Below are 461,373 nucleotides of genomic sequence, written 5' to 3'. Positions count from 1 at the left end.
AGTAGGGTTTGACGTACTATGACTCGCTAAGTTCGTCATCGCTTTAATAAGCTGCTTATTTCCTGCTGCATATCCAATACGCCATCCTGTCATAGAATGAGATTTAGATACACCATTAATAATAAGTGTTTGTTCTTTTAATGCATTAGAAAGCTGGGCAACCGAAGTATATTCTGCTCCACCATAAATTAACTTTTCATAAATTTCATCTGAAACGATTAAAATATCGTGTTCTAAACATACTTCTCCAAGCTGTTGTAATTCTTCTTTGCTGTAAATCATTCCTGTTGGATTGCTCGGTGAATTAATAATAACTGCTTTCGTTTTCTCTGTAATTGCCTCACGCAGCTGCTTCGCTGTAATTTTGTATTCATTGTCTTCAAGACCTTCTACATAAACGGGCTTACCACCAGCAAGCTTTACTTGTTCCGGATAACTTACCCAGTAAGGCGTTGGGATGATAACTTCATCTCCTTCATCAAGTAACACTTGGAATAATGTATATAATGCATGCTTTGCACCGTTACATACAATAATTTCAGACAGGTCATACGCAATGCCTTGATCGCGAGTAAACTTCTTCACAATTTCTTGTTTTAACGCTTGTAATCCACCTGTTGGTGTATACTTCGTATGTCCTTCTAACATCGCTTTATGTGCAGCATCCATAATATGTTCTGGCGTATTAAAGTCAGGTTCTCCTGCCCCTAATCCAATTACATCATGACCTTCTGCTTTTAATGCTTGTGCCTTTGCTGTAATTTCTAAAGTTGCAGATGGTGTTAAAGCAGCTACTCGCTTTGCTAATTTCATTTGTAGTTCCCCCTACATCTATTTTTCAATGCTATATCGTTTTAAAAACTGACCATCTTGAAATGCAAGATTGTAGTAACTATAACGATTGTCATCATCAATATATGTAACTTCCCATAGTGGTATATTGTTTTCAACGCCTAATTTCACTTTTAAAATTTCTTTAGGCTTACTTTTGGGCTCTTTACTGTCATCTCCGACTTGTTCAATCGTTCTTTGTAAAGCCTCTTTTTCAGAAATACCTTCACTCTTTTTCCTTACTATAGCTTCCCCTTTTTTCTCAGGCACCCAAACGATAAGTTGTTCTCCTTTTTCATCTGTACCTTGTACGACTGTATATGAAGATTCTCCGTTATAATAATCCACAGATTTTACTTTTGTAAGCTTTGCCTTTTCTTTCGCAATTTCTACAGATTTTGCCTCTTTAGGGATTTTCTTTTCCATTGCTTTATTATAAACATACGCCCCATATATTCCGCTAGCAACGATTACGATAACGATTGCAAAGATCCACTTTTTCATTGTATCACTACGTTCTGTAAATCGTAAATACAGCTGTTTCTTTATCTTTTTCGTCTAATGCTAATCCGAACATGAGGTCCTGCTCTTTTAACGTACGATTCAAACTATCAACAATTTTATACAAGTCAGACGAATATTTAATACGCGTCGTTGATAGGACTTCGATTTTCTTATCCATGAAAAAACTCCTCCGTTACACAAAAATTTCTAATTATAGAAGAACGCAATGCGGTTACAATAAGAGTACATTCTTTACAACCCCTGCTTCATCACCCATCTATTATAGCAGGACATGTACAGCAAAAAAAGGTTTCAAGTCGAAAACCCATACATTTTGTATACAAGAAGTAAGAAAAATAAAATTCCTCCTACCCACATTTTTTACGCCTGAATTGTAAATGTACTTCAGGCGTATTTTTTCTTCCAATTTTATTCAGTTGGCCGTCCCTTTAATTGTTCTAACAATTGTTCTAGAGGGCCTTCATAAAGCGGGACAGTTGGGATTGATTGTAAAAAACGTTTTCCATAGGAAGCGCTTGTCAAACGACGATCTAATACAAACACCGTCCCGGTATCTATACTTGTTCTAATAAGACGACCAAATCCTTGTTTGAATCGCAGTATTGCTTGCGGGAGCGCTAACTTAGCGAATACGTCCTCTCCTTGATTTTTTAACCATTCTCCTTTTGCTTCCATCATCGGTTGATGAGGAGGCGTAAAAGGAAGGCGGACAATAACAAGACAACTAAGGGCATCTCCAGGTATGTCTATCCCTTCCCAAAAACTACTTGTTCCTAACAAAATTGATTTATCAAACTCTTGAAATTTACGAATAAGACGACTTCTGCTCTTATTATTCACACTTTGCGTTAATAATAAATATCCTTCTAATTCCTCATCATCTTTCAAATTCGTATATGCTTCTTTCAACATTTCATATGAAGTGAACAAAACAAGCATTCTACCTTCTGTAGCTTTCGCTATTTTTGCAATATGTGCCGACACAGATGCAATATATTCTTCATTACTTGCTTGCTTAATAAAAGGCACATCCGTTGAAACCATTAATTTCATCTGCTCTTCAAAACGGAATGGTGACGGGACCTGTATTGTATTTGGAGCAAAATCATATAGACCTAGCTCTTCTTTTATATAGTCAAATGAATCGTTTACTGTTAACGTTGCAGATGTGAAAATAACACTCTTTTTCTCTGTTAAAAATTCATCAGCAAATCTTTCACCAATATGTACAGGCTGCCCATATAAAACTGTTGAATGAATTGTCCCCTTCGTTTCAGTTTCCATCCATGTCACATATGAATTTTTTTCTAAAATGAGTAATTGTAAAGATTGTACCATCTTTCTCAACAACTCAATTAAATGCATAAATTCACCTGTAACAACATGCATCTCCCACTCTAATTTACTTTGCAATATTTCAACTTGCTTCTCAAGTGTAGTTAATAATTTTCTTACATCATATACAAAACGATTCGCTAACTCGGTAATACTATCCCATAGCTTACCTTTCTCCACTTCCGTGTTATATCGATAAATGAGTGGCATGTTGCTTATCCCTTGTTCCTGCTTTGTTTGTTTAAAGATGAAAGCACGTAACATTTGGAATAACTCATCCGCATCAAATTTCAATTCCTTCAAACTATGACTTACCATACGGAAAGTCGAGCGAGAGGCTTGTTCAGATTTTTTCATCATTTTATATACTTTTGAAAGTACATCATCTGTTTCTAGCGTACCAAGACGAGATAAAACTAACTGAAAATACATACAGGAGAACTGTTCACCTAATGTTCTACTCGCCGCTTCCTCAATATGATGCGCCTCATCAAAAATAATATGTTCACACGAAGCAAACAATGGTTCTTCACTTGAAAAATCTTGAAATAATAACGCATGATTTGTAATAACGATATCTGCAAATAATGCTTTATTCTTTGCTCGTTGATAAAAACAACGACTAAACCAGTTACTTTGCATTCCGCCTGGACTATGTACATCACTACAAATACGGTTCCAAAGTAACTTTCCGCCCTCAGGAATATTTAATTCATCACGATCGCCCGTTTCCGTTTGCAATAACCACACTAAAATTTTTGCCTTTGTGAGCGCCATATCATAATTTTTCTCTTCCTCTTGCAAAGCATATTCAAATTTATGTAGACAAAGATAATGTTTTCTTCCTTTCAGAAGAGCTACTTCAAATGAAAATGGCATTATTTTCTGTAATAACGGAATTTCTTTTTCTAGTATTTGTTGTTGTAATTGTACAGTTTGGGTACTTATGATGACAGGTTCTTCTTTTTTCTTTGCAAAATAAATACTCGGAAGTAAATATGCAAGAGTCTTCCCTGTTCCTGTTCCCGCTTCAATTAGTGAAAACCTAGAATCTCTTAGTGCTGTATATATTTCCTTCATCATAATCTGTTGGCTTTCTCTTTTTTCAAACTTTGGCATATTCAACTCAAGTTTATCAATAGTCTTATGCAAGAAAGCATCAAATTTTAATGAGCATGTTTCACTGAGGTTTAAAGAATAATTCCGTTTTCGAAGCGCAATATTTCGATACACTTCATATCCTTCTACCCCTTCTTTACCATGCATCATTTTCTTTAAAATATTTTCAGAAAGTACATCCGCTATATCACTTTGAAAAACATCACTCAATTCATAAAGCGATTGCAAGGTGACAAGTGGTAACTTCTCAATTTCATTTAAAAATTGTAAAAACAATTCCGCTGTTGCAAGAGCATCACTATCCGCACGATGCGGTTGGTCGTGCTCTAGTTCGTGTTGTTTAGCTAAATCACGTAATTTATAACTATCAGCCGTCGGCAAAAGAATTTGCGCCAACTCAACTGTATCAACTTTTGGACAATGTATTTCTGTATATCCAGCCTGCCTTAATTCTTCCGTTAAAAAATTCCAATCAAAGTGAACGTTATGTGCAACAAAGGCTGCACCTTGTAATAGCTCAACAACCATCGGGGCTACATCTTGAAATAACGGGGCTTGCTTAACCATACTCTCATCAATCCCTGTTAACTCTGTAATAAATGGCGGAATCTCTCTCTTCGGATTAATAAAAGATGAAAAAATCTCTAATATCTCTCCATCTTCCACTACAACAGCTGCAATTTGGGTAATTTTATCTTTCCCATCCTTCCAGGAGTTCCCTGTCGTCTCTAAATCCACAATGACATAACGCTTACTCATATATGTAACACCTCAATTTCTTACCTATCAAACAGAAAATTATATAATGTTACTATACCACGTTTTATCTTATCTTAATGAAAAGATGCACAAAAAAGCTATCTCCTTAATAGAGATAGCCTTCTTACTTATAAAATCGTACCTGCTTTTTCAGCACCTAACATTTCAATAATTTGATTATTATCATCTAATACTGCAATTTTAGGCTCTTGTTTATGAATATTTTCTTCTGCCACTAGACCGTAGCAAATAATAATAACTTTATCTCCTGGTTGCACAAGCCTTGCAGCTGCACCATTTAAACACACAACACCGCTACCGCGTTCTCCTTTAATAACATATGTCTCTAAGCGAGCACCATTATTGTTATTTACAATTTGTACTTTTTCATTTTCTACAATATTTACTGCATCCATTAAATCTTCATCAATAGTAATACTACCTACATAATTTAAATTTGCCTCTGTTACTGTTGCGCGATGTAACTTCGCTCTCATCATTGTGCGAAACATAGATGCTCCCCCTTATTTAACCGTTAATGTTATATTGTCAATTAATCGTACATTTTCAAATTTAACTGCGATTGCTAAAATGATTCGCCCTTCAATTTTATCCATTACTTGTAGTGAAGGATATGCATATAAATCAGCATAATCTACACTACCTTTCGTATGCGTCTCAATATACTCTTTCACAAGTGTTGTAATGATTTCTGCATTACGTTCCCCTGCCTCAATTCTTTCTTTCGCTATACATAGACTACGGTATAAATGAGGAGATTCTTCACGCTCTTCTTGTGACAAATACACGTTACGAGAACTTTTCGCTAATCCATCTTCTTCCCTTACAATATCTACTGGTACGATTGTAACCGGAATATTAAAATCAGCAACAAATCCTTCAATGACAGCAACTTGCTGTGCATCTTTCATACCGAAATAAGTACGCGTTGGTAATGTAATATTAAATAGTTTCATTAGTACAGTCGCAACACCAGCAAAATGACCAGGTCTTTGTTTACCACATAATACATCGGTACGCTTTACAACTTCAACTGTTGTCGTTTGTTCTGCTGGATACATTTCTTCCACGCTCGGATAAAATAAATAATCTACACCGTTTTCTTTTGCTACATTTTCATCCCTATCAATATCACGAGGGTATCGATCTAAATCTTCATTCGGCCCAAACTGTAGCGGATTAACAAACACGCTTAACACTACAATTTCATTTTCTTCTCTTGCCTGACGTAATAAAGTCGCATGACCTTCATGCAAATAACCCATCGTTGGGACAAAACCAATACTTTTTCCACTTGTACGAATTTCATTTGTAATTTGCTGCATCTCTTGCACTGTAGTTACGATTTTCATTATTGTTTTCCTCCGTATAACGCTAAGCATTCTTCCTCTTTCATTGTGAATGAATGTTTTTCTTCTGGAAATTGCCCTGTCTTTACTTCAGTAACATATTGTGAAATTCCTCTCACAATCTCTTCTTGAACAGACGTATATTGCTTCACAAATTTCGGAACACGATTTACGCCGTATGAAATAAGATCATGATAAACGAGTACTTGCCCATCTACTTTTTGCCCTGCTCCAATTCCAATCGTCGGAATCGTTAGTTGCTTCGAAATTAATTCTGCTAACTGCATTGGCACACATTCTAACACAAGCGCTATCGCACCAGCTTCCTCACATCTCTTTGCATCTTCTATTAATTTTTTTGCACTTTCAGCATCTTTTCCTTGTACTTTATACCCACCTAGTACTCCTACAGATTGAGGAGTTAAGCCTAAGTGCGCTACAACAGGAATCCCCGCATTCGTCAAGTAATGGATCGTTGATATCACTTCTCCTGCACCTTCTACCTTCAATGCATGAGCACCACTCTCTTGAACGATGCGGCGTGCATTCACCATCGTATCTTGAGGCGACACATGATACGACATAAATGGCATATCAGTTACAATAAACGTCTCTTTTGCCCCTCGGCGTACAGCTTTCGTATGATGAATCATATCCTCTACTGTTACAGGTACTGTTGAATCATAGCCGAGAACAACCATTCCAAGAGAATCTCCAACTAGAATCATATCAACTTCAGCTTCTTCTGCTAACTTAGCAGATGGATAATCATACGCCGTTAGCATTGTAATCGGCTCACCTTGCTCTTTCATTTTCAAAAAATCAGTTTTTGTTTTCAAAAACTACTCCTCCTTTATGCAGGAGAGAGGAGATGGCCGAAATCATATAAAAAACCCCCTCTGGCCATAAAAGGGCAGAAGGGTTGTGTGTTAGTCGGCATTATTCATCCCTCTGTCCCAGTCCGTTATTGGATCAAGGCAGAATCCAAGTTATTATTTTTCGTATTGCTTCGAATGATGGTGCAGTTCGCTCTGATACTGCCCATATTCGAACTAATTATAGCAAACTCCAAAAAGGAATTACTACATTTTTTTGAAAAAATAATTTTTATCCCTATTACGGTATGTGAAATTTTTATAGATCACTCCATTATAGAAAGATAAATAGCTTAATTTACATGCATAGTATAACTCTTCAAGTAATGATGCAGGTTAATGGAGGAAACATACTTACAAAAGGAGAATGGCGAATGTCTATAAACAAATGGTTATTTCGATTCACCGGTTTGCTTGTGATAATTGTAGGGATGATAACTTTTAGCTCCTTCCATGTATTTGCTTCAGTTAACGTCGTGACACAACCTATCGATTCAACGAAAGTAATTGAGGTTGAACTGAATGATGATTACTTTAACCCTAATGTCATCACGATTCCGATCGAACAATCCACAACATTACTTTTGAAAAACAAAGGTAAAAGCGAGCACACCTTTACAGTAAAAAAACTCGGAATTGACGTCGTAGTCGAGTCCGGAAAAGAAAAAAATATTACCGTGAAACCTACAAGTACTGGTACATATGAATTAATATGTCGGTACCATCTCCTTAAAGGAATGGAAGGCAAAGTAATCGTCAAATAAAAAGAAGTTCCTAATAGGAACTTCTTTTACTTAATTTCGATATCCGCAGAATGAATATGATGTAATTTCCCTTCATGGTCCTCGAGGAGCAATACTCCATCCTCTGTAATTCCTTTTGCTATCCCTGTAATTGTTTCTCTCATCGTTCGAGCGGTAATTTCTTTCCCGATGCTCACAGCATAACTTTCCCAAAGGATTTTAATGACAGGGAAACCATTTTGTAAATACGCTTCATATAATTTTTCTAGTTGTAAAAAGATTTGTTGCATAAGCTCTGCGCGAACAATTGGCTTACCAGATTCAATCGCTAAAGAAGTAGCAATATGCTGAATTTCCTCATCAAAATGCTCTTGCTTTTGATTCGCATTAATACCAATACCCATAATGACAGCATTAATTTTATCAGGATCTGCTTGCATTTCTGTTAATATTCCTACAGCCTTTTTACCTTGAATTAAAATATCATTTGGCCATTTTATTCCTACATTTACACCCGTGCACTTTTCAATTGCTTGTGCAACGCTAACAGCTGCTAACAAAGTAAGTTGTGGTGCATGATGAACCGGGATTGATGGACGTAAAATAATACTCATCCAAATTCCTGTTCCTTTCGGTGAATACCATTTCCTGCTTAAACGACCTCTGCCCGATGTTTGTTCTTCTGCCACAACGATCGTACCTTCTTCTGCACCTTCATAAGCAAGTTTTGCTGCAATATGCTGCGTAGATTCAACAGATTCCTCGAAATATACCGTTCTACCGATATGTTTCGTTTGTAACCCTAACTGAATTTCATTAGCAGTTACTTTGTCTGGCTTACCTGCAATTCGATAACCTAATCGACGCACAGCTTCAAGTTCATACCCCTCATTCCGAAGGTCCTCCATATGTTTCCACACAGCGGTTCTTGAACAACCAAGCTTATCACTAATCGTTTGGCCAGATACAAATTCGCCATCCGCTTCTGAAAAAACTTGCAATAACTGCTTTCTTATAGTAGATTGCATTCTTGCAGCCACTCCCTTATACACTCTTTCTCATTCACTACATTTCCTTGTACGATTGCTTCTTCAATTTTTTGAATCATTTCAGCAACCCACGGACCTGGCTTTTTATTTGCCCAGTTTAATAAATCATTCCCAGTCACATTCATTTCTTGGCGACTCTTGATTGGCAGTGCTTCAAACAACGTTTGTACTCGTTTCACAGATGTATGATCATAGCTTTCAATCATCGCTTCATATACTCTTTCTGCCATTTCAGCGATATGAATTCCCGTTTTATAAAGAAGAACTGTATCCCAATCCTTATCCTTTCTCGTACGGATTGTTAATAAAACTGCGACGATATCTTTTATTTTTTTATTCGAAAACTTCCATTGACGTAAAAAGACAGATGGATGTTCTTCCCCGATGCAATATAAGAAAAATGCCCATGCCTCAACGTCTGTTTCAAAAGAATCCCATTTATACTGCGTAGCTTGTAACAATCTCTCTTCTGACATTTGTAAATATGGCAGATGAGAAAAGAGCTTCGTTTCTACTAATTGTTGCAAACCCTTCACGCAGTATATGCCAGTTAACAGTTTCTCAAACTCCACTGTAATTCGCTCAATTGCTATATGTTCCAGTAAATGTCCATATGTTTCAATTGCTTGTTTCGTTTTCATTTCTAAAGAAAAACCTAACGTACTTACGAACCGAATACCACGCATCATTCGCAGGGCATCTTCTTGAAAACGATCCGCAGCATTTCCAACTGTCACAATTTCTCGCTTTTGAATCGCTTCCTGTCCGGCAAATAAATCAACCATTTTGCCTTCTTCTGTCATGGCAATTGCATTCATTGTGAAATCACGACGTTTTAAATCCTCTTCTAATGAACGAACAAATTGAACACTACTAGGTCTTCGAAAATCTTCATATTCGCTCTCTGTTCGAAACGTGGTTACCTCATAAGGTTCACCATTTTCTACTACAATTACAGTTCCATGCTCAAGACCAACAGGAACATGTCTTGGAAATATAGCCATCACTTCTTCTGGTAAAGCAGATGTCGCAATATCAATATCTCCAATCGGCCTATCAATAATAAGATCTCGTACGCTTCCGCCGACAAAGTAGGCCTCATGCCCTTGTTGCTTTAAAGTCTTGATAATAGAACTAGCTTTTTTAAATCTTTTCATTTTTGTCATCCCTTAGTACATCATAGTAAATCGTTTCATATTGTGAGACGATTTTTTCAGAGCGGAACTGCTCGTAAACACTTGCTCTTGCTCGCTCTCCCATATTACGGTGAAGTTCTTCATCCTTTAATAACTGAATGGCTTGATTTGCCACTCCCGTCGTATCGCCAACTTCACATAAATATCCTGTTTCACCATGTTGAATGACTTCTGGAATACCTCCAACCCTTGTTCCGATACAAGGTACACCACACGCCATCGCTTCTAATAAAACAAGACCAAAACTCTCTTTCTCTGATAGAAGCAACATTAAATCACTCATCGCGAGTAGCTCCGCAACATTATCTTGCTTCCCTAAGAATAAGACGCGATCTTCAATATGTAAATTTTTCACCAACTGTAAAATCGTGCAAAATTCTGGTCCATCTCCAACAAGAAGCAACTTCGCATCTACTTCTGTAACAATTTTAGCAAATGCCTGCACAACATCTTGCACACGTTTCACTTTACGGAAATTTGAAATATGAATGAGTATCTTTTCACTTTCACTTATACCGTATTCTTTCTTTAATTGAGTCATATCACGCTTGAAATATACACGTTCGTCTATAAAATTATATACCGTTTGAATGTCTTTATTTGGTTTTACAAGCTCATGCGTTTCGTTAATTAATGAATGCGAGACAGCCGTCACAACATCGGATTGCTCAATACCAAAACGAATTAAATTATTTAACGAAGGGTCGGAACCTAACACAGTAATATCTGTACCATGCAAGGTTGTAACAATTTTAATACGCTCTCCAATCATTTGTTTTGCTAAATAAGCACAAATGGCATGTGGAATTGCGTAATGCACATGTAAAATGTCTAGGTTTTCTCTTTGTGCAACCTCTGCCATTTTACTCGCTAACGCTAAATCGTACGGTGGATATTGAAATACAGAGTATTGATTTACCGTCACTTCATGAAAATAAATGTTTGGATACACTTTATTTAACCGGAATGGTAAACCCGATGTAATAAAATGAATTTCATGCCCGCGTTCCGCTAATTGCTTTCCTAATTCGGTTCCAACAACACCAGAACCACCTACAGAAGGATAACATGTAATACCTATTTTTAATTTCATTTACATCCCCCTATTAAATCAGCATGTAATAAAACCGGTTTCTTACTCATAAATCCTTCGGCATATAAGACTCCAACTTCTTTTCCAAACATCTTCTCACGAGCGACTACAGTTTCAACGTAACCTTCTGTTAACGGCGTTTTCACACCATCACTCCCTGTTGAAAACTGACTTTCATACGCTTCTAGTGCTCCCACCTTTTGCGATACGTATTCACTAATATCTATACAGAAATTCGGTTTATGAAAACCATTAATCATATAATGATAAAAAGAATCCACACGATGTGGCGGAACCTCTGGCATATATTTACGAATTCCAGCTGAAAAAATAGCTTCTTCCACAAGTTTTGCACAATTTGCATGATCTGGGTGACGATCTTCATAATACGGCGCAAAAACTAGTTTTGGTTTATATGTACGAATCACCTTTACAATTTCACGTATATACTCTTCTTTCATATACAAACCACGGTCTGGCATCGCTAAATTTAGTCTCGTTTTTACTCCCATTATACGAGCCGCCGCCTTAGCTTCTTCTTTTCTTAACTCTATCGTTCCATTAGAAGAAAGATCAGCTTCTGTTAAATCACAAATACCTACTTCATACCCTTGCTTCGTATATTTAGCAATGGTACCAGCCATGCCGATTTCAACATCATCGGCATGAGCACCAAACGCTAATATATGTAATCCACTCATAATTGTTCCCCTCATTTTCTTAACTTGCGGTAATCTAAATCCCCTCGCTCTAATGCGTGCATTAACATTTCAGCACTTGCCATATTCGTTGCAAGTGGAATCGCATATACATCACATAAACGAAGCAATGCATTCACATCCGGTTCATGCGGCTGTGCTGTTAATGGATCGCGGAAGAAAATTACCATGTCTAAATCATTTTTTGCAATCATTGCACCAATTTCTTGATCGCCGCCAAGAGGACCAGATTGATATCTCGTTACAACCAAACCGGTCGCTTCCATGATACGAAGTCCTGTCGTTCCTGTTGCAAATAATTCATGTTTTTCAAAAATTGGTTTATATGCGTATGCAAACGAAACCATGTCATTTTTCTTTTTGTCATGTGCGATTAAGGCAATTTTCATCCGTTGTCTCCCCTTTAGTCGATAATATTTTCTAAACCGTACACAAGATGATCTAGATTTATTACTGTCTCAATTGATAGTTTTACACCAGACATAAATGATGCACGATTGAATGAATCATGGCGAACCGTTAACATTTGTCCGTCCCCACCAAACATTACTTCTTGGTGTGCAATAAGTCCTGGTAAACGTACACTATGAATGTGAATGCCGTCTACATTTGCACCACGAGCACCTTCTAGTTGCTCTACTTCATTCGGATGACCTTGCTGCTTTGATTCACGATTTTGACGAATTAATTCTACTGTTTTTACCGCTGTACCAGATGGTGCATCTAATTTTTGATCATGATGCAATTCAATTACTTCAACATCTTGGAAGTACTTCGCTGCCATTTGTGAGAATTTCATCATAAGAACTGCACCAATGGCAAAGTTTGGAGCGATAATTGTTCCTACTGCTTTTTCTTTCGCATTCTCTGTTAATTGCTTTAGTTCTTCTTCTGTAAATCCAGTTGTACCAATAACAGAACGAAGTCCACGCTCAACTGCTAATGTAACGTGTTGTTTCCCAACTTCTGGCGTTGTTAAATCTAACAACACATCAGCTTCTACTTCCTCTAAACAAGTATGTAAATCTGCGTAAACAGGTGCATCTAGCGCTGGCATGCCCGGTAAATCAGAGATTTTCTCTCCACCATGCTTATAATCCACTGCTGCTACTAAATTAAAATGTTCTGTTCTTTCCATAAGAAGAACTGCTTCATGTCCCATACGACCTCTTGGTCCAGCGATAATTACTTTAATTTCTTTCATCATTCTTTCTCTCCCTCATCAATACGTGTCCAGCGATCTTTATCACGAGTATTAAATTTATTCATTACAATGTTATGTGCTGTTTCTAAATCAATATTTAAACTATTTGCCATACAAATCATAACAAATAATACATCTCCAAGCTCTTCTTCAATACTACGTTCTGTTTCAGTTGTTTTCTTCGGCTTCTCACCATAATAATGATTAATCTCTCTTGCAAGCTCCCCCATTTCTTCCGTTAAACGAGCCATCATTGCAAGTGGACTAAAATAACCTTCTTTAAACTGACCAATATATGCATCTACTTCTTTCTGCATATCCTTCATCGTTTTCGCTTCCATACAACTCACCTCTAATCCTTCCTCTTTCATGTTAGCCAATTCATCGCGATTTGACAAATATTATTCCCCGCCAAACACCTATTTGCGACCTTTTTTGGATAGACTATAATAAAGTGAAACTTCTTTTGCATGCTTTTCGCAAAAGATTAGTTGAACCAATCGGGTTCCTACGGCTGGTTCGCCCTGCTTCCGTGCTTTATCTCCTACCAGCCGTTGGAACGGGGTAAAGTGAAACTTCTTTTGCATGCTTTTCGCAAAAGATTAGTTGAACCAATCGGGTTCCTACGGCTGGTTCGCCCTGCTTCCGTGCTTTATCTCCTACCAGCCGTTGGAACGGGGTAAAGTGAAACTTCTTTTGCATGCTTTTCGCAAAAGATTAGTTGAACCAATCGGGTTCCTACGGCTGGTTCGCCCTGCTTCCGTGCTTTATCTCCTACCAGCCGTTGGAACGGGGTAAAGTGAAACTTCTTTTGCATGCTTTTCGCAAAAGATTAGCCTAAACCAATCATTTTTTATAGCCTTCACTATTTTCAGTAGCAACTAGAAATTACTTATCATTATGTTTTACCGTTTCAGCGGAGCAATGCCATTTACATAATTAGGGGGATTTCTATATGACATCAAATTTGAAGATTCGAAATATCATTTTCATTTTAATCGGTTCCGCTATTTTTTCTTTCGGTATTGTAAATATCAATATTGAAAATCACCTTGCAGAAGGTGGATTTACCGGTATTACACTATTATTGTATTTTCTATTTAAGTTTGATCCTTCTTATTCAAACTTAATTTTAAATATTCCTATATTTTTTATTGGTTGGAAGTTACTTGGAAGAACGACATTTATCTATACACTAATCGGCACCTTTAGCGTATCTTTATTTCTATGGATTTTTCAACGTTACGAAGTTCTCAACTTACATTTAAACTTACAAAACGATATGACACTCGCAGCTTTATTCGCAGGGGCATTTATTGGTATCGGTCTTGGCATAATATTTAAATATGGCGGGACTACTGGCGGTGTAGATATTATCGCGAGACTCGCTCATAAATATGTTGGCTGGAGTATGGGGAAAACGATGTTTATGTTTGATGCTATCGTCATTATCGTCTCTATTCTTACATATTTATCATACCGCGAAGGCATGTATACGTTAGTTGCTGTTTTTATCGGGGCGAAAGTCATTGATTTTATGCAAGAAGGAGCCTATGCGGCGAAAGGGGCAACGATTATCTCAGATAAAAATGATGAAATTGCTGCCAAAATTTTATCTGAGATGGAACGCGGAGCTACTTTTTTAAAAGCTGTTGGATCGTATACAAAAGTGGAACGGAACGTATTATATTGCGTTGTTGCTAAAAATGAAATCGTGAAATTAAAAAACATTATTACTTCTGTAGATCCTCACGCCTTTGTTGCTGTAAGTGACGTACACGATGTAGTTGGTGAAGGTTTTACATTAGATGAAAATAAAAATCCGTTACATACATAAACGCAACTAGAAAAGCTCTTTAGCTTTTCTAGTTTTTTATTACATATTTTTCAAGGTTATCTAGATCCTCATAAATAAGCTCCAATAAACTCCGATTATAAAAAATGGAAGCAGGATGAAAAGTCGGAAAGATATGATATTCTTGCTCTGACCATGTAAACGCTGCACTTTGCATATCCTTTAATTTTTGAATGGGCTGTTTTAATAATTGTCCGTGCACATCTGTTATTTTTTTATTTTTTCCTGTTAAACGTTGAAGACCGATATTTCCAAGGGTGACGATAAGCTTCGGATTTATTTTCTCTAATTCATAATCTAACAAAGGCGCATGGGCAAGTATTTCTCCTTGATTTGGTGTTCTATTATATTTTTTCTGTATGATTTCACCATTTCGTTCTTTTTTCTCTCGCCACTTATAAGGTCTACTTCGGACAGCGCTCGTAATATATACTTCTTCCCTTGTAACCTGAATACGTTCTAAAAACCCCATTAATTGTTTTCCCGCTCTCCCGCTAAACGGAATTCCATTATGAATTTCTGTTTCACCAGGCGCTTCTCCTAACAACATAAATTTTGGATTTTCAGGACCTTGTCCACTTAAAAAGCCTTCTAGCTGATAAGGAGCACTACGTTCTTTCACTTGTTTTACTAAATGACTTGGATATTTCATTTGCCCCACCACCTTTCCACATTACTTCTATTATTGCTACTTGCCATATATTATATAATTCAATTCATAAAACAAAAAGACTATCAAAATTGATAGTCTTTAGTCATCGCTACGCTGCATACCAGTATAAATCAATACGAGACGTAATAATTCAAATACCGCTACAGCTGCAGCTGCTACATATGTTAATGCTGCCGCATTTAATACTTTACGAGCTTGCCCATATTCATCTGTTGATACAATACCTAACGCTTCAATTTGATGCATCGCACGCTTTGATGCATCAAACTCAACTGGTAATGTAACAAGTTGGAACACAACACCTGCTGCCATTAAAATGATACCTAAAAATATCATGTTAGCCATCGATGCAAAAATACCGATCATAATAAATATCCAAGAAATATTCGATCCAAAGTTCGCAACTGGCACTAACGAATGACGAATACGCATAAAGTTATAATCTTTTGCATCTTGAATTGCGTGTCCTACTTCGTGTGCTGCAACTGCTGTACCAGCAACTGAATGACCGTAATAGTTATCTGTTGATAATCGAACTGTTTTGGCAGTTGGATCATAATGGTCTGATAAATGACCTGGTGTTTCTTCTACAGCTACGTTGTATAACCCATTTTCATCTAAGATTTTCCGAGCCACTTCTGCTCCTGTCATACCTGATGTTGAATAAACTTGTGAATACTTGCTATAGGCACTACGTACTTTTGACTGTGCATACAACGGTATGATCAAAATGATCGCGAAGTAAATTAAATAAAACATCATGAACCTCCATTGAAGTTTTAATTATAGTACTTCTCATTCTATTTTCTTCTGCCACCATTGTCAATGAATAAACCTTACAATCCGAATCTTTATTTATTACATTATCTATTCTTAGAATGTACATTACTTTTTCTTTTTTCTCTCTCTCCTTTATACTTTCTCCATCCAACATAAGTTAATGTGAATAAAATAAGACCTCCAGTAATTGTCATAAACCAAATGAGAGAGGGTGCAATTTCATCTTTTTTTACTGTGTGAAATATTTTTTGCAAATCCCCTTTAATGATTCCTAATTGCATTTGCCCACCTTTCGTTTTTAACATAACGTTACGAAATTCATCCAAATAAGATAAATGGGCATTTACACGTTGCACTTCGTTTTCTGGCAGGGCGATCATTAAGCTTGGATAAATAATGTTAAATTCATGTAAGAATGTGTTTAACGTTTGTTGAAACTGTCCCGTATCTTCTTTTGACATCGCTTTTTCCATTTGAGAAAAGGCACCCATCACTTTTCCTTCTCTTTCCATCCAAAGTGGCTGATACTTTGATACTTGTGCATCAACAGCGAGCTGCAGGGCTAACACGTTATCCATTTTAACTTGTTTACTTAAAGCTTCTTCCGCAAGAGATTGTTTCGCCTTATCGTAAGCTAACGAAATAACTCTAACTTGATCTGGCGTTACTTCTTGCTTCTTTTCATTCCCCTTTATAACAAACTGCTCCGAGAAATGTTGTAATACTTGCACTGCTTTTTCATCTTCATTACGCTTCACTAATTGTAAGGAGTCATCTAACAACCCTGTTAGTTCACTCCACTCTTCAGCATATATACGTAACGGAAACATTATAATTAGAAATGCTATGAATCCAATTAATGTTCTCTTCATCACGGTCCCCCCTATAACTACTAGTACAAAATATGTTAATTGGGACAAGAATAGAACAGAACTGGACCGAAAAATATATTATCGTTTTACAAACAAAAAAATTCTCTTTAAACAGAGAATTTTTCCTTTGAAATCTTTTTCTTTTTTACGAAATATCTATACAAACTGAAACAAATTATGCTGCCGCATAAAATAAATAATAAAATAACACACGCAGCATGCATAAAGAATTCTTCTGGTAACATTAATATAATCGGATCTGTTTCAATATCAAACATCCAATAATCATTGCTGAATAAAAGCTTATGGAACAATACAAAACTCTTTTCAAAATTAATAGCGATCGGTAACATAAGCGCGATTGGAAAGATAATTGTTAAAATCGATCCGTGTAGTAAAAACTTTTCATTTTTCTTTTTTAATAAATAAATGCCGCCTGCTATTGCAATCATAATTGTCACATACATCACATATTGAATCTTTACTAAAATATTTTTAACATCTACAAAATGAATACGGCCATTTGTAGACATATCTAATGTTGGCAACTGTAATGCTCCATCATAAAACGGAGATAAATATGTGATCAGCACATCATAATTCCTTTTAATATCAGCCTTTGTCATATCCGCTAAATCTGGGATATTTAAAAAATCAATTTCAAAATAATATAGCCATTTTCCGTATACCACCGCCGTTGTTGCGAGTGCAAATATAGAAAATGCTATGCTATATGAAACAACTATCGTAATCAATCGATCCAATATTTTTGTACCACTCTTATTTTTCTTCATTTTTTCCCCCTACATGTTCTAACGATTATAAAGAAAACTGTTTTCGGTTCTCACGTAAGCAATAATAATATGTAATACAAAGCACAGCAATACTTAGCCAGAACGTAAAATAACCAATTTCTCCTACAAACAAATGCATAATTCCATATCTCGGCATTTGCCAAAATAAATAATCAATTGCATCATTATGTAATGTCCATATAGCGGCTACCGCAAAATGCCATTTTTTTATTCGATAAAACGGTGCATATAGCACTGCTTGTACTGCCATCGCAAAATGCGAAAGCATTAACATATACCCGATAAGGCCAATAGGACCTTTTACATAGATCATAATTGCATTTACAACAACAGCCCATATACCATATTTTATTAAAGTAACAATCGCTAGCGCCTCTATTAATCCCCAATTTCTCTTTATTAAAAAAGCGATTAAGACAAAGACAAAAAAGAGACTCGCCATAGGGCTATCGGGTACAAACGGCCAAAATAGAGGTGAAGTTTCTTTTAATTGATTTCCATACCATATAAATCCGTATATTGTACCTAATATGTTAACAATTAATAAAAATAATAACACGGAGCGTTGTCTTAACATTGCATACAAGTAAATCAAGCTGTATGTCCAACACCTTTCAAACAAAGTCTTTCTTTCCTCAAACTCTACTCTATTATATAGTAAACTTTCTTTCATCAAAATAAAAAGCTGACTACAATTTTTTGTAGTCAGCTTTTTATTATTTTTTATTATACTTTGCAACGAATTCCGAAAGCTTCTTCAGTTCCTCATCTGTACCTTTAAATACCCCTTTAGGCATTGAACCTTTTCCATCTTTCGCAATTTTAGCAATTTCTTCTGGCTTTAAAGTTAAGTTTTGCAGTGCCGGTGCTGCTGCCCCGCCTTGTAAATTGTCACCGTGACATGTTAAACAAGTATTTTTTTGCATTAATTTATAGCCATCATCATTTTTATCAACTGGTGCTGTTTTTACAATTGCTCCTTGTTTTTTTGCAGCTTCCCAGTCGTGGTGTGCTACAGATTCCCAAGTTAAAAAGATAATCGATGCAATTGCTAAAAGCATAAATCCAGTTGCTACAGGACGCTTCAATGGGCGCCTTTCTGGGCCTCGATCAAGAAATGGCGCTAACAGTAATGCACCAAACGCAATCCCTGGCATAATAAACGCTCCAATTACAGTAAATGAACCAGAAGCATAAGAATACTTTAATAACTGATACAAGAATAAGAAATACCAATCTGGAAGTGGTATATATCCGGCATCAGTTGGATCCGCCATTCTTTCAAGCGGTGACGGATGCGCCACTGTTAAACATAAATAACCGATTAAAAAAACTGCACCAACCATCCATTCTTTTAACAAGAAGTTTGGCCAAAATGCTTCTGTTTTCCCTGGGTATTCAGAATAGTCTTTTGGAATATTTGGTTTCCGAGCTACCGGTACCCGAGAATCTCCTACAAACTTCATTCCTTTGCCGCGATGCATAATCTCCCTCCTTTAGTTCTTTCCTCTTTAATTTAGCAATCTCTTATAGCGGACCGGAAATACCTTGTTTGCGAATCATGATGAAGTGGAAGGCCATTAAACCTAGAAGTGCTGCTGGTAAGAAGAAGACGTGAATAGCAAAGAAGCGAGTTAATGTTTGAGCGCCAACAATTTCGGAATGACCAGCGAGTAATGTTTTAATGTAAGGACCAATGAGCGGCGTTTGCTCTGCAATTTGAATCCCTACTTTCGTAGCAAATAACGCTTTCATATCCCACGGTAATAAATATCCGGTAAAACCAAGACCTAACATAACAAAGAAAATAAGAACACCAACAATCCAGTTTAGCTCACGAGGCTTTTTATACGCACCCTGGAAGAAAACTCTAAGTGTATGTAAAAACATCATTACAATTACAAGACTAGCACCCCAGTGGTGCATACCACGAACAATTTGCCCGTATGCAACTTCATTTTGTAAATAATAAACCGATTCCCAAGCATTTTTAATATCAGGCACATAGTACATCGTCAAAAACATTCCAGATAAGATTTGAATTACAGTAACGAAAAATGTAAGTCCTCCAAAGCAATAAACGAATGCAGAAAAGTGATGTGCCGGGTTTACATGTTCAGGTACTTCATGATCAGCGATATCACGCCATATTGGTGTAATATCTAACCTTTCATCTACCCAATCATAAATTTTATTTAGCATCTACTTTGCACCCCCTCTTGGCTTCGCTTTTCCTAAATACAGCGTTCCATCTTTCACTTTAGATTCGTATACATCAAGCGGAGCAAGGGGCGGCGTACCTTTAATGTTCATCCCATCTTTTGTGTAACGGCCCCCATGACATGGACAAAAGAATTGATTCGGATGTGCTTTGTCCGAATTCCAGTTAACTGTACACCCTAAATGTTTACATACTGGAGAGAACGCAACAATGTCTCCGCTTTCATCTTTATGAACCCACGCTGATTTTGGCTCTTCAGACTTGTACCAACCATCAACCTGCTTCACCTTAAAGTCGAAACGTTTTGGCTCTGTTGTAATATCCTTTACTTGTGCAACAGCAACCATATCCGTTCCCGCTTCTTTTCTTAACACCGGATCAAGCGCAAATCGCGTCATCGGCATTAAAATACCCGCTGCCATAAAGCCTCCTACCCCTGTAAGGGTGTAATTTAAAAACTGTCTTCTTGACACACGATGTTCTTTCTCGCTCACGAAAATTTCCCCCCTCTATCAGAAATTGTCCCCTCGTGATAAATTATATAAAAAATAAAAACTAGGACACTATCATGATATAATACGCTCATGCACAGGTCAATATCATACTACTCATAATAATAAGAACTTTCTGTTTATTACTACTTTCCCCATTTTCCTTCCAACATCACCATTATATTTTTTATATGTGCATGAATAACTTCTCTTTTCGCTTGATCACTAAATTGTTCTAACGCTAATGAAGGAAACCAAAATAAATCTCCCTGCAATTCTTGCATATCTTCTTTCCATGAAAAATCACTTGTAACATAAGCAATATGTTTAAAACCTTGCTCTTGTAAATGATTCGTCCATTCTTGCAAACGACCTTTTTCATTTTTTTGACTCTCTACTAAATACGTAAATGCAGGTAGTAAGAGCACTCTTCCTTTATATTCTCTTTCCAGCTCCATACTCAGCAATTCGATAAATTCACCTTGTTCTACTACCATTTTCATTTCTTTTGCTGCTGAAATTGATAAAAGTGGTATAACACCTGTATCTACATACTCTCTTGCTTGCTCAAACTGTTCTACATCTTTTACAATCCATTTCAAATTACTTCCCTCCTTCTTCTAAAAATGACAGAACTTTCACTTTATATATATTAAACCATACTAAAAGAGGTAAAAAAAGAAAAACTACCTATATTAAGGTAGTTTTTCTTAAAAAGCCTGAAATTTGTAAAATTTTATGAACCCAAATGAATTCTATAACATCTTTAACTCCGCTGTTAACTTATGAAACGCTTCCTTATCTTGCTTATCCAGCGCTTCATCAATTTGCTTCAAAAGACGTTCTCTTCTAAAAGAAAATACACTTTCTTCTAAAAATCTTTCTGCAAGTAAACGATCTTTTTCATTTACTTCAATATGCTTTGGTAAATACGGGTTTTCTTCTAATACAGCCACATAGTTGGCATTTTGAAACGATGATTTAAAATTGAGTTGAATATAAATATCCTCATCTCGATTTAAACGAATATCATGAAACGATTTTTCAGCATCTGTTGTCATAACATTTTGTTTAAAAAAGTGAAACGGTGTATCTTTTACACAATTCGCGGACATCACTAAGCCACGCGGACAATATTTTGCATGCTCTACGAAGTGGACTTTATGCATCAATTGGTCGTGACTCATTAAATAATTCAAAATCCATACACATTCACGCTGTTTCAGTTGGTAATTATTCAAAAACCATTTTACAAAATCCTTCTTCTCGTTTACAGAAACAGGGGTATTCATAGCAATTAAGTCCCTCCTCTGTCTTTCTCTTTTCTTTTTAGATTCAAGAAGCGGCATTCAGTTTCCTTCCAACTTATGAAAAATCCTCTAAATTATATAACAATTCTTCAATATGAATTTGTGTCGGGTCTAGTTGTATTAACTGAGTAAATACTTCTTTCGCCTCTTTTCGCATACCTTCTTCCAATAAGAAATAACCGTACTCTTCCAAGAAGTCTGGATGATTCTTAAAAGAAGTATATGCACTTTCATAGTGCTTTAATGCATCCGAATACATTTCTAATTGTTTTTTTGCAAATGCAAGATCCCAAAGTAGTTGTGTATCTGGTTCTCCGCTATCAATTGCACGCTCTACAACAGCAATTAGCTCTTCATACTTTTCTTGTTCCTTTAAGATGTACGCATATTTTAATGTTGCACCTAAATGTCCTGGATCTAACTCAAGCGCTTTTTGAAGTACTTCCTCTGCTTCCGCTATTTTTCCTAATTTCGCCGCAATGTTTGCTAATTCTACATAAAATGGTACAGAAAGCTCATCTACTTTAATTCCTTCATGAAGTGTTTCATAGCTTTCTTGAAGCATTCCTTCTTTTTCATAGCTTTTCGCTAAATACATGTAAAGCGATGCATACTCAGGATCTAATTCTTTTAGCTCTTGCCAAGCACCAATTGCTCGTTGATATTCTTCACCTTGGTATAACGTAAAGGCATATCCAAATAATGAGTGAATATCTTTTTGTTCCTCTAAACCTGCTTCATAATAAGAAATCGCTTCTTCCCAATTTCCAATCGCACTTAACGTTTCTCCAAGGCGAAGTGCAATGACAACACCACCCATTACTTTATGTTCTGCTAATAGCGACTCATAATGAGCGATTGCCTTTTGTTCTTCCCCTTTACTACTATATAATTCTGCTAATCCAAACGTAATAACGGGCTCGTCAGGCATCATTTCTTTCGCCTTTAATAGTTTTTGTTCTGCTACATCATCGAAACCTTGCATTTGGAATAAATCCGCAACAAGTAATAACGATTGAACATATAAATCATCATTTTCCGGAATATCATGAAGTACTTCAATCGCTTCATCTTCTTTGTCTAGATCAATATATAATTCTGCTAAAAACACAGTGAATTCACTTTCTTCCGGATACAATAAACGCAAGTCTTCTGTAATAGATAACGCTTCATCCGTAAATCCAAGTGTATGATAATAGCGAGCGATATCATACTTCTCTTCATCATTCGCAATTTTTAATTGTTCTTTTAATAGTTGTAATCCTTTTTCCGCTTCACCATTTTCAATATATGAAACAGCTTGTTCAAACTTTTGCATAAACGTCTCCTTTAGTTCTAAGAAATATTCTTTTCTATTCATTTCCTCCGATTGGTACGGGCTAATAATGAGTGAGGGGATGAGCATCCCCTCACTCATTAAAGTTTCACTTTATCATAAGCAACTAAGTGTAACAACGCAACCTTTAGAAAGGGCATACTTCTTCTTGTACTTTCACTCATAACGATTCGAATATGACACCGATACCGCATTACTACTTTCTATTGTACCGTTTTCTTTCATTACCGTGCAAATAACTTCCCTTATTAATTATTAGCCCACACGAACTCTTTACAGTTCTTCTTTGTTTAAATAAAAAAGACTCCTATATTAGGAGCCTTTACAAACTCTTAAGAGTATGTTTCTTCTTTCTTTACTTGCTCGTTTACAAGCTCTTTCAATAGTTCTATAATTTCATCATTTTCTTCTTTCAAACCGACAGTAATACGAATGCCATCATGTATACCAAATGCAGCACCAGAACGAACAATATAGCCTTTCTTCATTAATCGTTCGAAAGCCTCATTACCAGGAATACCAAGCTTTAAGAAAATGAAATTTGTTTGAGATGGGTAATAGAATACGTTATATTCCTTACAAAACGCGTAATATTGATTTAATCCTTCTTCATTCTTTTTCACACATTCTTGTAAAAATGCTTGATCTTCTAACGCAGCGAGTGCTACAGACTGCGCTACAGTCGATGTATTAAATGGTAACCTTGCTACTTCTAGTTGCCCAATTAACTGCTCATTACCAACCGCATACCCAATACGGAAAGCGGCTAAACCATATGCTTTTGAAAACGTGCGTAACACCATAAGATTTTCATACTTTTCAAGAAGTGGTAATGTTTGCGGATAGTCTTCTGCCCCCGCATATTCATAATATGCTTCGTCCATAATAACGAGTGCTGACTTAGGAACTGATTCTAAAAATGAAAGTAATTTTTGTTTCTCTACATATGTACCTGTTGGATTATTTGGGTTACAAATCCATACGATTTTCGTTTTATCATCTACTTGCTGTAACATCGCATCTAAATCGTGAATACCATCTTTAAGTGGTACTTCACGAACTTCTGCTCCTTCAATAACAGCATGGTGATGGTATTGCGAGAATGTTGGATTCGCCATTACAACATTTGTTCCTTCGTGTAGTAATGCACGGCTAATCATTTGAATGACTTCATCTAATCCACTACCAAATAAAAGTTGTTCCGCTTTAACACCTAAATGTGTTGCTACTTTTGTTCGAAGTTCAAAAGCATACCCATCTGGATAAAGAGCGTATTGACTCGCTAAAGAAGTTAATGCTTCTGTTACACGCGCTGAGCAACCGAATGGGTTTTCGTTCGATGCTAATTTCACAATTTTTGATAACCCATATTCCCTTTTTACTTCCTCAATATTTTTCCCAGGTACATATGCTCTCAAAGTTAACAATTGCTCTTTCACTCTCATTTTTCTTCCCCCAGTCGTTTTATTCAATTCGATTACAATAAGGTTATAATCTCTCATTGCAATCGTTTATCTTAACCGTCACTATTACGAGGATACCTTGAAACAAGCACTTCTTAGCTCTTAAACCATATCCTTTTGAAATGCCTCTAACGCAATATGAACAGTCTCATCTGGAATAGATACGACATTCACTACCCCATATTCCTGCATAAGCACCATATGAATTGCTCCAGCATTCGCTTTCTTATCTTGTTTCATCAATTGAACGAGACGCTCTACATTCAAATCACTTGGCATTTTTGGATATCCGTACTTTAAGAACCACTGCTTCATCTCTTCATAAGAAAGTTCAACTTTGTATACTTGCTCACTTAAAAACAAGGCAAATAACATTCCAACTGCTACCCCGTCACCGTGAGTAATATTTCCATATCCTAGTTCTTTTTCAAGAGCATGGCCTAACGTATGTCCAAAGTTCAAATGAGCACGTACACCTTTTTCTGTTTCATCTTGCGATACAATGTTTGCCTTTACAGGAATCGCCTTCGTTAATATATGGATTAATTTCTCATCACGAAGATCTGATAATGTTTGCACTTCTTCTTTTAGCCAATGATACAGCTTTACATCACCAATAAGAGCATGTTTTATCACTTCTGCATAACCTGAACGCCACTCTTTTTCAGGAAGAGACTGTAAAAACGGCGTATGATATACAACTGCTTCTGGTTGATGGAATGCCCCTATCATATTTTTACCTAATGGGTGATTAATTGCTACTTTCCCACCTACCGCGCTATCGTGAGCTAATAAAGTCGTTGGTACTTGAACAAAGCGAATTCCACGCATAAACGATGCAGCAACAAAACCAGCTAAATCTCCAATCATCCCGCCTCCAAGTGCGATAATTAAAGAATTTCTATCTAATTTATTTTCAAGAGCTGACGTATGAGCCGCATAGAAATTTTCAAAAGACTTCTCTTTTTCACCACTCGGTACGACAAATGGAAATACTTTTTGCTCTACTTGCAATGCATCTACAACTGTCTGTAAATGCAAAGATGCAACAGCTTCATCTGAAATGATCATGATGTTTGATACAGATGGCTGCATGTTTTGAACGATTGTTGTCAAATGTGACAACGATTCTTTTCCTACATGTACATCATATTCTTTTGATTTTGTTTGAATATGTATGTTTCCCATTAAAATCCCCTCGCATATTCATTATGTTTCTCAATATTTTCACGAATAAGGTCCATACGATCTAATCCGAATTGTTCTATTAAAGCTGTCGCTAATTCCCAAGCTACAACCGCTTCTGCAACGACACTAGCAGCCGGAACAGCACAACTATCTGAACGTTCAATGCTTGCTGTAAAAGGCTCTTTCGTATCAATATCAACACTTTGAAGAGGTTTATATAGTGTAGGTATCGGTTTCATCACACCGCGCACAACAATTGGCATGCCAGTCGTCATTCCACCTTCTAAACCACCTGCGTTATTTGTTCTTCGTGTATATCCATGCTCTTCATTCCAAAGAATTTCATCATGAACTTCACTTCCTGGTCTATGCGCTGCTTCAAAACCAATTCCAATCTCGACACCTTTGAAGGCATTAATGCTCATAATTGCGGCTGCTAATTTTGCATCTAGTTTTCGATCATAATGCACATAGCTGCCTACTCCAATTGGCATTCCTTCCACAATTACTTCAACGATGCCACCGATTGAATCACCATTAGATTTCGCATCATCAATTGCTTTTATCATTTGATTACCAGCTTCTTCATCTAAACAACGTACGGGTGATGCTTCTGTAATGCTTTTTAATTCTTCAATTGAACGATACGTAGTCTCCTTAGCCTGTACACCGCCAATTTCAATTACATGGCCCGCTACTGTAATACCAAGTTCCGCTAACACTTTTTTAGCAACCGCACCAGCAGCAACACGCACTGTCGTTTCGCGAGCCGAAGAACGTTCCAGTACATTTCTCATATCTCTATGACCATATTTAATCGCACCATTTAAATCAGCATGTCCAGGTCTTGGTTTTGTTACTTTCCTTTTCATTTCTTTTTCTTCTTGTTCTGTTAATGGCTCTGCACCCATAATTTTTGTCCAATGTGCAAAATCACGGTTTTCAACAACAAGTGCAATTGGAGAACCTAGTGTCTCTCCATGTCTAACACCACTTACAATTTGTACTTGATCTGTTTCAATTTGCATGCGTCTACCACGCCCATATCCCTTTTGCCTTCTAGCTAACTCTTCATTTATATCAGCCGCAACTATTGGTAGTCCTGCAGGTACGCCTTCTATAATCGTTGTAAGTTGTGGACCATGAGATTCACCAGCTGTAATATATCGCATACGTTATTCCTCTTTTCGTATATGTATTTATCTCGCTATATTAAGCGATGATATTATCCTTCATTACTCTAAAAATATGAAAGAAATTATATAATACATCAGCCATTCGCTTATTCCTCGATAGGCCTTTTACTTTACATATCAATATATCATAACAGCTCAAACTTCGTAACTAATTGAAATAAAAAAAGTGCAAGAAGAATACCCCTATTCTCCTTGCACTTTCTACTATTATCACAGTGATTAAAGCGTTTACAAATTATTTCAAAATAATTAGTAAATCCATTCATTCATTAATTTTGAGTAGTCAACTAATTCTTCTTCTTTAAAGAAAATAGCAATCTCGCGCTCTGCACTTTCTAACGAATCAGAACCATGGATAATGTTTTTCGCAACAGTTACACCGAAATCTCCACGAATTGTTCCAGGAGCTGCTTCATGTGGTCTTGTTTTACCCATCATGTTACGAGCTGTATCTACTACACCTTCACCTTGCCATACCATTGCGAATACAGGGCCAGATGTAATAAAGTCTACTAATTCACCAAAGAAAGGTTTCTCTGTGTGCTCAGCATAGTGTTGTCCAGCAATTTCCGGAGTGACTTGCATTAATTTTGCACCAACTAATTGAAAGCCCTTCTTCTCGAAACGAGCTACAATTTCCCCAATGAAGGCACGTTGTACACCGTCTGGTTTAACCATTAGAAATGTTTTTTCCATAAAAAATCTCTCCACTTCTGAATTATGTATGTAATTGTATATCCCCACACACATATTAACACCCTTATCACAATTGTGCAATAGTTTTGAAATAGAGAGATTATTTTATTTTTTAGAAAAAACACTAAAATTTTCGTTTTCCAATATACTTTGCTACATTTTGTAATGCATACTTCGCTTGTCCACGTGGGAGTGGTTTTATAATTTCTAATGCTTTATGTAAATAACGTTCACTAAACGCAAATGCTTTATCAATAGCAGCACTATTCTTTACAGCCTCAATAATTTCTTTCATTTCATCCGCTGTTGTATTTTCATGTACAGATTTGATTTTCTTACAAAGAACCGGATCTTCCATAGCATATAGAGCAGGAAGCGTAATATTTCCTTGTAGTAAATCTCCACCAGCCGGTTTCCCAAGTTTCTCTTCTGTGGAAACGAAATCTAAAATATCATCAATAATTTGATACGACATCCCTACGAAATATCCATACCAAAACAGACGATTTACCGTATCACGATTCGCGCCAGCAGCAATTGCTCCTAATTGGCAACTCGCAGCAATTAATAATGCTGTTTTTCGCTTTATTCTTCTTAAATACGTTCTTAAATTTTGGTCATAGTCATACTTATCTTTAATTTGTTCAATTTCACCTTTACACACTTCTAAAATGGTATGCGATAGCGCCTGATGCGCCTCAGGAATTTCGATATTTGTTATACATTCAAGAGACTTAGCGAATAGATAGTCCCCTGTATACATTGCAATACGATCTCCCCATTTTGCATTCACAGTTGCGCTACCACGCCGTAAAAATGCAGCATCAATAACATCATCGTGAACAAGAGAAGCCATATGAATAAGTTCTAACGCAACAGCTACATGCTTAATAGCGTCTAACTTATAATTTCCAAATTTACCCGCAAGCAACACAAATACAGGACGAATTCGCTTCCCACCAGCTTCAATAAGTTGTAATGCCGCCTCTTCTACTAATGGCTGTTCAGAAGCAACTGTCTTTTTTAATTCTTTTTCTATCACATTAATATCCGATCGTAAAAAAGAGTACATAAGTTGTAACTTCATATTGTTCACCTTAACCTAAAACTTCTTTTTTCTTTTTTCTTTTTTCTTTTTTCTTTTTTCTATTTTGATTCTGGTTTCATACCTAAATGCATCGCTGCTACCCCAAAAGTAAACGGCTTCACTTGTACACGTTCAAGTCCAGCTTTTTCGAACATATTAGCCAATTCTTTCATACCAGGGAATGTACTAGCAGATTCTTGTAGCCATGAATATTCTTTATAACTTTTCGCAAATAACTTTCCAAATAACGGCATGATATATTTAAAGTATAAAATATACCCTTGTCGAAAACCAATCATTGTTGGCTGAGATGTTTCTAAACAAATTACTTTTCCACCTGGTTTTATTACACGCGTCATTTCTTTTAATACGTGCATATAATCCGGTACGTTACGTAAACCAAATCCAATTGTTACATAATCAAATGTATTATCTTCAAACGGAAGTTCCATTGCATTCCCGTGTAGAAGTTCTACTTGTTTTAATTGTAACGCCTCTACCTTTTGCTTACCGACAGATAACATATTCTCACTGAAGTCTAAACCAACAACCTTGCCCTGTTCACCTACCGCTCCAGCTAGCGCGATTGTCCAGTCCGCTGTCCCGCAGCATACATCAAGCGCTTTACTACCTGGTTTTACATCCATAATGCGCATCGTCTCTTTACGCCACGCTTTATGTCTTTGAAAACTAATTACAGAATTCATTACATCGTATTTATCAGAGATTTTCTCAAATACATCATGTACTCTTTCTTCTTTTGATTGTTGCATGCTCGTACCTTCTTCCAATGTAAAATTGCTTATGTCTTCGATTTATCTCTTAACACAGAGTTTATTTCGCTTATATCTGTGTGATTTTCTAAAAATTGATTTTCTTTCTTCCTCAGTTCCATCATCCATCCATTCATAACTGTTTCTGCGTCTGCTTTATCGTTCAAAATCTCTTGAACAGCTTGAAAAACAGGTGAATGTTGTTTATCAGCGTATAGTTCACATTCTTTTTGAAGACGATTTTTTCCTAATACATACGTTATAAACGGCTTCCAATGCGATAAATGAAAATGATCACATGTTTTTTGTAAGAGTGCAGAATCAATCATTACTACACTTTCCATTATGTCATCCATCGTTTTATGCGCTTTTTGATATAACATTATTTTATGTTCATTAATTTCTTTAATTCCTTCAGCAAGCGCACGAATTAAAACAATATCACGATTCATAGACAATAAGTAATAATATAACCCGCTATAGTAATCACCAGCAAGCACTGTTAGCTGGCGACGTTTATGCGATTCATTTGCTTCTTCCCCTGCCTTATTTGATACTCTTTCATGTGTATCAAGCGCAATTTGAACAAGCATAATCGTTACTACATAATGCTCAATTTGTTCTATATGTAATTTTGCACTTTTTAAAGCACCATATAACAATGCTATTTTCTCTTCATCAATATATGGTTCTTCAATATAGTTTATAAAATAAGGATGGCGTAATTTCTCCATCAATTTCTCTTTTATACCCGCATACCCTCCGTAGATGTCACACACAAAAATCACCCTTGTTTTCTAATTCATAAAACTTATTATAACACATACATTCTATTTTCTATAACCAAAACTTGGCTACTCTTTCCAAACTTCCATCGAATGAAATAACATCTTCCATTCTTTTAAGTAATCTTTCTATTCTCACTCTGCCTTCCTAAAACTATATCATTTATTTACAAAAAAAAAAAAAAGAAAAGCAGTTTCCCACTTTTCTTTACTTCGTTTTAATAAAAGATAAAATTTCACTACGTGCCGCAGCATCATTTTCTAGCACACCACGTACTGCGGTTGTTACTGTTTTTGCACCCGGCTTTTTCACACCGCGCATCGTCATGCACATATGTTCAGCTTCTACTACTACCATTACACCGTGCGGCTCTAGTACTTCCATAATAGAGTTCGCTACTGTTGAAGTAATACGTTCTTGTAGTTGTGGACGACGTGCAATTGTATCTACAGTACGAGCTAATTTACTTAACCCTGTAACTTTTCCGCCTTGCGGAATATATGCAACGTGAGCAACTCCATAGAATGGAACTAAATGATGCTCACACATCGAATAAAACGGTATATCTTTTACTAGTACAAGCTCCTCGTGATCTTCTCCGAACACTTTATGCAAATGTTCTTTCGGATCTTCGTGCATACCTGAGAACACTTCTGCGTACATTTTTGCAACACGCTTTGGTGTATCAAGTACTCCCTCACGATTTGGGTCATCCCCGATTGCCTCTAAAATAAGGCGTACTGCATGCTCAATTTGTTCTAAATTAACTTTTGCCATCCGCTAGCCCTCCCGAAAACCTAAAAGTGATACGAACACATTCTAGCATATTTATGTTTTTAAAAGCAAAAAGAAGAGTTTCCAAAAAGGAAACTCTTCTTCCCTGTTAATATGTAAGGATTATTTAACCGCATCTTTTAACGCTTTACCAGGTTTGAATGCAGGTACTTTACTTGCAGCGATTTCAATCTCCTCACCTGTTTGTGGGTTACGACCTTTACGAGCCGCACGCTCACGAACTTCGAAGTTACCGAATCCGATCAGTTGTACTTTATCACCTTGTTTTAAAGCTTCTAAGATAGAATCAAAAACAGCGTCTACTGCTTTTGTTGCGTCCTTTTTAGAAAGGGAACTTGCTTCTGCAACAGCATTGATTAAATCTGTCTTGTTCATGCCATTCACCTCCTCCCAAAGATAAGACTGTATAATGATCATAAAATGAGTCTTACTTTCATTTGTAGGCAATTTTTGCAAATTCTATACTACAAAGATGTAGATAAATCATTATCAACGCCTATATTATACGATTCTCCTTTATAATTCAATATTTTTAAGGAAATTGTTACTCTTAAAATGTGAAAATCTGATGAAACTTGACAATTTACAACAATATATTAGATAATGACTGTTTATTTTTCTATTTTATATGCAAAAATTAAAAAAATCCCTCTACGATGAGAGGGATTTTTTTCTTATAATATAATCGCAATCAATCCGCCAGATCCTTCATTAATAATTCTTTCTAGCGTTTCTTTTAATTTATATCTCGCATTTTCCGGCATTAAAGATAGTTTCGCTTGAATACCTTCTCGAACAATAGAACTTAGCGAACGTCCAAATATATCAGAATTCCAAATTGATAATGGATCATCTTCAAAATCTTGCATTAAATAACGAACTAATTCTTCACTTTGCTTTTCAGTACCAATGATTGGCTCAAACGTAGACTCCACATCTACTTTAATCATATGAATAGATGGAGCTACAGCTTTTAATTTCACACCAAACCTTGAACCGTGACGAATAATTTCCGGCTCATCTAAGCTCATGTCAGCTAACGCAGGCGCCGCTACACCATATCCTGTTTGCTTTACCATACGCAGGGCATCCGCCACTTGATCGTATTCTATTTTCGCATGAGATAAATCGAGCATAAGCTTTAATAAATGATCTTTCCCTCGGATTTCTACCCCTACAACTTCTTTTAAAATTTGATCATATAATTCATCTGGTGCATATAAATCAATCTCTGCTACACCTTGCCCCATATCAATACCAGCTAGGCTCGCTCGATCAATAAATTCATACTGGCTAAACTGCCAAACGACACGGTCCACATCACGAAGACGTTTTATATCCTTCACAGTCTCTTGAACGGCTTCTTGATAACTTTGGCGTAACCAATGTCCTTCATTTAGCACCATTACCCAGCTCGGAAGGTTCACATTCACTTCTAAAACAGGGAACTCAAATAACGCCTCTCGAAGTACATTGTATACATCTGTTTCTCTTAAACTTTCAACACTCATTGCAATGACTGGGATATCATATTCTTCAGATAAGCTTTGGCGCAATTGCTCTGTATCTGGATGATACGGCTGTACAGTGTTAATGATCATAATGAAAGGTTTTCCGACTTCTTTTAGCTCATTTACGACGCGTTCTTCTGCCTCTATATAATCTCTTCTTGGAATTTCACCAATCGTTCCATCTGTTGTAATTACAACACCAATTGTTGAATGTTCTTGAATTACTTTACGTGTTCCAATTTCTGCAGCTTCATGGAATGGAATAGGCTCTTCATACCAAGGAGTATTAATCATGCGTGGGCCATTCTCATCTTCATAGCCTTTTGCTCCTGGAACCGTATATCCGACGCAATCTACTAATCGAATATTCACTTCAAGACCTTCATCTACTTCAATAGAAACCGCTTGGTTTGGAACAAATTTCGGTTCCGTCGTCATAATTGTACGGCCAGCAGCACTTTGAGGCAGTTCATCCTGCGCCCTTTGACGGTCAGACTCATTCTCAATATTAGGGATAACTACAAGTTCCATAAATTTTTTAATGAATGTTGATTTCCCTGTTCGAACAGCTCCTACAACTCCAAAATAAATATCACCGCCTGTGCGTTCCGCAATATCTTTAAAAATATCTACCTTTTCCAAGTGATTCCCTCCCTCAATATTTTTGGGAATAATTCCACGTTTATAGTCAACTAATACCTTCTCTAACGTTGCCTATAATATCTGATATAATATAATGGTATTCTAGAAGTTCGGACAATATATCATATAATTTTGTCCAATTTCATATGACTATTAAAAAAATACCTTTTGTTTGCATCGCAAGTTGTGTAACATAAAAAACCTTTCTTCTAGAACTTATTCACTAAAAGAAAGGTTCATGACTTATGATTTTAAAAAAATTGGTTCGCCATCCTTTACCGTATACGGCAAAGAATACGCAGGTACAAATGGTGAATCTTTCGAAAGGATATTTCGGATATCTTCTCCCTCCTTAAATTGCCCTCCATTCTTTTTCAACGCTTCATATAAGTCGATTCTATAATCAACAAAAAGTTCTCCTTTTTCATTGGTTACAAACGGAAGTCCTTTACCAGAATAAGGACTTGTCACTTGCGGTACATCTTTATATCCTAGTTTTTTGAAATCTAATTCATACACACCATCTGAAATTACCTTTTTAAAAGGTGGATATTGATGTTCATCTCGATACATCCGAAGCTTTAAAGATAATTCCTGAATTTGTTCAGCCATCCTCACATCAATTAGCTTTACTGTCGGGTTTGTTTCAACGTCTATTAATACGTATTGATATACTCCTCCGCTTTCATACGCGTTCCCTGGCGCTTCTTGTATGTAACGCGGAGAAATTTTTTGAAAATCGATTGGATACTTTTGATAAATAGGCGTATTCATATCCCGCGTCTTAATTGGCAATATCCCACTATTTTGCTCCTTAAATGTCGCAACAGCTTTTTGAACGACCTGTAGCTGATCTTCATAAGGAACAGCATTTTGTTTCATATTTTCTTTTGGATACAGACATCCTGTTAAAAGGCTGATACAACAAAATATTAAAATAATATGGATTTTTTTCACTAGTAATCACCTTTTCATACTAATATAACTTGCTCCGTATGTAACATTTTCGAGACCATCCCCTTTACTGCTGTACAGGTCCACTAAATACAACAAGAAAAATAACAATTCCTGACACAACCATAAGGGTGTAGGCTACCAATGCTGTAATCCCTTTCAAAATTTTATTCTTTATTTTATATCTGCTTAGCAAAATAAAACTTACTGCAAAAAACATAAAGCCAATTGCCCCTAAAGCAAACCACATTTTTATAAGCCCTTCCGACATATACACACCCCTTTTTATTAATCTATTTTTATACTATTTTAACAAATTAAAATCTTTAAACAAATAAAAAAAGAACATTTTACTACAAATTGCGAATATGTAACTTTAATCAATAGGTTTTTCAGCATTTTCCACTAATCTACATAAAGTGAAACTTTAATCAGTGGGGGTTTTGTTCATCCCCCACTGATTATCAGCCCTCACCAATCGGACGTTAACGGACAGTTGATCTCCCACCTAACTTCTTTGCTCCAACTGAATTTTGAGGTGGGAGTTTTACTGTCCGTTAACGCGGGATAAACATAAAAACCGAAGCGAGTGTATCTCTCGCTTCGGTTGACCAAATATGCCCAAAACAGCTCTATTCCCATACTTTCATGGCTATCATATGCAATCTACAAACTCTTTGTTTCTCATATTTTATTTTTTAAACATTTTACTTAACGAGCCAAAATCTGCCGGCATATTATTGTTAATGATCGCTTTTACAATTTGATCCTCTTGTTCTTTCGGCACTTCACGTCCTGCCATAAGAGCCACTTGATGAATCAATTGACGAAGCACAGTCTCATCACGTAAATTCGCATTTTGTACAGATGATGCTAATTTAAAAATATCTTCTTTATTCACTTTCGCTTCTTTTTCAATGTTATTAAAAATGTTATTATCCATTCTTTTCACCCTCTCCTCAAGTTACTCTTCATCCTATGCAAAAATAAAAAAATGGTGAAAAGACCCAAAAAAAATAAAAAGCGACAGAAGTACAAATGTACTTCTGTCGCTTTTCTTTACAGTAAGTCAGGTATAGCTTCCACTTCGTGTTTTCGAACACGTCCCATTAATGAACCTACTGCATCTTTTACATTATTCCCATTAAATAGCACGTCATATAAAGCTGCTGTAATCGGCATTTCAACTTCCATTTTCTCTGCTAATTCATGAGCAGCTTTCGTTGTTCTTACACCTTCTACAACCATCCCCATACTTTCTAACACTTCTTCTAAAGAGTGTCCTTTTCCAAGCATATTTCCAGCACGCCAATTTCGGCTATGGACACTTGTACAAGTTACAATTAAGTCACCCATACCAGTTAGACCAGCAAACGTTAACGGATTTCCACCCATTTTTCTTCCTAAACGAGCAATCTCCGTTAAACCACGCGTCATTAATGCCGCTTTCGCATTATCACCTAATCCAAGTCCATCAGTTATCCCCGCAGCTAATGCGATAATATTTTTTAACGCACCACCAAGTTCAACTCCAACGATATCTGGATTTGTGTATACACGGAAGTAACTATTCATAAACAAGTCTTGTACTTCCTCAGCCGCTTCCATACGCTTCGCCGCTGATGTAACCGTCGTCTCTTGACGTAAACCAACTTCTTCAGCATGACTCGGTCCAGACAGTACAACAACGTCTTTAATTAAGTTCTCTGGAATTTCTTCCTCAATCACTTCCGAAATACGTTTTGACGTACCAGGTTCAATTCCTTTACTTGCATGAATCCAAGTAGTCGGACCCGCTACATATTTCTTCATGTCTTGCAGTACTTCTCTATACGCTTTCGTTGGTACTACAAGAAGTACTACATTTACATCTACTAATGCTTCTTCTAAAGAAGAGTAGGCTACGATTGTGCTTGGCAATGTAATTCCCGGAAGGTATCGACTATTCTCATGTTTTGTATTAATCTCATCCATAAGTTCAGAACGATTTCCCCAAATACGTACATCATGCCCATTGTCAGCTAATACCATCGCTAACGCTGTTCCCCAGCTACCTGCTCCAACTACTGTGATTTTTGTCATAAAATCACATCCTCTCCATTAGTCTCTTGCTCTAGCGATAATGTGAATCGGCGTTCCTACAAAACCAAATGATTCACGTAAACGATTCTTTAAGAAACGCTCATATGAGAAGTGCAATAATTCTGGATCGTTTACAAACACAACAAATGTTGGTGGTTTTACTGCAACTTGTGTTGCATAGAAAATCTTCAGACGACTACCGTTATGTGTTGGCGTTGGATTCATCGCTACCGCATCCATTATTACATCATTTAATACATTCGTTTGAATACGGATACTATGGCTCTCATTTACCTCATCGATAACTGGAATTAACGTTTGTGTACGTTTTCTCGTTTTCGCAGATAAGAACACAATTGGTGCGTACTCTAAAAATTGGAAATGAGCACGGATGTTTTCTTCAAATGCTTTCATTGTTTTTTCGTCTTTTTTCACTGCGTCCCATTTGTTTACAACGATAACGACAGCTCGTCCTGATTCATGAGCGTATCCAGCAATTTTTTTATCTTGTTCAATAATTCCTTCTTCACCATCTAAAACGACTAAAACAACGTCAGAACGTTCAATCGCTCTTAATGCACGAAGTACACTATACTTTTCTGTACTTTCATACACTTTCCCTTTTTTACGCATACCAGCTGTATCGATAATTACATAATCTTTTCCGTCTTTACTATATGGTGTATCGACAGCATCACGAGTTGTTCCTGCTACATTACTAACAATTACACGCTCTTGACCAAGAAGAGCATTTACAAGTGATGATTTCCCTACGTTTGGACGTCCAATTAAAGAGAAGCGAATTGTATCTTCATCATATCCGTCTTCTTCAATCTTTGGAAAATGCTGTGCAGCTTCGTCTAATAAGTCACCTAATCCTAATCCATGTGTACCTGAAATTGGGAATGGCTCACCAAATCCTAATGCATAGAAATCATAAATGTCACTGCGCATTTCCGGATTGTCCACTTTATTTACTGCAAGTACAACTGGTTTATTTGAACGATATAATATTTTCGCAACTTCTTCATCAGCTGCTGTTACACCGTCACGACCATTTGTCATAAAAATGATAACATCTGCTTCATCAATCGCTACTTCAGCTTGTTGACGAATTTGTGTCAAAAATGGCTCGTCTCCAATATCAATCCCACCTGTATCAATAATGTTAAATTCATGATTTAACCATTCTCCAGCGCTATAAATACGATCGCGCGTTACACCTGGAATATCTTCTACGATTGAAACTCTCTCTCCAACAATTCTATTGAAAATAGTAGATTTCCCTACGTTCGGGCGGCCTACTATTGCTATTACTGGTTTCGGCATATACTTTCATCCTTTCAACTTGCTTCTGTTTATTATGTAAAAAACCCTTCTTTGTGCAAGAAGGGATTTGCATTCCAGAATATTTCTCAACGTATCAAAACACCTCACATTATAACACACGTTGCTAATGTTTCACAATAATATATACATTCTCTTGTAAGCGATGCGCAATACCGTCTAAAATTGCTTCTAAATTATTTGCAACAAATTCTAATTCCTCTGTCGATTCACAAGTAAACAAAGGGGCACCACCAGCAAATTTCTCCGGCGCTGTTGTAATAACCGCTAAAATTACACTTTCTAACATCATCCCTTATCTCCCCTTCCTTTCGGGGCTTCCGATGACATATGAACAGCACTTTCTAACGTCGGCACATTCCCTATGACACCTATTGCTTTCTCCGCATCTTGATCTTGTGGCAAGACAAAGATTCCAACCCTTCCATCCTCTAAATCACGCTTCGCTAACGGTACAAGCGCCGGTGTTCCAGAATCTCTATAAATTCCTAAAGCAACAGAAACATCATGTAAAATAGCCTGTCGTTGTCCTAAGTTGGAGATTGTCACCATCGCATCAATTGTTTTCGGCTTTAAAATAAAACCCATCCCATACTTCATAATTTCCTCTTGTCTTGCTGGCAATCCAATATTCATAATGTAAATGTTATCAATATACAGCCCTGCTCCTTCAAACCGAAGCGGAACATGCTCGATATCAACAAGATCATGTAACCTTCTGCCAGACATTAATTTTTTCGCGATCAAAAATGCGATGATCGCCATAATTACTCCAGCAATCCATGAACGAAACCCTATATACGCAAACGTCGTCACAAACGACGTTAACATCGCCAAATAGTTGCGACTTTCAAAAACTAATGCAATTCCTTCAATGTATGTATTCCCACGCGGTACGAGCTCATAACCATCTAATTGTTGCAATGTATTTCTTTCCATATTACGCACATCACGAAACTGTGTTGCTGCCAACGTAAGAAACGTAATGGCAGAAAAATCTTTTTTCAAAATGGACGGAATCGCAATAGCTCCTAAAGCAGCTGCAATTAACCCCATCGCAATGTGAATAATTTTCCCATGTAGTCTCGTAGGATATTGCCGTGTATCCGTCCTGAGCATTAACACTCTCGTTACTGTCCCTGCTATTACGCCGCATAAAATGGCCGGTGTATATTCAGTCATGTATTACCCTCGCCTTTCTTTTACGTGTTTTTCTCTTGAACTGTTCCATATATACTGATGCTTTTGCAATCCAAAACAAAATTGCCATGAAAAATGTAGAAACGGCGACGATATCAAAAAACGCTAAACTTCCGTAATTATAAGGGAAATGTAGTTTCCGAAAAATAAGTGTCACTAGCAATTCCCCCTGCAACATCCCTATATAAAGAGAACACAATCGTAATATGCGATCCTCGTGTAATAAAACCGATGCATACACAAGAACGCTACTTAATAAAAACAACCTGTCCACCACAATCCAAATTGGATCATATACTTCTAACAAATGAAAACTTGTATATAACATTGCAATAATAAGTGCCGAAAGTAAGCTATATAATTTTTTCCGAATAGAATAAAGCGTGATTCCTATAAAAGCGACAATACAAAGCAAAATTGCATTTACTGATACCGTGAATGAAGCAATCGTTACATGTAACGGAGAGCAAATAATAAAAATCAATATACAGGTGCTTGTCTTCCACCGAATAGAGTCCTTTTTCATAAAAAAAGTTACGACGATCCACCCTATCCAAGCTATAAAATAAAAAGTACTCCCTTCCATCATTTCACCTCCTATGTTTTCCATTATGGGAACTTTTTATGAAAGTTAATCCACTTTCTTCACGCATAGTTTTTTCATATAACAGCAACACTTTTAACAAGGAGGTGCTATTCATTATGGGTAAAGATCGTCAAGAACGAAAACTAAGAGAATCACGCCGCGTTGAATCTGACCGTGACCAATCACTACAATATCCGGGAGCTACTGGACTGGATACACCAGAGCAAGCTCGTAAGCAGAATCAGCACTAATGAATACAAAAAGACGGTTTCGATATTGTACGAAACCGTCTTTTACATATTTCTTTATAATTTATATTTATATCGAAATAACATTTCCTATACAAAACTTTCTACGCTTTATTTTTATCTACGCCCTTTTCTTTTGACACAATTAAACCTCCTTCAATGATTCAATAGCACATTATTCACATTTTTCAGTCGCACCTTTCACAAGATACTGTTTACATATAGGAATATTTTCATTTTTCTAGAATATCAATTCCATTCCTCACTTTATATTACTAAAACGATTAGAAAACAAAAAAAACCAACCAAACGGTTGATTTTTTATCTTCTACTATAATGCGTCGTATCAATACCACGCTGCGTTAACCAATGATATGTTTCGCCCTTTACAACAAGAGGTACAGCCTGTAACTCTTCTATCGTCTTTGCGCCAAGAGCTGTCATAATAAATTTCAAATCTGTATGTAGAAGATCAATTTCATCCCCTAACTTCTCGATACCATCTTGTATTAAAATACGTAAAAAGTAACCAGCAAACGCAGTTGTATTCGCCCCTAATGCGATTGCTTTCGCTACGTCAAGCGCTGTTTGTATACCCCCAGATGCAATAAAAGAGAGGTTATTTTTTATAGAGGTTGCTTCAATAATCGAGGTAGCTGTTTGTATGCCCCAGTTATTAAAATAAGAAAGCATTCGCTGTCTTCTTTCATTTTCAACAGCAGCAAAATTCGTACCACCTTGTCCGCCAATATCAATTGCCGTTACACCTACGCTCGCTAACTGTTGCATTGTTTCCTTACTCATCCCAAATCCAACTTCTTTCACAATGACAGGAACTTTACTATTTAAAACAATTTTCTCAATGCGCTGAAGTACACCAGTAAAGTCACGGTCTCCTTCTGGCATCGTTAACTCTTGTATGACATTTAAATGAATTTGCAATGCATTCGCTTCAATCATATCAACAGCACGCTCTGCCTGTTCGATAGTTGCCTCACTACCTAAATTAGCAAAGAAAATACCATTTGGATTTACCTTTCTGATAATCTTATAAGAAGCAGCCTCACTTTCATCTTTTAACGCCGCCATTTGCGAGCCTACAGCCATAGCAAGGTTATGATGTTTCGCTACATATGCTAATTGCTCATTAATATGTAACGTTTTCTCTCCTCCACCACCAGTCATCGCATTGATAAAAATCGGCGAACTTAGTGAAAGTTCGCCGATTTTTGTTTCACATGTTATTGTTTCATAATTTGAATTTGGCAAGCTTTGATGCACAAAATCAATATCATGAAAGCCATGCGTACGAGACTGACCAGTAGAAAGAGCGTATTCAATATGATCTAATTTACGTTTTGCCCTTACCACTTGTACCCCTCTTTATTTCTTTAATTTTTTCAGTTGTTCACCAATAATATCACTTAATTGGAAAGTAGCAGAATCAGCATTTGGTTCATACTGACTGTAATCTTCAATTACATTATTTTCCTCAAGCGCTTCTTTTATACTTAAAGAAATACGTTTCTCTGCTACATGGACTTCAAGTACTTTCACTTTTACTTCTTGTCCCATTTCCAATACTTCATTTGGATTTTTCACGTGACGATTTGCAATTTGAGATACGTGTACAAGACCTTCAACACCAGGTAAAACTTCTACGAATGCACCGAATGTAACAAGACGTTTTACGACCCCTTCACGAATATCTCCAGCTTTTAGTTCGCCAGCAACATTTTCCCAAGGTCCTGGTTGAGCTGCTTTAATTGATAAAGAGATACGTTGTGTATCAGCATCAACAGATAGCACCTTAACCTTCACCTTTTGACCTTGCTCTAATACTTCAGAAGGTTGCTCTACACGTTCGTGTGAAATTTGCGAAATATGAACTAAACCGTCCACACCACCAACATTAACGAACGCACCAAAATCAGTTAATCGTTGTACTGTTCCTTCAACAACGTCCCCTTCTTTTAGTGAAGAGATCGCTTCTTTTTTCTTAGAATCTAGTTCTAACTCTACTACTGCTTTATGTGAAAGGATTACACGATTTTTTTCGCGGTCTAATTCAACAATTTTCACAGCTAACGTTTTACCTTTATAGTCAGTAAAATCTTCTACATAATGTACTTCTACAAGTGAAGCTGGGATAAAACCACGAACACCAAGGTCCACAACTAATCCACCATTCACAATATCTTTTACAGTAACATCAAACACATGACCAGAAGTGAATTTCTCTTGTAATTCTACCCATGCTTTTTCTGCATCAACAGCACGTTTAGATAAGACAAGATCATCTTCTTCTAATTTAATAACCTTTAATTCTAGTATTTGATCTAATTCTACAACATCGCTTGCTTTTTCAATATGAACGTTAGCTAATTCACTAATTGGAATTACGCCATCTGTTTTGTATCCAACATTTACAAGCACTTGTTTCTCTTCAACTTTCGTTACAGAACCTGTAACAACGTCACCAACTTGTAATTCTTTTGAATCCATAACTTCTTCATTCATTTTCTCTACCATGGAAATACCTCCCTACAGAATTGACAAAGCATTTTTTATGTATATACGAAATGAAAACAATTGTTTTCATTTGCATGTTTAAGAATTTATCATCACATACTCAGGTTTCATACATTTCACTAGAAAATATATTAAACCTATATAAATAGTATACAGCAAAATCATCTTGAAGAAAGTATGTTTTGAAATATAATAGCGAATATATTCTGAAAGTTTTATCTCTCTTTTACTAACTTCTTACAAATCCGATCATTTGTCAAGGAAAGAGACTCACAATTCACGTATCCTTTACATTTCTATAGAAACAAAAAAAGAAAGAGACTATCCTCTTTCTTTATTTTGCAAACACCCCTGAAACAATACTCATAATTTTTTGGACAACTTCCTCAATTGATAAAGAAGTTGTATCTAATTCCAATGCATCATCAGCCTTTTTGAGAGGAGAAACTTCGCGTTCTGAATCTAATTTATCACGCTGAGCGATTTCTTCTTTTAACTGCTCTAAATTAGAATCGAAACCTTTATTCATATTTTCTAAATGTCTTCTTTCTGCTCTTTCTTCAACAGAAGCAAGCATAAAGATTTTCACTTCAGCATCTGGTAAAACATGTGTACCAATATCACGGCCATCCATTACAACGCCGCCTTTTTCTGCTAACTCTTGTTGACGACGTACCATTTCTTCACGAACAAGACGATGTTTTGCCACAATCGATACTCGATTCGTAACCTCTGGTGTACGAATCACTTCCGAAACATCTTGTCCATTTAAAAATACAAGTTGTGTATTTTCTCCTTGCTGAAACTCAATTTTCACATTTTTTACAACTTCCATTAACTGCTCTTCATTTTCAATGTCCACTTTTTTCTCAAGGGCTGCATATGTAATCGCACGATACATTGCACCTGTATCAATATAAACGTAAGAAAGCTTTTTCGCTACAACTTTCGCAACTGTACTTTTTCCAGCAGCCGCTGGACCATCTATAGCAATTGAAATTTGTTTATCCATTGTAACACCTCATTTTTTCACTTATAAAACAAAACGAAAAGCAGGTATTCTCCTGCTTCTTCTCATTTGCTTCACGTCATTAAATCCTCAATTATTGTAGCATAATCCTTCATAGAAGAAAATGAAAACTACCTATTCACCTGTAAGATTTCTGCTTTGTTTTTTACCATAACACCTTCATAATAAACAATTTTAGATAAATATTTCACTGACGACTTATGTATAAATAACAGTTGCACAACAGAAAGACAAATGAATTGTATTATTAATATACGAATAAGAATTCTTTCCACTTTTTTCAACGTAATGGCTCCCTCCTATACTATATTTGCACATTTCGGTTCGTGATTTTATACATCGCACATATAGCAGTTAATTTTATTGTCATTTTCGGGGCATAGTTTTATACATTTCCATTGTCGAATTTACTCAAAACATGTTATGTTCTAAATGTATTTTTTTACTTGAAAGGGGTATAAGCATTGAAAAGAATCCTAGTTTTACACACAGGTGGAACAATTGCAATGGAGGAAGACAAAGAAACTGGGGTCGTACAACCAGGTGAAAAAAATCCTCTTTTAAAATTCATTCCTGATTTAGAAGGCGATGTTGATTTAATCGTTGAAGATGTGTTCCATCTACCATCTCCTCATATGACACCGAGCGAAATGTTACAGTTACAAGTCATCATTGATGAAAGAGTAAAACAAGACAACATTCATGGCGTAGTCATTACGCATGGTACGGATACATTAGAAGAAACTGCCTATTTCTTAGATTTAACAGTACAAGCAACTATCCCGATCGTTGTGACAGGTGCAATGCGCTCTAGCAATGAATTAGGTGCTGACGGTCTATATAACTTCTTATCGGCTGTAAAAGTAGCTAGCAGTAATGAAGCTGCTGAAAAAGGTGTATTAGTCGTATTAAACGACGAAATTCATTGCGCTACAAATGTAACGAAAACACATACAAGTAATGTAGCAACATTCCAAAGTCCACAATACGGACCAATTGGTATGGTAACAAAACGTGGTGTTGTATTCCACCATGCTTTAGTACATCACGAAACATATTCAGTAAATAAGGTTTCTAAAAATGTAGTCGTTCTAAAAGCGTACGCTGGTATGGACGATACATTGTTAGCAGCAATTGAAAATCTTCCAGTAGACGGGATTGTTATCGAAGCACTTGGACAAGGTAATTTACCTCCAAGAACACTTCCTAGTCTAGAACGATTAATAAACAAAGGTATTCCTGTCGTATTAGTTTCTCGCTGTTTCAACGGCATCGTTCAAGATGTATATTCATATGAAGGTGGCGGCAAACAATTAAAAGATATGGGGATTGTATTCACATACGGTTTAAATGCTCAAAAAGCACGTATTAAATTATTAGTTGCATTAGAAAATACAAACTCTCATGAAACAATCCAAAGTATGTTTATGCACAATTAAAAAAAGAAGCTGTCGAAGTTTACTTCGACAGCTTCTTTTTACATTTCTCTTGTTGCAATGGTTTGTGCAATCGCATCTCCATGAAATCGACCGTTCTCAATAAATATTTCATTTGCATTATTTCCAGCAGCAATTACACCTGCAATGAAAATATTTTCAGCGTTCGTTTCCATCGTATCCTCTGCATAAATCGGACGTCCTGTTTCTTCATCAATCCGAACACCCATCTTTGTTAAGAAACTATGATCAGGATGGTAACCAGTCATCGCAAATACAAAATCATTTTGGATTGTATATGCCTCGCCCTCAACTGTATACGTTAACGTATGTTCAGTAATTTCTTTCACATGAGCCTCGAAATGCATGTGAATTGTGCCGTTTCGTACTAATGCCTCAAACTCCGGCAAAATCCACGGCTTTATACTTGGTGAATACTCACTTCCGCGATATAGTACCGTTACACGCGCACCAGCTTTAACAAGTTCTAACGCAGCATCTACACTCGAGTTTTTCCCACCTATCACTACTACATCTCGATCAAAATAAGGATGTCCCTCTTTAAAATAGTGAGCTACTTTCTCCAATTCCTCACCTGGAACATTCATATAATTTGGGTTGTCATAATATCCAGTTGCTACAACAACATATTTCGCTATATATATTTCTTTACTTCCATCACGCTTTGTTGTTTCAACATGAAAAACTTCTCCATCTTTCTGAACGTTCTCCACTCGCTCAAAAGCATTTACACGTACAGATTTACGCTTTACTACTTCACGATAATACGCAAGCGCTTGATTTCGAACAGGCTTACGATTTTCTGTAATAAAAGCTACATCACCAATTTCTAATTTTTCACTAGAAGAGAAAAATGTTTGATGAGTTGGATAATTATAAATCGCATTTACAATGTTTCCTTTTTCAATTACTAACGGATTTATCCCTACCTTTTGCAACGAAATTGCTGCTGCTAATCCGCACGGACCGCCTCCAATTATGATAGCTGTTTCTTTCTGCATACCCGGCTCACTCCTAGTCTTTTACCAATACACTATTTATAAAAACAAGAAAAAACCTACTTACAGCAGTAGGCACCTATCTTTATTGTATTCATTTTTCATATATTTGTCATCTAAACGAAACGTACATCCGATAGACATCTGCTAAAAACTGCTGAAATTTAATACCTTGTTTCCCTAATACATTTTCAGGATCAATCTTTCTAGCTGGGTCAAGTGTTTTATGTGATACGATAGCTTTTTTCGGATTCAAGCCGAAGTTTTGACATAAATACGCATGATACCACGTAAAACGGGTATATGCTTCCCAAAAGTTAACATCGCCGCCATAGCAAAGTTCAACTCCAATGGCAGCCTTATTGGCATCATAACCATATAAGTCATTATCTGTTGGCACACCATATCGAACATGATAGGCAACTTCATTTATGGGAATAATTTCTAATATTGTTTTATCATCTATAAATGTATGTGCCGAAGCTTTCGGTTGTATTTCATTAAAATAATCTCGATTCCCGATCGCATTGCTACCAGGGTTCCCCGTATCATGACTTACAATAAACCTTACTTTAGAAAGAGGAATTCCGGGTCGCGAACTTCCATACCCAATATAGTTACGCTCTATAGGAAACATCGCCATTACTACCAACTCCCACTTCAGAAGATTACTTTACTTCTTTATATATGTATTCGGGAGCAATGTCCTTATCGCATATTTCTTACGCGAAGAGAAAATCGAAAATATTTGATGTGAATACCATAAATAACAAAATACTTACAGCAACTCCATAAAAACCGTAAAACCAAACACAATCTTCTTTCGTATCTAAACCGAAAAATTTATTTACTGATTGTAATAATGTGCCGCGCTTACTTTGTTTGTTTCTTAATACTTCCACTCGTTCTACAACATCCGCTGGCATCATAAATCTTTGGTCTACTGTCATTTTCATCATTTATCTCTCCTTAAAATCATTTCCGTTTTGTTTATCTAAGGAAAGTATAGCACGTTTGTTCGTACGGAACAAGCGTTCTTTTTATTTTTCTTATTTATTTTTCTTATTTATTTTTCTTATTTATTTTTCTTATTTATTTTTCAGCAAACCAAGTCAGAATCGAGATTACAAAGGCGATAATTGGCCCTACTACAACCGCACCAAATATTAAAAACAGCAGTCCTTCCCCGAACACCCGAACGATACTTGTTTTTTCGGCTTTCGTCGTTCTCGCAAATTCTCCCTCTAACCTCTTAACCTTTTCTTCTAATTGTTCTACTCGTTCCATCATTTCATTTTCCATATACAACACCTCACTCTAATATTTCAACAAAAAAAACGTGATTCCCTTGAAAGGAATCACGTTTTCTCACGTTATAATATTATACCCAACCTCTGAAACGACTTGCTTCAGCCATTTTACGAACACCGACCATGTACGCTGCTAAGCGCATGTTCACTTTACGAACTTGTGCTGTTTCATAAATAGAATCAAATGATCTTACCATTACTTTTTCTAAACGTTGTTCTACTTCTTCTTCAGTCCAGTAGTAACCTTGGTTATTTTGTACCCACTCAAAGTAAGATACAGTTACACCACCAGCACTTGCTAATACGTCTGGAACAAGTAAAATGCCGCGATCAGTTAAAATTTTAGTTGCTTCTAATGTTGTTGGGCCATTTGCAGCTTCAACAACGATTTTCGCTTTAATATTATTAGCATTTTCTTCTGTAATTTGGTTCTCAATTGCAGCTGGAACTAAAATGTCGCAATCAAGTTCTAACAATTCTTTGTTTGAAATTGTATTATTAAATAATTTTGTTACTGTACCGAAGCTATCACGACGGTCTAATAAATAATCAATATCTAATCCGTTTGGATCATGCAATGCACCGTAAGCATCTGAGATTGCAATAACTTTCGCACCTGCATCATGCATAAATTTAGCTAAGAAGCTACCAGCATTACCGAATCCTTGAACAACAACGCGTGCACCTTTAATATCAATGTCGCGTTTTTTTGCAGCTTCGCGAATACAAATTGTTACACCTTTCGCCGTTGCTGTTTCACGTCCATGTGATCCACCTAATACAAGTGGTTTACCTGTAATAAATCCTGGTGAGTTAAATTCATCAATACGGCTATACTCATCCATCATCCACGCCATAATTTGAGAGTTTGTGAATACATCTGGAGCTGGAATATCTTTCGTCGGTCCTACGATTTGGCTAATCGCTCGTACATAACCGCGGCTTAATCTTTCTAACTCACGGAATGACATTTCACGTGGGTCACAGATAATTCCACCTTTACCTCCGCCATATGGTAAATCAACGATACCACATTTTAAACTCATCCAGATTGAAAGTGCTTTCACTTCATTTTCTGTTACATTCGGATGGAAGCGAATTCCACCTTTCGTTGGACCAACAGCATCATTATGTTGTGCACGATATCCTGTAAATATTTTAACAGTCCCGTCATCCATACGAACTGGTATTTTCACTGTCATCATACGAACTGGTTCCTTTAATAATTCATATACTTCGTTTGGATAACCCAATTTTTCTAACGCTTCACTAATAACAATTTGTGTTGAATTCAATAGTTCAAAATGTTGTTCCCTTTGTTGTTGTGTTTTTGTTTGAGTTCCCTTTTCGGCTACCATAGTAAGTAAACCCCCTGTAATTTCACTTGTTTAGTAAACCTTCATTGCCTAGTATACACCGTTAAATTTGGAATGCAATAGAAAACGCTAACAAATATATACAAACTATTTTACATTGCAAGCGTTTTCACTATCATTATAGTCCTTTTATCGCTTTTAGAAAAGTAAAATACTTAAATATTTAAATATTTTTTATTTTACTTATATACAGCACTTTGAACTGATACATTTAAACAAAATAAAAAACAAAACCTTAGCTTTGTTTTATTAGCTAAGGTTTTGTTTTTTCACAAAGTAATTGTGTATTTGTTCAATTGCTTGAGAATCCATTAATTCTTTACCATACTCCATGAGGCGATAAATAGTTGCTGTAGACGGATTACCATATTCCGCTAAAATAGCTATAAAATCTGCCTTCAGTAATTGAATTTGCTCTTCTTCTTCCACCCAAAGATAGAAACGCCCATCCCACGTATATAATTTTCCGCCAGTTACATCAAGGTTATATAAACGATTCGACAGGTTAATTACGTCATCTAGTGTAGCAAACTCATACAGTATATGTTCGCTTTCATCTAGAGTCACTTGCATTTCAATAAACTCGTCACGGAACTCATCATCTGTATCGACTTCTTGATGTTCTTTCGTTACAATTACGACCATTCCTTGCGCTTGTAGAGAAAATACTTCAACTGCAATCGGACCATCCGCTTCAAATCCTAATTCCTTATTTGCTTCTTGCATCATATCACGAAATAATTGCTGTACTTTCGGTGCATTTCTCCACAAATCTTCTTTCGTTAATCCTCGTTCAGATAAATCATCAAATGTTAAGAAAATTTTTATTTTATTGTAATTTAATCGTTCCAGCCTCATCTCATACCCTCCCTACGTAACCAATGAATATAATTTTTATTATATGAAATAGAAAATAGATGGTTCTTTTCGAACAACTATTCTAACATTTTTAACCAATCATCCCATTCTTCTTTCGTATCACCAATTAGGTTTTTTTGAATGTTCAACTGATCTCGAGCACTTATTTCTCCTATAAAGCAAACAGAAAAGTTCTCATTTTTTTCTTGTAACAAATTCACATTGTTCATCGCGTTCTTAAGTTCTCGTCCATCATCAAGAGAGACTACTACATATGTAGGTTGTATTTGCTCAACAGCTAACAAAATACGTTCTTCCGCTAAGCCCGACCTAATATATATCACCTCATATCCTTTTAATCGTAAATACGTTGAGAAAACAAACCCTCTCAACATATTATTTTCTAACACGACTACTTTGTGTATAGAAGAAAATGATGATGCATTATGATACACCATCCCAAGACGAGTTTGTAAAAATGATACGACATATTGGAATTGCACCATTGTAACTTCATTGTTATTTTTTAACGTTAACAATTTATTTGACACTTGAAGAACAATACTTGCTATAACTTTTTCTGTTGCATAAATACTAAAAGCCTCGTTTAACAATGCAGAAGTTGTAATTTCATCAAATTTTAACAAAGCTTGTAGCAAATCGTCCACTAAAACAACTTCTCTATCGTAATGTATTTCTTTTTGAACATCACTCTGCAAACGATTCCCTTCTAATAATTGAACTGCTTGTCCAATCATCATGCCGGAAGAAACCTTGTCCATTAACCATTTCAAAATCTGAATATGCTCTTCTGTATATAATCGATGCCCCGCATGATTCCGCTTTGGAGCAATTATTTGATATCGTCTTTCCCATGCCCGAAGCGTACTCGGCTGAATTCCAATTATATTCGAAACAGCTTTTATGTTATATTTTCCGTTTAGAGTTGGCATCATTTCCCTCCCCGTAACGTAATAATATGCGTTTGAGCAGGTGCTCGGAAACGAAGTGGAATCAACGTTGTTCCATAGCCATTACTAACAAAAAGAGTCGCATTTGCATGCTTATATACGCCACCTTTTAAATGTTTTTTAGATGGGAATAATCGGATTTGTCCTCCATGTGTATGTCCACTTAACACAAGTGTAATTTGTTCTTTTCCAGACATTTTATTTATTATATCAGGGTTGTGGCTAATTAATATGCGAAACCCCTTTTCTTTACAATCAGCCAACGCTAAATCTAAACGATCACGTTTCAACCCAACATCATCTACACCAAGCAAACAAATTTTTTCTCCTAATTCAGACTCAAATACAACTCTTGTATTATCTAAAACTTTCACATGATTTTCTAATAACAACGCATCTAATTCATGATATTCAATCTCATAATCATTATTTCCCCATACAAAGTATACAGGAGCTATCGCTCTTAACTTTTGTATATTTGCAGAGATTTTCGATAAAGGAACACCTTTTTCCGCTAAATCACCACCTATAATTACAAGATCTACTTTTCCTTTTACTTGTTCAATTAACGAATTTGAAATGAGCCTTCTATGAATATCAGATATAAAAAATACATTTACTTTTTGAAAACTTTCCGGAAACTCTTCAAATACTAAAGTATGTTCCAACACAGTATCACGCGTTGCTTCTCTATACATTACAAGAAGAAATATAATACCAATACATATGAGAGTACTTAATAAGATAATCCATATCATATATTTTTACTCCCCTCCTCATAAAGATAATCCTCAGTTTTTATAGTAAGTGTTTTACTAACTCTCTTGTTTTGTGGACTTACCTTTTATCGGAATTTTTAATTCTTGCCCTACATTCACTTCATCTTCTTGTAAATCATTATACTTTTTAATTACTTCGATCCCAGTTTCATCTGAAAAATATTGCTTCGCTATACTTTCTAAAGTTTCTCCCTCTTTCACCGTATGCGTTATGATTTTCTCGGACGATGCTTCGGACTCAGATTTAGCTGAATCAAAGAAAATAACCTCAAATGCACTTTTCCCAGCATTATTCCCATCACTTTTCACCTGAATATATTTATCTGTATACCATAAAATACTAATTGGTAGTAATATGAATAGAAATGTTAAAACTCGGACGAAAATATGGTTCATTTTAAACTTTTGTTTTTTCTCTTTATTTCTATGAATTTCACTACGCGGCGGTAAACCTTCTTTTTCTTCCACTCGCTCAACTTCTAATTCCTCTTCAAAATCAGGAATTCGTTTCCTCATGTTGTTCACCACCACCTTCCATTTATTTTCTTAATTGGAGTCCCATTATAAAATCTACAAGAAAGTGTGCAAAGATTGTTATAAACAAATTCCCTGTCCATTCAAATACATAACCAAAGACAAAACTAATGAAACAGACGAAACAAAACAAAAACGGCTTTTTTATATATCGAATATGTAATACTGCAAATACTAAACTCGCTATTACAATTCCAAAGTGCGTCTGTACTACACCTCTAAATAAAAATTCTTCTGCAAAGCCGATAATGAATGTAATAACGAGTAGGTGCATAACTGACATTCCTTGAAACATCCTATCGTTAATACCACCATCATCAAACCAAGACTCTGGAAATACTCGCATTGCAACATAATCTAATAAGACAATACCAATCGCTAACAAGCCACCTATTATAAGTATAGACATCGGTTCCCATTTCCACAGACTATACACCGATTTTATATCTCGGAATAATATATATGCTAGCAAACAACCGATACCAATAATAATGAACTGTGTGATATACAGATTTAGCCGTATTTCTTTCGGACTCATATCTTCAATATTATGCCTTTGAATGTTCATCATTCCCCCATCTTTTCTAGACCGAAAAGCTTTTGTAACTCTGTTTCCCAATTATAGTCGAAATCCGATTGTTGCGCTTGTCTTTTTTTATAATCTGTTTTTGTAATATGACAATAGTCACAGCAATTTTTCAACTCGTCCTCTTTTCTATAACCGAACTGTTGCAGCAAATATTCACGTCTACATCTTTTCACTTGTATCCATGATTTCATGTTTTCTAGCTCACTATATTTATTACGTAGCCTTATTTCTACTTCAGCTATTAATCTGTTCATAATTTCATCTGACAAGCTCTCTAACATTAATTTTCGCTGTTGTATAATTCCAAGCCGCTCTAGATGATAGCGGATGAAACGCCAATATTGTTCATTAAATCTTGCTGCATTATAACAAATTTCTTCTACCTCTTCTATTGGTAATTCTTTCGTTTGAAACATTTTTTCTTGTAGTAAAGAGAATAAAAATTGTATTTGTGACTGACTTGGCAATTCATCTTCAATGATTGAAATTGGTAAATCGTGATCTAATGGACTACATAGTAAGATAGCTATACTCGGTTCACCATCTCTTCCAGCTCTTCCGATTTCTTGTAAATAGGAAGCTATATTAGTTGGATAATGGAAATGAATAATATATCTCGTGTTCGACTTATTAACCCCCATACCAAAAGCACTTGTACATATTACAAGCTGCAACTGGTCATTCATAAATTGCTGTTGAATTAACATACGCTCTTCATGTTCCATACCACCATGATAGAAAGCAACACCAGTAACGCCTTTTCCTCTTAAATATTCCGTTAAACGTTCTGTCCACGCTCTGCTTGAACAATATACAATCCCTGGCCCTTGCAAATACATAACCTGGTCCAAAAGCGCCTCTTTCTTCTCTTCTATCGTCTCTACAAATTGTACTTCCATTGCAATGTTTGGGCGATCAATAGAGTATACATGCTGCGTCACATTCTTCAAATCTAGACTTTCTGCTATATCCCGGAGTACATCTTTCGTCGCTGTAGCCGTTAATGCTAGCACCGTAGGAGACCCGATATTGTCAATGACTACATTTAGTTTTTTATAATCTGGTCTAAAATCATAACCCCATTGCGAAATACAATGGGCCTCATCGACAACAAATAATGAAATATGAACTTTCTTCAATTCTCTTATTAACAATTCCGACTGTAACATCTCTGGCGAAACAAAAATAAATTTATATGAAGCTAATTTTTTCATCGCTTCTCTTTTTTCATGTAATGTCCGAAAACTATTAAATGCTATCACTCGGTTTTTTACAACATATTTTAATTGTGTAACTTGATCTTCCATCAAAGATAATAATGGCGATACTACAAGTACTGTTCCTTCTTGCATTAACCCTGGAAGTTGATAACACATAGACTTCCCTCTTCCGGTCGGAAGCATTGCTATAACATCTTTTCCTTCTAATAAATCTGTAATTACTCCTTTTTGACCTGGACGAAATTCAGAATACCCAAACCACCTATATAAATATTCCTCAAGTTTCATTTATACCCTCCATCCGCGCCAATACAAGACGAACTTCAAAATAAGAGATATCCTCTCCAACCGCTTGTTTCAACTCACGCAACTTACGTGTTTGTAATGTATCAATTACTCTTGTTACCTTATCTATTTTGTCTTTTTTCATAAACATCTCGATAGAAAAATCTCTTTCTCGCAAAGCAATTTCAACAAAATGATCTTCTATCGTTGCAACCTTTAAATTTCTAATTGTCGCTATTTCTTCTAAAGAGCGCCCTTGCCTCCAAAAATTATATGTTTTTTTCGTTGATAAACTAAATAATTCAGCTCTCTCATTTGGATAAGAAATAATCTCAGCTAATAATGGAAATTCATTTTCTTTATCTCGAACTTCTTGTATAAGGAAATGAATTGTACCCCAAAATAAAAAGTACACCCTGAATATATCTTGTTTTGTAATTTCCGCTAACTGCTGTAATGTACAACCGATACGTTCATATCCTGTTAATCTATATGTTACAATCGTCGCTTCTACCACATCACATTTTCCTAAAAGATTATGTATTTCTTCCCATAATCTTTTCGCCAATTCACTTCGTCTATATGGCATACCTGTTAAAAAGCGTTTCACCCACACCATTATTTCTGTATCTTGTTGAATAGGAATAAACTTCGTATTATTCTGTTGTAAATTAGATATAGTTTGAATAATTAAAGATAATCTTTTCCAAAACGTTTCACCTAATTCACCATAGTGCAAACCATGTAAATGCGCTGGAAAAGCATACACTTCCTCCCATGTATGTAACTGCTTTTTACCTTTAGGTGTTAACCAATATGTATTTTCATGTATCTCTTGAATCAAATCTGCTTGCAATAACTTTGCAACTTCACGATTATACTCAGCTCTATTTAACGATTTATATATTCCAAACAAAAAAGAAATTCGGAACATATTTCCATCTTGTAATGTTTGCGAAGAACGTTTTCCCTTTAATAAATAATAAATAGAAGAAACGGTCCTTTCACCATTCAATTGTTTTAAACAATACAATAAAGTATATTGTAGTTGCATTACCGCTTCCACCCTTCAATCTAACTTAATTACTTTTTGATACATTACCATCTACCCTTATTCATAAAACTTATCATATTTGTACTATATACTTGTATATATTCTATTGTACCAAACGAAATAACATTTACGTATTTTGAAAATCTTATGACATAATGCAAAAATCAGTTGACACTCTAATTGATAAGCATTATCATTATAATTTTATGTTGAAAAGTTTTAAAAACCGTTTTACAATAAGGTTATAATTTTTATGGCGAGCTTTTCACATACATATTATCAGGAGGGAAAAAAGATGGCAAAATATACAATCGTTGATAAAGATACTTGTATCGCATGTGGTGCTTGTGGCGCTGCTGCACCAGACATTTATGACTATGATGATGAAGGTATTGCATTCGTAACATTAGATGATAACCAAGGTATCGTTGAAATTCCAGATGTATTACTTGAAGATATGATGGATGCATTCGAAGGTTGTCCAACTGACTCAATCAAAGTTGCTGACGAATCATTCGACGGCGATGCTTTAAAATTCGAATAGTCTTTTATTAACTTCAAAAAATACCCCTCATTCATTTGAGGGGTATTTTTTGTTTTCTATTTTCATTGTCCTTAATAAAAAAACCACTAGTAGTTCTATACTACTAATGGTTTTATTCCACATTTTATATTTTATGCATTTTTCATTTTTGCAAACACCCATACTTTCAGGCGTGAGAATAACGCTACAAATACAATTGTCACAACAATTCCTTTAATCAAATTAAATGGTAAAATCGCTGTTACAACCGTTGTTCTTATAGCCTCGCTAGACATAGCTGGTGAATTTAAAAACCAAGTGTAAGCTGGGAATATGATGATGTAATTTAATACACTCATAATGAGTGCCATTGTAATTGTCCCTAGCATTAATCCTGTCGTTAAACTTTTAACAGTACGATACTTTCTAAATAAGAAAGCTGCTGGTCCAATAAATAAACATCCTGCAATAAAGTTAGCAATTTCTCCAACTGGTACTCCCGTTAAACTCCCTTGAATCCCGTAATGTAAAATGTTCTTTATCGCCTCTACAATTATCCCTGCAACTGGCCCGAAAATAATCGCAGCAATTAGAGCTGGTACATCACTAAAATCAATTTTTAAAAATGGCGGAAGCCCTGGGAACGGGAAATCCAACATCATCAGTAAATATGCAATACTACTTAGCATCGCTACACTCACCATCTGCACTACACTGTTTTTTTGTTTCATCTTTCTCTCTCCTTTTCCATCGATCATCTCATGGAAAGTGGAAAGGTTCTGCTATGCCTACTTTTTCATAGAACGAAAAAACCCTTTGTGTTTTACACAAAGGGAGAATTTAAGGCACATCAAACAGACGTTCAAATCCATATCTTTTTTGAACGCTTGAACCTCCATCTTCTCCCATCCAGACTATACTGTCGGCTTTGGAATCACACCAAATCCTGCCTTAACGGCTCGCGGGCTTAGAACAAAATCATATATAGTTCATCACCGCCGGTCGGGATTTTCACCCTGCCCCGAAGATAGACCGATATTCTATTTTCCATTTCATTATACAACAACATGATCGTATTGTGAACAAAAAAAGCGTAACTTATTAAAAATAAGTTATTAATTTTATATAACCAATCCATTCATTATATTTTACAATACACTCCAGATTTTTTAGTATTCGGCATTTCTCCTACGAATCCCCTAGTCATATATAATTAAAAGTGATAAGATGTTGAATTGTTAAGATAAGAACATTTTCTGGATTATGGAGGAAATGTCATGAAGAAAGAAAAGAGACACTCTATTCGAGAAGCAATGAAAAAAAACTTAAGAAAAGAATACTTTTACTTAAAAAAAGAATTACTTTTCTACTGTCCAATTGATTTAGGCACATTCTCAAGCGAGACATACTATGCTGCTTTCGATGAAGATGGCATCAGTATTTATCAGTATGATAAAAAAACAGAAAGTAAATTAAAATTATGTGAGCGTCATCCGTGGAAGAGTTGGAATAAAGTGAAGGTGGATCATTATTTAACAACTTCCCAATTTATTTTCCAAGGGGAGCGAAACTGGATATTATCCCTTTTCCAAAAAGGAAAAGAAGCTCAAAAAATAATCGAAGAGCATACATCTTTACAAACTGAAGTTGTTTCTCGCTCTTTCTTAAAAAAACTTCCAGGTTTTCGTTCTAATGCACCATTGAATAAATACATCGGCAGCATTTGCTACACTGCACTTATTGCATTTTTATTAAAGTGGATGATTCCATTTCAAGCACCACAAATCGCCTTGTACTCCATTTCAATTGGTTGTATGCTTCTTGGTTTACTTTGTTTGACAATCGGTTTAATTGAACCGACTATTGTACTGTTTCGAACAAACGAAAAAACAAGAACGAAAGTATTTTACTTATATAGCTACTTAGCTATTTCTGGATTTATATGTGTCTTTATTTTTTGGTAAAAAAAGAGCTAGTTGTGAACTAGCTCTTTTTTACTTTACATATAATTGTTGATTCGGATAAATGAGCTCTTGCTGCAGCCCATTTTTTTCTTTAATTTCTTTAACTGACATACTAAATTTCCGTGCAATGCTAACTAAAGTGTCCCCTTTTTGAACGACATATAACGATGAGGAAACAACTTCGTTTCTTTGTTCATGTAAAACAAGCAATGGATTCATCGCATTTTTTTTCGCCATCGTCCATCTCCCTTGATGAACTTCTAAATGTAAGTGTGCACCCCGAGATTCTCCTGTATTTCCTACTTCTCCAATTATTTCTCCTTTTGAAATATAATCCCCTTGAACTACATATCTCTTATTTAAATGTGCATATACAGCCTCATATTCTCCATGTTTAATAAATACAACATTTCCGTAACTACTTGAATAATAAGACTTTGTTACCTTACCTTCTTGAATAGCTGCCACAAGCGTGCCGATCGGTGCCGCTATATCTATACCGTAGTGTTTTCCGTGCCTTGTCCCAAAATAATCACTTATCTGTCCTTCAACAGGCCATGTCCATTGATTTCCCTCTGCGTACACATGTAATTGAGATAAAAATAATACTGTCAATAACATGACGCCACATTTTAACACTTTCATATACATCCTCCGTTTTCTAATTACCACTATACCCTCTCTATTTTGGTATATTACAGATAAAAGTATACAAAAAAAGAAAGTGAATCACTCCACTTCCTTCTCATTTTTATCACGAAAAACGATTGCACTGCGGTTATACTCCACATCTTTTACTTGTAATCGAGCGTTTATTACTCTAGCTACTGCAAACAAATAATCAGATAATCTATTTACATACTTTAAAACAACTTCATTTATTTTCCCTTCTTTTTGTAAAGACACTATACATCGCTCCGCCCGCCTTACAACCGTACGTGCAATATGAATAGCAGCTGCCGGCTCGCTTCCACCTGGTAAAATAAAGCGCTCTAAAGGCGGTGCTTCTTCTATATACAAATCAATCCTTTTTTCTAGGCTTTCGACCATTTCAATCGTTACTTTATAAGGAATTTTTCCTGCTACTATCGCCAAGTCTCCTCCGCAATCAAATAGTTCATGTTGAATATTTTCAAGTTCATTGTAAATATCTCCGAAAGACCCGCCTTGTAGCTTCGTCATTGCATATCCAATATGAGAATTCGCCTCATCTATCGTGCCATATGCTTCAACTCGAATATCATCTTTAGCCACTCTGCCACCTATTACACTTGTTTCCCCTTTATCTCCTGTTTTCGTATATAATTTCATCGCTTTACGACACTCCTCTTATTATTCTTCATTCGACTAAGTATAGAAAAAAAGTTCTACTATTATTTATTTCATTGATTTTACAAAAAAATAAAAAACAGTAGAACTTTATTCATTATCAACTTTAAAAACGTATATCTAAATTATACGATTCGGCAAATATACAGAGAATGTAGTTCCTTCTCCAACAACACTTGAAACAGCAATTTTCCCCTCATGACCTTGCACAATATTTTTTGCAATCGCAAGTCCGAGTCCTGTCCCACCTTTTTTCCCACGTGTTCTTGCTTTATCAGCTTTATAGAAACGATCAAATAAAAATGGAATATCTTCTTCTGGAATACCAGCACCCGAATCTTGTACTTCAAAAATAAGTCCATTATTTTTCGTATCAATTACAAGCGTTACATGTCCGCCTGCATTCGTATGACGAATTGCGTTATCAATTAAATTCGTCAATACTTGTTCCATACGATCTGCATCAAACGGGTATTGCTCAATTGGATTTTGGAAATCAACCGTTAATTCGACTCCCTTATCCTTTGCAATCCCTTGGAATTTACGACCTATTTTTTCAACGAAAGGATGAATATCTACTTCACCGATATGTAACTCTACATTACCACTTTCCATACGTGCTAAATCTAATAATTCATTTACAAGTTTACCTAAACGAACGGATTCATCATAAATGATTTGAACAAATTCATTAATTTCTTCTTTCGTTTGCACAATATCATCTAATATTGCTTCACTATACCCTTGAAGCATTACCATCGGTGTACGAAGTTCATGTGATACGTTCGCAATAAAGTCCTGACGCATCTTCTCTAGACGGCGTTCTTCCGTCATATCACGCAATACAGCTACCGCCCCACGAATTTTCGTTTGGTTGTAAAGCGGCGTCATAAGTACTACATAGTTGCCTTTTTGTAAATTAATTTCAACCACCTGTTGTTGTTCGCTTTCTACAACGAGATGGAATAGTTCAACAAGTTCAGAAGGTAGTTTTTTACTGAGCTCTACTTCTTTTTCTTCTTGCCATACTTGCAGAAAATGTTCAGCTGGCGGATTGATTACAACAACTTCACCTTCCTGATTTAACGTAATAACCCCATCTGCCATACTACTTAAAATACTAGCTAACTGTTCTTTCTCTTGCTGCAGGGCATTCATATTAAACTTCAACTGTTTTCCCATTTGATTTAAAGCTGTTGCAAGCTCACCAATCTCATCCTGAGATACCATAGGGGCTTTCGTATCAAACTTCCCACGCGCCACCTCAAAAGCAACCTCACGCATTTTACGGAGTGGTGCTGTAATTCGAGTAGATAAGAAGAATGCAAAGAAAGTTGTTAATATAATCGCAATCCCTGCTGATAAGAATATGAAATCAGTCGTTCTCTCCATACCTTGTATCGGTACTTGTAAAGATTCATATACGAACACTGCACTTTGATTTTTTGACTGTACTGGTTTTCCGACAATCATAATATCATTTTCAGTGTTTTTATTCTTCCTACTATTAGAGGCTTTTCTAATGTTATTTTTAATTTCTTTTTTGTCTGTAAAAACAGCCGCTAATTCTTTATCTTCTTTCAAATTATCTATTGTAAGAGTGACTAACCCTTCTTGTTTCGGCGAAGAAGATATTTCTTTACCATCTTCCACAATAATGATCCTTGAAAGTGGATCAGAGAATTTGTACGCGATATTCTCAATCGTTTTTACATCGGCACCTTCTTCAATTAACTCCGAAACACTTGTTGCAACCTTTTGAAGCCTAGCTTCACTCATATCAACATAATATGTTCTAAAAAACTGTGAAAGTAAAATCGCAACAAATCCGAGCACAAACGAAACGAGAAGTAATATGGTCATCCATAACTTCCCTACTACACTTCTCCAAAGCATCAGTCGTTCACAACCTCAAACTTGTAACCTACGCCCCAAACGGTAACAATCATCTTCGCAGCATCTGGTGATTTTTTGCTTAACTTCTCACGTAAACGCTTTACATGCGTATCAACTGTACGTAAATCTCCGAAGAATTCATATTGCCATACTTCTTTTAATAATTGCTCACGATCAAATACTTTATCAGGCGCTTTCGCTAAGAATAATAGTAATTCGTACTCTTTCGGTGTTAAGTTCACCTCATTACCATCTGCTGTAACACGGTGTGCATCATTATCAATTGTTAAATGTGGGAACACCGTAACATCTTTTGTCGTTGTATCTTGTGTAAAGAATGTTGTTGGTACAGAACGGCGTAAGACCGCTTTCACACGAAGCACTACTTCACGTGGGCTAAATGGTTTCACGATATAATCATCCGTTCCTACCTCAAACCCTTGTACGCGGTTTACTTCTTCACCCTTTGCTGTCAACATAATAATTGGCGTCGCTTTCTTCTCACGAACCCCTTTACATACTTCAATACCATCTTTACCAGGCATCATAAGATCTAATAAGATTAAATCATAATCATTTTGTAACGCCATTTCTAAAGCTGTATCACCATTATCCGCTTCTTCAATTGTGTATTGTTCTCTTTCTAAATACATTTTCAATAAACGACGAATACGATCCTCATCGTCTACAATTAAAATTCTTGATTCATTTTCCATTTTTACCCGTTGCGTACTTTTACCACAACGGTTCACACCTACCCTTCTACACTATTATGTTGCGCTATTCTCGTTTATTTAAGCAATCTTCTAAATGTTTCACTTTCTATATTATGCTTCACAAGAATAATAAAGTTTGTTCAATTTTTTTCCAAAACTATGTATTTTTTTTGAACGGTATATAATGTCCTCGACATCATTTTACAAAATCAACCGCTACTTTGTCATGTTTTTCTCAAAAAAGAAGAAAAGTTGACAAAAATAAAATAGGAAAGTGACATTCACTCTCCTATTTTATTTCTCTATGCGTATGAATGTAAACCCGCGATAATTAAGTTTACTACAATAAAGTTAAACATAATGATTGCAAAACCAATTACCGCTAACCATGCTGACTTCTCTCCGTGCCACCCTTTTGATAAGCGTAAATGTAATACCGCCGCATAAAAGAGCCAAGTAATAAGCGCCCAAACTTCTTTTGGATCCCAGCCCCAAAAACGTGTCCACGCTATTTGAGCCCAAATCATCGCAAAAATTAATGCACCTAATGTGAAAACAGGGAATCCAATTGCAATAGATCGATATCCAATTTCATCTAGTAAATCACTATTTGTATTTTTTACTAACGGCTGCAGCGCCGCTGATACTCGTTTCCGTAAAACAAGTCTTAATACAAGATAAAGTAACGTCCCAACTAACACTGACCAAATTACAGTATTTAATTTTTTCGCATTTACAATCGCTGGGACTTCAGCTTTTGGTTCTAATTTATTTTCTGTCAATAACTTTCCTTCATGCGGCCCCACTAAAGCCGGAAGATTGTACTTCATTTCTACTTGTTGTTCATTTTTATCAATCCATTGAAACTTCGCTTCATATTTCATACTAGAAAATACCGTTGTCACTCCAATAAATCCAACTGTACAAACAAGTGTGAACACGACAGTCTCTAACCAAAATGTACGTTTGCTTCTCGTTGATTGATCTACATTTTTTAATAAGTACATAACGCCCGTAATAAAGCTAATTGCTAATATTGCTTGTCCTGCAGCCGCAGTCGTCACGTGAATATGTAACCAATTACTTTTTAAAGATGGAATAAGCGGAGATATTTCCCTCGGAAACATACTCGCATAGGCAATTAATAAAAGCGCAACTGGTAATGCAAAGAGTCCGATTATACTTACGCGGTACATAAAATACATGACAATAAATGCTCCGACAAGCATCATGCCGAAAAACGTACCGAATTCAAAAAAGTTACTAACTGGTGCATGTCCTGATGCAATCCACCTTGTAACAAAATATACTGTTTGTGCAATAAACCCTAAAATTGTAATCGTTATTCCTACATTTGCCCATTTGTGACCTTTTTCTTTAATTGCTCCCCCGAAAAATAGAGTGGCAATTAAATATAAAATAAATGCGGTAAAGAGAAAGTTACTACTTATTTGCACCATATCGTTTCCCCACCTTAACTAATTTTTTTATCCACTACTTTATCATTTGGCTGCGGAATTTCTGTACCTTCTAGTACTCTTTCAATATCTTTCTTTAAACCGAACCAATTTTTATTCGTATGTCCTGCAATCCACCATTCATCATTAACGCGTTGTATCCAAATACGGCGATGATTCCAATACATTCCTTGAATGACACCAACCATAAATATAAATCCTCCAATTCCGAGAATCCAAAGCGTTAAATCTTTCCTTACAGTAAGTGCCGTTGCATTTTGCATTTCCACACCTGCAAACGACATTTTATACTTATTATTTCCATCAGGTTCTATATTTTGCTGAATACCAACAAAACTCACTTCACCATCTGGTGTTTCAGGTGTAAACATTTTAAACACAAATGCAGGATTGTTTGGTAATTTCGTTTTTGTATTTGGTCTTCCTTTCTCGTCAAAATAAAAATCAGGGAAATAGCTTAATAGTTCTAAAGAATAACCATTTCCTAAATCAAATTTTTCTGTAGGATTCGTTAAATCTACTTTAATTGGTCCCCACTTTTGATTATTTGCTTTGTTTTGCAAGTTAAAGGACATGCTTTTAAATTCACTTTCTTTATAATCCACTTGATATACAGCAAATTGATCAAATTTCAGCGGTTCATTCACTCGAATTTCCGCCTCTTTTACTTTTTCTAATTTCGGTTTTTGTCCAGCTATATTTTCGCCGACCGCTTTATACAATACAGCATTCGTTTGGAAGTTCTTCGCAATCATTTTATCACCTACACGATCAATCGCTTCATCAAAAACTTCCTTGTCCTTACTCTTATCATAAACTTCCTTTATAAACTTCTCATTTTTCAAATAGTATTGACCATCTGTCCCTGGTATTTCTTTCGTTTCACCATCACGTAACCAAAGCGCTTCATCTACGTACATACTCGGTAAAAAACGAAGCATCGCACCGAATAAAAAAATAATAAGACCAATATGATTCACATATGGACCCCAGCGTGAAAAACGTCCCTTTTCTGCTAAAACGTTTCCATCTTCCACTTTCACATTATAGTTCGTTCTCTTTAAATTCATTTGGATTCTTTCTAAATCACCATCTTGCGGTGTACCAGTGCCGTATAATCTTTGTCTCTTTAAAAAGCTAGGGTGTCTTTTCACCCCTTGCTTCTTTAAGGCTTTATAAAGCGGAATGACACGATCTAAACTACATATCACAAGCGAAATACCAATTGAAGCAATTAAAATCATATACCACCATGAACCGTATAAATTATTAAATCCTAATTGATAGTATAATTGCCCTAAAAATCCGTATTCTTGCTTATAATATTCAGCGGGTGCAACCCCTGGAGTTATGTACATTTCTTGTGGAAAAATAGTTCCAATCGCCGATGCAGCTAAAGTAATTACAATAAGCCCTACACCCACTTTTACAGAAGAGAAGAAGCTCCAAATTTTATCGACAATCGTTTTTGTTTGCGTGAGAGATCTCCGAGCGCTCCCCTCATAGCGCATATCCAATAGCTTTATATTTCCATTGCTTTCAAATGGTTTCCCGCAAGCTTCACAAAAAACAGTTCCTATTGGATTCACATGTCCACATTCACACTTAATTTCTTTCAACACTCTCACCGCCCCTGTATCTATGTGTACTATTGTATATTCTAACCTTAAGTTACCACAATACTCAGAATTTTTAAACCGAAGGTGCTATAGGTAAGCACCTCTTATGTAAAGGCTTTCTTTATTACGGAGTAATTTTCTTTAAATACTCCTCCAATTGTTCTATCGTTTGTTCACCTTTAATCTCTTGAATTACCTTACCATTTTTATCAATTAAGAAGCTTGTTGGTAATGGTATTACTCCATACGTTTTTATAATTTCTCCACCTTTATCAATTGCGACTGGAAACTTAAGATCGTATTGTTTTACAAAATTCTTAACAGCAATATCTGTTTCATCTGCATCTAACGCAATAATTTCAACGCCTTTTTCTTTATACTTTGGATATAATTCATTCATATAAGGCATTTCTTTCTCGCAAGGTTTACACCAAGTGCCCCAAAAGTTTAAAAATACACCTTTTCCCTTTAAATCTTTTAATTCAATTTTCTTTCCTTCTAAATCTGTTACAACGAAATTAGGTGCTTCTTTTCCAATTTGCATTTTCTCTTCTTTAGTGAAATACCCTTGATAAAGTGTAAATCCTACAGCACCGCTTAAAATGAGCAGAATAATAACACGAAATAATAAACGATTTTTTTTCATATTGTCTCCCCTCTCTTCGACGAGTGATGAATATATGTATTTTTAATAAATCACCAGCGGAACATTCCACTGGTGAAAGTTTCACAATATCGATTAGCGAGGCTTTGTAGAAGCCAATGCACGTAATTGTTTCACCTCATGTGGTGTCAATTCTCTTGCATCACCAGGTCGCAGGCTTCCTACTTCTAAGAAAGCATAACGTTCACGCTTTAGTTTCACTACTTTACAATCTAACGCTTCAAACATACGACGTACTTGACGGTTACGTCCTTCATGAATTGTTAATTGTACAATCGCCATTTCTTTACGCTTGTCCCAAGAAATGATTTTCACACGCGCTGGTGCTGTTTTTCCGTCTTCTAACATAACACCGCGTTCTAACATGCGAATTTTCTCACCTGTTAGTGGACCTTTTATTTTTGCAACATACGTTTTTTCAACTTTATATCTAGGGTGCATTAATACGTTTGCGAAGTCCCCATCGTTTGTCATTAATAATACGCCAGACGTATCATAATCTAAACGTCCGATTGGGAATAAACGTTGTGTAATTTCTGGGAAAAAGTCTGTTACAACATTTCTTCCTTTATCATCTGATACACTTGAAATTACGCCAGTTGGTTTATATAGTAAAAAATAAACAGGTTCTTCTTTTTCAAGAGGGATGTTATTTACTTCTACTTTATCTTGAGGAGTTACTTTCGTTCCTAACTCCTTCACTATTTTTCCATTCACTTTCACTTTTCCTTGCTGAATTAATTCCTCAGCCTTTCTTCTCGATGCAATACCTGCTTGCGCAATCACTTTTTGTAATCGTTCCATTTCTTTTTTTCACCTCGAATTTATCTTACCTTACATTAGAAAGACTTGGCAACCGCATACGCTTGACGGCTCTTCGCTTCATCTTACTTAAACAACATAGCGATGATAATAAACATATAAAGGTCAAATCATGTTTTTACCTTTTATTATTGTCCATCTTTTTCATATTTCTCACAATAAAAGTTCATCATTTTGTCAAAAATACCGCATAAAAAAACCACTATTAAGCAACACCTTAATAGTGGTCGTATACGTATTATAAGCGAAATAGCATAAAAAATGAATAGTATTACTTAAACATTAAAGAAACAAACACAATGGAACAAATAATTCCGATCAAATCGGCAAAAAGTCCCACCTTTAATGCATCTCCCATTTTTCTAATTCCAACAGCTCCGAAGTATACTGTTAAAATATAAAAAGTCGTATCTGTACTTCCTTGCATCGTAGAAGCTAACCTTCCAATAAACGAGTCCGGCCCATATGTGGCAATTAAATCAGTCGTTATACTTAAACCAGCAGAGCCTGAAATAGGGCGTATAAGTGCTAGCGGAACAATTTCTGCTGGGACGTGAATTAAATCTAACATCGGCTTCATTACTGATATCATTGCATCCAATGCACCTGAAGCTCGAAATATAGAAATAGATACAAGCATCCCAACCATAAACGGTAAAATGGAGATCGCAATTTGAATTCCTTCTTTTCCTCCCTCAACGAATGATTCATAAGTTGGCACTTTCTTAATCGTGCCATATAAGAGGATAAAACCAATTACACAAGGGATTACCCATAATGATATCGTATTTACAATGCTCATTTTTTCCGCCCCTTCCTACTCCTTCTTCGGTAAAAATAGCGGTCAATCCAAATCGCTCCGATCATAGAGAGTACTTGTGCAATGAATGTTACCCCAACAATTTCAGTAGGATTCGCTGATTCATACGTCATTCGAATAGAAATAACGGTTGTAGGAATTAAAGTAATTGCTGATGTATTTAGCGCAAGAAACGTCACCATGGAACGGCTCGCCGAATCCTTTCCTCCATTTAACTCTTTCAATTGTTCCATTGCTTTAATACCAAGAGGAGTTGCTGCATTACCTAATCCAAAAAAGTTCGCCATCATATTCGATAAAATAAACCCCATTGACGGATGATCTTTCGGTATTTCTGGAAACAGCCTTTTTACTATCGGCATAAAAAGTGCCACTAACTTTTTTAACAACCCTGCTTCCTCCGCAATTTTCATTAAACCGAGCCAAAATACTAATACACTAATGAGTCCTATACAAATTGTTACTGCGTCTTTTGCCCCGTCAAATACTGCTTTATTTATTGCTTCCATCGTTCCATTTATCATGGCATAAATAATCCCTATGACTGCCATCGCTACCCATACGAGATTAACCATCGCTCCCAACACCTATCATATGAGAAAAAATTTCTTTCACATTATTCCAATACATTCCCGTTGTAGCTACTAACTTTCGTTTGCTATAAAATAAATTTCGTTCTCCAACTTTCTCATTGCCAACATAAATTTCTGTCTTCCCAACCTTTACTCCATCTTTAAGTTTTGCACTTTTATCGAGTTCAACTTTTAATACGACATGCTTTCTTTCCTGCTCAGTTAATGGCACCGCGAAACTGTTTTTCGTATATACATGATTGGCATATTTCTTTTCCGTAATTTCAGCAAGAGCTCCTTGTCCTAAAACGTTCGTTTGCTTGAAACGTTCAAAACCTTTATCAAATAAATTCATGTGATCGTCCCAATCGCTAGAAGCACTCAAAGTTACGACAATTAGATCTAGTCCATCTTTTGATGCTGTTGTAACAAGCGTCCGTCCTGCTTTCTTCGTAAAACCTGTTTTTCCTCCTGTTGCAAATTCATAATACGACGTCACGAGTTTATGTTTATTTTTCCACGGATAATCCCACGAATCTGATTTATACGTTTTTGTCCCAAAAATCTTCTTAAAGGTTTCGTTCCCCATTGCATACTTCGTTAATAGTGCCATATCATAAGCAGACGAATAATGAGATCCATCTCCATCCAAGCCATGTGGGTTTGAAAAGTGCGTATCTTTCATTCCAATTTGTTTCGCCTTTTCATTCATTAGATATACGAACCCTTCTATACTCCCTCCTACATTTTCAGCAATTACTTGTGCTGCATCATTACCAGATCTAAGCATGAGTCCATATACTAAATCCTCTAACTTCACCTTCTGTCCAGGCTTTAAATAAATTGCTGAACCTTCTACTCTCACTGCTTCATTACTAACCGATACCATTTCTTTCATTTTGCCTGATTCAGCAGCTAACAAGGCTGTCATAATTTTTGTTATACTAGCAATTTTTTGTGGCTCATGTTCTGCTTTTCCATATAATACACGACCTGATTGTTGCTCCATTAATACAGCATTTCGAGCACTGACATTACTGTTCATCTTTGCATATGTAGGAATTGACATAACGCTTGCATGCATAATAAGAAGCGTAATTATTACACAAATTCGTCTCATATTTCCCCCCACGTCCTTTTGGCACTTTTTGTACAAGTGTATGCTTGGCCTTTTAAAATATGAACGAAATATCCCTCCCTTCCAATAAAAAAGACGCAGAGAACCTGCGTCTAATACGGTGTCCATTCAATTTGTTTCGCACTTTCAAATCTTTTTTCTACATCAGGCCAATTGACAACATTCCACCAGTTTTTAATATATTCATCTTTGCGATTTTGGTATTGTAAATAATACGCATGTTCCCACACGTCTAGTACAAGGAGCGGTATCGTATCCCATTGTGTAAATAATTGATGAAGTGTGCTCTGCAAAATTTCTAACCTTCCAGATCGTGGCACCCAAACGAGAATCGCCCATCCTGATCCTTCTACTTTAGACGCTGCTTCTGTGAAATGTTTTTGAAAACGTAAAAAACTCCCAAAATCTTGTTCAATTTGTTGTGAAAGAGCGCCTCTTGGACTTCCGCCACCATTTTTTTTCATGTTATTCCAAAATATCGTGTGTAAGTAATGACCTGATCCATGAAAAGCCGCTTCTCTTTCCCAATGCTTAATTAGGTCAAATTGATTTGTTTTTCTCGCTTCTTCCATCATCTTTTCTGCCTTATTTAATCCTTCCACGTAACTGCGATGATGTTTATCATGGTGTAACATCATAATTTCTCTAGAAATATACGGTTCTAACGCATTATACGGATAAGGTAATGGTGGAAGTGTGTGTCCTCCAATGGGAACAGCTCGTTCACTTTCCCCTCTTTCATATAGTTCATACTCCTCTTCTCCTTGTACGAACACTTCCTGCAAATGATGCTGAATATGCTCTACATCATCACTTATTTCATACATAAACTCTGCATCTGTATCATACTCATGCTCTTTCATACGGTCTAATAACGTTTGAATTTTATAAGCAAGCATATGGACATCATACACTTCCATTGCACGGCTATCTAATACGTGAAGAACACTTTCACACCAGTTTTCTACTTCATGAAAGTAATCTGTAAATACACCTTGCTGACTCATGTTACACCTCCTTAATGCTATCCCCTTAAATATATTCAAAGGAAATCCCTTATATAACTGTACAAAAGGAAAAGAAGCTAAGTCCCCTTAGCTTCTTTTTCGCCATTAATATTTGTGTAACATCTTTGTTTGATAATCCGTCTCATAATATTCTAGTTCTTCACGCATCAATTGAAATTTACCTTCTAAACTCTTCATCACTTGCTCTATAGATGCAGGTGGCGTTTGTTGAAAAACGATGGAGTTTTTCCCTGTATAAGCAGATCGACTATTTTCATACCAATAATCACTCTTTGGTGAAAAAAACTCTGCAATTACTTGATGATAAATTTTATATAGAATTTTTTCAGCTGCTGTTTTTCGAAATGGCTGGCTATTTAACAAAACAAAACATGCATCATGTCCTTCTTCACAAAAAACGAGAAGACGTCTTATTGACGCTAATAACCCTTTATAATATTGTTCATTCCCTGCTGGTGTCTCTTCTAATAAAGAAGGCAACGTATGATAATTTACATAATTGGTTATCAAATGAATAACATCTTCTAAAAACATAGAAACTTGTTCTGTTTGATTTTCAACCATTAGATTAGACATCTTTTCCCTCTCCTTTGCCATTTCACACTATTTCTACTCTTTTATTTTTATGTAATTCAGCCAATATTTCTTGTACTTTCACCACTGTTCCCGCATCAAAATATTGTTGGAATTCTTCTATATTATTTAAATACAAACGTTTTTGCATGCGAAGCTCATTCTCTTTCAGTAAACAACATATCGCTACGATATCCCGTAAATATATGTCTTGTTCTTCTACTTTATATACTGGATTTCCTTCAAAAGGAGTAATTTCTTGTAAAACTTCTTCAAAATACCGTACATATAAAACGGAAAAGGTTCTTTCTTTATCATTTAATATATATGTCACTTCAGATCTATTAAAAAAATCTTCTGATGTATTAGGTTTTGCTTTCTCTAGCTCATACCCCGCATAACCTATTATAATCATCTACTTCCCCTCTCTTCCTTCTTTCAACTTATTTTAACTTAATTTTCTGACAAACGAAATACTCTTTTAAATATAACCATCATAAAAAATAGCTTCCTTATACAGGAATTTACCTTTTTATTTTTCTTGAAGTTTGTCATAATAATATTATTGTCTCAGTTTTCTTATACAAGGAGAGTTGTATTTATGTCGTTTTCATGGAAACGTTTCTTACAAATCGGGAAAATTATCTTCCCATTTGTTGTATTAACAATTGTATTCTTTCAAGCAAAAAAAGAATTAGCAGGGATTTCTTTTTTAGAAGCAATCAATACAATTAAAAACATTCCAACCGGAGGAGTCTTTTTAGCAATTACACTTGGTGCATTTGCCGTATCAACAATGTTCTTTTATGACTATGTTATGCTTCGTTATTTAAAAGCTGATATACCAGTCCAAAAGATTTTTCGTATCTCATGGATTGCTAATACTTTAAATGGATTTATTGGATTTGGTGGTCTCGTTGGAGCTGGTGTACGCACAATGCTTTATCGTCCATACATAAAAGAAAATGGTAAACTTATTAAAAGTATCGCCTGGATGACAACTGCTTTTATTAACGGACTAGCAATTCTTTCTTTCCTCGGTCTTATTGGAATATTAGACACGAGTTTTATTTTGCATGAAAAACCGTGGCTATGGCCTGTTCTTATCTTCTTCGCCCTTTTCGTCCCTATATACATTGGCTTTTCTAAACTAAAAAATAGAAAACCAAAGCAAGCCGAAGGTCAAGGAGAAGAAGAGAAAAATCCAACTGTTTTATATTCATTAGTTTCATTAGTTGAGTGGGTATCTGCCGGTATTGTTATGTACGTCATACTAATATTATTTGGCATCGATATCGAATTTCAAAAGTTTTTAGGTGTATATGTAATTGCTGCTTTAGCTGGTGTTGTTAGTCTTGTACCTGGAGGACTTGGTTCGTTTGATCTCGTCTTTTTAACTGGGCTCGGACAGTATGGCATCGATACAGGCGTATTACTACCTGCTATGTTATTATATCGCCTCGTCTATTACATTTTACCTTTCTGCCTTGGCCTTATTTTTGCAGCTTTTGAAATGACAGGCGTGGCCATTAAAAAGTTTGAAGATAAACCTTTTATCGCGCCTGCATTAGAAACAACTGGTGTTATATGGACTTTGCAACGTGATTTTCTAGGAAAACTAGGTTCATGGGCCTCCGCTGCTCTAACAGTATTTGCTGGACTAATGGTTATTTTATCGACCATTCTACCGACAAGTATAAACAGAGCACACGCCTTACATATTCTAGCTCCAAAACATCTTATTCAATTTTCTTTTAGCTTATCACTAACATTTGGTATTCTCCTCCTGATCCTTTCACGAGGCATATATTATGGAACAAAGCGTTCTTACTATATGACGATTATTTCTTTAATCGGAGCAGCCATCTTTAATACGCTAAAAGGGATTGATATTGAAGAAACGTTTATTTTATTAATTGTACTCGCTGTATTATATATGCTTCGTAAAAGATTTGTCCGTGAGAAAATGGAAGTCTCACTTTCTGATATGGTAAAAGTTTTTATATTTTTACTTGTAACATTATATTTATATAAAAACTTAGGTATTTTATTTGCAGGTGCAAAAGAAGCTTTTAAACCTGATTTTGTTGTTCGTAATATTACGCAAGTGAAACGAAGTGCATTAGCAGCTGCCTTTTTCGTTCCTACATTTTTACTGATTGGCTCACTCATTGCCAATCGTTATCGAAATGAATTTCCCGGGCAACCAGCTAATGATAAAAGATTGCAAAACTTTTTAGATGAACATAACGGAAATGTACTTAGTCATTTAGGATTTTTAGGAGATAAACAATTCTTCTTCAGTAGTGATGGAAAAGCGCTCCTTCTCTTCTCTATAACTGGAAAACGTCTTGTTGTGCTAGGTGATCCAATTGGGGATCCTTCCTCCTACCGTACTGTGTTACAAGAGTTTTTAGCTGAGGCTGATCGATTTGGATATATTTGTGTATTCTACCAAATCGAAAGCAAATGGATGAGTTTATATCATGATTTTGGTTACAACTTCTTTAAACTCGGTGAAGAAGCTGTCGTTGATTTGAACACATTTACAATAACAGGAAAAAAACGCGCCGGTATGCGAGCGACTTTCAACCGTTTTGAACGAGAAGGCTATACATTCTCTATTCATCAGCCACCGTTCTCAAACGAATTATTTGAAGAGTTAAGAAAAGTTTCAGATGCGTGGCTCGGTGGAAAAAAAGAGAAAGGTTTTTCACTCGGATACTTTGATCATGAGTATATTAGCCGAGCACCTATCGCTACATTATCTGATGCAGATGGAAAAATCATTGCATTTACAACCTTTATGCCCGTATATCAAGACGGATCATTGTCTGTTGATTTAATGCGCTATTATCCAGATGCACCTAGCGGCATTATGGATGCAATTTTCATCCACCTATTCCAGTGGGCAAAAGAAAATGAATACCATTCCTTTAATATTGGTATGGCACCACTTTCAAATGTAGGTTTATCGACACAGTCTTTCTGGTCTGAACGAGTTGCTGCTGCTATCTTTAATAATGTTCGTTATACGTATAGTTTTAGCGGGTTACGACATTTTAAAGAAAAATATAAACCAGCATGGAGCGGTAAATATTTAGCATTTAGAAAGAATCATTCTTTACCAATTACAATGCTCTCTGTAACAAAATTAATAGGAAAAAGAAAAAACAGCTAAACAGTTAGCTGTTTTTTCTTTTTTGAACTTGTACAATAAATTCTTTTTCATATTTCTTACCATTTATATAGAAATCTCCCCATATTTTATACGTCCCTTCTACAGGAAATGTAATACGATATTGTAATTGCCCATCTGTATCAACAGGTATTGCGTATAAAAAGTTTTCTCTCGTGTCATCCACAATATAGAGTGCCTCCACTTCTCCTCTTTCTGAATGTAATTTCAATTTCTCACCCTTTTTCGCTTGAAATTGAAATGTTAACGTCGCTGGTTCATCTGGATGCAATGCACCAAATAAAAGAGAAACTTCATACTCCCCTATTTTTTTTGTAAGCACACTATCGATTGGAAATTTGGCTTTTTTCTTATTTTTCTCCTCTACTTCTCTCCCAAAATCTTTCTTCGCAAATGATTTCACAGACTTATTTTTTTCTTCATATAAAAATATTGTATATCCATCATCTTTCGCTATTTTTGAAGAAACCTTATATGATCCATTCCCTGCAAATGTAGGTTTCATTTGCTGTACATGTTTTAATTGTCCATCTACAACAACTGCCCGAATTTGATCATTCACACCACGAACTTCGTTATTTTTATTATTTAGTAATTGAAACGAAATATCTACTTTCTCATTTCCTTTTCCATTTGACACATCCCATTTTACTTCCTGAACATCACCTACAGTCTCTGTAGTTTCCTGATACTTCTTTATGTAAAATCCGCCTACTACAATAAAAAGCAAAGCAACAAGTCCAATGACAAGATTTTTCAAAACATCACCTACCATTTTTATTGTCTCTATTCATACAAAACTTCTTACATATATATTCTAGATTATGATTTATGAAATCCTCCTGCTTTGCACATATTACAAATAATTAAAAGATTTTAATTGAAAGGATTCGTAGTGTATAATGCAAATGATATTGATTTCTATCAATACATTATAAGGAGGACTTTTCATGAGTGTACATATCGAAGCAAAACAAGGCGAAATTGCTGAATCTATTCTATTACCTGGTGACCCATTACGTGCAAAATATATCGCTGAAACATTTCTAGAGGACGTTACTTGCTATAATAACGTGCGTGGTATGTTAGGTTTCACTGGAACTTATAAAGGAAAACGCGTATCTGTTCAGGGTACAGGTATGGGTGTTCCTTCTATTTCTATTTATGTAAACGAATTAATCCAAAGCTACGGAGTTAAAAATTTAATTCGCGTTGGAACTTGCGGTGCGATTCAAAAAGACGTAAAAGTACGTGACGTTATTATTGCAATGACAGCTTGTACAGATTCTAATATGAACCGTTTAACATTCCCAGGGTTTGATTTTGCACCAGCTGCAAACTTTGACCTTTTAAAGAAAGCTTACGATGCTGGAACTGAAAAAGGCTTACACGTTCGTGTTGGTAATGTTTTAACAGCAGATGTATTTTACCGTGAAAGCATGGACATGGTTAAAAAACTTGGAGATTACGGTGTATTAGCAGTAGAAATGGAAACAACTGCACTTTACACTTTAGCAGCGAAATACGGTGTAAATGCATTATCTGTCTTAACAGTAAGCGATCACATCTTCACTGGTGAAGAAACAACATCTGAAGAGCGTCAAACTACATTTAACGAAATGATTGAAATTGCTTTAGATGCAGCAATTCAACAATAATACATTAAAGAACTCGTCATACGTCTGTCGAGTTCTTTTTATGTGACTTTTTATTAAAAACTACTTTGAGAAGAGACAGATTTTCTCCTCTACTTTTTTGTAACGTTTGTTATAATTAAGAAATCATTTACAGTATTTCTCACAAGAGGTGAAACAGTGAAAAACAGAAGTATCGTCTTTAAACTATTTCTATTAACATCAACATTATTTACAATCATATTCCTCCTTTTTTTCTTAGGACAATCTCTATTTTTAGAGAAATTTTATATTAATAAAAAAGTAAAAACCGTCCAAACAGCTTTTGAAAAATTCGTAGCTAATTATGAAAAAAGTGATAAAGATCCTGAGGAAATTAGAAAACTAAAACAAGAATTTCATGATAAAACAAATGCTGATATGCAATTTTTAAATTCTGAGGGCATTATTAAAAGTGATAACAATTACTACATTGATGTCATTAATCCTAAAAATAATGAAACATATTTCATTCCACTCAATAATCTTTTAACGCCCGAAGAATATAAGAAATTTGAAAACTTAGGATTGAAAAAAGATGGCATGATAAACGTCGTCGGTTTGCTACGAGGGAAAACAATAACCCCACTAGAATTGACAACAAATTATAATCGATGGCAAAACGAACGTTTCAATTCAGATTTTCAATCCATTAATGGCAATTCTACTAAAAATAGACTTACAAGCCGATCCAAAACTGTGACTCAAATTGAGTTTACTGGTATTGTATCTAAATTACAGCTTCCGTCAAAAGCCGAGGTTCGCCTTGCAAATGATTTTGAAACATTACAAGCCGTTCAATATTTTGCAGACATTATTAGAAATGGCACTGCTAACCCGCACCAATTGAACACTTATATAATAGATGGTGGAGAGAATATAAAAAATAGCATCTTTGTAAAACCTATTGTGGAAAATGGAAAAATTACAGAATACGCTTTTGCGATAGCATCTTTACAACCTGTTAATGAAGCGATGCTCGTTTTAAAGGATTATTATGTCTATGCCTTAATCATCGTATTTCTCGTAATTATTTTATTATCCTTCTACTACTCAAAAATCATTGTGAAGCCATTAATTAAAATGAATCGCGTTACAAAGAAAATGGCCAATTTTGATTTTAGCGAGAAGTTACCTGTAACAGCAGACGATGAGATTGGCGGGCTTTCCGGTAGTATTAATACGTTATCTGTAAACTTAAAAGACCGAATCGATCGATTAAATGTTGCCAATACAAAATTACAACAAGATATTGAACGTGAACGTCAATTAGAGAAAACGCGAAAAGAATTCATTTCTGGTGTATCGCACGAATTAAAAACACCACTTAGTGTAATTAGAAGTTTCGCAGAAGGAATTAAAGATGGCGTTAGTAAAGATACGACGTATTACACAGATGTTATTTTAGAAGAAACCGAAAACATGAACAGACTTATTGTTGAAATGTTAGAATTAGCAAAATTAGAGTCAGGTACGTACAAACTAGATATGACGACATTCTCGATCGGTGAATTAATTCAACAAGTCTATACAAAGTTATTATTTAGCATGGAAGAAAAGCATTTACAAGTGAACATAGATGGAGACTCTTCTATATTTGTTCAAGCGAATCGTAGTCGTATTGAGCAAGTCGTTGTGAACTTACTTAGCAATGCCATTCGCTATACGCCAGATGGAGAAAAAATACAAGTTTCTGTTATAGAAATGGAAGATACAATAAAAGTACAAATCGAAAACACAGGAAACCCTATCCCAGAAGAAAGCCTTGAAAAAATTTGGGATCGTTTCTACCGTTTAGATGCATCTCGTAGCCGTCATACTGGTGGTACTGGTCTCGGATTATCTATTGTAAAAAACATCTTAGACCTCCACCATGCCGAGTACGGTGTATATAACACAACTAATAGTGTTGTATTCTACTTTAATTTACAAAAAGTAAAAGAAGTCAAATAATTTGTCTTAATTTCACTAGGAGTTCACATGAAATTCACACTCTCCCTTTATAGTAAGAAACAAGTTAATCCTTTCCTTTACACATATAAAAGAGGAGAGTGCGTGAAATGAAACAAGCAGGACAACCAATTCAAAATGAAAAACAATTAGAAACTATCAAAAATATACTTTTACAATCTTCGAAACGTGATGGCTTATTATTCGTATTAGCTGTGAATTCTGGCTTAAAAGTAAGTGAAATCTTACAATTAAAAGTTAGTGATGTAATCGATGAAAATGAAAATGTTCGCCATTCCATTTTATTTTACAATGAAAAAGTAAAGAAACATAAATGGTTTGCTGTAAATGAAGACTTACAGCACGCGATCGAAGACTACATGAAAGAACGTAAAACTTGGAAACGTAATGAACCATTATTAAAGTCTCAAAAAGGAACAAAATCTATTACGAGACAACATGCATGGTACATTTTAAACAAAGCTGCAAAAGAAGTTGGATTAGAAGGGATTAGCTCACATACACTTCGAAAAACTTGGGGATATTGTGCATACAAATCAGGTGTTGATATCGCATTTTTACAACACTTCTTTGATCATAGTACTCCATCAAAAACTTTAAAGTATATCGGTATTGCTTAATAACTCTTATACATAAAAAAGGTTACCATTTATAAATGGTAACCTTTTTTATGTTTCACATTCTCTTCCCTTGTCTCTCCTATATTGTAGTGGTACTCTAATAGTAAGGGGGAGAAATTATGAACACATTAACAATTGAATTACCGAAAGAAACGGCTGAAAAACTTGATTTATTAAAACAAGCTTATGAAAAGAAAACAGGTGCTTCCATTTCTGAGAGCACTCTTGTTCAAACACTTATCTCAAAAGAATTTATCCAAGCGATAACTCCTTTTGATTTACAACAATTCGTCACTGGAAAAGAACAGCATTAATTGCTGTTCTTTTTTTGATACTTTATCAGTGGTTTACTAAATCTCCTAAAAAACTTCTTTACGTCAACCACACTTTTTTTAGAAATCTACCTACTTTTAATGTCTCATAAAAAGTTTTTTATTTATTTTTCGGAAAACCATTGACAATGATAATGATAACCATTATCATTTATTACGAAGCCAACAATTGATGAATCAACCAAACGCTCAGTAACATTGTTACCCCTCTTTTTCATATAGAAAGGCACTGTACATTCCCCCTGTTTGTACAGTGCCTTTCTTGTTTATTATCATTCAAACAAATTTAATTGTTCGGGTTTCGGCTCACCATATGTAATGTTCATCATTTTCATAAGCTGTTTCGCATTATCCGCTGCATCTCCGCCCGAATTATTGTTAAATAGTACATATATGTCCTTTGTCTTCTTTTTTAATCGCTCTAGTCTGTCTACCCATTCTTCTAATTCTTTATTGTTGTAGCGATATAAACAACGAACAGCTCTCCAATTTTCTCCTTTATCAAGCCAACCATGAACATTTCGGCCATGAAAACGTATTAACACCATCTCTGCATTTGTTACTTCTAATACGAGTGGTACCGAACCTATCCCTGCCTGTGGCTCATCACAAATGGTATGAATCCATTTCTCTTGTTCCAAAAACTGTAGCGTCTTATCTCTCATTTCCAGATAAAACCATGTTTGATTCCGAAATTCTATAGCACATGGCAAACCTTCCATTTTTTCTTTCGTATATCGAAGAAAATCTACATTTTTCTTTTTACAATCAAACCATGGTGGATATTGAAATAAAATCGTTTTTAATTTACCAGCTTCTATTAAAGGAAGAATGGATTGTTTATATACATCAAACATTTCGTCAAACGTAGAAAAAGGAATTTCACCTTTCATATGCCCCGTCATCCCTTGATATGCTTTTACGATAAAAGAAAAATCTTTCGGTGTCTCCATTGCCCATTTTGTATAGTTTCGTGCAGGTTGCATCGCATAAAATGAACTATCCACTTCTACAATAGGAAAATGCTCACTATATGTTCGTAACTTATTTCTATTTTCATAGGGATCTATATATAAAGAATCATGATCTCCCCATCCTGTCACTCCAATGAAAAGCAAATATATCCCTCCCTTTTTCACTTCACCTTCTATTCATTCTACTCACTTCCTGAACACTTCGACTAATCAATTTCATTAAGTAGCTTTTCTTTCAGAGTATCCTTATAAAAATATGATATACTAAATGGAAGAATTTTTAAATTGAGGGGTTATTTATTTATGCTTCCAAACGATGATATTGTATCTCATGAAAAACGAATAGAAGAACTAGAAAATAAAGTACGTTTCTATGAAGAACTTGTGAATCAATTACCACATCATTTCACATACAAAAATCCACATATTGGTTTACAAATAAAGAAAACGAGAACGACTCATTCCATTCAAGACATACGAAAAGAAAATAAAGAGGCTGATTTTCAGCTTACTTGCGATTCATTATTTTTATTTGAACAACTTGAAACATACTTTGTTCATATTTTTGATGCTTTTTCACATCATGTAACCTTTGTTGATAATAAAGGACATATAACTTTATGTAATCAAATTGCCGCAGATGATTTTGGTGTAGTACGAAATGATATAATCGGAAAGCCAATTCAACAACTACTAAAATTGCCAGAAGAGAAAATTAAAGCTCTTGAAACATTAAGAACTGGCACAGAAATATATAATGAAGAAGTTTTAGACAAAAACTATGGCATTTTAAACAACCGAATTATTCGTGATTATAACGGAGAGATTTTTAGAGTTATTAGTGTCTTTCATTATTTAAACTCAGAACGTGATGCAGAGAAATTTTCGTTAGCAGGGCGAATCGCAGCTGGTATTGCACATGAAGTACGTAATCCTCTTACAACCGTACGAGGTTATTTACAATTTTTACAAGAAAGTGTTTCTCCATCTAATAAAGAACTATTTAAAAACTTACTTATTCCTGAATTAGATCGCGCAAATAGTATTATTACAAAATTTTTATCTATTTCAAAAACACGCGAATTTACAAGAGAACCCTTTCCCATTAATACATTTTTACGTGAATATATTCAACAGTTACTAGCTAGTGAAGTCTTTTTACATAATATTTCAATTGATTATAATTTCTCTACCGAACTAGATGATATATTAGTCCATATTGATCGTCACGAACTTGTGCAAGTTTTTTTAAACCTATTTCAAAACGCTGTCGATGCGCAAGGTGAAAAAAAACTTTCTATTCAAATCACTAGTTATCGCCTAGATAATTTTGTTCGTATTACCTTCACTGATAATGGAATTGGTATTCCTCCAGCCATTCAAGAATATATCTTTGATCCGTTCTTCTCAACAAAAGATTCAGGTACAGGGCTAGGCTTGTCAGTAACGAAGAAAATCATTCAAAATCATAACGGTACATTAAAAATGACTAGTAATGAAAATGGTACAACTTTCACTATTTCAATTCCAATCTTACCTAAAACAGCCCTTGAAAAATTAAATCAATATAAATAAAGGATCCACCCACGAACTGCATGCTAATTGTTCAGCACTCCCAACAATTGGCATGCAGTTTTTTATGTTGAACTTTTCTTCTTTACATTATACAAAATCGTCCCTATACCTTACTTATCTTTTGCTAGGTGGGCCAATTTCTTATTTTTTTAGAAATGGTAGTTTGTCCATCACGAATTTAGTATAAATTTCATTTTAATATATAGTAATGACTATTGATTCTATGGAAGAAAGGAATGAAAAGATGAACAATAAAAATAAAGGAAAAGTATTTTATGGTAATGATTGTTGCGAAGTCAGAGCTTGTAGTCATATTAACATTTCTAAGTCCGAACTTACAGAATTCGTTAGACTTCTTCAAGCTCTTGGCCAAGCTATTCAAGCTGTCTTTCAAAACCCTTCTCAAAATAATATCGATAACTTAATCGCTGCCCTAAATAACTTACAAAAATTCCTCAATTGTTTAGATTTATCTCCAGCACAAAAACAAATTGGAAATTCTATTATCGCTAATCTATTAACTATTTTAAGAACAACACCATTCTCATGCGGAGCATTGTACGTTGAGCTACAAAGCCTGCTTAATTATTTATTGTATATCGCTAAGTTATTCAAAGTAGATTGTTGTACGATCGATAAATTAGTTAAACTCATAACAGAGATCCAAACTATCCTAGTTCAATACGGATCAGGTTGCCTTGGAGGAGGAGGCGCAACAGGGGCTACTGGTGCTACTGGTGCTACCGGGCCTCAAGGACCAGGAGGTGCTCAAGGACCAGCGGGTGCTCAAGGTGCTACTGGACGCGGGCGCTACTGGCGCAACAGGACCAGCGGGTACTCCAATTCCTGTAACAATTGCGGCAATCGGAAACTCCAATGCTCAAACAATATCCCCTGGAACAAACATCCAATTTAATCAAGTTTTCGAAATAAATAACATTAATTTTAATGACACTGCAGATACTTTAACAATTTTAGAAACAGGCGTATATGATATTAGTTTCTCAGCGTCTACAACTTTCCCAGGATCTTCACCATTTGGATTCGGTATTTCATTCAATGGTCAACCACCTACTCGTAATTTCTCAACTAACGTTATCGGTAGCGCTGTTTCATTCTCTACAATCGTTACTTTACAAGCTGGTACAACAATTTCTGTACAGCCTACAGCAAACACTATTTCTATTCCTAACACAGGCGATACAACTGCAACACTATCTGTATTCCGAATTTACTAATTTTCACTCAATAAGTATATTTATAATAGTATGTATCGATTAACCGCGCATTAAATCTCTCTTTATATAGAAAGGAGCACTTATTTGGGAGGATAAGTGCTCCTTCTTTACGTTTCTTTACCTCAAATTTACTCTATCTTAATCCTCATTTTGTATGATAAATAGTGAAGTCTACGATATGAAAGAGGGATGAAAATGAGAGTTATGTCACTAATACGCATTTGGTTTGCTCTTATGGTATGCATTATTTTATGTGTAGGATTTTTTTTAACTCTAAAATATTCCACTGTATCAAAAGCAGAGAGAAAAACTGTTCCATACAAACTTTTGTATACGAAACAAAGCAACATCCCTTATTCCAATTCCACAAATAATGAAAAAAAAGTTATAAAAGGAATGCTTATTACGGAAGCTTCTAGTTCCGAAGCTTTACTTCAAATTGCTGAAACGATTAAAAATCAGTATACAAATAAAGAAATCGATGAAATTACACTTTCTATCCACAATGAGAATAACGGTAATTACGAAGAAGAATTACCTTATGAACCTATAAGTAAAGGCAGAATAAGCGTCACATACGATTCCGAATCCTATGGCAGTACGAACATTATACTTAACGAATAATAACTAATAAGGATAGATGAAAATCTCTACCATTTAAAGTTTCATTTTGTTTTTCATACAAAAAAGAGGCGAATTTCGTTATTCGCCTCTTTCTTTTACCAAAATGAAGGAATCCATTCTTTCACTTTATCCAGCCACTCTTGTTGTTCTTTTTTTCGTTGTTGTTCCTCTTCTTTCCTTCTCTTCTCTTCTTCTTTTCTTCGTTTTTCCTCTTCTATTGTATTCAATTGTTTTTTATAATCAGCCTCAGATATGAGCGATAACTGGAATGCTTTTTGAGCTGGATTGGCATTCGCTTTTTTCATAATGTCCCGGAACATTGTTGTCGTAATTTGACTGCCCCCTGGAACATAATGATCGCTATCTGTTTTATCATATCCTACCCAAATCGCACCTACTAAATCTGGTGTGTATCCTACAAACCATGAATCCTTTGCACCAGTGCTTGGTCCATTTACAATTTGAGTAGTACCTGTCTTACCTGCCGTATCAACGTTATTAACTTTCGCCTTTTCGCCCGTTCCCTTTTCGACAACACCTTTTAATAAATATGTCATCTTTTGAGAAATTTTCTCACTTGTCACTCGTGTCTCTTTCTTATACCACTTTCCAATTGTTTCTCCTTCAGCATTTTGTATCTCTCTAATTGCATGAGCTTCCACTTGGACACCGTCATTTGCAAATGTACTATACGCTTGAGCCATTACAAATGGAGATGTCCCCACATGCATACCGCCTAAAGCGATCGGATATGTACGATCTTCTGGCACTAATGGAATACCAAATCGCTCTAAAGATTTCAATCCTTTATCTAATCCAATTTGTTCTAATAGCCAAACAGCCGAAACATTGTACGACTTTGCCACGGCTTCATACATTGTCACATCACCGTGAAAAGTATGATCACTATTTTGTGGTTTATATTCTTTAATATTAAATGGTTCATCTTTCAATATATCGTATACTTCATACCCTTGCTCTAACGCTGGTACATATACAGCTAAGGGCTTTAACGTTGAGCCAGGTTGTCTTTTTAATTGGGTTGCATGGTTAAACTGTAAAAACTGATACGGCCCTCTTCCTCCAACTAAAGCTGGTACACCACCTGTTTTTGGATTCATAAGAACTACACCCGTTTGCATCAGTTGGTCTGATCCACTATCCTTGAAATAACTATCATTATTCACAACATCTTCTACAGCCTGTTGTTTTTTCGGATCAAGCTCTGTATAAATACGATAACCACCCGCTAAAATTTCATTTTGTGTTAATTCGTACTTGTCCATCGCTTCTCTAACAATATAGTCTACATATTGAGAATATTTCCCCTTGTATTTATCATCCACACCACGTTTTAATACGAGACCACTCTCTTTTTCTTTATTATACTGTTCGTCAGAAATATACCCTTGCTCTTTCATTAAACTTAATACGACATTACGTCTTTCAATTGACTTGTTAAAGTTTTTATACGGTGAATACGCAGATGGTGCTTTTATTAATCCCGCAATCGTTGCAGCTTCTGAAATTGTTAAATCTTTTACCTCTTTATCAAAATAAGATTTAGCTGCCCTTTTTATCCCCCATGCACCTTCACCAAAATAAATTTGGTTCATATACATTTCAATAATTTCATCTTTCGTATACGTACGCTCTATTTTTTTTGTTAAAAAATATTCCTTTATTTTTCGAGAGTATGTGCGGTCTTGTGTCAGAAATACATTTTTCGCAAGTTGTTGTGTAATTGTACTTCCCCCCGCTACAACTTCTCCTGCTGTAATATTTTTAAAAACTGCACTTATAATTCCACTATAATAAATACCGTGATGTTTAAAAAATTCCTTATCTTCTACTGCAACAATTGCCTGAACCATAATATCCGGAATATCTTTCCTTTTAACGCCTTCTGTTTTAGAAGAAGCTAATTTAGTCGCAACTTCATTATTTGCATCATAAATTAAGGTCGGTTGCGGAACAGCTTGTTTTAATTCAGATATGTCTTGAATAGAAATTATTATATTTATAGCAATAAATAGAGTAGCAAGTAAACTTCCTAATACAATTAATGAATTACGAAGTTTCTTTCTCTTATTGAACCACTCCTGCATTTTTTTTAAGTGAGTGTTCTTCAATTTCATTCGTTCACTTCCTTCTTTTGTTTACACTCTTCTTTTCAAAAGGAAGAATATACCTCCTTTTAAATTTATTATAATAACGTAGTCTTTCCTGTAGTGTAAAGCTTTTCTTTCACATTCATACTTTTTGCAAGAAAAGGACATTCTACAAGTAAGATATTCAATATTGATTATTAATATTATTAATACAACAATAAGAGTTATGTTAAGTTTTTGTAAACTTTTCGATAAAATGTTTTAAAAAACGACAGTTTTTTGTTAGAATTGACTAGCCAATATATTTTACATATATTACTTTTGTGGGGGTAACTAATAATGGTCTTTAAATCAAAAAAAGATAAATTTTCTGAAATGTTAATGAATGTTTCCGAAAATTTAAAAGAAGGCGCGCAGTTTTTCGTGGAGTATAAAATTAAAAATGCTAGCGATTTAAAAGAGTTTTCTATGCGCATGAAAGAGTATGAGTCAAAAGGTGACTCATTTATTCACGAAATCATTATGGAGCTAAACAAAGCGTTTATTACTCCTATTGAACGTGAGGACATCCTACAACTTGCAATGAGTATGGATGATGTATTAGACGGATTAGATCATAGTGCTGGTCTATTCGAAATGTATTCTATTACAGAAGCTGATGAATACATGATTAAATTCGTAGAAGCAATTAATCAATGTGCGATTGAAATTGCAAACTCTGTTGAATTAATGTCTAACAAAAAATTAGTCGACATTCGTACAAATGCGATTAAGATTAAGGATTACGAATCACAATGTGATGATATTCGCCGTCATGCGATTAAACACTTATTCTCTCGTGAAAAAGATCCTATTAAGATTATTCAATACAAAGAGATTTACGAAGAGCTTGAAGAAGTAGCGGATAGCTGCCAAAGCGTTGCAAACGTACTAGAAACAATTATTATGAAGAACGCATAAGGAGTTTGATCATGGATACACTCTTGATACTGACCGTTTTAGTAGTCATTTGCGCTTTAGCTTTTGACTTTATCAATGGATTTCACGATACAGCAAACGCTATTGCAACGGCTGTTTCAACGAAAGCTCTAAAGCCTAGACATGCAATTGTTATGGCAGCTATTATGAACTTTTTAGGTGCGATGACATTTACAGGTGTAGCAAAAACGATTACAAAAGATATTGTTGATCCATTCGCTTTACCAAATGGTTCTCTTGTAATTTTAGCTGCTTTACTTGCGGCAATAGCATGGAATTTAATTACTTGGTACTACGGTATTCCAAGTAGTTCTTCGCATGCAATCATTGGCTCGATCGCAGGTGCAGCTATCGCTGCTGCTGGTTTTAGTTCATTAAACTTTAAAGGTTTCATAAAAATTCTTGAGGCTTTAATCATTTCACCGATTATCGCTTTTGTTATCGGTTATATCGTATACAGTATTTTTAAAGTCGTCTTTAAAAACTTCAATTTAACGAAGACGAACAAAAACTTCCGTTTATTCCAGATTTTCACTGCTGCATTACAAGCTTATACACACGGTACGAATGATGCGCAAAAAGCAATGGGAATTATTACGATGGCTCTTATGGCCAATAGTTATCATACTTCTAGCGACATCCCGTTCTGGGTACAATTATCTTGTGCGATTGCAATGGGTCTTGGTACTTCTGTCGGCGGATGGAAAATTATTAAAACTGTCGGTGGACAAATTATGAAAATTCGTCCTGTAAATGGTGTAGCTGCTGATTTATCATCATCTCTTGTTATTTTCGGGGCAACATTCATTCACTTACCAGTTAGTACGACGCACGTTATCTCTTCTTCTATTTTAGGGGTTGGTGCTTCTCATCGTGTGAAAGGTGTAAAATGGGGAACTGCAAAACGCATGTTAATTACTTGGGTTATTACACTTCCTATTTCAGCTTCTTTAGCTGCTTTATTTTACTCTTTATTACACTTAATCTTTTAATTAAAAGTCGTCTTCCTTATTTTTCTAGGAAGACGACTTTTTTGTGAACAAAGCTTTTTCTCATGAAAAAGCGTGTATAATAATTGGTGGATAAGTTATATAGAGGAGTTGGCAATTTTGGAATACATCATGTTACTTTTCGTCGGACTAATCGCCGGAACAGTCGGGAGTCTAGTCGGGCTTGGCGGCGGAATTATTATTGTTCCGTTATTAATCGGATTACACAGCCTATCACCACAACTTGCAGTAGGAACTTCAATGGTAACAGTCGTTTTTACAGGACTATCTTCCACCCTTACTTATATGAAGCATAAACGAGTAGATTACAAAAGTGGACTTATTTTATTTATCGGGAGTGGCCCTGGTGGTATCATTGGCTCCTGGGCAAATAAATTTTTAAACCAAGATACATTTTCTTTATATTTTGGGATTTTCCTTATTTTTGTCTCCATTCTTCTTATGTTACGAGACAAATTAAAACCCCTTTCTTTATCAAATATGACTGTAATTAAACGTTCTTTTACAGATAACGAAGGAAACACTGTTCACTATCAATTCCCACCGCTTCTCGCTATAATTATCGCCTTTATAGTTGGTTTTATATCTGGTTTATTTGGAATTGGTGGCGGTGCCTTACTTGTTCCAGCAATGATGCTACTTTTTGCATTCCCAGCACATATTGCTGTAGCAACTTCAATGTTTATCGTATTTCTATCAGCAATTGTAAGTTCTGCAACTCACATATCCCTTGGAAATGTCAGCTGGATTTACGCATTAATTCTTATTCCTGGTGCATGGATTGGCGGAAAAATCGGGGCTTATATTAATACAAAATTAAGCGGTAACGCCGTAATTAATTTATTACGTATCACATTAATTATTCTCGGAACTAGATTAATCATTACTTCTTTTTTATAACGCGTTCTTTTTAGAATGCGTTTTTTCTTATACACATGAATATAAAAATCCTCCTAAGAGAACAAATAAAATGAAACAAACACATAATAGCATGTAATTAGAAATATGTACTTTCTTCACGTTGACCACTCCTATAACTGCGACTGTTATCTTTATGATAGCGAAAAAATAGTTTACTTGCAGTTACAAAGTGCTAACAATGCAAAATCATTTATTACAAATTTTATCCTTATATTTCATTTCTTTGTATATTCTATCGGTTTAATAAAAAAAGATGTCATATTGACATCTTTTTTAGTGAAGAAGTGACCATCCCATAAAATCCTCATGTACTTGGCACGCCCTTTTATCGTTTCGATCATATAATTCAGCATAACTATCTGTTTCTTCATCATAAGCCATCGTATAAATAATTTGGCCGTCCACTTCAACGGATAACACGACTCCACCCTTCATCTCTTCTACATGAATGATAGCATTCGCCGGAATTCTCATATCCGTCATTTTGATCGCATCTAACAATATACTAAACCCCCTACAGCGTATTCATTGCTAGTACTATTACACACTAAATAGTATACTACTGTAATAGCATATATTTCGTCAATGAAATTGCTGTTTAAATAGCATACTGTCTTTATACATATACGCTAAAATAAAAGAAATAGAAATGTTTAAATGGGGGGCTAACATTGATTCTACACAAAGGAGATGTATTATTCCGTCAAGGCGAGGACGGTCCTTTATATTTTATAAAATCAGGTTTATTAAAAGTAGTAAGGATAGAAGAAGATGGGACACCATTTCTATTCAACATTATCGTTCCAGGAGAAACGATACCTCATCATTCCTTAATTTCACCGAAGGAATATCACGGTACAGCAATCGCTTTAATGAAAACAGAAGTTGAACCTATAATGAGTAATGAGTGGTACGATCAACTTCAAGCGAATCCTGCATCATATGCAAATATTGCTATGCAATTACAATCAAAATTAAGAATGATGCAGCAACGTATCGATCAATTGACGACCGTCTCTCCAAAAGAACGTCTTCATCGCTTACAAGAATGGTTCACACTATATTTAGGTGACATTCCTATATATGAAATATTAACGCAAACTGAAATTGGTCAGCTCATTGGTATACGCCGTGAAACGGTAAATCGACTATTACGAGAACAAATAAAAAACGAGGTAAAATAATACCTCGTTTTTTATTTGTTCAAATTATATCTATTGTAAGCTTGCTGCTGGACCGAAAAATTCATAATGAATATGCTCTTGTTCCACACCTAAATTAGTTAGTGCTGCATTTATATGTTTCATAAATGGTACTGGGCCACAGAAATAAAATTCTGCTTCCGTTGTCGGAATAATCGTTTGCAGCCATTCAGCTTCAATGAAACCTTCTTTATCAAAGTTTTTCATTTCCAAATCTTTTTCAGTCGGTGCCGAATAGCAAGTGTATGCTTTAACTTGTTCGTATTCATTATCTACTGCCTCAACATGTTCTTTCATTGCATGTGTATTACTATTTAGTGCGGCATGAACAAAACATACATTACGTTTTGAATCTTGTTCAATTAACGTATTTAGCATACTCATCATTGGTGTAATACCTACTCCACCACTAATTAGTACAACTGGTAATGTTGAATCCATATTTAATACGAAATCTCCTGCTGGTGCACTTACTGGTAACATATCGCCTTCTTTTACATGATCATGTAAGTAATTTGATACTTTACCGTCCGGTGTATCTACACCTTTTTCTTTCTTTACACTAATACGATAATATTCTTTTCCAGGGGCATCTGATAAGCTATATTGACGATTATGTGTATATGTTTCACCTTCAATATTTATTTGAACCGTTACATATTGTCCTGGGATGAATGAAGAAACTTTCCCTCCATCTTCAGGTTTTAAATAAAATGACGTAATAACATCGCTTTCCTTCACTTTTTTAACAACTACAAAGTTACGGAAATCTTTCCATCCGCCCTCTTTATGTGCCACTTCTTCATACATCTCTGCTTCAATGCTAATGAATGCATCAGCAATGACACCATAAGCTTCTCCCCATGCGTTTAACACTTCATCAGGTGCGCCTGCGACCTCTTTAATCGCACGTAGTAAACATGTACCTACAATTGGATAATGCTCTGCTTTAATCCCTAAACTTCTATGCTTATGACCAATTTGTTTTACAACTGGAATAATAACTTCTAAATTATCAATGTACGTTGCTGCTGCATAAACAGCATTCGCTAACGCTTGTTGTTGTCTTCCCTTTTTCTGATTTGTATGATTGAAAATATTCAATAACTCCGGATGTTCCGAAAATAAAATTTCATAAAATCTCGTTGTAATTTCAACGCCTTTTTCTTGTAATAATGGTACTGTTGACTTTACGATTTCAATTGTTTTTTCACTTAACATTGTATCCCACTCCTCTATTTCCTTAACTGTTTTTAGTTTAACTGAATTGTATAATACAGATTGTGATTTTAATCACTATTAACACGATGTTTTTGTGAAAAATATATGAACATTGTACTTACAAAAGAAAATAAGCCAACTAGAATTCTAGCTAGCTTATTATTTAGACTGAATAGCTTGTTCAATTACCTTTATATCTTTCCCATCTCCAAATTCTGTATACCCCCAGATGTTCGTCTCACCTCTATATTTATTTACGATAATATCTAAGTCATGGTATACACGATGTGCATAAACTACATACTCAATATTTTGAAGTTCCACACCTTTTTTACAATTTCATAGCTTCTATTTACGTCGCGTTTTATTTTTTCATTCTTTATTTCTGTATGTATATTTTTAAAAGACGATTCTTGTTGTTGAAACCATTGTTTAAATTGGTTCCAGTCCCCTTCTGTATAATTCTCTGCTTTACCATAATTTAAGAAATTATTATAGCTTTCATGTGTCATACGAATAAAATCTAGCACTTTTGTCTCTTCTTGCACATCTTCTATTTGAGCTATTGTATTTACTTTAGCAGGCTTATTCGCATAATATAACAACACTTTCATAAGACTATAGCTCGCAATGATCATCACGATAATAATCCCGAATACACGTAACAATTTCTTCATATACAGAACTCCTTCTCTACTAAAAATATTACAATGTATGACTATACTTGTAACATTCTCTCGTAGAAATATAATTCCTGTATAAATCCTTCCTATCATTTCGACAATATTTTTCTATACATTTCTCGTTGGCAAATGCTCTTGTAAAACAACATATCCTTCATAAGCCGTGTAACCGAGTATAGCCATTAATCCGATATAACAAGCACATACCGTCCATTTCGTTTTCATATCCACTTTGTAATAGTTTTCCTGTTGTCTCTTTTCCGCATCCCATTCCTGTAATTTTCTTTCTGACATTTCAAATGCTTCTCTTATATGAATGCTATGTGTTTCTTTTTCATCTTCATATGGGACGTAATCAAGTGGCTCAAACTTTCGTAAAAGATACTCTAACACTTCAATCTTTTGGAGTTCTCCTATTTTTAATTCTTTCTCCCGTTCTTTTTGCCTTAATACATTTATTTCATGTTGCATCATATATATATTTCGATGTACTGCACCGGTTTCTTTTAACTCCTCCTCAAGGCTTGCAACATATTCTTTCATTCCATCAGTTCTATACCCTAATTCCTTAATTGGCCCATCTCTCTTTATTACTCTATATAATTCCATACAGCCGATAATAAAAATAAACCCTCCCAAAATACTTTTAAAGTAAATAGAATAACCGAGCAATACAATAAGGCCCGCTCCCCAAATCTTTGTACTTACAACTGAAATAATTCGCCCACCATCTAATGGAGAAACTGGAATCAAGTTAAAGAAGTTAATCATACTTCCAAGTAAAATAATTAATGCCCAAAATGGCTCTTTCGTTATTATATAAAGTGGAATTGCAGGTAAAAATGACAACAACCCGAAAAGAGGGCCCATAAAGGCAATGTAAGCTTCATCTTTTGCATTCTTCGGCATCTCTTTCATCCCAATAAGAGCGCCCATAAATGGAATAAATATTGCTGGCGATGTTGGTATACCCTTTCTTTTTGCAGCCCATAAATGGCCCATTTCATGAATAAACAACAAATAAATGAGTGCTACCCCAAATTTCCAACCATATATAACTGCGTATGCACCAAGTGATAGAAACATACTAAATACCGTTGAAAACTTTGCTAATTTAAAAATTGCAAATACCCACTTTAACTTAGAAAGTAAAAATAGCCCTATTGCAACAATAATTCCCCATAATCCTTTTTTATTATTTTTCATATTCCTCTCCTTTATCTCTCATTAATGAATCCTATTCACCAAAGCTTGTTCTTTTCTCTATTATGAGATATTTTTTTCTATTGTTAGAAATAATGTTTATATAATCCAATTTTAGCCAAAAATATAAATAAAAGGAGGTGTTTACGGATGAATTTACAATCTCTCATAATAGGCGCTCTATCGTTTTTAGCTTCAACTCTTATTTTTTATACCGTTAGTTACGTATTATTATTAGATTTGTTGCCCAATCACGTATTTATTGCCCTTATCATCCTTTCCGCTCTTATGATTTCTTTTCTTATTACACGAAAATCAATGAATGAGCCATCTGCAAAAGCAAAGTAATAGAGAGGGGATTTTCCCCTCTCTATTATCATTTCCTAGGAAAGGTCATTTAGACTTTACAAATCCACATTCATTCCGATCCATAAGTACTAACTAAAGTTTCACTTTATCTTTGTAAATCCATTTTTTCACCATACTCTTTCACAATTTGAATGATATTTTGAAAAACACCTATTTTCTCTTTTTTACTATTTAATATTTGCAAATCATAATTTTCATAATATGTTTCCAATGCCTTTAATTGTGATTGTGAAGCATCTTTTATCGGAACAGTAGCGTGTAATTCATACTGTTTATATCCTTCCTTTACCTTTTCACCTGAAATTTCCTCACTTTCTTTTGCTCCAATTAATTTTTGAACTTTTTCCGGATAAATGACTTGCAAATAATATTCTTTTTCCTTCTCTAACTTGTTGTATAATGATTGTGAAATCGTATATCGTACCGTATAATTCACTTTTTGATCTTCTGCTTTAATATGAAACGCGGTAATCTGCAAATCTTTTTTTGTTACTTCCGTTAAAGGAGCTACCTGCTTCTCATCTTCTATTTGTTCTGAAACATTTGGAAATATAGCCATGAGCTTTTCCGTATCTTTTTTATTCAGCATATACATAGCTTTCTTATGTTGTATCCATCCTCGTCTATCTTCCCCTCTTAGCCATGCATAATATGTTTCTTTCTCTCCATCTCTACTAATTTGTATTTCATATTCAGGTTCACCGAAGCTTCCTGTTATTTCTTGTTTCTCAGCTTTATCCATAATATCTATTACTAACTTCGCTTCTGATTCCTGTAACTTTTTCTCTTTATGTTTTTTTTGTATAACGGTTACCCCTATCGTTTCTTTCACTTCATTCACCGTCTCTTCTATTTTTTCTGTTTCTTTTTTGGGCTCAGTTTGACTACAGGATGCTAGTAACATAGCAAATACTAACAATACATATTTCCTTTTCAATTTAATCCTCCTTTTACAATAAGTAATCCTTATAATCTTCATACAAAAAACAAAAACGTGACACACTATAAAATACGCTATACTAAGCATTGAAAGGAGGTCTTTTTCATGTCCATTAATTTTCACGATGCAAATAATAAATACACATACGCACAGCGAAACGCCCATAGTTCTTGGGGCAAAATGATAAAAAGTATTACAAATATACAAAACAAGCAAATAATTGATATCGGCTGTGGTGGCGGAATTTATACGAAAGAACTTGCTCTTATGGGAGCAAAAAGTGTTGTTGGGCTTGATTTTTCAAAAGGAATATTACAAGCTGCAAAAGAAAATTGTAGCGGCTTTTCAAACATTTCATTCATTCACGGCGATGCACATAGCGTCCCATATCCTAATGATACATTCGACATTGTTATTTCGCGCGCAGTTATTCATCATTTACACGACATTCCAACATTTCTACGTGAAGCTTCTCGTATATTAAAGAAAAACGGTGTATTCATTGTACAAGACCGAACCATTGAAGATTGTACAATTCCTGGAAGCCCCGAACACATCCGTGGATATTTCTTTTCTATCTTTCCAAAACTCATTGAAATTGAATCAAAAAGACGTCCAAAAACCAACACGATACAACAAGAATTACAAAAATATTTTCTTCACGTATTCCCCACTCAAACACAATGGGAAGTACGAAAAATACATGATTCTGTAGAAGCATTATTGCAAGATTTATCACCTCGAACAGGTCGATCTATTCTATTCGAATTAACAGATCATGAACTTTCTCAACTTCTACAACAAGTACAGACTGCCTTGCAAAACGTATCTCCTATTATCGAAAGAGATCGATGGACAATTTGGAGCGCCATGAAATTGTAAGGAAGGAAGCCTCACAAAATAATGTGAGGCTTCCTTCTTTCATAATCTAACTTTGCAACACTCTTGATATCCTCCACTTCTGGCCTGTGCACTTCCACACTTCGGACATACTAAATATCTAGACTGATTTGTCAACAAACTACCTTTTTGAAAGAGTAAAACTTCTGCTTGTTTAAACGAACGCGAATAATATAACCACATAAAACCAATTATAGCAATAATGCCAAATAATACTCCCATCGCAAGCATTTCAGTCACCTCTTTTGGTTTGTTCTTTCCAGCAAGTGGATTTTTGTATTATTCTCTGTAGATTCAAACAATCCCTTCTTTACTCCTATAAATATCAACTTTCTCTATAAATTTTACAATTCTCCACAAAATTTCACCCCCGTTTTACAATTCACCATTCCCTTTACAACAATGAAAATCACATTCGATATTTCTGTATTTAAATATATCTTTCAAAAAAATGTTGACTTTCAAAAAAAAACATGTGACAATACTGTCAGAATACTTGAATAAAAATTCATTGACGAGAACGAGTACGTTATAAGACTGTCCCCCAGAGAGTTGGCGATTTGCTGAAAGCCAACGTTCAGTGCGTAGCCGAAAATCATCTCCGAGAAGTAGAACCGAATGTTACAGTAAGTTCTTACCGGCTGTCCCCCGTTACAAGGAACACGTATCATGTTGTACGTTGTAAAGCCGTATACATATAGACTCATTTCTACATGTATAAATTAGGGTGGTATCGCGGGTAAATATAACTCGTCCCTTTCTTTAGGGACGAGTTTTTTGTGTTCTTACAAATGAATGTAAAAAGGAGGAAAAACAATGAACACTGTATCAAAAAAACATATTTTTTTCACCGGTCTTATGCTATTTTCTTTATTTTTTGGGGCAGGTAATTTAATTTTCCCTCCCATGCTTGGACAAAATGCAGGTGAAAACTTTTGGCCGGCAATAATTGGATTTTTACTAACAGGGGTCGGTTTACCATTATTAACTGTTATTGCAATTTCTTTATCAGGAAATGGTATGCAACAACTCGCAAGTCATGTTCACCCATTATTCGGAATTTTCTTTACTGTTGTTGTATACATCGCAATCGGTCCTTCTATGGGAATTCCACGCGTTGCAAATGTCGCTTATGAAATGGGTGTTAGTTCTTTCTTACCAGAAACAATTCGCTCTAGTAGTCTAGCACTATTTTTATACACGGTCATTTTCTTCGCAATCGTATTTTGGCTTAGTTTAAATCCATCTAAACTTGTCGATCGCATCGGAAATATTTTAACACCCATTCTATTACTCTCTATTTTCTTGTTATTTGTTAAAAGTGTATTTACACCACTCGGACAATCAGGACCAGCAATGCAAGAGTATCAAACTTCTCCAATCTTCAAGGGCTTTATGGAAGGATACTTAACGATGGATACCATTTCGGCACTTGCATTTGGAATTATCGTTGTAAATGCAATTCGTTCTAAAGGTGTACAGGATCGTAAATCCATTGCCATCGCAACAGCAAAAGCAGGACTTATTGCCGCTATCGGTCTCGTACTTGTATATGGTGCACTTGGCTGGCTCGGTGCAACTAGTGTCTCTCTCGGATACGCAAAAAATGGCGGACAATTACTTACTGTCATCGTACAACAGTTATTCGGTCCATACGGTTTGCTTCTATTATCTCTTATCGTTACACTCGCTTGCTTAACAACATGTGTTGGACTTGTATCTGCATGTAGTCAATACTTCTCAACATTATTGACTAAATTTTCATACAAAACGTTCGCTAGCATCATTTGCGCATTAGGATTATTAGTTGCCAACTTAGGTTTAACAAAAATTATTGCTATCTCTGTTCCAATCCTACTTGTCGTATATCCAATTGCGATTGTACTTGTTCTACTATCGTTACTTCATAAATATTTCGGTGGGTATCGCTCTGTTTATGTAGGTGCTTTAATTGGAGCAGCAATTGTAAGCGTATTTGATGGATTAAAACAAGGTGGTATTTCAATTTCATTTATCACACCATATTTTGAGTTTATCCCTTTATATAATGAAGGAATTGGCTGGCTAATACCAGCACTAGCCGGAGCTCTTATTGGCCTTACAATCGCTAAGCTAAGCGGTGCAAAAAAAGTTCCTTTACTAAACGAATCTCATGAAGTAAAAGCATCCTAAAAAAACTCCCGCATGGGAGTTTTTTTACATTCGATAAGCAGTATGATTAAAGCTACTTATTTTATAAGCTTTCGTATAATAGTCGTTATTTGTATCCACCGTTTCTACTTTGACAACATCATAGCACTCTTCTTGCTTTACTAAAAATAAATAGTACTCTTCTGTCGCCTCAACAATTGCAATTTTATCTGTTTCAACATTATATTGTTCACAAAGCGCTTGTAATGCGTTCACATAATCCCCTAGTTTTTTAGACTTATCCATGCCGAATATAGTTTGAACTAACATATACATGCTCCCCTGTATATGTACTGTTAACAACCTAATGATAACGCTTACATTTATTAGCGTCAATAAAAAGATTTGGTGCAAACTAATAATCAGTGAGATAGCCCTCCCACTGATTATTAGCCTTCACTTTATCATTTCGTCAATTGATGTCTAAATGCATAAATAACCGCCTGTGTACGATCACTTACATTAAGCTTATTTAATATATTACTCACATGTGTCTTTACTGTTTTGAGAGCAATAAACAATTCATCTGCAATCTCTTGATTACTTTTCCCTTCTGCAATTAATAACAAAATTTCAGACTCTCTTTCTGTTAACTCCTCATGCAAAGGTTGTTCTTTCTTCTGACGCATACGAGACATCATTTTACCAGTAACTTTTGGCTCTAATACCGTTTCTCCATCATAAGTAGCTCGTACAGCGTCTGCTATATCACTCGCTCTTGATGTTTTTAATAAATAACTTGTCGCTCCAGCCTCAATTACAGGGTATAACTTCTCGTCATCTAAAAAGCTCGTTACAACTACAATTTTTGCTTCTGGCCATTCCTGAATAATAGCTCGTGTTGCTTCAACCCCATCCATCTCATCCATGACAAGGTCCATTAAAATAATATCCGGTCTTAATTGCAAAGCTAACTCTGCACCTTTTCTCCCATTTTCAGCTTCTCCAACTACTTCAATATCTGGCTGTGTTGATAAATATGCTGATACACCCATTCGAACCATTTCATGATCATCCACTAGTAATACTTTTATCATGATTCTCCCCCTCTCTCAATCATAATCGGTACTTTCACTTCTATTTGTGTACCTTTAGCCGGAAAACTAAGCACTTTTAATGTCCCACCAATTTCATGAACACGCTCTTGCATTGATCTTAAACCATATGAACCAGCTTTATTAACTCCAACTTCAAATCCAACACCATCATCAATAATTTTTAGAATTGCATATTGATCAATTTTTCGAAGACGCACTTCCGTTTTCTTTGCCTTCGCATGCCGTAAAGTATTAGACAGCGCCTCTTGTACAATGCGGAATAAATGATCTTCTACACCTTTTTTCAATTCTATTGGTTCAATTAACCATTCAATTTTCATATGTTGCTTTCTAGAAAGTTCTGTTAATAACTCTTCTATTCCCTCAGTTAGCTTCTTACCTTCTAACTGTACTGGGCGTAAATGAAGAAGCAATGCTCTCATTTCTGATTGTGCATTTACAACCATATTTTCAACGAGCTGCAACTGCTTTTTCGTCGTTTCTGGAAATTCAGCTACTTGTTCATTAATAGCCGACATCATCATCGACATTGCAAAAAGCTGCTGACTTACAGAATCATGCAGCTCCCTCGCCAATCGATGTCTTTCTTGGGAAATCGCTTCTTGTCTCATCTCTTCATTCCAATGAGCTCGTTCATTCGTTACTTTTTGAAAGAGTCCAGCTTGCTCCTCTAATCGCCGAGCAAGACCGATTACTTTTCGTTCCACTTCATGAAATTCGTCATCTGCGGTAAACGAAACATCGCTCGGAAAATTCCCTCGCTCTACTTCAAATAGAAACGTATTTAATCCTTGTATACGCTGCTCTATATAGTAACCGATTGCATATCCTACAATTCCCCCGATAAGTAAACTTGTAGTCATAATAAACAAGCCAATTGGAACAGAAGCGATGGATTCCTTCCATAATAAATCATATACTTGTTGCTCGCTCTTCCATACATATACAATTGTACAAATGAGTGCGATACTAACAGAGGACAACATAGAATAACGAATATACATCCACGAAATATTTTTTTGTTTCTTCATTATACTTTCCTCACTTCCGTATCGCCTACGACAAGCGAAGAAATAATTTTAATACGACGAGGAGCCTCTTTATACTGCTCTGTTCTAAATGTAACATTGCGGTTAAACCCTGTCTCTTCATGTCCTGGCAAAAGCACCCGTCCGACAATAACAGAATGATTTAAAGAAAGTTCAATATCATATGGCACATATAAACGAATATTACCAACGACACCTCGAATAACAATTACCGTTTCTCCTTCTGGAATCATAGCAGTTGTTAAATCTATTTCCACATCGCAAGCACCATATTGAACATTAATATCCTCAAGTTCATAAATATGATCCATCATTCGTACATTACCTACAAACATATTTTTCAAATATGGTTCTGTACGATATATTTGTTTCTCTTCGTCTATAATCCCTTTTTCTTTAATTTCAACCTTCATTGCTTTTTGCTTATGTCCTTGTTTAATCAATTGATAACCAATTAAAGCTAAACAAGCGAATACGACAAGAACAAATGCTGCTGATGAAAATAAGAAGAATAAAAATACGATACCGCCAACAAATAAAAATACATTTCCCCGTACATAACGATTCTTTTTACGATAATGTCTTCCAAACATAAGCATAATAAATGCAAAAATGAGACCACCTGGTTCAAAATGTCCAAGTATCATATCAAGAAAAAGACCGAATCCAAATATGATGAGGAGCATCCCCATTAATTGTGTTTTTGAAAAATGTTTCTTCATTTCAGCTCCCCCCTTCTTGTCACATATACATAGAAGAAAAGGCATTGCTTTCCAACACCTTTTCTCCTATCACTATATCATAAGCCTGTTTTATAATATACTACTATTATTTTGTTAACGACACATCATTTTTTTCCTTCATTTCACGCTCAAGCTTTGCAATCTTCATATCAAATGTGTCACGTTCATGTTCCTCATTCATACGAGTTTCTAAGTCGCGAATATGATCCTCAATTTCTTCAAATCGTAAGAATGGATTATTTTCATCCATTTTATGCATCGCAGTATTCATACGGCGATTTGCATGCGCCATATTTTCACGTGCCATTAATTCCATACGCTTTGCGTGCATTTCTTTTAATTTATTTTTCATTTCAGAAAGACGACGCTCTAACTCATCAATTTGCTCTACAACACCTGCATACATTTCTTCTAATCGAGTTACTTGCCCTTCATAATAAGCTACTTCCTCTAAGGCACGCTCATGTAGTTGTAGTTCGCCTGCTTCTTGAGCAATGATTGCTTGCTTTGATCTTTTATTAACGAAATATCGCGCTTGCTCAAGTTCACGAGCAAAATTAGATTTTAATGTTTTATGACGCTGAATTAACTTCTCAATTTTTGTTATTTCACGCTCACTATCGCGTAAATACTGGTTTAACATAGCGATTGGGTTTTTTCTTTCTTTCTCATCTAATACATTATGAAAATCTGCTAAAATTGCATCGCGTACACGTCCGAATAAAGATTGTTTCATTATAATCTTCCTCTCTTCTACTTTATAAATTTGATTTATTTTATATTAGTTTTTCATTAACTTGTTCCACTCATCTTCAAAGTTGCTATATGGTTTAGAACTTTCTGGAGCAGAATCAACAACTACATCTTTTTCTTTTTTCCACTCACGGTATCCGTAGTATAAAACTACTAATGCTGCAATACCGATTAATGCTGGGGAATGAGAAAGGGCGATGGACAAGCCGATTAAACCAACAATACCCCAAGCTAACTTTCCAAAAAATGATTGTGCTCGCACAAATGATTTATAGCTCCAGTACACAACTCCTGCTCCAATTGCGAATCCTATAATACCAGCAAGACTGCCAAGAGCAATTAAAGCTAAAATACCAGCCGCGATAAACGCTAGAAATTGTTTCATCTTGTGCTTGCCTCCCTTCGATTTGATACTCTTATCTTAACTATTTTTTCTTTTTTCCATAACGAGCTTAAGAACCGTTTTTGACTCAGACTTAAGACCGAGTTGCATTCAGCCTTTTGTAAAAACATACGGTAGGATAGAATCATTCACTCTTTTTCCGCACATAAAAAGCCGCACAGAGAACATTCTCTGTACGGCTTTCGTTACAATTCATAAACTTCATTTTCATTATGCTGTTTTATCATACTCTTTCTTTCCCGCTACTTTAGAAAACCTCGGGAAACCAATTAATATAGAAATGATTCCACATACTCCAACTAAGATCGGATAAAACGCATATGGTAACAATTCAATCGGAGATAACGCCGCAAACCCTGCTGCCGTTAACATTTGCGCACCATACGGAATTAATCCTTGCACACAGCATGAGAAAAGATCTAATACACTCGCTGATTTACGGGGATCAATTTCATATTGATCTGCAATGTTTTTCGCAAGCGGACCTGTAAAGATAATAGAAATCGTATTATTCGCTGTACACATATTCGTCATACTTACTAAGCCAGCAATACCGAACTCTGCTCCTTTTTTTGAACGAATGTTACGAGTTAAAATATTCATTAAATATTGAATGCCACCATTATATTGAATCAGTTCGACCATACCGCCAATTAAAATAGCAAGTAGTACTAACTCCATCATACCGCCCATTCCAGTCGTTACACTTTTAAAGAAACTCTCTAACGTGTAACTGCCATCTAAAAGACCGATAACGCCAGATAGTACAGTTCCACCAGTTAACACAATAAGTACATTCCAGCCAAGTAATGCTGTAATAAGTACTCCTGCATACGGTAAAATCTTTATCCAGTCAAAGCTATGCGCTTTAATCTGTGTGTCGCTTCCTAAAGTAACGATTACTAATAATACAATTGTAATAATAGCCGCTGGTAATACAATTAAAAAGTTCGTTTTAAACTTATCTTTCATTTCTGTTCCTTGCGAACGTACAGCTGCGATTGTTGTATCTGAAATAAATGATAAATTATCACCAAACATCGCTCCCCCAACAACAGTAGCCATCGTAAGTGCAATGGAGATATCAGTTTGCCCACTAATACCTACAGCAATTGGTGCTAATGCAGCTATTGTTCCCATTGAAGTTCCCATCGCTAATGAAATAAATGCTCCTATAACAAAAATTCCAGCTACGATAAATCCTTGCGGTAAAATGGATAACGCTAAGTTAACTGTAGAATCAACGCCGCCCATCCCTTTTGCTGTTTCAGAAAATGCTCCTGCTAGGACAAAAATTAGAACCATAATCATAATATCTGGGTTCCCTGCACCTTTAGCAAATCGTTCTACTTTTACATTAAAACTTTCTTTACGATTCATTGCTAAAGCCACTCCTACAGCAATTGAAATTGCTACAAGTATCGGCAATTTATAGAAATCACCTGTAATAATTCCAGAACCAATAAATAGCGCCAAAAATATCCCAAGTGGTAATAAAGCCAAACCATTTCCTCTCGTTTCTTTCAAAGTACCATCTCTCCCTAGTTTCAACCTTTTTCTAATGAATAATAAAAGACCTCTTCCAATGAGAAGAGGTCTTATACATCTATAAGAAACACTCTTCTCATCTTTCAAGCACATGCTTGCTGGATTTGGCACAGCACTCTGAAATCGAGTCCGCTGCCGAGGCATCGTAGGGCCAGTCCCTCCGCCTCTCTTTATAAGAAGGTTTCATATTTATTTTTTAATAATAATTTCTTCCCTAACTTTACTCGCTTACAAAACAAAAGTCAATTATTTTTTGTATAGATTTTTTTGGTAATTATACAAAAATTTGAATACAACAATCATTTTAACTTTTTGATTTCTTCTTCCAATATTGAAATCCAATAAAATTCACAATTTTTTATTGCATCTATGATCCATTTCGTAGTGTACCAAGCCAACTCATACTCTTCTTTTGTAACATCGCCACTTTTATAAGCATCCTCTAGCTCATCTTCATCCAATATATACATTTTACCGTTCGGTAATAACACTACATCTAAATATAAATCATCAAAATACGGTAAACCACGTTCGTCTATTTTATATTCTTTCGCCACATCGATATAATATTGTACTAATTCTTTTTGATCATCTAACATAGCGGTAATCGCAAAGTTTTTCCCGTCTATGAAATACTGAATCCACGTATACCGATTGCCAGCAATACAAAGCTCTTTTCCATCATATTCTTTACAACTAGGTTCTCTCACCTTTTTTATTTCTAATATTCCTAGCATCCCCTCTTCTATTTGCTTAACCGTATAATCCCTCTCTATTAGTCGCTTCCACGAAGAACCGTCACCATATTTACGTTTCATTTCGTCTGCTCCCTTTCTATATAGAAAAGCCCCCACATATTATGTGAGAGCTTGTTCAAATTATAATTAAGCTGCTTGCTTATTAGAAATTTCTTTCAAGTAGGCTTGTCCTTTTTCAGCGTCATACTGACCTTCCCACTTAGACATAACTACAGCTGCTAAAGAGTTACCTACAACGTTAACTGCTGTACGAGCCATATCTAAAATACGGTCAATACCAGCGATAAAGGCTAAACCTTCAGCTGGAATACCTACTGTACCAAGTGTCGCTAATAATACAACGAATGATACGCCCGGTACACCCGCAATACCTTTTGATGTAAGCATTAATACAAGTAATAATGTAATTTGTTGTGTAATAGATAAATCAATACCGTACATTTGCGCTAAGAAAATAGCTGCAATTGCTTGATATAAAGTTGATCCATCTAAGTTAAATGAATAACCTGTCGGAATAACGAAAGATGTAATTGCCTTTGGACAACCGAACTTCTCCATCTTCTCCATGATTTTTGGTAAAACTGTTTCTGAACTTGCTGTAGAGTATGCTAAGATCAGTTCGTCTTTTAAAATCTTAAAGAATTGGAAAATGTTAATTCCAAATATTTTCGCTGTAATTCCTAATACGACTACAACGAAGAAAATCATTGCTCCGTATACTACAATTAATAATTTCCCTAATGGAATTAATGAAGAAAGACCAAATGTAGAAACTGTAACTCCAATTAGTGCAAACACACCAAATGGTGCAAATTTCATAACTTGGTTTGTTACATAAAACATTGCATCAGCTACACCTTGGAAAAATTGAAGAACCGGTCTTCCTCTTTCACCAATTGCCGCTACACCTAAGCCAAATAATACAGAGAAGAAGATAATAGCAAGCATATCTCCGTCAGCTAATGACTTCACAATGTTCGTTGGAACAATATTTACAAATGTATCTGCAAATGAATGACTTTGTACTTGCTCTGTCGTATGTGTATATTTCGAAATATCTGTCTTTGTTAACTGCTCCATATTTACGCCTTTTCCTGGTTGGAAAATATTCGCAATTAATAGACCAACAATAATTGCAATTGTTGTAATAATTTCAAAGTAAATAATTGTTTTTCCGCCTAGTCGACCTAATTTTTTAACATCGCCAACACCAGCAACCCCAACAACAATACTTGCTACAACAATCGGTACAACGATCATTTTAATTAATCGGATAAAAATATCACCAATTGGTTGTAAATAACTCACCACTGCCGGATTGCCAAAGAAAATCGCCCCAACTGCAATACCTAGCGCAAGACCAATTAATATTTGCCATGCAAGTCCTATTCTTTTCATATTTGTTGTAACCCCCTCTTCGATGTGTCACTCTATCTCTCATTCTATCTCTATAAAACTCGAAATTAAGAGTATTACATATTATTCGACAATTCACTACATTTTGTCCCTGTTAAAAATCATAAATCAAAAAATTAAATCTGACAACAAAATAACTTTTCCTGAACACAAATAATTTTCTTGACAAAAAAAAACCTCATGTCAGAAAACCTAACATGAGAACGATTCCTCATTAGTATTTTAAAGGGTTTTCAACTTAAATTTCACTATATAAAACCGCTATTTTTCCCTTTATTTAACAGATAAAATCTAGAATACACCTTTGTTGCACAAACTAAAAAAATAAAATCACCATTACAATTACTGTTGAAAAATGCTAAATTCCGACAAAACTTAGCAATTTTATAAAATTTTCTTTACATTATGATTACAACGATAGACACTCTTCTTCTTATGATATATAACATTCATAGGGAAAGGAGTTAGACAACCATGAAAAAGAAATTTGCAGCGTTTAGCGTTTTAGCAGCAGGAACATTTTTTGTTTCTCCGCTACTTTCACCCGTATATGCTGAAACGAATCAAGATAAATTATCTAATATTCAATCTGAATTAGAAGGAAAACAAAATGACTTACAAAATAAATCAGCTGAGAAAGAACAAATAGAAAAAGAAATTCAAGAATTACAAAAGAAAATCGATGACTTAACTACTTCTATTAATAAAAACGAAGCTGAGTTAAACGATACAAAAAAAGAAATTAGTAAAACACAACAAGTAATAACTGACAAAAAGAAACATATAGAGCAATTACAAACAAACATAGATACACGTCAGGAAGTTATTAAGCAACGACTGCAATCTATGCAAGAAAAACCTCGCACAAATATCATTACAGAAGTATTAACAAATTCTGCAAACATTGCTGATCTTGTTGATAATATGTACTCTGTCAGTTTAATTTTAAACAACGATACTGATATTGTGAAAAAACAAACAACTGACCAAGATGCTGTGACGAAAGAGAAAGAGGCTGTTGAGAAAAAAGAGCAACAACTGAAAGAAGCCGAGCAAAAATTAGAACAAAAACAACAAGAATTACAAAATAACCAACAACAGCAACAAACTCTTATTAGCGATCTACATACGAAAGTAGCAAAAGTAGATTCAGAGATTGAAGGATTAGAAGAATCTAAAGGCATTTTAGAAAATCAGCGTCAAGCTGTTCAAAAAGCAATTGAAGAAGAAAAACGCGCAGAAGAAGCTCGTAAAGCTGAGGAAGCTCGCAAGGCGGAAGAAGCTCGTAAACAAGCTACTACATCTGCTCAAACAGCTCAAGCGGCTCCAACACCACACGATACAAACATCGGTGGATTTATTAAACCAGCAGCTGGATCAAAAACTTCTGGTTTTGGCGTGCGCTCTATAGATAACCATAAAGGAATCGATATCGCTGCTTCAGGAACCGTTCCAATTATTGCCGCTGCAGATGGCGTTGTTATTCGCTCAGAATTATCATCTAGTTACGGAAACGTTGTGTACTTATCTCACCGTATAAACGGAAAAACATATACGACAGTATATGCTCATATGAGTAGCCGTTCTGTATCAAATGGACAAACTGTAAAACAAGGTACTCAACTTGGATTTATGGGGAACACTGGCCAATCATACGGACAACATTTACACTTTGAACTTCATCTTGGAGAATGGAATGTCGGTAAGACAAACGCAGTTGATCCATCTCCTTATATCGGATTATAAAAAACTCGGTGCATACCGAGTTTTTTTATTTTCACTTCACAAACTATAGGCATTCCACATAGACTACAATTAAATTCCTATATTTTACAGGGTAAATTATAGGAATACACAATTACAACAAAAAATAGAAGAAGCTAGAGAAACTTACATTGGCCGGTTATTTACATTTGGCGGCTCAGCGTTATTTTTAATCGGATCATTTATTGCAGTCGTCACAGCCTAAAAAGCCTATAACCGCTTATTAAATACACCTACAATATAATAAAAAGACGGAGACTGATATTATCCCCTTTAGGTAGACAGTGTGAAAAAGACCATGTATACACATGGATGTTACACTATTACTTGGAGGGGATTTTTCATGGCTAAAAAAGGTACAACATTTAATACATACTCAAATGGGATAAAGGTATCAGCTGTTCAAAGTTATTTAAACGGTGAGGGAAGCTACGATATGATAGCGGAGAAATATCAGATTAGAAGCTCTACACAACTTAAAAATTGGGTGAAAAAGTATAAAGAATGTGGTGAAATTACAGATACTCGTGGAAAAAATAGTGAAATGAAAGGTATACCAAACCCTTTAAAAGGCAAACGGATTCATTTTAAAACTGTTGAAGAAGAGCGTGACTACTATAAGGCTCAGGTTGAATATTTAAAAAAGCAGTATCCAAATCTGTAAATGGAGGCGTACTAAAATATAAAGAACGATATCATATCATTGAATTACTAAAGAGAAAATATCCTGTTATATGGCTTACTAATTTTGCGAATGTACATCGCTCAAGTTACTATAAGTGGGTTCATACAAAAAGTGTGAACAACACGCGACTAGAATCCGATAAACGATTAAAAAAGGTAATTCAATCTATTCACGTAAAGCACAAAGAATATGGTTATCCACGTATGAAAATCGCTTTACAAGAAGAGGGTTATTTTATAAATCACAAAAAAGTATATCGATTAATGAGTGAGCTCAACATTCAGTCTATTATTCGGAAGAAGCGTCGCTTCTTTAAAGGGAATTATTCTAATACTTTTCCAAATGTTTTAAACCGTGAATTCAAAGATCGCCAGCAAAATGAAGCGCTTGTTACAGACATTACCTACCTACGATTTCAAGAGGGCTTCCGCTATCTTTCTGTTGTACAAGATATTTATAATAACGAAGTTGTTTCTTGGAAAATTTCCAAGCGTAATGATAATGAACTTGTATTAGATACAATTGAAATGCTGGCACAAAAAAGAGATGTGCGTGGAACCATTCTCCATTCAGATCAGGGATTCCAGTACACATCTCATGCCTACAACAAACGACTTTTAGATTTAGGTATCATTGGCAGCCACTCTCGCAAAGGAAACTGCCATGATAATGCCTGTATCGAGTCATTTTTCTCCCATTTTAAATCGGAGATGTTGTATTTGAATCATTTTAAAACAGAAGCGGATTTAATACAAGCAATTGAAGAATATATTTATTTTTATAACTATAAACGTTTCCAAAAACGACTCAACCATCGAGCTCCGATAGAATATCGAATCTCGATGGTTGCTTAGTCTTTTTAATACTGTCTACTTGACAGAGATAAGACCAGACTTCTCCGTCTTTTTATTATGCAAACATTTTAAATACGCCTATCGCATTTAAAAATACAATAATTACAGTTACCGGAATAACGTAACGAAGCAAGAAGAACCAAATATTAAATAATGTTTTCCCTTTCATTTCCGTAACTTCTAATTCTTTCATTAACATTTCTTTACTCATTTTATTTGGTACGAATAGTGAAATGGCTAGTACCCCTAGCGGTAGTAATACGTTACTTACCGAGAAATCGACTAAGTCAAAGAACGTTTTCCCAAATATTTTCACATCACTCATAATTCCAAACGATAGAGCTGACGGGATTCCAACTGCAAAAATAAGAATACCAATTAACAACGATGCTGACGGACGCTTCTTCTCATTACCTTTCGCAACAGATGCTACTACAATTTCAAGCATTGAAATTGCTGATGTTAAAGTCGCAAAGAAGAATAAAATTAAAAACATAACAAAGAAAAATTGTCCAAATGGTATTTTTGCAAATACTGCTGGAAGGACGATAAACAGTAATCCTGGCCCTTCAGTCGGCTTAACGCCTAATGCGAAAATCGCAGGGAAAATTGCTAATCCTGCAAGTACTGTAACAAAAACAGTTAAACTTACAATAGATGTTGCTGATTTCGCTAAATGTTCTTCTTTCTTCAAATAGGAACTATACGTTACCATTACTGAGGCACCAACTGTTAGCGAGAAGAACGATTGTCCCATCGCGTATAAAATCGTATCTGCTGTCAGCTTTGAAAAATCTGGTTTCAAGAAGAACTCTACCCCAGCAAAAGCACCATCAAGTGTTAAAGCACGAACTATGATTGCAATAAACAAAATAAATAATAGCGGCATCATATACTTACTTGCTTTTTCTATCCCTTTCTCTACACCTTTACTTACAACAAAAATAGTACAAAGCATAAAGACAAATTGTGCTCCAATCGCACTTACTGGATTTGAAATTGTTTCACCAAACAATTTTCCATAATCAACAACACCATTCCAGAAGCTCCCTGTAACACTATAGTATAAATACAGTAAAATCCATCCACCTACAACACTATAAAAAGAGAGTACACTAAAACAAGTTACAACTCCCATACGACCAATCCAAGGATATACTTTACTATTTGGTACTAGTACTTTATAAGCTGTAACCGCCTCTTTTTGAGTGCTACGTCCAATAACAAACTCCGCTAATAGTAAAGGCATACCTATAAATAAAGTTAATAGTAAAAATACAAGGAAGAATGCGCCTCCCCCACCATTACCTGCAACATATGGAAATTTCCATATCGCACCAAGACCTACTGCGGCTCCGGCTGCTGCGAGTACAAAGCCTATTTTCGACGTCCATTGCTGTGTTTCTTTCATCATAATTTCTCCTTTTCTGAATATTTAAACTTTTGTTAATTATACACTTTCATTTCATACTCGCACACCTCCTTTAGAAAATAAAAAAGTCCCCTACACGCAAATATGCATGTAGAGGACGATATATGTAATGTAAATACCGTGGTACCACCTCAATTGGATTGATAAATCCCACTTGTTCAAGTACAGGAAAAACTCCGATACTCTATCCTTTTAACGGCGGAACCCGGGTTGCCTACTACAATGTTCAACATACCTCTCGCAAGCCCATTCTGTATATTTTATCGTACCGGGCTCACACCTTACCCCAGCTCTCTGAACGTATCAAATATACATACTCTTCTTGCTCATCGATTTCATCTATTGAAGTTACTTGTGATTATAAATTATATTTTTATAGTTGTAAAGTACAATTTATTCATTATCCTATATGAACTCTTCTATCTAATTCTTGTAAAAACAATTCTCTTTTTTGTTCATTTTGAACATATATCGACTTTAATACTTCTTGCAACAATATATTTCTCTGCTTTTTCTCTATTTGTAATTCTTTCACTTTTATTCTAACTTCGTATAAAAAATTAAGATACGACTCATACGCCTCATCATATTTATTTGCAATATCATCACGAATTTTTTTTGCAAGTTTTGGGCTCGCTCCCCCAGTAGAAACAGCCACATTCAGTAATCCGCGATGAATCGCCGCTGGAAAATGAACATTACCACTTTCCGGGTTCGTAATAACATTTACTAATTGATTTTCTGCGCTATCTTCAGCAATTTGTTCATTTAATACGGCATCACTACTCGCTGCAACAACTAAAAAAGCGTCTTTAATGTCACTTTTTTCATACTCCCTTTGATACCAACGAATTTTCTTTTCTTCTACAAGTTTCACTAAATTTGCATCCAATTCAGGACTTATCACAACTATATCCGCACCTTGTTTTAGTAAAGGAATAATTTTAAACCCCGCAACTTTCCCTCCACCAATGACAACAACACGTTTCTTCTCAACTCGCACTGTAAGTGGATACATATTGATCTCCCTTCAATAATTTTTTCGTTTTCTGAATTAACATATACTGAAATGCTTCATTCTTTCCTAAATACGGACTTATTTTTATCTCTTCCAGCTCATATTGACGCACTTCTTTTTCGATATGTTTCATAAGTAAACCTGTAAATAATAAGTAAGGCAGTACAACGATGTTCTTTTCTTTTCGTTCTATGACTTCTTTTAACTTATCCTCAAATTTCGGCTCGGCAGCTGCTAAATAACAAACCTCTACTTTTTTAATTTTCTCTTCCGTTTGAAATAAAGAAGCAATCCAGTTTATATCTCGTAATACTTCAGGGTCACTGCTCCCTCTTGCAACAAGAAGTAGCGTCACTTCATTTTTATCTCCCTGTTCAATACCACTCCCACTATATACCGATTTAACAAGTGTTTCTGATACACCAAACGGATTACCATAAATCACTTTGACATTCGAAAATTGATTGTTTAACTTTTCCAATTCAAACGGGATATCTTTTTTCACATGACCTGCCGCTAATAAAAAAACTGGAATAACAATAATCTCTGTAGCACCACACTTCACACATGTACGGAACCCTTCATCAATAGTTGGACTTGCTAACTCTAAAAAACAAACCTCTTGAATATTTGCCTCTACACGGTTCATGCATGACGTAATAAACGCAACCGCTTCTTCTTTAGCTGCTTTCAAACGACTTCCATGGCATATATATAAGATTGCTTTCATTTTATAACACTCCACTCACTTGATACGTACTTTCTGTCTGTTTCTCAAACCAATGGATTTTTTCTCGAAAACGGACCACTTCTCCAATTACAATCATGCTCGGATTTTGAATTTGTTCTTTTTTTGCAACATCTACAATTGTTCCTAACGTTCCAACAACTGTACGCTGCATAGATGTCGTTCCTCGCTCAACAATAGCAGCAGGTGTACTTTTATCTTTTCCATACTTCATCAGTTTTTCACATATGTAGGGTAAATTGCTAACCCCCATATATACAGCTAAAGTCTCTACACCTTTCGCTAAATTTTCCCACTTCACTTCCTCTTCAGCATCTTCTTTTCTATGCCCCGTTACAATAGCAAAACTTGCACTTGCATCACGATGTGTCACTGGAATACCAGCATAAGCAGGAGCAGCTATTCCAGCTGAAATACCAGGAACAATTTCAAACGGTACACCTTGCTTTGCTAACGCTTCAGCTTCTTCTCCTCCTCTACCAAATACAAATGGATCGCCGCCCTTAAGCCTCGTTACAACTTTTCCCTTTTTCGCATATTTAATAAGAAACGTGTTAATTGTCTCTTGCTTCATCGTGTGATAATTTGGTAGTTTTCCGCAATAAATTAAATCCGCTTCAGGCTTTGCATAGGAAAGCAATTCTTTATTCACGAGGCGGTCGTACAAAATAACATCTGCTTTCTCAATACATTTCAATCCTTTTACAGTAATTAAATCCGGATCACCAGGACCCGCTCCAACGATATAAACCTTCCCCATCATCTCTCCTCATTTCTACTATTAAAGTGAAACTTCCATCCTTATATACGAATGGAAGTTTTCATTATTTTTTATTCCCTACTCATGAATAACAAATGCCGCACCTTTTCGAATCTTCTTTTTTTCAAATAGGGAAATCTCCTTTACTTCTGGCAGCGGTAAAAAATGCTTTTCAAGCTCCATCTCCGCAAGCTTAAACGCCTGTTCTTCACTTTGAGCAACGACAACAATCGGAACAATACTATTTACTAACACAGCTTCAAATCGATATAAATCCATATTGCCCCTCCTAAGACGCTATGACTTCTTCTAGCACGTTATTTAACGCTATTTGTAATGTCTCTACACCAACACGGCCGACAAAATCATAAAACGTTTCAGCTAGTAATTTATTCTCTTTGAAATAACTTATAAATGATGCAAGTACATCAGGTAGATCCTCGCCATCTATTTTCCCTTTTAACTTTTGGTTATAAGCACCACCATCTAACAGCGTTCCACCTACATATATTTCAAATGCTTCAACAATTCCTTTTTCCTTCGTTTTCATTTTCACCCCTTGTAATCCAATGTCAGCAATTTGACGTTGACCACATGAATTCGGGCACCCTACCATATGAATACGAACCGGAACATCGAGTGCAATTTGTGTATCTAAGTATTCGGCAATTTTTCGCAATCTTTCTTTCGTTTCTACTAAAGCAAGATTGCAATATTCAATACCAGTGCAAGAAACCGCATGACCAATAAACGATTTCGGACTTGCTGATATCGCTTCAAATAATGGCTCATTTAGTAAACCCTCCACATTTTCTGGCGGAACATTCGGAATAATGAAGTTTTGTGAATTACATGTACGAATTTGGCCATTCCCATACTGTTTAGCAATTCTTGCAATCTCAAACATTTCTTCTGCATGTAGGCGTCCTACCGGCACATTAAAACCTACATATTTTAGTCCGTCTTGTTTTTGATCTTGAACTCCATAAAAGTATCCCGCATTCCAGCCTTTGAGAGCACTTTCCCCTTTACTTTGCAATGGTCCTGTATACTCTATTAGTTTCTCTTTGAACTTCTCTGCTCCCCAGTCTGCAACAAGAAACTTCAAACGAGCTAAATGACGTTTTTCACGATATCCAAAATCACGGAATATCGTAGCAATCGCAATTGCTACCGCCTTCACTTCTTCTGGTAAAACAAATACATCTAATTCATCAGCTAAATATGGACGAGCTGATAATCCACCGCCTACTTTTATATGAAAACCAACTTTTTTCTCACCGTCTATCTCTTTCGTTGCAGGTGTAAACGCAACACAGTTAATCTCTGCGTTTGCTGAATTATAAATGTTAGAACTAATAGACATTTTAAATTTACGTGGTAAGTTAGAAAACTCTTCATTATGTTGGAAATAGTCATATACCTCTTTTACAATGCCAGTTGTATCAAACAGTTCATTTGCATCAATACCAGCAAGTGGATTTCCTGTAATATTACGCGTTATATCACCACACGCTCCAGCTGAAGATAGCCCAACTCTTGCTAATCTTTTAAAAATATCTGGAATTTGCTGAATTTCTAACCAATGAAACTGAATCGCCTGTCTTGTCGTAATATCTATTACGTCACGCCCATAATCCTCAGCGATAGAAGCAAGCACTTCTGCCTGTGCATTCGTAATAATCCCTGAAGGAATATTTACACGCATCATAAAATAACCAGCTTCTTTCGGTCTTTGTAAATACAACCCTGCCCATTTGAATGCGTCCCACTCTTCTTTCGGAATAGATTCGAAGCCATTCTCTGCATAGTAAGGAATATCATTAAAGATCTCCAAGCCATCTTTTTTTAATTTATTTTTCTCAGTTTGATTTAATTTTTCATTGTTAGCCCATACTTTTTCATAACTCATTTTTTAATCCCCCTATATAAAGTGAAACTTTAATCAGTGGGGAGTGTTCATCCCCCACTGATTATTAGTTGAACCAATCGGGCATTTACGGGCAGTTCATCTCCCGTCTAACTTCTTTGCCCTAGCCAAATTTTGAGTTGGGAGTTTTACTGCCCGTTAATGCGGGATAAAACTACGCTCTTGTAAGTACTTCACGATTTGTTCTGCACATTCTTCAATAGAATACTTTTGCGTTTCTACAATTAATTCCGCTTGCTCTGGTTCCTCATACGGTGAATCGATACCTGTAAACTCTTTAATATCACCTTTTCTTGCTTTTTTATAAAGCCCTTTCGGATCACGCTTTTCACACTCTTCAATTGGACATTTTACAAACACCTCTATAAACTCATCTGCCGCTAATAGATCTCTAACTTGTTTTCGGTCTACTCGAAACGGTGAAATAAAAGCTGTAAGAACAACAGTACCTTGATCTACAAATAGCTTCGCTACTTCGCCAATTCTTCTTATATTCTCCATACGATCACTTTCAGAGAAACCTAAGTCTTTATTTAAACCGTGACGTATATTATCTCCATCTAGTACATAGTTTCCAATATTCTTTTCAAATAGTTTACGAGCCACCGCGTTGGCTACTGTGGATTTACCTGAAGCTGATAACCCAGTAAACCAAACTACGAAACTATGATGCCTATTTTTTACTCTTCTCTCATCTTTTGAAACAGATGCTGTATGCCAAGTAATATTTGTGTCCATCTCATTCTCTCCCTATTCAGTTACTACTTCTTTTTTCAAACCTTTAATTAGTACTTCCACTACTTCTTTACGACTAAATGTACTTGGCGGAACCTCACCGTTTCTTAATAATTCTCTTACTTTCGTACCCGATAAAATGACATGATCTTCTTTTCCGTGCGGGCATGTTTTCGTCGAAGCCATCGCTTCACATTTCGTGCAGTAAAAACTATGTTCAAAAAATAGCGGTGTAATCCCTAATTCTTCTACTGTAAAGTTTGTAAAAATTTCTTGCGCTTCATAAGTACCGTAATAATCTCCTACCCCTGCATGATCGCGCCCTACAATAAAGTGGGTACATCCAAAATTCTTTCTGACTAGTGCATGAAATATCGCTTCCCTCGGTCCTGCGTAACGCATTGCTGCAGGAAATACACCTAAAAAAACACGATCTTTCGGATAATAGTTTTGAAGTAACACTTCATAGCTTTCCATTCTTACATCAGCAGGAATATCGTCCGACTTCGTTTCCCCAACGAGCGGATTTAAAAAGAGACCATCTACAATTTCAAGAGCAGATTTTTGAATATATTCATGGGCACGATGTACCGGATTTCTCGTTTGGAATCCGACTACTGTTTTCCAACCACGTTTTTTAAATTCTTCTCTCGTTTCAATTGGATCTAAATGATAAGAAGGAAATGGATTACTTTCAAAACGTTTCGTAAGAATAATAGCTCCTCCGACGTAAACGTTCGGTCGTTCATATAATTTTTTCACTCCTGGATGAGCCTCATCCGTCGTTTTATACACTAGTAACGCTTCTTTTTCCTTATCAGGCGCAAAAATATCTTCTATTTGAATGACACCATATACGTTTCCATCGTTAACAAGTTTTACTTTCTCTCCAGCTATTAGACTCTCTGCTACTTCTTCTGTTACTGGTAATGTAATTGGTATACTCCAAACGCTCCCATTAGCTAAACGAAGCGTTTCTACGACCGAATTATAATCTTTCTTCCCTAAAAAACCAGTAAGCGGGCTATATCCCCCTGTCGCTAATAGCTCTAAATCACTTAACGCAATGTTGTCTAGTTGAATTTCTTTTTCAATTTGTGATATGTCATATGTCTCGTCTATAAGATTTACTAATTCGTTTCTTGTACTCATTTTCTATATCCTCTCTTAGCTTTATTTTCAAATTCATCTTATTGGTAATGTAGACCACATTCAGTTTTCACTTTCCCGGCCCATCTACCATCTCTCGAATCGCCACCCTCACCTACAGGTAACGTACACTTCTCACACCCAATACTTGGATATCCAACATCATGCAGCGGGTTATACGGCAATCTATGTTTGTATACATATCGCCATACCTCTTTCCATGTCCAATGAATGAGTGGACAAACTTTAATAGATTGAAAGCGATGATCTTGATTTATAAACTTTGTATGCTTACGCGTTTCTGATTGTTCCCTCCTTAAACCCGATATCCACGCTTTTTCCGCTGCTAATGATTTTTCTAACGGTAAAATTTTTCTAATCTTACAACAAAGATTCGGATTACTTTCCCATAATTTCTCACCATGCAACTTCGCTTGTTCATCAAGCGTAAGTTCCGGTTGTTTTTCTATAATATTTAATGAAGGAAATCGCCTCCGCACTTTTTGAATTAATTCATACGTTTCTTGAAAATGAACATTTGTATCTAAAAATACAACTTTAGCAGATGGATTTACTTGGTTTATAAGATGCAGCAATACCATACCTTCCACTCCGAAGCTACATGCGTATACAATTTCACCTTCATATTCTTTATAAGCCCAACTTAAAACAGATAGCGCGCCTTTCGTTTCATCTTCTTCTGAAAATGAAACATTATTTTCTTCCCACGTTTCATAAGTCAACATGTTCTTTCCCCCTGTAAAAGCAAAAAGACGGTTTTAACCTAATCAAAATAGGTTAAAACCGCCTCTAGTTTTTCTAGTCAGCGCTTTTTACTTTAAACGTACCTTTTCACTTTTCTCTAATTGAATGACTTTTCCATCTTGCACAACAATTGTAATTGAACCATATTTCATATCAGCAAGCATCGCTTCAATTTTCTCAGATACTTCCTCAAAATGTTCCCGTACGCTCACGCGAACAGCCCCCCTTTTTATTCATAAAAAAAATCTTTCCCATTTCGAAAAGACTGTTCGGTAATATATTTTACCTTATCTTTCAAAATGGATTCCATTTTGCTGGATTTAGCACCTTGCTTTCTATAAGCAGGTTGCCGAGCTTCGTCGGGCCAGTTCCCTCCGCTTCTCTTGATAAGCTTTGTATTTGTATTTTATCACAATTCTGATTTTTTTCAATCCTAGTTTTCCGATATATTTTAATTATTTTATTTTATAAAAAAGGAATTGCCCCTCCGAACAACTCCTTTTTCCTCATTTAAACAAGTTCTTTAATACGTATGCGATCGTTCCCAATAATATTTTCATATGTTTCGCGCTCTACAACAATTTGTGATGTACCACCTTTCGCGAAGACGACAGCTGGTCTACGAATCCGATTATAATTATTCGCCATCGAGTACCCGTATGCCCCTGTACAAGAAATTGCTAGTAAATCCGCAGAGGCAACTTTCGGTAGATTAATATCCCAAATTAACATATCTCCACTCTCACAGCATTTCCCTGCAATCGAAACAACTTCCTCATTCTCATCGTTCCCTCGATTCGCTAACATCGCTTCATAACGAGCGTTATATAAAGCAGGTCTTAAATTATCAGTCATCCCACCATCCACTGATACATATTTCCGAATACCAGGAATGTCTTTCACAGATCCAACTGTATAAAGTGTCGTTCCGGCATCACCTACAATACTACGGCCTGGTTCAACCCATATTTCTGGCAAGGGATAGTTACATACTGTAAATTGCTCTCTCACTGCACTTGTTACAGCTCGCACATACGTCTCAAGAGTTAATGGCGTATCTGACTCTGTATAGCGTATTCCGAATCCTCCGCCCACATTTAGCACTTTTACTACATAGTTTGTTCGCTCTCTCACTTCTTCTAAAAATTGACGAAGAACTTCAATCGCTCGCACAAAGCCGGCCGTTTCAAATATTTGTGATCCGATATGTGAATGAATTCCTAACACGTTATAATTTGATTTTTGTAAAGCAAGCTCAATTGCTTGCATCGCTTGACCATTTGACACGCCAAATCCAAATTTTGAATCATCTTGACCTGTTGTAATATATTCATGTGTGTGCGCCTCTACCCCGGGCGTTACACGAATTAATATGTTCACAAATTTCCCATGTTGCACTGCTAAATCATGCAAAATTTCTAATTCTAAGAAGTTATCTACGACAAAACAACCAATATTCGCCTGAAGAGCCATCACAATTTCTTCATCTGTTTTGTTATTGCCGTGAAAATGAATGCGCGATGCCGGAAATCCTGCTTGTAGTGCAGTATATAATTCCCCTCCAGAAACAACATCTAATGACATATTCTCTTCACGAGCTACTCGGCACATCTCCATGCACAAGAACGCCTTGCTTGCATATGCTACTTGATAAGAGAAACCACTTTCTTTAAAAGCACGATGAAACGCGCGACACTTTCCTCGAATTGACTCTTCATCGTATACATAAAGTGGTGTTCCATATTGTTTTGCTAGCTGCGTCGTATCGCACCCTCCAATTTCTAAGTGTCCTTGCCCATTGATTCGGCTTGTGCCGTGTAAATACATTTGAATTCCTCCCTTATTTCCTCTAAAACTCATAACCCCAATCTTCTATTCATTGCAGCACGCTTTTAGATAGACAAAAAACGCGCGGAACAATGTTCACACGCGTTTCTTATTAGGAAAAATATATATTGAAAAAATAAACGAGTTGTTATCTCCTCAAAATAAGAAACCGCATCAACATCTCCAAATAGCTCTCCATAAAATAAATCTTATGACAGTACTACATTTATTCAATGCAGTCCCAATATATGAATAAGATGGTTATTCTTATATTTCGGCAATAGTCCCTTTCAACCTATGATCACAGATTCCATTAAATCTCCCATAGCTTACTCTTTCCTATCGCGGCCTCTACCTTTGAGAGTAGATGAGGTAAGTCTATTTAATTTTCAAACATCTAATTGTTGCTATTAACAATACCAAAGGACCATTTTATTTGTCAAATAATTTTTTATATTGTTTTTTTACAGTTTAGTTTTGTATCGTTTGGTAAGCGCTTTACTAAAACCTTTGTCACTTCCCATTCGCCTTCTTCGTTATTAAATGTAATCGTTACCTTCTCAAATGGTGGAGCAATTTTCCCGGCAACACGTTCATACTTCGTTACTTCAATAACTGCTTGAAATAAATATGTACCGCTATACACTTTTTTCAAACTAATAATTTTCGGGCATTGATAAGGCTTCAAGCTCCCATATTGTTTTTCAATCGCTTTATTTATTTTCGGAAATAAGACAGAATAAAGGGCATCTTCCATAAGAGGTGCATCATATTGGGCTACCGACACACTCGGTGAAGCAAAAAGTATAACACTACTACATACTATAAAATACAATAACTTTCGCATTATAACCTCCTTACACGATTCTTTCTGCGCACGACAATAATCATACATAGAAACTCCGTTTTATTGTCTCCTACTGCCCTTTTTCTACTCAATTATTATAAAAAAGCCCACAACTCTCTTTTATTTTCGTATAATGATACTCATAGTATAATAAACATAATAACAAAGGACTGTTCGTATATATAAAATGAGGCGCTAATCAAATCGACTCACAAGAACTGTCATGCTTTTTAGGAGAGGAGTATATTATGCTACAACGTCTGTTTCCAAAACTGCGATTTGCACTCGTTGCAGTCGTTTTATTATGGATAAAAACATATATTGTGTACAAGCTAGCATTTGATATTAAAATTGATAATTTCTTTGAAGAATTTATGCTTTTTATTAATCCACTAGCTGCGTTACTTTTATTTTTCGGTTTTGCTTTATTTGCATCTAAACACCGAAACCGCATTATAGTTGGAATTAGTTTTATACTATCGTTCATTTTATTTGGAAATGCAATGTTTTATGGGTTTTATAACGATTTCGTTACGTTCCCAGTATTATTTCAAACAAATAATATGGCTGATTTAGGGACGAGTATAAAAGAACTCTTTACGTATAAAACATTACTGTTATTCGCAGATGCGATAATCTTAATGTTTCTTTCGCGTAAATTCCCAGCATTTTGCGACAAGACGCCACTTTCTCGCTCTGAGAAGAGAACTTTCTTTAGCGGTGTAACAGCTCTATTAGCACTACAAATTGTTGTTTCCGTTATTTATAAACCACAAATGTTCTCACGCTCGTTTGACCGTCAAACTGTCGTGAAAAATTTAGGTTTATACACATATCATCTATTTGATATTACACTTCAATCTAAATCTTCAGCTGAACGTGTATTTGCAAGTGGGGACGGGTTCTCTGAAATTAAAAACTATACAGATTCAAAAGATAAGCAAGTTGATAAAAATTTATTTGGAGCTGCAAAAGGTAAAAATGTTATTTTAATTTCAATGGAATCTACACAAAGTTTTGTTATTAATAAAAAAATAAATGGAAAAGAAATTACCCCATTTTTAAACGAATTTATTAAAGATAGTTTTTATTTCGATAATTTCTATCATCAAACAGGACAAGGTAAAACTTCTGATGCTGAATTTATCGTTGAAAATTCACTTTATCCGTTAGATCGCGGTTCTGTATTCTTTACTCACGCAACAAATGAATATACAGCTACACCAGAACAATTAAAAAAATACGGATATTCTTCTGCTGTCTTCCATTCAAACGATAAAGCGTTTTGGAATCGTGATGTAATGTATCCTGCACTTGGATATGATCGTTACTTTAATTTGAATGATTACGTAGGCACAGAACAAATGTCTGTCGGTTGGGGATTAAAAGATAAAGAGTTCTTTGAACAATCTATTCCAAAGCTAAAATCTTTACCACAGCCGTTCTATACAAAGTTCATTACTTTAACAAACCATTTTCCATTTCTTCTAAATCCAGAAGATCAATATGTTGATGAGTTTAATTCAGAAAGTGGTGTTGTAAACCGTTACTTCCCAACGGTTCGTTATACAGATGAAGCTCTTAAACGATTTATTAAACAATTAAAAGAAGAAGGACTGTATGATAATTCCGTTATTATCATTTACGGAGATCATTACGGTATTTCTGAAAACCATAACGCAGCCATGGCCCAGTTCCTTGGCAAAGACGCTATTACACCGTTTGATTCTATGCAACTACAACGCGTCCCTCTCATTATTCACGTGCCTGGGCAAGAAGGAAAAGTCATTTCTAAAGTATCTGGTCAAATTGATATTAAACCAACGCTACTTCATTTACTTGGTATTAAAACAAATAAATCCGTTGAATTTGGAACTGACTTATTTATTAAAGAAAAAGACCCACTTATGGTAATGCGTGATGGTAGCTTCGTCTCGGAAGATTATGTGTATACAAAAAACATGTGTTATAAACGAAATACAGGTGAAGAAGCGGACATTTCATTATGTCAACCAAATATCGAAAAAGCAAAAACTGAATTGAAACTCTCCGACAAACTCATTTATGGAGATTTATTACGTTTCGACCTTAACAATCGGTATAAGACTGGAACAATGACAACGAAATTTGAATAATACAAGAAGCAACTTTATAAAAGTTGCTTCTTTTTTTACTTATTTTTCAAATCATTCTCCTATGAAATCTTTCACAAATTGGGAATTTTTTTCGTATGAAGAAGAAATTTATGGTATGATAAAATAAGTAAACTTTCATACACTAATTAAGAATTTATTACAGAAAGCAAGGGATCAGATTTTGTATAGAGCAGCTATTCCAAACTTATTTACGCTCGGAAATTTATATAGTGGATTCTTGTCAATCGGCTATGCATCTTTAGGATATTATAAATCAGCTGCTATTTTAGTACTTATCGGGATGATGTTAGATAGTCTTGATGGGCGTGTTGCTCGTTTATTACGCGTTGATTCACAAATGGGAAAAGAGCTTGACTCGCTTGCAGATGTCGTAACATTTGGTGCAGCACCTGCTGTTCTCATGTATTACACATCTTTCTCCAATTATGGAATCATCGGACTATACATAGCGGGACTATTCCCTCTTTTCGGAGCATATCGTTTAGCTCGATTTAATGTTACACCATCTTCTACTTCAATGAAATATTTCACTGGGGTACCGATTACAGCAGCGGGAGGGCTTGTTGCTTTCTTAACATTATTTTCACATACCATTCCAAAAATCGTTCTTATTACAGTATTTGTAACGTTCGCATTTTTAATGGTGAGCCGCATTCGTATCCCAAGTTTAAAAGATGTACCAATTCCACGATATAGCATCATTATTACACTATTTTTAGTTGGAATCATTATCACAATGTACCAAACAGGGTTCGGTAATTTTTCTGTTTTCTTATTCATTGCTATTCCACTATACATTTTGTATATGCTATCTCAATTTCTTAGACAAAGACCATCTAAAAGAGCAAATAAAGACAAATAAAAAACCTTCCGGTTCCGGAAGGTTTCTTTTTATTTTGTAACGAATACTTTTTGATTTACAGGTGTTACAGGCTCTTCACCGTTTAATACTGCTAAAATATTTCTTACTGCCATTTCAGCCATCGCATCACGCGTTTCGAATGTTGCATTTCCTACATGAGGAGCAAGTACTACATTCTTTAACCCTTTTAGCTCTTCTGTAATTTTCGGTTCAAATTCAAACACATCAAGAGCTGCCCCTTCAATTTCATTCGTTTTTAATGCATGAGCAAGTGCTGCTTCATGCATGATTGGTCCACGTGAAGCATTTATAATATATGCAGTTTTCTTCATCATTTTAAATTGTTCTTCATCAATCATATGGTGCAATTTCGGATTATACGCACAGTTAATTGTAATAAAGTCTGCTGTTTGTAATAATTCTTCCAATGTTACATATGTTGCTTCCAGTTCACTTTCAGCTTCAGGCTTTCGGTTTGGTCCTGTATATAAAACATTCATTCCAAACGCTTTCGCACGCTTTGCAACTGCCTTTCCGATTTCTCCAAGGCCAATAATTCCAATTGTTTTACCGTGTACTTCGCGGCCTAAGAAAAATAATGGTGCCCATCCGTTAAATCCAGTTGTACGACATAGCGTATCACCTTCAGGAATTCTACGTGCCGCTGCTAAAAGAAGTGCAAATGTTAGTTCTGCAGTAGCTTCAGTTGATACTTTCGGTGTATTCGATACTACAATTCCTTTTTCACCCGCATACGTGTAATCAATATTGTCGTAACCAGCACCATAGTTTGCAACAATCTTCAAATTAGGTGCCGCATCAATCACTTCTTTTGTCACCTTTGTAGAAAGTAGGCTTAACAATGCATCTTTGTCTTTTACACGCTCTGTTAATTCATCTAAAGAAATTAACGCCTCTTTATCGTACATTTCTACATCATGATCCTTTAATAGTTCTAATCCGATTGCTGGAATTTTCCCTGCTACTAATATTTTTGCCACTACTAACACCTCTTCTATAGAAAATAAGATCTCTCTTATCTTTCATTGTAAGAAATCCACATATAAAAACCAAGGAATTTGATTATAGTTTTGAAAATCGACACTTTTCCACAAAAAAAGAGGAGATACAAGTCTCCCCCTCTTCTTATGCTTTTTCTTGCGATTGTTTTCCAAGCTTCACATCGATCGTTCCTTCTGCAACTGTATCACTAATTTGTTCCTCAATAACGGATTGAGATGTAACATTCGTTTCAGAAGTATACGCTTGTTGCTGTGCACCTTGTACATTTTGTTTATTTTGTTGTTTCACCATTTCTTTACCCTCCTTTTTATTCTTTCTTATTTTGAACAAAAAGGTGGGTTTTCATCAAAAAATCGTGATCATTTTAAAATTGTAACTTCTCCTTCCAGCAATTTCATCGTTCTTACTCGTTTCGTAAATGTAGCTAAATGTGAAATATCATGATTGCGTAACGTCTTTATATTCTCTTCCACATATTTTCCTAAATCATGCGGATAATGAGCATCTGAGGAAAGTGTAATCGGGACCCCATGCTTAGCTAATACTTGTAAATATAGTGGACTCGGGCACATTTCACGCACAGGGTAGCGATAGTACAACCCCGCATTTATTTCCGTTGCCGTATTTGTTTCTACCAATGCACGTGCAATTTCCGTATAATAAGAAAGTTGTTCATTCTCATCTAGCCGGTAATTAAATACTTTTATATTATCAAGATGAGCTATTATATCAAATAACTCAGAACGAACTGCACACTCCACCGTTTTGAAAAACGTATCATATAAAGCATATAAGTCATGTTCCTTAAAATATTCTTTCGTATCTGGATTATCAAATCCCCAGCCATTTAAAAAATGAACAGAACCTATTACATAATCAAAATCTCCTAATGCTAGTAAAGATTGTAATTCTTGTTCACCACCAATAAAATAATCCGCTTCAATTCCAAGTTTAAGCGTAACACCTCTTTTACTCCATCGTTCTTTCGCCTCTTCAATTGCCTTTGTAAAATCATGTAGTGACGCTACCCTTACTTGGTCTAACCATTCCTTCTGTAAATGACCAAGCCTCGAATTACTAATATCGACATATCTTTCATAGTATTCTTTTGCTTCATAAAAACGGTATAAATGATCGACAATCCCAACTTCTTTTATACCTTTTCGCAAAGCTTCTTCTAAATATAAATCAATCCATTTCATTGTAAACGCCCCTTCTTTCACACGTCTTTGCATGCGTTCTTGTGTTTTCATAAGCCATTCCATAGAATGTTTTTCTTCTTTAAGCGGTTCATAATGTTGCAGTGCTTCATTTATTTTAGCAAGCCACCCTATTGAATACGGTCCTTCTTCTAAATGAATGTGATAATCCACTTTCATACATATTCCCCCCTATAATGTATCTATTTCTCTTCTATCTCCTACTCTCGAAAGCTTCCCATTTCTTTCTTTCACTTCCTCCATAATATCTTCTAATGGTATATTTTTTTCGGCTAATAAAACGAAGCAGTGATACATTACATCAACCATCTCTTTCACTAACTCTTCTTTATCATTATTTTTAGATGCGATAATTACTTCGGAACATTCCTCACCAATTTTCTTTAAAATTTTATCTTCCCCTTTTGAAAACAAGTAATTTGTATATGATTCAAGAAGCGGACTTCTCTTTCGTTCTTCAATTGTTTCAAATAGTAATGTAAAGGCGTTTTTCATATGTATCCCCCTATATAATTTTGTAATGAAAACATGTTTTTTCTCCCGTATGACATGCAGGTCCTACTTGCTTTACGACAACAACAATTGAATCTTGATCACAATCTAAATAAAGAGATTGCACATATTGGATATTCCCTGATGTTTCCCCTTTATTCCATAACGACTTTCTTGACCGAGAATAAAACCAAGTTCTTTTCGTTTCTAACGTTTTTTCATATGCTTCTTCATTCATATAAGCTAGCATTAAAACTTCTTTTGTACCTTCTTCAATTACAACTGTTGGTAGTAATCCTTTTGAAAAGTTAGGTTTCATAACCGCACCTCGATGTTTGCATTTCTTAATTTTCTCTTTACATCCTGCATTGTCGCCTCACCATAATGAAAGATTGATGCCGCTAACGCTGCATCAACTGTTGTCTTTTGAAAAACTTCTATAATGTGATCTGCATGACCACACCCGCCTGACGCGATGACTGGTACGGAAACGCTTTTTGAAATTTCTTCTGTTAAGCGAAGGTCATATCCATTTTTCGTTCCATCTGCATCCATACTCGTTAGTAAAATTTCCCCTGCGCCTAGCTCGGTAACGCGCTTTGCCCACCAGATGGCATCCATTCCTGTATCAACTCTTCCACCGTTCACATATACATTCCACTTACCTTCTGTTACTTTTCTAGCATCAATTGCGACGACAATACATTGTGAGCCAAAGTGTTCTGCTCCTTCTTCAATTAATTTTGGATTTCGCACTGCCGCTGAGTTAATTGAAATTTTATCTGCTCCCGCTCTTAGTAAATTGTACATATCTTTAACACTTGAAATCCCCCCGCCAACTGTAAGAGGAATAAATACTTTTGAAGCTGTTTTTTCTACAACATCTATAATCGTCTTTCGTCCTTCATGCGTTGCCGTAATATCTAAAAATACTATTTCATCTGCTCCCGCCTCATTATATAAAGCGGCTATTTCAACCGGATCACCGACGTCTTGTAATCCTATAAAATTTACTCCCTTTACGACTCGCCCTTCTTTCACATCTAAACAAGGAATAATTCGTTTCGCTAACATAACTTTGTTACCTCTAGTACTTCTTCTAAATCAATCGTTTTCTGGTAAAGAGCCTTACCAATTATGACGCCGTATATATTCATATCATTTAATTTTTTCACATCTTGAATAGATGCTACTCCTCCAGAAGCAATAAGACGAATAGCAACGCTTTTTTGTAGTAACTCCAATTGCTCTATATTCGGCCCTGCAAGTGTCCCGTCTTTCGAAATGTCTGTAAACACAATTGTTTGAACACCTATATTCTCCATTTGCTTTGCTAAATCAATGTAAGAAATTTCAGACATATCAAGCCAGCCTCTCGTTGCTACGAAACCATTTTTCGCATCAATGCCAACAATGATTTTTTCTTCATATAGAAGAACCGCTTCTTCTAAAAATGCCTTATCATAAAGAGCGGCTGTTCCTAAAATTACTTTATCTACCCCTACTGACAATAGCTTTTCTACCGCTATAAGCGATCGAATTCCTCCTCCAACTTGTACAGGAATACATACTGCCTTACAAATTCTTTCAATGACGGACAAGTTTAACGACTCGCCAGCAACTGCACCATCTAAATCAACAATGTGCAACCGTTTCGCTCCAAATTTTTCAAATATAATCGCTTGCGCAACCGGATCTTCATTCATTACTGTTTCTTTACTAAACTCTCCTTGATAAAGTCTAACGCAGCGGCCCTCTTTTAAATCGATAGCTGGGAAGATTTCCATGCTTCTACCACTCCTTTGAAATTTTTCAACATTTGCATTCCTATGTCACCACTCTTTTCAGGATGAAACTGTGCGCCATATATACTTTCTTTTGCTACAAAACCAGGTACTTTCAATCCATATTCACTTATTCCATACACAATTTCATTTGGACAATCTGCGTAATAAGAGTGGACATAATATACGAAAGAACCATCCTCTACTCCATTCCAAAGTGCTATTTCTCCCTCTTTCTTTAACTCATTCCATCCCATATGTGGAATCTTATAAGGAACCTTTAACTTTCGAATAACACCTGGCAATAAACTTAATCCGTTACAATCTTGTAGTTCCTCACTTTTTTCAAATAAAAGCTGCATTCCTAAACAAATGCCTAGAAGCGGTTTTCCTGAACGCCCGAATTCTTTTAACACACATACTAAATCTCTTTCTTCCAATACATTCATCGCCTTTGGAAATGCACCTACTCCTGGCAAAATTACTCCATCACTTCTAAAGATTTCTTCTTTCTCACTCGTTACGATATACGCTGCTCCAATATGCTTTAATGCTTGTTCTACACTACGAATATTTCCCATTCCATAATCTATAATGGCAATCAATTACAACATCCCTTTCGTTGAATTTACACCAGTAATGTTGGCATTTCTTTCGACTGCTTCTCTAAGCGCTCTACCAAACGCTTTAAATAACGCTTCAATTTTGTGATGTGTATTGCTTCCGTATAAAATGCGAGCATGTAATGTAATATTGGCAGCATGCGCAACCGCCCTAAAAAACTCTTCCGTTAATTCTGTATCAAAATCCCCAAGCTTCGGATTCGTTAATTCTCCTTGAAATACAATATATGAGCGCCCGCTTATATCAATTGCGACAAAACCTAAGGACTCATCCATCGGTACATATGCTGAGCCGTACCTATTAATCCCCTCTTTACTTTGCAATGCTTCTTTCAAACAATTTCCGAGTACAATCCCAACATCTTCAACTGTATGATGCGCATCAACGAAAACATCACCTTCTGCCTCCACTTGCAAACCGAATCTTCCATGCCTTGCAAATAAAGTTAGCATATGATCAAAAAATCCAACTCCCGTTTGTACAGAAACATCCTTTCCTTCATCAAGCTGTAAACTTAATTTTATTTTTGTTTCTGTCGTCTCACGTATTTGACTAGACTCGCGCATCATTCTTCCTCCTCAAATCTTATTTGAATTGCTCTCGCATGCGCATGTAACCCTTCTTTATTGGCAAGTTCTACAATATGATGTTGTACATCTCTTAACGCGTTCTCCGTATAAGACAAGAAGCTTGATTTTTTCACGAAATCATCGACTGATAACGGTGAGAAAAATCTTGCTGTTCCACTTGTCGGTAACACATGATTCGGTCCTGCTAAATAATCACCGAGTGGTTCCGGTGCATATGGTCCAAGAAAGATAGATCCTGCATGTTTCACATAAGCTAGAGCATTCATCGGTTCTTTTATATGTAACTCTAAATGTTCTGGAGCGATTTCATTGGATAATTGTAGCGCCTCATTTAAAGAAGGAATGATAAAAATGGCTCCATTTCTATTTATCGATTCACGTGCAATTTCGCTTCTTGGTAATGTTTCTAACTGTCTTTCTATCTCTTTTTCTACCTCTTTTGCTAACTCAATATTCGTTGTAATACAAATTGCTGTTGCTCTCACGTCATGTTCTGCTTGTGATAATAAATCAGCAGCAATATATTTTGCATTGCCGGTTTCATCAGCGATAACTACAATTTCTGACGGTCCGGCAATCATATCAATATTTACTATCCCGTATACTTCTCGTTTTGCCAGAGCGACGTACAAATTTCCCGGTCCAACTATTTTATCCACTTTCGGAATCGATTCCGTCCCGTATGCTAAAGCAGCAATTGCTTGCGCGCCGCCTATCGTATAAATTTCATCTACTCCTGCAAGGCTTGAAGCAACTAAAATATGCGGATCAATTCCTCCTTCCCTCGGCGGTGTTACCATTACAATTTTTTTCACACCAGCGAGTTTTGCTGGCAATACATTCATTAATACTGACGAAGGATACGAAGCAGTTCCGCCTGGCACATATACACCTACATTCTCTAACGGCCGAATGATTTGTCCTCTAATGATGCCATTACTCTCACAATCGAATATGGATTGCCTTTTTTGCTTTTCGTGATATGAAATAATGTTTTTCTTCGCTTCTTGTAACGCTTCTAAAAATGAATTCTCTACAAACATACCCGCTCGTTTTATTTCTTCTTCACTTACACGAAACTCTTTCATCTTTACACCATCAAACTTTTTTGTATAAAAAGATAGGGCCTCATCCCTACTCTCCCTTACATTTCTAACAATTTCATTTACATTTCTTTGAACAGTTTCTTCTATTATATTAGCGTTTTCTCGTAGCAATTTTATTTTTAATAACGCCTTTTGAAAATCTTCATAAACGATTTCCATTTTAATCCCCCTATTTTCCTGATAAAATTTCTTGTTCCATCATATTTATAATACTGAATATTTCGTCTTTTTTAGTTTTTAATGCGGCTTTATTTACAATCATTCGAGCGGATATAGAACACATTTCTTCAAATACAACGAGCCCGTTTTCTTGTAATGTTTTTCCTGTTTCAACAATATCAACAACGGCATCTGCCAATCCAAGAATAGGAGCGATTTCTACAGAACCTTCTATTTTTATAATTTCTACATCCTCTCCTTTATCATGAAAATAGTTAGAAGTAATATGTGGATATTTCGTCGCAATACGTTTCTTCCGGTAGCTCTTCGGGTTATAAGTAGGAATAGAAGCAACACAAAACTTACACACGCCTACTCCTAAATCCAACATTTCATAAATATCTTTCTCGTTTTCCATTAAAACATCTTTGCCAACGACCCCAATATCAGCTACTCCATGTTCTACATAAGTAGCAACATCTACTGCTTTTACTAAAATAAATGATATATCTGTATTTTTACTTTGAAAGACTAGCTTTCGTCCTTTATTTTTGAGCTCTGAACAATCAATTCCAATTTGCTCAAAGAGCGGAATCACATGTTTTTCTAATCTTCCTTTCGTTAACGCAATTTGAATGTTACGCATGAAGTTTCCCCTTCTTTCTGGACTACCCAGTTCTCGTTCCATACATATTCCACCAACGATTCATTCTTTGCCTCAACGACCGTTACTATTTGATGTTTTCTTGCAAATTGAAAGGTTCTATTTATATTTGAGAATAAAGATAGCTCTACTTTTTTCCCGTCCTTTTGAAGTAAATTTCGCAATCGTTCCGCTTCTGCTAATCTATTTAACTCATAATGAATCATAATATCTATTCTCTTTCGTTCATATGGTTCTTGTTGCTCTTGTAGCGCCTTCACAATTTGATTGACTTGCACCGCGAGTCCAACAGCCGGCAGCATTTCTCCAAAATTTCCAATCAACTCATCATACCTTCCGCCACTAACAATTTCTTCTCCAATTTCGTATATATACCCTTTGAAAATAACACCTGTATAATAATCCAAATGTTGAATCATACCTAAATCAATGGATATGTACGATCCATAGCCTAGCTTTTCAATTGCTTCATATATTTCTTTCACCCTTGCGATGGCCATTTTCATTTCATTACTTGAGGCGAGTTTTTCTGCTTCCTCAATCACTTCTAAATTCCCAAATAACCTTGGTAATTTCTCTAGTAATCTTACTGTTTCATCACATCGATCTAATTTCTTTTCTCTAATAAAATTTGATAGAGCGGCATAATTTTTACTTTCAATGTATGTTCTAAGTATTCTCTCCTCTTCCTCATGAATGGAGAGCTTTTTGACAATACATTTATATAACTGCACTTGCCCAATCTCTATTGTAAAAGATTGCACTTTCAACTTTTGAAGTGATTGAATGACGCTTATGACACATTCAATTTCAGCTCTTACATTATCAATTCCGATAATTTCAATACCACTTTGCACAATTTCATTATATTTTCCAGTAAGAGACTCATTCGCTCGAAATACATTCCCGCTATACGTCACTTTAAGTGGCGTATCACACCTCTGTGTTCCGATCACTCTCGCTAAAGGAATTGTCATATCAGGACGTAATACAATAATCCGTCCCTTTTCATCAAAAAATTTATACATCTTTTCTTCATCTATCGGTCTATTTTGAAAGGCAAACACATCATAAAATTCTATTGTTGGTGTCCTTATTTCTTCATAACCTCTCTCTAAAAAAGTACGCCTTAATTTTTGTTCTACTTCTTCAATTAACGTACATTCTTCGAATAAATAATCTCTCGTTCCATTTGGATTTGCACGTTTCCATTTTGTCATCGAAATTCTCACACCTTTCCTTTTCTAATGTATGCCTATTTCATGCTCCTAAACCGAAAATAAAAAGAGCCTTGTAGATAAAATATACCTACAAGGCTCTTTATTAGAGTGTAGGTACAACGGGAATAACCCTTGCACCTACACGTTTTCACGCTAGGTTCAAGGGCTTTATGTATGATGATGTAGTTGTGTAAGCATTTTAATAGATTGTATTGTTTTCATAATACCTACTCCCTTTCTCCTCTAATTTTTACATAGTATATAACACTTAATTCTGAATGTAAATACATTTTAAATATTCCGTTATCTCTTAATATACAGCTACCCTTCTTTCATACTCTTTTATTTCTTGTTCATACTGCATTGTAATACTAATTTCATCTAAACCATTTAGTAATTTCTCTTTCCACATTTTTTCGATTGTAAAATGAAACCTGTGCGTACTCGTTGTAATAACTTCATTCTCTAAATCTACTTCTATTTGCTCTCTCGCATCCGTTTGGGAAAGTTTTTCACGCATTTCTTTATCCATTACAATTGGTAACATACCATTTTTCATACAATTCATATAAAAAATATCTGCAAATCCTCCGGCGATAATAGCGCGGAAACCATAATCAGCAAGTGCCCAAGGTGCATGTTCTCTTGAAGAACCGCAACCAAAATTATCTCCTGTAATTAATATACTTGCCCCTTTTCTATCTTGTGCATTAAGCGGAAAATTAGGATTTTCATGACGGTTATTATCATAACGCCACTCATCAAATAAATATTTTCCAAATCCCATCCTTTCAATTCTCTTTAAATATTGCTTCGGAATAATTTGATCTGTATCAATATTATCATTCATCAGTACTGCCACGGTACCTTTATGAATACGAAATGGCTCCATCATAACTCTCCTTTCTAGTATCAACAAAATGACCATATAACGCAGCTGCTGCCGCCATTGCTGGGCTAACTAAATGTGTTCGTGCTCCTTTTCCTTGTCTTCCTTCAAAATTACGATTTGAAGTTGAAGCACAATGTTCTCCTTCAGGCACTTGATCTGGATTCATTCCAAGACACATGGAACATCCAGGTTCTCTCCATTCAAACCCAGCTTCTTCAAATATGTGATGTAGTCCTTTTTTCATCGCAGCTTCTCTTACTCTTTTTGATCCAGGTACAACGAGCGCTCGTACACCTTCTTTTACCTTTCTCCCTTTCACAACAGATGCAGCAATTTCTAAATCAGAAAGTCTAGAATTTGTACAAGACCCAATGAAAACATGCTGAATTGGAATGTCATACGTGCTTTGTCCAGGGCTTAATCCCATATAAGAAAATGCTCTTTCATCATTTGCGTCATGCTTTTCTGGCAACTTTTCATCAATACGAACACCCATACTCGGATTTGTTCCCCACGTAACATACGGCGCTAAAGTCGTAACATCAATTGAAATATGTAAATCATACATTGCATCTGCATCTGTATAAAGCTCAGACCATTTCTCCTCGAAAGTTTCATAGTCTTTCGGTGCATATTTACGCCCTTTTACGTAAGCAAATGTTTTTTCATCTGGCGCGATAATACCCGCTTTTGCGCCTCCTTCAATTGCCATATTACAAAGCGTCATTCTCTCTTCCATTTCCATAGCCTCAATGGTCTCTCCGTAAAATTCCATTACGTATCCAGTTCCAACTGCTACACCGTACTTTGAAAGGAGATGCAAAATAATATCTTTTGCGTAAACACCTTTTTGTAATTTTCCTTTTAACTCAATGCCCATCGCTTGCGGTTTTCTTTGCCACAATGTTTGCGTTGCCAATACATGTTCCACTTCACTCGTACCAATGCCAAATGCTAGTGCGCCAAACGCACCATGCGTTGCTGTATGACTATCACCACAAACAATTGTTTTTCCTGGCTGCGTGAGCCCTAGCTCTGGCCCGATAACATGAACGATCCCTTGCTCTTCATCTCCGATATCCGCTAATGGCACCTTAAATTGTTTACAATTTTCCCGAAGTGTGTCTAGTTGCTGCTTCGCAATGCGATCGGTAATATTCCAAACATCTTTCGTTGGAATATTATGATCCATCGTTGCGAATGTTAAATCTGGTCTGCGAACCATTCGATTTGTAAGCCGCAAGCCTTCAAAGGCTTGCGGTGACGTTACTTCGTGAACAAGATGCAGATCGATATATAATAAATCCAATCCATTTTCGTTTGTCGTAACTACGTGTCTTTCCCAAAGTTTATCTAGCAACCTTTTCCCCATTATCTTCCTCTCCCTACTAACGCTTGTTCTTCCATTTCTTGCATAACTGCCTTCGTAAATGAAGTTGTCGTTTCAATCCCCCCGATATCTGCTGTACATTTCCCTAATTTAAGGACTGCGGAAATTGCTTCTTCAATTGCACACCCTTCTCTCGTTAATCCGAACGATTGCCCAAGCATCATGGCAACAGAGCGCATCATGGCAATTGGATTCGCCTTATTTTTCCCGGCAATATCCGGCGCTGACCCATGAATAGGCTCGTATAATGAAGGTCCCTTTTCCGCATGGCTTGCTGATGGAAGCATCCCTAATGATCCAGCTAATACAGAAGCCTCGTCACTCAAAATATCTCCAAATAAATTTTCCGTTACAATTACATCAAATCGTCCTGGATTTCGAATTAACTCCATAGCAGCGGCATCTACTAAAATATGTTCTAGTTCAACGTCTGGATAACGAAGTGCTACTTCTTCTGTCACAGTTCTCCATAGTTTACTAGATTCTAAAACATTCGCCTTATCAATAGATGTTACTTTTTTCTTTCGCTTACTCGCTAATTGAAAAGCATAAGAAACGATACGTTCAATTTCATGGCGATGATACGTAAGTGTATCTGTTGCTACTTCGTCCGTTCGTTCTTTCGGATAAGAAAAATAAATTCCGCCTGTTAATTCACGAACGACAACGAAATCAATTTCGTCAGCCTTTTTTAATGGCGATAAATGTGCCGTTGCACTTTCTACCGTTACAGGGCGAACGTTCGCAAATACACCAAGTCCTTTTCTTAAAGCTAATAATCCTTTCTCTGGCCTTTCTTTCGCACTATCCCACCTTGGTCCACCAACTGCTCCTAGTAAAACCGCATCACTTGCTAAACAGGCGGCAAGCGTTCGTTGTGGTAATGGTTGCCCATTTAAATCAATAGCACTCCCGCCGAAGTACTCATCTTGCAAATGAAAATGATGCCCATATAACCTCTCTACCATATGCAATACTTCCTTCGCACTTTCCATAACTTCCGGGCCAACACCGTCACCAGCTAAACAAACAATACGTTTTTCCAATTTCAACACTCCTTTTAATTGATTTTTCAGAACATTTATGATAGGTAAGAGAAGCTTCTCTCACCTATCAACCATTTATTTCACAAGCTGGATAAAAGATTTCAATTTCCCCGCTGCATGGACATATGCTCTTGCCGACGCTTCCAATACATCTTGTGCCACACCAAAACCTGATACTTGATGCGTTCCTTCTTTTAATTCAACATGAACATGAGCCAGTGCATCTTGACCTTGTGTAATAGATTGTATGCGATAATCTGCCAATTCACATTCTAATCCTAAAATCCTTTGAATCGCATTATAAATCGCTTCAATACTACCAGAACCAGTAGCTGCATCTTCGTATACATTTCCTTCCTCATCTTTTAGTACAACTGTCGCACATTGTGTACTATTTGACACGAAATGTACTTGCAGTTGGGTAATGTTATATTGCTGAGCCGCAAATGCTGCTTCCCCAAGCATAAGTGCACGTAAATCTTCCTCCGTAATTTCCTTTTTACGATCAGCTAATTTTTTAAACGCTTCAAACACTGCATCTCGTTCTTCCGTTGTAAATTCATAGCCAAGCTCTTTCATTTTTTCTGTAAACGCGTGACGGCCAGAATGTTTTCCAAGTACGAATAGGTTTTGAGATTCACCTACTAACTCTGGTTCAATAATTTCATATGTTGTCACTTCTTTTAAAACACCATCTTGATGAATGCCTGATTCATGAGCGAACGCATTTGCTCCGACGATCGCTTTATTTTTCGGTACAACCATACCTGTTAATCTACTTACTAATGTACTCGTCGCTTTAATTTCTTTTAGCGTCATAGAAGGCTCCGCCTTATAGAAATCTTTTCTAATATGAAGAGCAACTGCAACCTCTTCTAACGCCGCATTCCCTGCTCTTTCTCCAATCCCATTAATTGTTCCTTCTACTTGCAACGCTCCGCCTTCAACTGCAGCTAATGAATTGGCTACAGCCATCCCAAGATCATCATGACAATGACAAGAGAAAATTGCTTTTTCATATGAAGGAACAGATTCTTGTAAATATTTAAAAAGAGAATAATATTCTTCTGGATTCGTATACCCAACTGTATCTGGAATGTTAATTACATTCGCTCCTGCACGAATTGCAACTTCTATCGCTTCAGCTAAAAAGTCTCTTGATGTTCTTGTCGCATCTTCTGCAGAAAATTGCACTGTCGGAAATAATGATTTTCCAAGTGTAACGGAATGATGAATACTATCTAATACATCTTCTTTTGACATACAAAGTTTATACTTCATATGAATATCACTCGTAGCTAAAAATACATGTAAACGAGGAGATACAGCACCTTTCACAGCTTCATACGCTCTTCGAATATCACTTTCTTTCGCTCTAGCTAAACTCATAACTGTAGCATTTTGAATCGTATTTGCGATGCGTTTCACCGATTGAAAATCCCCTTCGGAAGCTGCTGCAAAGCCAGCTTCCATGACATGAATCCCTAGTCTCTCTAATTGCCTTGCAATTTGCAATTTCTCTTGTTCATTTAAATTCACTCCTGGTGATTGTTCGCCATCACGTAGCGTCGTATCCATGAACAAAATCTGCTTCATATTATTTAACCCCTGCCTTTACTCGCGGCTGTACGAAAGGCATCATTTCACGTAATTTACGTCCAACTACTTCGAGTTCATGTTCATTCTCTTTCTTATTTGTCGCACGGAAATTCGGTTTTCCTGCTTTATGCTCTGCAATCCAGCCTCTTGCAAATGTACCATCTTGAATTTCTGCTAGCACTACTCCCATCGCTTTCTTCGTATCTTCCGTTACAACGCGTGGTCCTGATACGAAGTCGCCCCACTGCGCTGTATCTGAAACAGAATATCTCATATTTTCAAGTCCACCTTCATACATAAGGTCAACGATTAGTTTTAGTTCGTGTAAACATTCAAAATATGCAAGTTCCGGCTGATATCCGGCATCAACTAACGTTTCAAATCCAGCTTTTACTAGCGCAGTTACTCCGCCACAAAGTACAGCTTGCTCTCCAAATAAATCTGTTTCCGTTTCTTCTTTAAATGTCGTTTCTAATACGCCCGCTCTCGTCGCTCCAATTCCATCAGCATAAGAAAGTGCCTTTTCATTCGCAACTCCTGTTGCATCTTGGTATACTGCAAATAGTGCCGGAACAGCTCCTCCTTCAGCAAACGTACGACGAACTAAATGTCCTGGCCCTTTTGGTGCTACTAAAAATACATCTACATTCGCTGGTGGTTTCACTTGATCAAAGTGAACATTAAATCCGTGTGCAAAAACGAGAGAATTTCCTGCCTTTAAATTTGGTGCAATTTCCGCTTCATATACTTCTGGTTGCAGTTCATCCGGTAGTAAAATCATTACTACATCAGCCTGCTTTGCCGCTTCTGCTACTGTATATACAGAAAATCCATCTTCTTTTGCTTTATCCCAAGACTTCCCTTTTCTTAAACCTACTACTACATCAAATCCGTTATCACGTAAATTTTGCGCATGCGCATGACCTTGCGAGCCGTATCCGATGATTGCTACTTTCTTTTCTTTTAATACATTTACCGTTACATCTTTCTCATAATAAACTTTTGCCATTTTCATTTCCCCCTATATTTAAATGATTATTGAATTAACATCACTTGCTTATCTTGCTTTTTCATACTGCGTGTAAATGCTGTTACACCTGTTCTAGCAATCTCTTTCAAACCGTATGGACGAAGTAATTCAATTAACGCTTCTACTTTCTCCTGTGTACCTGTTACTTGCACAACTATGGAATCCTTCCCAACATCTATTACAGTGGCTCGAAATGGCTCAATTAAACTGTATAATTCTGCTCTTGCTACTGATGTTGCTACTTTAATAAGTGCGAGTTCTCTTGCTATCATCGCTTCTTCTGTAATATCTGATACTTTCAGAACATCAATTTGCTTATGAAGTTGTTTAATTAACTGCTCTACTTGCTGTTCATTTTCAACGTGTACAACAATCGTCATCCGCGATATGTCCGATGATTCCGTATGACCTACTGAAATGCTTTCAATATTAAAATGTCTTCGTGTCATAACACCTGTAATTCGGTTTAACACACCGCTTTGATTTCGAACTGTCGCTATAACAATTCTCTTCACCTTTTTTCCACTCCCTCCATTTGGTGAACACCTTTCCCTGGGGCAACCATCGGCATTACCTTTTCTGATTGAAGGACACGGCAATCAATTACGACCGGTTCTTGTAATTCAATCGCATGCTGTATTTGCTTCTTTGCAAGAAGTGGATCATCTATGCGAACTCCTTTTATGCCATACGCATTCGCAAGAGCGACGAAATCGGGTTGACACGATAGTAAAGAGTGCGAGTATCTTTGATTATAAAATTCATCTTGCCATTGTCTTACCATTCCTAAAGCTTCATTATTTAAAATAAATACTTTAACAGGTAGAGAGTGTTCTTTTAATACACTTAATTCTTGCAGCGTCATTTGAAATCCAGCGTCACCGACAATTGCAATAACTAGTTCTTCAGGCTTTGCAATTTGCGCACCAATTGCTGCTGGAAATCCGAATCCCATCGTCCCTAATCCTCCTGAAGTTACCCATTTATCTGGATTTTTCAGCGGATAATATTGGGCTGCCCACATTTGATGTTGCCCAACATCTGTTGTTACAATCGCTTCTCCCTTCGTAATTTCATATAACATGTCAATTGCGTATTGAGGCTTAATACTTTCAGAGTTTCTTTTATAAGAGAATGGATATCGTTCTTTTCTCCCCTTTAATAAAGCGATCCATTCATGATGATTTTCTTTTCCCCCTTCTGGTTGAAGTAATACTTCCAATGCCCGTTTAGCACTTGCAACAATAGGAATTTCAGTCGACACATTTTTTCCGATTTCTGCTGGATCGATATCGATATGTGCAACAGTGGCCCCTTTAGCAAAATAAGCTAAATTCCCTGTAAGCCGATCATCAAATCTTGCACCTACATTAATGAGTAAGTCACATTCATATAACGCCATATTGGCTGTGTAAGAACCATGCATTCCTCCCATTCCTAGAAATAGTTCATCATCTGGTGGAAAGCCACCGAGACCAAGTAATGTATGCACAACAGGAATTTCATATTTACGAGCAAAACTTGTTAACTCTTTTGATGCTTTCGCATGCAATACACCTGCTCCAGCTAAAATTAACGGCTTATTTGCAACTCTAATTGCTTGTAATAATTTGTTTATTTGGAGTAAATTTGGTTCATAATTTGGGTTGTATCCTGGTAAATCCATTTGCACATCGCTACATCGTTCTCCTTGCTCTACTACCATATCTTTCGGAAGATCGATAACGACTGGGCCTGGTCTTCCTGTTCTAGCAATATGAAATGCTTCTTTAATAATACGAGGTAAATCTGAAGCCTTTCGCACTTGATAGTTATGTTTTGTCACCGGCATCGTAAGCCCCATAATATCCGCTTCTTGGAAAGCATCACTTCCAATTAACGTTGTTGCTACTTGCCCTGTAAATACAACAAGTGGTAGTGAATCAATCATCGCATCCGCTAAACCAGTAATCACATTTGTAGCACCTGGTCCACTCGTTGCAATTACAACCCCTGGATTTCCAGTAATTCTGGCATATCCTTCAGCTGCGTGAATCGCTCCTTGCTCATGCCTTGTTAAAATATGCGGAATTTCACAGTCATAGAGCGCATCATAAAGAGGTAAAACAGCACCACCAGGATAACCGAAAATCACTTCTACCCCTTCTTTTTCTAGCGCTTCTAACAATAGCTGTGCACCAGTTGCCAGTTTCTCTTCCGTTTTTGAAGACATAGTTCTTATAAGCCCCCTTTTTGAAAACTTTTATCAATAAAAAAAATCCTACGTCCACACTCCAGCTATGTGCTGAAGGGACGAAAGATTTCGCGGTACCACCCTTCTTTGCAAGAATACTCTTGCCTCAGTGACCCATAAATGAGTCTAGCTAATAACGGAGCTACCGTCTAAGCCTAGACAAATACTTCAGCTTAGCACTCAAGGGCGATGTTCGTCGACGTGAACCATCGGTTTTCAGCAACCACCGACTCTCTGTGAGGCTTCACAATCAACTACTCCTCCCTATCAACGCTTTCTTATGTTATAAAGAGTTATTATCCAACTTTATTTTCTTCGTAAATTTTCTCTCCATCTTCTATAACTAACTTTCGGAATTCTTCTAATAAACGATTCGTATGTGGACCCGTTTGCCCTAAACCAATCGTTCTACCATCTACTGTCGTAACGGCAATTACTTCAGCTGCTGTTCCTGTTAAAAATACTTCATCAGCTACATATACATCATGTCTTGTAAATAACTCTTCTCTAACTTCATATCCAAGTTTTTCACCAATTTCTAAAATAGCGTTTCGTGTAATACCTTCTAACGCTCCAGCAGAACTTGGTGGTGTAATTAATTTATTTCCTTTTACAATAAATACGTTATCCCCTGAGCCTTCAGCTACATATCCTTGATCATTTAACATAAGCGCTTCTTGTACCCCAGCCAATTTCGCTTCGATGCGAACTAAAATATTGTTTAAGTAATTTAAAGATTTTACTTGAGGCGACAATACATCTGGACGGTTTCGGCGCGTTGCAACTGTTACAACTGGAATCCCTTTTTCATAATATTCTTGTGGGAATAAAGATAGTTGCTCTGCTATTACTACTACATTCGGTTTCTTACAGGAATCAGGATCTAATCCAAGATTTCCTGCTCCTCGCGATACAACTAGGCGAATGTATCCATTAAATAATTTATTTTGTCGAATCGTCTCAACAACAATATTTGTTACTTCATCTAAAGAATATGGAATTTCTAACATGATGGATTTTGCTGATTCATATAACCGGACAAGATGCTCTCTCAAACGGAAAACATTACCGCTATAAACTCTAATTCCTTCAAATACTCCATCTCCATATAAATAACCATGATCATATACTGATACTTTTGCCTCGTCTTTTGGAACAAATTCTCCATTTAAGAAAATCCATTGCTCGTTCACTGGAAAGCGCCTCCTATGTTCTATGAATTTTTTATTGTTTCCTAGTTTACTCTCCTTTCTAAATAAATCAAGTTAATTTTTAGAAAATTTATAATTTTTAATCGTACGTACATCTTTGATTATATTGATTCAACAGCATTGTTAACGTTTACAAAAAGTCAAAAATTTTTTTTCGTCAATTTTCACTAAAAAAATATTTGTTTAAAAGAAGGATTTTCATCAATTGATACGAATCTATTTTATTCAATAAACGGGCGTCCGTTTTTATAAATTCGGGAATATACAACGACTTTTGCTGAAAAAGGGGGAAAATAATAAAAATAACGATGTCTAAAAATAACATTCATATTTTTCATTTCGGAATCATAATCCTATTTTTAAAAAACAATTTGTCAAAATGAAGGAGGAAATCAATATGGCGTGTGTACAAATTAAAGGAACGAGACAAGAGGTAGTAGAAATGCTTCAACTATTTGATCTAATGGATACGAAAGGTTTTTGTAAATTCGATAACTATGTAGAGGTAGAACCAAATAATAAAGAACATAATAATTTTATTGCTTCAATCGGCATCCATTCAAATACTTCTTCCGCTCAAGATACTTTAAATGATCAATTCGTAAGTCAAATGCTTACTGGTGTATATAACGACTAAATAAAGTGAAACTTTAATCAAACTACCCGTAAATAGCAGATAAATATATGTTTCCTACCATCTTTGCATAAATATATGCGATGTACTTGAGCATACTAGTAACTAGATGGTAGGAGGTGAGAATTATGGCTAGAATCGGTGTTGAAAACTCATTAACAGATGTTCAGCAAGCTCTTCAGCAACAAGGGCATGAAGTTGTTACCCTTAACTCCGAAAAGGATGCACAAGGCTGCGATTGTTGTGTTGTAACTGGGCAAAATTCGAATATGTTAGGGATTGCAGATACATCAATTAAAGGATCGGTAATTACAGCTCATGGTTTAACAACGGATGAAATTTGTCAGCAAGTTGAGAGCCGTACTTAAATTTATTTTACAAAAAGAAAGAGGACTCCTTTTAAAAAGGAGTCCTCTTTTTTATATTCACCTAACGGGAAAGTAACATATACTGGATGAAAGCCCTACCTCTCTCTCATCATTACGGTTCCACTGACCGCTCCTTGATTCACTAGTATACCTATAAAGCCTACAATTATAATTTATAGGGTTTGTTCACAAAAGTTGTTGGTAAGATTACCCGATCTTTCGCAAACTTTTCGTATTATATTTATAAGATTTATTTACTTTACACTAGCTGTAACCGAGACACGAATTAAAATTATAACACCAATACAATAACTTGTCAATATTTTTCGCAAATTTAAAACAGACAGTAACGGTTTGTCTGTTTTAGAATGGAGCTTTTTCTTTTATTACATATACAACAAAGCCGCTTACTAACATACATAAGCCAACTACTAAGTTTTTGATATTAATCATAAATTCCTCTCCCTTATTCCACACATCATATATATTTACAGTTCATTTATTCCGATCATTCTAAAGCGCACTTTTTCTAATATATCATAATTCCTAAAAAATGCAAGTTCACTTTTGACGATTATTTACAAATTTATCTACAGTGCTTGGTACAGTATTTAAAGCCTTCTCAATTAAATGTGTACTACTATTGAGGTGCAATACTTGCACACCGTTAGAACCAACTACTAAAAAAGCAACTGGACTAATAGAAACCCCAGCCCCGCTCCCGCCTCCAAATGGATGACTTTGTTTGTGCTCTTTATGTTGCCCTTGTCCGTTCTTATGTTTTTCAGAAATAAAATCACCTTTAAAGTCACTTCCGCCAGCTCCAAAACCGAAAGCTACTTGAGATACTGTTAATACTACATTTCCGTCAGCCGTTGAAACCGGACTTCCAACAATTGTATTTACATCTACCATCTCTTTTAAATTTGTCATTGCTGTTTTCATTAAATTTTCAATTGGATGTTCCATTATGTATTGCACCCTTTCCTCATTATTCTTTTTTATACTTTCCAAAATAGAGGAAGTCATACTAACTTTTACTATTTCAAAAAAACAATCTCCACTTTTTAAATTGATATGACTCCCTGTACATACTCGGATAAAGTGAAACTTTAATCAGTGGGGGTTTTCTTCATCCCCCACTGATTATTAGCCCTCACCAATCGGACTTTTATGGGCAGCCCGATCCCCACCTAATTTCTTTGCTTTCGCTGAATTTTGAGGTGGGGGCTTACTGCCCATTAAAGCGGGATAAAAAAGAAAAAGAGATACATACTACTATTGAACCTTGCTATGAAAGGAGTCATGACTTTGACTGAGAAATTTGATGAGTATAAAAAAAGAGATAGAATAGATAGTGACTATAAAGAAGAATATGCAGCTGAGGTTGCACCACAGCGTATTGATTATGATTACGACGAGAAGGAACATAATGATGATGTAAGATCGTCCGCCGCTGGATCAACTGCTGGCTTTATCGCTCTTGCCTTATCTATCTTATCACTCTTTACCTTCCCAACATTATTTGGTCTTGTTTCTGTATTACTAGGTATTTACGCTTATAATCGCGGAGCTACTGTAACTGGTGGTATCGCTGCGATAGTCGGCGGAATTGCAGCACTCATTGCAATTTTATTCCGAGTAGCACTTATCGGATTATTGTTCTCTCTTTTTTAAAAAGAAAAAGGTATCTCGCTTATGCGGGATACCTTATCCTGTAAATACATCTTCCGATGGATATTTAATTTTTTGTTTTGCTGGTCGCGCTAAAGAAAAGACAAGTGTTAACGGTCCAATTAATCCGCAAAACATAACAAACATAATAATACATTTTCCAAACGCTGATAACTTTGCAGTAATCCCCATCGTTAATCCTACTGTACCAAATGCTGAAATTGTTTCAAATAGTAACTGAATAAAACTGAAATTTTCTGTTAGCATTAATACAAATACTGCTGCAAAAATGAGAATTTGACTGGCAACAGCAATCGCTAACGCTCTCGTTACTGTCGACATTTTTATTGTGCGCTGAAATAATACAATTTCCTCTTTCTTTCTAAAGAAAGAAAGGACAGATGTAACTAAAATAACAAACGTTGTTAATTTAATCCCTCCACCTGTTGATACACTTCCTGCACCAATAAACATTAAAACCATCGTAAATAATATAGATGATTCTTCCATCCCCCCGTAGTCAACTGTATTAAATCCAGCAGTACGAGGAGTAATACCTTGGAAAAAAGAAGCCCATAACTTTTCATTTAAAGGTAAATTCCCTAACGTCTTCACATTATTATATTCCAATACAAAAATCACAATCATCGCTATCACATTTAGCACTACTGTTCCAACAATCATAATTTTGGAATGAAGCGATAATTTTCGAAAACTACGGCTATACCATATATCAATTAATACAGTAAAACCGAGACCACCTATTACGATTAAAGAGCAGATCCCAATATTAATAATAGGATCTCCTACATACCTCGTTAAATTATCTGACCATAGAGCAAATCCGGCATTATTATAAGATGCGATTACGTGAAAAATACTATAATATATACCTTTTCCAAAGCCAAACTCTGGAATAAAGCGAAATGATAAAAAGATAACTCCAATCAACTCAATACAAATTGAAAATATAAAGACACGTTTTACTAATTTTACGAGACCACCTATATTCGTCTGATTAAATGCCTCCCCAATTAATAAGCGATGGCGTAATCCAATTTTTTTACCTAATACCCAAACAATTAAAATGGCAATCGTCATAAGACCTAGACCACCTGTTTGAATTAAAAACATAATTACAATTTCGCCAAACATCGTAAACGTACTTGCAGTATCTACTACTCCTAATCCCGTTACAGTTGCTGCTGACGTTGCCGTAAAGAAAGCATCTACCCAACTAATATGTACTTTCGTTGCGAATGGTAACTTTAATAATAAACCGCCAACCACAATTAAGCAGAAAAAACCTAATGCTAATATTTGTGGTGGATTTAATCGTATAAAACGATTATACAGCCCTTGTCTTTTTGTTACTTCCATATTCACTAACTCCCTTTTTCCCCTCATAACTAAAGGCTTATAAGAAACCTTACATAGTGGGATAAACCTTATACTCTTATAATATAGTTGAGCATAATCCTTTTTTCCATAGTTTTCAACTTTTATTTATATTCGCACTTCATTTCCTCTTATAAATGAAACCTTCTATTCTCTTTCTTTACTGTATAACTCTTACAGCAACAACTTCATATCTATCATTTCTCAAATTCTCATACCTTTCACTCTATGTTCACACCCTGGTCACATCCACCTTTTATAGTATATGTATCGGAGCTGTTCCTCCCTAATTTATAAGACATTCCCCAGTGTCTTGAACAGCTTTCCATCCCTAATTAAATTGACATAAATTGTCCTCTTCCTTAGGCCATCATTTGCGATGGTCTTATTTTTTTGTTTACTTTATTTTTTATGGAAAACTCCCTCTCTCTTTCACTCTATGTTCACATCAGGGTCACATCTACCTTTTATAGTATATGTATCGAAGTTGTTCCTCCCTAATTTATAAGACATTCCCCAGTGTCTTGAACAACTTCCATCCCTAATTAAATTGACATAAATTGTCCCCTTCCTTAGGCCATCATTTGCGATGGTCTTATTTTTTTGTTTACTCTATTTTTTATCGAAAACTCCCTCTCTCTTTCACTCTATGTTCACACGGGCGTCACATCCACATTTTATAGTATATATATCGAAGTTGTTCCTCCCTAATTTATAAGACATTCCCCAGTGTCTTGAACAACTTCCATCCCTAATTAAATTGACATAAATTGTCCCCTTCCCTAGACCATCCTATGTGATGGTCTATTTTGTTTTCTAAATAGATTATTTAACTTTCTCTGCTTACTTTAGTAAAAACAATCTATATTTAAATAGATTGTTTTTATGCAAAATATTCAGAAAATATTGTCAAAATAGGTAGTTTTTCGGTACAATTAATGTAGAAAGTAATTTCACAAAAATAAGGGGGGGTATATTGAAACAAACAAAAGCAATTTTAATTGCATTATTTCTCGGTTTAGTTGTCGGACTCACTTTAAATTTAGCTGCGCCATCCATTTTTGAACCATTAAATCAATATGTGTTCAATCCACTTGGTCAATTGTTTATTCGCCTCATTAAAATGCTAGTTGTTCCCGTTGTATTTATATCTATCGTGCTTGGAGCTGCTGGGCTTGGAGACCCGAAGCAACTTGGAAGAATCGGCTTAAAATCAATTTCATTCTTTCTTGTAACTACAGCCGTTGCGATTTCCATTGCAGTTACATTCGCACTTATTATACAACCAGGATCTGGCGGAAACTTTAAAACCGAAGGGCTTAAATATGAAGGTGCAAAAAACGAAACATCTTTTGTCGATACAGTGCTAAATATCGTACCAGATAACCCAGCAAAAGCGATGGCTGATGGCAACATGTTACAAATTATTGCCTTTGCCGTATTAATTGGACTTGGTATAGCTATTTTAGGAAAACGTGTCCAAGGTATTCATTCATTACTTGAACAGGGCAACGAATTAATGATGTATCTCGTGAATCTCGTTATGAAATTAGCTCCAATTGGAACATTCGGGTTGCTTGCTTCGTCCGTTGGTAAAATGGGTCTTGCTGGCGTCGCTGCGATGTTCAAGTATATGATTGTCGTTATGCTAGTACTTATTATTCACGGCGTTTTCGTCTATGGTGGATTATTAAAGGTATTAGCAAAAGAAAGTATTGTCCGTTTCTTTAAACATTTCGGACCGGTCATGGCAATCGGATTTAGTACATCTAGCTCTAACGCATCTCTTCCATTTGCAATGAAAACCGCACAAGAAAAACTTGGCGTTCCAAAAGCGATAAGTTCTTTTGTACAACCACTAGGTGCAACGATTAATATGGATGGTACTGCCATTATGCAAGGCGTAGCAACTGTGTTTATCGCTCAAGTATACGGGGTCGAGCTTACTATTTACCAATTAGCCGTCGTCGTATTAACTGCTGTACTAGCTAGTATCGGCACTGCTGGTGTACCAGGTGTTGGACTCGTAATGCTGACGATGGTTTTAAATCAAGTAAATCTACCAGTAGAAGGCATTGCCTTAATTATCGGTATTGACCGTATTCTAGATATGTCACGAACAGCTGTAAACATTTCTGGTGATGCAATTTGCGCAATGATTGTTGCAAAATCAGAAGAAAAATATAATACAGATCAATCTGCAGCATCTTAAATCAAAAAAGGAGTGAATCATTTCACTCCTTTTTTGATTTACTTCCTTTTTTCGAACGATATTCTTTTCCTTTGTTATCATTACCAGTCTCAAATTCAGTGCTAAACTCTTGCTGAAATTGACCTGATTTCGGTGAGCCTTGATTTCCGCTCCCTTTACTACCATTTCGATTAGTCATATTTCTGCCCCCTTCCTTTACTAGTAGTATGTTACATATTTTCTTTTTTATAATCTTTTACATACGAAAGAAGCCCTTCCTCATATAAGGAAGGGCTTCTCCTTTACTACGTAAGCGTTTTCTTACTTATAATGAATTAAATAAGTTTTTTAGAAATAGATATCATTATATTCATTTCTTCTTCTGAAAGCATAGAGAATCTTTCTTGTAAATATTGTTTTTTCGCGCCTTCCATTTTCGCAACTAAATCTTTTCCTTGTTCTGTGATTTCTAAATATACAACTCGGCGATCTGACGTAGAACGTGAACGAGTTACAAAACCTTTATTAATTAATTTTTCTGTAACAGCTGTAATATGACTATTCGACACATTTAGCTCATTCGCTACACGTGATACCATTTCTTTATTCGTGCGATTCAATATTCTAAGGACGATGAACTCATTCCATGGTATGTAACCACCAAATATTTTTCCAATATCATTACGCAACGTGCGGAACATAGCAAAAACATTTGTCGATAGTTCTTCCATTAATTGCTCTCGATTTTGAGACAACTTTGACAGCTCCTTTTATTTCATTTAGTTAAATAAAAACCTTATTAATAATCTTACATGAAATCTTACTTTTTGTCATCTTATTTTCCCATAATTCGTAGTTTTTCAATAGACATTTCATGATAAAATGAAGTTGAATTTCCAAAAAAAGGAGTTGGAATAGTGGGTGAAGAAGATAAATTTTCGAATTTCAATCTAAAAGATAAAACTTTGATTATTGGTTTTGTTATTCTGTTCCTCATTATAATTTTTGCATTTATATTTTTTGTATATGTAGGAATCTTTCATATTACTGGTGTAGAGTATAGGTCGCGCACTGCCTTACTTCTATTTTTTTTATTAATTACTTTCTTAGACGGTATTATATTTTTCATCTTCAGTTTCTTCAAGGCACTGCTATATCCAATGACACAAAACATGCCAAATTGGCTTTCTATTACTCTGTTCGCAATTATTGAAATTACGCTAGATTGGTTCGTCATTCATACCACTGACGATTGGATAGAAAGCGTACAACTGTCCAACATAGCTGAATTATGTGTCGTACTATTCCTTTTCCTATTAAATAAATTATTAAGCGACAAGAAAGAGTAAGAATACAAGCTTTTCTATATAAAAATTGGTACAATGAAAGCAAATCATACTAAAGAGGTGTTACTTATGAACTTACAACAATGGGCTGATAAAGGTATGTCCTTTGATACATATGTAAATGAAATGAAAGTAAATCAATACGAGCTACTGCACATTTACAATAACTTTTTAATTCCAAATGAATTACTTCCTGTATTAGAAGAACGCCAAAATGATGGTTGGCGTGTTATCGTATTAACAGCTGATTGGTGTGGTGACGCTCTTTTATGCGTACCTGTTATGAAACGAATTTCTGAAGTTGCAAATATTGATATGTCATTATTAATTCGCGATGAAAACTTAGAATTAATGGATCAATATTTAACAAATGGAACAGCACGTGCGATTCCAATCTTTATTTTCATTGATAAAGATGGAAATGAACAAGCCGTTTGGGGGCCACGTGCTCCAAAAGTACAAGAATTAGTAACTTCAATGCGCGCTACATTGCCTGAAAAAGAAGATCCAACATTCGAAGAGAAACAAAAAGAAATGTACGCTAATTTCCGTGCTACATTAGCGGATGATACCTCTCTTTGGGAACACGTAATGGAAAGCATGATGGAAAAAGTAGTAAAATAAAAAAAAACTGCCGAACTCGGCAGTTTTTTTTATTACATAATGAAGAAATAGAATACCGCAGCTAAAATGAAACGATAGTAAGCAAACGGTGTTAGTTTTACACGAGATAATAATTTTAAGAATGAAACAATTGCAAGCATCGCAACAACGAATGCTGTAATAAATCCTGTTGCAAATAACGGTATATCAGCCGCACTTAATATATCCCAGCTTTTAATTAAATCTAAGCCACTTGCAGCTACCATCATTGGTACTGCTAAAATGAATGTATATTCAGCTGCCGCTGTATGTGACACGCGAGCTAATAAACCACCACTTATTGTAGATCCAGAACGAGAAAATCCTGGCCAAAGTGCTAAACATTGGAACATTCCAATTGTAAATGCTTGCTTATATGTGATTTCATCTAATGTTCTTGCTGTACTTGGTTTCGAAAACTTCTCAGCAACAATCATTAAAATACCACCAGCCACTAAGCTAATGACAACTGGGCCTGGCCCAAATAAAACTTCTTTAATCGCACTATGGAATAATACGCCAAGTACGCCGGCAGGAATCATTCCGATAATAATATGTAATAAATTTAACGATGGTCCGTCTGTTACTTTCCCTATACCTACTAAAGACCATAAACGTTTCCAAAATATAACAACAACTGCTAAAATCGATCCCAATTGAATAACAACTTCGAAAACTTTCGCTCTCTCGTCGTCAAATCCAAGTAAATGACCTGTTAAAATCATATGTCCTGTTGATGATACTGGTAAAAACTCTGTTAAACCTTCAACAGCACCCATGATTATTCCAATTAACCAATCAGCCACGAGTAGTGCCTCCTTAATAACTAATAATATGTAATTTTTTCATACCTTACCATAATACCTTATCCCCTTTCAAAGTGCATCCTTTTTTATAGCAAACCGTAGTTTTAATAAGCTTATTCCTTTTCTATTTTTTGATTAAATTGTATGATAGTAAGAGTTTTCTTTTTTACGTAGAAAGGAGATTTTATGAAAGAAACTAGTACATTCTCACAAAAATTAAAGCAATTTGTATTACTATTTTTTCCGATTTTCGTAACACAAATGTCATTATTTGCAATGAGTTTTTTTGATACAACAATGTCAGGGCATGCAAGTCCTATTGATTTAGCAGGTGTTGCTATCGGAACGAGTATATGGATTCCAGTTAGTACGGGATTAACAGGTATTTTGATGGCTACAACTCCAATTGTTGCGCAACTCGTTGGATCCAAGAAAAAAGAAGATGTTCCCCAAGTCGTCATACAAGCAGTCTATTTAGCAATTTGCGCTAGCTTCGTCGTTATCCTTATTGGATTCTTCGCTGTTACACCCATTTTAAATGGCATGCGATTAGAAGAACCGGTGGAACGTATTGCAGCACAATTTTTAAGTATTATCGCAATTGGAATTATTCCTTTATTTACTTACACTGTTTTACGTGGATTTATTGATGCATTAGGAAAAACTCGCACAACGATGATTATTACATTACTATCATTACCTATTAACGTAGTATTAAATTATGTATTAATTTTTGGTCATTTCGGTTTTCCAAAACTCGGTGGTGTCGGAGCAGCAATTGCTTCTGCAGCAACCTATTGGTGCATTTTAATTATTACCGTTATGATTATTCGTACGAAAGAGCCTTTCGCATCTTTCCATATTTTTAAACAGTTATATCGCCCTTCTCTTTCTAGTTGGAAAGAGTTCTTACAACTTGGCGTCCCTATCGGATTTGCTATCTTTTTTGAAACGAGTATTTTCGCTGCAGTAACACTTATGATGAGTAATTTTAGTACGACAACAATTGCAGCTCATCAAGCAGCTATGAACTTCGCTTCCTTGCTCTATATGACGCCTTTAAGTTTAGCAATGGCAATGACTATTGCTGTTGGATTCGAAGTTGGAGCGAAACGATATAATAACGCAAAACAATATGGGTTTATTGGGATTGGCTTAGCACTTGCATTCGCCCTATTATATTCCATTCTTCTTTACTTCTTTGATGATGAAATTGCTTCTATTTATACGACAGATGTACAAGTTCATCATTTAGCAAAAGAATTTCTTATATTTGCGATTTTATTTCAAATTTCAGATGCAATTGCAACTCCTGTACAAGGTGCACTACGTGGTTATAAAGACGTAAACGTTTCCTTAATTATGACATTAATCGCTTATTGGGTAATCGGTCTCCCTCTCGGTTATGTATTAGCAACGTATACGGACTGGGCAGCAAAAGGATATTGGATTGGTCTTATTATCGGTCTAGCATTTGGCGCCATCTTCCTTCTTATCCGTCTCTTTCAAGTGCAAAGAAAATATACAATAGAAAACCGCCGCTCACGATAGAGGGCGGTTTTCTTTATGCATATTTTTTCTTTAAACGTATAACATAATGAAAAAGAAAGGTGGATACATATGGACGAACAAGAAAAAAAGCGATTATTCGATGAAGAATTCGCCCCTGAAATTTCACCTGGATATCGGCAAGATGTACATAAGCCACCTAAATATAAAAACACTTCGTTTTTAATGGGTATTACCATTTTTGCTGCTGTATTACTCGTGCTTATCATTTTCTTTTATTTTTGATGGAAGGTGATTTATTATATGAAGAAACAAGATTCCAATCGTTCAAAAAGAACTGTAAAAACAGAAAAAGGGTATGCAGGTGATTCTGTTCTTACTCAGAAACAAGTCGAGCAAGGAAATTTATATATTGCTCAAAAAGAAATTGGTCAACAAAATGAAAACCTTTAGAATCCCTCAAAGAACTGGGGGATTTTTTTATACCGCTATTTATGGTACTGGTTCATGTTTCACTTTATTGTACGTACTGTTTTTGTTCTAACACTTTAAATATATTGTTAACCTTTACAATTTTCATTTCATAATTCAATTTCATTTCGCTTCTCTTACCATTTTCAGTACCCGCAACGTATGCTACAGTTTTATAGAGAAAACTTTCATCCGTCACTTCACGTATCTCCTCGTTTATAAATTTATACTCTAAATCCTGAAAACGATTTGGATAATAATTTTTCATTAATCGCTCATACCCTCTATTTACAAATATTTCTTCACCTTTTCGTTTCACATCTTCTTTATTATGAAACGCAAACACTGATAGTTGCTCTGTCACAAAATGTTCTCCTACCTTTTTCATTTCATTATAAGTTAAGGTTTCTATACTTTTATTCTTCAGTTCCTTATTTAATCCGTATTGATCAATCGGTTTAAAGGCTGCAAAAACCTGCTCTTTATATGACAAAAACAATCCAAAAGCGATACATAGAGAAGCGATTAATAGTCTTTTCTTCGTAATACTCCCACCCTTCTTTATAATGATAGTTATATTTTAACATATAGAAAGAAAATTCTGATATCATAAAGTGGAAGAACTTAACTTAGAAATGAGGAACAATTATGGACTCTTACAAACAATATATAAAAGAAGCTTTTCCTAATCTTTCTATACATTCCTATAAACAAAATGAAGAAGGGTGGGATAATGTAGCGATTATAGTAAATGATGAGCTACTGTTTCGTTTCCCGCGAAAACAAGAATATGCAATGCGCATTCCGGTAGAAAAAGAACTATGCAAACTTCTCTCTTATTCACTACATGAAATTAAGGTTCCACACTATCACCTATTATATAGAAATGATGCTGATGCGGTTCCACTTTGTAGTTACTACACGCTCATTCATGGTGAACCATTAAAAACAGACACAGTTACCAAGCTTGAGGATAAAGAACTGAAAACTATTATTACACAATTAGCTGCCTTCCTTGCAACTCTACATAGTATTCCTATAAAGCAAGGCACAACGTTAGGGTTCCCTGTTGAAAAAACACTTACCTACTGGAAAGAGCTACAAACTAAGTTAAATCAGTATGTTACTAACAGTCTTACTTCGTTACAGCATTCATCTTTAAATCGGTTATTTGAAAATTTCTTTACATGTATCGATACATCCACTTTTCAAAATACTATTATTCATGCTGACTTTACACATCATCACATTTTATTTGATAAACAAAATAAAACAATTTCAGGGATTATCGATTTTGGTGATGCTCAAATGGGAGATCCCGCCTTTGACTTTGCTGGGCTATATTATAATTTCGGACATGAATTTACTACATCAGTATATAAACAATATAGCATGCTTATTTCACACCATGATCCATTACTCATTCACCGCATCACTACCTTTTATCAATACAGTCCTTTACTACATAATATAATTTATAACTTTGAAAAAAAGAATGAACTTGCATTCATAGCTGGTATAGAACAACTGAAAGTAATACTGCAGGGATGAGATTACATTCTCTCCCTCTGCTCTCTCTCCTCATACAACATTAACTTTTTATCCATTTCAACAATGACTTTATACAGTTGAAATGCCTGTAAAATTTGCAGTTGAATTCCAAAAGGGGCATTCTGTTCTTTTAACCATTGAAATACTTGCGTTTCATCTTTCATTGATTATTCCTCCCTTTATTAAAATCTGCTACAAATATACGGTAAATGATGAAAAGCTTTTCATGTCAATAACAAAAAAGATGCAACATTGCATCCTTTAATGTACGATATTTTTCTTCTGCCCCGCTTCTTTCTTTACTTCTTCCCCTTGGCATTCGCTACGAAATGCACAACTTATACACTCAGAACGAAACTGACGCTCTGTATAATGCTCAGGTTGCTGCAACATTTCTTTCATTCTAGATAAATCAGCCATTCCAGTTATAATATCTTCCTGTTTCGGAATGTACTCATACTTAGTTCCTTCTATTAAATTAATTACTTCAATTTTTCCTGGAAGAATGCCGAAAGCTTTATAACTGAATACTGTCATTAACTTTTGACAAAGAGCAAGCATTTCCTCATCCGCATCGACAACATACTTTTTAATTACAAACGACTCAGTACTCCACTCACCAACTTCTAATGTCAATGACATGTGGACACCTAACTCTTCCATATATGTTTGAAATTTTTCATACAAAAATAACGGCGGTGTCTGACTATCATCTCTTTCAACAAACTGTAATAAGTGATCTGTTAGCTTCGCTAACACAATATAATACTCCGCCTTCGAAGCAAACATATTAACCCTTACTTTTTTCCAATACTTTTCTATTAATATTAAAAGTACAATTTTCGTTTGTTGGCCCGCAGGTAGTGTGTAATATTCGTTAATAATTCGATTCACAATCATTTGTGCGATTTGTTGCCATTCAAACGAAGAAGGTTCTCTTCTTTTTATATGACGAAAATAAAATTTATGCGGACAACGCATAAAATCATACAAATGATAATCTGTCATCGTTTTGATTGCGATTTTCTCGTGCACTTGCTCTTCATCTCCCTCCTGCCATTAAGAAAGGTGTTTTACAAATTCAGCTCCAAACTGTAAACATTTTTCTACATCTTCATCTTCTGGCGTTAATTCTACTTTTAGCCCTTCTAACACAACTGCAGCTCCGCGTTCTTGTAGCTTTTCTATTAAAATATCAACCGCTACGCCGTACTTCGGATAAGCCGAATCACATGATCCGAAGACTGCCGCTTTTTTCCCAGTTAAATCAATAGAATCCATTGCGTCATAAAAATCTAAGAAATCATCAGGAAGGTCACCATCTCCCCAAGTGTATGCACCTAAAATAATTCCATCATACTGTTCTAGTATAGAAGCTTCTGGTGAATCCATAATATCAATCACTTCAATTTCATTTTCTGTTTCACGAATCACGCCGGCAATATGATCAGCCATTTCCTCTGTATTTCCACTCATACTTGCAAAAATCATTACTAACTTACTCAACTGAACCTCTCCCTTTACTTTGTATCTCTTTTTCTGTTTGAATGCTCTTCTTCTCATCTACATATTCTGAACGAATTACATTTCGTTGCCATTCCATATGCTGATCAACTTCTTTATTTTTATCTTTTAGTCCCCTCCGCAGAAGGTGAAATTTCTTTCTCATTAACATGTCGCATCCATCACATTGATAATAATTATCAATTTCAACTACTTTTAGATTAATTGACATTGATTATCACTGTCAATAACTATTTTTTAAAAAATGATTAAAATGTACAAGCTTGTCCGTTAGCTATTCATATACTATAAATGAGCATAGTTCTTTCTCAGCCCTCTCTGACGGAAAGAAATAAAAGCAACTGCGATAGAGCGCAGTTGCCTTTTTTTATACTTTTCTATGATTTTAGTAGCCTTATCGCTGTCTCTAAAAATAGTTCTACTCCATAAATTAGCGCTGCTTCATCTACATCAAATTTCGGATGATGATGCGGGTAGCACGTATCTATCTTTTTATTACCAGTCCCTAATTTAATGAAACAACCAGGTGCTTTTCTTAAATATGCTGAAAAATCCTCTCCTCCCATAGAAGGTTCCAGCTTCACAACACGCTCATTCCCAAACAAATGTAGTGCACTTTCCTCTACTACTTTCGTAATATATTCATCATTAATAACCGGATCATATCCATATCGATACGAATATGTATACTCCCCCCCATGTGCCTTTGTAATTCCTTTCACGATTTTCTCAATTTTCTCTTCTGCTTCTACTCTTAATGCTTGATTAAATGAACGAACAGTTCCCATTAAAGTTGCTGCACTAGGAATGATATTATCAGCCATTCCCCCATGAAACTGCGTAACTGAAACGACTCTTTGCATGAAAGCACTTGTATTTCTTGATACGATATGTTGTAAATTTGTAATAATCTGTGCTCCGATAGCAATAGGATCTATCGTTTCTTCTGGCCTCGCCGCATGTCCTCCTTTCCCTTGAATTTCAACTGTAAATACGTCTGGTGCCGCCATCATCGGACCGTACGCAATTCCAATCTTCCCGCTCTCAAGTCCTGACATAACATGTAAACCTATTACATAATCAACACCCTCCATCACGCCTGCTTCAACCATTTCTTTTCCCCCGCCAGGATATACCTCTTCCGCGTGCTGAAAGAATAGACGAATTTCACCTGCAAAATCTTCCTTTATATTTGATAGTGCCTCTGCTGTACTTAACAAAATAGCGGCGTGAGCATCATGCCCACATGCATGCATCACCCCTTTATTTACAGACGTATAAGATTTACTTGTCTCCTCTTGAATTGGCAAAGCATCTATATCAGCTCGAATCGCAATCACTTTCCCTTGTTCCGTTCCTCTTTTAATTGCTAGTACACTATACTTCGTCGGTCTCGTTACTTCATAAGAAGAAAACGAGCATAATGTATCATATATAAATTGCGAAGTTTCTTTTTCATGAAATGATAATTCCGGATACTTATGGAAATGTCGTCTCCATTTCACAATATTTTCTTCCGAAATTAGATTCTTCCACACTCTATTCATAATAATTTCCTCCTTTTCAAAAGAATTAGAACTGTAAAAATTTATTCCGTCTCGAATGACTAATAAGCGCAAATACTATATTTTTACGTATTCTTATAGTCCACTTTTATGTATTCACACAATCCACTTTCTGTTTACATATCAAATCCATTACAAATTGATGCTGAATGTAATATAATTGCTAAGTTAGGGATTTTCTTTTTTAGTATTTAGTGCTAATATCAGAAAAGAGCCTTTTGACTTATTTTTACCTAAAATGTGGAATTTTGTTTTTTTCACAATAATGTAGGACATGATACCTACAAAGAGCTATTATTTCATTAAGAGAGGGAAAGACATGGAAAGATTAAAAGAGATATGGTCTCGACCACTCACACAATGGGTTGCAAAGACGGTTTATTACCTTGCAATTTTATTTGCATTACTTTGGTTGTATGGATTCCATGATACAAACACAAGTACATTTATTTACAATGAATTCTAGGGTGGGAACGTTATGAAGTTATTAGAACAAATTGAAAAGTGGGCTATTGAAACGCCTGATCAAACTGCTTTTGTTTGGCGAGATGCGAAAATTACGTACAAACAATTAAAGGAAGATTCTGATGCGTTAGCACATTGGATTTCTTCTGAGTATCCAGATGATCGTTCACCAATTATGGTGTATGGCCATATGCAACCGGAAATGATTATTAACTTTTTAGGATGTGTAAAAGCTGGACATGCTTATATTCCTGTAGATTTATCTATCCCAGCTGATCGTGTACAACGTATCGCTGAAAATTCTGGTGCGAAACTACTTTTATCAGCAACAGCAGTAACTGTAACTGATTTACCAGTTCGCATTGTAAGTGAGGACAACTTAAAAGATATTTTCTTTACTCATAAAGGGAACACTCCAAATCCTGAACATGCGGTAAAAGGTGATGAGAACTTCTACATTATTTACACTTCAGGAAGCACAGGTAATCCGAAAGGGGTCCAGATTACTTATAACTGCCTTGTAAGCTTTACAAAATGGGCTGTAGAAGATTTCAACTTACAAACAGGACAAGTATTCTTAAACCAAGCACCTTTCTCATTCGATTTATCTGTCATGGATATTTACCCATCATTAGTAACAGGTGGTACACTTTGGGCAATCGATAAAGATATGATTGCACGTCCAAAAGACTTGTTTGCTTCTTTAGAGCAATCGGATATACAAGTATGGACTTCAACACCATCTTTCGCAGAGATGTGTTTAATGGAATCATCTTTCTCTGAGGGTATGCTACCAAACATGAAAACATTCTTATTCTGCGGTGAAGTGTTACCAAATGAAGTAGCTAGAAAATTAATTGAGCGTTTCCCGAAAGCAACAATTATGAATACGTACGGTCCAACAGAAGCTACTGTCGCTGTAACAGGTATTCACGTTACAGACGAAGTGCTTGATCAATACAAATCACTTCCAGTTGGCTACTGTAAAGCAGACTGCCGCCTTCTTATTATGAAAGAAGATGGCACGATTGCACCTGATGGTGAAAAAGGTGAAATCGTAATTGTCGGTCCAAGCGTAAGCGTTGGATATTTAGGAAGCCCTGAATTAACAGAAAAAGCATTTACTATGATTGACGGTGAGCGCGCCTATAAAACAGGCGATGCTGGCTATGTTGAAAATGGTCTTCTATTCTATAATGGTCGTCTTGATTTCCAAATTAAGCTGCATGGTTATCGAATGGAATTAGAAGAAATTGAGCATCACCTTCGTGCGTGTTCTTACGTAGAAGGTGCAGTTATCGTTCCAATTAAAAAAGGTGAAAAATACGATTATTTATTAGCGGTTGTTGTTCCTGGAGAACATTCATTTGAAAAAGAATTCAAATTAACATCTGCAATCAAAAAAGAACTCAATGAGCGATTACCAAACTACATGATTCCACGTAAATTCATGTATCAATCTTCTATTCCAATGACACCAAATGGAAAGGTAGATCGCAAAAAATTATTGAGTGAGGTTACAGCATGACCGCATATGGATCATTTTATTTTTTCGCTATAGTGGGCATTTTATTAATACCTACTATCATAGCTGGATTAAAAGGTAAAATGTTGCGTAAATATAATGCCGTTTTAACATTAGTCATGATTGCTATTATCTTCTCGGATAAACCGAAGCAAGCGATTATGTTAGCCGCATTTATTATTTGGCAATATGCCCTAATTAAAGGCTATTTAATTTTAAGAAAACAAAATAATAGTACATTCATGTTTTGTATAGCTGTTATTTTATCGATTTTGCCACTTATTTTGGCAAAAATCGCACCATTTGTACCTGAATTACATTTTATTGTTTTCGCAGGTATGTCTTACGTAACATTTAGAGCTGTACAAATGGTCTTTGAAGTTCGTGATAATTTAATTAAAGAACTTTCCTTCTTTAATTTCTGGGAGTTTGTTTTATTCTTCCCTGCGATTTCAAGTGGACCTATTGATCGTTACCGTAGATTCCAAAAAGATATTCAAAAGCCGCCTAGCGCTGAAGAATATCAAAAGTTACTATATACAGGACTTAACCGTATTTTCCAAGGTTTTCTGTACAAATTTATAATTGCACACTTGATAACAACATATCTTGTAAAGGCCGTATTCGCCAATCAAGATACACTTTTATCTAATGTGATTTTTATGTACGCTACTAGCATGCAATTATTCTTTGACTTTGCAGGTTATAGTGCGTTCGTAATTGGTATCAGTTACATGATGGGAATTAAAACGCCAGAAAACTTTAATAAGCCATTCCTTAGTCGTAATATTAAAGACTTCTGGAACCGCTGGCACATGAGTTTATCATTCTGGTTCCGTGATTTCATCTACATGCGTTTCGTCTTTTTTGCAACGAAGAAAAAGTTAATTAAGAACCGTTACACAATTTCGTATATCGGTGCATTTTTAAACTTCTTCATTATGGGAATTTGGCACATTCAAGGAAGCGCTGTTGCACAATATGTTATTTATGGTCTCTATCATGCCGCACTGTTCATTTTATTCGATATTTTCGAACGAAAAAACAAGAAGCATAAGTTTTGGCCAAACAATAAATTTACACACGTCCTTGCGATTGTAATTACGTTCCACGTTGTATGTTTCGGTTTCCTCATTTTCTCTGGACACCTTAACAGATACTTTTAATGCACCCTTCTTATAACTAGTAAGAAGTTGCACATATAATATATTTCGGATATAAAGGAGATTTTAAAAATGGCAGAATTCAAAGAGCAAGTATTAGATATTTTAGAAGAAGTATGTGAAAACGATATTGTGAAAGAAAACTTAGATGTTCAGTTATTTGAAGAAGGTATTCTTGATTCTTTCGCTGTAGTATCTTTATTAGTTGAATTCCAAGAGCGTTTAGATATTGAAGTTTCTATTTCTGATTTTGACCGTGACGAGTGGGCTACTCCAAACATGGTTATTAAGAAGTTGGAAGAAATCCGATGAACAAAGCAAAATTTGGTCCGATGCTTTTAGCATTGGCCCTTTTTGCTGTATTCTTACTTATTCCAACGCGCTTCCTACTTCCACTTTTAAGTGATGAAAAAGTAGAACAAGCTGCCACTTCTTTAAAAGAAGAAAAGATTCAAAGTATGATTTTACAGCAAAAGATGTTAGCAGACTCGAAATATCTTCCGATGTATGGATCATCGGAATTCGCACGTATGGATGCTTACCATCCATCAAACTATTTCAAAGTAAAGCCTGAAGGCTTCACACCATTCCTACTTGGACGCGGTGGAACACAAGACCTTGTACATGTATTAAACTTTGCATCTACAATGGATCAATTGAAGGATAAGAAGATGGTATTCGTTCTTTCTCCGCAATGGTTTGTGCCACAAGGTATTGATGAAACACACTTTGCACCTAACTTTTCAAAACAACAAGGTTACCACTTCATTTTCAACGATGATGTAAAACCTGAAATGAAAAAGCAAATTGCAAAGCGTTTATTAAACTTTGAGATTGTTAAGAAAGAAACTTTACTTAAAATTTCGCTTGAAGGTATCGTTTACGATGATACAAAGCATAAAGTAAAAGCACTTGCTGCTAAACCTTTCGCTTATATTTATCGTAACATTTTAGATCGCAAAGATTTACTTACAGCAATGTTTGATATTAAACCGCATAAAGAAAAACTTGACCCTTCATTAAAACAAATGAACTGGGATGAAGCTCGTAAACATGCAGATCAAACAGGTGCAGCAGAATCTGGATCTAACGAATATGGTATCGAAGATGGTTACTTCAACAGCAAAATCAAGAAGAAATTAAAGCAACGTGAAGGCTACTTAAAAAATGATGCTTATGATCAATCGCCAGAATATGAAGATTTACAAATTGTACTTGATTTATTAAAACAATCTGGTGCAAAACCACTCTTCATTTCTGTTCCTGTAAAAGGTCCTTGGTACGATTACGCTGGCTTCCCGAAAGAACGCCGAGAATTGTACTATAAGAAAGTTCATGAGCAAATTGAGAAAGCTGGCTATCCAATTGCCGACTTCTCAAATCATGAGTATGATAAATACTTCTTAAAAGATCACATGCACTTAGGTTGGAAAGGCTGGGTTTATATCGATGAAGCCATCCAACAATTTTATAAAGCAAACTAAAGAAAAGACCGCTTGAATTATTCAAGTGGTCTTTTTCTATATACATTTTGCAATTGTTCGATTACGTTATCTGCTTCTTTCATCACTCGCTCCACTACATGCTGAGCTGATTCTATTCGTGCTAATGATGACGCTTGTCCTGCCCAAAGCGACATATATTCTCCTTTATTACGTTTTGCTGCTTCTTGGCGTATTTTAGAGGTTAATACATTTTGCACTGGATACATCGGAAGCCCTTCTTCTTTCCCTTCATGCTTCTCTATAAATTCATTACGAATACCCCGTGCATATTTCCCGGAAAACGCACGAGTCACAGTTGTACTTGTATCTGTACTATGTAAAACCGCTTGTTTATATACGTCATGCGTAATACTTTCTTCACTCGTTAAAAAGGCTGATCCCATTTGAACAGCTTCTGCCCCCAGTGTAAATGCCGCAACAAGCCCTTGTCCGTTCATTACACCACCTGCTGCAACAATCGGGATGTGAGGGACAGCTGCTACTAACTGCGGAATTAATGCGAACGTCCCAATCATAGCGTCCTGTTCTTTCCCGATAAACGTTCCTCTATGCCCTCCTGCCTCGCTACCTTGACCGACAATAATGTCTACTCCTAATTCAGCAAGTACTTTCGCCTCTGCCACATGAGTAGCTGTTCCGATGACTTTAATTCCTCTTCTTTTCAATTCATCTATTTCTTCTTTTTCTAACGTTTGAAATGCAAAGCTAACGACTGGCACGTTTTCTTCTACTAACACTTGTAATTGTTCTTTATAACTTTTTGGAAGCTTTAACTGCTCTTCTTCCTCTATACTGAATTCTCTATTCACTCCGCTAAGTAATCCCTTGGCCAAGTTTATCTTCTCTTCTTCTATTTGTATCTCTTTCGTTAACAGTAAATTCACACCGAAAGGCTTATCCGTTCGTTCCCTTATTTTATAAATTGCATCACGAATTTGTTCAGGGCTCATATAGCCTGCTCCAAGCGTTCCTAATCCTCCGCTATTACTTACAGCTGCAACAAGCTCAGGCGTCGTAATTGCACCTGCCATACCCGCTTGAATGATTGGATACTTAATTTGTAATGTATCTATAACTCGACTTGTAAACATCATTTCTCCTCCTATTCCCCTTATATCTTCTTTATTTGACAAACTTTCCCCTTCTTTTACAAGGGTTGAACTTCCTATGAAGCGAATATATTGAAAGTGAAGGAGGCTGAAAACAATGATATATCCAAATGCGTTACAACAAGGTGATACAGTAATGATTATTGCACCGTCCGGCCCACCAACAATTGAAAATGTATTAAAAGGTGTAAACGTACTACAAGAAATGGGTTTATCTGTAGTAATCGGGAAGAGTGTTTATGAGAAGTACGGATATTTAGCTGGAAGTGATCAAGTTCGGCTCGATGATATACATGAAGCTTTTTCAAATCATGAAGTAAAGGCCATTTTCTGTGCACGAGGTGGTTATGGAAGTGCCCGTCTCCTCCCTCACATTCAATATGAAATCATTAGGCAACATCCTAAAATCTTTTGGGGATATAGCGATATTACAGCTTTACATACTGCCTTTTCACGTTATGCAAAGCTTATAACATTTCATGGTCCGATGATTGAAGAACTAGGAAAAGGTATTGATTCCCTATCTTTATCCTCTTTCAATCAGCTATTCCATCCGTATTCAACCATTTTATCTGCATCAGAATGTATCGTACCTAGCTCTCACAGTACAGTTACAGTTACAGGTACGTTAGTTGGAGGAAATTTAGCTGTGTTAACAAGTATAATTGGCTCGCCCTACGAGATAAATACGGACAATACACTTTTATTACTTGAAGACATTGGTGAAGAACCGTACCGCATTGACCGTATGTTAAATCAGCTACTTTTATCTGGAAAGTTTAATGAATGCAGGGGCGTTATTTTCACAAGTTGTCACGACTGCACTCCTTCAAAGCCATCTCAATCATTGCAAACAATACTATATGAATATTTCGCACCCTATCATATACCTGTTCTATTCGGTTTGCCGATCGGTCATATAAGCCCAAACATCGGCATTCCTCTTGGAGCTACAGCGACAATAAATACAGATAATAAAACACTCTCTATTTCCTCTGGTGTAGCCACTCCGTTTTCAAATTAAAAAAGGAAAAGCGATTCAGCTTTTCCTTTTATTTATAATAATTAAAAATTCGTCCAGATGCGATATCTGCAATTTCTTCTGGAATAAATGTTTTACTAATATCAGTGCCAACATTTAATACTGCTGTAGCATCTTTCTCAATGCTACCAAATAACTCTTTCCCACGTATCGTAATAAGGGGTGTTCCTTCTGGCAACACGTCTTTTACAAATTCCATTTGTGTAAAGAACGGAACGATCCATCTACCCTCTCCTTGGAAATGACGCAAACGAAGTATTCCTTCTGTTGCCCCGTCCTCAGCTTCTAATGAACCAGCAACATAAAACTCAGTAGATAAGAGCAATTCATAAAATTCCTTTTGCTTCTGTTTATCATTCCCTGCTACAACAAGTACTTCTTCTATTCTCTTTACCGGAATTTGCTCCATATGATGCCACCCCTATTTCAAAATGATTGTACTTAGATTATACGAAATATTCTTATTTTTTTCTACACAATTCGCAATTATTTTCTTAAAATAATTTTAATGCTTCTTTTGTCGTCAAAATCGTAGCAAATTCTTCATGTAAATTTACAAGTGTCATATTATGAATATCTTCTGCACTATACTCTTTACCATCTAGACCTTTACGGTTAAAAGTAGCCGTTGCATCACTCACTAAATACGTTGTAAATCCTAAATTCCCTGCCATTCGTGTCGTAGTCTCTACACAATGATTTGTCGTTAATCCTACAACCACTACTGCATTACATTTGTTCTCTCTTAATTGCTCTTCTAAATTTGTCCCAATGAACGCACTGTTAACAGATTTCTGAATAACCACTTCACCTTGTAGTGGTTGCACCTCTTCTTTAAAGTTGACTGTTTCCACTCTCTCATAAAACATCGACTGCGCATTTTCTTTATTTACATGTTGAATATGAAAAACCGGTCGCTTTCTTTTTCTCCATTCTTCTAATAATGTTCTCATGTTTTCTTCAGCAAAAAGATTATTTCTCTCACCCCAGTATGGTAATTGAAACGCTTTTTGTACATCAATTATAATAAGTGCTATTTGATTCATCATCATTTTCTCCTTCTTTCGGCTGTAATTGAAACAGAAAACCAAGTTGTTGTGACGCAGTCATAAAACAAATATAAGCGCAAAGCTCTACAATTTCTTTTTCCGTCCAGTATTGTTTCAACACACGAAACATATTGTCATCTATCCCTTGTTTATCATGAACAAACGTATGTGCAAACGTAACGGCTACACTTATTTCCCCTACTTTTTGTATATCATCAGGCCTTCCCTTTGCCATACAGTACGGACATTCATTCCCGTACGCTAATGTTCTTCTTACTTGCTCCTTCAGCTCTGCCGAGAGAGTTCCTTTACTATACAATGTATTCTCTACCGTACTCCATGAATATAATAACTCTGGATTATGCCCTAATAACTTTTGAAACTTTGTATCTCCTATATTTGATAATGAAATTCTCTCCATCATTTCCCCTCCTATTTCCTTCTGTTTTATTGTAAAATAAATAAAGTTCATTTTACAGTTCATATGAATCTTAATTTATATTTTTTCTTTACAAAAATCATTATTTTACTGGAGGTATATTTACAAATGCAACTAGACCGTGTTGATCGAAAAATTTTAAATGAATTATATAATGATAGTCGCCTTTCCATGCGTGAATTGGCGAAACGAGTAAACTTATCTGCTCCGTCTACTGCAGAACGTGTTCGTAAACTCGAAAGTGAAGGCGTGATCCAAAAGTACACAATCGATATCGATTATAAAAAAGCAGGACTTGTTTTAGATTGTATTTTAGAAATCACTTTAAAAAATGGTGATACAACACGTATGCAACAGTTTATTCAGTCCTATCCATCTGCAAGTTTTTGTTACCGAGTAACAGGAAGCTTATGCTACATTGTAAAAATTTCTGTTCCTTCACTCGTTGAACTTGAAGAATTTATCAATGATGTTTCCTCATATGCAACGACTGTTTCTCATATCGTATTATCAGAAGTATCTCTTACTCCTGATATTGAACATATCTTCCCAGAAGATTAATTAATTTTTATTCATAAAATATACAAAAACCCCTTACAATAAGAATAAAAATAATATATTATGTATTAAAATACATAAAGTTCGAGAAAGGGGCTTTACATTGAAAATCTGGTTTTATGAAAAAACGGCACAATTAGATGGCTTGCTTGGCATTTGGGATAATGTTCCGACTATCCCTCGAATTGGTGAAAAAGTTGAGATTTTAAAAACAGTCCGCACTGTTACAGATATTAAATATGTAAAGAACGGTAATAATTTTCGTGTAGAAATTATTACAAATTAAAAAGTAGCTCTTAAGGAGCTACTTTTTAATTATCTATCATGTGCTTTCTTTATTACAATTTTATCCTCTTCTACAGATACTGTTACATAATCATTTTCTTCTAATCCGAACTTATTTACAGCCTCATCTGGTAGCTCTACAGCCATCAGTCTATCTGTTACGAACACTTGACTATACTCTTCATTTTCTTGTAATGCACTCACTACTTTTTCCTCATTTATAAAGCGCACTGGTGGCACACCCATTTCTTTTACCATGCGCCATTGTTTCCAAACGTAAGGAATTAACCAAAGTAACCCAACAACTGTAAGACCGATACCGATCCATAAATTACTTTGCGCTTGTAATTCAGGAATTGAAATGGCACTACTCTCTTCTCCACCGACAAATTGCATACTTGTTGCAATGAAATTATTTAGAGCGTGCACAGCGATATTCGTCCATATATTTTTTGTCTTTATGTATAAAAGACACATTACAATACCAAACATGAACGCACCAATAACATCAAAATGTCCTAGGCCGAAAATAAGTGAAGATATAATGACAGCTTTTTTAATCCCCCACTTATAAGCCATTCGTTGTAAAAAGAAACCTCTAAAAATAACCTCTTCCATAATAGGTGCTAATACACATGCTGAAATGAAAGTAAATATCGTCATAAATACGTTACTTGTATTAATAACATTTCCGTCTTCTAACATAGTAACTAAGAAATTCGGTAACGTATGTGCTAATATGTAAAACTGAATATGAGATATACCAACGGAAAAAATCATTCCCATTATCGTTGCTAATATAATTAATCTCCACGGTAAACGTCCTGGCTTATCAAAAAAACTATTAAATACAACATTATTTTTATTTGTTTTTATGTATAACCAAAATAGCGGAAACACAAAAAACACAGTTATTTGTGAAATAACCTCCATCGTATTCTCAGAAACATTGGCTAGACCTAATGGAATCATCGTAAGGAACAACCCTATAATCATCCATCCCAAAAAGCTACGTAGCCTTATACGTGAAAATGCATAGTGCATATAGAACACCTCCAAAATTAGTAAAATAAATGGTCGGATAACTAAATTATAATATGAATATAGTCGAAACTCTTCCTATTTTTCTCAATTGCTTTCAAACAACATATCTCTTAAAATACTATATTACTGCTCTTCAAGTTGCATTACCTGAGCAAGTTATGTAATAAAAATCCCCGTTTTTACAAGCGGGGATTTCTTTTATTATAATACGTCACGTTTTTGGAATAATGCACTTGATGCTACAAGCAATACAACAACGTATGCAGCTACAAGTAATAATGAAGTTGTAAATGTAAATTCTGTGAATGTAGGTTCTACTCCGCCACTAATTAATTTATTGCCATCGTAAGCTCTTAAATCCAAATGGAAGAATACTACAAACTTCGCTACACCTTTTGCAAACATCATTAATACCATATTAATTGCTCCTTGTAAGAAGAACAGGAACATCGTAATAATTAATGGTAATACAGATTTTCTAAATACATTTGCTAAGAAAAATGCAAGCGTCGCAAAGAAGAGCGGTGAAAGTACTTGATATAAAGTAGATTTCATTACGATTCCTATCGTTAATTCTGTTTTACTACCGTCCATTACAATTCCACCAATAATCATTGCAATTAACGTGCTAGCAAATATGATAAATATTATAGTAAGTAACACTGTAATATATTTAGAGAATAAAACTGTCATTCGTTTTCTTGGACGGATTAATAACTGCTTAATTGTACCTTTTTGGAACTCATCCGTAATCATACGAGAAGCCATCGTAATTCCAAATATCGTTGCAAACAAAGTAATTAAACTAATCTCTGAACTTGCAAAATCTAAATAGGATCCTTTAAATTCAGTTCCGTCTCCCCATTTCAGCATCGCTAAAACTCCCAAAATCTCCAATACTGCAATAACACCAATTAAAATATACATACCTTTTTTCGCATGCAACTTTAAAAATTCATTTTGAATTAATTTCAACATTACGCTTTCACTCCCCCTGTAATCGCTAAGAACTCATCCTCTAACGTTTTATTTTGAACGGTAACTCCGTATACAAGCACATCGTTATTCACAAGTTTCTTTACAAGTTGTGGAATTTCTTCTTTCGTTACAGATACTACAATGACATTTCCTTGCGCCTTACCTTGAACGATTTCATTTGCTTTCTGTACTTGATCTACTTCAAACGCTACAACTACTGTCTCATCATGTTTTGCTTGTTCATGTAAGTTATACTCTTGTACAAACTCACCTTGCTTAATAATAACGACGCGATCACACATGAGTTCAATTTCACTTAATAAGTGACTTGATACGATTACAGCAATATTCTCTTCTTTCGCTAGACGTTGTAAATAATCACGAATTTGGCGAATACCAGCTGGATCTAATCCATTTGTCGGCTCATCTAAAATTAAGATTTTCGGCTGATGCAGTAATGCCTGTGCAATTCCTAAACGTTGTTTCATACCAAGTGAATATGTTTTCACTTTTTTATGAATCGCATGCTCTAACTCAACAAGCTTTACAATTTCAGCAATGCGCTCTTTACTAATTGGTGTAATTGCCATGTTCGCAAAATGCTTTAAGTTTTGCATTCCTGTCATATAATCATATAGTTCAGGATTTTCTACAATCGCTCCAATTTGCTCTAGCGCCTTTTCACGCTCCGTGCGGATACTATGACCACAAATTGTAATATCGCCCTCTGTCATTGAAATAAGACCTGTCATCATACGAATTGTCGTCGTTTTACCACTACCATTAGGTCCAAGGAACCCGTACACTTCCCCTTCGCGAACTTCAAATGATAAACCGCGAATAATTTCCGTTCCACCAATCCTTTTTCGAACATTTTCTAATTTCACTACTACGTTTCCCAATGCCGATTCCTCCTTTAGACTTCTAATTTTTTATCGATTATGCGACCTGTTATATAAACAAGTAAAACAAATATACTGATTGAAAAAGCAATACTATATAAATTCATAAGACTTTCTGGATATAGTATGAGATTTATATCCACCGATTCATCTATATAAACTGATTTTTTAATAAAAGTAGGTGTAGGCGCAAGTCGGCCCAGCATTTCATATATCAGATTGATTACTTTCGTTACTAGTAAAAATAGGAAGAAGATAATTACATACTCCATTTTTTTCTTTTTCAAAGAAAATACTTTCACACCAGCTACTGTAAAAAGTAAAACTAACAATATACTTGATAAATTAAATACATATAACACACTACTAAATAATTGTTTTACTATATCTAGCTCAATTGTACTTTCCGTAAATAACATTTCATAGAGTTCTGTACCTTTTATTACTTTCATCGAAATACTATAGACAAACATAGTACCTATTACTTCAAAACACATAAAGCTAATTGCCGCATATGACAATATTGCTAAAACAATTTTTTTACCAGATATCGGTGTTAACCGAAATAATTTACTTTCAGTCATTTTCCCAAACGCAGACATCGCCTGCAGAAATACTAATACCGCAAAAATTAAATAAACTAAGAATACTAAAGCAATTGTAATCATTTGCCTTACTTCTCCTGATTCTTGTTTAATATAATTCCCCATACTTACAAAAGCGACAGCTACAATAAATATGAATGACAATAACGAAATGAAAATTTGTTTTTTATTCGCATTGTACATATATATTAAACTGGCTTTCATCTACTAAACACCTCCTTAAACAAATCCGTAACAGCTTTTCCTCGTTGGAAACGTAGTTCCTCTACATTTTCATACAATACAATTTCCCCATCTTTTAAAAAGATTACTTCATCAAAAATATTTTCAACTTCATTTATTAAATGAGTCGCGATTAGTATTGTACAATCTTCACGATAAAACTGTAAAATAAGTTCCAGTACATGTTCCCTAGAAACGAGATCAATCCCGCCAAGCGGTTCATCTAGTACGTATAACTTCGCTTTCCTTGAAAAGGTTAAAATAATTTGTAGCTTTTCAACCATACCTTTTGATAAAGCTGTAATTTTTTCTTCTAACGGTATTTTAAATTCCGCAATCGTATCTACCGCTTTTTGAATGTCGAAATCTTTATAAAAATCTCGATAGAAAAATAAAGAATCTTTTACCGTCATCCAATTATCAAATACTGGTTTATCCGACATAAAAGAAACAATTTCTTTCGTTTCCAATCCGACCTTTTTACCAGCGATTGTAATACTCCCTTCGGAAGGATGCTGCAGACCGGCAATCATTTTCAATAACGTCGTTTTTCCGCTTCCGTTATCTCCAGCGAGCCCTATAATTTTCCCTTCCGTAATCTCTATGTTTAGTTCACGGATTACTGCTTTTAACCCGTATCTCTTCCATACATTTTCTATTTTTAATAACTCTAACTCTGTCATTCGCTCTCCTCCCTTTTCTCATGTAATGAAGAACGAAGAATTGTAAGAATTTCTTCTTCTGAAAAACCTAAATTGTCCATTCCATCTATAAAAGAGTGAAGTAATTCTTTCGCCATCTCTTTTCGCAGCTCCATAATTTTCTCCCCTTCATTCGTTACATATCGTCCCATTCCTCTACGCGTTACAACAACTCCATCTCGTTCTAGCTCTTGAAATGTACGCTGAATCGTATTTGGATTTACTTGTAATTCACTCGCTAATTCACGTACAGAAGGAATTTTATCACCAGGCAATAAATGTCCTGTTACGATTTCTTTTTTTATGTATTCCATTACCTGAATGTAAATTGGTGTATTTGGAGAAAACTCTATTTTCATTTCTTCCCTCCTTTTGTATTGGTGTACTAGTTAAATAATACACCGATACAAAAGGATTGTAAATACCCATTTAATTACAAAAAAAGTTTTATCCAGCTAATGAATAAAACTTTCTAGACAGAAATCGTTATACAAAAATAATAGTGTTATGTAAACAAAACTATAAAAAAAGCTGTCTTATCAATGGATAAGACAGCTTTTTTTATAATCATATATTAAAAATTAAACACGAAGTCATCATCAGATAACTTTTCAACGTTCGTCGCTTTTACGTAACCATTTCCTTTTACAGAGAAGAAATCATGGTTTTTCGTATCTGTACGTAACCCATTTAAAACGATTGGGTTAATTTCTTCTTCTTCAAACTTCGGCTCAAGTCCTAAGTTCATAAGTCCTTTATTCGCATTGTAACGAACGAAACGATTTACATCCTCTACAAGACCGATAGAAGTGTAAATTTCTTCTGTGTATGCCATTTCAATTTCATATAGTTCCATTAATAACTCTTGCGTTTCTTTTTGCACTTCTTGTTGATCCTCTGCAGAAAGTTCCGCGAAGATTTGTTGTGCTAAAATACCGACGAATACGCCATGAATTGACTCATCACGAATTATTAAGTTAATAATCTCACCACTTGCCGTTAGTTTTCCTTGACCAGCTAAGTAAAGTGGGTAGAAGAATCCACTATAGAATAAGTAACTTTCTAGGAACACACTTGCTACCATTGCCATATATAACTCTTTTTTCGTTACTTCAGGCTTTAATAAACGACGATAGTAACTCGTAATAATACCAGCCTTTTTCTCAAGTAACGGATGATTATCTACCCAGTCAAAAATATCATCGATTTCTTCTTCAGTAGCTAACGTTGTGAAAATATGACTGTAACTTTTTGCATGTACTTCTTCCATAGCACCCATGAAAGCTAATACACTTTTCGCTTGTAAATTTTCAAGATGAACAAGTACAAGAGGCATCCCTTCGCCGCCTTGTTTCGTATCTAAAAGTGTTAAACCACCTAATACACGCTTATAAGCAATTTGCTCTTCTTTCGATAATTGCACCCAAGTATTTTTGTCAGAAGACACTGCGATTTCTTCTTCTGTCCAAAACTGAGCGATGTTTTGCTTCCAAAACATTAAACTAAAATCATCTTCTTTTTTGTTCCAGTTTACCGCACGCATTCAATCGCCCCTTCTCTAAATAAACATGAAAAATTAATAACTAAGCATGAGCAGGGTTCAGAAAAACCCTGCTCATCATGTCTTACTTTTTATATTAAACGGTACAAGCCACACACTCTTCCACGCTTAACTTACGTGTTCTCGTATAATACAGACTCTTTAAGCCTTTTTTATGTGCATAGATGTAGTAACGTGCTAATTCACGTGTTGAAATATCACTATTAACGTAAAGAATTGTACTAATTCCTTGGTCAATATGTTCTTGAATTTCTGCAATTAAATCAATTAATTTAAACTGATTCATATCGTAAGAAGATTTATAGTACCAGAACGTATCTTTTGATAAATACGGCATTGGATAATATGTTGTCGCATTTGCATATGTTCTTGATTCGATTTGACTTACGATTGGCATTACGCTTGAAGTTGCATTTTGAACGTAACTGATTGATTGCGTAGGAGCGATGGCAAGACGATATGAGTTGTATAAACCATTCTTCTGCACTTGCTCTTTTAAACTTGTCCAATCTTCTTTTGTCGGAATATGAATTCCTTCAAATAATTGCTGAACTTTTTCAGTTACTGGGCTATAATCTGTCGTTTCATACTTTTCAAAGTATGTGCCGTTCGCATAATCAGACTTATCGAAGTCTTTAAATGTTTCGCCTTTTTCTTTAGCGATATCCATACTTTTCTCAATAGAGTAGTAATTTAACATCATAAAGAATGTACGAGCAAACTCTTTCGCTTCTGCACTTTCATAAGCAATTTTATTTTTTGCTAAATATCCGTGTAAGTTCATTGCACCAAGTCCAACGGAATGAAGCTCGTCATTAGCTTTTTTTACAGTCGGTGCATTCGGAATGATTGTCATATCAGAAACAGCTGTTAAAGCTTCCATTCCAGCATGAACCGCTTCACGAATTTCTTTGTTTTCCATTACATTTACGATATTTAACGATCCTAAGTTACAGTTAATATCACGACGGATAATGTCATCTGTACCGTAATCATTTATTTCAGAAGTTTCTTGTAGCTGGAAGATTTCTGTACACAAGTTCGACATCTTCACAGTTCCAATATCCTTCAGTGGATGTTGGTTATTTGCATTTGATTTAAACATCAAGTATGGATAACCTGACTCAAGCTGAATCATAGCAATTTTAATAAGCATATCACGCGCACTAATATCTAGCGGCTTCTTCTTCACTTTCGGATTGCTCATTAATTCATCGTACATTTCATCAATGTCTATATCATCTAAATGCTTTCCATATTCTTTATACACCGTATAAGGCGCGAAAACATGGAAAGGTTCGTTTTTCTCAGCAAGCTCAAAGAACTTACTTGGAACAATAATTCCGATTGATAGAGACTGAATACGGCTCTTCTCATCGGCATTTATTTTTTTGGTCAACTCGTCTTCATATTTCTATGAAGGTTGGACTATATCATCAACCTGTAACTGGTTGCCTTGCACTTCGACTGGTACCTATTTCCAGCCTACTCTACTAGCTTTCGTCTAATGACGTGCGTTCGATAGTCTCTACACCTTCTTGAAAGTATTGATAATTAGGAAGATTATTAGAACTACCAATATAAAACTTCTTATTTTCCTTATTAATTATCAAATAAATTCCACAATTCATGGAATCTCGCCTCCGGTGAATATAAGATTCCACTTCACCCAAATAGCATTTCTTTCAAGCTTGGCACGGTATTACCTGCTATCCACGTACATGGACCGTAGGCTCTCTTAGTCAGCTTCTTCGCGGGTTCTTTTTCTTTTACCCCTTATTCAACTGATACCGTTAGCCGCTAATGCGACACCCTATTGGTTAGGTTCACAAGGTTTTCTCATACACATTACTGTATAGAGGGACTACCAATTAATCCAAGAATTCAATAATATCCCAATGGAAAATGTTTAAGTATACAGCACCGGCCCCTTTTCGTTGGCCAAGCTGATTCGCATATGAAAACGAATCTTCAAGTAATTTCATAACAGGTACTACACCACTTGCAGCATTATCGATACCTTTAATTTGCTCACCACGTGCGCGTAGCTTAGATAAGTTTAAGGCTACTCCACCGCCGATTTTCGATAATTGCATTGCTGTATTAATGTTAAAGCCGATTGAATTTAAGCTATCGTCCATCTCTAACAAGAAACAAGACACCATTTCTCCTCTTCTGCTTCTTCCCGCATTTAAAAAGGTTGGTGTCGCTGGTTGGTAGTTTTGTTTTACAATCATGCTTGCGAATTGTTTTGCCTTCGCAACATCACCGCGTCCTAAGTATAATGACACAATTGCTACACGATCTTCATAGCTTTCTAAGTATTGTTTTTGATCATTTGTTTTTAACGCATAATCTTTGTAGAACTTAGATGCTGCCATATAAGATTGGAACTCGAAGTTTTCACCATAAGCGATGTTATATACCTCTTCTACTTCCTCCAAGTTATACTCGTCCAGAACGTTGTAATAGTAATCATGTTCTTTCATATACTCCATTCGCTCTGCCACGCTATTAAAATGAACGGTATTCTCTCTAGCTTCTTCCATAAAGACTTCTAATGCCTCTTTATCTTTATGAAGCTGATAAAAACCGTCCTGCATTTGCGTGATTTCATTATTCAGTTCAATGTGTCGCAATCTCCCGCACCCTTTCCTTAAAATATTCTACATCGTTATTTGTTCCTGATAACTCAAATTTTGATACAATAGGCACTTCATATTTAGCAGAAATTTTGTCAGCACTTGCACCGAACATGTCTCCCCAGTTACGATTGCCGCTTGCAGATACGCCTTTTAATTTTTCATTATTGCGCTCTAAAAATTCTAAAACACGTTCTGGTACATTGCCAAAACCTGTTGTATACGTAATTAAAATAAAGTCTTCATCTATTACTAGATCTTCACCAATTTGAACGGCCGGCATATTTAATTTGTGAATGAAACGCTTCACGTTTCCTGTCATAGAATCATATGCAACTAACATTTCCGACCCTCCCTTTTCAATCTATACTCTCTGTATGTTGTTTCTTGATTTCTCTATATATTGTATTACGTTTCAAAATAAGACACAAGATATATGTATAAATTCTTTCTTTTTTTAACTTTTACTTTTCGACAAGACAGTCGATTTTTTTCAATACAATGACTATGAAACAACATTCTAAAACTCATGTCAATAAAGTGCTTTTCAAAAAAGTTGTCAACGAATTTAACCTTATTTTTAAAAAAGTTACCAATATATTTTGTCATAAAACGGTAAATGCTGGAGGAATATATTTCTCCAGCATCACGCAAAAAAGAACAGACATGAAACGATAATCTGTTCTAAAAAACGATTACATTTATCAATTTACTTTATTAAATATTATACATATACTTTCAGTTCGCGTTACATACTAAAAGATAGCTATTATAGAAAAAGATTATTATGGAAATTTAACTTATTTATGAAAAGATTATGCAGAGTGCTCAATACGCAAAATATCTTTTACAAATATATGATGTGGGTTTTCATCTTTATCAATCATTGTACATACAGGAGCTTCTTCATCAAAGTACACAATCATTCCTTCTACATACTGATATGTATGTTGAACCTGTACAGTTACTTTAATTTCTACAGCCTCTTCATATGCTCTTTTTATTTTCTGAAGCATTTTTGCCGAACACTTTCGTTTCTCTGGATACATGACCATCCCCATAAACCTATTGCCGGCTCTATCTTTCCACATATAATCCCAATGCGGTAATATGCCTTGTTTAAAATCGCCCATAATTCTCCTCCCTATATTCTTCTAGCTACGAACGTGGCGTTTCTGAATATGTATAAATTACTTGTCCGCCGCGCTGTGCGTTACCAATGAAATGTTTAAAGTCTTCTCGACTTACTAAAACTTCTCTGAACGTATAAAATACATCTTTCGTAACAACATACTCCTTTATTTCACCATTTTTCAGCTGATCCAAAATTGTATTTGCTAATTCTTTATCCATGTATTTCACCTCTATGCAATATTTTATTTTATCGTATATTTTATAGGTCAACAACTGTAAAATTATCCAGGTGCTATACCTTTATTTCATTTTCATTATTTTTCAAAAAAGATTTCTTTAGTATATGTCCACTAAATATCATATACTAACATAGCTACTTCTCTATATCAATCATTTCATCATTCCATTATGCAAAGTTCCATACCACTATGCTACAATATATAAATAGAACTAGGAGGGATACTATGATTCGAAAAGCAAAAAAGACAGACACGAAGCTAGTAGCGCCTTTATTATATAACGCTCTGCACGAAATTGCTGAAAAAATTACAGGTAGCACAGTTGAGACAGAAGTATTACTAGGACTTGAAACATGGTTCTCAAAAGAGAGAAATCGACTGAGCTATGAAAACTGTTTTGTATATGAGCAAGACGGGGGTGCAGTTGGAGTTATTGTCGCTTATCACGGTAGTGAAGCAACAAAGCTTGATGCACCAATTGTACGTCACTTAAGAGAATTACATAAAGATGAATCGATTACGTTAGAAAAAGAAGCCGAACTTGATGAATATTACATTGATACTTTATCAGTTTCAAGTGCATATGGTGGAAAAGGAATCGGTTCTAAATTAATTGAAGCTGCTGAAATCCATGCAACTGAAAAAGAGTATGAAAAAATCGCATTACTTGTTAATTTAGAAAACAAACGTGCCTATTCACTATACGAAAAACTAGGTTATAAAAAAGATCAAATCGTTATGCTTGTAGGCGAACCTTATGCACATCTCGTAAAACCATTAAACATCAAAATTTCTATATCTTAAAAAGAAAGCACACGATTTATATAAATCGTGTGCTTTTATGTTAAATTCGTATTCAATACATTCCCATTCATCGCTTCGTGGAACGTATATGTTGTACATCCCCATGGCTCTCTGTGCAAAATAGGCGTACCAGACCATCCTATCGCTCTCAGTTCCGCACCAATCATTACATTCACATAATTATGACCTACAAGAGCAACACTTCCATGTACGAGAGCGTAACGGTGTAATACGTAAGCCGCTTGCTTTGCTCTCTCTCTTACTTCCTTATAAGACTCAACATCTTTATGGTAACCAAGTATCCATAATGTTCGTCCGATAAACATCCATACGTTAGGTTTACACTTCAACCATTTTGGAGCATAAAAACTCGTCGGAATTTCAGCTTCCCTAAAAAGAGAATTTTGGATAAAGGATAAAGAATCCACTAATTCAGCTGCTGACTGTACAGCACACCTTTGATCACTTGTTACAATCAATTTTGCTGCCTCAACCGCTTCTCTTGTTTCCATTGGTATAGGTGCTTTTTCTGTTATAGTATGTAAGTCATATCCTTTCATCCATTCATGAAAGGATGTAACCGTCATTGGTTCTATAGTACGATCTAAGCGACCATGACGAATAAAAGAAATCTTCATTCTTTCCACTCTCCATTCATCACTTATGAACTCTATTATGTACTATTTTTTAATATCATACCACGCAAAAAAGAAAGGTGTACACCTTTACATATCCCCGCCACTCTCATGTGAAATGGAAGCATGTATCCCATCCATCCCATCAAAATATGTAGTCGTTTCATGATGACGAATCTTTTTTAAATTTATATAAGAAAATACAAATAAAGTTAATGCTATAACACTCCCCACAAATTCAAACATCATTTTACCGCCTCTAATTTCTCCCACTTTAGTAGGTTATTGTACGTTTTTTATTATACCCCTATATAAAGATGTCTGCATTTAAACCTTTCTTTTTTTCTAATAACATGACATTCTTGCATATTTTCTTACAAAAAGTGAATATTTTTCGAATTTTTACTTTGGAAACATTTACAAAATGGACAATATGGTTCAAAATAAGAGGAAATAAAAAAAACCAAAATTATTCTTTTTTGGGAAAACTGTAACAAGGAGAGTTGCTTATGCAGATCGCAGAAACTGGAGATATCATTGAATTTAAAGGTGGAATGCAAGGCCGTGTTCAAAAAGTAAATCAAAACTCCGTTATTGTAGATATAACAATTATGGAGAATTTTAGAGAACTAGATATGGAACCTCTTACAGTTGTAAGTCATAAAAACTATACTGTCATTAATCAAAATGCATAATATAATAGAAAGAAAGGATCTGTATGTTATACAGATCCTTTCTTTCTATTATATATTAACGATTATCAATTGTTTCTGGATATAGGTCATGGTTCATCATGCGGTAGTCAGCCATTTGTTCATACTTCGTTCCTGGGCGACCGTAGTTGCAGTAAGGATCAATTGAAATCCCTCCACGTGGTGTGAATTTCCCCCATACCTCAATGTAACGTGGATCCATTAATTTAATTAAGTCATTCATAATAACGTTCATGCAATCTTCGTGGAAGTCACCATGATTGCGGAAACTAAATAAATATAGCTTTAAAGATTTACTTTCTACCATTCTTTGTTCTGGAATGTAGCTAATATAAATTGTGGCAAAATCTGGTTGGCCTGTTTTCGGACATAAGCTTGTAAATTCAGGACAATTAAATTTTACAAAATAATCACGATTTGGATGATTATTATCAAAAACCTCTAAAATTTCTGGGCTATATTCAAATAAATATTTTGTATTTTGATTTCCTAATAATGTTACATCTTTTAAATCTTCATCTAATCTTCCTGCCATTTTAAACATCCCTTCTCATTATACTCCGCGTTTATTTCCCCATACTAAAGCATGAAGCTGCGGCAATACTTTTGCATTATTCATTTCTTTACAGTTAACCGCTTTTTCAATAAGCCACTCATACTTATCTAATAGCTTTTTAATCAACATCGCATCATCCACAGTTTTTGTATCATCATTCCCTACTTGTAAGAAGAATGGTACATCTGGATAACGTTCATGCATCTTAACTGCATACTCAAAGTCATAATCGTCAAATACTACGACTTTTAAACTAATATCTTTTCCTGCTAATTTCTGAATTATATCATCTAGCTTCTGAAAATCAGTATTCATTGCCGAACTTGGTGGTTTTGGAGAAATCGTTATCTCATCAATTTGAAGTAACCAATCTTGCCATTTACTGCCTTGCGTTTCGATTGCCGTTCGCATTCCATTTTCTTTTAATATAGAAAGAAGAAACTCAATATTTTTCAGCAATGCCGGATTTCCACCTGAAATCGTAACATGAGAAAAATTTTCGCCACCAATTTCTACGAGCTCATTCCAAACGTCCTCTGCTGTCATCTGTCTAATTTGATCTTTAGCAGATCCATCCCACGTAAAAGCAGAATCACACCAAGCGCAGCTATAATCACAGCCAGCTGTACGGATAAACATCGTCTTTTGTCCTACAACCATTCCTTCACCTTGAATAGTCGGACCAAATATTTCTAAGACAGGGATTTTACTCATCGAGCATCCACTCCCGTCTTACTTCTGCATAACTAGTCGGAGTCTCAAATAGACGAACAAATTCAACACGAGCTCCTTTATATTCGTTCACACGATTATCTTTTGTTAACGCTTCTGCCATCTTTTCATAAATCCAAACGACCATATTTTCAGCAGTTGTATTCATCGCTGGTAACGTTTCGTTTAAATAACGATGGTCTAAATAAATTTCTATTTCATTCTTCCAAATTTCTTTTATATCTCCAAAGTCAATCGCAAGACCTATTTCATTTACATATCCACTAATCCCAAATACCACTTTATATGTGTGTCCATGTAAGTTTTTACATTTTCCTTCATAACAGTGTAAATGGTGTGCTGCATCAAAAGTAAATTCCTTGCTGACCATTACTCGTTTATTATGATATTTGAGCTGTTTACGCTGAATATCCTTGTCCATTTTTTGCAAATTTTCTACGATGCGAAATCCAAAGAAATTATCCATTAGTTACTCGCTCCTTCGCGTTCTTGTAGGTACGTATCTAATCCTGCTTTACGAAGTTGACATGCTGGACATTCACCGCAACCATCACCAATGATTCCGTTATAACATGTTAATGTTTTTTCTCGAACAAACTCGAATGCTCCAAGTTCATCTGATAATTTCCATGTTTCCGCTTTATCAATCCACATAAGTGGTGTATGAATTATAAACGGATAATCCATAGATAAATTTAAAGTAACGTTTAACGATTTCACAAACACGTCACGGCAATCTGGATAACCACTAAAATCAGTTTCACATACACCCGTTACAATATGACGTGCTCCAACTTGTTTTGCTAATACAGCAGCAAATGATAAGAATAGTAAATTTCGTCCATCTACAAACGTCGATGGCAATTCACCTTCTTCATGTGTAATCTCCATATCCGTTCTCGTTAACGCATTTGGAGCAAGTTGATTTAATAGACTCATATCTAGTACTGTATGTTTAATTCCTAGCTCTTTTGCAATTTCCGCTGCACAATCAATTTCTAGCTTATGACGTTGATTGTAATTAAACGTTACAGCCTCTACTTCTGCAAACTGCTCTATTGCCCAAAATAAACATGTCGTACTATCTTGTCCGCCACTAAAAACAACAACTGCCTTTTCTTTTTTCATTTCACTCATTCTCCTTCTCTACTACGAATAAGAAGAAAGAACGTTCTTGAACTGTCACAATAAAAAAACAAAACAATACCTAAAGATATTGTTGTTTCCATAGTTTTTTATAGAGGGAGTTCGCGAACCTCTCCCGCGCATCGCACGGAATTCCTTCTTTCATTGACAAAGCTTATTGTAACATATTGTATACTACCAGAAAAAATTTCTGATTTTTCCGCTATTTCTCATTTCATTTCTTTCATTTTATAGTATGATTAATTTAATATGAGAAGAGAGGAGGCATCCCACTGAAATCCTTTATTATTTATCTCTTTCTAAATATATTATTCATCCTTGTTACAATGCTCGTATACCATTTATTTTGGAATCAAAAAGGGAAACGCTCTCCTAAATTAAATTCAGCTATATTTATTGTATTATGTTGCCTCGTTACTATACTATGTATCACTTTCGCAGCAAAAACAAATTATGGATTTCAATTTGATATGCGTCATATCGTATTAGTTGTCGGTACATTAACCGGAGGTCCTATTGCTGGTGGATCAATATTAGTTGTATTAAATATATATCGCTTCTTATTAGGAGGAATAGGTGTTTTCCCATCGCTTATCGGTTCTATCCTTCTATTTATTGTTCTACTATTTACATACAAATTTTTCAATCGAACTTCTAATCGTATAAAAATAATACTTGCTATTATCTACAGTCTCACATACGGATTTAGTTGGATACCTTTCTTCCTTTCAAAGGTTACAAATAAGGCTGATTATATACCACATATTATTGTGTATGAGTTATGTACGATACTTGGTACGATACTTATTTTATATTTATTACACATATTACAAACTCAAGTTCGTCTACAAAACGAACTTATGAATGCTGAAAAATTTCATTTAATTGGTGAAATGGCAGCATCTATCTCTCATGAAATTCGCAACCCATTAACTTCAACAAAAGGATTTTTACAACTTTTACAATCAGATACATGCACTGAGCAAGAGCGAAAATTATATATCGACATAGCCATCAACGGAATCGAACAAGCAAACCACGTTCTTACAGATTATTTAACCTTTGCAAAACCAAGTATTGAAAAAGAACAAAGATTACAGTTAGAAGAAGAACTATTACATGCCTTATCGCTAATTACACCGCTTGCTAATTTAGCAAATGTGCGTACTCATTATATAAAGCAAAGTACTTCTTTTTTTATCGCGGGAGAAAAACAAAAACTAAATCAATGCTTGTTAAATATTTTAAAAAACTGCATTGAGGCCATGCCAAAAGGCGGTGATCTTTATTTCACATTAGTTCCTGATCATAAGCATATTCAATTATATATAAAAGATACAGGAGTTGGCATGGATCAAGAACAAGTAAAACGCCTTGGATCCCCTTTCTACTCAACAAAAGAAAAAGGTACGGGTCTTGGAATGATGGTCGTATTCAGTGTTGTGCAAGCTATGAACGGAAAAATTGATATTATAAGTGAAGAAGGTACTGGTACAACCTTCCTATTAACTTTTCCACTCATACAAAAAACGTGATGAAATACACATCACGTTTTTTCTGTTCCTTCAACTAATTCAGCAAAAGCTTTCACTTTTCCATGTGGTTTTTGATTTTCTTTACGTGCTTTCCAAGCGCGCTCTTCTTCTTTCTTTTTCTTGGACATACTTTTCAACTCCTTCTTTTCTTTCTCTATGTAGTATTCCAAAATAAGAAGAAAAACTATGCACATATGAAAAAGAAGTGGTCTCCCACTTCTTCCTAATTATCGCTGTAAGATTGCATGTTTCGCCTCTTTTAACTGCGTAAGATGTCTTTGTTCATGCAAATCAAGAAATTGAACCCACTGATACAAATTCAGATCATTAAAAACAGGGTGCTTTAATCCATTTTCAAATAAATCTTTTTCATCTATCACACTATGAAGCGCATGTAATAGTTCTTGTCGTGAATGTTCTAGTAATTGAATTCCTTGCTGTTTTTTCATTAACGTTTCTGTTGGTTTCATCTGCTGAGGAGCTTCTCGTTTATGTGTGCGATCAAGTGTAAGTTGGAGGTCTTTAAATGGAGTCGTGTTTCTTTCATTTTTTTGTAAAGCATATATAAGGGCAGACGTGACAGATTGTTCAACTAAATGCAAGTGATGCAAAATTTGAATAATACTCCATTTATCACGGCGTGGCTTTACATTCACTTCTGTATCATTTAACATTTCAATTTCTGATAATAGCGTGCTTCGGGTAGACTGTAATGAGTTCACCAAACTTTCTAAACTCACATCCATATTAGATTGAAGCATACTTCTTTCCCCCCTTTTTGTTGGTGAAAAGAGATGCTCCTTATTAGAAACACCTCTTTAGTATTCTGAATTTTCTTTTATTATCTCATCATTTTCTCGTTATGTCGATGTTAAATATGTGAAAAAAAGCGCATGTTTTTTACAATTTTGTGTCGTCAATTGCATGTAGCCATGCTTCAATTTCTGTAATAACACTTTTCACACAGCCTTCAGCAAATGGAGATGTTAAATTTGCAACTTCTACTAATTCCAAGAATGATTTACTTCCACCTTGTTGACACAGGTTCACATAATCTTCCCATGCCTCTTGTCTATTATCTCTTGCACGTTTCCAAAATTGCAGTGCACAAATTTGAGCTAACGTGTAGTCGATATAGTAGAACGGTGAGCTATATATATGCCCTTGACGTTGCCAGAATCCACCGCGCTCTAAATAATCATTATCTTCATAATCACGATGCGGTAAATACTTTTTCTCTATATTGCGCCATACGGTCTTACGCTGTTCTGGTGACGCTTCAGGATTTTCATATACATAATGTTGATACTCATCAACAGATACACCATACGGTAAAAACAGAAGTGCTGAACTTAAGTGAGAGAAGTAATATTTATCTGCATCTTCTTCAAAGAATAGCTTCATCCATGGCCATGTGAAGAATTCCATACTCATAGAGTGAATTTCACACGCCTCGTATGTTGGCCAATTATATTCTGGAATTTCAAATTTACGACTTTCGTATACTTGGAAAGCATGACCCGCTTCATGTGTTAATACGTCAATATCGCCAGACGTTCCGTTAAAGTTCGAGAAGATAAACGGCGCTTTATAATTCTCAATATATGTACAATATCCACCGCCAGCTTTTCCTTTTTTCGCAACTAAATCTAATAAATCATTATCTAACATGAAATTGAAAAATTCATCTGTTTCAACCGATAACTCTTTATACATCGTTTTCCCATGATTAACAATCCAATCCGCATCTCCTTTTGGAGTTGGGTTACCTGTAGGGAATTCAAAGTTTTCGTCGTAATACGCTAACTTCTCTACACCGATACGTGCTTGTTGTCGTTTTCTTAATTCCGTTGTAACAGGAACGATATAATCTAGCACTTGCTGACGATAATTCGCCACCATTTCCGCATTATAATCTGTACGGTACATTCGTGCATATCCAAGTTCAACAAAGTTTTTGAAACCTAAAGATTTTGCGATTTTCGTTCTCACTTTAACAAGCTCGTCATAAATACGATCTAATTCTTCCTCATTCTCAGCTAAAAATCCGTAATATGCTTCACTCGCTGCTTTACGTTCACTTCTTTCTTTTCCTTGCATAAATGGAATAAGCTGTGATAACGTTCTTTCTTCTCCTGCAAAGTCAATCTTTGCAGATGCTAATAACTGTGTATATTGTGAAGACAATTTATTCTCTAATTGTAAATCTTTCACGACTTCATCAGAATATGTTTTTAAATCACACTCCGCAAGAGCAAATAATTGCTTTCCATAATACGCCTCTAATTCTTCACGGAATGGAGAATGCATTAACGCATTATAATACTTTGTACCATACCCTTGTACAACTGGAGAGAATTCATCAAAGAAATCTTGTTCTTCCTTATAAAAAGCATCTGTCGTATCGACAGAATGACGAATGTAACAAAGATTCCCCATTGTACCAAAATCGTTGCGAATTTCGTTAATTGAATGAATAACTTGTTTTTGTTCTTCCGCAGTTTTCGCGTTATCAAACTTCTCTAAAGCAACAGTAAACTTCTCTTTTAATTCTTCAATATTTGGCCGTTTATATTCATAGTCTTTAAATGACATGAACGAGCCTCCTCTCCATTATATGCATCCTTACTATAATTCAATGCTTACTTCTAAATCTCCTCTTATTCTTCAGCAAAATACGGCATATACTGCCATCATTACATGTAAACAAAAAAGCTTTGGATTTCTTTATCCAAAGCTCCTTTGGAACATATTATTACTTTTCATACTTTCCAATCTTTTTTAATAGATCAAGTAATTCGTCCTTTTCCTCTTTCGTTAACATTTCAAAGGACTGATGTATAATTTGTTCATGCCCTGGAAAAATAGAAGCAATAAAATTCTCTCCAGCCTCAGTTAATTGTGCATAAATAACACGTCTGTCATTCGGGCACGGAATTCTCTTTACTAGTCCCTTTTTCTCTAGCTTATCCACAACATATGTAATGCTGCCACTAGCTATTAAAATACGCTCACCAATTTGCTGAAGTGGTTGACCGCCTTTATGATATAGCAGTTCTAATACAGCAAATTCAGTTGGATTTAACCCGTTACTTTGTATAGATTTGTTTGTAGTATCCATAACAGAACGATGTACACGAGATAATGCAATAAATACTTTTAAAGATTGAGAAATTTCTTCTCGTCCATTATTTGATGTCATACAACTTTCAACCCTTCACTTAAATTCTCAGTAATAAAAAGAAAAAAATAGTACTTCATGTGAATTCCGAATGAGTATTCACTCATTCATTACCTCTCCCCAAATATATTATGAATGATTCTTGAATAAAAACATGACAATTTTAACATAGTTTATATATAATGATAATAAAAAAGAAGGAGTACCAAATTTGAAAGTCAAATTCCACAGCATAGTTTTATATATATTACTTGTTATCCTACCAACGATAGGGATTGGCGCTACATTTTATTCATATCATTCGTATAAAATGAAACAGGAAAACAAACTATCTGCTCACACGGTTCTCTTCTTATATAGAGACTATTTAGATCATCACCTTGGCGAAGCAATTTCTGCATTAGAAATGCTCTCAAAGGTCGTAGGAACCGAGACTGGAAATATAAATGGAGTTAAAGAAATTGTACATGATACAGATGGAAACGATGCACGTTTTTCTGGTCTATATTACACTACACCAGAAGGCATCATTACAATCGCATCCGAAGGTGACCGCCCACCTGTTGATGTCTCTGATCGTAAATATATTCAAGAAGCGTTACAAACAAAGAAGACAACTGTATCATCAGTCATTACAGATCGTGTTCTTGGACATCAAGCTATTATGATTGCTTCTCCCATCTTTAATAAACAGAAGGAGCTATCAGGCTTATTGTTAGCAAGTTTACGCTTTGATTACATTTCATCATCTTTAAATGCCATTAAACCACAATACCATTTTGAAGTAACTGATAAACATGATGTAGTTTTTTTAAATGATGATAATAACGAAACAAGTGATGCGCATTCTAATATGCTTACTACCCCACTCCAAAGATTAAATTGGAAGGTCTCTGTTTCTCCATTACCTATCCATCAAAAAACTTTATACCAGTGGGTTGCAATAGAGTGTATAGCTACTTTATTTTTAATATCTATTTTATTTTTACTGGCTCAATATATGTTGTTAAAACGGCAAACAAAACTTGAAAGACAACAAAATGAACTACAAAAAATTGAATTAGTTGGAACTTTTGCAGCTAGTACAGCCCACGAAATCCGTAATCCTCTTACTGGAATTAAAGGGCTCGTCGCTCTATTAAAAGAGAAATATAAAGATGAACAAGATCAGTTCTATTTTTCCATCATCGAACAAGAAGTAGAACGGATTAATGAAATTGTCAGCGAATTTCTTATTCTTGGAAAGCCAACTGCTATCATTGAACAAACATATGATGTGAGAACCATTCTAAATGAGGTAGCACTAATTATTCAATCTGAGGCGAATCTACATAACATTATATTCAATTTACATTTGCCAGACCATCCTGTTCATATCCGTTGCTCAAAAGACCATATGAAACAAGTGGTTTTAAACATTACAAAAAATGCAATTGAAGCCATGACTTCTGGTGACACACTAACTATTATCGTAACAAACAATGAAACACACGCACAATTGCAAATTATAGACACTGGAAAAGGGATTCCAAAACATATTCAAAAACACCTCTTTCATCCGTTCTTTACTAATAAAGATACTGGAACAGGTCTTGGACTTGTCATATGTAAACGAATTATAGAGATGTACAATGGGCATATTTTTATTGACAGTATAGAAAACGAAGGAACGACAGTTCATATCGAAATTCCGTTACACATAGTATAATTATCCTTATCCCAAAAGGGTAATTATACTTATTTCATAAAACCAGCAACAAGCATTCGCCAAAAATTACTCGATTTCCCTTCATACCCAATTTGAAAAATTGGTACTTTTATAATTGATAACCATTTTGGCGTTTGTTTTTCTTTATAACACTGGTACTGTAAAATAAGCTTGTCCAATTCTTGACTAACTTGAATTGTCTCCATACTATTTAACCCACTTGTTAAACCTAATTGAATCATCTCTTCACGTTTCATATGAATATCACGTGAAAGCTTTTCTAATGTGTACTTCCTTTTTACAGTAAACATTCATATCCCCCTTATTATACTTCCATGCTCTCTACTTCATTTCTCCATTAGCCTTTTAACTGCTTAATCATATTTGAATTTGAAGAATCAGAAAATTTAACATTTTCTCCCTGTAATTTACAAATCTTTACCCTCACTTTGAGAATTATTACAAATTATTCTATCTTTGTAAATACATTCGCAATAATAGACATTTTTTTCATCTTCTTTTTTTACAAACACCAATTAAATAGCGGATTCTCTATTTTCTCTATACTTTTCTTCGACATTTTTTGTTTAATTTATACAAAAACGCAAACTATAATGATAATTGATAATATAGAAAGGAAATATTTATATGCGCAAATATACGATTGCATTGCTAATGTTTACTCTGTTCTTACCAACCTTCTTGTTTCCTATTCAAGCACAGGCCCATACAAACAAAGTAGCTATTGTCATCGATGACTTTGGCAATAATATGAAGGGAACTGATAAAATGTTATCACTTCCTATTCCACTCACTGTTGCCGTTATGCCTTTTCTCCCTTCTACAAAGGAAGATGCGATAGCAGCTCATAAGAAAGGGCACGAAGTTATTATACATATGCCAATGGAACCTATTAAAGGTAAAAAAGAATGGCTTGGACCAAAAGCAATTACAACTGATTTAAGCGACGAAGAAATAAATAACCGACTCGAACAAGCGATTCAAGAAGTACCACATGCAATTGGGATGAACAATCATATGGGATCGAAAGTGACCGCGGACGAAAGGATTGTACGACTTATACTTGCAGCTTGTAAAAAACATGGTTTATTTTATTTAGATAGCAAAACAAATCCTAAAAGTGTTGTTCCAAAAATCGGGAAAGAATTAGGAGTACCAATTATTGAAAATCAATTATTTTTCGATGACGTATACACAGCGGCACATATTTCAAAACAAGCCCAATTACTCATTAAAAAACTTCAAGAAAAACCGATTATGGTAGCTATCGGACATGTTGGGCCTCCAGGTGAAATTACATCCCGTGTTATAGAAACTTCTATTCCTAATATTCGCCAACATGCAGATTTTATCTTTTTATCCGATTTAGCATTATCTCCGCCTCCTGTTTCAAAATAAGATTCATTACTCTAACTAAAAAAGGGAGCAATCTGCATATAGCAAATTGCTCCCTTTTCTTTTCACCTTAAATATAATCTACATGACTCACCCTGAATCCTTTTTTCTCTATTTTTTCGATTAATTGCTTTAATCTTTTTTCATTTAACTCATCTGTTATATTTACAATAACGCGGCGAATATATTGATCGCCATTATCTAGCGTAAATAGTCCACCGATATGAAATGCTTTCAACAGTGTTCCAAGTTCTTTAATCGTTCCCTTACAATCTTGTGTTGCAATTGTTAATATATAACCACCCGTCCGCATACCGAATGAATCTTCAATAACATCAAATATATTGGAATGGGTTAAGATACCGACAAATTCATTATAATCATTTAGCACAGCTAAAAATGGAAGGCGACGAATAGCATAAAATGCCCTAAAAAAAGAATCCTTTTCAAAAATAAAAGCAGAGGAATCTTCCAGCATATGATCCATACTTAATTTCTCTAATCCGCCATTACACTTCTTTTCTAGAAGATCTACTTTATAAATAATCCCCATGAATTTCTTTTCATCTTCTGCTAATACTGGGATTGCTCGAAATCCCGTTTCATTCATAATTTGCAGAGCCTTTTCACCTGAATCGTTCATTTTGCAAAATGTTACTTGCGGTTTTGGCAGAAAATGATATTTAACTCGCAAAATATGTTCCTCCTTACATGTCAACATGTAATCTATATATAATAAGGAGACCTATATTTTATGAGTAAATTCATTTTTTAAAACGCTTTCATTTATTTATTAACTCGTAACAACATCACAAGCATTTTATATAACAGAGCTCTTAGCACCTTTTATCATTAACAATTTCACATGATAATTCATTAAATACTCTATACCCTCTAGCCATTTTTTTGCTTCTTCTGGCGTTTTCCCCCACACAATCATGCCATAATTATGAACGAGAACTACGCCTCCGCCTTCAATAAAATTAGGTACATTATTTTCTAATAAATTAGCGAATTTTTTCTCGTCTTCTACAATAGGAATGGTCATTTCTGTTATACCTTCTTTTCCAAAAACACGTTCCACGCTACGCTTATCAAATGTTACTTCCCCAGTTTCTCCATACAACTCTGATATTAAATGACTATCTACAGTTTGCACTTGTAAAATACATTCTGCACTACTTTTTTTATAAATATCCGCATGCATAAATGATTCGGCAGCTGGTTTTTCTTCATTTTCAAATACTGGCTCACACATACAATTTACAACAATAAAGTCCTCTTCTGAAAATAACCCTTTATCTCTTCCCTCAACATTCACTAAAAAAGTTAACGGCTCTTTTGACGTACAGAGTGATAAACTAATCTTTGTACCATAAAACCAATCACGAAGTGCCAATTCAGATTTAACATCTTTTAATTCATTCCATTTCTTTAGAAAAAATAACATTTCGTCACCCCCGGCGTAATATTCATATAATGTTCGAATCCTTTCTATGTAAAAGAAGTATTTTTTGATTATTCTAAAAATTTAATTGAATTATCACATGAGAACGCTTTTTTGTCAATATGGTTTCATCATTCCTCTTTAAAATAGGCTATTCATATGTCAATACTCCTATCTATTCTTTACTTGATTTCGCAATAAAAAATACGTTATTCTCCTTATGGAAAAATAACGTATTTTTTCACTTTTTATTTGATTATTGCATTATATAAAAACCGCGCATATTGTTCACGTGTTACGAAATCATCACCTAAAAACTTTCCGTTTCCATCACCTTTTGATATATTATGATCCGCTAACGCTTTCACATATCCTTCTGCCCAATGGCCAGTTGGTACATCTTTAAAGCTCTCTTTATTATTTCCGTCTTCTTTTAACTGAAATACTTTATATAATACTACAGACATTTCGTATCGAGTTAATATTCCATCTGGATGAAACTCCCCAGTACCATCTCCTTGCATAATTCCAGCTTGCGCAACTGTAGCAATATCTTGCTCAAACATATGCCCTTTCGTATCTGTAAATCGTTCTTTCTGCTCTACTTTATTTTCTAATTTCAAGTACCTTTGTACTAAAGCCGCAACTTGTCCGCGCGTAATATTGTCACCAAATCCAAATTTCCCATTTCCATATCCCTTAAAAATATTCTCTTTCGCTAAATAATGAATTGCTTCTTCTGACCAATGTCCTTTTGGTACATCTTTAAATGCTACTACTTCTATTTTTTCATCCTCTTTAGTAGTATTCCCCTCTTTACCTTCTACCACATTTTGAATTACCGATCCTGTAAAGAAGATTCCTGTATCCGCAAATGGATCTTTCACTCCAAATTCGTATACTTTCTCACCTGGCGTACTCCATTTCACTACACCATTACTATACGTACCACCATCACTCTTCAGACGGATTTTTGTAGAGACCTCACCGTCTTTCTCATATATCGGTACTTTTACTTCTTTATTTACTTCTGTATCCTCTAGAAAGACTTTTTGGTTTTGAACATTAATATAAGCTTTCTTACTTAGCTCAATTACTGGTCTAACATCACGGATTTCATTTGCAACAAAACTTAAATATACTAACTTATTCAACTTACTAACTGGCGATAAGTCTGAAATATAATTTGCTTCTAAATCAAGCTTTTGTAAGTTTACTAGACTTGAAAATGGCGTAATATCCTTTAACTCATTATTAGGTAAATCTAATTCTGTAAGCTGAGTCATTTTAGCAAGTGGTGTCACATTTTCTATTTTGTTTTTCCCGATAAATAATTTATTTAATTGATTCATTTGTTCAATACCCGATAAATCTTTAACTTTATTACGCGTTAATACTAAGTCCTTTAAAGGTAATGAATATAACGGTTTAATATCTTCAATTTGATTACCCGCTAAAGTTAAGTATGTTACATTTTTCAACGCGCTTAATGGAGCAACATTTGTAATTTTATTATTTGCTAAATTCAAGTAATCTAGTTGTTCCATTTTCGATAATGCTGTTACATCTTCTATTTGGTTGCCTGATAGATATAAACTTTTTACATTTTTCATTTCAACTAATGGTGCAACGTTTGTAATTTTATTATTACTTAAATCAAGAGATTCTAAATTCTCCATCTTAACAAGTGGCGTTACATCTGAAAATTCATTACCACGCAAAGCTAAATGATTTAATTGCTTTAAGTTCGCAAAGAACGACGGATCTTTTATCTTCGCATTCGCAACTGTTAAAGATTTTAAATTTGGCATATATTTTAATGCACTATAATCAAGAATCTCATTCGTATTTAAAAACAAGTTCTTTACTTGTAATAACTCTTCTTTCGTAATAGGTGTATTTAAATCTTTTCTATTAAATACTTTTTTATTAACGAGTTCTCTTAATTTATTATCTGTTATCATATTTTGATTATCAACTGGATTATCCGTTTCCGTATTGCCTGAATTAGAGTTATCATCTGTTTTCTCTGTTTCTTTCTCACCTACAGTTGGATCTTTAATTTCAAATTGAACTTGATATTTGTGATCATATCCAATAGCCGGAATAAGTATATGCATTTGCATATTGTGCTTCTTCTCAAACTCGCCAATTTCAAATTGAACTACTTTCGTTCCATTCTTCCTCTTATCTTCTGACAAAACTTTCACATCATGAAATACACCCGGCTGGTTTCTATCTTCTATTCTAAGATATTGAAAATAATCGCTATCTTGCATTGTTACAGTAACAATTTTTTTCCCGGCTGCAATCGTTACTTTAGGATCTTTTATATATTGAGAAACCATAGATGGCTCGTCTTTTTGGTCCTTATATATTCTAATCTCAGTATCGTATGTACGTTCACTCGCTGCTACGACTGACTGATTTGCTTCAGCTTTTAGTGCTGCTAATGCTGGAGTAGAGTATGCAGCAAATGGAATCGCTAATGTTGTTGCTACTACTAACGCCTTCATATATATTTTTTTCAAAATAATGTCCCCTATCATATATAATTTTTATAGTTGATAACCTTTATCAACTAACTACAAATAAATGATAATGAATCTCATTATCATTGTCAATGAGAATATTACATTAAATTTATATTTCCAAAGATAAAGTGAAACTTTAATCAGTGGGGGTTTTGTTCATCCCCCACTGATTATCAGCTCTCACCAATCGGGCTTTTACGAGCAGTTGATCCCCCACCTAACTTCTTTGCTTTCGCTGAATTTTGAGGTGGGGGTCTTACTGCCCGTTAATGCGGGATAAAAAATAAAAAGGCCCTTTATTCAGAGGGCCTTTTTACTTATCGTATGCAGAATTTCACTTTTTTCTTTTTCATTAATAACACCAATTTTTTGCAAAATATTTGCATACAATACAAGTTTATTATATATCCGTTCTGACATACTTTCCCTTCTTTCCTTCGACCAACTTTTTTTGTATTGGTAAATTATATGAAAGAGATGCGAAAATGTGTCCACTTTTTTTGCATAAATACAAATCTTTTATCCCGATATTTGCAGGCAGTAAAACTCCCACCTCACAATCAGGTGGGAGTTCCACGTATTTAGCAAATTGTCCATTGAATATTATGCCTTTTAACTTCCTCTTCAAAACTATAGGGCATTTTCTTATCACAAATTACATGTTGAATGCGCGAAAACGCTGCTATTCGGTAATTTCCTTTTACCCCTACTTTTGTATGATCACATAAAATATATGTTTTCTCTGCTAATTTCATCATCGCTTCCGACAGTTTTGCCTTTTCTAATTCAAAACTAGAAACCCCAAAACCAGGTAACAATCCATCAATCGAAACGAATGCTTTATGAAAATGAAATTGCTGGATTACTTGCTGCGAAATAGACCCAGATACACGTGAATGCTTTGGAGATACTTTTCCACCAATAAATAAAACTTCACCGTGAAACATCTTTTTATTAATAGAAGAAATTAATTGTGTCGCTACTGGAAATGAACTTGTTACAATCGTTAAATTTTTACGATGAACAAGATATGGCACCATTTGAAGTGGTGTACTTCCGTCATCAATCGCAATAACATCTCCATCTTCCACAAATGTTGCTGCTTTATACCCAATTCGCTTCTTCTCTTCTATATGCAGCATCTCTCGTTCTAACATTGGTGCCTCTATTCCAGCTCCAGGAAGCTGGACGGCTCCACCATACACTTTCTTCAACTTCTTTTCACGATCCAATTCTTCTAAATAACGGCGTATTGTCTCTGTTGATACAGCAAACTCTCTCGCTAACTCTGAAACTTTTACTTTCCCTTTAAATTCTACCTTCTCAAGAATGGTTCGCTTTCTTTCTTCACCTACTACAGACATAACCTCACCCCATTGCTTTCTACCTCATAAACTGCCTTGCTTATACAAAGTTATAACTTTCTTTGTAAGTAGAAACTTCTTCATGAATATGAATACCACGCTTTTTTAGTTCGTCAAAAATAATTTGTGGATTTATAAAAGCTTCCTCAGGTGTCACAACACCAACTTGATTTACATTTCCTTTTGCAATTAACTCTGTAGCAATACCAAATGGAATACCGACGTTTCTCGTATAAGCTCTTAAGTTTTCCCATCCTACAACAGATCCATCAGATAACGGGTGTGTATGATATAAGACATGCCTTTGTTTTTCATTATTTTTCGTACCTATTACTTCTACATGAAGTGCATAACCGTAAACCTCTGTTTCTTGTCCTTCTTTCGATTGTAATAAATACTTCGAAATACAATCCATAATGCCGATTTCTTCCCCATTTATTTCAACTTGATCATTACGCAAGATGCCGTAATCATATAATGCACGTACGAGCTGCATATTCTGTTTTGGCCAAGTTCCTCTCGTTTCTATCAATTTGACGCCTTTATGTTCTAGTGCTTTTGCTAACGTAATCGTTTCAGAATGCGGGATTATATACTGCGTTGCTTTACCATAAGGTGCCGGTAATTCAATTTCTCTCGGACGCGCAAACGGAGGTACTTGCTTAAACTCGCCATCTTCATACACTGTACGCGATGGTAAATGTGGATCATATTCATATGTCGTCGTTTCTGTAATGGATGCAGAAAAAGCAATGGGACGATACGAACCGTGACTTACACGAACTGATTCTACAGTATCTAGCTGATTTGCTGCATGCATTGCCATCATTTGCGTTACACCTGGCGTCATACCAAAACCAGGTAAACACGTTCTTCCATTTTGAACAAATATAGAATGCGAATCACTTTCTTCACCAAATCCATTCAAATTCACGCCGTGACAACCTGCTTCTGCAATACATCGAGTAGACAAGCCATTTAGCTTAATTGTCGTACCGTCCATTACAATGTCATAGCCTTTCATTTTTGCAACCGTATCCTCATGATTCGTTACGTCTACTTTCACAAAATCTACGCGCGGATCGTTGAGCCATTCTACTACTTTCAAGCCCTCTTCTTCATTAAAATCCGCTACTGTAATTGTCTCAAAAGATGAAAATTGCACTAAATCTAAAATTGCTTCACGACAAATTTTACCTGCTCCACCTAAGCAAAATACTTTCACCCTATAACAACCCCTTTAGCGATACTATCAACTAAGCGATTAATATCTGCCTCATGTACATCACCGATATTTCCAATGCGAAATGTATCTACTTTTGAAATTTTACCTGGATATATAACAAATCCATCACGCTTTAATTCATTGTATAATTGCTCAAAATCGAACCATTCTTCTGGATAAATGAAGGATGTAATAATAGGCGATTGATATTTTTCATCTACTAGTGGCTGAAATCCAATTTCTCTCATTCGATTCACTAATAGTTTTTGATTGTTATCATATCGATTGTAACGTGCTTTTACTCCGCCCTCTTTTTCTAATTCAAGTAGTGCTTGGTAAAAAGCGTGTACAACATGTGTAGGTGACGTAAAACGCCATTTTCCATTTTGATTTTCCATCGTCTCCCACTGATCGTATAAATCTAATGATAATGAACGTGCCTGCCCTTCACATTTCAATAATTCATCGTGCTTTGCAATAACAAAGCCGAACCCAGGAACCCCTTGAATACATTTATTCGCACTACTAATTAGAAAGTCAATTTGCAACTCAGCGATATCTATTCCAATACCACCAAAACTACTCATCGCATCAACTAGTGTTATTTTTCCGTATTGCTTCCCTAATGTACATACATCTACAATTGGATTGATAATACCTGTTGTTGTTTCACAATGCACAACTGCAATATGTGTAATCTCTTTATCTTGTTGTAATATCTTTTCTACTTCTGCAATATTAGTAGGCTCCCATTCTTCCGTTTGACTAACCACCACATCTATATGTAACATCTCTGCTATTTGTACAATTCGCTTACCATACGCACCATTTGTACAAACAAGCAACTTTCCATTTTTAGGAATAACAGAACCAATTACTGCTTCAACTGAAAACGTACCGCTTCCTTGCATAAGAACAGTCGTATATTTCTCTTCTTCCTTCGTTGCTAACGATACAAGTCTAGTTCTTACATCTTGCACCATCGTGTTATATTCAACATCCCACGTACACCAATCGTATAGCATAACTTCTTTTACCGTTTTTGTTGTCGTTAATGGTCCTGGTGTTAATAATAAGTAGTGATTTTCAGTCATGATCCTATTCCCCTTTTATGAAATAATAAGTTCTTGTTTCTCAATATGTTCCATTACGGTTTCAAGTTCCTGCATCGTTTCAATCGTAAAGTGCGCTCCATTTTCAACAAAGCGATTACGAACTACTTCTATTTTTTCACGAAGCTCTACTGAATCCATATTATCCACTTCCTCTTCAGTTAACCCGAGTTCACTACTGCCGAGAATTACACCCACTGTCCACATGCCAGCATTTCTTCCCTCTTTCATATCTGATACTGTGTCCCCTACTTTTATCATATGATTCATTGGATAAACGCCTAGTTCCATCGCATTTTTATAGCACATCCACGGATATGGACGACCCGCAGGAACATCATCTGGCGTTACAAGGAAATCAGGTTTATACCCTTGTAGAGCTGCTTCTTTAGCTACAATGTTCATCATTTCTCTCGTATAGCCAGTCGTTGAACCAATATTAATTCCTTTTTCACGTAAAGAAGCAATGACTTCTTTTACTCCATTAATAGGCGACGCATAGCGCGGTAAAATAGCGAAGAGAATCTCTTCGAATTCTTCATACATCTCCTGAATGTCTGCTTCTGTTGGTAATTGTCCGAAAACACGATTCCACTCACTCGCAATACGAGGCATCTCTGTAAGTGCCCTTACATGATCTATTTTTAATAATCCCATTGGTTTACGAGCTTCTTCTGCTGTAATTTCAACACCGCGTTTATGGAAAATCTCCATAAATACTTCCAGTGGTGCAAAACATCCATAATCAACTGTCGTACCTGCCCAATCAAAAATAACTGCTTCTATTTTCATTCAATCCATCACCCTTCTTATTTATCTTTTTTGCCATTGTGACGTTCGGTTACGAAGTGCTTTCGTACCCCATTCATATACAACTCTTACTACAATATTTGTAACAACAATAAGTACACTCATTGCAGCTGCTGGCGCTACATTTCCTGCATCATCCATATTTACAATTGATACGGCAGCTAGTTTAAAATCAGCCGAGTATAGGAATACAACTGCCGAGACAGTTACCATTGAATTTACGAAGTAGTACATCACCATTTCTAAAATTGCCGGTAAACACATCGGCACTGTTACTCGAAAGAATGTTTTATAAAACGGGATGCCCATTGACTGTGAAACAAGTTCAAATTCTCGGTCCAATTTCTTTAAAGCTGTCGTTGCGGTAACAAATGTTACGGCATAAAAATGAATGATATTAACTAGTACCAACACAGCGATTGTTCCGTATAAAGAATGAAACGGGTTTGTTACAGAAAATCCAAAAATTTGTATTGTTGGTTGACTAAAGAAGAAGACATAGCCTAACCCAAGTACTAAACCTGGTATCGCTAAAGGGACGATAGAGAAAAAGTAACCTGCTTTTCGGAAAAATTGTAGCTGATTTATTTTTTCTATCGCATAAGCGAACATAAATGTTAAAACCGCTCCAATAACCGCTGTGATTGCTGAAACAATTACGCTATTTTTAAAAGCTTCAAGTCCATCTCCTGTTAAACTAGAAAAATTAAAATGTTCAAATGTAAAGCTCATATTATACGGCCATACTTTCACACTTGCAGCAATACCAACAGCCACAAATAATAGAATAATCATAAGCGTTACTACGCTACAATATACGAATGAAATAACATCTCGTTTCTTATTATTTATTATTCTATAAGGTACTGCTTTAGAAGATAAGAGATTTGCCTGCTTTCTTTGCGTAATGCGATCAACTGCAAATGCAAATATAGCTGGGATTAATAAAATCATTCCGACGGTTGCACCCATCGGCATATTTTGCTGCCCAATTACTTGCTTATATACGTCAGTAGCAAGTACATTATATTGCCCACCAACAATTTTTGGTGCCCCAAAATCAGTGAAACTAAGTGTAAATACAACGAACATCGCACTAATTAATCCGTACTTTACACTAGGTAAAGTAACAGTGAAAAATTGCTTTGTTTTACTCGCTCCTAACATATTAGAAGCTTCATATAAACGATAATCAGAACCTTGAAAAGCAATTAATAATATAAGAAATGCTTGCGGAAATGTATACATGACCTCAGCCATTACAATTCCTACTGGTCCATATAAAGGGATTTGTATTCCTTCAAACAAACCAAACATTCCTTTCGTTACTAACCCCTGATTACCAAATAAATATGTAAGTGCAATACCATGCATCATCGTTGGTGCGAATAATGGTAACAACGCGATATATTGAAATACACGCTTCCCAAACACATTCGTACGAGCGATTGCATAGGCGTAAGCGAAAGCGAGTGTCACTGCAATAACTGTTGTCGCACCCGAAATCCATACCGTATTTTGTAATGATTGTACTAGCGTTGGAGTTGTGAAATATTTACTGAAATTCGCTACTCCAATGAATGCTCCATCTTTATCGTAAAAAGCTTGTGTAAATAATTGTAATAGAGGTAATACAAGCATAATCAAAAATGTAAGAAGCATACTAATAATTAATAGTCTTTGCATCCACTCTTCTTTACCGATACGTCTCTTAACCTTTTTTTTCGTACTTTCTACCTCGAAATTTTCTAACATCTCCATCTATACAATGACCTTCTTTCCATATGACAACATATGATTTTCTGAGAAAGAGATTTGAATCGGCTTTCCTTTTCTAATAGCGGTTTTCTCTACTTCTGATGCCAATATATCCACTACAATTTTCTCGTTATACAGATGTGTTTTTTCTTCTACAATTCTCACTTCTGTCCGATATACAGATCCGCGAAATTCCATACTTTCCACAACCGTTTTAATACCACCGTTTTGTACAACTGTTACATGTTCGGGACGAATGGCATGTTCTTCATTATTTTCCGAAAAGAAATTAATAGAACCAATAAAATCTGCCACAAACGGATTGGCTGGTCTTTGATAAATTTCCTCTGGTGTGCCAATCTGCATGATTTCCGCATGATTCATTACAACAATTTTATCAGCCATCGTTAATGCCTCTTCTTGATCATGCGTGACCATAATAGTTGTTACTCCTACTTTTTCTTGCAAATCACGCATTTCTCTACGTAACTTTTCACGTACTTTTGCATCTAAAGCAGATAACGGCTCATCAAGTAATAGAATATCTGGAGACAGAGCGAGCGCACGTGCAAGTGCTACTCGCTGCTGCTGTCCACCAGACATTTGAGCAGGATATTTATCTTTTACATTCAGCAAATCTACAAGTTCTAACGCCTCTAGCGCCTTCTCTTTTACTTCTGCTTTTCCATATTTTTTTGTCTTTAAGCCATATTCAATGTTTTCAAGTGCTGTTAAATTCGGAAATAATGCATATGATTGAAACATCATTCCGAAATTCCTCTTTCCAGGAGGTAATGCTGTAATATCTTTTCCATCCACAGCTATACTACCTGTTGTTGCCTCTTCTAGCCCTGCTAAAATTCGAAGCAATGTTGTTTTCCCACAGCCACTTGGGCCTAATAAACATACAAACTCATTTTTTTTCACAGTAAAAGAAATATCTTTTAACGCTGTAAATGCATCAAACTGTTTTTGAATGTGTTGAATTGATAAATATTCGCTCATTTTTTCTCTCTCCCACTCACTTACTTTTTCGGTTCTGCTTTTTGGCCAAACTCTTTTTCCCATTTTTCTAAAATTTTGTCGCGATTTTCTGCTGCCCACTTAAAGTCATTCTTTTTGTATAACTTTTCTGTCACATCTTTAGGGAATCCATCTGGAAGTTTATAATCATTTTTAATTGTCGCAAATCCATTTTTCTCGAAGTATAACTTCATTACATCATCAGTAATTGCCCAATCTAAAAATGCTTGCGCTAATTTTTCATTTTTTGCATTATCTTTTTTTATAAGTGCGTTTGCTTCTACTTCCCAACCTAATCCTTCTTTCGGCAATACAACTTCAACTGGTGCACCTTTTTGTTTCTCTTTCAAAGCACTATAAACCATTGATACGCCAACTGGATATTCGCCTACACCTGCTAATTTCGCTGGCTTTGAACCTGAATGAGTATAAGTTGCCATATTATCATGAAGTTTCTTCATATAATCCCAGCCCTTATCTTCACCCATAATTTGTAACCATGCAGAAACTGTTAAAAACCCTGTTCCAGAAGAAGCTGGATGTGGCATAACAAGCGTTCCTTTATATTCTGGTTTCGTTAAGTCTTCGTATGATTCTGGCATCGGTAAATTTTTCTTCTTTAATTCTTCTTTATTTATAGCAATCCCCGTCATAAATGCAGTATTTCCTACCCATTTTTCTGGTTGCTTATCATCTTTAAATTGTGGAAGAACACGATCTGCTCCTTTTGGAGAGTATCCTTTTAACATATCTTTTTTATCTAAAGCCAATAGACTTGATGCAGCAGTTCCCCATACAACATCTGCTTGTGTATTTTTTCCTTCAGCTAGCAATTTTGCTGTAATAACTCCAGTTGAATCACGAACAATGTTCAGCTTCACATCTGGATATTTCTTTTTAAAAGAATCAAGATAAATTGGTACAAGTTCTTCTTCGATCGCTGTGTAGACAGTTAATGATCCAGATAGTTTATCATCTTTTACTTTTGCCCCAGCACTTTCTTCTTTCTTAGCACCACACCCCATTAATAACGAAAATACCATTCCAGTTGCTACAGCTTTAAAGATTGTTTTTTTCACTGTCTCTCTCTCCTTTTACAAATCTTATGTACAACTCAAATATAAACAACTAGTGTAAAAGCAGTATTAAACCAACATTAATATTTTGTTTGTTGTTTGTTTTTGTGTAATACGTTGCTACTTCTATGTTTTTTCTCATTTTTCTGCTAATAATGAACACTAAATTTACAAATAATTAAAAAAACCTTTATAATCCCACAAAAAAATGAGGCGTTTGGAAAAAACGCCTCATTTTTGTTTACCTTTTTTTGAATTACGATTTGCATACTTCGCGCTATTTTCTCCTTCATACTCTAATGCAAATTCTGCATCTGGTAAGCTTTCTTTCGGAGTTTTATTATTGTTAATTGCAGCATTTTGTTTTACTTTTCTTTTTACCAATACATTCACCTGCTCTCCAGAATTCACTTTCTACTCTAGTTTGAAGCAAGCCGAAATAATTATTACTGGCAAGTGTTAACAAGTACATAAGAGCCGCTAGATGGAAATACTACCTATGAAGAAATCATTATAAAAAGGAGCGATTATTTTGAAGAAGAAAGATAAAATTCAGTCACCAATTCTAGACGAAACGCTCCCGCATCAAATGAATTTTCCATCTTTTAAAGGAACAGGAAAGAAGATGCAACAACCTTTCATCAATCAATATGACGTCGTAATCGGAGACAGTAAATATGATTCCGAGAACAGTCCACTTCACAATTGGAGTGATGAAATAGATCCCGCCATTATGGCTGGAGAAGAATGGATCCATCCTACTAATGATATTGGTTGGATTTCAGAAGAGAATCAAGAGTTGCTAAAAAAAGAAGCAGATAGTAAAAATGACGCTTTTATGCATCCGCAATTTGGCATTAACGACTAAAAAACCATTCTACCTAACATAGGTAGAATGGTTTCATACTATCCAATAATAATTCTCTCTTTCGGGTATTTATAGCGAGGTGGCTGTTCTCTTCCGCCACTAGCTAGTATAAATGTTAAAATACCAACGCGACCGATAAACATAAGTACAATGAGTACAAGTTTACCAACAGTTGTTAAATCTGGCGTAATACCTGTCGATAGTCCTGTCGTCCCGAAAGCAGAACAGACTTCAACAATTAAACTCATAAGCGGTACATTTTCCGTAATGGATAAAATAAATAGTGCTGTAGCACATAATAAAATACCCATCGTCATAACGACAGATGCTTTCAGCACGTCCTCTTCATGTAGCTGACGTTTGAAGACTCTAACCGTTCTCCCGCCTCTTGCAAAAGTGTATAGCGATAATATACTAACAGCAAATGTTGTTGTACGTATTCCGCCTCCCACCGAACTTGGAGATGCCCCTATAAACATTAATATACTCATAAATAAAAGCGTCGGTTGTGACAATTCACGTATATCCATTGTAGCAAGCCCACCACTTCGCGTCGTCACAGATTGGAATAATGTATAGAAAACCGTTTCATGCCATGACTTTCCTGCTAAAAACTGATTTCGTTCTAGTAAAAAAATCATAATTGTTCCAACGATAACGAGCGCAAAAAATGTTGTTGTCGTCAATTTTGTAAATAACGAAAAACGAAATAGTTGCTGTCTCCTTTTACTAAGGAACTGTTTCACTTCCATTAATACAGGGAATCCGATTGCTCCTAAAATAATAAGTAACATATGAATCATTTGAACAATATAATCTTTTTTATACGGAATTAGCGATTGCCCTGTTAAATCAAATCCGCCGTTCGTAGTTGCACTAACAGCCGCAAAGAAACCGTGAAAATAAGCTTCTTGCCAAGTTGGAAAGTAAAGTAGGAATCTTGTACCTAATAATATTGCTCCAATAAGCTCTATTGAAATAATTACAATTAAAATAGAACGCATCAATTCTACAAGGCCTGATAAATTCCCTTGATTATGGTCTGCCATAATCAGTCTTCTTCTCTGCAGACCAATCTTTTTCCCCGTTATAATCCAAACGAATGTACCAAGCGCCATAATTCCTAAGCCGCCTAATTGTAAAATAAGGGCTAAAATAACAATTCCTGCCGTAGTAAATGTATCTGAAATCGTAACAACAGACAGGCCCGTAACACTTACCGCACTAACAGCTGTAAAGAGGGCATCTATAAATGTCCATTCCACACCAGACTTCGTAACAAACGGTAAACTAAGCAATATCACCGATACAACTACTGCTAATAAATAAAACAAAACAATAAGTTGCACGGGACGTAATTTTTGTAAAAACTTTTTTATATCTTTCATTCCATCACTTCGCTACCTTTTTCTATCGATTAAATAAAGAAAAATCTTTACTTTCTTTATTTGTAAATAACTGCTCAAATATTTTGGCAAATACCATTCCATACACAGTTCCATTACCGCCATGTGACAATGCGTAAAATAAATTATGTATCTTTTTGTCTTCTTTTAAAATAGGGAGACCATCATGACTACTTCCAAATGCTGCCGCCCAATAGTACTCTGCCTGTATATTCTTATACTGCGGGAACATCTCTTTTACAATGTTAATAAGGGTATCACGCTTATGCAATAATTTCGTATCACCAATTGTTTGAATTTGCATCGCTTCATCTAACCCGCCTATAATAATACGGTCTTGATATGTTCGAAAATATAAGTAAGGCCGTGCTGTTTCCCAAATTAATGATCGTTCATACCAACCTTCAAATGAATCTACCTTATTTGTTACAACTGCATAAGATGTTTCTACTGTTGTATTTTTTTCTTTCTTTCCGAAAAACTCTTCATATCCCGTCGCCATAATAATATTGTTTGCTACAATTTGATTTCCTGTTTTCGTATAACAAATTAAATCATTTTGGCGTTTTTTTATATGAATGGCCTCTGTATGTTCATATATAGTAGCACCCATTTGATTTGCTTTATGCAAAAGGCTATGCGCCAATAAATACGGATTCACCTCGGCATCACCGTGTGTGTATAATGCCGCTTGTTTTGTAAAAGGATAACGTTCTTTCACATCAGATTCTGTAAAATACTCAACCGGAAATCCATAATTCTGTAACGTATTATACTCCTTTTGTAAAAATGAGACATCCTCACTTTTACTTGCATAATATAAACTATTTCGCGGAATAAACTGGGGATCAATATCGAGAGTCGGTACAACTTTCTCCATCGTTCGTAACGCTTCGTAACAAAGCTTATATGCTCGTACCCCTTTTTCTTCACCAAATGTATGGATAAGTGAGGTTAACGATTTATCATGAAGAAATTGTAGTAAACCTACATTTGCAAATGTACTACCACATGCAATTTCTCTTTTTTCAATAAGCATCACACTCATGCCAATTTTCGCTAAAAAATATGCTATATGGGCACCTGCTTCGCCACTTCCGACTACAAGCACATCACATATCATATCATTTTCTAACGGTGGATAACAAGGTATAGAAACTCCTGTATTCCAAAACAACTTACCAGTCATAAGTTTCATAATTATACTCCTAAAATATAAATTTCTCCCCTCTATGTTTTGTTATTTTCCATAAAAAAATCCAACTAACATATGCTAGTTGGACTTTTTTATTTTTACTTCGAACGCTCGTCAAGCCAATCTCCAATCGTTGGATACGTTTGTTTTACCGCTGTTCCACCGTAAACAATCGACATATGTCCCGTTGGTAAACATACATATTGTTTATCTGTGCTAGAAATATGATCTAGCAACGCTTCTACTTGGCAGGGCAGGGCGATATGATCACGTTTCCCTGAAATATTTAAGACATTCGCCTTAATATTTGCAAGGTCTACCTTTTGTCCGCGAATAACGAGTTCACCCTTAACCAGTTTATTGTTTTGATAAAAATCACGAATCCACTGTCTGTATGATTCACCTGGGAACGGAATGCCATCGCCAACCCACTTTTGAACTAACCTCCAGCTTTCAACGAAACGCTCATTCTCTGAACGATCTACTAAAGCAACATATGGACCAACAAAGTTCGTAATTGGTTTTAACATTTTGTTTCCGAAATCAATCATTTCTGGCGGAATATTTCCAAATGTATCAACCGCTTTATCTAGATTGAAGTATTTCTCATCTAATAAAGGACCATATAATCCTGTTTCAGAGAAATCAAAAGGACTTGTCATAAAGATTAGGTTACGAATTGGCATGTGCGGATGAAGTGCCGCATAAATAGAAGTTAGCGTTCCACCCATACAATAACCAAGTAAAGAAATCTCGTCCGATTTTGCAGTTCGCATTACTTTTTTCACTGCTTTTGCAATATAATCAAACACGAAATCATCAAATTTCAAATGACTATCTTCTAAACCAAATGTGCCCCAATCAAGCATATACACATCAAAACCACGGTCCACTAGATATTCCACTAAACTATTTCCAGGAGTTAAATCCATAATATATGGTTTATTAATAAGAGCATATATTAATAGAATTGGAACTCTTTGTGTTTTTTCTTGTTTTGGAATGTAGCGATAAAGCTTCGTCTTATTCTTCGTCCAAATAACCTCTTTCGGCGTTAATCCTACTTGCGGCTCTGGTTCACGTAATAAAATTTCACTCGCCCTTTTCACACGGCGGTACGCTTTTCGGTACTCTTCTGGGTATAGCTCTAATTGCTTTTCCCATTCTGTTACGAATGTAGTCATTTTTCTATCTCCTTTTTGGTCGATTTCCTTCTAAAAAAAGAAGTGCATTCCTGCTATGGATATGCACTTTTTTCTTACTTCATTACATATATAATCCGCCGTTAATGTTTAATTGCTGACCAGTGATATAAGCACCGTCACGGCATAGGTATACTACACCTTTTGCAATTTCATCAGCTTGACCAAAACGTTTTTTCGGGATTTTCGCAACGATTTTTTGGCGTACTTCTTCTGGTACTTCTGCTACCATTTCAGTATCAATAAATCCTGGGCAAATAGCATTTACAGTTACATTTGTTTTTGCAAGCTCTAATGCTAATGATTTTGTAAATCCTAGCATACCTGCTTTCGCTGCTGAATAATTTGTTTGTCCAAATCCACCAGCTTGTCCAATGATAGAAGAAATGCTAATAATTCTTCCTTCTTCTGCTTCCGTTATGTATGGAAGTACCGCGCTTGTCGTATTAAACACACTGCTTAAGTTCACATCAATTACGCGTTCCCAATCTTCACGATTTAATTTTTTGAATGTACGATCTCTTGTAATACCAGCATTATTAACAAGAATATCAACTTTACCAAAATGATTCACTGCTTCTTCTACAAGTCGGTTTGCATCTTCTACTTTAGAAACATCCGCTTGAACTGCATAAACGTCATGTCCTTCTTTTCCTAATTCATTTACTAAGTTTTCAGCTGCTTCTTTGCTGCTGTTATAGTTAATAACAACTTTTGCACCTTCTTGTGCTAACGCTACTGTAATCGCTTTTCCAATTCCTTTTGCTCCACCTGTTACGATTGCTACTTTGCCATTTAATTGAACCATTTCTTTTCCCCCTTAAATGAATTTGTGAACGATTATTATGAATCATTTTGGTACTCATACTATGGAGTCCCTATATAATTATGTTTCGCTGGTTATACACGTAAAAGAGATTCTCCCCCTCTCTTTTACCTGTTATAAACAAGCGCTATTATCACTTTTTATTTTCTGGTTTATTCGTAGGTTTTACTTCTTCTTTTACAGGTTCTTGTAGCTTTGCTAGTACTGCATTTTGCTTTTCTAGCAATTGTAAAATTTGATCAACTTTCGTTTCTAGCGTGCGAATATCTTGTTTTACTTTCGTAACATCACGCTTTAATGTAGGAGCTTGTCCTACTGACTCTACCTTCTCTTCTAGAAACTCCTCAATGTTATCCACTTTGTTTTCTAAGTTAATAACAAGCGTAGCCACTCTAGCGATATCCTCTTTCGTAGGCACATTCACCTGCTCTAAATAATTTTTTGTCGTATCATTTAATGCTTTTTGATAAAACAAATTCAAATCTAGAACGCTGCCCATCCAAGCAGAATATTCTTCTGTTTTAATTGTTTCATTGAGCGCTTTTCCCCAAAATGTTTCGGTTTGTTCATAAGCATTTTTCCATGCTTGTAGTGGATCGAATTTTTGATCAATCACTTTACCTACACTCCCTTTTTCGTTTTTGAAACAATTCAACCTATTCATTATTTTCTAATATTCTGAATAAAACTTCAAGTCTATATTTTATTTTTTTCTATTTTCTAACAAATGTATTGACTTTAAAAACAGATAGGTGTAAATTGCACTTATAAGCAAAAAATTCCATCTAACTGATTCATGAGGTGATGCACAATCATGCTACATAATGAACCAGAACAACGCGAAAGTTTGGAGAACAACCAAGCAAAACAACCAAACTCCATGCCAAAAAACTTCTTAGTTCCCTTCTTACTTCTATGTCTAAAAGACTGGAGTCTTCATGGTTACAAACTTATTCAAATGCTAATGGATATCGGCTTTTCTTCTGTTGACCAAGGTAATGTCTATAGAACACTACGCAAATTAGAAAAAGAAAATCTCATTTCTTCTACTTGGGATACAAGCGAAGGAGGGCCAGCAAAAAGAATTTATTCTTTAACTGAATATGGAGAGAAATATTTAGCAACATGTGCAACTTCTTTTGAGCATTACCAAAATATGCTGCGAACGTTTTTCACGTTATATACGAACGCATTCTTTCCATTTGCCACTTCTCCAGAAAAGGATGAAAAGGATTCTTCATCTTCACCTGGTGGTACAGCAGAGTAATCTGCGTTCACAATATGCAAAAAAACATTTGGGGGTCAAACAATGGAAACTAAACCAAACGAATTGGTCGATGCATTTTGGAAAAACTGGTCTCAATCTCTTTCCCTTTTCTCTTCAGCTGGGAAACAATTAGAGCAACTTACTTTAGAAACATTAAAACAACAACAAGACGCTTTGCATAAATTAACATCAGGAGTAGATGAACTAGAAAAAGAACTGCAACAATTCACTAATCAATTCAATAATCAATATACAGATTACGTGAAGCAATTAACTGGAAACTCCTTAAATGATCAAATTAACGAGTGGCAAGACAAGTGGAAAGAACTTTCTGCTCATATGCAACAGCTAACTGTTTCTCCTACAAAAACATCTTTGTCTATCCTTACTCAAACAAGCGGTCAATTTGAAGAAACAACTAAGCAATTTATTGAACAACAACAATTACAACGTGAAGAGGCTCAAAAACAGTTAGAAGGTTTTTTGGAAGAGTTCAAGTCGAAACAGTTGGAACTCGCAAAAAAGTTCGAGGAAAATTCAAAAAATCTATTTACTTCCATCAAGTAAGAAAAATGTGGGAGCTAACTGCAGCACAAACAAAACTCTTTCTTCCTCCTACTACATCAAGATGGCTGGCATTTTTCGATATGGAAAAGAAGGAGGACAAAATGAATCCATTTCAAGAAGCACAAACTGTTCCGGAGCTTCGTTATGATGAGATTCAAGTCGGTGATCAAGCATCCCTTACAAAAACGATTACGGATGAAGACGTTATCAATTTTGCAAAGTTGACTGGAGATGTGAATCCTATTCATATTTTAGACTCTTTTGCAAAAACGACAATGTTTAAAGAACGTATTGCTCATGGCATGCTCGTTTCAAGTTTCATTTCGACGATTCTTGGTACGAAACTTCCAGGGAAAAATACGATTTATTTATCTCAAAACATTTCATTCCGTGCTCCTGTCAAAATCGGCGATACACTTCGCGTTGTGGCAGAAGTCATCAAAAAACGTGACGATAAAAAAATCATTACGTTGCAAACAAACATATACAATCAATCCGATGATATTGTCGTGGAAGGTACAGCGACAATACTGAAAAAAGAGTAGCAAATTTGCTACTCTTTTTTCTATCCAATAACTTCTAATCACACCGATTACTTCCGCGTATGAGCACGCCGGTTCCACATAAAATAACAGTACCAGTTCAGATAAGTACTTAGCTGGACTGGACTACTTATAAGGATGTGTATCATCATGGCAAAAACAAACAAATTACTAGTTCCAGGTGCTGAACAAGCACTTGATCAATTTAAATATGAAATTGCACAAGAATTCGGCGTAAGCTTAGGGTCTAATACTGCATCTCGTTCTAACGGATCAGTTGGCGGTGAAGTAACAAAACGTCTTGTTTCTTTAGCTCAACAACAATTACGCGGATAACACTATAACATATGGCTTAGAGGCAGATATTCTCTGCCTCTTTCTATTTTTAACATACATAAACGTACTTTTTCACATACTAGTAAGAGCAAACAGAAAGGAACGGTATGTAACATGAAACGGATTAACATTCGCATGAGTCCTCCCCGCGTTCTTACTTTGTCTTTTATCATGTTATCAATTATAGGTACATGCTTATTAAAACTACCAATTGCTACAACAACGTCTATTTCATGGCTCGATGCTTTATTTACAACAGTTTCTGCTTGTACGGTTACAGGGCTAGGGGTTGTGGACACTGGAAAAGTATTTACTTTATTTGGTCAATGTGTCATTTTAACGCTTATACAAGTGGGCGGACTTGGCATTATGAGCTTTGCCGTTTTAATTGCGATTATGCTTGGCAGAAAAATTGGCCTTCAAAACCGAATTTTACTGCAACAAGCATTAAATCAAACGAATATAGGCGGTGTCATCCGTCTTGCCAAAGCATTATTTTTATTTTCTTTTACAGTCGAATGTATCGCTTCTTTCATTCTTTCTTTTGAATGGGTACCGAAATATGGGATTGCTAAAGGGATCTATTATAGCTTTTTTCATTCCATCTCTGCTTTTAACAATGCTGGTTTTTCTGTGTGGAGCGATAATTTAATGTCCCATTCTCATAGCATTCTTGTCAATCTTGTCATTTCCTCCCTCATTATTTTAGGTGGGATTGGTTTTACAGTAATCGTAGATATAAAAAGAAAGAAAAATTTTAAAAACCTTACATTACACTCAAAACTTATGCTCTCTTCTACTCTAATCGTCAATATTATTGCGACTATTTTTATTTTTACATTCGAGTTCCACAATTCTCTCTCTATGAGAGGATTTACTCCATTTGAAGAAGGCATGGCTGCTTATTTCCAAGCTATTTCAACGCGTACTGCCGGGTTTAATACAGTTGATATTTCTGCATTATCAAAGCCTTCCCTTTTACTAATGATGCTTCTAATGTTTATCGGCGCCGGTAGTGCTTCAACTGGCGGTGGGATTAAATTAACAACCTTTTTAATCATGTTTTTTGGAGTATTTAAATTTTTACAAGAACAAGATGATATTGTCGTGTTTAAAAAATCTATTAAAGATACTCTTATTGTCAAATCATTGACCATCACTATTATTTCTATTTCATTTATCTTTTTTGCTATTTTAATTTTGAGTATTACTGAGCGAGTTCCTCTATTGATGAGTGCTTTCGAAGTATTTTCAGCATTTGGGACTGTCGGTCTCAGTATGAATTTCACACCGCACTTAACGATGATTGGAAAAGCTATTATTATCTTTATGATGTTTTTCGGCAAAATGGGACCTTTAACACTTGCTTTTTCATTTGCACGTAAAAAGAACCGAAAAATAAAATATCCGAACGAAGATATTTTAACAGGTTGACAACCGTATAAATTATCCATATAATGAGAATACAATAGCATATCTCCAAAGGGGAGTAGCGTCCAAGAATATTTCTTGGAAACAAAGTCGTCATTACGTAGAACTTAGTTCTTCCGGCTTTGTTGGCATTTTCATTACATATGTCTAGCAAGACCTTTGCCTATTAACGGCAGAGGTCTTTTTTGTATTCATTCCCAAATTCTTCCAAAGTTAATAGACAGGAGTATGGGGAAACTAAATAGTGGGGAAATTCTTCACTTATTTAGTACTTATAGAAATGAGAGGAGAATGTACATGGATGTATCATTATTATTGGAGTATGGTTGGGTATTACTTATCCTAATTGCACTAGAGGGGATTTTAGCAGCTGATAACGCTCTTGTTCTTGCAATTATGGTAAAACATTTACCAGAAGAAAAACGAAAGAAAGCACTATTTTACGGATTAGCGGGGGCATTTGTTTTCCGTTTCGGATCGTTATTTATGATTTCGTTCCTAGTCGACGTATGGCAAGTGCAAGCAATCGGTGCCATTTACCTTATGTTTATCGCTGGTAATCACTTATTTAAAACGTATGTTAAAAAGAATACGGATGAAGAAACAGAAGAAAAAGAGGCAAAGAAAAAACAAGAGAACTTTTGGTGGACTGTATTTAAAGTTGAAGTTGCAGATATCGCCTTCGCAGTTGATTCAATCTTAGCTGCCGTTGCATTAGCAATGACTTTACCGAAAACAGGATTAGGTACAATTGGTAGTCTTGATACTGGGCAATTCGTTGTTATCTTTGTAGGTGGACTTATCGGATTAATCATTATGCGATTTGCGGCAACTGCTTTCGTACAAATCTTAAAACGTAAGCCAGGACTTGAAACTGCAGCATTCTTAATTGTAGGTTGGGTTGGTGTGAAACTAGCAGTTTATACATTAGCACACTCTGCATTAAATGTAATTCCACATTCCTTCCCAGAATCTACACCTTGGAAGCTTACATTCTGGATTGTATTAGTTGGAATCGCAGTTGGCGGCTGGTTTTTCTCGAAAGAAGTAGAAACAAAAGTCGAAAAGAATCTAGACGAAAAAGCGCTGTAATTACAGCGCTTTTTCTTTTTCCTTTCTCCCTCTCCATGTCCAGAAAAATTTCTATTATACTACTTTTTGAAAACGTTTTCTTGATATATGTATGTCCTTTTTGTGAAACATTACACAAACTTATTGAAACTATGATCAAATCCATGTACTTTATTCATATAAGGAGCATTTATAGATGATGTACTAAAGGAGCGTATTACTCATGCTAGAACAAGGATTAGATTATGTTGTCAAACTGGCTAAGAGCAAAAAACAAATGCTAGATATAAACCCGATGCAATATTTCATTCGTGCCGCACTTGCGGGTATTTATATCGGTTTTATTATCGTACTATGTTTTAAATTAGGTAACTTCTTTCACATTGCAGATTCACCAGCCACTTATTTAGCGGCTTCCATGTTTTTCGGAATTGCCCTCGTCCTTATTATATATGGCGGTGCTGAATTGTTCACTGGAAACACAATGTACTTCACTGTAGCAACTTTAAGAAAAGAAACAACGATTTCTGATACACTTCGTAACTGGGTCGCTTGTTATGCAGGAAATTTAGCTGGTGCTTTATTCTTTGCTTTACTATTTTATGCAACTGGAATTTTCGAAGCAATTGATCACGGTCATTTCATGAATAAAGTAGTAGAAGGAAAAATGAATACACCTACAATTCAATTATTCTTTAAAGCGATTTTATGTAACTGGCTCGTATGTCTTGCTTGTTTCTTACCTTCTCAAGTGAAAGGTGATACAGCAAAAATTATGATGATGATGCTACTCGTTTTTACATTCTTCTTATCTGGTTACGAACATAGCATTGCAAACTTATCACTATTTGCTTTATCTTTAGTTTCACCGCATCCGGAGACAATTTCTTTTACAGGTGCTATTCATAACTTAATTCCAGTTACAATCGGTAACATTATTGGCGGGTCTGTATTTGTTGGTGTGGTATACCATTACTTAACAAAGAAAGCACCTGACATGAAACAAGAAGAAGCCGAATTAGTAGCAGCTCAACAAGAAGAGATTATTCCGTTGCAAGCGCATTTGAAACATTAAAAACTCCAAAGTTTTACTTTGGAGTTTTTAGCTCCCCACATATTTAACAACAAGATGAGGATTAATTTCTCCTTCTTCCTTTCCCTTTTCAATTCTCTGTTTCATCTTGTACATACCGATAACATCATTCGTATGAAGGTGCATTTCATTTACGTATAAACCTTCTTTACAAAAAGCCTCTACAAAATCTAATCCACTTTTTTCTCCCCATCTCATGTTAAAATCAAGGGAAAGAATATTCACATCATAATCCCGAACCATTTGCAAAGCACATTCTACTGTAGTTGCAGGTACATACCCGTACGGGCAACTTCTTTGATCGTCCATATATACATTCATGTTCTATCCCCTCTCTATTTTGCATACGTGATCAACATGTAACATATTGCCCCAAGACTAATAAAGGGACCAAACGGAATTGGGGTCCTCATTTTCATACGTTTTAATACGAGACCCACTCCAAAGAAACAAAGACTAAAGCAAGATGCTAAAAATAAAACGATAAAAATCCCTTTCAGTCCCACTATAAATCCAAGTAACGAAAGTAATTTTATATCCCCTCCCCCAAGCCCTTCTGGATATATCTTTTGCATGCAATATAACAAAATGAATATAACGCTACTACCAACTATACTATCTGTCCAAGTGACTAACGGTACAAAAATACATTCTAAAATGAGTAAACAGGCAAACGAAGCTAAAATACGATTTGGAATTAACATATATATGTAATCTGTAACCGAAATAATAAGAAGTAATGAAAATAGCGATAAAATGATAATAAGTTCTTGTTCCACCCCAATCATATATACAGTAAGAAAAAATATCATTCCGGTTACAAGTTCAAATACTACGTACAAAATTGAAATTTCTCTTTTACAATTCGTACACCGTCCCCTTTGTATACAAAATGAAATGATTGGAATCAATTCTTTTGGCTTTAGCACATACTTACAATAATGACAATGTGAACGCGGGGCAATGATAGACTCACCTAGTGGAACTCTCATCGCAATTACCATAAAAAAAGAACCAAACACCATCCCCACTAACAATGCATATACATAAGTGAACATCCCTTCCTCTCCTTTCCAGAAGAACATAGCAAAAAAAGGAGAGAACTTCTACTTCATATTATCTCTATTCTATTAAAAAAGCAGGCCATTTTCTGGCCTGCTTTCCCCTCTTTTATACGATGAAATATACTGCTTTTAATGGTCCGTGTACCCCGACAACAAGATTCATTTCAATATCTGCCGAGTTACTAGGTCCTGTAATAAAGTTAATACAAGATGCCACTTTCTCACCATTTTCTATACGCGAGTTCATATCCTCAACTGCTTGTGTAATACGAGGCACAAGTGTTTCACGTGGAATAATAGCAAAGTATACAGTCGGTAAAAAGTGTAAAGAACGACCTTGGCCTTTATGACTTTGTACAACGATCGTACCAGATTCAGCTAAAGTATAATCACTAAATGCAATTCCAATATTCGCTCTTTCTGCGATACGCATATTCTCTTCTTTCTTCTCAGGATCCCATACATTCACTTCAACATTTTGATTTGGAAGCTCTTCTTTAAATAAAGACGTCAATCCATAGGAATCAAAACGTTCATCTGCCGATAACATAATAGGTCCCCCACCGTTTTCCACGATTACTTTTTGAATATCTTCACGTAAACGGTCGTTTGTCGTTTCCACAACAGTTGTATGAATGTTTGTACATTGATTTTTAAATACTTCTAACAATTCTTCTTGTGAATAATCTTTTAACGTTTCTTTATTCACATTATTTTTCCACACTGGACGTTTTACACCATCCGTTTTACGCGTGCGTCCAAGTTCTTTTGCAATATTATCTAGAAAGGACTCACGGTTTTGAATTAATCCTGTCATTATTTGTCCCCGCCTTTCTTATGATCTTTATACCAATCACGGAATCTTTCTTTACTTGGAGCCGGGAATTCACGAATATCTGTCCAGTTTTTAAGTGGCCCAACACCTTTTGATACACGGTTACCAGATGTAAATGGACTCATTGCTGCTGGCGCCATTTTTGATCCTATTTTATATAAAGCTGCTGAAGATGCACCCATACTAAACATTTTCATTGCTAATTTTTCTGCAAGTGGAGCACGTCCTTCTTGCTCAACGATAACTTGGCGATGTTTTAATAATAAATCATGCAATGGAATTTTTACTGGACAAGCTTCTGTACACGCCCCGCATAAACTAGAGGCATAAGGAAGCTCTTTGTAATCATCATATCCGCCTAAAAGTGGTGTTAATACCGCACCAATTGGTCCTGAGTATATAGACCCATATGAATGTCCACCAACATGACGATATACAGGGCATACGTTCACACAAGCAGCACAACGAATACATTGCAACACTTGACGGAATTCAGATCCAAGAATTTGAGAACGACCATTATCGACAATAACTAAGTGGAATTCTTCTGGTCCATCTACTTCCTCTTCTTGAATTGGTCCCGCTACAGTTACATAACTTGTTAACTTTTGACCTACTGCACTACGACATAGTAAACCAACTAAAACATCTAATTCTTCCATTGTCGGAACCATACGTTCCATACCCATTACTGCAATTTGTGTTTTCGGAATCGACATAACAAGGTCGGCATTACCTTCATTCGTTACTAAACAAAGAGAGCCAGTATTTGCAACAGCGAAGTTACAACCTGTCACACCAATTTCTGCATCCATAAATTTTTCACGAAGTTGTTTACGAACAAACTTTGTCATTTCGTATGGATCATCAGAATTTTCATAGCCAAGCTTTTCTTTAAATACATCACGAATTTGCGTTCTATTTTTATGAAGAGCAGGCGCAATAATATGTGAAGGTGGATCGTTATCTACTTGCAGAATATACTCTCCTAGATCACTTTCTAACACTTCACAACCGATTTCTTCAAGTGCATGGTTCATACTAATTTCTTCTGTTACCATCGACTTTGATTTTACTACCTTTTTTGCCTGCTTCTTTTTTGCAACGTCTTGAATATACTTTGCTGCTTCCTCTTTCGTTTTCGCAAAGTACACATGTCCGCCTCTTTTTGATACATTTTCACTTAACTGCATTAAGTAATAATCAAGATTTTCTAATGTATGTTGGCGAATTTCTTCACCCAGTTCACGCCATTCTTCCCAGTTTCCTAATTCATCTGCTGCTTTTAAACGATTCGTATATAAGCGTGTTTGTGCAGAAGATACTGCTCCGCGCATAAACGAATCTTGAATTCCATCGCCAACGCGATCATTAAATTTTTTCTCACTGATTTTCATAGACATAGCTTATGTTCCCCCTTCATGAGCGACTATTCAGTACCTCAGCAATATGCATTACTTTTATTTCTTTTCCTAAACGCTCAATACGTCCGCCAATGTTTAACAAACACCCACAATCTGCACCGATTAAATAATCAGCGCCTGTTTCCATTGCACTATCTACCTTTTCATCTACCATTTGCTCAGAAATCGGAGTCATCTTCACTGAAAACGTTCCCCCAAATCCGCAACAATTTTGCACATTTGGCAACTCTCTCACAGTTAATCCTTTTACATTTGATAATAAAATTCCCGGTGCCTCTGTTACTCCAAGCATACGTGTCATATGACATGATTTATGAATAGTAGCGACCCCTGGTAAACTTGCACCGACATCAGTAACCTTTAAAACATCTACAATAAATTGTGTAAATTCATATGTTTTATCGGCAACTTTTTGTGCACGTTTAGCCCACTTCGGATCATCTTTAAAAACATGCGGATACTCATGAAACATTGTCGCACAAGAACCAGATGGCGTAACGATATATTCTGCATCTTCGAAAGTTTCAATCATATGTTTCATCGCTTCTTTTGCTGCTTCTACATGGCCGCTATTATAAGCAGGCTGACCACAACAAACTTGTGCTTCTGGAAATTCAATTTCACAACCTAAACGCTCCAACACTTCAACTGTTGCTTTGCCGACGTTTGTTTCAAACATATCGACTAAACAAGTAACAAATAAAGTAACTTTCATAATTATTACTCCCCCTTTTTACAACTCCACCAACAAACATATGGTCATCAGATGACTAAGGAAAGAAGAAGTAGGCTCAACCATGGCCTATCCTCTCCCTTTTCTAAAGAAAACGCTTACTTAATCTCTCTCTATTTTATCAAAAAATTTGATTTTTAAAAGATTAAATTACGAATTTATATCGTTTATACCTGTGACAATATGTTCTACATTTGTTAAATGATCTAGCATTGCTTGCTGCGCTAATTCTACATCTTGCTTTAACACTGCATCATATATAACTTGATGCTCTTCTATAAGTCGTTCTGATGTTGTTTGTTCACCATATAAAATAATGCGTCTTGATTCACCAATTGTTTCAGCAATCATCTCTGAAACATGATTCATGAGTTCAAGCAAAATGTTGTTATGCGAAGACTCCGCAATTCCCATATGGAACTGAAAATCTGCTTTTTCACCAGCTTTTTCATCTCCAATGCTCTTTGCCATTTCATCTAACCAATGTTTCATATTTTTCAAATTCTCTTCCGTACGTTTTGCCGCAGCTGCTCGAACTGCCCCCACTTCAAGCACCTTTCGCACTTCTAATAAATTCAAAATATCTTCTTTCTTCATTAATAATCTATTGTTTAATGATTTCGTTAATGAAGAAGAATCGAAATTCTTCACATATGTACCTTCTCCTTGTTTCATCTCAATTAAGCCCATCGCTCTTAGCGCACTTAGCGCTTCACGTACAGCAGATCTGCCAACTTGAAACTGCTCAGCTAATTGATGCACAGGAAGTAGTTTGTCACCAGGTTTTAACGTACCATTTTTAATCATTGTCAAAATAGCTTCAGATACTTCTTCGTAAATTTTTTTCGGTTTAATCGATTTGTACTCCAGTTAAATCACCTCAGTATCTTCCAAACAACAATTGAAACGATTTATAAAAACTTTGCATCATAACTATTTTAGAACGAATTGGTAAGAAGTACAAATGTTTTGTTCATAAAATCGTCAAATTTCCGATATTTATTACATATTAATTTATATCTTTCTGTATAACTATTATCTCCCATAAAAAGTGAAACTTTAATCAGTGAGGGTTTTGTTCATCCCCCACTGATTATCAGCCCTCACCAATCGGGCTTTTACTGGCAGTTGATCCCCCACCTAACTTCTTTGCTTCCGCTGAATTTTGAGGTGGGGATCTTACTGCCCGGAAAATAGCGGGATAAAAAAGCACGCTCTAAAAACTAGAACATGCTCGCCTCATCCTGTACTTTCAATTTAATAATAACTGTCGTCCCATTCCCTTTTTCACTTTCAATTCGCCACTGTCCATCATGTATATGAACAATTTGTCTTACAATAGCAAGACCTAAACCTGTTCCACCATGTTGGCGACTTCTCGCTTTATCAACGCGATAAAAACGTTCGCCAAGATTTTCTAAATGCTCTGTATCAATACCGATTCCCGTATCTTTTATGTTCAATTCACAATAATCATCTATCTGCCTAAGCGTTATCATAATATCCCCGTTTGGATTTGTATACCGTATCGCATTATCTAACACGTTATGAAGCACTTGTTGCATACGATCCTCATCTATCATTACAATGATTTCTGGGTTTAAATTTGTTGAAATACGAATTTTCTTTTCTATAAACTTAATCTCATACGTATCTAGCACATCTTCAATCAGTTGTGAAAAAACGATAGGTTGTTTCTTTAACGGAAAATGTTCACCTTCTAATTGTGCTAAATCTAATAAATCATGTACGAGGCGCTGCATACGATCCGCTTCTTTATGGATGAGCTGCGTTACTTTTTCTTGCTGTGGTCCCTTCGCTACACCATCTAAAATAGCCTCGCTATATCCTTTTATATAACTAAGCGGTGTTCTTAGTTCATGCGAAACGTTAGCTAAAAATTCCTTACGCTTTACGTCCTCTGTCTCTAAAGAATTTGCCATTTTATTAAATGCTTTTCCTAATCGTCCAATTTCATCTTCAGAAGAAATTGTAATTCGTTCTGAGAAATCTCCCGTAGCCAAATGATTCGCAACTCGTTCCATTTGCGAAAGCGGTCTCGTAATGGCAATAATAATTTTTCTGCCAATCCATATTGTCAGTAAAGTTATAGCAAGTGCTAACGGTGCCAAAATAAGGCCCATATCATATATTAAGTCTTTTATACTTTTTAAAGGAATATAAGAATATACAATGCCAACTAATTTTTTATTTTCTAAAACAGGGATGACAACCCCCATAATATTACGGTCAAAATGTTCCTCGTATCCTATCTTTGTCACAGTTTTTCCATCTAATAATGCTTGCCTGTCCCCTTCACTTATAAGAGAATGATGATGCACATCAAAAGGTAAGCATGCGCTTAAATCACGTGGATTGGATACAAAAAGAACGTCTGAACTAGATATTTGATCAAATGCTCTTACTTTCTCTTCAAAATTTGATATGCCTTCACGCTTATCATATTGCGCAGCAAGCCCCTTCCCCTCCGTTACTAATGAATCTTTTAAATTATCAACGTATAGTTTTTCGTACGAGTATAAAGATACAAAATAGAGAAAAGAAACTGTTACAAATACTGCACATACTACTGTCAGCCAAAGCTTCTGTACCATCGTAAACATACGTTACACCTCAAATTTATAGCCTACACCCCAAACAGTTTGAATGTAGTTTCCACTTTCTCCAAGTTTCAAACGCATTGTTTTCACGTGCGTATCTACCGTTCTTGTACTTCCGGCATAATCATATCCCCATACCTTTTCCAGCAATTGTTCTCGGCTAAATACTTGTCCCGTATGTTGGCAAAGAAAATAGAGTAAATCAAACTCTTTTACTGTAAGAGAAATCGGTTCACCATCTGCCTCAATCTTCCTACTTTTTTCATTAATAAGGATCGGTCCAAATTGAACTTCCTCTTGTTGTTCTTGCTTTGTATAACGTCTTAACACAGCTTCCATACGAGCAATTAATTCTCCAGGACTAAATGGCTTTACAATATAATCATCTGCTCCCATACGTAAACCGTTCACCCTATTCCACTCTTCACCTTTTGCTGTTAAAAATATAATTGGTACATCTGACGTTTTTCTAATTTCTTTACAAACTGAAAGTCCATCCATCTCTGGCATCATAATATCTAGTACAACGAAATCATAATGATTCTTCTCTAATTTTTGTAGCGCTTCTTTTCCATTTTCAGCTTCTCCCCACTCGTACCCAAAATTATCTAAGTACATTCCAACAAGCTGTCTCATATCACTTTCATCATCTACAACTAGCACCCTATATTTACTCATTGTCCTTCCCTTCTCTCTCTATGAGTTGAAACGGCCCTTTTCCGACTTTAATTGTTTTTTTTATTTTTAAATTCTTCATATCCATGACGCACACTTCATCACTATCATAGCTTGCTACGTAGCCTTCTGCTCCGCTCTTCAAAAATGCAAATGGGTTCGATCCTACTTCTACAGAAGCAACCTCTTTATACGTGCTAACATCAAACTTTCTAAGCATATTCGAGCCGTGACTTAATGCATATACATACTTATTATCATTCGTTATATTCACAGGCATAAACGGGGCGTGTAAAGAACGTATCATTTCTCCGTTCTGCAAAGAATACACTAATACTTTCTCATTCACTTGATTTCCATCACCATGTCCGCCAATCCATATCTCTTTGCCACCCGGGCTAATTGTTGCTCCCGTTGACGCTGGGGGAATCATAAAGGATTGGACCACTTCTTTTTTCTTTGTATCAATTGTCGTTAGCTTCGTATCATAAAAGTTTAATACAGATAACTGGTTATCGTGCTCTACCATCGTTATTGGTCCTTTTCCGGTTGACACACTCCCCGTCTCTTTTCCTTTTATCGTAAAAAACCTGACCTTTTGAGCATTTTGATCGGCAGCAAATAATTGTTTTTTATCTTCTGATACGACAACATTTACAATGCCTTTTCCCGTTTTATATTTTTCCACTTGCCTTCCTTCTGCTAGTGAATATACATACATGTACTCTAGCTGCTTACCATATACAAGTATGTCCTCACTGTTTGGAAGTAGTGCAATTCCTGCCATCGGTTCGTTAAGTTCCCATGTCGTAATTAACTTTTTTGTTTGTTTATCAACAAAACTAAGGCTACCTTCTTTTATATTCGTTGTTATAATAACACTTTGATCTTTAGCAATCGGTGTATATGAACTTCCTTGACACCCTACTAATAGAAATAAAAAACAGAGAAGAAAAACATACTTTCTCAAAAGATCCCCTCCATCTTCGGATGATTTCGTTATAATTGTAAAATAACAAATAAATGTGTGGAAAGTGTGAAATTTCCCTTTCTTATATCATTTACATATATAATGTACAACAAATAGAATTTGAGGTGTGCAAATTATGCTTTTTCCTGATTTAGCAAATAAAATTGTACGAGAAGTACGCAGACTAATTAAAGAAAATATTATCATCATTAATATACAAGGCGTTATTATCGCAAGTACAGATATAGAAAGAATCGGTCAATTTCATGAAGGTGCACTCCGCTGCGCGAAACAAAAGAAAACTGTCATTATTACAAAAAAGGATGAACGATGCTTGCAAGGCGTAAAGGCGGGTATGAACCTCCCCTTACTATTCCATGACGAAGTAATTGGTGTCATTGGAATTACAGGCGAACCTGAAAATATTTCACAATACGGAGAAATATTACGTAAAATGACCGAACTACTCATTCACGAAAACTACTTTTTAGAACAACTAGAACTTGAACACCGTTCTTATGAAGCATTTGTCTTTGATTGGCTTCAAAATACAGACTGGTCTCCAACCTTTCTTGATCGCGCCAAAACACTTGGTATTGATTTATATAAGAAGAAACAACTTATTTTGTTCTCTATCGATCAAAATGACACGATGCTTCAGCGTAAAGTTTGGCAACACATACGCAATCTATTAACAAAGGAGCACCTATTTGTTCGCTGGGGAAATGATCGATTTATTTTATTTACATCCACGAACTCCAAAGAGCAAACGTATCAATTTTTAAAACGATTAAAACAAGACTGTGAAACTTTATTTTCTATTCCTTTATATATCGGGATTGGACAAACCGTTACGCCAAACAATATGAACTTATCGTACGAACAAGCGTTACAAGCTCTTTCTGTATCACTTGAAACGAAGAAAATTGTATTTAATGAAGATTTACGTTTAGAAATGTGCTTACAAGATATTTCTGCTGAAACGCGGGAACAGTTTCTAAGGCGCACCATCGAAAACTTACTATCATCACCTGAGCTTATGCACACTTTACGTTTATTTATCGATTATAACCAATCTTATAAACAAACAGCGAAGCAATTACATATACACATTAATACATTGCATTACAGACTTAAAAAGATTGAGGAGCATACAGGACTTGACCCAAAACAATTCAAAGACTTAAACATTTTATACTTTTCTCTCCTCTTATTAGATACTCACACAAAAAAGAATGATAAAATAGATTAATCTTTAGATGATTATACATAGAAAGAATCCCCCAACTTTTTTATCATTATAATGAAAGCACTGTTACAACGTTTTTTATTATGACTAAATACGTTAACAGTTTGAGGGGGATTTCCAATGTTAGAAAAGCAAATTATTCATTCATTCGTATCCATTGTTGGCGAAGATAATGTAGATACATCCAATATGGGGCGTTTAACGTATAGTTATGATGCCACTCCAAACTTCCAAGCAATGCCTGATGCAGTCATTGCTCCTCGTAATACAAATGAAGTAGCTGAAGTGTTAAAAATATGTAACGCTCACAAAATCCCTGTATATGTTCGTGGTTCCGGAACAAACCTTTGCGCAGGGACATGTCCACTTGAAGGCGGTATTGTTCTTATCTTCCGCCATATGAATAACATTTTAGAAATTGATGAAGAGAATTTAACAATTACTGTGCAAGCTGGTGTTATTACACTTGATATTATTAAAGCCGTAGAAGAAAAAGGTTTATTTTATCCACCAGATCCAAGCTCGATGAAAATTTCTACAATTGGCGGTAACATTAATGAAAACTCAGGTGGATTACGCGGATTAAAATATGGCGTAACACGTGATTATGTGATGGGTCTTGAACTTGTCTTACCAAATGGCGATATGATTCGTACTGGTGGTAAATTAGCAAAAGATGTAGCTGGTTACGATTTAACTCGTTTATTTATCGGTTCTGAAGGAACACTTGGCGTCGTAACAGAAGCGATATTAAAACTTGTTCCTATGCCTGAAACGAAGAAAACGATGCTTGCGCTATATGAAGATATTAATGAAGCTGCACGCGCTGTTTCTTCTATTATTGCAAATAAAATCATTCCAGCGACACTCGAGTTTTTAGACCAGCCGACAATTGAAGTTGTAGAAGAGTTTGCACAAATCGGTTTACCAACTGACGTAAAAGCAATTTTATTAATTGAACAAGATGGTCCACCTGAAGTTGTCAATCGAGATATTGAAAAAATGGCTAACGTTTGCCGCTCTATGAATGCAGTCGATGTTCGCGTTGCAAAAGATGAAGCGGAAGCAGATGCGCTTCGTACTGCTCGCCGTAGCGCACTATCAGCACTTGCAAGACTAAAACCTACAACAATACTGGAAGATGCAACTGTGCCACGTTCACAAATCGCTCCGATGGTTGAAGCTATTAATGCCATTGCAAAAAAATATAATATTCCTATTTGTACGTTTGGACATGCTGGTGATGGTAATCTACATCCAACTTGTATGACCGATGCTCGTAATGAAGAAGAAATGCACCGAGCTGAACAAGCTTTTGCTGAAATATTTGCAAAAGCAATCGAACTTGGTGGCACAATCACTGGTGAGCATGGTGTTGGTGCGATGAAAGCTCCGTATTTAGAAATGAAATTAGGTAAAGAAGGTATTGCTGCTATGCAAGGGATTAAACAAGCCTTCGATCCAAATAGCATTATGAATCCAGGAAAGATGTTCGCGAAGGACACTCGTAAAAGAGTGGTGGTTGAGCGATGACAACATTAAATAAAGAAAACATTCAAAAAGAATTTAAAGAACGATTAAGTGAAGATGAACTACTAAACTGTATGCGATGCGGTTTCTGCTTACCAACTTGCCCTACTTACATTCAATCTGGGTATAAAGAATCACATTCCCCACGCGGACGTATCGCGTTAATGAAAGCGATCGTTGACGGTTTGATTGAGCCAGATGAAGATGTTGAAAATACATTAAATGTTTGCCTCGGTTGCCGTGCTTGTGAACCTGTTTGTCCATCTGGTGTGAATTATGGACATTTATTAGAAGAAGCTCGTGATATTATAAATCAAAACAAAAAGTTCTCGGTGCCAGTGAAAGCTGTTCGTAAAGTCGTTTTTGAAGGACTCTTCCCGCATCAAAATCGAATGAGAACATTAACCGGTCTACTTAGATTTTATCAGCGTTCTGGTTTACAAACGATAACACATAAAACAGGGATTATGAAACTATTCCCTGAAACACTTGCAACGATGGATCTCGTTCTACCAAAAGTCCCTAAAATGAAAGCAATGAAAGATCGCCCTGAATTTTTACATGCTGAAAGTACAAAAAAGAAACAAGTTGCATTCTTCACAGGTTGTTTAATGGATACGATGTTTTTAGAAACAAATAATGCAACAATGAAACTTCTTCAGTTAGCTGGTTGTGATATCGTTATTCCGAAAACACAAAGTTGCTGCGGGGCATTACATGGGCATGCTGGTGAGCAAAGCGGTGCAAAAGAATTAGCGAAACGCAATATAAAAGCTTTCGAAGATTTAAACATCGATTATATTATTACGAATGCTGGTGGTTGCGGAGCTTACCTCGTAGACTACGATTATCTTTTAAAAGATGATCCACAGTGGGCTGAACGTGCGAAGCAGTTTGTTTCTAAAATTAAAGATATTACCGCTATTCTAGTAGAACTAGACTTCCACAAGCGAACTGACTTACGACTCACGCCGCAAATTATTACGTATCAAGACTCTTGTCATTTACGCAATGTTATGCGAACATCTTCAGAACCTCGTATGTTACTAGAAGCAATTCAAGGCGCAACATATCGTGAAATGAAAGACGCGGATCGCTGCTGTGGTTCTGCTGGTATTTACAATATTGTTCATTCAGAATTATCCATGGAATTTCTAGACTACAAAATGGACCGTGTACACGAAACAGAAGCGGCAACTATTGTTACTGCAAATCCAGGTTGTTTATTACAAATGAAATTAGGCATTGAGCGAGAAGGTCTTTCTCATAAAATGAGAGGAATTCACATTGTAGATTTATTATTAGAAGCAATTGAAACCAACTCGTAATAACTCGTAACATACGTAATAATAAGAAAACGGCTATCTCCTTCGTCTACGTAAAGAGATAGCCGCTTTTTTGTCCTCTACAACATTAAAAATATGTTACTTTATTATAAAAAAGAACGACAGAAACATTACAGTTTTGTAAAAATCAATCCAGTATATTCCTCAAAAAAACTCTCAAACCATTGATACAATAGGATTCTTCATTTTCTATTTAGGTAACTTTATCCAAAACTCCCCTCTTAAAACCAAGTATAAAAATGCTGAAAATTCCTTTTATACTCTATGTTTCTCTTATTTTTCCTCTTTTCCCCTCTTAGGATAAATTAGGTAAATTTTAAGTCTATGAATTTTTTTCCATCTTTTTTCTCACAAAATCTATGCTACGATGAATTTGTCAGTCAGACAGGCTGTCAAAAACAAATCGTGTGAAAACAAATTAAAACTTTATATAGGGGGACACACATCATGAAAAAACGTGTTTTATTATCTGTAGCTGCTGCAACGGCTCTTACTTTAGGAGTATCTTCTCTAGATGCACAAGCTGCAACAGTACAACCATCTAACATAAAGGTTCAAAATATTCAGCATTCAAAAGTGATGATGAAGCAAATGAGCCAACAAGAATTACAAGCATTCTTACAATCTATGGGCGTGGAATCATTAGCACAATGGCAACAAGGAAACTTCCAACCAAATTGCATTATTCCTGGTCAACAACCTACTGAAAATGTTGTAACTGAGCAACCAACAGCTAAGCCAGAAACTCAAAAGCCTGCTGAGCAAAAACCAGTTGAGCAAAAGCCTGCTGAAGAAGTTCAAAAACCAGAAGCTCAAAAGCCTGCTGAAAACAACAATACTCAAAAACCAGCTGAACAAAAACCTGCTGAGCAAAAGCCTGCTGAAGAAGCAAAATCTTTAAGCGAGTTCGAACAACGTGTTGTTGAATTAACAAACGCTGAGCGTACAAAACAAGGTTTACCAGCTTTAAAAATCGATACTGAATTAAGCAAAGTAGCACGTATTAAATCTGAAGATATGCAAAAAAACAACTACTTTGATCATAACAGCCCTACATACGGGTCTCCGTTTGACATGATGAAGAAATTTGGTATTTCTTATACATCAGCCGGTGAAAACATCGCTCAAGGCCAACGTACACCTGAAGAAGTAGTACAAGCTTGGATGAACAGCGCTGGACACCGTGCAAACATCTTAAATAACGGTTTCACTCACATCGGTGTTGGCTACGTAGAAAGCGGTAACTACTGGACACAACAATTTATTACGAAGTAAATAGATTAAAAGAGTCTTCTCATTATGAGAAGACTCTTTTTTATGTTTCATAACTTTCTATTATGTATGAGTATAAAATGTAAAACATGAACAAAATAGAACCACTACTTATTACACTAAGTAATACATAAAACCCCCACTTCAAATTCAAAAATAATGAAAATAATATACTACATGCCATCATTTGAAAAATCCGCCTACTCACTAAACGGATCTTTTGTAATTTGATTGGGTCTTTTTCCGTACTCTGAACTTGTTTAAACAACTTACTAAGCATAAACAGAAACATACTAATCCCAATTGTTAGTCCTGTTTGAAAGGATATCATACTTCCAAAATTAATAAAGAGAATGAGCATATGGATAAACAACATAAATAAAGTAATCGTCTTTAGAAATCCACTTATAATGACATGCTCGCCTTCATTAAACTTATATATATTATGTGAAATAATATACATCAATCCATGTAAAAAAATAAGAAAAAAAGGAATAAATGCTATAACAACTTGTTTACTCATAAAATCGTTCGGCCCACCATTTTCATCCCAATGTACAGCCATCTCATTCGGTAAATATGGATAGAGGCATAGAGTAACTAAAAGACAAGCGAATAATATTCCTAGTATATATTTATATTTGACCAAGCAATTCTCACCTCTCTTTTCTCTTAACGGCTTCGCTTCTTTTAGAGAAATTCCTGCAAGAATCTACTTTTCTCAAATTTAAGCTTACACTTTATGCATTCATTCTTTGAAATTCTTTTATTGTATCATTTAATTTTATAGGAAATGGTACATCCACTTCGATTTCTTCTTTCGTAATAGGATGTAAGAAGTTTATCTTCATGGCATGTAACGCTTGCCTAGACATATATTTCGTTTGTCCACCATATAATACATCCCCAATTAATGGATTGCCATTATAGCTCATATGAACACGAATTTGATGAGTCCTACCTGTTTCTAATTGTAACGTTACGAGCGTAACATTTTGGTTTTTAAAATACTTCTCTACTTTATAAAATGTGATAGCTTGGTCTCCCTTTGGAGAAACACGTCGTCTCGTCGCATGATGGCGATCCCTTCCAATCGCTGCGTCAATTGTTCCTTGCTTCTTTTTTACTTTTCCTTCCACAAGCGCCGCATACGTTCTTTTAATTTTTCGTTCCATTAATAAATGATCCATAATTGCACCAGCAATTCTATGCTTCGCAAACACGACACCACCTGTCGTATCTTTATCTAACCGATGAATATGACGAACTTTCGTCTCTAAACCTTGCATTTGAAAATGAAAGGCAACAAGGTTTGCAAGTGTTCCCATCCCGCCTTTTTCAGCAGGGTGCGTATCCATCTTCTCAGGCTTATTTACGATGAGTACGTGATCGTCTTCATACACTACATGTAATTCACCATACTCAGGCTCTACATCGTATTCTTCCTCCATAAACATATGGACTTGTAACTTATCGCCCTCTTTTAGAAGCTCATTCCATCTTCTCTGTTCTCCATTAACAGTAATACCTTTTTCCATACGAAGCTGATGTAACAACTTTTTCGGTATTTCCCATTCTATTTTTAATAATGACTCAATGCTTATACCATTCCATTTCGCTGGAACAGTCATTTCGCACCATTCGCCCTTCTTCTTCGTTTCCATACTGTATCACCTTATTTCTATTGATTCTCTCATTGTAACGGAAAATAGACTTTGATGCACCGTCAAAAATAGAGGACAGTCTTATAATAGACTGCCCCTCACGCTCTACGCTTTTTCATCTCCTGCAATACTTCTTCCGCTTTTTGTTCATATGATAAATCTTTAAAGAAATCCGCCAATCTTTTATAATCATTATACGTATCTAATAAGTCATCCATCTTTTCTACTTTCATCACTTGTTGTTTTTGCTTCATTTTTACTGGATAACGATAGCCCGATACTTCTTGTATTTTGTAATATTCATCCTCTACTTGAATAACTTTTACAAGTTCCTCTTCCTCCGCATCCATCGTATACCCATCAAAATCTCTAAGCAATTCATAAATGATATGAGTCCATTCATCTTTTGGATAAAACCCTTTTTCTAACCGATAACCGACAATGCGATACATATGCCCATCGTTTTCTGCAAACTGTACTGTATCATTTAGCTTAAACTTAAAATAACGAAACATTGCCTTCACCTACTTATATGTAATGTTCTTATCACATACTATTTGCAAAATGTAGGTCTTGCTATTCATAAAAAAATACTCATCTTATAGATGAGTATTTTTTACGATGATTTTTCTCTTTTCTTCCGAAATGGTAACCACCAATTCCAGTCTCCAAACAATTTCATTAAACTTGGTACAAGCATAAGACGAATAATTGTTGCATCAAGGAATATCGCTAATGCAACACCAAGCCCCATTTGTCTTACTGGTAAAATATCAGTAAAGGCGAACGCACCCGTTACAACAATCATAATTAATGCAGCTGATGTAATAATTCTACTTGTTGAAACAAGTCCTTCTAACGTCGCTTGATCGTTATCTCCTGTTTCTTCATATAACTCATGGATACGTGAAATAAGAAAGACTTCATAATCCATGCTAAGCCCAAATACGAGACCGAAAATGAAGATTGGTAAGACAAATAGAACAGGACTTGCTTCTAAACCGAAATGCCCACCTTCAAATAACCAAACAACAATTCCAATTGTTGCGCTTAAACTAAGTATATTCATAATAATTGCCTTAATTGGAATGAGTATAGATCGGAATGCGAATAATAATATAACAAAGGTCGATCCAAATATAACAGACATCCCAATTGCAACTTTATCTTTAATTTCATCTTCTAACTCTTGTTGGAACGTCGTCATTCCGCCTAAATAATACGTAACATCTGTTTCTTTATAATTTTGTTTAAAATCACGAACCCACTGTTTAGCAGTTTCATCACGTGGTTTTGTTTTTAGAAAGACTTCTATCGTCGTCTTATTCCCTTTCGTGTATGCTTCAAATATAGGAGCTAGTTTTGCTGCTTCTGGCGACGCTAATATTCCAGCAACTTGATCTGCTTTCATTCCAGTTAACCCATCATATAAACTTCTTACTTCATGCACTTTTTTATCGTCTTTTAACTTTTCAATGACTTCTTCTATCTTTTGTAAACTTTCTTTTTCTTTCATATCTTTTTTCGTCTCTACCACTAACGTAACGTCAGCATGTGTTTTTGCAGTTTCATTAAATGCCTCTTCGTACTTCTCATATGCAATTCTTGTATCACTTTGTTTAGGTAAAGCTTCTACGTCAGGGAACTGTAAATTAGCTGTACGTAGTGGTAATAAACAAATCACAATAAATGTTGTAACAACAATAATCATCGCAATTGGATGTTTCATTACAAATTGTGCAAATTTACGCCACGCCTTTGCCGGAGTATGTGCTACTTGATTCTTTTTTAATATTCGTTTACCAATTAATGATAATAGCGCTGGTAGAAGTGTGAGTGAAAATAAAATACTCATAATCACAACAATCATTCCGCTAATTGCAACTGACTGAATATAATCAATTTTAAAGAAGAACAAACCGGATAATCCAACAAATACACATAATCCCGAAAATACGATTGCACGCCCTGCTGTCTGATATGTAATTGCTATCGCTTCTTTTACCGTTCGCTTTGCAACTTCCTCTCGAAAGCGATTTACAAATAATAGTGCAAAATCAATAGATAACGCAAGTCCAATCATCGGTGCAACATTTAACACAAAGATAGATAGTTCCTTATCGACACCTATAAAGTATAATATGCCCATCGTACTAATAACACTAAGTGCCCCATTTACAATTGGTAAAATAGATGCCAAAAGGCTACCAAATGAAAATAGTAATACGAGAAATGCAATTGGTAATCCAATCATCTCTGCCACTTTTAAATCATTTTGCGTTCTTTCATTAATCTCTTGATTAATTTTTGGAAATCCTGTAGGCGTTACTTTTAACGATGTATTACTTTCCTTTTCGACTTTATCAGCAAATTGTAACGTCTTTTCCATTCGTTCCTTATTTGTTTTCCCGGAAAATAAAATTGTCGCATAGCCGATATCATCTTGTAACATTTCTTTATTTTGCACTGGATGATGGAAAGATTCATAAGTCTCTTTCTCTTGTACATTCTTTACAATTCCTTCTACTTGTTTTTGAAATTCCTCATGTGAAACACCTTTCTTTTTTTCAAAAACGAGTAAAAGTGTATCTTGAGACCTCTTAAAATCTTTATCTAAAATTTCTTTCGTTTTTTGATAGTCCCCTTCTGTTTGGAAACCGTCACCACCTAATACTCCTGGTAGCTTTGGAGCAAAAATCCCAAGTGCTACCGCAAGTAAAACTAACACTACAATTACTGTATAACGAAATTGATACAAAAAAGCTCCTAACTTTCCCCACTTATCTACTTTATGTACATTTGTTTTCATACATTTTCACCTACTTTACATCATTCAATTGTCATTTATACTGTATCACATCTTCATGCAAACAAAAAACGTCTGGAAACACTATAATGATAGTTTTTCCAGACGTTTTTTTATCTTTCTTTATCAAGCCCCAATCTCTCGGTAAGTAAACGATGGCAATAAATCGCCATAATTAACAAAATACCACCTACGCAATAACCTGCTAAAATATCAGTTGGATAGTGTACATTTAAAATAACTCTACTTAACCCAATCGATAGAATGACTATTCCCATCAAAATCGTTATAACATATTTCCCAGTTACACTCTTCAAATTAGCGGCAATGATATAAGCAAGAAATCCGAATGTCATAATAGATAACATCGCATGCCCACTAGGGAAACTATACCCAAGTGCATCGAACGCTTCATTTAACGACGGACGCTCCCTTTTCGCAATTTCTTTTATCCCTTTATTTACAAGATGTGTTACTAAAATACCAACTGGATACACGATCATCGCAGCGTAATAACGTTTTCTCCAAAAAACAAGTAAACTTATAATGAGCGTAGTTACAATCCCAATAGCAGAGCCTAATTTTGTATAGTGTGAGAAAAATGCAAGCGACTCTTCTGTTTGTATTCCTTTTACTAATCCTCGGACATATGTATCCATTACTGTAACGCCACCCGCATGTACGCGCCAAGCAACAATGCCAAATACAGCAAGTAATAAAGCGATACATACTAGCTCATACTGATGTAACTTCTTTTTCAAACGATTTCCTCCTACTATGAAAAAATGCGATTTCTACTGTAGAAACCGCATTTTCTTACTTATTTACCTTTTGTTTTTAACTCTGTCCAGTAACGATCATAGTCTTTTAACTTATCGTCTACATCAATAAGCCATTCTGTACGATCTAATTCTTCTTTCGTTAAGAAGATCATGTGGTTATCACGATATTCTTTACTATGAAGAGGATGAGCTTTTTCATTTGGATTACTGTATCCAATTGACTCGTAGTTTTTCACACTTACTTTTTCATCTAATAAGTAATTCATAAACTTCTCTGCAAGCTCTTTGTTTTTCGCACCTTTTGGAATTGCTAACGTGTCAGCCCAAATTGTGCCGCCTTCTTTTGGTACAACGTACTCTACATCTTTATTATCTTTAGCGATAAATGCTGCATCTCCAGACCAAACTGTTCCAATCCAAGCATCTTCTGTAATGAATTTTTGTTTAATATTATCTGTATCAAATGCTAATAAGTTTGGAAGCAGCTTCTTTAAATCATCTGCTGCTGTCTTTAACTGCTCATCGTCTTTCGTGCTGTTTGAGAAACCATGCTTTTTAAGACCCATTCCTAACACTTCACGAGAATCATTTAATAAAGTTACATGCCCTTTATATTTCTCATTCCATAAGTCAGCCCAGCTTGTAGGTGCTTCTTTCACATACTTTTTATTGTATGCAATCCCTGTTACACCCCAAGTATATACTAAAGAATATTTATTCTCTGGGTCAAACGCAGGTGTTTTGAAATTAGAAACCATATTTTCGATATTCGGGATATTTTTCTTATCTAACGGCGCTAATAAGTCCATTTTCGCCATTGTTTTAACCATGTAGTCAGATGGCTGAATTAAATCATACTTCGCGCCACCAGCTTGTAATTTCGCAAGCATTTCTTCATTACTTGCATACTTATCATAGTTTATTTTCACGTTATATTTCTTTTCAAAATCTTTTAGCACTTGCTCATCAAAATTGTCAGCCCAGCTATAAATGTTTAACTCTTCTTTCTTTTCACCACAACCAGCAAGTACACCAGCAACAAGGCTAAAGCTAATTGCTGCGCCGGCTAATCTTTTCATTAATTTCATCGGTTTATTACCCCCTCGTACTTTCTATATCGTTCGTATTATAAAGGAAGGTGTCCTCCAGAGTTTTCTTCACCATCTGCACCTTTGTTACGGAAGATTTCAGATAGAACCATTAATCCTACGATAGCTACAATTAGAATTGTAGAAAGTGCATTAATTTCTGGTGATACTCCGCGCTTAACCATACTGTAAATGTATAATGGCAATGTTGTTGATCCTGGTCCTGATACGAAGAAACTAATTACAAAATCATCAATTGATAATGTGAATGTTAATAATGCAGCTGAAATAACTCCAGGTGCAATTGCTGGGAACGTTACAAAACGAAATGTTTGCCACGGCGTTGCTCCTAAATCATTCGCAGCCTCTTCTAAATCACGTCCCATACCAGAAAGACGTGCCGCTAAAATAACGACAACAAATGAAATACTAAATGTAATGTGCGCAATAATAATTGTTGTTTTACCAAGTTCCATACCTAATTGACTAAATAAAATAAGTAAAGATAATCCCATTAAAATATCAGGAATTAAAATTGGTAAATACACAAGACCATTAATGGCCCCTTCATAACGATATTTATAACGATGTAATGCAATTGCGAAAATCACACCAAGAACAGTCGTTACAATCGTCGTTACGATCGCAATCGTCATACTATTTACAAATGCATCAATAACATCTTGTTTTTGAAATAAATCTGTATACCAATGGAATGTGAATCCTTCCCATTCCGCATTAATGCGAGAATCATTGAAGGAATATACCATTAAAACCATCATTGGAAAATACAAGAACAATAAAATTAACCAAGAATAAGAAACTAAAAACTTCTTCATTTTTGCCTATTCCCCTCCGTTCCCATCATATTTATATACTTTCGTTGCACGATAATATAAGTAAATTAACAGAACAGAGAATAGAACAACAATCATAGATAACGCAGATCCAAACGGCCAATCACGCGCTCCTAAGAATTGATTTTGAATTACGTTTCCGATTAATGCTACTTTCGATCCACCCATAACGTCTGATACAACAAACATTCCGATAGAAGAAACAAACACTAAAATAGAACCAGTAGCAATCCCTGACATCGTCATTGGTACTGTTACATTCCAAAATGCCTTTACTGGTGTCGCCCCTAAATCATAAGCTGCTTCTAGCTTACGCTTATCAAGCTGCTCAATCGCTGCATACACCGGTAAAATCATAAATGGTAATAAAGAATATACCATCCCAAGTATTACAGAAGGTGTATTGTATAGTAAATTTAACGGTTCACTAATAATACCTAGCTTCAATAGCAATGTGTTTACAAGACCTTGTGAACGTAAAATAACAATCCATGCGTATGAACGAACAAGGAAGTTAATCCAAAACGGGATCGTTGCCAATAATAAAAGAATGGAACGATATTTACGATCAACAATTGTAATTGTATACGCAAATGGATAACCAATTAGTAAACATATTGCTGTCGTAATAACCGCAATTTTCACTGTTTCCCATAACGTCCCCATATATAATGGATCAAATACACGTGCTATGTTCTCTAATGTAAATTGCATTTCTACTGTCCCATATGCTCCGCGCTGCATGAAGGCAAATGCCAATACAAACAGAAGGGGAATTAGGAAGAAGATTAACAGCCATGCGACTGTAGGTAGTGCGAGTAATTTCCCTTTTTTCAATTTAAGGTCACCTCGTCCTCTTGCTCCCAGCCTACGTATACATTATCTCCAATGCTCCACTGCGCTGCTTCTTCAGCAGTTTGATATGCCATTAGTAATTCTGATGTTTTCTCATCACGTACATAAAGCTTTTCCATATTTCCAACAAACTCAATGTCTTCAATATGTCCAAGATGGTATTCTTTTAAAGTCGGCTCTTCAACCGAACGCACTTTTACGTTTTCAGGGCGAATTGCTACATAGCCTTCCCCGTTTTTCACAATATTATTTTCACCGATAAATGTCGCAACGAACAACGTTTTCGGCTTATTATAAATTTCTTTCGGCGTTCCGATTTGTTCAATATGTCCTTTATTCATAACTACGATACGATCACTCATGCTCATCGCTTCTTCTTGATCGTGCGTTACGTATATGAACGTAATTCCTAAATTACGTTGTAAGTTTTTCAATTCACGTTGCAAATCTTTTCTTAACTTAAAGTCTAACGCTCCAAGTGGCTCATCTAGTAATAATACACGCGGGTTATTTACAATCGCTCTCGCAATTGCTACACGCTGCTGCTGTCCACCAGAAAGCTTTGCAGGTTTACGATTACGGAACTCAAGTAACTGCGTTAAACGCATTGCCTCTTCAGCACGCTCTTTCTGCTCTGCTGCCGGTACTTTCTGCATTTTCATACCGAAACAAATATTTTTCTCCACATTCATATGTGGGAATAACGCATAATGTTGGAACACTAGGTTCATATGACGTTTATATGGTGGCAAATCGTTAATCTTTTCATCATCTAACAAAAGATTCCCTTTAGTTGGGGTTTCAAATCCTGCGATCATACGAAGTAACGTCGTTTTTCCGCAACCACTCGGCCCTAAAATCGTTAAAAATTCCCCTTCTTTAATATCTAAAGAAAGCGGTGGGATAATCACTTGATTTCCAAAATGTTTTTCTACTGCTTCAACTTTAATAATCTTTTTCATTTTCCCGTCCAATCTACCTTAAATTTTAATTTTTATATTCATGAATAAATATTTATGTTCTATAGACTATTTTTTGTTTCGATCCAAACAAAAATGGTTATTTAGCAAGCGTTCACTTCTATTCTTTATGTAGTATGTTTGATTCATTTTCGCATGATACATAATGTCGAACAGAAAAACCCCTTCCATTACGAAGGGGCTATTATCATACGGCTACGCCTACTGATAAACACCATCATCATTTTAACAACTTTCGTATGAATTTTAAAGCACTTTTTGTAGAAGAGTAACGAATTTTCATATCGAATGCCGTAGATTGGACTAAAATGCTTTTATAATGTGAAAAAGTCCGAAAACTTTCTTCCCCATGATAACTCCCTAATCCACTACTTCCGACGCCACCAAAAGGTAAATATGGCGTTGCAAGATGATAGACAACATCATTAATACAGCCTCCGCCATACGAAATATTACTCGTTACCTGCCTTTGTACTTCTTTATCTTCAGAAAATACATATAACGCTAACGGCTTCGGATGTTGCTGAATCGTGTCAATTACCTCTTCTATGTTGTCGTATTCTATAATTGGTAAAATCGGACCAAAAATTTCGTCTTCCATAACAGCACTTTCCCATGTAACATTAGTTAACACTGTTGGTTCTATATGTAAAGTTTCTCTTTTATAGTTCCCGCCAATTACAGTTTTACCATCTTTCAAAAACGTACATAAACGTTCAAAATGACGTTCACTCACAATTCGTACATAATTATCATTGTGCAGTGGCTCTTTTCCATACTGCTCCTCAATTTCATGTCGCAACGCTTCAATTAACTGTTCTTTCACGGAAGCATGCACATACATATAATCAGGTGCTACACACGTTTGCCCTGCATTTAAAAACTTCCCCCAAACAATTCTTCTTGCTGTTACGTCTATTTTTGCATCTTTATGTACAATACATGGACTCTTTCCGCCAAGTTCTAACGTAAGCGGCGTCAACTGTTTTGCTGCTGCCTCCATGATAACTTTCCCAACGCCCACACTACCTGTAAAGAAAATATAATCAAATGGTTCCTTCAGCAAAGCTGTACTCTCTTCAACGCCGCCTTCTACTACCGCTACAAGCTCTTCTTGGAATAATTCACCTAACATTCTCGTTAGCACTTTAGAAACGTTTGGCGTTAACTCTGACGGCTTTAAAACGATTGTATTTCCAGCTGCCAGCGCTCCTACAAGTGGGGCAATTGCTAATTGAAACGGATAATTCCACGGTGCAATAATAAGTGTCACACCATATGGTTCTGGCACTACTTTTCCCTTTGATCCAAAGTGAGTAAGTGCTGTTCGAACTCGCTTCGGTTTACTCCACGATGAAATATGCTTCAATTGAAAGGAAATTTCCTTTAATACATATCCAACTTCCGTTGTAAATGACTCATGAGCTGACTTATTTAAATCTAATTTCAATGCCTGAAATATTTCTTCTTCAAAACGCTGAATGCCTTCATAAAGCTTGTTCAAATTATTCTTTCTCACTTCTATACTTCTCGTATGGCCATTATAAAAATATGCCTTTTGTTTATTTACAATAGAAGAAACACTCATTCATTCACCTTCTCCCACTATTTTTATCCAATTCTTTCATTATTTATATAGACTTTATATATAATAAATTTCTATTCATAAAGTTATATTATATATAATTTCTTCTTTTATATAAAATTCATTGCTCACAAAAAAACTACCGAAAGAAAATCTCTCGGTAGTTTTACTTTATTAACGATATAAACGAACAGCACCTGCAGAATTATCATCAGCTTGTCCTACTACTTCAAACTTTAAGCCAAGATTCGGTAAAATACGTCCTGCATCTGGAATCTGTTGATTAATATACGTTTTTGAATCGTCAAACTTCGGTACACCTGCTAAGCCATCATACGTAAATGTTCCACGCGTTGGAGATACAACTTTCCAAGCTGGTGTTTTGTCGAATGAGAACGCCGCATCAGCAATTTGGAATCGTGTACTACTCTTAACTGTCGGTTTACCATTTAAAGTTCCTACAATTGCTTCTGGATGAGAATCCACTACACCAAGGAAACCGTGTCCTGGATGTACGCCAACCCAGTTATCTGTGTAAGCTGAATCCGCATACCATACAACCATACCAGTGTTAAATACTGGGCCACGAGCAAATTTCAATGCGTTATCTGCACCAGCATAGTTTCTCCACTCTACATAATAGTTATGTTTTTTCTTCTCAGTTCCGTTAGATACAACGAAGCCGTCTAATTTTAATTGTGGTGTACCTTCTGCATCATCAGAGAATACTGCTTTACCATCTACTGTTAATGAAGCATTATCAAGAGCAAATCCATTTAATGCTAAACCACCATCAGTAATGTAATCAAATGTTAATTTTACTTTCTTACCTTTGAATTGGCTTAAGTCATATGATTTGTCAATCCATTTTCCATTTGTAGAATCTGCATTTCCACTATTAGCTTTCTCACCAAGTCTTTCAATTAATGTTTGTTTACCATCTTCTGTTACAGCATGTACTTCAAGGAAGTCATACTCTGCTTCAATTTCATATAATGATTTGAAATCAAATTTTGCATTCGTTGCATTCGTTAAATCGAACAGTGATGTTTCCATCTTCGTATGAAGATCGTCACCTTTTGTGCTGTAGTAATACTGTTTACCAAATGCTGGGGCAATTGTTTTTACATCTTTATCAGGTAAGTTTACACGAATCATACCTGGACGGTTAGATTTCGTAACACTTTGGTCTAAATATGTTGCTAGACCAATACCTTTATTTAATTTCTCGTAATCTACTTCTACGATATTTGCCCAGTTACCACCGATTGTTTTTTGGAAAAACTCTTTATTTTGCGGTGAGAAACTTGTTGGCGTTGTTCCTGCAATTTTACCAGCCCAGCTACCACCACTCATAATAGACCAAGATTCAATCGGCTCACCTTGACCGCTATATTGTGTATCATACTCATCTGGAAGACCTAAATCATGACCATATTCATGTGCGAATACACCAACTGCGCCATCTTCTGGCTCAATTGTGTAGTCAAATGCTGCCATCTTTCCTCCCCAATACGGAACTTTCGCTTGTGTGCCTTCGATTGGGAATGGTTTCGGTCCAACAGTCCAGCGATGTGACCAAATTGCATCGTCACCTAATTTACCACCGCCTGCTTCTTGTCCAACACCTGCATGAATAATCATTAAGTGATCGATTAAACCGTCCGGTTGATTTTGATTTCCATCGCCGTTTACATCATATTGGTCAAATTGATCAAACTCTGATAGATCAAGGCCGCTATCTACAGCTGCTTTTAATGCATCTTTTACTAAATCACGTGGTCCTTTTGGTCCTTTATTATCATGACCGCCGCTTGCAGCATCCGCACCGTAATCAGCAGCTTTACCAGGAACTGTTAACCATTTTGTAACTGTTCCGTCTACTGTATAACTACCGCCAGATTGCTCTTCATAATATTGTTTAAATGTTTCGATTTTACTACCATCATCTAATGTGAATGGCTCATTACCGAATAACATTTTTTCATAATGTTCTTTGTTAAAGTCTTCGGAATACATATAACCAGGTTCTTTATCGATATTGTTATGTTTAAAGTCAGCGTACTCTACAAGTAAAACGAGTACTTTATCTTTACGAACATCACCGTTGTACGCTTTTTGCTTTGCAGGAGATGTTGGTACTTTACCATTTAGACCACCTTTAACTGGCCCTGTCGCTGCAGGTGTTCCTGTCGCAGGTTTATCTAACTTTTCTTTCGTATCTGCTTTTGCATCTTTCACTTTCTTTAAAAAGTCCGATGCTTCTTTCGTAAGTGGGTCCCCATTTGTTACTTCTTTCCCAGGATTTTCACCCTTTTTGTTCTCTACGTATTTTTCGACAGCTTTCTTTGTTTCTGTCTCTGAAGCCTTCGAATCAATTACCCCACGTTTTTTTAGCGCATCTGCTAAACGTTCTTCCGGAATTAAATGATCATCAACTGGGCTCGTAGCTGTTTTATTCTCAGGCGTTTCAGCGTATGCAGACTGGCCACCTGCTCCGAATGAAAGACCTAATACAGCTGTCAAAGCGATTGATGATAAAACTTTGAACGGTTTCTTGTTCATCCCTTATTTCCTCCCCTAATAAATAATATGTATTACAAATTGAATTTTATTAAAAATTCAATATTTTTTCAATATTTAGTCATATTATGTAATGTTTTTAATATATTTGTAAAAATTCCATAGTTAGCATACGAATATATCACAATTCAACAATGTTTTCTGAAAATATTGAAAATATTTGTCAGAAACTTTATAATCGCCATAGAGGGAGTTTAATGGGGATTTTATCTTTGTTTTATCTACAAAATATTTGATAATTCACTACATAAAAATACAAAATCCGATTGTATTATCACGTATTCTGTAGCAGCAGTTATGATCGATAATTAGGGAGGAATTACATTTGTACAAAGATAAGACTGACGCATTGGATCAAGAATGGATTGATTTAATACTTGAAGCTTTAGACGCTGGTATCGCCTTGCAAGATATCGAACATTTTTTCCAACGTATGAAGCCATCCAGCCAGGCTCAATAGGTTTGTTCTTTTTAACGAAGTTTATGTTATAATAATGACATCATAAGACAACTACATATTGATAGAAAGGTGCGCAAATATGATTGGAGAACGTATAAAACGCCTTCGTTTACAAAAAGGTATTTCATTAACTGAACTTGCCGAAAAAGCTGGCGTTGCTAAATCTTACATTAGTTCTATAGAACGCAATTTACAAAAGAACCCTTCCATTCAGTTTCTTGAAAAGATCGCAGCAGTTCTACAAATTCCAGTTGATACTTTACTTCATGATGAAACAACAAAGGAAGCTAACCTAGACTCCGAATGGACACAGCTCGTCAAAGATGCAATGAACTCTGGTGTCTCCAAAGAACAATTTCGTGAATTTCTTGAATTTACAAAATGGAAGCAAGATCAAAAATAATAAATAGAAAGAAGTGCTTACAACCAGCACTTCTTTTTTCTTTATAAAAAAAGCGGGGGATACCCGCTTTTTTATTATTTTTCTTCTCCAGCTTCTTGGTTAGCATTGAATGTCCATTCTAAATTCAATGAATCACCTTGGAAGATATTTTGGTCTTTTCCATCATCTACAAATTCAAATTGTACCCATAAATAATCCTCTGTACCAGCTTCTAATCCACCCTTTTCTCCCCACTCAGGAGCAAAGATGTCTTTAGCTAAAAGATCTGGATCAGTTTTTTGTAAGTCTGCTAAAGTTGTTTCATATACAGGCTCACTTTGTTTATCCCAGTTCCAAAGGAATTTCACTTTAACGTGCTTACCAAAGTCTTCACCAGCATTATCACCTTTTGCATCTTTCACAGTATACTTTGTCGCTAGTTTAACGTCTTTAATTGTTAATGAACCGCTATTCTTTAATAAGAACTCTTTCTTAACAGAATCCCCTGGTTTTAAATCTTTAATATCTACAAGCGTTGTAGGGTCTAATGTAAGATCTAACGTCCCAGCCGCAAATGTATTATTCGATACTTCTTTATCGCTAAAGTATGCGAATGTTCCTCCACCAATTAAAGATAACCCCAATGCTGCTGATGCAACTCCCATACCTAATTTCTTTTTCAGACTCACAATCAATTCCCCCTAGCTGTTTTTTATATTTTTATTGCTATCTCTTATTTAAAATAAGAGATGTAACTAAAACTATATTAGCTTAGCTAATATTTGTTCTTTTTTAAAAACCTTATGTTCATTATAACGAACGCAACTATATAAATACAACACATATTTATTAATATTTTCAGTTATTTTTATTTCTCAATATCATTCCAGAATTTCCAAAAAATATTGAGAAATAAAAAATGTTAATTAATATTTAAACTAATTATTCTCCTTCACTATCATACTGCCAACTAGTTTTCTACTATCTTCTAGATTTTTACATGTATCGTTAAAATAAAGAGGATACGCCGCCGAATAGGTGAGTCGCAATGCTCTCACCTATTCGACTGTATAACCTCTATTTACTCTGAAATGTTGCTGTATTTTACTTGCTATCTTTATTTTGCTGTTCTTCTTGTTTCTTCTCTTCTAGTTTTTTCGCCTCTTCTTGTTTCTTCTCTTCTAACTTTTTCGCCTCTTCTTGTTTCTTCTCTTCTAACTTTTTCGCTTCTTCTTGTTTCTTACTCTCTTCTAACTTTTTCGCTTCTTCTTGTTTCTTACTCTCTTCTAATTTTTTTGCTTCTTCTTGTTTCTTACTCTCTTCTAGTTTTGCTGTTTTATCTACTAGTAACTTCTCAAAATCTTGAATTTGTTTATCAATCACTTGTAAATTAACTTCTTTATCAACATACTCACAGTTTTCTTTCACTATATGAAAACCAGCATTCACATACGAGAATACTTGCTTATTCGATTCACTTTTATTTCCTTTTAACTCTTCTTGCACTTGATTAAAAGGACCTTCTATTGATACATATACTTTTTGTAACAATTCTCTCTCAGCAACTATTTTCTCCCGCCCTTGCTTCCACGTAACAAGCGTCTGTTCTATCTCTTGAGTGGAAGTAGCAGTTACTTTTGATTTCATCCCTTCATACTCATGCAAAATAACTTCCTTATGTTTCTTAGCTTGTTCTGTTAATTGATCAACTGTTTTTGGAAAAATACTTGCTGTAGAAATGGTAGCCGTTACTTTCGTTTCATGAACGAAAGTTGCTTCTGTATAAGTCATCATTTGAGAGCCTAAATAAAAAGTAATAGAACACAAACATGGCAATATAAGAATCTTTTTAAAATTGCGAGGTGGCTTCAGCATTTTAATCTCTCCTATCGAACAACTTGTTCTTTATCAAGAACTATACCTTTATTATAATAAAGTGAATTATAAAATGATATAAGAAATTATCTTTCTTTTTACATTTCCCTTTTAACAGAAAAGGAGACTATCATTTTTGATAGTCTCTTTTTCTTGTCATTATTATTTTGCTTCAGCGTCGCCTTGTTGTGCATCAAACGTCCAAGTTAATTGTAGCTTATCACCTTGGAATTCATTTTGATCTTTTTTATTATCAACGAACTCAAATTTCACTTTGAATTTATCAGATTTACCTGCAGAAATACCTTTTTCATCCCAGAACCAAGCAGCTAAATCATTATCTACTGCTGTAAGTGTATCACTCTTCAATTTATCTAATGTAGTTTGTTTCACAATAGTCTCATGCTTATCTACATTTTTTAAGAATGTTACTTTAATATGTTTACCAAAATCATCTTTATTATCTTTCTTCACATCTTCTACATTATAATCTGTTTTTAGTAGTACTTTTTTAATATCTAATGTTCCTTTATTTTCTAATTTAAATTCTTTTTCGACTGTATCACCAGGTTTTAAATTCGATACATTAACAACTGTTGATGGATTTAATGCTAAATCAAGCGTACCAGCCGCAAATGTATTGTTTGATACTTCTTTATCACTGAAAAATGCAAACGTTCCTCCGCCAACTAACGCTGCTCCTAATACTGCTGATGCGATACCTATTCCTAATTTTTTCTTTAAAGTCATGTCCATATCCCCTTGATTTATATATTTGTCAACTTCCTAAACGGAAAGTATAACCAAATAAACTAGACGGATTGTTCTACTTTTTTCTCTTTCTTTTCTCCGTCTATGCTACGAATCGCACTAAAAATAGTAATAGCGGAATATCCTAGTAAAAAGACTCCTGGAATAATAAGAAGTAAAGCAGCTCCAGCTTTTGAATTCGCATAATTTAACGCATACCCTGCATAAGGAACTGTAATATTCGCGTATTTCCCAATAACATTCTCCGCAAGTACCGGTTCTAAATCAGGCCCGTTGTTGTTATCTCCTTTTGTTTCATACATTACTTTTCCATTTATATCTTTCACACCGATAATACGGTGAGTGATAATTTTTTGATCTTTCTCTTTAAAAGTAATAACATCACCTTTTTGATATTTAGACCCATCTTTCGTCGGCTCTATCGCAATGATTGATCCTGTTAAAAATGTTGGCTCCATCGATCCTGAAAGAACACTCTTAAATTGATATCCCATTACTGTTGGATCACCACCACTCGCTTTTGAAGAAATAACTACAAAAGCTAAGCAAACCATCAAGGCAAATAAAACAAATGAGATAACGTTGCTAATCACCTTCCAAATTAATTTCATCGTTTCTCTTCCTCTCCGTTGTTTTATATTATTTGAAGTATGCAATATCCACTTTAGTTCTCTACCAAGAACACAACTAAATAATATAACGAACAAACCGGAAACGCAATAAGAAAATTTACAATTATTAGTTATCTTATACAAAAAAAGACTGTGACAAAGTCTCTTCACAGCCTTTTAACTAGTAATTTATTTTTCTTCTGATTTCATTCCTGTTGTATTTCGGCGTAGCACTACAAATAAAATGGCTCCAAATAATACAGCCGCACCTATCCCAATGCTTATTATTTTCACATTTGATTCTTTTACTTCAGGCGTATCCGTATCTTTTTTAGGTATCGCAAAAGTAACATCTTCTTTTGAAAGAACATTTACCGTCGCAATTGTTTGATTATTTTTCGTAATATCAACTGATCCAACTACCTCACCACGATGAATTCCTTTATGATATAAAGAATCTTTATCTAATGAAGCCGCACGGAAAATCGTCCTTACGTTTTTCCCTTCATCTTTCTTAAGCATAAGTTCTGCACTTTGCTCAAGTTCGCTATCAATATCTTTATTTAAATATGTTGTCTTTTGATGCCAACTATGTTTATCTAGTACCGTTTGCTTCACAAATTGACCGAAAGAATAGTCCGCCATCTGCTTCAAATCTTCATAAATTTCAGGTCTTTGAGAAGCCATTACTACATTTATAATACGATTTCCATCCTTCTCATTTAATAAAACGAGTGTATTGCGCGCTTCATTTGTAAAACCTGTCTTTCCACCAATACTATATGGATTTTCAAAATAAGTAGACTTGTTAAAAATAGACACTGTCTGTCTAGATGTCGTAACTGTCGTTCTTTTCGTATTCATTGCTTGAAGTATTTCAGGGTACTTTTGCACACCTCTCGTAATCATCGCAATATCATATGGCGTAGTATAATGATTCGGATCATGCAATCCGTTTGGCGTGACAAAATGACTATCTGTAGCACCTAATTGCTTCGCTCTCTCATTCATCATATGAGCGAAATTCTCAACACTTCCACCAATACGCTCCGCAATCGCATACGACACATCATTCGCACTCAGCACCATTAAAATCATAAGCGCAGTATTTCTATTAATCGTCTCACCAGGTTGAAACTCAATTTGATAATTACTCTTCTCTTGATCTAATGCTAATTGTGAAAACGTAAACTGATCCTCTGGCTTCGTATGCTCCATAAGTAAAATCGCCGTTAACACTTTCGTCATACTAGCCGGAAATGCACGATGATGTGCGTTTTTATCATACAAAATATCTCCAGTTTTCGCATCAATCGTAGTTGCAAACTGACTAAAAACATTCGGCCCTTCCTTAGGTGGTGGGGCTACTTGTTCTGGATTCACTCCAATATTTGTCTCAGCACGTAACGTCATAGGTGTCAAAAAAAATAAACAAATAACGGTAATAAAAGCCAAAATTTTCTTAAATTTTACCATATGACTCTCCCTTTTCCCTATACTCTCTCTACTTAAAAACTGAATCTACCAATCCATATGTAAATTGTATTAAATTGGAAGAATATTCACTGTTTTTTACTATATCATATTTTTACGATGAACGACATAAATATACAATAAAAAATAAGAAAGAATTATTCTTTCTTATCCTTCTCATCAATCAATGAATCTATTAATTTTTGACTAGCTTCCTCAGGTGTAATCTCATCTGTCATCCCCATAAACGACCAACCTTTAGAATCCACCCACTCAACAAACTCTTGTAAAAACTCATCATGTGTAACATCCACATCAAGAATTGATCCATTAATCGAAATCGTTCTATTTCTAGATACACGCATCTTGAACGTTTTCCTTACCATTACAATAATTCTCCCTCTACTTCTGAATATTTATAAAGTGAAACTTTAATCCGTGGGGGTTTTCTTCATCCCCCACGGATTATCAGCCCTCACCAATCGGGCTTTTACGGGCAGTTGATCTCCCACCTAAATTCTTTGCTTTCGCTGAATTTTGAGCGAGGATCTTACTGCCCGCAAATAGCGGGGTAAAATAATCTTGTATCTCTGTTATACATGATTTTAAGTAAATTGTAAAAAGGATATATTGGCCAGTTTGCATATCGAAGCTGAAAATCTATCACCCTGCAAAAATATGAAACGATATGTAAATGAACATAAATAACTAAATAAATTTAAATAAAAATAAAACAAATTACATTTTATCACACCAAATACAAATGACTTCAGTACAATAAAATGGAATATACTAGAAGTAATCTTAACATGAGGAGGAACTCTATGGCCCGTTGTACGTATTGTAAAACGAAGTGGACAATAAAAGATATATGGTCAATACTCGTGACATTTGAAAAAGATTGTCCGTATTGTTTTGGGAGGCAGTATCTATCAAAGAAAACAGTGAACGCTATGCCAGAATTTATTAGCTTACCTTTACACTTCTTATTCCCTTTTCTTGTTGATTTAAGTGATGAAGGTCCTTTGGATTGGTATCGAAAAAAATAATATAACCACTTTATTCGAACCGACTTTTCATTACATTCTCTACCTATGTATTCCTTAATACACAACTAGCCTGATTCCAACTACTTTCCTTTCAAATTCAATATAAAATATTGTAAAATTTCAGTTAATTTTATATAATTACTTTAGCATACAGATTAAAGATGCTGTTACATACGCACTTTTGAAGATCCCGTAGCTCAGCAGGGAGAGCGCCACCTTGACAGGGTGGAGGTCGTGAGTTCGAGCCTCTCCGGGGTCATAAAAAAAGAGAAACCATATCAACTTTCTACGTGATATGGTTTCTCTTTTTTATCTAAGTCAATCACTTCCCATCAAACATCTTCTCCAAAGACTTCGCATTGGCAAATAATACTTCTTTCAAGTTATCATCTGCAACGATTTTATAGTCGCCATCTTTGTTTTTCTTTAAGTTCAATGTAACTTCGCGAGTTGCCATGATTGCATCTTTATCTGATAAGTGTTTGACGATTGCTGATGTCATTGTTTTTTCGATTGCTTTTTCAGATTGCTCTTTGTCTTCGCTAAAAGCGCTAACGAAGGCCATTGGCATAACTTCTCCCACTGCTTTTGTTACAGCAACGGATAGATCGGCAGATGTAATTTTCACTTTCACTTCTGCTGTGTCATCTTTTTTCGATACTTCTTCAGGCTTTTCAAATTTAAAGTTTTTCGTAATTGCACTCAGCATTGCTTTTGCCTCAGCATCACCTGTTTTTTCATTTAGTTTATTAAATTCCTTGTCACTCTCAACAAATGTACGAGCCTTTTCAACATCACCTTTTTGTATCGCGGTTAAAAATTCTTCTGTCGTATCTTTCGGATTTGCACATCCTGCTAATACACCGACTGTTAATCCTACTACCATCATTAACAGTAATAATTTCTGTATCTTTTTCACGTTTATTCTCCTCTTATCTTTTCTAGTAAGTCATCACTATATAATAGTATGAAACTGACATTACAAACATTTTTTGGTATAGCATTTATATGATTTATTTTCTATTCATTCCCAAAATATTAAGAGCCTTGCAGCATTCCTACAAGGCCCTCTTCTATCAATCCGTATCCGTAGCACAAATGAACCACATTTTCTGCTCCTTACTATCTAACACCATCCAAGTAACATCCCACGCAACATCGTAAAACCAATCTGTCCAAGGGCGATAGCTTTCGAACACTTTAATATCTTCGTATCGATCTTGGAACATATATTGACATACATTGACTGCTAGTTGCTTTGCGATAACTGGTCGTTCCTTAAATCCTTCATATGCTCCGCCCCACAAAATTTGAGCGGCGATGCTTCCATCAAGCATGACTGCCAGCTGCTCTTTAAAACGAAACTTATATTTTTCTGACGTATGTATTTTTAGCTCTTCTAAGCTATGTATTATATCTAAAGAGTTAACGATTCTTCTAAAGAAGTGTTCGTGTTCCTCTTTCGAATGTGGTATTTCTTTGAAAAAATTTTCGTTATGTACTTTAAAACAGCTTATTATTGCACCACCAATTACGTTTTGTTCCTTAAACGTGTTTATAAGTTGCTCAATAGATGCGTCATTCGTTTCTATTTTTTCAAACGTTCCCTCTTTCCATCTCATAACGCCCACTACTCTCTATTAAAAATTTGTTTCTTCATTATAAATAGCAAAATAAAAACCAGCAACTTTAAGGTCGCTGGCTTATCTCTTATTCCTATTCGAAAAAACAATTACAATTGCTCCAAGTACATAATGCCCCGCTACCATCCACATACTCCGCTCAAAGATCATAAGCGATAACCAAAGCGATATATTAATAGCAGCAAATAATACATATAAAATGAACTCTCTCTTTTGTAGTGCTTCTTTATTCATCAAAATATAAAGTGAAACTTTAATCAGTGGGGGTTTTGTTCATCCCCCACTGATTATTAGTTGAACCAATCGGGCTTTTACGGGCAGTTGATCCCCCACCTAACTTCTTTGCTTCCCCTGAATTTTGAGGTGGGGGTCTTACTGCCCGTTAATGCGGGATAAATTGCACCGATTGGCGGAAGGATGAAGCAAAGGAAAAAACAAACATTTTTCTTAACGACCATGGATATGAAGTTACTGTCTGCATATGGATCTCCTTTTTATTTTATAGTACTTTTAACATCGGTCTTACTACTCTATATTCATCACTATGAGGCTCCTTTATGATTAAAGGTGAGTGAGGATGTTTTTCTTCTTCTATCATTGTGAATACTTCTGTTTTTTCTTGTATTATGTTGGATTCACTATTTTTAGTAGGTTTTTTACTTGTTTCAATTTTCTTTGTTACTTCTCCGAGCCTTTGCCCAACTTCTTCTGCTTTGACAGGTTCATACGTTACATAGTATTCCTGCCCCTCCCATACTAACATAGGTGGCACTTGTTCTCGTTTGTTACATATAATATAAGTAGCAGTAGCTACAAGTAGTATACATGTTAATAAAAAGAAGATAGTTTTTTTATTCATATACTATTCTCCTTATCTATCATTTTATTAAATTATATAATATTGATTATATGTAGTAAATGGATTTAGTGGGAATTTTCGGATTTTATACAAAAAAGAAAAACCTTACTGGTGTAAGGTTCCATTTTTATATTCTATAGTGATTGATTTATTAAAACGATCATTACGATAATCGCTATAAACATAACAACTAAACAGCCGATCATTTTATAAAAGCCTCTTTTCGTTAACGTCCCACCTTGCACGTCTTTACGAATAAATAAGAATACGGCTAAAAATAATACAAGCCCAATGCCAAAAGCATACATCATTTGCATATGTTAATCTTCCTTTCTCTCTTCCATCTTAATATCTTTTCGATAAAACAACAAATGAGATAAAAACTGTACTCATCGTAAGTGCCATAAATATATTCAATAGTTCAGTAGTAGATAGTGTAAGTATTTTTAAGTTTAAGCCGAAAGAGAAAAGAAGATAATATGCCGTTAGCGCAAAAAAGCTGAAGAACATTCCTTTATAACGAATAAGTTTCATCCGCTCATCTTTTTCTTTAAATTGTGGGTGTAAGTAACTTAGGCAGAAGCACATTATCATCATCGCAAGTACTGTATAAGTTGGAGCCGGTGGTGCCGAATGCGTCATTATGCCTGCTAATACCATAGTTCCGCTCATAATAAAGAAAATAATTCCCATAATTAAAAAGTACTTTTGTGAATAATTCATCCCTATTCCTCCCCTTCTTTTCCTTCATAAATAAATACATGTTCTATCGTTGTCTGAAATGTTTTCGCGATTTCAAATGCTAACGGAAGTGATGGATCGTATTTTCCTTTTTCAATTGAAATGATGGTTTGCCTAGAAACGCCAAGTTTCTCAGCCAATTTTTCTTGAGATAGTCCAAATTTTTTTCGGTATTCAACCATTTTATTTTCCAAGGAAATTTCTCCCTCCTTCCTTACAATGAGTATATATGTAAAGCATCCTTTACGTCAAGTTTCCTTTACATGCATTTTAGTTTGTTTCACTCTATTTATATAGAAGAAACTTTTTCAATTTCAGCACGTCTATTTTGAAGTGAAATACGGAACACTGTAAATAAACGTTACTATATCTCCCTCCTCTCCTTTTTTTAAATTTAATATCTCCATATTTGTTTTATCCTTTTAAAATATTTCATTTCTCTCTTTATTCCACGAAATGCATTATTGGTTTTGCAGTGTTTTTCGTCATATTTATAGAAACTAACTGTTTATGAAGCATTTTTTATGTTTAGCAACTTTTTTTGTAGAAATCCTTCACTTTCCTTTCGATATTTAACACTATCTAAATAAAGTTTACTCTAAATTCATAATTTTTTATTTTTTATACTATATTCCGTTATATTGTTGTATAATATCAATGAAAGCGCTTATTATTTCAATATACATAATTCGAACTCATTTTTACCGAAATATTCTAACTATTATACTTATATTTACATGCAACAATTTTAGTTATTTGTATAGGTATACCAAATATATCCACCCCATTTTTCTGTAAAATTACTTTATAACATGAAAGATTAACTTGGGTGATAAGTTATTGTGAATGTTTTTTTACAAAACAGATAAGTAATAGTGTTTGGTATTATGTAAATTATTGTAATAACATAAGAGTAAAGAAAACATTTACATTGATTATTGGTTCATCAATTATTGAAAAGAGCAAAATGCACCTTTTGTATGGAAAAAGGATTATATGCATTGGGAGGTTTAAACAAATGACGAGGAAGAATACAACGACAAACCCTTGGGCCAAGTTCCACGGTCCGAACCTTGGTTATGTTATTGAGCAGTATGATCTTTACGTAACTGGAGCAGGTTCTGTTGATCCGGAATTACAAGAGCTTTTTGAAATTTTTGGAGCTCCTTCGTTTCAAGATGATGTCGTAACAGGGGACAACACAGCAACACATTTTTCTCCTCAAAACACAGGGAACATTGAAAAAATTCTTAAAGTCGTTCAGCTTGTTGAACAGATTCGTTCTTTCGGGCATACGTTAGCTCACATCAATCCGATGGAAGATGCTGCAAATGGACAATCTCTTCTTGAGAAAGCAATGAACGAACTGAGCGATGCGGATTTGAAAGCGATTCCAGCAAAAACAGTATGGCAAGATGCACCAGAAGGTATTCACACTGCACTTGATGTAATTCATAGATTAAAAGAAGTGTATACACAAACTTTAGCTTATGAATTTTCTCATATACAAGATAGTGAAGAACGCGCGTGGTTGCATCAAATGGTGGAATCAAATTCATTGCGTCAACCACTATCAAATAAAAAACGAACTGCTCTTTTAAAACGTTTAACAGCTGTTGAAGGTTTCGAGCAATTCTTGCATAAAACATTCGTTGGGCAAAAGCGTTTCTCTATCGAGGGCGTTGATATGCTTGTACCTGTTCTAGATGAGATTGTGCTAGAAGGTGCTAAAAATGGCGTAGAAGATGTCATGATTGGTATGGCTCACCGCGGTCGCCTGAGCGTACTTGCACACGTATTAGAAAAACCATATAGTCACATGTTTGCTGAATTCAAACATGCAAAAATAGAAGGCGCAGTAGCAAACTCTGGCTGGACTGGCGACGTGAAATATCATTTAGGTAGAGAACAAGTCGTTAGTAACGAAGAAGTTAGCACTCGCGTTACATTAGCAAATAACCCAAGTCACCTTGAGTTCGTTAATCCTGTTGTAGAAGGTTTTGCACGTGCGGCTCAAGAAAACCGTAAAAAATCTGGTCTTCCAGAACAAGATACTTCAAAATCATTCGTAATTTTAGTTCATGGTGATGCTGCATTCCCTGGTCAAGGTATTGTATCTGAAACGTTGAACTTAAGCAGATTGAACGCGTACCAAACGGGCGGAACAATTCATGTTATCGCAAACAATGCAGTTGGTTTTACGACTGATAGCTATGATTCTCGTTCTACGAAATATTCAAGCGACCTTGCAAAAGGTTTCGATATTCCGATTGTTCACGTGAACGCTGATGATCCGGAAGCTTGTCTTGCAGCTGCTAATCTTGCGATTCAATATCGCATGTTGTTCAAAAAAGATTTCTTAATCGATTTAATTGGTTACCGCCGCTACGGTCATAACGAAATGGATGACCCAGCAGTGACACAACCACAAGTGTACAAAAAGATTAAAAATCACCCAACTGTAAGAGCAATTTATGCAGATCAATTACAAGCTGCTGGTGTTCTAAATACAGATGAGGTCGAAACAATTACTCAGTTTACACAAGAACAATTAAAATCTGACTATGCACAAGTACCACCAGCTGATACGAGCGATACAACAATTCACGTTAAAGTGCCAGATGTTGTTGCAAAGGGCATTCAGTCAATTGATACTGGTGTTGAGCTTGACTCACTTCGTGCAATTAATGAAGGTCTACTATCTTGGCCAGAAGGCTTTAACGTATATCCGAAAGTGAAGAAAATTCTTGAACGCCGTAAAGATGCTCTTGAAGAGAACGGTAAAATTGAATGGGCACTTGCTGAGTCATTAGCATTCGCTTCTATTTTACAAGAAGGTACGCCAATTCGTTTAACTGGTCAAGATTCACAGCGTGGTACATTCGCTCATCGTCACATCGTATTACACGATACTGATACAAATGAAACATATTCACCATTACATCGCTTACCAAACATTAACGCTTCATTCTCTGTTCATAACAGTCCGTTATCAGAGGCTGCTGTTGTTGGTTACGAGTATGGTTATAACGTATTCGCTCCAGAAACGCTTGTTATGTGGGAAGCACAATATGGTGACTTCTCAAATACTGCGCAAGCATTATTTGATCAATATGTTTCAGCAGGAAGAGCAAAATGGGGTCAAAAATCTGGTTTAGTTCTTCTATTACCACACGGTTATGAAGGTCAAGGACCAGAGCACTCTAGTGCACGTCCAGAGCGTTTCTTACAGTTAGCTGCTGAGAACAACTGGACAGTTGCAAACTTAACGAGCGCGGCACAATACTTCCATATTTTACGTCGTCAAGCATCTATCCTAGGAACAGAAGCTGTTCGACCATTAGTACTGATGACGCCGAAGAGTTTATTACGTCACCCACTTACGCTTTCAACTGCTAGTCAGTTAAGCGAAGGACGTTTCCAACCTGCTCTAGAACAAGAAAACCTTGGCACGAAACCAAACAAAGTAAAACGCCTTGTTTTAAGCACAGGTAAAATGGCGATTGACTTAGCAGCAGAAATCGAGTCTGGTAAACATGACTACAACTTAGATGAAATTCATGTCGTTCGTATTGAACAGCTATACCCATTCCCTGCTGAGAAAATTCAATCTATTATTAAACGCTTTATAAACTTAGAAGAAATTATTTGGGTTCAAGAAGAACCTCGTAATATGGGCGCATGGCATTACATGGCTCCAATTCTGTTCGAACTAGCTGGAGATAAAGTGAAAACAGGTTATATTGGACGCCCAGATCGCTCTAGCCCATCTGGTGGCGATCCATTCGCTCACAAAGCTGAGCAAGAACTAATTGTTTCACACGCTTTAGATGTGAAGTATAACTTCCGTCAAGATAAACAAGAAATTGAAGTTTTCAGCAACTGAAAGTAACAATGAAGGTTTCTAGCTTGTTCCCTGGGCAGAATATCTGCCCAGGGGCAGGCTAACAAATGGAGATTACCGAAAACAAAAGAAGAAAAAACACACCGTTAGGCAAATAAGGGGAGGACATTTAAAATGATCGAAATTAAAGTACCTGAGCTTGCAGAATCTATTACTGAAGGAACTATCTCACAATGGCTTATCAACGTAGGCGACAAAGTTGAGAAAGGTGGCAGCGTTGTTGAGCTTGAAACTGATAAAGTCAATGTAGAAATCATTGCAGAAGATTCAGGTATTGTATCGAAGTTACTAGGCGAACCTGGGGATACAGTTGAAGTTGGCGCAACTATCGCAATTTTAGATGCAAACGGAGCACCAGTTGCAGTAAGTACACCTGCACCATTGGCTGAGCAACCAAAACAAGAAACGGCTGAAGCACCGAAAGCTGCGGCACCAAATGCTGAGCAAACTGCAACTCTACAAGGGTTACCAAATACGAACCGTCCTATCGCATCACCAGCTGCTAGAAAGATGGCTCGTGAATTAGGAATCGACTTAAATGACGTACGTAGCACAGATCCACTTGGACGTGTGAGACCACATGATGTACAAGCTCATGCTGCAGCACCAAAAGAAGCACCAGCTGCTCCAAAAAGTCCAGCTCCTGCTCCAGTTGCAAAAACTGAATTTGAAAAACCAGTTGAGCGCGTGAAAATGTCCCGCCGCCGTCAAACAATTGCAAAACGCCTTGTAGAAGTTCAACAAACATCTGCAATGTTAACAACATTTAACGAAGTTGATATGACTGCAATCATGGAATTACGTAAAGAGCGTAAAGACGCTTTCGAGAAAAAACATGATGTACGTCTTGGTTTCATGTCATTCTTCACAAAAGCAGTTGTTGCAGCATTAAAACAATTCCCATTATTAAATGCTGAAATTCAAGGCGACGAGCTTATCATTAAAAAATTCTATGATATCGGTATTGCAGTAGCAGCTCCAGATGGATTAGTTGTTCCAGTTGTACGCGATGCGAACCAATTAAACTTCGCTGAAATCGAAAGCGAAATTCGTGAATTAGGTAAAAAAGCACGTGACAACAAACTTTCATTAAAAGAACTACAAGGTGGTACATTCACAATTACAAACGGTGGTGTGTTCGGTTCTCTAATGTCTACACCGATCCTAAACAGCCCACAAGTTGGTATTTTAGGAATGCACAAAATCCAAGTACGTCCTGTTGCTATTGATGCAGAACGTATGGAAAACCGTCCAATGATGTACATCGCTTTATCTTACGATCACCGTATCGTTGATGGTAAAGAAGCAGTTAGCTTCCTTGTTGCTGTTAAAGATATGCTTGAAGATCCAAAATCATTATTATTAGAAGGTTGATAGATTAATAATCTATTATATAAAGGCTGTAGAATACATCATTCTACAGCCTTTTTTGCGTTCATACGGGACAAATCGCATGACATAAGCTAATAATGTATGCCTATAACGTAAGGAGGATTCAAATGAGTAACCTTCCAATTCATGCAAAACTTAAAGCAAATAAGGATACCTTCTTCCTCCCCGACTCAAACGGGGGTGTCTATTTTCGAAATAACGCCAGTTCATTTCGTATGGACGGTGACGGAATTTATAACTGGATTGAAAAATTAATGCCGATGTTTAACGGTAATTATTCTTTAGCAGAAATAACGGATGGTCTCCCTCTTCCCTATCAAAATCGTGTACTTGAAATTGGAGAGATTTTATATACAAATGGATTTGTCCGTGATGTAAGTCAAGATGCACCTCATGAATTAAACAGCGCATTACTTGATAGATATGCTTCGCAAATTGAATTTTTAGAAGCAGATTCTCATTCAGGTGCTCTAAAATTCGAAACGTACCGCACAGCAAATGTACTTATAATTGGTTCTGGAAATATGCTTACTTCCTTAGTTTCTTCTTTATTAGAATCCGGATTACCTACCTTTCATTACCTTGTGACAGATTATGCGGAAACAAATTACGACCGCATTCATGAGCTAGTAGAACTTGCCCATGAAGTAGATGATACTGTACTTGTTCAAGAAATAGATACGACAATTGATCGACCTCTGCATGAAGTGTTCGAGCCTTTCGACTGGATTTTGTACGTTTCTCAAAATGGGGATATTGAAGGCTTAAGAGCAATTCATACGATTTGTAGAGAAGTAGGGAAGAATTTCATCCCCGCTGTCTGTTTATCAACACTTGGTATAGCTGGTCCTGTCGTAACAGCTAATCGTGAAGAATGCTGGGAATCCGCATGGCATCGGCTACATGAAACAACTTTACAAGAGGGACATTCATCAGCATCATTTTCACCAGTTACATCTGCAATGTTAGCAAATATAATCGTTTTTGAATTATTTAAACATGTTGCTGATGATTCACATCGAGAAAAGAATCCAAAATTCTTTTTATTAAACTATGAAACACTCGAAGGAACATGGCATCCTTTTATAAAACATCCTCTCGCAACTGATGAAAGTTTTACAATTGATACGATAGAAAATCTTTCTGAACAACTTGAACATCGGTCCAACCAACATACCTCAACTGATTTATTCCGTTTTTTCGATTCATTAACTTCTAAAGAAGCTGGTATATTCCACGTATGGGATGAACAAAATTCTTATCAATTACCGTTATCACAATGCCATATTCAAGTAGCTACACCACTATCAGATGGTCCTGCTTCCCTCCTGCCTCTTATGACTTGTGGTGGTTTGACTCATAATGAAGCACGCAGAGAAGCTGGTTTAGCAGGAATTGAAACCTATGTAGCAGAAATTATGCACCGCCTTATCCCTGAACATAACGATATCGGTATTGGCGCCGGAGAGACGATGACAGAAGGTGTATACCGGGCGCTACAACAACATTTAAATAATAAATTGTATGAGCGGCAATCACATATGCTAGAAGAAATTTCGACCGTCGACTTAACCGAAATTCATGATAAACATTGTAGATTTTATTACGATGCTCTCGCTACAATTCATGAAACACCTAAAATAGCAGTAAGTGAAGAGATTCTCAGCTTTCCAGTCGTTTGGGTCGGTATACATGATCGATGGTACGGTGCATCTAATATTAATACGACGTTAGCGTTACGAAACGCACTACAACTATCAATTCTTCACCTTCAAAATGAAGAGACTCCATACAGAGCTAATATCTTGCCTGAATCCTCTATTATTTTATATGACACGGATTCTTTTAGGTTAGAAATACAAGCGGAAGAAGAAATTCCAAGCACGCAATCTGTACAGCTTGCCTTACAACATTTAGAAGAACATAATTTTTATCCATTCGTGTTTGATTTAGCTATTGAACCATTTTTGAAAGAAAACTTAGATGGTGTGTACGGGGTATTAATTGCAAAGGAGGATAGTCTATGACTCAAAATATATTGCTTATAGGAGATGGCCTTCTGGCAAACTATGTACATGATCAACTATGTAATCAATATTCTATCATTCGCCAACATTGCCTGACAGACGAACTCCCTGAAAACATTGCATTCGCTCTCGTATTACATGATGGCTCTCCTTCTGCTATTCATCATGATGCCGAGCTAATTTTCCGTTCCAATCAGATTCCGTGGTTACGCGGGTTTACTTCCTTTGGTGAAGGTATTATCGGCCCTTACATTCATCCTCTTGTAGCTGGATGTACCCATTGTGCCGATGGACGACGCTTTATCGCTGGCTTTGATCAAAAAGAAATGTGGGAGCTACAACGAAAATATGCGGTAAAAGAAGATAACGTAACGAGGCGTGATGTACGTGCCACCCAAAATGGGATGTTACAAATGTGCCATCTTATTTGTGCAGAAACAGAGAAGATATTAGCTCATGAACATTCTTCTTTAGAAAATGAACTCATTTTACTAAACTTACAAACACTGCAATGTACACGTCATTCTTTTCTTGCAGATCCCCTCTGCCCTGTATGCAGCAATTTGCCTGATGACACAGCAGATGCAGCTGTGATTTCGTTACAACCAAGCTTAAAAACAAGTGATGCAACGTATCGCTGTCGTTCCATTCATGAACTAAACACATTTTTAACGAGAGATTATTTAGATTACCGCGTCGGTATATTGAACGGAAAAGTGCAACATTCTTTATTACCGTTTGCTGACGTTATTATAAACATGCCATTACTGTTTGGAAATGAAGGTGTTGCAGGTCGAACTCATTCATTTGCAATAAGTGAAGCAACTGCTATTTTAGAAGGTTTAGAACGATATTGTGGTATGTCACCTCGAGGAAAAAAGACGAATGTGCATGGTAGTTTTCATGATTTAGAGGATTATGCACTAAATCCCCTTTCCCTCGGTGTACATACAAATGAACATTATAATCGTGATAGTTTTCCGTTTAAACCATTTGATCCTGACTATGAACAAAACTGGGTATGGGGATACTCTTTACTACAAAATCAGCCAATTTTAGTTCCTGAATCAATCGCTTATTATAGCCTCGGTCATCGAGATGCTTACGTATATGAAACATCAAATGGATGTGCTATTGGTGGTAGTTTAGAAGAAGCAATTTTTCACGGCATTTTAGAAATTGTAGAGCGTGACGCCTTTTTACTCACTTGGTATGCCGAATTACCTCTTCCCCGCCTTGATCTTAGTTCAGCAAATGATACAGAATTACAATTAATGATTCAGCGGCTGTACACGATTACCGGTTATGAATTACACGCTTTTAACGCAACGATGGAACACGGCATCCCAAGCTTATGGGTAATCGCGAAAAATACGCGTGAAAATGGAATGAACGTTGTTTGTGCTGGAGGCTCTCATTTGGACCCAGTACGCGCTTTAAAGAGTGCCATTCACGAAATAGCAGGCATGTTACTAATAACAGACGATGAGCTCGAACAAAAAAGAGAGCACTACGAAAACTGCTTACAAGACCCTTATCTCGTAAATAAAATGGAAGACCATAGTATGCTGTACGGATTGAAAGAAACAGAAGAACGTCTTCACTTTCTTTTACGTGACGATGCACCGGTGCAATCGTTCCAAGAAATGAATACATTACAATCAGTTGATCTAGATTTAACATCCGATCTTCAACAACTTTTAAACCGTCTAGAGCAATGTGGACTTGACGTAATCGTTGTAGATCAAACAGTACCTCTTATAGAAAAAAACGGATTACATTGTGTAAAAGTCATTATTCCAGGCATGCTACCGATGACGTTCGGCCACCATCTCACTCGGATTACAGGGCTGGATAGAGTGTATACTGTGCCGATGACACTTGGATATACAAATGAACCTTTAACGAATGAACAATTAAATCCACATCCGCATCCGTTTCCATAGTAAAGGAGGGGATTTTATGCAGCTGGATACTTTTTTACATCATCTCCATTTTTCTATCGATGAAATTATGCCGAATCAGGAAGTGGACTGGGAAGATGCACCGCTTCCTTATAAACTCTATCGAAATGTACCTATCATTCCACTCTCTTTAGAAATCCCATTATCTTTGCCTAACTCTTCTACTACACCTACTTTGAAGGAGATTGGTCATTACCTTTGGACCTCATTTGGATTAACACAGTTATGTCAGCTAAATAGCGAAAAAATTTTATTCCGAAGATCTATCCCTTCAGGCGGCGCTTTATATCCAAATGAATTGTATATATATTTAAAGATTGACGATTACCCAGACGGTATTTACCATTACGACGCTGCACACCACCGACTTATTTTCCTTCGCGAAGGAAATTTCGATTCTTATATTACAGAAGCACTTGGCAATCGTTGTAACATACAGTCTTGTTTTGGCGCTGCATTCGTATCTACTATGTTTTGGAAAAACTACTTTAAATACAATAACTTTTCATATCGACTTCAAGGATTAGATAGTGGTGTTCTCATCGGACAATTACTTGAATGTGCCAAACAATTCGGTTACACAAATGGCGTATACTTTCAGTTTCTAGACCGGGCAATCAACCATTTACTCGGACTGTCAGAAGGCGAAGAAAGCGTGTATGCTGTCGTTCCTTTAAGTACAGAACCGCAAACGAATTGGTTTCACAGTGATTACCGTGAAAATAAAACCGTTACTTCTCATGAGTTATTACAGCAAATTCCGCCGTTAGCACATGAACATTTCGTTCGCTCAAAACATGTAAATGAATATCCGATGATAACAAAAATAAACGATGCTTCTATGATCGAATCGACAGCGCACTTCCACACACTACATCATGAAGAGCAGTACCAACATCATGCACACGCCGTACAACTACCGAAAGTAGAACGATTATCATACGATTTCTTAAAACTTTGTAAACAACGGTATTCCCCCGATGCTGATTTTACTTTAACAAAATGGGATGCAGCCGAGCTCGCTACTTTACTACAAGAAGCGAGCCTCTCCTTCCCTTATTACAACGACCTTAACGGTAAGTATGTAAATGAAAATGCACGCGTCTCATTATATGGGTGTTTTTATAATGTAAAAGATATAGAAAACGGTGCTTATTCATATAACAGTAAAACGCATTCCATACAACCACTTCGATATGGAGACCTTCGTTATCCCCTTCAATCTAGTATGACGATGGATAATGTAAACCTTTTTCAAGTACCGCTTTGCCTACATGTAGTCGGAAAGAAAGATTACTATACAAATGCATTAGGCTATAGAGGATATCGTATTCACCAAATGGAAGCTGGCATACTCGTTCATAAACTCGTTTTCGCAGCGACCGCAATGGGAATGGCTGGGCATCCTTTACTTAGTTTTGATACAAATTCATGTGATCAGTTGTACGGGATAGATACTGGGAATGAAACGTCTCTCATTCAAATTCCCGTTGGGGCTTATCGGGCGCGGAATTGGTTAAAAGGGGATTTGCGTAATTAGAAGCACGCCGGTGTACGGCGTGCTTTTTTACTAGATTAATTTGAAAATGCTCTTTATTTGTCTCGCAAATAACCAGTTTTTCGTACCATAGTTATCATTTAAACTATCTAAATTGATAGTTTTTCCGTTAGCAAACTTTAATTCTAGCGTCGTATTTTTATCATTTGTTTTTAAGTTACTATGTGTAATAGCATCATACTTTAATTTTTCAATCTCAATATACTCTTCTTTTTCTTGTCCAATCACGACATGGTCTTGGAAGAAGAACAATACTTCTACTTTCTTACCGAAACAAAATACATTTTTCGTATAAATTAATGTCGCATTATCAAGTCCGACGCATACTTCTTTCATCTCTTCAATAACGTGTCCAAAGTCTTCTTCATGTCTTGTGTTTGATTCAGCAATCCATTCTTCGATTGTTTTCATATTAATTGCCATACTGCGCCCCCTGGTTCGTTCATTGCTTTATTTTAAAATAAATACTATATGAAAATATAAGCGATAAGTACTATGTTTTCAAGGGTGAAAAATATATTCAAAATAAAGTTAAATTTCAAAGTAATATACTAAAAGAATCCATTTCATTATATTTTAAACGTTTGAACGAGACATTCTTCACCATCGATTAACTGTGTTTTCTCATCAAATTCGATGTTTAGTTCCCTATATACTTTCTTCCAAAAAGAAACAGCTGGTACATTTTTCACAAGTTCGATAACGAAATACTGTCCTCGTTTCTCTTTTAATAAATTCTCAATAACTTGTTTACCGATCCCTTTTCCTTTGTACTGATTCAATATGAAAATGTCATTTATGCCAAAATCGTTTTCCTTCTTCAAAAACGGACGTTCCAATAGTAATAAAAATCCTACAATCTCATTATCACTTTTAATAAAATACGGGGCAATTCCGTCATTTTTCCAAAACATGTGCAAATCTTCGTATTCAAAAAATCCATTTGCCCCAATCATTATATTAGGAGTGAATGTAGAGAGGTCATGAAGATATAGTGCATACAAATTACGTAATATTTCTTTTTCTGATTCTTGAACTGTTTGCAGTGTTACAAACATTTTTAATGATCCCCTTCCCTATATATAACTATTTCCAATTCGCTTCATTCGCCACAAATGATGATTCCCCTTTAACGAAAAAAATAGCACTTAAAAAGTGCTATTTTGCTCGCCTTGCCGCTTGCTGAATTGGATCCCAAACGCTGTTATATGGTGGTGCGTAACTTAAGTCGACATCTTCTAAATCGTGAATGCTCATTTTATTGAAAAGTGCCATTGCAATCACATCAATTCGTTTATCTACACCTTCTTCTCCTATTACTTGTCCGCCTAATAATTGTTTCGTGTCAGAACGATATAGTAATTTCAAGTAAAGTGGTTTCGCATTTGGATAATAACCAGCCATATTTGTAGAATCTACTTTGACCGTTTTATACGGAATATGTAGTCCTTTTGCTTCTTTTTCATTTAAACCTGTTCTTGCAAGCGTTAAATCCATAAATTTAATAATACCTGTACCTAACGTACCTTTAAAGGCTCTTCGTTTATCAAGCATATTCAGTCCTGCAAGTCGGCCTTGTTTATTAGCAGTCGTTCCGAGCGGGATATGATCATGAATTTCCTTTATAACGTGGTAATGTGTTGCACAATCACCAGCTGCATATACGTCCTGCACATTCGTTTGCATATATGCATTTACTTCAATTGCCCCTTTATGATTTGTACGTATATTTGTTCCTTCAAGAAAATCAGTATTTGGCTTCACTCCAACCGATACTAAAACAAGATCAGCTTTATATGTTCCTTTATCTGTTTCAATTTGTTCCACTCTTTCATTTCCTTTAAATGCTTTTACATTTTCATTCGTTAAAATTTCAATATGATGTTTATCTGCTTCTTTATGTATATATTCAGCCATATCCGCATCATAAATCGTACCGATATGATCATTTCGCTCAATCATTCTTACTTTCTTACCAAGTTCGACGAATGTTTCTGCCATCTCCAGTCCAATTGCACCGCCGCCAATAATAGTTACATCCTCAACTTTATTTGTTTCTAACGTTTTTAATATACGCTCAGCATCTGGAATTGTTTTTAAAAGATGTACACCTTGCAAATCTCGCCCTTCCCATTCTGGCATAACAGGACGCACTCCGGTCGCAATTAATAATCGATCGTACGGAAATTCAAAGACATCTTTCGTCTTCGTATGCTCTGCGTACACGATTTTCTTTTCCGTATCTACTTTCGTTACTTCATGTCGTACTTTCGCATCAATGCCGTATTTATCACGAAACGTCTTCACATTACGTGCAATTAATTTTTCCGTTGAAGCGATAGCACCACTAATGACATATGGTAACCCACACTGTGCGTACGAATAAATTTCACCTTTTTCTAACGTTACAACATTTGCATTTTTATCGTTTCTAACAATTTGCATAGCTGCGCTCATACCAGCTGCATCTCCGCCAATAATGACATAGTTCACTTTACCACTCCTTCTTTTCTACATACTCTTTACGTTTTCCATATTTTTCAGAAATAACACCTACTTCCATTGTAAAGAAAGATAATTTCATCTTCAAATTTGGTGCACAAACCTATGCCTGAATAGGTAGCCGTCGTGTCTTATAAACAACATGTTTAATATGCTATAACAGTTACTATTGAAAGTAGGTGAAACATACATGTGCGCCGGCCTTCTCGCCCAGCTTCCAGATGAACCGCAAGAACCAAAAGAACCGAAACCCGCCCTCTCGCTTGACCAAGAATTTTCTATTAATGCCACAATATACAGCGCTCGTGCTTGGTTATCTAACGATGATACGTTTGCGCAAGATATTTGGAAAGCTACCCAATTCGCTTCAGCATCACATGCTGGCAAGTCCATCTTTCCAGTCGGTTCTGTTAAAATTATGAACTTTTCTGATGATACAATAACTGTTACTGCTTCACCAGATTCAGATCATGCGCTCAAAATAGTCGTGCCACCCCATTCCGAGGCAGCTCTAACGTCTGGTCCTTTATCACATATACAAGCTAGTACATCAGGAGGATCAAGTAAAGTCACATTTCTTTTTCACATCTTTTTCTCAAGGGATCCTGTTTCAGATAAATAACCATGAAAAAGGTACAGCTATGCACTGTACCCTTTTCACGTGTTTATTCTCTTGATTTGATCAATTCAACATTATAAGTTTCAATATCTGTTAGTTTCCCTGTAAAATATGGATTTTCTCTATACCAAGACTGTTTTGAAAAATACGCTTGCATATCTTTCGTTTGAAACATATGTCCATGTCTTGCGTATATTTCGTTTCTCGCTATTTTCAATTGTTCTTTCGATAAATATGCTAAGTCCGTACTCGTTAATTTTCGAATATCACTATCAGGAAAGATGAAACCATTATATACATACCGAGTCGTAGGTGGCGGAGTAACATTGTAAACAACTGTTTTTTCTGTACCTTTCTTTTGGAATGGAAGATTATAAGACGGAAGTGCAGTTACCGTTTCTACCTTCGTCGTTTCCCTTCCGTTTTCTCCATTTCGTTCTAAATAAATCGTCGTACTTCCATCAGTTGCTACCGGTCCCCACGTAATTTCTTCTCCCGCTAGCGCTGTAACTGGTTTTTGATTCACGTACAATGTTGCTCCAGGTGCGTTCGTTTGCACTATAATATATTGTCCTTGCAACGTTAAATCTATCGTTACGTTATTTTGACCTTGTTTCATAAGTACAACCTTTTCTTCACGTGATAGTTTCACATAATCATTTTTATATTCTGCTTGAAACACTTGAGTTCCTGGAAGAAACGGTCCATATTGCTTCTCAAATTTTTTGTCATCCGTTTTATCTATTTCTTTTCCGTTCATTATTAAAGATGTACCTTTTTCATTTGTAAGCAATGTCGTATAATACGTCTTCGCTTTCAATTTATACCGATCAAATAAAAAGAAATACTTTCCGTCTTTCGTTAACGAAAAGTCTACTCTTTCGATTCCGTTCCCTTGTTTTTCACCTATCCTCAACTGTTCTTTCAATTCATTCACGTAAGATGGATTTTCTTTTATATACGAAAATAGTGGCATTAGACTCTCTCTCGTTACAATAACCGATGGATCATCCGCCGTGACGATTTTAGCTAACTGCTCCCCGTCCCTCTCTTGTAAAATAGTAATGATCCGATCTACTTGTGCCGCCTGCTTATAATACGATGATCCGTACAAATACAGTCCAACAATCACTACAGCAAGTAATGTTAAGAGTGTAATGCCAACCTTTGTACCGCTGCTCATTTTCTTCTTTACTGCAAGACTCTCCCTCTTCTGACCGCAGCTTTGACAAAATTGCACACCGTCTTCAAGCTGAGTCCCACACTTTGTACATACATTCATCCATTCAACCACCTTTTCTTTAGAGGCCAGTTAATCCCTGTGTAAAGGTTTGAATTATCGTGTTTATGTAAGACCAAAACACGATAAACGTTGCAATTCCAATGAAAATATTTGCGATAAAAAGAGTATAAACAAGATCTAATCCACCGTTATCTAGTTTTACTGTAGCTACAATTATACTAATTCCCATATATGTTGTAGCCAGCCCTAATAAAATTGGTAAGAAAAAAATTAATAAAAAGCTAAAAAGAAAAGAAAGAACTAATATAGCAAGAGCTGGCGTCGCTATCGTTCCCCATATACCGAATACTTCAAGAAACGAAAAAGATGATTTCATCATCTTCCCACTGACAAAAATAATAAATCCGACAAATAAAGTTAAAATGAGTAAAAATAAAAAGACCGTTACAGAGTCCAAAAAGAATGTAGGAGTAGGTATATCTGGTGCAAATGTTTTCGTAACAGTTGCTGCAGCACTCATCATTCTATAAAAAATACATGCCCCTAAAAAACAAATAAGAACAAGACTTACAATTCCATTTCGTACTTCAACCTTGCCACTTTTCATAATAGCTGTCGGTGCTTGTAATGCGTGTTTAAAAAACTGAAAATAGCCACTTGCAAACCGCTTCGCTTGCTCTACCGTTTCCTTTGGTCGAGTTTCCTTTGCTAAAGCTACGCGTTCCTGTTGCTCACCTTCTTCCTGTGTACCACTCGCTACCGCTTCCTCCGTCAACGAATGTCCACAATTCCCGCAAAATTTTGCCTCTGCTGTATTTTCCGTATGACACGCCGGACATTTCATTCTCGCATTCCCCCCTTAAGCAGATACCATATAGGGTGTTACAAATTCAATATATGACTTTGTACATAAAACATGACTACAAGAAAAAGATTATGAAATCCTTCTTTCAAATGAAAATATATGTGCTAGCAATCTTGAAAAATAATGCTATTATGAAACAGAACGAATAACATTTTTAACAGATTGGATGACTGGCAATGGAATTGGTAAACTCAATTTTTCAAATACTCCTTACAAGCGTAATTCAATTATTTTCCTTAATTGGCGTTATCATTATAATTGGATTTCTATTAGGCTATTTAGAATCATTAACACGCATGTATTGGTCGAGAGCTTTCGGAAGAAAAGGATTCCTTTTAACAGCTTGGATCGGTGTTCCGATTCACGAACTTGGACATGCCATTATGTGTGTACTATTTCGTCATAAAATTATAGCAACGCAGTTTTTCCCAACAGATACAAGTCAAGGCGCTTTAGGCTACGTACAACATCAATACAATCAAAAAAGTGTATATCAACGAATTGGGAATTTCTTCATTGGAATTGGTCCTATTATTTCCGGTATTACTGCACTAATCCTTTTAATGCGCTATTTCGTACCAGATTCATATTTTTTATTTAATACAACTCTCGAAAAAACAATCGCTTCTACTTCTATTAATGTAGAAATGGTTCAAAACATGCTCTTGTCGACATTTGTATTATTGAAAAGCTTATTTACAATAAGTAATGTATTGAATCCTTCCTTTTGGCTATTTTTATTTATCGCCATTTGTATTTCTGCACATATCGCTTTAAGTAAACCAGATATTAAAGGATCAATAGACGGTGTGATCGTCATGTTTATCTTGTTATTTTTATTCAACATAATTGCAGGACTGTTTCAGTACGACAGTAACCAGCTAATCGGCAAAGTGATGAAGTATAATATGTACCTCATTGCATTTTCTAGTGTGGCACTACTGTTCTCTTGTATTTCTACACTTGTTAGTTTTGGGTTTTATAAAATAAAAGGAGGGCGTTCGTTTTGAACGCCCTCCTCTATTTTCAGATGACTATTTATCCGATTTAATAAGTTATTGAATTGGAATAGATGACCCAATTACTTCGTTTTCTTCCCCTGAATACGGTACAAGTGAATATTTTCCTACCGATACATTAATTCCATCGAATCTACTAAAAGAAATGTCTCCTTCTTTATTCGATACAAATGCCTCTTTACATATATATGTTTTTCCAGATTCTGATTCAATTTTAAAATAAATATCTTCATTTGTACTTTGTGTTACATCATAATAAATTGTTGTAGAAATCGGCGTTGAAACTACTTTTTTAACATTTACTTTATTGCCATCTGATAAAACAATTGTTTCATTTAAATCAAACGTCTGCTTCTCTTTCATCAACTGAGCTTGCGATACTTCAATATCAAATATCCATGGTTGCTCAATTACAGTATCCCTGTTGAATGTATCATAAATAATTTCGATTTGAAGAACGTCAGTTTTTGGCATTTCACTTAACTCGACACCACCGTAGATTGTATACATAGAATCATTTACTTCAATTGATTGTGCATCCTTTGTACTAGAAAAGTCACGGCCATTTATTCGTACCTGTGGGATTAAATATGTTTGATAATCAAATTCGACACCCTTCGCTGGCTCAAATGTTGAACTGATGAGTAGTTTATTATCATCAACTAGTACCTCGTTTAAAGTCAGTTTACCGTATTTATTTTCAGCAATTTTTCCAATAGCTGTTTTATAAGGAGAATAGTCACGCGGTTGTTGTTCATCAAGATATTTTTCAATCAATCCAGCAATAAATGGAGTATTTGCTAAAGAAGATTGTCCAAGTGCGACTGTAATACTGACCATTAACATGCAAGCTGCTGCAACTCCGAACCATTTTTTTGACTGTTTGTTTTTCCGGAGCTTATTTTTCACACGTTTTTCCCACTTCTTTTCCTCTAATTTGGTTAAGGGAATCTCTTCAAACTCTGTGATGTCCAGCTGAATATCATTTAACTCTTTATAAATAGACATGCCCTCACACTCCATTTTTAAAAATAAAAATCTGTTTGAGCTTTTTTCTTCCACGTGACAGTTTGTTATGAATCCATGACTCTTTCACATTAAGGTGGGATGCAATTTCACGAGACGGTACACCTTCTAGATAATACTTTTCAAAAATGTTCCGCTCCATTGCTGACAGTTCACTGAGCAATTCTTGTACATCTAAGAAATCGTTTTGTCTTCTTTGTTCTTGATACAGACGATCATTAATCTCCGTACAGACAGTTTGTTGCCGATTTCTCGCATTTTTCCGCTGATAATCAATTGCTCGATATTTAGCAATGGCTGCTATCCATTGTTTAAACGTATTTTTACTTGGATCAAATGAGTCGATATGAAACCAGCTAGCTAGTAATACATCATCTAAACATTCTTCATAATCTTGCTGATTACTCTGTACATATCTTTTAATGATAGCGCTGAGTAAACTGCCATATGTTTGAATAATAAATGTAATGCTTTTCTCATTACATTTTTTTATTTGTTGCACAACATTTTCTTCCGTTATCTTCAAAGCTAGACCTCCTTGTACTGCTAATTGATACCTACTTTCTAATACGAATAAAAATCAATAACTCTATCACGATTTTTAATATTGCATACATAATCCCACCACTATATATCATTCATGTTGTTTACAATGAGAAGAGCTAGTTCATTACGAACTAGCTCTTCTCATCACTTATTGTTCTTATAATCACAATGCTCAACCGGCACACGAGCATGTCCCTCTTCATCGGTACACCATGACTGTGATTGGAAGGCAAGAAAGATACCGATCCATTCCTCTTCCTTTTCAAAGTGAATGAGTATTCCTCCGTCTTGCCATATACCATTATCGCCTTTCCATTTCTCTACATTCCCTTGATTCATGTGAATATCGTGTATACCGTTTCCTGGTTCGAAATGGAAGTAAGAATCGGGTGTATTTTCTTCTGGTCCCCATCTTTCACCGAACGCGTAAATAATTGCTTTTTCTTCTATCGCTCGTTTTATATAACGTTCTATTTTTTCATTTAAATCATTATCTACTCCTGCTTTTTCAGCAGGTAAAGGAATCATTTGTTTCGAATCGAATAAATTACCCCTTACATAGTCTAAAGCTACTTTCGGTTCATTGTTTTTTATTTCTGTAAAACCAAATGGTAATGTCGGTAAAATATGAATCGCCTCTGACCGAATATCATTACTCGCAAAATATAAAACTTCTGACGGATAACTTTGCGACTTTACGTTAATTGCAATACGGTAATCTACTTCTGCTTCGCCTTGTAAATGAACTTGATAATGAGGTGTTTTCCCTTTTCCAATCTTTGATTGTATAACTGTACCTTTTAACACGCCGTAGTTTTTTAGGGGCATACATTTCATCTCCTATTCATTTAGTAGAAGCTTTACATACTTAAGGCATTATCCATATAAAAAGAAAATCCTCCTTCGCTAGGAGGATTTTTTACTTTCTCAATACGTACCAAAAAATACCCTCTACCAACACAAGCAATATCGCACCAAAAATCATTAACGTCGTCTTCTTTAATAATTCATTTTCACGATACGGGATGTTACATAAATACGCACCTAATGTAATACGTGACGGGCAAGCGATTGTCGCTACTGACGATGCGGTGTTTTGCAGTGTTGTGACGTATTGCCACGGGAGTGCTACGTTTTGCGCCGTTTGCATTTGTAGTTTTATAAACATCGCATTTGATCCTGCGTTACTACCTGTTAAGAATCCACCAATTCCTCCGATAAACGGAGCAACGAAAACGAAAAACGTTCCAAATGTTTCACCTGCTGTTTTTGCCAGTAATGAATGCATACCAGATGCACCCATTAGTTCTGAAATGGCGATAAACATTGTCGTCGTAATTGCAAAAGGAATCCATTGTTTTATCGTTTGCGAGAGTGATTGTTTAATAATATGAGATGGAATACGGAAGAAAATAATAGTAAATAAGCAAGTCATACCGAGCCAAAATCCTGGTGAATATAGTAGCTCCAGTTTATAAGAGTATGATTGTAAATCAAGAACGGCATATGACCGGAACAAATCATGTAATGCTGGAACAAGGCGAGAGAGTAAAATACAAACTGTTAGAAATATATAAGGGCTAATAATTTTTATAATAGATACTTCTCTCTCCGTTGCTGCAGCATGTTCTGTTATTAGGTTTTGTTCGTTTTTCCCTTTTAATTTAACGATAAGAAAGCCAAATGTAATTGTAACGATAGAACTTAATATACCTGCGAGTTCAACACTTACATATGCGTTAGAAAGATAGATTCCGAGAGAAAATAATAGAAAGAAACCGAATCCTTCTTTCCACTTTTCAATCACCGCCTGCCAGCCACCTACAACGTGTAAGGAAAGAATGACAAAATAAGCAAACATCGGAATGCTTAGTAGTGCTGTATTTGTGCCAAGTGTTGTAAGGGGCATGTTTATAAGCTGCGAACCGATAATCGTACCAGTTGCCATTGCCCCCCATGAACTAGCTAGTAAACCGATAAACGAGAGCAGTACAGCTTGAAACGGTTTATAGCCTAATGATAGAAAAATAGGTGCTGCAACCATAAAGCCAATTCCAAATCCACTTACTGATTCAATTAGTGGGCAAATACCAAAACACATAAGAAGCATTTGTAATAAACGATCGTGTGTCACTTCTTCTAGAAAACGTGCTACTTGATCGATGTACCCCATTTTGTTCATGAGGTGAAATAAAAAAATACCGAAAAATAAAACGTACCCGACAATAAAACAAATTAACCACCCTTTAATCGTTGCGTGCACAGTTTCACTTATCCCTAGTTGAAACGTTGGCGAGAGTAAAACGATTCCAACAGACACAACGTAAGCAATTAAAGAGGATCTTAATGACGTTTGTTTAAATAAAAATAAACAAATGAAAATCATCATAATTGGGATAAGTGCCAACAATATGGCCATGTTATCATCTCTTTTCATTAAAAATACAATTTTTAACTATTATATAACAGATACCATGAATTTCAATTGTTTTTGCAACAGATACAAAAAAAGGAACCGAACGGCTCCTTTTTTAATCACTCCCATTTTCTATTATCCTGAAAAACTGTCTGCTGTCCGACTATTTTGTCTAACAGAACAAACACAATATAAGCACATATGACTTGCAATACAACATTTCCGAATTTCATAAATTCAAATGAATGGATCCAGCGGAATAATTCATTTAATAATACAATTGAAATGATACTAAATAATTCTATACTAATCGAAAATATACATATTTCTAAAATAGATTGCTCTTGAATGCGATTTAAGTTGGAAAAGATGAATACATATCCTAAAAATAGAGCCATCATCTCTATTTTTGTCATGCTAATGAGCCAGGCGTATAGTGGTACAGTTAACAGAAGATATAGTAGTTTCCGTCTTAGCATGCTTTCTCACTCTCTAAATTATATGTATTTTCTGTATATTTTAACATTTATTTCGTAAAACAAAAAGAAGAGACTTACGCCTCTTCTTTTTGTTTTGTTGCCTGTATTAATTCACATATTTCTTCTCGTTTTTCGTTTTCTAACAGCTCAATAACTTTACTTCCAACAACAACGCCGTCACATATTGTAATCATTTCTTCTACATGTTCCTTTATTGAAATACCGAACCCTGCCACTACCGGTAAATGCGTATGTGATTTTACTTTTTCTAAGTAACTATGAATCTCCTCTTTAAAGTTTTGACGTACGCCTGTTACGCCCGCTACTGTAACGGCGTAAACGAATCCTTCTGATTCACTCGTAATTTTTTCGATTCGCTCAATTGGACTCGTTACGGTAACGAGTGGAATTAGCGCCATGTTTGCCTCTCGAAGTAACGGGGCAATAATATTTTGTTCTTCATACGGTAAATCCGGAACGATGATGCCGTCTACACCTGCTTCTATACAATTTTCGATGAATCTTTCTTTTCCGAATGCGAGTACTGGATTTAAATATGTCATGAGTACAAACGGAATTTGCACTTCTTTCCTTACCTCTATCAATGCTTGAAAAATACCATTTACTGTTACACCGCTATCTAGCGCTCGTTTCCCTGCTCTTTGAATTGTTGGACCATCTGCAACTGGATCTGAAAACGGGATGCCAATTTCAACGATGCTTGCTCCTGCTTCGTCTAGAAAACGAATTCTTTCTTTTAATTTTTCAAGGCCACCATCTCCCCCCATTACGTACGGAACAAATGCTTTCTTACCATTTTCAAACGCTGCTTTAATTTTTTCTACTCCCATTTTTTACACCTCTTCCATATAACGTTTTATACTCTCTACATCTTTATCTCCGCGGCCAGATAAACAAATGACAAGCCCTTCGTCTTTCTTCATTTGCGGCGCTAATTTTAATGCATATGCGACAGCATGTGAGCTTTCTAAAGCTGGAATAATTCCTTCTTTTTTCGTTAATAATTGAAATGCTTCTAACGCTTCATCATCTGTAATGGAATGATAAGAAACGCGGCCAATATCTTTTAATAAACTATGTTCTGGTCCAACACCCGGGTAATCGAGTCCTGCTGAAATAGAGTGAGCTTCTTGAATTTGTCCTTCTTCATTTTGCAGAAGGTACATCATCGATCCGTGTAAAACACCAACGCTTCCTTTCGTTAAAGTAGCTGCGTGCTTTTCTGTATGAACGCCTTTTCCAGCTGCTTCTACTCCATAAAGAGCGACTTCTTCATCATGCACGAACGGATAAAACATTCCCATCGCATTACTACCGCCGCCAATACAAGCAACGACTGCTTCTGGTAATTTCCCTTCTAACGTTTCATATTGTTTTTTTGTTTCTTTCCCAATTACACTTTGGAAATCACGAACAATTTGCGGGAATGGATGCGGTCCGAGAACAGATCCCATAATGTAGTGTGTATCATGCACGTGTGAAACCCAGTAGCGAAGCGCCTCGTTCACCGCATCTTTTAATGTGCCGCTACCTGCCGCTACACTTTCTACTTTCGCTCCGAGTAATTCCATTCGGAACACATTTAATTTTTGACGTCTTACATCTTCTTCTCCCATAAAAATGACGCATTCTAACCCGAGTAGGGCACATACAGTAGCTGTCGCGACTCCGTGTTGTCCTGCTCCTGTTTCAGCGACAACTTTTTTCTTGCCCATTCGTACTGCAAGTAATGCCTGACCGATTGTATTGTTAATTTTATGAGCTCCTGTATGGTTCAAATCTTCACGTTTTAAATAAATTTTTGCACCGCCGCAATACTTCGTCATATTTTCAGCGAAATAAAGCGGTGTTTCTCTTCCGACGTACGTTTTCAAATAGTGATTTAATTCCTTTTGGAACGCTTCATCTTGCATCGCTTCTTTATATGCTTCTTCTAGTTCTAATACAGATTGCATTAACGTTTCTGGAACATATCGTCCTCCGTATATACCGTAGTGACCTTTTTCATCTGGATATGCGTAATTCATTTAGAACACTCCTTCGCTTTTTTAATGAATTGTTTTATTTTCTCTACATCTTTCTTTCCTTCTGTCTCCACTCCGCTACTTACATCGACCATGTATGGCTGAATCGTTCGAATCGCTTCTTCTATATTAAGAGCGTTTAATCCACCAGCTAATATCGTTTTCTCGCGTAACTCTTTTGGCATATGTGTGAGTAGCTCCCATGAAAATGTCTTTCCATTTCCTCCGTGAAACTTTTCCTTCGGGCTATCAAACAATATATAATCCGTTTCATATGCTTGAGCATTTTTCAAATCATTCTCTGAATTTATCCCAAGTGATTTTATAGACGGAATATTCAATCTCTTAATTTGATGATTATCTTCATCTCCATGTAGTTGCACATGCGTTAACCCGCATTCATCTGCAATTTTCTGGATTACCTCTACTGATTCATTTACGAAAACACCGACCTTTAACACGTTTGCTGGAAGTTCCTGAATGATTTCTTTCGCTAGCCCTGGAGTAATTTTTCGCTTACTTTCTGCAAAAACAAATCCGAGTGCATCAGCTCCGTATTCGCAAGCACGTTTTGCCGTTTCGATATCAGTGATACCACAAATTTTCACTTTCATATGTTCACCTTACAATCTTCAAAAAAGGTGCGAATAGAAGATGATGTCATAAGCGCTTCCCCAACTAATACACCTTTTGCTCCGGCTCGCTTGACGCGGATAATATCTTCTTTTGAATGAATGCCACTTTCACTAATCCAAAGTAATTTCTCCTCATTTAATCGTTTCCCGAGCTTTTCCGTTTGGCTTAAATCCACTTCAAACGTTTTTAAATTACGATTGTTAATACCGATAACGTGCGGATTTAATTGGATCGCAATTTCTAATTCCTGCTCATCATGAACTTCAACAATTGCTTCTAATCCTTTTTCTAGTACGTAACTATACAGCTCTTTTAACTTCTCTTTCGTTAACGCCGCTACGATTAGTAAAATAATATCTGCGCCAGCTTCATACGCTCTATCAATTTGAATTTTATCGATTATGAAATCTTTGCATAAAAGTGGAATGTTACTTTCTTCTCTCGCCGTTTGTAAATCATGAAACGATCCTTTAAAAAACTGACCGTCTGTTAAAACAGAAACTGCTCCTGCGCCGCATTCTTTATATGTTTTCACTTGTTTTCGTACATCAACGTGTAAATTAATATCTCCTTTTGATGGTGACGCTCGCTTTACTTCTGCAATGACAGTAAACTGCTGTAATGCTTCTACAAGTGAATGTGTCTTTCTACTTTCTTTTACTGGTGTATACGTTTCATATAATGCCGCAATTTCCTTTTTCTTTTGGTCTACAATTTTGTCTAAAATCGTCCCCACGTTAATTCACCCTTTCTAATTTCTCATTACTTGCTGCAATTAATAAGTTTAGTTTGGCTAATGCTTTTCCAGAGTCAATGCTATGCGCCGCTAGTGTAATTCCTTCTTCAATCGTTTCCGTTTTTCCATTTGCAAAAAGAGCTAGACCTGCATTGAATAAAACAGTATCGCGGTAAACACTCTTTTCTCCGCTTAATACTCCGAGCGTAATCTTTGCATTCTCTTTCGAATTCCCGCCTCTAATCTCTTCATTTTTCACTATTTTGAAACCGTATTTCTCAGGTTCAATACTCGTTTCTACTATTTCATTATCTTTTAAAATGACAACGTGATTTTCTCCTTGTAATGATGCTTCATCTAAAAAACCACTCCCGTTTACGACAACCGCTTGTTTTCTTCCTAGTTTCTGTAATACTTGCGCAACTGGTAGTAACATATCTCGTTTATAAATGCCGACAAATTGTGTTTCTAAATTCACCGGATTTGTTAAAGGGCCAATTAAGTTAAAGATCGTCGGCACGTTTAATTCTTTTCTTATTTTCATAATGCGTCTTAATGCTGGATGCATCGCTGGTGCGAATAAAAATGCGATTCCGACATGCTCTAATAAATAATCAATTTCGTTTGGCGTACTGCTAATATTTACACCGAGTTCTTCTAATAAATCTGCACTTCCTGTTTTACTAGAAACAGCACGATTACCATGTTTGGCAACCTTTACACCAGCTCCCGCCAGTACAAATGCCGATGTTGTACTAATATTAAACGTTTGGGCACCGTCACCACCTGTCCCGCAATTGTCCATCGCTCCTTGTATATGGTTCGAAAATGGTAATGCCTTGTCACGAAGCGCTCGAACGAGGCCGTATATTTCTTCTGCTGTTTCACCTTTCGCTTTCAGTAATACTAAGAAAGCTGCAATTTCACTTTCCAATATGTTTTCATTTAATAAAAGAAGCCCTGCTCTATACATTTCCTCTTCTGTTAAATGTTGCCCCTCCACTAATTTACGAAGATAGTTATTCATACTCTTTCCTCCTCTTTCACTTCGCCTAAAAAGGCACGTATTAACTTTCCGCCTTCTTCTGTTGCGATTGATTCCGGATGAAACTGTAATCCGAATAGCGGATAATAATTGTGACGAACTGCCATTATTTCTCCGTCGTCCATCGCTGTCGCTAGTATGTCAAAACACTCTGGCAAGCTCGTTTGTGCTGCAACAAGGGAATGGTAGCGCATCGCCGTTAATGGCTGTGTTACATATGAAAAGATTGAAGTTCCATTATGTTTCACACGTGATGTTTTTCCGTGTTTAATACGTTCTGCTCTTACAATCTCTCCTCCAAATGCTGATATAATCGCTTGATGACCAAGGCAAATACCTAATATGGGAACGTTCTTATAAAAATGTCGAATCACTTCGATACAAATGCCAGCATCCTCTGGTTTTCCTGGCCCTGGTGAAAGTACAATTTCTTTCGGCTTCATTTCTTCTAATTGTTCTATCGTTATTTGGTCATTTCTTACGACTACAATATCTTCTTCGTATTCCCCTAACAGTTGATACAAGTTATATGTGAATGAATCGTAATTATCAATCAGTACAATCATTTCATTACCTCCAAAAGCGCTCTCGCTTTATTTAACGTTTCTTCATATTCAGCTACTGGGTCTGAATCGTAAACAATGCCCGCTCCTGCCTGAACGTGTGCTTTTTTATCTTTTACGACCATCGTTCGAATCGCAAGTGCCATATCAAGATTCCCTGAAAAACTAACGTATCCAACTGCACCGGCGTAAACATTTCTTTTTTCAGTCTCTAGCTCGTTTATAATTTCCATCGCTCTAATTTTCGGAGCGCCTGACACTGTTCCTGCTGGTAGGCAATACGCTAATGCATCAAATCCACTCATTTGTTTTCGCAATTTTCCGTAAACTTCAGATACAATGTGCATAACGTGAGAGTATTTTTCTACTTTCATATATTTATCTATCGTCACGGATCCAATTTCACTCACTCTGCCAATATCATTCCGCCCAAGGTCCACAAGCATCATATGCTCCGCTCGTTCTTTCTCATTTTCTAACAGCTCTTTTTCAATTTCCGTATCTTCCTGCTTTGTCTTCCCTCTCGGCCTCGTACCAGCAATTGGATTCGTCATCACTTTGTCCTCTCTTACTGATAACAAACTTTCCGGCGAAGAACCGAGTACAACATAATCTTGAAAATCGATATAGAACATATATGGTGATGGATTGGCAATTCGTAGTTTTCGGTATAACGCGAATGGATCACCAATACATTCACTTTGCAAACGCTGGGATAATACGACTTGGAATATGTCCCCGGCCCGAATATGTTCTTTCGCCGTTTCTACCATCGCGCAAAATTCTTTTTCTGTTATAGAAGAAGTGAATGATAATGTTGATCTTATTTCAGTTACTTCCGCTTCTTCTCCCTGTAACACTTGCTCTTTATATACTTGCAATCTTTCATATACTTCTTCATAATCTGCTGAATCATCTTCCCTGCATACATATACAAATGATAATTTTTGGCGTAAGTGGTCATACACGATAAACTCACGGTACAGTAAAAGGTGTACTTCTGGAATATTCAATGGATCATGTAAATCCGCTCCAATGTTTTCATATTGACGAATGACGTCATAGCCAATATAACCAACTGCTCCTCCACAAAACGGGAATGGACTGTCTACTTGAGCTGACGCGATTTCTCCTTCTAACACTTGTAGTACGTTACATTGTAACTTTTCTGCCCGGCCGTAAATCGTTCGTTCTACTTCCGTACCAACACTTTTCACTTCACCATATGGATTACATCCTAAGTAAGAATAGCGTCCTTTATCTTGATGAAGCTGCGAACTTTCTAATAAAAACTTTTTCTTTCCTTTCATACGTCTATATAAAGAAATTGGCGTAATGCTATCTCCTTCTTCTTCAGCGATTACTAAAAATGCTCTTCCCTGTTCTTTTTGCTTCATAAATTCCTCTTTTGTTATCATGCCTTTCACCTCAATCTGAAAAATAAAAAAGTCCCCTACATATCGAAAATATGTAGAGGACGATAAATTTACCGTGGTACCACCTCATGTTGGACGCAAAAGCATCCCGCTTTATTCAGGTACAAAATATATACCTTATCCTTGTAACGGCGGAACCCGGGTTGCCTACTGAAAATAATTGTTCAGCATACCTCTCGTAAGCCCATTCCGTATATGGCACCGCACCGGGCTCCCACCTATCCCCGGCTCTCTGTAACGTCTCCAATATACGTACTCTTCTTACTTCAACGATTTCATTTATTTAATTTTTTGTACACAAAAAGGGAGTACTCATCCTATAGAAAGGACGGGTACTCCCGTGGTGCCACCTTAATTCGTTACGAATGTAACGCACTTTACCGTATCAAAAACAATACGTGTCTCTTGTATCGATGAGATCATGTCGCCAAAGCCTACTTCTTTCGTTTCGGTTTGGAAGCTCCGAAGCCCATTCCACATCAATTCCATACTGATTCGCACCAACCATCAGCTCTCTGACATGTTCATCATGTGTACTCTTCTTCATCAACGCTTGCATTTTTTTAAGTTGCACTCATTATAGACTTAACTTTTTTCATAAGTCAATACTTTTTAAAAAATTTTATTTTTCTCTCCTTTCAATATTATATTGACAAAACAACCTCTTTTTATGTAAATATAATAAATACTCTATTAAAAATAAGGTTTTTTGTATGAATATTATATATTAAAAAAGTAAAATGACATCAAAAAACGCTTACATTTCTGAAAATTCATATTTCTGTATGGATTTTTCAGAATAATCATGATAGATTATAAATATGCATAACGCATCAAAAGACATGACAAAAGAAAGGGGAACTACATGAGTACGCAGATGTTAATTTTAACTTCTATCTCTATTTACATGCTCGGGATGCTAATTATCGGCTATTTCGCTTATAAGCAAACATCCAACTTAACAGATTATATGCTTGGCGGGCGTACACTAGGCCCCGCAGTAACAGCATTAAGTGCTGGAGCAGCTGATATGAGTGGTTGGCTTTTAATGGGCTTACCCGGTGCAATGTTTAGCGTTGGATTAAGTAGTAGCTGGATTGCGATCGGCCTAACATTAGGCGCATACGCAAACTGGATCTATGTCGCTCCTCGCTTACGTACCTACTCTGAAATTGCAAACAACTCTATTACTATCCCAGAATTTTTGGAACACCGTTTCCACGACAAATCTCATATGCTACGCCTAGTATCTGGACTTGTTATTATGATATTTTTCACGTTTTATGTAGCTTCAGGATTTGTCTCTGGCGCTGTATTATTCGAAAATTCATTTGGACTCAATTACCATGTTGGGCTTCTTATCGTTGGTGGAGTTGTCGTAGCTTACACATTATTTGGTGGATTTTTAGCTGTAAGTTGGACAGACTTCGTACAAGGAATCATTATGGTAGTCGCTCTTATTCTTGTTCCAGCCGTAACAATTATGCACGTAAATGGACTTGGTCCAGCATTTGAAACAATTAAATCTATCGATCCGGCATTATTAGATATTTTTAAAGGTACTTCTGTATTAGGGATTATTTCATTATTCGCATGGGGCCTTGGTTATGTTGGACAACCACATATTATCGTACGCTTTATGGCGATTTCTTCTGTAAAAGAAATTAAAAGCGCACGACGTATTGGGATGAGCTGGATGATTTTCTCTGTTGTCGGAGCTATGTTTACTGGACTTATCGGTATTGCATACTATTCAAAAGCAGGTTTAAAACTTTCTGATCCAGAAACGATTTTCGTTGAACTTGGCACTATTTTATTCCATCCACTTATTACTGGATTTTTATTAGCAGCTATTTTAGCAGCTATTATGAGTACAATTTCTTCTCAACTTCTCGTTACTTCGAGTGCAGTAACAGAAGACTTATATAGAACATTCTTTAAGCGTGATGCTTCTGATAAAGAACTTGTATTTGTCGGTCGTATGGCTGTTCTTGTTATTGCTTTAATTGGATGTGCATTAGCACTTAAACAAAACGATACGATTTTAGCTCTTGTTGGATATGCTTGGGCTGGATTCGGTTCTTCATTCGGACCTGCTATTTTATTAAGCTTATATTGGAAACGTATGACGAAATGGGGCGCGCTTGCTGGTATGATTTCTGGTGCCGCTACTGTTATTATATGGACTCAATTCAAATTCTTAAAAGATTTCTTATATGAAATGATTCCAGGTTTCGCTATTAGTTTACTAGCTATCGTAATTGTTAGTTTACTAACACAACCTTCAAAAGAAGTTGAAGAGCAATTTGAGAATTTCGAAAAACAACATAGTCATAATCTATAGAGGGAAAGCTCTGCTGTTATCGTATCAGCAGAGCTTTCTTTTTATCCCGCATTAACGTGCAGTAAGACCCCCACTGATTAAAGTTTCACTTTATCAAAGTTCGACAATCTTCTGCTCGAATTTAACAATTTCTTTATGTTTCGTTAAATTAAACATAACACTACTCCTTTATAGTAATACTATCAGCACTTATACAGAAAGGGGACTCCAACATGTTAGCAGCTTTCCAGCAACAACAAACACGAAAATTTTCACCTATCACAAATACTTCTACGTCTTGTTTAAACATACAACCTAATCCACCTAAAATTTCAATTGCTCCTTCTGTTATTTCAGTCATTGGTGTTCATATGGAAAAAAATAAGTTGAAAATAAGAACGGGACAAAGCACTGAGTTATCAGCTTCCGTGTTGCCGATGCAAGCGACGAATAAAGAACTTATTTGGACAAATATGAATGCTGATGTCATCACAATGTATCCAAATGGGGATACGGTAACGATTACTGGAAAAAGTGCCGGAAGAGCAGTCATAATTGTCACAACTGCTGAAGGAAAGTTCCGTGATCTATGTATGATTCATGTACAGCCTTATATGACAAATCCAAAGTAAAAGAGTGGCTTCTAAGCCACTCTTTTACTTCATTTCAATGTGTGGATTTTTACTTATAACAAGATTGATGAATTACGCTTTATCTTTAGGAGAAATAATTTCTGTTTGATGCGCGCCGTAAACAATTTCAAGTCGATCAAATGATAAAGCATGAGCCGCAATTGGATTTTTCGTATTTGAAATTTGTTTTATATCTCGTATCAATATGCGCTTTTTCACGAAACCGGATCTAATAGTAATTGTTTCTTCCTCGACGATGTATGTTGTCGAAAACCAACTCCACATAAATAATATGGCTAATGGGATTGTAAAAAATAAAAGAACATATTCTCTACCTGCAAATAGGGGAGCAAAACACGCTCCAATGACAACGAAAAAAATCGAATATAACCATACATCTTTTTTGGATGGAAATTCCATTTCCCTCCCCCTTCCACGCCCGTATTTCTATAAAACAAAAAGAGAAGTATCACAACCTCTCTTTTCTCTCTTAACATTATAATTCCTGTGTATACGCCGGCTCGTTTACTACATTTTTTGCTGTTCGTTTTTGTTGCTGTAGTAAGAAAACAGATACACCAAACAATACGAGGATGCTACCGATAATTTGCATGGCATTTAATCTTTCCCCGAGTAAGAAGAAAGCTAGTATTGATGCTCCAACTGGTTCACCTAAAATACTCATTGAAATTGTTGTTGCATTTACGTAGTTTAATAGCCAGTTATTAATGACGTGTGACACTGTCGGCACGACCGCAAGTAAAAGAAAAACGGTCCAATCCCACTTCGTATAACCTGTAAAAGGCACTTGCAATACTATATTATAAATCCCCATAAAAATGCCTGCGAATGCAAAGACTGTAAAGCTATAAATCCAGTGTGATACTTTCTTCACTGTCGTTTGCCCGATAAATAAATAACCGACAACTGCTATTACACTTAAAAAGGATAATATATCTCCATAAATTGCTTGTTCACTTAGTCCTAAATCTCCCCACCCAATACACATTACGCCTAATATCGCAATTCCCATTGTCGCAATGGCTGAGTATGTTGTTCTTTCTTTAAATAAGAAAAAACCTCCAACTAAAGATACGATTGGCTGAAGCGCTAATATAATCGTCGAACTCGCAACTGTCGTATGCTTTAAAGATTCAAACCATAAAAGAAAATGAAGTGCTAAAAAGAAACCAGATCCAATTAAAAATCCCCAATCTTTTATTTGAATCTTACTAAACTCTTCCCGTTTTTTCCAAACGATAGGCAACATAATAAGTACGATAATCCATAATCGATACATGCTTAATATGGAAGATGGTGCTGAGGACATCTTTACAAAAACTGCTGCGAATGAAATGGCTATAATGGAAATAGCTAATGGTAGTGCAATCGATCTTTCTTGTTTCAAATTCCGTCTCCCCTCTCACCTGTCAAAAATCCCACTTCATTATATCCGTTTTCTTTCATAACTTAAATACTAATTTTTTAGATTCTTCGTACCATTATGGTAAAATAGAAACGAAAGCACCTATTAGTGAATATTTCTTTCTTTTTCACTACAAGCGTCGCTCTTACAATCATTACAGTAAATTTTTATTTAGGGGGATCCACATGAATCAAACAATAGGGAGAATTGAAGAGATTTCATTTTATAGTGCATCACTTCAAGAAGATGTTACACTTCTCGTTTACTTACCAGTAAATTACACACCACTGCACAAACATACAGTGGTCATTGCACAAGATGGTAGAGATTATTTTCAGCTTGGTAAAGCGCACCGTGTAATTGAGCGCCTTCGTGAAACTGAAGAAATTGACCGTACAATTATTGTCGGTATTCCATATAAAAATGTACACGATCGTAAAGAAAAATATTTCCCAAATGAAGTAAAAAACGCTGCTTATATTCGTTTCCTTGCTCATGAACTTGCACCATATATCGACGAAAATTATCCAACGTACCAAATGGGAAAAGGTCGTGTGTTAATTGGTGATTCTCTTGGCGGAACAGTTTCCTTTATGACTGCACTTATGTATCCGCATACATTCGGTAAAGTCGTTATGCAATCACCATTTGTGGATGAAACAGTGATGAATTTTGCAAAAGAATTCAAAAATCCGGAGGCGCTAGAACTTTATCACGTCATTGGAACAGAAGAAACAGCTGTAAAGCGCACGGATGGACAAGTATCTGATTTCGTACAACCGAACCGTGAGCTTAATACGCTTCTGACAGATAGAAATTTCATCACGCATTACGAGGAATTTGAAGGTAATCATACGTGGAAATATTGGCAAACTGATTTACCGAAGGCTTTCTCTCATATGCTATCAATGAAATAATAGAGAGCAGTATTCAGAATAATTTGATATAATAGTTTAAGAGAGTTATTTTCTCAAAATCTAACTAGACTTACAAAGGGAGGAATTGGAACATGAAATTAGGCATTGTAATTTTTCCATCTAAAATGATTCAAGATAAAGCGAACGGATTGCGTAAACGTTATGATCCCCACTACGCATTAGTTCCGCCACATATTACATTGAAAACACCCTTTGAGACGCAAGATGAACAATTAGAATCGATTGTAAACGAGTTACATACAATCGCAAGTAAAACGAACCCTTTTATCCTTCATGTTGGAAAAGTTGGTTCATTCGCACCTGTTAATAATGTTCTTTATTTTAAAGTAGAAAAAACACCGGAACTTACTTTCTTAAATGAGGAAATGCACAGCGGGTTCTTTACACAAGAACGCGAATACGCTTTCGTACCTCATTTAACAATCGGACAAGGCTTATCTGATGCAGAGCATGCTGATGTACTAGGTCGATTACGTATGAAGGATTTCTATTATGAACAACCAATTGACCGCTTCCATCTTCTATATCAATTAGAAAACGGAACATGGACTGTACACGAAACATTCCACCTTGGAAAGGGGAACAACTAATTTGCAAGCACAGATCGTACAAACGGACGAACAACTAAGAGATGCATTCTCTGTACGTAAGCAAGTATTTGTGAATGAGCAGCAAGTTTCTGCCGAAGAAGAGTATGATGAGTTTGAAGAAACTTCTATACACGTTGTTATATATGATAATGATGTTCCCGTTGGTGCTGGGCGTTTTCGCACCATTGATGGGGTTGGAAAAATGGAACGCATTTGCGTACTAGCTTCCCATCGTAAAAAAGGCATTGGAAAAATTGTTATGGATGCACTTGAAGCATATGCGAAAGAACACTCGCTACCAAAATTGAAGTTGCATGCTCAAACACATGCTGAAGATTTCTATAAGAAGCTTGGATATGTAACGAGTTCTGATGTATTCATGGAAGCAAATATTCCTCACATCGTTATGATAAAAGAATTGTAATTTGAAAACAGGAGGTACCCCCTCCTGTTTTTTACATTGCTATTTTCTTTTTCTTCCGCTAAAGTTAAATGTTGATGCTATAGTTTTGAAGGTGAATATATGACACAAGAAAAATTTTCACAAAAATCATTAACGCACGCTGATATTCCGCGTGCAACATATCATATTCCAAAAACATCTACCCATTTAATTATGGAAGAAGATGCAGATGCGGCGTATTTTCGCGCTCTCGAACAACAAAATGTATTTTTAAACGAAAAACAATTAGAGGCCGTACGAACGACAGAAGGTCCTGTTCTGACATTGGCTGGTGCCGGAAGCGGGAAAACATCTGTTTTAACAACTCGCGTAGGTTATTTAGTAAATGTAAAACAAGTTCATCCGCGAAATATTTTATTGCTTACATTTACACAAAAAGCGGCTGAAGAAATCCGAAATCGTGTAGCGAATTTACCAGGTATGAATCATGCCACAAGTAGCTACGTAGTTGCTGGTACGTTCCACTCTGTCTTTTTAAAATTGCTTCGTAGTCAAGGATATAATCAGCAAATTTTAGCAAACGAAAAACATAAACAAATTATGATAAAGAAAATTTTAAAAGAATTACGTTTAAAAGACGATTATGATGCTGAAACGATGCTCGCGATGATTTCACTTGAGAAAAACAAATTAAATCGTCCGAAAGATGTACAAGCAAAAACACCTGTTGAACAAGAATTCAAAGAAGTATACGAGCGTTTTGAAGAAGTGAAACAACGATATAATTATATTGATTTCGATGACATCTTATTAGAAACATATTATATGTTAGAAAATAACACTCCTTTGCTTACCCAATTACAACAACGTTTCCACTATATTGAAGTAGATGAGTTTCAAGATACATCGTATGCACAATATGAAATTGTAAAATTGTTAGCTTCGCCAAGAAATAATTTGTTTATCGCTGGTGATGATGATCAGGCGATATACGGCTGGCGAGGAGCAAGTCATCAAATTATTTTATCTTTTCCAAAAGAATTCGATAACACTACGATTATCGCACTTAATACAAATTATCGATCCAATCCTTTCATCGTCGGACTTGGAAATGAAGTGATCAAACTAAATCAAGAACGATTTGATAAAGAGCTATATTCTGTACGTGAAGAAGGTGTACAACCTTTTTACGCAAGACCGGCTACGACTCTTGATGAAGCAAATCAAATTTTGCAGCTCATTCAAGAAAAGGTAGACAGCGGTGAACGAAACTATAAAGATTTTTGTTTACTGTATCGCACACATTCTGTAAGCCGTTCATTACTTGATCAGCTTACCATTCATAAAATCCCGTTTATTAAGCACGGTGCGAGTCAGTCATTTTATGAACATTCTTTAATTAAGCCTGTATTAGATCATTTAAGACTGGTGATTGAGCCGTTTCGAGTAGAATCACTTTCAAATATATTACCAACGATGTATATCGGGCGGGATGATTGTATTTCCTTTATTGAACGTGAACAATGGAAATATGGTGAAGGCCGTTTTCCTTCTCTTCTCCATTTCTTATTATTAAATCCGAGCTTAAAACCTTTTCAAGTAAAAAAGGTAAATGAGCGTATCGATTTTATTAAATTTATAAAAGAATTAGAACCGAAAAAAGCATTAAAAGAAATTATTCATGGTAAAGGAAAGTATTTAGAGTACTTACAAAGTAACGATCGTTCTTCCTTTACGATGCATAAAGATATACAAGAAGAAATGTTAGAAGAATTAATGGAGTCGGCAAATCGTTTCACCGATATTCCAGCTTATTTACAATTTATTAATGAAGCAATTCAAGGTCAAAAGGAAATGGAAGCATTAAAAACAATGCCGCAAAAAGATGCTGTTTCGCTTATGTCTATTCATAACGCAAAAGGTCTTGAATTTCCATGCGTCTTTTTACTTGGAGCGAGCGATGGTATTCTGCCCCATACTTCTTCTTTAAAAGATGCAAATGATCGTGTTACAGAGACTTCTGAAGCTTTAGAAGAAGAACGCCGTTTACTTTATGTCGCCATTACACGTGCGAAAGAAGAACTTTACATTTCCTCTCCGCAATTTTTCAGAGGAAAAAAACTAGATATATCTCGTTTTTTATATACTGTACGAAAAGATTTACCTGAAAAGACATCCGCGAAATAAGGATGTCTTTTTTTATATTGCATTATGTACATCCCTCCTATATAAATTCCTTGTTTTCATCATGATAATTAACGTAATATCAGCCATATCCGATTCATATTGTAATAGTGTATGTCAGAACTCACGAGAAGGAGTGAACATAATGAGCTGCAATTGTAACGAAGACCATCATCACCATGATTTTGATTTCAACTGTGTATCTAATGTTGTTCGTTTTATAAATGAACTGCAAGACTGTGCAACGACAACATGTGGATCTGGTTGCGAAGTTCCATTTTTAGGAGCACATAACAATGCATCAGTAGCAAATACACGCCCTTTTATTTTATACACAAAAGCCGGAACACCTTTTGAAGCATTTGCACCATCTGCAAGCCTTACTAGCTGCCGATCTCCAATTTTCCGTGTAGAGAGTATAGATGATGATGACTGTGCTGTACTCCGTGTATTGACTGTAGTTTTAGGTGATGGTACCTCTGTACCACCTACCGACGATCCAATCTGTACGTTTTTAGCTGTACCAAATGCAAGGTTAGTGTCGACATCTACTTGTATTACTGTTGATTTAAGTTGTTTCTGCGCTATTCAATGCTTACGTGATGTTTCTATATAAAACTAAATATTAATTTAAGCATGGATTGGGTGGCAGAGTTTTCTGCCACCCAATCCATGCTTAAAAGGTATTATTATGTATTTTTCATAAAATTGGGAACTTGTCTAGAACATAGAACCTGTCCTTTTCATTAACTGAAAGTAGAAACAGATAAAGGAGTGAAAAACATGTTCTCTTCTGATTGCGAATTTACTAAAATCGATTGCGAGGCGAAACCAGCTAGTACACTACCTGCCTTTGGTTTTGCTTTCAACGCTTCTGCACCTCAATTCGCTTCACTATTTACACCATTACTATTACCTAGCGTAAGTCCAAACCCAAACATTACTGTTCCTGTAATAAATGATACAGTAAGTGTTGGAGATGGCATTCGAATTCTACGAGCTGGTATTTATCAAATCAGTTATACATTAACAATTAGTCTTGATAACTCACCTGTTGCACCAGAAGCTGGTCGTTTCTTCTTATCATTAAATACACCAGCTAACATTATTCCTGGATCAGGTACAGCAGTTCGTTCTAACGTTATTGGTACTGGTGAAGTAGACGTATCCAGCGGTGTTATTCTTATTAACTTAAATCCTGGCGATTTAATTCAAATTGTACCAGTTGAGTTAATTGGAACCGTAGACATCCGTGCTGCAGCATTAACAGTTGCACAAATTAGCTAGTAAAAAGCGGTATTTCTTCATTAGAAATACCGCTTTTTATATGTATAATAAAAAACACTCACAGTAACATGAGTGTTTCATTCTTCATAGTGTTTTATTGTGTTCTTCTTTTTCCCACAATTACATCCCTTTTTCTTCACAAATCCTTGTTGTTGCAATTGTTCTTGATATGCCTGTTGTTGCAATTGGTGTTGTTGCTGTATATGATACCATTGCTGCAGGTCATATGAATTTTGCCTTGGATTATTGCTCACAGCAAACATCTCCTCTACTTTAAAATCTGTCAATTTACTATATGAACAACTTCTTATTTCCGTTCCCTCATTCTTTTAAACTCCGCTTTTTCTCGTATTATGAAAATATATTATTCTCCTATAAAATATCCTGTAATTGTTTCAATTATTGCCGCTGCACCTGCAATGGCTAATAATGCAAGTAACGGCTCTGCAACGATAGGAATCCAATTATATACACCTAATAAAAAAGCACTAACCCATACACCTGTACACCAATAACAGCTTAATAATTCACCAACCCACTTTCTTAATCCTTTACCTTTTACTTTTGTAAAGGTTGATACACTTCCATCAGGCTCCGTAATCTCTAGCTCATCAATAAACGGTCTTCGCAAAAAGGCTGTAATTTTATCATAAACAATTAAACGAGTGAGCCTAAAAGCAGCTAACGCGAAAATAAAAAATAAAAGCCAGCTTGTAAACAGCATGATTCCACCTTCCCTTATCTTCTTTCGCCTATTTAAAAAAAAAGGTCTTGAGATTGTGACCAAATCTCCTCGACTCCAATATCTTATTAATGTAAATACAAACAAGAAGATAAGGAGTGACATTAATGAGTTGTAACGAAAATAAACACCATAGCTCTTCTCATTGTGTAGTTGACGTTGTAAAATTCATCAATGAATTACAAGATTGTTCTACAACAACGTGTGGATCTGGTTGTGAAATTCCATTTTTAGGTGCACACAACACTGCATCAGTAGCAAATACACGCCCTTTTATTTTATACACAAAAGCTGGAGCACCATTTGAAGCATTTGCACCATCCGCAAGCCTTACTAGCTGCCGTTCTCCAATTTTCCGTGTGGAAAGCGTAGATGACGATAGCTGTGCTGTACTACGTGTATTAAGTGTAGTATTAGGTGATAGCTCCCCTGTACCACCTACTGATGACCCAATTTGTACGTTTTTAGCTGTACCAAATGCAAGACTAGTATCGACATCTACTTGTATTACTGTAGATTTAAGCTGTTTCTGTGCGATTCAGTGCTTACGCGACGTTTCTATCTAATAAATGAAGTAAACTAAAAAACTATTGGGGTGGTAGAAGCATTCTACCACCTTTACATATCTAAAAGCCTGCCATACTAATCGATTGGATATCCTCTATAGATAACCGAATATCTCTCATACTATTTGGCGGCATAATGGATACAATGCCATTACGATACGATATGATCGATCCAACATATGAGACTGTAGCTGTTTTTATTCTGCACCTTACTTTCGGAATATAATGAGGGCGGTTTAATAAAAAATGAATTTTCTCTTCATTATTCATATCCTTAAATGATTTATTATACGGGACAGTTCTCACTGGCTCTTGCTGTTCTTTCTGTTCTTGTTGTTCTTGTTGCTCTTGTACTTGTTCCTCTTCTTCTATTGTTTCTTCTACTTGTTGCTCTTCTTGCTGTTCTATTACCTCTTCCACAGCACTACTTACAACATTTTCGTTTCTATTACTTTCCTCTTTTCGATCCTCATTTTCAAAGTTTGTTAAGATAATTCTTTTTATTTTCGGTGCAGCAAGTTCCAAATTTACTTGCGCAATATATAACAACGGTTTTCCAACTGTTGAACTTTTATTTTTATTCTTCACACTCGTCCCTCCCACTTCCATACGTAGCTGAATAAATCGTGTACTATTATAGTTATATTCATAACGTGGTAAGAACTTTCGTTAAAAATCGTTCTTTCTAAGAACAAATAAAAAGGACAATCTCAACATGTAGAGATTGTCCTTTAAAAATTCATATTATGTTTATCCTAGGATATGATATCCTGAATCAACGTGAATGTTTTCTCCTGTTACGCCGCGTGCTAAATCACTGAATAAGAATACTGCTGTATCCCCAACTTCTTCTGGAGTTGTTGTACGACGAAGTGGTGCGCGCTCCTCAATTTCTCTTAAAATTGAGTTAAAGTCGCCTACGCCTTTTGCAGATAACGTACGAATTGGTCCTGCAGAAATAGCGTTAACGCGAATGCCATGTTGGCCTAAATCGTTAGCTAAATATTTTACGCTCGCTTCTAATGAAGCTTTCGCAACACCCATAACGTTATAGTTTTTCACAACGCGCTCGCCGCCAAGGTATGTTAACGTTAAAATATTTCCGCCTTCTGTCATTACTTTCTTTGCTTCTCTTGCTACAGCTGTTAAAGAGAATGCACTAATATTTTGTGCAAGTAAAAATCCATCGCGAGAAGTATCTACAAATTCACCTTTTAAATCATCACGATTTGCAAAAGCAATACAGTGTGCTACACCGTGAATTGTACCAACTTCTTGCTTGATTGTTTCAAAGCAAGTTGTAAGTTCTTCATCATTTGTTACATCACAAGGTAATACAAGTGATTCTTGTCCTTCTAATGTGTCCGCTAATTCACGAACGTTTCTCTCTAAACGTTCTCCTGCATATGTGAAGATTAATTTTGCACCTGCATTATGCAAAGAGCGAGCAATTCCCCACGCAATACTTCTTTGGTTCGCAACGCCCATAACAACAAATGTTTTCCCTTGTAATAGTTCCATGATATATCCTCCCAGAAATACTTATACTTGTTATTAGTACCTGATACTATAATTATAGTAACATAAAACCTCTTAAAGGCAAACAAAAAAGTCATTAACTTAAATTTTGTTAATGACTTTTTGTTTCTATAAAAAACCGCTCTAATCCTTCTTCCCAAGAAGGCATTTGTAAAAAACCATTTAACCGTAGCATGTTATGTTGGAAAACAGAATATTTCGGTCTCTCTGCCGCCGCCCCAAATTCTTCGGTTGAAACAGGTAATACATTCACTTTCATATTTGCATACGAAAATATTTTTTGTGCAAATTCAAACCAAGAACACGAGCCTCTATTTGATACATGATACGTACCGTATAAAGAAGTGTGAATGAGCTTATTAATCATCACATTTAAATCCGCCACATAAGTAGGAGAACCAATTTGATCCGCTACAACAGATACTTCTGCTCTTTCTTTCCCTAATCGCATCATCGTTTTCACAAAATTATTTCCATACTTACCATATAACCACGATGTGCGAACGATAAAATATTTATTATGTAACTCTTTGACGAACTGCTCTCCTGCATATTTAGAAGCTCCGTATATATTTATCGGCGCCGGATTATGAAATTCATCATACCCTTCCGGTCTGTCACCTTGAAATACATAATCGGTACTAATATAAACTAACTTCGCCCCTACTAATTGTGAAGCAACCGCTACATTTCGAGCTCCTATTGCATTTATCCTATACGCAAGATCTTGTTCTCTCTCAGCATGATCAACCTTCGTATACGCTGCACAATGAATAATGATATGTGGCCTTATTTCTTGTACCACTTGTTGCATTTGGGATATATTTGTTATATCTAGTAACTTTTTATCAAATGGATATATGTCATATTCTTCAGGATTTAACTCTTCTTGTAGTTGCTTTCCCAATTGACCATTTGCTCCTGTTATGATAATTCGTTCTTTCATTTATATGCCCCTTACTTTTCTTTTAGTGGTTTCCACCATTCTATATGATGTTCATACCATTCCACCGTTTCTTTTAGCCCTTGTTCAAACGTATACTGCGGTTCCCAGCCAAACTCATTTTTCATCTTTTGCGCATCAATCGCATAACGACGATCATGCCCTAAACGGTCTGTAACATATGCAATGTCTTTTTTCGTCTTTCCTAAGAGAGAGATAATTTGTTCCACAACATCTACATTTGTTTTTTCATTATTTCCACCTATATTATATACTTCCCCTATACGTCCCTTATGCAGAACAACGTCAATTGCACTACAATGATCCGTTACATGTAACCAATCTCTTACATTTAATCCATCGCCATATAACGGTAATTTTTTCTCTTCCAGTGCATTCGTAACCATTAATGGAATTAGTTTTTCAGGATATTGATACGGCCCATAGTTATTGGAGCAACGCGTTACTAAAACTGGTAATTGATATGTTTTATAATAGGATAAAGCTATCATGTCGGCGCTCGCTTTACTTGAAGAATATGGACTATTTGGAGCTAATGGAGTTTCCTCGGTAAATCGACCTGTTTTCCCTAAAGAGCCGTACACCTCATCTGTTGATACTTGCACAAGTTTAATATGCGGATATTTTTTCACTAATTCTAATAAGGTGACTGTCCCGATTATATTTGTATCATAAAAAGGGATCGGATTTGCAATACTACGGTCCACATGTGATTCAGCTGCGAAATTGACAATTACTTGCACGTCACGCTCCTTAATAACATGCTCCAGCAGCTCTCCATTTTGAATTTCCCCTTTTACAAAAGAGTAATTCGGATGATCTTGAAGAGACTTCACGTTATTTAAATTCCCGCTATATGTTAATGCATCAAAATTAATAATTTTATATGTTTCATAGCTTTGTAACATGTAATGAACAAAATTACTTCCAATAAAGCCGGCCCCACCTGTTACTAATATATTCATAAGCAACTCTCCTACTCAAAAGCTATCTTCACATTCCTGAAGTGACGGTAATACTCGATCTTTGTCAGACAAAATAGGACTTGTTACTGGCCATGGAATTGCTAATTCTTTATCGTTCCAAAGTACCCCTGAGTCATGATTGGCACTATAATACTCATCTACTTTATACATAACAATCGTATGGGGAACAAGTGTACAAAAACCATGTGCAAATCCTTTTGGCACTAATAATTGACGGTGATTATCCGCACTTAAAATATATCCTATCCACTGCCTAAACGTTGGGGAATCTTTTCGCAAATCGACGATAACGTCATAGATTGCTCCTTGCATAACTTGAATAAGTTTCGTTTGTGCTTTCGGATTTTTTTGAAAGTGTAACCCTCGAATCGTCCCCGCTTCTGCTGAATACGAAACATTATCCTGTACAAATGAATACGTAATCCCTAATGTTTCTAGCACCTTCTTATTATAACTTTCAGTAAAAAAGCCACGCCCATCTCCAAATAACCTCGGTTCTAACAATTTTGCGTCGGTAAAGTTTGTTTCTACAACTTTCATATTCTCACCTATTCTCCGTTAAACTGTTTCCCAAAGTTTATATCCCGCGCTAACGTATTCGCCTTTTGAAGAGAAACATGAGTTCCCGCATCCGTCCACCAACCGCTCATTTCATTATAAGTAAGTATCCCTCGTTTTAAATACCAATTATTGATATCTGTAATTTCAAGTTCTCCCCTTGCGGAAGGTTTTAATTCTTTTATATAAGAAAAGACTTTCGAATCATACAAATAAATTCCTGTGACTGCATAGGAACTTTTTGGCTCTTTCGGCTTTTCTTCAATTTCAATTATTTTTCGGTTTTGAATATGTGCTACACCAAATCTCTCCGGATCATCTACAGATTGCAGCAGTACTTTCGCACCTTCTTTTTGATTTGCAAACTCTTCAACATATGGACGAATATCATCAGAAAAGATATTATCTCCTAATATAACTACCATACGATCGTTCCCGACGAAACCCTCACAAAGCCCTAATGCTTGCGCAATTCCGCCCGCCTTATCTTGCACACGATACGTAAAGGACACACCAAACTCTTGACCGCTTCCTAAAAAACTAACAACATCTCCCATATGCTCTTTACCTGTAATAATCATAATATCTGTGATTTCACATTGTTTTAGCTTATATACCGCATGATATATCATTGGATATCGTCCAACAGGAAGCAAATGTTTATTCGTTACTTTCGTTATTGGATATAATCTCGATCCAGTTCCACCTGCTAAAATAATTCCTTTCACCCTGCATCTCTCCCTTATGATGGAGATAGTATATCTTTGTAATGTTCTACAAACACTTTCCGATCCTTCTCATATGTATCCGCATCAAACTCATCCCCGTTGTAGTGAATACACCATAAATTTGCTTGATTAGGGATACCAATTAAATAACCTGCCTTTTGAAACTCTAAAGACTGCGACACATCATAAAAGTGGAATCCTTGAAATAAGTCCTCTCGCCACGGAATATCATACTGTGTGGCCATTAATAATCCATCAATTGCCTGAACTGACATAAATGATTGATTCCCATAAAACATCTGATCTAAATTTAATAATTGATAATTCCTTCTTCTATACTCAATCACTTTCCCTACTAAATTTTTCCCTTCCCACCATATCCCGTTGCTCGGTAAAAACTGAGCACCAGCTACTCCAATTAAACCGAGTTTTTCGTTATCTTTAAAAAGAGAAATGAGTGTATAAAACATCTCACGATTAATAAGATAAGTATCTTGATGTATATAAACCTTATACTTCGCGGGATATGAAAGTGCTCGGTTATATGCACTTGCCATACTTTTCGCATCTCGTATCGGAAAAATTTGTACGACATAACCAGGGGGAACAAAAAGGTTTCTTATTTGTCTCTCGCATTGTTCAAATAGCTCTTCATTGTTTATACAAACAACGACTAATATTGTATGATCTTTCATTTTGTAGCCCCTCTATTCGTCTTGATTTACATCTGACATATAGTGCTCCACAAATATCTTTCTATACTTTTCATAGTTGGTCATATTGACATCAATATGATAGTGAATGCACCACGCATCACGCTGTACAGGAACCCCAACTGTATATCCAGCTTTTCTAAATTCAAATGATTGAGACACATCATAATAGTCAAATCCATCAAACAAGTCTTCCCGCCACGGAATATCGTATTGCGTTGCCATTAATAATCCGTCAATACATTCAACTGGCATAAATGTTTTTGAGTCATGATACGGCTTTTCTTGACTTGCCATATAATATAAATCATTCATGTAACCAATGACTTTTCCAACAACTCCTCTACCTACATTCCATATTCCATTTGGAGGAACATATTGGGCTCCAACCATACCAATCATTCCAAGATGTTCATGATCCTGAAATAATTGAAGTAATCCGTATAAGAATCCCATATTTACAATGAAAACATCTTGATGTATATACACTTTATATTTCGCCGGATGCGAAATTGCTTGATTATATCCGCTCGTCATACTTTTCGCATTCCGAATTGGCATAAATTTTACAATATATCCTGGAGGCACTGCCAATCTTAATATATGTCTCACGCACTGTGCATACATTTTTCGATCATTTATACATGTAACAAACAATATTGTTTTATCTGCCGCACTCATAATTGTGATTTTTCTGCTTCAATTATATATTGAAATACAACCGTCTCAGCCATGAAGCCACTTCCAAGACGATATTTTTTACAAATTCCATATAACTCCTCAATTAACGGTTCATACATTTTGTGATCAATATATACACGATCTACTTTACTAATTGAATAACCCGCTTTTAGAAACATTCGTAGCATTTCATTAAATGTAAAGAAACGAATATGCGTTTTATCTAATAATCCATATTCTGTATACGTCCAATTTCCAGCAAGTAAAGGAGCTAATACTGAAATGTGAGCAACGTTTGGTATACTAGCTAAAATCACACCATTTTCTTTTATATATGGCTTTACTTTTTTTATTACCGACCACGGATCAAATAAATGCTCTAGTACGTCTCCAAATATAATGCAATCAAATTGTCCCTCTTCATAAGGAAGATCTACTTTTTCTATATCCCCTAAAATAACATGATCTAGTCTTTCTTTCGCTTTTTCGGCCGCCTCCGGGAATGCCTCAATTCCTGATACACGTGTACCATTTTCTTTAATTGCTGCTCCCAATGCACCGCTCGAGCAACCGATATCAAGAACTTCTTTCCATTCCTTCTTTATATGCTTTAATAAATTCGGATTCGCTGCATTAAAATAATGCTCGGACTTTTCTTCATATAAAGAACTTTTTTCACGATTCATTTCACACACTCCTTATGCAAATTGAATTTGAAATATAAATCTCATATAAATTCTATAAAGTAGAACTTTCATCAGTAATTGTTTTGTTTCCTCCGCTGATTATTACCTTTTACCAATCGAACGTTTACGAGCAGCGGGGCTCCCCACCTAACTGCTTTGCTCCAACCTAATTTTTTGATGGGGTTCTTACTGCTCACACATAGCAGGCTAAAAGATGTTGCCTGTATTGGTTACATGACTGATACTCTAATATATAACCAATCTATGAGAGTTAGAATAACGATAAACCATTTCTAAAAACACGAAACCTATTACTCTTTATATTGTTTATCAAAAACATCCCGAAAATATTTACGGTTATATTCAATTGCAGCATTATTCGGAACATAAGAAGCTGCTAATTCATTGTAATAATAAGCTTTCTCTTGCTCTCCTAACTTGTTATAACAAATACACATTTGTAAATATGGAAGCCATGTGTAGCTAGCTGGACTGTGAAAAGGACTCTCTGTCGCCATTGGTACTTCCGTTGCAAGTTTAAACCAAAATATCGCTTCATTATATTTTTGTTGTTCCATATATATATATCCTATTCTTGTACAATTCTCTCCTCTAGGAACATCGTACCGAAACGATTTCACACAAGATTCAATTGCCTTTTCCCATAATCCAAGCTTCGCATAGCAATCTCCTAACTTACCACATGCATAAATTTTCTCTTCATACCATCCTTCGTCTTGATCAAGAAATGTTTCATAAAGAAGAACTGCATCATCATATTTTTGGTTATCCATAGATTCATTTGCGTAATAAAATAAATCTCTCGCACTTAATTCTTCTCCTGCAGCTACAGCATTTTGAAAAATTTTCAAATTACGATTTGTTACCTTTTTTTCTTTTTTATGTGTAATAGCAACATTACTATTAAAAGTCTCACCAGAAATAGCTAAATACTCATGAACCTTTCCAAACCATTGAAATTGTTTTTCACGCTTTACAAGTCGATTTCTTTTTGTACAATATAAAGGTTTCCCGTTAGAATCCATTGCAAGATGATAAGGCATCGAAACTGCATCAATTTTAGGATCTAATTCTCTTTTTAAGAGTTTCAATGCTTCTTGTGCATCTTCTAATAATATGTCATCTGCATCTAGCCATAATATATATTCTTGCGTCGCCTTTGAAAAAGAAAAATTTCTCGCTGCCGCAAAATCATCAATCCATGGAAAGTCATATATGTTAGAGGTATATTGAGCTACAATTTCTTTCGTTCGATCAATGGAACCTGTATCAACTATAATAATTTCATCAACAATTTTTTCTACTGTTTCCAAACAACGGGCTATCGTCTCTTCCTCATCTCGAACAATCATGCATAAACTGATTGTAATTCCTTGCTTGTTCAACATAATCACCCTCTTCCAAATCAATCATATGTTATACACATGCTAAACTTTCCATTTTTTAAAATTATTCAAGCATTTTAAGATTTCTTTTCAATAATTCAAATGTCCGTGTCATTTTCTTCCGGTTTTGCATCTACTATATAATGAACGCTTTATGGAGGTGAATTTATGTCAAATAATAATTATTCAGATGGATTAAATCCCGATGAATCTTTATCAGCTAGTGCATTTGACCCTAATCTTGTAGGACCAACATTACCACCGATACCACCGTTTACCCTTCCTACCGGACCAACTGGGCCGACTGGACCGACTGGGCCGACTGGGCCGACTGTACCAACTGGGCCAACTGGGCCAACTGGGCCAACTGGACCGACTGGACCGACTGGACCAACTGGACCAACTGGACCAACTGGACCGACTGGGCCAACTGGTGACACTGGTGCTACTGGACCAACCGGGCCAACTGGTGACACTGGTGCTACTGGACCAACTGGGCCAACTGGTGACACTGGTGCTACTGGACCAACTGGGCCAACTGGTGACACTGGTGCTACTGGACCAACTGGGCCAACTGGTGCTACTGGACCGACTGGGCCAACTGGACTGACTGGGCCGACTGGACCGACTGGGCCGACTGGACCGACTGGGCCATCCGGACTAGGACTTCCAGCAGGATTGTATGCATTTAACTCCGCTGGGATTTCTTTAGATCTTGGGATTAATGACCCATTACCATTTAATACTGTTGGATCTCAATTTGGTACAGCAATTTCTCAATTAGATGACGATACTTTCGTAATTAGTGAAACTGGATTCTATAAAATTACTGTTATCGCTAATACTGCAACAGTAAGTCTATTAGGGGGTCTTACAATCCAAGTGAATGGAGTACCTGTACCAGGTACTGGATCAAGTTTAATCTCACTTGGAGCACCTATCGTTATTCAAGCAATTACGCAAATTACGACAACTCCATCATTAGTTGAAGTAATTGTTACAGGGCTTGGGCTATCATTAGCTCTTGGTACGAGTGCATCTATTATTATTGAAAAAGTTGCTTAATTTTTTACTTAGCAGTAAAACTGATATCAGTTTTACTGCTTTTTCATTGGTAAATTCAATCATTAAATCTTTCTTTTCTACATAGTCATAATGTTGTATGACATTCCGTGGGAGGAACTTATATGGAAAATAAATCAGCTGTCCAGCTTTATCTTGAGTTATTAAAGAAAACCATTTTATTTGAAATATGGTTAGAATACGAACCATACTTACCTGCTTCGTTACATATATCTAAAGAACTATCATATGAACCAGTAACGGTTCCACTTCCTCTATTTCTTAAGCAGTATGTAGAAAATCACAATTTAAAAATCGTTAATCCTAACGTTTCAAATAATGAGCGTCAAGGTGGCAAGGATTGGCCAAGAGCTGCACATAGTATGGTTGGTCGAAAGCGTATGAATCAATTACAAGAAGCTATGGAAACTGTTGTCCGAGAAAATATAGAAGGCGATTTTATTGAAACTGGTGTATGGCGCGGAGGATCATGCATTTTTATGAATGGGTTTTTACAAGCAAACAACATTAAGGATCGTACTGTGTGGGTTGCCGATTCATTTGAAGGTCTGCCCGCACCTAACTTAGAACAATATCCGAAAGATTACGGTGATTATTTGCACACATTCGATTACTTACGAGTTTCTTTAGAAACAGTGCAAGAAAACTTTAGAAAATACGATTTATTAAATGATCAGGTGAAATTTTTAAAGGGTTGGTTTAAAGATACATTGCCTTCAGCACCAATAGAAAAAATTGCAATTGCCCGCCTCGATGGTGATATGTATGAATCAACGATGGATAGTCTTGTAAACTTATACGACAAAGTTTCAACAGGTGGCTTTATTATTATTGATGACTACGGATTAGTAACATGTGCAGAAGCTGTAACAGATTTCAGAAGTGAAAGAAACATAAAAGCTCCTATGACTCAAATTGATGATTTCGGTATTTATTGGCGAAAAGAATAGAATATAATTTATTCTTGTGAGGGGTTCTATCACACTACTTATCAATCATGTAAAGTTCCCCTCATTATGAATGATTAACTTATATAGACAATAGAAATTCTCTACTTTACTACAAGGACGGAGTGAATGTATGAACGAAAATGAGAAAAAAACCACATTAATTCCACCCCCAGAACTCGTTCAATATGTAGGTGGTGACTTTGAAGAAGTTGGAAAAGAGTTTATGCAGTATTTTATTGAAATTGGAAATTTAAAATCAAATGAAACAGTGTTAGATGTAGGCTGTGGAATTGGCCGAATGGCGGTTCCATTAATGAATTATTTAAGCGATAATGGTACTTATTATGGATTTGACTTATTCAATGAAGGGATTACATGGTGCAAAAATAACATTTCAACACGCCGTAACAATTTCCATTTTGAACATGTCGATATATATAATCCATTCTACAATCCCGATGGAAAAGAAGATGCTTCCCAATACAAGTTTCCATATGATGATGAATCATTTGATTTTATTTTTTTAACGTCTGTCTTTACCCATCTCCTTCCGAAAGAATTAGAACATTACGTACGTGAAATTGCACGAGTTCTGAAAAAAGATGGGAGATGTTTTATTACTTTCTTTTTAATTAACCCTGAATCTTCCTATTACTTAAATGCAGGACTAAGTACGTTAGGTTTTTATCATCAAATTGACAATTGTTATGTTCTAAATAAAGATATCCCGAATTTCGCAGTTGCCTATCCTGAAGAAGATATTCGTACCCTATTAAATAAGTATGGGCTAGAAGTACAAACTCCCCCCCATTATGGTTCATGGTGTAGCAGGACTGAACATACAAGTTATCAAGATATTATTCTTACACAAAAAATTTCTGAAAGGTAGTTGTATATGAATAATGAGAAAAATCCACCTCTCGTTTCCATCCTTATTCCCACCTATAACCGACCACATTATTTTAAAATTGCTCTAGAAAGTGCATTAGCACAAACGTACCCAAACATTGAAATTATTGTAGGAGACGATAGCACAAATAATGAAACAGAAAAATTACTATACAGGCATTATTTACATAAGCATAAACATATAACGTACATTCGAAATAGCTCTACTCTAGGACAATTTCATAACGCCCTTATGCTCTTAGAACAGTCAAATGGAGAGTACATAAATTTCTTAATGGACGATGATATATTTTATAATAATAAAATCGAAAAAATGATGTTTTATTTCCAACAAGACTTCAATAACAATCTCGCGCTTATCACATCCTATCGCACTTGGATTGATGATAATGGAGATATAATTGAACAACATCCCTCCATGAAAAAATTATACGATGAAGATACTCTATTAAATGGGAAAGATTTTGGAAACCGTATGCTTATGGCAGGACAAAATATTATCGGTGAACCTACAATCGTACTCTTTAGAAAAAGCCTATTAACGGAACCTTTTGGCACTTTAAATGGCAGAAAATATGGTTGTAGTGTTGATATGGCTTCTTGGATAAGTTTACTTTCAAAAGGTGACGCGATGTATATAACTGAGCCCTTAAGTTCATTCCGCCTTCACACTGGACAGCAAGTACGTCACAAATTCCTTGAGGGCTGTGAAGATTTTTCTCAGCTCGTTTTAACCTCAAAAAAGTATGGTTTCTTACAAGACAATAAATATTATAAAAAAGGGTTGATAAGGGCTTACGGATGGTATAAAAATGCGGTCAAATTTTACGAATTATTCCCAAACCTCATTCCAGATATACATACACATGCCCGTCTTTCCAATTGTTTAAATATCATTACAAAAGAGCTCCGGGAAATATAGTCCATCACACGGTAGGTACTATTCCTTCCGTGTGATGTATGACTTCCCACAAATAGTGGAATAAATGTATGCATAGTCTGCTTGTATATTATTTTTATCATGACATGATCCATATATTTACTAGGCGATAGAAAGGAATACATAAATTGAAAGATCCAAATTCTCAATATCAAATAGACTACGTATTACTACTCATTTTATTTGCCATTGGGACTGTTAGTTGCTTTGCAATTGCAAGTGCACAAGCCTCTTTACCACCATTTTTGCACAATGTAAATTTTGTATTAAAGCAAATCCAGTGGTACTTCATTGGATTTATAGCCATTGGTGTTATTATGATTATCGATTTCGATCGTTATCAAAAAATTGCTTGGTATTTATATAGCTTTGCATTGGTACTACTAATTGGGCTAGAACTTCAAGTACCAGGTGCCATTACAATTAAAGGTGCGACCGCTTGGTACAGGCTCCCAGGCATCGGAAATTTCCAGCCTTCTGAAATTATGAAATTGTTTTTAATTATCGTCACCGGACGAATTATAGCAAATCACAATGAGAAATATTTTTACCGAACAATACACGATGATTTTTTATTACTCGGAAAAATATGCGCAACAAGTTTGCCTCCCTTGCTCCTTATTGCAAAGGAACCTGATTTAGGAAACACAATGGTAATTTCAGCTATGCTCGCAGCAATGATACTAGTTTCTGGTATACGTTGGCGGTTTATTTTCGGATTAGTTTCCGGTATTTTTGCAGCTGGCATTACATTAACGTATATTTTTTTCACTCATACAAAATTCTTTAAAGCACACATTTTACAAGAATATCAACTAAATCGGTTCTACGGCTGGCTAGCGCCATACAAATATGATGCGCAAGGCTATCAATTAAGACAAGCTTTCTTAGCTACTGGATCAGGGGAAATGCAAGGAAAAGGTTGGGAAAATGGACAAGTATACTTTCCAGAACCACATACAGATTTTATTTTCACCAATGTCGCTGAACAATTCGGCTTTTTAGGCGCAAGTTTCATTATTGCTGTTTTTTTCCTACTTATTTTCCGCATGATTCATATCGCTTTAGAAAGTAATGACCCTTTCGGTAGTTACATCTGCGCTGGTACAATCGGAATGTTTACTTTTCAAGTATTTCAAAATATCGGGATGACCATCGGATTACTACCTATTACAGGAATCACATTACCCCTTATGAGCTACGGAGGAAGTTCCTTACTCACATACATGATAGCGATTGGATTTGTTTTAAACGTTCGCTCAAGGACAAAAATCTTTATGTTTAACTGAAGCATAGAAACGGTATATTTTTATCTCTATCCTTTTTTAGATATACTAATAAAAAATATGATGGAGGTTTAAATATGAAATATGACATTATAGGGGATATTCATGGATGCTTCCAAGAGTTTCAAGATTTAACGACGAAACTCGGATATAACTGGAATAATGACCTGCCGATTCACCCTGATCAACGCAAGCTTGCTTTTGTTGGCGATATTACAGATCGCGGTCCTCATTCATTACGTATGATTGAAATTGTATGGGAACTTGTCATAAATAAAAAAGTAGCTTATTACGCTCCGGGAAATCACTGCAATAAACTATACCGATTTTTCCTTGGACGTAATGTGACAATTGCTCATGGACTCGAAACAACTGTTGCCGAATATGAAGCACTGCCTTCGCATAAACAAAACATGATAAAAGAAAAATTCATCACACTTTACGAGCAATCCCCTTTCTATCACGTACTCGATGAGAAAAGGTTAATTGTGTGTCACGCTGGAATTCGGCAAGATTACATAGGAAGACAAGATAAAAAAGTACAAACCTTTGTATTATACGGCGATATTACAGGAGAAAAACATGCTGACGGCTCACCTGTCCGTCGCGACTGGGCGAAGGAGTATAAAGGAACAGCTTGGATTGTATATGGACATACACCTGTAAAAGAACCTCGCTTTGTAAATCATACAGTCAATATTGACACTGGCGCTGTGTTTGGTGGCAAACTAACTGGACTACGTTATCCTGAAATGGAGACTGTTTCTGTCCCTTCTTCCTTGCCTTTTGTCTCTGAAAAATTCCGCCCAATTTCATAACTTACGAAGGATGACCGTATCATTTAGGCAGCTCTCATATAAAGTGAAACTTTAATCAGTGGGGGTTTTCTTCACCCCCCACTGATTATTAGTTGAACCAATCGGACTTTTATGGGCAGCCCGACCCCCACCTAAATTCTTTACTTTCGCTGAATTTTGAGATGGGGATCTTACTGCCCATTAAAGCGGGATAAAAACTGCTTAAAGTAATGAAAAAAAGATGCAATAAAGTGCATCTTTTTTTCATTACACGGCATATACTGTCGCAGGAGGTGACAGAATGAAGAAAAAATCTTCTAAACAAAAAAGAAAATGCCCGCCTTTTTATCTACCCATGTACGGAATTAACAACTGGTGTAGCATTCGAGCTGCAGCTGTAGAAGAACTGGAAGGACAAGAGGCATCCCCAAAAAACAAAGCTAGACCAAAATATGTCTCTTTAGAAAATGCTGTAATGAGCCGCATAATTGATAATAGAAAAGCAAAGATGCAGCAAAAAAATAAACCTCTCTCCACCCATACTGAACAGATTGTGTCTTCTGAGCAAACAGGGAAACATACAGAAGAAAACATCCCTGTAGCAATAAATAAAAAAGCCGAAGCAGAAATTCCAGCTGCTATTATAAATCAAGTGAAGAAAATAAAAGAAGCATTAACACCATCCAATGATATACAAGCAGAAAAAACGATTATCATTCAGACCCCTACACCTGAAAATACAAAAGTAAAAAAAGGCGGACGGTATGCATATGCAGAGGGGCTTCACTCTCATGCAGAGGGTACAGCTTCACATGCAGAAGGGCTTCTGACACACACAAAAGGTTCTTTCTCTCATGCAGAAGGATCAAAAACAAAAGCAACTGGGCATAGTTCCCATAGTGAAGGAAGTGAGACGACAGCAGGTGGCGCTTATTCTCATGCGGAAGGTAAACATACAATCGCTTTAGGCGAAGCAGCTCATGCAGAAGGAACCGCGACTATCGCTAACGGATTTTCTTCTCATGCGGAAGGTAATCATACATCAACAGCTCATTTTGCAGGTAGCCATATTATGGGACGATTCGGTACAGCAGAAGAATCCTATTCTTGGTTTATTGCAAACGGTACAAATGAAACCGATCATAATATCGGTGCAAAGTGGCTTGCTCATAATGGAGAAATGTACATTGATGGCGCTTCTTATAATGCAAGCGGAACTGATTTTGCACAAATGTTTGAAACAGCAGACAATACCCTTATTGATGTAGGTTATTTCGTTACATTTAGTAGCGAAGAAAAAATTCGAATCGCTACTTCAAACGATTCATTCATCTTAGGAATATCTAGCGCCACCCCCGCTCTTATAGGAAATAGCGGTGCTTTAAGTTGGCAAAAACGCTACAAAACAGATAACTTTGGAAAACGTCAATATGTACGCACGGAATCGCAAGACATACAACCTCTTTTAAATACAGAATGGGATCCAGCTTGCAAATATATAGCAAGAAAAGATCGTAACGAGTGGCTTCCTGTCGGATTAATTGGACAAATGTTAGTACGTGATGACGGTACTTGCGAAACGCATGGATATTGTCGTCCAAACAACAATGGCATTGCTACAAAATCCGAAAGTGGCTTTTTCGTTATAAAGCGCACGGGTGAAAACCAAATTTTAATATTATTCCGCTAAGAAAAAAGGGAACAAAATTCTTCGTTACATAAGAATTTTGTTCCCTTTTTAAGTATATTTTAATACCGCTTGCATATCGCTTGGAATCGGTGTAGTGAAAGACATTTCTTTCTCTAAAATAGGATGATAAAACGTCAAGGATGTACTGTGAAGCGCTTGTCGTTTCATTTCATCTCTTTTTCCACCATATAAATTATCGCCAAGTAGCGGATGTCCTATGTGCGCCATATGTACACGAATCTGATGTGTTCTCCCTGTATCGAGCTCAAGTGATACATGTGTCTTATGATTTGTGCTATCAATCACTCTAAAATGAGTAACTGCTCTTTGCCCCTCCTCACAAACGGTTCGCTCAATAATGCTATCCGATTTTCGTCCAATCGGTGCATCAATCGTTCCATCTCGTTCTATCATTTCACCATGAACGATTGCTTCATACGTTCTTTTCACAGCTTTTTGTTGATGCTGTTTCGATAAAAGATGATGCACGAAACGATTTTTTGCAATCAGCATAAGCCCTGAAGTATCACGATCTAGCCTCGTTACGATGTGCACCGTACTTGCAAGATGCTGCTTATCATAATGAGATAAGAGCGCATTCGCAATACTTCCTGCCGGATGTTCTCTAGACGGGATCGTTGACATGTTTGCCTCTTTGTTTATGACAAGAACTGCATCATCTTCATATACGATACATAAAGGAATATCTTCTGCACTCATCCCTTCACTTCTTTCCTCTACTGGAAAAAAGACACGTAATTCTTCACCAGCTTGCAACTGATGACGAACGCTCGCATGTTGACCATTTACTTCTATAGCTCCGCCGTGAAACTTTATATCCGTTAATGCGGCTTTAGAAATCCCTTTTGTTTTTAAAAATTCTCTAACTAAAGTTCCCTCTTCAACCGATTCTATATCCCATTTCAATGTAAATCTGTTCAAATATATAAACCCTTTCTATTTATCTGCAACAAACGAGTCACGAACTCGTTTCCAGAACGGGAATGGACGGAAACGAACAAATCGTACTTTTTCGTTTGCAACGCGATACTGAATTGATTTCACATCTTGATGAACCATCGTTAAATGATCCACCGTAATTTGTAAGTTCATTCCTGCAGCCGGCTTCAACACACATGTATGATGTTTCGGCAGTACGAGCGGCGAACCTACCGTACGAAACACACGGTTATTAATAGATGCCATTTCTGCAATTTGAATCGCTTCAATAGAAGGGTGAATAATCGCTCCACCAAGCGCCTTATTATACGCAGTACTTCCCGAAGGAGTAGAAATACAAAGGCCATCTCCGCGGAACGTTTCAAAGTACTCTCCGCGTATTTCCACTTCTGTAACTAATGTACCTTCTGCACTTTTCACAGTCGCTTCATTCATCGCTAAATACTGCGACTCTTTACTCCCATTCACATAGCGAATAATCACTTCTAAAAGCGGATATTCCACCACTTGGAATGGTGTTTTAGCAATTGCAATTACTAATTTCTCTACTTCTGTCGGTAACCAATCTGCATAGAAACCTAAATGCCCTGTATGTACACCAACAAATGCTGTTTCAGCCAATCGATTATAATAACGATGAAACGCATATAAAAGCGTTCCATCTCCCCCAACAGAAATTACAATATCGGGTTCCTTTTCATCCATTATAAATCCGAAATCTAGCAAGTATTCTTTCATCGTGCTTGCCAGTGCATCTGATGATTGATCTCCCTTTGACATAATTGTAAATTTCATCGCCCAACACCCTTTAGTTTATGATTCGGAATCTTTCGTTTCTTGCTTTCTTGAAAAAGCTTTCTGCGCTTCTTGAATTTCAAGACGGATAGAAGACATTTCTTCATCTAATAAAAATGCTGCTTCTGCTGCACGTTGCAAGCGTATTTTAATATCTTCAGGAAAACGTCCACTATATTTATAATTTAAAGAATGCTCAATTGTTGCCCAAAAATTCATTGCTAGCGTGCGTATTTGGATTTCTACCAATACTTTTTGTTCACCCTGAATCGTTTGAACTGGGTAACTAATGACAACGTGATAAGAACGATAACCGCTATCTTTCTTCTGCGTGACATAATCACGTTCTTCCACGATTTCAAAGTCATTTCGTTTTCGAAGATATTCTACAACAGGCTTAATCTCATCAACAAATTGACACATCATTCGAAGGCCCGCGATATCTTGCATATCTTCTCTCAGCCGGTTCAGCGGTACATTTCTCTTCTCCGCTTTATCAATAATACTTGGAACCGACTTTACCCTTCCTGTTACAAACTCAATTGGAGAATGCTCTGTTAACATTGCAAATTGAGTACGCATTCCTTTTAGTTTCACTTTCAGCTCTGCCACCGCTTGGTGGTAAGGTGCTAAAAATTCTTCCCAATTTCGATTCATTTCAACCACCACCAAAATCAATCCATTTGCTTATAGAAATACTTTTTCTACAGCAGTTACTAGTTCTTCTCCGTAATTTGCATTACCTTCAATATTTTCAACTAAATATTCTACTTCTTCTTTTAATCCTTCTAATTCTATTTCAATGTCATTCACGCGAACGAACATAACCACATCGTTATTCATCGCTTCATGCATTGCTTCCCAGCATGTGTGCGGAATACTTACATAAATGAAAGATGATTCGTTTTCTAAGATATATAAAAATGATAAATTGTCTGAGTCTACAAGTACATGATTACGTGCACTTAACTCCTTTACCTCTATTTCACTATTTTCCGCACAAAAAATAAGAGCATTCTCTCTCTTTTCTACGCTCTTAACTTGAATTTTATTTTGCATGCTCTAACTCCTCCATCTCAACTTCCTGTCTTACTTAACAGTATTATTGTATCATAACATGGACGCAAACAAATAAAACATTGAACCAAATTTGTGAAAAAGCGATAATGTGTAAAGAATTATTTTTCAAAAGGAGCGCATACAATGACACAGGAAATCGAAATTGAATTTAAAAATATTGTTACAGAAGAAGAATTCGATACATTATGTAAATCATTCTCTATTGAAGTATTTACGAAACAGGTAAATCACTACTTTGAAACACCAAACTTCTCGTTAAAAGAAGCTGGCTCTGCACTTCGTATTCGTCATAAAGGAGAAACTTATACATTAACATTGAAACAACCTGCAGAGGTTGGTTTGTTAGAAACACATCAAGTCGTAACAGAAGAAGAAGCAAACATGATGATGGCGACAAACGTAATCATTCCAGGGACTGTAACGGATCAACTACACAAATTACAAATTCCTGTTTCTGCTTTAACTTATATGGGTAGTTTAACAACTGAAAGAGCTGAAACGTTATTTGAAGGCGGAACACTTGTCTTTGATCATAGTTTCTATTACAATCACGATGATTATGAAATTGAATTTGAAGTGCAAGATGAAGAAACAGGCAAAGCTGCCTTTATTCATTTATTAAAGCAACACGACATACCAATCCGTCATACAAATAATAAAGTAAAACGCTTTTTCCTTGCCAAACAAAACAAAGCACGCTAAAGTGAAAATTCCACTAGTGAATACGTTCTACTAGTGGATACATCTCACTTTTTAAAAAGGAAAAGATTCTTTTACATCTGTAGAATAAGCAAAGGACGTTATGAAGGCTATTTATTTGCCCTCTCTAACATTCCATTGCTACAATAGATATACATTTCATGGAAAAAGGAGTTTATAAAGGATGAGCAAGCAACCGATGACACCATTTGAGGCAATTGGCGGTGAACAATGCATTGCAATATTAGTAGATACATTTTATTCCTATGTCAGTAAGCACCCTAACCTATCTCCCATCTTCCCAGATGATTTAACAGAAACCGCTAGGAAGCAGAAACAATTTTTAACACAATATTTAGGTGGTCCTAATTTGTACACTGAAGAACATGGTCATCCTATGTTAAGAGCACGCCATCTCCCGTTTGAAATTACGCCAAAACGAGCAGAGGCTTGGCTATCATGTATGGAGCAAGCAATGGATGACACAGGAGTGCACGGTCATATAAGAGAGTTCGTTTTTGAACGTTTAGCATTAACTGCTCAGCATATGGTTAATACTCCAAACGAAACAGGTGAAATATAATGGATAAACAGGAAGCAAAGCATATCAATATGCCATCTCCTTCCGCATGTGAGCATAAGTCTGTAGAAGCATATTTATTTATTGATCCACTTTGTAAAGATTGCTGGGAAATTGAGCCCTTTATTATTAAACTATGGCTTGAATACGGGAAATACTTCTCAATTCGTCATATCGTAACAGGAAAAGTGGACGGAACGAACGCTTCCTCACACAAATGGAATAAACCTGCTAATATTCGATTTGTGTGGGAAAAGACAACAAGTTTACAAGGTTTTTCATGTGATGGAAAGGTACATATGCAAGAAGCATCGTCAACACCATATTTAGTTTCGATGGCAATTAAGGCAGCGGAGTTGCAGGGCCGAAAAGCAGGTTCGAAGTTTTTGCGAAAACTCCAAGAATACATTTTCCTTGAAAATGTATCAAATCCTGACTGCGAATTATTACTTGCATGTGCAAAAGATAGCGCTATTGATGTAGATGAATTTAAAAAAGACCTCTATTCCGCTAGCGCAAAAAAGGCTTTCCAATGTGACTTAAAATTCACAAATGAGATGCATATTACAGAAATACCTTCTCTCGTATTTTTTCATGCGAATTCAGATGAAGAAGGTATTAAAATCGCTGGAACGTATTCCTATGATGTATACGTACAATTATTAAAAGAACTTGTAAAATGTGAAATGGAGCCAGAACCATTACCGCCTTTAGAAGTGTTACTAGAAGCGACGCAATTTATCTCTTCAAAAGAAGTAGCATTTATATATGACTGCCCGCAGCAAGAAATCGAGCGTGAACTTAAAAAATTACAACTGAAACGAAAAGTACAAATGATTGACGTAAAATGTGAGCGTTATTGGAAATGGATAGCAAAAGAAAAAGACCTGGTGTAAACACCAGGTCTTTTTCTTTACGGCTTATAAAAATATTAAAGGGGATGGGAGAAATTTTCACGTTCAAACAAAGGGGTATATGTTTGTATGTGAATTCGTTCACGCTTATTATATTACAAGATTCGACGTCAGATGACAACCCTTTTTGTCGAATTTCACACTTTTGTCACATTCTAAACGTTTTCATTTCTGAATAAGCTATAAAAAAGCTATTTTGGAGGTGTTTTGTATGAAAAAAACGTATATTTTACTAATCATTCTAGCTGTCATCGTTTCTTTTTTCTTGTACATCCTCTCTCTACTACAAGCTTTTCCTAAAATGATTGCTTTCCCTCTTTTATTCGGAGTCATTGTCATCGCTCTCTCTTATTTCAACCATAAAAAACGATTTAAAGGATTTTAATGAACTGTAAAACTGCCTTCTACTTTAGAAAAAAGAAGGAAATTCACTTTATTTTTTCGACAAATATCGACAAAAATATGTAATAGAAAAGACGAGGTAAATTCCTCGTCTTTTCTATTACTTCTCTTCAAATAATAATGCTTCTAATTCATTTAATTTCTCTTCAAATACTTGCAATGCTTCTTTTACCGGTTCTGGAGATGCCATATCTACTCCTGCTCTTTTCAGCACTTCAATTGGGTAATCTGAGCTTCCTGCTTTTAAGAACTCATTAATGTAACGTTCTACTGCTGGTTGCCCTTCCTCTAAAATTTGTTTAGATAGAGCCGTTGCTGCACTAAATCCTGTTGCGTATTGGTATACGTAATAGTTGTAGTAGAAGTGAGGAATACGAGACCACTCTAAACCAATTTCTTCATCAATTACTAAAGCATCACCGAAATATTTCTTATTTAAATCATAGTAGATCTCCGTTAACATGTCTGGTGTAACCGCATGTCCCTCTTGTACTTTCTTATGAATAATATGCTCAAACTCTGCGAACATCGTTTGACGGAATACAGTACCACGGAATCCTTCTAAATAATGATTTAATAAGTATAGACGCTCTTTCTTATCTTCTGTCGTTTTTAATAAATAATCGTTTAGAAGCGCTTCATTACAAGTTGATGCTACTTCCGCAACGAAGATTGAATAATCACCGTATACGTGCGGCTGCGTTTTTCTTGTGTAGTAACTATGCACAGAATGACCAAATTCATGAGCAAGTGTAAATAAATTATTTACATTATCATGCCAGTTCATTAAAATATACGGATTTGTTCCATATGCACCAGATGAATATGCTCCGCTTCGTTTTCCTTTATTCTCATACACATCTACCCAGCGATTTTCATATGCTTCTTTCAAAATATCAACATATTCATCACCAAGTACGTTTAAAGACTTTAATAACATGTCTTGCGCTTCTTCATACTTCACGTTCATTTTCACTTCTGGTACAAGTGGTGTATATAAATCATACATATGAAGCTCATCAAGTCCTAGTGCACGCTTACGAATATCAATGTAACGATGTAGCAAGTGTAAATTATCATTTACAGATTCAACAAGTTGATCATACACCGCTTCAGGAATATTATTATTACTTAATGCAGCTTGACGTGCAGAATCGTATTTACGAACGCGCGCATTGAAATTATTACGCTTCACAGCTCCACTTAACGTACTTGCAAATGTGTTCTTATATTTTCCGTACGTTTCATATACAGCTTTGAACGCATCTTCGCGTACACGACGATCATCACTTTCTAAAAACTGAATGTAACGACCATGTGTAATTTCTATTTCTTCTCCATCCTCACCTTTAATAGATGGGAATTTCAAATCCGCATTATTCAACATACCAAATGTATTACTTGACGCACTCATTACTTCAGATGCTTCTGCTAATAGTGCCTCTTCGGCTTCAGATAATACGTGAGGGCGTTGACGCGTAATTTCTTCTAACGCATGTTCATATACACTTAAATCTCTATTTTCTTTCAAGAATGTTTGCAGTGTATCTTCTGAAATCGATAAAATTTCAGGCACAATATATGCTGTGCTACTAGATACTTGTGAATATAAATTTGTTGCACGGTCATTTAACGCTTGATACACAGAGTTTGTTGTATCTTGATCGTAACGCATATGTGCATATGTATATAGCTTACCTAATCGCATTGAAACTTCATCTTCATATTGCAATGCTTCAAGTAAATTGTTCGCAGAGTCACCAAGTTTCCCTTTAAATTCAGTTAACTTCGGTAATAGCTCTTTAATAGCTTGGAATTCTTTTTCCCATTCTGCATCTGTTTGGAAAATATCTTCTAATCGCCACGTACTTGATTCTTCAATCTCGTTACGATCCGGTAATGCTTTTGCTGTGTTTTGTTCAGACATCCTTTAAGCCCTCCTTTAAATATCTCTACTTACATACAATTCGATTTTTCTTATGTAATTCCTTCACGATCAGTCTTTATTATATCCCCTTTTCCTTCTCTCATGTTGTACTTTTCCTCAAATAAAGATAAGGCATACGCTAAGCAAATTCCATCATATTTTATAACTTCCTCCTCTGTTTTTAACATAGCTATTCCCCTTATTTTCCGGTACTTATAAGTCCCTACTTTACGTAATACACCTGCATAACATAAAAATGTTATATATTCAGTAACTGCTACTTTCCATATATGTGGTGAAAAATACGGGAGCATGCGCCTTTTCGTATATTTTTTCACATAACTACACGCATACTCGAGGGAAATACAATCCCCTACTGCAAGCTTACCTATACACTTTATATATAGAAAAGCTTGCCATATAAATGGATTTGTTTGAAAAGCGAATGAGGACGGGAGCGGCACACCAATTTCAGAAGGGAAATTTGCTGGGCTACATTTACATTGATATAAGAGGCGTAATAGTGACTTATGATTATAATTCCAAATAGGCAAAGCATTTTTTCGAAAATAGTCCTTTCGCTGCTTCCATTCTCGGTCTAATATTTCTTTTTTGAATGGAACAGGAGAAAAGAGCATTTCAAAAGTAGTCGTTTCAGTTGGTAAATATATAACATGTGAGAAAGAGACGCTTGTAGAAAATGAAGTGAGAAACGCGCATTTCATAAATGATTTTTGTTTCGAACAGAAGAAAATAAGAAGTGGCTGAGGATAAGATTGTAAGGAGAAAGCTATAAGGGAGGAGAATTTCATCCAATATGCAGATTGCTTTTTCAATTGATTCCCACCAATGATCCAAATGACCTGTATGCCAGCTCGCCAATACGAATAGGTTCGTTTGTACAGTTGTTCTATAGAGAGATTAGCACACTGGTATTCAATTGCAATTTTTCTCCCTGCTCTCTCTATGAAAATATCTGGTCGTTGCTGAATCTCTGGCAAATAATGCTCTATATCTACATGAAAGTTTTGACGTTTGAACCATCTATATAACAATTCTTTACCGTGCCTATGATACATAGATTCTGCTTCATAAAAGGCCAGACACGCATCCATTTTCTTATGAGCAAAATGCCAACTTTTTTGTTTCCCTAATTTCATTTGCACTTCCTTCCCGCAAGCTATGCAATAGAAGCTTTCCCTTTTCCGCATACGGTGTAAAAGCTCTTCATCATGATGATAGAGTAGATGAATTTTCTCTCCGTTTTCTCTTTTGGCGATAAACATCGGAATCACACCCTTTCAGCTCCTTATATTCTACAATTTATTACAAATTCCTTTTAAAAAAGAGATGTCCCAATTTCGGACATCTCTTTTTATAATAATGGCGATAATAACCGATACGTTGATTCAACAATACGTCTATGCAGACGCCTTTTATGAAAACGATCGACGTGAATTTCACTGGATTCTTCTAAATCGTCTTTAAAATCTTGAACAAGCTTTCGAATGCTATCTGTATCATATAAAAAGGCGTTTACTTCAAAGTTCAAATGAAAACTTCTCATATCCATATTTGCTGTCCCAATTGAAGCTAAATCAGAATCGACAATGACAACTTTACTATGGAGAAAACCCTTTTCGTATTCATAGATCTTTACCCCTGCATCTAAAAGCTCTGGGAAGTACGATCTTGATGCATAAAAGACAGTGCGCTTATCAGGCTTACTCGGCATTAACAAACGAACATCAATACCAGCAAGCGCAGCTACCTTTAATGCGGATAAAATATCATCATCAGGAATGAAATACGGCGTCGCAATCCAAATGGATTTCCGAGCAGAAGCGATCATGGCAAAGTATAAATGTTTAATTGTTTCCCATTTATTATCCGGTCCACCTGCAACGAGCTGCACGCCTCCCCAATGATCTCCCTCAACTGCTTTCGCTTGTAAATATTCAGGGGCGAGGACAGCCTCACCAGTCATATAAAACCAATCTTGAAGGAAAATAAGCTGTAAACTTTGTACAGCTTCACCACGCAAATATAAATGCGTGTCTCGCCAAAAGCCGAAGTACTTATCCTTCCCTAAATATTCATCACCAATATTTAATCCGCCTACAAATCCTTCATTTCCATCAATAATAACGATTTTTCGGTGATTTCGATAATTAATCTTATCGTTTAAAATCGGAAAGCGCACAGGAAAGAACGGAATCATTTCGACACCTGCATCGTTTAATTCTTCAATATACGAATTCGATAATCTAAAACTTCCAACCGCATCATATAAAAAACGAACGACTACGCCTTCTTTAGATTTTTGTATTAAAATATCTTTAATTTCTGTCCCTAGCTTATCATCACGCACAATGTAATACTCCATATGAATGTGATGTTTCGCTCGTTTTAATCCATCTATAATAGCCTGAAACGTTTCATCTCCATTTGTTAATGTTCTCGTTTCAGTTTGAAATGAAATATTTAAAGCTCCTAAGCGATCCGCTAAACGAAATAACAGCTCTTGATGCTTATGATTGCGCAAAATCCGTTCCTCGTAATCTTCATGCCCCTTATATTGTAAAAACGCTTGTTCATCGAGCAACGCCTTCTTTTGGAACATTCTCTTCCTCCGAAAGTTCTGTCCGAATAATAAATAAGCGAAGAATCCAAATACCGGAAAAATACCTAACACAATGAGCCATGTAAGTGTTTTAGACGGATGACGGTTCTCTAAGAAAATAACGCAGCCAATTAAAAATGCAGATACCGTAAATAAAATACTAATAATACCTAAAATTGAAACATCTTTTATTCCGATTACATCCGAATAAAATGCCACGTCAATAAACATACGTAACGAAACAAATAATGCGAACAATAGTAAAACAAAGAAAATCAACTTTAACGTATTTTTCATCTCTTACCTCCTTACTAAGAAAGCTTTCCTATTCTTCATATAAAAAGCCGATTTCATACTACAGAAATCGGCCTACGTTTTAGCAGGAAAATTATTGCGAATTGTTTCAAGCGCATGCTCTTTCACAATTTGTTTCCCATACTCACTTACACGATGAATTGTTAAAGTTGATTCTTCTCCGTATTCTAAAACAATACTTAAAATGCGATCAATTTCTTCTTCATCATGTAGCACTTCATCGAATTCCACATATACATAATAGCGGTTCTCAAATGAATACAGCTCATCTTTTATATCTTCAAAGATAAGACGGTGGCTTAATGAAATGACATCTTCAAAATCATTAAACTTAATTAAAAAGCCAAACGTACCATCTTCGTTAAAGTTTGTTCCTGCTTGTTCCTCTACCTCTTCCACTAATTCTTGCTGGAATAATGATTCAATGCCTTCATCTAGAGGAATGTCTATAATTTTATCTACACCTATTGGTAGTTCTAACTTTTGTCCATCCTTTGAAAGCTCTGCTTTCGTTACAAGTACTTCAATCCCTTTATCGACTGCTTGCACTTGAATCCATAACGGTCCATCAATAAAGAAATCGTCATGATCACGAGCTTCGTCCATCATTTCCCAAAAGAGCTCTTCGCTTCGTTCGCGGTCGTACCAAATTTCCTCACGATTAAAGCCTCTGTCCTCTATATCAATGTACGTAATAAAAAATTTCATCGTATGGTCATTAATTCTTTCAATATCCAAAATACAACTCTCCCTTCCTGCTTAGAATTGTTATGAAGGGATTCCCCACTCATATGACAAATCAATAGATTCTTGTACTCTCATTTTATGATAAGATTCTCCAGAATGGAAATAAAATCGATTTATTTTACAAAAATAGTTATATGCCTATCTTCATTCGATGCTCTACACAAATATATCATTATAGCGATTTCTCACTTATAAAAAATTTGGACATACATTTCCACCTTCCCCCGTACACTGTAATAAAGTGAAACTTTTATTAGAGAAGATGATTTAGTCCCTCTCTTCACCACATACATATAGTTCGCTTATTAAAACATCATAAATGGAGGCAGACGAATGGACTTAGAGTTTTTAACATCTGTACTAATGATTGTCGGTATCGATGTTGTATTAGGTGGTGACAACGCAATTGTCATCGCACTAGCTAGCCGAAATTTACCTGAATCGAAACGAAATAAAGCCATTTTGATTGGTACTCTTTTAGCAATCGTACTAAGAATTATCCTTACTATACTAGCTGTCTATTTACTCGACATTCCATTTCTGCAACTTATCGGGGGCGTTTTACTTACATTAATTGCAGTAAATTTACTAACTGATAATAGCAACGATCTTTCTTCTATTCAAGGAAAAACAACTTTATTTCAAGCTGTGCGTACAATTGTATTCGCGGACCTTGTTATGGGATTTGACAACGTTATTGCCATTGCAGGGGCAGCTCACGGAAGATTTTTACTCGTAATAATCGGTTTACTCATTTCTATCCCGATTATTATTTGGGGCAGCAAACTCATTTTAATACTTATGGAACGCTTTCCATTCCTCATTTATTGCGGGGCAGCAATTCTCGCTTATACAGCAGGAAAAATGGTCACACATGAAGACAGACTTGCAACGTTTTTTCATAACAACCCAAGTTTCACTGCAGGCATTCCTTACTTATTTATTTTCACCATTTTATGCATCGGCTTTATCGTTCAACGAGTTCGATTACGAAATATAAAACATTAAAAAAAACCTTCTACTATATAATAGGTAGAAGGTTTTCATATTATTATAATTAATTTACAAGACGCTGTGCTTCACGTAATTGGAACGTTCTTACTGTACGTGGTAAGAAACGACGGATTTCGTCTTCATTGTAACCTACTTGAAGGCGTTTCTCGTCAATCATAATTGGACGACGTAAAATCCCTGGATAGTCACGAATCATCTTATATAAATCTTGAAGTGGTAAAGACTCTAAGTTTACATTTAATTCTTGGAAAACTTTCGAACGAGTAGAAATAATCTCATCCGTTCCGCTTTCTGTCATACGTAAAATCTCTTTAATTTCCTCAATCGTTAATGGATCTGAGAAAATATTACGTTCTGTATAAGGAATATGATTTTCCTCTAGCCATAATTTCGCCTTTCTACAAGACGTACAGCTTGGAGAACTATATAATGTTACCATACAAAGCTCACTCTCCTTAAAGAGTACAAATTCTGTACTAATTACAGTTTAAATTTCTAAATTCAGCAATTTTTCACGATACCTTGTCTTAAAACAAAGCGCAAAAATCGCATTTCATGTAAGCAACAACTTTTAGCAAACAACAATTACTTTTAATAAGTAACTTCTATAATCATTATACAATAGATTTTGCAAGAAATATACAGTAAATTTCCTTCTAATTGAGAAAACTCTTCCGTGTATTCCACTGCTATGTAACATAATCACACTTACTTCAGCTGTTCTTTAACAATAATCTTCAACCCTCTTAACGCTTGCTTTTCATAGATTTTTCATATGATTTATAGTTATTCTCTTATAATCTTTTCTATGAAAAAGAGAACGTTTTCTTACCTTTTTTTGATAAATCAATTAAGAAATGTAAGACTATACAAGTGAGAATAAAAAGAACACTTGTTCTTATTTTAACAAACATTCTCATTCGTGTCCATACGATTTCTAAAATAAATTGAATATTTTTCTGACATTTCTTTCTTTTCCATCTTTTATCTCATACAATAAAAATACAGACAGGCAAAGGGGGAATTTGCAAATGATTGCTTTTTTTATTGATTTTGTCACTGTTGCTGCCCTCATCATCGGAATAACAGCATTGATTGGTGTCATTACAAATAGCATTGGTGAAAAACTCTTTGGCGGAAAAGAAAAGATGAAGTTTGTTAATAAAAGTTTGGATGTACAATCTGGCTGGAACCAAGTTGGCGGGAAAGGTATTTATAAGAAACGTACGTATTAAAAAAAAGCAGGCAATCACCTGCTTTTTTCTTATTTCTCTACTGACGCCCATTTAAAGCTTAAATCGCCGCCATATTTATGGTTGTACATATTTTTAATTGAATCTCTTTGCAAGTATGCTCTACCACGTTGATATACTGGAACAATCGCAGCGTCATCAAGTAACATTTTCTCTGCTTCTAGTAAGCTTTTCCAACGAGCATTTACATCGCTTCCATCTTTTTTCGCTTTCATGATGATCTCATCATATTTCGGATTAGAATATTTCATTTTATTTTGTGATCCGTCAGTTACAAACATATCAAGATATGTAATTGGATCTGGGAAGTCCGCACTCCATCCAGAGAATGACATGACAAAATCGCCTGCATCTTCTAATTTTAGTTTTTGCGCGAATGGTTGTTGTTTAATTTTCACTGTTAAACCTGGTAAATTCTTTTCTAACTCACCTTTTAAATATTCCCCTGTTTTCTTCGATAATTCAACATCTTCATTTAATAACTCTAATTCGATTTCATTTTTACCAAGCTCTTTTTTACCAGCTTCCCAATATTTCTTCGCTTCTTTCACGTTTGGTTTTACAATATCTCCATTTACAGCACGGAAGTCCTTTTTATCCGGTCCTTTAATGAAGTTATCAGGAATTAATCCTGTTGCTGGCTTAGAACCGTTATTTAATAATGTATCAACGAACGGTTTACGTTCAAAAGCAAGTGAAATTGCTTTACGAATATTTTTATTTGCTAACGCTGGATCTTTTTGATTTAAACGAAGGAAGAATACAGATGTATCTTCTACTGTTTGGAAATCTGGTTTTCCTTTATATTTATCGATGAACTCCGCTAATAACGTTGCTCGATCGACTGCGTTTGTTTCATATAAATTAATTGGTGTAGACGTATCTTTAACAATATTAAAGTTTACTTCCTCAATCTTCACTTCTTTATTGTCCCAATATGACGCGCTCTTTGTCATTTTAAAGCTACGTTCATGTTGCCAATCACTTAATGTAAATGGTCCGTTATAAAGTGTTGTATTCGCTTCCAAACCAAACTTCGTACCTTGTTCTTTTACAAACTTTTCATTCACAGGATAGAAGATTGGATATACCATTAAATCTACAAGGTATGGAATTGAATTGTCTAATTCCACTTCTAATGTATGATCATCAATCGCTTTTACACCTAATTGATCCGGACTCAGCTCTTTTTTATTAATTTTCTCTGCATTTTTTATATCATACATAATGTACGCTGATTTCGCAGCTGTATCTGGGTTAATTGCTCTTTGCCATGCGTATACGAAATCTTTCGCCGTCACAGGCTCACCATTTGACCATTTTGCGTCTTCACGTAATGTAAATGTATATTTTTTACCGTCTTCTGACTTTTTAAATTCCTTCGCTACACCAGGAACTAGCTTATCATCTTTTCCTAAACTGTATAAGCCTTCCATCGTATTAGTCATTACTCTTGAAGAAACCGCATCAGCTGATAACGCTGGATCCATCGTTGGAATTTCTTGCGTTTCAATTAAATTAATGACTTGCTTTGCACCGCTTTTCCCGCTATCCCCTTTTGCGTTCGCTTGCGGTTCATCTTTTTGGTAGCTACATGCCCCTAACATCATGCTCATCGCTACTGTTGATACTACAAAAACTGGCATCTTTTTTTTCATATTTCCACCCTCCACAAAAATGTTAGCCCTTTCATTTTCAAACAAATAGAAATATATATATGTTCTAATAATTCATATTATACACACAAATATATTTTTTGTATATTTATATTTCTATTTCATTAAAATTTTCTATTAAAAAATAAACCTTTGTAAACGTTTCATATTGCTTATTATCCTTACTGAAGTGTTAAAAACAATTATTTTTAAACTTTTCTAAATTATCAGAGAAAAATAAAATTTATATTTTATAGTACTCCCTGCATAATTATCCTTCTCTTTTTATCATAAAATAGCGCCCCCTTCATAATAAAGATATGTAGGTTAAAATGAGTGCAAAGGATAAGAAAGTGTGTTACGATACACTTTGCTAAAAATAGATATCGGTAAAGAGGGGACGGACATGACAGCAATTCAGGCAAAAAACGGGCCGACAGAGAAATTAAGTTTATTCTTATTAACATGGCCTATTTTTCTAGAAGTTTTTCTATTTATGTTAATGGGGATCGCTGATACTTTCATGTTAAGTGCATTATCAGACGATGCTGTATCTGGGGTTGGTGCAGCGAATCAATACCTCCATATCGCTATTTTGGTACTAGAAGTCATCGGGAACGGCGCAGCTATCGTCGTATCTCAATACCTCGGTTCCAAACGTTTTATGGAAGCATCTAAAATATCAGCTTTAGCCGTCACATTAAATTTAATGGTCGGACTCGTTATAAGCGCTGGTTTTCTTTTATTTTCAAAACATATGATGATGGCAATGAACTTACAAGGCGATGTACTCATGTATGCGCAAAGCTATTTATCCATCGTCGGAGGGGCTATTTTCCTTCAGGCTATTATTAATTCATTAGCCGCAATTATCCGCGTACATGGCTTCACAAAGCAAGCGATGTTTATCTCACTTGGAATGAATATTATTCATATCGCTGGAAACTACGTACTTATTTTCGGGAAATTTGGGTTCCCAGAGCTCGGTGTGCAAGGAGCTGCTATTTCTTCTGCTGTCAGCAGATTAATCGCACTTATCATTTTCTTCTGGTTACTGTACCGCGTTATGGAATACCGTGTGAAATTACTATATTACTTTACCTTATCAAAAGAATACATCGGGAAAATTTTAAAGATCGGGATTCCATCTGCATTTGAGCAGGTTATGTATCAAGCTTGCCAAATTGTCTTCTTATACTATGCAACATATTTAGGAACGGAATCATTAGCGGCTAGACAATACGCTACGAACATTTCTATGTTTACTTATTTATTCGCTATTGCGATTGGCATGGGAACCGCCATTATTATCGGGCGCCTCGTTGGCGGTGGTGAAAAAGATGAAGCGTATGAACGCGTATGGAAAAGTGTAAAGTGGGCAATTGGAGTCACTTTATGTATGGTCGCTCTCGTTATTACATTCCGCACACAATTAATGGGACTATTTACAGATAATCCGCACATTATTGCGTTAGGTGCAAGCGTTCTTTTACTAAGTGTATTACTTGAAACAGGGCGTACGATGAATATCGTCATCATCAATTCACTTCGCGCAGCTGGTGATGCAAAGTACCCCGTTTTAATCGGCGCATTCTCTATGGTGTTAATGAGCTTACCACTCGGTTACTTTTTCGCCTTCCATTTAGATATGGGACTCGTTGGTATTTGGTTAGCGATTGCTATTGATGAATGGACACGTGCGATTATTATGTTCTTCCGCTGGAAAAGTAGAGCCTGGGAGCGTTATGCACTTGTTAAACCTGAAGAACAAGAGGAGATTGTTACTGTTCCAGCACAGTAATACTTATTGAATCAAAATGCATGTATTCACTTACAAACAAATGTTAAAAATAAAACCGTTTATATAGTAGAAAAACAGCCAATCTTCCATAACGGAAGATTGGCTGTTTTATTATTGATAAATCTCTTTATATTTCTTATACTCCGCTTCAGAACATAATACGAAATGTCCTGGGCGAATTTCACGCATTGTTGGTTCTTCACTACCATAATTATGCTGAGATGGATCGTATACAATACGTTTACGATTGCGCTCATAATCTGGATCTGGAAGCGGAATTGCTGATAGTAGTGATTTTGTATATGGATGAATTGGATTCGCATATAACTCATCACTTGTTGTTAGCTCAACGATTTGACCACGGTACATTACGCCGATACGATCACTAATGTATTTTACCATTGATAAATCATGGGCAATGAATAAATATGTTAAACCTTTTTCTTTTTGTAGCTTTTTCAGTAAGTTTACAACTTGCGCCTGGATTGATACGTCAAGTGCTGAGATCGGCTCATCGGCAATGATAAATTCAGGTTCTACAGCAAGTGCGCGAGCGATACCGATACGTTGACGTTGTCCACCTGAGAATTCATGCGGGAAACGGTTTGCGTGTTCTTTATTTAAACCAACTGTGTTTAATAATTCATGAACACGGTCCATACGCTCTTTTTTGTTTTTTGCTAGTCCGTGAATATCGATACCTTCTGCAATAATATCTCCTACTGTCATACGAGGGTTTAATGATGCATATGGATCTTGGAAAATCATTTGCATTTTACGGTTGAATTTCTTCAACTCTGCACGTGATTTTTTACCATGTACATTTTCACCATCGAATAACACTTCACCAGCAGTTGCATCATATAAACGAATGATCGTTCTTCCAGTTGTTGATTTACCACAACCTGATTCTCCTACAAGACCAAATGTTTCTCCGCGGTAAATATCAAATGAAATATCATTAACCGCTTTGACAACACCACCACTCACGTCGAAGTGCTGTTTTACGTTTTTTACTTCAATTAATTTCTCACGTTGTTTAGTCATGTTGTTCACCTGCTTTCATTTGAAGAATGCGTTTTTCAACGACTGCCGGCGGTTTTACTTCTGGAGCCTGCTCGTGAAGTAACCAAGTTGCCGCATAGTGTGTATCACTTACCTTAAATAAAGGTGGATCCATTTCAAAATCAATTTTCAATGCCTGCGGGTTACGTGGTGCAAAAGCATCCCCCTTTGGCGGCTTCAATAAATCTGGAGGCGTTCCAGGGATCGCATATAACTCTTCTTCTGAACCGTCTAAACTTGGCATAGATGCGATTAAGCCCCAAGTATATGGATGTTTTGGATTGTAGAAAATTTCATCTACAGTTCCGATTTCAACAACTTTACCAGCGTACATAACTGCTACGCGGTCCGCAACGTTCGCCACTACACCTAAGTCATGCGTAATGAAAATGATTGCTGCTTCTGTTTTTTGCTGAATGTCCTTCATAAGTTCTAAAATTTGCGCCTGAATTGTAACGTCTAGCGCTGTTGTCGGCTCATCGGCAATCAATAATTTGGGGTTACAAGCTAACGCCATCGCAATAACTACACGCTGTCTCATACCACCTGAGAATTGGTGAGGATATTGTTTTAAGCGAGCTTCTGGATTTGGAATACCCACAAGGTCGATTAATTCTAACGCAACTTTACGTGCATCTGCTTTGCTCATCCCTTGGTGTTTAATAAGGCCTTCCATAATTTGATTTCCAATTGTCATCGTTGGGTTCAATGATGTCATTGGATCTTGGAAAATCATCGCGATATCTTTACCACGAACTTGTTGCATTTCTTTTTCTGTTAATTTCGTTAAGTCACGACCTTCAAATACGATTTCACCATTTTTAATGCGTCCAGGAGGATTCGGAATTAATCCCATTAACGCTTTAGAAGTAACTGATTTCCCCGAACCAGATTCTCCTACAATCGCTAATGTTTCTCCTTTTTTCAAATCAAAAGTAACGCCGCGTACAGCTTGTACTTCACCTGCATGTGTATCAAAGGAGACTTGTAAATCTTTTACCTCTAACAATGTTTTCATCTTTGCCTCTCCCCTCTTTTACTTACGCATTTTTGGATCTAACGCGTCGCGTAATCCGTCTGCCATTAAGTTAAACGCTAAAATTAATATACTGATGACAACCGCAGGGATGAACATCATATGCGGATACGTTTGAATTGATTTATAACCGTCATTTACAAGAGAACCAAGTGATGCGAATGGTGGCTGGATACCTAAACCGATGAAGCTTAAGAACGCCTCACCAAACACCGCTGTTGGAATTGTAAACATTGTCATTACGATAATTGGTCCCATTACGTTCGGGATTAAGTGTTTTACAATTAATTGTGTATTTGTTGCACCTAATGTACGAGATGCTAATACGTATTCTTGGTTTTTTAATTTTAAGATTTGTCCACGAACGATACGCGACATCCCTATCCAACCTGTAATTGCCATTGCGAGTGTAATTGACCATATACCAGATCCCATAATGATTACCATTAAAATAACGATGATTAAGTATGGAATACCGTTAATAATCTCCATAATACGTTGCATAATGTTATCTACTCTACCGCCATAGAATGCTGAAATACCTCCATATGCAACCCCAATTACTAAATCAATCGCTGCTGCTAAAAGAGCGATATATAATGATACACGCGTACCTTCCCATGTTCTTGTCCATAAATCGCGTCCAAGATCATCTGTACCAAACCAGAAATACTCTTTAATATCACGTTTTTCATATTGATCAACACCATATTGATCTGTACCGTCAAATGGTAGCCAATGAACATTTTCAATAACAGGAATTTTCGGTGGTAATTTCGCACGACCTAAGTCTTGCTCTTTATAGGAGTGTTTACTTACCATCGGTCCTAAAATTGCTAGTAATATAATAAGCGTTAATAAAACTAAACCGAACATTGCTCCTTTATGTTGGAACAAACGTCTTCTTACATCTTGCCAAAACGTTAAGCTTGGACGGGCAATGACTTCATTATCCACATTATTTTGATTGGCTTGTTGAAATAAATCTGGAGATAATTTTTGTACATCTTTCATCATTTTTTCCCTCCCGCTAAACGAATTCGAGGATCAATAATTCCGTATAAAATATCAACAATGAAAATAACTAAGATGAAAATCGCACTATAGAAAATTGTAGTTCCCATAATAACTGTATAGTCATTCACTGTAATAGATTTAACGAACTGTTCCCCTAGTCCAGGTACAGCATAAATTTGCTCAATAACTAATGTTCCTGTAATTAAACCTGCAACCATTGGTCCTAAAATTGTTACAACTGGAATTAACGCGTTACGAAGTGCGTGTTTAATAATGATAACGCCTTGGCTAATTCCTTTCGCTTTCGCTGTTAAAATGTAGTCAGCTTGCATAACTTCAATTAACTCTGCACGAGCGAAACGTGCGATTGTTGCGATAACTGCCATCGATAAAGCAATTGTAGGCATTACTGTAAACTCTGGTCCTTTCCAGAATGCTACTGGGAACCATCCAAGTTTTACCCCTACGAAATATTGTAGTAATGCGGCGAATACGAATGATGGTACCGACATCCCGAGTACGGAAATAATTGTCGCCCCATAATCGACCCACGTATTGTTACGAAGTGCCGCAACGATTCCTAAAATTAAACCGATAAATGTACCTAATATAATCGCTTGTAAACCAAGTTGTGCTGATGGTCCAATGCGATCCACAATCATGTCTGTTACTGGACGGTTATCATATTGGAATGATACCCCTAAATCACCTTTTGCTAAGTTACCTAAGTAACGTGCATATTGAACTGGTACTGGATCATTTAAGCCATATTTTTCAAGAATGATTTCTTTTTGTGCCGGTGATAACTTCTCCTGGTTTTTCAGCGGAGAACCCGGAAGTAATTTCATTAAAAAGAAAGTCAGTGTAGTAATTAAAAATAATGTCAAAGCCATGTACACGAAACGTTTTAATACATAACGTCCCATAGTCAAGCACCTCCCCGTTTTTCTCAAAAGCAATAAGATAGTTTTAAATATTCTTACTTTTATTTTTTTAAAATAAGAGTACATGCCCATCATAGGCATATACCCTTATTCATGATGGAAACCATTTTTAGTTTTTGAGTTCAACCCACTTATAGCTAAATTCCCCACCATATTTATGTTCTAATAGGCCAGTAATTGAACTACGTTGTAAATATGCTTTTCCAGGTTGGTATACTGGAGCAATCGCTGCATCTTCAAGCAATTGTTTTTCTGCTTGTAATAATGCATCCCAGCGAGCTTGTACATCAACTTCTGTTTTCGCTTTTTTAATTAAATCATCATACGCTGCATTTGCATAATTTACTTTGTTTTGCGCATTACCTGTCGTATACATTTCAAGGAATGACATTGGATCCATATAATCTGGACTCCATCCCGCATATGACATTGCATAATCTCCACTTGCTTCAAGTTTTAATTTTTGTGCAAATGGCTGCATTTTTGTTGGAACTGTTAAACCTGGTAAGTTCTTTTCGAATTGGCCTTTTAAATACTCTCCGATTTTTTTTGCATCATCAGTATCAAAGTTTAATAGCTCTAACTCTACTTTGTCTACACCAAGTTCTTTTTTACCAGCTTCCCAGTATTTTTGCGCTTCTTTAATATCCTCTTTTATAAGCCTTCCGTTTTCTTCACGGAAGTCTTTTCCATTCGGACTTTTTGCTAAGCCTTTCGGAACAAAACCATATATCCCCTCTGAACCATCGTTTAAGATCACTTTTCCGATATTTTCACGTTCAAAGGACATTGCAATTGCTTTTCGGATATTTTTATTTGCTAAAAATTTATTCTTTTCATTTAAGCGAATAAATTGTGTAGATGGTCTCTTAATCGTTTTAAAGTCAGCATCTGATTTGTATTTATCTACAAACTCTGATGTTAATACGACACGATCAATCGCTTTCGTTTCATATAAATTTATAGCAGTTGAACGATCCTTAACAATATTGAAGTTTATTTCCTCAAGTTTTACTTCTTTATTTTCCCAATACGTTGGATTCTTCGTAAGTTTGAAGCTTTGTTCATGCTTCCATTCATTTAATACGAATGGACCATTATAAAGTGTCGTATTGGATTCTAATCCAAATTTTGCTCCTTGTTCTGTTACAAACTTTTCATTCAAAGGATACAATGTTGGATAGACCGTTAAACTTACAAAATAAGGAACAGGGTTATCTAATTCCACTTCAAGTGTATGATCATCAATTGCCTTTACACCAAGTTCTTCAACTGGTAATTCTTTTTTGTTAACTTTCTCCGCATTTTTAACATCAAATAGTATGTAAGCAAACTTGGCACCCGTGTTTGAATCTACAGCTCTTCGCCAAGAATAAACGAAGTCTTTCGCTGTTACAGGTTCACCATTAGACCATTTCGCATCTTCACGTAACTTAAATACATACTTTTTGCCATCCTCTGATTTCTCATAAGATTTAGCGACACCTGGAACAAGTTTATCGTCTTTCCCCAGACGATATAATCCTTCCATTGTATTATTCATGATGTTAGAAGATGTTGCATCTGTTGATAACGTCGTATCCATAGTTGGAATTTCAGCTGTTTCAGTTAGATTTAGCACTTGCTTGTTTGAGGATTTGTCTTTTGCACCTGCTTTATTATCCTCTTTTTGGTAACTACAAGCTCCTAACATACTGACTGTCAACGTCGATGCAAGTAATAACGGTATCTTTTTCTTCATGTTGTGTTGCCTCCCCTAATTGCACTTCCTGTACCCTCACTTGTAAAAAAGTAGAATTGAAAGAATAATCTCCAAGTTTCTACAATTTTCATTATACATATAATATAACAATTGTGAATATAGTTTTTTGTTTTTTTGTTAAAATTTTTAATAAAATGTTTATATTTTTATTTTTTTGTAAAGGGATACGTTAACATTGCTACCATCATCTTAAAATCAGACCTTTAATTGCGTATAATTTTCAAAAAATTAATTCTAGTACATATTATAGCTTTTATAGTATAATAATTCTAGTAATATTTTGACGGAGGGGAACATTTTGAATAAAGTTTTTTTTCATACTTGTATACTAATTTTCATAGCGATAATCGCTTCTAGTATTGGCGCATTCCTCGTTTCATCGCAATTTTTGTTGAATTTTGTCAACATATCGTTTTATATCGCACTATTTTTTATTCTTATAGGCGGTTTTTTATTCATATTTCAAAATGGATTTTTTAACGTAACAATTTACGCCTTCCAAAGAGTGTTTGGTACGAACAAAAAAATTGACTCTTTAATTGAAGAAGTAGAGGAACCTACCGATAAGAAAGAACGTATTTATAAAACATATTCATTCAAATGGACGTATCCAATTTGCATTACCGGTATCGTTCTTGGGTTATTCTCGACCCTCATTAGCTTTACTATTTTGATGTAGTTTGCAAACACTATCCCATATGATATAATAATCAGCAAAACATTTTGTTATAAAACTTTAGTTCTTTCATATTAAAAGAGCTCAGGTAACAATAAATAAATTTATATGTATGCGATGATAAAGAAGAGTACATATTGAGGCAATTTCAGAGAGCTTGTGGCTGGTGTGAACAAGTAATTGTACAGTATGGAATGGGCTTTTGAGCACCAAACCGAACCGAAAGTAGTAGGCTTTGGCGTTATATCCAAACGTTATTATGGATTAGAGAGATTTCACAGTAGTGAAATAATTAGGGTGGTACCGCGGTCCATTCGTCCCTATAGTTTTTAGGGATGAATGGGCTTTTTTGTTTGCCTTCTCTTCCCCAGCACGTATTCAAATTTAGGAGGAATTACTTATGTCAGTTATCTTTTCTGGTATTCAGCCGAGTGGAACGATTACACTTGGAAACTATTTAGGAGCTATGAAGCAATTTACAGAGCTTCAAAATGAACACGACTGTTATTTCTGTATTGTAAACCAACATGCGATTACAGTACCTCAAGATCCCGTACAACTTCGTAAAAACATCCGCAGCCTCGCTGCACTTTATGTAGCATGCGGCATCGATCCTGAAAAAGCTACTTTATTTGTACAATCAGAAGTACCAGCACACGCTCAACTAGGATGGATTATGCAATCAGTGGCTTACGTTGGAGAATTAGAGCGTATGACACAATATAAAGATAAAGCATCCGGTAGGGATTCAGTACCAGCTGGATTACTAACGTATCCACCATTAATGGCTGCTGATATTTTACTTTACAACACGGAAATTGTACCGGTTGGCGATGACCAAAAACAACATATGGAATTAACACGTGACCTAGCAGAGCGTTTCAACAAGCGCTTCCGTGAAGTGTTCACTGTTCCTGAAATTCGTATTCCAAAAGTAGGAGCTCGCGTTATGTCATTAACAGAACCTACGAAGAAAATGAGTAAATCTGATCCAAATCCAAAATCAATGATCAGCATGCTTGATGAACCAAAAACAATTGAAAAGAAAATTAAGAGTGCTATAACTGATTCTGAAGGTATTGTGAAATTCGATAAAGAAAACAAACCTGGCATCTCTAACTTATTAACAATCTACTCTTCATTCTCTGGCAAAACAGTAGAAGAAATCGAAGCAATGTACGAAGGAAAAGGATACGGCGACTTCAAAGGCGACTTAGCGCAAGTAGTCGTAGAAGCAATTCGTCCAATCCAAGATAAATATAACGAACTAATCAACTCACCAGAACTAGATGAAATTCTAGACAAAGGTGCCGAAAAAGCAAACCGAGTTGCATTCAAACAACTACGCAAAGTAGAAAACGCAATGGGACTAAGCAGAAAACGTAGGTAACATATAAAGCGAAGGGCTAGGAGCCGGAGCTGGATTTCATATAAAGCGAAGCCACCGAACATTCTTGCCGCCCGAGCTAAGTTACAACAAATAAAAAAAACCGCCAATTGGCGGTTTTTTAATTTACCTTTTGCTCGTTTTCCATTTCCCATAACTTTTCAAAAAATGGCTGTCCTTTTACGAGACGCTCGCATAATTGTTCGTGCTTCTCAGACCAACCCGTTTTCGCTTCCTCATAAAGCTTAGCCCAAATATCTTCAAATTCCATATGTTGAACCATTCCGTATGCTGATGGATCCCACTCTGTGAACCAATAACGGATTTCTGCTGTATTTTTCGTTGTATGTAATTGATCTAACGCCATAAATAATAATTGTTTAAGCTGTCTTTCTTTACGAGTTAAGCCATTCATAATGAAAGGTGATGGTGATAAAATATGATGTTCTTTTTCCATTTCTTCTACTTGGAACTCATACTTTTCTGCTTGTACGTTTTCTACCATCTCATATACCATCTGCTCTTGGCGCGGTATAAGTCTGCTCTTTCGAATTGGCACATTGTAACCAATTGTGTCGATCGCAATAATTCCTTTTCCATCTGTAACTACAAAGCAATACTCTTGCTGCAAACGTTCATGATTTTTACGAATATAAGCCTTATGATGTACGTCTTCCAACATTTTTTGCGGAAGCTCTAACAATTCGTTCTCGATGTAATGATATAATGTGGCATCTACTTTTAATAATGGCACTTGATCTAATAGCTCAATCGTATCATCTTTCCGCCATTCGTAAAAATGACAAACGTTATACCCATTCTCTTCACCTTCAAACCAATTTACCCATACATCATGTAGATATAACATTCACTACCCCTCACTTCACTACTGTTTGTATCAATCATTATGTTCAATTTTTCTTAACTTTATTCCACCTAAGGAAATATATTCTAATTATTATTTTTTCTTCTATTAATACTAAAAAAACAGGAAATAGAGATCCTGTTTTTTTATATATGAAATGTATTTGCTTTATTCAATATTTCTTTTGCATCTATAGATAATAAAGAAAGTGTATTTTCTCCTTCCAAAGTTACACAATCTTTGACAATATGAAATCCAAGTGCATAGCCAAGCATCTTCGGATAAGAATGAAATCCATTTAATAAGATGTCGTGCTCCCTTGTTCCTCGTTTTATACTTATTCTTTCATGTACAACGTTTTTCCAATAATAAATAGCTTCTTCTTTTGAAAGGTACGTCGTCCACGGTGCATTGTTTTTTTCTGAATATCTTTCAGTTACTGCTTGTTCAGCCAATCCTTCCATAATCATCGTATCAAGTAATGTATACTCTGTTTCTTTCGTCTCAATTTGATGTAACCTGCATATATGATGATATTCATGCGCTAATAAGACTTTTAATTCTTCCACTGAATTCCGTCCACATACGAATAAGAAAATAACGTGACGCATCGATAATCCAGCTCTGCCGTTATACTCTTCTTGTACAGTTCGATTATAGGAATCTGATAATAAAATAAAGACAGGGACATCCGGACCTTTTAACCAATTTTTTAGTTTCTCATACTCCGTACGTAATTCTTTCCAAACTTCCTTTTTCTCTAACTCTTTAATTTCTTGTTCTCCTCGCATAACCGGACGATACATACCTTTAGAAATTAAAAAGCGATACAATCTTTCTTTTGGCAATGGAATATACTTCGTAAACTTCTCACATAGCTTTTCTGGCCGTCCGTAATATAGATGTAACCACTCAGCAGTTTCAACAATCCCCATCTTTATCCCTCCTTTTTCTTATGTATATGCAAAAGGAGACAAAGGCGTAAAAATAAATAAGGAGTTTTTTCGCAATATAATGCGAAAAAACTCCTTATCTCATCTATTATTTATACGCTTTAAATACTAATACTGCGTTATGGCCACCGAATCCTAGTGAATTACTTAACACTGCGTTTACTTCTTGATGTCTCGCATTATTCGGTACGTAATCTAAGTCACACTCTGGATCTGGTGTTTCATAGTTAATTGTTGGAGGAATTACTCCGTCTGTAATTGATTTAATAGAGAAGATCGCTTCAACAGCACCAGCTGCTCCTAATAAGTGACCTGTCATTGACTTCGTTGAGCTGATCGCTACTTTATACGCGTGCTCACCGAACGTTTCTTTAATTGCCATCGTTTCATACTTTTCATTCGCATCCGTACTTGTACCATGCGCATTAATGTAATCAATATCTTCTGGCTGTAGACCTGCATCTGCTAAAGCTTGACGCATTGCACGCACGCCGCCTTCACCGCCAGGAGCCGGCATTGTAATATGGAATGCATCACCAGTTGCACCGTAACCAGCGATTTCCGCATAAATGTGAGCACCTCGAGCTAATGCGTGCTCTAATTCTTCAAGAATTAAAATACCTGAACCTTCACCCATTACGAAACCGCTACGGTTTTTATCGAATGGACGACAAGCTGTTGCTGGATCTTCATTGAATGTTAATGCTTTCGCTGAGCTAAATCCTGCGAATGCCATACTTGTTAACGGCGCCTCTGCCCCGCCCGTAATCATTGCATCCGCATCACCGCGCTGAATCGCTTTAAATGCATCACCAATTGAGTTTGCACCAGATGCACAAGCCGTTACAGAACAAGTGTTAATTCCTTTTGCCCCTGTTGCGATCGATACTTGACCTGCTGCCATATCTGGAATCATCATCGGTACGAAGAATGGACTCACGCGGCGCGGGCCTTTCTCAGTAAAAATCTTAAATTGTTCTTCGTATGTTTCCATACCGCCAATACCAGAGCCAATCCAAACGCCAATACGAGGTCCGTTTTCTTCTGTAATTTCAAGCTTTGCATCTGCAACTGCCATTTTCGCTGCTGCTACTGCATATTGTGTAAAGCGATCCATACGGCGCGCTTCTTTTTTATCAATATATTTCTCGACTTCAAAGTCGTTAATTTCTGCTGCTACTTTTGCTGGAAATAGTTCCGGATCAATTCTTGTAAGTCGTCCGATTCCAGATACACCCTTTTTAATGTTTTCCCACGCTGTTTCAACATCTGTACCGACCGGTGTAACAGCTCCTAGTCCTGTAATTACGACCCTCTTTTTTTCCATACAAAATACACTCCTTTTTTCTCTCAGTCCTTATTTACCCCAACGAAGAGCGACTGCTCCCCATGTTAATCCACCGCCAAAACCAACAAGTATAATTAAATCCCCATCTTGAATACGTCCATTTTGCAATTCCTCTACCATTGCAATCGGGATTGAAGAAGCTGATGTATTACCAAACTTCTCAATTGTCATACTCATTTTTTCTTGTGGTAAATTTAATCTCTCTCTTGCAGATTCCATAATACGAATATTCGCTTGATGCGGTACTAAGAAATCCACATCTTCTTTCGTAAGACCAGCTTTATCTAAAACGCGAAGACAAGAATCTCCAAGTTGACGAACGGCAAATTTAAAGACTTCTCTGCCATTCATCATAACATACTCGTCTTGATAAAGATGCTTACCGCCACTTCCGTCTGCTCCTAATTCGAAAGATAGAACGCCTTTCCCTTCTGAAACAGCTCCCATTACGATCGCACCAGCTCCGTCTCCAAATAGTACCGCTGTATTTCGATCGTTCCAGTCTACAATTTTAGATAGCTTATCACTACCAACTACTAATACATTTTTATAAGTTCCCGTTTGAATAAATTGCTGCGCTGTAATCATTCCGTACATAAAACCAGCACATGCTGCACTTAAATCCATTGCAGCTGCATGTTTTGCGCCAATTGCTTCTTGAATGACACAAGCTACTGCTGGGAAAGCACGATCTGGCGTTACTGTCGCTACTAAAATAAGATCGATATCCTCTCCACTAATCCCTGCATCTTCAAGCGCTTTTTTAGAAGCCTCTACGGCCATATATGAAGTATCTATTGTATCATCGGCAATGCGTCTTTCCGCAATCCCTGTTCTCGTACGAATCCATTCATCAGATGTATCCATTATTTTCTCTAAATCGTGATTTGTGACTACTTTTTCCGGCACATATCTTCCGATCCCTAAAATGCCCACGTTCACATCGCAGCCCTCCGTTTTATATCAATTATTATGACTTGGTACTAATTTTAAAACATAAATGTATTTTTGTCTAGAATATATTTCAGCTAAAACATAAAGCGAGCGCATTATTCACCTTATTGTTCATGAAAAGAAACAGAAACATACCTTTTCCTGTTTCTTTCCAAATATAAAAAAGCCCGAACCGCTTCTACTTACGGTTCGGGCCTCTCTTCCATCTAAAAAGATGCTTTTTATTCTTGATCTGCTTTCCCAAGCTCATATGCTTCGTTCATAACTTTCATCAATAACTCTAATACTGGTTGTGCTTTTTCCATATCAAGCGCAATTCCATTATCATCTAAAATGGCCTTTGCTTCTGGTAAATGCTTCATTGCGATTTGTAAAAATTGCATGCTTTTCTCATTCATATTACGTTCTTCCTCTCCATTAAAACTTTCACATACATAGTGTAACACGCTCGCTACCCTTCGTATAACTCTTTATATTTTTTCATATGCGCTAATTGTTTATTTAAACCGTATTCTAACGGCGTGTTTCTTTTTATCGAAATCACCTCTACAGCTTTATCTCTTTCTTCTTCATTCTCTTTATTTACTTTATCCTCTGCACGTAAAAGATTCATACCTTTTTTCCATAATGATTTTTTGCCACTAAGTAAATTGTATATACCGAGATGCCCCTCGTTCATTCCATTTTCCCATAAGTATTCACATACATCTTCAACGTACAGTAGATCTCTTCCGTTTTCCTCACTCGCATAATGGCACTCTTTCTCACCCAGTTCTGATAAAATGAGCTGATGATACATCATAAAAGATGGTTGCCATGGCCCATATAATGTAGGAACTCGAAATACACTATATTGTGCCTCTCCTTTTTTCAATCCTTCTTCCACTTTCGAAAATAAACGTTTATTTTCGGATTCATCTACGTTTCCTACTTCAATAGAAGAAATTAGATTTAACTTCACTTTATGTTCTTCACATAGTCTTACAATTCGCTTTAAATACTGTAATATAACTCTTTCATTCCGAAAGCCACTTTGTTGATTTGGTTCATACAAGCAAAAGTAAACTGTATCGAACTTCTCTTCTTCTACTGATTTCCATCCCTCTTCATCTCTTATCGAGTAATACGTAAATAACGCATTTCGCCCAATTAACAATAATTTCTCTTCATTAATCTTTGTCATGTTCTCGAATTCATCAAAATCAAGACCGTACACTTCTACTTCTTCTGCAATCATTTTATTCACAAGGTGATAACCTACAAACGTAAGTGCACCTATAATTAGCACGCGTTCCATACCACCAACCCTTTCTCCTTGAAACAAATAGCTCCTCATTTATGTATATGGGAGCTTCACAATTCTTCTTCATATTTTTTAAAGAAATCAGTCGTTTGCCTGACCATTTTATATTTCACATCTTGCAGATGGAATAAGACAGAAGTATCACATTGATTGAATTGCCTCATTTTCTCATATTTACGTAACAACTGTTTTCTCCCTCTTTTTTCTTGTGTTGATACGAAAACTTTAACAGGTACACAAGACGGAAGAAGCGTAAATGATTTCTTATTTATTTTTGATTCTAATTCTGCTTCTTTGGAATCATACGCCAAACATAATTCCTTTACGAGTCTCTTGTAAAAAAACTTATGCTCTTTCTCAAACTCTACATATTCTGGTAAATCTAAACATGGATTTAACATAATGACAGAGCGTATACATTCAGGGTATTTGTTCATCATTTCAAGTGCTACAAGTGCACCCATACCATCTGCCATAATGTGCATTTTCGCATTCAATGTCTCTTTTCTCAATACAACATCATATAAGCGTTTTGCTAGACGAACAGATTGGTCATTTCCCCAATGTCTTCCGTATAAATTAGAAGAAAAGACCGTATAGCCTTCCTCAATAAGGCCATGTAAAAAATAAGATCTACCTGCATGCTGTGTCCATAAACTTGTACCATTCTCAATAAAGTAGTTGTAATCACCGAGAAGCATTACAGAAAATCCGTTTGGCTTCTCCGGTAAATAAATGACACATGGTTCTTTTTCTAAGTAAAAAAAACGTTCTGTAATACTCATTTTTCCCCCGCCTTATTTTCTAAACGTATAAAAGTACTCTTTTATAATGTATGAACGGAATGCAAATTTGCGTTGAAAAATCTACAAATATTTTTCTATATTCTTTTTTCAATTGTGTTACAATAAGGACAGATTGAACGAATAGAGGTGTAAAATATGCGTTTCATTTGGGCATTAATTTGGTCGTTCTTGCTTGTACATATGATGAGCTACGTAATCGGCTCTATGACTGGCGGTACATACGATTTTAACCAAGCGTCTATTTTCTCAGTTGTTCTTGCGGTATTAGTACTAGCAATTTCAGCTGCAATTCCAAACGAGCCAGTAGAACAACACTAAAAAAGAGTCCGGATTTTATCCGAACTCTTTTTTTATTTCACATGCACGACTAATTCGTTATTTGCTACATCAACTACTACATGACTACTGTCCATAATCGTACCTGCAATTAATTCTCTCGCTAATTTCGTCTCAACTTGACGCTGTACATATCGTTTTAACGGACGAGCTCCGTACATCGGATCAAATCCAGCTTCTACAACAAATTCTTTCGCTGCGTCTGTTAATTCTACTGTAATATGACGGTCAGCTAAACGACCTTGCAATTCTTTTACAATTTTATCAACAATACCTTTAATTTCATTCGTTGTAAGAGGTTTGAATAAAATAATTTCGTCGACACGGTTTAAAAACTCTGGTCGGAAATGTCCTCTTAATTGTCCCATTACAAGTTCTCTTGATTCTTCTTTAATGGAGCCATCTTCTTCTAATCCATCTAATAAATGAGCAGATCCAATATTTGAAGTCATAATAATAACCGTGTTTTTAAAGTCTACTGTACGTCCTTGCGAATCTGTAATGCGACCGTCATCTAACATTTGTAATAAAATGTTGAATACTTCTGGATGCGCTTTTTCAATTTCGTCTAACAAAATAACAGAATACGGTTTACGTCTTACTGCTTCTGTTAATTGACCGCCCTCTTCATATCCAACATATCCAGGAGGCGCACCAATTAAGCGTGACACAGCATGTTTCTCCATATACTCAGACATATCGATACGAATCATTTGCTCTTCACTATCAAATAATGACTGCGCTAACGTTTTTGCAAGTTCTGTTTTACCAACACCAGTCGGTCCTAAGAAAATGAAGGAACCAATCGGACGGTTCGGGTCTTTAATACCAGCGCGTGCACGAAGAACTGCATCTGATACTAAGCTTACCGCTTCCTCTTGTCCGATGACACGCTCTGATAAAATTTGCTCTAAACGTAGCAATTTCTCACGTTCACCTTCAACCAGTTTTGCAACAGGAATACCAGTCCAGCGTGAAACAATATCAGCAATTTCTTCTTCACTTACTTCCTCACGTAATAAACGATTTTCTTGTTTATTATGCGCACCCATTTCTTCTGCTTCTTTTAACTCTTTTTCAATTGCAGGAATTTTTCCGTGGCGAAGTTCCGCTGCTTTATTTAGATCGTAATTCCCTTCTGCTTCTTCTAATTCACGGCGCAGACGCTCTAAATGTTCACGTAAGTCACGAACTTTGTGAATATCTTCTTTTTCTTTCTCCCATTTCGCTCTCATACCACTTGCAACTTCTTTTAAATCCGATAATTCACGTTGCAACGTTTTTAGACGTTCTTGGCTACCAAAGTCCTTTTCTTTTCCAAGAGCCGCTTCTTCAATTTCCAACTGCATAATGCGGCGCGTTACTTCATCTAATTCTGTCGGCATAGAATCGATTTCTGTGCGAATCGTTGCGCATGCTTCGTCGACAAGATCAATTGCTTTATCTGGTAAGAAACGATCCGAAATATATCGATCTGATAAAACAGATGCTGCTACAATCGCGCGGTCGTGAATATTTACACCATGATAAATTTCAAAACGCTCTTTTAAACCACGTAAAATGGAAATTGTATCTTCAACAGTTGGTTCTTCTGCTAATACTTGTTGGAAACGTCTTTCTAGCGCTGGGTCTTTCTCAATATATTTACGATATTCATCTAACGTTGTCGCCCCGATACAATGCAGTTCACCGCGTGCAAGCATCGGTTTTAACATATTCCCTGCGTCCATCGCACCTTCTGTTTTACCAGCTCCGACGATTGTATGAAGTTCATCAATGAATAATAAAATGCGTCCTTCACTCTTTTTAATTTCATTTAATACAGCTTGCAGACGCTCTTCAAATTCACCACGGAATTTCGCTCCAGCTACAAGCGCACTCATATCTAATGCAAAGATTGTTCTATCTTTTAATCCTTCAGGTACATCCTTCTTCACAATACGCTGTGCTAATCCTTCAACGATTGCTGTTTTACCAACACCTGGCTCACCAATTAAAACCGGGTTATTTTTCGTTTTACGTGAAAGAATGCGGATTACGCGGCGAATTTCACTATCGCGGCCGATAACAGGATCAATTTTCCCCGCTCTTACTTCCGCCACTAAATCACGACCATATTTTTCTAACGCTTCATAAGTTGCTTCTGGATTTTGACTAGTCACTCTTTGATTCCCCCGAACTATCATTAAAGACTGTAATAAGTTATCTTTCGTAATATGAAATCTTGTGAATAATTGGCCTATATCGCTTTTTTCTTCAGTAAAAGCAAGCAATACATGTTCAACTGAAATGTAGTCATCTTGTAATTTTTCTGCTTCTTTTCCTGCCCTTACAAGTAATTGTTGCAGGGCACCTGTTATATATAATTTGCCTGCTTCTGCACCGCTTCCCGTTACAGAGGGCTTTTTCTTAATTAAACTTTCGGCGCCTTGTTTTAACGCTTCTATATCGACATTCATTTTTTGAAAAATACGTACTGCTAGCCCATCTTGCTCTTCTAATAATGTAAACAAGAGATGAACAGTATCTACTTCTTGATGATGATGAGATACCGCTAAAGATTGGGCACTCATAATCGCCTCTTGTGTTTTCGTTGTCATTTGATTTAAGTCCATCTTTACAGTCCTCCAAATGTTTGACTTTCTTTGACCTTTTATTTGATTATACGCCAACTTACTTTTTTATACAATAATTTTGCTTATGTATTTTCAAGCTTATTATTGGAAAAAGAAAAAGGGAAAATTCATTATGCTACTTAAAAAAGTACGGTAAATGAAATTATAATGTGTAACGACAAAAAAGCCGCAATAACGATTGCGGCTTCTGTTACGGTTTTCTTTTATATGTCCACTGACGGTTATGATTTGTGTTATCTGGAAACTTTTCACCGGCAGTTAGTTTCACCATTTGCGGGTCTTTCACCATGCTTCCCGTTTCACCAATTTCTACGTAAATGCCATCATTCGGCGCTTTTTGTCCAGAACGAAACCTGCGATTTTGTCCCATTTCCATTCTCCTTCCATGACGTCTTTGCCTCATTAGTATATCCATTTTAAAAGAAAGCTTGTCTGTCATGTTTAGGAAACAAGTACTATATTTCATCCTTGTACATATACATGAATGACACAAGCTTAGGAAGGGATTTCTTTCCTATTTGTAGAAAAAAAAGAAACCAACCTACTATAGGCCAGTTTCAAAGGAGAGTCAAACATATACGAGAAGATTACATGTTCATTATAAGCCTCATCATACGAGTAATGTAACCCTTTTCACAATTTGTCCATAATGAAAGAAACATTGTTTGAACTTTCTAAAAAGATGTTGACTTTTCTTGATTTCCAGCGAGAAATAGTAGACACCGCAGCACTTTGCGACGTAAGATGGATATATAGTGAACTTTCCATCTTTTGTGGTCTCACCCAGTCTAACCTCTTATTTCTGCATATTAAAAACGGAAATACAGATAGATACAAAAAAATTATTATAAGAGGTGAAATTATGAACAAACAACATTTAATCGCATTAGACTTAGACGGCACTTTATTAACAGACAACAAAATAATTTCCACTCGCACAAAACATACAATTGCAAAGGCAAAGGAACAAGGACATATCGTTGTTATTTCAACAGGACGTCCATTCCGCGCTAGTTATGATTACTATAAAGAACTTGGTCTAAATACACCAATCGTAAACTTTAATGGCGCATACGTACATCATCCTCTTGATTCAAAGTGGGGCACACATCACTCTCCTCTTGAGCTAGCAACAGCGCAAGAAATTGTCCGAGCTTGCTTTGATTTTGGCGTAAAAAATATATACGCTGAAGTAATGGACGATGTGTATGTTCGTGAAATTGATGAAGATAAAAAACATATTTTCGAATTCGGTTCTCCAAATATTTTTACAGGAGACTTATTAAATATTTTAAACGATCATCCAACTTGCTTATTAATTGACGCACATGACGAGCATTCTACTGCAATTCGTCAACATTTAACTGATATGCATGCTGAAGTAATCGACCATAGAAAATGGGGTGCACCTTGGCCGATTATTGAAATCGTAAAAAGCGGATTAAATAAAGCTGTCGGATTACAAAAAATTTCTAGTCATTATAACATTCCACAAGAACGAATTATCGCTTTCGGTGACGAGGATAACGACTTTGAAATGATTGAATTTGCTGGTCATGGCATCGCAATGGGAAATGCTATTCCTGAATTAAAATCACTCGCAAACCATACGACGTTAACAAACGAAGAAGATGGTATTGCTCTATATTTAGAAGAGGTTCTTGGATTGTAATCTAAAAATTCCCTGCTTATAGTTTCCCGCCAAACGCTCATACTATCATTAGACGCATAAATCAGCGCGTCGATTGTTTTCAGCTAAATAAAGGGGGTTTTTCGAATGGGTAAAAAGAACAAATCAAAACGTTTTATCCAACAAGGAGCCGATGCTGTTATGAAGCATGATGCAAGATTCCCGTACAGAGGTACATTAGCTGAGGCAGAAAAAGCGAGAAGTAACTCTTCTTTTGGAGGGGTCTAAATGGGGAACTTACTATTCCAACAAGCTAGAGATGCTGTTGCAAATGCCGTATCTTGTTCAAGCGGCGCTGAGCAACAAGATCTCGTATATAGAGCAAAAAACGCGTTGCACTCTGCTTACGCAAACTCTTCAACAGCTGAAAAAGTTCAGCTACGTGAAATGCAAGAGCAGTTGCAAACTATTACGAATTTACATTAAAAAAGAGGACCAGCTTTGGTCCTCTTTAATCTTTTCGAAACAAGCCAAATACCCCAACTGTTTGCAGCACGTTTGTAAATGCACCTGGGTCCACTTGTTTAATAACCCTCTCTAATTCGTACAGCTCGTAACGAGTAATAACAATCATTAACATTTCCTTATTTTCATTCGTATACGCACCTGTTGCTGGTATAGTTGTAATCCCCCTCACTAAGCGTGAGTGAATCGCCTTTCGTACATCCGCCCCATTCTTCGTAACGATTAATGCCGTAATCTTCACATGACGCGTATGAATTGCATCGATGATTCGCGTTGACACATACAAAGTCACCAACGTATATAATGCTTTTTCCCATCCATACACATAGCCGGCAGCGATAATGATCAGTGCATTAAAGAAGAAAAAATACGTACCGACAGGCTTGTCTTTAATCTTTGATAAAATCATGGCGATTATATCTAAACCACCTGTAGAAGCCCCCCACTTCAACGCAATCCCTACCCCGATTGCTGAAATAAGCCCGCCAAAAATCGCATTTAATATGATGTCGTTCGAAACTGCCCTAACCGGGATAATTTCTAAAAACAAAGTCATAAAGATAACACAAAGAAAACTAAAGAAAGTAAAGGCCTTTCCAACCTTTTTCCAGGCTAAAATAACGACCGGAATATTAAACAAGCTAAACAATACCCCTGTTGATATGTGAATAGATAAAAAGTCACCTAATATTTGTGATAACAATTGAGACAATCCAGCAAAACCACTCGCGTACACTTTCGCTGGCGTTAAAAATAAATTCATTCCAATCGCGTTTAACAAACCTGCGATGATTACAACGATTAACTTCTTTATAAGTTCGGCATAATTCAACTTCAAATCCATTTCTAATCCACCCTTATTATTCATGAATGCACTGCTATACATAGTCTTTACGAAAAAGGAAATGATAAACGTACAACGTTTAGAAATGGAGTTGATACATATGCCACATACGAGTGATAACGACAAAAAAGCACGCGATAATAATGCAAAACGCGCGCAAAAAAATGAGCAAGAACAAAAAAATATTCAGCAAGGTAAGCGTGCCTATTCTAAAAAGACCGATCACCTTTGATTCCATCGTACATCAACAATATTGTTGATGTACTTTTTTTACATTTCACAGGAAAAAACATTAAAAATTCACTTCATGTTCACTTCTATATTCTACAATAGCGATAACATATTCGGATGAGGTGTTGGCATGAGAGGGAAACACATTTTCATTATTACTGCACTACTAAGTATATTAATGCTATCTGCTTGTGGACAAAAAAACGGCTCAGATACAGTCGCTACAGCAACAGACTCAACCATTACGAAGAACGACTTCGAAAAACGGTTGAAAGATCGTTACGGAAAAGACATGCTGTACGAAATGATGGCGCAAGACGTTATCACGAAAAAATATAAAGTATCTGACGATGATGTAGATAAAGAAGTACAAAAAGCGAAAAATCAATACGGAGACCAATTTAGAAATGTATTGAAAAACAATGGTTTAAAAGATGAAGCTGATTTCAAAAATCAAATTAAGTTCAAACTTGCTATGAATGAAGCGATTAAGAAAAGTATTACAGAAAAAGACGTGAAAGACCACTATAAACCAGAAATTAAAGCGAGTCATATTTTAGTAAGCGATGAGAACGAAGCGAAAGAAATAAAGAAAAAATTAGATGCTGGTGCTTCATTTGAAGAATTAGCAAAGCAAGAATCACAAGATCTATTATCAAAAGAAAAAGGCGGAGACCTTGGATACTTCAATTCAGGCAAAATGGCGCCTGAATTTGAAACAGCTGCCTATAAACTAAAGGTAGGACAAATTAGCAATCCCGTTACATCACCAAACGGTTATCATATTATTAAATTAACTGATAAAAAAGATTTAAAGCCTTATGATGAAGTGAAAGACTCTATTCGCAAACACTTAGAAGAAGAACGTATCTCTGACCCTATATTCGGCAAAAAACTATTGCAAGACGAATTGAAAAAAGCAAATATTAAAATAAATGATAGTGACTTGAAAGATACGTTTACTCTTGCGCATGAGCAAGGGAATTAAAAAAGCACGACCTTATATTTATAAATATAAGGTCGTGCTTTTTATTTCCTTTATTTCTTAAAGTACGTCCAACCTTCTTCTTGATAAATCTTTTCTTCTTTCATCAACTTACCAAGCGCACGCTTAAATGCAGCTTTACTCATATTGAAACGTTCTTTAATGTCTTCTGGGTAACTCTTATCCCAAAACGGCATTGCTCCGCCTCGTTCTTCCATATATGCATAAATTACTGCAGCATCATCTTCCATTCCTTCTTCTTTACGAGGAAGAAGTGAAATGTTAATTGTACCGTCATCTTTCACATCAATAATACGTCCTGTTACGCGCTGACCAATACGGACTTGTTCTTTTCTTTCCGTATGGTGTAAGAAAGCACGGAAATGCTCATCTGTTAAGATGAATGAACCAACTTGTAGTGAACGATACACACGTCCATTTACGTTTTTATTACGCATAGATGGCGTCGCATCCACGATAATTTCTTGCATATCACTGTCTCTTGCCGGAAGAGCGATAAGGCGATCACGATTCGTTAATTTTAACGTACAATATAATTCGTCTCCAACTTCTGGCCATACTGGCATATAAATTGGGAATTCATCCGCCGGGATTAGTATATCTTTTGATACACCAATATCAACAAACACACCTAAACTAGGAATAACTTCTACAACCTTTACCCAGTTCCAATCATACGTTGTAATAATTGGCTCTTTCATTGTTGCTGAAATACGATTTTGGTGATCAAGGTATAAGAATACATCAATCGTATCGCCTTCTTCAATTTCTCCAGCTACTTCGTTTTTATGTAGGAAAATTTCTTCTTCTTCATTCCCAACCATATATCCGATTTCCGTTTCGCGTAAAACAGTTACCTGTTCAATCGATCCTATTTGTAAGTACATATTTTTTAATTCCCTTCTATATATATAAAATGAACTTTTTAACTTTTTTATATTTTTATCATTCCAAACAAAAGTTAATTATAACACGATTTTTCCTTTATTTGTCCAACTGCCCAAAATTCACTATAATAAAATGAGGTTACATGAATATAAGTATGAAAACACTTAATTCTAAGCTCGTTTTCAGCTATACTTTAGTATGTACAGTACATAAAAAGATTAGAAATTTATTTGGAGGTGCTAACTATGGCAAAAGATAGTTCTTTTGACATCGTTTCGAAAGTAGAATTACCTGAAGTAACAAACGCAATTAACACTGCATTAAAGGAAATCCAAAACCGATATGACTTTAAAGGAAGTAAAAGTGATATTAAATTAGAAAAAGAAGTACTTGTTTTAACTTCTGACGACGAGTTCAAATTAGAGCAAGTAAAAGATGTTCTTATTTCTAAACTTGTAAAACGTAACGTTCCAATTAAGAACTTAGATTACGGAAAAGTTGAAGCGGCGGCTGGTAACACTGTTCGCCAACGTGCAACACTTCAACAAGGTATCGATAAAGATAACGCAAAAAAAATTAACAACATCATTAAAGAAATGAAGTTAAAAGTAAAAACACAAGTACAAGATGACCAAGTACGTGTTACAGCGAAAAGCCGTGATGACTTACAAGCAGTTATCGCTGCAGTTCGTAGTGCTGATTTACCGATTGACGTACAATTCATTAACTACCGCTAAAAAGAAAAACATCCTCTGTGTAGAGGATGTTTTTCTTTTTAGCATGTAGAGAAGTCTAAGCTTACGGGCAATCGGATAATTTTTATACATAAATGAAGAAGACCCTTTTAAAAATTGGAACAAAAACCTCCCTCCCCACTCAAATGTAACAATTTATGAGTATAAGAATATTTTTCGTCCTTTCATGTAATGTAAAATTAGTAAGGAATTTATTTTATGAAAAATGTTAATTAAAAAAGAGTTAGAAGTGGTTATTTGAAGAAATTAATACTATGTTTTTTATTAACTACATTCTGTCTACACATTGCAGGATGTTCTAATAATATAACTACACCCAGGGATACGCCTAAAACTTCGACACCTGCAAAGTGTAAATACATCAACAAAGCTTGGTATAAGAAACCTATGAACTGTAATAATTGATGATATAAGTCATAAAAAAGACACCATAAGGTGCCTTTTTTTAAAGAAAATAATAAAATATTCATTGGAAATTATGAGTGATTTTTTTATTTTGATTTTCAAAATATTTTTCTTTAACTATTTTTATCAGATCTTCTTTTTCTGTTAGTTCAAAGATAAATAATGCTTTTTTCATATTATCAGCTACATCCTCTTCATTACATTGTTTCAGCTTTAGCATGTTCCAAGCTTTCCCATAGTATAATTCACCTAATAAATATAGAGTATTTAGATTAATAGCTAATTTAATACCCATATCATTGTATTTTATTGCCTCTTCATGTTGATTTGCATGACCTAACATTTTCCCTAAATTAAAAATGATTTTTAATTTAACCTCTTTATCTCTAGGGAAATCTAACTTATTAAAATTAGTTAAACATCTTCTTAATATAGTAATACTCTTTTCATATTCTTTATTTGCCCAATGAAATATAGCCATCGACTGCATAATATCTATTTCTCTTTCTGATAAAAAATCACCATTCGTTACAGTTAGTTTTAGTGCACTATTTAAAAGATTTAAAGCAGTTTTTATTGATTTATTCACATAAAATATAGCAATTGCTTCATGCCATATTAGAAATTGTTTATCTTCTTTTAACTGGAAATTATTTTCGGTTTTCTCTTGTTTCACTATTTCATAAAGTTCATTATATTGTTTTTGTTTTGTACAATCTCTCATTACACATTTTACATTTTCTACATATTTTAGTTTTTTGTTTTGAGTTAGTGCGAAAATATGATTTGGATCAATACCAAGTCTTTCAGATAATTGATATAACAATATGCTAGATGGATAAATCATACCTTTTTCTATTTTGCTAATTTGACTTTGTGAACATATTCCATGACACAATTCAGATTGTGATATATTCTTTTTCATTCTAAGTTCTTTAATGGTAATACCCAAATCGTAAAATTCCATTTTTCCTCCTCAAATATAGCCCGCAATGAGTAACAAAATACTTTTCATCCTTTAATGTAATGTAAAATTAGTATATTTTCAATTATTGTTGCTTCTATCGATTTTTTTTTTACTTCTTTGCTCAGCTGCATTTCGAGATGAGAGTCTTACTTCACAGAAAAACAGACTAGGGAGAAAGTTTTCTCCTTAGTCTGTCCCACCAAGATTTCGCATTTATTAAGAGCAACACCATATTGCTTTATCAAATGATTTTTAGGAATGTATACTTTATCATTTTCGATTTTGTATTTTATATCGTTTCTCTTCAGAACTGCCGTATCAACAGAATGAACACTATCGCCCCACGGAACAAATTCCCCATCATCACGGTTGTCCCAAAAATAAAAACTTACAAATACGATAAAAACACATAAACATAGAGCGAACCACTTCTTTTTCCGCAAATACCCCACCACCTTAAACTGAAGAAGAACTACTAAAAAAACGTTACTCATTTCCGTCTCTTTTTCACCACAATTAAAAACGCAATAAATAATACATTCACACCGACTATTAAGGAGATAAACAACCAATTCACACCTGTTTCCCCGTTAACTTTATATACATTTGATTCTTCACGCTTTAAAACAAGATAAAAATCCCCGTTTTCTTCTCTTATAATTTCATCTTCTAACAATCCTCTTAACTCTTGTTTTTCGCCAATTGCAATTACAGGTAAAGCAACTTTTTGTGTTTCTTTCGTATTATTAATCGCTACTACTGTCACTTCATCTTTATACTTTCTCTTTAGTACACTCATTCCATCTTTATCGTATAGAAGCTCAAACGTACCACGGCGTAATGATGGTCTCGCTTGTCTAAGCTCACCGAGTTTCGTTATGTGTTGCATAAACTTTTCATCTGATTTGAAATCCATTAACCGTCTATTATCTGGCGTTGCTCCTCCATCTAATGCAATTTCAGTTCCGTAATAAAAATTCGGAATACCTGGTGATGTTAATAAATATGTAAGAGCTAGTTTCAAACGAGATGGCGGATAATTCATATTCTCTTTTGCAATACGAGCAAATCTTTCTGTCTCTTGATTATCTAAAAATGTAGCGGCTTCTCCGTCTTTTTTACTCACATCATATAAAGGTTTCACCGATACATCCGCTTTAGAAAACGCATCTACTATTTTTTCGTTGTATTTACTATCTTCTTTTATCATAATACGAAAATCTTTCTTTATCATTTGCATATCTTTTTGCACGTCATTCCAAAAAGCATCCGACTTTTTTTCACTATGTATTACATAGCTTGCATCTAAATCGACTTCTTCGATCCACCATTTCATCGCATCGATGACTTGTTGTTCACTTTCTCCAAATGGAAATTGAAGTACAACTTTCATTCCTTTTGCGTGAGCTGCTTGTACAAGTTCTTTCACATCATTTTCTGTTCCGAAATGTTCATTTACCTTTTGAAAATTGCGCACCTCTAATCCATCGTACTTTCCACTTTCAAAAAGCGGAGAAAGCATAACAGCGGTAAAGCCCATTTCTTTTATGTAATCCAGTCTTTTTATAATCCCTCTTATATCTCCGCCCTGATATCCTTCTAAATTACCAACTTCTAACTGTTTGTCATTTTTCGGTTCTCCGTTATTGAAACGATCAATCATAATAGAATATATAACTTCGTCTCGCCATTCTCTTTTTTCATCTGCAAACGTATGTATTGGTACAAATAAAACAACAGCTAAACAAAAAACAATGAACAGTTTCCTAGTATGTATTTTCCCCACACGCATCCCCCATGTTTTTTAATTGTAAGAATATTATACCAATTATCCAAACGAATCGCATACGTTGATTTCATTCTTCCCAAATTATCATATGTTAGATTTTCTAACATGCAGCAAAAAAATTCTGAATTTTTAGTTGATTTTTCTTTTTATTTCGAATATGATATGAAACATAACAAATTGATGTTATTTTTTCTAACATTATAGGAGGAGAGAGAATGGATACAGGAGATACGGTTTTTATGTTTGTAACGACAGTAATGGTCATGTTAATGACACCAGGATTGGCACTTTTTTATGGGGGCATGGTTCGCAGTAAGAACGTACTCAGTACGACAATGCATAGTTACAGCGCAATGGCTATCGTTTCGATTCAATGGATTGTAATTGGTTATTCTTTATCATTTGGACCAGATTTGCACGGACTAATCGGCACACTCGATTGGTTCGGTTTAAACGGAGTTACCTACGCACCAAATCCAGGCTACTCATCTACTATTCCTCACAATTTATTTATGATGTTCCAGCTTATGTTTGCTATTTTAACTCCCGCTTTAATTTCAGGTGCATTCGCCGAAAGAATGCGATTCTCAGCTTTCCTTATCTTCATCCTTCTATGGACAACAATCGTATACAATCCTGTCGCTCATTGGGTATGGGGCGTCGGCGGATGGCTAAGAGAACTTGGCGCGTTAGACTTCGCTGGTGGTAATGTCGTTCATATTACATCTGGAGTCGCTGGCCTTGTATTAGCTATTTTCCTCGGAAAACGAAAAAACATAAACGGTCCTTCTCCTCACCATTTACCATTTACGATGCTAGGCGCAGGTTTACTATGGTTCGGCTGGTTCGGTTTTAACGTCGGTAGCGCATTATCTTTAAATGACGTAGCTTTAACTGCATTTATTAACACAAATATAGCCGCTGCTGCCTCCGCATTAACTTGGATGCTTTCAGAATGGTTCTTCCAATCAAAGCCGACTGCGATGGGAGCTGCTTGCGGAGTCGTTTCCGGTTTAGTCGCTATTACGCCAGCTTGCGGGTTCGTTACACCTTTCTCCGCTCTTCTTATCGGAGCAATCGGCGGCGTATTATGCTTCGGAGCGGTCTTTTTCTTAAAAACAAAATTCGGATACGACGATACACTCGATGCATTCGGATGTCACGGTATCGGAGGAACTTGGGGCGGCATTGCGACAGGACTATTTGCCACTACTACTGTAAATGCTGATGGCGCTAACGGATTATTTTACGGAAACGCCGCTTTACTGTTTAAACAAGTTGTAGCAATCGGCGCAACATATGCATTCACAATCATCATGACGTACGCCATTATTAAAACGATTAACTTCTTCCTCCCCGTTCGGGTAGATGAACATGAAGAACATATGGGACTTGATATTTCGATGCATGGGGAGAAAGCTTATGAATATACAGAGCGAGTGAACTAAAAAAGAGATGCAATCTATCGGTAGTAGATTGCATCTCTTTTTATTGTAGTTGTCGCCTCAACATACCCCATCTGGTATTTAGGAGAATATATCAGCGATTTTTCAAATATATCCGCGATTATTTCAATATATCGATTTGCCAACGAATTCCGACATGACGAAAATGAAAAATACCCCGGCGTAATTTTACACAAAAAAGACGACCGTTTCACAGTCGTCTTTCCCTATTTATTTCGGAGCATTTCCCACATATTGCGTAATATCAACATTTAGCGCTTGTGCTAAACGCATACCGTACTCTTGATCTGCACGGAAGAAGTTACAAACAGCTAGTAATTTCGTACGTTCATTTACGTCTTTTAAGTCATTTGTTAAGTTTGCAATTAAGTTGTCTTGCTCTTCTTTAGAGAATGAACGGTAACGCTCACCTGCTTGTTTAAAGTCATTGGGTTTGTCAATTTTTTCACGAGATACGTAGCCTTCTACTTTCATAGTTGAATCGCGGTAAGCTTTGTCTTCAACTGGATTTTCAGCATGACGGCTCGGTTCGTAGTTAATTGTAGATGGGTTTTGATTGATTTGCATCGCACCATCACGTTGTTGGTTATGAACAGCTGCGTATGGGCAATTTACAGGAATTTGTAAATAGTTTGCACCAAGACGGTAACGCTGCGTATCTGGGTAAGAGAATAAACGACCTTGTAATAATTTATCTTCAGATGGTTCAATACCATTTACAGTTGCACTTGGAGAGAATGCCACTTGCTCTACTTCCGCGAAGAAGTTTTTCGGATTACGATTTAATGTCATTGTCCCTACTTCAATTAATGGGAAGCGATCTTCTGGCCATACTTTCGTTGGGTCTAATGGATCGAAATCTAAAGAATCCGTTTCTTCTAGTTGCATCACTTGTACGTGTAAATCCCACTTCGGGTAATTTCCTTTTTCGATTGCATCGAACAAATCACGAGTTGCATGGTTGAAGTCTTTTCCTTGTACTTCTTGCACTTCTTTTGCATTTAAGTTACGTACACCTTGCTGTGGTTTCCAGTGATATTTAATGTAGACGATTTTACCTTCTGCATTAATCCATTTAAATGAATGGACACCGAAACCTTCCATTTCACGATAACTCGCTGGTGTACCGTAATCAGAAAATACCCACGTCATCATATGTGTAGATTCCGGACTTAACGTCATGAAATCCCAATAACGATCTGGCGTTTGAATGTTTGTATCAGGTGCTGGTTTTAAAGAATGAACCATATCAGGGAATTTAATTGCATCGCGGATAAAGAAAACTGGTAAGTGGTTACCTACGATATCGTAATTTCCTTCTTCTGTATAAAATTTAACAGCGAATCCACGTGGATCACGAGCTGTTTCCGGAGAACCTTGACCATGAATAACCGTTGAGAAACGAACAAATACAGGCGTTTCGGTTCCTTCATTTTGCAAAAATGCTGCTTTCGTATATTCCTTCATGCTGTTTTTCGTTACGAATACACCGTGAGCACCTGCACCGCGTGCATGCACAACGCGCTCTGGAATACGTTCACGATCAAAGTGCGCAAGTTTTTCTACTAAATGATAGTCTTCTAATAATACCGGTCCACGGCGACCAGCTGTACGAGAGTTTTGGTTGTCTCCAACTGGAGCACCTTGATTTGTTGTTAAGCGATTATTTGGATTCATTTAGGGGGATCCTCCTTTTTATCTCATAGTAATTATTATTTATTTAAAATTATTATAAACTAATTATTGTTCAAAACTAGTTCCTTGTCAACTATTTCTTTCATTTTTTTGGAAACAATTTCAGCTAAGCAATCGATAAATATAGATTGTGAATTTGGCATATTTGGTCTAAAATACGCAGCATTTATTTCATCAGTTACAACTTTACACTCATAATCGTTGTCATATAAAACTTCTAAATGCTCTGCGACAAAGCCAACTGGGCAATATACGAAAGATTCATATCCACGGTCTTCAAATAAATCTCTCGTTAAATCTTGCACATCCGGTCCAATCCATGGATCAGGTGTATTTCCGGCACTTTGCCAACCAATTGTATAATTTTGAATATTCGCAGCTGCTGCAATTAAATCCGCTGTACGCTGCAATTGTTCTACATAAGGGTCACCTGCCGCAATAATTTTTTCTGGCAAACTATGTGCTGAAAAAATTACGACTGCTTTCTCTTTATCTTCAATCTTTGTAAATGTTTCTTTTATTTGATCTGCCCAATACGAAATAAATTTCGGCTCATCGTACCATTGTTCAATTGGTTCAATAACTGGACCACCGATTTCTTCCGAAAGACGAATCGCACGGTCATTATACGCTTTAATGCTAAATGTAGAATAGTGCGGTGCTAATACGATACTAATCGCCTGCTCAATTCCATCTTTCTTCATTTCTTCTACTGCATCTTCTATAAATGGGGCAATATGTTTTAAGCCTAAGTAACAAGTAAATTCATACTCTGTAAATATATTATTCATAGAATCTGTTAATTTATGCGCTTGCTCTTTCGTAATTTTTGCAAGTGGTGAAATTCCGCCAATCGCTTTATAGCGCCCGATTAACTCTTGGAGTGCCTCTTCAGAAGGTTTACGACCGTGGCGAATATGTGTGTAGTACGCTTCTACATCATCTAATGATTCTGGCGTTCCATACGCCATTACGAGTAAACCTATTTTTTTCTTTGTCATCTATATAACACCTCAATTTTATAAATGAGAATCTTTTTCAAGAACATTTGTTTCCAATTATAACAACTAATAATAAGTACGTCAAAATAATTATTCTAAATAAGTATTTTTTCTAATATGATTTTGAATTTTATTTGACAATTTATTTAATAAAAAGCGACTTACGTAAAAGTAAGTCGCTTTTGTCCTATTCTTTAATGTTTACTCCATACTCTTTAAACCAAACATGAATTTGCGCTAAATGAGCTAAAAGTTGAGGGCCTGTCATTAATTGACCGAACCAAGGTGATCGAAATGCACTGCCGCCTGACTCAATTAATCCGCTTAGCTGCTCTTTATCAAACAGTTCGTGTAAAATTGATCCTTTATCCGTTAATAAATCTTGCAGCCATACTGTTACTGCTTTCGTATAGTGCGGATTATGTGTTTTCGGATACGGGCTCTTCTTTCTATATAAGATTTCATCTGGAAGTAATCCTTCTAACGCTTTACGCAATAGACCTTTTTCGCGATTTTTATACATTTTCATTTCCCAAGGAATATTCCACGCATATTCGACAAGTCGGTGATCCGCAAATGGAACGCGTACTTCTAAGCTTGCCCCCATGCTCATACGGTCTTTTCTGTCTAATAATGTTGTCATAAACCATACCATGTTCAAGTAAAATAATTGTCGTCTCTTTGCTTCAATTGGGCTTTCTCCCTCTAAAATAGGAACTTCTTGAATGGATTCTTCATAGCGCTGCTGTACATATTGTTGTAGGTTTAATTTATTTCTCCACTCTTTCTTTAACAGTTGTTCACGTGCTTCTGTAGAACGCATCCACGGAAATGCACTCGATTGTAAATCATCTTCTCTATAAAACCACGGATAACCACCAAATATTTCATCTGCACATTCCCCCGATAAACCGACGACAAAATCTTTTTTAATTTCACGACAAAACCATAATAATGACGAATCAATATCTGCCATACCAGGCAAATCACGAACGAGTACAGCTTCTGTTAAATACTGTGCTAATTGTTCATTTGAAATGACGCATCGATGATGAATCGTTTGAAACGTCTCCGTCATCAAATGAATAAATGGTGCATCTGAATTTGGCTGGAACGCATTCGCTTTAAAGTATTTGTCATTATCTTCATAATCAACAGAGTATGTGTGTAATTGTCCTTTTCCTGACTTTGCGTATTCTTTCGCAGCTATCGCTGTAATGGCGCTCGAATCTACACCACCTGATAGAAAAGTGCACAGTGGTACATCAGAAACGAGCTGCCTTGTAATCGCATCTTGTAATAAAAAGCGTGTTTTCTCTACTGTTTCTTCAAAGGAGTCTTCGTGCTTTTTGCTTTCTACATTCCAATATCTCCATATACATAAACCGTTCTTTGAAAATGTCATCGCATGACCTGGACGTAACTCTTTTATACTGGCATAAATACCGTGACCAGGCGTTCTAGATGGTCCAAGTCCAAATATTTCGGATAACCCTTCTAACGTTACTTCCGCCTTCACATCTGGATGCGCCAGTATCGCTTTTAATTCTGAACCAAATAGTAATCGCCCACTATCATATTTATAAAATAGTGGTTTTACACCTAGTCGATCTCGCGCAATAAACACTTGTTCTTTCTGTTCATCCCATACGGCAAAGGCATATATACCGTTTAAATGATCGACACATTCTTCTTTCCATTCAATATACGACGCTAATAGTACTTCCGTATCAGAATGACCTTTGAACGTATATCCCCTTCTTAATAGTTCCTTTCGAATATCTTCCGTATTATACAGTTCACCGTTATAGCAAATTGCATAATTCGTTTCATCTTTTAAACAAGTCATCGGTTGTTTCCCACCCTCAGGATCAACAACGATTAACCGTTTATGTCCAAATGCAACATTGCCTTTAATCCAAACTTTATTATCATCTGGACCACGCTTCGCTAACGTCTCAGCCATCTTCGTAACGACGTCCCGTTCTCCTTCTAATGAGCGTTTATAATCCACCCATCCTGTAATCCCGCACATATAAATCATCCTTCCATCTTATTTCTTTTCTTGAACGTGCAGTAATCCCCACCCTAAGAGTGCGGATTAAAAAATGAAAAACTTAACGATAACCTACTATCCTCATACGGAATAGCATTTTCACTCAGTAAAACGTGTTTTATTGTATGCCCACCTATGTCTAGATGTGTCTAGTTATAAAGAACGCATGAACTGTCTATAACAGAAATAACTACTTTTCATAAAGGAGAAATCGTGTATGATACAACGTAACCATATTTTATATAACCAACCTCGCGCTCATACAGTCGGTAATGTAGAATATATAAACAATGAATGGGTATTCTTTGATGATGAAAATGATGAAGCATTTTTATTAGAAGATATTGCCGGTGATGGCTTTGAAATTTTATATAACAACAACTGGCTACCAGCTCGTTTCTATGAACAAGATGTATTACAAATCGCCAACGAACAGCATCACCTGCAAAACGGTGAAATGATACGAATTCGAAAAAAATTACTTCTTAGCTATACGGAATGGCTTGAGGAGTTACCTGACTCTGCCTTTACATTATTAACGGAATCATTGCAATCCCTTCATTACTCTTTATATGATTGCATGTATTGTCATAATTATTTATCTTTCTTACCGAAAGAGGAGGCATGCGAAGGAGTAAATATTCTTTTATTTGATAACGAAGAGATGATTTGTACATTGCAGCACCATTTCGTTCGTCACGCTACGTCAAATAAAAATATGTTTCGTTTTACGAAAGTAAACGGAGAAGAGTTGCATATTGATGCGACATAAAGTGAAACTTTAATCAGCGGGGCAACCCCCACTGATTATTAACCTTCACCAATCAGGTATTTACGGGATAAAGTAAAAAACCACCTTATCTCCCAAGTCTTTGAGATCATAAGGTGGTTTTATTTTTTATTAAAATACTTGCCAGCCAATCGGTAATTTCAGTCCAAGGTAAAATACTGCTACTAGCGCAACAATAAATAGCCCCCAAACTGCCCCTGTTGCTTTGTTCTTGCTCATTTTCACAAGAACCATTTCCATTCCACCGATAACTAAAATACCAGCTATCATTTTTAAACCATACCACATGTGCATGTTACTTGTTGCAGTCTTCATAATCCCCATGTACAACATGAAACCTGTCACAATAATGATAATGTACATAAGGCGAAGCCCCATATGTACACCTTTACCTTTTCTTCCTGCTGAATAAAGTGAATACGCAACGAAGAATAAAATTAAACCTAACGCCCATGCTGTAATATGCATATGTACCATCGTATCCCTTACCTCCTCTTTTCACACTTTTTCACTCTATATGATAACATGTTCATTTATTTTCAGGAAATGTTTCGCTTTTTTACATTTAAATGATATAATATTTAGAGTATTTACAAACTTCTTGTAATAACAAAAGGGGGAACAATCATGATTCAAACTAAGGATATTATCGAACTTACAGACACATACGGAGCAAATAACTATCACCCACTTCCAATCGTTATTTCTAAAGCAGAAGGCGTTTGGGTAGAGGATCCTGAAGGAAACCGCTATATGGACTTATTAAGTGCATATTCTGCAGTAAACCAAGGTCATCGTCACCCAAAAATTATTAACGCTTTAATTGACCAAGCTAATCGTGTTACGTTAACTTCTCGTGCTTTCCATAGCGATCAATTAGGTCCTTGGTACGAAAAAGTTGCGAAACTAACTAATAAAGAAATGGTACTTCCAATGAATACAGGTGCAGAGGCTGTTGAGACTGCAATTAAAACAGCTCGCCGCTGGGCTTATGATGTGAAGAAAGTAGAAGCAAACCGTGCTGAAATTATCGTTTGTGAAGATAACTTCCACGGACGTACAATGGGTGCTGTTTCTATGTCTTCAAACGAAGAGTACAAGCGTGGATTCGGTCCAATGCTTCCTGGCATCGTTGTAATTCCTTACGGTGATTTAGAAGCGTTAAAAGCTGCTATTACACCAAACACAGCTGCATTCATTTTAGAGCCTATTCAAGGTGAGGCAGGAATTAACATCCCACCAGCTGGTTTCTTAAAAGAAGCTCTTGAAGTATGTAAAAAAGAAAACGTTTTATTTGTAGCAGATGAAATCCAAACTGGCTTAGGTCGTACTGGTAAAGTATTTGCTTGTGACTGGGACGGTGTAACTCCTGACATGTACATACTTGGTAAAGCACTTGGTGGCGGCGTATTCCCAATCTCTTGCGTAGCAGCAAACCGCGACATTTTAGGCGTATTCGAGCCAGGTTCTCACGGTTCTACATTCGGTGGTAACCCACTTGCATGTGCTGTTTCTATCGCAGCTCTTGAAGTGTTAGAAGAAGAGAAATTAACAGAGCGTTCTCTTCAATTAGGAGAAAAATTAGTTGGGCAATTAAAAGAGATTGATAACCCAATGATCACTGAGGTTCGCGGTAAAGGTTTATTCATCGGTATCGAATTAAACGAACCAGCTCGTCCTTACTGTGAACAACTAAAAGCAGCTGGACTATTATGTAAAGAAACACACGAAAACGTAATTCGTATCGCACCACCTCTAGTAATCTCTGAAGAAGATTTAGAGTGGGCATTCCAAAAAATTAAAGCTGTATTATCGTAATAATAGAGAGGTTGTCCTACACGTTAGGACAACCTCTTTCTTTTTATATTGATTTATATTAAAATAAAATTGTAATTTTCTGTATTTTAAATTCACAAAGGAGGTACGATATGTTATTGAGATACGGCAAACATATTAACTATTTAGCTACATCTTTTATTTTAGCTACATTCTTTAGCTTCCTGCTTCTCACAACTTTCCTTACTCACTACTTGACTTCTACTACATTCACACTACTGAAAGCATCCTTTTGGACTGCTGTTATTCTTACTATTATTGGTTTTGGACGAGAAAAAAGTGCACTTGCGGTTATGCTATTTGGCATTTGTACACTTGCATTAATTGGTCTTTATACCTTTTCCGTTATCGATTACCTCTATCACCCAAGACCATAGAAAAGAGCTATCTATTAATAAGATAGCCCTTTTCTTCATTTCACTACATTTCGCAAAGTACCAATTCCTTCTACTGTAACGACCACTTCATCACCCGCATGCAAAAACTTCGGTGGTGTGAAACCTTTTCCGACACCAGCCGGCGTTCCTGTTGCGATAATATCTCCTGGTTCTAACGTCATACCTTTACTTATCGTTGAAATAATTTCTTCTAGTGAAAAAATCATTTTATTTGTATTTGAAGTTTGTCTTATCTCTCCATTTACTACCGTTTCAATGTGTAACGCATTTGGCGTTTCAACCATTGATTTATGAATTAAATACGGTCCCATCGGACAAAATGTATCGAAACTTTTTCCAAGGAAAAATTGTTTATGCTTCCTTTGAATGTCGCGAGCAGTTATATCATTTATAATGGTGTAACCAAAAACATGCTCAAGCGCTTTTTCTTTTTTTATTTGTTTCCCTCGCTTACCGATGATAATAGCTAGTTCTCCTTCATAATCTAGTTCATTCGTTGCGTGGGGATGACTGTTAATTTTTTCATCCATTCCAATAACTGTCGTTGGCGCTTTCGTGAAGATCATTATATTTTCTGGAATTGACTCTTCTCCGCCCATTTCTATCGCATGCTCACGATAATTTTTTCCAACGCACAAAATATTCTTCCTTGGCCTTGGAATTGGTGCTAATATTTTCACCTCATTTAACGGATAATGCGCAGTTCCTTCATTTTCCTTCGCCCAATTTACAATATCACATATTTTTTCGAAACATTTGGTTCCTCTTTCAATACACTCTAACATTGTGATTGGAATCGTAACCTTTTCCCCTTTTTGCCTTTGCGCTTCTCTTAAGTGCAATACCTTCTCTTCCTCTTCATCCACAATACCTACAAATACCTTTTCATCTTTTTTCACCGTTACAAAACGCAATATTTCCACTCTCCATCCTAAAACTCATACCATTTAATTGTATTCGCATCCGTAAGAAAAAAACCTTCTCATACACGCTAATTTTTACAATATTCTTCTCATATCCTATTCGTTACTCCTATGCATTTGGCATAAAATGTAGAAATTTTACTTTTTTTAGCGAAGGCATTTCTTTTTTATGGTTTTTTTGTATAATATGTACTACATATATACTAAAAATTTCATTTAGAGATGGAGCCGATTTCAATGTTTGAGCAAGCGATTGAAAAAAAACGTGAAAAAATGATTTATTTTGCTGAACGCTACGGAATGACTTCTCAAAAAACAGTGGATTGTAGCCAGGAACTGGACAGGCTCTTAAATGTAATTTGGCATGTACATACGGATTTTCACCCTAATCAAACACTCGAAACACACACGCAATAACGTGTGTGTTTCTTTTATTTCAAAAAAACACACATTTTATTGAAAACGCCCATACAATAGTAGAAAAGAAAACTTTAAAAACGAAAGGTGTTTTGTATGCCAGCTATGGTCGGACATATTCGTATCGTCAATATTGGATCAAGTGGTATTTTTCATATTGGAGATGTATTTGCGATTAGGCCTATTAGTTATTCACGCGCTTTCGCTGGGGCCGGCTCTTTTAATGTTGGAGATAACGTTTCTGTCTACAATTATCAAAGTGCAACGACTGTTAATGATTCAGATGTCGTTGATCAAGCGATAATTGGTTCAACTTAAAGGGGGCGATTGTATTGAATTTTTACGTAAACCAAAGCATCATCATTAACAGCATCAGAATTGATAGCATTACAACCTCTTCTGTATTCCAAATTGGTACTGCTGGAAGTATTAAAGCTCTATCTAAATTCTCAAATACTGGCGGATTTACAGAGCCCCTTCGCCCATTACAGGCGAAAGGACAAATTATTTCTATCAAACCATCAACTAGTTCTTCTTAAGACATCCTTGTCATAAATATATAGCAGGAATATATTTACCCTCCCTATTGAAAAGGAGGTTTCACAAAATGAATCAAGATATATATACTTACTTACACCAACTTCAACAAGCTCTTCAAATACAACAAGCATCCATCCTGAATTTAGAGGATCAAGTGCGCCAACTACAAGAAGAGCTTAACGAATTAAAAAATCGCCCCTCCTCTTCTATAGGAAAAGTGGAATACAAATTCGATCAATTAAAAGTAGAAAATTTAAATGGGACTTTAAATATTGGTTTGAACCCATTTTCAGCAAAAGGCCAGCAAATCGAGGATTTTCAAGTTGATACAGAAACCTTGAAGGTCAATCCTGAAACTGAAACGAATCCAGACTTTTACCAAGGCATCCTCCAAGAAATGCATCGTTACTTAGATGAAGAAGCATATAGCCGAATTCTCCATTTTGAACAAGAAGAGAGAACGCCGCTCGATGAAATGTATCGACAAATGATGGTTGATGACATAAAAAAACAGATGGAGCATAGACTTCCTTATTATTTATCACAAGCGCAATCATATGAAGGGATTTCAACAGATCCAGATTACTTACGAGATATCATTATTCAAGCAATGAAACAAGATATCGACAAAGCATTTCTATCTTTTATTCAACACATACCGGGCAATTTCCGAAAGGAGTAAGTATGCATGAACCTTAACGTTGTAAATCATGAATTAAAAGTCGGACAGATTAAAATGAACGGTGTATCGTCGTCCGCACTCTTTTTAATTGGGGATGCGAATCTCCTCATTCTATCTTCAATTCTTGATACACCATTTGAAACTGTTACAGAGGGGCCATTTGTACCGTTAGTAACAGATGTCCCTCCTACTCCAGGTTAAGGAGACTGAGAAATTATGTTACATCATGTGTCTGTTGTCCAAAATGTTTCTATTATTTCTTTAGGAATTGCTGCCGTATTTCAAGTTGGAGATGCAAATCAAATGGAATTAAAAAGTAGAGCGCTTGCCGTACACAGGGAAATCCCTTGTTATATAAAAGACGAAGGTCGCTTAGATGCATTTGAAATCTTTACAGATGAACACGTCACAATCCCAAAGCGAACGACAGATGTAAAATTAAACATTGTAAATGAATGCCCTTTTATTGAAGTAAACAATGTTGAATTACGATCACTTTTAAATTCTGGTGGATTTCAAATCGGAAATGTTGATTATGTTTTTAATAACTCTCGTATTATGCAAATCCGCCAATATATTACGGATGAACCTTCCGCTCAATAATTCATATAGTAATTAAAAACTTAGTAAAGTAGGTGGATGGTATGCCTTCTGTTGTCGGAAATCTCGTCGTTCAAAACAGTAATGGTTCTTTTAATTTAGGGGATTTTTATAACGTGTCTCCGAAAGAAAATACGAAAGCTTATAATGGTTCCGGAGCTTCCAATGTTGGATTTGTCGTGAATACGTTTAACGGTGTTAGTGCAACAAATACGTTTGATTCTGATGTGGCCGATCAAGATCAAATTGGAACAGCATAAAAAAAGTAGGAGAATATCTCCTACTTTTTTTCTTTTACCTCATTATATTATCAAAAACTCCACTGTTTACTGTTTCATTTTATTTAAATGATAACCCGTTCTCCTCCAAAGCCTTTTTAAGCTTTGGCATAGACGCTGGTCCCATACCGTGCAGTTTTAAAATCTCTTTTTCACTATACTTTGAGAGTTCTTCTATCGTGTGAATTCCATGATGTTGCAGAGCATTTCGTGCTGGTGATGAAAGAAGTGAAAGAAAGCCTGTTTTTGGTTTCTTTTCTTCCTCACAAGTTGGGCAAGTTGGACAATCGCTACTTTTATAGTATTCATGTCCTTTTTCACACGTTCGTAACGTTTTTTCCGTTGCCATTTTCAAGTCCCTCTATTCTTCAATTTTTACAACATGGTTGCCATCAAAGAAGTATAAGCATTTCTCTTTCACAGGATGTTGTAAGCTTTTTTCAAGTGCCTTTGCATATAAAGAAAGCTGCACTTTATATCGATCTTCTAAAATTGGTTTCGCCTGATCGAATCCGCCTGGGAACTTCCCTTCAATCGTATCCGTTTTAAAGTCGATTAACGTGATACCGTCTTCTTCTTCAATCATACAGTCAATAACCCCTTGGACAAGAATTGATTCCCCGCTCTTTCCTTGCCAATCTTGATATGCTTCTTCTGCTGCAAGCATCATCGTAAATGGTACTTCACGCTCAACGCTTTTCGCCGCTAGTACTCTTTTACCTAGATCACTGTCAAAGAATGAAATGACTTTTTCGATTGCTATTTCTTCTGCTTGTTCGAATGTTAATAACTCTTTATTGACCATGCCATTAATTTGTTCCCGAATCACTTCTTCTGTAATCGGCTTCTTTAAATCGACATGCTGCATGACAGCGTGAACTGCCGTACCTCTTTCAGCGTACGTTAATCCTTTTTTCTCCATAAAACGAGGGCGTGTTTTAATTGGCGCACGCAGTTTTTTAATAAAGGCATTATCGCTACCTTCTTCAGATTGATAATTTCTCTTTATTTCTGTAACAGACTGTTTCGCACGATGAGATGTTGCTTCCTCATATCCGTACTTCCACATTAATCTGTCATACACTTCTTCTTTTCGTTCACTTTGCAGGGGAACAGCTTTTTTCTCACGAAGCGCTTCTAATAATTCTTGTTTCTCTTCTTGAACCGGTTCTGGCGCGAGTAACGTGTTACCGTCAACAACTTCTACTTTCCAGCTCGTGTCGTATCCATAAATTTCACCTGGAATGCTCCCTTGTCCTAATTCAAGAAGCATTTCACTATCACGATGTCTATATAATGAAGGTGCAATCCAGTCTAAATAACAAGACGCTCCGGCACGTATATGGTCTGGTAATAACCATTCACTATGCTCCCTCGCATCAAGCCATTTTTCCATTTCCTTATTTGCATCCTTCACTGTTCCAATTAAAATTAGCTTCTCTTTTGCACGAGTTAACGCTACGTATAATACGCGCATTTCTTCCGCAATTAATTCCATCTTCATTTTACGCTTAATCGCAAGTTGTGATAATGTCGTATATTTAATTCGTTTACGAGGATCGATAAACTGTGAACCGAAACCGAAGTCTTTATGCAGTAAGAAACGTTTCATTAAATCTTGTGTGTTAAAACGGCGACCTAACCCAGCTACGAATACGACTGGGAACTCTAGTCCTTTACTTTTATGAATCGTCATAATGCGAACGACGTCTTCTTGTTCACCTAAAGCTCTTGCCGTACCCATATCATCACCGCGTTCTAAAATACGTTCAATAAAACGTAAGAAGCGGAATAATCCTCTAAACGATGTTGCTTCATATTGTCTTGCACGGTCATATAGTATGCGTAAGTTTGCTTGCCTTTGCTTTCCAGCTGGTAAACCGCCAACGAAATCGTAATAACCTGTCTCACCGTACACTTTCCAAATTAAATCAGAAAGTGACTGTTGGCGTGCGAATTCACGCCATCCTTGTAGTAAGTTATAGAACCACTCTAATTTATCGTGTAGTTCTTGTTCTTCTTCAAGCGGTGCCCCTTTTAAGAATGAGCTCATCACTTCATAAAACGAGCCTTTTTTCCCGTGAGCACGAAGCGTTGCAAGTTCTTCATCATTTAATCCAACAATTGGTGAACGAAGCACTGCTGCAAGCGGAATATCTTGCATCGGATTATCGATCACGCGGAATACGTTCATCATTATATTTACTTCTGTCGCTTCAAAGTAACCAGTCGCAAGATCAGCGTATACTGGAAGTCCTTGCAACTTTAACTCTTCCATAATTTGCGGCGCCCACGGCATAGAGCGAAGTAAAATAACGAAGTCACGGTATTGTACAGGGCGCATACTATCCGTTTTACGGTCATACACTTCATAACCTGAATCAACCATCGCTTTAATACGCTGCGCCATAAGTCGAGCTTCAAGCTGAGCTTTTTCTACTTCGGCACCTTCTTCACCGTCTGGCACTTCTTCTTCCGTTTGCTGAATACATAGTAGTTCAGCCGCTACATCTTCACCTTCTGGATAGCTAGCACCTAACTTTAATTCAGCGTCAGCATCGTAGTCGATTTCTCCGACTTCTTCGCCCATAATTTGTTTGAAGATAAAGTTCGTACCTGCTAACACTTCATGACGACTACGGAAGTTTTTCGCTAAATCAATCTTCATTCCGCCGCCTAATCCTTCTTGTGTGAAGCGTTTATACTTTCCTAGGAATAAGCCTGGTTCTGCTAGTCGGAAACGATAAATCGACTGCTTTACGTCACCTACCATGAATAAGTTTCCTTCACTCTCAGAATCTTTCGTTACGAATTTAATAATCGATTCTTGTACGAAATTCGTATCTTGATATTCATCGACTAATACTTCAGCAAATTTATTGCGATATTGGAGCGCTACTGCTGACGGATTCATTTCACCATTTTCACTTTGTTCGCTTAAAATTTGTAAACAGAAATGCTCTAAATCTGTGAAATCGACCATTCCTTTATCTCGTTTCATCGCTTGGAAACGCTCTGTAAATACTTTTACAAGTTGAACAAGCTTTTCTAATACAGGATGCATATCTTGAAAATCTCGTAAGAAACTTTCAGGTTTGCGGCTAAATAGCTCTTCTTGTAATTTCTTCACTTCATCTTTCGCTTTATTACGAAGAGAGTCTACTTGTTTTACAACATCTTCATTGTAATCACTTTTCTTAATACGCTTTAACGTTTGCCATGATACGTTTTGCATCGCTTCATATACGCTTGTCCACGATTCACGAGCGGCTGATGATAACGTTCCAAGTAAAGCTAAATCTGCTTGCAATGTTTCAACGCGAGGCGCTGGACCGTCAGGAAGCATTGCGAGTTCCGTCGCTTTACGAATATGCTGTTCCGCTGTTTCAAGCTGGAATTTCACATCTTCTAATAAGTAAGAAGCATACACTAAATCTTCAATTGTCTTTCCTTCTACGTCATATGCTTCTACTAATTTATCGAGCCATTTTTCCGGATTTGGATGCGCTCTTGATTCTGTATGAAGCGCTAAAATCATACGCTGTAAATCATCGTCACTACGGTCACTTGTATAACGGTCAACGAGTTCAAAGAATATCGTATTATCTTCAATTCCATACTCTTCTTCTAATATGTCATCTAGCACTTCTTCTTTTAACAATTCATTTTCCGTTTGATTCGCAATGCGGAAACGAGGATCAACATCAAGCATGTAATAGTATCCTCTAATTACTTGTAAACAAAAGGAATGGATCGTCGAAATAGAAGCTTTATTTAATAGGCTCAGCTGCTTTCTAATGTGCTGCGAGCCTGGCTCATCAATTAATACTTTTTCTAATGCTTCCCCAATTCTGTTTTTCATCTCTTGCGCCGCTGCATTCGTAAATGTTACAACGAGCAGGCGGTCGACATCGACTGGATTTTCTTCATTTATAATCTTTTTAATAATACGTTCAACTAATACTGCTGTTTTCCCTGAACCAGCTGCTGCCGCGACTAAAACATCACGTCCGTTCGCTACAACGGCTTTCCACTGGTCATCTGTCCACTGACTACCTTCTGGTTTTTTAGGCCAATTTTCTATCATTCTCCGCCAACCTCCTCTCTAATTTTCTCCATCGCTTCGCTATCTTTCATATCTTTTAGCGTACGGAATTGGTTATCTTCAAGTGATTCATCGAACTGACAAACAGATTTGAAGTTACAGAACGTACACGCCGCTTTATTCCCTTTTTTATAAGGGGCAATATCAATCACGCCTTCTGTAATGTCTTTTCCGATATTTTCAAACGAATGGTGTACGTATTTTTGAAGTACGTTAAACTCTTGTTCACTTGCAATACTCGAACGCGCACTAAAGCTTCCGTCTTTTTTCAGACCAGCAGAAATAATATCAGAGCTTCCTGTAGAAAGTTTGTTATCCATTAAACGAACAACGTCAGCATCTCCTAGCACGAGTCCTTTCATTTTAAATTTCTTTAAAATTTCTTTCTCAATTTCCGCTTCAGATGCGTCACCTTTCATCTCAACAATCGGGTTATGAATATGGAAGTACAGTACACCAGCCGGTGAAGCCGTGCCGCCTTTTTTCATCCACGTATGTGCATTTGAAGTAACAACATCTAAATACGTTAACATTTGAAGTGCTAATCCGTAATACACTTCCGTTAAGTCTAACGCTTTTGAGCTTGATTTATAATCAATAATACGTAGGAACGTACCGTTTTCATCTTCTGCCTTATCTACACGGTCAATACGGCCAACTACTTCCATCTTCACACCATTTGGTAATGAGAATTCCATCGGCGGAAGTGATCCTGTACCGCCCATACCGAATGGTACTTCTAAATCAACTGGTACGAAACCACTTGATTTCGCGTGCTCACGAAGAATGATTGACGTACGGAAAATGATTTGTTGTAGTTTTTGTTTTAAATAGAAATGACGGTTTGAACTTAATAAAATTTGTCTTTGTAATAACGGTGCAATCTCTTCTATTACTAAAATAGAAAGATGCTCACACTCTTTTATTGATAAATCCGCCCAAGTACGATTTTCACGTAATAGCCTGTCTGCAATTCTCTTCAGCGCTGCATGGAATAATTCACCGATATCTGGCGCATCCAGTTTGAAAATATCACGCTCTCTTAATGATAAACCGTGCTGCGCGAAATGAGCGTACGCACAACGGTTAAATAATTCCATACGAGAAACGCTTCCTTTTATTTTATCTCCGTATAAATCTCTACTTACAGCTGTACTTAGCTTTTGCGCACGATTTCGATAGAATAAGCTTGATAATACGCGGCTACTTTTTTGCTTCCATTCATCTGAAGTAACGTAGAAATTATATACATCCCACCAAAAATCTAAATTCCCTTCAAATCCATATCGCTTCCACGTTTGAAGTTGCTGCATTACATATGACAACGTTACTTCTGGCGTTGCTACATATGAAATTTGTTCCGAACGTGATAAATCATTTACGTCATTCGTAATAAATGTATCTTTCACATCAGGGAACATTCTTTTTATTTTCTTAATAAAGCTAGAAGCAAGTAACGTCTTCCCTTCCTCATCTGCAAGCGGGCATGAAATGTATAATTTCTCAGTTGCTCTCGTTACCATTTGGTACATAACGAACTGTTCTTCTAATAAAGTTTGTCTCGTCGTTGGTGCTAATTCGATACCTGCAGCACTAAGAACGTCTCTTTCCTCATCAGAAAGCATCCCTTCATCCATCGGTGCTGCTGGAATCACACCTTCATTCACACCAATGACAAATGTTGCTTTCACATTTGATAATCTAGAACGATCAATATTTGCAATTAACACTTGATCTAATGACGGTGGAATGTTGGCAAATTGAAGTGCCTCAAGTCCTGTAGACATAACGTCGGTGAACATAGAAAGTGACATTTTTTCTTCGCCAAGCATCTCAACGAACGTATCAAGAAGACTCATTACCTCTTCCCATACTTGTTCATGATCTGTCGCAAATAAGAAATCTCCACTCTCTTCTGCACGAATACGTAATGCTTCTAGTTTTTTCGGAACGTCCAGCTCTTCTAAAAATAAGTAAACAGCTTCGCACATTTGCATAACTGTTCCCGCACGCTTCAATCTTTTTTGCATACGAATAACTGGCGTTCTTACAACGTCGCGCAATCGATTTATTTTCTCTTCCATTTCACGTTCACTGTCTGTAATCATCCCGTCCGTATCGTCAAGAGAACGATAGCGACGATACATCCATGGATCTTCAGAAGTCCATCTCTTCCCTTGTACACCGTACGCTAAACAGTAGTTTTCAAACTCATCCATCTCTTCACGCATCGTTTCTTTTCTTACGTCTAATGGATATAAAAGCTCTGTTTTCACGCAGCGGAACACTGCATCATAACGCCAATTTCCCCTAATAATCTCGAGTGCAGAACGAATGCATTCTACTAGTGGATGATGTGACATAGGGCGCTTTTCATCGATGAAGTGCGGGATATTATAATCTGTAAATAGCGTTCGCATTACATCGTAATAACTTTCCCCGTTACGAAGAAGAACCGCAATATCTCGGTAACGATAGTCTTCACCTGCCACAAGCCTACGAATTTCACGAGCAACGCCTTCTACTTCCGCTCGTAAATTCGCGGCTGTGCTAATCGTTACACTTGCTTCTCCGTGAAACTTTTCATTTGGTCGTGCTTCGTAGTGCGCTTCTAAATGCGCTAATGATTGCGAATGAAAACGCGGCTGTTCCATAAGTGGAATCGTTTTTTCAATTTCTATCTTCTCTTCACGTGCTACTTGTTTTATTTTTTCATATGTTAACGTCGTTTCATAAAATAAATCTAGTTCATTTACTGGCTGCGCTAACGTTTTTTCATCTAGCGTTAACGTGATTGTAACTCTCGCGCCGCAAATCATAAGCTGTCTTACAATTTCTAGCTCTTGCGGTGAGAATGAATGAAATCCATCTATATAAATTTCAGCCCCATTTACATATTCAGACTGCGGAAGCTTTTCTACTAGCAATTGTAGGTAGTCTTCTGAATCTAAATATTTTCCGATTAAAGCACGCTCGAAATCATCATATAGTAGTTGTAAATCATACACTTTATTCGCTAATAGCTTTTGTTCGGCACTGCTACTATGCGCATCTAATTGTTGCCACATTTCATATACGTTCGATGGCGTCACGTTGTAACGTTTAAACTCTGCAATCATACTACCAAGATGTTCAAAGAAACCGTTTTGCTCCGCTGCTTTTTGGAACACCGATAATCCATCTTTACGAGACTCTACAATTTTACGAAGTAACATATGTACGCCCGCTTCATCAATGTGAAGACGACTCGCTCCGCCGACTTCTTGCAGTACCTTCCACGCTAACCGTGAAAAACTAAAAACTTGTGCCCGAATAGAACCTCTAACATCCTCACTACCAATTAACGCCTGCTGCGTTTGGAATGTCATCTGTTCTGGCACAAGATATAATAATGTTTCCCCTCTTGGACGCTGCTTTAACTCTTCTTGCACTTCGTGTAAACAAAGTGTACTTTTTCCACTTCCCGCTCTACCAATCACAAATCGAAGTGACATGTAACCCCACCTTTCACTTACATAACGAACGTTAGTTTGCTACTATAATTGTATTATAGGACACGAAAAAAGACAAACGGAGTAGTTTGCCTTTTTCTATACTTCTATCTATTATATCAACCTTTTGAAAAATTCGTTTGCACCTCTTGAATTGGCCAATATCGTAAATCAACTTTACCGACAACTGTATCAGCTTTTACAAATCCAAAGTGTCTACTATCCCAGCTCCCGAGCCGGTTATCACCTACTACAAAAATATATCCAGGTGGCACCATTTTTTCCTTCGTTAACTCTTCTAGCGTAAAGTCACCTGTTAGTTGTCGTCCATTTATCTCTTTCTTATATTTCTCTAAATAAGGTTCATCCACGAATTGTCCGTTTATATATAGTTTATCATGCTTATATTCAATTTGATCTCCAGGTAAACCGATAATTCTTTTTACGTAGTCCTCTTTTTTATTCGCATGAAACACAACAACATCAAACCTATTCAAGTCCCCCACTTGATAACTCACCTTATTTACAACGAGCATATTGCCATCTTGCAATGTCGGCATCATTGACTTCCCCTCTACAACGTACGTTGAAAAGAAAAACGTTCGAAAAAATACAGCTAATAATACACCAATTAAAATTGTTCGTATCCACTCTATGCCTTCTTTTTTCAAAGTTTTCTTCATCCGCTTCTCCCCTTATCCTTTAATAATGAAGCTTTCCTTTACAAAGAAGACTATTCTTAATGTAGTTCTAATTTTACTTCGATTTTCTTACCGACATACCATAAAATAAAAATGCCAATTGCTACAATGACTGATTTCACCGGATTATGAATAAATGACATTAAATCATGACCGATATACGTTAAAATAAAAATCATCACAAGCTTTCCGAACGCGAGCGCAAGGCCAAACTGTTTTACACTAATGCGTGATAAACCAGCAACAACGTTTATAAGCGCAGACGGTGTAAACGGAAAACAAAATATGACGAAAATCGGTGCGAACCCTTTCCTTTCAATCCATCCCATTGCCTTCCGTACTCTCTCATGCTTATTTACAAAAGAAAAGAAACGACTGCGGCCAAAATGGCGGATAATGAAAAAGACAAGCAAGGCACCCATTACTGATCCAAGCCAAGAATAAAGAAAACCGAGCCAAAATCCAAATGCAACAGCATTCGCCAGTACAAATACGATGAGTGGCAATGCTGGAATCAACGCTTCTATCATCGGTAAACCAATACCAAGCAGTGGTCCGAACGCTTTATAACTTTCAACAATATGATCCATATTTTCTGGTGAAAAATACTCTTTGATTGTCTGAAAATCCATTCTACACTTTACCCCTTTACTCTAAGTACTACCTCTACTGTATCATCGCTTATATGAAAGAGGAAATGGTAGATACGACATATGGAGATGTAATTATTAAGTTTCCATATCTTTCATTAGAATTCCTTCATTATTATGCTATGATAATCTATCAATATTCGACAGGACGTTTCGCGGCTTTAGAATTGATCCTTTTGTTTTGGTAGCAAATTCCTCGGTCAGTGAAATTATACCGGCGATTTCGCGAATATATCGACTTACCGATAAAAACTGACAAATAAAAAAGATGGGGATTTTCCCCCATCCTCTTACACTTCCTCTTCTTTCACAAAATATACTTTCTCGTATGCTGGTTTTAATCTAGATTCTTCAGTTTTATCAATCTCTTTAAAACAAGGATTCCCTTGTTTTTTCCTACGATCTTCATATTCAGTACGCAATTTTGCCATACGATTTAGTTGATTTTCAAAACTACTTTTTGATATTTCTAATTTCACAGCAAAACCATTTATAAATCTAATAATAACATTTCCATCTTTTGACTCTTTATTACTTTCAATATAAAAATGAGACAACCAAGCACACTCTTTTCTAGAGTATGAATAAGTGGGAAAAAAATAAAGTTGATCTGTCGGACTAATCGCAATCGGTGCTTTATGTGTAATATGAGTTAACTCTTTCGTTCCTTCTTTTCTGCCTAAGAAACTAGAACCATGCTTGCGGCAACTTCTTTCTATAATATCTAGGGGCTTTTGAAATACGAAAAAGGAATCTTCCATTTCAACAACTCGTGTAACAATTTTCTTCTCACTTAGAATAACAGGAAGTAAGGCCATTGTATTTTTATTTACCACATAGTTTTCGACATAGCGTTCTACTTTACTTTCCATATTCTACTGTCTCCTTTTTTCCATTTATATTAGCAGCTGCATATATAATTTTAGCATCTATGAAAAGGAAATGCCTTACAGATTCCGCTTTTTTACAATACTTTATCATTTGTCAAATATCTTTCAAATTATTAAATAAAAATATAGCAATTTAAAAAGAAATGAGCTATACAAAATGTCTTTATACTACCTATAAATATTTACAACTACTTCCTCATTTCGCATCATTACAACAATTAACTTTGCTATAATGAAAAGGAAAATCCAATATATGGAGGTCCACTATGGAAGAAAAAGAAATGCAACCAACGATTCACATGAAAAATAACAACATCGTAATCGTGAAAAACTCGGCTAGCATTATATTCGCTTTATTTTTCATTCTATTATTTTTTGCAAAGCCTTTTCGAAAATCAAAATGCGTTGAATGTAAGAAATGCGCGAAAAAAAGAGTTGAAAAAGAAGAGTAAAAGGCCTTCCATTTTGGAAAGCCTTTTACTCTTCTTCCTATTTTCTTCCGAGTGTCCTTATATCCCCTTTTTAATATTACTACATACAAAAAAAATGATTAAAAATTATCCACTACGTTAAAAAGTACTTGTACGTGTTACCCATTTTTATTAAGAACTTCAACTTTATACATCACTAGCAACTTTTTAATTCGTTAAATCTACAATATAAGTTTTGTATAGAATTCCATTTCAAAACACAAAATATGTAAGTAATTATTTATGATTACATTAATTTTTTATCTAATTCCAAAAAGGAGCTGTATAATATGGAGAAAAAAAGTCTATTAAGCCAACAGATTAATAGCGTCCCAACAGATGCTCTGAATACCCCTAGTAAAGAGCAAGAACAAATGTTAGAAACGTCATCTCAAGACGAACAAAATTCTAACAACAATACTAACAAAAAAGATGTTACTCAAAGCCTATATGGCGCAGATTTACCCATTTCGGATGTAGACAGAACAACAAATAAACAATGAATTGTAAAGAAAAAAATTAAGAACAAATAAACTTAATACTTTCTCAGTTATAAAGTGAAACTTTAATCAGTCCTCAACAATTGGGTGTTAACAAACAGTTCGTCTCCCACCGAATTTTGAGAAGAGAAACCAACTGCCCGTTAATGTGAATGATAAAAGGAAGAACATTATTTTCACAGTTATAAGGACGTATTTTTTCTTCAATGAACTCAAAACGAATTGTTACTTCAATCGTACGTAGAAAATGGTTCTGCAGAACTAATTCTTCTATAGAAACTGATACGCGTTCATCCCGATGATTTTTGAATACCTCCATCATAAGAAATCTCTCCTTTCCCATCAATTTTGACATAAAAAAGAGATGGAAAGACTTTCTCCACAACATAAAAAAAGGATGGCAGCTGCCATCCTTTTTTCTATCATCAACTATAAAATTATAGTTTGATTACGTTTTTAGCTTGAGGTCCACGGTTACCGTCTTCGATTTCAAAGCTAACTTTTTGACCTTCTTCTAGAGATTTGAAACCGTCAGTTTCGATTGCAGAGAAGTGTACGAATACGTCGTTTCCGCCTGGAACTTCGATGAAACCGAATCCTTTTTCGTTGTTAAACCATTTTACTTGTCCTGTTACTGCCATAATTATTTCCTCCTAAGAAAATACACATTTTATTTTTTTAGTTTTCCTATCTAAAAAAAGAATCCACACATTATCAAATACGAAACATAAACTAGTTCTCACATACTTTTTCTCGTTCGTTTTCGGCACTTGATAACATATGGATTGCTTAATTTAACTATTCAACTGACATTATCATAGCACATTAAAATGAAATGTACAATCTTTTTTGAAAATAACTGACAAATTAAATTGATTGTACATTCGTAAATATTTGATTTTAACACGTGGAGAATTCACTATAAAACAAACACATACATCATTTGAATGCGATTACACCCCTTGTTCTGAGGTGTTACAATATAATCACGTGGTCGCGATATTGGAGGGGATTATATGTCAAACTATACAAACGAAGAAAAGCTTACCAGGGGAAACGTCTCAAATGTATATCGTTCTGAAAATACTGTTCGGCGAGAATTAAAGCCTGGCAGCGCACAAATTCATCAATTATTACAACACTTAGAAAAGAAAGGATTTCATCACGCTCCAAAGTTTTTAGGGGTAGATGAAAAAGATAGAGAGATTTTATCCTTTATTGAAGGAGAAGCTGGAAATTATCCGTTAAAAGAATATATGCGGTCTAACGATGTTTTAAAAGAAATCGCAAGGATGCTTCGCCTGTACCATGATGCGGTAAGTGATTTTCCGTTAGTAGATGATTGGAAACCGATGGACCTTACTCCAAATAACATGGAGGTTGTATGCCATAACGATTTTGCCATATATAACATTATTTTTAATAACGAGAAACCAGTAGGCATTATTGATTTCGATGTTGCTGCTCCTGGCCCAAGAATTTGGGATATCGCTTATACGCTTTATACTTGTGTACCTTTAAGTAGAGTGTATTATACAGAATCGGGCGAGGCAGTTCATTATGAATCGGTACAACATGCCAATCGTACGAAAGAAAGAGTGAAATTATTTGTCCAGTCCTATGGGAAAAGTATGAACGAAGATTACGTAGGTATGGTGCTGCTACGCCTAGAAGCGTTATGTACGTATATGAAAAGAAAAGCGCAAGAAGGCGATGTGAATTTCCAAAGAATGATTGATGAAGGACATTTAGAGCATTATGAAAAAGATATGAAGTTTATTCGTGATCATAGAGCTGAGTGGATTTAATCCTATTGTCTTTTTTGTCGGTAAGTCGATATATTTTCATTTACTCCTCGAATCTTTCAAAAAATAATAAGGGGCACCCTTCAAAAAGGGGCCCCTTCCTTTTATTTCGTAAATTGTGCTTCTTCTGTAGATCCTTTTAACGCTGTCGTTGACGAAGTACCACCTGTAATAACTTGTGCTACTTCATCAAAGTAACCTGTTCCTACTTCGCGTTGGTGACGAGTTGCAGAGTATCCGTGCTTTTCTGCTGCGAATTCTGCTTGTTGCAGTTCAGAGTATGCTGCCATACCGCGCTCTTTATAGCCACGTGCTAATTCAAACATGCCGTAGTTTAATGAGTGGAATCCAGCAAGTGTTACGAACTGGAATTTATAGCCGTAAGATGCGATTTCTTTTTGGAAGCTCGCGATTGTTTTTTCATCTAGTTTTTGTTTCCAGTTAAATGAAGGTGAGCAGTTGTATGCAAGCAATTTCCCTGGATGTTCTTTATGAATTGCGTCCGCAAATCGTTTGGCATCTTCTAAATTGGGTTCAGACGTCTCACACCAAACGAGGTCTGCATAAGGAGCGTATGCTAAACCACGTGCAATTGCTTGATCAAGACCCGCCTTCGTACGATAAAATCCTTCTGGTGTTCTTTCTCCTGTAATAAACGCTTTATCAACTGGATCAATATCGCTCGTAATTAAATCAGCTGCATCCGCGTCTGTTCTTGCAACGATAATTGTCGGCACTCCCATTACGTCAGCCGCAAGACGTGCCGAAATTAAATTACGTACCGCTGTTTGCGTCGGTAGTAATACTTTTCCGCCTAAATGCCCACATTTTTTCTCTGAAGATAATTGATCTTCAAAGTGCACACCTGATGCACCTGCTTCAATCATACCTTTCATTAGTTCAAATACGTTTAATTGTCCGCCAAATCCAGCTTCTGCATCTGCTACAATCGGTACGAAATAATCTGTATCACCGCTTCCTTCCATATGCTGGATTTGATCCGCACGTTGCAGCGTTTGATTAATTCGTTTTACTACAGCAGGTACGCTGTTCGCTGGATATAAACTTTGGTCTGGATACATATGTCCAGAAAGGTTCGCATCAGCTGCTACTTGCCATCCACTTAAATAAATTGCTTTTAACCCAGCTTTTACTTGCTGCATCGCTTGGTTTCCTGTTAATGCGCCAAGTGCGTTAATATAATCTTCCGTATGAAGCGACGCCCAAAGCTTTTCAGCACCGCAGCGCGCTAATGTATGCTCAATATCAATTGATCCGCGCAGGCGAATTACATCTTCTGCCGAATATGGACGTGTGATCCCTTTCCAACGCGTATCTAATTCCCAGCTCTCTTGTAATTTCTCGATTCTTTCGTTTTTCATTTATTCCATCCCCTTTTCATTTTTTATAAAATTTCATAACCCGGTAATGTTAAAAATGGTACGAATTCATCATCCCGAACGAGATTTGTAAATAACGTTGTCGCCTCTTGGAATCTCCCTTTCTTAAAGGCTTCCTTACCAATCTCTCTTTCTATTTTTGCTAACTCTTCTTCTTTTAGCTCTTCCATTAATTCAAGTGTAATATTACGGCCATCATTTAATTTTCCACCTTCATGGCGAATCCATTGCCATACTTGTGCCCTAGAAATTTCCGCTGTTGCCGCATCTTCCATTAAGTTATAAATTGGTGCCGCTCCCCGTCCGCTTAACCAAGATGCAATATATTGAATACCTACGCTAATATTTAGGCGAAATCCCTCTTCTGTAATCGTTCCCACTGGTACTTCTAATAAATCCTTTTCTGTAACATGTATTTCTTCACGTTTTCTAAAAATTTGATTCGGTGTTTTCATAATGTGATTAAATACTTCCATCGCGACTGGTACAAGTCCCGGGTGGGCAACCCAAGTCCCATCATGACCATCTAAAGCTTCGCGCTCTTTATCCGCACGCACTTTTTCAAAAGCTGCTTCATTCGCTTCTGGATTGTTTTTAATTGGAATTTGTGCCGCCATTCCTCCAATAGCTGGTGCATTACGACGGTGACACGTTTGAATGACTTTCAAAGAATACGCGCGCATAAACGGCGCCGTCATCGTGACTTGCGCTCTATCTGGAAGTAAAAATTCATTATGATTACGGAAACTCTTTAAAAAACTGAAAATATAATCCCATCTTCCGCAATTTAACCCAGCAGAATGGTCTTTAAGCTCATACAAAATTTCATCCATTTCAAACGAAGCGTGAATCGTTTCCAATAACACCGTTGCTTTGATTGTTCCGTTTGGAATACCGATATATTTTTGAGCAAATACGAACACATCATTCCATAACCTTGCCTCTAAATGACTTTCCATTTTCGGTAAGTAAAAGTATGGACCACTTTCTTTTGCTAAAAGAGCTTTCGCATTATGAAAAAAATAAAGTCCGAAATCTACTAAGCTACCAGACATATTCTTTCCTTCAACTTGCATATGTTTTTCCTCTAAATGCCATCCTCTTGGACGCACAATGAGTACAGCTGTTTTACTATTTAAATGATATTCTTTTCCGTTTTCATTTTTATGTGAAATCGTTCCCTGTACTGCATCTCGTAAGTTTATTTGACCTTCAATCGTATTCTCCCAAGTTGGTGAATTCGAATCTTCAAAGTCTGCCATAAAAAGATGTGCTCCTGAATTTAAAGCATTAATAACCATCTTTCTATCTACTGGTCCAGTAATCTCTACGCGGCGATCCTCTAAATCTTTTGGCAATTTGGCAATTGTCCAATCCGCTTCACGTATGTGCTTCGTTTCTTCTAAAAACTTCGGAAACTCCCCTGCATCAATTCTCTTTTGTTTCTCCGCACGCTTTTGTAAAAGTTCTATGCGGCGCTCATTGAAATTTCCATGTAGTTCCTTCAAAAAACTAAGCGCCTCAGGTGTCAATATTTCGTTGTACGCTGGCAACATTTCTCCGGGCAATGTAACCCGTGAAGTTTGCGTCGACATATTAGCATCCCCTTCTTAAACTGTTTTATAACAGATTTGATTTTATGTTTTATATTATATAACAAATATTCAGAAAAGGAAGTTTTTTTTGAAAATTTAATTGATTTTTTACGAAACTGTATTCTTTCACCGGCATTACACATAAAAAAGAAGCCAGTGTTATACAACACCGGCTTCTTTTTCTATTATTTATTCAAAAATTGTTTTAAATAAGAACTGTGCATATTGTTCACGTGTTACTTTCATGTTTGGAGCGAAGTTACCATTGCCATCTCCTACTGAAATACCATTTGAACCTACTGCATTAATCGCATTTTCTGCCCAATGTCCTTTTGGTACATCTTTAAATCCTTTTGTTTCTTTTACTTCTAATTCATATGCTTCTGTAAGCACTTGAGCCATTTCTGCGCGTGTTAATGTATCTTTCGGTCTAAAGTTCCCAGTTCCATCACCATTAAAGATACCTAATTCTGTTAATACTAAAATTTCTTCTAAGAACATTGTTGATCTTTCATTAATATCTTTATATGGATTTTCAAGAATATCGCCTTCCTCAAATGCTTCACTGAAATCCATTGTGCGATAAATTAAAGCAGCTACTTGTTCACGAGTTACGTTATGTCCAAAACCGAACACACCATTTCCATAACCAAGCATAATTTCTTGTTCTGCTAAAGTTTGAATTGCTTCATAAGACCAATGTCCTGCTGGTACATCTTTAAAGAATGCTTGACTTGCTTGTTGTGGCTTTGCAGCTAATTCAGCTTTTGCTGTAGTCCCTTCAGCACTAAATGCTACTCCACCCATAATTGTTAAAGCTGTTGCTACTTTTAAAACTTTTTTCTTCAAAGTATTCTCTCCCTAAAAACATATTTTTTCTAATATAAAGAATTAATGGAAGCGTAACAATACGATTCCTATGTAATTTGTGTCTAATTTACGAACTATATTTCATATACTTTTATTTACACTCTATTAATAATAAAGTTACTAAATCATATATTTAAACAGTAAAAAGTTACTTTATTCAATCTATTCTTATCCACTAAATTCCAAAAACTAAATTACGAATAGCAAATCGATATAATTATAAATAATTTAAAATAAGAAAAAAGCGTGGAATTCCCGCGCTTTTTTCTCGATATATATTATATTAATATAATTTAAATATCCTTATATTTTAACTTTTATTCATAATCCTCATCTTTTACTGGAAAATAAAAAACAGCTTTATTTAAAAACGTTGCATATTGCTCTCGTGTTACAACTTTATCCGGTTCAAATTTCCCATTTCCTGTTCCTACTATGACATGATTAGACTGCAGTGCACTAATCGCATTTTTTGCCCAATGATTATTTGGTACATCTTTAAATGTATGGTTCTTCTTCACTTCAAATGTAAATGCCTTCGTAAGAATTTGCGCCATTTCTGCACGTGTTACTGGTGCGGCTGGTCTAAAATTCCCTTTTTCATCGCCTTCAAAAATACCATGCTTTGTTAATACTAAAATTTCATCTAAAAACATTGTTGCCCTCTCAGAAATATCTTTGTATGGATTTTTTAAAGGTCCTTCTTTTTTCAAATTCAATGTACGATAGAGTACTGCAGCCACTTGTTCTCGTGTTACATTATCTCCTACACCAAACTTACCATTTCCATAGCCTAACATTACTTTATTGTATACTACGTCCATTATATCGTCATATGCCCAGTGGTTTACTGGAACATCACCAAACACAATCATTTCTGGATATTCTTCTGCTTTTACGTTTGGAACATTCGTACTTATAAACAAGCCGCCCATAATAGTTACCGTTGCCATTATACGTAACATGTTCTTCTTCATTGCCCTCTCCCCTTTACTTCCATTAAAAAAATGGAAAATAATAGACTGAAATCCTTTCCAATATTACATATGTTGCCTTCGCAGCCATTATGCAATATATTACATTTAAAAAATCTATTATTGTGAGAATCACTACTAAAGGAGAGCCAATTCGCTCTCGATTTCAACTTTTATACCGAATTGTACGCAAATCAATTTTCTTTCCTGTATTCATGTAAAGGTGTTTCTATAATATAAATATTCTACTTTTTTTAAAAGAAATCCTTCACATTTTAAGAGTTCATTTTCTAGACAAAAAATGCAATTATATCGACTTAACTACAACATACGACAATATTAACCTATCTATTAATAAAAGCTCATAATGAGCGGGAGATACCGCTTCCACAAATTATGAGCTTTCTCTTTATCTATTCCATTTTCCCTGGAGAATTATCAATTGCTCGTTGTAAAAACTTCGCAAATTGTCCGCGTGTAACGAGCATTTCAGGCTCGAACTTGCCATTTCCCGTTCCTACCGCTACTTTATTAGACTGTAATGCGCTAATTGCATCCCTTGCCCAATGGTTTTCTGGTATATCTGTAAATGTATGTGGGCTCTTTGTTTTCAACTCATATGCTTTCGCTAAAATTTGTGATAACTCTGCGCGAGTCATTGTTGCTTTCGGACGGAAATTCCCATTTTCGTCTCCTTTAAAAATACCAAGCTGTGTTAAGCGTAAAATTTCGTAAGGGAACATGGTTGATTTCGCACTAATATCTCCATATGGATTTCCAATAGTCGCACTTCCTTTTACATGAAGTGCGCGGTACAATACTGCCGCCGCTTGTTCACGTGTTATATGATCTTCTACACCAAACTTACCATTTCCATATCCATACATAATTCGATGATATACTAAATTCGTAATTTCATCATATGCCCAATGGCCTGTTGGTACATCATCAAATTCTATCATAATATTAGGGCTAGATTTCTGGATAACATCTGTATTTGCAGACACACCATTTGCACCTACAAATATTCCTCCCATTAAAGTTAACGATGTCGCTATCTTTACTAGCTTTTTCATCTCTCTCATCTGCCTTTTCCTTTATTTTCCTACCATTTATATTCTACAAAAAATAAGGGGATTTTCAATAGAATGCAGATTAAATTATTTAAAATTCAGAATACTTTTTCTTTTATTGCTATTTTTTCATCCTTCGTTTTTCGAAAAGTAAATGCCATCCCTACAAATATAAGAACAATTCCTACTATTTGCATACTAGTCGGTCTAAACCCGGTAAATACTGTATCTAATAGTATTGCAACCGCTGGATCTAAAAACACTAATACAGAAATTAATCTCGTAGATAAATCTCTTAAACTGTCAAAAAATAAGTAATATACAAATCCCGTATGTATAAGACCTGTCGCTGTGATCATCATCCAATTCATCTCTGTTAGCCCTTGAAACTTGCCAAAATCTACGAATGGTAGCAATAAAAATATACCTAAAAACGTTTGTAAAAATGTCATCGCATATGCACTCGTATGCTGAATTCCTTTTCCTAGTAAAGTAGTAAAAGCATAAAATAATGCTGCAAGAAGTGCCCATACCATACCAGATGACATCAGTTTCTCAAACGATACATTTCCATCTACCCCAGCTACTAAAACTGTACCGATAAAACAAATAACAATGGACATAACCGCAAATACTGTAAGTCTCTCTTTAAATACGATACTACCAATCATTAATACGATAATTGGTGCCAGATGGTAAACTGAAATCGCAATTGTAATCGACATAACTTCAAACGCTTTAAATAGAAATACCCAGTTAAAAACGAGAAATATACCGCATGCTAATATTTGCATAACTTCTTTTTTATTCCATTTCTCACTTTTATACTGTCCTGTTACGAGCCAACATAATGCTAAAAATAGAGTCGCACAAATGCAACGAACGAATACTAATTCAAAAGACGGTAAACCTGTTTGAACAGAAAAAAATCCAATTGATCCGAAAATAGACATCGAAAGGATCATTTTTATAGCCGGCATTGATTTTTTATTAAACACCCTTTCTCTCCTCCTATAACCTATCTTTACAAATGAGAAATCTCCAAAACATTACGTATTATTATATATTACAATCGGAAAATTGTAAAAAATTAGAATATAAAAAGTGACAGCCGCACAAAATTCCCATAAAAAAATCATCCTTTTTTATATAGGATGATTTTTTTATTATTGAGAGGAATTTCTCTATATTAAAACTTAAATATACTACTACTTTTGAAGAGTAAATTGGGCAACTATTTGTTTTAATTCTCCTGCTGCGTTATGCATATGTTCAATTGAAACCGAAATCTCTTGAACAGATTTTTCTTGTTGTTGAATAGACTCTTTTACCCTATCAGTTCGGTCAGATGATCTTTGGGAAATTTGAGCTATGTCTTCTGTAGAAGCCGAAATCTCCTCACTGCTCGCTGCAATTTCATCTGTAGACATAGATACCGTTTGAATTTGCTCAGATACTTGTTTTACTTTTTCTGTAATTGTTCCAAATACTTTTTCTGTGTGCATTACTACTTGTGTACCTGCCTGTACCTCATTATCTACTTTCCCCATCATGTCCACGGTGTGGTTCGTTGTTCCCATAACTTGAGTAATAAGCTTCTCAATTTGTTTTGCAGAATCACTAGATTGTTCTGCTAATTTTCTTACTTCATCTGCCACAATTGCAAATCCTCTACCACTTTCCCCAGCACGTGCAGCCTCAATTGCGGCGTTTAATGCTAATAAGTTAATTTGAGCGGTAATGCCTTGCATAACATCAATAATTTTAACAATTTCTTCTGATTGTTCTTTCATAGTCTCTACTTGTTTCACACCGTTATGTACTGAATTTTGGATTGTATCCATCTGTTGAATCATTTGTTTCACTAATTTGTTACCACTCTCTGCATCTAATGCTGATTGAGCAGACAATTCATTTACAGAGGATGATGTATTCACTATACTCTGCATTCCTTGTGTCAACTCTTCCATCGCACCCGCAGTTTGCTCCATTGCTTGCATTTGACTCTCTGCGCCATTTGCAACTTCTTCAATATCTATAGTGATTTTCTTCGCTGCACTACTAGATACTTCCGATGCAGATACTACTCCGTCTGCATGTTGGAATAAAAGCTGAATATTATTCTCTACTTCTTGCATATTTGTTCTTAGCCCTGCAATCATTTCGTTAAAATCACTTACTAATACACCTAATTCATCTTTAGCATTATACTCACCATGTACAGTTAGATTCCCATCTTTTGCTCTTTCCATCATACGACTAACAGTTTGTAAAGGAGCAACTATAAGCTTGCTAATAATATAACTTACTATACATATAATGATTGTAGTAACTACTACAAGAATAATAAAAGTGACAACAGATTGATCTATCATTTTTTGAGAATCTTTAAATACTTGATCAGCTAATTTTGAAACATACGATTCTAGATCTACCGCATGTCCAGCTAACTCTACCCCCTTCGGTTTTAATTCCTTCTGAAATTCGTTTACCATTTGTGGCTCGTTTGTTATCTTCGCTTTTTCAAACAACTTCTTATATGTCTCCATATAATTTGGCAAAGATTTCTTCATCTTCTGAAACAGTTCATCCTCTTGATTACTTAAATTAAAGCCATCATCATATTCTTTTAATAATGACTCATATTTTTTAAGATCCTTTTCAATATTATCAATAATACCTTCTTTATTTGTCCCCTCATTTTGTGACGCTGTAATTAATTCTAGTAAGTTATACTCTAGTGAATTTTGTGTACGGAGCATTCCTTCTAATAAAACTACAGAATGTTGATAATCATCTACTACAACCTCTGCATCACGCTTAATCTTATTAATAGAATTAATTGCTACGCAGCTCATAACTATCATGCTCAATACTGCTAATGAAATAAGCGATAATAATTTATATTTCACTTTTAAATTTTGTAAAAAATACATTTTTTCACCTTTATTCCTTTATATATAGATTTTTAGAATTTTATAGCTTATTATTTACAAAATCACAATAAAAAGCAATGATAAATATTCCCAATATAAAACTTATATCTCTATAAAAAAGAAGTAGCATAATAGCTACTTCTTTTTGCTTTGTTTCTCATATTGTTCAAACGTATGAATTCTTTCGAAAATTGGTGGATGTGTATATAAGAAAAACTTCACTAAAGCAGGCGGATTTACTTGACTTAAACTCGTTTTCGATAAATATTGAAATGTTTTTACACCAGATTTCCCGTCCTTCGTCATGTCTAAAGCATATTGATCTGCCGCTCGTTCTTCTATACGAGAAACATAGTTTGTTGCTGGCTGTGATGCAAAAGAGAGTACAGAAGAAATTAAGAAAAATAAAGGTAAAATTGAAAAACATGCTGCTTTTGAAATTTGCAGCGTATTCCCCCATTTTCGAATACACATATTGATAATACGACTAATGAGAAACATCCCTATAAACGATAGCAACATATAACTCGCAACGCCCCAATATATATGTTTCATAACATAATGTCCCATTTCATGGGCCATTATAAATAAAATCTCTTTATCTTTTAATTGCTTAAGCGTTGTATCCCACATTACAATACGAGCATTAGGGCCAATTCCTGTTACATATGCATTTAACGCATTCGTTTTCTCTGACATATTTACTTCATACACATGTTTAGCAGGAATGTCCGCTTTGTCTGCTATCGCTAAAATCTTCGTTTCTAATTCTTTATTTTTCAGCGTCGAGAAGTCGTTATAAAGTGGATCAATAACGACAGGCTGTATAAATGTTAAAAAGATTGTAAATGGTACAGAGAGCGCCCACCCTGCTAGCCACCATCTCTTCGGGAATTTACGGATAAGCCATAACAGAACGGCAACTACAATTAACATTGTCGCATAACTTTCCCAAAAACCGATAACGTGATCTTTTATCCAGCTTTGTGTACTTTGCGTTGAAATGCCGTAATCAACGGATACCTTTCGGCTAATCCATTGCATCGGCAGGGCAAGAACTGTTGTGAGTAGTGATAAATAAAAGAAATAAATCGCTACTTGCAGGACACTTATTTTCGTCGTTTCCTTCGACCATTTCTCAAACTTTCTTGAAACACCGAGAACAAGTACAAATAATAATATAATCCATTCCAGAGGCGTCGCTAAAAAGTACAGTAAATTTTTCACGCGCGAATAATCATGGCTTAGCGTAAGCTCTCTTGCATTCATAAACGTTTCTGGATCTGCACTCGTTCCTTTATACATGTCCGGAATCAGTTCATGATTCCATCCAAATAAATACCAATATATAAGCAATGCAAACCCAACGTACAAAAAAAGCGACCACCCAATAACCTTCCTCACGCTATTCCCTCCTCTATGCTGCCTGTCTATTATTATTGTAAGTTCGTACATGCTAAATTAGAACAAGCTTATTATGCGAATTGCTCGCGAGCCTTTTATTTACATAAAAAAACTCTTCTACAAATAGAAGAGTTTTACCTACCTTTAGACACTTTCTTCGGTTCATACTCTGGGATAAGAAACGTACTTACAACCCAGCATATTAAACCAGCGCCTTTTATATAGCGTATATATTCATAGTCTTGAAAAAATAAAGTCGTTACAATAAGTGTAAAAAATCCAATTAAAACTAGTACATATCCTATTTGCTTCTTAGATAACATAACGTTCCTCCTTAAGGAAGTACATCCACTAACAAACTAAAATCTTGTAAAGAAAAAGAACTATATTTCATAATACCTTGCACTGCTAAAAGTAAAATAAGACCAGTCACACACATATAATTAACGCTTTCTTCACTCTTTTTTTCAGCAACTACTCCGCCGCTTATACATAATATTCCTAACAAATGGAGTGCTAAATACATAAAGAAATAAGATTCCTCCCAGCGAAGAATAACATTGACTGTCGTTATCAGCACAATACTAAGCAAAATCAAATAAAAAAACTTATTTGATTTTATTGTTTCATTCATATATTTTTATACATCCCTTTCAAATTTAGAATTAATGATGTTTCAAAGCTATAACGTAAATGATTGTTTTCATACTATAAAACAAAAGGAAAGCCACTATTACTTTCTCGAATATTTTACGAACCCACATATACCTCTCTTCATTTTTTTTGAAGATGCGCTTCATCATTTCTTCTACACTTAGACCAAATATTAGTAAAACCCCTACCATAATAAGAAGAGAAATAATATTTTCTTTTACATGAGTACTAGAAAATAAGTAATACTCTGGAAACACAATCGTATCTACTACAGGTTGCACCCAATGACAAACGCTTTTATCACACATATCTGTAAGAGACGTAGCATCTATAATGTCTTTCAATATTTTTTCAATCGTCTTCTTCATCTCATTTATCCCCCACTACATGTGAAAACTCTCTTCTTGTTCTACATATATAGCTGGCATTTCTTTATTCCAATATTTGCGGTTAACAAATAAAAAGATGAGTACTAAATTTAATCCTATTATAAAAATAAGAAGTCCTGGAAAGAACGTCGTATAATTTGAGAAATCTGCGAAACTCATTATCTCTTCTTTATTTATTAAAAAAGAAGCACCGATTACAAATGCATTGTTTAACATGTGAATAGCAATTGGCATGAGTAAGCTATTTGTACGAATATATACGATTGATAGTACAACACTAAATACTACTGCGCCTAGGAAATCAACATGTAGCAACGCAAACAACATCGCTACTACAATGATTGCTATACTCGTTCCCCATTTTGCTGCAAAGCGTTGCAGTAAAAATCCCCGAAAAACAAATTCACCAATAATTGGTGCGATGAACACGACCATAATAATTTGATATACATATCCCCCTGTGCTATCAATAACCGGTTCACGTAACGCGTTCATAATAAATTCCGGTGTAATCCATGCAAAACTATACATGTACAAAATAAGATATCCATAACTAAATACAGCTAACATAAGTGCAATGTATAAAACTTGCACCAGGTTAAATGTTTCATGTTTATTAATAAATAATGAAAATGAAACACGGTGTTTTCTATACTCAAAAAAAATCCATGTAATCGGAAGGATATAGAATATAAGAATATTTATAAAAGTAGAATTTTGCATATGAAATGTATTTTCTATCAATTCATTACTGACCCTTGCAACTAAAGTTAATAGTGCAAATACAATTAAAAAATATCTAGCTCGCATCGTTTGAAACGGATTCACACTCATCTCCTCCCCTATGTTACTTTTATCATATCATTTGATTCTTAATTTTTTGAGAAAGAAAACCTTAAAATTTCCTTAAAAATTCCATAAGTTACCGAAAGATGATATGATATTCGAGGAAATTAGGAGGGATTTTTATGTATGAAGCAAATATTTTGCTCGTTGATGATGAAACAGCAATTTTACAATTACTAACTACCATTCTTGAAAAAGAAGGTTTTTCTCATATTACAACTGCAACATCCGCTGAAATAGCTTTATCTCTCACTCAGCAAAACGATTACGATTTGATTATTTTAGATGTTATGCTTCCTGGACAATCTGGTTTTGATATTTGTCCAATCATTCGCCAGAAAACAGATTGCCCTATTTTCTTCCTCACAGCTAAAACATCTGATTTAGATAAAATATCTGGATTTTCACACGGTGCAGATGATTATATTACGAAGCCATTTAATCCACTTGAAGTAGTAGCTCGTATGAAAGCACAACTCCGAAGACATATGAAACAAGCAGTACCACACGAACAAAAAGCACAATCCAGTTCCTTTGGTAGATTTGAAATTGATCGATACTCTGCAGAGCTTACAGTAAATGGACATGTTGTCGAATGTTCCGCCCAGCTATTTCAGCTATTACTCTTCTTTTGCGAGAATCCGAACTACGTATTTTCGAAAGAAGAAATATACGAGAAAGTTTGGGGAGCACCTGCCTACAATGGCGATGATAATACCGTTATGGTCCACATTCGAAAACTACGTGAAAAAATTGAACAAGACCCAAGTAAACCAGAATATATAAAAACCGTTCGCGGACTTGGCTATAAGTTCATTACAAAGTAGGGTGACGATATGAACTTTAATAAACGACTTATTATCCAATTTATCATGCAACACGTATTTGTTTTAGTTACATTACTGATTGCTGTAGTAGCGGCTTTCACTTATTTAATTTTTCTTGTTACGAGTACTTCATACGAACCGAACATTCCAGATTCTGATAATTTTATGATTGCAAGATACATCTCTTCAGAAGATGGCGATATTTCGTTAAAAACTGAAGTAAAAGACTTAATTAAAGAGAAAAATGATTGGATTCAAGTTGTGGAGGAAAACGGCAAAGTTCTCTATCACTTTAATACGCCTAGTGACGTGCCAACATCTTATACGAAAGCATCATTATTCTCGTATATACAGAATCAAATAGAAAGCCCTTATACATTTAAATATTGGGAAATAGAATTAGAAGAAAAGAACGTACTTGTTATTTACGGCGGTATGTTAAAAAGCAATGTATTACTGAAAACGATACAGAAAGAGCACCCTTCTGTATCTACAGATTCGTTCACATTAACAGAAGAAGAAAAACAGTTACTTTCTAAAGAAAAGGCTACTCTTCAAATTTTTAATAGTGGCGGTGAGGAAGTATTCGCCTATCCAAATGAAAAGAAAAAAACATTTTCTGCCATACAAGCTGCTCTTAACGCAAAAGAACCGTGGAATCATAAAGAAAACACGTCTAGCTTTTACGATACAAATAGCAATCATCTTCTCGTTGTAACTGCCAAAAATGAGCACTACTACCCAGATGATGAAATAGAAGATGTATTTACTAAAAAGTTTCTAATCGGATGCGGATTAATCCTTCTTATCGTATTTGTTTATTTAGTCATTCTTTCTATTTGGTACGGTAATAAATTCGGAAAACCGTTATTACATGCGATGCGCTGGCTGAAAAACATCGCTGGTGGAAAGTACGAAGAGCCTGTTAGTAAAAAAGGGAAACCTGTCAGGTTCCGGCGATCTGGTAAAGAGAAATGGTCATTCCGCTTATTTAGTGATGTGACAAATTCACTAGAGCACCTTTCTATTACACTCAAAAAAAATGATGCGATGAGGCAAGTATTGCAGCAAACACGTGAAGAATGGATTACCGGTCTAACGCACGATTTAAAAACACCACTAAGCTCTATATATGGCTATGCTTTATTACTAGAATCAAAGCAGTACAACTGGACTGATTGTGACATTCAACAATTCGGCAGCGTTATGAAAGAGAAATCGCAATATATGACGACATTAATTGATGACTTAAGCTTAACGTATCAATTAAAAAATAACAGTCTTCCTGCGCAGCACGTAAACATTGAAATGAATCAATTCGTTCAAAAAGTATTATTACAATTCATTAATAATCCGACACTTCAAAATCAAAATATTGAATTCGTACCAAGCTCAAACAAAATTCAATATTTCATTGAAGAAAAATGGTTCCAGCGTATTATCGAAAACTTACTCGTAAACGCTGTAAAACATAATAATGAAACGACAAACGTTATCGTAAAACTTTCGCAAAATGAAAATTCATTTACACTTTCTATTTCAGATAACGGCAAAGGAATGGATGATAAAACGAAAGAGCTTCTCTTTGAGCGGTATTATAGAGGAACAAATACAGAAGAAAGCAACATCGGAACGGGACTTGGTCTCGCTATTACAAAACAGCTCGTTCATGCTCATAACGGAACGATTTCTATTGATAGCGAACTAGGAAAAGGAACGACGATTATACTTGTGTTTCCGTTTCGTTCGTAGAAAAGGCGCTATGTGGCGTCTTTTCTTATGGGGAAATTCTTCGGTAAATGAAATCATGTTACTCGCCTTTTATTCTTGCTTATTGCGATAGTTCAGCGGTAAATGAAATTATATCGGCGATTTTCAAGATATATCGACTTACCGACAAAAATCGTCAAATATAGCGGCCTATATGAAAAAAAGCGAACCACTCAGTGGCTCGCTTTTCTTTCTATTATTTCTTCTTCACTGGTATCCAAAGTTCAATTTGAGCGAACTCACTTTTATCTGCATGGGAACGCTCATCGTATAGTTCAAATTCATTAACGCCGCAATGTTCATATCCTGAATGCGGGAACCATTCTGAGAATACAGCATTCCACGTTTGGTGAATAGACGATACCATTTCTTCATGAGGAACTTTCGGCGTTGTAAATACAGCATATGTCGCTGCTGGGAAAGTACGCTTTGCAATTTCATTTGGTACATTTTCAAAGCCTGTAACTTCCATTCCGATAATATAAGTGAAGTCGCCCGTTTCTAAATTAAAATCAGTACATAATCCAAGCTCTACCCATTGGCTCGTATCTTTACGATTCGTAATCGTTGTTCCAAGATCTTTTTGTAAATATTCTTGCCAAAATGCTGGGATGTCTTGATGGTTTTTCCCTTCTTTACTTGTCGTCTTCAGTTCATAACCCGCCATTAAAAATTCTGGTTTATTTACAATACGATATTCCATTTGTATGCCTCCTAAATAAGGATTTAATTTTCTTTGTTTTACATTCACGCTGTAATACATCGGCGTTTCAATTTCTTGTTTTCGATATTCACTCGGTGTCATTTGAAATAATTTTTTAAAGGCTCTCGTGAACGTTTCGTGAGATTGAAAGCCATGCTCAAATGCGATATCAATAACTTTTTCATCCGTATGAGAAAGTTGATAAGCTGCCCGGGCTAACCTCCTCTTTCGAACATACTCCATTACTGTATCACCTACTAATGCTTGGAATACACGATGAAAATGCGACTCAGAAAAACCTGCAATACGCGCTAAATTACGCAGCGTCTGTTTTTCCATTACATCTTCCTCAATATAATCAATTGACCTTTGAATTTGTGTTTCATAGCTTTCCATCTCTGTTCACCCGCCTTATATGTATTATGATAAAAGAGAATCCTATCCAATTCTTGACGTTTTTTACTATAATTCCATAAAAAATTGTAACTTTTTTATATGTATTTCGTTGTTATGTATGAAGGGAGGGAAATGTAGTGAAACGCAAACAATCATTAGAAAAAATTTACTCCGAGCATATGCAAGATTTATTTCGCTATCTTCTCTCCCTAACCAGAGATTCCCACTATGCGGAAGATCTCATGCAAGAAACGTTTTACCGAATGCTCGTCCATATTGACTATTATAAAGGAGAAGAAATTAGGCCTTGGTTATTTACAATTGCCTACAACGCCTTTATCGATTGGTATCGAAAAGAAAACAGATATAAAACAACGACAGTTGAAGAATTCCATTTACCAAACGTACCAAGTACAGAGCACTCTTATTTTATAAAACACGAGATTGCTAGTTGGTTAGACAGTTTATCTTCTCTTCCTCTTGAAAGACGAAATGTCCTGTTACTACGAGATTACTACGGATTCTCATATAAGGAAATAGCAAAGATGACCGGTCTCTCACTAGCGAAAGTGAAAATTGAATTACACAGGGGACGAAAAGAAACGAAAGGCATAAAGGAGTGATTAGGATGGGTTGTACAAAGTTTAAAAAACTATGGGAGAAATACGAAAACGGAATGCTCACGCATGATGAACAAGAAGAGTTAGAAAGTCATATTGAGACTTGTGAAGAGTGTGAAGCGCATTTGGATGAATTGCTTGCGAAAAGTGAGCCGATAAAGAAAAGGTTACCACCACAAAATTTGAAAGTCCCGTTTTGGAAAATAAAATGGAAACAGCGTTGGCAAACCGTTAGTTTTGTCCTTGCAGTTTGTATAGCAATCTATTTTGTCGGCCATTTTTCGTCTTCTCTTTACTTCTATAATATGAAAAAGTTAGTCGAAGTAGATGAGGTTCCTGCACTCGCACTAGAAGCCACAATGCCAAATAGTCGTTCCGCTGGAGGCAGCACAAAGATTAAACCCTTTTTCCGTACAGAAAATGAAATGAATTTATTTAAAACGGTCGGCAAAAAAGAATTTTCAATTGGGACAGTAACAACGCGTAGTTTCTTATCATCTGTAGCTATCACAAATCAACCTTTGGCAAACAGAGCCTATTCAAAAAAACTTTCCTTTGTTCACCCGAGAATCAAGCAAGACGATCATTTGAAAGAAATCTCTAAAAAAATTTGGAATACACTTGCAAAAGTACATGACGGAACCGTTGCTGAAGTAGCGGTATCTTTTGACAAATCTTACACTTTACAAGAATTAGAATCCATTCTATATAGCACATTTGAAGCACAAGAAATGCCGCCAACTCCTTTATGGTACGCTTTAGACACAGGGCAAGAAAGAATAGATGAAGAAGATTTCATCCTACATGGCAGAGAGGTTATCGGATTTTCAGAACATATAAATCTCCCTGATAATGAAGCAATACGACCGAAGACGAAAGAAGGTGAAGTAATCGAAATGATGCGTATTCTTTCTGAACATAAAAAAATTGTGAGTGAAGCTACTCAGACTCATGAAAAAGAGCTGAACTTAGATAAACGCTATGATTATGTAAAAGATAACGGCGTAAAAGTATACGGGATTGTCATTACTGGACCATCGAAAGAATTGTTAAAATTACAAAACTCGCCTCACGTTCGTTATGCGACTCTTGGGGATATTGAGGTTTGGAATTGGTTTGATCAGTGATGTGGGAAAAGAAGAGCATCTAGGGGTGATGCTCTTCTTTTTATTCCCGCTCCACAAACTTCCAAACTAAAAATGCTGCACATAGATAGGAAAGCCCAATAACTAAAAAGCTATAGCTTGCCCCTCTGTACCAATTGAATGATTCATTTAAAATGATTCCCATAATTGCTATACCGACTAATGCACCGATTTGACGATTTACATTTAAAGTTGCTCCAGCCATATTCCCATTTTCACGACCGGCAGATTTCATTACAATTGTAGTCATGGCAGGTACTGCTATACCGATTCCAAGATTAACAACACTATAAATGATTGCAATTCCTATATAACTCACATTATTTACTAGAAGCATTAATAATAAAGACCCTATACTAGCTATAAATAACGCTATGAATAATAACGATTTTGAGCTAAACTTAGTCACCATTTTTGCAAATAATACATTCCCAATAACAAATACGCTCATCATCGGCAATAGTTGTAATCCTGCTACAAACGGGCTTGCTCCATATGCTTTTTGCAAAAAGAGTCCGAACATAAATATGCCACCAAATAACGCAAAGTTTATTAGAAATCCAACTATATTCGCCGAGCTAAATGTCTTGTTTTGGAACAATACTCTTGGTACAACCGAGTTTTTTGATTTTCGTTCTGTATAAACAAAGAGAATAGTAGTTAATACCGTTCCCACTACTCCTCCTAAAATTTGAAACGAGGACCATCCATAACTTGGACCTTCAATTAGAGTAAAAGCTAATAATGTTATTGTAGTTATACCGATTAAATGATTTAATACGTTTATTTTCTCCTTTTTCGGTAATACATTAGGAATAATTACAAAGGCCATTAGAACACCGATACCCCCAATTGGAAGGTTTATAATAAAAATGCTCCGCCAACCAAATGTATTTACTAAAAGACCACCAATAAAAGGGCCTGTACCAGAGGCGATAGAGACAATTGCCGACCATATCCCAAACATTTTAGCTCTCTTCTTTTCATCTGGAAATGATACTACTAATAAACTAAGTGAACTTGGCATAAATAAAGCCGCTCCAACACCTTGAAGTACCCGGCCGATAATGAGGGTGTTCCCATTTGTTGCAATCGCACATAAAAGAGATGCGAATACAAAAATGATTAAACCAACCATATACATATTTTTTGCTCCATATTGGTTAGCCAATGCCCCTCCAGCCAATAATAATGCCGCAAAAGATAAAATATATCCATCAACAATCCATGCTGAACTATATAATGTCATTCCTAATGTTTCCTGAATATTCACCACCGCAACATTTACTACTGTCACATCTAACGTAGCCATAATAAAACCCATTGCCAAAGTTATTAAAATGACGATACCTGATTTCTCTTTTGTTTGAACATCTAAATTTCTACTAGCCACCCCATTCACTTGCTTACTCCCCTTTCAAAAATTAGTAATTTACCTATATATTCCTTTAGAACTATAATAAAGAAAGTACTTCATTTATAAAAGTACTGATTTTTTATATAGTACCTATACTTTTATATAGTAAGGAGTGTTTATATGGAAAATGTAAATGAAGAGATTTTATTAAAATGCCCCATTGAAAAAACAATGTCTGTAATAGGTGGTAAGTGGACTTTCTTAATTTTAAGAGATTTGTTCTATGGTCCTAAACGTTTTGCTGAGCTTGAAAGACGTCTAAATGGCATTAGCCCACGCACACTCTCTCTTCGCTTAAAAGAACTTGAACGAGAAAATATTATAAAGAGAACAATCTATTCAACTATGCCACCTCACGTGGAATATTCACTAACAAAAAAAGGGGAAACACTCCGTCCTATTTTTGACGCGATGAAGGACTGGGGAAATGAATGGAAAATATTAGGCGAATAAAAAGAAGGTATCATCTTATGTGATGATACCTTCTTTCTATTCATCCGAAATCACTTTCACATACATCCCTCTCACCGCTTTTTCATAAGCGATTTCGCTCATCTGTCTTATGTTTTCTGATACGACAGACGATGAAACAACTTCACCTTCACGAAGTAACGGAGGATCAATAAGACGGACTTTATTTTTCTGATACAAATCATAATCTTTTCTATCTTCTTTTGCTTTTACATTCGGATGAACTTTGCTTAATAAAGCATGTACTTCTGGATCATTACATTGCTGCAATTTCGAAATAAGCTCATCATCTTCAAGGAGAAAGTCATCTGCATGAATAATCCCTTTATGAAGAGCTAACTTTAGCGTTTTCACTAACATGTCGTTTCCGTAAATATTCATCGGTTTCATAAAGAAATCAATTACTTCTTTGTAATACGTTTCTGTAAACCATTCTGCCATTTCGACACTTTGAACAACCATTTTCCCATCTACAGCGACGACATCCTCTAAAAAACTGTGAACTTCTTCTAAAGAAACATACCCATATGTATACATATCTCGTAATGTATAATCCACTCTGTCTGCGCATAATTCTGGTGCTGACCTTTCGAGTAACGTCCATTTCGAATCATCTAACAAAATATCTTCATAGTTATAACCATACTTCGCAAGAATCGCTGGAATTTCTGATTTTTTCACGACAGAACTAAATATCTCTTCATGATAACTTTCATTTCTATTATCAAAAACATAATCAATCACATGAGAAAAAGCAGTATGTGATACGTCATGCAGTAAACCTGCAATTTGTTCTTCTACTGAACCACCTAGTTTTTTCACTAACAACATAACGCCAACTGAATGATCAAAGCGCGTTACATTCCATTTCTCGTTTATTAAGTAGCTTGCGCCATTTTGATGAATACCTTTTAGTCTTTGCACAGACTTACTTACAATTAATTCTTCTAACACTTGATCCACTTCAAAGTCACCGTATAGTACATCTGATATAACCACTTATAATCCCCCTTCATTTCAGCAGCGTCTTCTAATCGTACCTCTTTTATGAAATCGACATCAATATAAATATTAAATTAAAATATATTGATATTATATATACCTGTTATTTCTTTTAATTCATTTATTTTTATTGGGTGCTCCTTATGTGGAGCCTTTTTTTATTGAAAAATATGGGGACTTTCATTCCAAATCATGAACAGGACGCTAGAAATAGAAATGTACATATTTCGGCGATAAAAAGGATAAGATTTCCATTTTTACTCTTCTTTGATTTAATACAAGTATGGCCGTTAAGGGAAAGAGGGGAAACATGAAAAAGATTTTCTTCACCATTCTATTCATCATTATTGTATTCATTAGTTTAGGATATTGGAAATTCTTCACTTTATCTGGGGTTTCAGGCGGTGAAAAGATTCAATCCATACACTCGCCAGATAAAACCTATACTTTACATATATACAGACATAATGGCGGCGCAACGACTAGTTTTGCTATAAGAGGAGAGCTTGTAACAAATAATAAAAAATTTATGAACACGAAAAATATATACTGGAATTATCGTGAAGAAGATGCAACTGTACAATGGTTAGACGATCATACAGTTATGATTAATAATCATAACTTACATGTAGAGACGGACACGTATGATTTTAGAAAAAATGATAGAGAAAAGGACTGATTTTTATTAGTCAGCCCTTTTCTCTTTATCCCACTATTCAAACGTAACTTCCACCTGCACAATCTCAGATCTACTTCCCAGTCTTAATGGTGGTCCCCAGAATCCGAAACCAGAAGAAACAATTGCGTGGAATGCACCTTTTTGTGCGTATCCCCAGTCCAGTTCGTACATTCTTCTCGTTACGATATGATTCGGCGCCATTTGTCCGCGGTGCGTGTGGCCGGATAATAGTAAATCAACACCCGCCTCCGCTGCTTGTTTCAACTCGAATGGTTGATGATCCATTGCGATAACTGGCATAGATTTATCTACCGTACTCATTAGATTTTCAAAGCTTTGACGATCTCGCTCTGTTTTATCTCTTCTTCCGACGAGGTAAAATTGATCTTCAATTGTAATCACTTCATCTAACAGAATACGAATATCAATCTTATCCATCTCTTGTAAAAATTCAGAAACTGCTCGTCCATAATATTCGTGGTTTCCTAACACACCATATACGCCTAATGGAGCTTTCATTTGTTTCATAATTGGTCCCATATTTTTTTGAATGAATACACCTGGATGGTCATCGATAATATCACCTGGCAGTAAAATAATATCAGGCTCCATCTCATTTACATGACGGACAAGTCTTTTTAAATGCGAAACGCCAGATAATTTACCGAAATGCATATCAGAAGCCATCGCAATGCGTAAGCTTTTACGTCCCTCTACTTTTTTCGGTATGTGCACCTCGTACTTTCTAACTACTGGGCTATATGCGTTGAATACCCCATATGCAAAAATAAAGATAAACGCAAGTAACACGGTCGTACCTGTCCAAATAATTGCCGCTTCTTTCTCCACTGAAAACTGTAAAAGAAAGACCGTAATATTTGCTAACGGCAACAACATAAGCGCATATTGTATGACCGCAAACCAAATTGAACCTATCGTTCGTAGAAATGGCAAGAACTTAAACACTTGCACGAGAATGTATGCATATGAAATAAATCCGACTACGAAAGCGTAATATCCCCAAGATTCCCAGCCAAACACCGCATGAAGCCAAACCCAACCGTTCCAGCCGATGTAAAACATGAGTAGTGTGTATACAATTAACATAGTAAATATATTGAAATAACGAAGATTTTTCACAGTCAGCCTCCTTCTTGATTTCTTCTATTATATCTTGTTATGCACGTTTAACGTAAATATTAAGCACAGCAACCTTCACAATAAAAACCTCTAACTGCTAGATGCAAACCTAACAATTAGAGGTGCAATTCAAAACAAAATTACTTTTACAGATTTTCGTTATAGAAACTTGTTAATTTTTCAACTGCAATTTTTACTGGTTCTGGTTGGTCATATAAATCGTAATGACTCGCACCTTCCACAACAAGTAAATCTTTTTTCTCTGAAGCTGCTTTCTCATACAGCTCATGACCATCTTTATAAGAACCGAATGCGCCTTGCTTGCTGCCAACAATAATTTGTAACGGCTGTGTTAATAATGTATCTGCTAAATGGAACGCATCAAAACCAATTACCGATCCCATGCTCGTAAAGTTTAACTTATTTGGAGAGTTAACACTTTGTCCTCGCGGTGTTGTATAGTACTCAACTGCTTCTACAATATCTATATCGGTCATACCTGCCGCCTTTAATTCCTCCTGATTTTTAGGAATCCAGTTTGTAATCATCGCCTCTGCTCCGCGTGCTTCAGCAGTACGTTGTTTACCAATTGCCTCTAACACCCCAATTGGATCAGCTTCACGATTTAATCGGCCGATATTTGCCCCGACAACTGTGCCAACTGCTTTAATACGGCGCTCTGTCATTGCGGCATTTACCGCATAACCACCGCCTGCACAAACGCCTAACACACCGATACGTTCTTCATCTACATAAGGAAGGGTAGTTACATAATCTACCGCTGAGCGAATATCTTCAACGCGCGCAGCTGGTTCTTCCATATATCTCGGTGCACCTTCACTTTCACCTTGATACGATGCATCAAACGCAAGCGTTACATAACCTTGTTCTGCTAATTTCTCTGCATATAATCCTGCCGTTTGATCTTTACAGCTACTACCTGGATGCACACAAACAATCGCTGCATTTGGTTTCTTTTCCTCAGCACCTACAGGAATATTTAAAATACCTGCAACTTGTAATCCTCTTGCATAAAAATGAACATTTCTCTTCGTAACTGCCATATATAAAACCACCCTTACTTTATTTTTAATTTACACTTGTGAGAGTTAATACTCACGTGTATATTTATAATAAAGCGAGCAACCACTTGTTTCAATGACCACATTTACGCATTTGGGTGATAATACACACATAACGAAATATGTGTATCAATAACGGAGGAACACCATATGGAGAAAATCGATAGAAGAATTATAAAATCACAAAACGCCATTCAATCTGCATTTATCGATATGTTAATTGAAGATGGCTTTGACGAAATTACAGTAAAAAACATTACAGAAAAAGCAAATATCGGAAGAAAAACTTTCTACCTACACTACTTAGATAAGTACAATTTATTAGATAAAATTGTGGACGACCATTTAAATCAATTAAGAGAAATATGCGATATAAAACAAACAAAAGGCTATATAGAAGGAACTGTCATATGGTTTGAATACTTCAAAGAACACAAACCATTTTTCGCAGCGTTATTTAGAAGCAACAGCACATTATTATTTCAGAAAAAGTTCCTAACGTTCATCATGGGTGAACTAGAGAAAAAATTAAACACAAATACGTCAGTAAATAAAAACATTGATACACACATCGTCTTAAAGTTTTTAGGAACAGCTGTCATGGGCATTTTGGAATCTTACGTGTTGGATGAGATTGATAATGATGTTGAGTATGTTGCGATGCAGATTGGGGAGTTAATGAGGAGGAATATATAACAATGCAAAAAGGAAAATTTGAAGTTCAAATTTCCCTTTTTTATTTATGCTAAATCTAGTATACGTTTTAATTTATTTCTTCAACTTATCCGCCTTCGCAATAAATTGTGCTGCTTCCGCACGGCTTACCGCTTTATCTGGAGCCCAGCCATTATCTGTTCCAATTGAAATGTTTTCTTGTATTAAAATATTGGCATACTTTGCACCCCAATGATTATTTAAGTCAGCAAATTCTTTTGGTAGTTTAATATTTTCATTTCTTTCTAATTTATATGCATTTACTAACATAGAAGCCATTGATGCACGGTTAATAATTCCGTTCGGATTAAAGTTCCCCTTCTCATCACCTTTTACAATACCTGCTTTTTCAACAGCAGCGATATATGAAGTTGCCCAGTGATTTTGTGCATCAGGGAATGATGGCTTTGCATCTTTCTTAATTTCTAACCCTAAAACAGTTGCTAATATTTTCGCAGCTGATCCACGATCGATATTTTCAGCCGGAGCAAATGTACCGTCTGGCTTGCCGTGTACTGCTTCTTTATCTACTAAATATTGAACTGATTCTTGTGCCCAAGCTGGTACATCTGAGAATTTAGCCTTCTGTTGAATTGCACTCGCATCAATTTCAAACTGTACTTGATATTTATGATCATATTTAATTGCTGGAATTAATATATGCATTTGCATATTATATTTTTTCGAGAACTCACCAATTTCAAATTGAACAACTTTCGTACCGTTATTTGCTTTATCTTCGGAGATTACTTTTACATCATGGAATGTCCCTATTTTATTTGGATCTTCTACTCTAAGATACTGAAAATAACTACTATCTTGAACTGTTAACGTAACGATTTTTTTATCACCTTGAATCGTTACTTTTGGATTTTTTAAATATGTAGACGCAACTGATGTATCATTCGTTTGATCTTTATAAGTCTTTAAAATAACATCATATGTGCCATCTGCAAGTTTACTAGCTGCCTTCATTTCTACTGCCGCTTCTGCTTTCGCAATCGGTGCCATAATACCACTAAATGGAACTGCTAAAGTTGCTGCTATAACGAATGCATTCATATATTTTTTCTTAATCATTATCAACATGACCTCTCTCTTTATATGATTATACCCAACATAACCATCGTATTGATAATGATTATCAATGTCAAATAAAAATAATAATATTATTTCCTACATAAGTACGCTTTCCGCTCATTTTTAAATAATAAATAATGAGCCGTGTGCACTTTTCTTTCCAAATAATCGATAGAATACGAGCTTGATGGATCAACTAAATCACCTATCGCACCTGAAAGATGATCAATGACTTGCTGCAGTATTTCTAAGTTTTTCTTTTCACTTTCAGAATTCATTTCATCCATAATGTCACAAATAAGGTATTGAACTCTCCTTAAACGTAATTCCTTTTGCTCCACGTACATCTCCTCCTTATTAGTCATATTACGGTTTAAATATATGGAGTTATAGCTTAACCAATTCTAAAAAGTACAAAGGCAACCATCTTCGTAAAGATGGTTGCCCCTATTTTTATACTTGCATCGCTTTTTCTCTCAAAGCTCTTCTTAACAATTTACCTGTCGTATTCTTCGGCAATTCTGTTAAAAACTCAATACTTTTTGGCACTTTATATTTCGCTAAATGCAATGTGCAATAATGCATCAGTTCCTCTTCTGTTACGTTAGCATGTTTCAAAACGACGTAAGCGCGCACTGCTTCTCCTAAGTTTTCATCAGGAACACCGATTACAACAACTTCTGCTACAGATTCGTGTGTGTACAATACTTCCTCTACTTCACGAGGGTATACGTTATAACCGCCAACTAGGACGATATCTTTTTTACGATCAACGATATAGAAGTAACCTTCTTCATCCATTTTTGCTAAGTCTCCTGTATACAGCCAGCCGTCTTTCAATGTCGCTGCTGTATCTTCCGGTGCGTTATAATATCCTTTCATAACGTTAGGCCCGCGAACAATTAATTCACCGACTGCGCCGACAGGTACTTCTTCCCCAAGTTCGTTCACAATCTTGTTTTCTACATGCCAAATATTTGTACCGATTGATCCTGGTTTACGCGGACGATCTAGCGGGTTAAAGCAAGTAACTGGTGATGCTTCTGATAAACCGTATCCTTCTGAAACAATAACGTCAAAACGTTTTTCAAAGTTTTGCAGAAGAGCAACAGGCATTGACGCACCACCTGAAATACAAAGGCGAAGTGTCTTCACATCTTCCGCGCTCGCTTCTTCGAATAAATATAAATAATTGTACATCGTCGGTACACCAGCAAAAATCGTTGGTTCGTACGTGCGACAAATACGGAATACTTCTTTCGGGCTAAATTTCGGTAACATTAAAATAGTCGCCCCGTTCACAATCGGTGCATTGACCGCCACTGTTAAGCAGAACACGTGGAACATTGGCAGTGCCGCAACGACACGATCATTAGCAGTAAATTGTAAATAAGACGCCACATCGTTCGCATTACTATATAAATTTTTATGTGTTAACATAGCGCCTTTCGGTTTTCCAGTTGTGCCCGAAGTGTATAAAATAACCGCTACATCTTCTTCATCTAGCTCTGGGCCTTCGTAAGTTACATCTCCAGCCCCAATCATTGTCGTAAACGTTTTCATTTTTTCGGTTTCTGTATGGTTAAAATCTGATGAGGTTTCGCATATGATGATGTTTTCAAGTGAAGGAAGTCTTGTTGTAAGAGATTGTATAACAGATAGAAGGACGTCGAGTACGATGATTGTTTTTACATCTCCATTTTGTAAAATATAATGCATTTCGTCTGCTGTATAAATTGGATTAACTGGAATGACAGTTGCTCCAGTTTTCATTGTTCCGTATAAACCGACCAAAAAATGTGGTGAGTTTCCAACAACTAATGCGACATTGTCCCCTTTTCCAATGCCCATTGCTGCTAAATTGCCAGAAAACCTTGTGACCATTTTGTTTAATTGGTCATATGAGACCGACTGATCCATAAATATATAAGCCGGTTTATCCCCCTTCTTTTTCGCCGTTTCAGCCAAAGATTGAACGAGATTCACACAAACCCCACCTTTATAAAATTTAGAATATTTAAAAATTCTAAATTAATTATATTAAAAGAAAATTAAAGTGGCAAGTGTTATTCCATTAACTGCATATAAACAGATCACCTCCTCTTAGTTTACTTTGGAAGGATAAGGGATTTTTATTTGTTAGCACCTTATGAAACGAGTGCTAAAATCATTTCAGGATAATATGCACTTATCTTTTCTCTAAGTTTATTAAGTTCCTCTTTATTTAACGTCGTATGCTCCCCATACAAGTTGATTGCATCCGCTCCGTTTTCATGAAAAAACAATGTAACATACAATGTCGGTAACCCTTTATTGTCCTCATCTATCGATAAGACAAGATCTGGTGTTTTATTCACCGTACTAAACGTTTCATTTCTTTTCCATTTCTTATTTTGAAACATAGTTTGTATATCATCTATCTTTCGTTTGTTATCTGTATGCGTAAAATATATGACATGATCTCTCGCTGGCTTTCCAATAGATAAAAGTGTACGACTTGAGGAAGTTTCATCGTTACAGGCTGTCATTCCGATGACGAAGCTGAGGAATAATACAACGTACATTACCCTTCTCATTTCGATCCGCCTCCTTTTGAATATATATATTCCTTTATAAGAGGCAAATGTACTGTGATTTTATCGTATATGAAATTATATCGGCGATTTTTCAGATATATCAGCGCAACTTGAAATATATCAGCGATTTTCCAAATATATCGGTCGTAACTCGAAATATATCAACGATTTTTAAAATATATCGACTTACCGACAAAACGTGACGATTTACACAAAAAAAAGAGGCTGCCCGTTATGACAACCTCTCTCATTTTTAGAAGAACAAATGTAAGAAATCTTCTGTTGTAATATTACCGAAGTAGCGTTTAATATCTACGTCTTCTAAAGCTGCAGTGAATGCATCTTTATCAAATTGTACACCTGTTAGACGCTCTTCAATGTCATGCACATCTAGTGAGCCGAAGAAGTCACCGTAAATTTTACATTCCGTTACAGTTCCTTTTTTCACTTCAAGACGAACGTCAACTTGTCCAACTGGGAAGCGGTGTGAATGTTGTAAGTTGAACTTCGGAGATTTTCCATAGTTCCAGTCCCAATTTTGGTAGCGCTCTTCAGAAAGTTTATGAATTGCTTTCCAATCCTCTTCTGTTAATTCGTACGTCGGAATTTCTGTTTCCCCTTCGAAAATTGTTTCTAGAAGAAGTTGTCTAAACTCTTCAGTCGTCATTTTTTCGCTTAAGAACTCTGTAATGTTCGCTACGCGGCTACGGATTGATTTAATACCTTTTGATTGGATTTTATCCATTTTTACTTTTAACGCTGATACGACGTGATCGATTTCAGAGTCAAATAGTAACGTACCGTGACTGAACATACGACCTTTCGTTGAGAACTGCGCGTTACCTGAAATTTTTCTACCTTCAGCTAAAATGTCGTTACGACCACTTAGTTCTGCATTTACGCCTAATTTACCAAGCGCTTTCGTTACAGGCTCTGTGAATTTTTTGAAGTTGCTGAAACTGTCTCCATCATCTTTCGTAATAAAGCTGAAGTTTAAGTTTCCTAAATCGTGATATACTGCGCCCCCGCCTGATAGACGACGAACGACATGAATACCTTTTTCTTTTACGTAATCAGCATTAATTTCTTCTATTGTGTTTTGGTTTTTACCAATGATAATAGAAGGTTCGTTAATGTAGAACAGTAAATATGTTTCGTTAATATCTAAATTCTTCACACAATACTCTTCAATCGCTAAGTTTATTCTAGGGTCTGTAATCCCTTTATTATCAATAAATAACATCGTATCACCTCATGAGTTCCATACGTAGCCACTATGCGCTAGCGTAATATGGCCACTGAAAATTTGTTTTGCTTCTGTTACTAAATCAGATGGGTTGCCTGTATGCGGTAAGTGCGTTAATAAAAGTTCTTTTACATTTGCATCCTTCGCAATACTTGCTACTTCTGTACTATTCATATGCCCTGCTTTTGCCGCTTCTTGATGTGCATACATATTACACTCACAAATGAAAAGATTAGCATCTTTTGTGAATGGAATAAATTCAGGAATATAACTGGAATCTGCGCTATATACTACAGCGTCATTACCAGCTGTAATACGCATCGCAAAACATGTAACGGGATGAACAGTTTTTAAGAATGAAATCGAGAACGGTCCAACTTGAAGTGTTTCTTCTGGATTGTACGCGATTCCTTTCGTATGCGGTTCATGTGTTAAAGAATGGAATCCATTCTCGTCAAACGTATGACCGTATATTGGTAATTCCGGTAGTTGCCCTTTTGTCGCACTTGTAATTAATCTCGCATACTGCAATACCCCAATGTCTGCAACATGATCGTGATGATAATGCGAAAGTACAACTGCATCTATATCAGATGGTGTTATATATTTTTGAAGCTGTGCTAGTACACCACTACCACAGTCTACAAGTAAACGAAAACCATCGTGTTCAAACAAATACCCCGACGTTGCTTCTCCCGCTTCTGGAAAGCCGCCCCAAAAGCCGACAACAGTCATTTTCATATGTATCCATCCTTTCTAAAACCGAGTAGGAATGCATGTTTCACTTACATTCTACATTGTTAACTATAATTCATTTCCTAAACTTTTTCATTAATTTTCAATTTTGTTATAAAACAGTTGTTGACTTTTGTTTTTTGTACTAATACAATGTTAGTAAGAAATGGAAATGGAGGGATTGACATGATCGATCAACCAATGGAGTTTTTCAGAAATTTACCGACGAAAACTTGTGCGTACTGCGGGAAAGAAATTGATGAGCAGCATGAAGCATACCATAACAAATGTGATGACTGCGTTCACGAAGAATAGTAGTTTGTGAACAGAAAAAAACCTAGCAGACATAGTCTACTAGGCTAATAACATCGTATCCTTCATCGTTGAACCTTTCACCAAGAGCTCCAGTTCAAACTCATACAATTCTTTTTTTCGATAATTTTTCGTATGGATTTTATCCATCATCAGGTCGACAACTTTTCGGGCCATCTCATCGATTGGCTGTTCAATTGTCGTAATACCTGGCTCTGTAATCTGTGATAAAATTTGATTATCAAAACCGATAACAGCTAGATCATCTGGAATGCTCCAGTCATGGCGTTTCGCCTCTGAAATAATTCCAGCTGCTACTTCATCGCCTCCTGCCAAAATCGCGGTGGGATTTTTTTTGTCCTTTAATACTTCATGGAATATGCGCTTTCCGTCCTCCCAAGAGAAAACGCTTTCAATAAAATCAATCGCTTCTACTTGGCGGCTCTTCTCCGTTATGGCACGTAAAAAGCCCATTTTTCGCTGTTGACTAACGACTTTGGTTTCGTTTCCACGGCAAAAAATAAGATTACGATATCCTTGTTCTAACACATGCTTAGCAGCTATGTATGCTCCTTGCGCATGATCAAACTTCACTGTCGGAACATTTGCTTCCTCAATATATTCATTACATAACACGATTGGACCGTGCTGTAAGTATGGCTCTACATCTTCCCATTGATTTTCTAGTGAACATAGAATAATCCCATCTACTTGTTTCGTAGATAATAATTGTAAATACTCCATCTCTTTTTCCGGTAAATATCTTGTTTGACAAATAATCAGTTTATATTTATGTTCAGAAGCAGCAATCTCGATTGCTTCAATAAATCTACTGAAGAAAGGATTTGTAATCCTTGGAACTAGCACCGCAATTGTTTCCGTCTTTTGTTTACGAAGCCTTCTCGCCGCAGAATTAGGAACGAAGCCTAAATGCTTCATTGCTAATTGAACCCTTTTTTTCTTCTCATCTGAAACATATGGATGATTATTAATCACCCTAGAAACCGTTGTCCTTGATAACCCCGCTAATTTCGCCACGTCCTCTATAGTCGACACGAAATTCTCCCCCTTTGCATGAAAACGTTTTCTTAAATTGATTATATAGTATATTATTGGAAACTGCAATATCGGTTGTTATGATTTTACTATATTAATATTATACATAGGGAAAAGTATGTTAATGGGAGGGAAATTTATATTAGTTTTAGAAGTTTACAGGAGGCATATTTATTAAAGATAAAAGGAGATATTTCATGAATCGGACGGATCGTTTATTAGCTATATTAATTGAATTACAAAGAAGACAAACTGTTACAGCACAAAGCTTAGCGGAAAAATTTGAGACAAGTATAAGAACGATTTATCGAGACATGGATGCACTTAGTGAATCTGGCGTCCCACTTTTCGCCATGCCTGGCCATGGCTACTCATTAATGGATGGTTATTTCCTACCCCCCATTCAACTTACGCCTGAAGAGGCTGTTACTCTTTTATTAGGCGGTGATTATATCGAGAAAACTTTCACTTCTTCTTTTTCTGTACATGCACGATCAGCAAAAGAGAAACTTGAAATTGTTCTCCCTGCAGATCAACAAAAGAAAGCCCAGGAATTACGAGGAACTTTTCGTTTCCTTTCTCCTATATTTTCACATCAGCAATCTGAACAAGAAAAGCTAGAAAATCAACTTCTCTTATTGCAAGAATCTATTCAAAAAGAACAAGCTATCTCTTTTTCTTATCGGAAACCGAGAGAAACTACAAAAATAAAGCGGACCGTTCATCCTTACGGCTTAGTCAATATTTCAGGGATTTGGTACATCGTTGCCCATTGTTTACTTCGAAAACAAATACGTAATTTCCGTTTAGATCGAATGGATGGACTACAACAAGAACAAGAATTCTTTATAAAACCCGAAGACTTTTCTTTGCAAGAATATCAGCCTGAAAGCAACCGTACTGTGATGATTCATTTATTATTCCCATCCCATATTGCACATAAAATTATTGAATCACGATACTTCTTTATAGATTCATACGAACATAGAAATGATGGTTTTCACGTCTTTTTGAAATCAAGAAGCATAGATGAAGTGTTTCAATGGATATTGAGCTGGGGAAGCCAAGTGCAAGTACTTGAGCCACACGTTCTATCTGAAAAAATCCGTGATGAAGCAAAAAAAATGTTACAACTTTAATTTTTGCATTTCACTACTGACATAATGTTGTCAGCATTACTTCTTTATAGTAGGTAGTAACAAATACATTTTCATAAAAAGGAGTTAGTGATATGAAGAAATTTGAAGAGTTAGCAACGTACTACATAGAGGAATTAGAAAAGTACTCTATAGAACAATTTAGGACGAAGCCGTCTAGCGAAGAATGGTCTCTCGGTCAAATGTATAATCACTTAATTTCAGCTACACACATGCAGTTAGATGCAATTGCAAAATGTAGAACTGAATTGCCTTCTGTAACTAACAAGAAAACAGATATGGGAGAAAAGGTATATATGATGGGAGCTTTCCCAGACATAAAAATCAAATTACCAGATCATCCTGGATATACGCCTGAAAACCCAACTAATAAAGAAGACGTACAGAAACAGCTTCTAGAATTAATTACAATTGTTAAAGACATTGAGCCAACACTTTCTTCTATCCCTAGTGATTGTAAAGTCGAACATCCTGGGCTTGGTTACTTACATGCAGCAGAATGGTTCCAGCTTATTTCTATGCATTTTGCACATCATCTTCGTCAGAAAGAACGATTGGAACTTAAGGTTTGCTAAGTGTTAATATTTCCACTAAAAAGAGACTGCCAATATTGGCAGTCTTTTTACTACAATATGCACCGACTATACAATTACTCATAAAATCCCACTTTCTATCAATAGAAAACTCCTTTATTTCATTCAATGTAAAAACCCATCAATACGTCATCTCCATATGTTCCATCTTCATACTTTATTTGCTTTCTTTGTCTTCCCTCTTCTACAAACCCCATACGTTTGTATACCTTAATCGCCCTATCATTAATAGAAACTACGCCTAAGCAAATTTTCTCTAAACCTTTCTGCCCTTTAGCCCAACTAATAAGAAATTCAATTAGTTTTGTACCAATGCCTTGATTACAGTACGCCTCTTTAATTCCCATTCCCATTGTGCCTGCATGTCGTAAGCGGTTTAATTCATATCGATTGAAAATTAAAAAGCCAACCACTTTTTTATCTACTTCATAAACTATGTAAAGATTACCTTTCTCATTACTTTTCCGTATCTTTTCTCTTTCTGCATTCATATCATTTGGTAATTTCTTTGGAGATACTATAAAAAATTTTGTAGTAGTTTCCGATAATATAATTTCTTTTCTAATATCCATAATTGCTTCTGCATCAATCTCTTTTGCTAATCGTATCACTAAATCACCTCATACCTTTTTCTAAAAACTACAAAGAAGGATAGATAACGTGAGGATTCCCCTCTAATTCATTATTTTAACTCCTCCCACTTCGTCCAAACTTCTCTCCCGTTGATATGGTACCTATTATCCTCGCGATCCATAAACCCGTTTACAATAAACTCGCGTCTAATCGTACAAAAATCATCATGATATTGTTTTATGAATGTATTCATTTCTTTTTCCGTATATTGATTTTCAGCATTTAATTTGCTAATTAAATGCTCTAACAATGCTAATTTTTTCTTCTTTTGACCTGGAATCGATTTTAGGCGGCCCTCTTTATCGAAAAAGTTACGAATCGTCGTATCTCTGAATTTCATTTCATTTTCGGTCATTTTGTTATCCTCCATTGGTTTTTAAATAATACAACTTTATTGTTTGTCCTTACTATTTTTCTTCATTCTTTTACTTATAACATCAATAAGGTAATACCCGCTAATTAGCACATAGTAAACTACAAGTATTCCTAGTGCATCTTTTATATTTATATATTTTTCTTTATGAAACAGGATAGGTGAAAGGGCATAAACAAGAAAGATGATTAGCGGATTTACGATAAAATAATAAGTAAGATTTCCTTTCATCATATCAACTCTTCTATATCTAGTTTTCTCTATAAATTGTTGTAAATCCTTTTCTTTCGTCTCTATATCTTGTAAAAAGGTTTATATAAACTACAGAAAAGACCCCTACATTAAAATAAAAAAAGCACCGAAAAGGTGCTTTTTTCTACGCTTCAATCGATTGATTTTCCGCAATATTTCTAAATTGTCGTTTGTGCATCCAAGTTAATGCAGCAATCGTTCCAAGTGATAATACAACGATGAAAATCATGAGTACTCCTACGTTTTGCCACATAAAATTAAAGTCTCCACTTGATACGACTGCTTTCAATCCTGAGACAGAGTATGTCATTGGTAACCAAGCATTGAATGGTTGTAAAAACTTCGGAATCAATTCTAGTGGGAATGTTCCAGCACTTGTTGTAAGCTGAATAATTAATGTGATGATGGCGATGAAACGCCCTGCATCACCGAATGCTGTTACTAAACATTGAATTAATGCGATAAACGCTAAACTTGTAACGATGCTAAAGAGTATGAAATACGGAATACTTTGTACTTCTACACCTAATCCAAATAGTAATATAACATCCGCTACTATCGCTTGAATAATACCGACTGATAGTAACACGCCGAACTTACTAATAAACCAACTAAATCCTGATTTTGGAACGCCCACTGTATCACGTAATGGATATACGATTGATAATAGTAATGCCCCAACAAATAAACCGAGTGATAAGAAATACGGTGTAAATCCAGTTCCGTAGTTAGGAACTTCCGCCATTTTCTCCGTCTTCACTTTTACAGGACTTGCAAACATATCATACGTTTTATCCGTCCCTTTTACTTCACCAGTTTTCTCTGCCCCTTCGCCAAGTTTCTCAGCAAGTTCACCTGAACCATCGTTTACTTTTACGAGACCATCTGTTACTTTTCCTGATCCGTCTGCTAGTTTATTTACTCCGTCGATTAGTTGGGTTGAGCCTGTTGACATTTTGTTTAGGCCACCATTTAGAGTACCTAAGCCAGTTGTTACTTGATCAGATCCATCTGCTAATTGATTTACTCCACCTGCCATTTGGTTTGCTCCTACAGATAATGTACCTAATCCGCCTGTTACTTGGTTTGAGCCATCTGCTAATTTCGTTACGCCTACAGATAATGTTCCTAAACCGCCTGTCACTTGGCTTGAGCCATCCGCTAATTGATTTATTCCACCTACCATTTGATTTGCTCTTTCAGATAACGTTCCTAAACCACCTGTTACTTGACTTGAGCCATTTACTAATTGATTTACTCCACCTGCCATTTGATTTGTTCTTTCAGATAACGTTCCTAAACCATCTGTTACTTTACCTGAGCCATCTGCTAATTGATTTATCGCATCAATTAATTGACCGGATTCGTTTTTAAATTTATTTGCGCCTTCTTTTGCTGCATTTAAATTCTTTCCAAAACCTTTGAAATTTTCAACAAATCCTTTTTGTGCACTGGCTAATTCCTCAATGCTATCTGTTAAAGAGTCCAATTTCGCTGTATTCGGTAATTTGTTTTGCGAATCACTTGTTTTTTGATTTATTTCGCCTTTTAATTGCTTTACTTCTTCATTTAATTTATTTGTTCCACCTGCTACTCCGGTAGCTTTTTGCTGAACTGTCGCTGTACTTTTTACAGCACTTGTTATGAATGGTTATAACTGCTCTTGATATTCTTTTGGTAAACTTTCAATTTGCTTTTGTAAATTTGCTACATCTTGTACTGCATTTTTCACATCTTCTTCTGTTGATTGCGTAAGTTCATTTAACTGATTTACATTCGTCCCAGCTCCATCTATTTTCTCATTTACTGTATTCAATATAGAAGGGCCTTTCGACTGCATTTCCTCTAAACCTGCAGCAGAATTTTTCACTGTATGATTTAAATCTTCCAAACCCTTTTCAATTTTTTGAGAAGCTTCCTCTAATTGGCTTTGTCCCCCAACCAGTTGTTCCATACCATTTGATAGATCCGTTGTTCCTGTTTTTAATTCACCGGATTTACTTACTAATTTGTTCAAGCCATCTGTCACTTTCTCAGATCCATCACGCAATTCGCCAATTCCTTTTTGCATTTCACCCGTTTTGCCATTTAGCGTATTTAAACCGGCTGTTACTTTTCCTGCCCCATCTACTAATTTCCCAATACCTGTTTGCATCTCACTTGTTTTACTATTTAACGTATTTAAACCGTTCGTTACTTTCCCGGAACCGTCTACTAATTTCCCGATACCTGCATTGCTATTTAATACATGTAAACCATCTGTTACTTTGCCTGACCCGTCTACTAATTTTCCGATACCTACCTGCATTTCACCTGTTTTACTATTTAGCACATTTAAACCGTTTGTTACTTTGCCTGACCCATCTACTAATTTATTAGATCCATCTGCTAATTTCTGAACTCCATCCTTCATCTCCCCAGACTTCCCTTGAAGTGTATGAAGGCCATCCGTCACTTTACTTGAACCATCATGCAGCTCACTTGATCCGTCGTGTAGTTTACCTGCTCCTTCCGCCCCATCTGCTAACCCTTTTGAGACGTCTTGAATAGAATCAAACATTTTCTCTGCATATGTTTTCGTTAACGTACTTGATACTTCACCTTTAATTTTTTCAATTGCTGTTCCGCCAATTTGCGAAGATAAGAAGTTTAAGCTTTCGTTTGGAATGTATTCTAAGTTTAATGGTTTTGGATCGTCTTTTAATAATGTTGTAGCGTTACTTGAGAAGTCATCTGGAATGCGTACTAACATGTAATACTTTCTGCCTTCCATTCCTTTTTTTGCTTCTTTTTCACTTACAAATTCCCATTTAAAACTTGTATTATCTTTTAAGTTATCAACGAGCCCTTTTCCGACTTCAATTGGTTTCCCATCAAATACTGCACCTTTATCTAAATTGACTACCGCTACTGGTAAATCATCTAACTGTTTATACGGATCCCAAAAGGCCCATAAAAACATACCTGCATATAAAATTGGTACGAATAAAACCGCGATAATTGGAATTAATATTTTTTTGCTTTTTATAATTGCAGTAAACTCTTTACGAAGCAACTGATTCCATTTCATTATTTCTCCCCCTTTTCAAAATGACCAAATTATTCATTTGGTCATTTTATCCCAAACAAAAAGGCTATACCTATTCATTCATATGCCTTATCCCCGAATTTATACTATGCAACTTTTACTCAATATGAAATGAATATTTCTATGTTTCCCTCCTCAAATTAAATGTATGACCATGTTGTTCATTCGGTCATATTTTATATATAATAAAAGGATTATCTTAGTTTGACAATCCTCTTAATAAATAAAGTTCAAATAATTCTGCGATTTTTTCTTTTTCTAGCGGTTCATGATTTTTTTCCCAATCGAAAATAAGCGATACGTATAAGCGAAGCATAATAAATGCTGTAATTTCTGGATCACATTTGCTAATTTCACCTTTTTCAATCGCAATCTTTAAATACGATTGAATGAAAGAAACGATTTCTACATCTACTTGTTGCATCACTTCTTGTACTTCTTTCGTTCCCATATCGCGCTCTTCTTGAATTAACTTAATCATGAGCTGATGTTCTTTTCTGAATTCTAATATGCTATATAATGCTCTATGTACATTTTCAAAAAATGAAACATCTGAACGAATTGCATTTTCTGCAACTTGCTTCATTTCTGTAATTAAATTAGAAATAATTTCACCAAATAGCTCTTCTTTATTTTTGAAAAAAGTATAAATCGTTCCTTTTCCTACATTCGCTAATTTCGCTACTTGATCCATCGTTGTTGCTTTATAGCCGAACGCTGAAAAAGACTTTGTTGCAGCTTCAATAATAGAACGTTTTCGATCTATCGCCACATCGTCACCTCCAAAAATGACCAATTGGATAATATAGTCAATCAGTACATCTTTGATATTACCACACGCTTACATTCTATACAAGTTCTCTTTTTTATTATTTCCAGTATAAAAAAATTCCAGTCAAGTTATATCATACTGTCCATAGTGTATCAAAAAGTATACTTGTATGGAAAGCTAGAATATATTCATAATAATTGCTGGCTAGATCCCACTAGAAATTCAATAAAATAGACAGTGTTCTTAAAACAAAAAGTTTAAGAACACTGTCTTTTATTTTGACATAGAAAGTAATATTTTCTCCATCTCTTTCTTAGTTAGATCATCATTGATTATCTCTTCGTATATCTTTGTATCTCTTGTAAAAATATCATTCACTATGACAATTTGATAATCACTATTCTTACCTTGTGCTGGTACAAACATTTTGAGCCCTTTTAACTTACCCTCTCCATGAGAAGATTTATTATAGACCATTCCTTTCCCGTTTAAACTATAACTTTCTAGATTCTCTTCTCCAGGCATCATGTAGTGTAGTGGATCCTTATTACCACCTGCATACATTCTTGACTGATAAATTGTAAAACCATATTTCCCTTTTTTATATTCTGATTTAATAACTAATTCTATATCTCTTCCAAAATATGAATCAGCCCATTCTCTCTTTAACTCATAACCTTCAGGTATATAAGCCGGCTGCTTAATTTGAAATGGTACATGATTCTTCGCTTCTTCTATAGTATATGTTAAAGACTTCTCCAGCTTTTCTCCAAGCGGTTTTAGTGTCTTCTCAATAGTAGCTAGTCTTTCTTGATCAGCTTTCTTCAAGCGTTCAGGTTTATATTCCTTTGTATCTCCATCATAATTTTCAGGCACATTTTTCTTAACCATTGCTTTTTTACGAATTTCTTGCGCTTCCTTAAATAATTGAACATACTGCTCAAATTCTTCTTTCGTAAAATTCTTTTCTGCCAAATACAAAAAATCTGTATTCATTTTATATGACTTTATTGACATCCCCCATTCTCTACTTGCATTCTCCGGCGTACCTAATACTGTTTCTATCGCTTTTTCAAATGCCGCTTTAGATTGCTTGTTTTCTATAACCTTTTCTTTCTGTCTTTCATCCCCCTCAGTTATCCTTGCATTTAATAAAAATCCGCCTGCTATAGCTGCTATAGCAATAACTCCAAGTAAAGAAAGACGATACGATTTCTTTTGGAATTTTTTAATCATAACGATTCTCCTTTTTAGTGTTCGTTTATTTCTACTTAAACTTGCTAGGCTTGGTACTTGATAGGAATAATGTTCTAAAAGGGTAATAATTGTATGACCGTATGCAATTTGCTCCTCTTTATCTATAAAAGTAAGTGCATATGCATCACAAGCTAATTCTTGATCTTCTCGCATACAAAAATAGGCATACCAAAGAATCGGATTGAACCAATTTAATAGGAGTAAACTGTACATAATCCAATTTACAGCTACGTCGTTTCTCTTAATATGAGCTAACTCATGATAAAAGACATATTGTAATTGTTGCTCATTTAATACTTTCATATGTTTTTTTGATAGTAATACTTTCGGACGAAAGAAACTAAAAACAGTTGGACTCGCAATCTTTCCTGCAAGACGTAATGAAACTGCCTTCTTCATTTTCATAGACTGCTTACAGCGATTAAATACTGTAGCGACTTGTTCATCCGTAATATCCGGTTGTTTCTTTATGTAAGCATATAAACGTCTATTTGTAATAAACGTTATGACTGCTAATAGGATTACCCCAGCTAACCAAACATATAGAGCAACTTTGTATAAGGACAATGTAGTCTGTTGTTCCTCAATCGTACTTACTTTCTGTTCACTATTTTTTGTCACAGTTTCAGAATTTAATTCTAATTCTTCTGTATGTTTTATCTCGTTATTCACTGTATTCTCAGGTAAAGGTGTATTTTTTTGAATAACTTCCGATACACTAGAACTATAGGAGAATAATGAATAAATACTATAAGAACTATCCGGTGACCATGGTAAAAGGAGTCTTATCATTAGTACGATCCACAGCATATATTGCCACCGGGGCGTTAACTTATTTCTAAATAGCACTTTTATACATAGAATAAATCCAACTAATATGCTGGCCATAAGTGACGTTTCTATAAGCCAATCAAAAAAATGAGAAAGGTATACATTTATAAGCATGTCTATCATTGTTATCTATCCTTCCTCTTATTCTCCTCTGTCTTCTCATCTAAAATGCGTTTCAGTTCATTAATATCTTCTGAAGACAATTTTTCCTCTTTTAAGAAATTAACAAGTAATGGTTTAAACGCTGCGCCGCAAAAACGCTTTAGCAAAGATTTCGTTTCAACTTGTAAATAATTATCTTGTGATACTAACGGATAATAAGCATACATACGCCCTTTATCTTGATGGTAAGAAACGGCTTCTTTTTGTACTAACCGATTAATTAATGTACGGATTGTTTTCGGTTTCCAGTCCATTGCATCTTCTAGTTCTTCTATAATTTCATTCGCTGTTTGTGGAGAATTAGACCAAAGTACTTTCATAATTTCTAATTCCGCTTCAGATATTTTAGGTAATTGATTTGTCATAGTATAGTTCACTCCTTAGTATTACATTTGTAATCTACAATTAAGATTACAAATGTAATACTAAATTGTCAACCATATTTTAGAAAATATAATTTCCGTTAAACCTTACTTAACGACAACAAATTTCCCTTTTTTCAAATGATCAAATAAAAAAACAAGAAAATCCTTACATTTAATAGTAATATAGAAAATAGACAAGTTTATCAAAATAGTGGAGGCTTTTTCAGTCATGATGCGTGCGCTTCGTTTAAATATAAAGCAAGCTTTTTGTAGTCGTATTTCTCTAATAATGATGCTAAGTGGATTTGTTCTTATTTGCATTTATCACTATTATTATGTCATTCGTTATTTAGGAGACGCAGCGAATGGTCCTATATCAACAGATTTAAAATGGATTGGATTTCGCGACAATGAAATGGATGTTTATTTATTATTAATGCCAGTTATTGCGAGTTTCCCCTTTAGTACAAGTTACAATTCGGATAAGTCAGATGGTTTTAAACCATTTGTGAGTAGGGGGATTTCTCTCTTTCCTTATTCAGTAGCGAAATATATCGTTACGTTTTTTTGCGGAGGATTTCTTTATACGCTTCCATTCATTTTATCGTTATTATTTTGCAAATTAACCATTCCAGACGGAACACCTACGGCTGGTTCAGGCATCATAAATGATGATGGAATGTTCGCAAACCTATATTTAGATGCGCCTCTCACTTACATTACTGTATATATCGGAATTAATTTTTTATTTGCAGGTTTAATGGCCCTTTTAGGACTTGCTGCATCTGTATGGTCACAAAAAGACTATATGGCGATTCTCTTTCCATTTGCAGTTGCCTCCATTCCGTACGTCCTGCTAAATACAATACTTCCTTCAATAGGCGGAGCCCCTATTCATTTATATGATCCGAAACAGCCATTGCAAGGCATGTCACCATATATTTTATTGATGCAATGTGCTTTCTTCCTTTTCGTTAGCTTACTTCTGTATATACAAGGACTAAAGCGGGATAGAAAAAAATATAGAAGAAGACTGCAAAAAAGAGAACGATGTAGAAAATCATTTCAAGTAATTTCAGACTAAATCGTTGAACGAATAAGAGCGTAATTCCCTAAGTTAGTTTAGGGAATTACGCTCTTATTATTATCTTCCCCTTCACGGCGTACCTGCCACTCCCCATAAAATAACAACCGCTACAAAGTAAATCGCTTTAATACCTACAACTAAACATAATGAAATAATTGCATATTTACTTAATTCTCTCCTTGCACCTATTAAAGTAAAAATCACCGCCAAACTAAACGTTACATAGGACGAGGCTGTATGTATTAAGTTATACGTAAGGTCTAAATTTTGAGTAAGTTCTGTTACATCAGCTACAAATTGGAGCATGACGATCGTACTAAAAAAAATTGCAAGCTGATTTATTAATTTTCCATTTAACCATGCTTGCATTTTTAACCTCCTCATTATAAAAAACCGAATTTTTAATTAATTTTAACATGATTTTTACAGAAAAAGAACGCTCAGTATATCTCTAAGCGTTCTTTTACAACGATTTTAAGAAGCTTTCTTCAAGTCAATTTGAGCAAGTACTGGGTCGTGGTCACTTACACGTCCATGTTCTTTCATAATGTTTGAGTTTAAGTGTACTGGGTCTACAATTGTATGTGGTGCGATGTTGTTTGTTACTAAAATATGATCTAACACTTGTGCATTTCCTTCATGAATGTACGTGTAGCGGTTCTCTTTCGGCACTGTGTTTAACATATTTTTCAAGATTGTTCCTTCTAATGTTTTTAATGGTTTAGCGAATTCAAAATCGTTCATATCCCCTAACACAACAACTGGTGCATTCGTGTTCTTTTTCTGAATACCTTGTACGAAATTGTTTACTTCTTGTGCTAATTGAACTCGTTTTTCTTCACTCTTTAATACGAGCGGCTGCACTTTTCCAAATGGCGTTGCATCTCCTATTTTTGAGTTTAAGTGATTAGCAACGACGACAACGTTTTGTCCTTGGAATGTAAATTCTGCCGCAAGTGATTTTCTTGTACTTTCAAATAATGGGTTTTCATCTCCAATGCGAACGACATTTTTATCAAGTAACTTCGGTACTGCTGCTAATTTCACACGTGATGGGTTGTAGAAGAAACCGACGCGAATATTCGCTCCGGGTGCTCCTCCGTCTAGATTATTATGCGGAGCAATTTCTACATACTCATACTTTGGCCCGCGAATTTCTAGAACAGCATCAATGATACGTTTTGCACTTAATGAAGCATCTGTTGTACCGTCATTAATTGATCCATTGTTATCTTGCATTTCCTCTACACCGATAATATCTGGCATTTTTAAATTGTATTTAATAGAATACGCTAACGCTTTTACTTTTTCATCTGTTGTTTCTTTTTTATTCGCCGAGAAGTTTTCAATGTTATATGTAGCAACTGTTAACTTATCAAGACGCGGTTGAATATTTGCTCCCACTTGCTTAAATCCGCCGTCTACTACAGATGGTAATTCCGTTATTGGTGCAATGCGGAACGAACCGTAATCATATCCGACTACCCCTGTTATATCTCCAGTGAAAGTATCTCCTACTTTTGCTACATAATTACGAGGTACTTTTACAGAAAGGCGTTCTGGGTTTAATTGATTTTCATCTAATACAGATGTACCATATTTCGTTACAACTTTATTTCCGCCATTTTTCACTGTTACATATAAATTCCCGTTTTTCTGAGGGGCAATAATTTTTGGCTTTGGCATCGTAACGCGCATACCTTCTATACTTTCATAAAAGTCGATTGCATCTTCATTTGGATCAAATAAACCGAATGCATCATTATCGATAATTTGATCAGGGATTTTCACACCGTTTTCTCCAAGGATAATCGGTGCTGGTAAAGGTTGATCTTTTGTGATTACAGCAACGCGGCTCGCTTTAATTTCAGTCGTCGTTAAGTCTGTGTCAAACCTTTCTGCATATCCAGGTCCAACATATTCTTCTACTACTCCATCAACTTGAATAAAATCTCCTACTGCTACATTCGCATCCTTTTTGTACACATACATACCTTCTGAAGTAGCTGGATCATTATCTGGCTGATTATCTTCTATATAAAAACCATTTTTATCAAGCGCTGTTACAACGCCTTCCACATTGTAGACTTTCTTCCCGTTGTAAGGAGAAATATGCGATTTCCCTTGAATATCATGAATACGAACCTGTTCATTGTTTACGATAATAAATGAAAATGTTGAAATCGCTGAAGAAGTAAGCCCTTCTTTCTCTGCAATTGCTTTAATCACACTGTTTTCATTCACTACAATTTGTCCGTTATAACGAACACTTTTATTTGTAGGATTAGAGCCATCTAACGTATAGTAGATTGTTGCTCCTTCTGTATTCGTTGTTAATGTTACCGCTGTACCCTTCGCAACTTCTCCACCACTAGGCGAAGCTACTACATCGCTAACACGGTTTTGTCCTTCTCCTTGCAACTTATAAGCGGTTACCGATTTTAAACCTGGGCTACTAAAATATAATTCAAGCGTCCCTGTTAAACTAACTTTCTTCCCGATATTTTCAGGATGATCTTTCACGTTTACTGCCGCTCTCACATCGCCTTTTGGCAACTGAACAGGCATGATTTTGTCTGGATTCGTTTCATTTGGTGAATCCGCAATTGCTACGTTTGTATCATCAAACTTAGCTGGATCTTTCGTGTATTTAGAAGGACTTTGCGTATACCCAACAATGTATCCTTCTACTATCCCCTTTGTTTTCCCTTGCTGCTTAAATACTTGAATTGCTTTTTCTACTGACATAGAAGTAGTTTCTTCTGCTTGTACTAAAGTTCCAGTAAATGAAAGCAATAGTATGAATGATAAAAAGACACTTAACAATTTCTTCACAGCCATTTTCCTCTCTCTATTTCATATTTTCTCAGCATGTCTATCATATCAAATGATTCGTTATATAGAATGATATTTCGACAAGTTTTACAAAAAATTTATTTAATTTACAAGCTTTCAAACTATAATACAAAATAATAATTTTACACCTTCTACGAATGCACTCTATAATGTTAGAGAGAGAAAACAGAAAATATCGAAAGTTCATTGGCATGTAAAATGGATTCATTTGAATAGGAGTGATTGGATGGAAGTGCAAACAGAAACATACCGCGCAGCTATGAATGGAACATTAGAACGTCATTTTTCAGATATGATTGCCGTTATACCTACTAGAATTACAATTGAGCAGTTAAAACAGCGGCTAGAAACTATCGCTACTAAAGTTGATGAATTAAAAATTGTTTATAGTGATGAGACAAGCCTTATTGTTGAATTACATATGGATGAAAAAATCATACCGTATGAACTGCATATTGATGAGGCGAATGACCCAGAAGAATATAAAATGTACAATAGACAAGATGCTACAATTGTAGATCGTCATTTTGAAGATGCTGCTTATGGAACTGAAATTTTCACTCGTACGCTATTTGTAGGCGATGTACTGGACTGCTTTTTCCAGCAGTTACAGTTTTTATGGAACCTCGCCCCAGATTTATTCTTTGTGATTGATTCAAGTGCCGCAATGAAAGTGATATCTAGAAGCTATATTGAATATCACGTTGAAAATGAATTATTACCTGACATTCCTGACTTATACGTTATTCATTCTGTTTATGAGGACGATAAAGAAGGCGAGCCTACGCAATATTGGTTTCATACACACGGCCTTTTAAGAGCGGGCGTAACAGAAATAGAATTAATTATTCCAAATCGCATTTCTTCCTATTACGGCATTGGTGACCTCTTTCAAACGTTTGCGAATAATGCCGTTGAGAATGGACAAGTCCCTATGAATGAGCCTATCGTTATCGCACATAGTCAGCAAGGTTCTATACATACAGTAGCTGTTCCGTGGGAGAAAGGATTATCTTATATTGGGCATAAAACGAGTATGAATCAATTATCTTCAATTGAGGATGAAGAAGTGAAACTACAGCCAATAGATGCGCAAAATACATTCTTAGGCGGTATGGATGACCGAGATGAATACCATCAATCTCCATCCGTTCTCTTATTCCAATTTAATACTTCAGAAGAATATATCGAAAGCTTTTTCAAAGAACACGAGGAAGCTACAGGACTTATGTTCTATAAAACAAATAGTGAAACTGATCGTATGGCTTACAATGCGAAGAATACTTTCGGTTATTTCAGCAACATTTTTCACATTGAACAATCAAATGAAGATTTTCGTTTCCTCGCTAAGTTTGGTGTCTCCTACGAAGAGGGAAAAAGTGAACATATGTGGTTTGAAATGCAAAACATTACGGAAGACTTCATTCAAGGAATACTCATTAACGAACCATATTTTATAGAAGATATGCGTGAAGGAAATAGTTATCATTTAGATTTTGATAACTTAACAGAATGGGTTATTTATGCAGGAGATGCCGTTATAAAGCCAAATAACTTATATATGTTTATTGGTGAATAAGTAACAAAACGCCTTCAATGTGATTGAAGGCGTTTCACTTTATTGTGCGATTAATTCCGTATCCATTACTTTCTCCAAATGAGCTAGCACACGCTTTGCTGCTTTCTCACCTTGATCAATACAGTCCGGAAGACCAGAACCAGCGTAGGAACTACCTGCCAAGTATATACCTGGCAACTCTTTTTCCATAAATGTTGTGAGTTTCTTCATTCGCTCGTTATGGCCTACTGTATATTGGGGCATTGCTTCTTTCCAGCGGCTTACGACTGTAAACTCTGGATCCTCTGTAATATCCATCGTCTTTCGTAAGTCTTCTAGTACGAGTTGAAGAAGTTCCTCTTCTGTTTGTTCTACAACTGCTTCATCACCAGGTCGTCCAACGTAACAACGAAGTAGCATTTTTCCTTCTGGCGTTGTATGTGGCCATTTCTTATGTGTCCACGTACATGCTGTAATTGTGTAATCACTATTTCGAGATACGACAAACCCTGTGCCATCAATATCGCGCTGAATGGCTGATTTCGGGAAAGCCATTGCTACATTCGCGACTGATGTGGACGGGATGTTGCGGAAGAAACGAAACTGCTTGTACTGCGCAAACATAGATGGCAATACTTTATGTGATGTTGCCACTACGACCGCGTCCGCTTCTATTTCTTTTCCGTTACTAAGAGTAATCGTATAACCATCACCGAGTTTTGCAATTTTTTCAATGCGAGTGCCCTTTATTATCGTACCTTCATGCATCTTCATTTCAAGAGATTCTACGATAGATTCTAAACCTGTTTTCACTGTTTGAAAGATTCCTTTTTTCGGTTCAGTTTTCTCTTCTTTCGGAGCAAGCGTACGCATGCCGAGTGAAATACTGCGATGTTTCTGCTCAATTTGATACATTTGCGGAAATGTTGACATTAAGCTCATTTCATCAATATCTCCTGCATAAATACCCGATAGTAATGGTTCGATTAAATTTTCAACCACTTCGTTGCCGAGGCGATGTCTGAAAAAATGCCCGAGTGATTGGTCAGATACTGGCTTTGATCTCGGCATTAATAGATCCAAACCAGCTCTTAGTTTACCAATTGGGGAGAATAGCCCGGAAAATAGAAACGGCGTAATTTGCGTTGGAATTCCCATCATTGATCCGCTCGGCATTTTATGTAACCGATTGTTTACGAGGATAAATGATTGACCGGCCTTATTATTTACAAGTTCATCGCCAAAACCTAATTCTTTCGCTAATGTAGCTGCACTTTCTTTTCGTGCTAAGAAAGAGTCTGGTCCGCGTTCAATTGTAAATCCATCTTTTCGAACGGTTTGAATTTTCCCGCCAAGTTTACCCGATGCTTCTATCAGTAATGTATCGATCGGCAAGTTTTTGTCACGAATATCTTTTTGTAAATTATACATAGTTGTTAATCCTGTGATGCCACCGCCGATGACTACAACTTTTTTCCTCAAGCAAGCTCCCCCTTTCTTCTTACATTACAGATTCTTTTTTCTTTAATACAACGTCTGTTAAGCAATCAATAAATGCGTCCGATGCATTTGGCATTTCTGGACGATAATATTTCGCGCCAATTTCATCTGTTACAACTTTACACTCAAAGTCATTGTCATATAAAACTTCTAAATGTTCCGCAACAAATCCAACTGGTGCGTATACGAATGAAGTGTAACCGTACTTTTCATTTAATTCTCTCGTTAAATCTTGTACATCTGGACCAATCCAAGGATCTGGCGTGTTTCCTGCACTTTGCCAACCTACTGCATAGTTTGCTACTTCAGCACCTCTTGCAATATAGTCAGCCGTTTCATTTAATTGATCTGGATATGGATCGCCAAGTGCGATGATTTTTTCTGGTAAGCTATGTGCAGATACGATTAATACTGCTTTTTCACATTCTGCTTCTGACATACCGTTATATATACCTTTCACTGCATCAACCCAGTACTGGATGAATTTCGGTTCTTTATACCAGCTATCAATGCCGTGAATTGTTAAGTTTCCAAGTTTCTCAGCTTCTTCTTGTGCTCGTCCTACATACGATTTCACGCTAAATGTAGAATAGTGCGGCGCAAGAACAAGTGCGATTGCATCTTGTATACCGTCGTTATGCATATCTTTCACTGCATCTTCAATGAACGGTTCAATATGTTTTAAGCCAAGATACATATGGTACTCTACTTCATCTTGTACTTCATTTAAACGCTTCTCTAACTTTTTAGCTTGCTCTAATGTAATAGTAGCTAAAGGAGAAATACCACCAATTGCACGGTAACGCTCTGTTAAATCTTCTAGCATTTCAGGACTTGGCTTTCTTCCTCTACGAATATGTGTATAGTAACGTTCAATATCTTCTTCTTTATATGGCGTTCCGTATGCCATTACAAGCAAACCAATTTTCTTTTTCATACAGCAATGCTCCTTTACTTCGCTAACTGCCCTTTAGAGTATTCATGAATAAATGTAGTTAAACGTTTTAATGTATCTGGATTTACTTCTGGGAATACACCGTGTCCTAAGTTAAAGATATAACCTGGCTGTTTCATCCCTTGATCTAAAATACCTTTTACATGTTCTTCAATAACAGACCATGGCGCAAGTAAAAATGAAGGATCCATATTACCTTGTACCGCCTTATGAACGCCGCGTGCGCGTGCCTCTTCGATCGGTAAGCGCCAATCTAAGCCTACTACATCAAGCGGTAAGTCGTGCCATTCATTTACTAAATGTGCAGCTCCTACGCCGTGCATAATCATTGGAACACCCATCGTACGAACTTCTGCAAAAATACGCTCCATTGCTGGTTTAATAAATACGCGGTAATCCGCTACATTTACTGTTCCAACCCAAGAATCGAAAATTTGAACTGCTTTTGCTCCTGCGTTAATTTGCGCTTTTAAATATGTAATAACCATATCTGCTAGCTTATCCATTAATGCGAACCAAGCTTTCGGCTCTGCATACATGAACGCTTTCGTATTATGGTAGTTACGAGATGGACCGCCTTCAATCATATAGCTCGCTAATGTAAATGGAGCTCCTGAAAAACCGATTAACGGTACGTCTAACATTTCCGTCGTTAATAAACGAATCGTATCTAATATGTACGGTACGTCATCTTCTGGATTGATTTCCCCCAGTTTTTCTACGTCTTGTAAAGAACGGATTGGATTATCAATAACTGGGCCAATACCCGATTTAATTTCTACATCCACACCAATTGCAGGTAGTGGTGACATAATATCTTTATAAAGAATTGCTGCGTCTACGTTATATTGATCAACTGGCAACTTTGTCACGTAAGCACACAACTCTGGATTGTGTGTAATTTCAAATAAAGAATACTTTTCTTTTATCTTTCTATATTCCGGCTGCGAACGACCTGCCTGACGCATATACCATGCTGGTACATAATCAGTACGTTCCCCCCTACATGCTTGTAAAAATGTCTCATTTATAGTTCTTACCAAGACCCTTGCTCCCTTCCTTACCAATGCTTCGAATACGTTCGATATTTATCTTTTTTACTATACAGCTTGTAAAAACAAAATGCATAATATTATGTACGTTGTTCATTAAATTGACACAAACATTCTTAAAAACGCTTACTATTTTCACAACATTCTTATTATAACACAGAGAAAAACTATGGTTTAGCTACTTTTGACTTTTCTCCCTCACGATTCGTTTGTGTGTTATATGGCACAACGTAAAAACTCGGTTTTGAAAAGATGTTCACGAACTTTTCTTCATATTCTCCGGCACCATTTACAGTGGCTACATGCGTATGGACTCCATTTTCCACTCTATAAATACGATACATAATCCTATCATCAGGAAGTGGTGTCCAGCTTAATTTCGCTTTAAATAAACCGAAAGGGCTAAACGCTAATTTCATTTTCACATCTTCAATTTTGCGCAGACGAATCGGAGCACCGATTGTTTCCACACCTTCTGGTTTCATAAACTGCTCTTTCTGTTCTACATTTGCCTTCGTTAAAATTTTCTTAAATAATTTCGTTGCTAATGCACTTTCTCCTTGCAGCTGATGCTCTTGATCCGTACGGTCATAACCAATCCAAACAGCGCCTACTAGATTTGGTGTATAGCCAACGAACCACATATCTCTCGCTCCATTATCGTCATTTGGTAGTGAAGTTGTACCTGTTTTCCCAGCTAACGCCCCATTATATACACCGGCTTTCGCCGTCCCTTCTTTCACAACTCCTTCTAACATTTTTGTCATATACCAAGCCGTTTGTTTCGAGAAAATTTTCGTTTCTACTTTTGGCGATTCTCCAATGACTGCGCCGTGTCTATTTAACACTGTATCAATAACATGCGGCTCAATAATATCACCATTTGCTAAAAATGCACGATACATTTTCACAAGATCAAATGGGGAAACACCGTTTTTCAATCCGCCCAGCGCTGTACTTAAACCAGCATCAGCAATATGAACATTACCTTTCTCTAAATATTGCTTTCCTTCTTCAACCCCTAATTCGTTTAATAAAGAAACTGCAGGTACGTTTGCTGACTCTAAAATCGCATCGTACATCGTCATTTCTTTCGAATACTCATGGTTATAATTTCGAGGTTCATACCCTTCAAAAGAATGTCTTTCATTTGTTAATAAAGAATACGGATTATACTTTTTTGTTTCGAGTGCTGGCGCATAAACGATAAGTGGTTTTAGAACAGAACCAGGCTGTCTTTTTGCAAAAACACGATTGAACCCTCTCGGGACATACTTTCTTCCGCCAATCGCCGCTTTAATTCCGCCTGTACGATTATCCATTAATAAAAAAGCACCTTGTGCCCCCTCTTCTTTACCAGGGAAATTCCTTGCATCCTGAAACTGGTTATACGCTACCTTTTGAATTTTTTCATCCATCGGTACGACAAACGTATATCCTCCGCGAAGTACTTCTTGATGAGACAATCCGTATAAACGAGCTGCTTCATCTATAACCATATCAATATACGGCATATATGCGAGTTCATTTTCGTCTAAGTTTTTATATAAAGCAATTGTCTTCCCTTGGTAACGTACACTATCTTCGGCAGTCAAATAGCCTTGTTTATGCATAAGTGACAATACGAGATCACGGCGCTCTTTACTTTTCTCTGGTGAGAAATACGGTGAATATCCGTTTGGCGACTTTGGAAGACCTGCAAGCATTGCGCCCTCTTCTACTGTTAAATCTTCTACATTTTTATTAAAATACAACTTTGCTGCTGCTTGAATACCGTAAGCACCATGGCCAAAATAAATATGATTCATATACATTTCAAGAATTTGTTGCTTCGTATATTTTTGCTCTAATTGAAGAGAAATTGCCACTTCCTTCAACTTGCGCGTAACTGTTTTTTCACGAGTTAAAAAGACGTTTTTAGCGAGTTGCTGCGTAATCGTACTACCGCCTTCAACCTTATCTCCAGCTAACGTATCTTTATAAAGAGCACGGAATATAGACGGATAATCAACCCCTTGATGCTCATAAAAACGAGAATCCTCTACCGCAACAAACGCCTGCTGCACGTATTTTGGAATTTGCTCGATTGGTACGAGATCTCTATTTTCTACATATAATTTCGTAATTTCTTTCCCTTTCTGGTCAACGATACGTGATGAAGAGTGGAAAACGAGCTGTTTTTCATCCATCATATAGCCACCAGCTAACACAATAAGCTTATAAAGGACAATCGCTAATAGTAGCGTTGCTAACCCACCTAATAAAGTCCACTTTACTTTCTTCATACATCGGCCTTCTTTCCAAATGATGGTACATTTATTATTTGAAAAAGAAGTATCTTTATGTATATAATCTTCGAAGTTTTTTAAGAGAGTTGATATAATAGAAACAAACGATTAAGGGGGGCATTAAAATGAAGGCTATTATTTCATACGAAACACCTCTAGAACAAGCACATTTCACTGCAAAAAATGATGAAAAAGATATGTTTTATAAAGAAAATACAGAAGAATCTGTAGAAGGATCTCTTCAATATGATGTACTAGACGCTGTTGGCGAATTTAAAGGGCAACCTGGCTACATCGTTTGTAACAACATTTCTGTAACAGCTGAAGGTCGCCCAGTATTTGAAAACCGTTTTAAAAACCGCGCAGGTCTTATTGAAAACGAACCAGGATTCCAAGCGATCCGCGTTCTACGCCCATTAAGTAACGATACATATGTCATCTTAACGATGTGGGAAACGGAACAAAACTTTAAAGATTGGACAGAATCACGTTCATTCGAAAACGCTCATAAAAAACGCCCTGCACAAGCAGAAGGACAAGCTCCGGCGCAAGCACATCCACATGCGGAACAGCAGAAAAGTATTTTCTCTCGTCCGTCATTTGTGACTACTTTTGATGTGTTAGTTTAAGATTTTTGTATCGTGGTTCCTTCAAGGATGCGGTACATGAAATTATATCGGCGCAACTCAAATTATATCAGCGATTTTTGAGATATATCGACTTATAGACAAATGACGACACAAAAAAGGAAACACCACTACACAACGGTGTTTCCTTTTTCTTTATACCAATTATATATACGAAGCGCATCTTCTTTACTCATATGCTTCACTTTATATCTATGCCCCGCTACTGATACGACAGCTGTACATAGCTCGTCTTTCTTTTGAAAATGCGACTGACTGTATCCTACTGCTTGAACATGCCTTCTTCGCATGATTCCCGTATATTTTGCAAGGCCTCGGTATACCATGACTAACTGATTTTCTCTTATCATATAACCACTACTTGTATACCGGGCGTATGCAAGTAACGTAAATACAATGAAAAGTGGTATTAGAGTGAATAACGCAATATTTTGTTTAAAATATATACTCGCACCGATGATTGGCAATGCAAGCACCACACTTGTAATCCACCCCATTATTACGTAATGACGTAATGCAGCTTTCGGTAAGTGAACGATTTCCTCTTCCGTTTCATACGGCAACTGCAAATACGTAAGTAACTGCTGGACATCTTTCTTTTGCATAAAGGGATGTAACATCACTTCATTTCCAGCTGCTTCTATACTTTGAATGACTTCCACTTCGATAGAGCAATAACCGAAAGGCTGGCGGAGAATTCCTTCTTTCACAGTGATCGCTTGAATGCGGTGTAATTTTAAAACAAACTCTTTCTTATCAAATAACCCTTGTACGATACGAATTTCATTTCCTTTTCGCTCTATTTTAAAGTTCGCATATTTTAACGCATAGCCAGCTGTTGAAATGACCCACGAAACCGCCATTAAAATCGCTGCCATAACGATTAATTCATATACACCGTTATCCATCACATACGCTTCTACTTTATTGATGAGCCATTCTGGTAGAAATTGATTAAACTCTGAGTAAATAAGAAGTAATCCAGAAAACACTAATCCAAATCTACCAGATGTAATAGAGGCGAATAAAATTTCTTTCGCTGTTAACTGATACACTGTCTTACTATCTGCTTCCGCAGGCGCCTCTTCACTCACAGCGCTTCTCTCTTTATGTAATAAAGAGAGAAGTTCCTTCGCTTCCTCTTCTCTAATGCCAGCTAACATCACTTCTGGATCACTACCGCCGCCCGCTACTTCTATGTTTAGTTTCGTAAGTCCAAGTATTTGATAGATGATATTAGAAGACGTACTAATATTTTGCACACGTTCTTTATTTAAGTAACTTTCTTTCTTCACAAACACACCGTGCTTTATATGTAAAATATTATTTTCAACCCAATACACTTTGAAATACCATTTTATCGCTGAGAAAATTGCCATAATGAATAATACAAATAAAAGAACAAGATGTAAGAGATACCAAAGTTTTACTTGACCATCTGATCGAAATAAAACAAGAAAAATAAAAGGCAACAAAGTCGCAACTCGAATACCTAATAAAATTGTGATCGGATGTTGCCTCTTATACATCCTCATCACTCACTTTCGCAAGTTCTCCAATTTGTCTTTTCAGCTGCTCTGCTTCTTCCTTCGTTAAACCTGGAATACTATGAGAAGTTGCCGCTGTTGAAATATGTAATTCTGCTAAGTTATACTTTCTCATAATCGGGCCTTGTTCAATCGTTACGTGCTGCACACGAATCATCGGAATAAGTACGCGTTTTACAACGAACATTCCCTTTTGAATCTCAATCTCTTCTTCATTTAATCTGTAACTATAATAACGTTGACGTAAATTTGGAAACACAAAATAATCAAGCGGGATAAATATGATAGCGCCTGTTACTAATAAGCCAAACAACCAACCCCACCAATTAAAATTGATCATAAAAAAGAAATATGCAATTATGACTGCTAATATAACTGCCGCCCCAATTAAAGCGTGAATTCGCCACACTTTTAGCATATTAGAATGAATCTCCCTTTCTAACGGCTGCATCTCATCACTCCAATTATATGAATGTATTAATTATATATTAGTTGGTATATACATATTTGTAAAATTACCCCACGTTAACGGGCAGTAAAACTCCCAAAAAATTTCAGCTGGAGCAAAGAAGTTAGGTGGGAGTCGGGCTGCCCGTAAACGTCCGATTGGTGAGGGCTAATAATCAGTGGGGATGAATCTCCCACTGATTAAAGTTTCACTTTATAGTTTCTCTACATCGTATCGATTATTTCTTTAAAATTCCCTTCATGAATCGAATACACTTGAAACTGAATGTAATCTATTTCATTTGTATCTGGTTTAGCATATGGCAAAATGTTAAATTTAGAGGCTGATCTTCCTAACATATCTACAATCATTAAAGAAACATCAATATATTCGAAGTCTACACGGAATACTACTTCTTCCCCCGTACATTCATAATCTTTAATCGCATCATACGACTTATTCGCACTAATTAGCATCACTTTTAATAGTTGGTTTAAATTTTCTGGTTTAAAATTAATCATATACGCAGCTCCTTTTTCCAATAAAACACTATGAAAACAGTGTAATCTTATTATTTCATAGCTTTACACATCAATGATATAAAAAATAAAGCTAGTTTTTTATAAATTTTTTGATATAATTACTTACGGGAAACGGGAAAATATTTATTTTCCCTTGTGTTTTTATTTGCATCTAGTACTTTTGCTAGATGCCTTTTTTTATGTAAAAAAAGGTACCCTCATATACTTTGAGGATACCTTTTTCATCGATTTAGTGCATTTCAATAATTGTACCGTCTTCGAATACTTTGAATACGCCAGTAAATCCTGCTCCAGCTGCGCCTTCTATTTTATATGTCGTACGCACTCTAATTTGATAATATTTCTTTCCATTCTCTACTTGCGTATTTTCTAGCGTGTAATCATAGTCTTCTTTATATTCATTTTTAATATATTCTTTCGCTTTCTCAAAAGTAAATGCATTTTGATTCTTTCCTGTCTCTACTTTTTGGTTCTTTTCTGTCTCAGTTTTGCCGTTCTTTTCTGTTACTACCTTCTGATTTTTTTCTGCCTCAGTTTTGCCGTTCTTTTCTGTTACTACCTTCTGATTCTTTTCTGCCTCAGTTTTTTCGTTCTTCTCTGTTGCTACCTTTTGATTTTTTTCTGCCTCAGTTTTTTGAGTCTTTTCTGTTGCTACCTTTTGATTCGTTACTACATTTGTTTTTTGTGCTTTCGCTGCTTCACTCTTTGCAGTTTTTTCTTCTTCATTCATTTTAGTAACTAACCCTACCGCTTTTTTATTATATTCTTCAAGGTTTTTGTTATCTTTTGTTTCTGCAACTAGCTTATTTAAGATTTCTTTCGCTTCTGCATAATTTTTCTTATTTATTAACTCTTCACTTTTCGTCAATTGCTCACTATACTTCTTGTTTTGCTCTAAGATGGCTAATAATGCTGTTCGTTCTTCCTTTGCTTGTTTTACAAGCGTAGCATTTCCATTCTTCATGTTCTCTACTTTTTCAAATGACTTGATTGATTCTTCTATCTTTGTTTCTTCTTTTAACTTCACTGCTTCAATCATTACTTTCGTTTGTTCTACAAGCATCTTTGCATCTGAATCGTCTTTTTTCTCATCTAGCGCTTTTTCAAATGATGATAATGCATTTTTATATTCTTTATTCGTTAACGCGGTCTTCCCTTCATCCATTGCTTTGTCAAAATTTCCATTACTACACCCAGCTAACATTAAAAACGTAAGTCCAATTACCATTAATAACTTTTTCATTTTTTCTCCTCCTATATATCCCTAAAACGATAACAGCATATGTATAAAAGTCTGTGTAGTAATTAGACTGAAAATAAAGATGTACTTTGTGTGTGGGAAAGGAAGTACATTTCATTTACTATCATTACTTAAAACTCCTAAATAGTTGGTAGTTGGTTTTCTTCTTCTTTTAAAGACAGAAAGGAATTTTAATCATGTGCGTAAAGCTCTCACCAGGCTCTTTACTACACACACTCTTATACACATAGAAAAACTATTTTTAGGTTGCTATTTTTTTAGCTTTACATATTCTCGGTTTGTAACATACCAGAAAACAAAAGAAAACAAACCGTAACATAAGTTACCGTTTGTAACTTTTCTGTAACACAAATGTAACATAAGGTTTTTAAATATACAATAGTTTTTTTACATTATTTTCCCCTATCTATATCTTCAGAAAACAATAAACTTCAAATCCTTAGTATAAAAGCATACAGGGATCTCTCCTCATTATCATCAAGTTGAAAAGTAAACAGTACGCTGAAACAAAAATTCCCTTACGCTAAGCTAAGCTAAATAAAAAAGCCAATTTCTTTACATGAAAAGAAATTGACCTTTTATTTTATTCACGTTAATCCCTATGTATTCAAAAACTGATTCATAAGCCTCTGGAAACTACACACAACCGTTTATGAAACATTCCTAACATATCGCAAATCCAAGTTTTGAATTAAATAATCCATTCGTGTTTGAGATTAACCAAAAAGCCTACTAATGAAAGTAGACTTAAAATAATGCCGTATAAATTATATTTTTTTAGAGTATCCAATTAATAGTTTGTCAGTTCATTTTCAGGAGTTTGAATAATAACGGGATTTTTCTTTGGATCAATCCATCTTAAAATATCAATAACATTTCGTTTAACAAATTTGCTTCCAACTAGCATCCCTCACATCTTCACTAGTCGGCTTTCTAACAGATTTCACAAAACATTCCTCGCAAGCACCAAATGCAATGAAGTTTTTCTGTGCTTGTCTTAACGAGACTTCATTCGCCCCGCCTTCAAAGTCAGGATTGTTAAACTGAACCTCATCATCTTCCCAATAACATATATTACAAATTTCATATGTACCTGGTGGTTCTTCTTCTATTGTTCTATACCCGCAGCATGGACATGTATATTTCATTCTGTCACTCCATTATTCATTTATTTTTTCTCCCATATATTCCGGCCCATAAAGAATGTAACAGCGCAAATCATAGTTATTACCATGAAAGTAGTATTAGAATCTTCATATGTAGGTGGAATTCCAACCGTTACGGAAACAATAGTAAAAGCTAAAAGTAAATATAATAATACAGATATAATATAGCTTAGTTTAAATCGTAAAATGATAAATCTATACAATAGCTCACCAAGTAGACAGCCACCTAAAATAATAGGTACTCCGAAATACAATGTAAGGACTCCCATTTGCGCAGTAGATTGAATTATCTTACCAATTATGTTCGGGGAAGTCATCTCATCATTTCTTCCCACCCTATCAAATAAATCAAGTGCCGTTGCTGAAATAAAGAAACTTAATATAGAAAATGAATACGGTATTAAAAATTTGCTCACTCTCATTCACCTCGCTTTTCCTTCCACATATATTATTTATTATTTTCACAAAAAAAATAGCCCGCCTTCCGCAAAAGACGAGCCATTTTATTTAATCCTCACTTAACCTCTTCTTATACCAATCCTGCATTCTCTCCGTATCTTCTACACTCGTATGCTCTAATTTATAATTCGATGATGCGTTAGAGAATTTATACGTACATAAATCTGCTCGGCGCTGGAAGTATGATTGTGTCTTTTCCATTGATTGGACGTGTCTTCTTCTAACAAGTCCTGTATATTTTCCGACGCTGCGATATACAAGCGTAATTTGTTCTCCGTTTACACCGTAACCATTTGTTTTAAACGTTGCGTATCCAAGTATAAAGATGAGGATCGCAAGCGGAATGAATGCCCACATGATGTAATACTTTTCAAAATATATACTTATTCCAGTCAACGGGATTGCTAGCATTGCGAAAAAGATGAAACTATCAATAAGATAGCGGCGTAATGCTGCTTTTGGTAATGAAATAATGTTTGTATTCAGTTCGTATGGTAATTGTAAATGTGCGAGTAACTGTTGTACGCGATCTTTTCGAATGATAGGATGCAGTGTAACTTTTTCTTTCTCGTCACCCAGTCCTTTACCTTGAATGACTTCTACTTGCACAGCACAATAACCGAATGGCTGACGTAAAATACTTTCTTTTATCGTAATACCTTGAATGCGATGTAACTTTAGGACGAGTTCTTTTTTCTCAAGTAATCCTTGCGAAATGCGGACTTCATCATTTCTTCGATTCACTGTAAAATCTCCATGTTTTAACACGTAACCAATTGTAGATATAATCCAAGAAAGGACAAGCAAAATAGCTATCATGAAAATCCAGCCATATATATCATGTTCCATTACATACGACTTTACGCTATTCTCTATCCATTTCGGAATGTACTCATCTACTTGATGATACACAAAGAAGATTAACGAGAATAATAGTCCAAACTGACCAGATGTAACAGACGCTAGTAAAATTTCTTTCCAAGTTAATTTATATTCTGTCGCTTGTTTTTCTTCTGTGATGATTTCTTTTTCTACTGTATTTTCTGCTGCTTCGTCTAACGTTTCTTCTGCTTTCACTTCTGGAGTTGGCTCATTTAGCATTGCAATAAGCTCTGTTGCTTCTTCTACTGTAATACCAGCTAAGCTAACTTCTGCATCGTCGCCTCCGCCAGCTGTTTCAATTTGAATCTTTTTTAAGCCAAGCATTTGATATAACACGTTAGAACTTGTATTAATCGTTTGAACACGTTCTTTATTTAAGTAGCTCTCCTTCTTTACAAAGAGCCCTTGTTTTACATGTAATACGTTATTTTCAACCCAATACGTTGTGTAATACCATTTTTCAAACGCTGAAAAGACGGTGAGTAAACCGAATGCAGCGGGAATTAAATACCAAAATGGAAATTTTCCGTTTAAACTAAACATGAAAATAATGAGTGGGATAAAATCTGTTATTTTTAATTCTAATAACATCGTGATTGGATGCTGCCTCTTATACATCCTCATCACTCACTTTCGCTAATTCTGCGATTTTCGTTTTCAACATTTCTGCTTCATACATCGTTAAGCCTGGGATACTGTGAGAAGTTGCCGCTGTTGAAATGTGCAATTCTGCTAAGCCATATTTTCTCATAATCGGTCCTTGTTCAATTGTCACGTGCTGTACACGAATCATCGGTACTAATACGCGCTTTACGACAAAAAGACCGCGCTGAATTTCAAGCTCTTCTTCATTTAATTGATAACTGTAATAACGTTGACGTAGTTTCGGGAATAAAAAGTACGAAAATGGTGCGAACGCAACTGTTAGCCCAATCATCACATATAAAATCCACGCCCACCAATCAAACTTTATCATGAGGAAAAGGTAAGCTAACATGACGAGAATACCGATTCCTTCTTCCATTACAGCCCTAACTTTCCACACCTTGACCATGTCAGGGTGAATTTCATTTTTCAATGGATCCATGTAACCACTCCAAATCTAGTAATCTAATATATGAATACTCTCAATCTATATTTTACATAACTTTACAGAAAATTTGTATTTATTCTTCTTTATCTTTCTTCTCCGGAATAAAATATCCGAACCAAAGTAACCAAATGAAACCTATTAGTTTCATCCAACTTCCATCCGTTTGACAAGCCTCTATCATACCTGGAATTTTATACACTCCAATGAATCCGAGAAAACCGAGCCACCAGTTTTTTTGCATTTTCATCCTTATTCCCCTTTCATTACATTTTTCACATTTCGAATCCAAATTTCTTTATACTTTAGCTGGAATCCCATTAACATATAGTTGCTCATATTATCAATAACGAGCGCTAACGTATGCGCGTTTTCTTCTGTTCCATGTTTTGAAACAACACCAAGTTCCACACCTCGCTTCAATAAATCGTGGAATCCATTTAAGAAATCTTCTTGTATTTCAAATAAGCGGTTCTGATACTTTTCATTTCGCGATGCAGTTACGATGAATTCATTTATAACGCGTAATATTCCTTCTTGCCCTTCATATTCAGAGAGCATATGTAAACCATCTGAAATTAACTTTTCTGCAAAGTTTTCTTTCGTATATTGTTCTTTATCGAAATAACTCACGAAATGATACCCAGAAAAAATTTCTTCAAATAAAAAATCCACTAACGCTTCTTTAGAAGAAAAATGATAATAAATAGCCGGTTTTGAAATACCTACCTCTTTCGCGATCATGGAAAGACTCATCTTCTCAATGCCGTGCTCTGCCATAAGTTTAAATGATGCCTCTACAATGTTTTGCGATGTTTGTAAATTCTTTGTCATACTGTACCTCACTTATTTTTACTTACCGGTCGGTAAATAAATTGTAAAATAAAAAATCATCATTTGCAAGTTTGATTCAAAACTGTATATTACTTTTCAATCTACATTATGGATCTAGGATCATATTCCTTAATAATGACTACAATAACCTTTAATCTAGTTAAACTACAAAAAGCACCTTTGTGAGTGCTTCTTGTAATTTAATATTTAGGCCCCATGTAATCATAACTTTGATCTAGCGCTTTTAATAAATCAATCGCACCCTTTAACTCTCTTTTATCAGACTCTAATTCTCCCATCCTTCTTTCGATATCTTTTTTAAAAGATTCTAAATCACTAATGGTTTTTTCCCTACTCCAAGTTGAGACCAGCTTGATAAGAGTAAATTATGTACATTACTTACAACTCTTTTATTATGATTTAAGTCTTGAATCATATGGTCAAATTGTTGTAAAGCTTGGTTCAATGCTTCTTCATTTAAGTAAATTCTCGGCATCTTAATCTTCTCCCTTAATATTGTTGATCCGTCTTCTTATAATCATCGGCTTTCTTCTCAATAAAATCTGAAATTTCCGTTGCTGTTCGTATGTACCAAAAACTTAAATGCTCTACATGTGCACGTATATTATTTACTTTAGCTTCTACCCGTCTACTTTCAGCCGTTTCTAATAGTGTCATCATATTAGAAATTAACCTCGGTACTCTATCTTGAAATTCTTGTGCGTTTCGCTTCATATCTCTTACGGCTTGTTCTAGATTCTCTACCACTACACGAATTTCTCGCCCGCCTAACAACTTACCAGGTGAATCATATACTCTTTCCCCTGTATCTAAATTCAAAAGATATTGACTCGATAAATTCCCATCTTTACCCATCCGGAAATACTTATTATTCTGATAATGAAATCCAGGTTTATCTTTTACGGAGTCCAAAAAGCGATCAACTTCAAACAATAGTCTTTGTTCCAATGGTAATTTAGAAAGGGCTTCTTTCATAGCAGGTGGTGTAACAGCATAAGTTGAACCTATGTGACCATCATATGGACCAAAAGGACCATAACCGATTGAATCTGATCCGTGAACAATCGAAACAATTCTACCATTAAATTCTCCATTATTAGCTCTTTCTTGTAAATCAGGCGGTAACAAATGTTTTGCACTCGGCGCATTCCATGACATACATCTTACATTATCATTAGATGCCGCTGCATATTCCGCTAAAGCTCCCCCTAACGAATGACCCGTCGTATATATCTCCACATCATCCCTGTCCTTGTATGTATCCGTTACTTGTTTCATGACCCTTTCAGCTTGTTCGAATTGATTATGTGTTTCCCAGCGCTGATTCTCTTCATTCCAATATTTCTTTGAACCTTCATTCTCAGTCCCTGCTACAGGAGGTGCTGCTGGTTCATGAACACCTTCTCGTAATACAAAATGATTGGTATCCGTTTTTAAATCCTTCATGCCTTCCCCTGGCTTCATCGGAATGCCTAAAGAGTTTTTCTCTATAATTTTATCCCCTTCTGTACCTCGGAAAGCTACCATAACTTGCTTTTTCCCATCGACATCTCGTTCAAAGGCTACTGCATCCATTCCGGTTTGTTTGTCGTGGAACGTCTCGCTTACTTCCCATTTTTGTAAAGGATTACCTTTGTTGTCGGTGACCTCAATACTGTTTCCTAACTTCTCATCACCACGATAAGCAAACCTTGACATTTGATAATAACTAGAATCTAAAACTTTATCATTTTCATTCAAAACATTTCCCCTCCCAGATAATTTAATATATTCTAAATATAGAATAACATTAATGGAGGGATTTTGATTGAAAAAATATGGTATAAGATTATTCATTATCCTTACACTTATACTTTTAGGGGGATGCAGTATGAATAATAAAACAAATGAAGAAAAAGAAATAGTAGCAAAGGCAGAAGAGATAACCATTAAATATTTTAAAGAAAGAGAGGAGCTAGATGTAGTAATTACAGGACATGAGTTCTCCCCCAATGATTTTCAAACTGTTTTTATAGATGGACATGTTAAAGGAGATGAAAGCAAAACGTTTGGAGTAGGTGTAGAATATGGGGGTGGAGAGTATAATATAAGTTCTAGATCATACTCTAAAAATCTAAAATTAAAAGAATAATCATTAGACACTCACTAGAGTGTCTTTTTTACATAAAATATTTTAGCATATGAATTTTTTTTAACAAAATGATTGGTATCCGTTTTTAAATCCTTCATACCTTCCCTGGCTTCATTGGAACGCCTAAAGAGTTTTTCTCAATAATTTTGTCCCCTTCTGTTCCTCGGAAAGCTACCATAACTTGCTTTTTCTCATCCACATCTCTTTCAAAGACTACTGCGTCCATTCCGGTTTATCGTGGAATGTTTCTCCTACTTTTCATGTCTGTAAAACTTTTTTTGATCTATATAATCCTTTATCTCATAATTTTCACCTAAATTATTCCTACATGCTCCCTTTGCTAAATTATAATAAGTTTGATCTAAAACTGCACTTTCTTTCATTCTTTTACCCCTATAATAAATAGTTTATTATTAGAAGAGGGTGATTTTTTTTGAAAAAAAGGGGTTTTTGTTAATAGTAATTATAATAATATTTTTTATTGGAGGGTTGATGTATATGAACAAACAAAAAAATGATGAAGAAATAGCATTAAAAGAAAAAGCAACAAAGATCGCAATCCAACATTTTAAAGAGGATAAAAAACTAGATGTTACAGTGACAAAAGTCGAATTCGGCCCTGCAGATTTTGGAGTAATTTTTGTATCGGGTCATGTAACTAATAATCCAAATCGTAAAATAACTGCAGATATAAATTATAAAGATAAATATAAGGTTGAAAGTATTAGTTATGATGACTGAAATTAATATAAAAATACAATATATTTTTGTTGGGAATTTATATGAATTCTAATTATTTCATGTGCATATAAAGGCTAGGATGACTATTCAATAAGCCTAACTTCCAACATTAAAAATTTAAAACTTAAAAACTAATAACCTTTTTACTTTAGAGTCCCGTTTCTTTATACCCAGCCACACCATATTCTGTGGATATACACTTTAGTTAAGAGGAATATAACGCAACATTCATGGAGTGATTATTCGTGAAAAAATATGCTATAAGATTATTCTTTACTTTCACACTTATCCTTTTAGGAGGATGTACGATAGATCAAAAAAATACTGAACAACAAATCGTTAATAAAGCAACAGAAACTACAATTCAATATTTTAAAGAAAAAGAGAATTTAGAAGTGACTATTACGAATCATCGATTTCCTTCTAATGATATCGAAACTATTTTTATAACTGGTCATATCAAAGATGATATAAATAAGAAATTTACTACTTCAATTGATTATAAAGATGATTATAATATCGGTTCTATCTCTACTACTAATTTCAGCCTAAAACACTAAAAAGACAATCTGAAATTTTCCTTTTAAGCATTAATCATTAGAACAAAAAGACATCCTAAATGTGTGATTAGGATGTCTTTTTTATAAAACAAATCAGTTCCTATTTAGATAAACGGGAAAGAGTTTCATCTGTATTTTTATTATTTTCTTTCAAGACACCCCCTCCTTGTAAAAAATGATATATCCTAAGAACTGGGACAACATCATTGGAGGGAGAAAATGATTATCAAATTCAAAAGAATTAGTTTTTATTTCCTTTTAATCTTTGTATTTACTACTTTAGAAGGGTGCACTGTGGATAATAAAAAAGAAGAGCAACTAATAGTAGATAAGGCTACAGAAACAACCATTCAATATTTTAAAGAAAAAGAAAATCTAGATGTAGTGATTACTAAACATAAATTTGCTCCGAAGGACTTTCAAAGTGTTTGGATTTCAGGTCATGTGAAAGATGATAAAAATAAAAAATTTTCGGCAGATGTTGAATTCGCTAATGATTATCACATCGGTTCCATTTCCACATCTGAAGGTTTTGATTTAAAACACTAAATCTAACAGTTTCACTTCAACATAACTATTTAAGTTTGCTTCTTTCTTTCAGGATTGTTCCTTATAAGAAAGAAAAACTAAAAAGCACCCGCTACCAGAAAAAGTGAGTGCTTTTTTCACTAAAAACATTCCTTCTATCACGATATTTTATATAATCAAGATGTCATTATTGGAGGATAAATATGGATATTACAATCAAAAAAATTAGTTTTTTTCTATTCTTTATATTTATTTCAAGTATTTTAGGGGGATGTACTATAAATCAAAAAAATGAGGAACAACAAATCGTTGAAAAGGCACAAGAAAAGACAATCCAATACTTCAAAGAAAAACAAGAATTAGATGTAGTAATCACTGATTATAGATTTGGTCCAAGTGATTTACAAGGCATCTTTATCTCCGGCTATATAAAAAATGATGAAAGCAAAACATTTAATATTACAATAGAATACGGTGGAGATGAATATACAATAGGTTCTATCTCTACAAGTGAAAATTTACATTTACAATAATAAAGAAAAGGCACTCTTTTAAAGAGCCCTTTCTTTATCCCCCACCACACAATGTTCTGTGGATATAAAATTTAGTGAAGAGAAATATAACGCAACATTAATGGAGAAATAATAATTGAAAAATTATTATTTAGGACTAATCATAATTTTTACACTAATATTTTCAGAGGGATGTACTATGAATCAAAAAAACAATGAAGAACAAGTAGTAAAAGAAGCAAAAGCGACAACCATTACATTCTTTAAGGAAAAGCAAGATTTGGATGTAGTAATTACTGGGCATGAGTTTGGTCCTAAAGACTTACAATCCATTTATATCTCTGGACATGTCAAAGATGATAGAGACAAAACATTTAATATAACTATTCAATATAGCGGAGATAAATACACGATAGGTTCAATTTCTAAAAGTAAAAGTTTAAAATTAAAATACTAACAATTCCCATAATTCCCATCTAAATCATTCCTATATGTTCCCAATGATTTTCAAATAGTTTTTATAAACGGACATGTGAAAGATGATAAAAATAAAACATTCTCGGCAGCTGTTGAATACGCTAATGATTATCACATCGGTTCCATTTCCACATCTGAAGGTTTTGATTTAAAACACTAAATCTAACAGTTTCACTTCAACATAACTATTTTAGTTTGCTCCTTTAATTCAGGAGTGTCCCTTATAAGAAAGAAAAAGCATCCTAAATCACAATTTAGGATGCTTTCTTTTTAATTCCTATTTAACAATCGCATACGATAACAATTCATCGTCACTTCTCCGAGTCTTTGCAGTAGTTGATAGTTCGCATATGCGCCGACTGGGGCACCGATTATTGGTACGAGCTGAAGCATTTTTGCTAAATCGATATAGTCTCGGTACTCTGTTTGGAACTTTTCCCAGTCCATATGATTTTCTCCTTCTGTGTCCCACGTTTCGATTGCTTTCCATATTTCTTTTCGGTGATCATCACTTGAAAAGGCAAGCTGGAAGACGTGAAGGATAAAAAGGCGCTCTTCTTTGTTACTCGTATCAAATCCGTACAATGTTGCTGCATCGAATAAAAATTTAATTTTAATTCCGAGTAAAAGCGGAAAGTCAGCAAGGCCAAGGAGAATACCGCCAGCTCCCGTCCCTGCTCCTTCTGCCGCTGCTATTTTTTTGTACTCATCCATTTTTTTACGTACTTCGTCGTCTCTTCTTTGCAATGACCAGTGTGTCTCTTTTAATTTCGGCTTTATAAAGTTTGATCCGGCACTAATCGTTTGCACCATCATCCGAATCGTTTCCGTTAATACTTTTTGCACTTTCGCCGGAATAAGCTGTTGTACTTTCGTCTGCACTTTCTTTGAGAACCGTGTCATCATAGAAGAATCTTTCATGAATGTAGCTTTCCACTGCTCCAATTCTTTTATAACCTTCTCTTCGTATGTAATCATAGGTTCATTCCCTTCAATTTAAACGCTCAATACGTTTCGCCCCGTATTGATAAACGAAACCGATACTAAATACTATGCTTACGACTAGTAAAATTCCCGTCATCATGAAATCTTTCGTCGCAAGGGCGAATATAACTGTAAATACAACGCTGCCGATAATAAGAATTGCATTTAATAAAGTAAGAAAATCTTTCTTCTTCTCTTCTCCCCCTACTGGGTACAAATCAAGCCAAATCTTCATGCGGTGATGTTTCCATAAAGTTAATAGCTGATAACCGATTAAGTATAGGAAAATAAGGCTTACGATAAATCGTCCATATAAAAACGGAATAAAGTAAAGAATAACTCCTCCAAGGGCGAGCAGGCGCACATATAAACCGAAATAGTTACCAGATCGTAAAAATGTTCTCGTATATAAGTATAAATATGTACGCTTTTCACCAATCATCGAAAGAATGAAATCGAGCCATTTTCTCCGTGCTACTCTTTCTTTTAATGCTGGTACATCAACGAACATATTCGCGATGCGATACAGCAGCATCATCTTCTTACCTTCTTCAGAAATTAAATACTCCCAGTTTAGCGGCTTTCCCTTCACCATTTGATGCAGTACTACGAGGTATAACACCATGAGAAGGACGATTCCACCAATAAACATAACGGAAGTACGCTCTACAAGGAAATAAACAAATAAGCCGTTTAAAATAAAACGAATGAACCAATCAGCTCTTTGTATATTTTGGTCTGTTAAAAATGACTTTTCCCACGCTACGAATAAGTTCCACGCTTTTACGATGACAAACGCGAGTACAATCCATATGTAAGCCGCTCCTGTTTGCTTCATTTGCTGGAAGTATAACGGAGCAAGCGCTGCCGCTACGATTGCGATTATGTATAACTGAATCATGAACGTAAAAAGAAACGCCTTTGTAAAGTATGGTTTTAATTTTTGTTCAACTGGCAGCAAGTAAACGAGATCCGCTTCTTTTAATAACGTTTGTATCGATCCGGCCGTTAATACGAGTCCAAGCAACACTGCCATAACGAGCGCAGTTGGAAACGAAGGTGTTAACATTTGTAACCATTGCTGGTAATAATACGCTCCTGCGCCGATGATGAATACGAAAATAAATTTCAAATGATCATTAAATACGTATTTACTATATGTACGAACTTCTTTTAGAAAGTGACGAAATCGTTCTTTCCATAATGCTGTGCTATTCATAATCTTCTTCCTTCGTTAATGCAATATAAATATCATCTAACGTTGCACCTGGCATATTAAACTGTGATTGCAGTTCAGATAATGTTCCCTTCGCTCTCACTTCACCTTGATGCAGAATAATGAATGAATCACAATAACGCTCTGCTGTCGCTAAAATATGTGTACTCATTAAAATGCCCGCGCCGCTCTTTTTCATTTGATCCATCATTTGAAGGAGTGATTGAATTGCTAACGGGTCAAGCCCAACGAAAGGTTCGTCCACAATGTAAAGAGATGGCTCCACTAAAAACGCACTCATAATCATTACCTTTTGTTTCATTCCTTTTGAGAAATGAGACGGAAACCATTTTAAACGATTTTTCATGCGAAATTCTTGTAATAGTTGTCCTAAGCGTTCTTCATATTGTTTTTCATCTACACCATACGCCATCGCTGTTAACTTCAAATGTTCTTCTAGCGTTAGCTCATCATATAATACTGGTGTTTCTGGGATGAACGAAAAACTAGAACGGTACGCTGTCATATCGTCACGAATTGTTTTCCCATTAATTGTGACAGTTCCTTTTTTCGGTTCCATTAAACCGATAATATGTTTAATCGTCGTACTTTTACCCGCTCCATTTAAACCGATTAAGCCGACAAGTTCGCCTTTATTAACAGAGAACGAAACATCTTTTAGTACAGGTCGTTTCGTATATCCTCCTGTAACATTTTCTACACGTAATAACTCGCTCATACGACACCACTTTCTTCATTTATATTCGTTCTATATTCATCTTACCAAAAATTACGCTGTACTACATAGTATCGATGCGTTCAAAAAAAATTTAAATTTGTTCGCATATATTTTTACGAAAGCGGACATCATAATTATTGAAGAAGGAACACATTGAAAAAGCAACCACCTATTGATGAGTACAACAACATAGTGAAGTCATCATGAAATGGGGTGTCCATGTTGGACAAAGAAATTTACACATAACCAGATCATTTGTTTCATTTTCGAAACGGGGTGTCTCCGAAAGAGCATATACTGTTTTAAAAAATAAACAATTTCATTTTATAAAAGATTGCAATTCATTTCACTTGAAAATGGGGTGTCTCCGGCAGAAACTTTAGCCGATTTACCGTGCATTTCTTAAATAAATGAGGTGTCTGCGAAACGTAAATTACGATAATGCTTTTTCAATCCCTCTTCAGAAAACAGGAAGCTGAGTCAGCTTCCTGTTTTTCGTGTTTGTTCTCTTATGTAATTATGGTAAAATACGGCTAAGGCTACTTGAAAGGATGAGATCAATGAATCATACAGCGGATAATTGTATTTTTTGTAAAATTATTGATGGGCAAATCTCTTGCTCAAAAGTATACGAAGATGAACATGTGCTTGCATTTTTAGATATTAGTCAAGTAACAAAAGGACATACCCTAGTTATTCCAAAAGTTCACAAACAAGACATTTTTGCGTTAACGCCAGAAATCGCATCACACATTTTTTCTGTCGTTCCGAAAATCGCAAATGCGATTAAAGCAGAGTTTAATCCAGTTGGCTTTAACCTACTTAACAATAACGGCGAGAAAGCTGGACAAACTGTGTTCCACTTCCACCTTCATTTAATTCCACGCTACGGTGAAAACGATGGTTTCGGTGCTGTTTGGAAATCACATCAAAATGAATACACAATGGAAAATTTACAAAACATCGCCAGTACAATTGCAAATAGTGTGAAATAGTGACACTATAATAAGAAGTAATACATAACAAGCCAATTTCCTAACGTGATTAAATATTGCACGGCTTGTTTCTTCACTTAAGATGCTAGGGAATGTGCACCGCACACTTTTCTTTCCCTTGTCTTAAAGATATGCATATTTTTTCACATCATGAATACGAACAAAAAATAAGGAGGTCTCCTTTTATGTCAAAAGCTAAATCCTTTATTACAGGTGTCATTTGCGGCGGAGCAGTTGCTGGACTAGCCGTTCTTTTCTCTACTCCTTCTTCTGGTAAAGCTATGCGCGGTAAGTTAAAAGAAAAAGGAAATGATATTAAAAAGACTTTAGCTGATATTACAGCTGATACAAAATTATTAAAACGTCAAATCGTTGAAACTGCTTCAGAAGGTAAAGAAGTGTTTCAAGAATTAAAAGACGATATGCAAGATACAATTTCGAACTGGAAGCAAGATATTTCTCAAAACAAGCGACACATTGAGAGAGAGATTTTGGACATTCAAAAATCAATTGAGAAACTACAAGAAGCTGTTCCAGAAAAAGCGTAAACAAATTCCTGCTTAGTTTTTTGCATATAACAAATATTTTTTATATAAATTGACCTTAACACGGCATATCACACAGATATGCCGTGTTTTTATGCATTTACAATATATGTTATCAATTAACATGTATGGACAACACATGTATTCACGACTCATAAAACGCTTCCATAGTTATGCATGATTTGTATAGAATGTCATTTTTCCGAAAAATTTTCACAATTCTCACAAAAAGACTTTATTAATTTTTATTTTACTGGCATAATAGATAGTAATGAAAAAGAATGTTAAAGTGGGTGAGTAAATGAAAAGTGGAGAAAAAGATTACTCGGTAAAAGAAGCGATGATTTTCAGCCAACGCATTGCTCAATTATCGAAAGCGTTATGGAAATGTGTAGAGAAAGATTGGCAACAGTGGATTAAGCCTTACGATTTAAACATTAATGAGCATCATATTTTATCAATCGCTTATCATTTAAAAGGGGCTTCTATTTCTGAGATTGCTAAGTTTGGAGTTATGCACGTATCAACGGCGTTTAACTTCTCGAAGAAGCTGGAAGAACGCGGCTATCTTGTATTCTCAAAAAAAGAAGATGATAAACGAAATACGTACATTGAGATTACAGACAAAGGGGAAGAATTACTACTTCGCTTAATGGAGGAGTATGATCCTGAAAATAACTCTGTATTTAATGGGGCTCTTGCACTTCGTAATTTTTACGGTAAGTTCCCAGAAAATATCGAACTTATCGCTATCTTGCGTAACATTTACGGACAAGACTTCATCGATATTTTTGAGAAATCATTAGAGAATATTGAGGAGAACTTTACGGAATCCGATCAGAAGTTAGTTAAGAAGTAATCTATTTATTTTTTCGCAATCATGCTTAAGAATTCATTCATAAGCGGCTTAAATAAACCTTGTTTTGCTAGCGCTTCCGCAGTTTCGTGTACTTCGAGCTGATGTGGAAGCGCTTTTTCAAATTGATCTAACAGCGCATCGAACAAAAGAAGCCCTTCTGCCTTCTCCACTACATATTGCTCGTTCAGTATTTCACAAAGATTTAGTATACGTTCAATATCTTTTTTACGAGCTTTTTTCTTTATGATCAAAGAATAAAATGGACACTTTTCTTCATCAATCATTTTAAATAGTAGGTCTACGTAGTATTCAGCTTGTTCTAATCTTCTAACAACGTCCATTTTCTCCCTCACTTTCTAACACAAAGTCTTCTATTTCTGAATTTTATAACACGAACAAAATATCGTATGATACAATATATAGAGTATATGTATTTTAGCCAAAAGGAGGTCTCGCCTCATGACACTTATAACAGTTGTTTTTGTCGCATTCGCACTTCTTGTTATATTTTACACGAATTTCATGACACATACACTGTGTGAACGAAAACAAATAACTGCGAGCCGCCAACCCGGTGTCTTTCGGGTTATTAATGTATGTATAACAATTTTATTAATTTCTAGTTATATAGAAATTATATTTCATGGAAAGTGAGGAAGGAAGCCCCTTCCTCACTTTTTTCCTCTATAAGCAAATTATACCTACTATAACCAATAAAATAAACAGTACAAGTAATAAAATAAGTTGAGAATTCATCCCCATCCCCTCCTCTTTTCTTTATATGCGACATGCGCCCAATAGGCTACACCTTCAAAATCTGACACGCACTGGTTAATTTTTCTTTATCAATATGAAATCGAGTCGAAATATGATATATTAAATTTTGTACATATTGCTTATACTATGAAATAAATGACACGCATCTTAACTTTATCCTAAAGCCTCGGTAAGCCCTGTTAAGCGCGCTTTACCAATATACAAAGCAAAAGTATCAGTGAGACTTAATCGGGCTCTTATGAACTAAAATTCATTGGTGTAGGATAAATTAAAAATACATAATAGTAGGAGTGTTTATCGAATGAAGAAAGCTATGCTTGCCTTAGCCGCAACAAGTGTAATCGCATTATCAGCATGTGGAACAGGATCATCATCAGACAAAATCGTTACATCTAAAGCTGGTGACATTACAAAAGAAGAATTCTACAATCAAATGAAAACACAAGCTGGTAAACAAGTACTAAACAACATGGTTATGGAAAAAGTACTTATTAAAAACTACAAAGTTGAAGACAAAGAAGTAGACAAAAAGTTCGATGAAATGAAAAAACAATACGGTGATCAATTCGATACACTATTAAAACAACAAGGCATTAAAGAAGAAACTTTAAAAACTGGTGTGCGTGCTCAATTAGCTCAAGAAAAAGCTATCGAGAAAACAATCACTGATAAAGAACTAAAAGATAACTACAAGCCTGAAATTAAAGCAAGCCACATTCTTGTAAAAGATGAAGCAACTGCTAAAAAGGTGAAAGAAGAACTTGGACAAGGTAAATCTTTCGAAGAGTTAGCGAAACAATACTCTGAAGATACTGGTTCAAAAGAAAAAGGTGGCGACTTAGGATTCTTCGGAGCTGGTAAAATGGTTAAAGAATTCGAAGATGCTGCTTATAAACTGAAAAAAGATGAAGTAAGCGAGCCTGTGAAATCACAATTCGGTTACCACATCATTAAAGTAACAGACATTAAAGAACCAGAAAAATCTTTCGAACAATCTAAAGATGACATCAAAAAAGAAATCGTTCAGAAGAAAGCACAAGACGGCGAATTCATGAACGATCTTATGATGAAAGAAATCAAAAAAGCTGACGTAAAAGTTGACGATAAAGATTTAAAAGATCTTTTCGAAGAGAAAAAAGCTGACGCTAAGAAAGACGAAAAGAAATAATGAAAAGCTCGGGATTAGCCCGAGCTTTTTTATGTATCCTCTTCATTAACGAAAGTTTATTTTGTCATTCATTTAACTAAAACCATCTTTTATGCATTTCACTTAAAAACGTTTCTGTTATTTTACATCCAGAACTTTCTCCGATAATAGAGTCAATCCCGCAATGCGGACAAACTGCTGTGTTATCATCATCCCACCACTCTGTAATTTTTTCTGGATGGAAAATTTCTAAACAATAGAAACAACCACATATAACATCCTTTTCTAAGTGCTTTCTATTACGAGAACAAAAACAATGTGCTTCCTCAAAATATTTTTCCATCAGTATCCCCCTATTCCTGATTTTCTGCTTTGGTTTACTTACATTCTCCTTAATAAAATTACAATTCGCCCTTAAAGAAAAACACAAAAAAACCTTGATTCACGCCAAACGGAACCAAGGTTTATCTTATTATCATTGATTAAATGAAAAAACTATGTTAAATTAGTACAGAAACACGTTTTCTAAAATACAAATAACATATTTATCCGTATCTTAATTGTACACCAAAATACATCTTCAGTCAACCTCTATTTTTCACTTTTAAAGGAGTGCTACCGTATGAATAAAAAACTTGATCAAGAGCAAAAACGATTGGATACCGTAATCGAAACGATTACGCAGCAAATTGATAAACTGGAAAACGAAACTGGCAGACGCCGGGCAGAAGTAATCAATATTCGTAAACACTTTTGGGATGACGTGAAAGTGAATACTGATACTTTTGATGATTACCTTGAAACAGTTATCAACTTAAGACAACAAGCTCAGTCACTAGCTGTTACACAAATTACCCATAAGCACACCTTTAATCGACTTGCCGCATTAAGACGTATGCATAAAGCACCTTATTTCGGAAGAATTGATTTCAAAGAAGAAGGAGAATCTGCTGCGGATCAAATTTATATCGGCGTCGCTACACTTACTGATGCAAGCGGAGAAAACTTTCTTATATATGACTGGCGCGCACCTATTTCGAGTGTGTACTACGATTATCCACCAGGACCGGCTGAATACAGTACACCAGGCGGCGTAATCCACGGTAATGTGGAGAAAAAATTACAATACATTATTCAAAATGGCGAGATTGATTCTATGTTCGATACGAGCCTTACAATTGGTGATGAAATCTTGCAACAAGCGCTCGGAAAAGGTACGAACAAACATATGCAAAGCATCGTTGCTACGATTCAGCGCGAGCAAAATGAAATTATTCGTCACGATGAAGGCCGACTACTTATCGTGCAAGGAGCTGCTGGTAGTGGTAAAACGTCAGCTGCCCTGCAACGAATCGCCTACTTACTATATAAATATCGCGAATGGTTAAAAGCGGATCAAATTATTCTCTTCTCCCCTAACTCTATGTTTAATAGCTACGTTTCTAACGTACTACCTGAACTCGGTGAAGAAAATATGCAGCAAGTTACATTCCAAGAATATTTAAACCATAGACTAAGTAAGTCATTTGACGTTGAAGATCCTTATGAGCAATTAGAATATATGTTAACTGAAACGAATAGCCCTACCTATAAAACGAGAAATGCGAGCATTCGCTTTAAAGCATCTACTCCATTTTTCGAGATGATTAGAACGTACAGACAATCTCTTGAATCTTCAGGTATGCTATTTAGAGGAATGAAATTTAGAGGAAAGCTAATTGTCTCTGCTAAAGAAATTACAGAGCAGTTTTACAATACTGATTCCTCCCTCCGCTTCCATAATCGAATTGAAAAGTTAACGGATTGGCTAAATAAACAAATAGATGAAATTGAAAAAACAGAACTGAAAAAGCCTTGGGTAGAAGAAGAAATTGAATTACTGAGTAAAGATGAATACCAAAAGGCTTATAAATATTTACAGAAAAAAGGAGAGTTTGACGACAACTCCTTCCATGATTTTGAGAAAGAAACGAAAGTACTCGGTCGTATGATTGTCCGTAAAAAATTGAAGCCACTTCGTAAAGGCGTTCAAACATTGCGTTTCATTAATTTCACAGGCATATATAAACAACTCTTCACAGATGCATCATGGGTTACTGGAGAAAAGCCGAAAGAATGGGATGACATTTGCTCTTTAACAGTAAACATGCTCGATGAAGGAAAGCTATATTACGAGGATGCGACTCCATTTTTACTTTTAAAAGAATTAATCGAAGGCTTCCAAACGAATAGATCGATTAAACATGTACTCGTAGACGAAGCACAAGATTATTCACCGTTTCAGTTTGAGTTTTTAAAACGTCTCTTCCCTGCTGCAAGAATGACTGTACTCGGAGACTTTAACCAAGCGATATTTGCCCATGCGAGTGAGACGGTGAACTTCAATACACTTACTAGCTTATACGGACCAGATGAAACGAACGGTATCAACTTAACTCGTAGCTATCGCTCAACAAAACCGATTATTGAATTTACACGTGCTCTCGTACCGGAAGGAGAGAACATTCACGCCTTTGAACGTGATGGTGAGAAACCTACAGTGACGGAAGTATCGAATGACAGCGAACTGCACAAGCATATTACTGCCAAAGTTGCTGCACTACAAAAAGAGCAGCACAATACGATCGCAATTATATGTAAATCTGCCGCTGAAAGCGCCGCTGCCTACGAAGCACTTCGTCATATCGAGAATATTAAACTCGTGAAAAGTAACTCAGCCGAGTATGAGCAAGGCATTGTCGTAATCCCTGCTTACTTAGCGAAAGGTATCGAATTTGATGCTGTTATTATTTACAACGCTTCTAAAGATGTATATAGCGACGAGAGCGTTCGTAGATTGTTCTATACCGCTTGCACGCGTGCAATGCATGAATTGCAACTTTATAGCGTTGGCGAGGTTAGTCCTTTTATACTTGGGGCTGATTCGGAGAGTTTTGAGCTTATAATGAAAACACCTTGATAATTGAAGTGAGCCCCGAAAACGGGACACATATTAAAACACCTCCCGAATTCGCATACTAAGTATGCAAATTCAATGGAGGTGTTCTTTTTATCATTTAGACTTGTAAAATGCTTCGTATTTCTTCTAAACGTAAATTTGTAAACTTTGCAATATTTTCGATTGGCATTCCATTTTTATGCATTCCACGAATTAATTGAATCTTACCTTCTTCAATCCCCTCTTTCTTTCCTTCATTACGAGCATGAGCGAACTTTGCGGCTTCATCCATCAAAACTTTCTCTCTTGCCTCATATGCTTGTCGGAAAGAAGAATCTTGACTCATACGCTCCCATTTATTCATCGCTTTTTGTAAAATCGGATCTTGGTTCATCGCAATGTCCTCCAATGTTTGGGTTAGTTGTTCATCCTCGTTTGCCGGAAGTAATAATAACCAACGAACAAACAAATCTTCCCAAGGATTTACTTGTTCATTCCGCCACTGTTGCATAAGTTTCGAAATCTCTACGATGTGAACTTCGATATCACTACTCAATATTTTATGTTGTTGTCGATTCCATAAAACTCCTGTTGTATGGAATGCCTCGTATTCAGGAAACATAACGAAATTTAACAAATTGATTGTAATTGTTTTATGAAGAGAGCTGTATGGCATTCCCTTTTGAAGTTGAGCTGTGTATAGCCTTCCCCAATAATATAAACTGCGTTTAATCATATCATGATTATTATTGAGTTGTATTTCTACATTGACTTTTGTTCCTGTGTCTAATGTAGCTGAAATATCTAAGATAGATAACTTATCTTCTTCATGTTCCCTGTGTAAATGTGGATCTGCAAATTGTAACGAAACAATGGGTGATTCTAAAGAATCCTGTAACATCGCATTTAAAAAAGCAATTAAAATATCTTCATTTCCACTTGTGCCAAATAATTGTTTAAAAGCAAAATCAATGCGTAAATTCACTAATTGTTGGCTGGACATGAAATTTTCTCTCTCCATCTCATAAGAGGCTTTTCTTTTATTGTACATAAAATAGTGATACGCATGCAAACACGCACTTACTTAAATTTCATAAAACGCCCTGTATTTGCAGGTTATCACATCACTTCTCACGATGCAGACATTCTTACGATTGACGTACTTCTATCCTCACCTTTATTAGATCCTGACACTTCCGAAAAAGATGAAGAAGAATACACTTATTTAAACACGAAAAGAGGGTTATTTATCATAACCCTCTTCTACTATCTCTTTACGTTTGTACTTGATCATAATAATGAATTCTTTTATATGCAACTTATATAAGTATTAAGGTGTTTTTCTCATTCTAAATGAAATATCTTTACGCCTATACACACTCAGTACAATCCCCATTATAAGCGCATGAAATACAGTCGGCGTTAATCCGTAGCTAATAAAAGGTAAGGATATAGCAGCAAGCGGCAATAATCCTAGTATCATTCCAACATTATAAATGAACTGGAATACAAAAAGAGTCAATCCACCAACGAGCAGCAATTTACCGTACCGATCATTTATTTTATAAGAGATGACTATTAATCTTGCTACAAAAAGAGAAAGAACGAAGACAAGAATTAACGCAAGCCAATACCCATAATAGTAAGTCAAACTTGCAAATACAAAATCAGTATCCGGAGCAGGGATGAATTTCATATCTCTATATGTACCAAACCAACCTGCTGATGACATTACCTCTTTTAATCGTATATACATAAATCCTGCGCCACCTGCATCACTCTCAGGATTTAAATACCCTAAAAGTCTATCTAAGTGGTATCCTGAAGACCATGATACGGATACCTTAATAATAAATAAACAAATAGGTACAACCGTAATAATCAACGACGTTTTCTTTCCTAGCTTACTCCACCAAAGCATAACGAATACCATCGTAATATAGATAAAAATTGACGAAAGGGTGGATACAATCAAAAATAAGTACAAAGAAAATAAATATAAAACCACAAGATGTATAATCTTTAACCTACTATTATTAAAAAAAGAAGCCCAAGCTAGAAAAAAGAAAGGCACTGCCATTAGACAGTCAATTGCAATTGGACCGATTTGTATTAACGGTTCTCCAATCATTGAAGCGTTTGGAAAACAGTATAGTATTAACAGGACAACTACTCCGATTATATAAAACAACCATCCCATTCTCTCTAATTTCCGATAATCAAGTAACATCATCCCAATCGCTGTTACAACACCGAGAATAACAAATATCACCTTATTTATTATTACATCATTCGTATATTCAAAAACCAAAACCGGCAAAAACCCTAACCCCATAGCAGCCACTAACAAAGTAATTAAGAACAAATCCACCTTTGGCTTATGCAGTTTATTAAGTTCTTGCCCTAGTTTAACCGGACTTCCCATTTGCTCCACAGCTTTATTTTCAGCAATTTCCTCACTTAATCCTTTTTCTATCCATGTGTTCTTCGCCTGTTTCAAGTGAAAATCTAGTTCGGTTGCTACAAAGCTCTTTGCTTCTTTTGATTTAATATGATTCGTAACTTCGCTTACAAAACGCTCCCCTTTTTTATTCAATTTCGCCTCACTCCTGTACTAAGCCTTTTAATATAAATTGTACCTTCGCAGCATTTTTTTCTGCCTTTCGCAGCTTCTTTCTTCCTTTATCATTTAATTGATAATATTTAGCTCCTGCATGATCCCAGCTTGATTGAATAAAACGATTCTGCTCTAGGCGATGTAATACGGTATATAAAAACCCTTCATTTCCTTCGAATTTTTGAATCCCTCTTCCTCGTAGTAACTGTGACAATTCGTATCCTGTTTTTTCATTACTGAGAAGTTGTAAAATCGCTAACGAGATGTCCTCTTCCTTTTCGTATGATGCATTGATTTTTTCGCGCACCCGCTTTCGATGTTGATCAGAAAAACTCAAATGTTTAAACGTTGTATTCTCCATTGATTTTCGCAGGCCTTTTAATCGATCTTCCATTTGATTATCCCTCCAATCCTTTCTTCAAAAGCTCCTTCGCTTTTTTCAGTCTCGTTTTTATCGTATTTTCCTTCACTTCTATTACTGTAGCAATCTCTTTAATTGATAATTCTTCATAATAAAATAGATAAATGACTTCTCGATATTTTATCGGTAAATTCATTACCGCAGAAGCGAGCTCACAGTCCTCAGCATTTTGAATGACAGTTTGTTCGACACTATCATTTTGAACCCCCATATAAGCAGATTCATCCTCTGTCACGATCACCTTTTTGTTATACCAACTTTTTATATAGTCCTTACATTGATTAATCGCAATTCTCCATAACCACGTTTTCACATTCGACTTCCCTTTGTATGTATGAAGAGATTTATAGCATTTCACAAATATATCTTGCGTTACATCCTCAGCAACCTCTTTATTGCTTACATATGAATACACAAGCTGTAGCACTTCTTGTCCATACTTGTTCATGATTTCATCGATAAGAAGTTCCTTATCCTCTATCTCAAACGCTTCTACCGTTAATTCATCCACATCATTTCCTCCTTCCCATATATTAGACGACGCACTGTATGGAAAAGTTTTATAAATGTATAAAAAAATACGGATGGCAATAACGTTTTTTATAAAACACTTTCCAGCTACTTACATATAATAAACCGAATAATCGTTACAATACATTCACGTAAAGAGCGCCTCTCTCCCAAGGCGCTCTTTACGTTTGCAATAAGGGGGTTTTCTTAGTTTTCTATCGTCAAGATTCCCCTCATCGCTAAATGAAAAAGAGAACCGATTTAATCGAGTCCTCCTTCTTTCTAACACTCACTTAAAGAATCCAATATCTCATGGCCATACAAAGAGGGCTTCATAATATCAAACCCGATAAATTCTTCATACTTCTTATCCGAAAAATATAGTGAAACTTTAATCAGTGGGGGTTTTGTTCACCCCCCACTGATTATCAGCCCTCACCAAGCGGGCTTTTACGGGCAGCCCGCCCCCCCACCTAACTTCTTTGCTTCCGCTGAATTTTGAGGTGGGGTCTTACTGCCCGTTAATGCGGGATAAAATACGATATTATGAAATGACACTTTTTGCAAATGAATATCCTGAGAAAGTCTAAATGAGTATATGTATGTATTATCACTTGAAGTTTTCTTTATATATATTTTACTTCTATTTGTTAATCCTTTTAATTTACGAGCATTTTCTCCAAAAAACTCAATCCCCACTATACGATCAAATTGATCTATATCTACATTTAGTTTTGGATTTTCTTCTAATTCTTCAGTCGATTCAATCTCAATTTCTGAAGGGAATGGAATTACATACAGATATGCCATCTGGATTTCAGAATCATAAGTAATTAATTTTTTCATGATACACCTCATATCCGTATTCATTTGTCTTGTTCCCTATTTTAAAACATAATACAATTGAAATGTAACTTAATAAGCTATAACTAGTAGGTGTGGCAATCATCTCTTCCATTTTGAAAAAAGGGGGAGGTGATAAAATGATCGCGATGTTTGTCATTAAATTAGTGTACGGTATCCTAACCGGAGCTGGCGTTGTCATCGGTAGAAGATACGTCGGTCCGTGGCTAATTTCTATATACAAAAAAGCGAGAACCACCCTGCTTCGTGGAAAAGGTAAGGGCGGTTCTCGGCTAAAACGTTAATGTAATTGTCTTATAACCGCACCTACTACCACCACAATAGCAAGTTAGGTTACACAAGGCAGAAGTTTCTCAGGCTTCTGTCTTCTTTATTTTATGCAAAATTCATACTATATACTCTATCATCATTGTAACACATTTTATTTATTTTTAGTCAAGGTAAAAAAAACACCTGAAGAGGTTCTCTTCAGGTGTTTCTCTATTTTACGCTAATGCAGCTGCTTGCTCTTGTTGATCTACAGGAATGACAGCGTCTGTTAATGCTTTTTCTAGTTCTGCTGTGTATTTCATTTGCTCTTCTTTGCTCCAGCCTAGTTTCGCAGCCATGTAATTGATTACTGCTTCTTTCCACTCGTATACCCAGTGGATGTTGAAGAATACAGCGCCTCTGCGGCGTACGAAGAAGTCAACTGGTTTTGCTGTCATTTCGTAATCCATTGCGTATACAAGTGGGATTAGAACGTCTAGTGGCATGTTGTATTCTTTCGCTTCGTCTTTATGTTTTTTCGCTAAGTCGAATAGTACGTCAACGTTAGAGCCGTAGAATTTCGCGAATTCTTCTGCTTGCGCTGTTGTTAAACCGTATTTTGTACCTTCGCCTGCTTTTTTCGCGATAAATGCTGGTAATCCTTTAGAGCCATCTACATGTCCACCTGAGATTGGCATATGTTTCGTTGTGCTCTTCGGATATGCACTATGACCTTCTTTTTGTAGTAAGTTTGTTACGTAGTCTACTACCATTTCAGCCATTTTGCGGTATCCTGTTAATTTACCACCTGCGATTGTAATTAAACCAGATTCAGAAGTCCAAATTTCGTCTTTACGAGAAATTTCAGATGCACTCTTTCCTTCTTCATAAATTAACGGACGAACACCAGCCCAGCTTGACTCGATGTCTTTTTCCGTAATTTTTACGCTTGGGAACATGTAGTTAATCGCATTAATGATGTATGTGCGATCTTCTGTTGTCATTTGTGGTACAGCTGCGTCTTTATCGTAGAACGTATCTGTTGTACCTACATAAGTTTTTCCGCCGCGAGGAATCGCGAACACCATACGTTTATCTGGTGTATCGAAGTAAATCGCTTGGCCTAATGGGAAACGTTTTTGGTCAATTACTAAGTGAACACCTTTTGATAACTGAAGTACTTTTCCTTTTTTCGAGTTATCTTTTTCACGAAGTGTATCTACCCAAGGACCAGCTGCGTTTACAATTTTCTTACCGTAAACTTCGTATACTTCACCGTCTAGTAAATCGATTACACGTACACCGCATACTTTTCCATCTTTATATAAGAAACCGTCTACTTTTGCGTAGTTAACAGCTTTTGCACCGTGTTCAATTGCTTCTTTCATTACTTCAATTGTAAGACGCGCATCGTCTGTACGATATTCTACGTAGTAACCGCCGCCTTTTAATCCTTCTTGTTTTACAAGAGGCTCTTTCTTCAGCGTTTCTTCACGGTTAAACATTTTTCTGCGCTCGCTTCGTTTTACACCTGCTAAGAAGTCGTATACACGAAGACCAATTGATGTACTGAATGATCCGAACGTACCGCCTGTATGGAATGGAAGTAACATCCACTCTGGTGTTGTTACATGGGGACCGTTCTCATATACAATCGCACGCTCTTTCCCTACCTCTGCTACCATTTTCACTTCAAGTTGTTTTAAATAACGTAGACCACCGTGTACAAGCTTCGTTGAACGACTTGATGTACCTGCTGCAAAGTCCTGCATTTCAAACACAATTGTTGATAACCCGCGTGTTGCTCCATCTAATGCAATACCAGAACCAGTAATACCTCCACCAATTACGATCACATCTAATTCTTGTTTATTTACTCCGTTTAATACGTCTTTACGTTGTTTACTTGAAAATTTCATGGTAATTCCTCCCTTTGATAACGAAAAAAGAGACCACAAACTCCGCTATAGATTTCGCCTCTATAGCGTGTTGTGGTCTCTCCAAATCTCCTACCGAATTATTAACTTGTCACCATTATAACACTGTTTATGATTATTTGAAAGCTTTTGTTGCTTCAATTGCTTTTTTCCATCCAGCATATAGCTCTTCGCTTGTTGCTGCTTCCATCGTTGGTTCAAAGCGTTTGTCCATATGCCACTGTTCTTTAATTTCATCTTGATTTTTCCAATATCCAACCGCAAGACCTGCTAAGTATGCTGCACCTAAAGCTGTCGTTTCGTTGATTACTGGACGTTCTACAGGAACATCTAAAATATCACTTTGGAACTTCATTAAGAAGTTATTTTTAACTGCTCCACCATCAACGCGTAATGTTTTTAGTTCAATACCTGAATCTGCTTCCATTGCGCATAATACGTCTTTCGTTTGGTAAGCTAAAGATTCTAGTGTTGCACGAATGAAATGCTCTTTCGTCGTACCACGCGTTACGCCAAACATAGCGCCGCGTACTTCACTATCCCAGTACGGTGTACCTAAACCTACGAATGCTGGTACAACGTATACACCTTCAGTTGATTCAACGCGAGAAGCATATACTTCACTCTCACTTGCATCTTTAAACATGCGCATTCCGTCACGTAACCACTGAATTGCAGAACCTGCTACGAAAATACTTCCTTCTAATGCGTAGTTTACTTTACCATCTATTCCCCATGCAATTGTTGTTAATAGACCATGCTCAGAAGCTACTGCTTTTTCACCAGTGTTCATTAACATGAAGCAACCAGTTCCGTAAGTATTTTTCGCCATACCTTCACCGAAGCAAGCTTGTCCAAATAATGCTGCTTGCTGGTCACCAGCTACACCTGCAATCGGTACATTTTGACCGAAGAAGTGATAGTCAATTGTTTCTCCATAAATTTCAGATGATGGACGTACTTCTGGAAGCATGCTCTTTGGTACTGTTAACATGTCTAGAAGCTCATCATCCCATTGTAAGTCGTGAATGTTAAACATTAATGTACGTGATGCATTTGAGTAATCCGTTACGTGCGCTTTACCACCAGATAGTTTCCATACAAGCCACGTATCAATTGTTCCGAATAATAGATCGCCGTTTTCAGCCTTCTCTCTTGCACCTTCAACGTTATCTAAAATCCATTTTACTTTCGTACCAGAGAAGTATGCGTCAATTAAAAGACCTGTTTTTTCGCGAACCATTTCGCTATATCCTTTTTCTTTTAACTCATCACAAATTTCAGCTGTTTGGCGAGATTGCCATACGATTGCGTTATAAATTGGTTTGCCTGTTGTTTTATCCCATACAACCGCTGTTTCACGTTGGTTCGTAATACCGATACCAGCGATTTGTTCTGGCTTTACATCCGCTTCGCTTAAGCAAGTTGCGATAACTGCTAAAATAGATCCCCAAATTTCTTGCGCGCTATGCTCTACCCAACCTGGCTTTGGAAAATGTTGTGTAAACTCTTTTTGAGCTGAATGAACAATTTCACCTTTTTTATTGAAAAGAATTGCGCGTGAGCTAGTTGTTCCTTGGTCTAAAGAAAGAATATATTTTTTCATATCGGTTTCCCCCTATGCTACTTTTCTACTATTTGTGTTGCTTTCACTTTTTTTACTTGTCATATAAGAGATTGCTAGTACAATCACAGTTGCAATAATTACATAAGTAAGTGCTGCATTTTGTTTTCCTTCAAATACAACTTGATGGAATAATCCTGCAAGTGATCCACCTAAAATTGGACCAACTACTGGAATCCATGCATACTTCCAGTTTGAGCCGCCTTTTCCTGCAATCGGAAGGAAGAAGTGTGCGATACGCGGACCTAAATCACGAGCCGGGTTAATCGCGTATCCTGTTGTTCCACCTAATGATAAACCAATACTTACAATTAAGAAACCTACGATAAATGGATTTAAACCATCTGCAAATTTATTTGCTCCAATTGCTAATATACCAAATACTAAAACGAACGTTCCAATCATTTCACTTAAAAGGTTTGCAAATGTGTTCGGAATTGCTGGACCTGTTGCAAATACGCCTAACTTTGTTCCTGGATCTTCTGTTTCTTTCCAGTGCGGTAAGTAATGTAAATATACGATAACTGCCCCGATAATTGCCCCAATCATTTGTGCTGCAATATAACCAGGTACGTCACTCCATGGGAACGCTCCCTTAAATGCTAGTCCTATCGTTAAAGCTGGATTCAAATGTGCCCCACTAATTGATCCAACCGCGTACGCTGCAACCGCTACCGCTAAGCCCCAGCCCATTGTAATTACAATCCAACCAGAATCTTTCGCAAACGACTTCTTTAAACTTACACCAGCACAAACGCCGCCACCAAGTACGATTAACAACGCAGTCCCTATTAACTCTCCTAAAAATGCTGACATAGTATCCCTCCACAATCAATTTAAACGCTTTCAAATGTGATAGAGGTAAAATGAATGGCCATTCGTTTTTTTCAAAAGAAAAAGACCCACAGCTTTGCACGCTTCTATATAAATTTATATAGAAACAATGAAATGTGGATCTCTACTTTTCTCCGTCACGTTTATTAACTTGTCTATAATGTTAACCTCTTATGAAAGCGGTGTCAACAGAATTATTTCACATTTTCGTCACTTTTTTTGGTAATGTTTCCATAGTTCGCGTTTTGATGTCGTAATTGCTGTCGCACCAGCATGTAACGCCTTCTCCACATCATCAACTGTACGGATGAAACCACCCGCCAAAATCGGTACACCAGTGCGCTCTTTCACTTCAGCGATAATGTCCGTCATAGCCCCTGGAAGCACCTCAATATAATCCGGCTTCGTCTTTTCTAACAGATTGCAACTCTTCTCCATTGCACTAGAATCGATTAAAAAGATACGCTGAATTGCCACAACGCCCTTTTGCTTCGCCTTCATAATTACACTCGCCTTTGTCGAAAGTAACCCGTACGGTCTAAACTCTTGGCATAAATACTCCGTCGCATGCCCGTCACTTTGTAATCCATGGATCAAATCAACATGTAAAAACACCTTTTTACAATATTGCTTCGCAAGTGACACGACACTCTTCAATTGACCGACATGAATATCTAAAATAACAATATACTCATACGAACTATGTAATAACTTTTCCAAATCTTTAATTTGCCTCACTGCCGGCAAAATCTTCTGTTCATGAAATTCCATTCTAAATGTCCCCTTCTTTATGTCATCCTATCCTTTATAGTACACAATTTGAGTGGAAAGAACAGCTAGTGTGAGGAAATTCTTTCTTCTATCTATATATTTTCTTTAACTTATCACTATAACCATTAATATGAGGGGTAAAAAATTCATTACGCACGGTGCATCCGCTACAAATGTAATACTCGCGCCGGCAAACTTATTTAACATCCATACAACGATTTTTATAACAAACAAAAATACACCCACCATAGTTTCATTTTCATCAAAAAAAAAGAAGCTAACAATAAATTGTTAACTTCTAGCTGAAAGTAAAATAGTATCTTTCTTGATCTTCTAATATCTAGGTTGTGATTGAATATTTGTAAGATGAACGTCATACATATCAATGATTTCAAGAAATCTATCCGCTTCACGGAAAACATGGTCTGCTAATAATGGATGGATGATACTCTTTATTTTACATTGCTCAATTAAATCACGCGCTGTTTTCTTAAAATCCCGAAGAGATGCAACCGACACACGATTTTGATCTAAAAATTGATCTAAAAGAGGGACTGTTTGAGATTGTGGCTTCATAGATTCTAAGTCAATTGCTTGATACATTAATGCATCAAAATCATTGCTAAAATTCCGCGCTGTATCTACAAGCTTTCTTTCTGATGGATCAAGAAGATGACCGATAAATTTAGCATGGTCTGCCATAATCCGTAAAAAGAAAACATTTTCTTTAATAATAGCATCAGGAAGAGCGTCTAATTTACCTTCGTTTAATTCCATTAAACGTTTTCTAAAATAATCAGCTTCCCTACTCGTATGGTCAACTAAAAGTGGGAAGTTATTTTGTCCTGGTAATTTACACGTGAGAATTAATCCTAAAATTTTTCGTTTAAATCCCCAAATATTAGTTGCAGCTTGTTGTACTTCTGCATTAAATCTTTTTATTTGCTCAGGATCTATTTCATTTGTATAGGAATGCGCTATTTGTTCAATATGTTCAAACAATCGATAAAATTGATTCGCCTCTTCAATTAGTTGCGTATCCTCGCATCTAAACCCAAGGCGAAGAAAAAGAGAATGCTCCTTCATGATTCTAGACCAAAAACGAATTTCATTTAATGAACGCTCAACAAACATTACAGATGTAACACCTGTATCCGGATGTAATGATGTTTCATCCCTATGCATTGTTAATCCCCCCCAGTAAAATACCCCGCTAGTTCTATTCTTATGAGTAGAAATATATATAAATACCATTTATAAAAGTTCATGATGAATTTCGTATACATGCTCCCAAAAAAGAAAAAAGACTACCACCTAGATGTAAAGTTCTACTAAGTGGTAGCCTTTCAAAATGTCTATTAAAGCAACACAGAATCCTTATCACTATCTTGATTACGTTTCTCGCGTTCCTCTGCTAAGCGCTTCATATACACTTCGCCTTCTTTTTCAATAAACTCATTATCCATCTCTTGCTCTTTTTTTGAAGTATATAAAACCATGTAGCCACTTAATACGATTCCAACAATTACAAGATACACCCACCATGGTAAAGTTTCCACTCTACTTCATTCCTTTCCTTAGACAAGCCTTATTAGTTTCACTGTATGAGGAAAGAGGTGGATTTATGCTTAAAATTTATTGCGGATTCTTCGCGAAGAACGCTTGTACATATTTCATAAATTCGATTGGTTCCTGACGAAACGGTGCATGGTATCCCTTTTCAATGATATGGAACGTACTATTCGCAAATAGCTGATGATACAGTTCACCATTTTTCCAAGAAACGCTCTTATCATGTCGTCCCCATATAATTAAAGTCGGCACCTTAATTTTATCGGCTTCCATCGCAATGCGGCGCTCTCTCATTTTCGTCAGCTGATCATAATGCTCTTTATCATCACGACTATTTTTCACTTCATTTTTATTGTAATCCGTAATCTCTGTTACAGTTTGTAGGTCTGTCGATAGTGGAGGCACTTCATAACTTTCTTTTTGCTGGAAAGACTCGATCCCTGTAGAATCCGCTAAAATAAGATGCGTTACTGCATCCGGATATAAATACGCTAGATTCAGGGACATCTCTCCGCCCATCGAATGACCAAGTACTGCGAATTGATCGTATCCGAGTTTCTTCATTAGTTTATAATATAAATTCACTTGCGCAGGAAACGAATACTGAAAATCAATCGGCTTAGAAGAACGTCCAAATCCTAAAATATCAACCGCGATAATCGTGTGATCTCGTGCAAGTTCCGGATAAATATCACTAAACCCATCAGATGAACCCCCAAACCCGTGAAGCATAAGTAAAGGCGGCTTCCCCTCTCCAATTTGCTTAAAATAAATCGTCTGCCCATCAATTTGCGCCATACTCTCTTTCGTATGCAGCTTCATCATAACAGTATCCTTCACTTCTTCAACCTTCGCAATCGGCTTATCAACGAAGTTACATACGATAAGCAAAACGAGCATAATACCACTAATCAAATAAAACTTAAACCGTTTCAACATTCCCGTCTCCTTTCTCTTGTTGCTATTTAAAGTTTTTACATTATTTGGTTGTTTTATAATTATTTTTAATTGTAACCATAACAGTTACAATTATATTAAAAAAATATTACTCACTTCTATTAGCGATGGCTATTTTGTAACTATTATAGTTACATATTTAAAGTAAGTCAATTCTTTTATAACTAAAAAGAAAAAAGAGACCTCATTGTGAGATCCCTTTTTCTCTTTTAGCCACCATAATCCCCATGTTCAGCTTTCATTAGTGTTGGACTTTTTTGATGATCTGTTGAACTATACACCCCTAAAGTCAGTGTAAATACTGTTACAATCCCTAATAATTTAATTACTACTTTTTTCATTTTAAAGCCCCCTTATCAAAAAGTTTTTCTCTTGCTTTTTTACTAAAATAAAAATACTTACTTGCCTCTTCCCAAAGGTTTTCTTCATAAAATTTCACTGCTAATTTTTCCTGATACTCCTGAGTATAATCATATAACTCTTCTCTTTCAAAATACGTAATTCCTCTAAGAATAATGCCCTCTAATTCTTCCGCTTTTACACCTTGATTTAATGCATTTAAAATTTCATAATGGTGTTGATAGCCTTCAATTTTCGAATCTCTACAAATCTTCAATCCTTTTTCTATAAGCTTATTTGCAATCTCATGCTCTTTTAACTTGTAATGCTCTTTTGCTTTTACATAAAGAGCTTTATAATGTTGGGGAGATTTTTCTACTACTTCAGTAAGATAACGAATTGCCAATGCAGATAAATTTTGCGTAGAATACATCCATCCTAAATTATGACGAACCATAATAATAAATTTTTCTTCACCAATTTTTTGGAATTGATCCATAGCAACTGTGAAATGCTCTTCAGCTAATTCCCATTCCTTTAAGTTCATACAAGCTAAGCCTAAAATATTATCACAAAAAGCTACATTTAATTCATATCCATCATGATTTGAATACATATCCTTTGCCTTCGTTGCATGTTTAATAGATACCAAAGCTTGTTGTATATCATAATGAAATGTAGCTAACTTATAATAAAACTCAGCCTTTTCTAATTGATCAGGAACATACTTCAAAAAACTTTCAGCCTTTTCGTAATGTTCTTTAGCGAGATGAAAATTTCCTAACTCACTAGCATGTATTGCTTTAAAAAAGTGATAATAATAAGTTAAAAAATTATCTGTTGGTTGATCAAACGAATCTATCTTGTTAAAACTCTCTTGAGATAAGCCTAGATTATCTATTAAATAGTTATATCGAAATTCTAGCAAATAATAATAAAGTAATAGATTTTGGTCCTGCAAACCTTCTCCAGTCTCTTTTTTTAGTTTAGTAAATTTAAAATCAATTTCTTGTTTTAGACGTTCTGCATTACTTATACGTCTTGATCTAATCTCTAGATACCATTCATTCAATAGCTGCGTCAGTTTTTCGTTTGTAGTAGATGTAATCATGAAACCCCTCCTAATCATCTGTTATGTACTCTTCCATAAATAATAACAGAAAATTCAAATATCTATCCCGTTCATCCTACAAATAAATATTTCTCCATAATTAACTGACAATTTATTAATTATTTTATAAAGATTATCCAATTTGATAATTACCCAAATAAAAAAGCAAGCAATTCCAGCGATCCGCTAAAACTACTTGCTCTCCTACTTACTCTCTCTATTGTTACTCTTTAATAAATTCCTTCGTACTTCTCACTGTATCAATTGGACGAACTAATTTTTCAATCTCTTCACGTTTTGGCTCTAAGAACGGAGGTAAAGATAATTTTTCACCAAGTGTTTCGTATGGCTCATCTCCCATAAATCCTGGACCGTCTGTTGCGAATTCAAATAAAATTTGTGGTGCAACTCTTGCGTATAATGACTCGAAGAAGTGGCGATTTACATATCCAGATGACGGAAGTCCAACGCTACTGATTCTCTCAATCCATTCTTCTAATACAGCACGATCTTCTACGCGGAATGCGGCATGGTGCACCGTACCAAATCCTTGTTGTGCTTCAGGAAGGACCGTATTATGTTCTACAATAACAGAGGCACCGTTTCCGCCTTCGTTTACTTCAAATAAATAGAATTCTCCTTCTTGCGCAATCTCTTTAAATAATAAAACTTTTTCTAGCACTTCTTTAAAGAAACTAAAGTTTGCGATACGGATAAATACAGGTCCTAAACCAGTAATTGCGTATTCTAATGGAACTGGACCGTTTTGCCACGGTGTACCTGATTCTACCCCATTATCTAATTCATCTGAGATTAATTGATAGTGTTGATCGTCAAAGTCAACGAACGAAAGAGTTTTCTTACCAAAT

The 461,373-nt window shown here is 35.8% G+C and carries 492 protein-coding genes, 1 tRNA gene, 13 pseudogenes, 6 riboswitches and 6 other annotated features (2 of these 518 cut by a window edge); of the genes and pseudogenes, 144 read left to right on the top strand and 362 right to left on the bottom strand.

Features of this window, described 5'->3' with window-relative positions:
- The 7 genes from aspB to panB form a co-directional block, all read right to left on the bottom strand.
- Positions 1 to 813, bottom strand: the 5' portion of a protein-coding gene (aspB, locus tag AAG068_RS07785) for an aspartate transaminase AspB (protein ID WP_342718800.1). It extends 375 nt beyond the left edge of the window; the window shows 813 of its 1,188 coding nt (coding positions 1-813); its start codon is at positions 811 to 813; the stop codon falls past the left edge of the window.
- A gap of 18 nt (positions 814 to 831) precedes the next feature.
- Positions 832 to 1,335, bottom strand: coding sequence for a DUF5590 domain-containing protein (locus AAG068_RS07780; protein WP_071757495.1), 504 nt, complete (start codon positions 1,333 to 1,335; stop codon positions 832 to 834).
- Positions 1,336 to 1,342: 7 nt separating this feature from the next.
- Entirely contained in the window at positions 1,343 to 1,513 is a 171-nt protein-coding gene (locus AAG068_RS07775) for a YpmA family protein (RefSeq protein WP_000358352.1), read from the bottom strand.
- A gap of 251 nt (positions 1,514 to 1,764) precedes the next feature.
- Entirely contained in the window at positions 1,765 to 4,569 is a 2,805-nt protein-coding gene (gene dinG, locus AAG068_RS07770; protein ID WP_342718799.1) for an ATP-dependent DNA helicase DinG, read from the bottom strand.
- Between the two features lie 128 nt (positions 4,570 to 4,697).
- The gene (panD, locus tag AAG068_RS07765; protein ID WP_000490177.1) at positions 4,698 to 5,081 is read right to left on the bottom strand and encodes an aspartate 1-decarboxylase; all 384 of its coding nucleotides are present in this window, start codon (positions 5,079 to 5,081) and stop codon (positions 4,698 to 4,700) included.
- A 12-nt stretch (positions 5,082 to 5,093) separates the two neighbouring features.
- Entirely contained in the window at positions 5,094 to 5,942 is an 849-nt protein-coding gene (gene panC, locus AAG068_RS07760; protein WP_342718798.1) for a pantoate--beta-alanine ligase, read from the bottom strand.
- Positions 5,942 to 6,778 (bottom strand): 3-methyl-2-oxobutanoate hydroxymethyltransferase, encoded by an 837-nt coding sequence (panB, locus tag AAG068_RS07755; protein ID WP_342718796.1) that lies wholly within the window; start codon positions 6,776 to 6,778, stop codon positions 5,942 to 5,944. The genes panC and panB overlap by 1 nt, the downstream gene beginning before the upstream one ends.
- A gap of 410 nt (positions 6,779 to 7,188) precedes the next feature.
- Here panB and AAG068_RS07750 point away from each other — a divergent pair, with 410 nt between their 5' ends.
- Positions 7,189 to 7,578, top strand: coding sequence for a cupredoxin domain-containing protein (locus AAG068_RS07750; protein ID WP_342718795.1), 390 nt, complete (start codon positions 7,189 to 7,191; stop codon positions 7,576 to 7,578).
- 26 nt (positions 7,579 to 7,604) lie between these two features.
- Here AAG068_RS07750 and AAG068_RS07745 read toward each other — a convergent pair whose 3' ends face one another.
- The 7 genes from AAG068_RS07745 to AAG068_RS07715 are packed head-to-tail and all read right to left on the bottom strand — an operon-like array spanning position 7,605 to position 13,159.
- Positions 7,605 to 8,585, bottom strand: a complete 981-nt coding sequence (locus AAG068_RS07745; RefSeq protein WP_342718794.1) for a biotin--[acetyl-CoA-carboxylase] ligase — start codon at positions 8,583 to 8,585, stop codon at positions 7,605 to 7,607.
- A complete protein-coding gene (locus tag AAG068_RS07740; protein WP_342718793.1) occupies positions 8,570 to 9,763 on the bottom strand; it encodes a CCA tRNA nucleotidyltransferase in 1,194 nt (397 codons plus the stop codon). The genes AAG068_RS07745 and AAG068_RS07740 overlap by 16 nt, the downstream gene beginning before the upstream one ends.
- The gene (gene bshA / locus AAG068_RS07735) at positions 9,750 to 10,895 is read right to left on the bottom strand and encodes an N-acetyl-alpha-D-glucosaminyl L-malate synthase BshA (RefSeq protein WP_087951864.1); all 1,146 of its coding nucleotides are present in this window, start codon (positions 10,893 to 10,895) and stop codon (positions 9,750 to 9,752) included. Before bshA ends, AAG068_RS07740 begins: the two co-directional genes overlap by 14 nt.
- Positions 10,892 to 11,596, bottom strand: coding sequence for a bacillithiol biosynthesis deacetylase BshB1 (gene bshB1, locus AAG068_RS07730; protein ID WP_342718792.1), 705 nt, complete (start codon positions 11,594 to 11,596; stop codon positions 10,892 to 10,894). Before bshB1 ends, bshA begins: the two co-directional genes overlap by 4 nt.
- Before the next feature lie 11 nt (positions 11,597 to 11,607).
- Entirely contained in the window at positions 11,608 to 12,003 is a 396-nt protein-coding gene (gene mgsA, locus AAG068_RS07725) for a methylglyoxal synthase (protein ID WP_098250439.1), read from the bottom strand.
- 14 nt (positions 12,004 to 12,017) lie between these two features.
- The gene (dapB, locus tag AAG068_RS07720; RefSeq protein WP_342719722.1) at positions 12,018 to 12,818 is read right to left on the bottom strand and encodes a dihydrodipicolinate reductase; all 801 of its coding nucleotides are present in this window, start codon (positions 12,816 to 12,818) and stop codon (positions 12,018 to 12,020) included.
- Positions 12,818 to 13,159 carry a nucleotide pyrophosphohydrolase gene (locus AAG068_RS07715; protein ID WP_342719721.1) on the bottom strand — a complete coding sequence of 114 codons (342 nt, stop codon included), beginning with the start codon at positions 13,157 to 13,159 and terminating at the stop codon, positions 12,818 to 12,820. Before AAG068_RS07715 ends, dapB begins: the two co-directional genes overlap by 1 nt.
- 614 nt (positions 13,160 to 13,773) lie before the next feature.
- Here AAG068_RS07715 and AAG068_RS07710 point away from each other — a divergent pair.
- Positions 13,774 to 14,655: a YitT family protein gene (locus tag AAG068_RS07710; protein WP_000203305.1), complete on the top strand. Its 882-nt coding sequence runs from the start codon at positions 13,774 to 13,776 to the stop codon at positions 14,653 to 14,655.
- A 28-nt stretch (positions 14,656 to 14,683) separates the two neighbouring features.
- Here the strand turns inward: AAG068_RS07710 and AAG068_RS07705 are convergent, their stop codons facing one another.
- The 29 genes from AAG068_RS07705 to AAG068_RS07565 form a co-directional block, all read right to left on the bottom strand.
- A complete protein-coding gene (locus AAG068_RS07705) occupies positions 14,684 to 15,325 on the bottom strand; it encodes a uracil-DNA glycosylase (protein ID WP_342718790.1) in 642 nt (213 codons plus the stop codon).
- 99 nt (positions 15,326 to 15,424) lie between these two features.
- Positions 15,425 to 16,105: a zinc metallopeptidase gene (locus AAG068_RS07700; RefSeq protein WP_142385788.1), complete on the bottom strand. Its 681-nt coding sequence runs from the start codon at positions 16,103 to 16,105 to the stop codon at positions 15,425 to 15,427.
- Between the two features lie 104 nt (positions 16,106 to 16,209).
- Positions 16,210 to 16,998 (bottom strand): sporulation protein YpjB, encoded by a 789-nt coding sequence (gene ypjB, locus AAG068_RS07695; RefSeq protein ID WP_342718789.1) that lies wholly within the window; start codon positions 16,996 to 16,998, stop codon positions 16,210 to 16,212.
- Between the two features lie 107 nt (positions 16,999 to 17,105).
- Positions 17,106 to 17,792: a TIGR01906 family membrane protein gene (locus AAG068_RS07690; protein WP_342718788.1), complete on the bottom strand. Its 687-nt coding sequence runs from the start codon at positions 17,790 to 17,792 to the stop codon at positions 17,106 to 17,108.
- 25 nt (positions 17,793 to 17,817) lie between these two features.
- Positions 17,818 to 18,408 (bottom strand): DUF1405 domain-containing protein, encoded by a 591-nt coding sequence (locus AAG068_RS07685; protein WP_342718787.1) that lies wholly within the window; start codon positions 18,406 to 18,408, stop codon positions 17,818 to 17,820.
- 121 nt (positions 18,409 to 18,529) lie between these two features.
- Positions 18,530 to 19,297 carry a menaquinol-cytochrome c reductase cytochrome b/c subunit gene (gene qcrC / locus AAG068_RS07680; RefSeq protein WP_000554601.1) on the bottom strand — a complete coding sequence of 256 codons (768 nt, stop codon included), beginning with the start codon at positions 19,295 to 19,297 and terminating at the stop codon, positions 18,530 to 18,532.
- A 43-nt stretch (positions 19,298 to 19,340) separates the two neighbouring features.
- Entirely contained in the window at positions 19,341 to 20,015 is a 675-nt protein-coding gene (gene qcrB / locus AAG068_RS07675; protein ID WP_000932700.1) for a menaquinol-cytochrome c reductase cytochrome b subunit, read from the bottom strand.
- On the bottom strand, positions 20,016 to 20,528 hold the full coding sequence (gene qcrA / locus AAG068_RS07670; RefSeq protein ID WP_001290420.1) for a menaquinol-cytochrome c reductase iron-sulfur subunit: 513 nt from the start codon (positions 20,526 to 20,528) through the stop codon (positions 20,016 to 20,018).
- 143 nt (positions 20,529 to 20,671) lie between these two features.
- Complete coding sequence (locus AAG068_RS07665) at positions 20,672 to 21,127, bottom strand: YpiF family protein (protein WP_242251120.1); 456 nt, start codon at positions 21,125 to 21,127, stop codon at positions 20,672 to 20,674.
- A 153-nt stretch (positions 21,128 to 21,280) separates the two neighbouring features.
- Complete coding sequence (locus tag AAG068_RS07660) at positions 21,281 to 21,817, bottom strand: ReoY family proteolytic degradation factor (protein ID WP_001095922.1); 537 nt, start codon at positions 21,815 to 21,817, stop codon at positions 21,281 to 21,283.
- A 73-nt stretch (positions 21,818 to 21,890) separates the two neighbouring features.
- The gene (locus tag AAG068_RS07655) at positions 21,891 to 23,153 is read right to left on the bottom strand and encodes a tetratricopeptide repeat protein (RefSeq protein ID WP_342719720.1); all 1,263 of its coding nucleotides are present in this window, start codon (positions 23,151 to 23,153) and stop codon (positions 21,891 to 21,893) included.
- A gap of 350 nt (positions 23,154 to 23,503) precedes the next feature.
- The gene (gene hisC, locus AAG068_RS07650) at positions 23,504 to 24,616 is read right to left on the bottom strand and encodes a histidinol-phosphate transaminase (protein ID WP_342719719.1); all 1,113 of its coding nucleotides are present in this window, start codon (positions 24,614 to 24,616) and stop codon (positions 23,504 to 23,506) included.
- 120 nt (positions 24,617 to 24,736) lie between these two features.
- Positions 24,737 to 25,822, bottom strand: coding sequence for a 3-dehydroquinate synthase (aroB, locus tag AAG068_RS07645; RefSeq protein WP_342718784.1), 1,086 nt, complete (start codon positions 25,820 to 25,822; stop codon positions 24,737 to 24,739).
- Complete coding sequence (aroC, locus tag AAG068_RS07640) at positions 25,822 to 26,994, bottom strand: chorismate synthase (protein ID WP_342718783.1); 1,173 nt, start codon at positions 26,992 to 26,994, stop codon at positions 25,822 to 25,824. The genes aroB and aroC overlap by 1 nt, the downstream gene beginning before the upstream one ends.
- A gap of 273 nt (positions 26,995 to 27,267) precedes the next feature.
- Positions 27,268 to 27,714, bottom strand: coding sequence for a nucleoside-diphosphate kinase (gene ndk, locus AAG068_RS07635; protein WP_000415885.1), 447 nt, complete (start codon positions 27,712 to 27,714; stop codon positions 27,268 to 27,270).
- 124 nt (positions 27,715 to 27,838) lie between these two features.
- The gene (gene hepT, locus AAG068_RS07630; protein WP_098670520.1) at positions 27,839 to 28,801 is read right to left on the bottom strand and encodes a heptaprenyl diphosphate synthase component II; all 963 of its coding nucleotides are present in this window, start codon (positions 28,799 to 28,801) and stop codon (positions 27,839 to 27,841) included.
- Positions 28,802 to 28,860: 59 nt separating this feature from the next.
- Complete coding sequence (gene menG, locus AAG068_RS07625) at positions 28,861 to 29,574, bottom strand: 2-heptaprenyl-1,4-naphthoquinone methyltransferase (protein WP_342718781.1); 714 nt, start codon at positions 29,572 to 29,574, stop codon at positions 28,861 to 28,863.
- Between the two features lie 29 nt (positions 29,575 to 29,603).
- The gene (locus AAG068_RS07620; protein ID WP_342718780.1) at positions 29,604 to 30,353 is read right to left on the bottom strand and encodes a heptaprenyl diphosphate synthase component 1; all 750 of its coding nucleotides are present in this window, start codon (positions 30,351 to 30,353) and stop codon (positions 29,604 to 29,606) included.
- 214 nt (positions 30,354 to 30,567) lie between these two features.
- Positions 30,568 to 31,137 (bottom strand): GTP cyclohydrolase I FolE, encoded by a 570-nt coding sequence (gene folE / locus AAG068_RS07615; RefSeq protein WP_001151482.1) that lies wholly within the window; start codon positions 31,135 to 31,137, stop codon positions 30,568 to 30,570.
- Between the two features lie 120 nt (positions 31,138 to 31,257).
- Positions 31,258 to 31,530 carry an HU family DNA-binding protein gene (locus AAG068_RS07610; RefSeq protein ID WP_001043860.1) on the bottom strand — a complete coding sequence of 91 codons (273 nt, stop codon included), beginning with the start codon at positions 31,528 to 31,530 and terminating at the stop codon, positions 31,258 to 31,260.
- Between the two features lie 299 nt (positions 31,531 to 31,829).
- Complete coding sequence (gene spoIVA / locus AAG068_RS07605; protein ID WP_000416519.1) at positions 31,830 to 33,308, bottom strand: stage IV sporulation protein A; 1,479 nt, start codon at positions 33,306 to 33,308, stop codon at positions 31,830 to 31,832.
- A gap of 243 nt (positions 33,309 to 33,551) precedes the next feature.
- Positions 33,552 to 34,265: a hypothetical protein gene (locus tag AAG068_RS07600; RefSeq protein ID WP_342718779.1), complete on the bottom strand. Its 714-nt coding sequence runs from the start codon at positions 34,263 to 34,265 to the stop codon at positions 33,552 to 33,554.
- Between the two features lie 64 nt (positions 34,266 to 34,329).
- Entirely contained in the window at positions 34,330 to 34,533 is a 204-nt protein-coding gene (locus AAG068_RS07595; RefSeq protein WP_001288997.1) for a DUF2768 domain-containing protein, read from the bottom strand.
- A 420-nt stretch (positions 34,534 to 34,953) separates the two neighbouring features.
- Complete coding sequence (locus tag AAG068_RS07590; RefSeq protein WP_000369753.1) at positions 34,954 to 35,205, bottom strand: stage VI sporulation protein F; 252 nt, start codon at positions 35,203 to 35,205, stop codon at positions 34,954 to 34,956.
- 116 nt (positions 35,206 to 35,321) lie between these two features.
- Positions 35,322 to 36,344: an NAD(P)H-dependent glycerol-3-phosphate dehydrogenase gene (locus tag AAG068_RS07585; RefSeq protein WP_029440681.1), complete on the bottom strand. Its 1,023-nt coding sequence runs from the start codon at positions 36,342 to 36,344 to the stop codon at positions 35,322 to 35,324.
- 18 nt (positions 36,345 to 36,362) lie between these two features.
- On the bottom strand, positions 36,363 to 37,673 hold the full coding sequence (gene der / locus AAG068_RS07580) for a ribosome biogenesis GTPase Der (RefSeq protein WP_098521192.1): 1,311 nt from the start codon (positions 37,671 to 37,673) through the stop codon (positions 36,363 to 36,365).
- 124 nt (positions 37,674 to 37,797) lie between these two features.
- Positions 37,798 to 37,983, bottom strand: a complete 186-nt coding sequence (locus AAG068_RS07575; RefSeq protein WP_061677809.1) for a capping complex subunit for YIEGIA — start codon at positions 37,981 to 37,983, stop codon at positions 37,798 to 37,800.
- A complete protein-coding gene (locus AAG068_RS07570) occupies positions 37,980 to 38,873 on the bottom strand; it encodes a YIEGIA family protein (RefSeq protein WP_166702163.1) in 894 nt (297 codons plus the stop codon). Before AAG068_RS07570 ends, AAG068_RS07575 begins: the two co-directional genes overlap by 4 nt.
- Positions 38,866 to 39,477, bottom strand: coding sequence for a YphA family membrane protein (locus AAG068_RS07565; RefSeq protein WP_342719718.1), 612 nt, complete (start codon positions 39,475 to 39,477; stop codon positions 38,866 to 38,868). The genes AAG068_RS07570 and AAG068_RS07565 overlap by 8 nt, the downstream gene beginning before the upstream one ends.
- Positions 39,478 to 39,593: 116 nt before the next feature.
- On the opposite strand from AAG068_RS07565, the gene AAG068_RS07560 reads away from it, so the two are divergent.
- The gene (locus AAG068_RS07560; protein ID WP_000513900.1) at positions 39,594 to 39,728 is read left to right on the top strand and encodes a YpzI family protein; all 135 of its coding nucleotides are present in this window, start codon (positions 39,594 to 39,596) and stop codon (positions 39,726 to 39,728) included.
- A 318-nt stretch (positions 39,729 to 40,046) separates the two neighbouring features.
- Here the strand turns inward: AAG068_RS07560 and AAG068_RS07555 are convergent, their stop codons facing one another.
- From AAG068_RS07555 to AAG068_RS07540, 4 genes are all read right to left on the bottom strand, one after another.
- Positions 40,047 to 41,096 carry a type 2 isopentenyl-diphosphate Delta-isomerase gene (locus AAG068_RS07555; RefSeq protein ID WP_342718778.1) on the bottom strand — a complete coding sequence of 350 codons (1,050 nt, stop codon included), beginning with the start codon at positions 41,094 to 41,096 and terminating at the stop codon, positions 40,047 to 40,049.
- A gap of 12 nt (positions 41,097 to 41,108) precedes the next feature.
- Complete coding sequence (gene rpsA, locus AAG068_RS07550; protein WP_342718777.1) at positions 41,109 to 42,257, bottom strand: 30S ribosomal protein S1; 1,149 nt, start codon at positions 42,255 to 42,257, stop codon at positions 41,109 to 41,111.
- A gap of 334 nt (positions 42,258 to 42,591) precedes the next feature.
- Positions 42,592 to 43,269: a (d)CMP kinase gene (gene cmk, locus AAG068_RS07545; RefSeq protein ID WP_342718776.1), complete on the bottom strand. Its 678-nt coding sequence runs from the start codon at positions 43,267 to 43,269 to the stop codon at positions 42,592 to 42,594.
- A gap of 128 nt (positions 43,270 to 43,397) precedes the next feature.
- A complete protein-coding gene (locus AAG068_RS07540) occupies positions 43,398 to 43,571 on the bottom strand; it encodes a DUF5359 family protein (protein WP_342718775.1) in 174 nt (57 codons plus the stop codon).
- Positions 43,572 to 43,751: 180 nt separating this feature from the next.
- On the opposite strand from AAG068_RS07540, the gene ansA reads away from it, so the two are divergent.
- Complete coding sequence (gene ansA / locus AAG068_RS07535; RefSeq protein ID WP_342718774.1) at positions 43,752 to 44,726, top strand: asparaginase; 975 nt, start codon at positions 43,752 to 43,754, stop codon at positions 44,724 to 44,726.
- A gap of 38 nt (positions 44,727 to 44,764) precedes the next feature.
- Here ansA and AAG068_RS07530 read toward each other — a convergent pair whose 3' ends face one another.
- From AAG068_RS07530 to AAG068_RS07475, 12 genes are all read right to left on the bottom strand, one after another.
- Entirely contained in the window at positions 44,765 to 45,745 is a 981-nt protein-coding gene (locus AAG068_RS07530; protein WP_342718773.1) for a YpdA family putative bacillithiol disulfide reductase, read from the bottom strand.
- A gap of 109 nt (positions 45,746 to 45,854) precedes the next feature.
- The gene (locus tag AAG068_RS07525; protein WP_098670532.1) at positions 45,855 to 46,385 is read right to left on the bottom strand and encodes a peptidoglycan recognition protein family protein; all 531 of its coding nucleotides are present in this window, start codon (positions 46,383 to 46,385) and stop codon (positions 45,855 to 45,857) included.
- A gap of 79 nt (positions 46,386 to 46,464) precedes the next feature.
- The gene (locus AAG068_RS07520; protein WP_001983018.1) at positions 46,465 to 46,701 is read right to left on the bottom strand and encodes a DUF3961 domain-containing protein; all 237 of its coding nucleotides are present in this window, start codon (positions 46,699 to 46,701) and stop codon (positions 46,465 to 46,467) included.
- 133 nt (positions 46,702 to 46,834) lie between these two features.
- The gene (locus tag AAG068_RS07515) at positions 46,835 to 47,044 is read right to left on the bottom strand and encodes a hypothetical protein (protein WP_342718772.1); all 210 of its coding nucleotides are present in this window, start codon (positions 47,042 to 47,044) and stop codon (positions 46,835 to 46,837) included.
- A gap of 79 nt (positions 47,045 to 47,123) precedes the next feature.
- Positions 47,124 to 48,410, bottom strand: coding sequence for an NAD-specific glutamate dehydrogenase (gudB, locus tag AAG068_RS07510; protein ID WP_048527007.1), 1,287 nt, complete (start codon positions 48,408 to 48,410; stop codon positions 47,124 to 47,126).
- Positions 48,411 to 48,677: 267 nt separating this feature from the next.
- Complete coding sequence (locus AAG068_RS07505; protein ID WP_342718771.1) at positions 48,678 to 49,286, bottom strand: genetic competence negative regulator; 609 nt, start codon at positions 49,284 to 49,286, stop codon at positions 48,678 to 48,680.
- Between the two features lie 77 nt (positions 49,287 to 49,363).
- Positions 49,364 to 50,239 carry a MerR family transcriptional regulator gene (locus tag AAG068_RS07500; RefSeq protein ID WP_342718770.1) on the bottom strand — a complete coding sequence of 292 codons (876 nt, stop codon included), beginning with the start codon at positions 50,237 to 50,239 and terminating at the stop codon, positions 49,364 to 49,366.
- Complete coding sequence (locus tag AAG068_RS07495; protein ID WP_342718769.1) at positions 50,239 to 51,015, bottom strand: metallophosphoesterase; 777 nt, start codon at positions 51,013 to 51,015, stop codon at positions 50,239 to 50,241. The genes AAG068_RS07500 and AAG068_RS07495 overlap by 1 nt, the downstream gene beginning before the upstream one ends.
- Before the next feature lie 57 nt (positions 51,016 to 51,072).
- Positions 51,073 to 51,552 carry a LysM peptidoglycan-binding domain-containing protein gene (locus AAG068_RS07490; protein ID WP_342718768.1) on the bottom strand — a complete coding sequence of 160 codons (480 nt, stop codon included), beginning with the start codon at positions 51,550 to 51,552 and terminating at the stop codon, positions 51,073 to 51,075.
- A gap of 22 nt (positions 51,553 to 51,574) precedes the next feature.
- Entirely contained in the window at positions 51,575 to 52,138 is a 564-nt protein-coding gene (locus tag AAG068_RS07485) for a CPBP family intramembrane glutamic endopeptidase (protein ID WP_342719717.1), read from the bottom strand.
- Positions 52,138 to 53,667, bottom strand: a complete 1,530-nt coding sequence (locus tag AAG068_RS07480; protein ID WP_342718767.1) for a RecQ family ATP-dependent DNA helicase — start codon at positions 53,665 to 53,667, stop codon at positions 52,138 to 52,140. The genes AAG068_RS07485 and AAG068_RS07480 overlap by 1 nt, the downstream gene beginning before the upstream one ends.
- Complete coding sequence (locus AAG068_RS07475) at positions 53,657 to 54,718, bottom strand: helix-turn-helix domain-containing protein (RefSeq protein ID WP_342718766.1); 1,062 nt, start codon at positions 54,716 to 54,718, stop codon at positions 53,657 to 53,659. The genes AAG068_RS07480 and AAG068_RS07475 overlap by 11 nt, the downstream gene beginning before the upstream one ends.
- A gap of 295 nt (positions 54,719 to 55,013) precedes the next feature.
- Between AAG068_RS07475 and AAG068_RS07470 the strand changes: the two genes are divergently transcribed.
- Entirely contained in the window at positions 55,014 to 55,262 is a 249-nt protein-coding gene (locus AAG068_RS07470; RefSeq protein ID WP_001151996.1) for a ferredoxin, read from the top strand.
- Between the two features lie 131 nt (positions 55,263 to 55,393).
- Here the strand turns inward: AAG068_RS07470 and AAG068_RS07465 are convergent, their stop codons facing one another.
- Entirely contained in the window at positions 55,394 to 55,972 is a 579-nt protein-coding gene (locus AAG068_RS07465) for an ECF transporter S component (RefSeq protein WP_000810851.1), read from the bottom strand.
- A gap of 162 nt (positions 55,973 to 56,134) precedes the next feature.
- Positions 56,135 to 56,274, bottom strand: a riboswitch (FMN riboswitch).
- Positions 56,275 to 56,518: 244 nt separating this feature from the next.
- On the opposite strand from AAG068_RS07465, the gene AAG068_RS07460 reads away from it, so the two are divergent.
- A complete protein-coding gene (locus AAG068_RS07460; RefSeq protein WP_000711800.1) occupies positions 56,519 to 57,205 on the top strand; it encodes a hypothetical protein in 687 nt (228 codons plus the stop codon).
- 30 nt (positions 57,206 to 57,235) lie between these two features.
- Here AAG068_RS07460 and AAG068_RS07455 read toward each other — a convergent pair whose 3' ends face one another.
- The 14 genes from AAG068_RS07455 to AAG068_RS07390 form a co-directional block, all read right to left on the bottom strand.
- On the bottom strand, positions 57,236 to 57,850 hold the full coding sequence (locus AAG068_RS07455) for a peptidoglycan DD-metalloendopeptidase family protein (RefSeq protein WP_342718765.1): 615 nt from the start codon (positions 57,848 to 57,850) through the stop codon (positions 57,236 to 57,238).
- An 84-nt stretch (positions 57,851 to 57,934) separates the two neighbouring features.
- On the bottom strand, positions 57,935 to 58,516 hold the full coding sequence (locus AAG068_RS07450; protein ID WP_342718764.1) for a cob(I)yrinic acid a,c-diamide adenosyltransferase: 582 nt from the start codon (positions 58,514 to 58,516) through the stop codon (positions 57,935 to 57,937).
- A gap of 138 nt (positions 58,517 to 58,654) precedes the next feature.
- A complete protein-coding gene (resE, locus tag AAG068_RS07445; protein ID WP_342718763.1) occupies positions 58,655 to 60,430 on the bottom strand; it encodes a sensor histidine kinase ResE in 1,776 nt (591 codons plus the stop codon).
- On the bottom strand, positions 60,430 to 61,146 hold the full coding sequence (resD, locus tag AAG068_RS07440) for a DNA-binding response regulator ResD (RefSeq protein WP_000426862.1): 717 nt from the start codon (positions 61,144 to 61,146) through the stop codon (positions 60,430 to 60,432). Before resD ends, resE begins: the two co-directional genes overlap by 1 nt.
- 302 nt (positions 61,147 to 61,448) lie before the next feature.
- On the bottom strand, positions 61,449 to 62,606 hold the full coding sequence (gene resC, locus AAG068_RS07435; protein WP_087958103.1) for a cytochrome c biogenesis protein ResC: 1,158 nt from the start codon (positions 62,604 to 62,606) through the stop codon (positions 61,449 to 61,451).
- 14 nt (positions 62,607 to 62,620) lie between these two features.
- A complete protein-coding gene (gene resB, locus AAG068_RS07430; protein WP_342718762.1) occupies positions 62,621 to 64,246 on the bottom strand; it encodes a cytochrome c biogenesis protein ResB in 1,626 nt (541 codons plus the stop codon).
- A 121-nt stretch (positions 64,247 to 64,367) separates the two neighbouring features.
- Entirely contained in the window at positions 64,368 to 64,889 is a 522-nt protein-coding gene (gene resA / locus AAG068_RS07425) for a thiol-disulfide oxidoreductase ResA (protein ID WP_306185403.1), read from the bottom strand.
- A gap of 93 nt (positions 64,890 to 64,982) precedes the next feature.
- Positions 64,983 to 65,711 carry a 23S rRNA pseudouridine(2605) synthase RluB gene (rluB, locus tag AAG068_RS07420; protein WP_029440666.1) on the bottom strand — a complete coding sequence of 243 codons (729 nt, stop codon included), beginning with the start codon at positions 65,709 to 65,711 and terminating at the stop codon, positions 64,983 to 64,985.
- Between the two features lie 289 nt (positions 65,712 to 66,000).
- The gene (gene spmB, locus AAG068_RS07415; protein WP_000029511.1) at positions 66,001 to 66,531 is read right to left on the bottom strand and encodes a spore maturation protein SpmB; all 531 of its coding nucleotides are present in this window, start codon (positions 66,529 to 66,531) and stop codon (positions 66,001 to 66,003) included.
- On the bottom strand, positions 66,528 to 67,124 hold the full coding sequence (spmA, locus tag AAG068_RS07410) for a spore maturation protein SpmA (RefSeq protein WP_342718761.1): 597 nt from the start codon (positions 67,122 to 67,124) through the stop codon (positions 66,528 to 66,530). Before spmA ends, spmB begins: the two co-directional genes overlap by 4 nt.
- Positions 67,117 to 68,241: a D-alanyl-D-alanine carboxypeptidase DacB gene (dacB, locus tag AAG068_RS07405; RefSeq protein WP_342718760.1), complete on the bottom strand. Its 1,125-nt coding sequence runs from the start codon at positions 68,239 to 68,241 to the stop codon at positions 67,117 to 67,119. Before dacB ends, spmA begins: the two co-directional genes overlap by 8 nt.
- 110 nt (positions 68,242 to 68,351) lie before the next feature.
- Positions 68,352 to 69,266 carry a superoxide dismutase gene (locus AAG068_RS07400; RefSeq protein WP_342718759.1) on the bottom strand — a complete coding sequence of 305 codons (915 nt, stop codon included), beginning with the start codon at positions 69,264 to 69,266 and terminating at the stop codon, positions 68,352 to 68,354.
- Positions 69,267 to 69,371: 105 nt separating this feature from the next.
- A complete protein-coding gene (locus AAG068_RS07395) occupies positions 69,372 to 69,863 on the bottom strand; it encodes a YpuI family protein (protein WP_098670397.1) in 492 nt (163 codons plus the stop codon).
- Positions 69,864 to 69,885: 22 nt separating this feature from the next.
- Positions 69,886 to 70,275 (bottom strand): hypothetical protein, encoded by a 390-nt coding sequence (locus AAG068_RS07390; protein ID WP_342718758.1) that lies wholly within the window; start codon positions 70,273 to 70,275, stop codon positions 69,886 to 69,888.
- Between the two features lie 186 nt (positions 70,276 to 70,461).
- Here AAG068_RS07390 and mprF point away from each other — a divergent pair, with 186 nt between their 5' ends.
- Positions 70,462 to 73,041, top strand: a complete 2,580-nt coding sequence (gene mprF, locus AAG068_RS07385) for a bifunctional lysylphosphatidylglycerol flippase/synthetase MprF (protein WP_342718757.1) — start codon at positions 70,462 to 70,464, stop codon at positions 73,039 to 73,041.
- A gap of 4 nt (positions 73,042 to 73,045) precedes the next feature.
- On the opposite strand, the gene AAG068_RS07380 is transcribed toward mprF, so the two are convergent.
- Positions 73,046 to 73,834 carry a hypothetical protein gene (locus AAG068_RS07380; RefSeq protein ID WP_342718756.1) on the bottom strand — a complete coding sequence of 263 codons (789 nt, stop codon included), beginning with the start codon at positions 73,832 to 73,834 and terminating at the stop codon, positions 73,046 to 73,048.
- A 175-nt stretch (positions 73,835 to 74,009) separates the two neighbouring features.
- On the opposite strand from AAG068_RS07380, the gene deoD reads away from it, so the two are divergent.
- The 4 genes from deoD (at position 74,010) to AAG068_RS07360 (ending at position 77,637) form a co-directional block, all read left to right on the top strand.
- Positions 74,010 to 74,717 carry a purine-nucleoside phosphorylase gene (gene deoD, locus AAG068_RS07375; protein WP_000110707.1) on the top strand — a complete coding sequence of 236 codons (708 nt, stop codon included), beginning with the start codon at positions 74,010 to 74,012 and terminating at the stop codon, positions 74,715 to 74,717.
- Positions 74,718 to 74,873: 156 nt separating this feature from the next.
- Positions 74,874 to 76,685 (top strand): sensor histidine kinase, encoded by a 1,812-nt coding sequence (locus AAG068_RS07370; RefSeq protein WP_098670400.1) that lies wholly within the window; start codon positions 74,874 to 74,876, stop codon positions 76,683 to 76,685.
- Positions 76,686 to 76,792: 107 nt separating this feature from the next.
- The gene (locus tag AAG068_RS07365; RefSeq protein WP_000806236.1) at positions 76,793 to 77,323 is read left to right on the top strand and encodes a tyrosine-type recombinase/integrase; all 531 of its coding nucleotides are present in this window, start codon (positions 76,793 to 76,795) and stop codon (positions 77,321 to 77,323) included.
- A 119-nt stretch (positions 77,324 to 77,442) separates the two neighbouring features.
- The gene (locus AAG068_RS07360; RefSeq protein WP_001094861.1) at positions 77,443 to 77,637 is read left to right on the top strand and encodes a DUF3924 domain-containing protein; all 195 of its coding nucleotides are present in this window, start codon (positions 77,443 to 77,445) and stop codon (positions 77,635 to 77,637) included.
- Between the two features lie 290 nt (positions 77,638 to 77,927).
- Here AAG068_RS07360 and AAG068_RS07355 read toward each other — a convergent pair whose 3' ends face one another.
- Positions 77,928 to 78,773 carry a DUF72 domain-containing protein gene (locus AAG068_RS07355; RefSeq protein WP_342718750.1) on the bottom strand — a complete coding sequence of 282 codons (846 nt, stop codon included), beginning with the start codon at positions 78,771 to 78,773 and terminating at the stop codon, positions 77,928 to 77,930.
- A gap of 159 nt (positions 78,774 to 78,932) precedes the next feature.
- Between AAG068_RS07355 and AAG068_RS07350 the strand changes: the two genes are divergently transcribed.
- The 3 genes and pseudogenes from AAG068_RS07350 (at position 78,933) to AAG068_RS07340 (ending at position 82,066) form a co-directional block, all read left to right on the top strand.
- Positions 78,933 to 80,204, top strand: coding sequence for an ATP-binding protein (locus tag AAG068_RS07350; RefSeq protein WP_342718749.1), 1,272 nt, complete (start codon positions 78,933 to 78,935; stop codon positions 80,202 to 80,204).
- Positions 80,205 to 80,412: 208 nt separating this feature from the next.
- Positions 80,413 to 81,442, top strand: a pseudogene (locus AAG068_RS07345) (Gly-Xaa-Xaa repeat protein).
- Between the two features lie 195 nt (positions 81,443 to 81,637).
- Complete coding sequence (locus AAG068_RS07340) at positions 81,638 to 82,066, top strand: hypothetical protein (RefSeq protein WP_342718748.1); 429 nt, start codon at positions 81,638 to 81,640, stop codon at positions 82,064 to 82,066.
- A gap of 95 nt (positions 82,067 to 82,161) precedes the next feature.
- On the opposite strand, the gene AAG068_RS07335 is transcribed toward AAG068_RS07340, so the two are convergent.
- Positions 82,162 to 84,204 carry a transglycosylase domain-containing protein gene (locus AAG068_RS07335; protein WP_342718747.1) on the bottom strand — a complete coding sequence of 681 codons (2,043 nt, stop codon included), beginning with the start codon at positions 84,202 to 84,204 and terminating at the stop codon, positions 82,162 to 82,164.
- Positions 84,205 to 84,516: 312 nt separating this feature from the next.
- Between AAG068_RS07335 and AAG068_RS07330 the strand changes: the two genes are divergently transcribed.
- The 3 genes from AAG068_RS07330 (at position 84,517) to AAG068_RS07320 (ending at position 87,065) form a co-directional block, all read left to right on the top strand.
- Positions 84,517 to 85,137: a DUF47 domain-containing protein gene (locus tag AAG068_RS07330; RefSeq protein ID WP_000231448.1), complete on the top strand. Its 621-nt coding sequence runs from the start codon at positions 84,517 to 84,519 to the stop codon at positions 85,135 to 85,137.
- Between the two features lie 11 nt (positions 85,138 to 85,148).
- Entirely contained in the window at positions 85,149 to 86,147 is a 999-nt protein-coding gene (locus AAG068_RS07325; protein ID WP_098670406.1) for an inorganic phosphate transporter, read from the top strand.
- Positions 86,148 to 86,264: 117 nt separating this feature from the next.
- A complete protein-coding gene (locus tag AAG068_RS07320; protein WP_342718746.1) occupies positions 86,265 to 87,065 on the top strand; it encodes a sulfite exporter TauE/SafE family protein in 801 nt (266 codons plus the stop codon).
- A gap of 294 nt (positions 87,066 to 87,359) precedes the next feature.
- Here AAG068_RS07320 and AAG068_RS07315 read toward each other — a convergent pair whose 3' ends face one another.
- Positions 87,360 to 87,587, bottom strand: coding sequence for a hypothetical protein (locus tag AAG068_RS07315; protein ID WP_000882907.1), 228 nt, complete (start codon positions 87,585 to 87,587; stop codon positions 87,360 to 87,362).
- A 170-nt stretch (positions 87,588 to 87,757) separates the two neighbouring features.
- Between AAG068_RS07315 and AAG068_RS07310 the strand changes: the two genes are divergently transcribed.
- On the top strand, positions 87,758 to 88,270 hold the full coding sequence (locus AAG068_RS07310) for a Crp/Fnr family transcriptional regulator (protein WP_342718744.1): 513 nt from the start codon (positions 87,758 to 87,760) through the stop codon (positions 88,268 to 88,270).
- A gap of 30 nt (positions 88,271 to 88,300) precedes the next feature.
- Here AAG068_RS07310 and hmpA read toward each other — a convergent pair whose 3' ends face one another.
- The 3 genes and pseudogenes from hmpA to AAG068_RS07295 all read right to left on the bottom strand — a co-directional run bounded on the left by hmpA (position 88,301) and on the right by AAG068_RS07295 (position 91,398).
- Positions 88,301 to 89,509 carry an NO-inducible flavohemoprotein gene (gene hmpA / locus AAG068_RS07305; protein WP_342718743.1) on the bottom strand — a complete coding sequence of 403 codons (1,209 nt, stop codon included), beginning with the start codon at positions 89,507 to 89,509 and terminating at the stop codon, positions 88,301 to 88,303.
- A gap of 159 nt (positions 89,510 to 89,668) precedes the next feature.
- Positions 89,669 to 90,186: pseudogene (locus AAG068_RS07300) on the bottom strand (hypothetical protein).
- 114 nt (positions 90,187 to 90,300) lie between these two features.
- Positions 90,301 to 91,398, bottom strand: coding sequence for a site-2 protease family protein (locus tag AAG068_RS07295; protein WP_342718742.1), 1,098 nt, complete (start codon positions 91,396 to 91,398; stop codon positions 90,301 to 90,303).
- Positions 91,399 to 91,545: 147 nt separating this feature from the next.
- Here AAG068_RS07295 and AAG068_RS07290 point away from each other — a divergent pair, with 147 nt between their 5' ends.
- Positions 91,546 to 91,743, top strand: coding sequence for a hypothetical protein (locus AAG068_RS07290; protein WP_001053353.1), 198 nt, complete (start codon positions 91,546 to 91,548; stop codon positions 91,741 to 91,743).
- Positions 91,744 to 91,849: 106 nt separating this feature from the next.
- Here the strand turns inward: AAG068_RS07290 and AAG068_RS07285 are convergent, their stop codons facing one another.
- Positions 91,850 to 92,701, bottom strand: coding sequence for a hypothetical protein (locus tag AAG068_RS07285; RefSeq protein ID WP_342718739.1), 852 nt, complete (start codon positions 92,699 to 92,701; stop codon positions 91,850 to 91,852).
- A 108-nt stretch (positions 92,702 to 92,809) separates the two neighbouring features.
- On the opposite strand from AAG068_RS07285, the gene AAG068_RS07280 reads away from it, so the two are divergent.
- A complete protein-coding gene (locus AAG068_RS07280; RefSeq protein ID WP_342718738.1) occupies positions 92,810 to 93,586 on the top strand; it encodes a class I SAM-dependent methyltransferase in 777 nt (258 codons plus the stop codon).
- Between the two features lie 39 nt (positions 93,587 to 93,625).
- Here the strand turns inward: AAG068_RS07280 and AAG068_RS07275 are convergent, their stop codons facing one another.
- Positions 93,626 to 93,835: a hypothetical protein gene (locus AAG068_RS07275; protein ID WP_000880632.1), complete on the bottom strand. Its 210-nt coding sequence runs from the start codon at positions 93,833 to 93,835 to the stop codon at positions 93,626 to 93,628.
- Between the two features lie 271 nt (positions 93,836 to 94,106).
- Positions 94,107 to 94,365 (top strand) — a binding site (T-box leader).
- A 55-nt stretch (positions 94,366 to 94,420) separates the two neighbouring features.
- Here AAG068_RS07275 and brnQ3 point away from each other — a divergent pair.
- A complete protein-coding gene (gene brnQ3, locus AAG068_RS07270) occupies positions 94,421 to 95,776 on the top strand; it encodes a branched-chain amino acid transport system II carrier protein BrnQ3 (protein ID WP_342718737.1) in 1,356 nt (451 codons plus the stop codon).
- Positions 95,777 to 95,800: 24 nt separating this feature from the next.
- On the opposite strand, the gene AAG068_RS07265 is transcribed toward brnQ3, so the two are convergent.
- The 9 genes from AAG068_RS07265 to gltP all read right to left on the bottom strand — a co-directional run bounded on the left by AAG068_RS07265 (position 95,801) and on the right by gltP (position 103,504).
- Positions 95,801 to 96,139 (bottom strand): DUF3922 domain-containing protein, encoded by a 339-nt coding sequence (locus AAG068_RS07265; RefSeq protein WP_342719715.1) that lies wholly within the window; start codon positions 96,137 to 96,139, stop codon positions 95,801 to 95,803.
- Between the two features lie 59 nt (positions 96,140 to 96,198).
- Positions 96,199 to 96,831: a response regulator gene (locus AAG068_RS07260; RefSeq protein WP_000598703.1), complete on the bottom strand. Its 633-nt coding sequence runs from the start codon at positions 96,829 to 96,831 to the stop codon at positions 96,199 to 96,201.
- Positions 96,828 to 97,883 carry a sensor histidine kinase gene (locus tag AAG068_RS07255; protein WP_306185347.1) on the bottom strand — a complete coding sequence of 352 codons (1,056 nt, stop codon included), beginning with the start codon at positions 97,881 to 97,883 and terminating at the stop codon, positions 96,828 to 96,830. Before AAG068_RS07255 ends, AAG068_RS07260 begins: the two co-directional genes overlap by 4 nt.
- Complete coding sequence (liaF, locus tag AAG068_RS07250; protein ID WP_342718736.1) at positions 97,883 to 98,623, bottom strand: cell wall-active antibiotics response protein LiaF; 741 nt, start codon at positions 98,621 to 98,623, stop codon at positions 97,883 to 97,885. Before liaF ends, AAG068_RS07255 begins: the two co-directional genes overlap by 1 nt.
- A gap of 106 nt (positions 98,624 to 98,729) precedes the next feature.
- On the bottom strand, positions 98,730 to 99,380 hold the full coding sequence (locus AAG068_RS07245) for a PspA/IM30 family protein (protein WP_342718735.1): 651 nt from the start codon (positions 99,378 to 99,380) through the stop codon (positions 98,730 to 98,732).
- 45 nt (positions 99,381 to 99,425) lie between these two features.
- Positions 99,426 to 99,782, bottom strand: coding sequence for a hypothetical protein (locus AAG068_RS07240; protein WP_000808632.1), 357 nt, complete (start codon positions 99,780 to 99,782; stop codon positions 99,426 to 99,428).
- Positions 99,783 to 100,010: 228 nt separating this feature from the next.
- Positions 100,011 to 101,327: a Na+/H+ antiporter NhaC family protein gene (locus AAG068_RS07235; protein WP_342718733.1), complete on the bottom strand. Its 1,317-nt coding sequence runs from the start codon at positions 101,325 to 101,327 to the stop codon at positions 100,011 to 100,013.
- Positions 101,328 to 101,421: 94 nt separating this feature from the next.
- Positions 101,422 to 101,527, bottom strand: a riboswitch (SAM riboswitch).
- 120 nt (positions 101,528 to 101,647) lie between these two features.
- Positions 101,648 to 102,166, bottom strand: a complete 519-nt coding sequence (locus AAG068_RS07230) for a DUF402 domain-containing protein (protein WP_342718732.1) — start codon at positions 102,164 to 102,166, stop codon at positions 101,648 to 101,650.
- Positions 102,167 to 102,232: 66 nt separating this feature from the next.
- Positions 102,233 to 103,504 carry a glutamate/aspartate:proton symporter GltP gene (gene gltP, locus AAG068_RS07225; RefSeq protein ID WP_000821138.1) on the bottom strand — a complete coding sequence of 424 codons (1,272 nt, stop codon included), beginning with the start codon at positions 103,502 to 103,504 and terminating at the stop codon, positions 102,233 to 102,235.
- 492 nt (positions 103,505 to 103,996) lie between these two features.
- On the opposite strand from gltP, the gene AAG068_RS07220 reads away from it, so the two are divergent.
- The 3 genes from AAG068_RS07220 to AAG068_RS07215 all read left to right on the top strand — a co-directional run bounded on the left by AAG068_RS07220 (position 103,997) and on the right by AAG068_RS07215 (position 106,825).
- A complete protein-coding gene (locus tag AAG068_RS07220; protein WP_342718731.1) occupies positions 103,997 to 105,268 on the top strand; it encodes a murein hydrolase activator EnvC family protein in 1,272 nt (423 codons plus the stop codon).
- A gap of 361 nt (positions 105,269 to 105,629) precedes the next feature.
- Positions 105,630 to 105,950, top strand: a complete 321-nt coding sequence (locus AAG068_RS29930) for a helix-turn-helix domain-containing protein (protein WP_428845988.1) — start codon at positions 105,630 to 105,632, stop codon at positions 105,948 to 105,950.
- Positions 105,920 to 106,825: an IS3 family transposase gene (locus AAG068_RS07215; protein WP_428846001.1), complete on the top strand. Its 906-nt coding sequence runs from the start codon at positions 105,920 to 105,922 to the stop codon at positions 106,823 to 106,825. Before AAG068_RS29930 ends, AAG068_RS07215 begins: the two co-directional genes overlap by 31 nt.
- 55 nt (positions 106,826 to 106,880) lie before the next feature.
- On the opposite strand, the gene AAG068_RS07210 is transcribed toward AAG068_RS07215, so the two are convergent.
- The 12 genes from AAG068_RS07210 to AAG068_RS07155 all read right to left on the bottom strand — a co-directional run bounded on the left by AAG068_RS07210 (position 106,881) and on the right by AAG068_RS07155 (position 118,036).
- On the bottom strand, positions 106,881 to 108,236 hold the full coding sequence (locus AAG068_RS07210) for a sodium-dependent transporter (RefSeq protein WP_342718729.1): 1,356 nt from the start codon (positions 108,234 to 108,236) through the stop codon (positions 106,881 to 106,883).
- Positions 108,237 to 108,347: 111 nt separating this feature from the next.
- Positions 108,348 to 108,596: a binding site (T-box leader), on the bottom strand.
- 61 nt (positions 108,597 to 108,657) lie between these two features.
- Positions 108,658 to 109,275, bottom strand: a complete 618-nt coding sequence (locus AAG068_RS07205; protein WP_342718728.1) for an NAD(P)-binding protein — start codon at positions 109,273 to 109,275, stop codon at positions 108,658 to 108,660.
- On the bottom strand, positions 109,250 to 110,005 hold the full coding sequence (locus tag AAG068_RS07200) for a sirohydrochlorin chelatase (protein WP_342718727.1): 756 nt from the start codon (positions 110,003 to 110,005) through the stop codon (positions 109,250 to 109,252). The genes AAG068_RS07205 and AAG068_RS07200 overlap by 26 nt, the downstream gene beginning before the upstream one ends.
- Position 110,006: 1 nt before the next feature.
- A complete protein-coding gene (gene cobA / locus AAG068_RS07195) occupies positions 110,007 to 110,783 on the bottom strand; it encodes a uroporphyrinogen-III C-methyltransferase (protein WP_342718726.1) in 777 nt (258 codons plus the stop codon).
- Between the two features lie 78 nt (positions 110,784 to 110,861).
- Entirely contained in the window at positions 110,862 to 111,062 is a 201-nt protein-coding gene (locus tag AAG068_RS07190; protein WP_000366917.1) for a DUF3906 family protein, read from the bottom strand.
- Positions 111,063 to 111,072: 10 nt separating this feature from the next.
- Positions 111,073 to 112,695: a nitrite/sulfite reductase gene (locus tag AAG068_RS07185; RefSeq protein WP_342718725.1), complete on the bottom strand. Its 1,623-nt coding sequence runs from the start codon at positions 112,693 to 112,695 to the stop codon at positions 111,073 to 111,075.
- A 156-nt stretch (positions 112,696 to 112,851) separates the two neighbouring features.
- Positions 112,852 to 113,451 carry an adenylyl-sulfate kinase gene (cysC, locus tag AAG068_RS07180; RefSeq protein WP_342718724.1) on the bottom strand — a complete coding sequence of 200 codons (600 nt, stop codon included), beginning with the start codon at positions 113,449 to 113,451 and terminating at the stop codon, positions 112,852 to 112,854.
- 12 nt (positions 113,452 to 113,463) lie between these two features.
- Complete coding sequence (gene sat / locus AAG068_RS07175; RefSeq protein ID WP_342718723.1) at positions 113,464 to 114,600, bottom strand: sulfate adenylyltransferase; 1,137 nt, start codon at positions 114,598 to 114,600, stop codon at positions 113,464 to 113,466.
- A 38-nt stretch (positions 114,601 to 114,638) separates the two neighbouring features.
- Complete coding sequence (locus AAG068_RS07170; protein WP_342718722.1) at positions 114,639 to 115,343, bottom strand: phosphoadenylyl-sulfate reductase; 705 nt, start codon at positions 115,341 to 115,343, stop codon at positions 114,639 to 114,641.
- Between the two features lie 87 nt (positions 115,344 to 115,430).
- Positions 115,431 to 115,574, bottom strand: coding sequence for a YezD family protein (locus AAG068_RS07165; protein ID WP_000116161.1), 144 nt, complete (start codon positions 115,572 to 115,574; stop codon positions 115,431 to 115,433).
- 72 nt (positions 115,575 to 115,646) lie between these two features.
- Positions 115,647 to 115,755, bottom strand: a riboswitch (SAM riboswitch).
- Positions 115,756 to 115,872: 117 nt separating this feature from the next.
- Complete coding sequence (lysA, locus tag AAG068_RS07160) at positions 115,873 to 117,189, bottom strand: diaminopimelate decarboxylase (RefSeq protein ID WP_342718720.1); 1,317 nt, start codon at positions 117,187 to 117,189, stop codon at positions 115,873 to 115,875.
- A gap of 180 nt (positions 117,190 to 117,369) precedes the next feature.
- Positions 117,370 to 117,551, bottom strand: a riboswitch (Lysine riboswitch).
- An 89-nt stretch (positions 117,552 to 117,640) separates the two neighbouring features.
- A complete protein-coding gene (locus tag AAG068_RS07155) occupies positions 117,641 to 118,036 on the bottom strand; it encodes a DUF3888 domain-containing protein (RefSeq protein WP_142337643.1) in 396 nt (131 codons plus the stop codon).
- A gap of 248 nt (positions 118,037 to 118,284) precedes the next feature.
- On the opposite strand from AAG068_RS07155, the gene AAG068_RS07150 reads away from it, so the two are divergent.
- Positions 118,285 to 120,171, top strand: a complete 1,887-nt coding sequence (locus AAG068_RS07150; protein WP_342718719.1) for an LTA synthase family protein — start codon at positions 118,285 to 118,287, stop codon at positions 120,169 to 120,171.
- Between the two features lie 181 nt (positions 120,172 to 120,352).
- Positions 120,353 to 121,054: a CDP-diacylglycerol--serine O-phosphatidyltransferase gene (gene pssA / locus AAG068_RS07145; RefSeq protein ID WP_000285421.1), complete on the top strand. Its 702-nt coding sequence runs from the start codon at positions 120,353 to 120,355 to the stop codon at positions 121,052 to 121,054.
- A gap of 29 nt (positions 121,055 to 121,083) precedes the next feature.
- On the opposite strand, the gene AAG068_RS07140 is transcribed toward pssA, so the two are convergent.
- From AAG068_RS07140 to AAG068_RS29925, 21 genes and pseudogenes are all read right to left on the bottom strand, one after another.
- The gene (locus tag AAG068_RS07140) at positions 121,084 to 122,055 is read right to left on the bottom strand and encodes a 2-hydroxyacid dehydrogenase family protein (RefSeq protein ID WP_087985506.1); all 972 of its coding nucleotides are present in this window, start codon (positions 122,053 to 122,055) and stop codon (positions 121,084 to 121,086) included.
- A 145-nt stretch (positions 122,056 to 122,200) separates the two neighbouring features.
- The gene (locus tag AAG068_RS07135; protein WP_342718718.1) at positions 122,201 to 122,368 is read right to left on the bottom strand and encodes a YozQ family protein; all 168 of its coding nucleotides are present in this window, start codon (positions 122,366 to 122,368) and stop codon (positions 122,201 to 122,203) included.
- Between the two features lie 68 nt (positions 122,369 to 122,436).
- Positions 122,437 to 123,456, bottom strand: a complete 1,020-nt coding sequence (locus AAG068_RS07130; RefSeq protein ID WP_342718717.1) for a histidinol phosphate phosphatase domain-containing protein — start codon at positions 123,454 to 123,456, stop codon at positions 122,437 to 122,439.
- A gap of 12 nt (positions 123,457 to 123,468) precedes the next feature.
- Positions 123,469 to 123,792 carry a phosphoribosyl-ATP diphosphatase gene (gene hisE / locus AAG068_RS07125; RefSeq protein ID WP_342718716.1) on the bottom strand — a complete coding sequence of 108 codons (324 nt, stop codon included), beginning with the start codon at positions 123,790 to 123,792 and terminating at the stop codon, positions 123,469 to 123,471.
- Between the two features lie 10 nt (positions 123,793 to 123,802).
- On the bottom strand, positions 123,803 to 124,108 hold the full coding sequence (gene hisI, locus AAG068_RS07120) for a phosphoribosyl-AMP cyclohydrolase (RefSeq protein WP_342718715.1): 306 nt from the start codon (positions 124,106 to 124,108) through the stop codon (positions 123,803 to 123,805).
- Positions 124,105 to 124,863 (bottom strand): imidazoleglycerol phosphate synthase cyclase subunit, encoded by a 759-nt coding sequence (hisF, locus tag AAG068_RS07115; RefSeq protein ID WP_342718714.1) that lies wholly within the window; start codon positions 124,861 to 124,863, stop codon positions 124,105 to 124,107. Before hisF ends, hisI begins: the two co-directional genes overlap by 4 nt.
- A complete protein-coding gene (hisA, locus tag AAG068_RS07110) occupies positions 124,857 to 125,576 on the bottom strand; it encodes a 1-(5-phosphoribosyl)-5-[(5-phosphoribosylamino)methylideneamino]imidazole-4-carboxamide isomerase (protein ID WP_342718713.1) in 720 nt (239 codons plus the stop codon). Before hisA ends, hisF begins: the two co-directional genes overlap by 7 nt.
- Positions 125,549 to 126,178 (bottom strand): imidazole glycerol phosphate synthase subunit HisH, encoded by a 630-nt coding sequence (gene hisH / locus AAG068_RS07105; protein WP_342718712.1) that lies wholly within the window; start codon positions 126,176 to 126,178, stop codon positions 125,549 to 125,551. The genes hisA and hisH overlap by 28 nt, the downstream gene beginning before the upstream one ends.
- Entirely contained in the window at positions 126,179 to 126,763 is a 585-nt protein-coding gene (gene hisB / locus AAG068_RS07100; protein ID WP_342718711.1) for an imidazoleglycerol-phosphate dehydratase HisB, read from the bottom strand. It lies immediately after the preceding gene.
- Complete coding sequence (hisD, locus tag AAG068_RS07095) at positions 126,763 to 128,052, bottom strand: histidinol dehydrogenase (RefSeq protein ID WP_342718710.1); 1,290 nt, start codon at positions 128,050 to 128,052, stop codon at positions 126,763 to 126,765. The genes hisB and hisD overlap by 1 nt, the downstream gene beginning before the upstream one ends.
- Before the next feature lie 10 nt (positions 128,053 to 128,062).
- Positions 128,063 to 128,698: an ATP phosphoribosyltransferase gene (hisG, locus tag AAG068_RS07090; RefSeq protein WP_342718709.1), complete on the bottom strand. Its 636-nt coding sequence runs from the start codon at positions 128,696 to 128,698 to the stop codon at positions 128,063 to 128,065.
- A complete protein-coding gene (hisZ, locus tag AAG068_RS07085) occupies positions 128,674 to 129,936 on the bottom strand; it encodes an ATP phosphoribosyltransferase regulatory subunit (protein WP_342718708.1) in 1,263 nt (420 codons plus the stop codon). Before hisZ ends, hisG begins: the two co-directional genes overlap by 25 nt.
- A gap of 310 nt (positions 129,937 to 130,246) precedes the next feature.
- Positions 130,247 to 130,828 (bottom strand): 3-isopropylmalate dehydratase small subunit, encoded by a 582-nt coding sequence (leuD, locus tag AAG068_RS07080; protein ID WP_342718707.1) that lies wholly within the window; start codon positions 130,826 to 130,828, stop codon positions 130,247 to 130,249.
- Positions 130,806 to 132,200: a 3-isopropylmalate dehydratase large subunit gene (gene leuC, locus AAG068_RS07075; RefSeq protein WP_342718706.1), complete on the bottom strand. Its 1,395-nt coding sequence runs from the start codon at positions 132,198 to 132,200 to the stop codon at positions 130,806 to 130,808. The genes leuD and leuC overlap by 23 nt, the downstream gene beginning before the upstream one ends.
- Positions 132,200 to 133,264, bottom strand: a complete 1,065-nt coding sequence (gene leuB / locus AAG068_RS07070; RefSeq protein ID WP_342718705.1) for a 3-isopropylmalate dehydrogenase — start codon at positions 133,262 to 133,264, stop codon at positions 132,200 to 132,202. The genes leuC and leuB overlap by 1 nt, the downstream gene beginning before the upstream one ends.
- Before the next feature lie 75 nt (positions 133,265 to 133,339).
- Positions 133,340 to 134,860: a 2-isopropylmalate synthase gene (gene leuA, locus AAG068_RS07065; protein WP_342718704.1), complete on the bottom strand. Its 1,521-nt coding sequence runs from the start codon at positions 134,858 to 134,860 to the stop codon at positions 133,340 to 133,342.
- A 1-nt stretch (position 134,861) separates the two neighbouring features.
- The gene (gene ilvC, locus AAG068_RS07060; protein WP_342718703.1) at positions 134,862 to 135,872 is read right to left on the bottom strand and encodes a ketol-acid reductoisomerase; all 1,011 of its coding nucleotides are present in this window, start codon (positions 135,870 to 135,872) and stop codon (positions 134,862 to 134,864) included.
- Between the two features lie 26 nt (positions 135,873 to 135,898).
- Positions 135,899 to 136,408: an acetolactate synthase small subunit gene (ilvN, locus tag AAG068_RS07055; RefSeq protein ID WP_166689579.1), complete on the bottom strand. Its 510-nt coding sequence runs from the start codon at positions 136,406 to 136,408 to the stop codon at positions 135,899 to 135,901.
- Positions 136,405 to 138,105 (bottom strand): acetolactate synthase large subunit, encoded by a 1,701-nt coding sequence (gene ilvB, locus AAG068_RS07050; protein ID WP_342718702.1) that lies wholly within the window; start codon positions 138,103 to 138,105, stop codon positions 136,405 to 136,407. The genes ilvN and ilvB overlap by 4 nt, the downstream gene beginning before the upstream one ends.
- A gap of 73 nt (positions 138,106 to 138,178) precedes the next feature.
- Positions 138,179 to 138,406, bottom strand: a binding site (T-box leader).
- Positions 138,407 to 138,422: 16 nt separating this feature from the next.
- A complete protein-coding gene (gene ilvE, locus AAG068_RS07045) occupies positions 138,423 to 139,319 on the bottom strand; it encodes a branched-chain-amino-acid transaminase (protein ID WP_342718701.1) in 897 nt (298 codons plus the stop codon).
- Positions 139,320 to 139,438: 119 nt separating this feature from the next.
- Positions 139,439 to 139,675 (bottom strand): annotated as a pseudogene (locus AAG068_RS29925) (hypothetical protein).
- A gap of 59 nt (positions 139,676 to 139,734) precedes the next feature.
- Between AAG068_RS29925 and AAG068_RS07040 the strand changes: the two are divergent.
- Positions 139,735 to 139,974 carry a DUF3911 family protein gene (locus tag AAG068_RS07040; RefSeq protein WP_071744815.1) on the top strand — a complete coding sequence of 80 codons (240 nt, stop codon included), beginning with the start codon at positions 139,735 to 139,737 and terminating at the stop codon, positions 139,972 to 139,974.
- A 125-nt stretch (positions 139,975 to 140,099) separates the two neighbouring features.
- Positions 140,100 to 140,339 (top strand): YkuS family protein, encoded by a 240-nt coding sequence (locus tag AAG068_RS07035; protein ID WP_342718700.1) that lies wholly within the window; start codon positions 140,100 to 140,102, stop codon positions 140,337 to 140,339.
- A 363-nt stretch (positions 140,340 to 140,702) separates the two neighbouring features.
- Here the strand turns inward: AAG068_RS07035 and AAG068_RS07030 are convergent, their stop codons facing one another.
- Both AAG068_RS07030 and ytfJ read right to left on the bottom strand, forming a co-directional pair.
- Positions 140,703 to 140,792 (bottom strand): hypothetical protein, encoded by a 90-nt coding sequence (locus AAG068_RS07030; RefSeq protein ID WP_000608225.1) that lies wholly within the window; start codon positions 140,790 to 140,792, stop codon positions 140,703 to 140,705.
- 108 nt (positions 140,793 to 140,900) lie between these two features.
- Positions 140,901 to 141,368 carry a GerW family sporulation protein gene (gene ytfJ / locus AAG068_RS07025; protein ID WP_002071000.1) on the bottom strand — a complete coding sequence of 156 codons (468 nt, stop codon included), beginning with the start codon at positions 141,366 to 141,368 and terminating at the stop codon, positions 140,901 to 140,903.
- A gap of 264 nt (positions 141,369 to 141,632) precedes the next feature.
- Between ytfJ and AAG068_RS07020 the strand changes: the two genes are divergently transcribed.
- On the top strand, positions 141,633 to 142,016 hold the full coding sequence (locus tag AAG068_RS07020) for an imidazole glycerol phosphate synthase (protein ID WP_342718697.1): 384 nt from the start codon (positions 141,633 to 141,635) through the stop codon (positions 142,014 to 142,016).
- Positions 142,017 to 142,049: 33 nt separating this feature from the next.
- Here AAG068_RS07020 and AAG068_RS07015 read toward each other — a convergent pair whose 3' ends face one another.
- Positions 142,050 to 143,393 carry a TrkH family potassium uptake protein gene (locus AAG068_RS07015; RefSeq protein WP_342718696.1) on the bottom strand — a complete coding sequence of 448 codons (1,344 nt, stop codon included), beginning with the start codon at positions 143,391 to 143,393 and terminating at the stop codon, positions 142,050 to 142,052.
- A 994-nt stretch (positions 143,394 to 144,387) separates the two neighbouring features.
- Between AAG068_RS07015 and AAG068_RS07010 the strand changes: the two genes are divergently transcribed.
- Positions 144,388 to 145,623, top strand: a complete 1,236-nt coding sequence (locus AAG068_RS07010; protein ID WP_342718695.1) for a dicarboxylate/amino acid:cation symporter — start codon at positions 144,388 to 144,390, stop codon at positions 145,621 to 145,623.
- A gap of 22 nt (positions 145,624 to 145,645) precedes the next feature.
- On the opposite strand, the gene AAG068_RS07005 is transcribed toward AAG068_RS07010, so the two are convergent.
- Complete coding sequence (locus AAG068_RS07005; RefSeq protein WP_000184933.1) at positions 145,646 to 145,801, bottom strand: hypothetical protein; 156 nt, start codon at positions 145,799 to 145,801, stop codon at positions 145,646 to 145,648.
- 136 nt (positions 145,802 to 145,937) lie between these two features.
- Complete coding sequence (locus AAG068_RS07000) at positions 145,938 to 146,357, bottom strand: MarR family winged helix-turn-helix transcriptional regulator (protein WP_127813637.1); 420 nt, start codon at positions 146,355 to 146,357, stop codon at positions 145,938 to 145,940.
- 162 nt (positions 146,358 to 146,519) lie between these two features.
- On the opposite strand from AAG068_RS07000, the gene AAG068_RS06995 reads away from it, so the two are divergent.
- Both AAG068_RS06995 and AAG068_RS06990 read left to right on the top strand, forming a co-directional pair.
- Entirely contained in the window at positions 146,520 to 146,951 is a 432-nt protein-coding gene (locus tag AAG068_RS06995) for a YrvL family regulatory protein (protein WP_342718693.1), read from the top strand.
- Between the two features lie 33 nt (positions 146,952 to 146,984).
- On the top strand, positions 146,985 to 147,572 hold the full coding sequence (locus AAG068_RS06990; RefSeq protein WP_003266558.1) for a thioredoxin family protein: 588 nt from the start codon (positions 146,985 to 146,987) through the stop codon (positions 147,570 to 147,572).
- Between the two features lie 32 nt (positions 147,573 to 147,604).
- Here the strand turns inward: AAG068_RS06990 and uppP are convergent, their stop codons facing one another.
- Positions 147,605 to 148,396, bottom strand: a complete 792-nt coding sequence (gene uppP, locus AAG068_RS06985) for a bacitracin resistance undecaprenyl-diphosphatase (protein WP_000796248.1) — start codon at positions 148,394 to 148,396, stop codon at positions 147,605 to 147,607.
- A gap of 186 nt (positions 148,397 to 148,582) precedes the next feature.
- On the opposite strand from uppP, the gene AAG068_RS06980 reads away from it, so the two are divergent.
- The 3 genes from AAG068_RS06980 (at position 148,583) to AAG068_RS06970 (ending at position 150,358) form a co-directional block, all read left to right on the top strand.
- Positions 148,583 to 149,947: an MATE family efflux transporter gene (locus AAG068_RS06980; protein WP_342718690.1), complete on the top strand. Its 1,365-nt coding sequence runs from the start codon at positions 148,583 to 148,585 to the stop codon at positions 149,945 to 149,947.
- Positions 149,948 to 150,016: 69 nt separating this feature from the next.
- On the top strand, positions 150,017 to 150,190 hold the full coding sequence (locus AAG068_RS06975; RefSeq protein WP_342718689.1) for a 2-isopropylmalate synthase: 174 nt from the start codon (positions 150,017 to 150,019) through the stop codon (positions 150,188 to 150,190).
- A gap of 18 nt (positions 150,191 to 150,208) precedes the next feature.
- A complete protein-coding gene (locus tag AAG068_RS06970) occupies positions 150,209 to 150,358 on the top strand; it encodes a hypothetical protein (RefSeq protein ID WP_000743738.1) in 150 nt (49 codons plus the stop codon).
- Between the two features lie 64 nt (positions 150,359 to 150,422).
- Here AAG068_RS06970 and AAG068_RS06965 read toward each other — a convergent pair whose 3' ends face one another.
- Positions 150,423 to 150,941: a biotin transporter BioY gene (locus AAG068_RS06965; RefSeq protein WP_342719714.1), complete on the bottom strand. Its 519-nt coding sequence runs from the start codon at positions 150,939 to 150,941 to the stop codon at positions 150,423 to 150,425.
- Between the two features lie 83 nt (positions 150,942 to 151,024).
- Between AAG068_RS06965 and AAG068_RS06960 the strand changes: the two genes are divergently transcribed.
- Entirely contained in the window at positions 151,025 to 151,927 is a 903-nt protein-coding gene (locus tag AAG068_RS06960; protein WP_342718688.1) for an aminoglycoside phosphotransferase family protein, read from the top strand.
- Positions 151,928 to 151,929: 2 nt separating this feature from the next.
- Here AAG068_RS06960 and AAG068_RS06955 read toward each other — a convergent pair whose 3' ends face one another.
- From AAG068_RS06955 to amaA, 5 genes are all read right to left on the bottom strand, one after another.
- Entirely contained in the window at positions 151,930 to 152,091 is a 162-nt protein-coding gene (locus AAG068_RS06955; protein WP_342718687.1) for a hypothetical protein, read from the bottom strand.
- Between the two features lie 97 nt (positions 152,092 to 152,188).
- Positions 152,189 to 152,962: a hypothetical protein gene (locus tag AAG068_RS06950; protein WP_342718686.1), complete on the bottom strand. Its 774-nt coding sequence runs from the start codon at positions 152,960 to 152,962 to the stop codon at positions 152,189 to 152,191.
- 24 nt (positions 152,963 to 152,986) lie between these two features.
- Positions 152,987 to 153,433, bottom strand: coding sequence for a flavodoxin (locus AAG068_RS06945; RefSeq protein WP_000041153.1), 447 nt, complete (start codon positions 153,431 to 153,433; stop codon positions 152,987 to 152,989).
- On the bottom strand, positions 153,426 to 153,662 hold the full coding sequence (locus AAG068_RS06940) for a hypothetical protein (RefSeq protein WP_342719834.1): 237 nt from the start codon (positions 153,660 to 153,662) through the stop codon (positions 153,426 to 153,428). Before AAG068_RS06940 ends, AAG068_RS06945 begins: the two co-directional genes overlap by 8 nt.
- A gap of 166 nt (positions 153,663 to 153,828) precedes the next feature.
- The gene (amaA, locus tag AAG068_RS06935) at positions 153,829 to 154,998 is read right to left on the bottom strand and encodes an N-acyl-aliphatic-L-amino acid amidohydrolase (RefSeq protein WP_342718685.1); all 1,170 of its coding nucleotides are present in this window, start codon (positions 154,996 to 154,998) and stop codon (positions 153,829 to 153,831) included.
- A gap of 337 nt (positions 154,999 to 155,335) precedes the next feature.
- Here amaA and AAG068_RS06930 point away from each other — a divergent pair, with 337 nt between their 5' ends.
- From AAG068_RS06930 to dltD, 5 genes are all read left to right on the top strand, one after another.
- Complete coding sequence (locus AAG068_RS06930; RefSeq protein WP_000440293.1) at positions 155,336 to 155,482, top strand: teichoic acid D-Ala incorporation-associated protein DltX; 147 nt, start codon at positions 155,336 to 155,338, stop codon at positions 155,480 to 155,482.
- A gap of 12 nt (positions 155,483 to 155,494) precedes the next feature.
- Positions 155,495 to 157,009 (top strand): D-alanine--poly(phosphoribitol) ligase subunit DltA, encoded by a 1,515-nt coding sequence (dltA, locus tag AAG068_RS06925; RefSeq protein ID WP_342718684.1) that lies wholly within the window; start codon positions 155,495 to 155,497, stop codon positions 157,007 to 157,009.
- Positions 157,006 to 158,172, top strand: a complete 1,167-nt coding sequence (dltB, locus tag AAG068_RS06920; RefSeq protein WP_078419322.1) for a D-alanyl-lipoteichoic acid biosynthesis protein DltB — start codon at positions 157,006 to 157,008, stop codon at positions 158,170 to 158,172. Before dltA ends, dltB begins: the two co-directional genes overlap by 4 nt.
- A gap of 69 nt (positions 158,173 to 158,241) precedes the next feature.
- The gene (gene dltC / locus AAG068_RS06915; protein ID WP_000807310.1) at positions 158,242 to 158,481 is read left to right on the top strand and encodes a D-alanine--poly(phosphoribitol) ligase subunit DltC; all 240 of its coding nucleotides are present in this window, start codon (positions 158,242 to 158,244) and stop codon (positions 158,479 to 158,481) included.
- On the top strand, positions 158,478 to 159,653 hold the full coding sequence (dltD, locus tag AAG068_RS06910; protein ID WP_342718676.1) for a D-alanyl-lipoteichoic acid biosynthesis protein DltD: 1,176 nt from the start codon (positions 158,478 to 158,480) through the stop codon (positions 159,651 to 159,653). Before dltC ends, dltD begins: the two co-directional genes overlap by 4 nt.
- A 17-nt stretch (positions 159,654 to 159,670) precedes the next feature.
- Here dltD and AAG068_RS06905 read toward each other — a convergent pair whose 3' ends face one another.
- Positions 159,671 to 160,765, bottom strand: a complete 1,095-nt coding sequence (locus AAG068_RS06905; protein ID WP_342718675.1) for an NAD(P)H-dependent flavin oxidoreductase — start codon at positions 160,763 to 160,765, stop codon at positions 159,671 to 159,673.
- A 115-nt stretch (positions 160,766 to 160,880) separates the two neighbouring features.
- On the opposite strand from AAG068_RS06905, the gene AAG068_RS06900 reads away from it, so the two are divergent.
- Complete coding sequence (locus AAG068_RS06900) at positions 160,881 to 161,807, top strand: S66 peptidase family protein (protein ID WP_342718674.1); 927 nt, start codon at positions 160,881 to 160,883, stop codon at positions 161,805 to 161,807.
- Positions 161,808 to 161,835: 28 nt separating this feature from the next.
- On the opposite strand, the gene AAG068_RS06895 is transcribed toward AAG068_RS06900, so the two are convergent.
- The 3 genes from AAG068_RS06895 to AAG068_RS06885 all read right to left on the bottom strand — a co-directional run bounded on the left by AAG068_RS06895 (position 161,836) and on the right by AAG068_RS06885 (position 163,358).
- Positions 161,836 to 162,234: an SseB family protein gene (locus AAG068_RS06895; protein ID WP_306185242.1), complete on the bottom strand. Its 399-nt coding sequence runs from the start codon at positions 162,232 to 162,234 to the stop codon at positions 161,836 to 161,838.
- 85 nt (positions 162,235 to 162,319) lie between these two features.
- Entirely contained in the window at positions 162,320 to 162,874 is a 555-nt protein-coding gene (locus tag AAG068_RS06890) for a cysteine hydrolase family protein (RefSeq protein ID WP_342718672.1), read from the bottom strand.
- Positions 162,843 to 163,358: a carboxymuconolactone decarboxylase family protein gene (locus AAG068_RS06885; protein WP_342718671.1), complete on the bottom strand. Its 516-nt coding sequence runs from the start codon at positions 163,356 to 163,358 to the stop codon at positions 162,843 to 162,845. The genes AAG068_RS06890 and AAG068_RS06885 overlap by 32 nt, the downstream gene beginning before the upstream one ends.
- 63 nt (positions 163,359 to 163,421) lie before the next feature.
- On the opposite strand from AAG068_RS06885, the gene AAG068_RS06880 reads away from it, so the two are divergent.
- On the top strand, positions 163,422 to 163,874 hold the full coding sequence (locus AAG068_RS06880) for an Lrp/AsnC family transcriptional regulator (protein ID WP_001175498.1): 453 nt from the start codon (positions 163,422 to 163,424) through the stop codon (positions 163,872 to 163,874).
- 100 nt (positions 163,875 to 163,974) lie between these two features.
- Complete coding sequence (locus AAG068_RS06875; RefSeq protein WP_000707111.1) at positions 163,975 to 164,157, top strand: DUF3913 family protein; 183 nt, start codon at positions 163,975 to 163,977, stop codon at positions 164,155 to 164,157.
- Between the two features lie 29 nt (positions 164,158 to 164,186).
- Here AAG068_RS06875 and AAG068_RS06870 read toward each other — a convergent pair whose 3' ends face one another.
- The 13 genes and pseudogenes from AAG068_RS06870 to AAG068_RS06810 form a co-directional block, all read right to left on the bottom strand.
- The gene (locus AAG068_RS06870; RefSeq protein WP_342718670.1) at positions 164,187 to 165,200 is read right to left on the bottom strand and encodes a CPBP family intramembrane glutamic endopeptidase; all 1,014 of its coding nucleotides are present in this window, start codon (positions 165,198 to 165,200) and stop codon (positions 164,187 to 164,189) included.
- A gap of 201 nt (positions 165,201 to 165,401) precedes the next feature.
- Positions 165,402 to 166,178, bottom strand: coding sequence for an ABC transporter permease (locus AAG068_RS06865; RefSeq protein ID WP_342718669.1), 777 nt, complete (start codon positions 166,176 to 166,178; stop codon positions 165,402 to 165,404).
- Entirely contained in the window at positions 166,178 to 167,080 is a 903-nt protein-coding gene (locus AAG068_RS06860) for an ABC transporter ATP-binding protein (protein ID WP_342718668.1), read from the bottom strand. The genes AAG068_RS06865 and AAG068_RS06860 overlap by 1 nt, the downstream gene beginning before the upstream one ends.
- A gap of 14 nt (positions 167,081 to 167,094) precedes the next feature.
- A complete protein-coding gene (locus tag AAG068_RS06855) occupies positions 167,095 to 167,889 on the bottom strand; it encodes an ABC transporter permease (protein ID WP_342718667.1) in 795 nt (264 codons plus the stop codon).
- Positions 167,886 to 168,590, bottom strand: a complete 705-nt coding sequence (locus AAG068_RS06850) for an ABC transporter ATP-binding protein (RefSeq protein WP_342718666.1) — start codon at positions 168,588 to 168,590, stop codon at positions 167,886 to 167,888. The genes AAG068_RS06855 and AAG068_RS06850 overlap by 4 nt, the downstream gene beginning before the upstream one ends.
- Positions 168,587 to 168,967 carry a GntR family transcriptional regulator gene (locus AAG068_RS06845; protein WP_000687513.1) on the bottom strand — a complete coding sequence of 127 codons (381 nt, stop codon included), beginning with the start codon at positions 168,965 to 168,967 and terminating at the stop codon, positions 168,587 to 168,589. Before AAG068_RS06845 ends, AAG068_RS06850 begins: the two co-directional genes overlap by 4 nt.
- 215 nt (positions 168,968 to 169,182) lie before the next feature.
- Complete coding sequence (gene nrdF, locus AAG068_RS06840; RefSeq protein WP_048526819.1) at positions 169,183 to 170,151, bottom strand: class 1b ribonucleoside-diphosphate reductase subunit beta; 969 nt, start codon at positions 170,149 to 170,151, stop codon at positions 169,183 to 169,185.
- Positions 170,152 to 170,245: 94 nt separating this feature from the next.
- A pseudogene (locus AAG068_RS06835) lies at positions 170,246 to 171,565 on the bottom strand (ribonucleoside-diphosphate reductase subunit alpha); the annotation flags it as partial.
- Between the two features lie 97 nt (positions 171,566 to 171,662).
- Positions 171,663 to 171,800: a GIY-YIG nuclease family protein gene (locus tag AAG068_RS06830; RefSeq protein WP_428845987.1), complete on the bottom strand. Its 138-nt coding sequence runs from the start codon at positions 171,798 to 171,800 to the stop codon at positions 171,663 to 171,665.
- Between the two features lie 243 nt (positions 171,801 to 172,043).
- Positions 172,044 to 172,808, bottom strand: a pseudogene (locus tag AAG068_RS06825) (ribonucleoside-diphosphate reductase subunit alpha); the annotation flags it as partial.
- Entirely contained in the window at positions 172,795 to 173,154 is a 360-nt protein-coding gene (nrdI, locus tag AAG068_RS06820; protein WP_000959450.1) for a class Ib ribonucleoside-diphosphate reductase assembly flavoprotein NrdI, read from the bottom strand. The pseudogene AAG068_RS06825 and the gene nrdI, both read right to left, overlap by 14 nt.
- Positions 173,155 to 173,626: 472 nt before the next feature.
- Positions 173,627 to 173,944 (bottom strand): hypothetical protein, encoded by a 318-nt coding sequence (locus AAG068_RS06815; protein ID WP_098344482.1) that lies wholly within the window; start codon positions 173,942 to 173,944, stop codon positions 173,627 to 173,629.
- A 25-nt stretch (positions 173,945 to 173,969) separates the two neighbouring features.
- Positions 173,970 to 174,164, bottom strand: coding sequence for an abortive phage infection protein (locus AAG068_RS06810; protein ID WP_071758925.1), 195 nt, complete (start codon positions 174,162 to 174,164; stop codon positions 173,970 to 173,972).
- Positions 174,165 to 174,409: 245 nt separating this feature from the next.
- Between AAG068_RS06810 and AAG068_RS06805 the strand changes: the two genes are divergently transcribed.
- Positions 174,410 to 174,988, top strand: coding sequence for a GNAT family N-acetyltransferase (locus AAG068_RS06805; protein WP_342718664.1), 579 nt, complete (start codon positions 174,410 to 174,412; stop codon positions 174,986 to 174,988).
- A gap of 35 nt (positions 174,989 to 175,023) precedes the next feature.
- On the opposite strand, the gene AAG068_RS06800 is transcribed toward AAG068_RS06805, so the two are convergent.
- Positions 175,024 to 175,626 (bottom strand): histidine phosphatase family protein, encoded by a 603-nt coding sequence (locus AAG068_RS06800; protein ID WP_342718663.1) that lies wholly within the window; start codon positions 175,624 to 175,626, stop codon positions 175,024 to 175,026.
- 87 nt (positions 175,627 to 175,713) lie between these two features.
- Positions 175,714 to 175,896: a hypothetical protein gene (locus AAG068_RS06795; protein WP_342718662.1), complete on the bottom strand. Its 183-nt coding sequence runs from the start codon at positions 175,894 to 175,896 to the stop codon at positions 175,714 to 175,716.
- A gap of 236 nt (positions 175,897 to 176,132) precedes the next feature.
- On the opposite strand from AAG068_RS06795, the gene AAG068_RS06790 reads away from it, so the two are divergent.
- The gene (locus tag AAG068_RS06790) at positions 176,133 to 176,318 is read left to right on the top strand and encodes a YkvS family protein (RefSeq protein WP_001165081.1); all 186 of its coding nucleotides are present in this window, start codon (positions 176,133 to 176,135) and stop codon (positions 176,316 to 176,318) included.
- Positions 176,319 to 176,373: 55 nt separating this feature from the next.
- Here AAG068_RS06790 and queF read toward each other — a convergent pair whose 3' ends face one another.
- From queF to queC, 4 genes are read right to left on the bottom strand one after another with little or no spacing between them, the layout of a single operon-like run.
- A complete protein-coding gene (gene queF / locus AAG068_RS06785; RefSeq protein WP_000918895.1) occupies positions 176,374 to 176,871 on the bottom strand; it encodes a preQ(1) synthase in 498 nt (165 codons plus the stop codon).
- A gap of 18 nt (positions 176,872 to 176,889) precedes the next feature.
- Positions 176,890 to 177,606 carry a 7-carboxy-7-deazaguanine synthase QueE gene (queE, locus tag AAG068_RS06780; protein WP_342718661.1) on the bottom strand — a complete coding sequence of 239 codons (717 nt, stop codon included), beginning with the start codon at positions 177,604 to 177,606 and terminating at the stop codon, positions 176,890 to 176,892.
- Positions 177,599 to 178,090: a 6-carboxytetrahydropterin synthase QueD gene (gene queD / locus AAG068_RS06775; RefSeq protein ID WP_000368413.1), complete on the bottom strand. Its 492-nt coding sequence runs from the start codon at positions 178,088 to 178,090 to the stop codon at positions 177,599 to 177,601. Before queD ends, queE begins: the two co-directional genes overlap by 8 nt.
- Positions 178,090 to 178,752 carry a 7-cyano-7-deazaguanine synthase QueC gene (queC, locus tag AAG068_RS06770; RefSeq protein ID WP_342718658.1) on the bottom strand — a complete coding sequence of 221 codons (663 nt, stop codon included), beginning with the start codon at positions 178,750 to 178,752 and terminating at the stop codon, positions 178,090 to 178,092. The genes queD and queC overlap by 1 nt, the downstream gene beginning before the upstream one ends.
- A gap of 93 nt (positions 178,753 to 178,845) precedes the next feature.
- Positions 178,846 to 178,889: riboswitch (PreQ1 riboswitch) on the bottom strand.
- A 207-nt stretch (positions 178,890 to 179,096) separates the two neighbouring features.
- Between queC and kinB the strand changes: the two genes are divergently transcribed.
- Positions 179,097 to 180,305 (top strand): sporulation sensor histidine kinase KinB, encoded by a 1,209-nt coding sequence (gene kinB, locus AAG068_RS06765; RefSeq protein WP_342718657.1) that lies wholly within the window; start codon positions 179,097 to 179,099, stop codon positions 180,303 to 180,305.
- An 11-nt stretch (positions 180,306 to 180,316) separates the two neighbouring features.
- Here the strand turns inward: kinB and AAG068_RS06760 are convergent, their stop codons facing one another.
- The 4 genes from AAG068_RS06760 to AAG068_RS06745 all read right to left on the bottom strand — a co-directional run bounded on the left by AAG068_RS06760 (position 180,317) and on the right by AAG068_RS06745 (position 183,507).
- Positions 180,317 to 180,433 carry a DUF6254 family protein gene (locus AAG068_RS06760; protein ID WP_000038254.1) on the bottom strand — a complete coding sequence of 39 codons (117 nt, stop codon included), beginning with the start codon at positions 180,431 to 180,433 and terminating at the stop codon, positions 180,317 to 180,319.
- A 99-nt stretch (positions 180,434 to 180,532) separates the two neighbouring features.
- Positions 180,533 to 181,066, bottom strand: a complete 534-nt coding sequence (locus AAG068_RS06755; RefSeq protein WP_342718656.1) for a DinB family protein — start codon at positions 181,064 to 181,066, stop codon at positions 180,533 to 180,535.
- A 139-nt stretch (positions 181,067 to 181,205) separates the two neighbouring features.
- Positions 181,206 to 182,900 carry a M3 family oligoendopeptidase gene (locus AAG068_RS06750; RefSeq protein ID WP_342718655.1) on the bottom strand — a complete coding sequence of 565 codons (1,695 nt, stop codon included), beginning with the start codon at positions 182,898 to 182,900 and terminating at the stop codon, positions 181,206 to 181,208.
- Between the two features lie 160 nt (positions 182,901 to 183,060).
- The gene (locus AAG068_RS06745) at positions 183,061 to 183,507 is read right to left on the bottom strand and encodes a MarR family winged helix-turn-helix transcriptional regulator (RefSeq protein ID WP_342718654.1); all 447 of its coding nucleotides are present in this window, start codon (positions 183,505 to 183,507) and stop codon (positions 183,061 to 183,063) included.
- Positions 183,508 to 183,697: 190 nt separating this feature from the next.
- Here AAG068_RS06745 and AAG068_RS06740 point away from each other — a divergent pair, with 190 nt between their 5' ends.
- Positions 183,698 to 185,194 carry a DUF3149 domain-containing protein gene (locus AAG068_RS06740; RefSeq protein ID WP_342718653.1) on the top strand — a complete coding sequence of 499 codons (1,497 nt, stop codon included), beginning with the start codon at positions 183,698 to 183,700 and terminating at the stop codon, positions 185,192 to 185,194.
- A gap of 29 nt (positions 185,195 to 185,223) precedes the next feature.
- Here the strand turns inward: AAG068_RS06740 and AAG068_RS06735 are convergent, their stop codons facing one another.
- On the bottom strand, positions 185,224 to 185,505 hold the full coding sequence (locus AAG068_RS06735) for an aspartyl-phosphate phosphatase Spo0E family protein (RefSeq protein ID WP_000495532.1): 282 nt from the start codon (positions 185,503 to 185,505) through the stop codon (positions 185,224 to 185,226).
- A gap of 337 nt (positions 185,506 to 185,842) precedes the next feature.
- Between AAG068_RS06735 and AAG068_RS06730 the strand changes: the two genes are divergently transcribed.
- On the top strand, positions 185,843 to 186,613 hold the full coding sequence (locus tag AAG068_RS06730; RefSeq protein WP_342718652.1) for a divergent polysaccharide deacetylase family protein: 771 nt from the start codon (positions 185,843 to 185,845) through the stop codon (positions 186,611 to 186,613).
- 67 nt (positions 186,614 to 186,680) lie between these two features.
- Here AAG068_RS06730 and cbpA read toward each other — a convergent pair whose 3' ends face one another.
- The 11 genes from cbpA to AAG068_RS06675 all read right to left on the bottom strand — a co-directional run bounded on the left by cbpA (position 186,681) and on the right by AAG068_RS06675 (position 199,343).
- Positions 186,681 to 187,304: a cyclic di-AMP binding protein CbpA gene (gene cbpA / locus AAG068_RS06725; RefSeq protein ID WP_342718651.1), complete on the bottom strand. Its 624-nt coding sequence runs from the start codon at positions 187,302 to 187,304 to the stop codon at positions 186,681 to 186,683.
- A gap of 126 nt (positions 187,305 to 187,430) precedes the next feature.
- Positions 187,431 to 188,060: a class II aldolase/adducin family protein gene (locus AAG068_RS06720; RefSeq protein WP_000895998.1), complete on the bottom strand. Its 630-nt coding sequence runs from the start codon at positions 188,058 to 188,060 to the stop codon at positions 187,431 to 187,433.
- 245 nt (positions 188,061 to 188,305) lie between these two features.
- Positions 188,306 to 190,588 carry an NEAT domain-containing leucine-rich repeat protein gene (locus AAG068_RS06715; RefSeq protein WP_342718649.1) on the bottom strand — a complete coding sequence of 761 codons (2,283 nt, stop codon included), beginning with the start codon at positions 190,586 to 190,588 and terminating at the stop codon, positions 188,306 to 188,308.
- Positions 190,589 to 191,172: 584 nt separating this feature from the next.
- The gene (locus tag AAG068_RS06710; RefSeq protein WP_000117662.1) at positions 191,173 to 191,955 is read right to left on the bottom strand and encodes a DeoR/GlpR family DNA-binding transcription regulator; all 783 of its coding nucleotides are present in this window, start codon (positions 191,953 to 191,955) and stop codon (positions 191,173 to 191,175) included.
- Positions 191,956 to 191,995: 40 nt separating this feature from the next.
- A complete protein-coding gene (locus AAG068_RS06705) occupies positions 191,996 to 193,180 on the bottom strand; it encodes a saccharopine dehydrogenase family protein (protein ID WP_342718648.1) in 1,185 nt (394 codons plus the stop codon).
- Positions 193,177 to 194,274 carry a 2-aminoethylphosphonate--pyruvate transaminase gene (gene phnW / locus AAG068_RS06700; protein WP_342718647.1) on the bottom strand — a complete coding sequence of 366 codons (1,098 nt, stop codon included), beginning with the start codon at positions 194,272 to 194,274 and terminating at the stop codon, positions 193,177 to 193,179. Before phnW ends, AAG068_RS06705 begins: the two co-directional genes overlap by 4 nt.
- Before the next feature lie 15 nt (positions 194,275 to 194,289).
- On the bottom strand, positions 194,290 to 195,084 hold the full coding sequence (gene phnX / locus AAG068_RS06695; protein WP_342718646.1) for a phosphonoacetaldehyde hydrolase: 795 nt from the start codon (positions 195,082 to 195,084) through the stop codon (positions 194,290 to 194,292).
- Between the two features lie 21 nt (positions 195,085 to 195,105).
- Entirely contained in the window at positions 195,106 to 196,863 is a 1,758-nt protein-coding gene (locus tag AAG068_RS06690; RefSeq protein ID WP_342718645.1) for a putative 2-aminoethylphosphonate ABC transporter permease subunit, read from the bottom strand.
- Entirely contained in the window at positions 196,864 to 197,865 is a 1,002-nt protein-coding gene (locus tag AAG068_RS06685; RefSeq protein WP_342718644.1) for a putative 2-aminoethylphosphonate ABC transporter ATP-binding protein, read from the bottom strand.
- A 20-nt stretch (positions 197,866 to 197,885) separates the two neighbouring features.
- The gene (locus AAG068_RS06680; protein WP_342718643.1) at positions 197,886 to 198,962 is read right to left on the bottom strand and encodes a putative 2-aminoethylphosphonate ABC transporter substrate-binding protein; all 1,077 of its coding nucleotides are present in this window, start codon (positions 198,960 to 198,962) and stop codon (positions 197,886 to 197,888) included.
- Between the two features lie 228 nt (positions 198,963 to 199,190).
- Positions 199,191 to 199,343, bottom strand: a complete 153-nt coding sequence (locus tag AAG068_RS06675) for a hypothetical protein (protein WP_000240799.1) — start codon at positions 199,341 to 199,343, stop codon at positions 199,191 to 199,193.
- A 148-nt stretch (positions 199,344 to 199,491) separates the two neighbouring features.
- Here AAG068_RS06675 and AAG068_RS06670 point away from each other — a divergent pair, with 148 nt between their 5' ends.
- On the top strand, positions 199,492 to 199,827 hold the full coding sequence (locus AAG068_RS06670; RefSeq protein WP_342718638.1) for a DUF3905 domain-containing protein: 336 nt from the start codon (positions 199,492 to 199,494) through the stop codon (positions 199,825 to 199,827).
- A gap of 38 nt (positions 199,828 to 199,865) precedes the next feature.
- Here the strand turns inward: AAG068_RS06670 and AAG068_RS06665 are convergent, their stop codons facing one another.
- The 5 genes from AAG068_RS06665 to phaR form a co-directional block, all read right to left on the bottom strand.
- Positions 199,866 to 201,215: a TrkH family potassium uptake protein gene (locus AAG068_RS06665; protein ID WP_342718637.1), complete on the bottom strand. Its 1,350-nt coding sequence runs from the start codon at positions 201,213 to 201,215 to the stop codon at positions 199,866 to 199,868.
- A gap of 22 nt (positions 201,216 to 201,237) precedes the next feature.
- Positions 201,238 to 202,431, bottom strand: coding sequence for an NAD(P)/FAD-dependent oxidoreductase (locus tag AAG068_RS06660; protein ID WP_342718636.1), 1,194 nt, complete (start codon positions 202,429 to 202,431; stop codon positions 201,238 to 201,240).
- A gap of 95 nt (positions 202,432 to 202,526) precedes the next feature.
- Positions 202,527 to 203,612 (bottom strand): class III poly(R)-hydroxyalkanoic acid synthase subunit PhaC, encoded by a 1,086-nt coding sequence (gene phaC, locus AAG068_RS06655; RefSeq protein WP_048526792.1) that lies wholly within the window; start codon positions 203,610 to 203,612, stop codon positions 202,527 to 202,529.
- Between the two features lie 82 nt (positions 203,613 to 203,694).
- Positions 203,695 to 204,438, bottom strand: coding sequence for an acetoacetyl-CoA reductase (locus AAG068_RS06650; protein WP_000250412.1), 744 nt, complete (start codon positions 204,436 to 204,438; stop codon positions 203,695 to 203,697).
- A gap of 151 nt (positions 204,439 to 204,589) precedes the next feature.
- The gene (gene phaR / locus AAG068_RS06645; protein ID WP_098669874.1) at positions 204,590 to 205,072 is read right to left on the bottom strand and encodes a polyhydroxyalkanoic acid synthase subunit PhaR; all 483 of its coding nucleotides are present in this window, start codon (positions 205,070 to 205,072) and stop codon (positions 204,590 to 204,592) included.
- 198 nt (positions 205,073 to 205,270) lie between these two features.
- On the opposite strand from phaR, the gene phaQ reads away from it, so the two are divergent.
- The 7 genes from phaQ (at position 205,271) to AAG068_RS06610 (ending at position 210,745) form a co-directional block, all read left to right on the top strand.
- Entirely contained in the window at positions 205,271 to 205,723 is a 453-nt protein-coding gene (phaQ, locus tag AAG068_RS06640) for a poly-beta-hydroxybutyrate-responsive repressor (protein ID WP_000903021.1), read from the top strand.
- 42 nt (positions 205,724 to 205,765) lie between these two features.
- On the top strand, positions 205,766 to 206,290 hold the full coding sequence (gene phaP / locus AAG068_RS06635) for a polyhydroxyalkanoic acid inclusion protein PhaP (protein WP_342718634.1): 525 nt from the start codon (positions 205,766 to 205,768) through the stop codon (positions 206,288 to 206,290).
- A gap of 101 nt (positions 206,291 to 206,391) precedes the next feature.
- Positions 206,392 to 206,835 (top strand): MaoC family dehydratase, encoded by a 444-nt coding sequence (locus AAG068_RS06630; protein WP_342718633.1) that lies wholly within the window; start codon positions 206,392 to 206,394, stop codon positions 206,833 to 206,835.
- Between the two features lie 147 nt (positions 206,836 to 206,982).
- Positions 206,983 to 207,168, top strand: coding sequence for an alpha/beta-type small acid-soluble spore protein (locus tag AAG068_RS06625; protein ID WP_001140707.1), 186 nt, complete (start codon positions 206,983 to 206,985; stop codon positions 207,166 to 207,168).
- A gap of 54 nt (positions 207,169 to 207,222) precedes the next feature.
- The gene (locus AAG068_RS06620; RefSeq protein ID WP_428846000.1) at positions 207,223 to 208,602 is read left to right on the top strand and encodes a TrkH family potassium uptake protein; all 1,380 of its coding nucleotides are present in this window, start codon (positions 207,223 to 207,225) and stop codon (positions 208,600 to 208,602) included.
- Between the two features lie 38 nt (positions 208,603 to 208,640).
- A riboswitch (yybP-ykoY riboswitch) is annotated at positions 208,641 to 208,806 on the top strand.
- A gap of 90 nt (positions 208,807 to 208,896) precedes the next feature.
- Positions 208,897 to 209,691: a TerC family protein gene (locus AAG068_RS06615; RefSeq protein WP_342718631.1), complete on the top strand. Its 795-nt coding sequence runs from the start codon at positions 208,897 to 208,899 to the stop codon at positions 209,689 to 209,691.
- Positions 209,692 to 209,893: 202 nt separating this feature from the next.
- The gene (locus AAG068_RS06610; RefSeq protein ID WP_342718630.1) at positions 209,894 to 210,745 is read left to right on the top strand and encodes a formate/nitrite transporter family protein; all 852 of its coding nucleotides are present in this window, start codon (positions 209,894 to 209,896) and stop codon (positions 210,743 to 210,745) included.
- A gap of 27 nt (positions 210,746 to 210,772) precedes the next feature.
- Here AAG068_RS06610 and AAG068_RS06605 read toward each other — a convergent pair whose 3' ends face one another.
- From AAG068_RS06605 to AAG068_RS06565, 9 genes are all read right to left on the bottom strand, one after another.
- Positions 210,773 to 211,084 carry a cyclic-phosphate processing receiver domain-containing protein gene (locus tag AAG068_RS06605; RefSeq protein WP_342718629.1) on the bottom strand — a complete coding sequence of 104 codons (312 nt, stop codon included), beginning with the start codon at positions 211,082 to 211,084 and terminating at the stop codon, positions 210,773 to 210,775.
- A gap of 14 nt (positions 211,085 to 211,098) precedes the next feature.
- Complete coding sequence (locus AAG068_RS06600) at positions 211,099 to 211,821, bottom strand: prepilin peptidase (RefSeq protein WP_342718628.1); 723 nt, start codon at positions 211,819 to 211,821, stop codon at positions 211,099 to 211,101.
- A gap of 112 nt (positions 211,822 to 211,933) precedes the next feature.
- Positions 211,934 to 212,644: a LutC/YkgG family protein gene (locus AAG068_RS06595; RefSeq protein ID WP_098669868.1), complete on the bottom strand. Its 711-nt coding sequence runs from the start codon at positions 212,642 to 212,644 to the stop codon at positions 211,934 to 211,936.
- Positions 212,644 to 214,065 (bottom strand): LutB/LldF family L-lactate oxidation iron-sulfur protein, encoded by a 1,422-nt coding sequence (locus AAG068_RS06590; protein ID WP_342718627.1) that lies wholly within the window; start codon positions 214,063 to 214,065, stop codon positions 212,644 to 212,646. The genes AAG068_RS06595 and AAG068_RS06590 overlap by 1 nt, the downstream gene beginning before the upstream one ends.
- Before the next feature lie 16 nt (positions 214,066 to 214,081).
- A complete protein-coding gene (locus tag AAG068_RS06585) occupies positions 214,082 to 214,801 on the bottom strand; it encodes a (Fe-S)-binding protein (RefSeq protein ID WP_342718626.1) in 720 nt (239 codons plus the stop codon).
- Positions 214,802 to 214,969: 168 nt separating this feature from the next.
- Complete coding sequence (locus AAG068_RS06580) at positions 214,970 to 215,659, bottom strand: FadR/GntR family transcriptional regulator (protein WP_255448402.1); 690 nt, start codon at positions 215,657 to 215,659, stop codon at positions 214,970 to 214,972.
- 383 nt (positions 215,660 to 216,042) lie between these two features.
- The gene (locus AAG068_RS06575; RefSeq protein WP_342718625.1) at positions 216,043 to 217,443 is read right to left on the bottom strand and encodes a sensor histidine kinase; all 1,401 of its coding nucleotides are present in this window, start codon (positions 217,441 to 217,443) and stop codon (positions 216,043 to 216,045) included.
- 3 nt (positions 217,444 to 217,446) lie between these two features.
- Positions 217,447 to 218,118, bottom strand: a complete 672-nt coding sequence (locus AAG068_RS06570; RefSeq protein WP_098670160.1) for a response regulator transcription factor — start codon at positions 218,116 to 218,118, stop codon at positions 217,447 to 217,449.
- Positions 218,111 to 219,085: a YncE family protein gene (locus tag AAG068_RS06565; RefSeq protein ID WP_342718624.1), complete on the bottom strand. Its 975-nt coding sequence runs from the start codon at positions 219,083 to 219,085 to the stop codon at positions 218,111 to 218,113. The genes AAG068_RS06570 and AAG068_RS06565 overlap by 8 nt, the downstream gene beginning before the upstream one ends.
- A gap of 136 nt (positions 219,086 to 219,221) precedes the next feature.
- Between AAG068_RS06565 and AAG068_RS06560 the strand changes: the two genes are divergently transcribed.
- The 4 genes from AAG068_RS06560 to AAG068_RS06545 all read left to right on the top strand — a co-directional run bounded on the left by AAG068_RS06560 (position 219,222) and on the right by AAG068_RS06545 (position 224,485).
- Positions 219,222 to 220,337 carry a CdaR family transcriptional regulator gene (locus tag AAG068_RS06560; RefSeq protein WP_342718623.1) on the top strand — a complete coding sequence of 372 codons (1,116 nt, stop codon included), beginning with the start codon at positions 219,222 to 219,224 and terminating at the stop codon, positions 220,335 to 220,337.
- Between the two features lie 117 nt (positions 220,338 to 220,454).
- Positions 220,455 to 221,867, top strand: a complete 1,413-nt coding sequence (gene glcD, locus AAG068_RS06555) for a glycolate oxidase subunit GlcD (protein WP_342718622.1) — start codon at positions 220,455 to 220,457, stop codon at positions 221,865 to 221,867.
- The gene (locus tag AAG068_RS06550; protein WP_342718621.1) at positions 221,864 to 223,192 is read left to right on the top strand and encodes a (Fe-S)-binding protein; all 1,329 of its coding nucleotides are present in this window, start codon (positions 221,864 to 221,866) and stop codon (positions 223,190 to 223,192) included. The genes glcD and AAG068_RS06550 overlap by 4 nt, the downstream gene beginning before the upstream one ends.
- A 465-nt stretch (positions 223,193 to 223,657) precedes the next feature.
- Positions 223,658 to 224,485, top strand: coding sequence for a CAP domain-containing protein (locus AAG068_RS06545; protein WP_087957920.1), 828 nt, complete (start codon positions 223,658 to 223,660; stop codon positions 224,483 to 224,485).
- 40 nt (positions 224,486 to 224,525) lie between these two features.
- Here AAG068_RS06545 and AAG068_RS06540 read toward each other — a convergent pair whose 3' ends face one another.
- The 11 genes from AAG068_RS06540 to inhA1 all read right to left on the bottom strand — a co-directional run bounded on the left by AAG068_RS06540 (position 224,526) and on the right by inhA1 (position 237,664).
- Complete coding sequence (locus AAG068_RS06540; RefSeq protein ID WP_342718620.1) at positions 224,526 to 225,131, bottom strand: DUF1648 domain-containing protein; 606 nt, start codon at positions 225,129 to 225,131, stop codon at positions 224,526 to 224,528.
- A 91-nt stretch (positions 225,132 to 225,222) separates the two neighbouring features.
- The gene (locus AAG068_RS06535) at positions 225,223 to 226,146 is read right to left on the bottom strand and encodes an RluA family pseudouridine synthase (protein ID WP_342718619.1); all 924 of its coding nucleotides are present in this window, start codon (positions 226,144 to 226,146) and stop codon (positions 225,223 to 225,225) included.
- A gap of 98 nt (positions 226,147 to 226,244) precedes the next feature.
- Positions 226,245 to 226,661 carry a hypothetical protein gene (locus AAG068_RS06530; protein WP_048526774.1) on the bottom strand — a complete coding sequence of 139 codons (417 nt, stop codon included), beginning with the start codon at positions 226,659 to 226,661 and terminating at the stop codon, positions 226,245 to 226,247.
- Between the two features lie 101 nt (positions 226,662 to 226,762).
- The gene (locus tag AAG068_RS06525) at positions 226,763 to 228,955 is read right to left on the bottom strand and encodes an MMPL family transporter (RefSeq protein ID WP_342718618.1); all 2,193 of its coding nucleotides are present in this window, start codon (positions 228,953 to 228,955) and stop codon (positions 226,763 to 226,765) included.
- A gap of 110 nt (positions 228,956 to 229,065) precedes the next feature.
- On the bottom strand, positions 229,066 to 229,713 hold the full coding sequence (locus AAG068_RS06520; RefSeq protein WP_342718617.1) for a phosphatase PAP2 family protein: 648 nt from the start codon (positions 229,711 to 229,713) through the stop codon (positions 229,066 to 229,068).
- Positions 229,714 to 229,772: 59 nt separating this feature from the next.
- Positions 229,773 to 230,822 (bottom strand): spermidine/putrescine ABC transporter substrate-binding protein PotD, encoded by a 1,050-nt coding sequence (potD, locus tag AAG068_RS06515; RefSeq protein ID WP_342718616.1) that lies wholly within the window; start codon positions 230,820 to 230,822, stop codon positions 229,773 to 229,775.
- 38 nt (positions 230,823 to 230,860) lie between these two features.
- A complete protein-coding gene (potC, locus tag AAG068_RS06510; RefSeq protein ID WP_000714198.1) occupies positions 230,861 to 231,661 on the bottom strand; it encodes a spermidine/putrescine ABC transporter permease PotC in 801 nt (266 codons plus the stop codon).
- Positions 231,662 to 231,667: 6 nt separating this feature from the next.
- Positions 231,668 to 232,516, bottom strand: coding sequence for a spermidine/putrescine ABC transporter permease PotB (gene potB, locus AAG068_RS06505; RefSeq protein ID WP_342718615.1), 849 nt, complete (start codon positions 232,514 to 232,516; stop codon positions 231,668 to 231,670).
- Entirely contained in the window at positions 232,513 to 233,496 is a 984-nt protein-coding gene (gene potA, locus AAG068_RS06500) for a spermidine/putrescine ABC transporter ATP-binding protein PotA (protein ID WP_342718614.1), read from the bottom strand. The genes potB and potA overlap by 4 nt, the downstream gene beginning before the upstream one ends.
- 238 nt (positions 233,497 to 233,734) lie before the next feature.
- Positions 233,735 to 235,102 (bottom strand): aldehyde dehydrogenase, encoded by a 1,368-nt coding sequence (locus tag AAG068_RS06495; RefSeq protein ID WP_342718613.1) that lies wholly within the window; start codon positions 235,100 to 235,102, stop codon positions 233,735 to 233,737.
- 171 nt (positions 235,103 to 235,273) lie between these two features.
- Positions 235,274 to 237,664 carry a M6 family metalloprotease immune inhibitor InhA1 gene (inhA1, locus tag AAG068_RS06490; protein WP_342718612.1) on the bottom strand — a complete coding sequence of 797 codons (2,391 nt, stop codon included), beginning with the start codon at positions 237,662 to 237,664 and terminating at the stop codon, positions 235,274 to 235,276.
- Positions 237,665 to 238,007: 343 nt separating this feature from the next.
- Here inhA1 and AAG068_RS06485 point away from each other — a divergent pair, with 343 nt between their 5' ends.
- Both AAG068_RS06485 and AAG068_RS06480 read left to right on the top strand, forming a co-directional pair.
- Positions 238,008 to 238,142 carry an anti-repressor SinI family protein gene (locus tag AAG068_RS06485; RefSeq protein WP_000276217.1) on the top strand — a complete coding sequence of 45 codons (135 nt, stop codon included), beginning with the start codon at positions 238,008 to 238,010 and terminating at the stop codon, positions 238,140 to 238,142.
- 79 nt (positions 238,143 to 238,221) lie between these two features.
- Positions 238,222 to 238,545 (top strand): helix-turn-helix domain-containing protein, encoded by a 324-nt coding sequence (locus AAG068_RS06480; RefSeq protein ID WP_000578877.1) that lies wholly within the window; start codon positions 238,222 to 238,224, stop codon positions 238,543 to 238,545.
- A gap of 74 nt (positions 238,546 to 238,619) precedes the next feature.
- Here AAG068_RS06480 and calY read toward each other — a convergent pair whose 3' ends face one another.
- The 6 genes from calY to AAG068_RS06450 form a co-directional block, all read right to left on the bottom strand.
- Positions 238,620 to 239,213, bottom strand: coding sequence for a biofilm matrix protein CalY (gene calY, locus AAG068_RS06475; protein ID WP_000053740.1), 594 nt, complete (start codon positions 239,211 to 239,213; stop codon positions 238,620 to 238,622).
- A 415-nt stretch (positions 239,214 to 239,628) separates the two neighbouring features.
- A complete protein-coding gene (locus AAG068_RS06470) occupies positions 239,629 to 240,399 on the bottom strand; it encodes a DUF4047 domain-containing protein (protein ID WP_342718611.1) in 771 nt (256 codons plus the stop codon).
- 162 nt (positions 240,400 to 240,561) lie between these two features.
- Complete coding sequence (locus tag AAG068_RS06465) at positions 240,562 to 241,149, bottom strand: CalY family protein (protein WP_342718610.1); 588 nt, start codon at positions 241,147 to 241,149, stop codon at positions 240,562 to 240,564.
- A gap of 62 nt (positions 241,150 to 241,211) precedes the next feature.
- Positions 241,212 to 241,781 carry a signal peptidase I SipW gene (gene sipW, locus AAG068_RS06460; RefSeq protein ID WP_342718609.1) on the bottom strand — a complete coding sequence of 190 codons (570 nt, stop codon included), beginning with the start codon at positions 241,779 to 241,781 and terminating at the stop codon, positions 241,212 to 241,214.
- Positions 241,782 to 241,970: 189 nt separating this feature from the next.
- On the bottom strand, positions 241,971 to 243,257 hold the full coding sequence (locus tag AAG068_RS06455; protein WP_342718608.1) for a D-alanyl-D-alanine carboxypeptidase family protein: 1,287 nt from the start codon (positions 243,255 to 243,257) through the stop codon (positions 241,971 to 241,973).
- Positions 243,258 to 243,412: 155 nt separating this feature from the next.
- Positions 243,413 to 243,640, bottom strand: a complete 228-nt coding sequence (locus AAG068_RS06450) for a hypothetical protein (RefSeq protein WP_000251864.1) — start codon at positions 243,638 to 243,640, stop codon at positions 243,413 to 243,415.
- A gap of 438 nt (positions 243,641 to 244,078) precedes the next feature.
- Here AAG068_RS06450 and AAG068_RS06445 point away from each other — a divergent pair, with 438 nt between their 5' ends.
- Complete coding sequence (locus AAG068_RS06445) at positions 244,079 to 244,303, top strand: hypothetical protein (RefSeq protein ID WP_342718607.1); 225 nt, start codon at positions 244,079 to 244,081, stop codon at positions 244,301 to 244,303.
- 186 nt (positions 244,304 to 244,489) lie between these two features.
- Positions 244,490 to 244,562: transfer RNA gene (locus AAG068_RS06440), tRNA-Val, on the top strand.
- A 63-nt stretch (positions 244,563 to 244,625) separates the two neighbouring features.
- Here AAG068_RS06440 and AAG068_RS06435 read toward each other — a convergent pair.
- The 7 genes from AAG068_RS06435 to AAG068_RS06405 all read right to left on the bottom strand — a co-directional run bounded on the left by AAG068_RS06435 (position 244,626) and on the right by AAG068_RS06405 (position 247,740).
- Complete coding sequence (locus AAG068_RS06435) at positions 244,626 to 245,222, bottom strand: hypothetical protein (protein ID WP_342718606.1); 597 nt, start codon at positions 245,220 to 245,222, stop codon at positions 244,626 to 244,628.
- Between the two features lie 157 nt (positions 245,223 to 245,379).
- Positions 245,380 to 245,925: a hypothetical protein gene (locus AAG068_RS06430; protein ID WP_342718605.1), complete on the bottom strand. Its 546-nt coding sequence runs from the start codon at positions 245,923 to 245,925 to the stop codon at positions 245,380 to 245,382.
- Positions 245,926 to 246,006: 81 nt separating this feature from the next.
- A complete protein-coding gene (locus AAG068_RS06425) occupies positions 246,007 to 246,183 on the bottom strand; it encodes a hypothetical protein (protein WP_342719833.1) in 177 nt (58 codons plus the stop codon).
- A 262-nt stretch (positions 246,184 to 246,445) separates the two neighbouring features.
- Positions 246,446 to 246,805, bottom strand: coding sequence for a hypothetical protein (locus tag AAG068_RS06420; protein WP_342718604.1), 360 nt, complete (start codon positions 246,803 to 246,805; stop codon positions 246,446 to 246,448).
- Positions 246,806 to 246,939: 134 nt separating this feature from the next.
- Positions 246,940 to 247,122: a DUF3976 domain-containing protein gene (locus AAG068_RS06415; RefSeq protein WP_001178300.1), complete on the bottom strand. Its 183-nt coding sequence runs from the start codon at positions 247,120 to 247,122 to the stop codon at positions 246,940 to 246,942.
- 28 nt (positions 247,123 to 247,150) lie between these two features.
- A complete protein-coding gene (locus AAG068_RS06410; RefSeq protein ID WP_342718603.1) occupies positions 247,151 to 247,528 on the bottom strand; it encodes a permease in 378 nt (125 codons plus the stop codon).
- 2 nt (positions 247,529 to 247,530) lie between these two features.
- Positions 247,531 to 247,740, bottom strand: a complete 210-nt coding sequence (locus tag AAG068_RS06405; protein WP_000428510.1) for a helix-turn-helix transcriptional regulator — start codon at positions 247,738 to 247,740, stop codon at positions 247,531 to 247,533.
- A gap of 824 nt (positions 247,741 to 248,564) precedes the next feature.
- Between AAG068_RS06405 and odhA the strand changes: the two genes are divergently transcribed.
- The 5 genes from odhA to AAG068_RS06380 all read left to right on the top strand — a co-directional run bounded on the left by odhA (position 248,565) and on the right by AAG068_RS06380 (position 258,373).
- Entirely contained in the window at positions 248,565 to 251,432 is a 2,868-nt protein-coding gene (gene odhA, locus AAG068_RS06400; protein WP_342718601.1) for a 2-oxoglutarate dehydrogenase E1 component, read from the top strand.
- Positions 251,433 to 251,564: 132 nt separating this feature from the next.
- Entirely contained in the window at positions 251,565 to 252,824 is a 1,260-nt protein-coding gene (gene odhB / locus AAG068_RS06395) for a 2-oxoglutarate dehydrogenase complex dihydrolipoyllysine-residue succinyltransferase (RefSeq protein WP_342718600.1), read from the top strand.
- A gap of 125 nt (positions 252,825 to 252,949) precedes the next feature.
- On the top strand, positions 252,950 to 254,869 hold the full coding sequence (locus AAG068_RS06390; RefSeq protein ID WP_342718599.1) for a putative thiazole-containing bacteriocin maturation protein: 1,920 nt from the start codon (positions 252,950 to 252,952) through the stop codon (positions 254,867 to 254,869).
- Positions 254,866 to 256,815 (top strand): TOMM precursor leader peptide-binding protein, encoded by a 1,950-nt coding sequence (locus AAG068_RS06385; protein WP_342718598.1) that lies wholly within the window; start codon positions 254,866 to 254,868, stop codon positions 256,813 to 256,815. Before AAG068_RS06390 ends, AAG068_RS06385 begins: the two co-directional genes overlap by 4 nt.
- Positions 256,816 to 256,831: 16 nt before the next feature.
- Positions 256,832 to 258,373, top strand: coding sequence for a SagB family peptide dehydrogenase (locus tag AAG068_RS06380; RefSeq protein WP_342718597.1), 1,542 nt, complete (start codon positions 256,832 to 256,834; stop codon positions 258,371 to 258,373).
- A 30-nt stretch (positions 258,374 to 258,403) separates the two neighbouring features.
- On the opposite strand, the gene AAG068_RS06375 is transcribed toward AAG068_RS06380, so the two are convergent.
- From AAG068_RS06375 to AAG068_RS06365, 3 genes are all read right to left on the bottom strand, one after another.
- A complete protein-coding gene (locus AAG068_RS06375; protein ID WP_342718596.1) occupies positions 258,404 to 258,814 on the bottom strand; it encodes a DUF3908 family protein in 411 nt (136 codons plus the stop codon).
- A 146-nt stretch (positions 258,815 to 258,960) separates the two neighbouring features.
- Positions 258,961 to 259,449, bottom strand: a complete 489-nt coding sequence (locus AAG068_RS06370) for a GNAT family N-acetyltransferase (protein ID WP_342718595.1) — start codon at positions 259,447 to 259,449, stop codon at positions 258,961 to 258,963.
- Between the two features lie 100 nt (positions 259,450 to 259,549).
- Positions 259,550 to 260,884, bottom strand: coding sequence for a CoA-disulfide reductase (locus tag AAG068_RS06365; protein ID WP_342718594.1), 1,335 nt, complete (start codon positions 260,882 to 260,884; stop codon positions 259,550 to 259,552).
- A gap of 199 nt (positions 260,885 to 261,083) precedes the next feature.
- On the opposite strand from AAG068_RS06365, the gene AAG068_RS06360 reads away from it, so the two are divergent.
- Entirely contained in the window at positions 261,084 to 261,515 is a 432-nt protein-coding gene (locus AAG068_RS06360) for a hypothetical protein (protein ID WP_342718593.1), read from the top strand.
- A 43-nt stretch (positions 261,516 to 261,558) separates the two neighbouring features.
- On the opposite strand, the gene AAG068_RS06355 is transcribed toward AAG068_RS06360, so the two are convergent.
- Both AAG068_RS06355 and AAG068_RS06350 read right to left on the bottom strand, forming a co-directional pair.
- Complete coding sequence (locus AAG068_RS06355; RefSeq protein WP_342718592.1) at positions 261,559 to 262,794, bottom strand: TcaA 3rd/4th domain-containing protein; 1,236 nt, start codon at positions 262,792 to 262,794, stop codon at positions 261,559 to 261,561.
- Positions 262,795 to 262,813: 19 nt separating this feature from the next.
- The gene (locus tag AAG068_RS06350) at positions 262,814 to 263,599 is read right to left on the bottom strand and encodes a zinc ribbon domain-containing protein (protein WP_342718591.1); all 786 of its coding nucleotides are present in this window, start codon (positions 263,597 to 263,599) and stop codon (positions 262,814 to 262,816) included.
- Between the two features lie 197 nt (positions 263,600 to 263,796).
- On the opposite strand from AAG068_RS06350, the gene AAG068_RS06345 reads away from it, so the two are divergent.
- Entirely contained in the window at positions 263,797 to 264,630 is an 834-nt protein-coding gene (locus tag AAG068_RS06345) for a hypothetical protein (protein ID WP_342718590.1), read from the top strand.
- A gap of 45 nt (positions 264,631 to 264,675) precedes the next feature.
- Here the strand turns inward: AAG068_RS06345 and AAG068_RS06340 are convergent, their stop codons facing one another.
- The 12 genes from AAG068_RS06340 to trpE all read right to left on the bottom strand — a co-directional run bounded on the left by AAG068_RS06340 (position 264,676) and on the right by trpE (position 275,549).
- On the bottom strand, positions 264,676 to 265,647 hold the full coding sequence (locus AAG068_RS06340) for a DUF4179 domain-containing protein (RefSeq protein ID WP_342718589.1): 972 nt from the start codon (positions 265,645 to 265,647) through the stop codon (positions 264,676 to 264,678).
- Positions 265,648 to 265,651: 4 nt separating this feature from the next.
- Positions 265,652 to 266,191, bottom strand: coding sequence for a sigma-70 family RNA polymerase sigma factor (locus tag AAG068_RS06335; protein ID WP_342718588.1), 540 nt, complete (start codon positions 266,189 to 266,191; stop codon positions 265,652 to 265,654).
- Positions 266,192 to 266,355: 164 nt separating this feature from the next.
- On the bottom strand, positions 266,356 to 267,039 hold the full coding sequence (locus tag AAG068_RS06330) for a YukJ family protein (protein WP_342718587.1): 684 nt from the start codon (positions 267,037 to 267,039) through the stop codon (positions 266,356 to 266,358).
- Positions 267,040 to 267,130: 91 nt separating this feature from the next.
- Positions 267,131 to 268,630, bottom strand: a complete 1,500-nt coding sequence (locus tag AAG068_RS06325; protein WP_342718586.1) for an L-lactate permease — start codon at positions 268,628 to 268,630, stop codon at positions 267,131 to 267,133.
- 116 nt (positions 268,631 to 268,746) lie between these two features.
- Positions 268,747 to 269,106, bottom strand: a complete 360-nt coding sequence (locus tag AAG068_RS06320) for a DUF4029 domain-containing protein (protein ID WP_342718585.1) — start codon at positions 269,104 to 269,106, stop codon at positions 268,747 to 268,749.
- Between the two features lie 74 nt (positions 269,107 to 269,180).
- Positions 269,181 to 269,957, bottom strand: coding sequence for a tryptophan synthase subunit alpha (trpA, locus tag AAG068_RS06315; protein ID WP_342718584.1), 777 nt, complete (start codon positions 269,955 to 269,957; stop codon positions 269,181 to 269,183).
- A gap of 3 nt (positions 269,958 to 269,960) precedes the next feature.
- On the bottom strand, positions 269,961 to 271,154 hold the full coding sequence (gene trpB / locus AAG068_RS06310; protein ID WP_342718583.1) for a tryptophan synthase subunit beta: 1,194 nt from the start codon (positions 271,152 to 271,154) through the stop codon (positions 269,961 to 269,963).
- Positions 271,151 to 271,765, bottom strand: coding sequence for a phosphoribosylanthranilate isomerase (locus tag AAG068_RS06305; RefSeq protein ID WP_342718582.1), 615 nt, complete (start codon positions 271,763 to 271,765; stop codon positions 271,151 to 271,153). The genes trpB and AAG068_RS06305 overlap by 4 nt, the downstream gene beginning before the upstream one ends.
- The gene (trpC, locus tag AAG068_RS06300; protein ID WP_342718581.1) at positions 271,762 to 272,523 is read right to left on the bottom strand and encodes an indole-3-glycerol phosphate synthase TrpC; all 762 of its coding nucleotides are present in this window, start codon (positions 272,521 to 272,523) and stop codon (positions 271,762 to 271,764) included. The genes AAG068_RS06305 and trpC overlap by 4 nt, the downstream gene beginning before the upstream one ends.
- A gap of 1 nt (position 272,524) precedes the next feature.
- Positions 272,525 to 273,550, bottom strand: coding sequence for an anthranilate phosphoribosyltransferase (trpD, locus tag AAG068_RS06295; protein WP_342718580.1), 1,026 nt, complete (start codon positions 273,548 to 273,550; stop codon positions 272,525 to 272,527).
- A complete protein-coding gene (locus AAG068_RS06290) occupies positions 273,547 to 274,134 on the bottom strand; it encodes an aminodeoxychorismate/anthranilate synthase component II (protein ID WP_342718579.1) in 588 nt (195 codons plus the stop codon). The genes trpD and AAG068_RS06290 overlap by 4 nt, the downstream gene beginning before the upstream one ends.
- Positions 274,131 to 275,549: an anthranilate synthase component I gene (trpE, locus tag AAG068_RS06285; RefSeq protein ID WP_342718578.1), complete on the bottom strand. Its 1,419-nt coding sequence runs from the start codon at positions 275,547 to 275,549 to the stop codon at positions 274,131 to 274,133. Before trpE ends, AAG068_RS06290 begins: the two co-directional genes overlap by 4 nt.
- A gap of 52 nt (positions 275,550 to 275,601) precedes the next feature.
- Positions 275,602 to 275,846: a binding site (T-box leader), on the bottom strand.
- 42 nt (positions 275,847 to 275,888) lie between these two features.
- Positions 275,889 to 276,126 (bottom strand) — a binding site (T-box leader).
- Positions 276,127 to 276,432: 306 nt separating this feature from the next.
- On the opposite strand from trpE, the gene putP reads away from it, so the two are divergent.
- A complete protein-coding gene (gene putP, locus AAG068_RS06280; protein ID WP_342718577.1) occupies positions 276,433 to 277,911 on the top strand; it encodes a sodium/proline symporter PutP in 1,479 nt (492 codons plus the stop codon).
- Between the two features lie 212 nt (positions 277,912 to 278,123).
- Positions 278,124 to 278,522: an Ig-like domain-containing protein gene (locus AAG068_RS06275; RefSeq protein WP_342718576.1), complete on the top strand. Its 399-nt coding sequence runs from the start codon at positions 278,124 to 278,126 to the stop codon at positions 278,520 to 278,522.
- Between the two features lie 72 nt (positions 278,523 to 278,594).
- Here the strand turns inward: AAG068_RS06275 and AAG068_RS06270 are convergent, their stop codons facing one another.
- Together AAG068_RS06270 and AAG068_RS06265 are read right to left on the bottom strand one after the other, a co-directional pair.
- A complete protein-coding gene (locus AAG068_RS06270) occupies positions 278,595 to 278,942 on the bottom strand; it encodes a PH domain-containing protein (protein WP_342718575.1) in 348 nt (115 codons plus the stop codon).
- Positions 278,943 to 279,018: 76 nt separating this feature from the next.
- Positions 279,019 to 279,930, bottom strand: a complete 912-nt coding sequence (locus tag AAG068_RS06265) for a DMT family transporter (protein WP_098857332.1) — start codon at positions 279,928 to 279,930, stop codon at positions 279,019 to 279,021.
- 203 nt (positions 279,931 to 280,133) lie between these two features.
- Here AAG068_RS06265 and AAG068_RS06260 point away from each other — a divergent pair, with 203 nt between their 5' ends.
- The 6 genes from AAG068_RS06260 to exsF all read left to right on the top strand — a co-directional run bounded on the left by AAG068_RS06260 (position 280,134) and on the right by exsF (position 285,350).
- Positions 280,134 to 280,865, top strand: a complete 732-nt coding sequence (locus tag AAG068_RS06260; RefSeq protein ID WP_342718574.1) for an alpha/beta hydrolase — start codon at positions 280,134 to 280,136, stop codon at positions 280,863 to 280,865.
- Between the two features lie 92 nt (positions 280,866 to 280,957).
- Positions 280,958 to 281,476, top strand: a complete 519-nt coding sequence (locus AAG068_RS06255) for a YjcG family protein (RefSeq protein WP_342718573.1) — start codon at positions 280,958 to 280,960, stop codon at positions 281,474 to 281,476.
- Between the two features lies 1 nt (position 281,477).
- On the top strand, positions 281,478 to 281,900 hold the full coding sequence (locus AAG068_RS06250; protein WP_342718572.1) for a GNAT family N-acetyltransferase: 423 nt from the start codon (positions 281,478 to 281,480) through the stop codon (positions 281,898 to 281,900).
- A gap of 99 nt (positions 281,901 to 281,999) precedes the next feature.
- The gene (locus AAG068_RS06245; protein WP_342718571.1) at positions 282,000 to 284,066 is read left to right on the top strand and encodes an ATP-dependent helicase; all 2,067 of its coding nucleotides are present in this window, start codon (positions 282,000 to 282,002) and stop codon (positions 284,064 to 284,066) included.
- A 142-nt stretch (positions 284,067 to 284,208) separates the two neighbouring features.
- Positions 284,209 to 284,679: a spore coat protein CotY gene (gene cotY / locus AAG068_RS06240; RefSeq protein ID WP_342718570.1), complete on the top strand. Its 471-nt coding sequence runs from the start codon at positions 284,209 to 284,211 to the stop codon at positions 284,677 to 284,679.
- A gap of 167 nt (positions 284,680 to 284,846) precedes the next feature.
- Positions 284,847 to 285,350, top strand: coding sequence for an exosporium protein ExsF (gene exsF, locus AAG068_RS06235; RefSeq protein WP_044795500.1), 504 nt, complete (start codon positions 284,847 to 284,849; stop codon positions 285,348 to 285,350).
- A gap of 77 nt (positions 285,351 to 285,427) precedes the next feature.
- Here the strand turns inward: exsF and AAG068_RS06230 are convergent, their stop codons facing one another.
- Positions 285,428 to 285,613: a hypothetical protein gene (locus AAG068_RS06230; RefSeq protein ID WP_063224588.1), complete on the bottom strand. Its 186-nt coding sequence runs from the start codon at positions 285,611 to 285,613 to the stop codon at positions 285,428 to 285,430.
- 101 nt (positions 285,614 to 285,714) lie between these two features.
- Positions 285,715 to 286,074 carry a DUF1360 domain-containing protein gene (locus tag AAG068_RS06225; RefSeq protein WP_075308459.1) on the bottom strand — a complete coding sequence of 120 codons (360 nt, stop codon included), beginning with the start codon at positions 286,072 to 286,074 and terminating at the stop codon, positions 285,715 to 285,717.
- A gap of 125 nt (positions 286,075 to 286,199) precedes the next feature.
- On the opposite strand from AAG068_RS06225, the gene exsY reads away from it, so the two are divergent.
- Positions 286,200 to 286,658, top strand: a complete 459-nt coding sequence (gene exsY, locus AAG068_RS06220) for an exosporium assembly protein ExsY (RefSeq protein WP_046198579.1) — start codon at positions 286,200 to 286,202, stop codon at positions 286,656 to 286,658.
- A gap of 60 nt (positions 286,659 to 286,718) precedes the next feature.
- On the opposite strand, the gene AAG068_RS06215 is transcribed toward exsY, so the two are convergent.
- The 10 genes from AAG068_RS06215 to AAG068_RS06170 form a co-directional block, all read right to left on the bottom strand.
- Positions 286,719 to 287,267 carry a spore coat CotO family protein gene (locus AAG068_RS06215; RefSeq protein WP_342718569.1) on the bottom strand — a complete coding sequence of 183 codons (549 nt, stop codon included), beginning with the start codon at positions 287,265 to 287,267 and terminating at the stop codon, positions 286,719 to 286,721.
- Positions 287,268 to 287,408: 141 nt separating this feature from the next.
- On the bottom strand, positions 287,409 to 288,179 hold the full coding sequence (gene fabI, locus AAG068_RS06210) for an enoyl-ACP reductase FabI (protein ID WP_046957035.1): 771 nt from the start codon (positions 288,177 to 288,179) through the stop codon (positions 287,409 to 287,411).
- Positions 288,180 to 288,288: 109 nt separating this feature from the next.
- Positions 288,289 to 289,143, bottom strand: a complete 855-nt coding sequence (gene rfbD / locus AAG068_RS06205) for a dTDP-4-dehydrorhamnose reductase (protein WP_342718568.1) — start codon at positions 289,141 to 289,143, stop codon at positions 288,289 to 288,291.
- Positions 289,144 to 289,154: 11 nt separating this feature from the next.
- Positions 289,155 to 290,126, bottom strand: a complete 972-nt coding sequence (rfbB, locus tag AAG068_RS06200) for a dTDP-glucose 4,6-dehydratase (RefSeq protein WP_342718567.1) — start codon at positions 290,124 to 290,126, stop codon at positions 289,155 to 289,157.
- Between the two features lie 15 nt (positions 290,127 to 290,141).
- Positions 290,142 to 290,687, bottom strand: coding sequence for a dTDP-4-dehydrorhamnose 3,5-epimerase (rfbC, locus tag AAG068_RS06195; protein ID WP_342718566.1), 546 nt, complete (start codon positions 290,685 to 290,687; stop codon positions 290,142 to 290,144).
- 8 nt (positions 290,688 to 290,695) lie between these two features.
- Positions 290,696 to 291,433 carry a sugar phosphate nucleotidyltransferase gene (locus tag AAG068_RS06190; protein ID WP_342718565.1) on the bottom strand — a complete coding sequence of 246 codons (738 nt, stop codon included), beginning with the start codon at positions 291,431 to 291,433 and terminating at the stop codon, positions 290,696 to 290,698.
- 14 nt (positions 291,434 to 291,447) lie between these two features.
- Entirely contained in the window at positions 291,448 to 292,128 is a 681-nt protein-coding gene (locus AAG068_RS06185; protein ID WP_342718564.1) for a glycosyltransferase family protein, read from the bottom strand.
- Positions 292,129 to 292,140: 12 nt separating this feature from the next.
- Positions 292,141 to 292,827 carry a glycosyltransferase family protein gene (locus AAG068_RS06180; RefSeq protein WP_342718563.1) on the bottom strand — a complete coding sequence of 229 codons (687 nt, stop codon included), beginning with the start codon at positions 292,825 to 292,827 and terminating at the stop codon, positions 292,141 to 292,143.
- Positions 292,824 to 293,513, bottom strand: a complete 690-nt coding sequence (locus AAG068_RS06175; protein ID WP_048526716.1) for a class I SAM-dependent methyltransferase — start codon at positions 293,511 to 293,513, stop codon at positions 292,824 to 292,826. The genes AAG068_RS06180 and AAG068_RS06175 overlap by 4 nt, the downstream gene beginning before the upstream one ends.
- Before the next feature lie 311 nt (positions 293,514 to 293,824).
- Positions 293,825 to 294,922: a glycosyltransferase family 2 protein gene (locus tag AAG068_RS06170; RefSeq protein WP_342718562.1), complete on the bottom strand. Its 1,098-nt coding sequence runs from the start codon at positions 294,920 to 294,922 to the stop codon at positions 293,825 to 293,827.
- A gap of 165 nt (positions 294,923 to 295,087) precedes the next feature.
- Between AAG068_RS06170 and AAG068_RS06165 the strand changes: the two genes are divergently transcribed.
- The 7 genes from AAG068_RS06165 to AAG068_RS06135 all read left to right on the top strand — a co-directional run bounded on the left by AAG068_RS06165 (position 295,088) and on the right by AAG068_RS06135 (position 302,574).
- Complete coding sequence (locus AAG068_RS06165; RefSeq protein WP_342718561.1) at positions 295,088 to 295,984, top strand: BclA C-terminal domain-containing protein; 897 nt, start codon at positions 295,088 to 295,090, stop codon at positions 295,982 to 295,984.
- 122 nt (positions 295,985 to 296,106) lie between these two features.
- Positions 296,107 to 296,952 (top strand): TylF/MycF family methyltransferase, encoded by an 846-nt coding sequence (locus AAG068_RS06160; protein WP_087984742.1) that lies wholly within the window; start codon positions 296,107 to 296,109, stop codon positions 296,950 to 296,952.
- 130 nt (positions 296,953 to 297,082) lie between these two features.
- Entirely contained in the window at positions 297,083 to 297,841 is a 759-nt protein-coding gene (locus AAG068_RS06155) for a class I SAM-dependent methyltransferase (protein WP_342718560.1), read from the top strand.
- Positions 297,842 to 297,847: 6 nt separating this feature from the next.
- Positions 297,848 to 298,783, top strand: a complete 936-nt coding sequence (locus AAG068_RS06150; RefSeq protein ID WP_342718559.1) for a glycosyltransferase family 2 protein — start codon at positions 297,848 to 297,850, stop codon at positions 298,781 to 298,783.
- 146 nt (positions 298,784 to 298,929) lie between these two features.
- Positions 298,930 to 300,090: an FtsW/RodA/SpoVE family cell cycle protein gene (locus AAG068_RS06145; RefSeq protein WP_342718558.1), complete on the top strand. Its 1,161-nt coding sequence runs from the start codon at positions 298,930 to 298,932 to the stop codon at positions 300,088 to 300,090.
- 74 nt (positions 300,091 to 300,164) lie between these two features.
- Positions 300,165 to 300,905: a bis(5'-nucleosyl)-tetraphosphatase PrpE gene (gene prpE, locus AAG068_RS06140; protein ID WP_342718557.1), complete on the top strand. Its 741-nt coding sequence runs from the start codon at positions 300,165 to 300,167 to the stop codon at positions 300,903 to 300,905.
- A 280-nt stretch (positions 300,906 to 301,185) separates the two neighbouring features.
- Positions 301,186 to 302,574 carry a peptidase G2 autoproteolytic cleavage domain-containing protein gene (locus tag AAG068_RS06135; protein WP_342718556.1) on the top strand — a complete coding sequence of 463 codons (1,389 nt, stop codon included), beginning with the start codon at positions 301,186 to 301,188 and terminating at the stop codon, positions 302,572 to 302,574.
- 48 nt (positions 302,575 to 302,622) lie between these two features.
- Here AAG068_RS06135 and AAG068_RS06130 read toward each other — a convergent pair whose 3' ends face one another.
- From AAG068_RS06130 to AAG068_RS06115, 4 genes are read right to left on the bottom strand one after another with little or no spacing between them, the layout of a single operon-like run.
- The gene (locus tag AAG068_RS06130) at positions 302,623 to 303,516 is read right to left on the bottom strand and encodes an RluA family pseudouridine synthase (RefSeq protein WP_342718555.1); all 894 of its coding nucleotides are present in this window, start codon (positions 303,514 to 303,516) and stop codon (positions 302,623 to 302,625) included.
- Positions 303,517 to 303,531: 15 nt separating this feature from the next.
- Positions 303,532 to 304,329, bottom strand: a complete 798-nt coding sequence (locus AAG068_RS06125) for an NAD kinase (protein ID WP_212956437.1) — start codon at positions 304,327 to 304,329, stop codon at positions 303,532 to 303,534.
- Positions 304,330 to 304,347: 18 nt separating this feature from the next.
- Positions 304,348 to 304,986, bottom strand: a complete 639-nt coding sequence (locus AAG068_RS06120) for a GTP pyrophosphokinase (protein WP_306184986.1) — start codon at positions 304,984 to 304,986, stop codon at positions 304,348 to 304,350.
- 30 nt (positions 304,987 to 305,016) lie between these two features.
- Positions 305,017 to 305,388: a hypothetical protein gene (locus AAG068_RS06115; RefSeq protein ID WP_097997951.1), complete on the bottom strand. Its 372-nt coding sequence runs from the start codon at positions 305,386 to 305,388 to the stop codon at positions 305,017 to 305,019.
- 144 nt (positions 305,389 to 305,532) lie between these two features.
- Here AAG068_RS06115 and AAG068_RS06110 point away from each other — a divergent pair, with 144 nt between their 5' ends.
- From AAG068_RS06110 to AAG068_RS06095, 4 genes are all read left to right on the top strand, one after another.
- A complete protein-coding gene (locus AAG068_RS06110; RefSeq protein ID WP_342718554.1) occupies positions 305,533 to 306,111 on the top strand; it encodes a CYTH domain-containing protein in 579 nt (192 codons plus the stop codon).
- Between the two features lie 181 nt (positions 306,112 to 306,292).
- Positions 306,293 to 306,691: a globin gene (locus AAG068_RS06105; protein ID WP_342718553.1), complete on the top strand. Its 399-nt coding sequence runs from the start codon at positions 306,293 to 306,295 to the stop codon at positions 306,689 to 306,691.
- A complete protein-coding gene (locus AAG068_RS06100; protein WP_342718552.1) occupies positions 306,691 to 307,584 on the top strand; it encodes a ClpXP adapter SpxH family protein in 894 nt (297 codons plus the stop codon). The genes AAG068_RS06105 and AAG068_RS06100 overlap by 1 nt, the downstream gene beginning before the upstream one ends.
- Before the next feature lie 229 nt (positions 307,585 to 307,813).
- Entirely contained in the window at positions 307,814 to 307,987 is a 174-nt protein-coding gene (locus tag AAG068_RS06095) for a hypothetical protein (protein ID WP_000754593.1), read from the top strand.
- A gap of 117 nt (positions 307,988 to 308,104) precedes the next feature.
- Here AAG068_RS06095 and pepF read toward each other — a convergent pair whose 3' ends face one another.
- The 4 genes from pepF to mecA all read right to left on the bottom strand — a co-directional run bounded on the left by pepF (position 308,105) and on the right by mecA (position 313,607).
- On the bottom strand, positions 308,105 to 309,931 hold the full coding sequence (gene pepF, locus AAG068_RS06090; protein ID WP_342718551.1) for an oligoendopeptidase F: 1,827 nt from the start codon (positions 309,929 to 309,931) through the stop codon (positions 308,105 to 308,107).
- A 50-nt stretch (positions 309,932 to 309,981) separates the two neighbouring features.
- Positions 309,982 to 311,226, bottom strand: a complete 1,245-nt coding sequence (locus AAG068_RS06085) for a competence protein CoiA (RefSeq protein WP_342718550.1) — start codon at positions 311,224 to 311,226, stop codon at positions 309,982 to 309,984.
- An 80-nt stretch (positions 311,227 to 311,306) separates the two neighbouring features.
- On the bottom strand, positions 311,307 to 312,851 hold the full coding sequence (locus AAG068_RS06080) for a cardiolipin synthase (RefSeq protein WP_342718549.1): 1,545 nt from the start codon (positions 312,849 to 312,851) through the stop codon (positions 311,307 to 311,309).
- Between the two features lie 72 nt (positions 312,852 to 312,923).
- Entirely contained in the window at positions 312,924 to 313,607 is a 684-nt protein-coding gene (mecA, locus tag AAG068_RS06075; protein ID WP_000350711.1) for an adaptor protein MecA, read from the bottom strand.
- Positions 313,608 to 313,949: 342 nt separating this feature from the next.
- On the opposite strand from mecA, the gene AAG068_RS06070 reads away from it, so the two are divergent.
- Positions 313,950 to 314,624, top strand: coding sequence for a TerC family protein (locus tag AAG068_RS06070; RefSeq protein ID WP_342718548.1), 675 nt, complete (start codon positions 313,950 to 313,952; stop codon positions 314,622 to 314,624).
- A gap of 49 nt (positions 314,625 to 314,673) precedes the next feature.
- Here AAG068_RS06070 and spx read toward each other — a convergent pair whose 3' ends face one another.
- Entirely contained in the window at positions 314,674 to 315,069 is a 396-nt protein-coding gene (gene spx / locus AAG068_RS06065) for a transcriptional regulator Spx (RefSeq protein WP_000258267.1), read from the bottom strand.
- Between the two features lie 592 nt (positions 315,070 to 315,661).
- Between spx and AAG068_RS06060 the strand changes: the two genes are divergently transcribed.
- Complete coding sequence (locus AAG068_RS06060) at positions 315,662 to 315,865, top strand: hypothetical protein (RefSeq protein WP_000559978.1); 204 nt, start codon at positions 315,662 to 315,664, stop codon at positions 315,863 to 315,865.
- Between the two features lie 29 nt (positions 315,866 to 315,894).
- Here AAG068_RS06060 and AAG068_RS06055 read toward each other — a convergent pair whose 3' ends face one another.
- Entirely contained in the window at positions 315,895 to 317,541 is a 1,647-nt protein-coding gene (locus tag AAG068_RS06055) for a peptide ABC transporter substrate-binding protein (RefSeq protein WP_342718545.1), read from the bottom strand.
- Positions 317,542 to 317,893: 352 nt separating this feature from the next.
- On the opposite strand from AAG068_RS06055, the gene AAG068_RS06050 reads away from it, so the two are divergent.
- The gene (locus AAG068_RS06050) at positions 317,894 to 319,339 is read left to right on the top strand and encodes an MATE family efflux transporter (protein WP_342718544.1); all 1,446 of its coding nucleotides are present in this window, start codon (positions 317,894 to 317,896) and stop codon (positions 319,337 to 319,339) included.
- Positions 319,340 to 319,450: 111 nt separating this feature from the next.
- On the opposite strand, the gene AAG068_RS06045 is transcribed toward AAG068_RS06050, so the two are convergent.
- The 5 genes from AAG068_RS06045 to AAG068_RS06025 form a co-directional block, all read right to left on the bottom strand.
- The gene (locus AAG068_RS06045) at positions 319,451 to 320,386 is read right to left on the bottom strand and encodes an ABC transporter ATP-binding protein (protein ID WP_000166346.1); all 936 of its coding nucleotides are present in this window, start codon (positions 320,384 to 320,386) and stop codon (positions 319,451 to 319,453) included.
- Complete coding sequence (locus AAG068_RS06040; RefSeq protein ID WP_000854346.1) at positions 320,379 to 321,422, bottom strand: ABC transporter ATP-binding protein; 1,044 nt, start codon at positions 321,420 to 321,422, stop codon at positions 320,379 to 320,381. The genes AAG068_RS06045 and AAG068_RS06040 overlap by 8 nt, the downstream gene beginning before the upstream one ends.
- Before the next feature lie 18 nt (positions 321,423 to 321,440).
- Complete coding sequence (gene opp3C / locus AAG068_RS06035; RefSeq protein ID WP_000974102.1) at positions 321,441 to 322,457, bottom strand: oligopeptide ABC transporter permease; 1,017 nt, start codon at positions 322,455 to 322,457, stop codon at positions 321,441 to 321,443.
- The gene (gene opp3b, locus AAG068_RS06030; RefSeq protein ID WP_000534165.1) at positions 322,454 to 323,383 is read right to left on the bottom strand and encodes an oligopeptide ABC transporter permease; all 930 of its coding nucleotides are present in this window, start codon (positions 323,381 to 323,383) and stop codon (positions 322,454 to 322,456) included. The genes opp3C and opp3b overlap by 4 nt, the downstream gene beginning before the upstream one ends.
- A 127-nt stretch (positions 323,384 to 323,510) precedes the next feature.
- A complete protein-coding gene (locus AAG068_RS06025; RefSeq protein ID WP_342718543.1) occupies positions 323,511 to 325,142 on the bottom strand; it encodes a peptide ABC transporter substrate-binding protein in 1,632 nt (543 codons plus the stop codon).
- 319 nt (positions 325,143 to 325,461) lie between these two features.
- Here AAG068_RS06025 and AAG068_RS06020 point away from each other — a divergent pair, with 319 nt between their 5' ends.
- Positions 325,462 to 325,842 carry a DUF3899 domain-containing protein gene (locus AAG068_RS06020; protein ID WP_199677683.1) on the top strand — a complete coding sequence of 127 codons (381 nt, stop codon included), beginning with the start codon at positions 325,462 to 325,464 and terminating at the stop codon, positions 325,840 to 325,842.
- A gap of 105 nt (positions 325,843 to 325,947) precedes the next feature.
- Positions 325,948 to 326,164: a binding site (T-box leader), on the top strand.
- Between the two features lie 75 nt (positions 326,165 to 326,239).
- Positions 326,240 to 327,229 carry a tryptophan--tRNA ligase gene (trpS, locus tag AAG068_RS06015; RefSeq protein WP_342718542.1) on the top strand — a complete coding sequence of 330 codons (990 nt, stop codon included), beginning with the start codon at positions 326,240 to 326,242 and terminating at the stop codon, positions 327,227 to 327,229.
- A gap of 118 nt (positions 327,230 to 327,347) precedes the next feature.
- Here the strand turns inward: trpS and AAG068_RS06010 are convergent, their stop codons facing one another.
- From AAG068_RS06010 to AAG068_RS05980, 7 genes are all read right to left on the bottom strand, one after another.
- The gene (locus tag AAG068_RS06010; protein WP_048553970.1) at positions 327,348 to 328,094 is read right to left on the bottom strand and encodes a YjbA family protein; all 747 of its coding nucleotides are present in this window, start codon (positions 328,092 to 328,094) and stop codon (positions 327,348 to 327,350) included.
- A gap of 143 nt (positions 328,095 to 328,237) precedes the next feature.
- A complete protein-coding gene (locus tag AAG068_RS06005) occupies positions 328,238 to 329,026 on the bottom strand; it encodes a DUF2268 domain-containing protein (protein WP_342718541.1) in 789 nt (262 codons plus the stop codon).
- A 106-nt stretch (positions 329,027 to 329,132) separates the two neighbouring features.
- A complete protein-coding gene (gene fabF / locus AAG068_RS06000; protein WP_000412651.1) occupies positions 329,133 to 330,371 on the bottom strand; it encodes a beta-ketoacyl-ACP synthase II in 1,239 nt (412 codons plus the stop codon).
- Between the two features lie 30 nt (positions 330,372 to 330,401).
- Complete coding sequence (gene fabH, locus AAG068_RS05995; RefSeq protein WP_001100539.1) at positions 330,402 to 331,334, bottom strand: beta-ketoacyl-ACP synthase III; 933 nt, start codon at positions 331,332 to 331,334, stop codon at positions 330,402 to 330,404.
- A gap of 233 nt (positions 331,335 to 331,567) precedes the next feature.
- On the bottom strand, positions 331,568 to 331,744 hold the full coding sequence (locus AAG068_RS05990; RefSeq protein WP_009879752.1) for a ComZ family protein: 177 nt from the start codon (positions 331,742 to 331,744) through the stop codon (positions 331,568 to 331,570).
- A 53-nt stretch (positions 331,745 to 331,797) separates the two neighbouring features.
- On the bottom strand, positions 331,798 to 332,670 hold the full coding sequence (locus AAG068_RS05985; RefSeq protein WP_342718540.1) for an NAD-dependent epimerase/dehydratase family protein: 873 nt from the start codon (positions 332,668 to 332,670) through the stop codon (positions 331,798 to 331,800).
- A 29-nt stretch (positions 332,671 to 332,699) separates the two neighbouring features.
- On the bottom strand, positions 332,700 to 333,434 hold the full coding sequence (locus tag AAG068_RS05980) for a hydrolase (RefSeq protein ID WP_029437835.1): 735 nt from the start codon (positions 333,432 to 333,434) through the stop codon (positions 332,700 to 332,702).
- 156 nt (positions 333,435 to 333,590) lie between these two features.
- Between AAG068_RS05980 and AAG068_RS05975 the strand changes: the two genes are divergently transcribed.
- On the top strand, positions 333,591 to 333,773 hold the full coding sequence (locus AAG068_RS05975; RefSeq protein ID WP_001211116.1) for a YjzD family protein: 183 nt from the start codon (positions 333,591 to 333,593) through the stop codon (positions 333,771 to 333,773).
- A 32-nt stretch (positions 333,774 to 333,805) separates the two neighbouring features.
- Here AAG068_RS05975 and clpB read toward each other — a convergent pair whose 3' ends face one another.
- Both clpB and AAG068_RS05965 read right to left on the bottom strand, forming a co-directional pair.
- Entirely contained in the window at positions 333,806 to 336,406 is a 2,601-nt protein-coding gene (gene clpB / locus AAG068_RS05970) for an ATP-dependent chaperone ClpB (RefSeq protein WP_342718539.1), read from the bottom strand.
- 211 nt (positions 336,407 to 336,617) lie between these two features.
- Positions 336,618 to 336,797: a YjzC family protein gene (locus AAG068_RS05965; RefSeq protein ID WP_000531421.1), complete on the bottom strand. Its 180-nt coding sequence runs from the start codon at positions 336,795 to 336,797 to the stop codon at positions 336,618 to 336,620.
- A gap of 492 nt (positions 336,798 to 337,289) precedes the next feature.
- Here AAG068_RS05965 and AAG068_RS05960 point away from each other — a divergent pair, with 492 nt between their 5' ends.
- The 3 genes from AAG068_RS05960 to AAG068_RS05950 all read left to right on the top strand — a co-directional run bounded on the left by AAG068_RS05960 (position 337,290) and on the right by AAG068_RS05950 (position 338,543).
- Complete coding sequence (locus AAG068_RS05960) at positions 337,290 to 338,099, top strand: Cof-type HAD-IIB family hydrolase (protein ID WP_001041237.1); 810 nt, start codon at positions 337,290 to 337,292, stop codon at positions 338,097 to 338,099.
- 105 nt (positions 338,100 to 338,204) lie between these two features.
- Entirely contained in the window at positions 338,205 to 338,345 is a 141-nt protein-coding gene (locus AAG068_RS05955; RefSeq protein ID WP_000516816.1) for a hypothetical protein, read from the top strand.
- Positions 338,346 to 338,543, top strand: a complete 198-nt coding sequence (locus AAG068_RS05950; protein WP_002194664.1) for a DUF3813 domain-containing protein — start codon at positions 338,346 to 338,348, stop codon at positions 338,541 to 338,543. It begins immediately after the preceding gene.
- Positions 338,544 to 338,568: 25 nt separating this feature from the next.
- Here the strand turns inward: AAG068_RS05950 and AAG068_RS05945 are convergent, their stop codons facing one another.
- Positions 338,569 to 339,426 (bottom strand): YitT family protein, encoded by an 858-nt coding sequence (locus AAG068_RS05945; protein WP_000364426.1) that lies wholly within the window; start codon positions 339,424 to 339,426, stop codon positions 338,569 to 338,571.
- 100 nt (positions 339,427 to 339,526) lie between these two features.
- On the opposite strand from AAG068_RS05945, the gene AAG068_RS05940 reads away from it, so the two are divergent.
- The gene (locus tag AAG068_RS05940) at positions 339,527 to 339,658 is read left to right on the top strand and encodes a DUF3941 domain-containing protein (protein WP_001120847.1); all 132 of its coding nucleotides are present in this window, start codon (positions 339,527 to 339,529) and stop codon (positions 339,656 to 339,658) included.
- 129 nt (positions 339,659 to 339,787) lie between these two features.
- Complete coding sequence (prsA, locus tag AAG068_RS05935; RefSeq protein ID WP_342718535.1) at positions 339,788 to 340,645, top strand: peptidylprolyl isomerase PrsA; 858 nt, start codon at positions 339,788 to 339,790, stop codon at positions 340,643 to 340,645.
- Between the two features lie 50 nt (positions 340,646 to 340,695).
- Here the strand turns inward: prsA (AAG068_RS05935) and AAG068_RS05930 are convergent, their stop codons facing one another.
- Complete coding sequence (locus AAG068_RS05930) at positions 340,696 to 341,550, bottom strand: CvfB family protein (protein WP_342718534.1); 855 nt, start codon at positions 341,548 to 341,550, stop codon at positions 340,696 to 340,698.
- Between the two features lie 246 nt (positions 341,551 to 341,796).
- Between AAG068_RS05930 and AAG068_RS05925 the strand changes: the two genes are divergently transcribed.
- Entirely contained in the window at positions 341,797 to 342,288 is a 492-nt protein-coding gene (locus AAG068_RS05925; RefSeq protein WP_001040153.1) for a YajQ family cyclic di-GMP-binding protein, read from the top strand.
- Between the two features lie 484 nt (positions 342,289 to 342,772).
- Here AAG068_RS05925 and AAG068_RS05920 read toward each other — a convergent pair whose 3' ends face one another.
- The 3 genes and pseudogenes from AAG068_RS05920 to AAG068_RS05910 all read right to left on the bottom strand — a co-directional run bounded on the left by AAG068_RS05920 (position 342,773) and on the right by AAG068_RS05910 (position 345,470).
- A complete protein-coding gene (locus AAG068_RS05920) occupies positions 342,773 to 343,678 on the bottom strand; it encodes a helix-turn-helix domain-containing protein (protein ID WP_342718533.1) in 906 nt (301 codons plus the stop codon).
- A 216-nt stretch (positions 343,679 to 343,894) separates the two neighbouring features.
- Positions 343,895 to 344,121 (bottom strand): annotated as a pseudogene (locus AAG068_RS05915) (hypothetical protein).
- 47 nt (positions 344,122 to 344,168) lie between these two features.
- Complete coding sequence (locus AAG068_RS05910; RefSeq protein ID WP_342718532.1) at positions 344,169 to 345,470, bottom strand: alpha-amylase family glycosyl hydrolase; 1,302 nt, start codon at positions 345,468 to 345,470, stop codon at positions 344,169 to 344,171.
- 212 nt (positions 345,471 to 345,682) lie between these two features.
- Here AAG068_RS05910 and AAG068_RS05905 point away from each other — a divergent pair, with 212 nt between their 5' ends.
- Positions 345,683 to 346,915: an ammonium transporter gene (locus AAG068_RS05905; protein ID WP_342718531.1), complete on the top strand. Its 1,233-nt coding sequence runs from the start codon at positions 345,683 to 345,685 to the stop codon at positions 346,913 to 346,915.
- Between the two features lie 228 nt (positions 346,916 to 347,143).
- On the opposite strand, the gene katB is transcribed toward AAG068_RS05905, so the two are convergent.
- From katB to asnB, 3 genes are all read right to left on the bottom strand, one after another.
- On the bottom strand, positions 347,144 to 348,610 hold the full coding sequence (gene katB, locus AAG068_RS05900; RefSeq protein WP_342718530.1) for a catalase KatB: 1,467 nt from the start codon (positions 348,608 to 348,610) through the stop codon (positions 347,144 to 347,146).
- Between the two features lie 59 nt (positions 348,611 to 348,669).
- A complete protein-coding gene (gene hemH, locus AAG068_RS05895; RefSeq protein ID WP_342718529.1) occupies positions 348,670 to 349,629 on the bottom strand; it encodes a ferrochelatase in 960 nt (319 codons plus the stop codon).
- Between the two features lie 187 nt (positions 349,630 to 349,816).
- Positions 349,817 to 351,664 (bottom strand): asparagine synthase (glutamine-hydrolyzing), encoded by a 1,848-nt coding sequence (gene asnB / locus AAG068_RS05890; RefSeq protein ID WP_342718528.1) that lies wholly within the window; start codon positions 351,662 to 351,664, stop codon positions 349,817 to 349,819.
- Between the two features lie 238 nt (positions 351,665 to 351,902).
- Here asnB and AAG068_RS05885 point away from each other — a divergent pair, with 238 nt between their 5' ends.
- On the top strand, positions 351,903 to 352,457 hold the full coding sequence (locus tag AAG068_RS05885) for a DUF2777 domain-containing protein (protein ID WP_342718527.1): 555 nt from the start codon (positions 351,903 to 351,905) through the stop codon (positions 352,455 to 352,457).
- A 129-nt stretch (positions 352,458 to 352,586) separates the two neighbouring features.
- On the opposite strand, the gene AAG068_RS05880 is transcribed toward AAG068_RS05885, so the two are convergent.
- On the bottom strand, positions 352,587 to 352,952 hold the full coding sequence (locus AAG068_RS05880) for a YisL family protein (protein WP_000233490.1): 366 nt from the start codon (positions 352,950 to 352,952) through the stop codon (positions 352,587 to 352,589).
- A 150-nt stretch (positions 352,953 to 353,102) separates the two neighbouring features.
- On the opposite strand from AAG068_RS05880, the gene rocD reads away from it, so the two are divergent.
- Together rocD and AAG068_RS05870 are read left to right on the top strand one after the other, a co-directional pair.
- Positions 353,103 to 354,293: an ornithine aminotransferase gene (gene rocD / locus AAG068_RS05875; protein ID WP_000616655.1), complete on the top strand. Its 1,191-nt coding sequence runs from the start codon at positions 353,103 to 353,105 to the stop codon at positions 354,291 to 354,293.
- Between the two features lie 110 nt (positions 354,294 to 354,403).
- Complete coding sequence (locus AAG068_RS05870) at positions 354,404 to 354,688, top strand: hypothetical protein (RefSeq protein WP_342718526.1); 285 nt, start codon at positions 354,404 to 354,406, stop codon at positions 354,686 to 354,688.
- Between the two features lie 35 nt (positions 354,689 to 354,723).
- Here the strand turns inward: AAG068_RS05870 and AAG068_RS05865 are convergent, their stop codons facing one another.
- Positions 354,724 to 355,623 (bottom strand): fumarylacetoacetate hydrolase family protein, encoded by a 900-nt coding sequence (locus AAG068_RS05865; protein WP_342718525.1) that lies wholly within the window; start codon positions 355,621 to 355,623, stop codon positions 354,724 to 354,726.
- 246 nt (positions 355,624 to 355,869) lie between these two features.
- Between AAG068_RS05865 and AAG068_RS05860 the strand changes: the two genes are divergently transcribed.
- From AAG068_RS05860 to gerPF, 7 genes are all read left to right on the top strand, one after another.
- A complete protein-coding gene (locus tag AAG068_RS05860; RefSeq protein ID WP_000462846.1) occupies positions 355,870 to 356,049 on the top strand; it encodes an aspartyl-phosphate phosphatase Spo0E family protein in 180 nt (59 codons plus the stop codon).
- A 96-nt stretch (positions 356,050 to 356,145) separates the two neighbouring features.
- Positions 356,146 to 356,367, top strand: a complete 222-nt coding sequence (gene gerPA, locus AAG068_RS05855) for a spore germination protein GerPA (protein WP_001111188.1) — start codon at positions 356,146 to 356,148, stop codon at positions 356,365 to 356,367.
- Between the two features lie 14 nt (positions 356,368 to 356,381).
- Entirely contained in the window at positions 356,382 to 356,588 is a 207-nt protein-coding gene (gene gerPB / locus AAG068_RS05850) for a spore germination protein GerPB (protein ID WP_087957704.1), read from the top strand.
- A gap of 68 nt (positions 356,589 to 356,656) precedes the next feature.
- Positions 356,657 to 357,271 carry a spore germination protein GerPC gene (gene gerPC / locus AAG068_RS05845; protein WP_342718523.1) on the top strand — a complete coding sequence of 205 codons (615 nt, stop codon included), beginning with the start codon at positions 356,657 to 356,659 and terminating at the stop codon, positions 357,269 to 357,271.
- A gap of 6 nt (positions 357,272 to 357,277) precedes the next feature.
- Positions 357,278 to 357,472 (top strand): spore germination protein GerPD, encoded by a 195-nt coding sequence (gene gerPD / locus AAG068_RS05840; protein ID WP_342718522.1) that lies wholly within the window; start codon positions 357,278 to 357,280, stop codon positions 357,470 to 357,472.
- Between the two features lie 15 nt (positions 357,473 to 357,487).
- On the top strand, positions 357,488 to 357,874 hold the full coding sequence (locus AAG068_RS05835; RefSeq protein WP_342718521.1) for a spore germination protein GerPE: 387 nt from the start codon (positions 357,488 to 357,490) through the stop codon (positions 357,872 to 357,874).
- Positions 357,875 to 357,915: 41 nt separating this feature from the next.
- Positions 357,916 to 358,131 (top strand): spore germination protein GerPF, encoded by a 216-nt coding sequence (gene gerPF, locus AAG068_RS05830; protein WP_001141566.1) that lies wholly within the window; start codon positions 357,916 to 357,918, stop codon positions 358,129 to 358,131.
- A gap of 79 nt (positions 358,132 to 358,210) precedes the next feature.
- Here gerPF and AAG068_RS05825 read toward each other — a convergent pair whose 3' ends face one another.
- The 6 genes from AAG068_RS05825 to AAG068_RS05800 form a co-directional block, all read right to left on the bottom strand.
- On the bottom strand, positions 358,211 to 358,498 hold the full coding sequence (locus tag AAG068_RS05825; protein WP_342718520.1) for an RNA polymerase alpha subunit C-terminal domain-containing protein: 288 nt from the start codon (positions 358,496 to 358,498) through the stop codon (positions 358,211 to 358,213).
- A 12-nt stretch (positions 358,499 to 358,510) separates the two neighbouring features.
- The gene (gene addA / locus AAG068_RS05820; protein WP_342718519.1) at positions 358,511 to 362,236 is read right to left on the bottom strand and encodes a helicase-exonuclease AddAB subunit AddA; all 3,726 of its coding nucleotides are present in this window, start codon (positions 362,234 to 362,236) and stop codon (positions 358,511 to 358,513) included.
- Positions 362,233 to 365,748, bottom strand: coding sequence for a helicase-exonuclease AddAB subunit AddB (gene addB / locus AAG068_RS05815; protein ID WP_342718518.1), 3,516 nt, complete (start codon positions 365,746 to 365,748; stop codon positions 362,233 to 362,235). Before addB ends, addA begins: the two co-directional genes overlap by 4 nt.
- Positions 365,749 to 365,864: 116 nt before the next feature.
- Entirely contained in the window at positions 365,865 to 366,428 is a 564-nt protein-coding gene (lepB, locus tag AAG068_RS05810) for a signal peptidase I (RefSeq protein WP_342718517.1), read from the bottom strand.
- A gap of 56 nt (positions 366,429 to 366,484) precedes the next feature.
- Positions 366,485 to 367,078 (bottom strand): TVP38/TMEM64 family protein, encoded by a 594-nt coding sequence (locus tag AAG068_RS05805; RefSeq protein ID WP_000347517.1) that lies wholly within the window; start codon positions 367,076 to 367,078, stop codon positions 366,485 to 366,487.
- A 308-nt stretch (positions 367,079 to 367,386) separates the two neighbouring features.
- Entirely contained in the window at positions 367,387 to 367,968 is a 582-nt protein-coding gene (locus AAG068_RS05800) for a competence protein ComK (protein WP_342718512.1), read from the bottom strand.
- Positions 367,969 to 368,252: 284 nt separating this feature from the next.
- Here AAG068_RS05800 and AAG068_RS05795 point away from each other — a divergent pair, with 284 nt between their 5' ends.
- Both AAG068_RS05795 and AAG068_RS05790 read left to right on the top strand, forming a co-directional pair.
- The gene (locus AAG068_RS05795) at positions 368,253 to 368,438 is read left to right on the top strand and encodes a hypothetical protein (protein ID WP_342718511.1); all 186 of its coding nucleotides are present in this window, start codon (positions 368,253 to 368,255) and stop codon (positions 368,436 to 368,438) included.
- 308 nt (positions 368,439 to 368,746) lie between these two features.
- Entirely contained in the window at positions 368,747 to 368,959 is a 213-nt protein-coding gene (locus AAG068_RS05790) for a hypothetical protein (RefSeq protein WP_342718510.1), read from the top strand.
- Positions 368,960 to 369,110: 151 nt separating this feature from the next.
- Here AAG068_RS05790 and AAG068_RS05785 read toward each other — a convergent pair.
- Positions 369,111 to 369,278 (bottom strand): annotated as a pseudogene (locus AAG068_RS05785) (IS5/IS1182 family transposase); the annotation flags it as partial.
- Between the two features lie 115 nt (positions 369,279 to 369,393).
- Complete coding sequence (cspA, locus tag AAG068_RS05780; protein WP_000301523.1) at positions 369,394 to 369,597, bottom strand: RNA chaperone/antiterminator CspA; 204 nt, start codon at positions 369,595 to 369,597, stop codon at positions 369,394 to 369,396.
- 375 nt (positions 369,598 to 369,972) lie between these two features.
- Between cspA and AAG068_RS05775 the strand changes: the two genes are divergently transcribed.
- Complete coding sequence (locus AAG068_RS05775) at positions 369,973 to 370,764, top strand: phosphotransferase (protein WP_342718509.1); 792 nt, start codon at positions 369,973 to 369,975, stop codon at positions 370,762 to 370,764.
- A gap of 101 nt (positions 370,765 to 370,865) precedes the next feature.
- Here AAG068_RS05775 and aceA read toward each other — a convergent pair whose 3' ends face one another.
- From aceA to AAG068_RS05715, 13 genes and pseudogenes are all read right to left on the bottom strand, one after another.
- Positions 370,866 to 372,143, bottom strand: coding sequence for an isocitrate lyase (gene aceA / locus AAG068_RS05770; RefSeq protein WP_342718508.1), 1,278 nt, complete (start codon positions 372,141 to 372,143; stop codon positions 370,866 to 370,868).
- 23 nt (positions 372,144 to 372,166) lie between these two features.
- Positions 372,167 to 373,756 carry a malate synthase A gene (gene aceB / locus AAG068_RS05765; RefSeq protein WP_342718507.1) on the bottom strand — a complete coding sequence of 530 codons (1,590 nt, stop codon included), beginning with the start codon at positions 373,754 to 373,756 and terminating at the stop codon, positions 372,167 to 372,169.
- Between the two features lie 189 nt (positions 373,757 to 373,945).
- On the bottom strand, positions 373,946 to 374,605 hold the full coding sequence (locus AAG068_RS05760) for an S-layer homology domain-containing protein (RefSeq protein ID WP_342718506.1): 660 nt from the start codon (positions 374,603 to 374,605) through the stop codon (positions 373,946 to 373,948).
- A 338-nt stretch (positions 374,606 to 374,943) separates the two neighbouring features.
- Positions 374,944 to 375,603: an S-layer homology domain-containing protein gene (locus AAG068_RS05755; protein WP_342718505.1), complete on the bottom strand. Its 660-nt coding sequence runs from the start codon at positions 375,601 to 375,603 to the stop codon at positions 374,944 to 374,946.
- A gap of 410 nt (positions 375,604 to 376,013) precedes the next feature.
- On the bottom strand, positions 376,014 to 376,685 hold the full coding sequence (locus AAG068_RS05750; RefSeq protein ID WP_342718504.1) for an S-layer homology domain-containing protein: 672 nt from the start codon (positions 376,683 to 376,685) through the stop codon (positions 376,014 to 376,016).
- Positions 376,686 to 376,771: 86 nt separating this feature from the next.
- On the bottom strand, positions 376,772 to 377,671 hold the full coding sequence (locus AAG068_RS05745) for a DMT family transporter (RefSeq protein ID WP_342718503.1): 900 nt from the start codon (positions 377,669 to 377,671) through the stop codon (positions 376,772 to 376,774).
- Between the two features lie 210 nt (positions 377,672 to 377,881).
- Positions 377,882 to 378,673 (bottom strand): methyl-accepting chemotaxis protein, encoded by a 792-nt coding sequence (locus AAG068_RS29920; RefSeq protein ID WP_428845999.1) that lies wholly within the window; start codon positions 378,671 to 378,673, stop codon positions 377,882 to 377,884.
- Between the two features lie 156 nt (positions 378,674 to 378,829).
- A pseudogene (locus tag AAG068_RS29915) lies at positions 378,830 to 379,609 on the bottom strand (MCP four helix bundle domain-containing protein); the annotation flags it as partial.
- A 135-nt stretch (positions 379,610 to 379,744) separates the two neighbouring features.
- Positions 379,745 to 381,013: a M48 family metallopeptidase gene (locus AAG068_RS05735; protein WP_342718501.1), complete on the bottom strand. Its 1,269-nt coding sequence runs from the start codon at positions 381,011 to 381,013 to the stop codon at positions 379,745 to 379,747.
- A 134-nt stretch (positions 381,014 to 381,147) separates the two neighbouring features.
- Positions 381,148 to 381,336, bottom strand: coding sequence for a hypothetical protein (locus tag AAG068_RS05730; RefSeq protein WP_016088942.1), 189 nt, complete (start codon positions 381,334 to 381,336; stop codon positions 381,148 to 381,150).
- Positions 381,337 to 381,347: 11 nt separating this feature from the next.
- Entirely contained in the window at positions 381,348 to 381,647 is a 300-nt protein-coding gene (locus AAG068_RS05725; RefSeq protein WP_342718500.1) for a hypothetical protein, read from the bottom strand.
- 31 nt (positions 381,648 to 381,678) lie between these two features.
- Positions 381,679 to 382,035 carry a hypothetical protein gene (locus tag AAG068_RS05720; protein ID WP_342718499.1) on the bottom strand — a complete coding sequence of 119 codons (357 nt, stop codon included), beginning with the start codon at positions 382,033 to 382,035 and terminating at the stop codon, positions 381,679 to 381,681.
- 15 nt (positions 382,036 to 382,050) lie between these two features.
- On the bottom strand, positions 382,051 to 382,890 hold the full coding sequence (locus AAG068_RS05715; RefSeq protein WP_342718498.1) for a CPBP family intramembrane glutamic endopeptidase: 840 nt from the start codon (positions 382,888 to 382,890) through the stop codon (positions 382,051 to 382,053).
- Positions 382,891 to 383,024: 134 nt separating this feature from the next.
- Here AAG068_RS05715 and AAG068_RS05710 point away from each other — a divergent pair, with 134 nt between their 5' ends.
- Both AAG068_RS05710 and AAG068_RS05705 read left to right on the top strand, forming a co-directional pair.
- Complete coding sequence (locus AAG068_RS05710) at positions 383,025 to 383,729, top strand: response regulator transcription factor (protein ID WP_342718497.1); 705 nt, start codon at positions 383,025 to 383,027, stop codon at positions 383,727 to 383,729.
- A gap of 9 nt (positions 383,730 to 383,738) precedes the next feature.
- Positions 383,739 to 385,481, top strand: a complete 1,743-nt coding sequence (locus AAG068_RS05705) for a sensor histidine kinase (protein ID WP_342718496.1) — start codon at positions 383,739 to 383,741, stop codon at positions 385,479 to 385,481.
- 214 nt (positions 385,482 to 385,695) lie between these two features.
- Here the strand turns inward: AAG068_RS05705 and AAG068_RS05700 are convergent, their stop codons facing one another.
- Positions 385,696 to 386,598 (bottom strand): AraC family transcriptional regulator, encoded by a 903-nt coding sequence (locus AAG068_RS05700; protein WP_342718495.1) that lies wholly within the window; start codon positions 386,596 to 386,598, stop codon positions 385,696 to 385,698.
- 137 nt (positions 386,599 to 386,735) lie between these two features.
- On the opposite strand from AAG068_RS05700, the gene AAG068_RS05695 reads away from it, so the two are divergent.
- Together AAG068_RS05695 and AAG068_RS05690 are read left to right on the top strand one after the other, a co-directional pair.
- Entirely contained in the window at positions 386,736 to 387,221 is a 486-nt protein-coding gene (locus tag AAG068_RS05695) for an RNA polymerase sigma factor (RefSeq protein ID WP_342718494.1), read from the top strand.
- Between the two features lie 5 nt (positions 387,222 to 387,226).
- The gene (locus AAG068_RS05690) at positions 387,227 to 388,345 is read left to right on the top strand and encodes an anti-sigma factor (protein ID WP_342718493.1); all 1,119 of its coding nucleotides are present in this window, start codon (positions 387,227 to 387,229) and stop codon (positions 388,343 to 388,345) included.
- Between the two features lie 40 nt (positions 388,346 to 388,385).
- Here AAG068_RS05690 and AAG068_RS05685 read toward each other — a convergent pair whose 3' ends face one another.
- Positions 388,386 to 389,765, bottom strand: a complete 1,380-nt coding sequence (locus tag AAG068_RS05685) for an MFS transporter (RefSeq protein WP_342718492.1) — start codon at positions 389,763 to 389,765, stop codon at positions 388,386 to 388,388.
- Positions 389,766 to 389,900: 135 nt separating this feature from the next.
- On the opposite strand from AAG068_RS05685, the gene AAG068_RS05680 reads away from it, so the two are divergent.
- Complete coding sequence (locus tag AAG068_RS05680; protein ID WP_342718491.1) at positions 389,901 to 390,233, top strand: winged helix-turn-helix transcriptional regulator; 333 nt, start codon at positions 389,901 to 389,903, stop codon at positions 390,231 to 390,233.
- Between the two features lie 36 nt (positions 390,234 to 390,269).
- Here the strand turns inward: AAG068_RS05680 and AAG068_RS05675 are convergent, their stop codons facing one another.
- Positions 390,270 to 391,250, bottom strand: a complete 981-nt coding sequence (locus tag AAG068_RS05675; protein WP_342718490.1) for an HD domain-containing protein — start codon at positions 391,248 to 391,250, stop codon at positions 390,270 to 390,272.
- A 313-nt stretch (positions 391,251 to 391,563) separates the two neighbouring features.
- On the opposite strand from AAG068_RS05675, the gene AAG068_RS05670 reads away from it, so the two are divergent.
- The gene (locus AAG068_RS05670; protein ID WP_342718489.1) at positions 391,564 to 391,932 is read left to right on the top strand and encodes a DUF5412 family protein; all 369 of its coding nucleotides are present in this window, start codon (positions 391,564 to 391,566) and stop codon (positions 391,930 to 391,932) included.
- 33 nt (positions 391,933 to 391,965) lie between these two features.
- On the opposite strand, the gene AAG068_RS05665 is transcribed toward AAG068_RS05670, so the two are convergent.
- Positions 391,966 to 393,072 (bottom strand): metallophosphoesterase, encoded by a 1,107-nt coding sequence (locus tag AAG068_RS05665; RefSeq protein WP_342718488.1) that lies wholly within the window; start codon positions 393,070 to 393,072, stop codon positions 391,966 to 391,968.
- A 146-nt stretch (positions 393,073 to 393,218) separates the two neighbouring features.
- Complete coding sequence (locus AAG068_RS05660) at positions 393,219 to 394,136, bottom strand: alpha/beta hydrolase (RefSeq protein ID WP_342718487.1); 918 nt, start codon at positions 394,134 to 394,136, stop codon at positions 393,219 to 393,221.
- A 168-nt stretch (positions 394,137 to 394,304) separates the two neighbouring features.
- Between AAG068_RS05660 and AAG068_RS05655 the strand changes: the two genes are divergently transcribed.
- A complete protein-coding gene (locus AAG068_RS05655) occupies positions 394,305 to 394,850 on the top strand; it encodes a TetR/AcrR family transcriptional regulator (RefSeq protein ID WP_342718486.1) in 546 nt (181 codons plus the stop codon).
- 72 nt (positions 394,851 to 394,922) lie between these two features.
- Here the strand turns inward: AAG068_RS05655 and AAG068_RS05650 are convergent, their stop codons facing one another.
- The 6 genes from AAG068_RS05650 to AAG068_RS05625 form a co-directional block, all read right to left on the bottom strand.
- The gene (locus AAG068_RS05650) at positions 394,923 to 395,948 is read right to left on the bottom strand and encodes an S-layer homology domain-containing protein (RefSeq protein ID WP_342718485.1); all 1,026 of its coding nucleotides are present in this window, start codon (positions 395,946 to 395,948) and stop codon (positions 394,923 to 394,925) included.
- An 89-nt stretch (positions 395,949 to 396,037) separates the two neighbouring features.
- Positions 396,038 to 396,289: a hypothetical protein gene (locus tag AAG068_RS05645; protein WP_048526595.1), complete on the bottom strand. Its 252-nt coding sequence runs from the start codon at positions 396,287 to 396,289 to the stop codon at positions 396,038 to 396,040.
- Between the two features lie 112 nt (positions 396,290 to 396,401).
- A complete protein-coding gene (locus AAG068_RS05640; RefSeq protein WP_342718484.1) occupies positions 396,402 to 397,934 on the bottom strand; it encodes a fatty acid--CoA ligase family protein in 1,533 nt (510 codons plus the stop codon).
- Between the two features lie 161 nt (positions 397,935 to 398,095).
- Positions 398,096 to 398,524 carry a hypothetical protein gene (locus tag AAG068_RS05635; RefSeq protein WP_342718483.1) on the bottom strand — a complete coding sequence of 143 codons (429 nt, stop codon included), beginning with the start codon at positions 398,522 to 398,524 and terminating at the stop codon, positions 398,096 to 398,098.
- 253 nt (positions 398,525 to 398,777) lie between these two features.
- Complete coding sequence (locus tag AAG068_RS05630) at positions 398,778 to 399,767, bottom strand: lipoate--protein ligase (protein ID WP_342718481.1); 990 nt, start codon at positions 399,765 to 399,767, stop codon at positions 398,778 to 398,780.
- A 9-nt stretch (positions 399,768 to 399,776) separates the two neighbouring features.
- On the bottom strand, positions 399,777 to 400,511 hold the full coding sequence (locus tag AAG068_RS05625; protein WP_342718480.1) for an MBL fold metallo-hydrolase: 735 nt from the start codon (positions 400,509 to 400,511) through the stop codon (positions 399,777 to 399,779).
- Between the two features lie 180 nt (positions 400,512 to 400,691).
- Between AAG068_RS05625 and yhfH the strand changes: the two genes are divergently transcribed.
- Positions 400,692 to 400,820 carry a protein YhfH gene (gene yhfH, locus AAG068_RS05620; RefSeq protein WP_342718479.1) on the top strand — a complete coding sequence of 43 codons (129 nt, stop codon included), beginning with the start codon at positions 400,692 to 400,694 and terminating at the stop codon, positions 400,818 to 400,820.
- Positions 400,821 to 400,859: 39 nt separating this feature from the next.
- Here the strand turns inward: yhfH and AAG068_RS05615 are convergent, their stop codons facing one another.
- Positions 400,860 to 401,873 carry a LacI family DNA-binding transcriptional regulator gene (locus AAG068_RS05615; RefSeq protein ID WP_342718478.1) on the bottom strand — a complete coding sequence of 338 codons (1,014 nt, stop codon included), beginning with the start codon at positions 401,871 to 401,873 and terminating at the stop codon, positions 400,860 to 400,862.
- A 197-nt stretch (positions 401,874 to 402,070) separates the two neighbouring features.
- Between AAG068_RS05615 and AAG068_RS05610 the strand changes: the two genes are divergently transcribed.
- Together AAG068_RS05610 and AAG068_RS05605 are read left to right on the top strand one after the other, a co-directional pair.
- Complete coding sequence (locus tag AAG068_RS05610; RefSeq protein WP_342718477.1) at positions 402,071 to 403,012, top strand: helix-turn-helix transcriptional regulator; 942 nt, start codon at positions 402,071 to 402,073, stop codon at positions 403,010 to 403,012.
- Positions 403,013 to 403,104: 92 nt separating this feature from the next.
- Positions 403,105 to 403,605, top strand: coding sequence for a DinB family protein (locus AAG068_RS05605; protein WP_342718476.1), 501 nt, complete (start codon positions 403,105 to 403,107; stop codon positions 403,603 to 403,605).
- Between the two features lie 119 nt (positions 403,606 to 403,724).
- On the opposite strand, the gene AAG068_RS05600 is transcribed toward AAG068_RS05605, so the two are convergent.
- The 7 genes and pseudogenes from AAG068_RS05600 to AAG068_RS05570 all read right to left on the bottom strand — a co-directional run bounded on the left by AAG068_RS05600 (position 403,725) and on the right by AAG068_RS05570 (position 411,356).
- Positions 403,725 to 404,234 (bottom strand): GNAT family N-acetyltransferase, encoded by a 510-nt coding sequence (locus tag AAG068_RS05600; RefSeq protein ID WP_342718475.1) that lies wholly within the window; start codon positions 404,232 to 404,234, stop codon positions 403,725 to 403,727.
- Positions 404,235 to 404,305: 71 nt separating this feature from the next.
- The gene (locus AAG068_RS05595; RefSeq protein WP_342718474.1) at positions 404,306 to 404,611 is read right to left on the bottom strand and encodes a DUF2087 domain-containing protein; all 306 of its coding nucleotides are present in this window, start codon (positions 404,609 to 404,611) and stop codon (positions 404,306 to 404,308) included.
- Between the two features lie 36 nt (positions 404,612 to 404,647).
- Complete coding sequence (locus AAG068_RS05590) at positions 404,648 to 404,863, bottom strand: hypothetical protein (protein WP_342718473.1); 216 nt, start codon at positions 404,861 to 404,863, stop codon at positions 404,648 to 404,650.
- A gap of 142 nt (positions 404,864 to 405,005) precedes the next feature.
- Positions 405,006 to 407,951, bottom strand: a pseudogene (locus AAG068_RS05585) (YhgE/Pip family protein).
- A 217-nt stretch (positions 407,952 to 408,168) separates the two neighbouring features.
- Positions 408,169 to 408,741 carry a TetR/AcrR family transcriptional regulator gene (locus AAG068_RS05580; RefSeq protein ID WP_000963372.1) on the bottom strand — a complete coding sequence of 191 codons (573 nt, stop codon included), beginning with the start codon at positions 408,739 to 408,741 and terminating at the stop codon, positions 408,169 to 408,171.
- Between the two features lie 273 nt (positions 408,742 to 409,014).
- Positions 409,015 to 410,952, bottom strand: coding sequence for a M56 family metallopeptidase (locus AAG068_RS05575; RefSeq protein WP_342718472.1), 1,938 nt, complete (start codon positions 410,950 to 410,952; stop codon positions 409,015 to 409,017).
- Between the two features lie 2 nt (positions 410,953 to 410,954).
- Entirely contained in the window at positions 410,955 to 411,356 is a 402-nt protein-coding gene (locus tag AAG068_RS05570; RefSeq protein WP_000184503.1) for a BlaI/MecI/CopY family transcriptional regulator, read from the bottom strand.
- A gap of 229 nt (positions 411,357 to 411,585) precedes the next feature.
- Here AAG068_RS05570 and AAG068_RS05565 point away from each other — a divergent pair, with 229 nt between their 5' ends.
- A complete protein-coding gene (locus AAG068_RS05565) occupies positions 411,586 to 412,440 on the top strand; it encodes a hypothetical protein (protein ID WP_342718468.1) in 855 nt (284 codons plus the stop codon).
- Positions 412,441 to 412,512: 72 nt separating this feature from the next.
- Here the strand turns inward: AAG068_RS05565 and AAG068_RS05560 are convergent, their stop codons facing one another.
- The gene (locus AAG068_RS05560) at positions 412,513 to 412,812 is read right to left on the bottom strand and encodes a hypothetical protein (protein WP_342718467.1); all 300 of its coding nucleotides are present in this window, start codon (positions 412,810 to 412,812) and stop codon (positions 412,513 to 412,515) included.
- 105 nt (positions 412,813 to 412,917) lie between these two features.
- The gene (locus tag AAG068_RS05555; protein WP_342718466.1) at positions 412,918 to 415,284 is read right to left on the bottom strand and encodes a DUF6359 domain-containing protein; all 2,367 of its coding nucleotides are present in this window, start codon (positions 415,282 to 415,284) and stop codon (positions 412,918 to 412,920) included.
- A gap of 241 nt (positions 415,285 to 415,525) precedes the next feature.
- Between AAG068_RS05555 and AAG068_RS05550 the strand changes: the two genes are divergently transcribed.
- The gene (locus AAG068_RS05550) at positions 415,526 to 416,878 is read left to right on the top strand and encodes a DUF4026 domain-containing protein (protein ID WP_342718465.1); all 1,353 of its coding nucleotides are present in this window, start codon (positions 415,526 to 415,528) and stop codon (positions 416,876 to 416,878) included.
- A gap of 39 nt (positions 416,879 to 416,917) precedes the next feature.
- On the opposite strand, the gene hemY is transcribed toward AAG068_RS05550, so the two are convergent.
- The 4 genes from hemY to AAG068_RS05530 all read right to left on the bottom strand — a co-directional run bounded on the left by hemY (position 416,918) and on the right by AAG068_RS05530 (position 422,649).
- A complete protein-coding gene (hemY, locus tag AAG068_RS05545; RefSeq protein WP_342718464.1) occupies positions 416,918 to 418,339 on the bottom strand; it encodes a protoporphyrinogen oxidase in 1,422 nt (473 codons plus the stop codon).
- A 19-nt stretch (positions 418,340 to 418,358) separates the two neighbouring features.
- On the bottom strand, positions 418,359 to 419,294 hold the full coding sequence (gene hemH / locus AAG068_RS05540) for a ferrochelatase (protein ID WP_342718463.1): 936 nt from the start codon (positions 419,292 to 419,294) through the stop codon (positions 418,359 to 418,361).
- A 14-nt stretch (positions 419,295 to 419,308) separates the two neighbouring features.
- Positions 419,309 to 420,355 carry a uroporphyrinogen decarboxylase gene (gene hemE / locus AAG068_RS05535; RefSeq protein ID WP_242294684.1) on the bottom strand — a complete coding sequence of 349 codons (1,047 nt, stop codon included), beginning with the start codon at positions 420,353 to 420,355 and terminating at the stop codon, positions 419,309 to 419,311.
- Between the two features lie 176 nt (positions 420,356 to 420,531).
- Positions 420,532 to 422,649, bottom strand: a complete 2,118-nt coding sequence (locus tag AAG068_RS05530; protein ID WP_342718462.1) for a transglycosylase domain-containing protein — start codon at positions 422,647 to 422,649, stop codon at positions 420,532 to 420,534.
- Positions 422,650 to 422,777: 128 nt separating this feature from the next.
- Between AAG068_RS05530 and hmoB the strand changes: the two genes are divergently transcribed.
- Positions 422,778 to 423,281, top strand: a complete 504-nt coding sequence (gene hmoB, locus AAG068_RS05525; protein ID WP_342718461.1) for a heme-degrading monooxygenase HmoB — start codon at positions 422,778 to 422,780, stop codon at positions 423,279 to 423,281.
- 128 nt (positions 423,282 to 423,409) lie between these two features.
- Here hmoB and AAG068_RS05520 read toward each other — a convergent pair whose 3' ends face one another.
- From AAG068_RS05520 to AAG068_RS05465, 12 genes and pseudogenes are all read right to left on the bottom strand, one after another.
- On the bottom strand, positions 423,410 to 424,828 hold the full coding sequence (locus AAG068_RS05520) for a PH domain-containing protein (RefSeq protein WP_342719712.1): 1,419 nt from the start codon (positions 424,826 to 424,828) through the stop codon (positions 423,410 to 423,412).
- A complete protein-coding gene (locus AAG068_RS05515; protein ID WP_342718460.1) occupies positions 424,821 to 425,297 on the bottom strand; it encodes a PH domain-containing protein in 477 nt (158 codons plus the stop codon). The genes AAG068_RS05520 and AAG068_RS05515 overlap by 8 nt, the downstream gene beginning before the upstream one ends.
- Before the next feature lie 221 nt (positions 425,298 to 425,518).
- Positions 425,519 to 425,815: a protoporphyrinogen oxidase gene (locus AAG068_RS05510; RefSeq protein WP_342718459.1), complete on the bottom strand. Its 297-nt coding sequence runs from the start codon at positions 425,813 to 425,815 to the stop codon at positions 425,519 to 425,521.
- 250 nt (positions 425,816 to 426,065) lie between these two features.
- The gene (locus AAG068_RS05505; protein WP_342718458.1) at positions 426,066 to 427,079 is read right to left on the bottom strand and encodes a hypothetical protein; all 1,014 of its coding nucleotides are present in this window, start codon (positions 427,077 to 427,079) and stop codon (positions 426,066 to 426,068) included.
- A gap of 899 nt (positions 427,080 to 427,978) precedes the next feature.
- Positions 427,979 to 428,245, bottom strand: coding sequence for a CPCC family cysteine-rich protein (locus AAG068_RS05500; RefSeq protein ID WP_342718457.1), 267 nt, complete (start codon positions 428,243 to 428,245; stop codon positions 427,979 to 427,981).
- Positions 428,246 to 428,265: 20 nt separating this feature from the next.
- Positions 428,266 to 428,679 carry a hypothetical protein gene (locus tag AAG068_RS05495; protein ID WP_342718456.1) on the bottom strand — a complete coding sequence of 138 codons (414 nt, stop codon included), beginning with the start codon at positions 428,677 to 428,679 and terminating at the stop codon, positions 428,266 to 428,268.
- Positions 428,680 to 428,770: 91 nt separating this feature from the next.
- Positions 428,771 to 430,222: a PH domain-containing protein gene (locus AAG068_RS05490; protein WP_342719711.1), complete on the bottom strand. Its 1,452-nt coding sequence runs from the start codon at positions 430,220 to 430,222 to the stop codon at positions 428,771 to 428,773.
- Positions 430,215 to 430,691, bottom strand: a complete 477-nt coding sequence (locus AAG068_RS05485; RefSeq protein WP_342718455.1) for a PH domain-containing protein — start codon at positions 430,689 to 430,691, stop codon at positions 430,215 to 430,217. The genes AAG068_RS05490 and AAG068_RS05485 overlap by 8 nt, the downstream gene beginning before the upstream one ends.
- Before the next feature lie 79 nt (positions 430,692 to 430,770).
- A complete protein-coding gene (locus tag AAG068_RS05480) occupies positions 430,771 to 430,944 on the bottom strand; it encodes a hypothetical protein (protein ID WP_342718454.1) in 174 nt (57 codons plus the stop codon).
- Between the two features lie 2 nt (positions 430,945 to 430,946).
- Complete coding sequence (locus tag AAG068_RS05475; RefSeq protein ID WP_342718453.1) at positions 430,947 to 431,528, bottom strand: TetR/AcrR family transcriptional regulator; 582 nt, start codon at positions 431,526 to 431,528, stop codon at positions 430,947 to 430,949.
- Positions 431,529 to 431,728: 200 nt separating this feature from the next.
- A pseudogene (locus AAG068_RS05470) lies at positions 431,729 to 432,024 on the bottom strand (hypothetical protein).
- 14 nt (positions 432,025 to 432,038) lie between these two features.
- Positions 432,039 to 433,289: a lipase family protein gene (locus tag AAG068_RS05465; RefSeq protein WP_342718452.1), complete on the bottom strand. Its 1,251-nt coding sequence runs from the start codon at positions 433,287 to 433,289 to the stop codon at positions 432,039 to 432,041.
- A 67-nt stretch (positions 433,290 to 433,356) separates the two neighbouring features.
- Between AAG068_RS05465 and AAG068_RS05460 the strand changes: the two genes are divergently transcribed.
- Positions 433,357 to 433,680 (top strand): hypothetical protein, encoded by a 324-nt coding sequence (locus AAG068_RS05460; protein ID WP_176546175.1) that lies wholly within the window; start codon positions 433,357 to 433,359, stop codon positions 433,678 to 433,680.
- 62 nt (positions 433,681 to 433,742) lie between these two features.
- Here AAG068_RS05460 and AAG068_RS29910 read toward each other — a convergent pair.
- Together AAG068_RS29910 and AAG068_RS29905 are read right to left on the bottom strand one after the other, a co-directional pair.
- A pseudogene (locus AAG068_RS29910) lies at positions 433,743 to 433,935 on the bottom strand (lipase family protein); the annotation flags it as partial.
- The gene (locus AAG068_RS29905; protein WP_428845986.1) at positions 433,932 to 434,063 is read right to left on the bottom strand and encodes a hypothetical protein; all 132 of its coding nucleotides are present in this window, start codon (positions 434,061 to 434,063) and stop codon (positions 433,932 to 433,934) included. The gene AAG068_RS29905 and the pseudogene AAG068_RS29910, both read right to left, overlap by 4 nt.
- 115 nt (positions 434,064 to 434,178) lie before the next feature.
- Between AAG068_RS29905 and AAG068_RS05450 the strand changes: the two genes are divergently transcribed.
- The 5 genes from AAG068_RS05450 (at position 434,179) to AAG068_RS05430 (ending at position 436,478) form a co-directional block, all read left to right on the top strand.
- The gene (locus AAG068_RS05450; RefSeq protein ID WP_342718451.1) at positions 434,179 to 434,421 is read left to right on the top strand and encodes a hypothetical protein; all 243 of its coding nucleotides are present in this window, start codon (positions 434,179 to 434,181) and stop codon (positions 434,419 to 434,421) included.
- A 245-nt stretch (positions 434,422 to 434,666) separates the two neighbouring features.
- Positions 434,667 to 434,981, top strand: a complete 315-nt coding sequence (locus AAG068_RS05445) for a DUF1433 domain-containing protein (RefSeq protein WP_342718450.1) — start codon at positions 434,667 to 434,669, stop codon at positions 434,979 to 434,981.
- A 219-nt stretch (positions 434,982 to 435,200) separates the two neighbouring features.
- Positions 435,201 to 435,530: a DUF1433 domain-containing protein gene (locus tag AAG068_RS05440; protein ID WP_342718449.1), complete on the top strand. Its 330-nt coding sequence runs from the start codon at positions 435,201 to 435,203 to the stop codon at positions 435,528 to 435,530.
- Positions 435,531 to 435,712: 182 nt separating this feature from the next.
- Entirely contained in the window at positions 435,713 to 436,042 is a 330-nt protein-coding gene (locus tag AAG068_RS05435; RefSeq protein WP_342718447.1) for a hypothetical protein, read from the top strand.
- A gap of 178 nt (positions 436,043 to 436,220) precedes the next feature.
- On the top strand, positions 436,221 to 436,478 hold the full coding sequence (locus tag AAG068_RS05430) for a hypothetical protein (RefSeq protein WP_342718446.1): 258 nt from the start codon (positions 436,221 to 436,223) through the stop codon (positions 436,476 to 436,478).
- A 290-nt stretch (positions 436,479 to 436,768) separates the two neighbouring features.
- Here AAG068_RS05430 and ecsC read toward each other — a convergent pair whose 3' ends face one another.
- From ecsC to ecsA, 3 genes are read right to left on the bottom strand one after another with little or no spacing between them, the layout of a single operon-like run.
- On the bottom strand, positions 436,769 to 437,476 hold the full coding sequence (gene ecsC / locus AAG068_RS05420; RefSeq protein WP_342718445.1) for an ecs operon protein EcsC: 708 nt from the start codon (positions 437,474 to 437,476) through the stop codon (positions 436,769 to 436,771).
- Positions 437,477 to 437,489: 13 nt separating this feature from the next.
- Positions 437,490 to 438,701 (bottom strand): ABC transporter permease EcsB, encoded by a 1,212-nt coding sequence (gene ecsB / locus AAG068_RS05415; protein ID WP_342718444.1) that lies wholly within the window; start codon positions 438,699 to 438,701, stop codon positions 437,490 to 437,492.
- On the bottom strand, positions 438,694 to 439,437 hold the full coding sequence (gene ecsA, locus AAG068_RS05410; RefSeq protein WP_342718443.1) for an ABC transporter ATP-binding protein EcsA: 744 nt from the start codon (positions 439,435 to 439,437) through the stop codon (positions 438,694 to 438,696). Before ecsA ends, ecsB begins: the two co-directional genes overlap by 8 nt.
- Positions 439,438 to 439,997: 560 nt before the next feature.
- On the opposite strand from ecsA, the gene AAG068_RS05405 reads away from it, so the two are divergent.
- The 3 genes from AAG068_RS05405 to AAG068_RS05395 all read left to right on the top strand — a co-directional run bounded on the left by AAG068_RS05405 (position 439,998) and on the right by AAG068_RS05395 (position 441,836).
- Positions 439,998 to 440,432, top strand: a complete 435-nt coding sequence (locus AAG068_RS05405; RefSeq protein ID WP_342718442.1) for an HIT family protein — start codon at positions 439,998 to 440,000, stop codon at positions 440,430 to 440,432.
- A gap of 185 nt (positions 440,433 to 440,617) precedes the next feature.
- Positions 440,618 to 440,980 (top strand): YtxH domain-containing protein, encoded by a 363-nt coding sequence (locus tag AAG068_RS05400; protein ID WP_342718441.1) that lies wholly within the window; start codon positions 440,618 to 440,620, stop codon positions 440,978 to 440,980.
- Positions 440,981 to 441,278: 298 nt separating this feature from the next.
- Positions 441,279 to 441,836: an HTH-type transcriptional regulator Hpr gene (locus AAG068_RS05395; RefSeq protein WP_000834920.1), complete on the top strand. Its 558-nt coding sequence runs from the start codon at positions 441,279 to 441,281 to the stop codon at positions 441,834 to 441,836.
- A 5-nt stretch (positions 441,837 to 441,841) separates the two neighbouring features.
- Here the strand turns inward: AAG068_RS05395 and AAG068_RS05390 are convergent, their stop codons facing one another.
- The gene (locus AAG068_RS05390) at positions 441,842 to 442,177 is read right to left on the bottom strand and encodes a DUF1878 family protein (protein ID WP_000383651.1); all 336 of its coding nucleotides are present in this window, start codon (positions 442,175 to 442,177) and stop codon (positions 441,842 to 441,844) included.
- 118 nt (positions 442,178 to 442,295) lie between these two features.
- Between AAG068_RS05390 and AAG068_RS05385 the strand changes: the two genes are divergently transcribed.
- Together AAG068_RS05385 and prsA (AAG068_RS05380) are read left to right on the top strand one after the other, a co-directional pair.
- Complete coding sequence (locus tag AAG068_RS05385; protein WP_048656387.1) at positions 442,296 to 442,490, top strand: hypothetical protein; 195 nt, start codon at positions 442,296 to 442,298, stop codon at positions 442,488 to 442,490.
- A gap of 424 nt (positions 442,491 to 442,914) precedes the next feature.
- A complete protein-coding gene (gene prsA / locus AAG068_RS05380; protein ID WP_342718438.1) occupies positions 442,915 to 443,781 on the top strand; it encodes a peptidylprolyl isomerase PrsA in 867 nt (288 codons plus the stop codon).
- A gap of 76 nt (positions 443,782 to 443,857) precedes the next feature.
- Here prsA (AAG068_RS05380) and AAG068_RS05375 read toward each other — a convergent pair whose 3' ends face one another.
- On the bottom strand, positions 443,858 to 444,103 hold the full coding sequence (locus AAG068_RS05375; RefSeq protein WP_086409445.1) for a cytoplasmic protein: 246 nt from the start codon (positions 444,101 to 444,103) through the stop codon (positions 443,858 to 443,860).
- Between the two features lie 279 nt (positions 444,104 to 444,382).
- On the opposite strand from AAG068_RS05375, the gene helD reads away from it, so the two are divergent.
- Positions 444,383 to 446,719: an RNA polymerase recycling motor HelD gene (helD, locus tag AAG068_RS05370; RefSeq protein WP_342718437.1), complete on the top strand. Its 2,337-nt coding sequence runs from the start codon at positions 444,383 to 444,385 to the stop codon at positions 446,717 to 446,719.
- Positions 446,720 to 446,816: 97 nt separating this feature from the next.
- Here helD and AAG068_RS05365 read toward each other — a convergent pair whose 3' ends face one another.
- Complete coding sequence (locus AAG068_RS05365) at positions 446,817 to 447,701, bottom strand: Rpn family recombination-promoting nuclease/putative transposase (RefSeq protein ID WP_342718436.1); 885 nt, start codon at positions 447,699 to 447,701, stop codon at positions 446,817 to 446,819.
- 63 nt (positions 447,702 to 447,764) lie between these two features.
- Between AAG068_RS05365 and AAG068_RS05360 the strand changes: the two genes are divergently transcribed.
- Complete coding sequence (locus tag AAG068_RS05360) at positions 447,765 to 448,025, top strand: hypothetical protein (protein ID WP_342719832.1); 261 nt, start codon at positions 447,765 to 447,767, stop codon at positions 448,023 to 448,025.
- A 3-nt stretch (positions 448,026 to 448,028) separates the two neighbouring features.
- Here the strand turns inward: AAG068_RS05360 and AAG068_RS05355 are convergent, their stop codons facing one another.
- The 17 genes and pseudogenes from AAG068_RS05355 to AAG068_RS05280 all read right to left on the bottom strand — a co-directional run.
- Positions 448,029 to 449,294: an FtsW/RodA/SpoVE family cell cycle protein gene (locus AAG068_RS05355; protein WP_342718435.1), complete on the bottom strand. Its 1,266-nt coding sequence runs from the start codon at positions 449,292 to 449,294 to the stop codon at positions 448,029 to 448,031.
- A 7-nt stretch (positions 449,295 to 449,301) separates the two neighbouring features.
- Positions 449,302 to 449,709 carry a PadR family transcriptional regulator gene (locus tag AAG068_RS05350; protein ID WP_342718433.1) on the bottom strand — a complete coding sequence of 136 codons (408 nt, stop codon included), beginning with the start codon at positions 449,707 to 449,709 and terminating at the stop codon, positions 449,302 to 449,304.
- A 4-nt stretch (positions 449,710 to 449,713) separates the two neighbouring features.
- Positions 449,714 to 450,247, bottom strand: coding sequence for a sigma-70 family RNA polymerase sigma factor (locus tag AAG068_RS05345; protein WP_342718432.1), 534 nt, complete (start codon positions 450,245 to 450,247; stop codon positions 449,714 to 449,716).
- Between the two features lie 281 nt (positions 450,248 to 450,528).
- A pseudogene (locus tag AAG068_RS29900) lies at positions 450,529 to 450,627 on the bottom strand (DUF2283 domain-containing protein); the annotation flags it as partial.
- A 69-nt stretch (positions 450,628 to 450,696) separates the two neighbouring features.
- Positions 450,697 to 451,092 (bottom strand): DUF2283 domain-containing protein, encoded by a 396-nt coding sequence (locus AAG068_RS05340; protein WP_342718430.1) that lies wholly within the window; start codon positions 451,090 to 451,092, stop codon positions 450,697 to 450,699.
- A complete protein-coding gene (locus AAG068_RS05335) occupies positions 451,070 to 451,333 on the bottom strand; it encodes a hypothetical protein (RefSeq protein WP_342719831.1) in 264 nt (87 codons plus the stop codon). The genes AAG068_RS05340 and AAG068_RS05335 overlap by 23 nt, the downstream gene beginning before the upstream one ends.
- Before the next feature lie 262 nt (positions 451,334 to 451,595).
- Entirely contained in the window at positions 451,596 to 453,278 is a 1,683-nt protein-coding gene (gene glpD, locus AAG068_RS05330; protein WP_001988666.1) for an aerobic glycerol-3-phosphate dehydrogenase, read from the bottom strand.
- A gap of 133 nt (positions 453,279 to 453,411) precedes the next feature.
- Positions 453,412 to 454,902 (bottom strand): glycerol kinase GlpK, encoded by a 1,491-nt coding sequence (gene glpK, locus AAG068_RS05325; protein WP_098347355.1) that lies wholly within the window; start codon positions 454,900 to 454,902, stop codon positions 453,412 to 453,414.
- Positions 454,903 to 454,914: 12 nt separating this feature from the next.
- On the bottom strand, positions 454,915 to 455,736 hold the full coding sequence (glpF, locus tag AAG068_RS05320; protein WP_342718429.1) for a glycerol uptake facilitator protein GlpF: 822 nt from the start codon (positions 455,734 to 455,736) through the stop codon (positions 454,915 to 454,917).
- A 228-nt stretch (positions 455,737 to 455,964) separates the two neighbouring features.
- Complete coding sequence (gene glpP / locus AAG068_RS05315) at positions 455,965 to 456,525, bottom strand: glycerol uptake operon antiterminator GlpP (RefSeq protein WP_001970619.1); 561 nt, start codon at positions 456,523 to 456,525, stop codon at positions 455,965 to 455,967.
- A gap of 88 nt (positions 456,526 to 456,613) precedes the next feature.
- Positions 456,614 to 456,795: pseudogene (locus AAG068_RS05310) on the bottom strand (helix-turn-helix domain-containing protein); the annotation flags it as partial.
- A gap of 63 nt (positions 456,796 to 456,858) precedes the next feature.
- Positions 456,859 to 457,710 carry a DUF2935 domain-containing protein gene (locus AAG068_RS05305; protein ID WP_342718428.1) on the bottom strand — a complete coding sequence of 284 codons (852 nt, stop codon included), beginning with the start codon at positions 457,708 to 457,710 and terminating at the stop codon, positions 456,859 to 456,861.
- A 173-nt stretch (positions 457,711 to 457,883) separates the two neighbouring features.
- The gene (locus tag AAG068_RS05300) at positions 457,884 to 458,084 is read right to left on the bottom strand and encodes a sporulation YhaL family protein (protein ID WP_000449227.1); all 201 of its coding nucleotides are present in this window, start codon (positions 458,082 to 458,084) and stop codon (positions 457,884 to 457,886) included.
- A 76-nt stretch (positions 458,085 to 458,160) separates the two neighbouring features.
- Positions 458,161 to 459,033 (bottom strand): alpha/beta fold hydrolase, encoded by an 873-nt coding sequence (locus AAG068_RS05295; RefSeq protein ID WP_342719710.1) that lies wholly within the window; start codon positions 459,031 to 459,033, stop codon positions 458,161 to 458,163.
- 230 nt (positions 459,034 to 459,263) lie between these two features.
- Positions 459,264 to 459,395 (bottom strand): hypothetical protein, encoded by a 132-nt coding sequence (locus AAG068_RS05290; RefSeq protein WP_000758182.1) that lies wholly within the window; start codon positions 459,393 to 459,395, stop codon positions 459,264 to 459,266.
- Positions 459,392 to 460,504, bottom strand: a complete 1,113-nt coding sequence (locus AAG068_RS05285; protein ID WP_000633310.1) for a tetratricopeptide repeat protein — start codon at positions 460,502 to 460,504, stop codon at positions 459,392 to 459,394. Before AAG068_RS05285 ends, AAG068_RS05290 begins: the two co-directional genes overlap by 4 nt.
- Before the next feature lie 223 nt (positions 460,505 to 460,727).
- Positions 460,728 to 461,373 carry the 3' portion of a ring-cleaving dioxygenase gene (locus AAG068_RS05280; RefSeq protein WP_342718426.1) on the bottom strand. 332 nt of this gene lie beyond the right edge of the window, so the window shows 646 of its 978 coding nt (coding positions 333-978); the start codon falls outside the window, past its right edge; the stop codon is at positions 460,728 to 460,730.

Source organism: Bacillus paramycoides (genome assembly GCF_038971285.1).
Classification (GTDB): Bacteria; Bacillota; Bacilli; order Bacillales; family Bacillaceae_G; genus Bacillus_A.
Note: the sequence above shows the minus strand (reverse complement) of the source record. Positions and strands in the feature narration are given on the sequence as shown.

What these genes read in the sequence shown, in the direction of transcription:
- AAG068_RS07780 (WP_071757495.1), bottom strand. Translation starts at nt 1,335, where the DNA reads ATGAAAAAGTGGATCTTTGCAATCGTTATCGTAATCGTTGCTAGCGGA.
- AAG068_RS07775 (WP_000358352.1), bottom strand. Translation starts at nt 1,513, where the DNA reads ATGGATAAGAAAATCGAAGTCCTATCAACGACGCGTATTAAATATTCG.
- dinG (WP_342718799.1), bottom strand. Translation starts at nt 4,569, where the DNA reads ATGAGTAAGCGTTATGTCATTGTGGATTTAGAGACGACAGGGAACTCC.
- panD (WP_000490177.1), bottom strand. Translation starts at nt 5,081, where the DNA reads ATGTTTCGCACAATGATGAGAGCGAAGTTACATCGCGCAACAGTAACA.
- panC (WP_342718798.1), bottom strand. Translation starts at nt 5,942, where the DNA reads ATGAAAATCGTAACTACAGTGCAAGAGATGCAGCAAATTACAAATGAA.
- AAG068_RS07750 (WP_342718795.1), top strand. Translation starts at nt 7,189, where the DNA reads ATGTCTATAAACAAATGGTTATTTCGATTCACCGGTTTGCTTGTGATA.
- AAG068_RS07745 (WP_342718794.1), bottom strand. Translation starts at nt 8,585, where the DNA reads ATGCAATCTACTATAAGAAAGCAGTTATTGCAAGTTTTTTCAGAAGCG.
- AAG068_RS07740 (WP_342718793.1), bottom strand. Translation starts at nt 9,763, where the DNA reads ATGAAAAGATTTAAAAAAGCTAGTTCTATTATCAAGACTTTAAAGCAA.
- bshA (WP_087951864.1), bottom strand. Translation starts at nt 10,895, where the DNA reads ATGAAATTAAAAATAGGTATTACATGTTATCCTTCTGTAGGTGGTTCT.
- bshB1 (WP_342718792.1), bottom strand. Translation starts at nt 11,596, where the DNA reads ATGAGTGGATTACATATATTAGCGTTTGGTGCTCATGCCGATGATGTT.
- mgsA (WP_098250439.1), bottom strand. Translation starts at nt 12,003, where the DNA reads ATGAAAATTGCCTTAATCGCACATGACAAAAAGAAAAATGACATGGTT.
- dapB (WP_342719722.1), bottom strand. Translation starts at nt 12,818, where the DNA reads ATGAAAGAAATTAAAGTAATTATCGCTGGACCAAGAGGTCGTATGGGA.
- AAG068_RS07715 (WP_342719721.1), bottom strand. Translation starts at nt 13,159, where the DNA reads ATGGAAGCGAAAACGATGAAGGATATGCAGAAAGAAGTAGATGCATAT.
- AAG068_RS07710 (WP_000203305.1), top strand. Translation starts at nt 13,774, where the DNA reads ATGACATCAAATTTGAAGATTCGAAATATCATTTTCATTTTAATCGGT.
- AAG068_RS07705 (WP_342718790.1), bottom strand. Translation starts at nt 15,325, where the DNA reads ATGAAATATCCAAGTCATTTAGTAAAACAAGTGAAAGAACGTAGTGCT.
- AAG068_RS07700 (WP_142385788.1), bottom strand. Translation starts at nt 16,105, where the DNA reads ATGTTTTATTTAATTTACTTCGCGATCATTTTGATCATACCGTTGTAT.
- ypjB (WP_342718789.1), bottom strand. Translation starts at nt 16,998, where the DNA reads ATGAAGAGAACATTAATTGGATTCATAGCATTTCTAATTATAATGTTT.
- AAG068_RS07690 (WP_342718788.1), bottom strand. Translation starts at nt 17,792, where the DNA reads ATGAAGAAAAATAAGAGTGGTACAAAAATATTGGATCGATTGATTACG.
- qcrC (WP_000554601.1), bottom strand. Translation starts at nt 19,297, where the DNA reads ATGCATCGCGGCAAAGGAATGAAGTTTGTAGGAGATTCTCGGGTACCG.
- qcrB (WP_000932700.1), bottom strand. Translation starts at nt 20,015, where the DNA reads ATGCTAAATAAAATTTATGATTGGGTAGATGAAAGGTTAGATATTACA.
- AAG068_RS07660 (WP_001095922.1), bottom strand. Translation starts at nt 21,817, where the DNA reads ATGAATACCCCTGTTTCTGTAAACGAGAAGAAGGATTTTGTAAAATGG.
- AAG068_RS07655 (WP_342719720.1), bottom strand. Translation starts at nt 23,153, where the DNA reads ATGCAAAAGTTTGAACAAGCTGTTTCATATATTGAAAATGGTGAAGCG.
- hisC (WP_342719719.1), bottom strand. Translation starts at nt 24,616, where the DNA reads ATGAGAGTGAAAGAGCAATTGTTAACTTTGAGAGCATATGTACCTGGG.
- aroB (WP_342718784.1), bottom strand. Translation starts at nt 25,822, where the DNA reads ATGGGAAACATACATATTCAAACAAAATCAAAAGAATATGATGTACAT.
- aroC (WP_342718783.1), bottom strand. Translation starts at nt 26,994, where the DNA reads ATGCGATATATTACAGCTGGTGAATCTCATGGTCCACAACTTACAACG.
- ndk (WP_000415885.1), bottom strand. Translation starts at nt 27,714, where the DNA reads ATGGAAAAAACATTTCTAATGGTTAAACCAGACGGTGTACAACGTGCC.
- hepT (WP_098670520.1), bottom strand. Translation starts at nt 28,801, where the DNA reads ATGAAGTTACAACTTATGTACTCTTTTTTACGATCGGATATTAATGTG.
- menG (WP_342718781.1), bottom strand. Translation starts at nt 29,574, where the DNA reads ATGCAACAATCAAAAGAAGAAAGAGTACATGATGTATTTGAGAAAATC.
- folE (WP_001151482.1), bottom strand. Translation starts at nt 31,137, where the DNA reads ATGGCAAAAGTTAATTTAGAACAAATTGAGCATGCAGTACGCCTTATT.
- AAG068_RS07610 (WP_001043860.1), bottom strand. Translation starts at nt 31,530, where the DNA reads ATGAACAAGACAGATTTAATCAATGCTGTTGCAGAAGCAAGTTCCCTT.
- AAG068_RS07595 (WP_001288997.1), bottom strand. Translation starts at nt 34,533, where the DNA reads ATGTCGGAAGGGCTTATAAAAATGTGGTTTGCTTTAGGGGCAATTGGC.
- AAG068_RS07590 (WP_000369753.1), bottom strand. Translation starts at nt 35,205, where the DNA reads ATGGATAATAACATTTTTAATAACATTGAAAAAGAAGCGAAAGTGAAT.
- AAG068_RS07585 (WP_029440681.1), bottom strand. Translation starts at nt 36,344, where the DNA reads ATGACAAAAATCACAGTAGTTGGAGCAGGTAGCTGGGGAACAGCGTTA.
- der (WP_098521192.1), bottom strand. Translation starts at nt 37,673, where the DNA reads ATGCCGAAACCAGTAATAGCAATAGTAGGCCGCCCGAACGTAGGGAAA.
- AAG068_RS07575 (WP_061677809.1), bottom strand. Translation starts at nt 37,983, where the DNA reads ATGATGTTAGAAAGTGTAATTTTAGCGGTTATTACAACAGCGCCGGAG.
- AAG068_RS07570 (WP_166702163.1), bottom strand. Translation starts at nt 38,873, where the DNA reads ATGACTGAATATACACCGGCCATTTTATGCGGCGTAATAGCAGGGACA.
- AAG068_RS07565 (WP_342719718.1), bottom strand. Translation starts at nt 39,477, where the DNA reads ATGGAAGGGAGTACTTTTTATTTTATAGCTTGGATAGGGTGGATCGTC.
- AAG068_RS07560 (WP_000513900.1), top strand. Translation starts at nt 39,594, where the DNA reads ATGGGTAAAGATCGTCAAGAACGAAAACTAAGAGAATCACGCCGCGTT.
- rpsA (WP_342718777.1), bottom strand. Translation starts at nt 42,257, where the DNA reads ATGGTAGAGAAAATGAATGAAGAAGTTATGGATTCAAAAGAATTACAA.
- cmk (WP_342718776.1), bottom strand. Translation starts at nt 43,269, where the DNA reads ATGGATAAACAAATTTCAATTGCTATAGATGGTCCAGCGGCTGCTGGA.
- AAG068_RS07530 (WP_342718773.1), bottom strand. Translation starts at nt 45,745, where the DNA reads ATGCAGAAAGAAACAGCTATCATAATTGGAGGCGGTCCGTGCGGATTA.
- AAG068_RS07525 (WP_098670532.1), bottom strand. Translation starts at nt 46,385, where the DNA reads ATGGCGATGTTTCCTATAGAGCGTAACTATATTGGGTATGGAAGTTCG.
- AAG068_RS07520 (WP_001983018.1), bottom strand. Translation starts at nt 46,701, where the DNA reads ATGATGAAAATGACAGTAGACCAAAGATTTATGATGCCAGCGGATGTT.
- AAG068_RS07515 (WP_342718772.1), bottom strand. Translation starts at nt 47,044, where the DNA reads ATGGAAAATGAAATGATGGAACGAGTAGAACAATTAGAAGAAAAGGTT.
- gudB (WP_048527007.1), bottom strand. Translation starts at nt 48,410, where the DNA reads ATGGTAGCCGAAAAGGGAACTCAAACAAAAACACAACAACAAAGGGAA.
- AAG068_RS07505 (WP_342718771.1), bottom strand. Translation starts at nt 49,286, where the DNA reads ATGAGGCTGGAACGATTAAATTACAATAAAATAAAAATTTTCTTAACA.
- AAG068_RS07500 (WP_342718770.1), bottom strand. Translation starts at nt 50,239, where the DNA reads ATGCCAACTCTAAACGGAAAATATAACATAAAAGCTGTTTCGAATATA.
- AAG068_RS07495 (WP_342718769.1), bottom strand. Translation starts at nt 51,015, where the DNA reads ATGATATGGATTATCTTATTAAGTACTCTCATATGTATTGGTATTATA.
- AAG068_RS07490 (WP_342718768.1), bottom strand. Translation starts at nt 51,552, where the DNA reads ATGAGGAAACGAATTCCTGATTTTGAAGAGGAATTAGAAGTTGAGCGA.
- AAG068_RS07485 (WP_342719717.1), bottom strand. Translation starts at nt 52,138, where the DNA reads ATGAACATTCAAAGGCATAATATTGAAGATATGAGTCCGAAAGAAATA.
- AAG068_RS07480 (WP_342718767.1), bottom strand. Translation starts at nt 53,667, where the DNA reads ATGAAACTTGAGGAATATTTATATAGGTGGTTTGGGTATTCTGAATTT.
- AAG068_RS07475 (WP_342718766.1), bottom strand. Translation starts at nt 54,718, where the DNA reads ATGCAACTACAATATACTTTATTGTATTGTTTAAAACAATTGAATGGT.
- AAG068_RS07470 (WP_001151996.1), top strand. Translation starts at nt 55,014, where the DNA reads ATGGCAAAATATACAATCGTTGATAAAGATACTTGTATCGCATGTGGT.
- AAG068_RS07465 (WP_000810851.1), bottom strand. Translation starts at nt 55,972, where the DNA reads ATGAAACAAAAAAACAGTGTAGTGCAGATGGTGAGTGTAGCGATGCTA.
- AAG068_RS07460 (WP_000711800.1), top strand. Translation starts at nt 56,519, where the DNA reads ATGAAGAAAGAAAAGAGACACTCTATTCGAGAAGCAATGAAAAAAAAC.
- AAG068_RS07455 (WP_342718765.1), bottom strand. Translation starts at nt 57,850, where the DNA reads ATGAAAGTGTTAAAATGTGGCGTCATGTTATTGACAGTATTATTTTTA.
- AAG068_RS07450 (WP_342718764.1), bottom strand. Translation starts at nt 58,516, where the DNA reads ATGAAATTATATACGAAAACAGGAGATAAAGGGGAAACAAGTGTAATA.
- resE (WP_342718763.1), bottom strand. Translation starts at nt 60,430, where the DNA reads ATGCTTTGGAGAAGTGTAGTAGGGAAGTTATGGATGACCATATTACTT.
- resD (WP_000426862.1), bottom strand. Translation starts at nt 61,146, where the DNA reads ATGGAAAATGAATCAAGAATTTTAATTGTAGACGATGAGGATCGTATT.
- resC (WP_087958103.1), bottom strand. Translation starts at nt 62,606, where the DNA reads ATGGTGCAAATAAGTAGTAACTTTCTCTTTACCGCATTTATTTTATAT.
- resA (WP_306185403.1), bottom strand. Translation starts at nt 64,889, where the DNA reads ATGAAAAAAAATCGTTTATTATTTCGTGTTATTATTCTGCTCATTTTA.
- rluB (WP_029440666.1), bottom strand. Translation starts at nt 65,711, where the DNA reads ATGGAACGATTACAAAAAGTGATTGCGCAAGCAGGTATTGCATCGAGA.
- spmB (WP_000029511.1), bottom strand. Translation starts at nt 66,531, where the DNA reads ATGAGCATTGTAAATACGATATCATTATGGGTAATCCCTTGTGTAATT.
- spmA (WP_342718761.1), bottom strand. Translation starts at nt 67,124, where the DNA reads ATGGTTAATCTCGTATGGGTAGCGATGGCAGTCATAGGGATTATTTAT.
- dacB (WP_342718760.1), bottom strand. Translation starts at nt 68,241, where the DNA reads ATGAGACGAATTTGTGTAATAATTACGCTTCTTATTATGCATGCAAGC.
- AAG068_RS07400 (WP_342718759.1), bottom strand. Translation starts at nt 69,266, where the DNA reads ATGAGTCAGCAAGGTGTATTTACAGATTACTTTCATGAAGTAGAAAAC.
- AAG068_RS07395 (WP_098670397.1), bottom strand. Translation starts at nt 69,863, where the DNA reads ATGTCTAATCTAATGGTTGAAAATCAAACAGAACAAGTTTCTATGTTT.
- AAG068_RS07390 (WP_342718758.1), bottom strand. Translation starts at nt 70,275, where the DNA reads ATGATTATAATAGGTTATGCGGGGTATGAGCTAGAGAAAGCAAAACCT.
- mprF (WP_342718757.1), top strand. Translation starts at nt 70,462, where the DNA reads ATGTCGTTTTCATGGAAACGTTTCTTACAAATCGGGAAAATTATCTTC.
- AAG068_RS07380 (WP_342718756.1), bottom strand. Translation starts at nt 73,834, where the DNA reads ATGGTAGGTGATGTTTTGAAAAATCTTGTCATTGGACTTGTTGCTTTG.
- deoD (WP_000110707.1), top strand. Translation starts at nt 74,010, where the DNA reads ATGAGTGTACATATCGAAGCAAAACAAGGCGAAATTGCTGAATCTATT.
- AAG068_RS07365 (WP_000806236.1), top strand. Translation starts at nt 76,793, where the DNA reads ATGAAACAAGCAGGACAACCAATTCAAAATGAAAAACAATTAGAAACT.
- AAG068_RS07360 (WP_001094861.1), top strand. Translation starts at nt 77,443, where the DNA reads ATGAACACATTAACAATTGAATTACCGAAAGAAACGGCTGAAAAACTT.
- AAG068_RS07350 (WP_342718749.1), top strand. Translation starts at nt 78,933, where the DNA reads ATGCTTCCAAACGATGATATTGTATCTCATGAAAAACGAATAGAAGAA.
- AAG068_RS07340 (WP_342718748.1), top strand. Translation starts at nt 81,638, where the DNA reads ATGAGAGTTATGTCACTAATACGCATTTGGTTTGCTCTTATGGTATGC.
- AAG068_RS07335 (WP_342718747.1), bottom strand. Translation starts at nt 84,204, where the DNA reads ATGAAATTGAAGAACACTCACTTAAAAAAAATGCAGGAGTGGTTCAAT.
- AAG068_RS07330 (WP_000231448.1), top strand. Translation starts at nt 84,517, where the DNA reads ATGGTCTTTAAATCAAAAAAAGATAAATTTTCTGAAATGTTAATGAAT.
- AAG068_RS07325 (WP_098670406.1), top strand. Translation starts at nt 85,149, where the DNA reads ATGGATACACTCTTGATACTGACCGTTTTAGTAGTCATTTGCGCTTTA.
- hmpA (WP_342718743.1), bottom strand. Translation starts at nt 89,509, where the DNA reads ATGTTAAGTGAAAAAACAATTGAAATCGTAAAGTCAACAGTACCATTA.
- AAG068_RS07295 (WP_342718742.1), bottom strand. Translation starts at nt 91,398, where the DNA reads ATGAAAAATAATAAAAAAGGATTATGGGGAATTATTGTTGCAATAGGG.
- AAG068_RS07290 (WP_001053353.1), top strand. Translation starts at nt 91,546, where the DNA reads ATGAATTTACAATCTCTCATAATAGGCGCTCTATCGTTTTTAGCTTCA.
- AAG068_RS07280 (WP_342718738.1), top strand. Translation starts at nt 92,810, where the DNA reads ATGTCCATTAATTTTCACGATGCAAATAATAAATACACATACGCACAG.
- AAG068_RS07275 (WP_000880632.1), bottom strand. Translation starts at nt 93,835, where the DNA reads ATGCTTGCGATGGGAGTATTATTTGGCATTATTGCTATAATTGGTTTT.
- brnQ3 (WP_342718737.1), top strand. Translation starts at nt 94,421, where the DNA reads ATGAACACTGTATCAAAAAAACATATTTTTTTCACCGGTCTTATGCTA.
- AAG068_RS07260 (WP_000598703.1), bottom strand. Translation starts at nt 96,831, where the DNA reads ATGATAAAAGTATTACTAGTGGATGATCATGAAATGGTTCGAATGGGT.
- AAG068_RS07255 (WP_306185347.1), bottom strand. Translation starts at nt 97,883, where the DNA reads ATGAAGAAACAAAAAAATATTTCGTGGATGTATATTCGTTATTCTATG.
- liaF (WP_342718736.1), bottom strand. Translation starts at nt 98,623, where the DNA reads ATGAAGAAACATTTTTCAAAAACACAATTAATGGGGATGCTCCTCATC.
- AAG068_RS07245 (WP_342718735.1), bottom strand. Translation starts at nt 99,380, where the DNA reads ATGAAACAATCTTTATTCGGACGTGTACGCGATGCAATTTTAGCAGAT.
- AAG068_RS07240 (WP_000808632.1), bottom strand. Translation starts at nt 99,782, where the DNA reads ATGAAACAATTTCTAGCGTTTATCGCGGCTGGTATTTTAGCTTTAATT.
- AAG068_RS07230 (WP_342718732.1), bottom strand. Translation starts at nt 102,166, where the DNA reads ATGAAACGTAAATATGGTGACGGTTCTTCGTGGAAGCGACTAATAGAG.
- gltP (WP_000821138.1), bottom strand. Translation starts at nt 103,504, where the DNA reads ATGAAAAGAATAGGACTTGCATGGCAAATATTAATTGGTCTTGCGCTA.
- AAG068_RS07220 (WP_342718731.1), top strand. Translation starts at nt 103,997, where the DNA reads ATGAAAAAGAAATTTGCAGCGTTTAGCGTTTTAGCAGCAGGAACATTT.
- AAG068_RS29930 (WP_428845988.1), top strand. Translation starts at nt 105,630, where the DNA reads ATGGCTAAAAAAGGTACAACATTTAATACATACTCAAATGGGATAAAG.
- AAG068_RS07210 (WP_342718729.1), bottom strand. Translation starts at nt 108,236, where the DNA reads ATGAAAGAAACACAGCAATGGACGTCGAAAATAGGCTTTGTACTCGCA.
- AAG068_RS07205 (WP_342718728.1), bottom strand. Translation starts at nt 109,275, where the DNA reads ATGTATCCACTTACAGTGCGAGTTGAGAAGAAACGTGTTGTTGTCATT.
- AAG068_RS07200 (WP_342718727.1), bottom strand. Translation starts at nt 110,005, where the DNA reads ATGAAAGCAATCTTATATATATGCCATGGAAGTCGTTTGAAAGCAGCT.
- cobA (WP_342718726.1), bottom strand. Translation starts at nt 110,783, where the DNA reads ATGGGGAAGGTTTATATCGTTGGAGCGGGTCCTGGTGATCCGGATTTA.
- AAG068_RS07190 (WP_000366917.1), bottom strand. Translation starts at nt 111,062, where the DNA reads ATGGATTTATATCGATTTGAAGCTGTGTTAGTAAATAGTATTGTTCCG.
- AAG068_RS07185 (WP_342718725.1), bottom strand. Translation starts at nt 112,695, where the DNA reads ATGAGTTATGAAAAAGTATGGGCTAACAATGAAAAATTAAATCAAACT.
- cysC (WP_342718724.1), bottom strand. Translation starts at nt 113,451, where the DNA reads ATGGACACAAATATTACTTGGCATACAGCATCTGTTTCAAAAGATGAG.
- sat (WP_342718723.1), bottom strand. Translation starts at nt 114,600, where the DNA reads ATGAGTACAAGAAACGAATTAGTAAATCTTATAGACGAGACATATGAC.
- AAG068_RS07170 (WP_342718722.1), bottom strand. Translation starts at nt 115,343, where the DNA reads ATGTTGACTTATGAAACGTGGGAAGAAAATAATGTTTCATTTTCAGAA.
- lysA (WP_342718720.1), bottom strand. Translation starts at nt 117,189, where the DNA reads ATGTATTTACACGGCACAAGCCGAATCAATGGGCAAGGACACTTAGAA.
- AAG068_RS07155 (WP_142337643.1), bottom strand. Translation starts at nt 118,036, where the DNA reads ATGCGAAAGTTATTGTATTTTATAGTATGTAGTAGTGTTATACTTTTT.
- AAG068_RS07150 (WP_342718719.1), top strand. Translation starts at nt 118,285, where the DNA reads ATGCTACAACGTCTGTTTCCAAAACTGCGATTTGCACTCGTTGCAGTC.
- AAG068_RS07135 (WP_342718718.1), bottom strand. Translation starts at nt 122,368, where the DNA reads ATGGTGAAACAACAAAATAAACAAAATGTACAAGGTGCACAGCAACAA.
- AAG068_RS07130 (WP_342718717.1), bottom strand. Translation starts at nt 123,456, where the DNA reads ATGAAAGTGGATTATCACATTCATTTAGAAGAAGGACCGTATTCAATA.
- hisE (WP_342718716.1), bottom strand. Translation starts at nt 123,792, where the DNA reads ATGAAAAACGCCTTTACATTACTATTTGAAACAATTGAAGAACGAAAG.
- hisI (WP_342718715.1), bottom strand. Translation starts at nt 124,108, where the DNA reads ATGAAACCTAACTTTTCAAAAGGATTACTACCAACAGTTGTAATTGAA.
- hisF (WP_342718714.1), bottom strand. Translation starts at nt 124,863, where the DNA reads ATGTTAGCGAAACGAATTATTCCTTGTTTAGATGTGAAAGAAGGGCGA.
- hisA (WP_342718713.1), bottom strand. Translation starts at nt 125,576, where the DNA reads ATGGAAATCTTCCCAGCTATCGATTTAAAAGAGGGCCGCTGCGTTAGA.
- hisB (WP_342718711.1), bottom strand. Translation starts at nt 126,763, where the DNA reads ATGCGCGAGTCTAGTCAAATACGTGAGACGACAGAAACAAAAATAAAA.
- hisD (WP_342718710.1), bottom strand. Translation starts at nt 128,052, where the DNA reads ATGGAAATCGTTTATGAAGATTTTCAAAAGGCGTTATTAAAAATAAAA.
- hisG (WP_342718709.1), bottom strand. Translation starts at nt 128,698, where the DNA reads ATGCGTAACATTCAAATTGCGTTAACGAAAGGAAGATTAGAAAAACAT.
- hisZ (WP_342718708.1), bottom strand. Translation starts at nt 129,936, where the DNA reads ATGACAAAATGGAAACGTGCAAATCCAAATGGAACGAGAGATTATTTA.
- leuD (WP_342718707.1), bottom strand. Translation starts at nt 130,828, where the DNA reads ATGGAGCCATTTCGTATTCATAAAGGTACCGTGGCAGTACTGATGAAT.
- leuC (WP_342718706.1), bottom strand. Translation starts at nt 132,200, where the DNA reads ATGGGGAAAAGGTTGCTAGATAAACTTTGGGAAAGACACGTAGTTACG.
- leuA (WP_342718704.1), bottom strand. Translation starts at nt 134,860, where the DNA reads ATGAAGCAGATTTTGTTCATGGATACGACGCTACGTGATGGCGAACAA.
- ilvC (WP_342718703.1), bottom strand. Translation starts at nt 135,872, where the DNA reads ATGGCAAAAGTTTATTATGAGAAAGATGTAACGGTAAATGTATTAAAA.
- ilvB (WP_342718702.1), bottom strand. Translation starts at nt 138,105, where the DNA reads ATGTCTTCAAAAACGGAAGAGAAACTGGCAACTGGTGCACAGCTATTG.
- AAG068_RS07040 (WP_071744815.1), top strand. Translation starts at nt 139,735, where the DNA reads ATGGCGTGTGTACAAATTAAAGGAACGAGACAAGAGGTAGTAGAAATG.
- AAG068_RS07035 (WP_342718700.1), top strand. Translation starts at nt 140,100, where the DNA reads ATGGCTAGAATCGGTGTTGAAAACTCATTAACAGATGTTCAGCAAGCT.
- AAG068_RS07030 (WP_000608225.1), bottom strand. Translation starts at nt 140,792, where the DNA reads ATGATTAATATCAAAAACTTAGTAGTTGGCTTATGTATGTTAGTAAGC.
- ytfJ (WP_002071000.1), bottom strand. Translation starts at nt 141,368, where the DNA reads ATGACTTCCTCTATTTTGGAAAGTATAAAAAAGAATAATGAGGAAAGG.
- AAG068_RS07020 (WP_342718697.1), top strand. Translation starts at nt 141,633, where the DNA reads ATGAAAGGAGTCATGACTTTGACTGAGAAATTTGATGAGTATAAAAAA.
- AAG068_RS07015 (WP_342718696.1), bottom strand. Translation starts at nt 143,393, where the DNA reads ATGGAAGTAACAAAAAGACAAGGGCTGTATAATCGTTTTATACGATTA.
- AAG068_RS07005 (WP_000184933.1), bottom strand. Translation starts at nt 145,801, where the DNA reads ATGACTAATCGAAATGGTAGTAAAGGGAGCGGAAATCAAGGCTCACCG.
- AAG068_RS06990 (WP_003266558.1), top strand. Translation starts at nt 146,985, where the DNA reads ATGAAAGCAAATCATACTAAAGAGGTGTTACTTATGAACTTACAACAA.
- AAG068_RS06980 (WP_342718690.1), top strand. Translation starts at nt 148,583, where the DNA reads ATGAAAGAAACTAGTACATTCTCACAAAAATTAAAGCAATTTGTATTA.
- AAG068_RS06975 (WP_342718689.1), top strand. Translation starts at nt 150,017, where the DNA reads ATGGACGAACAAGAAAAAAAGCGATTATTCGATGAAGAATTCGCCCCT.
- AAG068_RS06970 (WP_000743738.1), top strand. Translation starts at nt 150,209, where the DNA reads ATGAAGAAACAAGATTCCAATCGTTCAAAAAGAACTGTAAAAACAGAA.
- AAG068_RS06960 (WP_342718688.1), top strand. Translation starts at nt 151,025, where the DNA reads ATGGACTCTTACAAACAATATATAAAAGAAGCTTTTCCTAATCTTTCT.
- AAG068_RS06955 (WP_342718687.1), bottom strand. Translation starts at nt 152,091, where the DNA reads ATGAAAGATGAAACGCAAGTATTTCAATGGTTAAAAGAACAGAATGCC.
- AAG068_RS06940 (WP_342719834.1), bottom strand. Translation starts at nt 153,662, where the DNA reads ATGTCAATTAATCTAAAAGTAGTTGAAATTGATAATTATTATCAATGT.
- amaA (WP_342718685.1), bottom strand. Translation starts at nt 154,998, where the DNA reads ATGAATAGAGTGTGGAAGAATCTAATTTCGGAAGAAAATATTGTGAAA.
- AAG068_RS06930 (WP_000440293.1), top strand. Translation starts at nt 155,336, where the DNA reads ATGGAAAGATTAAAAGAGATATGGTCTCGACCACTCACACAATGGGTT.
- dltA (WP_342718684.1), top strand. Translation starts at nt 155,495, where the DNA reads ATGAAGTTATTAGAACAAATTGAAAAGTGGGCTATTGAAACGCCTGAT.
- dltB (WP_078419322.1), top strand. Translation starts at nt 157,006, where the DNA reads ATGACCGCATATGGATCATTTTATTTTTTCGCTATAGTGGGCATTTTA.
- dltC (WP_000807310.1), top strand. Translation starts at nt 158,242, where the DNA reads ATGGCAGAATTCAAAGAGCAAGTATTAGATATTTTAGAAGAAGTATGT.
- dltD (WP_342718676.1), top strand. Translation starts at nt 158,478, where the DNA reads ATGAACAAAGCAAAATTTGGTCCGATGCTTTTAGCATTGGCCCTTTTT.
- AAG068_RS06905 (WP_342718675.1), bottom strand. Translation starts at nt 160,765, where the DNA reads ATGTTTACAAGTCGAGTTATAGATACATTACAAATTAAGTATCCAATC.
- AAG068_RS06900 (WP_342718674.1), top strand. Translation starts at nt 160,881, where the DNA reads ATGATATATCCAAATGCGTTACAACAAGGTGATACAGTAATGATTATT.
- AAG068_RS06895 (WP_306185242.1), bottom strand. Translation starts at nt 162,234, where the DNA reads ATGGAGCAAATTCCGGTAAAGAGAATAGAAGAAGTACTTGTTGTAGCA.
- AAG068_RS06890 (WP_342718672.1), bottom strand. Translation starts at nt 162,874, where the DNA reads ATGATGAATCAAATAGCACTTATTATAATTGATGTACAAAAAGCGTTT.
- AAG068_RS06885 (WP_342718671.1), bottom strand. Translation starts at nt 163,358, where the DNA reads ATGAACTGTAAAATGAACTTTATTTATTTTACAATAAAACAGAAGGAA.
- AAG068_RS06880 (WP_001175498.1), top strand. Translation starts at nt 163,422, where the DNA reads ATGCAACTAGACCGTGTTGATCGAAAAATTTTAAATGAATTATATAAT.
- AAG068_RS06870 (WP_342718670.1), bottom strand. Translation starts at nt 165,200, where the DNA reads ATGCACTATGCATTTTCACGTATAAGGCTACGTAGCTTTTTGGGATGG.
- AAG068_RS06865 (WP_342718669.1), bottom strand. Translation starts at nt 166,178, where the DNA reads ATGTTGAAATTAATTCAAAATGAATTTTTAAAGTTGCATGCGAAAAAA.
- AAG068_RS06855 (WP_342718667.1), bottom strand. Translation starts at nt 167,889, where the DNA reads ATGAAAGCCAGTTTAATATATATGTACAATGCGAATAAAAAACAAATT.
- AAG068_RS06850 (WP_342718666.1), bottom strand. Translation starts at nt 168,590, where the DNA reads ATGACAGAGTTAGAGTTATTAAAAATAGAAAATGTATGGAAGAGATAC.
- AAG068_RS06845 (WP_000687513.1), bottom strand. Translation starts at nt 168,967, where the DNA reads ATGAAAATAGAGTTTTCTCCAAATACACCAATTTACATTCAGGTAATG.
- nrdF (WP_048526819.1), bottom strand. Translation starts at nt 170,151, where the DNA reads ATGCGTGCGGTAAACTGGAACAAAAAAGAAGATGATTTTAGTTTAATG.
- AAG068_RS06830 (WP_428845987.1), bottom strand. Translation starts at nt 171,800, where the DNA reads ATGAATTGTGGAATTTATTTGATAATTAATAAGGAAAATAAGAAGTTT.
- nrdI (WP_000959450.1), bottom strand. Translation starts at nt 173,154, where the DNA reads ATGTTAGTTGCATATGATTCTATGACAGGAAACGTGAAGCGTTTCATT.
- AAG068_RS06815 (WP_098344482.1), bottom strand. Translation starts at nt 173,944, where the DNA reads ATGGGCGATTTTAAACAAGGCATATTACCGCATTGGGATTATATGTGG.
- AAG068_RS06810 (WP_071758925.1), bottom strand. Translation starts at nt 174,164, where the DNA reads ATGGATAAAGAATTAGCAAATACAATTTTGGATCAGCTGAAAAATGGT.
- AAG068_RS06805 (WP_342718664.1), top strand. Translation starts at nt 174,410, where the DNA reads ATGATTCGAAAAGCAAAAAAGACAGACACGAAGCTAGTAGCGCCTTTA.
- AAG068_RS06800 (WP_342718663.1), bottom strand. Translation starts at nt 175,626, where the DNA reads ATGAAGATTTCTTTTATTCGTCATGGTCGCTTAGATCGTACTATAGAA.
- AAG068_RS06790 (WP_001165081.1), top strand. Translation starts at nt 176,133, where the DNA reads ATGCAGATCGCAGAAACTGGAGATATCATTGAATTTAAAGGTGGAATG.
- queF (WP_000918895.1), bottom strand. Translation starts at nt 176,871, where the DNA reads ATGGCAGGAAGATTAGATGAAGATTTAAAAGATGTAACATTATTAGGA.
- queE (WP_342718661.1), bottom strand. Translation starts at nt 177,606, where the DNA reads ATGAGTAAAATCCCTGTCTTAGAAATATTTGGTCCGACTATTCAAGGT.
- queD (WP_000368413.1), bottom strand. Translation starts at nt 178,090, where the DNA reads ATGGATAATTTCTTTGGATTTCGCATCGTAGAAAATTTGCAAAAAATG.
- queC (WP_342718658.1), bottom strand. Translation starts at nt 178,752, where the DNA reads ATGAAAAAAGAAAAGGCAGTTGTTGTTTTTAGTGGCGGACAAGATAGT.
- kinB (WP_342718657.1), top strand. Translation starts at nt 179,097, where the DNA reads ATGCTCGTATACCATTTATTTTGGAATCAAAAAGGGAAACGCTCTCCT.
- AAG068_RS06760 (WP_000038254.1), bottom strand. Translation starts at nt 180,433, where the DNA reads ATGTCCAAGAAAAAGAAAGAAGAAGAGCGCGCTTGGAAAGCACGTAAA.
- AAG068_RS06755 (WP_342718656.1), bottom strand. Translation starts at nt 181,066, where the DNA reads ATGCTTCAATCTAATATGGATGTGAGTTTAGAAAGTTTGGTGAACTCA.
- AAG068_RS06750 (WP_342718655.1), bottom strand. Translation starts at nt 182,900, where the DNA reads ATGTCATTTAAAGACTATGAATATAAACGGCCAAATATTGAAGAATTA.
- AAG068_RS06745 (WP_342718654.1), bottom strand. Translation starts at nt 183,507, where the DNA reads ATGACATCAAATAATGGACGAGAAGAAATTTCTCAATCTTTAAAAGTA.
- AAG068_RS06735 (WP_000495532.1), bottom strand. Translation starts at nt 185,505, where the DNA reads ATGTTTACTGTAAAAAGGAAGTACACATTAGAAAAGCTTTCACGTGAT.
- AAG068_RS06730 (WP_342718652.1), top strand. Translation starts at nt 185,843, where the DNA reads ATGCGCAAATATACGATTGCATTGCTAATGTTTACTCTGTTCTTACCA.
- AAG068_RS06720 (WP_000895998.1), bottom strand. Translation starts at nt 188,060, where the DNA reads ATGTTATTTTTTCTAAAGAAATGGAATGAATTAAAAGATGTTAAATCT.
- AAG068_RS06710 (WP_000117662.1), bottom strand. Translation starts at nt 191,955, where the DNA reads ATGTCTGTAGTAGGTGAAGAAAGAAAGCGAACCATTCTTGAGAAGGTA.
- phnW (WP_342718647.1), bottom strand. Translation starts at nt 194,274, where the DNA reads ATGACTGAAAATCACTACTTATTATTAACACCAGGACCATTAACGACA.
- phnX (WP_342718646.1), bottom strand. Translation starts at nt 195,084, where the DNA reads ATGAAAATAGAAGCAGTTATTTTTGATTGGGCAGGTACGACAGTTGAT.
- AAG068_RS06690 (WP_342718645.1), bottom strand. Translation starts at nt 196,863, where the DNA reads ATGGAGATGTTAGAAAATTTCGAGGTAGAAAGTACGAAAAAAAAGGTT.
- AAG068_RS06685 (WP_342718644.1), bottom strand. Translation starts at nt 197,865, where the DNA reads ATGAGCGAATATTTATCAATTCAACACATTCAAAAACAGTTTGATGCA.
- AAG068_RS06665 (WP_342718637.1), bottom strand. Translation starts at nt 201,215, where the DNA reads ATGAAAGATATAAAAAAGTTTTTACAAAAATTACGTCCCGTGCAACTT.
- AAG068_RS06660 (WP_342718636.1), bottom strand. Translation starts at nt 202,431, where the DNA reads ATGAAACTTATGACTGGTAAGTTGTTTTGGAATACAGGAGTTTCTATA.
- phaC (WP_048526792.1), bottom strand. Translation starts at nt 203,612, where the DNA reads ATGACTACATTCGTAACAGAATGGGAAAAGCAATTAGAGCTATACCCA.
- AAG068_RS06650 (WP_000250412.1), bottom strand. Translation starts at nt 204,438, where the DNA reads ATGGTTCAATTAAATGGCAAAGTAGCAATCGTAACAGGTGGAGCAAAA.
- phaQ (WP_000903021.1), top strand. Translation starts at nt 205,271, where the DNA reads ATGCTACATAATGAACCAGAACAACGCGAAAGTTTGGAGAACAACCAA.
- phaP (WP_342718634.1), top strand. Translation starts at nt 205,766, where the DNA reads ATGGAAACTAAACCAAACGAATTGGTCGATGCATTTTGGAAAAACTGG.
- AAG068_RS06630 (WP_342718633.1), top strand. Translation starts at nt 206,392, where the DNA reads ATGAATCCATTTCAAGAAGCACAAACTGTTCCGGAGCTTCGTTATGAT.
- AAG068_RS06625 (WP_001140707.1), top strand. Translation starts at nt 206,983, where the DNA reads ATGGCAAAAACAAACAAATTACTAGTTCCAGGTGCTGAACAAGCACTT.
- AAG068_RS06615 (WP_342718631.1), top strand. Translation starts at nt 208,897, where the DNA reads ATGGATGTATCATTATTATTGGAGTATGGTTGGGTATTACTTATCCTA.
- AAG068_RS06610 (WP_342718630.1), top strand. Translation starts at nt 209,894, where the DNA reads ATGCTAGAACAAGGATTAGATTATGTTGTCAAACTGGCTAAGAGCAAA.
- AAG068_RS06605 (WP_342718629.1), bottom strand. Translation starts at nt 211,084, where the DNA reads ATGAATGTATATATGGACGATCAAAGAAGTTGCCCGTACGGGTATGTA.
- AAG068_RS06600 (WP_342718628.1), bottom strand. Translation starts at nt 211,821, where the DNA reads ATGTTCACTTATGTATATGCATTGTTAGTGGGGATGGTGTTTGGTTCT.
- AAG068_RS06595 (WP_098669868.1), bottom strand. Translation starts at nt 212,644, where the DNA reads ATGACAGGATTAATTCAAAACCGTGAGTCCTTTCTAGATAATATTGCA.
- AAG068_RS06590 (WP_342718627.1), bottom strand. Translation starts at nt 214,065, where the DNA reads ATGTCTATGAAAATCAGTGAGAAAAAATTTAATGATCGCGTTGGCGAT.
- AAG068_RS06585 (WP_342718626.1), bottom strand. Translation starts at nt 214,801, where the DNA reads ATGAAAGTTACTTTATTTGTTACTTGTTTAGTCGATATGTTTGAAACA.
- AAG068_RS06575 (WP_342718625.1), bottom strand. Translation starts at nt 217,443, where the DNA reads ATGTTTACGATGGTACAGAAGCTTTGGCTGACAGTAGTATGTGCAGTA.
- AAG068_RS06570 (WP_098670160.1), bottom strand. Translation starts at nt 218,118, where the DNA reads ATGAGTAAATATAGGGTGCTAGTTGTAGATGATGAAAGTGATATGAGA.
- AAG068_RS06560 (WP_342718623.1), top strand. Translation starts at nt 219,222, where the DNA reads ATGCTTTTTCCTGATTTAGCAAATAAAATTGTACGAGAAGTACGCAGA.
- glcD (WP_342718622.1), top strand. Translation starts at nt 220,455, where the DNA reads ATGTTAGAAAAGCAAATTATTCATTCATTCGTATCCATTGTTGGCGAA.
- AAG068_RS06550 (WP_342718621.1), top strand. Translation starts at nt 221,864, where the DNA reads ATGACAACATTAAATAAAGAAAACATTCAAAAAGAATTTAAAGAACGA.
- AAG068_RS06545 (WP_087957920.1), top strand. Translation starts at nt 223,658, where the DNA reads ATGAAAAAACGTGTTTTATTATCTGTAGCTGCTGCAACGGCTCTTACT.
- AAG068_RS06535 (WP_342718619.1), bottom strand. Translation starts at nt 226,146, where the DNA reads ATGGAAACGAAGAAGAAGGGCGAATGGTGCGAAATGACTGTTCCAGCG.
- AAG068_RS06530 (WP_048526774.1), bottom strand. Translation starts at nt 226,661, where the DNA reads ATGTTTCGTTATTTTAAGTTTAAGCTAAATGATACAGTACAGTTTGCA.
- AAG068_RS06525 (WP_342718618.1), bottom strand. Translation starts at nt 228,955, where the DNA reads ATGAAAACAAATGTACATAAAGTAGATAAGTGGGGAAAGTTAGGAGCT.
- potD (WP_342718616.1), bottom strand. Translation starts at nt 230,822, where the DNA reads ATGAAATTAATGAAAAGATTAGCCGGCGCAGCAATTAGCTTTAGCCTT.
- potC (WP_000714198.1), bottom strand. Translation starts at nt 231,661, where the DNA reads ATGAAGAAGTTTTTAGTTTCTTATTCTTGGTTAATTTTATTGTTCTTG.
- potA (WP_342718614.1), bottom strand. Translation starts at nt 233,496, where the DNA reads ATGAAAAAGATTATTAAAGTTGAAGCAGTAGAAAAACATTTTGGAAAT.
- AAG068_RS06495 (WP_342718613.1), bottom strand. Translation starts at nt 235,102, where the DNA reads ATGAGTGTTTCTTCTATTGTAAATAAACAAAAGGCATATTTTTATAAT.
- inhA1 (WP_342718612.1), bottom strand. Translation starts at nt 237,664, where the DNA reads ATGAACAAGAAACCGTTCAAAGTTTTATCATCAATCGCTTTGACAGCT.
- AAG068_RS06480 (WP_000578877.1), top strand. Translation starts at nt 238,222, where the DNA reads ATGATTGGAGAACGTATAAAACGCCTTCGTTTACAAAAAGGTATTTCA.
- AAG068_RS06470 (WP_342718611.1), bottom strand. Translation starts at nt 240,399, where the DNA reads ATGCTGAAGCCACCTCGCAATTTTAAAAAGATTCTTATATTGCCATGT.
- AAG068_RS06465 (WP_342718610.1), bottom strand. Translation starts at nt 241,149, where the DNA reads ATGACTTTAAAGAAAAAATTAGGAATAGGTATCGCATCAGCAGTATTA.
- sipW (WP_342718609.1), bottom strand. Translation starts at nt 241,781, where the DNA reads ATGAAATTAATTTGGAAGGTGATTAGCAACGTTATCTCATTTGTTTTA.
- AAG068_RS06455 (WP_342718608.1), bottom strand. Translation starts at nt 243,257, where the DNA reads ATGGTAAAATTTAAGAAAATTTTGGCTTTTATTACCGTTATTTGTTTA.
- AAG068_RS06450 (WP_000251864.1), bottom strand. Translation starts at nt 243,640, where the DNA reads ATGGTAAGGAAAACGTTCAAGATGCGTGTATCTAGAAATAGAACGATT.
- AAG068_RS06445 (WP_342718607.1), top strand. Translation starts at nt 244,079, where the DNA reads ATGGCCCGTTGTACGTATTGTAAAACGAAGTGGACAATAAAAGATATA.
- AAG068_RS06430 (WP_342718605.1), bottom strand. Translation starts at nt 245,925, where the DNA reads ATGAGATGGAAAGAGGGAACGTTTGAAAAAATAGAAACGAATGACGCA.
- AAG068_RS06420 (WP_342718604.1), bottom strand. Translation starts at nt 246,805, where the DNA reads ATGAATAAAAAAACTATCTTCTTTTTATTAACATGTATACTACTTGTA.
- AAG068_RS06415 (WP_001178300.1), bottom strand. Translation starts at nt 247,122, where the DNA reads ATGCAAATGATGTATGCTTTTGGCATTGGGCTTGTATTATTTTTAGCC.
- AAG068_RS06410 (WP_342718603.1), bottom strand. Translation starts at nt 247,528, where the DNA reads ATGAATTATTCACAAAAGTACTTTTTAATTATGGGAATTATTTTCTTT.
- odhA (WP_342718601.1), top strand. Translation starts at nt 248,565, where the DNA reads ATGACGAGGAAGAATACAACGACAAACCCTTGGGCCAAGTTCCACGGT.
- odhB (WP_342718600.1), top strand. Translation starts at nt 251,565, where the DNA reads ATGATCGAAATTAAAGTACCTGAGCTTGCAGAATCTATTACTGAAGGA.
- AAG068_RS06390 (WP_342718599.1), top strand. Translation starts at nt 252,950, where the DNA reads ATGAGTAACCTTCCAATTCATGCAAAACTTAAAGCAAATAAGGATACC.
- AAG068_RS06385 (WP_342718598.1), top strand. Translation starts at nt 254,866, where the DNA reads ATGACTCAAAATATATTGCTTATAGGAGATGGCCTTCTGGCAAACTAT.
- AAG068_RS06380 (WP_342718597.1), top strand. Translation starts at nt 256,832, where the DNA reads ATGCAGCTGGATACTTTTTTACATCATCTCCATTTTTCTATCGATGAA.
- AAG068_RS06375 (WP_342718596.1), bottom strand. Translation starts at nt 258,814, where the DNA reads ATGGCAATTAATATGAAAACAATCGAAGAATGGATTGCTGAATCAAAC.
- AAG068_RS06370 (WP_342718595.1), bottom strand. Translation starts at nt 259,449, where the DNA reads ATGTTTGTAACACTGCAAACAGTTCAAGAATCAGAAAAAGAAATATTA.
- AAG068_RS06360 (WP_342718593.1), top strand. Translation starts at nt 261,084, where the DNA reads ATGTGCGCCGGCCTTCTCGCCCAGCTTCCAGATGAACCGCAAGAACCA.
- AAG068_RS06355 (WP_342718592.1), bottom strand. Translation starts at nt 262,794, where the DNA reads ATGAATGTATGTACAAAGTGTGGGACTCAGCTTGAAGACGGTGTGCAA.
- AAG068_RS06350 (WP_342718591.1), bottom strand. Translation starts at nt 263,599, where the DNA reads ATGAAATGTCCGGCGTGTCATACGGAAAATACAGCAGAGGCAAAATTT.
- AAG068_RS06345 (WP_342718590.1), top strand. Translation starts at nt 263,797, where the DNA reads ATGGAATTGGTAAACTCAATTTTTCAAATACTCCTTACAAGCGTAATT.
- AAG068_RS06340 (WP_342718589.1), bottom strand. Translation starts at nt 265,647, where the DNA reads ATGTCTATTTATAAAGAGTTAAATGATATTCAGCTGGACATCACAGAG.
- AAG068_RS06330 (WP_342718587.1), bottom strand. Translation starts at nt 267,039, where the DNA reads ATGCCCCTAAAAAACTACGGCGTGTTAAAAGGTACAGTTATACAATCA.
- AAG068_RS06325 (WP_342718586.1), bottom strand. Translation starts at nt 268,630, where the DNA reads ATGGCCATATTGTTGGCACTTATCCCAATTATGATGATTTTCATTTGT.
- AAG068_RS06320 (WP_342718585.1), bottom strand. Translation starts at nt 269,106, where the DNA reads ATGCTAAGACGGAAACTACTATATCTTCTGTTAACTGTACCACTATAC.
- trpA (WP_342718584.1), bottom strand. Translation starts at nt 269,957, where the DNA reads ATGGGAGTAGAAAAAATTAAAGCAGCGTTTGAAAATGGTAAGAAAGCA.
- trpB (WP_342718583.1), bottom strand. Translation starts at nt 271,154, where the DNA reads ATGAATTACGCATATCCAGATGAAAAAGGTCACTACGGTATATACGGA.
- AAG068_RS06305 (WP_342718582.1), bottom strand. Translation starts at nt 271,765, where the DNA reads ATGAAAGTGAAAATTTGTGGTATCACTGATATCGAAACGGCAAAACGT.
- trpD (WP_342718580.1), bottom strand. Translation starts at nt 273,550, where the DNA reads ATGAATAACTATCTTCGTAAATTAGTGGAGGGGCAACATTTAACAGAA.
- AAG068_RS06290 (WP_342718579.1), bottom strand. Translation starts at nt 274,134, where the DNA reads ATGATTGTACTGATTGATAATTACGATTCATTCACATATAACTTGTAT.
- trpE (WP_342718578.1), bottom strand. Translation starts at nt 275,549, where the DNA reads ATGATAACAAAAGAGGAATTTATGAAGCAAAAAGAACAGGGAAGAGCA.
- putP (WP_342718577.1), top strand. Translation starts at nt 276,433, where the DNA reads ATGAGTACGCAGATGTTAATTTTAACTTCTATCTCTATTTACATGCTC.
- AAG068_RS06275 (WP_342718576.1), top strand. Translation starts at nt 278,124, where the DNA reads ATGTTAGCAGCTTTCCAGCAACAACAAACACGAAAATTTTCACCTATC.
- AAG068_RS06270 (WP_342718575.1), bottom strand. Translation starts at nt 278,942, where the DNA reads ATGGAATTTCCATCCAAAAAAGATGTATGGTTATATTCGATTTTTTTC.
- AAG068_RS06260 (WP_342718574.1), top strand. Translation starts at nt 280,134, where the DNA reads ATGAATCAAACAATAGGGAGAATTGAAGAGATTTCATTTTATAGTGCA.
- AAG068_RS06255 (WP_342718573.1), top strand. Translation starts at nt 280,958, where the DNA reads ATGAAATTAGGCATTGTAATTTTTCCATCTAAAATGATTCAAGATAAA.
- AAG068_RS06245 (WP_342718571.1), top strand. Translation starts at nt 282,000, where the DNA reads ATGACACAAGAAAAATTTTCACAAAAATCATTAACGCACGCTGATATT.
- cotY (WP_342718570.1), top strand. Translation starts at nt 284,209, where the DNA reads ATGAGCTGCAATTGTAACGAAGACCATCATCACCATGATTTTGATTTC.
- exsF (WP_044795500.1), top strand. Translation starts at nt 284,847, where the DNA reads ATGTTCTCTTCTGATTGCGAATTTACTAAAATCGATTGCGAGGCGAAA.
- AAG068_RS06230 (WP_063224588.1), bottom strand. Translation starts at nt 285,613, where the DNA reads ATGTTTGCTGTGAGCAATAATCCAAGGCAAAATTCATATGACCTGCAG.
- AAG068_RS06225 (WP_075308459.1), bottom strand. Translation starts at nt 286,074, where the DNA reads ATGCTGTTTACAAGCTGGCTTTTATTTTTTATTTTCGCGTTAGCTGCT.
- exsY (WP_046198579.1), top strand. Translation starts at nt 286,200, where the DNA reads ATGAGTTGTAACGAAAATAAACACCATAGCTCTTCTCATTGTGTAGTT.
- AAG068_RS06215 (WP_342718569.1), bottom strand. Translation starts at nt 287,267, where the DNA reads ATGGAAGTGGGAGGGACGAGTGTGAAGAATAAAAATAAAAGTTCAACA.
- fabI (WP_046957035.1), bottom strand. Translation starts at nt 288,179, where the DNA reads ATGGAACTATTACAAGGGAAAACATTTGTTGTTATGGGCGTTGCGAAC.
- rfbD (WP_342718568.1), bottom strand. Translation starts at nt 289,143, where the DNA reads ATGAAAGAACGAATTATCATAACAGGAGCAAATGGTCAATTGGGAAAG.
- rfbB (WP_342718567.1), bottom strand. Translation starts at nt 290,126, where the DNA reads ATGAATATATTAGTAACAGGTGGGGCCGGCTTTATTGGAAGTAATTTT.
- rfbC (WP_342718566.1), bottom strand. Translation starts at nt 290,687, where the DNA reads ATGAAAGTTGTAGAAACAAACTTTACCGACGCAAAATTGTTAGAACCG.
- AAG068_RS06185 (WP_342718564.1), bottom strand. Translation starts at nt 292,128, where the DNA reads ATGAAAGATCATACAATATTAGTCGTTGTTTGTATAAACAATGAAGAG.
- AAG068_RS06180 (WP_342718563.1), bottom strand. Translation starts at nt 292,827, where the DNA reads ATGAGTGCGGCAGATAAAACAATATTGTTTGTTACATGTATAAATGAT.
- AAG068_RS06175 (WP_048526716.1), bottom strand. Translation starts at nt 293,513, where the DNA reads ATGAATCGTGAAAAAAGTTCTTTATATGAAGAAAAGTCCGAGCATTAT.
- AAG068_RS06170 (WP_342718562.1), bottom strand. Translation starts at nt 294,922, where the DNA reads ATGTTGAACAAGCAAGGAATTACAATCAGTTTATGCATGATTGTTCGA.
- AAG068_RS06165 (WP_342718561.1), top strand. Translation starts at nt 295,088, where the DNA reads ATGTCAAATAATAATTATTCAGATGGATTAAATCCCGATGAATCTTTA.
- AAG068_RS06160 (WP_087984742.1), top strand. Translation starts at nt 296,107, where the DNA reads ATGGAAAATAAATCAGCTGTCCAGCTTTATCTTGAGTTATTAAAGAAA.
- AAG068_RS06155 (WP_342718560.1), top strand. Translation starts at nt 297,083, where the DNA reads ATGAACGAAAATGAGAAAAAAACCACATTAATTCCACCCCCAGAACTC.
- AAG068_RS06150 (WP_342718559.1), top strand. Translation starts at nt 297,848, where the DNA reads ATGAATAATGAGAAAAATCCACCTCTCGTTTCCATCCTTATTCCCACC.
- prpE (WP_342718557.1), top strand. Translation starts at nt 300,165, where the DNA reads ATGAAATATGACATTATAGGGGATATTCATGGATGCTTCCAAGAGTTT.
- AAG068_RS06135 (WP_342718556.1), top strand. Translation starts at nt 301,186, where the DNA reads ATGAAGAAAAAATCTTCTAAACAAAAAAGAAAATGCCCGCCTTTTTAT.
- AAG068_RS06125 (WP_212956437.1), bottom strand. Translation starts at nt 304,329, where the DNA reads ATGAAATTTACAATTATGTCAAAGGGAGATCAATCATCAGATGCACTG.
- AAG068_RS06120 (WP_306184986.1), bottom strand. Translation starts at nt 304,986, where the DNA reads ATGAATCGAAATTGGGAAGAATTTTTAGCACCTTACCACCAAGCGGTG.
- AAG068_RS06115 (WP_097997951.1), bottom strand. Translation starts at nt 305,388, where the DNA reads ATGCAAAATAAAATTCAAGTTAAGAGCGTAGAAAAGAGAGAGAATGCT.
- AAG068_RS06110 (WP_342718554.1), top strand. Translation starts at nt 305,533, where the DNA reads ATGACACAGGAAATCGAAATTGAATTTAAAAATATTGTTACAGAAGAA.
- AAG068_RS06105 (WP_342718553.1), top strand. Translation starts at nt 306,293, where the DNA reads ATGAGCAAGCAACCGATGACACCATTTGAGGCAATTGGCGGTGAACAA.
- AAG068_RS06100 (WP_342718552.1), top strand. Translation starts at nt 306,691, where the DNA reads ATGGATAAACAGGAAGCAAAGCATATCAATATGCCATCTCCTTCCGCA.
- AAG068_RS06095 (WP_000754593.1), top strand. Translation starts at nt 307,814, where the DNA reads ATGAAAAAAACGTATATTTTACTAATCATTCTAGCTGTCATCGTTTCT.
- pepF (WP_342718551.1), bottom strand. Translation starts at nt 309,931, where the DNA reads ATGTCTGAACAAAACACAGCAAAAGCATTACCGGATCGTAACGAGATT.
- AAG068_RS06080 (WP_342718549.1), bottom strand. Translation starts at nt 312,851, where the DNA reads ATGAAAAATACGTTAAAGTTGATTTTCTTTGTTTTACTATTGTTCGCA.
- AAG068_RS06070 (WP_342718548.1), top strand. Translation starts at nt 313,950, where the DNA reads ATGGACTTAGAGTTTTTAACATCTGTACTAATGATTGTCGGTATCGAT.
- spx (WP_000258267.1), bottom strand. Translation starts at nt 315,069, where the DNA reads ATGGTAACATTATATAGTTCTCCAAGCTGTACGTCTTGTAGAAAGGCG.
- AAG068_RS06060 (WP_000559978.1), top strand. Translation starts at nt 315,662, where the DNA reads ATGATTGCTTTTTTTATTGATTTTGTCACTGTTGCTGCCCTCATCATC.
- AAG068_RS06055 (WP_342718545.1), bottom strand. Translation starts at nt 317,541, where the DNA reads ATGAAAAAAAAGATGCCAGTTTTTGTAGTATCAACAGTAGCGATGAGC.
- AAG068_RS06045 (WP_000166346.1), bottom strand. Translation starts at nt 320,386, where the DNA reads ATGACTAAACAACGTGAGAAATTAATTGAAGTAAAAAACGTAAAACAG.
- AAG068_RS06040 (WP_000854346.1), bottom strand. Translation starts at nt 321,422, where the DNA reads ATGAAAACATTGTTAGAGGTAAAAGATTTACAAGTCTCCTTTGATACA.
- opp3C (WP_000974102.1), bottom strand. Translation starts at nt 322,457, where the DNA reads ATGATGAAAGATGTACAAAAATTATCTCCAGATTTATTTCAACAAGCC.
- opp3b (WP_000534165.1), bottom strand. Translation starts at nt 323,383, where the DNA reads ATGGGACGTTATGTATTAAAACGTTTCGTGTACATGGCTTTGACATTA.
- AAG068_RS06025 (WP_342718543.1), bottom strand. Translation starts at nt 325,142, where the DNA reads ATGAAGAAAAAGATACCGTTATTACTTGCATCGACGTTGACAGTCAGT.
- trpS (WP_342718542.1), top strand. Translation starts at nt 326,240, where the DNA reads ATGTCAGTTATCTTTTCTGGTATTCAGCCGAGTGGAACGATTACACTT.
- AAG068_RS06010 (WP_048553970.1), bottom strand. Translation starts at nt 328,094, where the DNA reads ATGTTATATCTACATGATGTATGGGTAAATTGGTTTGAAGGTGAAGAG.
- AAG068_RS06005 (WP_342718541.1), bottom strand. Translation starts at nt 329,026, where the DNA reads ATGGGGATTGTTGAAACTGCTGAGTGGTTACATCTATATTACGGACGG.
- fabF (WP_000412651.1), bottom strand. Translation starts at nt 330,371, where the DNA reads ATGGAAAAAAAGAGGGTCGTAATTACAGGACTAGGAGCTGTTACACCG.
- AAG068_RS05990 (WP_009879752.1), bottom strand. Translation starts at nt 331,744, where the DNA reads ATGAATGAGAAAAGCATGCAATTTTTACAAATCGCAATGAAGCATTTA.
- AAG068_RS05980 (WP_029437835.1), bottom strand. Translation starts at nt 333,434, where the DNA reads ATGAGTATTACAGAACGTTTTTTTTACTTAGAAAAAGAACCATGTGTC.
- AAG068_RS05975 (WP_001211116.1), top strand. Translation starts at nt 333,591, where the DNA reads ATGCGTTTCATTTGGGCATTAATTTGGTCGTTCTTGCTTGTACATATG.
- clpB (WP_342718539.1), bottom strand. Translation starts at nt 336,406, where the DNA reads ATGGACTTAAATCAAATGACAACGAAAACACAAGAGGCGATTATGAGT.
- AAG068_RS05965 (WP_000531421.1), bottom strand. Translation starts at nt 336,797, where the DNA reads ATGGGACAAAATCGCAGGTTTCGTTCTGGACAAAAAGCGCCGAATGAT.
- AAG068_RS05960 (WP_001041237.1), top strand. Translation starts at nt 337,290, where the DNA reads ATGAACAAACAACATTTAATCGCATTAGACTTAGACGGCACTTTATTA.
- AAG068_RS05955 (WP_000516816.1), top strand. Translation starts at nt 338,205, where the DNA reads ATGGGTAAAAAGAACAAATCAAAACGTTTTATCCAACAAGGAGCCGAT.
- AAG068_RS05950 (WP_002194664.1), top strand. Translation starts at nt 338,346, where the DNA reads ATGGGGAACTTACTATTCCAACAAGCTAGAGATGCTGTTGCAAATGCC.
- AAG068_RS05945 (WP_000364426.1), bottom strand. Translation starts at nt 339,426, where the DNA reads ATGGATTTGAAGTTGAATTATGCCGAACTTATAAAGAAGTTAATCGTT.
- AAG068_RS05940 (WP_001120847.1), top strand. Translation starts at nt 339,527, where the DNA reads ATGCCACATACGAGTGATAACGACAAAAAAGCACGCGATAATAATGCA.
- prsA (WP_342718535.1), top strand. Translation starts at nt 339,788, where the DNA reads ATGAGAGGGAAACACATTTTCATTATTACTGCACTACTAAGTATATTA.
- AAG068_RS05930 (WP_342718534.1), bottom strand. Translation starts at nt 341,550, where the DNA reads ATGTACTTACAAATAGGATCGATTGAACAGGTAACTGTTTTACGCGAA.
- AAG068_RS05925 (WP_001040153.1), top strand. Translation starts at nt 341,797, where the DNA reads ATGGCAAAAGATAGTTCTTTTGACATCGTTTCGAAAGTAGAATTACCT.
- AAG068_RS05920 (WP_342718533.1), bottom strand. Translation starts at nt 343,678, where the DNA reads ATGGAATTTTACGATTTGGGTATTACCATTAAAGAACTTAGAATGAAA.
- AAG068_RS05910 (WP_342718532.1), bottom strand. Translation starts at nt 345,470, where the DNA reads ATGCGTGTGGGGAAAATACATACTAGGAAACTGTTCATTGTTTTTTGT.
- AAG068_RS05905 (WP_342718531.1), top strand. Translation starts at nt 345,683, where the DNA reads ATGGATACAGGAGATACGGTTTTTATGTTTGTAACGACAGTAATGGTC.
- katB (WP_342718530.1), bottom strand. Translation starts at nt 348,610, where the DNA reads ATGAATCCAAATAATCGCTTAACAACAAATCAAGGTGCTCCAGTTGGA.
- hemH (WP_342718529.1), bottom strand. Translation starts at nt 349,629, where the DNA reads ATGACAAAGAAAAAAATAGGTTTACTCGTAATGGCGTATGGAACGCCA.
- asnB (WP_342718528.1), bottom strand. Translation starts at nt 351,664, where the DNA reads ATGTGCGGGATTACAGGATGGGTGGATTATAAACGCTCATTAGAAGGA.
- AAG068_RS05885 (WP_342718527.1), top strand. Translation starts at nt 351,903, where the DNA reads ATGATACAACGTAACCATATTTTATATAACCAACCTCGCGCTCATACA.
- AAG068_RS05880 (WP_000233490.1), bottom strand. Translation starts at nt 352,952, where the DNA reads ATGGTACATATGCATATTACAGCATGGGCGTTAGGTTTAATTTTATTC.
- rocD (WP_000616655.1), top strand. Translation starts at nt 353,103, where the DNA reads ATGATTCAAACTAAGGATATTATCGAACTTACAGACACATACGGAGCA.
- AAG068_RS05870 (WP_342718526.1), top strand. Translation starts at nt 354,404, where the DNA reads ATGTTATTGAGATACGGCAAACATATTAACTATTTAGCTACATCTTTT.
- AAG068_RS05860 (WP_000462846.1), top strand. Translation starts at nt 355,870, where the DNA reads ATGTTTGAGCAAGCGATTGAAAAAAAACGTGAAAAAATGATTTATTTT.
- gerPA (WP_001111188.1), top strand. Translation starts at nt 356,146, where the DNA reads ATGCCAGCTATGGTCGGACATATTCGTATCGTCAATATTGGATCAAGT.
- gerPC (WP_342718523.1), top strand. Translation starts at nt 356,657, where the DNA reads ATGAATCAAGATATATATACTTACTTACACCAACTTCAACAAGCTCTT.
- gerPD (WP_342718522.1), top strand. Translation starts at nt 357,278, where the DNA reads ATGAACCTTAACGTTGTAAATCATGAATTAAAAGTCGGACAGATTAAA.
- AAG068_RS05835 (WP_342718521.1), top strand. Translation starts at nt 357,488, where the DNA reads ATGTTACATCATGTGTCTGTTGTCCAAAATGTTTCTATTATTTCTTTA.
- gerPF (WP_001141566.1), top strand. Translation starts at nt 357,916, where the DNA reads ATGCCTTCTGTTGTCGGAAATCTCGTCGTTCAAAACAGTAATGGTTCT.
- AAG068_RS05825 (WP_342718520.1), bottom strand. Translation starts at nt 358,498, where the DNA reads ATGGCAACGGAAAAAACGTTACGAACGTGTGAAAAAGGACATGAATAC.
- addA (WP_342718519.1), bottom strand. Translation starts at nt 362,236, where the DNA reads ATGATAGAAAATTGGCCTAAAAAACCAGAAGGTAGTCAGTGGACAGAT.
- addB (WP_342718518.1), bottom strand. Translation starts at nt 365,748, where the DNA reads ATGTCACTTCGATTTGTGATTGGTAGAGCGGGAAGTGGAAAAAGTACA.
- lepB (WP_342718517.1), bottom strand. Translation starts at nt 366,428, where the DNA reads ATGAAGAAAACTTTGAAAAAAGAAGGCATAGAGTGGATACGAACAATT.
- AAG068_RS05805 (WP_000347517.1), bottom strand. Translation starts at nt 367,078, where the DNA reads ATGGATTTTCAGACAATCAAAGAGTATTTTTCACCAGAAAATATGGAT.
- AAG068_RS05800 (WP_342718512.1), bottom strand. Translation starts at nt 367,968, where the DNA reads ATGGAAAGTAAAGTAGAACGCTATGTCGAAAACTATGTGGTAAATAAA.
- AAG068_RS05795 (WP_342718511.1), top strand. Translation starts at nt 368,253, where the DNA reads ATGGAAGAAAAAGAAATGCAACCAACGATTCACATGAAAAATAACAAC.
- AAG068_RS05790 (WP_342718510.1), top strand. Translation starts at nt 368,747, where the DNA reads ATGGAGAAAAAAAGTCTATTAAGCCAACAGATTAATAGCGTCCCAACA.
- cspA (WP_000301523.1), bottom strand. Translation starts at nt 369,597, where the DNA reads ATGGCAGTAACAGGACAAGTAAAATGGTTTAACAACGAAAAAGGATTC.
- AAG068_RS05775 (WP_342718509.1), top strand. Translation starts at nt 369,973, where the DNA reads ATGTCAAACTATACAAACGAAGAAAAGCTTACCAGGGGAAACGTCTCA.
- aceA (WP_342718508.1), bottom strand. Translation starts at nt 372,143, where the DNA reads ATGAAAAACGAAAGAATCGAGAAATTACAAGAGAGCTGGGAATTAGAT.
- aceB (WP_342718507.1), bottom strand. Translation starts at nt 373,756, where the DNA reads ATGTCGACGCAAACTTCACGGGTTACATTGCCCGGAGAAATGTTGCCA.
- AAG068_RS05755 (WP_342718505.1), bottom strand. Translation starts at nt 375,603, where the DNA reads ATGAAGAAGAACATGTTACGTATAATGGCAACGGTAACTATTATGGGC.
- AAG068_RS05750 (WP_342718504.1), bottom strand. Translation starts at nt 376,685, where the DNA reads ATGAGAGAGATGAAAAAGCTAGTAAAGATAGCGACATCGTTAACTTTA.
- AAG068_RS29920 (WP_428845999.1), bottom strand. Translation starts at nt 378,673, where the DNA reads ATGCAAGCAATGGAGCAAACTGCGGGTGCGATGGAAGAGTTGACACAA.
- AAG068_RS05730 (WP_016088942.1), bottom strand. Translation starts at nt 381,336, where the DNA reads ATGTTATCTAAGAAGCAAATAGGATATGTACTAGTTTTAATTGGATTT.
- AAG068_RS05725 (WP_342718500.1), bottom strand. Translation starts at nt 381,647, where the DNA reads ATGAATGAAACAATAAAATCAAATAAGTTTTTTTATTTGATTTTGCTT.
- AAG068_RS05720 (WP_342718499.1), bottom strand. Translation starts at nt 382,035, where the DNA reads ATGAAGAAGACGATTGAAAAAATATTGAAAGACATTATAGATGCTACG.
- AAG068_RS05715 (WP_342718498.1), bottom strand. Translation starts at nt 382,890, where the DNA reads ATGAGTGTGAATCCGTTTCAAACGATGCGAGCTAGATATTTTTTAATT.
- AAG068_RS05710 (WP_342718497.1), top strand. Translation starts at nt 383,025, where the DNA reads ATGTATGAAGCAAATATTTTGCTCGTTGATGATGAAACAGCAATTTTA.
- AAG068_RS05705 (WP_342718496.1), top strand. Translation starts at nt 383,739, where the DNA reads ATGAACTTTAATAAACGACTTATTATCCAATTTATCATGCAACACGTA.
- AAG068_RS05700 (WP_342718495.1), bottom strand. Translation starts at nt 386,598, where the DNA reads ATGGAAAGCTATGAAACACAAATTCAAAGGTCAATTGATTATATTGAG.
- AAG068_RS05690 (WP_342718493.1), top strand. Translation starts at nt 387,227, where the DNA reads ATGGGTTGTACAAAGTTTAAAAAACTATGGGAGAAATACGAAAACGGA.
- AAG068_RS05680 (WP_342718491.1), top strand. Translation starts at nt 389,901, where the DNA reads ATGGAAAATGTAAATGAAGAGATTTTATTAAAATGCCCCATTGAAAAA.
- AAG068_RS05670 (WP_342718489.1), top strand. Translation starts at nt 391,564, where the DNA reads ATGAAAAAGATTTTCTTCACCATTCTATTCATCATTATTGTATTCATT.
- AAG068_RS05660 (WP_342718487.1), bottom strand. Translation starts at nt 394,136, where the DNA reads ATGGCAGTTACGAAGAGAAATGTTCATTTTTATGCAAGAGGATTACAA.
- AAG068_RS05655 (WP_342718486.1), top strand. Translation starts at nt 394,305, where the DNA reads ATGGAGAAAATCGATAGAAGAATTATAAAATCACAAAACGCCATTCAA.
- AAG068_RS05650 (WP_342718485.1), bottom strand. Translation starts at nt 395,948, where the DNA reads ATGATTAAGAAAAAATATATGAATGCATTCGTTATAGCAGCAACTTTA.
- AAG068_RS05635 (WP_342718483.1), bottom strand. Translation starts at nt 398,524, where the DNA reads ATGAGAAGGGTAATGTACGTTGTATTATTCCTCAGCTTCGTCATCGGA.
- AAG068_RS05630 (WP_342718481.1), bottom strand. Translation starts at nt 399,767, where the DNA reads ATGTTATTTATTGATAATAAAGGGATTACAGACCCTAGAATAAACTTA.
- AAG068_RS05625 (WP_342718480.1), bottom strand. Translation starts at nt 400,511, where the DNA reads ATGAAAATGACTGTTGTCGGCTTTTGGGGCGGCTTTCCAGAAGCGGGA.
- yhfH (WP_342718479.1), top strand. Translation starts at nt 400,692, where the DNA reads ATGATCGATCAACCAATGGAGTTTTTCAGAAATTTACCGACGAAAACT.
- AAG068_RS05610 (WP_342718477.1), top strand. Translation starts at nt 402,071, where the DNA reads ATGAATCGGACGGATCGTTTATTAGCTATATTAATTGAATTACAAAGA.
- AAG068_RS05605 (WP_342718476.1), top strand. Translation starts at nt 403,105, where the DNA reads ATGAAGAAATTTGAAGAGTTAGCAACGTACTACATAGAGGAATTAGAA.
- AAG068_RS05595 (WP_342718474.1), bottom strand. Translation starts at nt 404,611, where the DNA reads ATGACCGAAAATGAAATGAAATTCAGAGATACGACGATTCGTAACTTT.
- AAG068_RS05590 (WP_342718473.1), bottom strand. Translation starts at nt 404,863, where the DNA reads ATGATGAAAGGAAATCTTACTTATTATTTTATCGTAAATCCGCTAATC.
- AAG068_RS05575 (WP_342718472.1), bottom strand. Translation starts at nt 410,952, where the DNA reads ATGATAGACATGCTTATAAATGTATACCTTTCTCATTTTTTTGATTGG.
- AAG068_RS05570 (WP_000184503.1), bottom strand. Translation starts at nt 411,356, where the DNA reads ATGACAAATCAATTACCTAAAATATCTGAAGCGGAATTAGAAATTATG.
- AAG068_RS05565 (WP_342718468.1), top strand. Translation starts at nt 411,586, where the DNA reads ATGATGCGTGCGCTTCGTTTAAATATAAAGCAAGCTTTTTGTAGTCGT.
- AAG068_RS05560 (WP_342718467.1), bottom strand. Translation starts at nt 412,812, where the DNA reads ATGCAAGCATGGTTAAATGGAAAATTAATAAATCAGCTTGCAATTTTT.
- AAG068_RS05555 (WP_342718466.1), bottom strand. Translation starts at nt 415,284, where the DNA reads ATGGCTGTGAAGAAATTGTTAAGTGTCTTTTTATCATTCATACTATTG.
- AAG068_RS05550 (WP_342718465.1), top strand. Translation starts at nt 415,526, where the DNA reads ATGGAAGTGCAAACAGAAACATACCGCGCAGCTATGAATGGAACATTA.
- hemH (WP_342718463.1), bottom strand. Translation starts at nt 419,294, where the DNA reads ATGAAAAAGAAAATTGGTTTGCTTGTAATGGCATACGGAACGCCATAT.
- AAG068_RS05530 (WP_342718462.1), bottom strand. Translation starts at nt 422,649, where the DNA reads ATGAAGAAAGTAAAGTGGACTTTATTAGGTGGGTTAGCAACGCTACTA.
- hmoB (WP_342718461.1), top strand. Translation starts at nt 422,778, where the DNA reads ATGAAGGCTATTATTTCATACGAAACACCTCTAGAACAAGCACATTTC.
- AAG068_RS05520 (WP_342719712.1), bottom strand. Translation starts at nt 424,828, where the DNA reads ATGTATAAGAGGCAACATCCGATCACAATTTTATTAGGTATTCGAGTT.
- AAG068_RS05515 (WP_342718460.1), bottom strand. Translation starts at nt 425,297, where the DNA reads ATGCAGCCGTTAGAAAGGGAGATTCATTCTAATATGCTAAAAGTGTGG.
- AAG068_RS05510 (WP_342718459.1), bottom strand. Translation starts at nt 425,815, where the DNA reads ATGATTAATTTTAAACCAGAAAATTTAAACCAACTATTAAAAGTGATG.
- AAG068_RS05505 (WP_342718458.1), bottom strand. Translation starts at nt 427,079, where the DNA reads ATGAAAAAGTTATTAATGGTAATTGGACTTACGTTTTTAATGTTAGCT.
- AAG068_RS05500 (WP_342718457.1), bottom strand. Translation starts at nt 428,245, where the DNA reads ATGAAATATACATGTCCATGCTGCGGGTATAGAACAATAGAAGAAGAA.
- AAG068_RS05490 (WP_342719711.1), bottom strand. Translation starts at nt 430,222, where the DNA reads ATGTATAAGAGGCAGCATCCAATCACGATGTTATTAGAATTAAAAATA.
- AAG068_RS05485 (WP_342718455.1), bottom strand. Translation starts at nt 430,691, where the DNA reads ATGGATCCATTGAAAAATGAAATTCACCCTGACATGGTCAAGGTGTGG.
- AAG068_RS05480 (WP_342718454.1), bottom strand. Translation starts at nt 430,944, where the DNA reads ATGAAAATGCAAAAAAACTGGTGGCTCGGTTTTCTCGGATTCATTGGA.
- AAG068_RS05475 (WP_342718453.1), bottom strand. Translation starts at nt 431,528, where the DNA reads ATGACAAAGAATTTACAAACATCGCAAAACATTGTAGAGGCATCATTT.
- AAG068_RS29905 (WP_428845986.1), bottom strand. Translation starts at nt 434,063, where the DNA reads ATGAAAGAAAGTGCAGTTTTAGATCAAACTTATTATAATTTAGCAAAG.
- AAG068_RS05450 (WP_342718451.1), top strand. Translation starts at nt 434,179, where the DNA reads ATGAACAAACAAAAAAATGATGAAGAAATAGCATTAAAAGAAAAAGCA.
- AAG068_RS05440 (WP_342718449.1), top strand. Translation starts at nt 435,201, where the DNA reads ATGATTATCAAATTCAAAAGAATTAGTTTTTATTTCCTTTTAATCTTT.
- AAG068_RS05435 (WP_342718447.1), top strand. Translation starts at nt 435,713, where the DNA reads ATGGATATTACAATCAAAAAAATTAGTTTTTTTCTATTCTTTATATTT.
- AAG068_RS05430 (WP_342718446.1), top strand. Translation starts at nt 436,221, where the DNA reads ATGAATCAAAAAAACAATGAAGAACAAGTAGTAAAAGAAGCAAAAGCG.
- ecsC (WP_342718445.1), bottom strand. Translation starts at nt 437,476, where the DNA reads ATGATTACATACGAAGAGAAGGTTATAAAAGAATTGGAGCAGTGGAAA.
- ecsB (WP_342718444.1), bottom strand. Translation starts at nt 438,701, where the DNA reads ATGAATAGCACAGCATTATGGAAAGAACGATTTCGTCACTTTCTAAAA.
- ecsA (WP_342718443.1), bottom strand. Translation starts at nt 439,437, where the DNA reads ATGAGCGAGTTATTACGTGTAGAAAATGTTACAGGAGGATATACGAAA.
- AAG068_RS05405 (WP_342718442.1), top strand. Translation starts at nt 439,998, where the DNA reads ATGAATCATACAGCGGATAATTGTATTTTTTGTAAAATTATTGATGGG.
- AAG068_RS05400 (WP_342718441.1), top strand. Translation starts at nt 440,618, where the DNA reads ATGTCAAAAGCTAAATCCTTTATTACAGGTGTCATTTGCGGCGGAGCA.
- AAG068_RS05395 (WP_000834920.1), top strand. Translation starts at nt 441,279, where the DNA reads ATGAAAAGTGGAGAAAAAGATTACTCGGTAAAAGAAGCGATGATTTTC.
- AAG068_RS05390 (WP_000383651.1), bottom strand. Translation starts at nt 442,177, where the DNA reads ATGGACGTTGTTAGAAGATTAGAACAAGCTGAATACTACGTAGACCTA.
- AAG068_RS05385 (WP_048656387.1), top strand. Translation starts at nt 442,296, where the DNA reads ATGACACTTATAACAGTTGTTTTTGTCGCATTCGCACTTCTTGTTATA.
- prsA (WP_342718438.1), top strand. Translation starts at nt 442,915, where the DNA reads ATGAAGAAAGCTATGCTTGCCTTAGCCGCAACAAGTGTAATCGCATTA.
- AAG068_RS05375 (WP_086409445.1), bottom strand. Translation starts at nt 444,103, where the DNA reads ATGGAAAAATATTTTGAGGAAGCACATTGTTTTTGTTCTCGTAATAGA.
- helD (WP_342718437.1), top strand. Translation starts at nt 444,383, where the DNA reads ATGAATAAAAAACTTGATCAAGAGCAAAAACGATTGGATACCGTAATC.
- AAG068_RS05365 (WP_342718436.1), bottom strand. Translation starts at nt 447,701, where the DNA reads ATGTCCAGCCAACAATTAGTGAATTTACGCATTGATTTTGCTTTTAAA.
- AAG068_RS05360 (WP_342719832.1), top strand. Translation starts at nt 447,765, where the DNA reads ATGCAAACACGCACTTACTTAAATTTCATAAAACGCCCTGTATTTGCA.
- AAG068_RS05350 (WP_342718433.1), bottom strand. Translation starts at nt 449,709, where the DNA reads ATGGAAGATCGATTAAAAGGCCTGCGAAAATCAATGGAGAATACAACG.
- AAG068_RS05340 (WP_342718430.1), bottom strand. Translation starts at nt 451,092, where the DNA reads ATGAAAAAATTAATTACTTATGATTCTGAAATCCAGATGGCATATCTG.
- glpD (WP_001988666.1), bottom strand. Translation starts at nt 453,278, where the DNA reads ATGAAATTTTCAAGTAAACAACGTAAAGACGTATTAAACGGAGTAAAT.
- glpK (WP_098347355.1), bottom strand. Translation starts at nt 454,902, where the DNA reads ATGAAAAAATATATTCTTTCTTTAGACCAAGGAACAACTAGCTCACGC.
- glpF (WP_342718429.1), bottom strand. Translation starts at nt 455,736, where the DNA reads ATGTCAGCATTTTTAGGAGAGTTAATAGGGACTGCGTTGTTAATCGTA.
- glpP (WP_001970619.1), bottom strand. Translation starts at nt 456,525, where the DNA reads ATGGAATTTCATGAACAGAAGATTTTGCCGGCAGTGAGGCAAATTAAA.
- AAG068_RS05305 (WP_342718428.1), bottom strand. Translation starts at nt 457,710, where the DNA reads ATGCATAGGGATGAAACATCATTACATCCGGATACAGGTGTTACATCT.
- AAG068_RS05290 (WP_000758182.1), bottom strand. Translation starts at nt 459,395, where the DNA reads ATGAAAAAAGTAGTAATTAAATTATTAGGGATTGTAACAGTATTTACA.
- AAG068_RS05285 (WP_000633310.1), bottom strand. Translation starts at nt 460,504, where the DNA reads ATGATTACATCTACTACAAACGAAAAACTGACGCAGCTATTGAATGAA.